Annotated in this window: 417 protein-coding genes, 3 other RNA genes, 7 pseudogenes, 2 riboswitches and 1 other annotated feature (1 of these 430 only partly in view); of the genes and pseudogenes, 177 read left to right on the forward strand and 250 right to left on the reverse strand. The window is 53.2% G+C overall.

Features of this window, described 5'->3' with window-relative positions; translation table 11 throughout:
* Nucleotides 1–348: 348 nt before the first annotated feature.
* Both A7E78_RS03940 and A7E78_RS03945 read left to right on the forward strand, forming a co-directional pair.
* Complete coding sequence (locus tag A7E78_RS03940; RefSeq protein WP_072283011.1) at nucleotides 349–1281, forward strand: DUF362 domain-containing protein; 933 nt, start codon at nucleotides 349–351, stop codon at nucleotides 1279–1281.
* Nucleotides 1278–2855: a 4Fe-4S binding protein gene (locus A7E78_RS03945; RefSeq protein ID WP_072283012.1), complete on the forward strand. Its 1578-nt coding sequence runs from the start codon at nucleotides 1278–1280 to the stop codon at nucleotides 2853–2855. Before A7E78_RS03940 ends, A7E78_RS03945 begins: the two co-directional genes overlap by 4 nt.
* Nucleotides 2856–2935: 80 nt before the next feature.
* On the opposite strand, the gene A7E78_RS03950 is transcribed toward A7E78_RS03945, so the two are convergent.
* The 5 genes from A7E78_RS03950 to A7E78_RS03970 form a co-directional block, all read right to left on the reverse strand.
* Complete coding sequence (locus A7E78_RS03950) at nucleotides 2936–5095, reverse strand: ATP-binding protein (protein WP_072283013.1); 2160 nt, start codon at nucleotides 5093–5095, stop codon at nucleotides 2936–2938.
* Nucleotides 5096–5420: 325 nt separating this feature from the next.
* Nucleotides 5421–5765: a DUF3024 domain-containing protein gene (locus A7E78_RS03955; protein WP_072283014.1), complete on the reverse strand. Its 345-nt coding sequence runs from the start codon at nucleotides 5763–5765 to the stop codon at nucleotides 5421–5423.
* A 176-nt stretch (nucleotides 5766–5941) separates the two neighbouring features.
* A complete protein-coding gene (locus A7E78_RS03960; protein WP_072283015.1) occupies nucleotides 5942–7375 on the reverse strand; it encodes a glutamate synthase subunit beta in 1434 nt (477 codons plus the stop codon).
* Between the two features lie 142 nt (nucleotides 7376–7517).
* Nucleotides 7518–11939, reverse strand: a complete 4422-nt coding sequence (gene gltB, locus A7E78_RS03965; RefSeq protein WP_072283016.1) for a glutamate synthase large subunit — start codon at nucleotides 11937–11939, stop codon at nucleotides 7518–7520.
* A gap of 347 nt (nucleotides 11940–12286) precedes the next feature.
* On the reverse strand, nucleotides 12287–12595 hold the full coding sequence (locus A7E78_RS03970; protein WP_072283017.1) for a hypothetical protein: 309 nt from the start codon (nucleotides 12593–12595) through the stop codon (nucleotides 12287–12289).
* A gap of 598 nt (nucleotides 12596–13193) precedes the next feature.
* Here A7E78_RS03970 and A7E78_RS03975 point away from each other — a divergent pair.
* The gene (locus tag A7E78_RS03975) at nucleotides 13194–14357 is read left to right on the forward strand and encodes a hypothetical protein (protein ID WP_235606793.1); all 1164 of its coding nucleotides are present in this window, start codon (nucleotides 13194–13196) and stop codon (nucleotides 14355–14357) included.
* Nucleotides 14358–14608: 251 nt separating this feature from the next.
* Nucleotides 14609–15037, forward strand: coding sequence for a thioredoxin domain-containing protein (locus A7E78_RS03980; protein WP_072283018.1), 429 nt, complete (start codon nucleotides 14609–14611; stop codon nucleotides 15035–15037).
* 130 nt (nucleotides 15038–15167) lie between these two features.
* On the opposite strand, the gene A7E78_RS03985 is transcribed toward A7E78_RS03980, so the two are convergent.
* Together A7E78_RS03985 and A7E78_RS03990 are read right to left on the reverse strand one after the other, a co-directional pair.
* The gene (locus tag A7E78_RS03985) at nucleotides 15168–15983 is read right to left on the reverse strand and encodes a nitrite/sulfite reductase domain-containing protein (protein ID WP_072283019.1); all 816 of its coding nucleotides are present in this window, start codon (nucleotides 15981–15983) and stop codon (nucleotides 15168–15170) included.
* Nucleotides 15984–16232: 249 nt separating this feature from the next.
* Nucleotides 16233–16613, reverse strand: coding sequence for a GxxExxY protein (locus A7E78_RS03990; RefSeq protein WP_072283020.1), 381 nt, complete (start codon nucleotides 16611–16613; stop codon nucleotides 16233–16235).
* Between the two features lie 805 nt (nucleotides 16614–17418).
* Between A7E78_RS03990 and A7E78_RS03995 the strand changes: the two genes are divergently transcribed.
* Nucleotides 17419–17601, forward strand: coding sequence for an EF-hand domain-containing protein (locus tag A7E78_RS03995; protein ID WP_072283021.1), 183 nt, complete (start codon nucleotides 17419–17421; stop codon nucleotides 17599–17601).
* Between the two features lie 158 nt (nucleotides 17602–17759).
* Nucleotides 17760–18332 carry an EF-hand domain-containing protein gene (locus A7E78_RS04000; RefSeq protein WP_072283022.1) on the forward strand — a complete coding sequence of 191 codons (573 nt, stop codon included), beginning with the start codon at nucleotides 17760–17762 and terminating at the stop codon, nucleotides 18330–18332.
* A 226-nt stretch (nucleotides 18333–18558) separates the two neighbouring features.
* Here A7E78_RS04000 and A7E78_RS04005 read toward each other — a convergent pair whose 3' ends face one another.
* The 25 genes from A7E78_RS04005 to panB all read right to left on the reverse strand — a co-directional run bounded on the left by A7E78_RS04005 (nucleotide 18559) and on the right by panB (nucleotide 46046).
* Nucleotides 18559–21048 (reverse strand): bifunctional diguanylate cyclase/phosphodiesterase, encoded by a 2490-nt coding sequence (locus tag A7E78_RS04005; protein WP_072283023.1) that lies wholly within the window; start codon nucleotides 21046–21048, stop codon nucleotides 18559–18561.
* A complete protein-coding gene (locus A7E78_RS04010; protein ID WP_145924838.1) occupies nucleotides 21042–21383 on the reverse strand; it encodes a type 2 periplasmic-binding domain-containing protein in 342 nt (113 codons plus the stop codon). Before A7E78_RS04010 ends, A7E78_RS04005 begins: the two co-directional genes overlap by 7 nt.
* 29 nt (nucleotides 21384–21412) lie before the next feature.
* Nucleotides 21413–21853, reverse strand: a complete 441-nt coding sequence (locus A7E78_RS04015) for a PstS family phosphate ABC transporter substrate-binding protein (protein WP_072283025.1) — start codon at nucleotides 21851–21853, stop codon at nucleotides 21413–21415.
* A 603-nt stretch (nucleotides 21854–22456) separates the two neighbouring features.
* Nucleotides 22457–24376, reverse strand: coding sequence for a UvrD-helicase domain-containing protein (locus tag A7E78_RS04020; protein WP_072283026.1), 1920 nt, complete (start codon nucleotides 24374–24376; stop codon nucleotides 22457–22459).
* Between the two features lie 240 nt (nucleotides 24377–24616).
* Complete coding sequence (locus A7E78_RS04025) at nucleotides 24617–24826, reverse strand: hypothetical protein (RefSeq protein ID WP_072283027.1); 210 nt, start codon at nucleotides 24824–24826, stop codon at nucleotides 24617–24619.
* Nucleotides 24827–24934: 108 nt separating this feature from the next.
* A riboswitch (cyclic di-GMP riboswitch) is annotated at nucleotides 24935–25010 on the reverse strand.
* Between the two features lie 439 nt (nucleotides 25011–25449).
* Entirely contained in the window at nucleotides 25450–25917 is a 468-nt protein-coding gene (locus A7E78_RS04030; RefSeq protein ID WP_072283028.1) for a hypothetical protein, read from the reverse strand.
* A 287-nt stretch (nucleotides 25918–26204) separates the two neighbouring features.
* On the reverse strand, nucleotides 26205–26879 hold the full coding sequence (locus A7E78_RS04035) for a hypothetical protein (RefSeq protein WP_145924839.1): 675 nt from the start codon (nucleotides 26877–26879) through the stop codon (nucleotides 26205–26207).
* 60 nt (nucleotides 26880–26939) lie between these two features.
* The gene (locus A7E78_RS04040) at nucleotides 26940–27431 is read right to left on the reverse strand and encodes a hypothetical protein (RefSeq protein WP_072283030.1); all 492 of its coding nucleotides are present in this window, start codon (nucleotides 27429–27431) and stop codon (nucleotides 26940–26942) included.
* A 159-nt stretch (nucleotides 27432–27590) separates the two neighbouring features.
* Nucleotides 27591–27986: a hypothetical protein gene (locus A7E78_RS04045; RefSeq protein ID WP_072283031.1), complete on the reverse strand. Its 396-nt coding sequence runs from the start codon at nucleotides 27984–27986 to the stop codon at nucleotides 27591–27593.
* 225 nt (nucleotides 27987–28211) lie between these two features.
* A complete protein-coding gene (locus A7E78_RS04050) occupies nucleotides 28212–28952 on the reverse strand; it encodes a hypothetical protein (protein ID WP_072283032.1) in 741 nt (246 codons plus the stop codon).
* Nucleotides 28953–29046: 94 nt separating this feature from the next.
* A complete protein-coding gene (locus tag A7E78_RS04055) occupies nucleotides 29047–30210 on the reverse strand; it encodes a hypothetical protein (RefSeq protein WP_072283033.1) in 1164 nt (387 codons plus the stop codon).
* Nucleotides 30211–30224: 14 nt separating this feature from the next.
* The gene (locus tag A7E78_RS04060) at nucleotides 30225–31721 is read right to left on the reverse strand and encodes a type I restriction-modification system subunit M (protein WP_072283034.1); all 1497 of its coding nucleotides are present in this window, start codon (nucleotides 31719–31721) and stop codon (nucleotides 30225–30227) included.
* A 61-nt stretch (nucleotides 31722–31782) separates the two neighbouring features.
* Entirely contained in the window at nucleotides 31783–33405 is a 1623-nt protein-coding gene (locus A7E78_RS04065) for an ORC-CDC6 family AAA ATPase (protein ID WP_072283035.1), read from the reverse strand.
* Complete coding sequence (locus A7E78_RS04070) at nucleotides 33402–34118, reverse strand: hypothetical protein (RefSeq protein ID WP_072283036.1); 717 nt, start codon at nucleotides 34116–34118, stop codon at nucleotides 33402–33404. Before A7E78_RS04070 ends, A7E78_RS04065 begins: the two co-directional genes overlap by 4 nt.
* Before the next feature lie 11 nt (nucleotides 34119–34129).
* Nucleotides 34130–35497, reverse strand: a complete 1368-nt coding sequence (locus A7E78_RS04075; protein ID WP_072283037.1) for a restriction endonuclease subunit S — start codon at nucleotides 35495–35497, stop codon at nucleotides 34130–34132.
* 52 nt (nucleotides 35498–35549) lie between these two features.
* Entirely contained in the window at nucleotides 35550–35897 is a 348-nt protein-coding gene (locus A7E78_RS04080; RefSeq protein WP_072283038.1) for a hypothetical protein, read from the reverse strand.
* Nucleotides 35898–35919: 22 nt separating this feature from the next.
* A complete protein-coding gene (locus tag A7E78_RS04085) occupies nucleotides 35920–38763 on the reverse strand; it encodes a type I restriction endonuclease subunit R (RefSeq protein ID WP_072283039.1) in 2844 nt (947 codons plus the stop codon).
* Between the two features lie 232 nt (nucleotides 38764–38995).
* Nucleotides 38996–40012, reverse strand: a complete 1017-nt coding sequence (locus tag A7E78_RS04090; RefSeq protein WP_072283040.1) for a Fic family protein — start codon at nucleotides 40010–40012, stop codon at nucleotides 38996–38998.
* 183 nt (nucleotides 40013–40195) lie between these two features.
* Nucleotides 40196–40553: a transfer-messenger RNA gene (ssrA, locus tag A7E78_RS04095) on the reverse strand.
* Nucleotides 40554–40846: 293 nt separating this feature from the next.
* A complete protein-coding gene (gene smpB / locus A7E78_RS04100) occupies nucleotides 40847–41299 on the reverse strand; it encodes an SsrA-binding protein SmpB (RefSeq protein ID WP_072283041.1) in 453 nt (150 codons plus the stop codon).
* A 53-nt stretch (nucleotides 41300–41352) separates the two neighbouring features.
* Nucleotides 41353–42018, reverse strand: coding sequence for a DUF502 domain-containing protein (locus A7E78_RS04105; protein ID WP_072283042.1), 666 nt, complete (start codon nucleotides 42016–42018; stop codon nucleotides 41353–41355).
* A gap of 214 nt (nucleotides 42019–42232) precedes the next feature.
* Nucleotides 42233–43528, reverse strand: a complete 1296-nt coding sequence (locus tag A7E78_RS04110; RefSeq protein ID WP_072283043.1) for an amidohydrolase family protein — start codon at nucleotides 43526–43528, stop codon at nucleotides 42233–42235.
* 455 nt (nucleotides 43529–43983) lie between these two features.
* On the reverse strand, nucleotides 43984–44379 hold the full coding sequence (panD, locus tag A7E78_RS04115) for an aspartate 1-decarboxylase (RefSeq protein WP_072283044.1): 396 nt from the start codon (nucleotides 44377–44379) through the stop codon (nucleotides 43984–43986).
* Nucleotides 44376–45236, reverse strand: a complete 861-nt coding sequence (gene panC, locus A7E78_RS04120; protein ID WP_072283045.1) for a pantoate--beta-alanine ligase — start codon at nucleotides 45234–45236, stop codon at nucleotides 44376–44378. The genes panD and panC overlap by 4 nt, the downstream gene beginning before the upstream one ends.
* Before the next feature lie 6 nt (nucleotides 45237–45242).
* Entirely contained in the window at nucleotides 45243–46046 is an 804-nt protein-coding gene (gene panB, locus A7E78_RS04125; RefSeq protein ID WP_072283046.1) for a 3-methyl-2-oxobutanoate hydroxymethyltransferase, read from the reverse strand.
* 545 nt (nucleotides 46047–46591) lie between these two features.
* Here panB and A7E78_RS04130 point away from each other — a divergent pair.
* On the forward strand, nucleotides 46592–47767 hold the full coding sequence (locus A7E78_RS04130) for an integrase core domain-containing protein (protein ID WP_072283047.1): 1176 nt from the start codon (nucleotides 46592–46594) through the stop codon (nucleotides 47765–47767).
* Nucleotides 47768–48285: 518 nt separating this feature from the next.
* On the opposite strand, the gene rsmA is transcribed toward A7E78_RS04130, so the two are convergent.
* From rsmA to A7E78_RS04150, 4 genes are all read right to left on the reverse strand, one after another.
* The gene (gene rsmA, locus A7E78_RS04135; protein WP_083552667.1) at nucleotides 48286–49092 is read right to left on the reverse strand and encodes a 16S rRNA (adenine(1518)-N(6)/adenine(1519)-N(6))-dimethyltransferase RsmA; all 807 of its coding nucleotides are present in this window, start codon (nucleotides 49090–49092) and stop codon (nucleotides 48286–48288) included.
* Between the two features lie 278 nt (nucleotides 49093–49370).
* On the reverse strand, nucleotides 49371–49832 hold the full coding sequence (locus tag A7E78_RS04140) for a DUF2062 domain-containing protein (RefSeq protein WP_235606794.1): 462 nt from the start codon (nucleotides 49830–49832) through the stop codon (nucleotides 49371–49373).
* 37 nt (nucleotides 49833–49869) lie between these two features.
* The gene (tsaD, locus tag A7E78_RS04145; RefSeq protein WP_072283050.1) at nucleotides 49870–50892 is read right to left on the reverse strand and encodes a tRNA (adenosine(37)-N6)-threonylcarbamoyltransferase complex transferase subunit TsaD; all 1023 of its coding nucleotides are present in this window, start codon (nucleotides 50890–50892) and stop codon (nucleotides 49870–49872) included.
* Nucleotides 50893–50960: 68 nt separating this feature from the next.
* The gene (locus A7E78_RS04150) at nucleotides 50961–52289 is read right to left on the reverse strand and encodes a PhoH family protein (protein WP_072283051.1); all 1329 of its coding nucleotides are present in this window, start codon (nucleotides 52287–52289) and stop codon (nucleotides 50961–50963) included.
* Between the two features lie 342 nt (nucleotides 52290–52631).
* On the opposite strand from A7E78_RS04150, the gene A7E78_RS04155 reads away from it, so the two are divergent.
* From A7E78_RS04155 to A7E78_RS15610, 4 genes are all read left to right on the forward strand, one after another.
* Nucleotides 52632–54866: a vitamin B12-dependent ribonucleotide reductase gene (locus A7E78_RS04155; RefSeq protein ID WP_072283052.1), complete on the forward strand. Its 2235-nt coding sequence runs from the start codon at nucleotides 52632–52634 to the stop codon at nucleotides 54864–54866.
* 158 nt (nucleotides 54867–55024) lie between these two features.
* A complete protein-coding gene (locus tag A7E78_RS04160) occupies nucleotides 55025–55285 on the forward strand; it encodes a CxxCxxCC domain-containing protein (protein ID WP_072283053.1) in 261 nt (86 codons plus the stop codon).
* A 4-nt stretch (nucleotides 55286–55289) separates the two neighbouring features.
* A complete protein-coding gene (locus tag A7E78_RS04165; protein ID WP_072283054.1) occupies nucleotides 55290–56621 on the forward strand; it encodes an MFS transporter in 1332 nt (443 codons plus the stop codon).
* 144 nt (nucleotides 56622–56765) lie between these two features.
* Complete coding sequence (locus tag A7E78_RS15610) at nucleotides 56766–56885, forward strand: rubredoxin-like domain-containing protein (RefSeq protein WP_072283055.1); 120 nt, start codon at nucleotides 56766–56768, stop codon at nucleotides 56883–56885.
* Between the two features lie 136 nt (nucleotides 56886–57021).
* Here A7E78_RS15610 and mtaB read toward each other — a convergent pair whose 3' ends face one another.
* The 19 genes from mtaB to A7E78_RS04260 all read right to left on the reverse strand — a co-directional run bounded on the left by mtaB (nucleotide 57022) and on the right by A7E78_RS04260 (nucleotide 74325).
* On the reverse strand, nucleotides 57022–58308 hold the full coding sequence (mtaB, locus tag A7E78_RS04175) for a tRNA (N(6)-L-threonylcarbamoyladenosine(37)-C(2))-methylthiotransferase MtaB (protein ID WP_072283056.1): 1287 nt from the start codon (nucleotides 58306–58308) through the stop codon (nucleotides 57022–57024).
* On the reverse strand, nucleotides 58305–59336 hold the full coding sequence (mnmA, locus tag A7E78_RS04180; RefSeq protein ID WP_083552669.1) for a tRNA 2-thiouridine(34) synthase MnmA: 1032 nt from the start codon (nucleotides 59334–59336) through the stop codon (nucleotides 58305–58307). Before mnmA (A7E78_RS04180) ends, mtaB begins: the two co-directional genes overlap by 4 nt.
* 114 nt (nucleotides 59337–59450) lie before the next feature.
* Nucleotides 59451–59819 (reverse strand): Fe-S cluster assembly scaffold protein NifU, encoded by a 369-nt coding sequence (gene nifU, locus A7E78_RS04185; RefSeq protein WP_072283058.1) that lies wholly within the window; start codon nucleotides 59817–59819, stop codon nucleotides 59451–59453.
* 253 nt (nucleotides 59820–60072) lie between these two features.
* Nucleotides 60073–61245, reverse strand: a complete 1173-nt coding sequence (gene nifS, locus A7E78_RS04190) for a cysteine desulfurase NifS (protein ID WP_145924841.1) — start codon at nucleotides 61243–61245, stop codon at nucleotides 60073–60075.
* The gene (locus A7E78_RS04195; protein ID WP_072283060.1) at nucleotides 61242–61709 is read right to left on the reverse strand and encodes an RrF2 family transcriptional regulator; all 468 of its coding nucleotides are present in this window, start codon (nucleotides 61707–61709) and stop codon (nucleotides 61242–61244) included. Before A7E78_RS04195 ends, nifS begins: the two co-directional genes overlap by 4 nt.
* 4 nt (nucleotides 61710–61713) lie before the next feature.
* Entirely contained in the window at nucleotides 61714–62406 is a 693-nt protein-coding gene (gene cysE, locus A7E78_RS04200; protein WP_072285040.1) for a serine O-acetyltransferase, read from the reverse strand.
* Between the two features lie 306 nt (nucleotides 62407–62712).
* Nucleotides 62713–62892 carry a hypothetical protein gene (locus A7E78_RS04205; protein WP_072283061.1) on the reverse strand — a complete coding sequence of 60 codons (180 nt, stop codon included), beginning with the start codon at nucleotides 62890–62892 and terminating at the stop codon, nucleotides 62713–62715.
* A gap of 168 nt (nucleotides 62893–63060) precedes the next feature.
* Nucleotides 63061–63480 carry an acyl-CoA thioesterase gene (locus A7E78_RS04210; RefSeq protein ID WP_083552675.1) on the reverse strand — a complete coding sequence of 140 codons (420 nt, stop codon included), beginning with the start codon at nucleotides 63478–63480 and terminating at the stop codon, nucleotides 63061–63063.
* Nucleotides 63481–63536: 56 nt separating this feature from the next.
* Complete coding sequence (gene mutM / locus A7E78_RS04215; protein WP_072283062.1) at nucleotides 63537–64352, reverse strand: bifunctional DNA-formamidopyrimidine glycosylase/DNA-(apurinic or apyrimidinic site) lyase; 816 nt, start codon at nucleotides 64350–64352, stop codon at nucleotides 63537–63539.
* Nucleotides 64352–64666, reverse strand: coding sequence for an SLC5/6 family protein (locus tag A7E78_RS15295; protein ID WP_235606795.1), 315 nt, complete (start codon nucleotides 64664–64666; stop codon nucleotides 64352–64354). Before A7E78_RS15295 ends, mutM begins: the two co-directional genes overlap by 1 nt.
* Complete coding sequence (locus A7E78_RS04220) at nucleotides 64599–65711, reverse strand: sodium-dependent transporter (RefSeq protein WP_235606796.1); 1113 nt, start codon at nucleotides 65709–65711, stop codon at nucleotides 64599–64601. Before A7E78_RS04220 ends, A7E78_RS15295 begins: the two co-directional genes overlap by 68 nt.
* Nucleotides 65712–65775: 64 nt before the next feature.
* Nucleotides 65776–66282: a YchJ family metal-binding protein gene (locus A7E78_RS04225; RefSeq protein WP_072283063.1), complete on the reverse strand. Its 507-nt coding sequence runs from the start codon at nucleotides 66280–66282 to the stop codon at nucleotides 65776–65778.
* A gap of 129 nt (nucleotides 66283–66411) precedes the next feature.
* A complete protein-coding gene (locus tag A7E78_RS04230) occupies nucleotides 66412–67269 on the reverse strand; it encodes an ABC transporter permease (protein WP_072283064.1) in 858 nt (285 codons plus the stop codon).
* Nucleotides 67270–67277: 8 nt separating this feature from the next.
* Complete coding sequence (locus tag A7E78_RS04235) at nucleotides 67278–67862, reverse strand: GspE/PulE/PilB domain-containing protein (protein ID WP_072283065.1); 585 nt, start codon at nucleotides 67860–67862, stop codon at nucleotides 67278–67280.
* A 41-nt stretch (nucleotides 67863–67903) separates the two neighbouring features.
* Nucleotides 67904–68899, reverse strand: a complete 996-nt coding sequence (gene galE, locus A7E78_RS04240) for a UDP-glucose 4-epimerase GalE (RefSeq protein ID WP_072283066.1) — start codon at nucleotides 68897–68899, stop codon at nucleotides 67904–67906.
* 228 nt (nucleotides 68900–69127) lie between these two features.
* Complete coding sequence (locus A7E78_RS04245; protein WP_072283067.1) at nucleotides 69128–70102, reverse strand: ABC transporter permease; 975 nt, start codon at nucleotides 70100–70102, stop codon at nucleotides 69128–69130.
* 53 nt (nucleotides 70103–70155) lie between these two features.
* On the reverse strand, nucleotides 70156–71799 hold the full coding sequence (locus A7E78_RS04250; protein WP_083552678.1) for a peptide-binding protein: 1644 nt from the start codon (nucleotides 71797–71799) through the stop codon (nucleotides 70156–70158).
* Entirely contained in the window at nucleotides 71796–72614 is an 819-nt protein-coding gene (locus A7E78_RS04255) for a LolA family protein (RefSeq protein ID WP_145924842.1), read from the reverse strand. The genes A7E78_RS04250 and A7E78_RS04255 overlap by 4 nt, the downstream gene beginning before the upstream one ends.
* Nucleotides 72607–74325 carry a tetratricopeptide repeat protein gene (locus tag A7E78_RS04260; protein ID WP_072283069.1) on the reverse strand — a complete coding sequence of 573 codons (1719 nt, stop codon included), beginning with the start codon at nucleotides 74323–74325 and terminating at the stop codon, nucleotides 72607–72609. Before A7E78_RS04260 ends, A7E78_RS04255 begins: the two co-directional genes overlap by 8 nt.
* Before the next feature lie 401 nt (nucleotides 74326–74726).
* On the opposite strand from A7E78_RS04260, the gene A7E78_RS04265 reads away from it, so the two are divergent.
* Together A7E78_RS04265 and A7E78_RS04270 are read left to right on the forward strand one after the other, a co-directional pair.
* Nucleotides 74727–75068 (forward strand): STAS domain-containing protein, encoded by a 342-nt coding sequence (locus A7E78_RS04265; protein WP_072283070.1) that lies wholly within the window; start codon nucleotides 74727–74729, stop codon nucleotides 75066–75068.
* A gap of 17 nt (nucleotides 75069–75085) precedes the next feature.
* A complete protein-coding gene (locus A7E78_RS04270; protein ID WP_072285043.1) occupies nucleotides 75086–75508 on the forward strand; it encodes an ATP-binding protein in 423 nt (140 codons plus the stop codon).
* 25 nt (nucleotides 75509–75533) lie between these two features.
* Here A7E78_RS04270 and A7E78_RS04275 read toward each other — a convergent pair whose 3' ends face one another.
* The 3 genes from A7E78_RS04275 to A7E78_RS04285 are packed head-to-tail and all read right to left on the reverse strand — an operon-like array spanning nucleotide 75534 to nucleotide 77904.
* On the reverse strand, nucleotides 75534–76151 hold the full coding sequence (locus tag A7E78_RS04275; protein ID WP_072283071.1) for an HAD family hydrolase: 618 nt from the start codon (nucleotides 76149–76151) through the stop codon (nucleotides 75534–75536).
* On the reverse strand, nucleotides 76148–76930 hold the full coding sequence (gene lgt / locus A7E78_RS04280) for a prolipoprotein diacylglyceryl transferase (RefSeq protein WP_072285044.1): 783 nt from the start codon (nucleotides 76928–76930) through the stop codon (nucleotides 76148–76150). Before lgt ends, A7E78_RS04275 begins: the two co-directional genes overlap by 4 nt.
* 56 nt (nucleotides 76931–76986) lie before the next feature.
* Nucleotides 76987–77904, reverse strand: coding sequence for an RluA family pseudouridine synthase (locus A7E78_RS04285; RefSeq protein WP_072283072.1), 918 nt, complete (start codon nucleotides 77902–77904; stop codon nucleotides 76987–76989).
* A gap of 170 nt (nucleotides 77905–78074) precedes the next feature.
* On the opposite strand from A7E78_RS04285, the gene ssrS (A7E78_RS04290) reads away from it, so the two are divergent.
* Nucleotides 78075–78255: non-coding RNA, 6S RNA (gene ssrS / locus A7E78_RS04290), on the forward strand.
* Between the two features lie 132 nt (nucleotides 78256–78387).
* On the opposite strand, the gene A7E78_RS04295 is transcribed toward ssrS (A7E78_RS04290), so the two are convergent.
* From A7E78_RS04295 to pheA, 9 genes are all read right to left on the reverse strand, one after another.
* The gene (locus A7E78_RS04295) at nucleotides 78388–78774 is read right to left on the reverse strand and encodes a PaaI family thioesterase (RefSeq protein ID WP_072283073.1); all 387 of its coding nucleotides are present in this window, start codon (nucleotides 78772–78774) and stop codon (nucleotides 78388–78390) included.
* A 40-nt stretch (nucleotides 78775–78814) separates the two neighbouring features.
* A complete protein-coding gene (locus tag A7E78_RS04300; RefSeq protein ID WP_072283074.1) occupies nucleotides 78815–79102 on the reverse strand; it encodes an integration host factor subunit beta in 288 nt (95 codons plus the stop codon).
* Between the two features lie 9 nt (nucleotides 79103–79111).
* The gene (gene sppA / locus A7E78_RS04305; protein ID WP_072283075.1) at nucleotides 79112–79996 is read right to left on the reverse strand and encodes a signal peptide peptidase SppA; all 885 of its coding nucleotides are present in this window, start codon (nucleotides 79994–79996) and stop codon (nucleotides 79112–79114) included.
* A gap of 69 nt (nucleotides 79997–80065) precedes the next feature.
* Complete coding sequence (locus A7E78_RS04310; protein WP_072283076.1) at nucleotides 80066–81808, reverse strand: 30S ribosomal protein S1; 1743 nt, start codon at nucleotides 81806–81808, stop codon at nucleotides 80066–80068.
* A 121-nt stretch (nucleotides 81809–81929) separates the two neighbouring features.
* The gene (gene ispH / locus A7E78_RS04315) at nucleotides 81930–82769 is read right to left on the reverse strand and encodes a 4-hydroxy-3-methylbut-2-enyl diphosphate reductase (protein ID WP_072283077.1); all 840 of its coding nucleotides are present in this window, start codon (nucleotides 82767–82769) and stop codon (nucleotides 81930–81932) included.
* A gap of 4 nt (nucleotides 82770–82773) precedes the next feature.
* Nucleotides 82774–83478, reverse strand: a complete 705-nt coding sequence (gene cmk, locus A7E78_RS04320; protein WP_083552684.1) for a (d)CMP kinase — start codon at nucleotides 83476–83478, stop codon at nucleotides 82774–82776.
* 21 nt (nucleotides 83479–83499) lie between these two features.
* Entirely contained in the window at nucleotides 83500–84789 is a 1290-nt protein-coding gene (aroA, locus tag A7E78_RS04325) for a 3-phosphoshikimate 1-carboxyvinyltransferase (RefSeq protein WP_072283079.1), read from the reverse strand.
* A gap of 21 nt (nucleotides 84790–84810) precedes the next feature.
* A complete protein-coding gene (locus tag A7E78_RS04330) occupies nucleotides 84811–85677 on the reverse strand; it encodes a prephenate dehydrogenase (RefSeq protein ID WP_072283080.1) in 867 nt (288 codons plus the stop codon).
* Nucleotides 85678–85741: 64 nt separating this feature from the next.
* The gene (gene pheA, locus A7E78_RS04335; protein ID WP_072283081.1) at nucleotides 85742–86812 is read right to left on the reverse strand and encodes a prephenate dehydratase; all 1071 of its coding nucleotides are present in this window, start codon (nucleotides 86810–86812) and stop codon (nucleotides 85742–85744) included.
* A 163-nt stretch (nucleotides 86813–86975) separates the two neighbouring features.
* On the opposite strand from pheA, the gene A7E78_RS04340 reads away from it, so the two are divergent.
* Nucleotides 86976–88166 carry a pyridoxal phosphate-dependent aminotransferase gene (locus A7E78_RS04340; protein ID WP_072283082.1) on the forward strand — a complete coding sequence of 397 codons (1191 nt, stop codon included), beginning with the start codon at nucleotides 86976–86978 and terminating at the stop codon, nucleotides 88164–88166.
* 245 nt (nucleotides 88167–88411) lie between these two features.
* On the opposite strand, the gene A7E78_RS04345 is transcribed toward A7E78_RS04340, so the two are convergent.
* A complete protein-coding gene (locus A7E78_RS04345) occupies nucleotides 88412–88963 on the reverse strand; it encodes a thioredoxin family protein (protein WP_072283083.1) in 552 nt (183 codons plus the stop codon).
* Nucleotides 88964–89043: 80 nt separating this feature from the next.
* Nucleotides 89044–89466: an acyl-CoA thioesterase gene (locus tag A7E78_RS04350; protein ID WP_072283084.1), complete on the reverse strand. Its 423-nt coding sequence runs from the start codon at nucleotides 89464–89466 to the stop codon at nucleotides 89044–89046.
* Nucleotides 89467–89745: 279 nt separating this feature from the next.
* Here A7E78_RS04350 and A7E78_RS04355 point away from each other — a divergent pair, with 279 nt between their 5' ends.
* Nucleotides 89746–89925: an indolepyruvate ferredoxin oxidoreductase subunit alpha gene (locus tag A7E78_RS04355; protein WP_072283085.1), complete on the forward strand. Its 180-nt coding sequence runs from the start codon at nucleotides 89746–89748 to the stop codon at nucleotides 89923–89925.
* A 144-nt stretch (nucleotides 89926–90069) separates the two neighbouring features.
* Here the strand turns inward: A7E78_RS04355 and A7E78_RS04360 are convergent, their stop codons facing one another.
* Both A7E78_RS04360 and A7E78_RS04365 read right to left on the reverse strand, forming a co-directional pair.
* Entirely contained in the window at nucleotides 90070–90324 is a 255-nt protein-coding gene (locus A7E78_RS04360) for an EF-hand domain-containing protein (protein WP_072283086.1), read from the reverse strand.
* 275 nt (nucleotides 90325–90599) lie between these two features.
* The gene (locus tag A7E78_RS04365; RefSeq protein ID WP_072283087.1) at nucleotides 90600–90845 is read right to left on the reverse strand and encodes a lipopolysaccharide assembly protein LapA domain-containing protein; all 246 of its coding nucleotides are present in this window, start codon (nucleotides 90843–90845) and stop codon (nucleotides 90600–90602) included.
* A 470-nt stretch (nucleotides 90846–91315) separates the two neighbouring features.
* Between A7E78_RS04365 and A7E78_RS15300 the strand changes: the two are divergent.
* Nucleotides 91316–91411, forward strand: a pseudogene (locus A7E78_RS15300) (amino acid kinase family protein); the annotation flags it as partial.
* A gap of 53 nt (nucleotides 91412–91464) precedes the next feature.
* On the opposite strand, the gene recJ reads toward A7E78_RS15300, so the two are convergent.
* The 7 genes from recJ to A7E78_RS04400 form a co-directional block, all read right to left on the reverse strand.
* The gene (gene recJ / locus A7E78_RS04375; protein WP_072283088.1) at nucleotides 91465–92916 is read right to left on the reverse strand and encodes a single-stranded-DNA-specific exonuclease RecJ; all 1452 of its coding nucleotides are present in this window, start codon (nucleotides 92914–92916) and stop codon (nucleotides 91465–91467) included.
* 97 nt (nucleotides 92917–93013) lie between these two features.
* A complete protein-coding gene (locus tag A7E78_RS04380; protein ID WP_072283089.1) occupies nucleotides 93014–93628 on the reverse strand; it encodes a hypothetical protein in 615 nt (204 codons plus the stop codon).
* A gap of 66 nt (nucleotides 93629–93694) precedes the next feature.
* On the reverse strand, nucleotides 93695–94186 hold the full coding sequence (locus A7E78_RS15715) for a Mov34/MPN/PAD-1 family protein (protein ID WP_418361393.1): 492 nt from the start codon (nucleotides 94184–94186) through the stop codon (nucleotides 93695–93697).
* A 2-nt stretch (nucleotides 94187–94188) separates the two neighbouring features.
* Nucleotides 94189–95940, reverse strand: coding sequence for a HesA/MoeB/ThiF family protein (locus A7E78_RS04390; protein WP_158516068.1), 1752 nt, complete (start codon nucleotides 95938–95940; stop codon nucleotides 94189–94191).
* Nucleotides 95941–95944: 4 nt separating this feature from the next.
* Nucleotides 95945–96115: a hypothetical protein gene (locus A7E78_RS15015; RefSeq protein WP_158516069.1), complete on the reverse strand. Its 171-nt coding sequence runs from the start codon at nucleotides 96113–96115 to the stop codon at nucleotides 95945–95947.
* Between the two features lie 268 nt (nucleotides 96116–96383).
* Nucleotides 96384–97001, reverse strand: coding sequence for a class I SAM-dependent methyltransferase (locus tag A7E78_RS04395; protein ID WP_072283092.1), 618 nt, complete (start codon nucleotides 96999–97001; stop codon nucleotides 96384–96386).
* Between the two features lie 331 nt (nucleotides 97002–97332).
* Nucleotides 97333–98097, reverse strand: coding sequence for a PP2C family protein-serine/threonine phosphatase (locus A7E78_RS04400; protein ID WP_072283093.1), 765 nt, complete (start codon nucleotides 98095–98097; stop codon nucleotides 97333–97335).
* Between the two features lie 1406 nt (nucleotides 98098–99503).
* On the opposite strand from A7E78_RS04400, the gene ftnA (A7E78_RS04410) reads away from it, so the two are divergent.
* Nucleotides 99504–99986 (forward strand): non-heme ferritin, encoded by a 483-nt coding sequence (gene ftnA, locus A7E78_RS04410; protein ID WP_072283095.1) that lies wholly within the window; start codon nucleotides 99504–99506, stop codon nucleotides 99984–99986.
* A gap of 140 nt (nucleotides 99987–100126) precedes the next feature.
* Here the strand turns inward: ftnA (A7E78_RS04410) and A7E78_RS04415 are convergent, their stop codons facing one another.
* The 4 genes from A7E78_RS04415 to A7E78_RS04435 all read right to left on the reverse strand — a co-directional run bounded on the left by A7E78_RS04415 (nucleotide 100127) and on the right by A7E78_RS04435 (nucleotide 104485).
* On the reverse strand, nucleotides 100127–101218 hold the full coding sequence (locus A7E78_RS04415; protein ID WP_072283096.1) for an SO_0444 family Cu/Zn efflux transporter: 1092 nt from the start codon (nucleotides 101216–101218) through the stop codon (nucleotides 100127–100129).
* 16 nt (nucleotides 101219–101234) lie between these two features.
* Nucleotides 101235–101882 carry a metal-dependent transcriptional regulator gene (locus A7E78_RS04420; RefSeq protein WP_072283097.1) on the reverse strand — a complete coding sequence of 216 codons (648 nt, stop codon included), beginning with the start codon at nucleotides 101880–101882 and terminating at the stop codon, nucleotides 101235–101237.
* Between the two features lie 180 nt (nucleotides 101883–102062).
* The gene (feoB, locus tag A7E78_RS04430) at nucleotides 102063–104057 is read right to left on the reverse strand and encodes a ferrous iron transport protein B (protein WP_072283099.1); all 1995 of its coding nucleotides are present in this window, start codon (nucleotides 104055–104057) and stop codon (nucleotides 102063–102065) included.
* Nucleotides 104058–104131: 74 nt separating this feature from the next.
* A complete protein-coding gene (locus tag A7E78_RS04435; protein ID WP_072283100.1) occupies nucleotides 104132–104485 on the reverse strand; it encodes an ArsR/SmtB family transcription factor in 354 nt (117 codons plus the stop codon).
* 105 nt (nucleotides 104486–104590) lie between these two features.
* On the opposite strand from A7E78_RS04435, the gene A7E78_RS04440 reads away from it, so the two are divergent.
* From A7E78_RS04440 to cysK, 9 genes are all read left to right on the forward strand, one after another.
* On the forward strand, nucleotides 104591–106354 hold the full coding sequence (locus tag A7E78_RS04440; protein WP_158516070.1) for a two-component system sensor histidine kinase NtrB: 1764 nt from the start codon (nucleotides 104591–104593) through the stop codon (nucleotides 106352–106354).
* 34 nt (nucleotides 106355–106388) lie between these two features.
* Nucleotides 106389–106889: a signal peptidase II gene (lspA, locus tag A7E78_RS04445; protein WP_201258032.1), complete on the forward strand. Its 501-nt coding sequence runs from the start codon at nucleotides 106389–106391 to the stop codon at nucleotides 106887–106889.
* Nucleotides 106876–108237 carry a sigma-54-dependent transcriptional regulator gene (locus A7E78_RS04450; protein WP_072283102.1) on the forward strand — a complete coding sequence of 454 codons (1362 nt, stop codon included), beginning with the start codon at nucleotides 106876–106878 and terminating at the stop codon, nucleotides 108235–108237. Before lspA (A7E78_RS04445) ends, A7E78_RS04450 begins: the two co-directional genes overlap by 14 nt.
* A 214-nt stretch (nucleotides 108238–108451) precedes the next feature.
* On the forward strand, nucleotides 108452–108589 hold the full coding sequence (locus A7E78_RS15020) for a hypothetical protein (protein WP_158516071.1): 138 nt from the start codon (nucleotides 108452–108454) through the stop codon (nucleotides 108587–108589).
* Nucleotides 108590–108604: 15 nt separating this feature from the next.
* Nucleotides 108605–108943 (forward strand): zinc ribbon domain-containing protein, encoded by a 339-nt coding sequence (locus tag A7E78_RS15720; RefSeq protein ID WP_072283103.1) that lies wholly within the window; start codon nucleotides 108605–108607, stop codon nucleotides 108941–108943.
* An 18-nt stretch (nucleotides 108944–108961) separates the two neighbouring features.
* Nucleotides 108962–109474 (forward strand): periplasmic heavy metal sensor, encoded by a 513-nt coding sequence (locus tag A7E78_RS04460; protein ID WP_072283104.1) that lies wholly within the window; start codon nucleotides 108962–108964, stop codon nucleotides 109472–109474.
* Between the two features lie 447 nt (nucleotides 109475–109921).
* The gene (locus tag A7E78_RS04465) at nucleotides 109922–110308 is read left to right on the forward strand and encodes a DUF302 domain-containing protein (RefSeq protein WP_072283105.1); all 387 of its coding nucleotides are present in this window, start codon (nucleotides 109922–109924) and stop codon (nucleotides 110306–110308) included.
* 65 nt (nucleotides 110309–110373) lie between these two features.
* Entirely contained in the window at nucleotides 110374–110628 is a 255-nt protein-coding gene (locus tag A7E78_RS04470; RefSeq protein WP_072283106.1) for an SHOCT domain-containing protein, read from the forward strand.
* 182 nt (nucleotides 110629–110810) lie between these two features.
* The gene (gene cysK / locus A7E78_RS04475) at nucleotides 110811–111764 is read left to right on the forward strand and encodes a cysteine synthase A (RefSeq protein WP_072283107.1); all 954 of its coding nucleotides are present in this window, start codon (nucleotides 110811–110813) and stop codon (nucleotides 111762–111764) included.
* 185 nt (nucleotides 111765–111949) lie between these two features.
* On the opposite strand, the gene lnt (A7E78_RS04480) is transcribed toward cysK, so the two are convergent.
* The 10 genes from lnt (A7E78_RS04480) to A7E78_RS04525 all read right to left on the reverse strand — a co-directional run bounded on the left by lnt (A7E78_RS04480) (nucleotide 111950) and on the right by A7E78_RS04525 (nucleotide 121475).
* Nucleotides 111950–113503, reverse strand: coding sequence for an apolipoprotein N-acyltransferase (gene lnt / locus A7E78_RS04480; protein WP_072283108.1), 1554 nt, complete (start codon nucleotides 113501–113503; stop codon nucleotides 111950–111952).
* A complete protein-coding gene (locus A7E78_RS14910; RefSeq protein ID WP_145924843.1) occupies nucleotides 113470–113742 on the reverse strand; it encodes a hypothetical protein in 273 nt (90 codons plus the stop codon). Before A7E78_RS14910 ends, lnt (A7E78_RS04480) begins: the two co-directional genes overlap by 34 nt.
* 4 nt (nucleotides 113743–113746) lie before the next feature.
* A complete protein-coding gene (locus tag A7E78_RS04490) occupies nucleotides 113747–114277 on the reverse strand; it encodes a TlpA disulfide reductase family protein (protein ID WP_072283110.1) in 531 nt (176 codons plus the stop codon).
* Between the two features lie 105 nt (nucleotides 114278–114382).
* Nucleotides 114383–115153, reverse strand: coding sequence for a DsbC family protein (locus tag A7E78_RS04495; RefSeq protein ID WP_072283111.1), 771 nt, complete (start codon nucleotides 115151–115153; stop codon nucleotides 114383–114385).
* Nucleotides 115154–115225: 72 nt separating this feature from the next.
* On the reverse strand, nucleotides 115226–116173 hold the full coding sequence (locus A7E78_RS04500) for a hypothetical protein (RefSeq protein ID WP_072283112.1): 948 nt from the start codon (nucleotides 116171–116173) through the stop codon (nucleotides 115226–115228).
* Between the two features lie 73 nt (nucleotides 116174–116246).
* A complete protein-coding gene (locus A7E78_RS04505) occupies nucleotides 116247–117041 on the reverse strand; it encodes a right-handed parallel beta-helix repeat-containing protein (RefSeq protein ID WP_072283113.1) in 795 nt (264 codons plus the stop codon).
* Nucleotides 117042–117064: 23 nt separating this feature from the next.
* The gene (locus A7E78_RS04510) at nucleotides 117065–117814 is read right to left on the reverse strand and encodes a cytochrome c biogenesis CcdA family protein (protein ID WP_072283114.1); all 750 of its coding nucleotides are present in this window, start codon (nucleotides 117812–117814) and stop codon (nucleotides 117065–117067) included.
* 11 nt (nucleotides 117815–117825) lie between these two features.
* Entirely contained in the window at nucleotides 117826–118521 is a 696-nt protein-coding gene (locus A7E78_RS04515) for a DUF1573 domain-containing protein (RefSeq protein WP_072283115.1), read from the reverse strand.
* Nucleotides 118522–118568: 47 nt separating this feature from the next.
* Nucleotides 118569–119063 (reverse strand): signal peptidase II, encoded by a 495-nt coding sequence (lspA, locus tag A7E78_RS04520; RefSeq protein WP_145924844.1) that lies wholly within the window; start codon nucleotides 119061–119063, stop codon nucleotides 118569–118571.
* Nucleotides 119064–119081: 18 nt separating this feature from the next.
* On the reverse strand, nucleotides 119082–121475 hold the full coding sequence (locus A7E78_RS04525; RefSeq protein WP_072283117.1) for a heavy metal translocating P-type ATPase: 2394 nt from the start codon (nucleotides 121473–121475) through the stop codon (nucleotides 119082–119084).
* A 123-nt stretch (nucleotides 121476–121598) separates the two neighbouring features.
* Between A7E78_RS04525 and cadR the strand changes: the two genes are divergently transcribed.
* Nucleotides 121599–122006 carry a Cd(II)/Pb(II)-responsive transcriptional regulator gene (cadR, locus tag A7E78_RS04530; protein ID WP_072285046.1) on the forward strand — a complete coding sequence of 136 codons (408 nt, stop codon included), beginning with the start codon at nucleotides 121599–121601 and terminating at the stop codon, nucleotides 122004–122006.
* Nucleotides 122007–122142: 136 nt separating this feature from the next.
* On the opposite strand, the pseudogene A7E78_RS15305 reads toward cadR, so the two are convergent.
* From A7E78_RS15305 to A7E78_RS04550, 3 genes and pseudogenes are all read right to left on the reverse strand, one after another.
* Nucleotides 122143–122697: pseudogene (locus tag A7E78_RS15305) on the reverse strand (DsbA family protein).
* A 731-nt stretch (nucleotides 122698–123428) separates the two neighbouring features.
* Nucleotides 123429–124595, reverse strand: a complete 1167-nt coding sequence (locus A7E78_RS04545) for a trans-sulfuration enzyme family protein (protein WP_072283120.1) — start codon at nucleotides 124593–124595, stop codon at nucleotides 123429–123431.
* Nucleotides 124596–124642: 47 nt separating this feature from the next.
* Nucleotides 124643–125800, reverse strand: coding sequence for a trans-sulfuration enzyme family protein (locus tag A7E78_RS04550; RefSeq protein ID WP_201258034.1), 1158 nt, complete (start codon nucleotides 125798–125800; stop codon nucleotides 124643–124645).
* Nucleotides 125801–125908: 108 nt separating this feature from the next.
* Nucleotides 125909–126023: riboswitch (SAM riboswitch) on the reverse strand.
* Nucleotides 126024–126352: 329 nt separating this feature from the next.
* Here A7E78_RS04550 and A7E78_RS04565 point away from each other — a divergent pair.
* The 8 genes and pseudogenes from A7E78_RS04565 to A7E78_RS04600 all read left to right on the forward strand — a co-directional run bounded on the left by A7E78_RS04565 (nucleotide 126353) and on the right by A7E78_RS04600 (nucleotide 138266).
* Nucleotides 126353–127488 (forward strand): IS3 family transposase gene (locus A7E78_RS04565; RefSeq protein WP_418361391.1). Its coding sequence is split into 2 segments (ribosomal slippage): nucleotides 126353–126608 and nucleotides 126608–127488, totalling 1137 coding nucleotides; the frame shifts between segments, so codons are not numbered across the junction.
* A gap of 305 nt (nucleotides 127489–127793) precedes the next feature.
* Nucleotides 127794–129968 (forward strand): heavy metal translocating P-type ATPase, encoded by a 2175-nt coding sequence (locus A7E78_RS04570; RefSeq protein WP_072283124.1) that lies wholly within the window; start codon nucleotides 127794–127796, stop codon nucleotides 129966–129968.
* A 917-nt stretch (nucleotides 129969–130885) separates the two neighbouring features.
* Nucleotides 130886–132235 (forward strand): TolC family protein, encoded by a 1350-nt coding sequence (locus A7E78_RS04575; protein WP_072283125.1) that lies wholly within the window; start codon nucleotides 130886–130888, stop codon nucleotides 132233–132235.
* A 21-nt stretch (nucleotides 132236–132256) separates the two neighbouring features.
* A complete protein-coding gene (locus A7E78_RS04580; RefSeq protein ID WP_072283126.1) occupies nucleotides 132257–133579 on the forward strand; it encodes an efflux RND transporter periplasmic adaptor subunit in 1323 nt (440 codons plus the stop codon).
* Nucleotides 133580–133594: 15 nt separating this feature from the next.
* A pseudogene (locus tag A7E78_RS04585) lies at nucleotides 133595–136695 on the forward strand (efflux RND transporter permease subunit).
* 14 nt (nucleotides 136696–136709) lie between these two features.
* Nucleotides 136710–137039: a P-II family nitrogen regulator gene (locus tag A7E78_RS04590; protein ID WP_072283127.1), complete on the forward strand. Its 330-nt coding sequence runs from the start codon at nucleotides 136710–136712 to the stop codon at nucleotides 137037–137039.
* 154 nt (nucleotides 137040–137193) lie between these two features.
* Nucleotides 137194–137703, forward strand: coding sequence for a hypothetical protein (locus tag A7E78_RS04595; protein WP_072283128.1), 510 nt, complete (start codon nucleotides 137194–137196; stop codon nucleotides 137701–137703).
* Between the two features lie 110 nt (nucleotides 137704–137813).
* Nucleotides 137814–138266, forward strand: coding sequence for a hypothetical protein (locus tag A7E78_RS04600; RefSeq protein WP_072283129.1), 453 nt, complete (start codon nucleotides 137814–137816; stop codon nucleotides 138264–138266).
* Between the two features lie 142 nt (nucleotides 138267–138408).
* On the opposite strand, the gene A7E78_RS04605 is transcribed toward A7E78_RS04600, so the two are convergent.
* Both A7E78_RS04605 and A7E78_RS04610 read right to left on the reverse strand, forming a co-directional pair.
* A complete protein-coding gene (locus A7E78_RS04605) occupies nucleotides 138409–139449 on the reverse strand; it encodes a GSU2403 family nucleotidyltransferase fold protein (protein ID WP_072283130.1) in 1041 nt (346 codons plus the stop codon).
* 610 nt (nucleotides 139450–140059) lie between these two features.
* On the reverse strand, nucleotides 140060–140569 hold the full coding sequence (locus tag A7E78_RS04610) for a hypothetical protein (RefSeq protein WP_145924846.1): 510 nt from the start codon (nucleotides 140567–140569) through the stop codon (nucleotides 140060–140062).
* 338 nt (nucleotides 140570–140907) lie between these two features.
* On the opposite strand from A7E78_RS04610, the gene A7E78_RS04615 reads away from it, so the two are divergent.
* Nucleotides 140908–141723: a ZIP family metal transporter gene (locus A7E78_RS04615; RefSeq protein WP_072283132.1), complete on the forward strand. Its 816-nt coding sequence runs from the start codon at nucleotides 140908–140910 to the stop codon at nucleotides 141721–141723.
* A gap of 302 nt (nucleotides 141724–142025) precedes the next feature.
* Here the strand turns inward: A7E78_RS04615 and A7E78_RS04620 are convergent.
* Nucleotides 142026–143079, reverse strand: a pseudogene (locus A7E78_RS04620) (IS30 family transposase).
* 101 nt (nucleotides 143080–143180) lie between these two features.
* Between A7E78_RS04620 and A7E78_RS04625 the strand changes: the two are divergent.
* Nucleotides 143181–143570, forward strand: coding sequence for a hypothetical protein (locus A7E78_RS04625; protein WP_145924847.1), 390 nt, complete (start codon nucleotides 143181–143183; stop codon nucleotides 143568–143570).
* Nucleotides 143571–143755: 185 nt separating this feature from the next.
* Here the strand turns inward: A7E78_RS04625 and A7E78_RS15725 are convergent.
* The 5 genes and pseudogenes from A7E78_RS15725 to A7E78_RS04650 all read right to left on the reverse strand — a co-directional run bounded on the left by A7E78_RS15725 (nucleotide 143756) and on the right by A7E78_RS04650 (nucleotide 148519).
* A pseudogene (locus A7E78_RS15725) lies at nucleotides 143756–144216 on the reverse strand (RrF2 family transcriptional regulator).
* A gap of 128 nt (nucleotides 144217–144344) precedes the next feature.
* Nucleotides 144345–145466 (reverse strand): tRNA 2-thiouridine(34) synthase MnmA, encoded by a 1122-nt coding sequence (mnmA, locus tag A7E78_RS04635; RefSeq protein WP_335743844.1) that lies wholly within the window; start codon nucleotides 145464–145466, stop codon nucleotides 144345–144347.
* Nucleotides 145467–145645: 179 nt separating this feature from the next.
* On the reverse strand, nucleotides 145646–146827 hold the full coding sequence (locus A7E78_RS04640) for a cysteine desulfurase family protein (protein WP_072283134.1): 1182 nt from the start codon (nucleotides 146825–146827) through the stop codon (nucleotides 145646–145648).
* 173 nt (nucleotides 146828–147000) lie between these two features.
* Nucleotides 147001–147288 carry a group II intron maturase-specific domain-containing protein gene (locus tag A7E78_RS15730; RefSeq protein ID WP_083552694.1) on the reverse strand — a complete coding sequence of 96 codons (288 nt, stop codon included), beginning with the start codon at nucleotides 147286–147288 and terminating at the stop codon, nucleotides 147001–147003.
* A gap of 82 nt (nucleotides 147289–147370) precedes the next feature.
* Nucleotides 147371–148519 carry a cysteine desulfurase family protein gene (locus A7E78_RS04650; protein WP_072283136.1) on the reverse strand — a complete coding sequence of 383 codons (1149 nt, stop codon included), beginning with the start codon at nucleotides 148517–148519 and terminating at the stop codon, nucleotides 147371–147373.
* Between the two features lie 512 nt (nucleotides 148520–149031).
* Between A7E78_RS04650 and A7E78_RS04655 the strand changes: the two genes are divergently transcribed.
* The 3 genes from A7E78_RS04655 to A7E78_RS04665 are packed head-to-tail and all read left to right on the forward strand — an operon-like array spanning nucleotide 149032 to nucleotide 151117.
* On the forward strand, nucleotides 149032–149838 hold the full coding sequence (locus A7E78_RS04655; RefSeq protein WP_072283137.1) for a HesA/MoeB/ThiF family protein: 807 nt from the start codon (nucleotides 149032–149034) through the stop codon (nucleotides 149836–149838).
* A gap of 45 nt (nucleotides 149839–149883) precedes the next feature.
* Nucleotides 149884–150852 (forward strand): 4Fe-4S dicluster domain-containing protein, encoded by a 969-nt coding sequence (locus tag A7E78_RS04660; protein WP_072283138.1) that lies wholly within the window; start codon nucleotides 149884–149886, stop codon nucleotides 150850–150852.
* 46 nt (nucleotides 150853–150898) lie between these two features.
* Nucleotides 150899–151117 carry a sulfurtransferase TusA family protein gene (locus A7E78_RS04665; protein ID WP_072283139.1) on the forward strand — a complete coding sequence of 73 codons (219 nt, stop codon included), beginning with the start codon at nucleotides 150899–150901 and terminating at the stop codon, nucleotides 151115–151117.
* 109 nt (nucleotides 151118–151226) lie between these two features.
* Here A7E78_RS04665 and A7E78_RS04670 read toward each other — a convergent pair whose 3' ends face one another.
* From A7E78_RS04670 to A7E78_RS04765, 21 genes are all read right to left on the reverse strand, one after another.
* Nucleotides 151227–151511: a hypothetical protein gene (locus A7E78_RS04670; RefSeq protein WP_072283140.1), complete on the reverse strand. Its 285-nt coding sequence runs from the start codon at nucleotides 151509–151511 to the stop codon at nucleotides 151227–151229.
* A 238-nt stretch (nucleotides 151512–151749) separates the two neighbouring features.
* A complete protein-coding gene (locus tag A7E78_RS04675; protein WP_072283141.1) occupies nucleotides 151750–152307 on the reverse strand; it encodes a hypothetical protein in 558 nt (185 codons plus the stop codon).
* A 2-nt stretch (nucleotides 152308–152309) separates the two neighbouring features.
* The gene (locus A7E78_RS04680) at nucleotides 152310–152537 is read right to left on the reverse strand and encodes a hypothetical protein (protein WP_072283142.1); all 228 of its coding nucleotides are present in this window, start codon (nucleotides 152535–152537) and stop codon (nucleotides 152310–152312) included.
* Between the two features lie 1053 nt (nucleotides 152538–153590).
* Complete coding sequence (locus A7E78_RS14915) at nucleotides 153591–153743, reverse strand: DUF2933 domain-containing protein (RefSeq protein WP_145924848.1); 153 nt, start codon at nucleotides 153741–153743, stop codon at nucleotides 153591–153593.
* Between the two features lie 86 nt (nucleotides 153744–153829).
* Nucleotides 153830–154366 (reverse strand): hypothetical protein, encoded by a 537-nt coding sequence (locus A7E78_RS04685; RefSeq protein ID WP_072283143.1) that lies wholly within the window; start codon nucleotides 154364–154366, stop codon nucleotides 153830–153832.
* Nucleotides 154367–154530: 164 nt separating this feature from the next.
* Nucleotides 154531–154857 (reverse strand): P-II family nitrogen regulator, encoded by a 327-nt coding sequence (locus A7E78_RS04690; RefSeq protein WP_072283144.1) that lies wholly within the window; start codon nucleotides 154855–154857, stop codon nucleotides 154531–154533.
* A 212-nt stretch (nucleotides 154858–155069) separates the two neighbouring features.
* The gene (locus tag A7E78_RS04695) at nucleotides 155070–156224 is read right to left on the reverse strand and encodes an NAD(P)/FAD-dependent oxidoreductase (protein ID WP_072283145.1); all 1155 of its coding nucleotides are present in this window, start codon (nucleotides 156222–156224) and stop codon (nucleotides 155070–155072) included.
* Nucleotides 156225–156240: 16 nt separating this feature from the next.
* Complete coding sequence (locus A7E78_RS04700; RefSeq protein WP_072283146.1) at nucleotides 156241–158544, reverse strand: heavy metal translocating P-type ATPase; 2304 nt, start codon at nucleotides 158542–158544, stop codon at nucleotides 156241–156243.
* A gap of 70 nt (nucleotides 158545–158614) precedes the next feature.
* A complete protein-coding gene (locus A7E78_RS04705) occupies nucleotides 158615–159262 on the reverse strand; it encodes a methyltransferase family protein (protein WP_072283147.1) in 648 nt (215 codons plus the stop codon).
* The gene (locus tag A7E78_RS04710; protein WP_072283148.1) at nucleotides 159262–159567 is read right to left on the reverse strand and encodes a DUF5676 family membrane protein; all 306 of its coding nucleotides are present in this window, start codon (nucleotides 159565–159567) and stop codon (nucleotides 159262–159264) included. Before A7E78_RS04710 ends, A7E78_RS04705 begins: the two co-directional genes overlap by 1 nt.
* The gene (locus A7E78_RS04715) at nucleotides 159554–159763 is read right to left on the reverse strand and encodes a hypothetical protein (RefSeq protein ID WP_072283149.1); all 210 of its coding nucleotides are present in this window, start codon (nucleotides 159761–159763) and stop codon (nucleotides 159554–159556) included. The genes A7E78_RS04710 and A7E78_RS04715 overlap by 14 nt, the downstream gene beginning before the upstream one ends.
* A 262-nt stretch (nucleotides 159764–160025) precedes the next feature.
* The gene (locus A7E78_RS04720; RefSeq protein WP_072283150.1) at nucleotides 160026–160532 is read right to left on the reverse strand and encodes a hypothetical protein; all 507 of its coding nucleotides are present in this window, start codon (nucleotides 160530–160532) and stop codon (nucleotides 160026–160028) included.
* Between the two features lie 54 nt (nucleotides 160533–160586).
* A complete protein-coding gene (locus A7E78_RS04725; RefSeq protein ID WP_072283151.1) occupies nucleotides 160587–163811 on the reverse strand; it encodes an efflux RND transporter permease subunit in 3225 nt (1074 codons plus the stop codon).
* 105 nt (nucleotides 163812–163916) lie between these two features.
* Nucleotides 163917–165422 (reverse strand): efflux RND transporter periplasmic adaptor subunit, encoded by a 1506-nt coding sequence (locus A7E78_RS04730; RefSeq protein WP_072283152.1) that lies wholly within the window; start codon nucleotides 165420–165422, stop codon nucleotides 163917–163919.
* 109 nt (nucleotides 165423–165531) lie between these two features.
* Nucleotides 165532–166743 carry a TolC family protein gene (locus A7E78_RS04735; protein WP_158516072.1) on the reverse strand — a complete coding sequence of 404 codons (1212 nt, stop codon included), beginning with the start codon at nucleotides 166741–166743 and terminating at the stop codon, nucleotides 165532–165534.
* A 449-nt stretch (nucleotides 166744–167192) separates the two neighbouring features.
* Entirely contained in the window at nucleotides 167193–167585 is a 393-nt protein-coding gene (locus A7E78_RS04740; protein WP_072283154.1) for a hypothetical protein, read from the reverse strand.
* A gap of 245 nt (nucleotides 167586–167830) precedes the next feature.
* Complete coding sequence (locus tag A7E78_RS04745) at nucleotides 167831–168859, reverse strand: SAVED domain-containing protein (protein ID WP_072283155.1); 1029 nt, start codon at nucleotides 168857–168859, stop codon at nucleotides 167831–167833.
* Nucleotides 168856–169407: a Mov34/MPN/PAD-1 family protein gene (locus A7E78_RS04750; RefSeq protein ID WP_072283156.1), complete on the reverse strand. Its 552-nt coding sequence runs from the start codon at nucleotides 169405–169407 to the stop codon at nucleotides 168856–168858. The genes A7E78_RS04745 and A7E78_RS04750 overlap by 4 nt, the downstream gene beginning before the upstream one ends.
* Nucleotides 169367–171028 (reverse strand): ThiF family adenylyltransferase, encoded by a 1662-nt coding sequence (locus A7E78_RS04755; protein WP_072283157.1) that lies wholly within the window; start codon nucleotides 171026–171028, stop codon nucleotides 169367–169369. The genes A7E78_RS04750 and A7E78_RS04755 overlap by 41 nt, the downstream gene beginning before the upstream one ends.
* On the reverse strand, nucleotides 171025–172068 hold the full coding sequence (locus A7E78_RS04760; protein ID WP_072283158.1) for a nucleotidyltransferase domain-containing protein: 1044 nt from the start codon (nucleotides 172066–172068) through the stop codon (nucleotides 171025–171027). Before A7E78_RS04760 ends, A7E78_RS04755 begins: the two co-directional genes overlap by 4 nt.
* A 120-nt stretch (nucleotides 172069–172188) precedes the next feature.
* Nucleotides 172189–173154, reverse strand: a complete 966-nt coding sequence (locus A7E78_RS04765) for a helix-turn-helix transcriptional regulator (RefSeq protein ID WP_072283159.1) — start codon at nucleotides 173152–173154, stop codon at nucleotides 172189–172191.
* A 572-nt stretch (nucleotides 173155–173726) separates the two neighbouring features.
* On the opposite strand from A7E78_RS04765, the gene A7E78_RS04770 reads away from it, so the two are divergent.
* The 4 genes from A7E78_RS04770 (at nucleotide 173727) to A7E78_RS15735 (ending at nucleotide 179136) form a co-directional block, all read left to right on the forward strand.
* A complete protein-coding gene (locus A7E78_RS04770; RefSeq protein ID WP_072283160.1) occupies nucleotides 173727–176138 on the forward strand; it encodes a multicopper oxidase domain-containing protein in 2412 nt (803 codons plus the stop codon).
* Nucleotides 176139–176288: 150 nt separating this feature from the next.
* Nucleotides 176289–177362: an FAD-dependent oxidoreductase gene (locus tag A7E78_RS04780; protein WP_083552701.1), complete on the forward strand. Its 1074-nt coding sequence runs from the start codon at nucleotides 176289–176291 to the stop codon at nucleotides 177360–177362.
* Between the two features lie 30 nt (nucleotides 177363–177392).
* Complete coding sequence (locus tag A7E78_RS04785) at nucleotides 177393–178166, forward strand: DUF3047 domain-containing protein (RefSeq protein WP_072283161.1); 774 nt, start codon at nucleotides 177393–177395, stop codon at nucleotides 178164–178166.
* A 574-nt stretch (nucleotides 178167–178740) separates the two neighbouring features.
* A complete protein-coding gene (locus tag A7E78_RS15735; protein ID WP_418361392.1) occupies nucleotides 178741–179136 on the forward strand; it encodes a DUF3147 family protein in 396 nt (131 codons plus the stop codon).
* Between the two features lie 918 nt (nucleotides 179137–180054).
* On the opposite strand, the gene A7E78_RS04795 is transcribed toward A7E78_RS15735, so the two are convergent.
* From A7E78_RS04795 to A7E78_RS04810, 5 genes are all read right to left on the reverse strand, one after another.
* Entirely contained in the window at nucleotides 180055–182490 is a 2436-nt protein-coding gene (locus tag A7E78_RS04795; RefSeq protein ID WP_072283163.1) for an SEC-C metal-binding domain-containing protein, read from the reverse strand.
* A 758-nt stretch (nucleotides 182491–183248) separates the two neighbouring features.
* Nucleotides 183249–183401, reverse strand: a complete 153-nt coding sequence (locus A7E78_RS15025) for a hypothetical protein (protein WP_158516073.1) — start codon at nucleotides 183399–183401, stop codon at nucleotides 183249–183251.
* A 411-nt stretch (nucleotides 183402–183812) separates the two neighbouring features.
* Nucleotides 183813–184187, reverse strand: coding sequence for an arsenite efflux transporter metallochaperone ArsD (arsD, locus tag A7E78_RS04800; protein WP_072283164.1), 375 nt, complete (start codon nucleotides 184185–184187; stop codon nucleotides 183813–183815).
* Nucleotides 184188–184236: 49 nt separating this feature from the next.
* Nucleotides 184237–185964 (reverse strand): arsenical pump-driving ATPase, encoded by a 1728-nt coding sequence (gene arsA / locus A7E78_RS04805; protein WP_072283165.1) that lies wholly within the window; start codon nucleotides 185962–185964, stop codon nucleotides 184237–184239.
* A gap of 110 nt (nucleotides 185965–186074) precedes the next feature.
* Nucleotides 186075–186413: a metalloregulator ArsR/SmtB family transcription factor gene (locus A7E78_RS04810; protein WP_072283166.1), complete on the reverse strand. Its 339-nt coding sequence runs from the start codon at nucleotides 186411–186413 to the stop codon at nucleotides 186075–186077.
* A 698-nt stretch (nucleotides 186414–187111) separates the two neighbouring features.
* Between A7E78_RS04810 and A7E78_RS04815 the strand changes: the two genes are divergently transcribed.
* Nucleotides 187112–187366, forward strand: coding sequence for a hypothetical protein (locus A7E78_RS04815; protein ID WP_072283167.1), 255 nt, complete (start codon nucleotides 187112–187114; stop codon nucleotides 187364–187366).
* Here A7E78_RS04815 and A7E78_RS04820 read toward each other — a convergent pair.
* The 44 genes from A7E78_RS04820 to rpsB form a co-directional block, all read right to left on the reverse strand.
* A complete protein-coding gene (locus tag A7E78_RS04820) occupies nucleotides 187363–187539 on the reverse strand; it encodes a type II toxin -antitoxin system TacA 1-like antitoxin (RefSeq protein WP_083552706.1) in 177 nt (58 codons plus the stop codon). The genes A7E78_RS04815 and A7E78_RS04820 overlap by 4 nt on opposite strands.
* Nucleotides 187540–187567: 28 nt before the next feature.
* Entirely contained in the window at nucleotides 187568–187993 is a 426-nt protein-coding gene (locus A7E78_RS04825; RefSeq protein ID WP_072283168.1) for a type II toxin-antitoxin system CcdA family antitoxin, read from the reverse strand.
* 389 nt (nucleotides 187994–188382) lie between these two features.
* Nucleotides 188383–188700, reverse strand: coding sequence for a hypothetical protein (locus A7E78_RS04835; protein WP_072283170.1), 318 nt, complete (start codon nucleotides 188698–188700; stop codon nucleotides 188383–188385).
* Between the two features lie 1290 nt (nucleotides 188701–189990).
* A complete protein-coding gene (locus tag A7E78_RS04840) occupies nucleotides 189991–191355 on the reverse strand; it encodes a hypothetical protein (RefSeq protein ID WP_072283171.1) in 1365 nt (454 codons plus the stop codon).
* 11 nt (nucleotides 191356–191366) lie between these two features.
* Entirely contained in the window at nucleotides 191367–193154 is a 1788-nt protein-coding gene (locus A7E78_RS04845) for a single-stranded-DNA-specific exonuclease RecJ (RefSeq protein ID WP_072283172.1), read from the reverse strand.
* A 30-nt stretch (nucleotides 193155–193184) separates the two neighbouring features.
* Nucleotides 193185–195752: an AAA family ATPase gene (locus tag A7E78_RS04850; protein WP_072283173.1), complete on the reverse strand. Its 2568-nt coding sequence runs from the start codon at nucleotides 195750–195752 to the stop codon at nucleotides 193185–193187.
* Between the two features lie 4 nt (nucleotides 195753–195756).
* The gene (locus tag A7E78_RS04855; protein ID WP_072283174.1) at nucleotides 195757–196158 is read right to left on the reverse strand and encodes a hypothetical protein; all 402 of its coding nucleotides are present in this window, start codon (nucleotides 196156–196158) and stop codon (nucleotides 195757–195759) included.
* Nucleotides 196155–196826 carry a hypothetical protein gene (locus A7E78_RS04860; RefSeq protein WP_072283175.1) on the reverse strand — a complete coding sequence of 224 codons (672 nt, stop codon included), beginning with the start codon at nucleotides 196824–196826 and terminating at the stop codon, nucleotides 196155–196157. Before A7E78_RS04860 ends, A7E78_RS04855 begins: the two co-directional genes overlap by 4 nt.
* A gap of 3 nt (nucleotides 196827–196829) precedes the next feature.
* On the reverse strand, nucleotides 196830–199274 hold the full coding sequence (locus A7E78_RS04865; RefSeq protein WP_072283176.1) for a hypothetical protein: 2445 nt from the start codon (nucleotides 199272–199274) through the stop codon (nucleotides 196830–196832).
* A 13-nt stretch (nucleotides 199275–199287) separates the two neighbouring features.
* A complete protein-coding gene (locus A7E78_RS04870; protein WP_072283177.1) occupies nucleotides 199288–201135 on the reverse strand; it encodes a hypothetical protein in 1848 nt (615 codons plus the stop codon).
* Between the two features lie 61 nt (nucleotides 201136–201196).
* A complete protein-coding gene (locus tag A7E78_RS04875; protein WP_072283178.1) occupies nucleotides 201197–201493 on the reverse strand; it encodes a hypothetical protein in 297 nt (98 codons plus the stop codon).
* 93 nt (nucleotides 201494–201586) lie between these two features.
* Nucleotides 201587–202507 carry a protein translocase subunit SecF gene (secF, locus tag A7E78_RS04880; RefSeq protein ID WP_072283179.1) on the reverse strand — a complete coding sequence of 307 codons (921 nt, stop codon included), beginning with the start codon at nucleotides 202505–202507 and terminating at the stop codon, nucleotides 201587–201589.
* A 10-nt stretch (nucleotides 202508–202517) separates the two neighbouring features.
* Nucleotides 202518–204116 (reverse strand): protein translocase subunit SecD, encoded by a 1599-nt coding sequence (gene secD, locus A7E78_RS04885; protein ID WP_072283180.1) that lies wholly within the window; start codon nucleotides 204114–204116, stop codon nucleotides 202518–202520.
* 29 nt (nucleotides 204117–204145) lie between these two features.
* Nucleotides 204146–204460 (reverse strand): preprotein translocase subunit YajC, encoded by a 315-nt coding sequence (gene yajC / locus A7E78_RS04890; protein WP_072283181.1) that lies wholly within the window; start codon nucleotides 204458–204460, stop codon nucleotides 204146–204148.
* 79 nt (nucleotides 204461–204539) lie between these two features.
* Nucleotides 204540–205667 carry a tRNA guanosine(34) transglycosylase Tgt gene (tgt, locus tag A7E78_RS04895; RefSeq protein WP_072283182.1) on the reverse strand — a complete coding sequence of 376 codons (1128 nt, stop codon included), beginning with the start codon at nucleotides 205665–205667 and terminating at the stop codon, nucleotides 204540–204542.
* Between the two features lie 184 nt (nucleotides 205668–205851).
* On the reverse strand, nucleotides 205852–206883 hold the full coding sequence (gene queA, locus A7E78_RS04900) for a tRNA preQ1(34) S-adenosylmethionine ribosyltransferase-isomerase QueA (RefSeq protein WP_072283183.1): 1032 nt from the start codon (nucleotides 206881–206883) through the stop codon (nucleotides 205852–205854).
* 188 nt (nucleotides 206884–207071) lie between these two features.
* On the reverse strand, nucleotides 207072–207257 hold the full coding sequence (locus tag A7E78_RS04905) for a DUF2065 domain-containing protein (RefSeq protein ID WP_072283184.1): 186 nt from the start codon (nucleotides 207255–207257) through the stop codon (nucleotides 207072–207074).
* Between the two features lie 48 nt (nucleotides 207258–207305).
* Nucleotides 207306–209138, reverse strand: coding sequence for a YgiQ family radical SAM protein (locus A7E78_RS04910; protein WP_256359860.1), 1833 nt, complete (start codon nucleotides 209136–209138; stop codon nucleotides 207306–207308).
* Nucleotides 209139–209143: 5 nt separating this feature from the next.
* Nucleotides 209144–209338 carry a DUF6485 family protein gene (locus A7E78_RS04915; RefSeq protein ID WP_072283186.1) on the reverse strand — a complete coding sequence of 65 codons (195 nt, stop codon included), beginning with the start codon at nucleotides 209336–209338 and terminating at the stop codon, nucleotides 209144–209146.
* Between the two features lie 165 nt (nucleotides 209339–209503).
* The gene (gene argC, locus A7E78_RS04920; protein ID WP_072283187.1) at nucleotides 209504–210541 is read right to left on the reverse strand and encodes an N-acetyl-gamma-glutamyl-phosphate reductase; all 1038 of its coding nucleotides are present in this window, start codon (nucleotides 210539–210541) and stop codon (nucleotides 209504–209506) included.
* A 143-nt stretch (nucleotides 210542–210684) separates the two neighbouring features.
* The gene (gene rpsI / locus A7E78_RS04925; RefSeq protein WP_072283188.1) at nucleotides 210685–211077 is read right to left on the reverse strand and encodes a 30S ribosomal protein S9; all 393 of its coding nucleotides are present in this window, start codon (nucleotides 211075–211077) and stop codon (nucleotides 210685–210687) included.
* A gap of 28 nt (nucleotides 211078–211105) precedes the next feature.
* A complete protein-coding gene (gene rplM, locus A7E78_RS04930) occupies nucleotides 211106–211534 on the reverse strand; it encodes a 50S ribosomal protein L13 (protein WP_072283189.1) in 429 nt (142 codons plus the stop codon).
* Between the two features lie 93 nt (nucleotides 211535–211627).
* Nucleotides 211628–212380: a tRNA pseudouridine(38-40) synthase TruA gene (gene truA / locus A7E78_RS04935; protein WP_072283190.1), complete on the reverse strand. Its 753-nt coding sequence runs from the start codon at nucleotides 212378–212380 to the stop codon at nucleotides 211628–211630.
* Between the two features lie 250 nt (nucleotides 212381–212630).
* Entirely contained in the window at nucleotides 212631–213650 is a 1020-nt protein-coding gene (locus A7E78_RS04945) for an aspartate-semialdehyde dehydrogenase (RefSeq protein ID WP_072283192.1), read from the reverse strand.
* Nucleotides 213651–213770: 120 nt separating this feature from the next.
* A complete protein-coding gene (locus A7E78_RS04950; RefSeq protein WP_072283193.1) occupies nucleotides 213771–214835 on the reverse strand; it encodes a 3-isopropylmalate dehydrogenase in 1065 nt (354 codons plus the stop codon).
* A gap of 167 nt (nucleotides 214836–215002) precedes the next feature.
* Entirely contained in the window at nucleotides 215003–215533 is a 531-nt protein-coding gene (locus A7E78_RS04955) for a 3-isopropylmalate dehydratase small subunit (RefSeq protein WP_072283194.1), read from the reverse strand.
* 42 nt (nucleotides 215534–215575) lie between these two features.
* Nucleotides 215576–216856, reverse strand: a complete 1281-nt coding sequence (locus tag A7E78_RS04960) for a 3-isopropylmalate dehydratase large subunit (RefSeq protein WP_072283195.1) — start codon at nucleotides 216854–216856, stop codon at nucleotides 215576–215578.
* Nucleotides 216857–216906: 50 nt separating this feature from the next.
* Complete coding sequence (locus A7E78_RS04965) at nucleotides 216907–218445, reverse strand: 2-isopropylmalate synthase (RefSeq protein ID WP_072283196.1); 1539 nt, start codon at nucleotides 218443–218445, stop codon at nucleotides 216907–216909.
* 207 nt (nucleotides 218446–218652) lie between these two features.
* Nucleotides 218653–218880, reverse strand: a binding site (T-box leader).
* Between the two features lie 130 nt (nucleotides 218881–219010).
* Nucleotides 219011–219769 carry a CDP-diacylglycerol--serine O-phosphatidyltransferase gene (gene pssA, locus A7E78_RS04970; RefSeq protein WP_072283197.1) on the reverse strand — a complete coding sequence of 253 codons (759 nt, stop codon included), beginning with the start codon at nucleotides 219767–219769 and terminating at the stop codon, nucleotides 219011–219013.
* Complete coding sequence (locus tag A7E78_RS04975) at nucleotides 219766–220410, reverse strand: phosphatidylserine decarboxylase family protein (protein WP_072283198.1); 645 nt, start codon at nucleotides 220408–220410, stop codon at nucleotides 219766–219768. Before A7E78_RS04975 ends, pssA begins: the two co-directional genes overlap by 4 nt.
* Nucleotides 220411–220492: 82 nt before the next feature.
* The gene (locus tag A7E78_RS04980; RefSeq protein ID WP_072283199.1) at nucleotides 220493–220678 is read right to left on the reverse strand and encodes a hypothetical protein; all 186 of its coding nucleotides are present in this window, start codon (nucleotides 220676–220678) and stop codon (nucleotides 220493–220495) included.
* 222 nt (nucleotides 220679–220900) lie between these two features.
* Nucleotides 220901–221377, reverse strand: coding sequence for an acetolactate synthase small subunit (gene ilvN / locus A7E78_RS04985; RefSeq protein WP_072283200.1), 477 nt, complete (start codon nucleotides 221375–221377; stop codon nucleotides 220901–220903).
* A gap of 38 nt (nucleotides 221378–221415) precedes the next feature.
* The gene (gene ilvB, locus A7E78_RS04990; protein ID WP_072283201.1) at nucleotides 221416–223113 is read right to left on the reverse strand and encodes a biosynthetic-type acetolactate synthase large subunit; all 1698 of its coding nucleotides are present in this window, start codon (nucleotides 223111–223113) and stop codon (nucleotides 221416–221418) included.
* 55 nt (nucleotides 223114–223168) lie between these two features.
* Nucleotides 223169–224839: a dihydroxy-acid dehydratase gene (gene ilvD / locus A7E78_RS04995; RefSeq protein ID WP_072283202.1), complete on the reverse strand. Its 1671-nt coding sequence runs from the start codon at nucleotides 224837–224839 to the stop codon at nucleotides 223169–223171.
* 277 nt (nucleotides 224840–225116) lie between these two features.
* Nucleotides 225117–225338, reverse strand: coding sequence for a DUF465 domain-containing protein (locus A7E78_RS05000; RefSeq protein WP_072283203.1), 222 nt, complete (start codon nucleotides 225336–225338; stop codon nucleotides 225117–225119).
* Nucleotides 225339–225410: 72 nt separating this feature from the next.
* Nucleotides 225411–226130 (reverse strand): tRNA (adenosine(37)-N6)-threonylcarbamoyltransferase complex dimerization subunit type 1 TsaB, encoded by a 720-nt coding sequence (tsaB, locus tag A7E78_RS05005; protein WP_083552709.1) that lies wholly within the window; start codon nucleotides 226128–226130, stop codon nucleotides 225411–225413.
* Nucleotides 226127–227455: an RIP metalloprotease RseP gene (gene rseP, locus A7E78_RS05010; protein ID WP_072283205.1), complete on the reverse strand. Its 1329-nt coding sequence runs from the start codon at nucleotides 227453–227455 to the stop codon at nucleotides 226127–226129. The genes tsaB and rseP overlap by 4 nt, the downstream gene beginning before the upstream one ends.
* Before the next feature lie 12 nt (nucleotides 227456–227467).
* Nucleotides 227468–228625, reverse strand: a complete 1158-nt coding sequence (locus A7E78_RS05015) for a 1-deoxy-D-xylulose-5-phosphate reductoisomerase (RefSeq protein WP_072283206.1) — start codon at nucleotides 228623–228625, stop codon at nucleotides 227468–227470.
* A 64-nt stretch (nucleotides 228626–228689) separates the two neighbouring features.
* Nucleotides 228690–229475 (reverse strand): phosphatidate cytidylyltransferase, encoded by a 786-nt coding sequence (locus A7E78_RS05020; protein ID WP_201258038.1) that lies wholly within the window; start codon nucleotides 229473–229475, stop codon nucleotides 228690–228692.
* A 35-nt stretch (nucleotides 229476–229510) separates the two neighbouring features.
* The gene (locus A7E78_RS05025; RefSeq protein ID WP_072285050.1) at nucleotides 229511–230233 is read right to left on the reverse strand and encodes an isoprenyl transferase; all 723 of its coding nucleotides are present in this window, start codon (nucleotides 230231–230233) and stop codon (nucleotides 229511–229513) included.
* Nucleotides 230234–230432: 199 nt separating this feature from the next.
* On the reverse strand, nucleotides 230433–230990 hold the full coding sequence (gene frr / locus A7E78_RS05030) for a ribosome recycling factor (RefSeq protein WP_072283208.1): 558 nt from the start codon (nucleotides 230988–230990) through the stop codon (nucleotides 230433–230435).
* 5 nt (nucleotides 230991–230995) lie between these two features.
* Nucleotides 230996–231721 (reverse strand): UMP kinase, encoded by a 726-nt coding sequence (pyrH, locus tag A7E78_RS05035; protein WP_072283209.1) that lies wholly within the window; start codon nucleotides 231719–231721, stop codon nucleotides 230996–230998.
* 13 nt (nucleotides 231722–231734) lie between these two features.
* The gene (gene tsf, locus A7E78_RS05040) at nucleotides 231735–232646 is read right to left on the reverse strand and encodes a translation elongation factor Ts (RefSeq protein ID WP_335743845.1); all 912 of its coding nucleotides are present in this window, start codon (nucleotides 232644–232646) and stop codon (nucleotides 231735–231737) included.
* Nucleotides 232647–232788: 142 nt separating this feature from the next.
* Nucleotides 232789–233583 carry a 30S ribosomal protein S2 gene (rpsB, locus tag A7E78_RS05045; protein ID WP_072283211.1) on the reverse strand — a complete coding sequence of 265 codons (795 nt, stop codon included), beginning with the start codon at nucleotides 233581–233583 and terminating at the stop codon, nucleotides 232789–232791.
* Between the two features lie 213 nt (nucleotides 233584–233796).
* Between rpsB and lptF the strand changes: the two genes are divergently transcribed.
* Nucleotides 233797–234993, forward strand: coding sequence for an LPS export ABC transporter permease LptF (lptF, locus tag A7E78_RS05050; protein WP_072283212.1), 1197 nt, complete (start codon nucleotides 233797–233799; stop codon nucleotides 234991–234993).
* A complete protein-coding gene (gene lptG / locus A7E78_RS05055; protein ID WP_072283213.1) occupies nucleotides 234990–236069 on the forward strand; it encodes an LPS export ABC transporter permease LptG in 1080 nt (359 codons plus the stop codon). Before lptF ends, lptG begins: the two co-directional genes overlap by 4 nt.
* A 229-nt stretch (nucleotides 236070–236298) precedes the next feature.
* Here lptG and A7E78_RS05060 read toward each other — a convergent pair whose 3' ends face one another.
* The 13 genes from A7E78_RS05060 to A7E78_RS15575 form a co-directional block, all read right to left on the reverse strand.
* The gene (locus A7E78_RS05060; protein WP_158516074.1) at nucleotides 236299–238335 is read right to left on the reverse strand and encodes a TOL_0244 family TonB-dependent receptor; all 2037 of its coding nucleotides are present in this window, start codon (nucleotides 238333–238335) and stop codon (nucleotides 236299–236301) included.
* A 108-nt stretch (nucleotides 238336–238443) separates the two neighbouring features.
* On the reverse strand, nucleotides 238444–240552 hold the full coding sequence (locus A7E78_RS05065; RefSeq protein ID WP_072283215.1) for a bifunctional diguanylate cyclase/phosphodiesterase: 2109 nt from the start codon (nucleotides 240550–240552) through the stop codon (nucleotides 238444–238446).
* Nucleotides 240549–241145, reverse strand: a complete 597-nt coding sequence (locus A7E78_RS05070) for a YfiR family protein (protein WP_072283216.1) — start codon at nucleotides 241143–241145, stop codon at nucleotides 240549–240551. Before A7E78_RS05070 ends, A7E78_RS05065 begins: the two co-directional genes overlap by 4 nt.
* A 14-nt stretch (nucleotides 241146–241159) precedes the next feature.
* Entirely contained in the window at nucleotides 241160–243205 is a 2046-nt protein-coding gene (locus tag A7E78_RS05075; RefSeq protein ID WP_158516075.1) for a TOL_0244 family TonB-dependent receptor, read from the reverse strand.
* A 479-nt stretch (nucleotides 243206–243684) separates the two neighbouring features.
* Nucleotides 243685–245412, reverse strand: coding sequence for a fatty acid CoA ligase family protein (locus A7E78_RS05080; protein WP_072283218.1), 1728 nt, complete (start codon nucleotides 245410–245412; stop codon nucleotides 243685–243687).
* Between the two features lie 116 nt (nucleotides 245413–245528).
* Complete coding sequence (locus tag A7E78_RS05085) at nucleotides 245529–246641, reverse strand: Glu/Leu/Phe/Val family dehydrogenase (RefSeq protein WP_072283219.1); 1113 nt, start codon at nucleotides 246639–246641, stop codon at nucleotides 245529–245531.
* A 171-nt stretch (nucleotides 246642–246812) separates the two neighbouring features.
* On the reverse strand, nucleotides 246813–248342 hold the full coding sequence (gene lnt / locus A7E78_RS05090) for an apolipoprotein N-acyltransferase (protein WP_072283220.1): 1530 nt from the start codon (nucleotides 248340–248342) through the stop codon (nucleotides 246813–246815).
* Nucleotides 248342–249139: a hemolysin family protein gene (locus A7E78_RS05095; RefSeq protein ID WP_235606798.1), complete on the reverse strand. Its 798-nt coding sequence runs from the start codon at nucleotides 249137–249139 to the stop codon at nucleotides 248342–248344. Before A7E78_RS05095 ends, lnt (A7E78_RS05090) begins: the two co-directional genes overlap by 1 nt.
* Nucleotides 249140–249257: 118 nt before the next feature.
* Nucleotides 249258–249956: a diacylglycerol kinase gene (locus A7E78_RS05100; protein WP_072283222.1), complete on the reverse strand. Its 699-nt coding sequence runs from the start codon at nucleotides 249954–249956 to the stop codon at nucleotides 249258–249260.
* An 8-nt stretch (nucleotides 249957–249964) separates the two neighbouring features.
* Nucleotides 249965–250420, reverse strand: a complete 456-nt coding sequence (gene ybeY, locus A7E78_RS05105) for an rRNA maturation RNase YbeY (RefSeq protein WP_072283223.1) — start codon at nucleotides 250418–250420, stop codon at nucleotides 249965–249967.
* Complete coding sequence (locus A7E78_RS05110; protein WP_072283224.1) at nucleotides 250323–252737, reverse strand: HD family phosphohydrolase; 2415 nt, start codon at nucleotides 252735–252737, stop codon at nucleotides 250323–250325. Before A7E78_RS05110 ends, ybeY begins: the two co-directional genes overlap by 98 nt.
* Nucleotides 252727–253743 (reverse strand): PhoH family protein, encoded by a 1017-nt coding sequence (locus A7E78_RS05115; RefSeq protein WP_145924849.1) that lies wholly within the window; start codon nucleotides 253741–253743, stop codon nucleotides 252727–252729. The genes A7E78_RS05110 and A7E78_RS05115 overlap by 11 nt, the downstream gene beginning before the upstream one ends.
* A 140-nt stretch (nucleotides 253744–253883) precedes the next feature.
* Nucleotides 253884–254015 (reverse strand): hypothetical protein, encoded by a 132-nt coding sequence (locus tag A7E78_RS15575; RefSeq protein WP_256359857.1) that lies wholly within the window; start codon nucleotides 254013–254015, stop codon nucleotides 253884–253886.
* An 80-nt stretch (nucleotides 254016–254095) separates the two neighbouring features.
* Here A7E78_RS15575 and eno point away from each other — a divergent pair, with 80 nt between their 5' ends.
* A complete protein-coding gene (eno, locus tag A7E78_RS05120) occupies nucleotides 254096–255388 on the forward strand; it encodes a phosphopyruvate hydratase (protein WP_072283225.1) in 1293 nt (430 codons plus the stop codon).
* A gap of 244 nt (nucleotides 255389–255632) precedes the next feature.
* Here the strand turns inward: eno and A7E78_RS05125 are convergent, their stop codons facing one another.
* Both A7E78_RS05125 and A7E78_RS05130 read right to left on the reverse strand, forming a co-directional pair.
* The gene (locus A7E78_RS05125) at nucleotides 255633–255857 is read right to left on the reverse strand and encodes a hypothetical protein (protein ID WP_072283226.1); all 225 of its coding nucleotides are present in this window, start codon (nucleotides 255855–255857) and stop codon (nucleotides 255633–255635) included.
* A gap of 202 nt (nucleotides 255858–256059) precedes the next feature.
* Nucleotides 256060–256497 (reverse strand): hypothetical protein, encoded by a 438-nt coding sequence (locus A7E78_RS05130; protein ID WP_072283227.1) that lies wholly within the window; start codon nucleotides 256495–256497, stop codon nucleotides 256060–256062.
* Between the two features lie 431 nt (nucleotides 256498–256928).
* Here A7E78_RS05130 and A7E78_RS05135 point away from each other — a divergent pair, with 431 nt between their 5' ends.
* Together A7E78_RS05135 and A7E78_RS05140 are read left to right on the forward strand one after the other, a co-directional pair.
* Entirely contained in the window at nucleotides 256929–259178 is a 2250-nt protein-coding gene (locus A7E78_RS05135; protein WP_072283228.1) for an inorganic phosphate transporter, read from the forward strand.
* Nucleotides 259179–259491: 313 nt separating this feature from the next.
* Complete coding sequence (locus A7E78_RS05140) at nucleotides 259492–260775, forward strand: GGDEF domain-containing protein (protein ID WP_072283229.1); 1284 nt, start codon at nucleotides 259492–259494, stop codon at nucleotides 260773–260775.
* Between the two features lie 140 nt (nucleotides 260776–260915).
* On the opposite strand, the gene A7E78_RS05145 is transcribed toward A7E78_RS05140, so the two are convergent.
* The 4 genes from A7E78_RS05145 to A7E78_RS05160 all read right to left on the reverse strand — a co-directional run bounded on the left by A7E78_RS05145 (nucleotide 260916) and on the right by A7E78_RS05160 (nucleotide 265162).
* A complete protein-coding gene (locus tag A7E78_RS05145) occupies nucleotides 260916–262277 on the reverse strand; it encodes a PFL family protein (RefSeq protein ID WP_072283230.1) in 1362 nt (453 codons plus the stop codon).
* Nucleotides 262278–262288: 11 nt separating this feature from the next.
* Complete coding sequence (locus A7E78_RS05150; RefSeq protein ID WP_072283231.1) at nucleotides 262289–262567, reverse strand: ACT domain-containing protein; 279 nt, start codon at nucleotides 262565–262567, stop codon at nucleotides 262289–262291.
* A gap of 414 nt (nucleotides 262568–262981) precedes the next feature.
* Nucleotides 262982–263587, reverse strand: a complete 606-nt coding sequence (locus tag A7E78_RS05155; protein WP_072283232.1) for a cytochrome b/b6 domain-containing protein — start codon at nucleotides 263585–263587, stop codon at nucleotides 262982–262984.
* A 9-nt stretch (nucleotides 263588–263596) separates the two neighbouring features.
* Nucleotides 263597–265162 (reverse strand): tetrathionate reductase family octaheme c-type cytochrome, encoded by a 1566-nt coding sequence (locus A7E78_RS05160; RefSeq protein ID WP_083553193.1) that lies wholly within the window; start codon nucleotides 265160–265162, stop codon nucleotides 263597–263599.
* A 411-nt stretch (nucleotides 265163–265573) separates the two neighbouring features.
* Here A7E78_RS05160 and gloA point away from each other — a divergent pair, with 411 nt between their 5' ends.
* Complete coding sequence (gene gloA, locus A7E78_RS05165; protein ID WP_072283234.1) at nucleotides 265574–265954, forward strand: lactoylglutathione lyase; 381 nt, start codon at nucleotides 265574–265576, stop codon at nucleotides 265952–265954.
* A 239-nt stretch (nucleotides 265955–266193) separates the two neighbouring features.
* Here gloA and A7E78_RS05170 read toward each other — a convergent pair whose 3' ends face one another.
* Nucleotides 266194–266535, reverse strand: a complete 342-nt coding sequence (locus A7E78_RS05170; RefSeq protein WP_072283235.1) for a zinc ribbon domain-containing protein YjdM — start codon at nucleotides 266533–266535, stop codon at nucleotides 266194–266196.
* Between the two features lie 697 nt (nucleotides 266536–267232).
* Here A7E78_RS05170 and A7E78_RS05180 point away from each other — a divergent pair.
* Complete coding sequence (locus tag A7E78_RS05180; RefSeq protein ID WP_072283237.1) at nucleotides 267233–268297, forward strand: TIR domain-containing protein; 1065 nt, start codon at nucleotides 267233–267235, stop codon at nucleotides 268295–268297.
* A gap of 64 nt (nucleotides 268298–268361) precedes the next feature.
* On the opposite strand, the gene pbpC is transcribed toward A7E78_RS05180, so the two are convergent.
* The 3 genes from pbpC to ftsH form a co-directional block, all read right to left on the reverse strand.
* Entirely contained in the window at nucleotides 268362–270704 is a 2343-nt protein-coding gene (pbpC, locus tag A7E78_RS05185) for a penicillin-binding protein 1C (RefSeq protein WP_072283238.1), read from the reverse strand.
* Nucleotides 270705–270882: 178 nt separating this feature from the next.
* Nucleotides 270883–276672, reverse strand: coding sequence for an alpha-2-macroglobulin (locus A7E78_RS05190; protein ID WP_072283239.1), 5790 nt, complete (start codon nucleotides 276670–276672; stop codon nucleotides 270883–270885).
* A 135-nt stretch (nucleotides 276673–276807) separates the two neighbouring features.
* Nucleotides 276808–278718, reverse strand: coding sequence for an ATP-dependent zinc metalloprotease FtsH (gene ftsH / locus A7E78_RS05195; protein ID WP_072283240.1), 1911 nt, complete (start codon nucleotides 278716–278718; stop codon nucleotides 276808–276810).
* Nucleotides 278719–278955: 237 nt separating this feature from the next.
* On the opposite strand from ftsH, the gene tgt (A7E78_RS05200) reads away from it, so the two are divergent.
* The 5 genes from tgt (A7E78_RS05200) (at nucleotide 278956) to A7E78_RS05220 (ending at nucleotide 283039) form a co-directional block, all read left to right on the forward strand.
* Complete coding sequence (gene tgt, locus A7E78_RS05200) at nucleotides 278956–280065, forward strand: tRNA guanosine(34) transglycosylase Tgt (RefSeq protein WP_072283241.1); 1110 nt, start codon at nucleotides 278956–278958, stop codon at nucleotides 280063–280065.
* Nucleotides 280066–280097: 32 nt separating this feature from the next.
* Nucleotides 280098–280895: a hypothetical protein gene (locus A7E78_RS05205; protein ID WP_072283242.1), complete on the forward strand. Its 798-nt coding sequence runs from the start codon at nucleotides 280098–280100 to the stop codon at nucleotides 280893–280895.
* 224 nt (nucleotides 280896–281119) lie between these two features.
* Nucleotides 281120–281497, forward strand: a complete 378-nt coding sequence (locus A7E78_RS05210; protein ID WP_072283243.1) for a response regulator — start codon at nucleotides 281120–281122, stop codon at nucleotides 281495–281497.
* Between the two features lie 10 nt (nucleotides 281498–281507).
* Complete coding sequence (locus tag A7E78_RS05215) at nucleotides 281508–282143, forward strand: chemotaxis protein CheC (protein WP_235606799.1); 636 nt, start codon at nucleotides 281508–281510, stop codon at nucleotides 282141–282143.
* Entirely contained in the window at nucleotides 282140–283039 is a 900-nt protein-coding gene (locus A7E78_RS05220; RefSeq protein ID WP_072283245.1) for a sensor domain-containing diguanylate cyclase, read from the forward strand. The genes A7E78_RS05215 and A7E78_RS05220 overlap by 4 nt, the downstream gene beginning before the upstream one ends.
* A 15-nt stretch (nucleotides 283040–283054) precedes the next feature.
* Here A7E78_RS05220 and A7E78_RS05225 read toward each other — a convergent pair whose 3' ends face one another.
* Both A7E78_RS05225 and A7E78_RS05230 read right to left on the reverse strand, forming a co-directional pair.
* Nucleotides 283055–284173, reverse strand: a complete 1119-nt coding sequence (locus tag A7E78_RS05225) for a glycerate kinase (protein WP_072283246.1) — start codon at nucleotides 284171–284173, stop codon at nucleotides 283055–283057.
* Nucleotides 284174–284208: 35 nt separating this feature from the next.
* Nucleotides 284209–284409 carry a hypothetical protein gene (locus A7E78_RS05230; protein ID WP_072283247.1) on the reverse strand — a complete coding sequence of 67 codons (201 nt, stop codon included), beginning with the start codon at nucleotides 284407–284409 and terminating at the stop codon, nucleotides 284209–284211.
* A gap of 573 nt (nucleotides 284410–284982) precedes the next feature.
* Between A7E78_RS05230 and A7E78_RS05235 the strand changes: the two genes are divergently transcribed.
* Nucleotides 284983–287067 carry a methyl-accepting chemotaxis protein gene (locus A7E78_RS05235; protein ID WP_083552722.1) on the forward strand — a complete coding sequence of 695 codons (2085 nt, stop codon included), beginning with the start codon at nucleotides 284983–284985 and terminating at the stop codon, nucleotides 287065–287067.
* 101 nt (nucleotides 287068–287168) lie between these two features.
* On the opposite strand, the gene A7E78_RS05240 is transcribed toward A7E78_RS05235, so the two are convergent.
* The 15 genes from A7E78_RS05240 to A7E78_RS05310 all read right to left on the reverse strand — a co-directional run bounded on the left by A7E78_RS05240 (nucleotide 287169) and on the right by A7E78_RS05310 (nucleotide 306300).
* Nucleotides 287169–288740: a sensor domain-containing diguanylate cyclase gene (locus A7E78_RS05240; protein ID WP_072283248.1), complete on the reverse strand. Its 1572-nt coding sequence runs from the start codon at nucleotides 288738–288740 to the stop codon at nucleotides 287169–287171.
* Nucleotides 288741–288985: 245 nt separating this feature from the next.
* On the reverse strand, nucleotides 288986–289750 hold the full coding sequence (locus A7E78_RS05245; protein WP_201258040.1) for a septal ring lytic transglycosylase RlpA family protein: 765 nt from the start codon (nucleotides 289748–289750) through the stop codon (nucleotides 288986–288988).
* 61 nt (nucleotides 289751–289811) lie between these two features.
* Nucleotides 289812–290720 carry a PfkB family carbohydrate kinase gene (locus A7E78_RS05250; protein ID WP_083552724.1) on the reverse strand — a complete coding sequence of 303 codons (909 nt, stop codon included), beginning with the start codon at nucleotides 290718–290720 and terminating at the stop codon, nucleotides 289812–289814.
* Between the two features lie 22 nt (nucleotides 290721–290742).
* A complete protein-coding gene (gene accA / locus A7E78_RS05255) occupies nucleotides 290743–291702 on the reverse strand; it encodes an acetyl-CoA carboxylase carboxyl transferase subunit alpha (RefSeq protein WP_162493600.1) in 960 nt (319 codons plus the stop codon).
* A 185-nt stretch (nucleotides 291703–291887) separates the two neighbouring features.
* The gene (gene dnaE / locus A7E78_RS05260; RefSeq protein WP_072283250.1) at nucleotides 291888–295361 is read right to left on the reverse strand and encodes a DNA polymerase III subunit alpha; all 3474 of its coding nucleotides are present in this window, start codon (nucleotides 295359–295361) and stop codon (nucleotides 291888–291890) included.
* Between the two features lie 203 nt (nucleotides 295362–295564).
* Nucleotides 295565–296149 (reverse strand): Maf family protein, encoded by a 585-nt coding sequence (locus A7E78_RS05265; protein ID WP_072283251.1) that lies wholly within the window; start codon nucleotides 296147–296149, stop codon nucleotides 295565–295567.
* Between the two features lie 89 nt (nucleotides 296150–296238).
* Complete coding sequence (locus tag A7E78_RS05270; protein ID WP_072283252.1) at nucleotides 296239–296631, reverse strand: hypothetical protein; 393 nt, start codon at nucleotides 296629–296631, stop codon at nucleotides 296239–296241.
* A 76-nt stretch (nucleotides 296632–296707) separates the two neighbouring features.
* Nucleotides 296708–297736: a helix-turn-helix transcriptional regulator gene (locus A7E78_RS05275; protein WP_072283253.1), complete on the reverse strand. Its 1029-nt coding sequence runs from the start codon at nucleotides 297734–297736 to the stop codon at nucleotides 296708–296710.
* A 6-nt stretch (nucleotides 297737–297742) separates the two neighbouring features.
* On the reverse strand, nucleotides 297743–299305 hold the full coding sequence (gene guaA, locus A7E78_RS05280; protein ID WP_072283254.1) for a glutamine-hydrolyzing GMP synthase: 1563 nt from the start codon (nucleotides 299303–299305) through the stop codon (nucleotides 297743–297745).
* 180 nt (nucleotides 299306–299485) lie between these two features.
* A complete protein-coding gene (gene guaB, locus A7E78_RS05285) occupies nucleotides 299486–300958 on the reverse strand; it encodes an IMP dehydrogenase (RefSeq protein ID WP_072283255.1) in 1473 nt (490 codons plus the stop codon).
* 110 nt (nucleotides 300959–301068) lie between these two features.
* On the reverse strand, nucleotides 301069–302136 hold the full coding sequence (locus A7E78_RS05290; RefSeq protein WP_072283256.1) for a M42 family metallopeptidase: 1068 nt from the start codon (nucleotides 302134–302136) through the stop codon (nucleotides 301069–301071).
* A 119-nt stretch (nucleotides 302137–302255) separates the two neighbouring features.
* Entirely contained in the window at nucleotides 302256–302906 is a 651-nt protein-coding gene (locus A7E78_RS05295; RefSeq protein ID WP_072283257.1) for a histidinol phosphate phosphatase domain-containing protein, read from the reverse strand.
* Between the two features lie 44 nt (nucleotides 302907–302950).
* Nucleotides 302951–304294, reverse strand: coding sequence for a tRNA (N6-isopentenyl adenosine(37)-C2)-methylthiotransferase MiaB (miaB, locus tag A7E78_RS05300; protein WP_072283258.1), 1344 nt, complete (start codon nucleotides 304292–304294; stop codon nucleotides 302951–302953).
* 165 nt (nucleotides 304295–304459) lie between these two features.
* The gene (locus A7E78_RS05305; RefSeq protein ID WP_072283259.1) at nucleotides 304460–304993 is read right to left on the reverse strand and encodes a PH domain-containing protein; all 534 of its coding nucleotides are present in this window, start codon (nucleotides 304991–304993) and stop codon (nucleotides 304460–304462) included.
* Nucleotides 304990–306300: a M48 family metalloprotease gene (locus tag A7E78_RS05310; RefSeq protein WP_072283260.1), complete on the reverse strand. Its 1311-nt coding sequence runs from the start codon at nucleotides 306298–306300 to the stop codon at nucleotides 304990–304992. Before A7E78_RS05310 ends, A7E78_RS05305 begins: the two co-directional genes overlap by 4 nt.
* A 205-nt stretch (nucleotides 306301–306505) precedes the next feature.
* Here A7E78_RS05310 and typA point away from each other — a divergent pair, with 205 nt between their 5' ends.
* The 5 genes from typA to A7E78_RS05335 all read left to right on the forward strand — a co-directional run bounded on the left by typA (nucleotide 306506) and on the right by A7E78_RS05335 (nucleotide 312643).
* A complete protein-coding gene (gene typA, locus A7E78_RS05315) occupies nucleotides 306506–308317 on the forward strand; it encodes a translational GTPase TypA (protein WP_072283261.1) in 1812 nt (603 codons plus the stop codon).
* 101 nt (nucleotides 308318–308418) lie between these two features.
* The gene (gene amrA, locus A7E78_RS05320; protein WP_072283262.1) at nucleotides 308419–308982 is read left to right on the forward strand and encodes an AmmeMemoRadiSam system protein A; all 564 of its coding nucleotides are present in this window, start codon (nucleotides 308419–308421) and stop codon (nucleotides 308980–308982) included.
* Between the two features lie 100 nt (nucleotides 308983–309082).
* Entirely contained in the window at nucleotides 309083–309523 is a 441-nt protein-coding gene (locus A7E78_RS05325) for a hypothetical protein (protein ID WP_072283263.1), read from the forward strand.
* 404 nt (nucleotides 309524–309927) lie between these two features.
* Nucleotides 309928–310893, forward strand: a complete 966-nt coding sequence (locus tag A7E78_RS05330; RefSeq protein WP_072283264.1) for a GGDEF domain-containing response regulator — start codon at nucleotides 309928–309930, stop codon at nucleotides 310891–310893.
* 313 nt (nucleotides 310894–311206) lie between these two features.
* The gene (locus A7E78_RS05335; protein ID WP_072283265.1) at nucleotides 311207–312643 is read left to right on the forward strand and encodes a sigma-54-dependent transcriptional regulator; all 1437 of its coding nucleotides are present in this window, start codon (nucleotides 311207–311209) and stop codon (nucleotides 312641–312643) included.
* 16 nt (nucleotides 312644–312659) lie between these two features.
* On the opposite strand, the gene A7E78_RS05340 is transcribed toward A7E78_RS05335, so the two are convergent.
* The 10 genes from A7E78_RS05340 to A7E78_RS05385 form a co-directional block, all read right to left on the reverse strand.
* Complete coding sequence (locus A7E78_RS05340) at nucleotides 312660–313844, reverse strand: hypothetical protein (RefSeq protein WP_072283266.1); 1185 nt, start codon at nucleotides 313842–313844, stop codon at nucleotides 312660–312662.
* Nucleotides 313845–314075: 231 nt separating this feature from the next.
* Nucleotides 314076–314531, reverse strand: coding sequence for a chemotaxis protein CheX (locus A7E78_RS05345; RefSeq protein WP_072283267.1), 456 nt, complete (start codon nucleotides 314529–314531; stop codon nucleotides 314076–314078).
* A 14-nt stretch (nucleotides 314532–314545) separates the two neighbouring features.
* Nucleotides 314546–314917, reverse strand: coding sequence for a response regulator (locus A7E78_RS05350; RefSeq protein ID WP_072283268.1), 372 nt, complete (start codon nucleotides 314915–314917; stop codon nucleotides 314546–314548).
* Nucleotides 314918–314978: 61 nt separating this feature from the next.
* Nucleotides 314979–315440, reverse strand: coding sequence for a chemotaxis protein CheX (locus tag A7E78_RS05355; RefSeq protein WP_072283269.1), 462 nt, complete (start codon nucleotides 315438–315440; stop codon nucleotides 314979–314981).
* Nucleotides 315441–315454: 14 nt separating this feature from the next.
* Complete coding sequence (locus A7E78_RS05360) at nucleotides 315455–315826, reverse strand: response regulator (protein ID WP_072283270.1); 372 nt, start codon at nucleotides 315824–315826, stop codon at nucleotides 315455–315457.
* A 16-nt stretch (nucleotides 315827–315842) separates the two neighbouring features.
* Nucleotides 315843–316706 carry an HDOD domain-containing protein gene (locus tag A7E78_RS05365; protein ID WP_072283271.1) on the reverse strand — a complete coding sequence of 288 codons (864 nt, stop codon included), beginning with the start codon at nucleotides 316704–316706 and terminating at the stop codon, nucleotides 315843–315845.
* 11 nt (nucleotides 316707–316717) lie between these two features.
* Nucleotides 316718–317206: a chemotaxis protein CheD gene (locus A7E78_RS05370; protein WP_072283272.1), complete on the reverse strand. Its 489-nt coding sequence runs from the start codon at nucleotides 317204–317206 to the stop codon at nucleotides 316718–316720.
* On the reverse strand, nucleotides 317203–318264 hold the full coding sequence (locus A7E78_RS05375) for a protein-glutamate methylesterase/protein-glutamine glutaminase (RefSeq protein ID WP_072283273.1): 1062 nt from the start codon (nucleotides 318262–318264) through the stop codon (nucleotides 317203–317205). The genes A7E78_RS05370 and A7E78_RS05375 overlap by 4 nt, the downstream gene beginning before the upstream one ends.
* Nucleotides 318261–319124 (reverse strand): CheR family methyltransferase, encoded by an 864-nt coding sequence (locus A7E78_RS05380; protein ID WP_072283274.1) that lies wholly within the window; start codon nucleotides 319122–319124, stop codon nucleotides 318261–318263. Before A7E78_RS05380 ends, A7E78_RS05375 begins: the two co-directional genes overlap by 4 nt.
* Before the next feature lie 55 nt (nucleotides 319125–319179).
* Nucleotides 319180–321747: a chemotaxis protein CheA gene (locus A7E78_RS05385; RefSeq protein WP_072283275.1), complete on the reverse strand. Its 2568-nt coding sequence runs from the start codon at nucleotides 321745–321747 to the stop codon at nucleotides 319180–319182.
* A 544-nt stretch (nucleotides 321748–322291) separates the two neighbouring features.
* On the opposite strand from A7E78_RS05385, the gene A7E78_RS05390 reads away from it, so the two are divergent.
* From A7E78_RS05390 to A7E78_RS05695, 63 genes are all read left to right on the forward strand, one after another.
* A complete protein-coding gene (locus A7E78_RS05390; RefSeq protein WP_072283276.1) occupies nucleotides 322292–324694 on the forward strand; it encodes a tetratricopeptide repeat protein in 2403 nt (800 codons plus the stop codon).
* A gap of 44 nt (nucleotides 324695–324738) precedes the next feature.
* Complete coding sequence (flgB, locus tag A7E78_RS05395; RefSeq protein ID WP_072283277.1) at nucleotides 324739–325152, forward strand: flagellar basal body rod protein FlgB; 414 nt, start codon at nucleotides 324739–324741, stop codon at nucleotides 325150–325152.
* Nucleotides 325153–325165: 13 nt separating this feature from the next.
* Nucleotides 325166–325597, forward strand: a complete 432-nt coding sequence (gene flgC / locus A7E78_RS05400; protein ID WP_072283278.1) for a flagellar basal body rod protein FlgC — start codon at nucleotides 325166–325168, stop codon at nucleotides 325595–325597.
* Between the two features lie 6 nt (nucleotides 325598–325603).
* Nucleotides 325604–325894, forward strand: coding sequence for a flagellar hook-basal body complex protein FliE (gene fliE / locus A7E78_RS05405; RefSeq protein WP_072283279.1), 291 nt, complete (start codon nucleotides 325604–325606; stop codon nucleotides 325892–325894).
* An 84-nt stretch (nucleotides 325895–325978) separates the two neighbouring features.
* Nucleotides 325979–327532, forward strand: coding sequence for a flagellar basal-body MS-ring/collar protein FliF (gene fliF / locus A7E78_RS05410; protein WP_072283280.1), 1554 nt, complete (start codon nucleotides 325979–325981; stop codon nucleotides 327530–327532).
* 17 nt (nucleotides 327533–327549) lie between these two features.
* Nucleotides 327550–328560, forward strand: a complete 1011-nt coding sequence (gene fliG, locus A7E78_RS05415; RefSeq protein WP_072283281.1) for a flagellar motor switch protein FliG — start codon at nucleotides 327550–327552, stop codon at nucleotides 328558–328560.
* Complete coding sequence (locus A7E78_RS05420; protein WP_072283282.1) at nucleotides 328547–329257, forward strand: FliH/SctL family protein; 711 nt, start codon at nucleotides 328547–328549, stop codon at nucleotides 329255–329257. Before fliG ends, A7E78_RS05420 begins: the two co-directional genes overlap by 14 nt.
* Nucleotides 329257–330558, forward strand: coding sequence for a FliI/YscN family ATPase (locus A7E78_RS05425; protein ID WP_072283283.1), 1302 nt, complete (start codon nucleotides 329257–329259; stop codon nucleotides 330556–330558). The genes A7E78_RS05420 and A7E78_RS05425 overlap by 1 nt, the downstream gene beginning before the upstream one ends.
* A gap of 93 nt (nucleotides 330559–330651) precedes the next feature.
* Nucleotides 330652–331092, forward strand: a complete 441-nt coding sequence (gene fliJ, locus A7E78_RS05430) for a flagellar export protein FliJ (RefSeq protein ID WP_072283284.1) — start codon at nucleotides 330652–330654, stop codon at nucleotides 331090–331092.
* Nucleotides 331089–331598: a MotE family protein gene (locus tag A7E78_RS05435; RefSeq protein WP_072283285.1), complete on the forward strand. Its 510-nt coding sequence runs from the start codon at nucleotides 331089–331091 to the stop codon at nucleotides 331596–331598. Before fliJ ends, A7E78_RS05435 begins: the two co-directional genes overlap by 4 nt.
* Nucleotides 331599–331659: 61 nt before the next feature.
* Nucleotides 331660–333276, forward strand: coding sequence for a flagellar hook-length control protein FliK (locus A7E78_RS05440; RefSeq protein WP_072283286.1), 1617 nt, complete (start codon nucleotides 331660–331662; stop codon nucleotides 333274–333276).
* A gap of 21 nt (nucleotides 333277–333297) precedes the next feature.
* Nucleotides 333298–333960, forward strand: a complete 663-nt coding sequence (locus A7E78_RS05445) for a flagellar hook assembly protein FlgD (protein ID WP_072283287.1) — start codon at nucleotides 333298–333300, stop codon at nucleotides 333958–333960.
* A gap of 2 nt (nucleotides 333961–333962) precedes the next feature.
* Nucleotides 333963–334349: a TIGR02530 family flagellar biosynthesis protein gene (locus A7E78_RS05450; protein WP_072283288.1), complete on the forward strand. Its 387-nt coding sequence runs from the start codon at nucleotides 333963–333965 to the stop codon at nucleotides 334347–334349.
* A 73-nt stretch (nucleotides 334350–334422) separates the two neighbouring features.
* Nucleotides 334423–335910 (forward strand): flagellar hook protein FlgE, encoded by a 1488-nt coding sequence (locus A7E78_RS05455; protein WP_072283289.1) that lies wholly within the window; start codon nucleotides 334423–334425, stop codon nucleotides 335908–335910.
* A gap of 241 nt (nucleotides 335911–336151) precedes the next feature.
* Complete coding sequence (locus tag A7E78_RS05460; RefSeq protein ID WP_072283290.1) at nucleotides 336152–336925, forward strand: motility protein A; 774 nt, start codon at nucleotides 336152–336154, stop codon at nucleotides 336923–336925.
* 6 nt (nucleotides 336926–336931) lie between these two features.
* A complete protein-coding gene (locus tag A7E78_RS05465; RefSeq protein WP_072283291.1) occupies nucleotides 336932–337678 on the forward strand; it encodes a flagellar motor protein MotB in 747 nt (248 codons plus the stop codon).
* Nucleotides 337679–337696: 18 nt separating this feature from the next.
* The gene (locus A7E78_RS05470) at nucleotides 337697–338203 is read left to right on the forward strand and encodes a flagellar basal body-associated FliL family protein (RefSeq protein WP_072283292.1); all 507 of its coding nucleotides are present in this window, start codon (nucleotides 337697–337699) and stop codon (nucleotides 338201–338203) included.
* A gap of 8 nt (nucleotides 338204–338211) precedes the next feature.
* Entirely contained in the window at nucleotides 338212–339216 is a 1005-nt protein-coding gene (gene fliM, locus A7E78_RS05475; RefSeq protein ID WP_072283293.1) for a flagellar motor switch protein FliM, read from the forward strand.
* Between the two features lie 14 nt (nucleotides 339217–339230).
* Nucleotides 339231–339545, forward strand: a complete 315-nt coding sequence (fliN, locus tag A7E78_RS05480) for a flagellar motor switch protein FliN (RefSeq protein WP_072283294.1) — start codon at nucleotides 339231–339233, stop codon at nucleotides 339543–339545.
* A gap of 6 nt (nucleotides 339546–339551) precedes the next feature.
* Complete coding sequence (fliO, locus tag A7E78_RS05485; RefSeq protein ID WP_072283295.1) at nucleotides 339552–339926, forward strand: flagellar biosynthetic protein FliO; 375 nt, start codon at nucleotides 339552–339554, stop codon at nucleotides 339924–339926.
* Nucleotides 339923–340669 carry a flagellar type III secretion system pore protein FliP gene (gene fliP / locus A7E78_RS05490; protein ID WP_072283296.1) on the forward strand — a complete coding sequence of 249 codons (747 nt, stop codon included), beginning with the start codon at nucleotides 339923–339925 and terminating at the stop codon, nucleotides 340667–340669. Before fliO ends, fliP begins: the two co-directional genes overlap by 4 nt.
* A gap of 42 nt (nucleotides 340670–340711) precedes the next feature.
* Nucleotides 340712–340981 carry a flagellar biosynthesis protein FliQ gene (gene fliQ / locus A7E78_RS05495; RefSeq protein ID WP_072283297.1) on the forward strand — a complete coding sequence of 90 codons (270 nt, stop codon included), beginning with the start codon at nucleotides 340712–340714 and terminating at the stop codon, nucleotides 340979–340981.
* 8 nt (nucleotides 340982–340989) lie between these two features.
* Nucleotides 340990–341775 (forward strand): flagellar biosynthetic protein FliR, encoded by a 786-nt coding sequence (gene fliR, locus A7E78_RS05500; RefSeq protein WP_083552741.1) that lies wholly within the window; start codon nucleotides 340990–340992, stop codon nucleotides 341773–341775.
* Nucleotides 341776–342837 carry a flagellar biosynthesis protein FlhB gene (gene flhB / locus A7E78_RS05505; RefSeq protein ID WP_072283299.1) on the forward strand — a complete coding sequence of 354 codons (1062 nt, stop codon included), beginning with the start codon at nucleotides 341776–341778 and terminating at the stop codon, nucleotides 342835–342837.
* A gap of 21 nt (nucleotides 342838–342858) precedes the next feature.
* Entirely contained in the window at nucleotides 342859–344943 is a 2085-nt protein-coding gene (gene flhA, locus A7E78_RS05510; protein ID WP_072283300.1) for a flagellar biosynthesis protein FlhA, read from the forward strand.
* On the forward strand, nucleotides 344933–346225 hold the full coding sequence (gene flhF / locus A7E78_RS05515) for a flagellar biosynthesis protein FlhF (RefSeq protein ID WP_072283301.1): 1293 nt from the start codon (nucleotides 344933–344935) through the stop codon (nucleotides 346223–346225). The genes flhA and flhF overlap by 11 nt, the downstream gene beginning before the upstream one ends.
* Nucleotides 346226–346237: 12 nt before the next feature.
* Nucleotides 346238–347149: a MinD/ParA family protein gene (locus A7E78_RS05520; RefSeq protein WP_072283302.1), complete on the forward strand. Its 912-nt coding sequence runs from the start codon at nucleotides 346238–346240 to the stop codon at nucleotides 347147–347149.
* On the forward strand, nucleotides 347149–347910 hold the full coding sequence (locus A7E78_RS05525) for a FliA/WhiG family RNA polymerase sigma factor (RefSeq protein ID WP_072283303.1): 762 nt from the start codon (nucleotides 347149–347151) through the stop codon (nucleotides 347908–347910). The genes A7E78_RS05520 and A7E78_RS05525 overlap by 1 nt, the downstream gene beginning before the upstream one ends.
* 13 nt (nucleotides 347911–347923) lie before the next feature.
* Nucleotides 347924–348355, forward strand: coding sequence for a hypothetical protein (locus A7E78_RS05530; protein WP_072283304.1), 432 nt, complete (start codon nucleotides 347924–347926; stop codon nucleotides 348353–348355).
* Between the two features lie 66 nt (nucleotides 348356–348421).
* Complete coding sequence (locus tag A7E78_RS05535) at nucleotides 348422–349159, forward strand: flagellar hook-basal body protein (RefSeq protein WP_072283305.1); 738 nt, start codon at nucleotides 348422–348424, stop codon at nucleotides 349157–349159.
* A 27-nt stretch (nucleotides 349160–349186) separates the two neighbouring features.
* Nucleotides 349187–349972 carry a flagellar basal-body rod protein FlgG gene (gene flgG / locus A7E78_RS05540; protein WP_072283306.1) on the forward strand — a complete coding sequence of 262 codons (786 nt, stop codon included), beginning with the start codon at nucleotides 349187–349189 and terminating at the stop codon, nucleotides 349970–349972.
* A 10-nt stretch (nucleotides 349973–349982) separates the two neighbouring features.
* A complete protein-coding gene (flgA, locus tag A7E78_RS05545; RefSeq protein ID WP_072283307.1) occupies nucleotides 349983–350723 on the forward strand; it encodes a flagellar basal body P-ring formation chaperone FlgA in 741 nt (246 codons plus the stop codon).
* A 3-nt stretch (nucleotides 350724–350726) separates the two neighbouring features.
* Nucleotides 350727–351413, forward strand: coding sequence for a flagellar basal body L-ring protein FlgH (locus A7E78_RS05550; protein ID WP_072283308.1), 687 nt, complete (start codon nucleotides 350727–350729; stop codon nucleotides 351411–351413).
* A 235-nt stretch (nucleotides 351414–351648) separates the two neighbouring features.
* A complete protein-coding gene (locus tag A7E78_RS05555; protein WP_072285055.1) occupies nucleotides 351649–352779 on the forward strand; it encodes a flagellar basal body P-ring protein FlgI in 1131 nt (376 codons plus the stop codon).
* A 754-nt stretch (nucleotides 352780–353533) separates the two neighbouring features.
* A complete protein-coding gene (locus A7E78_RS05560; RefSeq protein ID WP_072283309.1) occupies nucleotides 353534–353848 on the forward strand; it encodes a rod-binding protein in 315 nt (104 codons plus the stop codon).
* Between the two features lie 228 nt (nucleotides 353849–354076).
* On the forward strand, nucleotides 354077–354370 hold the full coding sequence (gene flgM, locus A7E78_RS05565; protein ID WP_072283310.1) for a flagellar biosynthesis anti-sigma factor FlgM: 294 nt from the start codon (nucleotides 354077–354079) through the stop codon (nucleotides 354368–354370).
* Nucleotides 354371–354372: 2 nt separating this feature from the next.
* Nucleotides 354373–354732 carry a hypothetical protein gene (locus tag A7E78_RS05570; RefSeq protein WP_072283311.1) on the forward strand — a complete coding sequence of 120 codons (360 nt, stop codon included), beginning with the start codon at nucleotides 354373–354375 and terminating at the stop codon, nucleotides 354730–354732.
* Nucleotide 354733: 1 nt separating this feature from the next.
* The gene (flgK, locus tag A7E78_RS05575) at nucleotides 354734–356134 is read left to right on the forward strand and encodes a flagellar hook-associated protein FlgK (protein ID WP_072283312.1); all 1401 of its coding nucleotides are present in this window, start codon (nucleotides 354734–354736) and stop codon (nucleotides 356132–356134) included.
* 155 nt (nucleotides 356135–356289) lie between these two features.
* A complete protein-coding gene (gene flgL, locus A7E78_RS05580; RefSeq protein WP_072283313.1) occupies nucleotides 356290–357186 on the forward strand; it encodes a flagellar hook-associated protein FlgL in 897 nt (298 codons plus the stop codon).
* 115 nt (nucleotides 357187–357301) lie between these two features.
* Nucleotides 357302–357544 (forward strand): carbon storage regulator CsrA, encoded by a 243-nt coding sequence (csrA, locus tag A7E78_RS05585; RefSeq protein ID WP_072283314.1) that lies wholly within the window; start codon nucleotides 357302–357304, stop codon nucleotides 357542–357544.
* Entirely contained in the window at nucleotides 357541–357960 is a 420-nt protein-coding gene (locus A7E78_RS05590; RefSeq protein ID WP_072283315.1) for a flagellar assembly protein FliW, read from the forward strand. The genes csrA and A7E78_RS05590 overlap by 4 nt, the downstream gene beginning before the upstream one ends.
* 200 nt (nucleotides 357961–358160) lie before the next feature.
* A complete protein-coding gene (locus A7E78_RS05595; RefSeq protein WP_072283316.1) occupies nucleotides 358161–359162 on the forward strand; it encodes an N-acetylneuraminate synthase family protein in 1002 nt (333 codons plus the stop codon).
* Complete coding sequence (locus tag A7E78_RS05600; protein WP_072283317.1) at nucleotides 359159–359920, forward strand: cytidylyltransferase domain-containing protein; 762 nt, start codon at nucleotides 359159–359161, stop codon at nucleotides 359918–359920. Before A7E78_RS05595 ends, A7E78_RS05600 begins: the two co-directional genes overlap by 4 nt.
* Nucleotides 359913–360965: an N-acetylneuraminate synthase gene (gene neuB, locus A7E78_RS05605; RefSeq protein WP_072283318.1), complete on the forward strand. Its 1053-nt coding sequence runs from the start codon at nucleotides 359913–359915 to the stop codon at nucleotides 360963–360965. The genes A7E78_RS05600 and neuB overlap by 8 nt, the downstream gene beginning before the upstream one ends.
* A complete protein-coding gene (gene neuC, locus A7E78_RS05610) occupies nucleotides 360962–362131 on the forward strand; it encodes a UDP-N-acetylglucosamine 2-epimerase (RefSeq protein WP_072283319.1) in 1170 nt (389 codons plus the stop codon). Before neuB ends, neuC begins: the two co-directional genes overlap by 4 nt.
* Nucleotides 362132–362135: 4 nt before the next feature.
* Nucleotides 362136–363107, forward strand: coding sequence for a methionyl-tRNA formyltransferase (locus A7E78_RS05615; protein WP_072283320.1), 972 nt, complete (start codon nucleotides 362136–362138; stop codon nucleotides 363105–363107).
* Between the two features lie 73 nt (nucleotides 363108–363180).
* Nucleotides 363181–363912 carry an acylneuraminate cytidylyltransferase family protein gene (locus A7E78_RS05620; protein WP_072283321.1) on the forward strand — a complete coding sequence of 244 codons (732 nt, stop codon included), beginning with the start codon at nucleotides 363181–363183 and terminating at the stop codon, nucleotides 363910–363912.
* Between the two features lie 34 nt (nucleotides 363913–363946).
* Nucleotides 363947–364975 (forward strand): radical SAM/SPASM domain-containing protein, encoded by a 1029-nt coding sequence (locus A7E78_RS05625; RefSeq protein ID WP_072283322.1) that lies wholly within the window; start codon nucleotides 363947–363949, stop codon nucleotides 364973–364975.
* A gap of 16 nt (nucleotides 364976–364991) precedes the next feature.
* On the forward strand, nucleotides 364992–366053 hold the full coding sequence (locus A7E78_RS05630; protein ID WP_072283323.1) for a nucleotidyltransferase family protein: 1062 nt from the start codon (nucleotides 364992–364994) through the stop codon (nucleotides 366051–366053).
* Entirely contained in the window at nucleotides 366050–367033 is a 984-nt protein-coding gene (locus tag A7E78_RS05635) for an SDR family NAD(P)-dependent oxidoreductase (RefSeq protein WP_072283324.1), read from the forward strand. Before A7E78_RS05630 ends, A7E78_RS05635 begins: the two co-directional genes overlap by 4 nt.
* Complete coding sequence (locus tag A7E78_RS05640; RefSeq protein ID WP_158516076.1) at nucleotides 367017–368210, forward strand: LegC family aminotransferase; 1194 nt, start codon at nucleotides 367017–367019, stop codon at nucleotides 368208–368210. Before A7E78_RS05635 ends, A7E78_RS05640 begins: the two co-directional genes overlap by 17 nt.
* 43 nt (nucleotides 368211–368253) lie before the next feature.
* A complete protein-coding gene (locus A7E78_RS14920; protein ID WP_145924850.1) occupies nucleotides 368254–369018 on the forward strand; it encodes a hypothetical protein in 765 nt (254 codons plus the stop codon).
* Complete coding sequence (locus A7E78_RS14790) at nucleotides 368981–369646, forward strand: 6-hydroxymethylpterin diphosphokinase MptE-like protein (protein WP_158516077.1); 666 nt, start codon at nucleotides 368981–368983, stop codon at nucleotides 369644–369646. Before A7E78_RS14920 ends, A7E78_RS14790 begins: the two co-directional genes overlap by 38 nt.
* Nucleotides 369643–369948 (forward strand): hypothetical protein, encoded by a 306-nt coding sequence (locus A7E78_RS05650; RefSeq protein WP_072283325.1) that lies wholly within the window; start codon nucleotides 369643–369645, stop codon nucleotides 369946–369948. The genes A7E78_RS14790 and A7E78_RS05650 overlap by 4 nt, the downstream gene beginning before the upstream one ends.
* A 5-nt stretch (nucleotides 369949–369953) precedes the next feature.
* Nucleotides 369954–372449: a 6-hydroxymethylpterin diphosphokinase MptE-like protein gene (locus A7E78_RS05655; RefSeq protein ID WP_072283326.1), complete on the forward strand. Its 2496-nt coding sequence runs from the start codon at nucleotides 369954–369956 to the stop codon at nucleotides 372447–372449.
* A 280-nt stretch (nucleotides 372450–372729) separates the two neighbouring features.
* Nucleotides 372730–373710 carry a flagellin N-terminal helical domain-containing protein gene (locus A7E78_RS05660; protein ID WP_072283327.1) on the forward strand — a complete coding sequence of 327 codons (981 nt, stop codon included), beginning with the start codon at nucleotides 372730–372732 and terminating at the stop codon, nucleotides 373708–373710.
* 262 nt (nucleotides 373711–373972) lie between these two features.
* Complete coding sequence (locus A7E78_RS05665) at nucleotides 373973–374950, forward strand: flagellin N-terminal helical domain-containing protein (RefSeq protein ID WP_072283328.1); 978 nt, start codon at nucleotides 373973–373975, stop codon at nucleotides 374948–374950.
* 77 nt (nucleotides 374951–375027) lie between these two features.
* Nucleotides 375028–375372, forward strand: coding sequence for a flagellar protein FlaG (locus tag A7E78_RS05670; RefSeq protein ID WP_072283329.1), 345 nt, complete (start codon nucleotides 375028–375030; stop codon nucleotides 375370–375372).
* A 21-nt stretch (nucleotides 375373–375393) separates the two neighbouring features.
* Nucleotides 375394–377007: a flagellar filament capping protein FliD gene (gene fliD, locus A7E78_RS05675; RefSeq protein ID WP_072283330.1), complete on the forward strand. Its 1614-nt coding sequence runs from the start codon at nucleotides 375394–375396 to the stop codon at nucleotides 377005–377007.
* Nucleotides 377008–377442: a flagellar export chaperone FliS gene (fliS, locus tag A7E78_RS05680; RefSeq protein WP_072283331.1), complete on the forward strand. Its 435-nt coding sequence runs from the start codon at nucleotides 377008–377010 to the stop codon at nucleotides 377440–377442.
* A gap of 15 nt (nucleotides 377443–377457) precedes the next feature.
* Complete coding sequence (locus A7E78_RS05685; protein ID WP_072283332.1) at nucleotides 377458–377859, forward strand: hypothetical protein; 402 nt, start codon at nucleotides 377458–377460, stop codon at nucleotides 377857–377859.
* 277 nt (nucleotides 377860–378136) lie between these two features.
* Nucleotides 378137–378763, forward strand: coding sequence for a PilZ domain-containing protein (locus A7E78_RS05690; protein WP_158516078.1), 627 nt, complete (start codon nucleotides 378137–378139; stop codon nucleotides 378761–378763).
* 101 nt (nucleotides 378764–378864) lie between these two features.
* The gene (locus tag A7E78_RS05695; protein WP_072283334.1) at nucleotides 378865–379569 is read left to right on the forward strand and encodes a PilZ domain-containing protein; all 705 of its coding nucleotides are present in this window, start codon (nucleotides 378865–378867) and stop codon (nucleotides 379567–379569) included.
* Nucleotides 379570–379629: 60 nt separating this feature from the next.
* Here A7E78_RS05695 and A7E78_RS05700 read toward each other — a convergent pair whose 3' ends face one another.
* A complete protein-coding gene (locus tag A7E78_RS05700; protein ID WP_072283335.1) occupies nucleotides 379630–380610 on the reverse strand; it encodes a GGDEF domain-containing protein in 981 nt (326 codons plus the stop codon).
* Nucleotides 380611–380810: 200 nt separating this feature from the next.
* Between A7E78_RS05700 and A7E78_RS05705 the strand changes: the two genes are divergently transcribed.
* Together A7E78_RS05705 and A7E78_RS05710 are read left to right on the forward strand one after the other, a co-directional pair.
* Nucleotides 380811–381842: a hypothetical protein gene (locus A7E78_RS05705; protein ID WP_072283336.1), complete on the forward strand. Its 1032-nt coding sequence runs from the start codon at nucleotides 380811–380813 to the stop codon at nucleotides 381840–381842.
* A gap of 3 nt (nucleotides 381843–381845) precedes the next feature.
* Nucleotides 381846–382121: an EscU/YscU/HrcU family type III secretion system export apparatus switch protein gene (locus tag A7E78_RS05710; protein ID WP_072283337.1), complete on the forward strand. Its 276-nt coding sequence runs from the start codon at nucleotides 381846–381848 to the stop codon at nucleotides 382119–382121.
* Nucleotides 382122–382127: 6 nt separating this feature from the next.
* Here A7E78_RS05710 and A7E78_RS05715 read toward each other — a convergent pair whose 3' ends face one another.
* The gene (locus A7E78_RS05715; protein ID WP_072283338.1) at nucleotides 382128–384515 is read right to left on the reverse strand and encodes a Cache 3/Cache 2 fusion domain-containing protein; all 2388 of its coding nucleotides are present in this window, start codon (nucleotides 384513–384515) and stop codon (nucleotides 382128–382130) included.
* 295 nt (nucleotides 384516–384810) lie between these two features.
* On the opposite strand from A7E78_RS05715, the gene ssrS (A7E78_RS05720) reads away from it, so the two are divergent.
* Nucleotides 384811–384993, forward strand: a non-coding RNA gene (gene ssrS, locus A7E78_RS05720) — 6S RNA.
* A gap of 89 nt (nucleotides 384994–385082) precedes the next feature.
* Nucleotides 385083–386258: a TraB/GumN family protein gene (locus tag A7E78_RS05725; RefSeq protein ID WP_072283339.1), complete on the forward strand. Its 1176-nt coding sequence runs from the start codon at nucleotides 385083–385085 to the stop codon at nucleotides 386256–386258.
* Nucleotides 386259–386511: 253 nt separating this feature from the next.
* On the opposite strand, the gene A7E78_RS05730 is transcribed toward A7E78_RS05725, so the two are convergent.
* Nucleotides 386512–388239 (reverse strand): L,D-transpeptidase family protein, encoded by a 1728-nt coding sequence (locus tag A7E78_RS05730; RefSeq protein WP_083552753.1) that lies wholly within the window; start codon nucleotides 388237–388239, stop codon nucleotides 386512–386514.
* Nucleotides 388240–388498: 259 nt separating this feature from the next.
* Nucleotides 388499–389862: pseudogene (locus A7E78_RS05735) on the reverse strand (NAD-dependent succinate-semialdehyde dehydrogenase).
* A 291-nt stretch (nucleotides 389863–390153) separates the two neighbouring features.
* Here A7E78_RS05735 and A7E78_RS05740 point away from each other — a divergent pair.
* The 4 genes from A7E78_RS05740 to A7E78_RS05755 all read left to right on the forward strand — a co-directional run bounded on the left by A7E78_RS05740 (nucleotide 390154) and on the right by A7E78_RS05755 (nucleotide 393876).
* Nucleotides 390154–390960, forward strand: a complete 807-nt coding sequence (locus A7E78_RS05740; RefSeq protein WP_072283341.1) for a rhomboid family intramembrane serine protease — start codon at nucleotides 390154–390156, stop codon at nucleotides 390958–390960.
* Between the two features lie 22 nt (nucleotides 390961–390982).
* Nucleotides 390983–391477, forward strand: coding sequence for a Cys-tRNA(Pro) deacylase (gene ybaK / locus A7E78_RS05745; RefSeq protein WP_072283342.1), 495 nt, complete (start codon nucleotides 390983–390985; stop codon nucleotides 391475–391477).
* 169 nt (nucleotides 391478–391646) lie between these two features.
* Nucleotides 391647–393083: a nicotinate phosphoribosyltransferase gene (locus tag A7E78_RS05750; RefSeq protein WP_072283343.1), complete on the forward strand. Its 1437-nt coding sequence runs from the start codon at nucleotides 391647–391649 to the stop codon at nucleotides 393081–393083.
* Between the two features lie 151 nt (nucleotides 393084–393234).
* Entirely contained in the window at nucleotides 393235–393876 is a 642-nt protein-coding gene (locus A7E78_RS05755) for a peptidylprolyl isomerase (protein WP_072285057.1), read from the forward strand.
* A gap of 511 nt (nucleotides 393877–394387) precedes the next feature.
* Here A7E78_RS05755 and A7E78_RS05760 read toward each other — a convergent pair.
* A complete protein-coding gene (locus A7E78_RS05760; protein WP_072283344.1) occupies nucleotides 394388–395587 on the reverse strand; it encodes a class I SAM-dependent rRNA methyltransferase in 1200 nt (399 codons plus the stop codon).
* A 185-nt stretch (nucleotides 395588–395772) separates the two neighbouring features.
* Between A7E78_RS05760 and A7E78_RS05765 the strand changes: the two genes are divergently transcribed.
* Both A7E78_RS05765 and A7E78_RS05770 read left to right on the forward strand, forming a co-directional pair.
* The gene (locus A7E78_RS05765; RefSeq protein ID WP_235606802.1) at nucleotides 395773–396453 is read left to right on the forward strand and encodes a hypothetical protein; all 681 of its coding nucleotides are present in this window, start codon (nucleotides 395773–395775) and stop codon (nucleotides 396451–396453) included.
* Nucleotides 396454–396561: 108 nt separating this feature from the next.
* A complete protein-coding gene (locus tag A7E78_RS05770; RefSeq protein WP_072283345.1) occupies nucleotides 396562–397371 on the forward strand; it encodes a class I SAM-dependent methyltransferase in 810 nt (269 codons plus the stop codon).
* A 47-nt stretch (nucleotides 397372–397418) separates the two neighbouring features.
* Here the strand turns inward: A7E78_RS05770 and A7E78_RS05775 are convergent, their stop codons facing one another.
* On the reverse strand, nucleotides 397419–397835 hold the full coding sequence (locus tag A7E78_RS05775; RefSeq protein ID WP_072283346.1) for a secondary thiamine-phosphate synthase enzyme YjbQ: 417 nt from the start codon (nucleotides 397833–397835) through the stop codon (nucleotides 397419–397421).
* Nucleotides 397836–397924: 89 nt separating this feature from the next.
* Here A7E78_RS05775 and A7E78_RS05780 point away from each other — a divergent pair, with 89 nt between their 5' ends.
* Nucleotides 397925–398863, forward strand: a complete 939-nt coding sequence (locus tag A7E78_RS05780; RefSeq protein ID WP_072283347.1) for a glucosaminidase domain-containing protein — start codon at nucleotides 397925–397927, stop codon at nucleotides 398861–398863.
* A 112-nt stretch (nucleotides 398864–398975) separates the two neighbouring features.
* On the opposite strand, the gene A7E78_RS15320 is transcribed toward A7E78_RS05780, so the two are convergent.
* From A7E78_RS15320 to A7E78_RS05810, 7 genes are all read right to left on the reverse strand, one after another.
* Nucleotides 398976–399242 carry a TGS domain-containing protein gene (locus A7E78_RS15320; protein ID WP_235606803.1) on the reverse strand — a complete coding sequence of 89 codons (267 nt, stop codon included), beginning with the start codon at nucleotides 399240–399242 and terminating at the stop codon, nucleotides 398976–398978.
* Nucleotides 399140–400423: an HD domain-containing protein gene (locus tag A7E78_RS05785; RefSeq protein WP_235606804.1), complete on the reverse strand. Its 1284-nt coding sequence runs from the start codon at nucleotides 400421–400423 to the stop codon at nucleotides 399140–399142. The genes A7E78_RS15320 and A7E78_RS05785 overlap by 103 nt, the downstream gene beginning before the upstream one ends.
* Nucleotides 400424–400525: 102 nt before the next feature.
* Nucleotides 400526–400873, reverse strand: coding sequence for a histidine triad nucleotide-binding protein (locus A7E78_RS05790; RefSeq protein ID WP_072283348.1), 348 nt, complete (start codon nucleotides 400871–400873; stop codon nucleotides 400526–400528).
* Entirely contained in the window at nucleotides 400848–403067 is a 2220-nt protein-coding gene (locus A7E78_RS05795) for an ATP-binding protein (protein ID WP_072283349.1), read from the reverse strand. The genes A7E78_RS05790 and A7E78_RS05795 overlap by 26 nt, the downstream gene beginning before the upstream one ends.
* Entirely contained in the window at nucleotides 403064–404194 is a 1131-nt protein-coding gene (locus A7E78_RS05800) for a metallophosphoesterase family protein (RefSeq protein WP_072283350.1), read from the reverse strand. The genes A7E78_RS05795 and A7E78_RS05800 overlap by 4 nt, the downstream gene beginning before the upstream one ends.
* A gap of 109 nt (nucleotides 404195–404303) precedes the next feature.
* The gene (locus tag A7E78_RS05805) at nucleotides 404304–405071 is read right to left on the reverse strand and encodes an SAM-dependent methyltransferase (protein ID WP_072283351.1); all 768 of its coding nucleotides are present in this window, start codon (nucleotides 405069–405071) and stop codon (nucleotides 404304–404306) included.
* On the reverse strand, nucleotides 405068–405826 hold the full coding sequence (locus tag A7E78_RS05810; RefSeq protein WP_072283352.1) for a TlyA family RNA methyltransferase: 759 nt from the start codon (nucleotides 405824–405826) through the stop codon (nucleotides 405068–405070). Before A7E78_RS05810 ends, A7E78_RS05805 begins: the two co-directional genes overlap by 4 nt.
* A gap of 233 nt (nucleotides 405827–406059) precedes the next feature.
* Between A7E78_RS05810 and A7E78_RS05815 the strand changes: the two genes are divergently transcribed.
* The 7 genes from A7E78_RS05815 to A7E78_RS05845 all read left to right on the forward strand — a co-directional run bounded on the left by A7E78_RS05815 (nucleotide 406060) and on the right by A7E78_RS05845 (nucleotide 412570).
* Entirely contained in the window at nucleotides 406060–407259 is a 1200-nt protein-coding gene (locus A7E78_RS05815; RefSeq protein ID WP_072283353.1) for a PP2C family protein-serine/threonine phosphatase, read from the forward strand.
* Between the two features lie 193 nt (nucleotides 407260–407452).
* Nucleotides 407453–408136 (forward strand): PilZ domain-containing protein, encoded by a 684-nt coding sequence (locus tag A7E78_RS05820; protein WP_072283354.1) that lies wholly within the window; start codon nucleotides 407453–407455, stop codon nucleotides 408134–408136.
* A gap of 201 nt (nucleotides 408137–408337) precedes the next feature.
* On the forward strand, nucleotides 408338–409690 hold the full coding sequence (locus A7E78_RS05825) for a radical SAM/SPASM family putative metalloenzyme maturase (protein ID WP_072283355.1): 1353 nt from the start codon (nucleotides 408338–408340) through the stop codon (nucleotides 409688–409690).
* Between the two features lie 163 nt (nucleotides 409691–409853).
* Nucleotides 409854–410840 (forward strand): selenide, water dikinase SelD, encoded by a 987-nt coding sequence (selD, locus tag A7E78_RS05830; RefSeq protein WP_072283356.1) that lies wholly within the window; start codon nucleotides 409854–409856, stop codon nucleotides 410838–410840.
* A gap of 381 nt (nucleotides 410841–411221) precedes the next feature.
* The gene (locus A7E78_RS05835) at nucleotides 411222–411641 is read left to right on the forward strand and encodes a rhodanese-like domain-containing protein (RefSeq protein WP_072283357.1); all 420 of its coding nucleotides are present in this window, start codon (nucleotides 411222–411224) and stop codon (nucleotides 411639–411641) included.
* 107 nt (nucleotides 411642–411748) lie between these two features.
* Nucleotides 411749–412198, forward strand: coding sequence for a C-GCAxxG-C-C family (seleno)protein (locus A7E78_RS05840; protein ID WP_072283358.1), 450 nt, complete (start codon nucleotides 411749–411751; stop codon nucleotides 412196–412198).
* Nucleotides 412199–412405: 207 nt separating this feature from the next.
* Nucleotides 412406–412570 carry a response regulator gene (locus A7E78_RS05845; protein ID WP_256359862.1) on the forward strand — a complete coding sequence of 55 codons (165 nt, stop codon included), beginning with the start codon at nucleotides 412406–412408 and terminating at the stop codon, nucleotides 412568–412570.
* Between the two features lie 171 nt (nucleotides 412571–412741).
* On the opposite strand, the gene ftnA (A7E78_RS05850) is transcribed toward A7E78_RS05845, so the two are convergent.
* Complete coding sequence (gene ftnA, locus A7E78_RS05850; RefSeq protein ID WP_072283359.1) at nucleotides 412742–413239, reverse strand: non-heme ferritin; 498 nt, start codon at nucleotides 413237–413239, stop codon at nucleotides 412742–412744.
* A gap of 64 nt (nucleotides 413240–413303) precedes the next feature.
* Nucleotides 413304–414947 carry a tetratricopeptide repeat protein gene (locus A7E78_RS05855; RefSeq protein WP_072283360.1) on the reverse strand — a complete coding sequence of 548 codons (1644 nt, stop codon included), beginning with the start codon at nucleotides 414945–414947 and terminating at the stop codon, nucleotides 413304–413306.
* A 586-nt stretch (nucleotides 414948–415533) separates the two neighbouring features.
* On the opposite strand from A7E78_RS05855, the gene A7E78_RS05860 reads away from it, so the two are divergent.
* Nucleotides 415534–416406: a Rossmann-like and DUF2520 domain-containing protein gene (locus tag A7E78_RS05860; RefSeq protein WP_072283361.1), complete on the forward strand. Its 873-nt coding sequence runs from the start codon at nucleotides 415534–415536 to the stop codon at nucleotides 416404–416406.
* A 117-nt stretch (nucleotides 416407–416523) separates the two neighbouring features.
* On the opposite strand, the gene A7E78_RS05865 is transcribed toward A7E78_RS05860, so the two are convergent.
* On the reverse strand, nucleotides 416524–416742 hold the full coding sequence (locus A7E78_RS05865; protein WP_072283362.1) for a hypothetical protein: 219 nt from the start codon (nucleotides 416740–416742) through the stop codon (nucleotides 416524–416526).
* Between the two features lie 81 nt (nucleotides 416743–416823).
* Here A7E78_RS05865 and arsB point away from each other — a divergent pair, with 81 nt between their 5' ends.
* From arsB to A7E78_RS05895, 7 genes and pseudogenes are all read left to right on the forward strand, one after another.
* Entirely contained in the window at nucleotides 416824–418026 is a 1203-nt protein-coding gene (arsB, locus tag A7E78_RS05870; RefSeq protein ID WP_083552760.1) for an ACR3 family arsenite efflux transporter, read from the forward strand.
* Between the two features lie 157 nt (nucleotides 418027–418183).
* Nucleotides 418184–418522, forward strand: a complete 339-nt coding sequence (locus tag A7E78_RS05875) for an ArsR/SmtB family transcription factor (RefSeq protein WP_072283364.1) — start codon at nucleotides 418184–418186, stop codon at nucleotides 418520–418522.
* 102 nt (nucleotides 418523–418624) lie between these two features.
* A complete protein-coding gene (locus A7E78_RS05880) occupies nucleotides 418625–418936 on the forward strand; it encodes a carboxymuconolactone decarboxylase family protein (protein WP_083552763.1) in 312 nt (103 codons plus the stop codon).
* A 96-nt stretch (nucleotides 418937–419032) separates the two neighbouring features.
* Entirely contained in the window at nucleotides 419033–420268 is a 1236-nt protein-coding gene (locus tag A7E78_RS05885) for a heterodisulfide reductase-related iron-sulfur binding cluster (protein ID WP_235606805.1), read from the forward strand.
* Nucleotides 420268–420411, forward strand: coding sequence for a hypothetical protein (locus A7E78_RS15325; RefSeq protein WP_235606806.1), 144 nt, complete (start codon nucleotides 420268–420270; stop codon nucleotides 420409–420411). The genes A7E78_RS05885 and A7E78_RS15325 overlap by 1 nt, the downstream gene beginning before the upstream one ends.
* Nucleotides 420412–420549: 138 nt before the next feature.
* A pseudogene (locus A7E78_RS05890) lies at nucleotides 420550–421592 on the forward strand (permease).
* Between the two features lie 36 nt (nucleotides 421593–421628).
* On the forward strand, nucleotides 421629–421862 hold the full coding sequence (locus A7E78_RS05895; protein WP_072283365.1) for a thioredoxin family protein: 234 nt from the start codon (nucleotides 421629–421631) through the stop codon (nucleotides 421860–421862).
* A 44-nt stretch (nucleotides 421863–421906) separates the two neighbouring features.
* On the opposite strand, the gene A7E78_RS05900 is transcribed toward A7E78_RS05895, so the two are convergent.
* Nucleotides 421907–422731 carry a FeS-binding protein gene (locus tag A7E78_RS05900; RefSeq protein WP_072283366.1) on the reverse strand — a complete coding sequence of 275 codons (825 nt, stop codon included), beginning with the start codon at nucleotides 422729–422731 and terminating at the stop codon, nucleotides 421907–421909.
* Between the two features lie 230 nt (nucleotides 422732–422961).
* Between A7E78_RS05900 and purT the strand changes: the two genes are divergently transcribed.
* Nucleotides 422962–424140: a formate-dependent phosphoribosylglycinamide formyltransferase gene (gene purT, locus A7E78_RS05905; protein ID WP_072283367.1), complete on the forward strand. Its 1179-nt coding sequence runs from the start codon at nucleotides 422962–422964 to the stop codon at nucleotides 424138–424140.
* Nucleotides 424141–424346: 206 nt separating this feature from the next.
* Complete coding sequence (locus tag A7E78_RS05910) at nucleotides 424347–424616, forward strand: DUF3024 domain-containing protein (protein WP_072283368.1); 270 nt, start codon at nucleotides 424347–424349, stop codon at nucleotides 424614–424616.
* A gap of 89 nt (nucleotides 424617–424705) precedes the next feature.
* On the opposite strand, the gene A7E78_RS05915 is transcribed toward A7E78_RS05910, so the two are convergent.
* Together A7E78_RS05915 and A7E78_RS05920 are read right to left on the reverse strand one after the other, a co-directional pair.
* Nucleotides 424706–425596 (reverse strand): phosphoribosylaminoimidazolesuccinocarboxamide synthase, encoded by an 891-nt coding sequence (locus A7E78_RS05915; RefSeq protein ID WP_072283369.1) that lies wholly within the window; start codon nucleotides 425594–425596, stop codon nucleotides 424706–424708.
* Complete coding sequence (locus A7E78_RS05920) at nucleotides 425593–427551, reverse strand: SurA N-terminal domain-containing protein (protein ID WP_072283370.1); 1959 nt, start codon at nucleotides 427549–427551, stop codon at nucleotides 425593–425595. Before A7E78_RS05920 ends, A7E78_RS05915 begins: the two co-directional genes overlap by 4 nt.
* Before the next feature lie 210 nt (nucleotides 427552–427761).
* Between A7E78_RS05920 and A7E78_RS05925 the strand changes: the two genes are divergently transcribed.
* From A7E78_RS05925 to A7E78_RS06010, 18 genes are all read left to right on the forward strand, one after another.
* The gene (locus tag A7E78_RS05925; protein WP_072283371.1) at nucleotides 427762–428805 is read left to right on the forward strand and encodes a rod shape-determining protein; all 1044 of its coding nucleotides are present in this window, start codon (nucleotides 427762–427764) and stop codon (nucleotides 428803–428805) included.
* A 216-nt stretch (nucleotides 428806–429021) separates the two neighbouring features.
* On the forward strand, nucleotides 429022–429840 hold the full coding sequence (gene mreC / locus A7E78_RS05930; protein WP_072283372.1) for a rod shape-determining protein MreC: 819 nt from the start codon (nucleotides 429022–429024) through the stop codon (nucleotides 429838–429840).
* Nucleotides 429837–430346 (forward strand): rod shape-determining protein MreD, encoded by a 510-nt coding sequence (mreD, locus tag A7E78_RS05935; protein WP_072283373.1) that lies wholly within the window; start codon nucleotides 429837–429839, stop codon nucleotides 430344–430346. The genes mreC and mreD overlap by 4 nt, the downstream gene beginning before the upstream one ends.
* A gap of 16 nt (nucleotides 430347–430362) precedes the next feature.
* On the forward strand, nucleotides 430363–432213 hold the full coding sequence (mrdA, locus tag A7E78_RS05940) for a penicillin-binding protein 2 (RefSeq protein WP_072283374.1): 1851 nt from the start codon (nucleotides 430363–430365) through the stop codon (nucleotides 432211–432213).
* A 4-nt stretch (nucleotides 432214–432217) separates the two neighbouring features.
* Nucleotides 432218–433315: a rod shape-determining protein RodA gene (gene rodA / locus A7E78_RS05945; RefSeq protein WP_072283375.1), complete on the forward strand. Its 1098-nt coding sequence runs from the start codon at nucleotides 432218–432220 to the stop codon at nucleotides 433313–433315.
* A gap of 196 nt (nucleotides 433316–433511) precedes the next feature.
* A complete protein-coding gene (locus A7E78_RS05950; RefSeq protein WP_083552765.1) occupies nucleotides 433512–434417 on the forward strand; it encodes an HDOD domain-containing protein in 906 nt (301 codons plus the stop codon).
* Nucleotides 434418–434525: 108 nt separating this feature from the next.
* Nucleotides 434526–435533: an AmmeMemoRadiSam system radical SAM enzyme gene (gene amrS, locus A7E78_RS05955; RefSeq protein WP_072283376.1), complete on the forward strand. Its 1008-nt coding sequence runs from the start codon at nucleotides 434526–434528 to the stop codon at nucleotides 435531–435533.
* A 256-nt stretch (nucleotides 435534–435789) separates the two neighbouring features.
* Nucleotides 435790–438222 carry a DNA internalization-related competence protein ComEC/Rec2 gene (locus A7E78_RS05960; protein ID WP_083552768.1) on the forward strand — a complete coding sequence of 811 codons (2433 nt, stop codon included), beginning with the start codon at nucleotides 435790–435792 and terminating at the stop codon, nucleotides 438220–438222.
* Nucleotides 438223–438288: 66 nt separating this feature from the next.
* A complete protein-coding gene (locus A7E78_RS05965) occupies nucleotides 438289–439659 on the forward strand; it encodes a diguanylate cyclase (RefSeq protein WP_072283378.1) in 1371 nt (456 codons plus the stop codon).
* 215 nt (nucleotides 439660–439874) lie between these two features.
* Nucleotides 439875–441131, forward strand: coding sequence for a histidine--tRNA ligase (hisS, locus tag A7E78_RS05970; RefSeq protein WP_235606822.1), 1257 nt, complete (start codon nucleotides 439875–439877; stop codon nucleotides 441129–441131).
* 172 nt (nucleotides 441132–441303) lie between these two features.
* Nucleotides 441304–443094 (forward strand): aspartate--tRNA ligase, encoded by a 1791-nt coding sequence (aspS, locus tag A7E78_RS05975; protein ID WP_072283380.1) that lies wholly within the window; start codon nucleotides 441304–441306, stop codon nucleotides 443092–443094.
* 61 nt (nucleotides 443095–443155) lie between these two features.
* Nucleotides 443156–443845 carry a LysM peptidoglycan-binding domain-containing protein gene (locus tag A7E78_RS05980; RefSeq protein ID WP_083552773.1) on the forward strand — a complete coding sequence of 230 codons (690 nt, stop codon included), beginning with the start codon at nucleotides 443156–443158 and terminating at the stop codon, nucleotides 443843–443845.
* Between the two features lie 193 nt (nucleotides 443846–444038).
* The gene (gene icd / locus A7E78_RS05985) at nucleotides 444039–445436 is read left to right on the forward strand and encodes an NADP-dependent isocitrate dehydrogenase (RefSeq protein WP_072283382.1); all 1398 of its coding nucleotides are present in this window, start codon (nucleotides 444039–444041) and stop codon (nucleotides 445434–445436) included.
* 189 nt (nucleotides 445437–445625) lie between these two features.
* Nucleotides 445626–446579 (forward strand): malate dehydrogenase, encoded by a 954-nt coding sequence (gene mdh, locus A7E78_RS05990; RefSeq protein WP_072283383.1) that lies wholly within the window; start codon nucleotides 445626–445628, stop codon nucleotides 446577–446579.
* Between the two features lie 211 nt (nucleotides 446580–446790).
* Entirely contained in the window at nucleotides 446791–446976 is a 186-nt protein-coding gene (locus A7E78_RS05995) for a 4Fe-4S binding protein (RefSeq protein WP_072283384.1), read from the forward strand.
* Nucleotides 446977–447009: 33 nt separating this feature from the next.
* Complete coding sequence (locus A7E78_RS06000) at nucleotides 447010–448143, forward strand: 2-oxoacid:acceptor oxidoreductase subunit alpha (protein WP_072283385.1); 1134 nt, start codon at nucleotides 447010–447012, stop codon at nucleotides 448141–448143.
* Nucleotides 448144–448145: 2 nt separating this feature from the next.
* Nucleotides 448146–448961, forward strand: a complete 816-nt coding sequence (locus A7E78_RS06005; RefSeq protein WP_072283386.1) for a 2-oxoacid:ferredoxin oxidoreductase subunit beta — start codon at nucleotides 448146–448148, stop codon at nucleotides 448959–448961.
* 29 nt (nucleotides 448962–448990) lie between these two features.
* A complete protein-coding gene (locus A7E78_RS06010; RefSeq protein WP_072283387.1) occupies nucleotides 448991–449539 on the forward strand; it encodes a 2-oxoacid:acceptor oxidoreductase family protein in 549 nt (182 codons plus the stop codon).
* A 69-nt stretch (nucleotides 449540–449608) separates the two neighbouring features.
* On the opposite strand, the gene A7E78_RS06015 is transcribed toward A7E78_RS06010, so the two are convergent.
* Nucleotides 449609–450550, reverse strand: a complete 942-nt coding sequence (locus A7E78_RS06015) for a class 1 fructose-bisphosphatase (protein ID WP_072283388.1) — start codon at nucleotides 450548–450550, stop codon at nucleotides 449609–449611.
* Nucleotides 450551–450710: 160 nt separating this feature from the next.
* Here A7E78_RS06015 and A7E78_RS06020 point away from each other — a divergent pair, with 160 nt between their 5' ends.
* Nucleotides 450711–451076 carry a hypothetical protein gene (locus A7E78_RS06020; RefSeq protein WP_072283389.1) on the forward strand — a complete coding sequence of 122 codons (366 nt, stop codon included), beginning with the start codon at nucleotides 450711–450713 and terminating at the stop codon, nucleotides 451074–451076.
* A 94-nt stretch (nucleotides 451077–451170) separates the two neighbouring features.
* On the opposite strand, the gene A7E78_RS06025 is transcribed toward A7E78_RS06020, so the two are convergent.
* From A7E78_RS06025 to A7E78_RS06055, 7 genes are all read right to left on the reverse strand, one after another.
* Complete coding sequence (locus A7E78_RS06025; protein WP_072283390.1) at nucleotides 451171–451392, reverse strand: hypothetical protein; 222 nt, start codon at nucleotides 451390–451392, stop codon at nucleotides 451171–451173.
* A 156-nt stretch (nucleotides 451393–451548) separates the two neighbouring features.
* Nucleotides 451549–451749 carry a hypothetical protein gene (locus tag A7E78_RS15515; protein ID WP_250637599.1) on the reverse strand — a complete coding sequence of 67 codons (201 nt, stop codon included), beginning with the start codon at nucleotides 451747–451749 and terminating at the stop codon, nucleotides 451549–451551.
* Nucleotides 451750–451784: 35 nt separating this feature from the next.
* Nucleotides 451785–452300, reverse strand: coding sequence for an EI24 domain-containing protein (locus A7E78_RS15520; protein ID WP_072283392.1), 516 nt, complete (start codon nucleotides 452298–452300; stop codon nucleotides 451785–451787).
* 155 nt (nucleotides 452301–452455) lie between these two features.
* On the reverse strand, nucleotides 452456–453184 hold the full coding sequence (locus tag A7E78_RS06040; RefSeq protein ID WP_072283393.1) for a TorF family putative porin: 729 nt from the start codon (nucleotides 453182–453184) through the stop codon (nucleotides 452456–452458).
* Between the two features lie 79 nt (nucleotides 453185–453263).
* Nucleotides 453264–454589, reverse strand: coding sequence for an ammonium transporter (locus A7E78_RS06045; RefSeq protein WP_145924935.1), 1326 nt, complete (start codon nucleotides 454587–454589; stop codon nucleotides 453264–453266).
* A 48-nt stretch (nucleotides 454590–454637) separates the two neighbouring features.
* Nucleotides 454638–454976 (reverse strand): P-II family nitrogen regulator, encoded by a 339-nt coding sequence (locus A7E78_RS06050; protein WP_072283395.1) that lies wholly within the window; start codon nucleotides 454974–454976, stop codon nucleotides 454638–454640.
* A gap of 361 nt (nucleotides 454977–455337) precedes the next feature.
* The gene (locus A7E78_RS06055) at nucleotides 455338–457746 is read right to left on the reverse strand and encodes a Lon protease family protein (RefSeq protein WP_072283396.1); all 2409 of its coding nucleotides are present in this window, start codon (nucleotides 457744–457746) and stop codon (nucleotides 455338–455340) included.
* A 242-nt stretch (nucleotides 457747–457988) separates the two neighbouring features.
* Between A7E78_RS06055 and A7E78_RS06060 the strand changes: the two genes are divergently transcribed.
* The 3 genes from A7E78_RS06060 to A7E78_RS06070 form a co-directional block, all read left to right on the forward strand.
* The gene (locus A7E78_RS06060; protein WP_158516079.1) at nucleotides 457989–459497 is read left to right on the forward strand and encodes a bifunctional DedA family/phosphatase PAP2 family protein; all 1509 of its coding nucleotides are present in this window, start codon (nucleotides 457989–457991) and stop codon (nucleotides 459495–459497) included.
* Nucleotides 459498–459605: 108 nt separating this feature from the next.
* A complete protein-coding gene (locus A7E78_RS06065) occupies nucleotides 459606–460628 on the forward strand; it encodes an agmatine deiminase family protein (protein ID WP_072283398.1) in 1023 nt (340 codons plus the stop codon).
* Nucleotides 460625–461373 carry the 5' portion of a carbon-nitrogen hydrolase gene (locus A7E78_RS06070; protein ID WP_072283399.1) on the forward strand. It continues 145 nt past the right edge of the window, so 749 of the gene's 894 nt are visible here — the first part of the coding sequence; its start codon is at nucleotides 460625–460627; its stop codon lies beyond the right edge, outside the window. The genes A7E78_RS06065 and A7E78_RS06070 overlap by 4 nt, the downstream gene beginning before the upstream one ends.

Consider the following 461373-nt stretch of genomic DNA (forward strand, 5'->3'; position numbering starts at 1 on the left):
CGTCTCCCCCTATCTGTTCATCCCTCAAAGTCCACCTGACAAATCCAGAATACCCATTGGCTGAAGGGCACTATACCAATTCCATATCGTCCCATAAACATGTTTTGTTAATGATTGTCGCCCCTGATTCGGAAAATACGTCCATCTTCTCCATAAAGAGATTGGTTAACTTTTTGATCGGGCCGGGATTTCCTTGTCGGCGTGCTGACTGAACTCTTTGGTTGCACGCCAGGGATTTACTGCTGGTCACTACTGCCAGTGAACCATTTATTTGATATACTTCTTGCTCCGGGCGGTACTCCGTCACAACAAAGACCCGGGACCTGCCGTCCTAATAAAGGAGGCCCCATGGACCGTCGACGCTTTCTGCATGATGCTGCGTTCTGGTCGCTTTCCTGGTCGTTGGCTCTACAATGGCCCTTCTTATCCGCCGCCAATCCCCCCGCCCATGCCGCACCGGGCAATCTTATTCTGGCAAAAGTCGGTATGGGGAAAGGAAAGGACTACCCAAGGTTGGTGCGACAAGTGGTTACCTTGGTCGGTGGCATGCACGCTTTTGTCAAGCCGGGCGCTCGGGTGGTTATTAAACCCAACATCGGCTTTGACCGTCCGCCGGAAATGGCTGCCACCACCCACCCCTTAGTCGTTCGTACCCTGGCGGAAATGGCGCTGGAAGCAGGAGCCGGCCAGGTAAGAATTTTTGACCGTACCTGCTATGAGGCCCGCCGCTGCTATCAGAATAGCGGCATCTTGCCGGCAATAAAAGCCATGGACCACAGCAAGGTGCGCTGTGACTATATTGATCGCAGAAAATTCGTCACTATAAACATTCCTCAGGGCCGGAACATAAAAAGCTGGGATATCTATCGCGATGCATTGGAGGCCGATTGTTACATCAACGTACCTGTCGCCAAACAACACGGGCTGGCCGGATTATCCCTCGGACTGAAAAATAGCATGGGAGTGCTCGGAGGAAATCGGGGCCATTGGCATCGCCAACTTGAGCAAAACCTGGCCGATCTGGCCACCGTTCTTCGCCCCACCCTGACCGTTATCGACGCCACACGAATGTTGCTTCGCAACGGTCCTCAAGGCGGCAACCTTCGGGATGTTAAAATCAACGATACCATCCTCGCTTCCTCCGACCCTGTAGCCGCAGACGCCCTGGCTACAATGCTCTTCAATCGTACTCCCGCAGAAATCGGCAGCACCGCAGCGGCGGCAAAAATGAGCCTGGGTACAATGGAATTGAACCGAATCCAAAGTGTTGTGGTGCCATGAAAGTCCGCCTCCGTGCCATACAGTGGCGACGCATGAGCCAGGGGCTGTTTTTGATATTATTCCTGGTTCTGTTTCTGCGGACTGACTATCAGGGGCAGGACCAACTTTCCGGGGTCGTCAACCTGATCTTTCGCATCGATCCGCTGGTGGCTCTGGCCGCCACTCTCGCCACCCGCAGTTTTATCTATCTGGTTATGCCGGCAGGCCTGTTATTGCTGTCCTGCCTGCTTTTAGGGCGCTGGTTCTGTGGCTGGGCCTGCCCGATGGGCACCCTCCTCGATGCGTCTCGATCTTTGACCGGCAGCAAAAAAACAGCTCTGCCGGGGGCGCTGCCCAGACTACGCTACATCCTGTTGTTTTTGATTCTGGTCGGCGCTCTCTTCGGCCTGCCCCTGGTCGGTTTTTTCGATCCCTTTGCTATTCTGGTTCGAGGCTTGACCATGGCCGTCTATCCCGCCGTTGCCATGGCCATTGAGAGCTTCTTTACGCTGACCTACCAACAAGGCCCTGTCTGGCTGAACCTATGGACCGAACCCCTGTATCAACTTCTAAGACATACAGTTCTGCCCTTTGAGCAAAAGGTTTTTACTTTGGCCTTGCCGGCCATGCTAATGCTTCTGAACCTTTTTTTATTGGAGATAATACAAAGTCGGTTTTTCTGCCGCACTCTGTGCCCTCTCGGTGCACTGCTCGGTCTTGCGGCACGCATTGCTCCCTGGCGAATAGCAAACCGGCAGCCGACCTGCCAGAATTGCAGACAGTGCACCCCCCTGTGCCGAACGGGCGCGATCGATGGCCAGAGCCAAGTAAACCAAGAACGGTGCATCCTCTGCCTCGATTGCCTGTCCGACTGTCCCAAAGACCACTTTCATTTTGGAAGAGTCCCAAAACACACTATACCCTTGGCGGAAGGTCTCAGCCGCCGGGCATTTGTCGGCACCACCCTGACAGGCATCACCCTGCCCTTCATGTTCGCCGTGCGACCCTTTAAACGGCACCCCAATCCAGCCTTGATCAGACCCCCTGGAGCACTTTCAGAGGATCAATTTCTCGGCCGCTGTGTGCGCTGTGGAGAGTGCATGCAAGTCTGCATCGGCAATGCCCTGCATCCGACTCTGATAGAAGCCGGCGCCGAGGGACTCTTTACCCCCAAATTGATTCCCCGGATCGGCTATTGCGAATACAATTGCACCTTATGCGGGCAGGTCTGTCCTACCGGAGCGATAAAAAAACTGCCCGTCTCCGAAAAACAAGCCACCGTCATTGGCCGGGCTTTTATCGACCGCAACCGTTGCCTGCCTTATGCCAAAGGAGTGCCCTGCATCGTCTGCGAGGAACTCTGTCCTACTCCGCAAAAAGCCATCGGCTTTCGTGAGGTGTCCGTTCAGAACGAGCTTGGCCAAACGGTACGGGTCAAACAACCCTATGTAATCGATGATTTATGTATTGGCTGCGGGGTCTGTGAAAACAAATGCCCCTTACCTGGACGCGCCGCAATCCTGGTCACCTCGGCCGGTGAATCGCGGAAGAAAAAGGATCTATACCTTGACGGTTATGGGCGTGAGGCAGGATAGAAAAAGGAATAGATGGGAAAGATGGTGGTTATTTAGCGAAAAAAAGCCCAGCAAAACAAATGGAGTTTTGGATCGAGCAGCTATGATGTGCCGCTATCCACTAGAAACCTTCGCCCGGCACAATCTCCTATCGGCTCCGCCGGAGGCCAGTCATCCCCAGACAACAGTCCGTCAAGGTCAAAACCCAATCCCCGGCCAGGCAAAGTAAAAGTCACCTTGGTTCCACTGCCTACTTCGCTGTCGACCCATATGTCGCAACCATGGGCTTCGATAATGTTCTTAACGATTGCCATCCCCAGGCCGAGGCCCTCTTTGGCCGTATTCGAAGCATCGACCCGATAAAACTTGTCGAAGACCCTTTCTACCTGCTCAGGGGTCATGCCGACACCTTCATCGCTGACAGAAATTCGCAGGTTTCCTTCTGACGGCTCGCAAGCCACACGAATCACACCCCCGGGCGGAGAAAATTTTACTGCGTTTCCGAGCAAATTTTCCATCACTTGAAAAAGTTTCCGATCATCCAGAAATACCATCAGTGGCATTTCAGGAAGCACAGCTTCAAAATGATGGTCCGGGCAGGCCCGTTGAAAATCGTTTGTGCTGCGCTCAATGATCGACCTTATATCAGCCCAATCTTTTTTCAAGCGAATAAGGTGTCCGGAATCGACACGGGAAAGATCCAGAAGGTCACCGACGATTTTTCCCAGAATTTCGGCCTTTTTATGAATAACGGAAAGAAACTCGGCCTGCTGCTCCTCATCAATACCTTGTTTGCTCAACAAAAGCTCGGAAAAACCCATGACTGCCGTTAAAGGAGTACGCAGTTCGTGGGCCGCTGTAGCAATAAACTCCCTCTTCATCCGGTCAAGCTCTCGTTCCCGACTCACATCCCGAAGCAGAGTGATGACACCAACTTCTTTGCCGCCCTTGTCCTTGACAATCGCGGGTTTTGCCTGAATCGTACGAACCTCGTCCTCATTATCACCGGGCAACTCCAGGTCCACCAGAGTTTCATCTTTGGCCCCGGATTGAACCGACACCAATTGTTTCGCTAACTGCTTGTCTTCAATCGCGGTATCGATAGGCATAAAATAGACGTCTTCAAGCCGTTTACCCAGCATTATTTCGGCAGAAGCACTCATCAAAATAATACGATTCTCCATATCGGTGAAAACCAGCCCATCGGCTACCGATCGGAGAATGACTTCGATCTTTGCACCGACCCGCTGGGAATCAGCCAGAGCCTTTTTAAGGGCCGCTTCGTCTCTTTTACGCTGAATGATCCGCCACACATCATTCAACACCAGATACAACTGTTTTACATCTTCGTCGGTGTAATCCTGCTCCTTGTTTCCCACTCCAGCCAAAAGCACTATTTTGCCATTATCTTCAACGGGCAGATTCATATGCCGCTTCAGTGGCAAATGCCAACCTGGGAGCCCCTGTTTTAAAGAACTGGCCTTACAATCATTTGTAATTATCGGTTTGCGTTGCCGTATTGCCTCGCCCCACAACCCCGTCTCAGACACCTTATAAGCTTGGGGGTAATCCGTGACCGAGCATTGCTCGATTGCCGACTTTGACCAGGCGTGAAAAGTGATTTCCGACTCGTCATTATTAACAAAACAGAGGTAGCCAATTTGGCTGTCGGTAAGTCGCACGCATGCTTCAAGAGCATAGTCCAAAATATACTTCTCAGACTCATTAATCATTTGGCTAAGATTATACAAGGCCTGAAACCTGATTTCATCGAGCTCAAGGGTTCGCTGAGCCCTTTTTTGCTCACTGACATCGATGAAACTCTTTAAAAGCAGTGGCCTGCCAGCATGGTTAACAGGAGTCACGGTCTTATGAACGGGAATCGTCGTGCCGTCACTCTTAAGCAATTGATTCTCACAAATTTCCATATCCTGAGAGAAGTTGGTGAGCGAACTACTTCCCTGTGCCTCAGCGCAAACATAGTCGTGGCAGATATGACCGATCAAATCTTCTTTGGGCCGCCCGAGCATATTAGTAGCATAGGCGTTGACATCGACAATCCGATTCGTTTCCGGATCGACAAGCAGGACTCCGGCATGAAGGGAGTCCAAAACAGTATTGCCCATGGTGTCCTGGGTCCTGCGATTCTGCCCGGCAAGCCGCTGTTTAGCTTCTCTGGCTTCCAGTTCGGCAATACGTTGACGAGCGGCCGTCAGTTCAGCGATAAGGTCCTGTCTATTTTCGAAGGTTTCCCTGAGCATCGGTTTTTCCCGAAAGGTTCTGATCGAAGCAACTGCAAACGAAGCATCAAAATTGCGCGATCGAAATCCAAACTTAAATATAACGATGTTTTAACTTACGAAGATTACCAAAACATCTCCTGATTGCAAAAAGTTTTTTTTGGCAAAGAAAATACCATGCCTCAAAGAGTATGGCTGGCGTAACCTTGAAACAACGATGAAACCAGCAATCCGGCCGCAGAGACATATCCTGAAACAATCGCAAATATGCTGGTCTTGCGGCAACTTACAGAAGAAACTTTAAGCAGGGGTTAAAGACGGGATCGGTGAAATATAGGCGAGATGCTTACTCCATGAAGACACCGGACTCGTTCTTTTCTACCGCCTGCAGCAATCTTTCGATATCCCGGTGAAAAGGCAGCGACGAATACGGTTGCCATTGGTTGTCGCGATCAGCCCAGAATAGTTGCCAGGACCCTGCCTCTTCGTCCTTCCGGAAACAAGCCACCCTGGTCGAGATCCATTCGCCGCTACCCTGCAGATGAGGCCGACTTTCAAAGAGGCTAACCTCGTCATGGCGAATATGATACTCAAGCCTGAGATAGTCTCGCAAATGACCAGGAACCTTTCTTTCACAATAGGCAGTAAATAATTTGTCGACTCGTTTAATTTCAAACTCGGATAAGGGCATGGTTCTCTCTGGTGTGTTGGGTTGTGAGAATAGATGCCGCCGGTAGTTTAGTGGATGTCCGGGTATCTTCTACACCCGTTGACGAAGGCCAGGTTCCGGTAGCAGAATCCCTGTCTCCGCAAAGCCCTATTCTGTACCAGCATTTGCGCAATTCAATAATATTTTGCGAATGCGTCTTACTTGTTTGTTTCTTCCGCCGTACGGTGGGGACGTGGCGGATCAGCGAGCAGCTGGTCCATAATCGCAAGGGCCGCCCGACGACCGTCGGCGGCGGCGGTTACTGCCAGATGGGCGCCGCGCGAGCAGTCGCCTCCCGCAAAGACCTTTGGGTGGGAGGTCCGGCCGCTTCTCGGATCGATGACCATCCGCCGCCGGGCGTCAGTCTGTACCCCGGCCTGTTGCAGAAATTCGAACTCCTCCACGTCGAAGCCGAGAGCCAGAATCAACACTTCGGCCGGAATGCAGTGTTCGGTTCCGGGGACATTTTCCACCCGATGCCGTCCGTCAGCGTCGAGACCGCTGAGCCGGGTTTTGAGCACCTCCACCCCGACCAGACGGCCGTAGCGCTCATCGACGATGATCTCGGTCGGGGCGCGGTGGAACAGGAAGGTTACCCCTTCTTCCTGGGCGTTGTGGTACTCCTTATGGCTGCCCGGCATATTGGAGGGGTCGCGCCGGTAGAGGCAGGTCACGCTTTCGGCCCCTTCCCGCAGGGAGGTCCGCAGGCAGTCCATGGCGGTATCGCCGCCGCCGATGACCACCACCTTCTTATCCCGTACGTTGAAACGCGGATGCAGGTCCTGCCCCTCCAACTGGTGCTGGACTTCGGTGAGAAATTCCATGGCCCGAAACACGTTGCCATGGTGTTCATGGGCCAGGTGCGGCAGGCGGCCGCCGGTGGCGCCGACGCCGAGAAACACCGCGTCATGGCTGTCGAGCAGGTCGGCGAAGTCGAGATCGCGGCCCACCTCCTGCTCCAGGTGCAATTGCAGCCCGGCCCTTTGTAGTATCTCGAAGCGATGCCGGACGATGGCCTTGTCGAGCTTGAAGTTAGGTATTCCCAGGGTCAGCAGGCCGCCAGGCTCGTCGGCCCGTTCGTACATGTTGACGCCGATCCCGGCCCGCAACAGGAAATGGGCACAGGACAAGCCGGCCGGTCCCGAGCCGATCACCGCTACTTTTTCCTTACGGGTGACGCCGGGAAACGGCAGTTCCAAACCGTTTGCAAACCCGAGATCAGTGATCGAGGCTTCGATTGGGCCGATGGCGATGGCGCCGTAACCGTCATTGAGAGTACAGGCGCACTCGCAGAGCACGTTGTGCGGGCAGATACGGCCAAGAATCTCCGGAAAAGGCGAACTCTCGTTGGAGAGCAAAAAGGCCCGCTCCAAATCACGGGCGGCGATGGCCGCCAGCCACTGGGGAATGTGGTTACCCAGCGGACAACCGATGGTAGCACAGAAGGGGTCGCCGCACTGAATGCAGCGTTCGGCCTGTGGCGTCACCTGGGCCAGGTCGTAGTAGTGGTAGATCTCGTCGAAGCTGCGCAGGCGCAGTTTGACGTTCTTCTTTTCCGGGTCCTTGCGGTGGGTCTCGATAAAGTTCTGCATAGCTCAGATCCTGATAATAATAATTGAAGCGAAGAATTTTTCGTTGTGGCAAAGAACTCCAAGGGCTGCGCGGAGGCGTACATCAGTACGCCGAACAAGCAGGCCTGCGGATTTGACGCCGCCACAGAGGAAAAGGGCCGTTTTAATCCCCTTCCTTGGGATTTAGCGGCGCTTTCATATCCTTGGGGGTCACCATCCAGAAGTACTCCAGCTCTTCCCGGTAGTTGTCGAGGATTCGGGCGGCCTTTGGGCTTGCGGTGCGGTTATGGTAAGAAAGTAATATCTTGCGCAAGTAAATCTTGCCCTCGCTGTCCTCGTCGACGTTGATGCGTCGAGCTTCCACCAACTCCCGATTGAGCTTGTCCATAAAAGTTTTGCCCTGGTCGTAGACGAAAGCCGCACCACCGGTCATGCCTGCCCCGAAATTGATTCCCGTCTCGCCGAGAATCACCACCGTACCGCCGGTCATGTACTCGCAAGCGTGATCTCCGGTCCCCTCCACCACCGCCAGCGCCCCCGAGTTGCGCACAGCGAAGCGCTCCCCGGCCGTGCCGGAGACGAACAGCTTGCCGCCGGTAGCGCCGTACAGGCAGGTGTTGCCAACCGCCGAGGCGCCTTCCTGGTAGATACAGGGGGTGACGATGATCCGCCCGCCATGCATGCCCTTGCCGACGTAGTCGTTGGCCACCCCCTTCAGGAAGATATTGAGACCGGTAACCAAAAAGGCCCCCAGCGACTGGCCGGCCACGCCCTGCAAGTGAAAGGTCAGGGCGTTTCGGGGCAGGCCCGCGTTGCCGTAATAATGGGCTACCTCGCCACTGATCAGGGCGCCGAAGCTGCGATTGATGTTCTGAATGGACCGCTCCACCAGCACCTCACGGCGCGGATCGCGAATCGCCGGCAGCACTTCGTCCAGCACCTCCTTTTCGAAGGTGTTCTGGTCGAAGGGCGGATTGGGCAGCCGCCGGCGGTCGGGACCTTCGAGGCGGGTCAGCAGCAAGGAAAAGTCAAAATCGGCCGCCTTGGGCTGGTCGCTCACCGCCAGCAGGTCGCTACGCCCGATAACCTCGTCGAGGCTGCGCAGGCCCAGCGAGGCGAGGATTTCCCGCACGTCTTCGGCGACATTGCGCAGATAGGCCACGACCTTGTCCACCGTGCCGACGAAGTGTTCGCGTAGTTCATCCCGCTGCGTGGCGACCCCCACCGAGCAGGCGTTGAGATGGCAGACCCGCAACATCTTGCAGCCGAGCATTACCAGCAGGGCGGTGCCAAAGCCGAAGAATTCAGCTCCCAGCATGGCTGCCTTGACCACGTCGGCGCCGATCTTAAACCCGCCGTCGGTCTGCAGTTCCACCAGCTCCCGCAAGCCACTGGCTTTGAGGCTGTTGTGGGCTTCGCTCAGGCCTAACTCCCAAGGGTTGCCGGCGAACTTGATCGAGGTCTGCGGCGCGGCGCCGGTGCCCCCATCGCACCCGGAGACGATGACTCGGTCGGCATAGGCCTTGGCCACCCCGCAGGCGATGGTGCCGACCCCGTCGCAAGACACCAGTTTGACAGAGATGCGGGCGGAGGGATTCACCTGGCGCAGATCGAAGATCAGCTGGGCCAGGTCCTCGATAGAGTAGATGTCGTGATGGGGCGGCGGCGAGATCAAGGTCACACCAGGCACCGTATAACGCAGGGTGGCGATCAAGGGGCTGACCTTGGTGCCGGGCAGCTGGCCACCCTCTCCCGGCTTGGCCCCCTGGGCAATCTTGATCTGGATCTCCTCGGCGCTGCGCAGGTAGGCCGGGGTGACGCCGAAGCGCCCCGAAGCGATCTGCTTGATTTTGCTGTTACGGTTAGTTCTGTAACGGACCGGATCCTCGCCCCCCTCGCCGCTGTTGGAGCAGCCGCCGAGGATGTGCAGCGCCTCGGCCAGGGCCTGATGGCATTCCGGAGAAATAGATCCCAAGGACATGGCCGCCGAATCGAAGCGGCGGGTGATCGCTTCCACCGGCTCCACTTCTTCGAGAGGGATCGGCGCATAGGGGCTGCTGAAAGCCAGGAAATCGCGAACGAAGCTGCTCTCCCTGCCGGCCATACGCTCGCGGAAGGTCAGGTAGTCCTCCCGGTCGAGACTGCGGGCGAAGCGGTGCAGGGCCAGTATCGTCTGGGAGGCGAAATCGTGGTACTCGCCGCCCGGCTGGTGGCGGTAGAGGCTGCCCATCTCCAGGGGATAAATAGGGGCCAGGTAGTTATGCCGAAAGACCTGATTGTGCAAGGCATCGATGCGCTTCTCGATCTGTGCATAGCCGAGCCCCGGCAGATGAAGAGCGCTGCCGGGAAAACACTCGGCACCGATCTCGCGGGACAGGCCGATGATGTCGAACAGGGCCGCGTTGCAGTAGCTGGCCACGGTGCTGATGCCCATCTTGGACATGATCTTGAGGATGCCCATGGTCATGGCCCGGTAGAGGTTACGCATCCCCAGCCGGCTTTCCCGAGGAGTTCGGCCGCTGCGCCTGCAGATCTCCAGGCCGCTGGCGTAAAGCAGCCAGGGATAGACTGCCATAGCGCCGTAGCCGAGGAGTACGCAGGCAGCATGGGGATCGCAGACCTCGCCGGTCACCGCCACGATGCTCACCCGGTGGCGCAACCTCGCCTGCAGCAAACGCTGGTTGAGGTAGCCGACGGCCAGGGCGATGGGGATGATCTTGGTTTCGGCATTGACCGTCCGGTCGTCAAGGACAATGGTTCGCACTCCGTCCTTGGCAACAGCCTGCACCACCTGCTCGCCGAGCTGGTGCAGGCTGGCTTTAAGGTCGTGTTCAAAGCCGGTGGCGAACCTGCCGACCTTGTAGCTCGGATCGTAGCGGGGGTGGTCCGGATCACCGAAGGAGAGCAGCACGTCGAAGATCTCCCGGCAGAGAATCGGCGAGATGCTCTTCAGACGATGGGCCCGCTCCGGTGTCTCCAGCAGAGGATTGCCCAATTCGCCGAAGCCGACGGTGGTCGACATCACCGCCTTTTCCCGGTAGGGATCGATGGGCGGGTTGGTCACCTGAGCGAAGCGCTGGCGGAAGAAGTCGCTGAAACTTCGGGGCTTAGTGGAAAAAGCGGCCATCGGCGTATCGTCGCCCATGGAGCCGGTCGGTTCCTTGCCCGCCTCCAGCATTGACTGAACATAGATCTCCAGGATCTCGTGGGTGACGTTGAAATAGCGCTGGTGGGTGGCCAATTCGGCGCACTCGTAACCCGACAGGTCATCGAACTGGTGCTCGATGAATTCCTGCAGGTAGCAGGTGTGATCGGTCAGCCAGGCGCCGTAAGGCTGGGAATCCATCAGGTAGCGGTCGATGTCCCCGGTGGTGAAGAACTGCCCCTGTTCCAGATCGGCGGCAATCATCTCGCCACTCTGCAACCGGCCTCGCTCGCGGATCTGCTCGGGAGGTATGTCGAGCACCCCGTACTCGCTGGTCACCAACAGCCGGTCGTCGGTGGTGATCAGGTACTTGGCCGGGCGCAGGCCGTTGCGGTCGAGGATGCAACCGACGTAGCGACCGTCGGTGAGGGTGATAGCCGCCGGGCCGTCCCAGGGCTCGTAGGCGGTAGAGATGTACTCGTAGAAAGAACGCAGGTGGGCGTCCATGTGGGCCACGTTGTGCCGCGGCGGCGGAATCAAGGCCCGCACCGCCTTAAAAAAATCCATACCGTTGGCCAGCAGGAATTCCAGCATGTTATCGAGACTGGCGCTGTCGCTGGCGTTCTCCTCCAGCAGCGGAAAAAGCCGCGCCAGTTCCTGGTCGGAAAAGACCGGACTCTTGGCGTCGTTGAACTTGTGCCGGGCATGAAACCGGTTGGCCTGCAGGGAGTTGATCTCACCGTTGTGGGCCAGGGTGCGCATGGGCTGAGCCAGCTTCCACAGCGGCAAGGTGTTGGTGGAAAAGCGCTGATGAAACAGGACAAAGGAGCAGCGGAAATCGTGCTGGGCCAGGTCCGGATAGAGCGTGCGGATGTGGGTCGGCATCACCAGGCCCTTGTAAGCCACGGTCTTGCGGCAAAAGGAGGGGATGTAAAAGTCCTTATCGGCTCCCAGCTGGTGCTCCACCTCCTTGCGGGTCAGGTAGAGCAGCGCGTCGAAGCGTCGGGTGGCGACCAGGGCGGCCGGCACCACGAAGGCCTGGCGGATCTTCGGCAGCAGCTTAAAGGCCCGCTCGCCCAGCACCGAAGTATCCAGCGGCACCTCGCGCACGTGCAGCAGGCGCAGATCGTTCTTTTCGCAAGTTTCTTCAAAGACGCCGAGCTGCCGCTCCTCGTCATCGAGAAACAGCATCGCCACAGCGTACTGTTCGGGTAAAGAGACGCCACTTTCCGCCGCGACCCGTCGCATGAAATCGTGGGGCATGCTGCAGAGCAGCCCACTGCCGTCGCCGGTCTTGCCGTCGGCGGCGATGGCGCCGCGGTGCATCAGCCGCGCCAGGGCCCGAACAGCGTCCTCCACCAAGGTATGGCTCGGCTGGTTCTTGATGTGGGCCAGCAGGCCGAAACCGCAACCGTCGTAATACCGCTCGCCAAAATCCATTGAGACCTTCTTTCTTCAATCCGAATTACGAGCAATCCGGGTCTTGGCAGCCATCCGGGAGACTAATGCCGAAATAATATGCAGATTCCCGTGCAAAAAAACGGAACAACACTATGAATTTATAGCATATTTTTGATGGATTACAGGTGGGGCGGCGAAGACGGCAGGCTGCCAGAGGGGCAGTTTAAGCAATAACGGCAGGAAACTTTTAACAGCTGCAACAAAATTGTTTTCAATAGCTCTTAGATTGTGTTTTGGCTATTCCATCACGCCCATTATCTTTCATCGTAAGTTTAGAAAAATGAATCTGTCCAGAATTTCTTCTCCGCACGAGACAGGCTGAGCGGCTAAGACAACGGTTGTTTACCACCTTCCATATCCCAATCGGTAAGGCAGGCGGAAAAGCCATGTTCCTGAGCTCTGTAGGAGTGGACCAGGCCAATGGCGCCGTGAGCGTGGTCCTCGCGACCGACCACGGTGCCCAACTCCTTGAGTGAATGAACCTCCCATTGCTGACTTTCCAAGTAGTTGATCGCTTTTCTGGAAGCCTTTACGGAATCTTTAGCGACCACCCAAAAGTGGGCCAGAGCCTTTTTTACTTTTCTGCAATCAGGTTGTTTCCAGTGTGGTGTGACATACATGCTTATGTAATACATTTTCGCCTCCCAATAACCCCATTGAACATGTTTATAAGGTCTTGTGAATTGTTTTAGCCGATATCATCAATATTTCAACAGGCTAGAAAGTTAATTATATTTCACGCACTTAGGCTTAGACCAGCCTCATTATGAGGCTTGACTAGATGTCGTAAACATTAGTAAAGCGATAATTGCAACCAGGAAGATGCCCGTTATGAAATGCCGTGCTGCTAAAGGGTGCCGGCAGAGCAGTTTTGGCCTGGCGCGTCATCCTTAGAGGTAGGAGGTTGAAGGAGCGGCTAAGTTTCGCAAGAGATGTGTCGGCTTCGCTAAGGGACGACCTAAAGCACCCCTGAAATAGTTGCCATGCCATTTATGACATTTTGCCCGGATGCCTCACAGCTCCGTGAAAGCAATGCCGTGACCGACAAATTTTTGTCCTCTCGTTGGTTAAAGAAGGAAGAGAAAGTCTAAAAAGTGGGTTTTCGAGCCCGAAATTACAGAGTCCTGCCTTGGATCGGAGTTTGCAAAGGATAGAAAACATGGAGCACTACGGGTTAACTTCCGGCGTTAAACCAGTGGGTTGAACACCCCTCTCAGATCGCAGGAGTCTGTTTTGAAAACCACCGGAAAATTCTCTGCCAATTGGACGACTGTCTATCGGGTGCTTATCCTGGCCGTATTTCTGCTCGCCCTGGCGAGGTACGGCCATGCGCATCTGCCCGAACCAAGCACTCGCCATGCCTATCCCTGGACGCCTGCGACCACACCTGCCGTGGCCGGTCCCGGACCATCACAACCGACCGAAACAATTTTCCCTCCGAACACCGACCTGGCTACTGGCACAGTCCGGGCCGCCCTGCCCGCACCGAATCAAGCTGCAGAGCAGAGGAACAAACCGGCCCTGCCGAACCGGATCAAATACCGGGCGGGCGAAGACCCCGAGTTCGCCCGCCAGAACGGCTGGCCGGTCAACGGTCCCGAGCCTCTGCCGGGCGCCATCCTACCCCATAAGCGTATCATCGCCTTTTACGGCAATCCCCTTTCCTGGCGGATGGGAATCCTGGGCAAGGCTTCCAAAAAAAAGATGCTGAGTCGCCTGCGACGGGAAATGCATCAGTGGAAAGCGGCCGACCCCTCACGCCAGGTACAGCCTGCCCTGCACCTGATCGCGGTGACCGCCCAACCCACATCGGGCAAAACCGGAAAATACCGCATGATCATGCCGGATAAAGTCGTCAAGCAAGTTTATGCCTGGGCCAAGGAGGCCAACGCCCTGTTGTTCATCGACATCCAGACCGGCCATGATGACATCCGCGAGCTGTTGCCCCGCTTCGAGTGGATATTGAAAAACCCGGACGTCCACCTGGGAATCGATCCGGAGTTCCATCTGATCAAATCCGGTGCGGTGCCGGGGACCAAAATAGGGACTCTGGATGCAGCGGAAGTGAACTACGTCACCAGATATTTGGGGGAACTGGTGCAAAAGCACAACCTTCCCCCCAAGATACTGACCTTGCACCGATTCACCAGCAAGGGCATCACCAATGCCGACAAAATCGACCTCAGTCCCGAAATCCAGATCGTCATGCATATGGACGGCTGGGGCAGCCCCTGGCTGAAGCGAGATACCTACAAAAGATACATCGTCGCCGATCCGGTCCAATATGCCGGGTTCAAACTCTTCCTCCACAACGACACCAAAAAAGGCGATCGATTGATGACGCCGGAGGAGGTTCTCAGACTGAACCCCAAGCCGCTCTATATTCAGTATCAATAGGCCGGGCAATTGGATTGACCGGGCTAGCCCATAAGCAAAAAGGTGTGGGAGGTTGCAGGGACGAAGCCAGGCACGTTGACAGTAGAGCCTGCAGCGTGCCATAGTACAGAGCATACGAGGTGCTACAACGAAGTAGCGCGACATGGCAATGCAGCCCGCAGGGAGTTCTCCCCTGCGGGCTTTATTATTTTTAAACTCCGGGACCGCCACGGTCCCGGGCAGCCCCCGAATTAAGCGGGCAAGGAGGGATCATGGCCAAAATCATTTTCTGGGAAAAACCAGGTTGCAAAGGGAACACGCGGCAGAAGGAGATTCTGCAGGCATCGGGACACGAACTCGAAGTGCGCGACCTGCTCACTGAAACCTGGAGCAAAGAAGACCTGGCGCTCTTTTTTGGCAACCGCCCGGTGGCCGAGTGGTTTAACATGACCAATCCCCGGGTGAAAGCTGGCACCATCGTGCCGTCTGAGATAAGCCCCGAGCAGGCTCTCAACATGATGGTGGTGGCCCCCCTGCTCATCGTCCGCCCCCTGATGCAGGTTGGCGAGAAACGGTTGGCCGGGTTCAATACCGACGAAGTGCACAACTGGGTAGGCCTCAAGCTCGAAGAGGTCGGCGAGCGGGACCCGCAAAACTGCCCCTGCGTCACCGTACCGAATTGTGACGCGCAACAGCCATGATGCCGAGCAGAATACAACGAACCCTGCACCAGGCCGGTCATGCGGTCGTGCAAACCCTCGTCAGCCGCGGCCGCTATCGGGTCAGTCACGTCGAACGGGACGGGCCCCACTCTCACCTCGACCAGGATTTTCAGTCCTTGCCCGGCTCCTCCAACCCCACAACCACCATCTGCTCCATCGCCCGCCGCGACTCAAGAGCCTCCTGAGCCAGATCGTCAAAGGGCACTTCAAGAGCCTGTTTCACCGCCGCCTTAAACACCTCGAATCCGACCCGCGGAATGGTCAAGGCGAGACGTTCGTTGGGCTCGGCCAGTTCGCGGTAGCAGCGCAATACCGCCGCCAGGTACTTGGGCACCTGCTCGGCCTCCACGGGACCGGCCAGCTCCTGGGAAACGAGCGGGGCGAAACCCATCTTGCCGCCGACAAAAATCTTCCAGCCCTTCATGGTCGCATGCAAACCAAACTCGGCCAGGCGGGTATTGGCGCAGCAGTTGGTACAGCCCGATAGAGCGATCTTGAATTTCTGCGGCATGGGCAGAGCGCGGAAGGTCTCTTCCAGCTCAGTAACCAGGTTGAATGTGCGCTGCAGGCCGAAGGGCGAGAAATCTGCGCCGGGGCAGCACTTGACGTGAAACACGTCGCGACCGACGCTGCGGAGTTGAAAACCTGCGTCGAGCACCGCCTGCCGGGCCTGATAGTAGTCCTGCTGCTTGATGCCGAGCAGGACAAAGCTCTGCCCGGTGGAGAGATGACCGAGCTCGGCGTAGCGTTCGACGATGTCGGCCAGGATGCGCAACTGATCGGCGCTAAAACAGGCGGTGGAAACACTGACCGAAAGAGCAAAACGGCCGTCGCGCTGTTTACCGAGGCAGCGGGAACCGGCCTCCTTTTTGCGCTCCACGGTGGCCTTGCGCAAATCGATGTCGAGTTTGGCGGAGGTGTCCATTCTTTATGTGATCCTTTCAGGGGAAAAGCGGCAAATCTGAACCAGGCAGATATAGCAGATTTTGGTTTTAGAAGCCACAGCTCGAACCTAAACCAAAACCTTTTTCTCACGCGAAGCCGCAAAGAAACCACGAAGGTCAAAACCAGTCTCTTGGGGGTTACCTTTGCGCCTTTGCGTCTTAAGTAAGCGACAGCGAACGAGCGTGAGGCCGGTTTACAGAAGTTAAGGCCCTTTAGGGTAAGGCCTCCTTTAAACCCCATTTGCTACCCGAAAGATTCCATCTTTGATCAAACTGGCGCCAAAGTTGACCAGCAATCCAAGGCGCTTATCGGCCAATCTCAGATAGGTTAACAATTGCTTCTTATGCACCGGTGCAACCGTTTCAACCGATTTCAACTCTACAATCAACGCGTCTTCTACGACCAGGTCGGCCCTGAACCCTTCATCGAATCGTAGTCCTTCATAAACGATGGGAATGGCCTGTTGCCTTGATACTTCCAGTCCTCTTCTCTGTAACTCATGAAGAAGAATCGCCTCGTAGACAGACTCCAGCAGTCCGGGTCCAAGCCGACAGTGAACTTGATAAGCTGTATCGACCACCTGCTTGGCCAGCGTGTTAATCCGTTCCATATGCCTTCCTTTTTTAGACAAAGATACATTCGACAGAAATGCTTAGCTAATCCTAACCTAAAACCTATGTCTCACGCAAAGCCGCAAAGGCGCCAAGAAGTTCAGAACCAGTCTCTAGATTTTTCTTTGCGACTTTGCGGCTTAAGTGAGCAAAGTGAACGAGCGTGAGGCGGTTTAAAGAAGTTAAGGCCCTGACTTTAATGTTTCCTTGGCTCTTTGAGTGCATATAGGAACGAGCTTAAGGCTGATTTTAAAAGCAAAGCCGAACCCGTTCTTCGGATTCGGCTCATTTCATCAGCCTCCGATGATGCCGGCCCGGCTAGCCAGTGGAGGTTCGTTCTGTTACATCCACCTTAGCCCTCTCAAGATCCCTTCAGGCGACCCGCTCAACGATGCGGGCAAGCTCACCGGAACCTTTGTCGGGCACCTTCTGTCCGCGTTGACGAACGCCATGTGCCGGTAGCGACATCCCAGAGGCTGAACCGTTCTTTGCCTCACCTATATTGTAACATTTTCGATAGTTTGGGGGTACACCCCGCCAGGCCAAACGGCCCCTGCTCTATATTTCAGTACCTCAAAATCTCATTTCTTCCATATTTGTTCCCCATTTGATTGCTAATCCTTTTCCTGTATATCTACCCACTCATAAGCAAGGAGATAACCGACGCACAAAACCAAACTATGGCTATTCGTAGGCCTTTTCCTGCTGAGCGTTACGATCGGAGTCACGACAGTAGCCACCACCACCCTGGCCGCATCCTGGGACGATGAGCTGTCCTCCATGATGGACGATCAGGATCGACCGATGAGACCGCCGAAGGGAGGCGGATTTGAAAAGGACGATGCCGATGGCGACGGACAGGTGACAAAGGAGGAGTTCAGCGGACCGAGCGAACATTTCGAGCAGCTCGACCGCAACGGTGACGGCGTCCTCAGCCGCGATGAAGCCAAACCGCCTCAAGGCAAGGGACAGCGTCCGTCTCGCTGACCTTATCGTCTGTTACATGACGTTACAAACAGCTACCGAACCCCTATAAATATGGTTGGTAAATGAGGCGATAGGAGAAAAGACACCTTTGACGCCGGTCTTTCCTTTAAAGAGAAGGACGGCCCCCCTTTCCGCCCAACAGAACCAGGAGGTTTCTCATGTCCATCAGCGGAATTGGCTCAAGTAGTCTCTACCAGAGCCAGATCTCTGCCATGCGCAGAGGTCCAAGCCCGGAAGAAATGTTCAACCAGCTTGACGAGGACAGTAGCAGCGGCCTCAGCCAGACGGAATTTTCCACCCTGGCGGACAAGATCGCCGAAGCCACCGGCCAGGAGATCGACGTCGAAGAGCTTTTCGCTACCTACGATGCCGACGGCGACGGCGAACTCAGCCAGTCTGAGACGGACGAGGTCATGGAAGCCAACCGGGCTAAGGGTCCGCCACCGGAAATGATGGCCGCCATGCAACCCCCGCCTCCCGAATTTTCTTTGTTGTTCAGCGACAGCGACGCCGATGAGAGCGGCAGCCTCGACAGCAGCGAATTGGAAGGTCTGGCGGAGATGATCAGCGGCACTACCGGCAGTACCATCGACGTGGATGAGTTGCTGGCCTCCTTCGATGAGGACGAGGACGGCCTGCTCAGCGAAGAGGAGACGGTTGCTGCCCTGGAGGCCCGCCTCCGCCGCCTAACGAAACGGCGTCCAGCTCCTTCGGTATCGAGAACTACCTGAAGATGGCCGCCCTGGAGAACAATGAGTCCAGCCTGTCGGCGTTGTTGAGCGGTACAAGCGGGTATGAAGAGCTGTTCTCCGTCGATACCAGCGCCTGAGCGAGGGGTTGAGCTCACTGACAGAAGAGCCGAACCATAATGCCGGTTCGGCTCTTCTGTTTTCCCGGGCAACGGTTTCGCGGTTTACCGAAAGGATCGCGTTTCCGCTGGGAAGCTGTCCCTTCCCCTCACAAGAACCAACGGCGACCCAGGCGAACCATCTCTTCGATCTCCTGCGCCGAGACGGCCGGGCTGAAGTAATAGCCCTGCCCATAGCGGCATCCAACCTCCCTCAGAAATTGCCATTGCTCCACAGTTTCGATGCCTTCGGCCTGAGCATCGATGCCGAGGTTTTGAGACAATTGGACGATGGCTTTAACCAAGCTCTCGTTGTCATAAGCACCAGGGGCCCCGTCGACAAAAGACTTGTCAACTTTCAGCTTGCCGATAGGCAGATGCTTCAGCCGTAGCAGCGAGGAATAACCAGTGCCGAAATCGTCGAGCGCGAAGTTGAAGCCCTTCTCGTGGAGGGTCTTCAGCATCGACTCCATTCGCAGAGGTTCCTTCATCACGGAACTCTCGGTAATTTCCAGCTCTAGACTTCCCGATTGGATATTTTGCTCCTTAGTAACTTTCTGAATAAGGGTAACGATATCGCCATGCCAAAGCTGTCTTGCTGAAATATTGATGGATATGGTGGGCAGCGAGACACCCGCTTCGCCCCATTTGCTAATCTGTCTGCAGGCCTCTTTCACGATCCAATTCCCGATAGGCAGGATCAATCCGATTTCCTCGGCAAGAGGGATAAACTCGCCGGGGGAAACAAGCTCCTGGCCGGTCTGCCAACGAATCAGAGCCTCAGCCCCGACAATACGCCCGGTCAACAGGTCCACGACCGGTTGATAGAAGAGTACGAATTCGTCTTTTTCAACAGCTTTGTTGAGACGTGTTGCCAGTTCCATGCGCTTTTTTTGGTCGCGGGCGAACTCAGACGAATAGAACTGGATGTGACCACCTCCCAGATCCTTGGCACGGTGCAAGGCACTATCGGCATGCTGAACAAGCGAATCGGCATTCTCCTCATCATCCGGGTAAAGGCTGATGCCGATGCTGGAGCTTACGTAAGTTTCATATTCGGCGATCTTGAAAGGCTCTCCGAGTTTCTTGCTGATGCGCTGCGCAAGCCACGATGCCCTTGATACAAATTCGTCGCCTGAGCTGCCAGCATCGCCTTCGCCGTAATGTGCCATAAAAATGACAAACTCGTCGCCGCCAGGGCGAGCAACGAAATCGTTTTTGCGCACCGTTTCTAACAGCCGATCAGCGACCGCGCACAGGAGCTGATCGCCAACCCCCTGCCCCAAAGTGTCGTTCACCAGCTTGAAACTATCAAGACCGATGAACAGGACAGCCAGCTTTCCATCGTCTCTTTGAGCCTGGGCGAGGGCGCTTTCCAGAGTCTGCATAAGCATCGCCCGGTTGGGTAGATCGGTCAAGGTGTCGTGAAAGGCCAGGTGACTGATCTTTTCCTGGGACCAGACCATCTGACTGTGCGTTTCGTGCAATCGTCGCAACATTCGGTTGTAGGAATTGGCCAACAGACCGACTTCGTCTCTGGAGGGCCAATGGATCTGCTGGCTCAGGTCCTCACTGACGGAGACCCGGGAGATATTTTGGTTTAACAGCAGCACTGGCTTCACCACATTTTTCGAAACATACCACAGCAACAAAACGCTGCCACCGCACACCCCCAGCAGAACCATCAAAAAGCCCCAAGCCAGTTTCCTCAAGTCGGCGTAATAAATTTCATTCGGTTGCATCGCCAGAACCGTCCAGCCCAGACTCTCTATTGGCCACCGGGCAATGAAACAATCCTTGCCGAATAACCGGTGTTGAGCAAGAGATCCATTATTCACCTCCACCAACGTTGCTAGTTCCTCGCTCAACCCGGGCGAACTTGAGATATGGTTGGAAAACAAAAGGTTCCCCAAATTATCGAGCACCACAAGGGTCGAATCCCCAGTGTCGACCGAGGCCAGAATCACATTCGCCAAACGCTTCGGGGAAACGCCTACAACTACCGCACCAAGGGTTTCATCAAAAAAATCGATATGCCGATAGGCGAGTTCTATCTCCGGCTGATTGTCGAAAGTGTCGCTGGTGGACACGGCGACCTGCAGTTGATTCGATTCGAGGCCGTTCGCTGGAAACAGGATGCCACTGCGTCTACCAGGCTGGATATCTATGAAATGGCCATCGGATAGATGTAATATTCCAGCACCTTGCCCATCGTAAAAGGAAACCCACTGGAACTTCTCCACATATTGATGCAAATGTCGCTTAAGGGCTTGCAAATTATAGGAACTCTTGTATTTCAGGACCGCATCGTTTTCGACCATATTCTTCACCAGGAGCCCCAATCCTTCGACCTCCTTTTCGATAACGCCCGTCACAGTCTGTGCCAGAGACTGGAGAGCGACCGGCTTCTCCTCCCTAAGATGCCTCCAAACCACCCAATATACACCGCAGCCAAGGAGAGCTATCAACAGCAGGACATGGATCAGGTAAGCCGCCAGCACTTTCCTGCCCAAGGTCCAGAAAGACATGGTTATCTCGAAACCTTCGGCCTGAGTTCTGCTTCCAGGCGGATTGGCGGTCTGCTCGCTCCGGTTCACCATGAAGCGGGCCTCACCCCTTCGGCCTGCAGCCGACGCTTTATTTTATCGCCAGACAAAAAATCCAGAAAGCAACGAACCGCCCCTGCGGGATTTTCCCTGTACACCAGGTAAAAAGGGACGGTAAAAGGATATTCCGTGTCCTGGGCAACATATTCATGGGGTGACTGACCGTCGATGCGAAGCACCTTGAGCCCGGATTTCAAAGCGACATTCAAAGGCAAATAGCCGATGGTATAGGGGTGACTTTGAATGGCCCGGGCAGCTTCCGGAGTAGTGTAAAAAACCTTCCCCTGAGACTGGACCTTGCCGAATCCTGGGAGTTTGTCCTCAAGCACCAAACGGGAGGAGTCTCCGGTTTCGCGATCTACGGGATAAATTTTTGCGTCCGGCCCCCCAATTCGCTCCAGCGCCGATATCTCCCCGCGTAAATATCAGCAAACTGCGCACTTGTTAGATTATCAATCTCCTTCACCGACGGATTCGTCACAACCGCCACGGGAGAATTGGCGAATTGAAATTCAACACCCCCCATTCCCCGTTCTTTATCGTTGAGGGGCCGCGCAGTCCGGGCCAGAGAAATATCCCCCGCCAGCAATGATCGGATTCCTCCAGTCGATCCGATACTGTTCGGTATAATCACGCGAAAACCGGCACCGGTCCCATTGAATACGTCGGCCAATGTATGCAGAAGAAACTGGCTGTCGCCCGTGCCTGGGATTAAAAGGGGTTCGTCATCATCCCCAAATACCAAACCAGACAAGGAGAAAAAAATTATAACAACGACAAATATCGAGACTGCTTTCATACTCCCTCCAAATCACAACATGTTCATTCAATTGTTTTTCGTTGATCGGGCACCTGTGAACTCACTCAACCTAAATGAGTATCCCCTGGCACTGCCTGGGGCATTCTGCCGGCCCCAGAATACTAGAGAACTCAAATTAAACTCAGCAATGGAAAGTATCAGTTTTAATGGTATTAAATCAATATAAGAAATTTTTGAATTGATTTTAACGAGATGCTGTCGTTTCGATTCTTGTGAAACATGCGCAAACTAAAAAGAGGGTTACCCTTATGGGCAACCCTCTTTTTAAATAGTAGATGTGACGTTCATCGAACTGACAATACAGCCACTCTGCTTAATAACGTCTTTTAAAATTCTACAGACAATAATCACCCATTTAAAGAGCATGAGACATCAGACATAAACATCATGTCAGGTTTGCAAGATTTAATACTAGCGCCTGAGCCAAATCAATCCACTCAGGTTGTAGAGGTAAATAAAGAGGGCTGCCCACCAGGGTGGCCCTCTCAATTTCGGACAATCACTACCGACAGGGACTTGTCCGTGCAACGTCCCCCAAAGTCGTCTAGTTCCCGCGATCCCGGTGTACCAGCGCTCTGCCAACTATCCTTTCGGGGCTGTTTCCAGTAAGTCCGTTAACGGATCATGGTGATAAATGGCCAGCCGGTTACTTGCCCGCGTGATGGCTACATACAGCAGATTTTTTCCCAGTTCCGTTACCGGGTACGCCCCCTTAGTAGGGTTCCATAAAATCACGCCCCCGAATTCCAGCCCCTTGACCTGATGAACATTGGTGACCAGGATACCCGGCTCAAAGGTCAGGGCGGCTGTCTGCAGACGCACGCCGGAAAGTCCTTTCAGGGCGCCGTACACCTGCTGAGCTTCGCTTTTGTAGCGACAGATCACAGCCGTTAGACTCTTGGGTTCCCTGGCCAGTAACACCCTCAAAGATCGCGCCAGATGGGCCAGGGATTCAGCCTCGGTTTCCCATCGATGGAAACGGGGATCCGGACCTTCGTTGACCACCTGGGCTACCGGCCGGCCCGACACCCTGGAGGCCAGAGCCATAATCTGGGCCGTCGATCGATAGCTGACACTGAGTTCGCCGGAAGACAGCCCCTGGCCTTTCAGGTCCATCCGGAAAGCGGAAAAACCTTCGCCGTCCACAAAGTCGAGGATCTTCTGCTTTTCATCGGCGCAAACGGTCATGCTACGTCGTTTGTTGGTGGCAAAGGTCAGGGCTTTTAGTTCCGCCAGCGATAGGTCCTGGGCTTCATCGATGAGGATGTGATCGTACCACCCCAGGGCTTCCCGGAAGGCGTCTTCTTTACCGCAGCGCAGCTGGATCAGGTGCAGCAAAATGCCGCTGTCGTCAAAGGAGAGTTCGCCCCTTTGGCCGCTAAGTATCTGTTCACCGGCCGTGGCCAGTTGCTCAAGTTGCCGGCGCCCGGAAAGATGTTTGCTCAGATTATCGGTTTGGCTGTAAAAGGTCCCCAGGTCAGCAATGGGGTTGTCCGGCGCCTTGGTCGTTGCCGCATATTCGACCAACGCATGGTACATCCCGGCCTGCTTTTTCAGTGGGCCCAACCCCTGACCTTGGTGCGCTGAAAACTTGACCGCCACACCCGAGGAGCGCAAGGCCTTTGCCGCCCAGGAATGAAAGGTTTCCACGGCCAATTGCTCCGTCAGCAGATCCTTTGAGGTCTGGCGCACATAGTCGCAAAGGGAGCGGTTGAACATGACCACCAGGCATCGCTGCGGCCGGAAAAGCTCAGGCTGGTTGAACAGCAAATAGGAAAGCCGGTGCAGGGCCACGGTGGTTTTACCGCAACCGGCGCCCCCGGTCAGATACAGACAGCCGTCGTGCTGTTGGGTGATGAGGCCGAATTGATCTTTGGAGATCAGGGACACGATGTCCACCATCCGGTGGTCGCCTGTGGCTTCCTTGCGGATCGCACTGGCATTCTGCGGCCCCTGCTCGGTCCAGAGGCCGTCCCTCTTTACCAGGGTGCCCGCACCGGTCTGGATCGTCAGCAGTTCCCGTTGCTGGATGCCATAGGCGATCTTTTTTTCGATAACACCAGTGCGTTCCCGGTCGCCGATATCCTCTTCGTAGTCCTCGCCTTCCTCCCAGTCGTAGAACAGGCGGGAGATTTCAGCCTTTCGCCAATCCACCACCACAACGCGGGAACCGTCCATCAACCCCTGCTTGCCGAATAGCAGATGTTTCCGGCCGATCCTGGGGTCATCGTCGTTGATAAGCAGTCCGGCCAGGTAAGGGGTCCGGAGCTGCTCAAAAGGGACAAGATACTTGGCAGGATCGTACTGGGACAACCGATGGATCTCCTTCGTCAGCCGGTCCTTTTCCCGCGGGTCGACCGATTCCAGGCGTTCAACCTCATACCCTTTGATCTTGCGGTCATGTTCGGCAAGCTTTCCTCTCCGTTCACCATTGTAGCGGTCAACGGATCCGCAGACATCCGACAGACGCTGTTCTTCCTGGTTAATAAAAGCTTCCGGCATTGACTTGCCCTCCCCCTATTCCTTTCCGACTCGCTTGGCCGTCCCGGTTTTCCCGTCGCAGCAAGGCAACTGTCGGATCGAAACCAGCAAGAGACGTACTCTACACATAATTATTTTCAGGGCAAGAAAAAATAAAAAGGGCCCACCGCTGATGCGATGGGCCCTTGCTCAGGCACACAAAGTAGCAAGGATGGCTTGCAGCCGCCCTACCCCTTCCAAAATATCGACAATTTCAACAAACTAAAGAGTAATGCTTGTTTCCTTGCCTTCGAGAGTGGACTGACTCTGATCGGTGTAGCCTCGACGAAGACGCTTGCCCAGCGCATCTTTAAGGCTAGGACCGGGGTGGCCGCAGTGACCGCAGAAATAGCTGCGCCCAAACAAAAGCGCAAAACGGTTTCCTCGGATCGGCAGCAGCGAGTCACAGTGGTTACAGTCTCCCAGAAGCATATTGCTCTCCTTGGTCTACTCCCCTTTACTTGGGGAGACCTGCCGGCCGCCAACAAAAAAATCCATCTTCGGACCGAAGATGGATGCGGATTGCACCCGGATAGTTTCTTCGGCAGCCTGGCGATCCTTATCAGGACCCATGGCTTTGCGTCCCCATATTGCTACGGGTTTGCTATTGTCGGAAAATCCGGCGTTTCTAAATAATAGTTTAGTTAGCTTAGTTAGAATATCTTGTCAAGAATATTTTTAGATAAGGCCACACAACCGAACCGATTCTTCGATTTCCGCATTCATAAAATCGAACGAATAACGCCCGACCAAAAAAAGTCAGACGGTCGCAGAAACCACACTAAGTACGCAACAGCTTGTCATCAATAAAATCGTTGATTTCATCCTGAATCGATTGACCGGGGGGGGGTGCGGAGTGGTTTGGCCGTCAGGGGTGACTTCTTATTCTTTTTCATAGCGAAATCTGCCTCTTATTCGGGCTATTTCACTTGTAATAATGGGACTTTAAGTTGTTTTTCAGCCCAAGCCTTTAAAGAAATTTCTGGTATTTCAAAGCCTTAACCTGGCCCGTCCCCAGGAGAACCAGGCTTTCCCCCACGGCTTGTTCGAGCATTTCAATTATCTTCTAACACGTCGATATCGTTTATATACTTGGACATTAAATCGAATCCATAGGCTGAGTTTCCAGTTTCCAGCTCATACACATAGACAGGACATTTCGGTTTGTCGAGGTAAATAAAAAATAGCTCCTCACCGCCATCACTGCCAATAACAAACTTCTTCGGTTCTACCCACTCCTTGTGGTGCTTTTTACGTTGCGCAACGATTCTCTTTTTTGACCCATGCAACAGGACTCGCTTAAGGCGACCGAAAAGACTCCCATCATCTATATCGGAAAGATCATCCGGCTTTATTTTGTAGGCGTTGTTAAGTTCGATGAGGCATTGTGGATCGGTGATCAAATAATAAAGTGAAGAATCCTCATTTTTTGAGAAATGAGGATTATCCAAAATATTTTTATACAGGTCAGGCAATATGATGCCCAATTCACTTTCAATTACCGTGGAGGTGGAAGCATTCATCGGATTGATACTCTCCTGACATCAACATCATGCTAATTTTAATTGCTGGCCCTGGTCAAACCCGAGAACCATAGCATAAAGGACAGATATTGACGAACGGCTGGTTTCGCTACTCGATTTTATAGAGTGTTTCGGCGGCGTCCACACAACAGAAGGCATATCAATCTGATAAAGTATGAATCTAAAAAACCGCTTTGCAGTAGACAACCCTTTGACAACACCAGATCTTGGGCTGTTTAAAAATGCCCATTTGTCAAGCCTTGTAGATTTCCTTATACATTTGACCTTTATAAGCGATGAAAAACTTGAGCCTGGCCAAAACAATAATCGACAATCAGTTTCCGCATCTCTGGAATATGTTTATAGACTCGCCCATCGGAAAAATGAAAAACCTTGTGAATTGCCGTATCACCGAGCTTGCATAACAGGCCGTGTGCATCCGAGTCAGGTACCCAGGAGAAGAGTCCCCAGCGTTTTTTTATCTTCCTCATGCGCCGGATGACATTATCGGACAAAAAGATAATGCGCCTTGAACCACACTGCAAAAGGGTGTCGAGGCGCTTCGCATGCTCAGGGCTGAAAAGATTCCAAAATTCTTTTTCCCCAGAGGAATTACCAATAGTCGGAACATCCAGCAGTTCTACAAATGAAATAAAGGGGGCGTATTTACTTGAAAGATTTAGAGCGGCAAAACTTCGGTGATACGGCACACCGCCAGTATTTTTTTTAAAGGGGTATTCATCGAGCAAAAAAGGATGATGACGATCGTACCTTTGCCAGAAGGCGACACCGTCCCGGTGATACTCGATGATCCGATGGAAGAAGGGATGGTCGGAAAGGGCTGCGGAGTAGTTGGCGTCACTACCAAAGAAAAGGATCTTTGCAAGTTCCGGCTTTTGTCCCTGGTGCGGAGAGCCTTTGAACAACGTGCGTAGCTCTTCTGACGGGTGAATTCCATACATGAATTATCCACCTTTCTTGTAAACGGTTCTTGGGAATCCACCCGATTTCCTCGCCTGTAGTCACTCGGAAAATATGTCCCATTTGTTTAGACAGTCTGCAAGGTGTGTTTCATTGATGGAAGCGTGGGTTGATTTGTGATTTTTTGGACGGACATTATCAAACCTATAAAGAAAATTAATGTAGTTTTTCTTTATGCGGCCAGCAAGATCTTTGGCTCTAATAATATAAAACCTGTCATCAGATTCTGTTGCGATTTTCACAAAAACATAAATTAAATGGTCGCTGACAGTGTTGGAAATTCCTGTCACACGCTGCTTTTTTCCGACAAAAGAAATATCTATAAATCGACTTGCCTTAAGTTGCCATGACGAGGAACTAATAGTCTTTACCTGGACAGGTATTGCTTTCAGGCCTTCCCCAATAGCAATGACATCGAACCCTGGAACATTCCCGGCGAAGGGGGTGGCGAGAAATCCCCTTTTTGCCAACTCAGCAGCGACAAGATGCTCCCCTGCCTGCTTAACCAATTGCTTTGACCGGCCATCACTCATCGTAGACCTCCGATTGAAATCATGTCACTATCTCAAACCTATGTCTTGCCGCAAAGTCCCTCAAACGCCACAAACTATTCATGCCTACTCAAGCTCATATGAGCTAATATTTGGTTTTAGGAAAAGTATTATTTAAAAATTGTATATCAGTGCAATAACCTAACTATCGAATTTCCAATCAACCGTTATGATAAGACGCTCTGCGCTACCGAAGGTTATTGGTATCGGTATATAAGGTTCGCCAAGTTCCCACTTTGAAGCATCCCCTTCAGGCCGGTATCTTATTGTTTTAGAACATTCATTGAGTTTATTCAAACAAACAACTATAGGTTCCTCACGAGTTCTGGGTGATTTGCGGACCACCTCAGGGGGCAAATTAGATAGTTGCTGAGAAGCGACAGGCGTTATCCCTACAAGGATTACCCGAGGCCAAGGCTCTGGTACTCTCCACTTTGGGATATATAGTTCAAAATTTATATTATCAATATAGGCGTCCCACCGAACCTTATTATCAGTTTCCTTAAACTCTTCAAGCAATGCCATTTCAAATGCCATCCGAATCCCCTCCTTAGTTAGAGATGATCATCCGGCCCTAGATTTTCGCAGGCCAAATTTTTATTCAGCAGCAGGACGTAAGGCGATGACGACTTAAAAAATAATAACAAAGTTGTGATGAGGATTCAGAAAATTAAAAAAAGGATCAGATCTATTAGGCAATTGCAGATCAAGTATATCCTTGATTCATTTCCTGCTAGCGGGAAAGGACTTTAAAGAAAGCTGTTAATGTTGGGACCGATGATCCTCTAGATCTTCATCAACCATTTCCATGGAAGTAATCCTGGCCAGCGGGAGCACCTTCACACCCTTATCGGTAAAAAGGGCGTAAAAGGAAGAGGATGTAGCCAGGCGGTAACCGGAAAGGTTTTTGCCCTGCCCAGTCTCATCTAAAAAGGTCAAGGAGACTTTTTCGAATTGGTTTTTGGAAATTGGTTGACCGGCAAGCAATTTTTGATGCTGCACCTCAGCCATGGATATGCCTTTTTGTGGGGCAACGACGGATATCAAAACAATACCCACAACGACCAAAGCAGCACCGAGAAAACGCCCCAATAAATTTATAAGCTCAATCGCAAGCGCCTTCCGAAAAACATAAATTTTCTTTTTACCCATCGCTCGTTGGATGAGACCGAACGGTTTTTTAGCGCAAAGAAGAATACCTGCCGTATATATGCAGAGAACCTCCACCACCATCAAGGAAAAATATCCCCAATTCTCAAGGCTAGCGGAAAGATAAAACCAGCCGGCATGATAAAAAGCGTTTTCTGTTGTGACTGGAAAAAGTTCAGAACCAAGACCCCAGTAGGAAAGATAGCCCTCATAAAGGCTGCGACCATGGAAGTAAAGTGCTGCGGAAATGACGGCAAGGATAATTGCCGAGTTGGAAAGGATTTTGGGCAGGCTGCTGGTATCTTCTTTGGGCTGTGGCTCAAGGTGCCTGCGGCGATGGTATGGCCTTCTCATTCTAAAAAAGCCTCACATAAGAAATTGTTTGTCTTTAGCTGCGTTCATAGATTTACAGTAGGTAACCCTTTGACGACACCAGGCCTTCGGCAACTTAAACAAGAAACTCCGTCACGTCCAATGCCGTTTCGCCACCTTTGAAATGCAGACACATCTTCCCATCTGGAGAATCAAAAAAATGAACATGCCAATACATTCGATCCTCTTTATTTGTCACATTCAGCTTAGGTAAAAGCTCAACAAACTTATCCATCTTTAAAAGCAGAACTTTTTCTGGTGAGCCACAACCAAAGGCAAGATATGATTCCTTATATTTTTCTAAGACCTCATTGAAATGGGGATGATATGCGTACCAATAGTAGGTTTTATCGCCGGTGATATGTGATTTTGATACAAGGCAGCGTACAGAAATCGATTTGTCCACTGTAGCGTAAAGAGTCCTTGTCGTACGCTTTAAATCTTTCTGCATATACTCTGCTACGTGTTCAGCAACTTCTTTATTAAAGCCTACAGGGACAAACTTCTTCTCTTTTGTCGACGTGGTCTCTTCTTCACCATTCGAAACTTCTACGTCATGTAGGTCCTCAGCCGTCGTTGCCAACAAATCTACAACGAAATCTAGCTTAGTAAGCTCAAGGGGGGTCAAAACTGAACGGATTTTTGTGATTGTTGCCTGATCATCAGCCGCCTCTTTGATATCGACCAGCTTAATCAGTGCCTCTGCACTTATAAGTCGCATATCCCAGGCATGCCGAGAACCACGAACCTGGGCTTCCAGACTATTTGTGTCTTTCCTACCAACAACGATGAGAATTGAGGAGTTTTCAGTTATCTCCCCGACTGCAATGAGGGCTTTTCTATAATCAGCTATCTTGTCAAGATTGATTGTGTAAGCATCTGTCGTCTTCACTTCAACAACAATGCTGTAACCATTAGGGAAGGTCCAAATACCGTCGAAACCGATCGCGTTAACCTTGCCCTGATACAGTCCATACTTCACATCACAATCGAGACGTTGCCCCAGTTCATTCACAATGTCCTGAAGCACCAATCCACTGTTTAAAAAGGATTTTTCAAGGCACTCACGCAGATAGATCCCTAGCTGCTCAGTAGGAATAGCAGAAAACAGCTCACGGAGTTCTAGAGATGTCTTGTTGCCATCCTTTAGGGTGCCATCACCCGCAATAGCAGTTAATTGCTGCACCTTTTTATCTTGAAAATCGACACCGTTTGTTTTCCATAGTTGCAACAGAGACATTTCATTCCCCTCGTTTAGGACAGTTCTTCCTCTTCTCCCAAATCCTCAGCAATCAATCGAAACTGCTCCAGCGCCGCTTCAAGATCCTGCACGATTTCAGCAGCGATAACACCCGGCTCAGGCAGATTGTCCGAATCCTCCAGCGAATCGTCTTTGAGCCAAAAGATATCGAGGCTTGCCTTATCGCGGGCGATCAGATCTTCATAATCATAGCAGCGCCAGCGGCCGTCCGCATTCTCCTCATTCCAGGTGGCGGTACGTTGTTTGCGATTGGCTGGATTGTAAAGCTCGACGAACTCATCCAGATCGCTGCGCTTTAGCGGGTTGGTTTTGAGGGTGAAGTGCATGTTGGTGCGCAGATCGTAGATCCACAGTTTCTTGGTCCACGGCGTTTCACTGGCTGGTTTACGGTCGAAGAAGATGACGTTCGCCTTCACACCTTGCGCGTAAAACAGGCCGGTCGGCAGCCGAAGAACGGTGTGGACGTCGCATTCGTGCAGCAGCTTGCGGCGGATGGTCTCCCCTGCCCCGCCTTCGAACAATACGTTGTCTGGCACAACCACGGCGGCGCGGCCATGTTGCTTGAGCAGGGTCTTCACGTGCTGCATAAAGTTAAGCTGTTTGTTCGAGGTGGTGGCCCAAAAGTCGTCACGCTCGACGGTTTCCTTCTCCTTGGCCACCTTGCCATCTTCACCAACGATGGTGGTGCTGCTCTTTTTGCCAAAGGGAGGATTGGTAAGGATGATGTCGAAGCGGTCGCCCGGGTCGGCGGCGAGGGAATCGCTGACAGCCAAAGGCAAAGCAGTATCGTCACTGCCGATGCCGTGCAGCATCAGGTTCATGGCGCAGAGGCGTGCTGTCGACTGCACCAGTTCCCAGCCCTTGAAGGTGCCTTGTTTGAGCTTTTTACGTTCGTCCTTGGTCATATGGGGATAGTTGTCAACAAGGCTGTCGTGGGCGGCGAGCAGAAATCCACCGGTACCACATGCCGGGTCGCAGATCGTTTCACCCGGTTTGGGGGCGATGACGTCGACGATGGCCTGGATCAGCGGCCGTGGCGTGAAATACTGGCCGGCACCGCTCTTAGTGTCCTGCGCGTTTTTCTCCAGCAACCCTTCATAGGCATCGCCTTTGACATCGGCACTCATCACCGACCAGTTTTCGCTGCCGATCAGATCGACGATTAGGCGACGCAGCTTCGCCGGATCCTGGAATTTGTTCTGCGACTTGTTAAAGATCAGCCCGAGCAGACCCTTCTCATTGCCGAGATTTTCAAGAGTGTGGCGATAATGGTCAAACAGTTCATCACCGTCCTTTTTCACCAGTGTCGGCCATGAGTAATCGGCTGGGACGTTGCTTTTCTGGTTGTAGGGCGGTTTGGTCCGTTCGTCGGCCATCTTGAGGAAAAGCAGATAAGTGAGCTGCTCGACGTAGTCGCCATAGCTCATGCCGTCGTCGCGGAGGACGTTACAATAATTCCAGAGTTTGCTGACAATTGCTGCTGGGGTCATATTTTATCTCATACTTAAATAACTAAAATTCAGACTTTTATCAAAAAGAATCAAATAATAATCAACCAGACAGGTACTCCAATACTGCTGATGTAGCCACATTCATTATTTTTCGGGATCTTTTTGGTCCAATATAATGTGCTTTTTGAAAAACTGACTCATTAGATGCAAGTGTTTTACCGATATTATCGATACCAATTGAAATTAACGCGTCTTTCTGATGGCGCGTCAGATCCAGCACCTCAACAGAACGTTGAAGTAGCTGATTAATTATCTGTGAGGTATCAGCCTCTACTGTGGACCCTACTTCTGCAACTAACTCTCCAAAAACACTATAGTTTGCACCATATTCGGTAAACCGCTTAATAGACAGTCCTTTACGCAAGTCAGAAATGAAAGTTATCGGGTTAGAAGAAGGCGATGCGAGACAGCCAATATTTATGGAATACCTTGTCCCTATTTCACGGCGTGTAGCAACAACACCTGAATCAAGTTTACTTACAACACCAGTGTACGTTAACAAACGAAGGGCCTCTTTCACCGCTTCGGGAGCGTCACGATGTACCCAAAAAAAACAAGTTCTTTCACTCTTGCCGTCAGCTTTCCAAGACTCATTCTTCCGAATTGCATCGTTGACAATTGTTTCCTCAACAAATTTACGGCCCCAATCTATTAAAGCTCTATGGCCAGCATATCTTTCAGCCAAACCGCTATGTTCGGACCAAATATTACTTCGGTAGAACTCTTTGATTGCTGACTGAACTTCACCGGACCTCAACTTTGGAGCTAAAGCCACTGTTTTCAACAATAGTCTAGGGTTACCACTTACGGCAAAGGCCAGCGCATCAAAGTTTTCACCGTTACGTTCGATATCTTTTTGTAAATCCGAATCTGCCTGTCTATAAATTATTTCCCGCATCTGATCCCGATAACCTGGGTCCGTTACCTCTCGATGAAGCGATTCAATCCTTGCATCATGGGCAGCCTCAAAAGTAGCCCCATAGGCGGTAACACCAGGATATACTGCAGCATTACATGTCATATAAGGAGACCGAAGGTCCCTAAAAAGCGTAAAAAACTGCCGTTGTTGTTCTGGCCGAAAAATATGAGCAGCTTCATCAAAGAGAATATTTATTCGCCTTAAACCCAACTCAGCACATAAGTCTTGGATAGAGTCACGGAAATCTTCAACATCAGGGATGGCAGACGTATCAATTTGTGTACCTGGGTTTTTAAAGGAATTTTCAAAATCCTGCACAACCTTTTCGAGACGCGTTGGCTCGCCGGCAGATCCGTCACCATCACCAGCGAGAACACGAGCGGCGCCCAGTCCCCTTCCTAAGAGCCCTATACTATATAATGTTCTTAAGATTCTTGAACTTAGTCGGGCAAGCATCCAGTGCTGGAACTGCAATGGGTCATTAGTATGTAACAAAGAGCTCTTTACGAATGATACATAGACAGGAAGCACACCCTCTTCCGACAATGAAGACAACTGTTCTTGCTCGCAGACACGCAAAAGAAGTGATTTTCCAGTCCCACGACTGCCTTCTATTACCAGAGGCGTTGGCCCCTTAAGCATAGCGACTAGTTGGTCATCTCTCTCTGTGCGAACATAAAAACTTAGAACCTCTTCTGGGCGAATATCTTCAGTCCGAATTATAAATTCTCTTGTCTGACTCATGATGAGCTTGGGCCTCCGACAACAATTCTTATCTGTTCAATATGATCTAACTGACCAACGACAATTGTCTCAATGACAGAAAGATCCTCGGGTGGCAATTCTTTTAAATAGCGTGAACAAAAACAAAAAGCGACTACAAGTCGTACAGTTTCTGCTTTTTCATGCCAAAGGCTAAACACCTCGTCGTCAAACTCAAATGAGTCTGGAAGTGGGATATTGCTTGGCACATTCCCATGGATAGTCTCTGAAAGCTCTCGATAAATCGTACTTGCCATACTTTGAAAATTTTTTGCGTGGGTAGAGATTTCCGGGAAAAAGGCCTTACAAAAGCGGGTTCCCAGGGGACTAGTATCTGGCGCGACAAGTTTACCCCAAATGGTGTCAGATATATTGTTCAACCACTCTCTTAGTTCGACTATGTTTGCCGATAAATAAACGCCCTGGATGCATAATTCCAAAACTAACCTTAAACATTTGAAGGCATTTCGATATTGTCCTTGAGCGAGGTTTAGCATAGCCGTCAAATACTCTTCACCAGCTTTTCTATACAGAAAAAGCTCTGGCTTAGAGGCTAGGACGCTACACCACTTTGTTAAATCATCGCCTAGTGCGCAGCTTTTATTCATTTTAGCTATATTACCCTCATCCAAAGATACACTGAGCGTCCCAGTGCAAACTTGGTGAAGTTCTTCAAGCATTTTTTTTGTAGGCATTATCGTCCTATTTAGTTAGTCAATCGTCCTGAGAAAGCTTGTTTTAGGATCGACTGGCGCATACGGCCGGCGCGGCACAGATTGGCGTCGATCTGGGCTTCTGTTTCGGCGACAATGGAGAGGAGGCGTTCGACTTCAGCGGTGACTTGTAGTTGTTCGGCGAGCGGCGGGAGAGCAACTAGCAAACTCCGTATTTGCTCCAAACTCAACCCAGGCTTTCCAGCACCATAAGCCCAATCCTCTAGCTGTCTACGGCCGTTTGCAGGGGAAACGATCCAAAAATAAAGAAACTCTGAAATTGAAATGAGACAAGGCTTCAGCAATGCCACATGCTGACTTACAAATGCCCTTTCTTCCAGACCAAGTACAAGCGCTGACTTAGTGACATTTGCTCCCGTGATTGTCACTAGAATGTCATGGTTCGTTACTGCGCTTCGAATTCCCTCTGCTTTGCTCGGGACATTCACTCTTGCGACATTTTTCAGTACCAAACTATCTGTTTTAATATCCTGGGCTCGAATAAATAGAGGGCCTGAGTCTGCGTAACTGCCACCCCAGCCACGCGAACCACTAGTAACCAAATGAGTTAGTTGCTCAATACTCGCCCAACACCACCCCTCAGGCAACTCCGGCAGGTCAGTGGTATCCGGCGCAACAGGTTCTTTGTACTTCCCTCTCCCCTGCCATTTCTCCCGCCGCTCGACAAGAATCTGCTCCAACAGTTTATCGGCAGGTTCAACATCGGGATGCTGCCTGCGCCACTCTTCGGTGAGTTTTCCTTCGACGGCGGCTTTGAGGACGGCGGCTTTGTAGCGTTTGAGATTGACCTTGACGCGCTTGAGATTGGCGACGGCTTCGTTGAGGCGGGAGAATTGCTTTTCGATTTCCGCGACGATGCGTTTTTGTTGCGCCTCTGGAGCAATAGGAATTTTTTGTTCTTTTAGGTAAGTTGTAGAGACACGTTTTTGTCCAACAGCCCCTGTCATGTAACGCGCAGCGATCCCTCGAAAGTTTTGACTCGAAACGAAATAGTAGAGATATCGTGCGTCAATCTCAGGCTTTGGCCGTAAAACATGAAATTCTGTGGAACCGAAACCATAGCCATTTGCTACCTTGGGAACTATAGCCATTTTTCCGTTTTCCATGCAGGGTGTTATTTTCGCAAAAAGAACATCTCCTTGTTTGAATCCCGTAAAACCCTTTTTAACTTCAGAGGCAGGTCTTTCAAGCGAAACATCAATTGAACCATCGCCTGCACCTACAGCTGGCATTGGCACAAATGACACCAAAAGGTCGTCGGGGATTTCGGCCTTATTTAGTCGCGGATTTACTTCACAGATTTCACCAATTTTGGCTACAGACCAGTTCGCCGGAAGCATTTGAGCTCTCATTTCTTTCACAATACACAACCAATATTTGCACTGGGGGGCCTCAGCGACCCTTACCTACACCGCGACCGAAACCGAATCCACCTAGGAACCCAAGTAGCGCTATAACAATTTTCTCCGTGAGCTGAACCTCTCCCTTGAAGAGAGCAACCGCCGCAAGCAGTACAACAAGGACAGCCACCGCAAATATGTAACCAAGGAAACGGCTTGTTACTTTCCCCAATATCTCTGCCCTCTTCGTTTCCTCCTTTTGAGCGATCTCCTGACTTTTCGCGAGCGGCTCAGTGACTCCCTTTAGCAACTCAGTTAATGCAACCGCCTCCCGCTCAGAATTAGATTGTGTGACAACCTGTGGTTCTTGAACGCTTTCAACTACCTGTTTATCAGCCATGCGAAACCCTCTTTAATTGACTTTAGGCCGCCAACGCCTCATTCAAATCATCAAGAATCTTACTCAAATCATCCCCAAACAACTGCCACACTTTCCCTATCCCACCGGCCTGTGCAAAAGGCGCATAATCAAAATCATCCGTCTCAATCTGCAGATTGGCGGCAATATGATCCCGAATCATCTCCAGCCACTTACGCTGCTCTGCGGTGAAACTCTTGCCACTGGCCTGCTGCTGCTCAACCCAAGCCCGAAAGTTAACCTGGACCTTCTCAGGAAACGGCACCAGCTCGTTCTCCTGATGCATGGCAAAGCGCACCAGCGACACTAGATCGGTCAAAATATGATTTGCCGCGGCACCACGCACCTTGCCTGCCTGCAATTTCTGGTAGGCCGCCCACAATTCATCGGGAACCCGCTTCTCCCATCCCTGTGGATGGGTCTGATAGATGCGCAACTGTTCGACCTGAGCTACCAGCTTCTCGGCTAGTTCACGCACATCCTCAAACCGCAGGCGTTGTTTGTACGGCTTACTGTAAAGCACCTGCAGAGCGGTAATTTCATCCTTGTTGTCGGCAATGAACTGCTCGAAGGACTCGACCACACCCTTGGCTTTCTCTTCGGTAAAACCGGCGAAGATAAGCGTATCGGGACTGACCGTGTCGATAATCTGTTCGTTCTTCTTTTTGATCTCTAGCAACAGCTCACGCAGCTTCGGATTGCAGAGCGGCTTGACCGCTTCGCCTACCAGCTTGACGGCAGATTGCTGCACTTGTTTTGTAGCCGGTTCGTTGGTGGCAAAGTCCTTACGTGCCTTGGCAAGGTGATTGTCCGGATTCAGGGTGTCGACCAGATCGCCGGTGAGTTGCTTGAGACTCTTGCCATCGAGCAAGGTTTCCACCTGCCGATGTTCCTCGGCGGTCAGCTTCTTTTCCATCCGCGCCAAACGAGCGGCGACGGATGATATCACATCTGGCTCGGCATTGCCGAAAGCAACTGCCTGTAAAAGTTTTTCAAAACCGACATTTTTTTTGCGCTCCATGGGCCGGGAATCGGTCTGATCCTGCTCGCAGACGCCGACGGCATCGACAATAACGAAATGATCCTTGGTAACGGCGTCGGGTGTGACCGACTGCAGATCGTTGTCGTTGATGATCCGCACCCCGCGCCCCTTCATCTGTTCGAAATAGGCCCGTGACTTAACGCTGCGCATGAAGAACACCACCTCGACCGCCTTGATATCGGTTCCGGTGGCGATCATATCAACGGTGACGGCGATACGCGGGTTGTGGCTGTTACGGAACGCTGCGATCAGGTCTTCGGGTTTGGCCCCGGTGGTGCGGTAGGTGATCTTCTGAGCGAAGTCGTTGCCCTTGCCGAACTCCTCGCGCACGATCTTAACGATATCCTCGGCGTGGGAATCATCCTTGGCAAAGATCAGGGTTTTGGGCACCTCGCTGCGGCCAGGGAAGATATCAGAAAACAGCTTATCGCGATAGGTCTGGATCACCTTGCGGATTTGGTCGACGACAACCACATCCCGATCCAGCTGTTTGGCGTCATAGTTGAAATCATCATCCAACTGCTCCCAACGCACCTCGCGGGTTTCCCTATCGCGCTTGTCGACGTAGTAACCGGCCTCCACCTCGCCGCCCTGCTCGGTAATGGCGGTCTTGATCCGATAGACATCGTAATTGACGTTAACCCCATCGGCGACGGCGTGTTCGTGGCCGTACTCCATCACCAGATTCTGATTGAAGAAGCCGAAGGTCTGTTTGCTGGGGGTCGCGGTGAGACCGATGAGGTAGGCATCGAAATACTCCAGCACCTGCCGCCAGAGGTTGTAGATGGAGCGGTGACACTCGTCGGTGACGATGACATCAAAAGATTCAATAGGGAAATCGACGTTGTACTCAATCGGCTCCGGTTCTTTGAACAGATTGCCGAAACTGTCGACTGATTCTTCGTCCAGCTCTTCGGGCAGATCACGCCCTTTGAGCATGGAATAGAGCCTTTGAATGGTGCAGATGGACACCCGCGCGGTGGTATCGAGCACATTGCTGGTGAGATTCTGAACGATGTATTCTTCGCTGAACTTGAAGTTGTTGTAGGGCGAAACGTACTGCTGAAATTCCTTGAGGGTCTGCCGCCCTAGATTGCCCCGGTCGACCAGAAACAGCACCCGCCGTGCTCCGGCAAATTTGATCAGTCGATAAATGAAATTGATGGCCGTAAATGTCTTGCCGCTGCCGGTAGCCATCTGGATCAGGGAACGGGGATGATTGTCGCGCAGGGATGCTTCGAGATTGGTGATCGCCTTGATCTGCGCCGGCCAAAGGCCTTCGGTGATCAGTTCGGGCATCTGCTGCAGCCGAGACAGGAAGGTCGAAGGCTGGCCAAAGCTGTCCTGAGATTCGGCCGCTATCCCTGAGACTACACCGGCATCGGTCTCAAGCCATTCAGCAAACAGATCAGGACGATGAAAAGCGAAAACGTTGCGCGAACGGGGCGCGGGATCGAGGCCGTTGGTAAAACGGGTCTCGACGCCCGTCGACTGAAAGGAAAATGGCAACGGATTGTGCCAGCGGGGCAGGCCTTCGGGTAAGCCCTTGGTGTATTTATCCGATTGAACCTCAACACCGGTCAGTGTGGAACCGACCTTCTTGGCTTCGATAACCCCCGCAGCCTTGCCGTCGACATAGAGCAGGTAGTCCGCGAAACCGTGACCGGATTTCAGAGGAAATTCCCGAATCGCCACACCACGCGCCGCATAGATGTTGGCCAGGTCGGCATCCTGAACCTGCCAACCAGCAGCTTCAAGCAGGTCATCAATTTTTAAACGCGCATCAGCTTCTGGAGCTGGCGTCATAAAATCCCCCACGTAGGCATAATAAAACCGCCCGCGCCTCATAGGCACCAAGCGGCCTCATCGATCAGTGCGATTGCTTCCGCACAATCTTATCCCATCCTCCGGCCATTAAAAACAAACACCTTAAAATACCCTTAAGAAAAACAGAAGTCAACGTTGGGAGAATAGTTGACACCCATCTTCGCATACATAAAAAGATGGCGGAGTTGGCACCGCCGACTACGTCGGAAATCTAAGAAAGGAGCAATCGGTGGCCTTTGCCAGTCAGCCGATAACGCTGAGTCGGGCTGCGGGGAGAGTCGGGCTGAGTGCGTTCAATCCAGTTATCTTTCAAGGCCGGGTTGAGATAGTTTTTCCGGAATGTGGGCCGGTGGGACAGGCCGAGAGCCTTCATTAACTCTTTGCTGCCCAGTTCATCGGTCCCAATCGCCTCGATCAACGTCAATACTTGGTCGGTTACTTGATCGCCTACTTGGTCGGTGGCCACGGCTTCGCGAATAGCCGCGCACAAGGTGCTAAGCATGAACTCAATAAAGGGAGCGGAATCGGTCTGCCGGGTGCTCTCCTGCAATGCTTGATAATATTCGGCCTGGTTCTCGAAGACCAGGCTTTCCACAGGGAGGTCGGCGAACAAAGGATTCCAGCGGGCTAGAATCAGGCTCTGCCACAGCCGCCCCATGCGACCGTTGCCGTCGGCAAAAGGGTGAATGAACTCGAACTCGTAGTGAAAGACAGAACTGGTAATCAGGGGATGTTCTTGGGAGACGGCCAGCCAGTGAAAAAGATCGCACATCAGAGCAGGGACACGATCAGCAGGCGGAGCCATATGGACCACTTGACTGCCCGCCATCACCCCGACACCACCGAAGCGATAAGCCCCGGCTTTGTCGATCAGCGCGGCCATCAGGATGCCATGCGCCTCCAGCAAGTCATCCTCAACTTCCGGCTGCCATGTATCGAAGCGATCATAAGCGGCGATGGCGTTACGCACCTCCTGAATTTCACGAGGAGGTGCAATGACCCGTTTGCCATCTAGGATCGCAGTGATCTGGGTTTCGCTTAGGGTGTTGCCTTCAATGGCTAATGAACCGCGAATGGTGCGGATGCGATTGACACGGCGTAGCTGAAGGGCTTGGGAAAGATCCGTCAGGGCAGAAAAGCGCCCGACCAGTTCACTGATATCGGCAACCAGGCGCAATATGACAGAATTGAGGGTATAGGGTGGTTGGTATGAGTTCTGATTGCTCATGAAGATCAACCCTTGGCCCGGTCGCCCTAAAAATACGGCAATCAACAGGTCGCGACCCTTTAGTGCTATTTGATGGGAATTCCTGTCAACCTGATATAAAAGTTTCTAAAGCAGCGCATCAAGGTTTTTAAAATTCTTGTTTTAAAAACGCCCGACCTTAAATAAAGGCCGAGCGTTTTCAAATGGTGGAGGTGGCGGGAATCGAACCCGCGTCCGAAAATCTTTCACATAAGGCCTCTACATGCTTAGTCGGTGTATTTAAGTTTAACCGGCAACCGCTCCCATCGACAGGATCTGTTACAGGCGATTTCGCTTAAGTTTCGCTCCGGCACCACGAACTCTTGCCGAAACTAGCCTATTAAAATGACGTCTTTAAGCCCACACAGGCATTGGAACTCAAGACGTAGCAGCAATTAAGCTGCTAGTGCGTACGAAACGTCAGTATCGGCGTTTGTATAAGTGCCAGTTTTTTAACGAGGCCAACTGGCGTCCCCGGCATGCCACCTTTGCTTCCAATCCCCGTCGAAACCAGGTCACCCCCATAAATTCGTGATGCGTGATGAGTAATAAGTGATGGGTTTTACCCCAACACCACAATTCCTTTGTTCCACCAAAGGCATTATCTCATATTTGTCGTTAAAATGCCAGCTTAGTGCTTATCCGAAAAGAACCGTTTCCGGCTGGACAAAGCTCAGTTTTGATATAGGAAACGAGGGATTTTTTGTCGTGGCAAGAAAATCAAGGGCTTGCGCGGAGGCGTACACCGGTACGCCGCACAAGCAAGCTCGAAGATTGACGCAGCCATGGCGGAAAAGAACCGTTTCCGGATGAAAACTAGTGCCGATCGCGTATCGCACGCGCCATTTCCCGGTCGGCTTCTTTTTGCTTGAGGGTATGGCGTTTGTCGTGGAGTTTTTTACCCCGCCCTACCCCGATTTCCAGCTTGACCCGGCCGTTCTTCAAATAGATCTTGGTCGGCACCAAAGAGAAGCCCCGTTCTTCGACCTTGCGAAACAGCTTACCGATCTCTTCTTTATGCAGCAACAGCTTGCGCACCCGGGTCGGGTCGTGGTTTTCGCGGCTGCCCTGCTCGTAGGGGCTGATGTTCATATTGTTGATGAACACCTCACCGTTGACCAGGCGGCAGAACGATTCCTTGATATTGACCTGGCCGAGTCGTATCGATTTGACTTCGGTGCCGGTCAGAACCAAGCCGGCCTCATAGACTTCGTCGATGAAGTACTCATGGTAGGCCTTTTTATTGGTGGCGATGATTTTAATGCCCATGTACGGGTTCCTCTATTTTCATTACCTGCATTGTTACTGATCGTAAACTTTAATTATTGGTCCAGCGCCTCGAGCTCAACCGTATCTAAACGGCAGCTTTCAGGCGGTGCCACCATGCCGCCGGAGATGATCAGCTTGAAGGCGTCATCGACAGTCATATTCAATTCCACGGCATCCTCTTCCGGAACCAGGATGTAGTAACCGGATGTCGGATTGGGGGTCGTCGGCATGAAGACATTGATCGTGCGCTTGTCGATCAAGCGCTGCACCTCGCCCTGGGAGACACCGGTGACGAAACCGACGGACCAGATTCCCCGTCGAGGGTATTCGATGAGCACCACTTTGCGAAAGCCTTCGCGATCGGCACTAAGAACCGTAACGGCAACCTGTTTAAAGAGGCCGAAGATTCCTTTTACCAGCGGGATACGGCTCATCAGCCGTTCGGACAGGTGCAGCAGCGAGCGGCCGAAGTAGTTGGTTACCAGCACCCCGGCGAACAAGATCAGCAAAAAGGTCGCCAGCAGGCCGATCCCCGGCACGGCAAAACCGAACAGCGCCTCGGGCCAATAACGCTCGGGGACAAAGCGGAGCAACAACTGATCCATCAGGGCGATGGTCCAGCGGACCACCAGAACAGTTAAGCTGATAGGAACAACAGCCACCAGGCCGGCCAGAAAATAACGTTGCAGCCTGGTTTTGATCAACAGTCGCAGAGCCATGGAATGCCTCCTACCGGTAACTTACGACCCCAAAACGGGAAACAAGCATAGTATAGCAAGTTACGAAAAAAGACCATCGCTAGCTGTTTCAGCGGCAGCGAAAAACCAAATACACTTTTGGACGCGGATAAAACCGGATGCTTCGCATACGCAGACCTTTCAAACACCAAAATCTTTTCTATGGTTTCAAGATCTTGTCAGCGTTTATCTGCGTTCATCTGCGTCCCATTACGCCTGGTTCTTGCCCGACAATGGCTTGCAGGCGCTCGATGCCATCCAGATAAACGGCACTGGGCTGCGTATCGCACCCACTGCTGCAGAGAGCCTCTTCGAGTTCGGCCAAGGACGGCGGATTACGAAGTGAAAGCACCTGAAAGTGGGCGCCGAAACCGGCCTGCAGTGTTCCCATCTCGCCCTTCAAGCCAAGAGCCTCGGCTCCATTGCGGGTGGCCATGGCCAGCAACTCCCCGGGGCAGAGATGAGCACCATAATGGCGCTTTGCCGCAGCCAGTTCATCCCACATCGAGAGAGAGTCATTGCTGGCCAGACTGTCGGTGCCTAGAGCCAGTTTCACCCCGGCGGCACGATAGGCGGCGACCGGTGCCGTGCCGACCCCGAGGCGTTCGTTGGAGCGAGGGCAAAGGGCCACGGTAACCGAACGCTCGGCCAACAGTTGCGCATCCGCAATGCTGACCTGTACCCCATGCACCAGCAGATTACCAGAATGCAGACCACCCAACCGGTCAAGACAGACCGTCGGGCTGCAGCCTCTGGCCGCTGGGCGCTGGTCCTGCCAGCCCACCGCCGGATAGAGACGCTCCAACAACTCTCCTGATGCGTCTTGCACCAACCGGCTTTCCTCATGGGACTCGGCAAAATGGGTGGTCAACGGCCAGCCCTGACGGCAGGCAGCGGCAAAAATGCGGGACATCGCCTGCTGCGACAGGCTGTAGAGGGCATGAGGCGCCAGGCCGGGTTGCAGGTTGCCGAAATGATCGCCGCTGAGTAAGGCTGCGGCGCGATCCAGGGAAACACCCCAGACCTCCGGATCGAGACCGAGCAGCTCAAAGAACACCCGGCCATAGAGGGGACTTTCGGCATAAGCGGGGGGGAAGATCAGCCTGCTGAGGATATCGCCAATGGCACCGGTGCCCGACTGCAGGCACCAGAGCAGACCGTCGTTGATGGCGGCAGTCTGCTCGGCAGGCGTCACATCGCGTTTGACATGAATCAGATGCAGCAGCCAGTCGACAAAGGTCGCCGGCTTGCCTGTCTCACCGGCACGTTTTGCCCAGCGCGGAAAGTGAGTCAATTCCAGGTGGGTGTGGGCATTGACCAGGGTCGGCAACAGCACGGCATCGCCGAAATTCACCACATCACCGCTAAAACCGACCAGCAGATCCCTACGCCGACCGATAGCGGCTATGCGCCCATTATCGACCAGCAGTGCCCCATCCTCAATGGGCGGAGCACTGATTGGCAGCAGATAACGAGCCAGGTAGAGGTTCATTGGTTATTTTAGTCCGCTCAAAAGCAGATACGCCAGTTAGCTGGTTTTGAACCCAAACAGCGGATATAAACAAGCAGATTCCCGAATTGGAAACGCGGAGTTTTCCGTTCTGACAAGGAAGCCGAGGACTTGCGCGGAGGCGTACATCGGCATGCCGCAAAACTTTTCAGGATTGAAAAGTTTGACAGCCTTAAAGCTGTCCGCTAGGACGTGGGACCAGGGATGGTCCCGCGTCACAAACAAGTCCGAAGATTGACGCAGTCAGGGCGGAAAAGAACCGTTTTCGGACACAGCGTCCAGTAGGGTTGGTGATGTCTATGAATTCTGTGTCATTTGGGGGGCTGCCAAGGCGTCGCCAACGCAGGCCTAGCCACGCGCTAAGTCAAGTTGGCGTAACGCAAGCAGCGCCGAAAAGGGCCAGAATCAGAAGACAGAACCAGCCTTACAGGGCGCTTTTAAATGGCTTTGCGCAGCTCGCCCTGCCCAGGCGTTTCCTTATCCTGGTCCGTCGCCACGTTGTGATCGTCGACGAAGACGAGCTTCGGCTCATAACTGGCAGCCTCTTCATTGGCAATCTCGACCCAGCTGGCGATAATCACCTTATCGCCCCGGGACACTAGGCGAGCGGCTGCACCGTTAATACAGATAGTACCACTGCCGGGCTGGCCTTCGATGACATAGGTCTGAAACCGGGTGCCGTAGGTGACGTTCCAGATATCCACCGCCTCGTAGGGCAGAATATCCGCTGCCTTGAGAAGCAGAGGATCGATCGTTACACTACCCTCGTATTCGAGATCGGCGCCGGTCACAGTGGCGCGGTGAATTTTTGATTTAAGCATTTTGCGGTTCATAATGAGCAGTCCTCCTCAACGAGATAACTGTTGTCGATTAAACGGGTTTGGCCGATACGCACCGCCAACAGCAGCACGGCATGGCGGTCGATGACCGTCGCCTCCTGCAGGGTTTCGGCGTGGCGTATCTGCACGTAATCAATGGCGGCATCGGCTTCCTGCTCGATGCGACACTGCACCAGCTGCAACAAGGCAGCGGCACTCTTCTCACCGGCAGCGACAGCGGCTCGGGCCTGACGCAGGGCATCACTCAAGGCCAGGGCCTGACAGCGCTCATCGGCCGACAAATAACTGTTGCGGGAGCTCATGGCCAGCCCGTCCGCCTCGCGGACGATGGGCATACCTACGATCTCTACCGGCAAATTCAAATCGGCGGTCATGCGCCGAATCACGGCCAGCTGCTGAAAATCCTTGCGCCCAAAGAGCGCAACCTGCGGCTGGACGATGGTAAACAGCTTGCAAACCACCGTGGTCACGCCGCGAAAGTGGCCCGGCCGACTCTCGCCGCAGAGCACGCTCGTAAGCCCTTCCACGTTCACATAGCTGGCATAGCCGCTGGGATACATGTCGCTGGCGGTCGGGGCAAAGAGCAAGTCGACGCCGACACTGCGAGCCAACTCGGCGTCCCCTTCCAGGTCGCGGGGATAACTGTCGAGATCTTCTCCGGCACCGAACTGGGTGGGATTGACGAACAGCGACAGCACCAGCAGGTCGCCCCGCTCCTTGCCTTCCCGCAGCAGAGACAGGTGGCCTTCATGCAGGAAACCCATGGTAGGCACCAGGGCAATACGCCGACCGGCGGCCCGAGCCTCCAGACAGCGCTGTTGCATATCTGTTACTGAATGAATAATTTCCATGACGAACTACTTGAAGCTATGCTCCGGTCCGGGAAACTCCCCGTTCCGAACTTCGCGAATATAGTCTTCGACACCGCCGCGGATGGTTCCCGCCAGATCGGCATAACGTTTAACAAATTTAGGTGAATACTTATCGCACAAACCGAGAATATCGTGAATCACCAGCACCTGGCCGTCGCATTCCACCCCCGCACCGATACCGATGGTGGGAATACCGACGACAGCGGTAATCTCGGCGGCCAGTGCCGCGGGAATACCCTCCATAACCATGGCAAAAGCACCGGCTTCCTCGACTGCCCTGGCATCGGCCAGCAACTGCTGAGCCTGCTGGTCCTGCTTGCCTTGAACCCGGTAGCCGCCCATACGATGGATCGACTGGGGGGTCAGACCGATATGCCCCACCACCGGGATATCCATATCGACAATGGCTCGAATGGTGTCGGCCACATTGCAGCCCCCTTCGAGCTTCACCGCCTGGGCGCCGCCCTCCTGCATCAATCGACCGGCATTGCGTCGCGCTTCCACCACATCGATTTGATAGGAGAGAAAAGGCAAGTCCGCAACAATGAAGGCTTGCTCTACCCCGCGGGCCACGGCCCGGGTATGGTAGACCATCTCGTCCATGGTCACCGGCAAGGTGTTGTCGTAGCCGGCCACCACGCAACCCACCGAATCACCCACCAGGATCATGTCGATACCGGCCTGGTCCATGAGACGGGCAAAGGGATAGTCGTAAGCGGTGAGCACGGTGATCTTTTCACCCTCGGCCTTCATTCTCTGTAGGTCGAGTATGGTTTTGCGTTTCTGCACGTTGGCTCCTCGCCGCCAGGCACAATAGGCATAAAATAAAAAATGCCCTCCGGATCGAGTCCGAAAGACACATGCCTGCCTGACTGGTGAGCGCAGCCCACCGGCCTCTATTAGCCGTCGTCTTCCGTCCCGGTCCGATGGATCCAGGCGGTCATTTCTGTTGGTCCCAGCCCCCTTTCACTGCTATTGCTCCGGCACAAGTTCCGGGCTGAGCGAAAAGACGCTTTCTAAACCGACTGGAACCTTTACCATATTAGTCGGGTTCTGTCCAGCTTTAATCAGTTAACGGAAATTACGTAAGGCGTAAGGCGTGACAAGTGATGAGTAATCGGTGACAGTCCCCTGTGACGCCTGCAAATAGTGCAAAACCATAATTCTAAAGTCGGCCGGTTCCGCCCGGCCAAGCGTCTTACTTTTCTTGACGACCAAGAAAAGTAAGCAAAAGAAGGTCGCCGGTACGGTTCATAAACATAGGTAACACTTTAGTTCAGGTACATGGGTAACACTTTTTGTATCCTATAGGCACTTTCTACAAGGAGGTGCCCATGCCCTGGAAAGAGGTGAAACCTATGGACCAGAAGCTGCTGTTTATTGCCGACCACCTTCGAGCGATGGACACCTTCAAAGGCCTTTGTCACCGTTACGGTATTAGCCGAAAGACCGGCTACAAGTGGGTGGCTCGCTACAGGGAACTAGGTTTCGAGGGGTTGCAAGACCAACCTCGGAAGCCCCATCAACACCCCCTGAAGACACCCTTTACCGTACGCAAAGCGATCATTGGCCTCCGTTCAAGCCAGCGGGATCCGCCGGGGCCGAAAAAGATTCAAGTGCTACTGAGGCAGAACCACCCAGAATGGGACATCCCTTCCAAGACGACCATCTACAAGGTCCTGGCGGAGGAAGGATTGATTCGTCCTCAAAGACGGCGCAAACCGGTTCCTGTCGGTCAGCAGCCCTTTTCTCCAGTGCATCACCCGAACGATGTCTGGTCGGCGGACTTCAAAGGGCAATTCAAGACTAGAGATGGCACTTGGTGTTATCCACTCACCGTAATGGATCATCAATGCCGTTACCTTTTAGAATGCATAAATTTTCCAGGGCCGCGGCTAGAACCAACCAGTGACGCTTTTGAATCCCTTTTCCGGGAGTATGGGTTGCCATGGCGCATTCGTACCGATAATGGCGTACCCTTTGCCTCTAACTCGCCCGGTGGACTGTCCCAGCTATCCAAATGGTGGATTCGCCTGGGCATCGTGCCGGAACGAATTGAACCGGGAAAGCCTCAACAAAATGGGCGGCATGAACGGATGCACAGAACACTTAAGAACGCTACGGCCATTCCTCCGGCGCCAACAGCCCAGCTTCAACAGCAGGCGTTTGATGCATTTCGCCAGCAGTACAATAACGAACGCCCTCATGAAAGCCTTGGACAAACAACACCGGCATCGAAGTACAGTCCCTCAACACGCAGCATGCCTGAAAAGCTACCGGAGATAGAGTATCCTGGCTACTTTCGAATTGCCTTAGTTCATCACAGCGGCATCATTCATCATCAAGGGCATCGTGTTTACGTCGCCGGCCTTCTCAAGAGCGAAAAGGTCGGTGTCGAAGAAACCGCTGATGGCATCTGGGACGTTCATTTTGGACCATTGAGATTAGGCAGCTTCGATATGCGGGATATCAAGAAAGCCCACAACGACTACTTGAAGCTTAATGTGTAACCTATGTATGCGAACTTTTGTGTTACCTATGTCCTTGACTCGTACACCCCACCGTTTGCCCGCCTGCGTCGGGGTCCCTCTCTCCAGGATTATAATCCGGGAAAGACGAGATTCGCTTCGCTCAGACGTCTTTCTTTTCCGGATGAAAATCCCTGCGTTCGGCGGCACTCACAGGGGGGGTGAAAACCATGAAGCGACAAGCTTCAAGCATTAAGACTTTTGACCCACCCTCCCCTGTGACGCAGCCGGAGCGAAGTGGACGTTTTGCGAAACAGGCGGGGAAACTGTTTGAGCGAAGCGAGTTTTTCCCCGCCCGCAAAATGTCTGCGTAGCGTAGGGTACCCGAAGGGCAAGGAGGTGGGGCGTGCTTTTCTGCTTACTGTTTTGTCACGCTACAAAAGAGTAAGGCGTCGCGCGGGCGCAACCCCGCGGTCTTGTTTGTTTATACAGTGCTGCCGAAAGATACCGAGAAAGGAAAGAATCGGGTGAGGACAAAACCCCTCCGTTTTGAGAGATTTTCAACAACTCTCCTCAGCTAACCGGCAACGCAACATCTCCGCCAACGCCCCAAACTCCTCCAAGGTCAGAGTCTCGGCACGCCGCCCGCCATCGATGCCGATCCCTTCCATGGCCTCGTTCAATCCCTCGAAAGCCAAGCCGGCTCCCTTCAGGCTGTTGCGCAAGGTTTTGCGTCGCTGACCAAAGGCTCCCTTGACCACCCGCCGGAAAAAAACCTCGTCGGCCACGGCGACCCGGGGCTGGTCCAGGGCGTCGAAACAGAGCACTACCGAATGAACCTTGGGCGGCGGGAAGAAAGCTCCGGGCGGCACCCGTACCACCCGACGAATATCGAAGTAGTTCTGGCACAAGACCGACAGAATACCGTACTGCTTACTGTTGGGTTCGGCACAGAGGCGATCGCCGACCTCCTGTTGAAACATCAACACCAGGCGGGAAAAGAGCTGACGGTTATCGAGAATTTTAAACAGAATCTGGCTGGAGATGTTGTAGGGCAGATTGGCCACCAGCTTGTACGGTGGTTCGACCAACAACTGGCCCCAATCAAGACGCAGCGCGTCCCCCATGTGCACCTGCAGATTGGCTTCCGGACGGGCCTGCAAGGCAGCAGCCAGGCCACGATCAAGTTCCATGACATGCAACTGGCCAACGCAGGGCAGCAGACGGTCTGTCAAGGCGCCGAGGCCGGGGCCGATTTCCAGCAGATTGTCGGTGGATTCAAGATCGGCGGCTTCGATAATCTGTTCCACGACCTGCTGATCACGAAGAAAATTTTGGCCAAAACGTTTTTTGGGGCGGTGCTGCATGCTCTTTCCTTTAACAGGTTGCCGAAAAGCACCATTGTCGCGCATCCGGCAGAGTTTTATTCAAACAAACTCAGCTTTTACCACGAAGAGCACGAAGGGCTCAAAGTTAAGCCAATCCATGTTACTGGCAAGCTGTAGATGGTTGTTCTTCGTGGTCGTCGTGTCCTCTGTGGTGAGAGAACTTGATTTTTACTGAATTCTACAGCATTCGCCCAGGAACAAGGCCGCCTGGCTACTCTCGTGACAAAGCCCGACACCTCGGTGTGTTCCGCGGCCGGTTATCGCTTTCGCGGCCGCCGCGGCCAGCGGGGAATGCGCAAGGTTTTGAAGACGGGCACCGCCTGCAACATGACCATATAGGAAATGATCGAGGCAATCATGCCATAGAGCAGACTACCGGAGGCCATGGGCAACATAACTTCCCAACCGAGGCTTTTAAGAGCGGAAAAGGTGAGCTCGCTAGGTAGCTGAGCGTGGTCCAGACCAAGGAGCAACCGGCCGGACTCGTACTCAAGAGCATAGATAAAGGGAGCGGTCAGAGGGTTGGTTATCCAGACACCGACAGCAGCGGCAATCTTATTTTCTTCGAGCAACATGGCCAAAAAGACGGCGATAACCATCTGAATTCCAAAGGTCGGGGTCATGCCGATAAAGATGCCGAGGGCGAAACCCTTGGCGATGTCGTTGGGCTCGGCACGTAAACGTATCAAGCGCAACACATTCAGCTTCAACTGTCGCATTAAGGACCAACGCCGATACATGCCGCTCCACACTCCGCTAGTCCAGGGTTGCACCAACTTGATCAAGGGGCCAATTAACGCGGGCATTCAGGTCGAGATCGGCGCAAAGGCCCTGCTCCAGATAGGCGTTCCCGGCAACTCCGAGCATGGCGGCATTGTCTTGGCACAAGGCCGGAGACGGGAAAAACACCTCCCGGCCCTGCTCAGCAGCCATTTCAGCCATCATACGGCGCAAGCCCTTGTTGCAAGCGACACCGCCGGCAACCACTATACGCTGTAGATCAAACTGGCGAGCGGCCCGCAAAGTCTTTTTGCAGAGCACTTCCACCACCGCCTGTTGAAAACTGGCGGCCACATCCTTTAACTGCTGTCCCTGGATAGGGCCGCTCTGGGCTTTAACATGGTAGAGCATGGCGGTTTTTATGCCGCTGAAGCTGAAATCGAAATTATCCTTATGCAACAAGGGCCGGGGAAAGTCGATAGCCGCAGGATCACCTTCCGCAGCCAGGCGATCGACAACAGCCCCCCCGGGATACCCGAGGCCGAGCAACTTGGCCACTTTATCAAAAGCTTCGCCGGCGGCGTCGTCCAAGGTACGACCGAGGATCTGGTAACGACCAATTCCATCGACCCGGTAAAGATGGCTGTGCCCCCCGGAAACAGCCAGAGCCAGGTAGGGAAAGGCGACCTCCTGCTCCAGCAGAGGAGCCAGAATGTGACCTTCCATATGATGCACTCCGACAAGCGGAATGTTGCGGGCAAAAGCCAGGGCCTTGGCGGTGGCCAGGCCGACCAGCAGGGCGCCAACCAAACCGGGGCCACGAGTTACGGCGATACCCTCGATATCATCCAGGGTTACTCCGGCCTTTTCAAGGGCCTCGTCAATAACCACCGAGATGGCCTGCATATGCTTACGGGAGGCGAGCTCGGGAACTACCCCGCCATAGCGCGCATGGACATCGACCTGGGAGGCCACGATATTGGCGAGAACCTGTTGACCGTCGCGGACTACCGCAGCGGAGGTTTCATCGCAGGAAGATTCAATAGTAAGAACCAGCATGATCTATTCGTTCAGGATAAAGGAGGAAACAATTAAAGCACAAAAAGAGCGTTACGGTAACGCAGCCATCACAACAGGTTGGCCGCCAACTCTGCCAGTGGCGACCTTTCACCCTTGCTGAGGGTAACATGCCCGGCGATATCCTGTCCTTTAATTTTTTCTACCGTATAGGTCAGCCCGTTGCTCGATGAATCAACGTAGGGATTGTCGATTTGATAAGGGTCGCCAGTCAAAACTATCTTGGTCCCCTCCCCGGCCCGGGTAATGATAGTTTTAATTTCGTGGGGAGTGAGGTTCTGCGCCTCATCGACAATCATATATTGTTTGGGAATAGAGCGACCGCGAATGTAGGTCAACGGTTCAATCTCCAACAACCCCATATCAACCAACTCCCGGTAACCCCGTTTGCGCTTGCCCTGCTCATCAACCATGCCGAGCATCAGATCGACGTTATCGAAGATGGGCTGCATCCAGGGCGACAGCTTTTCCTCGACATCGCCCGGCAAAAAGCCGAGATCCCGCCCCAGGGGAAAAACCGGGCGGGAGACCAGCAGGCGGCTATAAGCCCCCTCGTCGGAGACTTTATACAGCCCTGCTGCGATCGCCAGCAGAGTCTTGCCGGTACCGGCCTTTCCGACCAGGGTCACCAGCTGAATATCGTCGTTAAGCAGCATATCGATGGCAAACTGCTGTTCACGGTTACGGGGATGAATGCCCCATAAGCCGTCCTTGGGTACCCGAATCAAAGGCACCACCCGGTCCAGCGTTGCCTGATAGCGACCGATGGCCGTATGGGAAGGATTGCCGGCCTCGACCAGAGTAACACATTGGTTGGGCAGCAGATCGACAACAAAGTCGGCGGCAAGGTCGAGATAACCCTGGCCGTAAAAACGGTCGACCTCGCTCTTATCGATCTCGATTTCGGCGGTGCCGGAATAGAGTTCTTCGATAGAAACCTTGTCCGACTCATAATCCTGGGCGTCGAGTCCAACGGCATCGGCCTTGATGCGCAGATTGGTATCCTTGGTTACGAAAACCACCGGGCACTCGCACTCCGCTTTCATCTGCAGAGCCACGGCCAGAATGCGGTTGTCGGCCTTATCGGTCTGCAGTTCGGGGGGCAGCCTATCATAGGCCTCGGTGGTAAAAAGCACCACTTTGAGGGTACCGCCGCTCTCCAGAGAAACGCCTTCGGTTAAATGAGACTGCTGGCGAAACGAGTCCAGCAACCGGGAAATCTGGCGCGCATTGCGCCCGATCTCACTTTGATCCTTTTTGAAGGTATCGATTTCTTCGATAACAGTGATAGGCACCACGACATCGTTATCTTCAAAACGAAGCATCGCCAGCGGATCGTGGAGAAAGACATTGGTATCAAGGATATAGGTTTTTTTCATGATGTCCTTTCGCAACCTTGTCGTTGGCTCATTTCATTGTCAATTTAAGCAAAGCAAACTAACACTGCCATCGGTCCTTTGGCAACCGCAATATGCAGCGAAGCCACCGGTTTCAAAACTTCTTATAATGTACACTAAATAATAGCCCAGATAGTCTTTTGCGGTAAACTCAAGAAGACTGCCGGGCCAAAACAAAATAAATACTATCCCCAAAAGTGCCCTCAGGACATCTTGACAGAGCCCAACATATTGTGGTTTAAATCACCTTTCACCACACTATATTGAAACTTAACCATTTTATGACGGCGACGTCGTCAGTCATTTTCAGCAGGAGACATAGTCATGGCCAACAGCACCCCCAACGAACCGCAACTTACGAACAATGCCCTGACTGTCTTGGAGCGCCGCTACCTGAAACGTAACGAGCAAGGGCAAGTGCTTGAGAAACCAGCCGACATGTTCCGTCGCGTAGCCCAGGCCGTAGCCGCCGCAGAGGACCTGTTCGACCGGGGTGAGAATACGGCTGCCCTGGAAGAAGAATTCTATCGCATGCTGACCTCCCTGGAGTTTCTCGCCAACTCCCCTACCCTGATGAACGCAGGCCGGGAACTCGGTCAACTGTCGGCTTGCTTCGTATTGCCAGTGGAAGACTCGATGGAGAGCATCTTTGAAGCCATCAAAAATACCGCTTTGATCCACAAGAGCGGCGGCGGCACAGGCTTCTCCTTTTCAAAGGTAAGACCCGCCAACGATGTGGTGCTATCCACCAAGGGGGTCTCTTCCGGCCCCATCTCCTTTATGAAAGTATTCGACGCCGCTACCGAAACCATCAAACAGGGCGGCACACGCCGGGGGGCCAACATGGGCATCCTGCGCGTCGATCATCCCGACATTATGGATTTCATCATGGCTAAGGCCGATCAAACGGTTTTGACCAATTTCAACATCTCCGTTGGCTTGACCGAAGCCTTCATGGAGGCTGTTGAGTCCGGTGGCAGTTACGACATTATCAATCCGCGAGACGGCCAGGTCGTTAAGCAAAAGGACGCCCGCAAGGTCTTTGAACGCATCGTCGAAATGGCCTGGACCAACGGCGAACCGGGCATGGTGTTTCTGGACCGCCTGAATCGCGACAATCCCACCCCCCATGTGGGAGAAATCGAAGCGACCAACCCCTGTGGCGAGCAACCGCTGCTACCTTACGAATCGTGCAACCTCGGCTCGATAAACCTGGCCCGGATGGTTACCGACGACGGTCAGGTGGATTGGGAGAAGCTGCGCCATACCGTAAAGCTGGCGACCCGCTTTCTCGACAATGTTATTGAGATCAACAAGTACCCCCTGGAGCAAATTGGCGAAATGACCCGGGCCAACCGCAAGATCGGCCTCGGCATCATGGGCTGGGCTGACATGCTGGTACTGCTGAAGCTTTCCTACAGTGACAGCGAGGCGGTGGAACTGGCTGAGCAGCTGATGGATTTCATCACCCGGGAATCCCGCGAGGCGTCCCGACAGCTGGCCAAAGAACGGGGCTCCTTTCCTAACTTTACCGGCAGCAGCTACGATCTGGCCGGAGAGAAAGTATTACGTAACGCTACCTGCACCACCATCGCGCCGACCGGTACCATCTCCATCATCGCCAACTCTTCAAGCGGCATAGAGCCGATCTTTGCCGTCTCCTATGTGCGGCAGGTGCTCGATAACGATGTGCTGGTGGAGGTTCACCCTCTCTTCGAAAAAATAGCCAAAGAGCGGGGCTTCTATTCTGCTGAACTCATGAAAGACATCGCCGAGCACGGCACTATTCAGGATTTCGACCAGATTCCGGCGGATGTGCGGCGAATCTTTGTTACCGCCCACGATATCACCCCTGAGGACCATATCCGCATGCAGGCGGCCTTTCAGAAGCACACCGACAATGCCGTTTCCAAAACGGTCAACTTTCCCCATGACGCCACCCGGGATCAGGTGGCCGAGGTCTATCTGATGGCTTACCAGCAGGGATGCAAAGGAGTGACCATCTACCGCGACGGCTCCCGGGACATGCAGGTCTTGTCGGTGGCCAAAGGCAGCGAACCGCAAGCCGCACCGGATGTGCCGACCGAATCGAGAAAAAGCGGCCGCAAGCGGGAACGCCCACGGGCTTTGACCGGCTCCACCTATCAGATGGAAACGGGCTGCGGTCCCCTCTATGTCACCATCAACCGGGACGACAGCGGACTGTTCGAGCTCTTTACCACCATGGGCAAAGCCGGCGGCTGTGCTGCCAGTCAGTGCGAAGCCATCGGCCGCCTCGTATCCCTGGCGTGGCGCAGCGGCGGCCAGGCCCGCCAGACCATCAAACAGCTGATCGGCATCACCTGCCATAAACCGGCGGGCTTCGGAGCCAACCGTGTAACCTCCTGCGCCGATGCGGTTGCCAAAGCCATTCAGATGCACATGCTTAGCGAAACCGACGACGAGTCAGCAGTCTTGTACAACGCCAATAGCGGTGCTTGCCCTGATTGTGGCGGACCCGTCGAACATGAGGGAGGCTGTTGCGTCTGCCACGCCTGCGGCTACTCGGAGTGCGCCTAACAGGCTGTCTTCAGGGAACCCGTGGAGCCCGGGGATGGGCGAACAAATCAAGGTCTGATTGATAAGCTCTTGTTCTTGTGAACAAACAGAAATTAGATATCCGTCTTGCGGTACTACAAAAGGCCAAGGATGGGCTATTGAAACCACCTGGAATACAGATGCCCGAATGGGAAGACCTTTGCAATCGCTGCGGCCTGTGTTGCTTCGAAAAATGGCTCGATCATAACGGCAGGGTGCATGCCACACCGATCCCCTGTCGTTACCTGGACATCGTGGACCGCACCTGCAAGGTCTATCATAAACGTTTTACCGTCGGCGAAGGCTGCGTCAAGCTGACCCCCGAGGTGGTGCGCTCGGTCAACTGGCTGCCGGAAGAATGTGCTTACGTCATTCATATGCGCAAAACCAACCCCGAGTGAGCCGATGAAACGAACCGGGAAGCCTGTAACGGATCAAGGAATACCGACCCTGCGTCAGGCACGCTTTGCCTGGTGCATGTACGATTGGGCCAATTCCGCCTTTGCCACCGTGGTCCTGGCGGCGGTGCTGCCGGTCTATTTTGCCGCCCTGGTACCTGCAGAGGGCGCCATCCTGTGCCTGTTCGGCCGTTGCCTTTCCCTACCGGCCACAGCCCTGTGGAGTTATGCCGTCACCTGCTCGATGCTTCTGGTGGCGCTAACCGCCCCCTGGCTCGGTGCCCATGCCGATCGTTGCTGCACACGGCGCCGCTGGCTTATCACCTTCTGCCTGGCCGGCTCTGTCGCCACCGGTCTTCTGGCAATGGCCGGTCCGGGCAATTATCTGTTGGCCGCCGGGCTCTTTGTGGCTGCCAACGCCTGTTTTGCCGCCGGCAACATTTTCTACAACGCTTTCTTGCCCATGCTGTCCCAAGGGACAGAGATGGTCCGTCTGTCAGCCCGGGGCTTCGCCTTCGGCTATCTGGGCGGCGGGCTGGCCCTGCTATTGGTCTTCATTCTCATCAGCCGTCCGGCACTCTTCGGCCTGGAGGATGGTGCAATCGCCAGCCGCGTCGGATTTCTGCTTACCGGACTCTGGTGGGCGTTGTTTGCCCTGCCCGCCTTTCGTCATCTGCGGGATGAACAACGACCCACAACCGGAACCTTTCCTGTCGGTGGCTGGCGCGGCTATCTGCGCATGTTGAGAAAAGTCTCCACCTATCCCGACTTACTGCGCTTTCTGCTGGCCTTTCTCTGCTATAACGACGGCATTCAAACCATCATCGTGGTGGCTGCCATCTTCGCCCGCGAAGAATTGGCCATCAGTCAAAGCAGCATCCTCGGTTGCTTTTTGATGATTCAGTTCGTTGCTATGCCCGGGGCACTGATTTTCGGCCGCCTGGCAGGCCGTTACGGCAGTAAAATAGCTCTATTAATCAGTCTGTTGCTGTTTATGGTGGTCACCGTTTATGCCTACCGCATGGAACATGCCTGGCAGTTCTGGTTGCTCGGCCTGCTGGTAGCACTGATTCTCGGCGGCAGCCAGGCGATCAGCCGCTCCTTCTATGGCGCCCTCATTCCCCCCGGCAAAAACGCAGAATTCTATGCCTTTTACGCCATCAGCGGTAAATGCGCTTCGGTCCTGGGGCCCCTTTCCTTTGCTCTGCTCATCCAGCTGACAGGCTCCAACCGCAGCGCCATTCTGGGACTGGCCGGCTTTTTTGTCCTCGGCATCGGATTATTGCTTACGGTCAACGAGAAGCGAGGAAAGCAAGCGGCACTGATTGAGTCGTCTTGAAACACCTTTATCTTTTTTTGGGGTATACATCAAAAAAAGATATTTTAACCTGGACATTGCTTACCAAAGGGGTTATATTTATGCCCAATGATGCACGGTAAAAGAAACTTCCCGATGAACTCTAACAATAGCAAGGAGAAAACGATGTCTAAAGGTCTTAAATGGCAATGTACTGTCTGTGGCTTGACTGAGCAAGGCGCTACCCCTCCTAAAACTTGCTCCAAATGCGGCGTGAAATCTGATCGATTCATCAAGATCAAGTAAAGCGACCGATACATAGAACCGGTTTCACACTAACAAAAGGGCCCTGCAGCAGCAGGGCCCTTTTGTTATTCAGCAAATTTATCAACGGAACAGCCAGTCCGCTTCTTCTCCATTACACCAGCATACGGTTAAACCATTAACTCTGCCGCCCAAGTAAAGTTTGACCGGACAAGTTGTCGACCGTCACCGACAGCAACTGCCCTTCAAGCCCTTCCGGGCCGGGAAAAGCGATCTGCAGATAGTTGCCACTCAAACCCTTGCAAATTCCATCCTGCCGTCCGCCTTCCACCACCACTTTCAGTTGACGACCAAGGAAGCGCCGGGCAAAATCCTGTTGTTTTTGTTCGCCCAGGAGACGTAGTGTTGCCGCTCGTTCTTTGGCTAGAGGCCCCGGAATCTGGTCGGGAAAGTCTGCCGCCGGAGTTCCCGGTCGCCGGCTGTAAGGAAAAACGTGCAGGTGGCTGATCGGCAGTTCTTCGATCAAACGACGGGTGTTTTCAAATTCCTGTGCCGTCTCCCCGGGAAAACCGGTGATCACATCGAGCCCGATGGCAGCTTCCGGCAGCCGCCGAATTATCTTTCGCACCAGTTCAGCAAAGTATCCGCCGCTGTAATGACGATTCATGCGTTGCAGGACAGCATCGTCCCCCGATTGCAGAGGAATATGAAAATGCGGACAGAGAATGCTCGAAGTCGCTACAGCCTCGATGAGGGCATCATCGATCTCCTGTGGCTCGATGGAACCGAGTCGCAGTCGGGCAAGATCGGTCTCCTGCTCAATACGTTGAACCAGTTGTAACAGGCTGCCGGGCGTCTCAAAGTCCTTGCCATAGCCACCGATATGGATTCCGGTCAGCACCACCTCTTGATATCCGCTGGTCACCAATTCCCGCACCTGGTCGAGAACCTGTTCCGGGGGCACCGAACGACTCGCTCCGCGAGCATAAGGAATGATGCAGTAAGAACAATAGGTGTCGCAGCCGTTCTGAATCTGGGCAAAAGCCCGACTGCGCCCGGAGAAGCTTGACAGGGATAGGGCCGGACCGGCCTGTTGACGGATATCGCCGACCTGCACCCGTGGCCCCTCGGCGGTCAGTCGTTGCAGCAAGTCGCGCTTTTCCTCGTTGCCGATGACCAGAGAAACTCCCGGCAGATCGGCCAGAGCGGCAGGATCGACCTGGGCGTAGCAGCCGGTTACAACGATGCGACACCCGGCATTGTGCCGCCGGGCGCGGCGAATCAGATTACGGGACTGGCTGTCGGTGGCGGAGGTTACCGTGCAGGTATTGATGATCACCAGGTCGGCACCTTCGGCAAACGGTACCGGCTGATATCCGGCCGCAGTTAAAGTCTCCTCCATAGCCGCCGACTCGAATTGATTGGTTTTACAACCGAGGGTGGCGATGGCAAAACGGCAACTCATGCGATCCACCCACCTCCCAGAACCAGATCCTCTTCATAGAAAACCGCAGCCTGGCCCGGGGTGATACCTTTTTCCGGTTCATCAAAGACCACCCGGCAGCGACCTTCTCCGAGGACCGTAACGGTAGCCGACGCTTCCCGGTGGCGGTAACGAATTCTTACCCGGCAGCGTAATGGTTCGGAGGGTTCAGCCATAATCCAGTTGCAGTCCGTGGCTATCAACTCACTGACATCGAGGTGATGGCGCTCGCCGACCACCACCTGTCTCTGGGCGGCATCGATACGCACCACAAACAACGGCTCGGTCCAGGCAAGACCGAGGCCCCGCCGCTGACCAATGGTATAGCGATAGATTCCCTCGTGACGGCCGAGCACCTGACCGTCGACATGCACTATCTGACCGCTGCGATCGGCGCTGCCGCACTGTCCTTCCAAAAAGCCGACATAGTCCGCATCGGGAATAAAACAAATGTCCTGGCTGTCGCTTTTGCCCGCGACGGAGAGCCCTAACTCAACGGCCTTAGCCCGTACCTGATCCTTGTTCATCTCGCCAAGAGGGAACCGGACGCGACTGAGCTGCTCTTGGGTCAGGGTAAAGAGGAAATAGCTCTGGTCTTTATGAACGCTGTGTCCTTTGGCCAGCAGATAGCGTCCGTCCCGCTCAAGCACCCGCACGTAGTGTCCTGTAGCCAGTTGATCGGCCCCGAGGGTCTGCGCCTGTTCCAGCAGCAGGCGAAACTTGAAAGCCTGATTGCAAAGAACACAGGGATTGGGAGTGCGCCCTTGCATATACTCGCTGCAGAAAGGTTTCACTACCCGCTGCTGAAATTCCTCGCGCAGATCGACCAGATGAAAGGGAATACCGAGTTGGTCGGCGACCCGACGGGCATCGGTAGCCACATCCACCGGGCCATCCCAGACCCGCATGGTCATACCCTGCACCTCGTGGCCCTGCTGTTGCAGCAAAGCAGCGGTCACGCTGGAATCCACACCGCCGCTCATGGCGACCATGATCCGTTTCTTTTCCATTACTATCCTTTTGCTACATTCGCAAAAACTCATAGGATGGCGACGCCATAAAGAAGGCCACCCGCACAAACGGATGGCCTTCGGGTAAACTATCGACGTCTAGTCAGAAAACCCTCAGGCGCCCTCTTCCTTGTAGTTCTTTATCGCATCGTGCAGAGCGTCAGCCGCCAGGTTGGAGCAGTGCAGTTTGGGGTCCGGCAAGCCATCGAGGGCCTCGGCAACAGCATCGTTGGTCAGGGCCAGGGCCTCGTCAAGGGTCTTGCCGATGACCAGTTCGGACATCATGGAGGAAGATGCGATGGCAGCGCCGCAACCGTAGGTCTGGAATTTAAGATCTTCAATAACGCCGTCGACAACCTTGAGAAAGACCTTCATGCGATCGCCGCAAGACGCGCTGACTTTTTCGCCGACGCCATCTGCGTCAATGATGACCCCGACATTGCGGGGGTTGGTGAAATGATCGATTACCTTATCGGAATACATTGCAGACTCCTTTTTCTACTGATTTGATATGGCTTTTTGCCCCACAACAGAGCCGCAGAGCACTATATTTCAGTTTAGTTTTTAAATCACACCACGGAATAATCCGGAACAGGTTTCCGAATTGGAAACGAGGGATTTTTCGTCGTGGCAAGAAAATCGAGAGTTTTCGCGGAGGCGTACAATCGGTACGCCGTACAAGCAAGCTCTAAGATTGACGCCGCCACGGCGGAAAAGAACCGTTTCCAGGCGGAAACTAACTCGCAGCCCGCTCACTGTAGAACGGACTCATATCCCGCAGTTTCTGTATGATTTCAGGCAAGATTTCCAAGATAAAGTCAACATCTTCCTCGGTGTTATCCAGGCCCAGTCCGAAGCGAATATTGCTGTTGGCCATCATGGGATCGACCCCCATGGCACCGATCACGTGGGATTGGCCGAAGGAATCGGACATGCAGGCCGAACCGCTCGACGCCGCCACCCCTTTCATATCGAGAAACAGTAGAATCGCCTCGCCCTCGATGTAGGCAAAGCTGATATTCAGCGTATTGGGCAGACGCTGCAGACGATGGCCATTGACCTGCACCTCGGGAATGCGGGACAGAATACCCTGTTCCAGGCGGTCGCGCAAGGCACGAATACGGCCATCCTGCTCGGCCAGATCCGTTATCGCCAGTTCGCAAGCCACACCCAGCCCGACGATGCCCGGCACATTGTGGGTACCTGCGCGCCGATTACGCTCCTGGTGACCGCCATGAAACAGCGGTGTCAAACCCATCCCCTTGCGCACATAGAGGGCACCGACCCCCTTCGGAGCTCCGAATTTATGGCCTGAAATGGTCAACATATCGACCCCGGCGGCCTGCACATCGACGGGCACTCGGCCCACGGCCTGCACTGCATCGGTATGAAAACGGACCTTATGCTTGCGGGCAATGGCGCCAATTTCTGCAACGGGAAACAGAGTCCCGGTTTCGTTGTTGCCCCACATGGCCGAAATGAGAATGGTCTGTTCACAAATAGCCGCTTCCAATTCAGCCAGATCGATCATGCCTTCACTGTCGACGGCCAGCACAGTTACCTCAAAACCTTGTTTCTCAAGATACTTGCAACTATTCAGAACCGCCGGATGCTCGACAGCCGTAGTGATGATGTGGTTGCCCTTCGAACGCAAAAACTCCGCACTGCCCTTGATGGCCAGAGCATTGCCTTCGCTGCCGCAGGAGGTAAAGATGATCTCCTCCGGCTGGCAGTTGATCAACTGCGCTACCTGGCCTCGTGCACTATCGACGGCACCGCTCACCGCCTGACCGGCCCAGTGGATACTGGACGGATTACCGAACTGCTCCTTATAAAAGGGCAACATCGCCTCCAGCACCTCAGAACGCACCGCGGTGGTGGCATTGTTATCCATGTAGATCCGTTTCACTTCTTTTCCTCCAAATGACATATGCTCCGCAGGCCACCGGCGGCCGGGGATAGCTGTTCCATGGCATCTTCAGTCAAATCCGCCAGGGTAATCGATGACAGGAAGTGGCGAATGCGCCGGCCAAGCCCTTCCCAAACCGTATGGGTGATGCACTGCTCGTCACAGTTGCAACGCCCTTCTTCGTCCATGCAGGCCACCGGCACCAGGGTCTGCTCGACACTTTCGATAATTTCATGAATGCGAATCTCGTCCGCTTGCCGCCCCAGCACATACCCACCACCAGGACCGCGAATACTGCTTACCAGACCGGCACGACGCAACTTGACGAAGATCTGCTCCAGAAAAGACAGAGAGATATCCTCCTTGGCAGCGATTGTCTTACTCGAAACCGGTCCCGTTGCAACACAAAGATTAAGGCGAACCATGGCACGCACAGCGTACTGTGCCTTATTCGAGATACGCATAGCTTCAGCCCCGCTCCTGTTGAGAAGTTTCAGCGGCTGGTTCGCCTGCCAAACCTTCGTCGGATAATTCCTGCACCCGTGTTTCCAGGGAATTCAATCGATCAAACAGGCATTGCAGGGCCTGAGCGCCGGGATCTGGCAATTGACCGTGCTCGAGATCCTGTTTTTCGACGTTGCGTACACCATTGGCATAGACCACTCGGCCCGGCACTCCGACTACCGTCGAATTAACCGGTACTTCCTTGACCACTACGGAGTTAGAGCCGATTTTGCTGTTGTCACCAACCTTAAAAGGACCGAGCACTTTGGCCCCGGCGCCAACCACTACATTATTACCCAGGGTCGGATGGCGCTTCTCCTTCGCCCAGGAGGTCCCCCCCAGAGTGACACCGTGGTAAAGGGTACAACCGTCACCGATCTCCGTAGTCTCACCGATCACCACACCCATGCCATGATCAATGAAAAAACGGCGTCCTATGCGGGCACCGGGATGGATTTCGATTCCGGTGAAAAAACGGCCTATGTGGGAGGTAAGTCGACCCAGAAAATACCACTTGCGCGACCACAAAGCGTGGGCGAGACGATAAAACAGCAGGGCGTGAAAACCGGGATAGCAGAAAAGGATCTCCATAGCGCTTCGCGCCGCAGGATCCCGTTCGAATACCGTCTGCAAATCTTCTTTGAGCAACTCAAGCAATGGTCCGACCTCACAGAGATAGTGGCGGCCCGTCACCCAGGCCGAGATTAACGCCATGATTAACATACCTGAGTGAATGCGTCAACTATTAATCTGAGTGATTGCGTCAACTATTATGATTTTAGTCCGCATCAGTCATGAGGCATGGTGGCAAAACCGGCAGGCGGGCGTTAAATCGAGCCAAACGCAAGGGATTGTACGGCGGGCGTACTTACATACGTTGAAGCGCAAGTGCAAGTACGGCTTGAGATTGTTTGGAATAACCGCTTGCAACAGATGTCTGCATGTCTAGAGAAGACGGAAAGGTTAAAATTGAGCACCGGCCTCCGCCGGACCTTCAAGGCGCGGCGTAACCCAGCCGATATCGAAAGCTCGGCCGCAGGATGGACAGATCAAGCCTATACGATGTTGTGCGCCATCCGGTTTGAAATAGACATGGAATCCCCTTGTATAGCCACATTCACGACAAGTGCGAAATTCTTCCATGGCATACCTCCTTGGTCTGTAATCACCAACCGGCCTTCCTACCCATGAAACACCCAGATAATTCTATGATCTATAAATAAAATACCTCGGCCCTGAAAAATTCCAAACCAGAATTCTCTATTGGAACAATGGGCGTATCCATGTTTCAACCGGTTATTCGCAAAAGATTTATTCCTGTGGCAGTTTTTCAAAAGCCGCTACAGCTTCACGGAAGGCACCAGGCAGACGCCGAACCTTGCGTTCCTGATAGTCAAAAGCAACCAGGGCGGTGGTCCCTTCGGCGGTAACTTCGCCTTGCCGCTCGATCCGGTAGCCCATAATAAAGGACGAGCGCCGCAATTCTTCGATGCGAACCCCGATCTGTAGTTCCTCGCCGAGAAACATCTCGGCTTTGTACTGCACGTTGGCTTCGGGCAGGATGATGCCGCAACCACCGAGGTCCATCTCGCTGAAGGGGCCGAGTTGCTGCAGATAACCGATGCGGCCATCCTGAAAGAAACTCAGAACCGCGGCATTGGAGACATGACCGCCGTAATTAATATCACTGATCCGCACCCGATAGGGCATGACAAAACGAAAACCTTCCACAACATACTCCTGGATGAAAAGCCGATTATCGGCACTAAATCGGCGAGCAGGCGCCGTCAGCGCTGACACTGCCGACAAAAGTAGGTCGAACGCTGACCGAGTTGAATTTTGACAATGGCCTGACCACAAACGGAACAGGGCTCGCCGCCCCGGCCGTAGACTTGTAACTGTTGAGCAAAATAACCGGGCCGACCATCTTGATCGCTAAAATCCCGCAGGGTGGTACCTCCGGCGGTTATGGCCTCCCGCAGAACCTGTCGAATAGCCTCGGCCAGGCGACGATAGCGCACTAAGGATATGCGCCCAGCGGCCCGTGCGGGATCGATACCGGCGCGAAACAGCGCCTCGCTGGCGTAAATGTTGCCGACTCCCACCACCACCTTTGAATCCATGATGAAGGGTTTGACCGCCAGGCGACGGCCCCTGCTCCGCTGGTACAGGTAGTCGCCCGTCAGCTCTTCCGACAGAGGCTCGGGACCGAGGCCGGCCAGCAAAGGATGCTGTGCCGGATCTCCATCGAGCCACAGCAAAGCCCCGAAGCGGCGCACATCGTTGAGGCGTAGACAGATCCCCCCGCTGAATTCTATATCCGCATGATCATGCTTGCCCGGAGCCTGTGGCTGCTCCAATACCCTAAGATAACCGCTCATGCCCAGGTGAATGAGCAGAGTACCGGCTTCGGTGCGTAGCAGCAGATACTTGGCCCGCCTCTCAACATCCTGCACGGTACGCCCGCACATTTGGCTGGCCAGATCGACAGGGATCGGCCAGCGCAACCGTGGCGTGCGAACAACTACCCGGCTAACCTGGCGCCCTTTGATAAAAGGCTCGATGCCACAACGGATGGTTTCGACTTCAGGCAATTCGGGCATCAGTGAAATACTCCTGCCTGGTTGAGCAGCACGATAATCACTGCCGCAGGAGCCACATAACGCAGCAGCAGTAACCAGCCTCGAACCACTATCTGCTGGCGATGACCAGCTACGATATCGGCTAAGGGATGGCGGCGAGGCCAGATCCAGCCGACATAAACAGCCACCAGCAAACCACCGAGAGGCAACAGATAGGAAGAAACCAACAGATCGCAGGCATCAAAGAACGTGCGACCAAAAATAAACTTATACTCCTGCCAGCGGTTGAAAGACAGGGCACTGGGTAAACCGACCAGAAAAGCCGCAACCCCCACCAGCCCGGTAGCGCCAGCGGGGCCAGGTCTTTTCATCGACCAGGTAAGCGACCGTTACTTCCAGCATGGAAATAGACGAGGACAAGGCGGCAAAAGCCAGCAATAAAAAGAACAGCAGAGTCAACACAGAACCGAAGGGCAATTCAAGAAGCAGGATCGGCAGAGTCTGAAATACCAATCCCGGACCGGAACCCGGCTCGATCCCCGCGGCAAAGGCCACGGAAAAAATTGTCAATGCGGCAAGTAGAGCCATGAAGGTATCCAGCAAAGCGATACGAAGGGCCAGGCCACCCAGATCTGCCTCTGGGTCGAGATAGGAAGCGTAGGTGATCATGGTACCGGCCCCGAGGGACAGGGTAAAAAAGGCATGGCCCAAGGCATCAAGAAGGGCTTGAGGGCTCAAGGCGGAAAAATCGGCCTGAAACATGAAGCGCAAGGCCGGTACACCACCGGCCGAAAGCAGCCCACGACCGAACAGCAACAGCAGCAGAACAAACAGAGCCGGCATCAGAATACGGCTGCATCGTTCGATGCCACCCCGCACACCGCCAAGAACAATCGCGACCGTAGTAACGATAAACAAGCCTTGCCAGAAGATCACCCGAACGGGCGAGGACACCAAAGCGCCGAACAGAGCTTCGATTTCCACAGGGCTGCGATCTTGTAAAACACCACGGGCAGCCATGACCACGTAATCGAAACTCCAGCCGGCCACCACTGCATAGAAGGACAAGAGGATAAAGGAGGCCGTCACACCGACCCACCCCACCAGCATCCAGGGGCTGCGAGGCCTCTCAAGCACAACGAAAGAACCGACCGCGTCTCGCCGTCCCTGGCGACCGATCAACAGTTCGGCCATCAGAATCGGCACACCGACCAGGGCAATACAAGCCAGATAAACCAACACAAAGGCGCCACCGCCGTGCTGACCGGTAATATAGGGAAATTTCCAGATATTGCCGAGGCCGATGGCGCTGCCGGCGGCAGCCAGCACGAAGCCGAAACGGCTCGCCCACAGGGCACGGGGTCGATTACTTCCATTCATGAATCAAGTCCTTGCACGGCGGGAGCAGTCCTACCTTCCCCACGGTCCATCGACGGTACAACAATTAGAAACAGATACCTTCGGCGCGTTCTTCAACCTGGGCCATGGTGATTTCCTCTAGAGGACCTGGAAATAGCTCGCGGTTGACCTTCTGACCGGAATGATAACGCCAACCATCGGCCGTCTGTACAAACCGCGCAAGCTCCACGGATTGATGCTGTTCTCCGCCATACTCCAGGTCGAGAAAAAACAGAACCCGTGCCTCGCCTTCAGCAGGCGCATCGTCGCATAATATCTGACAGGAATTGATACGATAACGTCCCTGCAAATCGCTGCGGGCATAACTCAGATATTCGTCCCGTACCGGAAAATGGCGTCGAAATGGTGCTTCGCAGTGGTAGCTGTCGTAAATAAAGGCAAAATCGCCTGCTGCAAAAGCTTTGGCCCGGGCCGCCACCAGCTGCACCGGCGACAAATCAATCACAGCCGACGGAGCCGAAACGAGCAGGCAACACTTCTTGTATTTAAGGCCACTGCCGCAGGGACAGGGCTCGTTACGTCCGGTTTTCATATCACTACTGCTATTCCAAAAAAGTCACTAGCTTTTAAAAGACAATGTAACCGCCGAGGACGCCGAGAGCGCAGAGAAAGTCTTTTTTTGTTTTTAAAGGAATTTCTCTGCGTCCTCTGCGGTAAAAAATTATTCTTTTAAACGCGGATCGAGAGCATCGCGAATGCCCTCACCAAGGAGATTATATCCCAGCACCGTCACCAGAATAGCCAGGCCGGGGAAGGCCGACAACCACCAGGCGCTGCCAAGGGTCTGTTTTCCGGAAATAAGCATATTCCCCCAGGAAGGAGTCGGTGGCTGCACCCCTATACCGAGAAAAGATAGTGCACTTTCGGTAAGAATGGCGCCGGCCACGCCAAGAGTGGCCGAAACCAAGAGCGGCGACAAGGCGTTGGGCAGAATATGACGAAAGATGATGCGACTATCCCGAGCGCCGGCAGCACGCACCGCCAGCACAAAGTCTCGCTCCCGCAAAGACAGGAACTCGGCCCGTACCAACCGGGCCACCCCCATCCAGCCCGTCAGACCGATGATAATCATAATGTTCCAGATGGAAGGCTCTAAAAAAGCCACCACCGCCAGGATAAGGAAGAAACTCGGGAAACAGAGCATAATATCGACGAACCGCATGATCAGGGTGTCGACCCAGCGGCCGTAATAGCCGGCCAGAGCACCGAGGAGCACGCCGATGGCCGTGGCAATACCAACCGCTACAAATCCGACCAGCAGAGAAATACGGGCGCCGTAGAGGATACGGGCCAACACGTCACGTCCGAGATCGTCCGTCCCGAGGGGATAGAGGAGACTCGGTGCCTGCAAGCGTAGAGCGATATCGATATGCCCTGGGTCCCGTGCCAGCAACGGCGCCAACAGAGCCAGCACGGCCATGGCCAACACAATGGCCGCCCCGGCCATGGCCATACGGTTTCTGCGCAACCGGGGCCAGAAGACCTTACGCCAAAAGGATTGTTTCTCTTGTCTATTCATAGCTACAGTTATTTAAGGAGATCGTATTCGCTGCGGGAAATAAGTCCCTTGGCCAGCATCAATAAGAGCAGTTTGTGAAATTTATCCTGTTCGTCGATCGATGAACCTGCAGGCACTGGGGGAGTCGAAGGAGCCGGAGGTTCCAGCCTGCCGCCATAACACCGGTCAATAGCCGCCCGGATCTCCTCCTCCGAGGCCAAAGCGGGCCTGATCTCGCAGCCAGTGAGAAAAGCCAGATCGTCCAGATTGGCCAGGTGGGTCGGATCGCAGGTCGCCACCAGTAAATAGGAGGTGCCATGGAGTACCTCGCGATCCACGGGAATGACGTGGTATTCCCGGGCCTTGTCCACCGGCACCAGGTTCAGCACCTCTCTGGGGATAGCCCGCCATTTGAGATCTACTCGCAACAAATTGAGGGAGTCGGCTAAAAACCCAAGCAACTCCTCTTCATCGAGGTAACCAAGCTTGACCAGCGAGGCGCCGAACAGGCAGCGCCAGTGCTGCTGGTGGACCAAGGCCGATTTAAGCTGGAGTTCATTGATGAGCTCGGCTTCAACCAACATTTGGCCGAGTTTTGGCTTGTTGTCAGTCATACGCGTCCCCCTTTTTTTACGGCAGGTGGTGCGCCTCAACTTCAATCGCTTAGTTTGGCATCAACCTTCTGCTCCCACTCCCACGCGGTGCGCACAATATATTCCAAATCGTCATGGCGAGGTTTCCAGTCGAGTTCACTGACAATTTTATCCGATTTTGCCGTAAGTGCCGCCGGGTCCCCTTCCCGCCGATCAGCCTCGATCACGGTAAAGTCGACACCGCTGACCTTTTTCGCCACCTCGATGACTTCGCGCACGGAATAACCGTGACCATAGCCGCAATTAAAAATATCGCTCTGACCACCGTTAAGCAGATGGCGCAGAGCCACCAGATGCGCCTCGGCCAGATCATCGACGTGGATATAATCGCGAATACAGGTGCCGTCCTCTGTGGGATAATCCGTACCGAAGAGCTGCAGGGCGGGATACTGACCGCGGGCGGTCTTCAAAGCGCGAGTGATGAGATGAGTCGGATTCTTGTAGGCCTGACCAATGCGGCCGCCGCTATCAGCACCGGCGACGTTGAAATAGCGTAGCGCCACATAGCGAAAGTCCTCCGGCAACGCCAGAGTAAGATCAGCCAGCAACCGTTCGGACATCATCTTCGAAGCGCCGTAGGGATTAATCGGCTCCAGCGGCGCCGTCTCAGCCACCGGAATTTCCTCGGGGGTGCCGTACACAGCCGCGGTGGAGGAGAAAATAAACCGGCCGATGTTTAACTCTTGCAAAACTTCGAGCAATTGCAGAGCATTCAGAGTGTTGTTGCGGTAATATTTCAGAGGATTGCTAACACTTTCGGCCACCTCGATAAAGGCGGCAAAATGCATGACCGCATCGGGCTGAAAGTCCCGCAGGGTATTGCTGAGCAGCTGACGATCACTCAGTTCACCGACGACCAGGTCACCGTGCAGAACGGCCCAGCGATTACCGGTGGAGAGATTATCGTAGACCAGCACCTGATAGCCGGCCTCGCCCAGAGCCTTGACGACGTGGCTACCGATGTAGCCGGCACCGCCGGTGACAAAGATCTTTTTCATTTCTCCTCCTGAATTATGAATGAATCAACCACAACTCTAAAAGTATGCATACCAACCTTGATGCACTCCCAAAACTTACAGTTACAGGCTGGCCAAACGATGGCTAAGCAAAAATTTTGTCCTACAAGGCTTGGTGCTTTTTCGGGGCCGAAGGCATACACTCGTATGTCGAGGTCCTGAAAAAGCACCGTAACGCCGTAGGACGGACTTTTTGCGACGCCATCAAAACTAACTGTGGCGGATACGGGGATCAGCCAGCGCATACCCCAGATCCGCCAGCAGATTACCGACCAGGGTCAGTACCGCTCCGATCACCAGTATCCCCATGATCAGCGGATAGTCACGCATCATAACCCCATCATAAAAAAGCTTGCCCATTCCGGGGATGGCAAAAATAGTCTCGAAAATCACGCTGCCACCAATCAATCCCGGCACCGACAGACCAAGAATAGTAATCACCGGCAACAGGGCGTTGCGCAGGGCATGCTTCCAGATCACCGCCTTCTCCGTCAGGCCCTTTGCCCGGGCGGTAAGGATATAATCCTGGCGAATCACCTCCAGCATATTGGCCCGCATATAGCGGGAAAACCCGGCCAGGCCGCCAAAAGCAGAAACAAAAACCGGCAGCACAAGGTGATGCAACACATCCAGAATCTGCCCGGACCAACTCAAATAATCGTACCCCAGCGACTTAAGGCCGACGATGGGAAACAGGCCATAGCGCACTCCGAGAAAATCCATCAACAACAGAGCCAACCAGAAGGAAGGCGTAGCAAAGCCGATAAACACAAAAATTGTGGTCAAGCGGTCAAAGTGGGAGTTGCGTCGAACCGCTGAAACGATACCGATAGGTACGGCCACAAGCAGAATCAAGCCGATGGAAAGGACATTGATCAAAATGGTTATCGGCAGCCGTTCGGCGATTTTGGCTGTCACAGGGCGACGATCCTGGGAAAAAGAATCGCCAAAGTCGAAGCGCACCAGCCGGCCGAGCCACTTGCCGTACTGGACCATGAGCGGTTGATCGAGATCGTACTGGGCTCGCAAACGTTGCTGCAGTTCGACGCCTACTTCAGGATTGAGCTGGGTCTGCATGTCGGTAGGCTCGCCGGGAGCCAGATGGATCACCACAAAGGAAATCAGGGTGATCCCCAAAAGCAGGGGAACCATCAACAGCAGGCGTTTTGAAAGATAAAGCAGCATGACAGCTCTTGGTTGCTAAATAGTTAATTTACAATAGTATTTATCGGGCCATGTTATCGACTATACTTATGTTCTTCGGCCGGCACATACCATTGTATGAAATTATGCATGATGCCGGCCGGCGCCGGTTCGATCCCGCGGAAACGGGCCGCAACCACTGGTAGACTCTCCGGTACATAAAGGAAAGTGTAAGGTTGTTCTTCAGCCAGTATTTCCTGAAACCGGTCATAAACCAGCTTGCGTTCATCCTGGTCATAAGTGCGCCTTCCAGCCTCCAGAAGGTGATCCACCTCGGCATTTTTAAAAGCAATAAAATTAAGTTCTCCCGGTCCCGTTTTGCTCGAATGCCAAACATTATAAACATCCGGATCAATACCGCCACTCCAACCTAGAATGGTCGCGTCAAAGTTTCCAGGGTTGATGAATTCTTTTAAAAAGGCAGCCCACTCAACGACTTGCAACTTGACCTTCACTCCCACCTCGGACAAGCGCCGCTGAATAATTTCACCGGCCTTAACCCTCTGATCGTTACCTTGATTGGTAACAATAGTAAAAGACAGGGACTGACCATTTCTATCGAGCACGCCGTCGCCATCACTATCCTGCCAACCAGCCTCAGCCAGCAGGGTACGAGCCCGGTTCGGATCGTACCGGTAAGGTGCCACTTCGGGGTTATGCACCCAACTTCCGGGTTTATAAGGTCCACTGGCAACCTGGCCAAGACCGAGCAAGACCCCATCGATAATCTCCTGCTTATCTATGGCAAAAGACAAAGCTTGGCGTGTCCTTTTATCCTGAAAAATCGGGCGGCGCAAATTATAGCCAAGATAGGTATAGGCAAAAGCCGGATAACGATATTTGCGAAACCGCCGACGGAAGGCCGGGGTGTCGGTCTGCATGGCGTACTGCAGGGGAGTCAGGCCCATGTAATCCAGACCGCCGGACTGCATTTCGAGAAACATGGTGGAAGCATCGGGAATCACCCGATAGAGAACCCGGTGAATATAAGGCGGCCCTTCATAATAGTCGGGATTGGCCTCCAGCACGATCTTTTCTCCGCGCTTCCAGGCAACGAAACGATAAGGACCGGTGCCGACCGGGTGACTGGCCAAAGGGCTCTTGGTAATCTCAGTCCCTTCCAGGAGGTGCCGAGGGTGGACAGAAAAAGCCCAACTGATAAGGGCGGTAGCCAAAGGTTTATGATAACGCACGCGAAAAGTGTGTGCATCGAGAACCTGAGCCGAAGCCACCTGCCGATAACGCTCTGCATAGGCGGTGGGAGTTTTGGGGTCTATTAGCAACTGATAAGTATAAAGTACATCCTCAGCGGTAAAAGGCGCCCCATCGTGCCAACGTACCCCCTGGCGAAGATGAAAGGTAATGGTAAGGTTGTCCGGTGAAATTTCCCAACGCTCGGCCAGGTCTGCTTCAATGTTGAGGTCCTTGTCGTAGCGAACAAGACCGTTATAAACCAAGCCATTTATATCGCTTGAGGTGCCATCACTGGCCAATACCGGGAGCAGGGTAACGGCATCAGCTCCGGAGCCGATAATCAGAGTATCCCCTGCCGCAGGTGGCCCAGCCTCTGCCTGCCCGGCCAGATTTTCATCCATCCGGTCGCAACCGCAGATCAGGTACAGACAGCACAAGCCAAGAAAGATCCAGACCAGGCCAAACCTGTCACTGATAAAAGTCATGGCAAGGCCTCCGTGACTACACCGGCCGGTGGTTGCAGGGTAAAATGGACAGCGGCAAGCTCGGGATTTAATTCAACATCGCTGTAGGCCAACGAAAAACTCGCCTCCTGCTCAGGTAGAGACACCGACACCTGCCGAGGGAACCCCTGCAGGTCGTTATCGAAACCGTCATAGGCCACTTTCAACAGCGGATTTTCGCCACGGAAATAGGTCGCCTTCAGTAGTCGGCCAGACAGATCATACTCGAGCTGTTGGCGCCGGGTATCGGCACCATTCAACATCAATTGATAATTTTGTTCATGGCGGGTCAATACACTGTCACGATAGGCGATAAGCGGCACGTCGTAGAGAGCCAGTCGCACCAGCTGTTCGGCCGTCAGCGCCGCGCGGGTAAAGCGGGCGATTCGCTCCGGCGTAGCAGCCCCTTGCAAAAAGCGGCCTTCCCTCGGCAGCGAAATTTTCAACTCACCATCAAGAGCAGCCAGTAGCAACAGCGGTTGCCCGAAGGGGCCGAGCACTTCGGATCGAATGTTGCCAGGTTTGGCCAGGAGCAAGACCTGCCGTGCGGAGACCGATCCCTTTGCATCTTTGGTGCGAATCCGCGCCATCCCGCGCAGGCTGTTAAAAGCCCGGGCGTTAGCTTGCAGGCGCTGCAACAACACCTGCTCATTCAACAGAGGCCGAGGAGGGACCGGGGCCGGTACGCAACTGGCCAAAAGAAAAACCATACTGGCAACCAGAAGCAAGCGATGGAGTGAAGATTGATTGAAGCGATAGTTTTTCCTGGTTGTTGGGTGCCAGAGCGAATCAATCATGGGGTAATGCTTTCAGCTTTTTTTCCAAGGCCGGATTGTCAGGCTTCAGCTTAAGAGCCTTGCGGTAGGTTCGGCGAGCGCGCTCATAAAGCTTAAGAGCTTGGTACAGATCCCCAAGGTGCTCCTGCACCACCGCATCGTCCGTTAACAGGGTAGCAGCCGCTTCCAGCTCCGGCCGGGCCTCGGAAAAACGGCCGAGTTTGTAATAAACCCAGCCGAGGGTATCGAGAATATGACCGGCATTATTAATGGCCAGGGCACGTTGTGCAAATTCAAGGGCCTCCCCTAGGTGGATACCCTGCTCGGCAAAGGAATATGCCAGATAATTCAGAGCCTCGACATGTTGGTCATTCAATTCAATGGCCTTGCGCATGGCGATGGCTGCAGCCCCTGGCTTGCCGGCCCCCTCATAAACCAAACCAAGATGGTAGTGCAAATCTGCACTCTGGGGGATTTTACTCAATCCCTGCTGCAACACAGCCTGTGCCGACTCAAGGTCCCCTTGCTCTTGATAAAGTGTGGAGAAAAATGAATAGATTTCAGCACGGGGAGGCAGTTTGGCCAATCGCGTTTTTAAAAGGCTAATCGCCTCTTCGAGACGCCCCATTCGGTGCAGCAGGAATGCCATGTGGCTGGTAGCGTCAGCATAGGGTTCATCATCGGCTTCAATCCCTTGGAAGGCCTGAAAGGCTTGCTGCCACTTCTGTTGCCGCTCGTAAACGGTGCCAAGATAAAACCGGAGCTGAGAAGAGTCCGGTTCAAGGGACAAGGCCTTGAGCAGGGAATCGGCAGCCTTCTCCCACTGTTCCTGCTCCATGAGAATAAGACCACGCAGCCGATAGCCCTCGGCCGCCTCGGGATGCTGGCGGATAAGCAGTTCAAGTTCTTCCAGTGCCGCCTGAAAGTCTCGGGTGGCAACCAGCAAACGTACCACTCGCAGACGAATAGGAACATTGTCAGGTTTCTGGCTCAACGCTTCGCGCAAGACAGCCACCGCCTTCTCAGGCTCTCCCTGGCGCTGAAACAGTGAGGCCAACTCGAGATAAGCCGATTCGAGATCGGGACGTCGTTCCAACAGGTCGCGATAAACATCTTCGGCCCGGGAAAAAAGTCCGATTTCCCGATAAACGCGCGCCAGAGTCAGTCCGGCCAGCAACGAATCGGGGTCTCGCTTAAGCAACTGTTTCAAAACATTAACGGCCTGCTCGCTGTCTCCGCTGCGCGCATAGGCAACACCGAGGCGCAAATAGGCCTCCTGTTGCTCAACATCAAGCTCAATAGCCTTTTGCAGGCGTTCAATAGCTTGTATATCCTGTCCCTGCTCAAAATAAAGGTTGCCGAGCAATAACTGGGGCTGAGGGTCTTCAGGTGCATAGATTGAGGCGTCTTCCGCAGCACGCACTGCTAGTTGAACCTCATTCATAGAGAGATAAAGCTCGGCTAAGAAAAGGTGTAGATAAGCCGATTGAGGATCATATTGCAGCGCCTGTTTGAGGGCCGCAACCGCGGCCGGATAATCGCCATCAACCGCAGTGAGCCGTGCCAGACTAAAGTAATAAAAGGCTTTCGCCTCTGGCTCTTCAATCCGAGAGACGTAATTGGGGGGGGCTGTATGATTCGCAGCTTCGGCACGAACAGAATGGGCCGAAGGCGCCGGACAACCGGCCAGACAGGCTATCATCAGGAGAAGAATCGCAGACTTTACAGCCATGCTGGCTCCTAGGAAGGGACAAAGAAATTATTGCCAACAAAATACAGAGAATTTCCGTAAGCGTGCAGGGGATTTATGGGCCCCGGAGCGGTTAAGATAAGTATCATATCATGCTTAAAGGGTCAATCGCCACGAGCGGTCTAAAAAAATCTTTACAGCCCATTCCAATATGATAATCTTTATGAAATTCGGTCGGTTAGAGTTTATTCGACTGGGGTGAAAACCTCTGCAAAAGCGTGGGTTGTCCAATTCTGTGAAACGGCAGGCCTGCGACTTTACACTCTTTTATTAATAAACCTTTCTAGACAACATGATATTATGTAGCCATGATGTGAGGTTCAATTTTACCGCCTCCCCTGAAAATTCCATTTCCTGCTCGGTTGAGCCTCAAGGAGAATGCGATGCTGACGACAATTGAATCCCGAAACGCCATTACTCTTATCCAGATCCAGGAAGAGCGCCTTGATGCGCACAATAGTTCAGATTTGAAGGGGCAGATGCTGACCCTCTTTGAAGAGGGCAAAAACAATATGATTGTCGACCTGCAGGGAGTACGTTTTGTCGATTCTTCCGGCTTGGGAGCACTGGTCTCAGGGTTTAAAAATGCCAGCGCCCGCAATGGAAACCTGAAACTTTGCGGTCTGCAACCGCAGGTTGAATCGATGTTCGAATTGACCAGGCTCCACCGGGTATTCGAAATTTTTCCCGATTTGGCCCAAGCTTTGAACAGTTTCCAGGAATAAATGTGGTCGGTGAATCTATGAGCGAAAGCATCTTCCTCGACATCAAAGTCCCCAACGAGACAGGATATCTGCGCCTGCTGGGCAAGATAGGAGAATATCTTGCCCAGAGCCTGGAGTCCTATCCGGGAGACCGGGAAGAGCTAGCCTACCATATCAACCTGGTGCTGACCGAAGCGATGGCGAATGCCATACGGCATACCGTCGATTCAAAACCTGGTGAAACCTTACACGTTACCCTGCATGTAAAAAATCGGAAACTGACCATTAAGGTTTATGATCAGGGGCGCGGGTTCACCTTCTGTGACCTGCCGGAACCGCCTCCTTCCTGCTTAGCTGAGCACGGTCGCGGCATCTTTATCATCAAGACCCTGATGGACCGGGTCTCCTACCGAAAATATGATAACGGCCACGTTCTGGAAATGGAGAAGATTCTCTACTGAGCCTGCTTCATGCAAGCTGGAATTATCAGGAAAGCAACGCCAGCAAATCCCGGTGGCCATTGACAGCCTGTTGTCCGTCAAAGGAATTCTTATAACCCACAAAAGGCATGCCCGCCTCATCGGCTGCTTGACAATCGAGCTCAGAATCGCCGACAAACAATAACTCGGCGGGCTCAAAACCCAGCCGTTCAGCCGCCAGGAGCAACATATCCGGGTGAGGCTTAGGCCGTTTCACATCGGCGCTGCTCACCACCGTAACGAAATAATCGTCCAAGCCGAAAAAGGTCAGCAGTTCCTTGACGCCATGTCCTCGATTGGTCGCCACGGCCAAGGAGTGACTTTCATGCAATACCTGTAAAACCTCGAGGAGGTCGGGTTCGGGAATCATCAACGGTAGAAATTGCCGATAATCGATGCCACGGGCAACAATAAGGGCCTGTTGTGATTGTTTCGGACTGAGCAAAGCTGCAAAGACCTGGGGCGTGGCTGCGGTATGACAAACATGCACCTTATCCGGTTCATCCTCGCTAACCAGAGGAAAACCGCAGGCTTCAAATATTGTATTGTAATAAGCGAGATTAGCTTTTCGACTCTCGAACAAGACCCCGTCGCAATCGAAAACAACCCCTCTGCCTCCGGTCATTCACGCCCCCTGCCCAAAAGAACCCAGCCTAAACCGATCAAACCGATCAAGACCATAGGCAGCGACAGCAACTGCCCCATGGTAGCCGCACCCCACAAAAAACCGATATGTGCATCTGGCTCTCGAACAAACTCTACAGCGAAACGAAATACCCCGTAGAGCAGACAGAATGAAAAAAACGGCACTCCGGGGGACAGTCGACGACGATGAAATAAATAAAGAAGCGCGAAAAGAACCCCACCCTCCAGGCCAGCTTCATACAATTGGCTCGGATGACGCGGCAAAGGCCCTGCACCGGGGAAGACCATACCCCAGGGAGCATCCGTCACCCTGCCCCACAATTCACCGTTAATAAAGTTTCCGAGCCGTCCAAGCCCTAAACCGATGGTAGCGGCGGTCACCAGCACATCAGCCGTCAGCAACAAAGGCAGCTTTTTACGCAGGCAAAAAATCGAGGCAAAAACAACTACACCGCTCAGCCCACCGTGAAAACTCATTCCTCCCTGCCAAACTGCAAGAATCTGCAACGGATGCTCAAGGTAATAGGAAAGGTCATAAAATAAGACATAACCCAGTCGTCCACCGAGGATAACGCCAAGAACACAATAAAAAAGCAGGTCGGAGACCCCGGCGTCTTCCAATGGCAAACGCCGCCAACGACACAGATGCCGAATCAGATAGTAGGCGGCAACAAAGCCGAGAAGATACATAAGCCCGTACCAACGGATAGCCAGGGGGCCTATCTGGAAAATAACCGGATCGATCTGAGGGTAAGTCAGCATAAATAATCCTTCAAAGCAGTTCAAAAGTTCAGAAGTATTTTAGCGTCAACAGTTCAATTTGCCAGACGAACAAGCAATCCGGCCATATCTTCGGGAAGCGGTGCTTCAAACATCAGATTTTCATGGCTGACAGGGTGTTCAAAAGATAGTCTAAAGGCATGCAACATCGAGCGTTGAATCTCGTAACCGGAGATATGAGCTGGGCCACCATAGCGTGTATCCCCCAGCAAGGGGTGCCCCGCCTCGGAGAAATGAGCGCGAATCTGATGAGAACGACCCGTTATCAGTTCCACCTCAACCAGGGTACTTTCGGCAAACTCCTCAACCACTCGGTAACGAGTAATCGCTTCCTTGCCTCCTTTTTTTACGGACTTCATCAGGTTGGTACGATGTTGCCGGGCGAGCAGTGAACGAAACTCGCCCTCTTTTTCATTGAGGTGACCGAACACCAGGGTACGGTAACGCTTATCTACCCGTCGGTCTGCAAACATACGAGTCATGGCACGGTGGGCACGTTGATGAATGGAAAAGACCGTCACTCCGGAGGTATCACGATCGAGGCGCTGCACCATTCCCAGACTTACTTTTCCCTTGCCAGCCGCCGTGCTTTCTATAAAACGCAGGGTGGCATCGTAAAGGGTCCCCTTAAAGCGGGCATGAGTCGGTTGAAAATCTATACCAGGCGGTTTATCGATAATCAGCAGATAATCATCCTGAAACAGAACATGCTCGGAAAGGAGGGAAAATTTATCCAGGGGGCGGCCATCGAGATAAACCTCAATAGACTGTCCAGCCCGCACCGCCTGAGAGCAACGACCGATGCGGCGCCCTGCCAAATGCACACCACCGAGGTCGATAACCTTACGAACGACTCCCCTCGAAAGGTCTTCAATTTGGCCAGCAACATATTGATCGATACGTTGTCCTGAAGCTTGTGAATCGACGGTAAGACGGTAAATTTTGGACGCCATCCGGCCAACCTCCCAATTGCTGTTAACTCTGATGCAGCGGATGATAACATACCGTCAGTAAACCTGTCTCGGCCTTATTATTTATGATATTTCAAAATCAAAAAACCATAAGAGATTGACAGGAAGCGGGATCGTGTTAGTCTGAAACTACAAGGGCATGAGTCCCTGACCCATCTCTGGGGTGACCGGAGATGCTTCTTATAGTCGATGACCAACAGTGATGCCATAAGCCCTCGACCTGGGTCATGGTGAGCCAGCCCACCACGTAGTGGGACGCCTAAAGTGACTGTCGAGAGCAGATGTAACATAGCGGTCATGATTAATGGAGGCTCCCGGCATCCCGGAGATGCCAAAAGCAAATGGCGCTTTTGCAGCAGAATAGACCATGACGACAAAAAGGCCCCATCCGATAAGGATGGGGCCTTTTTGAGTAATTTTCAAGAAATCCGGCGAACGAATCCTTGGGGCAGACTGAAACCAGGGTCATGAACTTAAAATGTGCTGCGGCAAGACAAAACAGGTGAATCGACCCTCGAAAACAACTCGGTCCTCGACCGTAATTCGACATTCGACTTCACGCTTCTTGCCCTGTTCGATTAAAACCTCAGCGGTAGCAACCATCACTTCGCCGCACCGAACCGGAGCCAGAAACTTTGTTTCAGCAGCACCAAGGACCACATTGGGATCATTGACCGCCAGCATGGCAGCATAATCGCCTAAGCCAAAGGCAAACCCCCCGTGGATCAGACCTTTATCATCGGCGCACATCTCCTTACAGGTTATAAGCTGGGCAACAGCCCGCCCCTGGGAAAGGTCAACGGGCGTCCCAACCCAAGTCGGCGAAATCGCTAAATGGGTATCAGGCTTCATTTTTATAACTTTCTACGGGGAATACAGACAGCCAAAACTTCTAGATATTCCCGTTATCGACCCGCTCGCGCAGCTCTTTTCCGGTCTTAAAAAAGGCTGTCTTTTTAGCAGCAATTTGCACGACTTCACCACTCTTGGGATTACGAGCTTCACGGGCATCCCGAGTACGAACGGTAAAGGAGCCGAAACCACGAATTTCTACCCGCTCTCCCTCAACCAGGGCATTGCGTATTCCTTCAAGCAAGGTATTCACCACCAGCTCGGATTCTTTTTTCCCCAATAAATTGTTGCTATAGGACAGTTGTTCGATCAATTCACTTTTTGTCATATCACCCTCCTATTTCCCAGACCACAGAAACTGCAGCCCGGCATCACCATTTTGAAGGCTCTGCTTAACCAATTGCGCAGTCTCTTGAACAAAATATTCAAATATCTCTGGTTTATCAGGTGCCGGATAAACCACTTTAGGTTTTCCCTCGATACCAGCCAGATCGGCGGCCACTCGAATAGCGTCACGATAGCCACCCAATTCATCCACCAGGCCGGCTTCAAAGGCCTGTCGCCCGGTAAAAATCCGGCCATCAGCAAGCTGCCGGACCTTGTCGATTTCCATCTTCCGGGATTCGGCTACAGCCTGAACAAATTGAGAATAAACATCGTCGATTAACGATTGCAGAATTTCACGATCAGCACCGGACATAGGCCTCACGGGAGAACCGATATCCTTATGCTTTCCGCTTTTTACAACTTGACTCTTTAAGCCGACCTTGCCCAGCAGTTCTTCAACATTGGTAAACTGCATAATGACACCGATGCTACCGGTGATCGTACCAGGGTTGGCAAGAATACGCTGAGCAGGCGCGGCAATATAATACCCACCGGAAGCGGCTACCGACCCCATTGAGACGACGACCGGTTTAACTGCAGCCGTTGCCTTGACTTCATCATAGATTTCCTGGGAGGGACTAACACCTCCACCGGGAGAGTTGACCCGCAAGACAATAGCTTTGACCGAACTGTCTTCTTTGAAATTATCGATCTGCTCTATGATCTTTTCCGACGAAGTAATAGCACCGGTAATAGTGACATAGCCAACCTTTTCCCCCAGCACAAAATGGCTGGAGCGACCGGACATCTTGCCGACTACCACGATAAGCAGCAGAAAGAATGCAAAAATGGCCCCAAGGGTCAGCAGGGCCATCAAAAATGGTCGTTTCTTCATTAGCTATTCCACCGAACGAACGAAGCCCGGCGGTCAGAGACCGGCCGGGCTTCGAGAATTAAACCACTGTTATTCTTCGTCGCTGTCGCCAGCTTTGTTCAAAGCACCCTGAAGCAGGTCGCCCAGGCTGGAGGTAGCATTCTTCTGTGCCCCCATGAACTCATCAACTTCTGCTTTTTCTTTCTGACGAGCCAAGCTCTTGATCGACAGAGCGATCTTGCGCTCGTTGGTGTCGACATGCAGAACGACTGCCTCGAGAGAATCGCCGACGGTGGCGAAGTCTTTAGGCGTATCGATCTTTTCTTTGCTGATCTCGGAAACATGGATCAGGCCTTCGATGCCCTCTTCAACTTCCAGGAAGATGCCGAAGTCAGTCACCGAGGTCACCTTGCCGGTGATCAGAGTGCCGGGAGCGTAGCGGGTGGTAATGGTCTGCCAGGGATCAGCAGCAAGCTGCTTGACGCCCAGGGAGAAACGCTCATTGTCCTGATCGATATTGAGAACTACCGCCTTGACCAGGTCACCCTTCTTGTAGATTTCAGAAGGATGCTTGATACGCTTGGTCCAGGACAGGTCGGAGATATGCACCAGACCGTCAATGCCTTCATCAACGCCAACGAAGATGCCGAAGTCGGTAATGTTCTTGACCTGGCCTTCGATGATGGTGCCGATGGGGAATTTCTCGCCGATAACTTCCCATGGATTCCGCTCGATCTGTTTCAGGCCGAGAGAAATACGACGGCTCGGTGTATCGAGAGCCAGCACGACAGTTTCGATTTCGTCACCAACGCTGAGCAGCTTGTTGGGGTGCTTGATGCGTTTGGTCCAGCTCATCTCTGAGACATGGATCAAGCCCTCTACCCCTTCATTCAGCTCGACGAACGCACCGTAATCGGTCAGGCTAACGACCTTACCGTTGACGCGGGCGCCAACCGGATACTTATCGGCAACATTGAGCCACGGATCGGGAATCATCTGCTTAAGACCGAGAGAAACGCGTTCCTTCTCCTGGTCGAACTTGAGAACCTTGACATTGATCTTGTCACCGACTGCCAGTACATCGGAGGGATGCGCAACGCGGCCCCAGGACATATCGGTAATATGCAACAGACCATCGATGCCGCCCAGGTCGATAAACGCACCGTAATCGGTGAGGTTTTTGACCTGACCTTCGACTTCCTGACCTTCGGCCAGGGTGTCGAGAGTATCCTTGCGCTGACTTTCACGCTGTTCTTCGAGCAACACCCGACGGGACAGCACGATATTTCCGCGCCGCTTGTTGAGTTTGATTATCTTGAAATCAAAGCTTTCACCGAGGAGTTTGTCGAGATTACGGACCGGTCGCAGGTCAACCTGGGAACCGGGCAGGAACGCCGTAACGCCGATATCGACGGAGAGGCCACCCTTGATGCGATTGACGATACGTCCTTCAACCACAGCGTCCTCTTCAAGGCCATTCCAGATTTTCTGACGGTCGGCTTTTTCCTTGGACAGACCGATCAGACCGTTTTCGTTTTCGCGACGCTCGAATAAAACATCAAGCTTGTCCCCTACTTCAACGTTGACCTCGCCGCTTTCATCGGCAAGTTCGGAGAGCGGGATGATACCTTCGGACTTGTAGCCGACGTCCACCACCACCGTGTCAGGATTGATCTGGACAATCGTCCCTTCGACCACATCACCGACGTTCAGCTCTTTGATGCTGCTTTCGAAAAGTTCGCTAAAACTCTGCTCACCTTCCTCCATCTCCAGGTCATCGCCAAACAGATCCACTTCTTTGTTCTTGTTAGTTTTTTCTTTGCTTTCCACCATTGTTAGTAACGTACCCCCTCGGAATAATCCTGTCGTCCGACGACAGCATGACTTTGAGTCACGGCGGGGACGATAGCATGAATCAAGAAAAAAGCAAACCCTTAAAAACAAACCACTTTGTTTAATTTTCGAATGAGCCGACCAACCTTAGCACTTCATCGATGATCCACCGGGGTGTCGATGCACCGGCTGTAACTCCGACAACCTTGACGCCGACGAACCACTCGGGCTTGATCTGCGAAGCGACTTCGACATGGTAGGTCCTGGGCTGAAGCTCCCGGCAGATCTGCGCCAATCGGGTGGTGTTCGCACTATTGAATCCCCCCAAAATCAGCATCAAATCGACCTGCTGGGCGATTTCACGGGCTTCGTCCTGACGCACCGAAGTCGCATCACAGATCGTATTGAACACCCGAACTTCCTTGGCTTTTCGCAGGCAGACATCGGCGACCTGGTGAAAGTTTTCGAAGGATTGTGTGGTCTGGGCGACTAGACCGATCTTGGATTGACTCGGCAAACGCTGTGCTTCCTCGCTATCGGCCACCACAGCCACTTCAGCCTGATCGGCATAGGAGATGATGCCCTGCACTTCGGGATGGTCCTTCTCCCCTACCAGCACCACTGCATAGCCTTCGGCACAAAGCAATGTGACGTAATCCTGAACCTTTTTGACAAAGGGGCAAGTTGCATCGACCGGAATCAGGTTGCGGGCGTGAATGTCGGCCAGTTCACCGGAGGTAATACCGTGAGAGCGGATAATCACCGTGCCCCTTTCGATATCTTCGACCCTTTCGACGACCCTCACCCCTTTTTCTTCCAGCCTCTCCACCACCTGAGGCGAATGAATAATAGGGCCGAGGGAGCAGATCGGACAATTGTCCTCCGCCGCCTTGAAAGCCAGCTGGGTTGCCCTCTTGACGCCGAAGCAGAAACCGGCACTGTCGGCCAGAATGATTTTCATGGCGCTACTCACCCTGCCCCTGCGGTTCACAATTCTGCAGGCGTCGACTATTGACGATCCGCAGCATCTCCTGCAGTACCTGTTCAATCGTCATGGAGGTCGTATCGATCGCCAAAGCGTCATCCGCCTGTACCAGCGGTGCGTGCTGGCGATTGCTATCGGCAGCGTCCCGTTCTTCGACTTCGGCAATGGTCTGCTGTAGATCTACCTGCAGTCCCTTGGCTCGCAGCTCTTCAAAACGACGCCGGCCGCGCTCTGCGGCACTGGCCAGGAGAAAGAATTTGACCTCGGCGTTGGGAAAGACCACGGTGCCGATATCGCGTCCCTCCAGAACCACGCCTCCCTTTTCTCCCATGGACTTCTGCAGCTCGCCCATGGCCTCTCGAACCGCCGAGCAGGCCGATACGCGGGAGGCCATCATACTCATCGCCGGCGTACGAATCGCCTCACTGACATCTTCACCGTTGAGCAGAACCCTCTCACCGGCTCCACTGCGAGCGAATTCGATAGTCAAACTCTGACAGAGCTCCGCCAGTGCCTGGTCGTCCTCCGGATGGACACCGGCCCGGTGTGCAGCCAAACCGACAGAACGGTACATAGCCCCCGTATCGATATTGATATAATTCAATGCGGCAGCGAGAAGCCGACTCAGGGTGCTTTTTCCTGAGCCGGACGGCCCATCTACAGCGACGATCAATTCTCGTTTCAAAAGATTCTCCACTGTGACAACTTAACCAGCCAGATGTTGCAACAACTGCCAGAAACCGGGGAAGGAGGTCTCGGTACAGCCGGTATCGCTTATGGTAATCGGCTTCGATGAACGAAGTGCGGCAACGGCCATGCTCATGGCAATGCGGTGATCACCGCAAGACGTCACCATACCGCCGCTCAATTGATCCATGCCACAAATGCTCATACCGTCCTCGCGGGGCTCAACCTGGCCGCCAACAGCGTTAAGGGCGTCGCACATCGCGGCAATACGGTCGGTCTCTTTAACCCGCAATTCGTGAGCATCGCGAATGACCGTCGTACCTTCGGCAAAGCAAGCCGCGACACTGACCACCGGAAATTCATCGATGGCTCGGGGCACCAGGGCACCACCGATCTCGATACCTTGCAGATGACTGCTGCGCACCAGCAAGTCGGCCACCGGTTCTCCGGAGCGCTCTCGCGAATCGACCAGTTCGATGGAGCCCCCCATCTGGCGCAAAATATCGATAATGCCGCTGCGGGTCGGGTTGACACCGACATTGCGAATCAGCAGTTCGGAGCCGGGCGTAATCAGGGCCGCAACCATAAAGAAGGCCGCGGACGAAATATCTCCCGGGACATGAACCTCCTGACCGGTCAGATTGGGACCGCCGACGACCGTCACCCCACCATCAAAGGGCCTCACGTCGGCACCGAAGTAACTCAGCATCCGTTCGCTGTGATCGCGGGACAGATGGGGCTCTCGCACTGTGGTTTCGCCATCGGCGTAGAGTCCGGCCAGCATGAGAGCCGACTTGACCTGGGCGCTGGCAATGGGCGATTCATAGGCTGCAGCCTTCAAAGGTCCGCCTTGGATAGCCAGAGGCGCCCGTTCTCCATCACAACGCCCCCAAATACGGGCTCCCATGGTACCGAGGGGGCCAACAACCCGCTTCATGGGCCGACGACGAAGATATTGATCGCCGCTCAAGACGCTGAAAAAGGACTGGCCGGACAGCAAACCGAGCATCAGCCGCATGGTGGTGCCGGAATTGCCGCAATCGATGACATCACCCGGTTCCTGCAAACCATGGAGGCCACGTCCCTCAATGCGCAACTGTCCGCCCCCAAGCTCCTCGATGGTAATCCCCATGGTACGAAAGGCCTGCAGGGTTGCCAAGCTGTCCTCGCCCTCAAGAAAGCCGTGCACCAGGGTCGTGCCGCTGGCCAGGGAACCGAGCATGATGGAACGATGGGAGATGGACTTATCGCCGGGAACGGTAATTTCGCCACGCAAGGAGCCGCAAGAAGCGATGGTTTGCTGTTTCATGAATAGAATTCCAGAGCGCTATCAAAGAAGGGCGTCGCGCCGCTCTTTGGACCGCAGAAAAAAGTTAAAAAGACTGTCGTCCTGACCGTCGGCAATGTCCTGTTTGAGCTCGGCAAGCATGGACTCGAAGCCACCGATCATATCGAGCAGGGCCTCACGATTAGTCAGGGCGATATCCCGCCACATGGAAGGATCGGAAGAAGCGATGCGGGTAAAGTCGCGGAATCCTCCGGCTGAGTACTTGAGGATATCCTCCCCGTAGCGGTCGTCGCTGGCCACGGCGTTCACCAAAGCATAAGCTACCATATGGGGCAGATGGCTGATGGCGGCCAGAATGCGATCGTGCTTGGTCACATCCATGGTCACCACCTCGCTACCGGCCGCTTGCCACATGCGCCGCACCAGCTCCAAGGCCTTCGTATCGGTCCTTTCGGTGGGAGTCAGAATACAACGCCGATCTTGGTAGAGACTGGCGAAGGCCGCAACAGCCCCGCTCCGTTCAGTGCCGGCAATGGGATGTCCCGGGACAAAATGGACTCCGGCCGGAACCAGCGGTTCGATTTCGGCTACGATGTGCTCCTTGACACTGCCACCGTCGGTAAGAATAGCCCCCGGCTTCATATGGGGCAGCACCCGGGCTGCCATAACAGGCAGGGTCTTCACCGGCGTAGAAAGAAAAACTACATCGGCGTCCGCCACTGCCGCCTCGGCATCCTGACTGAAACGGTCGATTACGCCGAGTTCAACAGCCTGCTGCAAATTGGCCAGTCCCCGGCCGACCCCGGTCACCACACCCACCGCACCGGCCGCCTTAAGCGCCAGAGCCAGCGAACCGCCGATAAGCCCGGTGCCGATCACGGTCATTTTCGGTATCAGTAAATCCTGCATTTGATAAAAATATCCCTTTTAAGATGAACTCGCAGAAGCTTACGGGTGGCTAAGCAAAACCACCTCAACGGGAGCGGGCATAAGAGCCGAGCACACGCAACTCCTGACAGCAGCCCCTTAATTCCTCGATGGCCTCCGCCACTTTAGCGTCCTGCACATGGCCGTCCATGTCGAGAAAAAAGACATATTCCCACGCCTTCTTTTTCATCGGCCGGCTCTCAATCTTACTCAAATTGATGCCCCGATTGCTGAAAGGCTTGAGCATGCTGTAGAGAATGCCCGGCTCATCCTTCACGCTGAACATAACCGATGTCTTATCCTGCGCGCTCGGTGCCGGGATGTTGCGGCCGATCACCAGAAAACGGGTCAGGTTGTTGGGATTATCCTGAATTTTCTGTTTCACCGTCTTCAACCCGTACATGGTGGCTGCGACCTCGCCGGCAATGGCGGCCACGCTCTCATCCTCCGAGGCCATCTGCGCCGCCAATGCGGTGCTGCCTACGTCGACCAGAGCCGTGTCGGGCAGATTCTCCTCCAACCACTGACGGCACTGGGCCAAGGCCTGAGGATGCGAAACGACCTTGCGCACGTCTTCCATGCGACCGGTCAAGGAAAGCAGATTGTGCTCGATTTCCAGCAATATTTCGGCGTTAATCTTCAACTCAGAGCGAATGAACATGTCGAGGGTATGAGAAACGACCCCCTCGGTGGAATTTTCCACCGGCACGACCCCATAAGGAGCGCGGCCGCGACAGACCTCTTCGAAAACCGCCGGGATGCTTTTTTGTGCCACCAGCTGGGCGGAAAGGCCGAACTGACGAAGGGCCGCCTGATGGGTAAAGGTCGCCGGCGGGCCTAGATATGCGATCTTCATCGGCTGTTCCAGCGCCAGGGAAGCTGAGATGATCTCGCGAAATACTCGCCGCACCCCATCGGCCGGAAAGGACCCGGTGTTGCGGGTTAAGCGCTCGAAGATGGCCTGCTCCCGGCCGGGCACATAAAATTCCTGGCTGCTGTTGACCTTGGTACGGCCTACCTCTTTGACCACCTCAGCCCGGCGGTTGAGAAGTTCCAGTATCTGGTCGTCGATCCGGTCGATCTGGTCCCGCAATTCATCGAGCTTTCCCTTTGCCATAACAACCCCTTCTTAATGGTTTCAAGCTGTACAATCTAGCGAATCCCTCAACAAAAATCAACGATGTTGGCACGCCAATGATGCCTGCTTTCCCCTTGACCGGCCAGGGACCAGAAGCTAAACTGCCGCAATTCAGACCATTACAGACCTATAAGGAGCGGCCATGAGCATATCCATCAAGATCGCCAACTACATCGAGCGGGCCAGCTGGATCCGCAAAATGTTTGAAGAGGGAGCGCGCCTGCGTGCCGAGCGGGGCGCTGAGAACATCTTCGATTTTACCATCGGCAACCCCTCTACCGAGCCTCCTGCAAGCCTGCAACAAGAGCTTCTCAAACTGGCTCAACAACCGGTCCCCGGCATGCACCGTTATATGAGCAACGCCGGTTACGAGGAGACCCGTCAGGCGGTGGCCGACCATATTTCCAAAAACGCATCACAACAAATCGAGGCGAACCATGTCATCATGACCTGCGGCGCCGGCGGCGGTCTCAACGTCGTGCTCAAAACGATTCTTAATCCCGGCGAAGAAGTGATTATCCTCACTCCCTACTTCGTTGAGTACATGTTCTATATCGACAATCACGGCGGCACAGCCGAAACAGTGGCGACCGATCCCGAGACCTTTCAGCTCGACGTGGCCGCCATCGAAGCCGCCATCGGTCCCAATACCCGGGCCATCATCATCAATTCCCCCAACAACCCCACCGGGGTTATCTATCCCGCCGAAACTCTGCAGGCCTTTGGCGAAATGCTGGCCCGCAGGGAGCAGGAACTGGGTCGTACCCTGTTTGTCATTTCCGACGAACCCTACGCGCGACTGGCCTATGAAGGCCAAAGCGTGCCTTGCATTTTCAACCACATTAAAAACTCGGTAATCGTCACCTCCCACTCCAAGGACTTGGCTTTGCCCGGCGAGCGGATCGGCTATCTGGCCGCCAACCCCGCTATGGACGGGGTCGAGCAATTCATGGGAGGGGCGATCTTCTGCAACCGGGTGCTCGGCTTTGTCAATGCCCCGGCCTTGATGCAACGCCTGGTGACCAACCTGCAGGAAGAGAGCGTCGACATCAATGCTTATCAGGAAAAACGCGACCTGCTCTATGATCACCTGACCGGACTCGGCTTTAAGATGGTCAAACCGCAGGGCGGATTCTACTTCTTTCCCGAATCACCCCTGGAAGACGATGTGGCCTTTGCTCAGCTGGCTCAAAAACACAATATCCTGGTGGTGCCGGGACGGGGCTTCGGCGCTCCCGGCTATTTCCGCATCGCCTATTGTGTTGAACGCGAGATGATTGAGCGCAGCCTGCCCGCCTGGGATAAGCTGGCAAAAGAAGCAGGCTTGCCCTGACAACAGCTGCAAAACTGAAACTACAAGAAGCCCGGTGCGCATCCGCACCGGGCTTCTTGTTTGCCTGGCTTTTTTGACAAGCCTTTAACCCAATTCATTCACCACGAAGAGCACGAAGGACACGAAGACAAACTGACCTTTTAAAACAGAACTTATAGGGCTTCTTCGTGCTCTTCGTGTCCTTCGTGGTAACAGCTTCTGCTTCAACTTAAATCTCTTGGTTAGACAGAACATCTAACAAACCTCTATTGCCGCCACTTGATCGAGCACCCCATCGACGGCCTCTGCTCCACCGGCGGATCGTCCCCAGCCACCAGCGCCGTCATTGCCGCACGCAACTCCTGCCGCGAAACTGCTCCCTCATCCTTCCAGTTGTCATCGATACGCCCATGGTAAAAAAGCCGCCCATTACCGTCAAAGAGGTAAGGATCAGGGGTACACTGAGCGCGGAACGCCCTTGCCACCTGTTGATCATTATCCACCAGGTAGGGAAAAGAGATGCCGATCTCAGAAACCAGTTCGGTCATGCGCTGCGGAGCATCGTCCGGATAATCGGGATGAATATTGGAATTGATCGCCACAGTATTGATACCCTGCCCGCCAAACTCTTCAGCCAGGCAAATCAGGCGGGGCCACTGGGCTTTAGCGTAGGGACAATGGTTACAGGTAAAGACCACCAGCAGTCCTTTGTGGCCTGACAGGCTGTCGCTCGCATAGGCTCGTCCGTCCGAGTCGTTGAGCCGAAAGGCGGGCATGGGGCTGCCGAAGGGCAGATCGACGGAATGTACCAGAGCCATAGCAAAACCTCCTTTCGTTACAGGATGCATCTGGAGCAACTATACCAATCGACCGGCATGGTTGCTTTGCTGATCGCAAATTACTTCTCGAACACCATCTTTTTACCCTGATCGTCGATGGCCACATAAGCAAACTTTGCTTCGGTGACCTTAAAGCTGGGGCAAGCCTGCTTCGAGTTCCGCAAGGGGGCCTCCACCCAGACTTCAATATCAAGAGTTACCGAGGTGTTGCCGACCCGCACCACGTTCCCGTAGCAGGTGACGATATCGCCGATCTGAACAGGCTTGATAAATTTCATCGACTCTACCGCAACGGTTACCGTACGGGTGCCGGTAATCTGTTTGGACATGATGCCGCCGGCAATATCCATCTGGGCCATAATCCACCCCCCGAAGATATCGCCGTTGACATTGGTGTCGGCCGGCATGGCCAGAGTACGGAGAATAAGTTTCCCTTCCGGCAGCGGACAGGTTGAATTTTCATTGGCTACAGGACAATCCATAAGATCCCAACCTTTTCATAAATACAGACATTAAAAACAACAGCAGGCACGCGGCCGCAAAATGCAACCGGGGCAGGATAACGGCAGGGTTAAATCCCTTGAGCTATTTATACACCTTTTTACCATTTCCTCCCTGTCAGGTAAACTGGTGGGAAGATTCGCTCATCAAGGCTCATCACCTTTCCCAGATCGATGGACGAATGAACCAGTTTCGCATTGACCCATTACCGTCAACCTTCTAAGATGTGTTGAATATTCTTTGAATTCGGAGATTTAATCATGAAAATTGTAATCGATAAAAAAGTCTGTAAAGGTAGCGGTCTCTGCGTAAAGGCCTGCCCCGTTGGCGCCATTACCCTGAAGAACGGCAAAGCGGTTATCGATGACGAAAAATGTGATCTCGATGGCATCTGTATTCCCGCCTGCCCTCACGATGCCATTTCACTAGAAGAAGAGTAACACCACCTGGATTTTACGATCTAATTCAGTTTTTCTCACAAACCGGCTATAAAAAAAGGGGACGGCCAGTGGGCCGTCCCCTTTTATATTGTGCTTCAGAGCTGATAGATTCAGCCACGAATCATTTTTCCCAAAACATCGCGACTAACCCTTCTGTTCCGTATCAGCACCAATAGCCTCATATTCTGCAAGAGTCAGCTGGCCGTCATGGTCGGTATCTGCTTTCACAAAACAATTCATCAAGGCCTCGCAGGGGGTGGCTTCTTTGGCAGAGATAGAGCCATTCCCATCGACATCAAGTTCTTCAAAAGCGGGCAATTTGCTCCCGTCAGCCATAACAGCAGTCGAAGTTAAAGCTAAAGCACCAGCAGCCAGTAGAATAACGAAGGTCTTTTTCATGATCGTTCTCCTTTAGCAAAAGAAGTAAGCGGGACCGTCCAATTACGGTTGCTCTAGACCATATCAACCTTCATGCCAAAACATTTTTCATTTTGTTTTTCAGGCCCTTAAATGTATGAACAGCCTGAACGGAGTATTCATCTTCCAATATCTGTCACCTGCAGGAAACACATCACGGGGAAGAAACAATCAACTCCTTAATTTTTAAGGACTAATTGACGTTGCCAAATACAGACAGCGACAATTGACTCTTCATTCCCTATCAATAAACCAAATCAGTCGGCGGATGGCGTCTTACTCTTATCCGACTTTGACCGGGAATACTGACCGCGCTTGACCAGAATTGCTGCCAATAAGCCCACAATAAATCCACCCACAGCTGTCAGAAACAGCAAAACGATAGCAGGGATCTCTGCCGTCATCCAAAGAAATCGCGCCTGCACAGGAGCGGTATTCTGAATAACGACCAACACAACCCCTAAACTGATCAGCAGCAGAACTGCAAATTTGATCCTATGCATCTCCGTACTCCTCCCTTCACTATGATTATTTGTAGAACCTCATAAGAGTTTATCAGATTACGGTTCCTCTAAAAACCGGCACGAACTCCTGAGTATAATTCGTTGTTGCTGCAAACGGCCCATTTCAACCCTATAATCTTTCTCAACAATACTATTCTAACATCTTGATTTGCCGTGAACTTTACCCAATACTTAAATCAGCTTCTATGTCGATTTCTGCAAGCCAAAGTACAAACATAAATAACACCGAAACTAACGGGGGAAATTCCATCCCGACTTCTATTGTCCGCCCGAACAACCGTACAGCATTTCCCTACTTCCTCTCCGAACGTCTGACAATTAGCCGGAAAAGGCAGCACGCCGGGAGGAGGTTCCCCCACAACAAAGGCCTGCTGAAATCCCATTCCCACATCAAGCCCATCCGTCTGATCCCCGCCCTGCACATCATCAAGATCGGCGGTCATGGCGTCATGGATTACGGCCGCGAGGTGGTGGTACCGCTGGTAGAAGAAATCGGTGAAGCTTCAAAAGACCACAAACTACTGATTGTAACCGGGGGTGGAGGGCGGGTGGGGTATATCCTCGATATCGGTGTTGAACTCGGTATGGCCGCTGCCCGTTACAGAACCGACTCGACGGCACGGAGGTCTTTTACTTTGAGCTGCACGGAACTTCGGCCGCGCCATTCGTTGATACCCGGGGTGAAGAGCAGGTCGAATTCCCCGGCCAGCTCATCAATCCGCTCTGCCATGCCGAAGGCAATACAGGCCTGACTGTAACCACCCTGAAGGGCGGTAAAACGCAGATGCTTATCCCCAAGAATCTGTACCTGTTGAGCGCGTAGCTGGCGAGCCACCAACAGCGGCTGAGGGTTACCGACACCGAAAGGGGCCAAGCGCTCTAGCTCGGCCACCGTCTGTGGTGTCAATTCTTCAAGGAGCACCTCCTGATCAAACAGATGGCGCGGTTGTAGCTGATCGTTACTCAGTTCTTTTTCCGCCACCGTCTCGAAGGTGCTGGCGAAGGCATCGATATTGTCGGCAGGGATCGATAAACCTGCGGCGAATTCATGGCCTCCATAGGCGCTCAGATGCTGCTGAGAATCGTGCAACGCTCGATAGAGGTGAAAACCGCGAATTGAGCGGGCCGACCCCTTGCCAATGCCATTTTCAACGGCTATGAGCACCGTCGGCCGGTAAAAACGTTCCACCAGACGACTGGCAACGATGCCGATGACTCCCGAGTGCCATTCGGGGTCGGCGAGGACGATACTGCGCTGCGCCGGATCATACGTCTCCGCAAGTTGCTCCAGAGCCTGTTCCAGGGTTTGCTGTTCGATCATTTGGCGCTGGCGATTACAGTCGTCGAGTTGCCGGGCACTCTCCAAGGCCTTGACCGGGGAAGCCTCAAGGAGCAGGCCTACTCCCTGAGCAGCATCCTGCAAGCGACCGGCGGCGTTTAAGCGAGGGGCCAGTCGAAAACCGACGCTGCCGCAATTGACCTCTTTGACATCGGCGACTTCTCTTAATGCGGCGATCCCCGGCCGTTGCCCCTGATTCAGTACTGTCAGGCCGGCTTTGACCAGAATCCGGTTGAGTCCGTTTAAGGGAGCGATATCGGCGATGGTGCCGAGAGCCACCAAATCGAGGCTGCACCGCAGGTCCGGTTCGGGACGATCCTGAAACCAGCCCTTTTGCCGCAGGCGACTGCGCAGGGCCACCAACAGCATAAAAGCCACCCCGACGCCCGCCAGACCCTTGTCGGGAAAGGCACAGTCCGGCCGGTGCGGGTTGATGACCGCCAGGGCTTCCGGAAGCTGTTCGGGAGGCTGGTGGTGATCGGTGATGATCAGGTCGAGACCGAGTTTTTTGGCCAGGCGAGCTTCCTTATGAGCCGACACCCCGCAATCGACAGACACCGCCACCTTGGCACCACTGTCCGCAGCCCGTTGCAGAGCTTCGCCGGAAAGACCATATCCATCCACCAGTCGCAATGGAATATAGTAGTCTACAGGCGCTCCAAAAGAACGTAAATTCTCCACCAGCAAGGCGCTGGCGGTGATGCCATCCACATCTTATTATACAACCCCTTTTTTTAAAAAAATTCACTTGGTGAGGGAGATTGCCCCCAATAGATCCTACAAGTTTGTTGCAAGAGGGATCTCTGCTTCATGGAGTGGACGTTGGCACTTGATTTATTAATAGCGCGGCACGAGCATCAGCAATCATTGCCCGATAGAAATCAAGGCACATTTTGCCAGCAACAACCGGATGCATTTCCCCTGCCTCGTTCCCCAGATGCCTGCTGGGTGGGTTAAATTTTTTCCCGCGATTTACAATACGAACCAAACGAACATCACTGGGAAGTACTTTGGTGTCATATGACAAGAAATGATCCAGGGTCTCGATATCAATCACCAAGGTCCCATCTCTCACCTCAATATTTACCTTGTCGAGTTGAAATGGGCGACCAATCTTGTCTGAAATAATAACCTTAAAAGATTTATCCAAAGTCCCGGTGATTGAGTGTGTTTCAGCATTTCTGGCCTGCTTTATATATACCAGTAATGGGTCCTTGTTTATAAGCCTTTTGTATGGCTTGTACCACTGCTGAAAACCCTTAAGTTTCTGGAGCTTCTTCCGCGTTACTTCACACGTGCGGACAATACGGTAAAGGTAATTCTGCCAAGCCTCCAAAAAGGCAGAGAACTTGGTTGTATTGGCCATTTCTTCAAGAAGTCTCTCTGCTATATCCAGGTCTGTATCTGAAGCTTTCAGGAGCACAAATCATCCTTTTCGGCCAGTATCATTTTTAAAGGTTGAACATGCCTTAGGGCACTATCAGAAGATCTAAAAGACTTTAATCCCCAAAGGGAAATATTCCCATTGGGGCCAAAAGACGGTGCTCACCACTCTTTGGGTACGCCATGCCCGAGGCGACCATTTTTCACCTCCACTACTCTCACCCAAAATAATCATAACCGGACGGTCCATGTAATTCCGAGGTTCCCGTGCAATATTCCGCAAGGCACGCCTATCAATCCAACTCAAATGTGCCGTCGCGCTAGGGTGAGTGTGCCAGTCCCCCAAATAAGAGATTAGGCCATTGCTTTTTTCGTAAATTTTACCGATTTCATCACGATGAAACTTATAATCTGGTCGGTAAGTCGACCTTCGGTGTTTAGCATTGGGACCAGGCCCAACTATTTCGGTGATCACCACTTCATCATCATCGATCGAACAATAGCCAGCTAGAATCCCCCCTGTCTCCAATGGATATTTAGCATCAGCTTCCAGCGTCATCCGATCAAAAACAGACCGCTCAATCCACACACTATTCATGCTCAGCAAGTACAATCAGGATGTTTAACCAATTTACATGTCTGCCATTCGGGGAAAGTGCCCTTTTTATCTCTTCGCAGCGATAGGATTCCTATATCATCCACCATTGCAGGATACGCAAACTGTTCCCCTTCGCATAAAGTGGAAACAGCCATGCGGACACCGGCAAGAGCAATTTCTTCTACGTCAAAGCCAGCAGCCGTAAAAGTCACATCGCCACAACCTGCAGATTGCACATCGTCTCCCAAGGGATCATAAGGCGGCGGCTCAATGATGCCTTCTTCATCGTCAAGAGCATAAAGGTAGCAACAATAACACCCCTCCGAATCAGGCTTAACGCGAACAACGTTCCCGCCCCACCCTCCTGCACGAGAAGAAACCGTAACATACGGGATTTGAAAAGCCTTAGCCAAGTCGCATAGAAGATGATTTATTCCTTCTTCAGCCGTTGCATCATAAATAAGATCAGCACCTTCAAATAGCTTTTCAAGAACCTCCATCTGATCTACACCGGATAGACTCTCTCCAAGCTTTAAACGAAAGTCGGCTCCCACATTTGGGGGATAATGACCTGTTCCTATTTGTGTAAAAGGGAAATTTCCCCCGATAAATTCTTGGAGCGCCTTGACCTTTCCTTCCCCTGCCACGGAAAGCCCTAAAGGCCAACGGCACGTTGTGCCGGGGCTGACAAAATCACCATCTAACAGCCTCAATTCTCCGATTCCTGCACGTGCCAATGCCAGAACACTCGGAGCTCCAACACACCCAAGCCCAACAACAGCAACTGTCTTGTGCCGCAATGGGCTTAATTCTGGAATGCGTTCAAAAAGATCCTTCTCTCCTGCCGGTTCAGCTTTTACCACCCATCGTGTTGTTTGTTGTTGTCGATGAGCCCGCTTTCGTCCTTTCCCTTTGCGTTTATGCTCCAGGCACGATGCAATAAAAAGCCAACCATCTCTAACCCCTCCGTCGGGGTCTTCTTCAGGAAAACACAAGCCATATAACCCGCAATTGGTGCGACTCAATTGCTGCCAGGTCTTAGGATACTGGCCACGAAGATATTCCATGAGTTCAACAATGTTGCTGGCTTGGGGTGGTTCATCCAGTCTTGCCCAAAGACAATCTGCAAGCTTATACCCCTGAGCGTTAACCCATGATTCGATGTTTCCGCTAACCTTTGCCCCTTCAATACTTTTTTTCTGGGAAGTCTGGACTTCCAGCACCCAAGCGACAAACCTGTCCTGGGTTGTTATGCTTCTGAGTCCATCTTGCAAAGCAATCTTCATCCAACCCCATCGATCAGCGGAAGGTAGCCTCCACGCTGAGTCCATTATCACTAAGGACCCAGTAGGATGCTCGGGAAAATAAACGCTAAATGGTTCCGCTTGGCGATCTTCAGTTGCTAAACGGGAATCTTCATGCTTTAGAATTGCCGCCTGTTCCCATTCTGGCAACATCTCTTGAATTAGAGATAATGCCGTCATGTTAGGTTGCCAGTGCTGGGTCCCCCGTTTAAGAAGGCAAACTTCTCCAGAGAGAGGATTGTAATGACGCAGGCTGAAACCTAACCCGGGGACATAAACGGTTGGGCGAAAGTATGGATAAAGATCGGGGTATCGAATGAATCCTTCTCGCTGCTCGCCTAATATTTCCAAGCGAATAGCCATTTCAAGGATACCCTCAGAACGGGATTCTTCAATTATATTCGGTTGCATGTCGGCGGCTGCAAGGCGAGTCACCTCCTCTTGCAGCACGCCGTCATACCGATCCCACCATGCCATTAACCGACTTGCCTTCCACCGCCAGGATTGGGTCGACCACCTGGGCGTTTCCCAGGATTTGAAGGGGGAGTTGCAGGAGTTGCGGGATCAGCAGGCTGTCCAGGCCCACCAGGGTTTGCAGGAGTTGCGGGGTTGGCAGGATTCCCATGGTCATTGTTCTTAGGCATAGATAACCTCCGTTTGACGATACCTGTCCTCGCTCCATGCGAGAGACCATTTGTCGCCACTCATTGGAAGACAAGATAGCAAAGTGGTCGCCAACCGTCAAGGCAAAACACAATATTTGCCATACCGCCGACACAAACACCACCACATATTGTGCTCACCCATATATGACAATTTATTAGAACGGGTTTTCTACAACCTTAATGCTCCCCATCAACCTCGAGCAGTGAGCGCTTTGGCTGATGGGCCCGCTAGGTTGTTTTACGGAAATGGCAATAGAGATACATTTGCTCTACCCCACCCGGCGTAATGTGCAGTTCTTTGCGGTGGCGTACTAATTCAAACTCCCCGTCTAGAATGTCCTTTAGCTGGTCCAGACTATACCGTTGTACTGGCAGACCACTGCACTTAGGTGGCGCTTCTGGTGCAAATGTACCGACAATCAGATGCCCTCCTGGCTTTAACGCTTGCAGAAGGTTCTTCCGATATTTCATCTGCTGGTCAAACTTGGTCAGAAAGTGAAACACTGCACGATCATGCCATAATTCGTAATGATGTTTCGGCAAATCCACCGTGGTGATATCGCCAGTCATCCAAGTAACCGTTTCTGCTTTTTTGCCCAACCGGGTCTTAACTGTGGCCAGAGCTTTTTCTGACAAATCGAGGACTGTGATCGATTGATGCCCAGCGTCCAACAAATCGTCGACCAATGTGGATGCACCACCACCAACATCGATGACCGGAGCATCTACTGCCAAGTCGAGTCCCCTAATCCAACTTAAGGAGATCTGCAAATGTGGTTCATACCAACCGAGTTTCTCGGTCAACTTGTTCGAATAGACTTGTTCCCAGTGATCTTTTTGGCTCATTTTACACCGACCTATCAATAAGTGGATAGCCTGCCAAAATCTGCAAACGCAGAAAACTTCTGCCTACACATGAAGCGTGCTGGTGTACTTTACCGTCGGCCGCTTGACGAGTTTGAACCGATAGATAATCGACATTTTTCCCGTCCAAACAGGTTGGTTAGAAACGAGAGGTAACGGCCGTGATTTTGATAGGCGCTGCCAGCACCGAAGAGGTACAGGCTTTTGACCTTTTCATGTATTCCCCGCCGCAAAATTGGGTATGTGTTCCAGCCACTGACAAATCATTCCTATGCCCCTGGTTTAGCTATTCCTCTGTCATATTACCGTATGCCTAGCCGGTGAACTGGCCATGGAAGTCAACAACAATCGCCGTACAATCGTCACTTGGCGGATCCTTCGCGGTGAATTTTTTGAGAGCATCAAAAAGGTTATCTAAGAACTCCAAATGATTGTAATCCGATTGCCGTAAAATTTGTTCCAACCGTTCCTGCCCAAAAGGCTCTCCATCTTGGTTGGTAGCCTCGGTTATGCCATCGGTGTAAAGCAGAAGACGGTCTTCTTTCTTCAGTTCAATCCCTTCCATGGTTATCTCGGGATTATCGAAAAAACCCAAAGGCGGCGAGGTTGCTGGCAAGGTGAAAAGGGTATCGCCACGACGAATCAAGGGCGCTGGATGGCCTGCATTGACGAACGCCATCTTCTGAGTCTTGGGGTTGATAATTCCGTAAAACAACGTGGCAGAAAAAAATTGATCTAAATCTTTGGAGCGCTTGGAAAAAGACAGGAGAAAATCGTTGATCTGACAGACGATGTCCCGACAGGGACAGGGGGCACTGAACGCACGATGGATGTAACCATATAGAATGGCCATAATCAGCGAAGCATGCAAACCATGACCTGTGACATCACCAAGGAATATAACTTGGCATGCATCTGACATGGTAAGGAAGTCGAAATAGTCCCCTCCTACCCCCTGGGCCATCCGGTTTTTGAAACCTATGTTTGCCCACTCACAAATGGGGGAAGCTTTGGGAAACAAGATTTTCTGCACCTGAGTAGCTAAGCCAAGGTCCAGATCATTGCCGTTTTCTTCCATAAGGTCGCCTCCTTAGATAGAGAGCGTTGCTTAAATTTTATCAGTAATTGCTCTCTGCTAGAAGGCCACCCCTCCTCTCTCAAAATATGGTGATTTCTTAGATCATTTTTTCAGTCTCGAATATCCTCAATTGAAGAGTGTAGCCGGCTTGAAACATATCGTGTTCAAGGTGTGGAGCGGCACGTATGTCTGATTTGCCAAATAGCCTACGTGGTAATTGGCGACGAACCCCCTCACGGATTAGCAACAGTGAACGGTCCCAACGAAGTACTTGCGACCGTGAGATGATCACTCATGCTAGCCTTAAGAATGGTGATATAATTATTGGAAGTAGCATTGGCAGAAAATGCGCATTAGCACCGACGAGCGCGGCAAAGAGGTTGCCAAACAAAAGGAGGCAACACTATGAGGCCAGCAAAACTTATTGTTCTCCTCGCAATCATAGGGCTTACTCTCTCCGGCTTTGGAATTCATTCCTCCGAATCTGTGGCCGAGGAAAGGGTTTCTCTGGATTATTCATCGGCGTATTCGGTAGTAGTTGCACCTATGACCCCCGTGAAGGTGAGTTGGGCCAAGGCTTACCAGGATGGGGACGTATTTGTAGTTTCAGGTAAGGTCAAGCGAATGCATAGGGTTCATCTGCCCGGTCATCTCGACTTGGCGATCTATGCCTCCGACGGGACGCTTCTTGCCCAGGAATCTACTCACATACAAAGACTTCGTTCCAATCGTAAGGGGGTTCTTATCCTACCGTTCAGTTTTCGACTGGCAATGATTCCTCCTGAGGGAGCAAAGATTCGTCTCCAATACCATGCACCCGCTTCGGGGAATGTGGAGCTAAGTCACTCAAAATCTTAATAGTTATTTGACCAAGTGTACTTGAAATTGCTTTAAAGCTGAATCTGCCCACACCCAAAAGGTGTGGGCTTTTTATAAAGAAAATCTTCAAGGATTCAACAACCCTCAAAATGGTGAGCGGCAAGGTTATTGTTGATGTTTGAATTGTCTTAAAGCTTTTTCTTGCAAATGTGATGGGGTTAGCGGGTAACAAAGCCTGATTTTAGAGCGGTTTAGACAGGTGAATATAGTGCTGTTTCAAGCAGTAGGCAATATGAGGCTCAAGACCTCTCACTACGACCATTTCTTTCCTTACCTCCTCATAAGTTTTCTTCCCGTTCTTGCGAGTTCCCCGTACAAAGCAGAACGCCTCCGGTCCAAGTGAGGTCCCGAGGCGTTCCGTTCCATTGATCTCTGACGTATTGGTCTGGACCCTGAAGGGATACTCCCTAGGTCGTCCAGTTTACAATCAGTTTCATGTTGTTTCTAGGTATTTTTTGGTGGGAAGCTAGTATATGCGGCGAAGTGATTCATGGTACGGATAGGCTTATGTTAAGTTAAGCAAAGCAATGGTAAATAAATTAAATGCCCAGATCTCCTTGGAAAATTTCTCTTCAAATCTTTATCTGCAGATGAGCGCATGGGCGGAAATAAAGGGTCTCGATGGCAGTGCGGCATTTCTTCGCAAGCAGGCCAAAGAAGAACTTGACCATATGCATCGGCTCTTCAAATATGTCTATGAAACCGGTGCATTGCCTGCCATCGGCGAGACCAAGGCCCCACCCACCGAGTTTAAGTCGATTAGTGACCTGTTTCAGCAGGTCCTGGATCACGAGAAGCTGGTCACCGGTAAAATCAACAAGCTCATGGACAGTGCCTTGAAAGAGAATGACCATTCATCCGTAGATTTCCTGCAATGGTATGTATCCGAACAACACGAAGAGGAACATACCATTCAGCAGGTTCTTGACAAGATACGTATTATCGGTGAATCCGGCAGCGGGGTATATTTTATCGATCGGGCGATCGGTGAAATGTTGCGTAAACACTGAACCGCAATGAGAAGTTTTTCGAAAGGCCTAGGAATAAGAATGGCCCACCCCAAATATCAGGTGGGCCATTTTCATGTTTTATGAGTGACTGTTCTTTTCTCTTTGCCTTGCCTGCGACCATGACGGTTTTCAACACCATATTAGGCTGAGCATGATTCTCCACATCCGCAGGTGTTTGAAGATTTCTTCGATTTTGGCAGGATATTTCTAATAATGAGTGCTAGCAGAACCACTGCCGAGGCTAGGGCAAGAAAAGACGAAGTCGCTGTATCTGTCTGCTGAATCCAGCGAGTGATATCGGTGCCAGTGAAAGCGTAAATGCGGTTCACCAGATAACCGAGCAGCAGCGAACAGATGGCGATCGACGCAAGGTAGATGGCGGTTGAGGCACGGCCGAAGTAGCGGCCAACCACGGTCAGCGTGGCGGCGTTAGTGGCCGGGCCGGCAAGAAGAAAGACTAGGGCCGCTCCGGGGGAGAGCCCTTTAAGAACCAAGGCGGCGGCGATAGGAGTAGAAGCACTGGCGCAGATATAGAGGGGGATGCCGATCACCAGCATGATCAGCAACGAGGTGAATTCACTGCTGAGGTAGCGGATGAAGAAATCGTTCGGAACCAGATAGGAGATGACCCCGGCGACGGCGATGCCGATCAGCAGCCACTTGCCGATGTCCCCCAACAGGTCGCCGAAGGCGTAGGCGAGCCCGGCACGCACCCGTTGAAGCAGAGGTGGTTTGGCGGGTTGTTTCGACTTGTCTCCACTGCAAGAACTGCTGCAGCCACAATCGCTCCCTTTAATAGCGGCCGACTTTACGCCCTCCTCTGGTAGCAGATTGATTAGTAGTCCAGTTACCGTGGCGGTTAAAAAGGCCGACACGGGTCTAACCAGAGTCATGATCGGGTCGAGCAGGGCCCAGGTAATAGCGATTGAATCAACCCCTGTTTCCGGCACCGAGACCAAAAAGGAAGCTGATGCACCCTTGCTCGCTCCCTGTTTGCGCAGACCGATGGCAGCCGGGATCACCCCGCAAGAGCAGAGAGGCAATGGGACCCCAAAGAGTGAGGCCTTGAGGACCGATCCGGTGCTGTTTTTTCCAAGATGGCGGGCCACCACCTCTTCGGGGACCAACGCCTTGAGTAGCCCGGCAGCGAAAAAGCCGAACAGGACGTAAGGGGCGGACTCGACCAAAATGTCCCAGCATTCGGCAAGAATGCCTAGAATCGTTTCGAGCATACATCTTTCTCCTTGGCTACCCTCTTTTGACGATGATCGCCGCGGCCATGTCCGCATCAACCGCATACTGGCTGTAATCGACTGAAAAGACAAAGGATGGGAAATTGGCGTTTAACTCAATGGCGTTGCCGGGAAGCACTCCCATGACCATTAACTTCTGCAGTTTTTTAGAGTCACCGGCCTTGATGTAGGCAATCGTCCCGGCTTCCCCCGGTTTCAAGCTGGTTAGGGGTACAACGAATCTCTCTTTCGCCTCGCGGGCCTTTCGACAGCAGTCCCCTGGAGGGATCGGCTTGCCGTGGGGACAGGTTTCGGGGTGCCCCAACAATCGACAGATTTTTTCTTCGTTTCCATTTTTAACAATATGCTCTACTTGGCAGGCGGCCTCTTCCATGTCCACCTGGTCGGTTTCAATGATGTCGTAGCATAGGCGCTCCGAAAGACGGTGCCGACGAATTGCTCGCTCGGCTTCTTTCTTTCCTGCCGGGGTAAATTGGATGGTTTCCGCCGACCGTTCCACCAGCCCCTCTTGTTCCAGTTGATCGAGGGAAATCTCCAGTTTTTGACTCAACTGGTTTTCCGCTTCCATCTGTGGGCTGGAATCCTCCATCAGGCACTCCCACAGAACCTCCAAAGCTTCTTCAATCCGCTCACTTGCTTTCATCGGTTTTCCTCTCGAATTTCTTCTTCAAATTTCGCAATGTTTCGACAAATTCTGGTTCCCGGGGAGATTCGTACCCGCAGTAAGGGCATTTGACTTTCTGGCAGCCGCCGAAAGATGAGCAGGCCCTGCATTCCTTTTTGGCTTCTGCTGCGGCAAACTCCTTCCGGCAGAAGGGGCAAATCATAACTGAATTCCGGTTAGATTCAGCAGAACATTCACCATGCCGCCTACTAAAAAGGCGAAAGGAAAGATAAACAGGGCGATAGCACTGGCCATTTTAAGCCCGCGCTCCTTTTTCATGATCAAGAACTGGGCGACACAGGGGACAAACAAGGTCAGGGTGATCACCGCCACGGCGAGCTGGTTTCCGGTCAGCGCCCCGGCCTGCTGCAGATCGAAAAGTCCGGCGGCACCGTAATCGCGACGAAAAAAACCGAACAGAAAAGCCACCGCCGCCTCTTTGGGCAGACCGATCCAGCTCATCACATGAGAGAGCCAGGAGACCACGACGTCGAAGGTTGCAGTAATTTTCCCCAGCCAGATCAGCACACTGGCCAGAATGAAGAGCGGCAGGATCTCGACGAAGTACCACTGCATGCGGGTGTAGGTCTTCATGAAGACCGCCCCCGGACGGGGCATACGCAGCGGCGGCACCTCCATGTAGAAGTTGGGGCGGTCGCCGGGCATCAACCGCGCGGTCAGAAAGCCGATGAAGAGAAAGATGAGCAGGATGAAGCCGCCCCAGACCGCCATGGCGGCAGGTTTTTCCGCGACCATGCCCAGAATGACCCCGAGCTGGGCGCTGCAGGGGATCGCCAGGGCCAACAGCAGGGTGGCAATGATCCGTTCCCGTTTGGTTTCCAGGGTGCGAGTAACCATGGTGGCCATGGTGTCGCAGCCGAACCCGAGGGTCATGGGGATGACCGCCCGCCCGTTGAGGCCGATCTTTTTAAAAATCCGGTCGACCAGCAGCGCCAGCCGGGGCAGGTAACCAGTATCCTCGATGATCGAAAAAGCGATGAAAAAGGTGCCGACGATCGGCAGGATAATGGCGATAGCATAGCGGATGCCCAGGGTAACAATGCCATAGTCCATGCCGATCAGTTCTCGCAAAGGCTGCCAGGGGACGTAGGCACTGAGCAGGCCGTTAATCCAGGGGTTGACGTAGACCTCAAAGATATCCGCCTCCAGAAAATCGACGATGGTCCCAGCCCCGAACTCGCCGACAAATTTGTAGAGGCCGAAGTAAAGGACCAAAAGCAGGATGGGAACCCCGGTCAGCGGTCGCATGGTCCAACCACTAAGACGGTTGGCGAAGGATTTGCCCTTGTGCGCCGGCGGCGCAAAGGCTTTTTTGCAAATACTGACCGCACTTTGGTGAAGCATCATCGGCACCGCGTAACTGGCAGGCTCCTCCAGGTTCTCTTCCATCTCCGCCAGGGTCGCATCCAGAAAATCGGTCGAGTTTCCTTCCAGGTTGCGCTCCTCTTCGGCAATCGCCGCATCGCCCTGGATAAGCAGCAGAGCTAAAGCCCGTTGCGACAGACCATGACCGGACGGCAAGATCGGCGCAAGAGCATTCAATGCGCCGTCGATGACATCGCCGTAATAGATCTCCGGGGTCTCTTTCGGATGGCGGTAGGAGACGATTTCCTCCTTCAAGGTGTCGACCCCGTGCCCGGAAAGGGCCGAGATTGCCACCACCGGGATACCCAGCCTTTTCTCCAGCAATGCAGTATCGATTTGGATGCCAAGGCGCTCGGCCTCATCGATCATGTTGAGAACCAGCACCACCGGCAGGTCGGCCTCGACCAACTGCAGGGTGAGGGAGAGCATGCGCTTGAGATTCTTGGCATCGACGACATGCAGAACCACATCGGCCTTGCCGGCCCGCAGGATGTCCCGACTGACGCGTTCCTCCTCAGTGATTGGCAGCAGGGAATACATCCCCGGCGTATCGTTGACAATGAACTCTTCGTTGCCGATCCGGCACTTGCCCCGGGAAACCTCAACCGTTGTCCCCGGGTAGTTGGAGACCACCACGTAAGAGTTGGTCAGCCGGTTAAACAGTGCGCTCTTCCCCACGTTGGGGTTCCCCACCATGACGATATTTTTGAGGCCGGTTTCCTCGCAGGGCTGGCTGCCTTGGCAACCACAACCACTTCTCTGTTCCATTTCTACCTCCAGGCGAATGACGTATTCCTGTGAACGCATGCGGATATATTCATATGTGAGGGCAAAAAAAAGCCCTACCCTTCTTTCAGGTGGCGGATACCTTCTTCAAACAAGTTGCGGACATGCTCGTCATCCAGGGAGCAATAGACCATCTTGCCGTCCTTGCGGGATTTGACCAGTCTGGCGGCGCGCAAAATCCGCAGTTGGTGAGAGATGGCCGATTGGGTCGCCTCGACCACCGTCGCGATGTCGCAAACACACAACTCCTCCTCGGCCAAGGCATGGAGAATGCGCACCCGGGTCGGATCGCTAAGAACCTTGAAGGTTTCCGCCAGTTCCACGATGGTCTGATCGTCATGCATTCGGGCCCTGGCCCGGGCGACCCGCTCGTCGTCCACGTAACTGATTTGGCAAATATCTTTTGACATTGTTATCCGTTTGCGTGAATAATTGTTCAGATGTTCTTGGCTTTCTACCTTTATTGCCTATCTATGTCAAGAAGATTTTTGAAAATGGTTTTCATCGGAAACAAAATGATCCCTGCATCGCACCACCCAAAAAGACCCTCCCTGCCCGCCTTGGGGTTTATTCTAGCCGCAATTATCCTGGCCATAATCCTCGGCGTGGTTACCTGGCGCAACCTGGACCGCGAGGAGAACCTGATGGAGAAATTCCTCCGGGAGGAAGGCCTGACTCTCATCCGCGCCTTCGAGGCAGGAGCCCGTACTTCCATGATGATGAACTTGGAAGGCAACTCCCTGGCAACCCTGGTGCGGGAGACGGCGCGAACAGATTCGGTCGCCTATGTCGCCGTTGCTGATGCATCCGGTCGACTGCTGATGGCGTCAGGCGAGAAGCTTGGCAACGACGATATTCTCCCAGTTGCACAGGTCCTTGCACAGGAGCAGGCCCGCACCCGCCGGACAAAAGATGAGTCCGGTCGAACCGTGTATGAAGTCGCCAAAGAATTCAACCCGGTTTTGTCTGAAGGGGCCGGTCGTGAGATGATGATGGGGCGTTGGGAAAGGTGGTGCGGCATAGGTTATGAGCCAGGCGAGCAGGTTGGGCGCAGAGCAGTTTTCGTGGGACTTTACACTGGCGAGTTCGAAGCGGCCCGACACGAGGACGTCCGCCAAAGCTTACTCATGGGCGGACTTCTGTTGCTTCTGGGGTCGACTGGATTTTATTTCCTCTTCCTTTCCCAGCAAACCCGGGTGGCCAAAATCACCCTTGCCAACATGGAGCTTTACACCCGCAACGTCATTGACAGTATGCCCGCAGGGTTGATCACCCTGGACAACCAAGGTCGCATTGTCTCCCTCAACGACCAGGCCAAGGAGATATTCGTCCAACCGGGAGAAATAGCCGAGGGGAAACTTCTGGATGCACTGACTGGAACGGAGCGCTGCGAGATTGCACCGCTGATTCGGGAAGGCAGCGAATTTGTGGAGCGGTCGATTGAGTGCCGACGACCGAACGGCGAGAGTATCCCGGTCAAGGTGAGCGCCTCCCGCCTGACAGAACGGGATGGAGAGCCCCTGGGAACCGTACTGGTTGTCCGGGACCTGCGTGAGATCAAGGCCATAGAAGAGGCGCTGGAGCGCTCCCGGCGGCATGCCGCCCTTGGGCGGATGGCGGCTGGCATTGCCCATGAGATCCGCAACCCATTGGGATCCCTGCGCGGATTTGCCCAGTATTTTGCCAGACTCGGAGAAAAGGACCCCCATGCCGAAGAATACTCCGAACTGATGGTCGGCGAGGTTGATCGACTCAATCGAACCATCTCCGCCCTGCTGCAGTTTGCTCGGCCGCGAGAGCCGGAACCGGCGGAAATTGACTTGGGAGATCTGTTGCGGCGCACCGCCCGGCTGCTGCAGGACGACCTGGCGGCCCGGAACCTGACCTTTCAGCTCGACCCGCCCGCCGAGACGGTCAGCTTCACGGCGGATTCCGACCTGCTGACCCAGGTGCTGATCAACCTGCTGCAGAACGCCCAGGCCGCTACCGAAGCCGGAGGGGAAATCCGTCTCGGAGCAAGTGCGCAGGATGCGGAGATCCGCTTCTGGGTAGAGGACACTGGAAAAGGGATGACCCCGAAGGAACAGTCGCGCATGTTCGACCCCTTCTTCACCACGCGCAAGACCGGTACCGGACTGGGGCTGGCGATGGTCCACCAAATCGTGGAGCAGCACGGCGGCCGCGTCGAAGTGGAGAGCGCGCCGAAGAAAGGCACCCGGGTTGAAGTAATCCTTCCCCGGGAGCCGGCCCAACGCAAAGAGATTGGAAGTTCAGCGTGAACCCTTGGAAGATGAGGACCAACGGATGACAAGATTGAAAAGAATCCTGCTGATGGCCCCGGTCATTTTCTCCTGCGTCGGTTGCGATCGGATCACCAAGGCGGTCGCCCGGGAGTACCTGGCCGGCTCTTCCGGGCAGTCGTTTTGGGGGGACCTGTTTCGTTTGCAGTATGCGGAAAATCCCGGCGCCTTTCTGGGAATGGGTGCGGGCCTGCCGGAAACTGCGCGTTTCTGGGCCTTTATCATTGCGGTCGGAACGGTCCTGCTGGGCGTGCTGGTCTGGACCCTCTCCTACCGGAGCTTGAGCCCTGTCGGTGTAGTGGCCTTGTCCCTGGTGCTGGCCGGAGGACTCAGCAACTTTTATGATCGGGTATTCAACGGCGGCACCGTCGTCGATTTTCTGAATCTGGGTCTGGGGGGCCTGCGCACCGGCGGCTTCAATGTCGCTGACGTTGCCATCACCACTGGCGTCACCTTGCTGCTGATAGGGGAACTCATTCGAGGCCGGAAGGAGCCGGAACATGAAAAAGAATAAGGCCGTTATTCTCGTGGTCGACGACGACACCACCCACCGCACCATGCTCAAGGCCCACCTGGGCGGCGAGGGGTACGAGATCGTCGAAGCCGACGACGGTGATGTGGCCATTCATCTGGCCCGGGAGCGCGAGATCGATCTGGTCCTGCTCGATCTGAAGATGAAACGGGTGGGAGGGACGGAAGCCCTTGAGGCGATCCAGAAAGCGAAGCCGACGCTACCGATCATCATCATCACCGCCTTCTCCTCGGTAGAAAATGCCGTTGAATCGATGAAGAAAGGTGCCTACGACTACGTCACCAAACCGGTGGACGCTTCGGAGCTGGCTCTGACGGTGGAGCGGGCCCTGAGTTTCGAGCGCCTGCAGCAGGAAAATGCTGCCCTAAAGGAGCGGCTCGGCGCGAAATTTGACTTTGGCAACATCATCGGCACTAGCCGCCCTATGCGTGACCTCTTCGAGACCCTGGCTCTGGTCGCTCCGAGCGACGCCACAGTGCTGATTACCGGCGAGTCGGGGACCGGCAAGGAACTGGTCGCCAATGCTGTCCACCAGAACAGTCCCCGCGGGGGAGGCCCCTTCGTCAAGGTCAATTGCGCTGCCCTGCACGAGAACCTGCTGGAGAGCGAACTGTTCGGTCACGAAAAAGGGGCCTTCACCGGCGCCGCGGAACAACGCAAGGGCCGCTTCGAGCTGGCCCACAAGGGGACGCTGTTTCTTGATGAGATCGGCGATATGAGCCCCACCACCCAGGCCAAGATCCTGCGGGTGCTGCAGGAGGGGGAGTTCGAACGCCTCGGTGGCACCAAGACGATCAAGGTCGACGTGCGTCTGATCGCTGCCACCCACAAGGATCTGCATCAGATGGTTGAAGAGGGCAGCTTTCGGCAGGACCTCTTTTTTCGGCTTAGTGTCGTTCCCCTAGAAATCCCCCCGCTGCGTGAGCGGACCGATGACATCCCGACACTGGCCGGGCATTTTCTTGAAAAGTACAGCGCCAAAAACCGCAAGGATATCCGCGGCCTCCACCCCGAAGCCCTGGATGCCCTGTTGGCTTACGCCTGGCCCGGAAACATCCGCGAACTGGAGAATACCATGGAACGAGCGGTCATCCTCTGCCTCGGCGAGCAGATCGCCCTGCGGGAGCTCCCAGTCCTCATCCGCGAGGTAGCCGGAAGCACAGAGCGCCCTTTTGCCCTGCGCCCCGGCCACACCCTCAAGGAGATGGAAAAGGACCTCATCCGTGCCACCCTCGCCCAGACCAATGGTAACCGCAGTCGCGCCGCCGAGATCCTCGGCATCTCGCGCCAGACCCTGCAGAACAAGCTCAGGGTGTACGGACTTTCCTGAGTGCTGAGTTCCTGGGCCCCCGGCTGTCAAATATTTTGACAACTCGGGTTGTTCCCTCCCCCTTCAACTGTCCAATTCCTTTCCACCCAATCACACACAAGAAAACTTCTCTTCTTGAATAATCTATTGTTTTCAATAGGTTAAAGCGGATTGCATTAAGCTGGCATCCTCCTTGCCCTATATCAGGGCAACACCAAAGTAAAAGGAGGATGCCATGAAAACGTTTGTCACTGTTTTGCTGCTGGTCTTGCTGGCCGGCTCCGCACTTGCCCTGTCGGGCTGCGGACACTATGGGCACCGGGGTGGACATGGTCAGAGCAATTACCGTGGCTGCGGGCATTCCGGATATTAGCAGGGGGTATTGCTGATGTATTGCGGAAGCGGCTGGAGCGGCGGTTGGTTTTTGAGCGGATGGATCGTTCCGGGATTGTTCATACTGGCCCTGCTTGGCGGAGCTGCCTGGCTCCTGAAACGGCGAACCTCTTCGAGCGGACTCGCACCCAAAGCTTGCCCGCGTTGTGGAGGACTCGTGCAGGAAGTTTATTTTCGCTGCCCGCACTGCGGGGACGCTCTCAAACGAAATTGTCCCGGTTGCAGCCGGGTGGTGGACCAGGCTTGGGAGTTCTGCCCCTTCTGCAGCGAGGCTCTGAAGAACGAAACGAAACAACCGACCGCCTCAATGAGGACGAATCAACAAACCCCATGAATCTGAAAGGAGATCATCATGAAGAACAATCGTAAACGGATCGCAGTAACGGCAATTTTGGCCATGGTGGCCATAACGACCCCGGCCTTTGCCTGGATGGGTAACTGGTCAGGAACCCGGATGGGGCGAGGAATGGGGCCGGCGACTGGTGCGCAGGCCCTGACTGCCGAGCAACAGAAAAATCTCGATGAGATCCAGGGTAAGTATCAGCCGCAACTGCAGGACCTACAGCAGAAGCTCAACGCAAAGCAGGCCGAGCTAAACGCGGCCCGTAGCGACAACGCTACAACAGTGGGCCGCCTCAACGCCCTTGAAGGCGAGTTGTACGATCTGGAACGTGCCTACTGGACCAAACTGGATCAGGCAAACTTGGAGGTAAGCCGGATCACCGGCGACGGATACGGTCCTTGGTTTGCCTGCGACTACCAGGGTTGTGATCACGGTCATGGCAGACACGGCATGATGCGGGATGGTTACAGGATGAGAAACCGAAGCATGAACACCGGTCGTTACGGCTCTTGTTGCAGGTAACCGTTTGTACTTCGTTATCCTATAACGCTGAAACTGGAGTTGCAGCTATGTTGTAGTTATGGAAAAGACATGCCTTTGCCAGGGTCATTGGTTTCATGCTGATTGGTATGCTCCTTGTGGTTTCTTCTGGACCGGCCTTTGCCGTCGATGAGCATAAGAAAGAAGTCAGGGATAAGATTTCCTGGAACACCACCGAGTTGAAAAATCCGGCGCGGAGATCGAAATCTGTTCCCTGGCCCTTAGCTTGGCTGGCATATGAGACACCGGGTTGCTGCCCGGCATCAAGAAAGTAGGAAACAGTCTGGTATCCCTGATCGCCTACCTGTATAGAGGGTGTGCCATGGTAGCCATTGAAACACAAGAGGTTATGCTTTGGGTAGAGCGTCCGGATAACGCAGAACCCGGACGCTCCGTCGCAATGAATCACCCAGGAAAGAGAGTGACAAAATGAGTTACGTGTTCAGCAAAACAGTTGCAGTATCTTTCGAACAGGCGATCGCCAGAGTCACAGAAATACTTGGCAAGGAAGGGTTCGGCATCCTGACTGAAATCGATGTGCAGGCGACCCTGAAGCGGAAACTTGACGTCGATTTCAGGAAATATCGTATCCTCGGCGCTTGTAATCCAGCCTTCGCCCACCGGGCACTGCAGGCCGAAGCGCACATCGGTGCCATGCTTCCCTGCAACGTGATCGTTCAGGAATACGAGGATGGTTGTGTCGAGGTCGCGGCAGTCGATCCCATCGCCTCGATGCAGGCGATTGACAATCCTGACTTGGCCGATATCGCGGTCCAAATAAGGGACAAACTACAGCAGGTGATCGACAATCTGTGAAAAAGTCCGATTGTGAGCCTGCCTATCTCCCGATTTACGGTCGGGGAAGTAAAGGAATCTAGTCCATGATGAGATTTTGGAGCGAGAGCTGGCTGTGCGGTCCTGGCAGCTATTTTCACGGACCTTTGGGCATGTTTGTCAACCTCGCCTTATGGATAATAATGATTTTTCTGGTCGTCTGGTTGTTTCAGGCGGTGATCAGCAAAAAAAGAACTTCAACATCATCCTCCTCGCCGCTGGAGGTTTTGAAGCATCGCTACGCTGCCGGGGAGATCGATCGCGAAGAATTCGAGCGTATGAAAAAAGAGTTACAGGGATGATCTGATTCGCTCTTCCGCCCGTAACACCTGGCAGATACTTTCTCCGTATTCTGTGAGAGGATTTTTTCTTCTGGCTTCAATAGAGATGACGATATTATGAGGAAACTGCCTCTTCCGCAGAATCTATGTTTGATCTGATCCGAGAACGAGCAACTTTACCCCATACAGAAAGGAATCACTCTGTGCCCCGTATTTACACTGACAACTCACTTTCCATCGGCCGCACCCCTTTGGTAAGCCTACACCGCATCGTTCCCGAAGGTGCCACCGTCCTCGGTAAGATCGAGGGGCGCAACCCGGCCTACTCGGTCAAGTGCCGCATCGGCGCCTCGATGATCTGGGACGCCGAACAGAAGGGGCTGCTCGGACCCGGCAAGGAGATCGTCGAACCGACCAGCGGCAATACCGGCATCGCCCTGGCCTTTGTCGCTGCCGCCCGTGGCATTCCCATCACCCTGACAATGCCCGAAACCATGAGCATTGAACGGCGTAAGGTGCTCAAGGCCTTCGGTGCTAACCTCATTCTCATCCCCGGCGCAAAGGGGATGACCGGCGCGGTGGCTGCCGCCGAGGAGCTGGCCGCGTCCGATCCGAACAAGTACGTGCTGCTGCATCAATTCAAGAATCCGGCGAACCCGGCGATCCACGAACGGACCACCGGCCCCGAAATCTGGGAAGATACTGACGGCGAGATTGACGTGCTGGTCTCCGGCGTCGGCACCGGCGGCACCATCACCGGCGTTTCCCGCTATATCAAGCAGATCAAGGGGAAATCGATCCTCTCGGTAGCGGTGGAGCCCGCCGACAGCCCAGTTATCAGTCAGAAACTGGCTGGCGAGAATCTGCATCCCGGGCCGCACAAGATCCAGGGGATCGGTGCCGGCTTCATCCCCGAGACCCTCGATCTGTCGATGGTCGATCGAGTGGAGCTGATCAGCAACGATGAGGCCATCGACTTCGCCCGGCGCCTGGCCAAGGAAGAGGGGATCCTCTCCGGCATCTCCTGCGGCGCGGCGGCGGCGGTGGCCGCCCGCCTGGCCGCGCAACCCGAGTTCCAGAACAAAAAGATCGTGGTCATCCTGCCCGACTCGGGCGAGCGCTATCTCTCAAGCGCACTGTTCCAAGGGGTCGTCTGATCCTGGCCTAGATCTGGTCACAAAGAGCCGGAGGTCTTAGCCTCCGGCTCTTTGTGCTTGGGGCTGAATTTCCACGGGCATCTCTTTTAAATACGGCGTAACGGCACAGGCCGTTTGCGACCTGCGCTCCAGCCCTACCCTCAAGTCGGGCGAAAAGCATCGCCTCCGTGGCACCGAGATCATCATTATCGACCGCCAGCCCCTCTGGCACGACAACCTGCCCCGTAAGGGCTGCGAGAAAGGACCAACCAGAGGATACTGATGGCCAGAAAAAGACCGGGGAAAACATCGCCGAAACGTGTATAGAGGCTGTTCCCTGCCCCCAGGCCGGCCCGGGCCACGGTCACCGCCTTCTTGAACAGCGGTGTTTCTCCCTGCACCCTGCCGGAAGGGGTGATAAAGGCCGAGATTCCTGTATTGGTAGCCCGGGCGACCCAGATCCGGTTTTCGATGGCCCTGAAGCGGGTCATGGCCAGGTGCTGATCCGGTGCCGAGGAGCGCCCGAACCAGGCGTCATTGGTGATGTTGACCAATAGATCGCTCCCCTTTCGCACATAATTGCGGGCCAGTTCAGGGAAAATCCCCTCGAAGCACACCAGTACCCCAATCTGATGATCTTTCATGGACAAGGGGCTGACCGTGCCGGGAGAAAAATCCCCGATCCCCGCCACCAGCTTGTCGATGAAGGGGAATAGTGATTTCAGTGGCACATATTCACCGAAAGGCACGAGATGGATCTTGTCGCTGCGCCCGAGGTTCTCTCCGGACGGGGAAAGAAGAAAGGCGCTGTTCAGATATCTTTGCCGTCCATCAACCGTTTCAACGGCCGGACTGCCGAAGAGGAGATAGGCGCCCGTCTCGCGGGCGGTGTCCCGCACTTTTTCGACGAGAGGACTATTTTCCTGAAAGTAAAAGGGCGTGGCACTCTCGGGCCAGATAACAAGGTCCGCTCCTTTGGCCTGTGCTACGCCCAGGGAGAGCTCTTCGTAGATGTCGACAGTCTCGCTTCGATAGACCGGGTTCCATTTGAGGGACTGATCAATGTTGCCCTGGGCCAGAGCTACGGTAATCGTATTCTCCCTGGCCTCCGGATTGTTTTTGAGGCACTTCTGTCCGTATCCCCAGTTCAGAAGAAAAAGAACCAGCGTGCAGACCACCGCCCTCCTGGGGAAGAAGTGCTTCTTACCGTTTTTGCAAGCCGCAGCAACGCGGGCCAGGGTGGCGTTGCAAAGAACCAGTAGAAAACTGATCCCGTAAACCCCGAAAAGATCCGCCGACTGGATGAGGACCAGATGGTTCTGTTGGGAATAACCGATGGTGGCCCAGGGGAAACCGGTGAAAAGAAACGAGCGCAGAAACTCCAGAGCCGTCCACAGCACGGGAAGAGTCAGGGGCAGGGGGTAGTCGAGTTTGTTTTTCAGTCGGCAGGCCGCCCAGGTGGCGGCGCCCCAGAAAAGAGACAGATACAGGACCAACAGCACATAGGCGGCGAAGGAAAAGAGCGGATGCATCCGTCCATAAGTGGTCATGGCGATGTTCAGCCAGTAGAGGATCACCGCGAAGAATACCGCCCCCGCAACGAATCCGCTCCGATACGGTCGCCTTTCCATGGTTAAAAAGAGTGGCACCAGGGCGAACCAGGCGAGACTCTCCAAGTCGGCCCAGGGAAAGGCCAGCGCCAGCAGTAGCCCGGAAAGGGCTGCGCCTAGGGTTGTGCGGTCAGGCAGAAATCGGGACATGCTTCAAGGGTTCTTTCGAGCGGAAGTCGGCGGGTTGCCTGGATCTGGCCGGAGGTGATGCTGGCAATCGCGCCAAGCTGGATGAAATTAACGGAAAATCCAAAGATGAAGCAGAGGGTGTGGAGCAAAACAGTCAGGCGGACCTTGGCATCGGGATGCACTTCACCAAGTTGATTGATGGATAGAATCCCGGCGGTAAACGCTATCCAGTAAGTGACGTCTGATGCTTGCTGTGGCAATCGGTTATCCTTTGACCAACTCTTTGAAATAGGCGATCGTTTTCTGGCTGGCCCAGTCGATGGCGCCAATAACTTTTTTGTCGACTGTGCCGTCTTTGCGGATGATAAAGGACTCGGGGAACCTGTAAACGCCGTATTGTTGCTGCACTGTCCCCTTGTCATCATAAAGAACGGTGAAATCATGCGGATTGTTCTTTAAAAATACCGGCACGGTAGAGCGGCCGTCTTTTTCGGTATTGATCGCCAGCATGACAAAATCTTCACCTGCCATGATCTTGTTGAGTTTCTCCATCGAAGGCATCTCTTCCTTGCATGGCGGGCACCAGGCCGCCCAGAAATTCACCATAACAACCTTGCCGCGCAAGTCAGACAGGCTGACTCTGTTGCCTTTTGTATCTTCGAGCTGAAAGTCAGGGGCGACATCGCCGGCAACCACTGCCATCGTAACCACCGTCGTCGTTGAAGGAAGGTTGGAATAAATGTAGACTCCACCGCCTACCAACACGAGCAAGACAATCAAGACCAAATAACGCATAACTGACCACTTTCACTGTTGAAGGATATTTCGTCATGAAAAGTTGCGATATCTAAATCGGGTCTTTTCATGCATGATCGAAGCAGCTAACAACGGCCACGCTGCTTACTTCGTCACAACCGTCTGATCAATTATTTCGAGCAGTGCATTCAGCGGTTTATAACCAGTGGCGATCTGTCCATTCGGCAGAATCAGGGCCGGGGTACTCCGGATACCAAGAGATTTTGCGACGGCCAGGTTTTGTTCGATGACCTTGCTTTCGCAGCTTGCTTCCGGGATCTCTTTCTTGGCAAAGGCGGCTTCGAGTTGCTCCATCGACTCGTTGCAGGCGATTGTTTCCGCAACTTTTTTCGAGCTCGGCTTGATCGGCATTAATTTGATCTGAAACAGCAGGTCAGAACGTTTTTCAACGGCTTCTTTCATTACCTCGTGGAGCTTGACGCAGTAGGAGCAGTGGGGATCGGTGAAGACGATGATCTTCTTTGCCGCCTCCGGGTTGCCGAGAAGTAACGCATCGTCGGTTGGAATGCGAGACAGATCAACCGGGTTGAGTTTTCGGTAGCTTTCTTCGGCCAGGTTCTTCCTGTCTTTTAACCGTATGATGTTGCCACTGACCAGGTAGGACTTGGAGTAGTCAAGATATAGCGGCATATTCTGGTTATTTACTTTCATACCGATTTCCCAGAATCCGGGCATTTCAGCCTGTTCTACAGACAATAATTCACCTTGAAAACCGGTAAAAATCTCTTTCGCCTCGGTCTTTGTTAACGTGTGGCAGCTACGACAGTCTGCCTTTTCTGAGCTCAACTGTTTGAATGCACCTGCCGGTGAAACGAAGAGAAAAAGGCCAAACATAAAATAAATAGTAATTCGCATTGTACTCCTCCATATCCTGTTGAGTTGTAAAATTTGCGATAGTCGTTAGATTTCGATGGGGATAGGCGCTGGTCATTCTTCACAATCCTCATCATCTGTAAAGGCCGAGCAGCCAGCGTCGGGCGTCGTTCCCACAGGGCGTCCCCAAAGATTTTCTATCGGCAGGGAGAGGCCAACATCTAAGCTGTCGATCTCTATGATGCTCGGGGAAACGATCAGGGGGACTCTGGTCGCGTCGCTTCTGGCCAGGGCCATTTTGTTGCAGAACAGGAGAAACTTCTCCCTGACAGAGAGCTTTGCCGGATGGTCCGGTTCCTGCTCAAAAAGCCCGAGCATATCTGCAACGTTGATCATAGGACCCGGATTCCGGAGAAGCCTGGCAAGCCTGGCTTCATCCGTGGAATTTTTGGCGATGGGGTAGAAGGCCGTCTCGGTTGCGGCCTGCGGGTCGTTGAGGATTTTCCGGGCGGCCTCCTCGCAGGCCGGACAGGTCGGGGAAAAATAGACCTTGACCGAGGCCTCGGCGGATCCGTAGATCGGCCAGGGTGAAAAGGCGACTTCCTTGACAACCGCAAGGCCGACAAAGAGGAAAAAAACCGACCAGAGAAGGCCGGTCCCGATCAGAACCTTCCGCCCCGGTAAGTCCAGACCGAACACGGCGAAGAACGCCGTCAGCCCTATCAGTAAGGCAACCACATGGCAGTTGGAGCAGGGCCAGAGGAGGGATTGGTAGATGAGAAACAGGGTGTCGAAGAGCAGGGCCAGTCCGACGGCAACCGACAGCAGCAGATGGGCACCTCGCCTTGGATACCAAAGAGTCAAAAGAAAAATCCCCAGAAATCCGGCGAAACCGTAGATGTAAAAAGAGAGGCCGAACAGCCCGTATCCCGCATAGATTTCACATCCCCGGGTGCCACAAAACAGCTCCGCCCCGGCAGCATTCAGCAGACAATAGAACCCACCCAGGAGGCTGCAAACCAGCAACGCAACCTTCGCCTTGCTCAATTTGTCGATGTGCATACCTTTTTCCTTGTTTTGTACTGTCTCGAGCAATGACGCCGGTTACTACAGGCCGTTCGAACAGGGTGGGAACTCAAGGCGGCCAGGAAACCCCGGGCGGGGAGATGGGCGAGTCGGTACCCCAGTAGTTGCCCGCCATCTGCACATCGTCCGGCACCTCCTCGCCGAGCACCACGGCGTAGCGGTGGTTGCCGACGATGTTGTTCCCCTCTATGCGATACTCGCTGGGATAAGAGGTGATGAAAATCCCCTTTTCATTGTCGGTGATGAGATTGTTGCGAATCACCGGGGCGCCAAATTGGAAACGGATAGCGGTACCGTTGTCGCGAAATGGATTGTTACGGATGAGGAACTCGGTGGAGTTGAAACGCAGCCCGAACAAGTTGTTCACGATCCGAGACGCTTCAATGACGGCTTTTGAATTGTGGCTGTGAATGGCGCTGTTGGCCTGGGTGATGCGGACAAAACGGAAGCGGACCTCTGGGCTCTCGCGCAGGTTGATTCCGCCCCAGCTCCCGGCAGGCGCATCTGGATCCACGAAGCGGAAGGTGATAGGTTTCTCGGCGGTTCCTTCGACGATGAGAGTTCCCCGGACGATCAGTTCGCTGCCTGGAAAGTTGGGGCGTGGGGTGAAAAGATCCTTGCCTTCGGCAGGCGGCAGAAAAAACACCTCGGTACCGGGGGCAATGACCAGTCGTGCCTCCTCCTCCAGGCCCAGGTCACCGTCGATGGAGACAGTCCCCTGCCAGCGGGTCTCGCCAGAAACGACACCGGACAGCGGAGCGGCTCTCCCCTGGGGAGAGATGGCGCAGGAGGCCAAAAAGCTCAGCCGCAACCCCAGGAATGCTATTTTTACAGTCATTCGCATGTTTTCAAATCTCCTGACCTTCCTCAGCCGGTTGCCGGAAACCACTGGAAAAGGTAACCCGTAAGCCGGGCATAATAATCCAAGAAGAGCATCGCCCCGACCAGCATCATCATGACCCCGGTGCAGATTTCCACCAACCGGATATGTTTACGGAAGCGTTTGAAGGCGGAGAGAAAACTGTGAAAGAGCATGGCGGAGACCAAAAAGGGGATGCCCAGCCCAGCCGAATAGACGCTCAGTAGAACCACCCCTTTTCCGGGGCTCCCGCTGGTACCAGCGGCCAGGGCCAGAATGGCGCCCAGGATCGGGCCGATACAGGGGGTCCAGCCCGCGGCAAAGGCCACCCCCACCAGGAAGGTTCCCATAACCCCCTTGGGCTTGTTGGGGATTCGGACCCGCTTTTCCCCGAGCAAGATTCCGAAATGGAACAGGCCGCTCAAATGAACACCAAACAGGAAGATGAGAAGCCCGCCGCCTATCCGCAACCACTCCAGGCCCGCACGGACGGATGACTGAAAGGCGTGGGAGGCCAGCCCGGCAATCGCGCCCAGAGTAACAAAAACGGTGGAAAAACCCAGGATGAAGACAAGTGTGTGGGACAGAACCGTCAATCGCGCCTTGACGCCGGGGTGGGCTTCCTGAAGCTGGCCGAAGGTCAAGCCGGTAATATAGGTGACGTAGGAAGGGATCAACGGCAGCACGCAGGGGGAGGAAAACGAGAGCGCCCCTGCGGAAAGTGCGATCCAGAAGGTCAGGTCGGTGCCGGTTTCCATGCTTTCACTCCTCAGTCTGTCTGTTGCCGGCTACCGGCATAGACGGGAATTCGCAGATCGGACTTAATCGCGCCTTGGGCCGGAATGACGACATACCCGCGGAAACGGTTCTGGCCGGGCCTTGAGGTCAGTTGGATTTCCATGACTGTACTCTGCCCTGCAGGCAACCTTCCTTCAGACAGCTTCACAACCAGATCGGGAGAACTGGTCTGCACGTTCTCCAAGCGAAGATCGCCATCGGATTGGTTTTTCAGGGTCGCCTGGGAAACTGCGGTTTTTCCCGTTGTGACCGCCCCCAGGTTGATCTGGGCCGGCACCACGGAAAGCACCTCCCTAACGATCCCCTTGACATGCAGTTGCATGACCGACTGCGCCGGGTCGTTGCTATAGAGGGAAATAGTCTTGGTCACCGCACCGCGGAACCGGGTGCTGTCAAAATTCGCCTGGAGTTCGCCGCTCTCGCCCGGAGCCAGCGTCTTGGCCGACAACAGGGCAGCAGTGCAGCCACAAGAACTTTTCACTTTTTCGATCAACAGCGGTTCATCGCCCTTGTTGCTGAAACTGAAAGTGTGACCGACCTTTTCGCCCTGGGGAACCTCCCCGAAATCGAAGGTTGGTTGCTCGACCACAATTTGGGGCGCAGCCCAAGCATGACCGGCCAGCAGGCTCGCAAACAGGATGAGACCGGCGATAAATTGACGCAACATGATCGTCTCCTTTCTTTATGTAAATTTCATGGTTCTGGTAGTTACTGTCAGCCTGGAGTGCGATATGCAGTCCATAACAGGCAGAACACCCCGAGCACGATACCGCAATCTGCAATATTGAACGCCGGCCAATGCCAGCTTCGCCAGTAAAAGTCGAGAGAGTCGACGACATAACCGCGTACGACACGATCGAAGCCGTTGCCGAGCGCACCGCCCAGAACCAGACTGTAGCCGAGCGCCTCGGCCCTAGGTCGCGGGCGGCACAGCATGAATATTAGAACGATCGACACGCCAAGGGTTATCACGATAAAAAAATAGCGCTGCCAGCCGCCCGCATCGGCGAGAAAGCTAAACGCTGCCCCGGTGTTCCAGACATGCACCAGGTTGAAAAATCCGGTCAGCGGAATGCTCTGGCCGTAGTACATCAACGTCGAAACGGCGAGCTTGGTGAGCTGATCGGCCGCCGCCACACTTATCGCCAGGGCCCACCAGCGCCAGGCAATGGCGGTAGCACTCGTGCGCGGGTTATCAACAGCCATCATGTTTCTCCGCGTTCAGGTTCATTTACGCAGCAGACGCAGGCCGTTGAACACCACCAGCAGGCTGGCACCCATATCGGCGAACACCGCCATCCACATGGTCGCATGGCCGGTGAAGGTCAGGGCGATAAACACCGCCTTGATCCCCAGCGCGAACGCGATGTTCTGCGTGAGGATGCCCGCAGTGGTGCGCGACAGGCGTAAAAAGGCCGGCAGCTTGCGCAGATCATCGTCCATCAGCGCCACATCGGCGGTTTCTATAGCGGTGTCGGTGCCAGCGGCGCCCATGGCGAAACCGATATCGGCGCGCGCCAGCGCCGGGGCATCGTTGATGCCGTCGCCGACCATGCCGACGGTGCCCGTCTGATCGAGCAGCGACTCGACCGTCTCCAGCTTCTCTTCCGGCAACTGGTTGCCGCGCGCCTCGTCGATGCCGACCTGCCCGGCTATCGCCTCAGCAGTATGCGGGTTGTCGCCGGTCAGCATCAGCGTCCTGACGCCTAGCGCATGCAGCTCCGCGACCGCCTGACGACTGTTCTCCTTGACGGTGTCCGCCACCGCGAACAGCCCCAGCACCTCACCCTGGGTCGCCAGCATTACGGCGGTCTTGCCCTGCCGCTCCAGCTTGTCGAGCCGTTTTTCCAAAGTCGATGTCGTCAGCCCCAGTTCGGCGATCAACCGGTGATTGCCCAGGTGATATGTCTGGCTATCAATCACCCCGCACACGCCGCGACCGGGGATGGCGGCAAAGTCTGCGACATCCGGGATCAGGTCGGCTTCCAGTGCTGCGCGGGCGATGGCTTGCGAGACCGGATGGTCGGAGCGGGTCGCCAGGCCGGCAGCCAACCGTCGCACGCTCTGCTCGTCACCGACGAGCAGAGCGAAATCGGTCTGCTCGGGCTTGCCGTGGGTGATCGTACCGGTCTTGTCCAACGCCAACACGGCGAGCTTGCGGCCGCCTTCGAGATAGACACCGCCCTTGATGAGAATCCCCTTTCGCGCCGCGGCCGCCAGACCGCTGACGATGGTCACCGGGGTGGAGATAACCAGGGCACAAGGGCAGGCCACCACCAGCAGCACCAGTGCTTTGTAGATCGCGTCGATCCATGTCGAACCGAAGGCGAGCGGCGGGATCAGGGCCGTGGCCAGAGCGACGGCGAAGACCGCCGGGGTGTAGACCCGGGCGAACTGGTCAACAAAGCGCTGGGTGGGGGCGCGGCTGCCTTGCGCGGCCTCTACGGCATGGATGATGCGCGCCAGCGTGGTGTTCGCGGCGAGCGCCGTCACCCGATACTCGAAGGAGCCGGACTCGTTGATGGTGCCGGCAAACACCGGGTCGTTTTCACTTTTTTCCACCGGCAGACTCTCGCCGGTGATCGGCGCCTGATTGACGGTCGAACTACCCGCGACGATCTCGCCGTCCAGAGCGATCCGTTCGCCCGGCTTCACCCTGACCACCGTGTCGAGCGCGACGCTTTTCGCCGGGACCTCCTCCCAACTACCGTCCGGCTGACGCACGGTCGCCGTCTCCGGGGCAAGGTCCATCAGCCCGCGGATGGCGTTGCGCGCCCGGTCCAGCGATTTCGCTTCGATGATCTCCGCCAGCGCGAACAGGAACATGACCATCGCCGCTTCCGGCCACTGGCCGATCAGCATCGCTCCGGTCACCGCGATCGACATCAGCGCGTTCATGTTCAGGTTGCGGTTGCGCAGCGCGATAAAGCCTTTCTTGTAGGTGGCCAGGCCGCCGCTGAAAATCGCCAGCAGCGCCAGCGCGGCAACCGCCCAATGAAAGCCGCCGTTCCACCAGTACACGATCTCGGAGGCGGTGGCCGAAACACCCGAGACGAGCATTGGCCACCAGTTGGTTTTGACCGGGTCGGCCGGCGCCGAAACATCCCCGCCCACCGCCCCGCCCTGGACCTGCGCTTCAAGGCCGAGCGACTTCAGCGCTGCCAGTATCGAGGGCAGCGCCTCGGGCGCATGTTGCAGCGTCAGGGTGCGCTGGACCAAATTGAAATCGAGTTCCACGACACCGGGCATTCCGATCAGTTTGCCGCGAATCAGACCCTCCTCGGTGGGGCAATCCATCTTGGCGATGCCCAGCACCGTGGTCTGTCCCGCCGGAGACAGGGTGTCGCGGACCGCCTGCATGCCGATGGCGGCCAGCGCCTCTACCAGCGGCTCCGGCGATGGCAGTCGGTGGGTCACCGCAAGGGTACGCTGCACCAGGTTGAATTCCAGCTCCGCCACCCCGGGCAGCCTGCCAAGCTTGTCGCGGATCAGCGCCTCCTCGGTGGGGCAGTCCATATTCTCGATCCGGTAAACCACATGGCTTTCACCCGAACCCAGAAGCTCGGGGGAGGATATTGAAGCGCTCGGGCAACCGCAGCCATCGGATGTGCATCCACTCATCGGCAACTCCTTTTGGGAAATATTTCTATATTTCTCTGTTCTCTTGATTATTTAGCACCCTGAAGTTACTATAGAGTCAAGTCCGATAAAGTTCAAAAGGAGCTTTGCCCCGTGAAACCGGAAATGAAAATTGGAGAATTGGCCAGGCGAACCGCTTGCCGGGTGGAGACAATCCGCTTCTACGAAAAGAAAGGAATGTTGCCGCCACCTCCGCGCAGTACCGGCAACTACCGCCTGTACGGCAAAATGCATGTCGAGCGCCTTCTTTTTATCCGCCGCTGCCGTTCGCTCGATATGACGCTTGACGAGATCAGGCGGCTTCTGCAGATCCGCGACACGCCGCAGGACGACTGCTCCGCAGTCAGCGCATTCCTCGATGGGCATATCCGGCAGATCGGCGTACGCATCGCAGAGCTGCAGCAGTTGAGGAATCAACTTGATTCTCTACGCCAGCTCTGCAGCGGAGCTCAAACTGTTGCACAATGCGGGATTCTGCAAGAGCTCGACTCATCAGGATTTGCCTCAGACTGATAGAGTGTCACGCCGTTTTTTTCCGTGATCATCCCACCGGAAGCCCATGCACCAATCCGCTACAACGCCAATGAAAATAGAATAGTCCCTTTGCCCCAGGACACGACAACGGAGCTGAACCTCATCGGACTAAGATTTACCTCTTTGCGGCCACTTGTTCTGCCAGCTCCGCTTCAATCATCTGCGCAAAGCCGGTGATGTTACGCTGTTGCAGAAGCCGGCCGTTGATGAAGATCGTCGGAGTTCCGCGCACGCCAACCTTCTGCCCTTCCTGCAGGTCCGCATTGATTACCTGCTGCAGAACCGGATCGTTAAGATCCTGATCAAACCGCGCCATATCGAGACCAAGCTATTCGGCCAGTTCATGGATTTTTTGCGGATTCAGTTTGTTGTAATTTTCAAAAAGCAAATCGTACAGTGGCCAGAATTTTCCCTGCCGCTCTGCGGCAAGCGCCGCTGTAGCTGCAGCACGGGAATTTTTGTGCATTCCCAGGGGGAAATTCTTAAACACCAGTTTGACTTTACCAGGATAGGTTTCTAAGACCTGCTTGAACAACGGAACGGCCCGGGCGCAGTAGGAACACTCAAAATCATCAAAAACGGCAATCTCTATCGGAGCTTCAGGCGCACCCAGAAAAGGCGTCCCGGCGGTCTTGAGCGACACCACCGGTTGCAGTGCCAGCAGAGTCATCTGTTAGCGCTAAGCAACAGGGTCAGTATGACGAGCAGGCTTTTCATCATGACCTCCATTTTGCCGGATATAGAAAGATGTAAGAAGTTTTTATGAAAACAATGTACGTTCAACCTTCAAGCTCGTAATCGAATAAATGCTCCAGGGAAAGACCATGGCTCAGAACCTTTCCCAAGAGCGATCGGCTTCATAGGGAGTGGGGCTCATGAAGTCAGTTCCATAAGCTCAGCTTGGTGCCGTGAAAGGGGGGCTTGGTAGTCACGGCAAACTGCTTGCCGCGCTCGGCACACTCGTAAAACCCCTCTCGGACTTTGTATCTGCGAAGTTGCCAAGCTTTCTTCCCCTGGCAACGGGGACAAACGGGGCATGGGGCCAGGTAACGGATTCAAAAAACGCCCGGCAACTCCCTTCGTCCTGGAAGTGACAGCGTAACACCTCAAAATTCATGACCTTCCCCCCCCCTCCCCACTTAATGAAAAAAGGACAACATCTGCGAACGACAGAATATGTCACAACGTTTTTTTTTGGGTTATAGGCCCGAAAACAAGTGCCCCCTGTCCAGCCAATGTCACCCAGACCGTGTGGAAGGAAGGAGCGGTCGTTCTCAGTGACTATTTCAGCTCAGTCACCTTGTAAACCCTCTGCGGCCGGGCCTCCGGCATGGGTTTCAAGTGTAAGTCCGATCAGCACCTCACCTATTGCAATTGAGCAAGCAGTGATTTTTCTCTGCCTTACCCCTCGAGAGACTGCTCCAAATCCCGCCACAAATCCTCAACATCTTCGATACCCACGGACAGCCGCAACAGGCCTGCGGACAGACCAATGCTCGCCTTGACATCATCGGGCACGGCGGCGTGGGACATGGACCAGCAATGGGTGAGAATGGTTTCGACCCCCCCGAGACTCGGGGCGATGATAGGCAGGCGCACCCGTTTCAGCAGTCCGGCGACTCGGGCGGGTTCGCGCAAGATAAAGGACAGCACTGCGCCCGGCCCGGAAGATTGCGCGAAATGCCGCGCCCGGTGCGGAAAATCGGTCAGTCCCGGATAGAGAACCTGCTGGACAGCGGGGTGCTGGCTAAGCCGTTCGGCCAGCACCCCGGCACCGGCCTGGGCCGCTTCCAGGCGGATCTTGAGGGTCTTCATGCCTCGACTGAGCAGAAAAGCGTCAAAAGGTGCCAGTACGTTGCCGGCGGCATTCTGGTAATGTTTCAGGCGCCGGGCCAGATCGGCATCGGCGGTGACCGCCAGGCCGGCCAGCAGATCGGAATGCCCGCCGAGAAATTTGGTGGCGGAATGGACCACCACGTCAACGCCCAGTTCGAGAGGGCGCAGCAAGAGCGGCGTCATGAAGGTATTGTCGAGGATGGTCAGCAGGTTGTGATGCTGGGCCAATTCCACCATGGCCCGCAAACTGGTGATGCGGAACAGGGGATTGGAGGGCGTTTCGATGAAGATGGCCCGAGTCTCGGGGCGGATCGCCGCCGCAAACTTCGCGGCATCGGTGGTGTCGACAAAATCGACGGTGATGCCCTGCCGCGGCAGGACGGTACTCAGATAACGGTAACTCCCACCGTACAGATCCGATGAAGCCAGCAGATGGTCGCCGCTGTCGAGCAGGGCCAGCGCACCGGCAATCGCGGCCATACCCGAGGCATAGGCAAAGCCGGCCGTCCCGCCTTCCAGCAGGGCGATGGCATCTTCGACCTGCTCCCGGCTGGGATTGCCGCTGCGCGCATAATCGTAAGCCCCATCCCGGCCGCCATGCTGATGGTAGGTGGAGGCCGTATAGATGGGCACCGTCGCCGCGCCGGTAAAGGAATCTCGGTCCCGGCCCTGATGCACCAACAGGGTGGCGGGACGCAGGCCATCGGAATGGTTGCTTGAATAGTCAGTCATGTAGATACCTCGCCAAGAAAAAAATCTAACGCACTCACACTCAGCAATCAGCCTTCCAGCGCCTGGGCCAGGTCGGCAATAATGTCCTGAGGGTTTTCAATGCCGACCGACAACCTCAGCAGACTTTCACAGATGCCCAGCCTCAGTCTTTCAGGCTCGGGGATGTCGGCATGGGTCTGGACCGCCGGCAGGGTCATGAGGGATTCGACACCGCCCAAGCTCTCGGCAAAGCTGATCAACCGCAGTTTTTTGAGGACCTGGCGCGCGGTAGCTGGCGAATCGACCCGGAACGAGAGCATGCCACCAAAACCGCGCGTCTGCTCAAGGGACAAGGTATGGCCGGGATGGCCGGGCAGACCGGGATAATAAATCTCCTTCACCCGAGGATGCCCGTGCAGCCAATGTGCCACTTCCAGGGCATTCCGGCAGTGCCGCTCAAGGCGCAACGACAGAGTCTTGAGAGAGCGCAGCAACAGCCAGCAATCTTGGGGAGGGAGGATGGCCCCGGTGGAGTTCTGCAAAAAATAGAGCCGTTCGCCAAGTTCAGCGGTGCGGGCAATAAGCACTCCGGCACACAGATCGTTATGGCCACCAAAGTACTTGGTGGCTGAATAGACTACCACATCGGCACTGAACTCCAGGGGACGCTGCAACACCGGCGTCAGAAATGTGTTGTCAACGATGAACAGCAGGCCGTGGTTCTGGCAGAGTTCTCCCAAGGTTTGCAGATCGGCGACCCCCAGCAGGGGATTGCCGGGGGTTTCCACAAGCAGGGCGCGGCTCTGGGGCCGGATCGCCGCCGCCACCGCTGCCGCGTCGGTAGTATCCACATAACTAGCCATCACGCCGAGCTTGGCGAACACCTGGCCAAGAACCCGATATGTACCGCCGTACAGATCCCGGGAAACAACCAGGTGGTCACCGGCGGAAAAATGCAGAAACAGTGTGGTCAGGGCCGCCATGCCCGAGGCAAAAACCAGGCCGCGCGCTCCGCCTTCGAGGTCGGCCAGGGTTTCTTCCAGCACCTGGCGGGTAGGGTTGCCCGAGCGAGTGTAATCAAAGCCGGTGCTCTCCCCTACTCCCGGGTGCCGAAAGGTGGTGCTGGGATAGATCGGCAGGCTGATGCCGCCGGTATGAGTATCACGGCCGACTCCGCATTGCACCAGGCGGCTTTCCAGACTCAAATCCTGCTTGTTTTCTGTCATATTCTGCCCCTTTTTATTGCGCCGCATACAAAAAGCCCCTTCCTAAAATCACTGAGAAGGGGCTTCATCAAGACCAACCGTAAAAAGGAACGGTCCAGAGAAGCACCGTCCTCATCTTTCCCCCCAAACCCGCGGGGGCAGGAATTAGCACCTGACATTCGCACATCGCGAGCCGGTTGCTGTGGCATCATCGGGCCTGTCCCTCCGCCACTCTCCATAAAGACGCTGCTTGCTTTTACTATTCTTAAAAATCTATGCTGACCAACCCAGTTGTGTCAAGTATTTTTATCGGGCATCCAGTTAGTTTGTTTATCGTTTTCCTTGTTTTTCCTGGCGTCATCCCAACAAATCAGACCAAATATACTGCGAAAAAGCGCCTGTTGGGTATCATTCACCACAGGAGGGATTTTGCTTATGAAAAGGTCACGTTTTACCGATAGCCAGATTGCGTTTGCGCTTCTGCAGGCTGACATGACCTCCCCCCCCAAATAGGACGAGTCAAAACTGAAATTTTCGGGCAAAATGACCCTTTGGGAGAGGAGACGTTTTGCCATGAAGAAAACAAAATTCACCGATGAACAGATCGCGTTTGCGCTCAAGCAGGCAGAGCCAGGCACCAAGGTGGCTGAAGTTTGCCGGAAGATGGGTATCTCGGAAGCCACTTTCTACAGTTGGAAGAAGAAGTACGGCGGCCTTGGTGTCAGCGAACTGCGGCGGCTGAAGCAGCTTGAAGAAGAGAATCCGCAGCTCAAGAAGCTGGTAGCCGACCTGAGCCTCGACAAGCAGATGCTGCAGGATGTGCTGTCAAAAAAGTTCTAAAACCAGCCCAAAAGAGCCGCCAGGTGGATAGACTTGAACTGGCCTATCGTATTGGCAAACGCAGGGCCTGTGAGGTCGTGGGCCTGCAACGCTCGGTCTACTACTCGGTCTACTACTATAAATCGGTCAAGGATGATAGGGTTCTTCAGCAGCGTATCTGTGAGATTGCCGCGACCCGGATTCGTTACGGCTATTTGCGGATCCATGTGCTTTTAAGACGTGAGGGCTGGCACGTCAACCATAAGCGCGTCCATCGAATTTATTGTGAAGAAGGCCTGAACCTGCGACACAAAAGACCGAGGCGCCGCGTGGCGGCAGCCCATCGGGTGCAGCGGCCCGAAGTCTCTAAGATCGATCAGTACTGGTCCATGGATTTTGTGGCCGACAACTTGTTTAATGGCCGCCGAATCAGGGTCTTAACTGTCGTCGATAATTTGAGTCGTGAATGCCTCGCCATCCATGTGGATCGGGCAATTAAGGGGAAGCATATCGTTCAGGCCATGGAGAGGCTACGCCTTTTTACGGATCGCTGCCCTGAAAGGATTCAGGTCGACAACGGCTCGGAATTCATTTCCAAGGATCTGGATAAGTGGGCGTACGAAAACGGAGTCACTCTCGACTTCTCCAGGCCGGGAAAACCGACAGATAACGCTTTGATTGAGTCGTTCAACGGAAGCTTTCGCGATGAATGCCTCAACACCAACTGGTTTCTTTCAATTGACGATGCCAAGAAAAAGGTCGATGCTTGGCGGAGAGATTATAATGGGTTTCGCCCGCATTCATCGCTGGGAAATTTAACCCCGGCACAGTTCCGGGAACAACACGGAAGCCCGAAATCCCTACATTTGGTCTGTCCAGGTTACGGGTGAGGCTCACCCTGGCGTTACCCCCAGCCTAGTTTTGAGCGAACTGTGTGGTATTTATGTTCCCAGTTTGAGCTATCTTCGCATTATGAGTTCTTTGAAACCTATCCCCAAAAAAATTGAATGCAATTGGCGCTGCCTGCGAATTCCTTCAACTCACCCTTTATCAGATACAGAAAAGGGGTGTTTTGGCTGAGAGGTAAATTTCTTGCACCGAGCTATTACACTGTTAAAATTCAAGGGTTATGACCTAGAGAAAATAAAAAACCTGTCCCAGAGTCTCAGTGAGGTCGGTCCGCAGGAGGATATAAATGCCACGACGAATTGATTACAGAATCCAGGGTTTAGATTGCTCGGAAGAGGTGACGATCCTTCGGCGGGAAGTAGGGGGAAAGCCGGGAGTGATCGACTTGGAGTTCGATGTTCTCAATGCCCGGATGTCGGTGGAGTTTGACGCCGACGCGCTGTCCGCCAGTGAGATCGTTGCGGCGGTGGATGCGACGGGCATGAAGGCCACGCCTTGGGAGCGGCGCCTTGAGGGAGAAGAGGAACCGTTCTGGATCCGACACGGACGGCTTATTATGACCGCCGTGAGCGGCATGCTCCTGCTGGCAGCATTTCTCACACATTGGGTGATGCACGGCAACCTGTTGGATGCCTTTGCTGGCGGTCATGATGCCGAACACTCCTTTCCGTTGCCCGTGTATCTAATCTACCTCGGCTCGGTTGCTTGCGGCGCCTGGTACGTCATTCCCAAGGCCCTGCTGGCAGCCCGCCGCCTGCGGCCCGACATGAACTTCCTTATGGTTGTGGCTGTCGTCGGCGCAATCATCATTGGCGAGTTGTTTGAAGCGGCGACGGTGGCTTTCCTGTTCGCCCTTTCGTTGTTGCTCGAGCATTGGAGCGTCGAGCGGGCACGCAACGCGATTGGCGCGCTTCTGGACCTGTCACCTCCCACGGCCCGTTATCTATGCCCGGATCATGGAACTATCCACGAAAAACCTGTGGAGGACGTCCCCCTTGGCGCCATTGTCCACGTCCGCCCGGGCGAGAAGATTCCCTTGGATGGGGAGGTAGTCAAAGGCATATCCTCGGTGAATCAGGCCCCGATTACTGGTGAATCCATGCCGGTTTCCAAGCAACTCGGAGACGAGGTTTATGCCGGGACCATCAACCAGGACGGCGCGCTGGAGTTCCGAACCACCAGGGCCGCCAACGATACGACCCTGGCGCGGATCATTCACATGGTCGAAAGCGCGCAGTCACGGCGGGCGCACAGCCAGCAGTGGGTAGATCGCTTCTCCGCCTACTACACCCCGGCCATGATGATCCTAGCCGTTTCCCTAGCAGTTCTTCTACCTCTGCTGACGATGGCATCGTGGTCGGAAGGGGTTTATCGCGCTCTTGTCATACTAGTGATTGCCTGTCCATGCGCTCTCGTGATCTCCACACCGGTAAGTATCGTTTCGGCCCTAACGGCATCAGCCCGTAACGGTGTGCTAATAAAGGGGGGCATTTTCCTTGAGACGGCGGGCCGAATCAAAGTTCTTGCCCTGGATAAGACGGGAACACTCACACAAGGAAAAACGCAGGTACAGCAAATAGTACCTCTCAGCGGACACAGCGAACGGGAGCTTCTGGAGCGTGCGGCGGCTCTGGAGGCAGCCAGCGAGCACCCTCTGGCTCGCGCGATCCTGCAAAAGGCTCGCGAATTGGGCGTCGAAGTTATCCCGGCCGAACATTATCAGGCCATTCGTGGCAAGGGCGGAGAAGGTAGTATCGGTGGCAGGCAGTTCTGGATCGGCAGCCACCGCATGATGCATGAAAAAGGTCAGGAAACTCCGGAAATCCATGCTAAAGCGGAGGAACTGGAGGATGCAGGACACACCGTAGTCGCCATCGGCAACGACACCCATATCTGCGGGCTGATCAGTATTGCCGACAGCCTGCGTGAGAATGTTTCTCAAATCATCAAGGACATTAAAAAAGCTGGAGTGAGGTGGGTCATTATGCTCACCGGAGATAATCAAGGTACAGCCAAGGCCATCGCGATGGAGGCCGGCATCGATGAGTATCGATGTGAACTTCTGCCTGAGGATAAGGTAGAGGCAATTGGGCACCTCGTTCGAGAATACAAAGAGGTAGCCATGGTCGGTGACGGCGTCAACGATGCGCCGGCGATGGCATCGGCGACTTTCGGTATCGCCATGGGCGCGATGGGTACCGATGCAGCCCTGGAAACTGCTGACGTGGCGCTGATGTCTGACGATCTGTCGAAACTGCCGTGGCTAATCCGCCACTCCCGCCGCACCTTGCGGAATATCCAGCAGAACATCATCTTTGCCCTAGGGCTCAAGCTGGTATTCATTGTCTTGACACTGTTTGGCCTGGCGTCGCTTTGGATGGCAATCGCGGCCGACACTGGAGCCACCCTTTTGGTGGTTTTCAACAGTTTGAGATTGCTGAACAGAGCAAACTCAAACTGAACGACACCATCACTTAAGCTGTCCTGTGATTGTCATTCAGCCATACTTGGCCACAAAAATTGATTATCAGGAGGGAGAGTCAGTCCATTAAATCTCCCCTACTAGAACCGCTAGGTTTTGAATTGGGCTAGTTGGGGGCGGAACTCTTTGATTGACATGGCCCAGGCTTTTACTGACCAGAGCCTGGGCTTTATTGGGCACCTTCTCGGTGCCCTTTGCGATAATCTCAACATCTGGTGGCAGGGGCTGCTGGCCTCACAATGTTGTTCAAAAACATTAAAAGCCTACCTGCCCACTTGATTTTTGACCCAATTTCGGATATTAGTTACACATCTACCTACTAGGAAAAGCCCGATGCGTAATCCTGCTCTCCGAAAATTAATTTCATTGACCCTGGCGCTTGCATACCTGTTTTTAGGTGCAGGGGGCGCGAGCGCTCTAATCGCCTGCTATGAACCGGAGGGATATTCTCACGTTGAGTATAATCCGGCAGGTCAGTGCTACTCAAAATGTGACATCTCCACTACCCTCTCCAATGGCAGCATACCTACCCTCTCTCTTGAAGACGGGGCCATATCAACCTGCCAGGACGTCTCATTGTCCCAAGAGCTTGCTCATAGCTCTCACAAATTTTTTTATAACCTTCCTGTTCTTTCTCTGTCAGCTACTGCAACACCTTATTTCTCTCCGGCTCACCAGATACCCGTCCATCTCCTACACGCCCCACAGCCGCCGCCACAAACCCTGGCGGCACTGCGCACAATTGTCCTGATAATTTAATACCCTCCCCTGCTCATCTCTGAAAAACCCGCCGGTGACAGATCGCACCGTACCGGTATCTATCATTTTATTTTCACAATAAAAATAACTAACCTTGTTTGTCAGGAAGTTATCAGCTATCCACAAGGAGTGAAACCATGCGTTTTAGACTCTCTGTGCTGGTAGGCTTATGCCTTTTCACAACTACAGGAATCACCTGGGCCCAATCGGCCTCAGTGCCTCTTGTAACGCCTAAGGCCACCAGCACTAAGGACATTTCATTTAACAATCTCAACTCCCCCGACGAAAGTCATGTTGGGCTTACCCTGGCCGAGGCCTTGGCTCTGGCAATAAAAAACAATCCAAGTCTGGCCGCCTTTGCTGAAGAAATTCACGCTAAGAACGCCGCTGCTCTACAAGCCGGTCTGTTACCCAACCCCGATCTCGCTGTGGAAGTAGAAAACTTCTCGGGCGAAAACGAACTGGAAGGCTTTGATGGCGCCGAGATTACCATCGCCCTTTCTCAGATGGTCGAACTGGGTGGCAAGCGTGGCAAGCGTTACCAAGTTGCTACTATGGAAAAAGACCTCGCTGGCTGGGACTACCAAACCAAAAATCTTGACGTGCTCGCCAGCACTGCCAAAACTTTCATTCAAGTACTGGCCGCCCAGCAACGTCAGACCCAAACCGAAGAGTTGGTCCGGCTGTCTGAGCAGACCCTTGCTGCTGTTACCGCACGAGTCGAAGCTGGCAAGGTGCCGCCGTTGGAGCAGACTCGCGCACAGGTCGAGTTAGCCAAAACCCGCACCGAGGCGAACAAGGCCCTCCGCGAACTTAAAGCTACTCGGGAACGCCTAGTGGCTTTTTTGGGTACGGATCAACCTGAATTCCGTCAGGCTATCGGTGATTTGGCCATTATCAATCCTGTTCCCACCGAAGAGGAGTTTTTCTCCTTACTGAAAAACAACCCTGACCTGGCCCGTTGGGACACCGAAATTAATCAGGGCGAGGCGGCTGTCAACCTGGCCCGCGCTCAAGCCATCCCTGATCTGACCTTCAGTTTGGGGGTCCGCAACTTCCAGGAGTCAGACAGTAATGCTCTGGTGGCAGGTTTCGAGCTACCACTTCCACTTTTTGACCGCAACCAGGGGGGCGTCCGACAAGCCCGGGCAACCTTGGAGAAAGCCCGCCATGAGCGCCGGGCCGCCGAAACCGAAGCGCTGGCTGGCCTTGCCGAAGCCTATCAGAGTCTCTCCGCCTCTCACGCCGAGGCCACCACACTGCGGGATGAGATCCTGCCCGCGGCCCAGAGCGCCTTCGAAGCGTCTGAGTTCGGCTACCGAGAAGGCAAGTTCAACTTTCTGCAGATGCTTGATGCCCAGCGTACCTTGTTCGAGATCAAAGGGCAGTACCTACAGGCCCTGGGGACCTATCATCAGTCACGTATAGAAGTAGAGCGCCTGATCGGTTCGCCGCTGCACGACCTTCTGAAATCTGCAAACAAATAAAATATGATTTGAGGTGAATACATGAAGACCAGACCATTGATTATTACCGCATTTTTTGTAGGCGCTCTCGCCTTCGGAACTACAACATGGTGGCCGACACTTGCGGTGGGACAGGCCGAAACCTCTCATGACCACGAAAACCATGGGAAAGAAAAACACCAGGAAAACTTGTCTGCCAAGAAAAATGAAGACGACCATGCGGAGCCTGATCACAGCACCCACCAAGAAGAACAGGACGGGCATGAAAAGGACAGGGGCAATGAAGGGGATGAGGAGCACGGTGAAGACGTGGTGTCCCTGTCTGCTGCGGAACTCAAGGAGTTCGGCATCGAGCTGGCCATTGCCTCAACTGGCCCCCTTGACCAGTATGCAGAACTGCCAGGCGAGATCGTGCTTAACGCCGACCGCCTCGCCCATGTAGCCCCCCGGGTAGCCGGAATCGTACGCGAAGCAAAAAAAAGCCTTGGTGATTCGGTCAAGGCTGGTGACGTGATGGCAGTAATCGAAAGCCGCGAACTGGCCGATGCCAAGGCGGACTATTTGGCGGCCAGCGAGCGCCGGAACTTGGCCGGGGCCAATTTTAAGCGCGAGGAGCGGTTGTGGGAAAAAAAGGTCACTAGCGAGCAGGAATACCTCGATGCCCGCCAGGGTTTGGCCGAGGCGCGCATAGAACTGAATTCAGCAAAGCAGAAACTGCATGCCCTAGGCTTCTCTGACACCTATCTCAAGAAACTCCCTCGCCATCCTGATGCCACCTACACCCGTTACGAAATCCGGGCCCCTTTTGCTGGCACCATCATCGAGAAACACCTGACTCTGGGCGAAAGTGTTAACGAGGATTCCGAGACTTTCACCATCGCCGACCTCTCCTCGGTGTGGGTCGATATCAACGTCTACCAAAAAGACCTGGCCCAAATTCGCAAGGGGCAGACCGTAGTGATCCAGGTCGGCCATGGAATCCCTGAGGAGACCGGGGAGATCGCCTGGGTCGGTCCGCTGGTAGGTGAGGCGACCCGCACAGCCAAGGCTCGCGTGGTTCTCGCTAATCCCGACGGCACCCTGCGCCCAGGCCTCTTTGTGACCGCCCAAGTGGCGGTGGCCAACACGCCCGCTGGGATTGTCGTGCCCAAAAGCGCTCTGCAGACCGTCGAAGACCGTACGGTTGTCTTCGTGCAAGACGAAGATGGGTTCGAACCCAGACCGGTTCAGACAGGGCGGGAAAGCGCCACCCAGGTGGAAATCCTCTCCGGGCTAGAGGCCGGGCAGAGCTTTGTAAGCAAGGGGGCCTTCACCCTCAAGGCTCAATTGTCCAAGGGCGCTTTCGGCGACGGCCACAACCACTAAGGAGAGGTAAACTTCATGGAAAAAATGATCCGTTTTGTTCTACATAGCCGACTGCTGATGTGCGTGCTCGGCGTGGTGGTACTAGCGGCTGGCTGGTTCAGCTATAAACGGCTGCCGGTCGACGCCTTCCCCGACGTCACCCCGGCCCTGGTCCAGGTATTCACCGAAACCACGGGGCTTGCCCCCGAGGAGGTTGAGAAGTACGTCACCTATCCGGTGGAGACGGCCATGAACGGCCTGCCCAACCTCAAACAGATTCGCTCCATCTCCAACTTCGGCCTGTCGGTCATCAATATTTACTTCGAAGACGGCACTGATATCTACTTTGCCCGCCAGGTGGTAGGTGAACGACTGCAGATGGCCCGCGAGCAGATCCCCGAAGGGTTCGGAGAGCCGGAAATGGGGCCAATCACCACTGGCTTAGGGCAGATCCTTTTTTATGTTCTGGAGGATGAAACGGGCAACCGCACTCCGGAAGAGATGCGCGAGATCCAGGACTGGCTGATCAAGTTCAACCTGCAGACCGTCACCGGTGTGACAGAGGTACTCTCGCTGGGTGGCGAGGTCAAACAGTTTCAGGTGCAGGTGCGGCCTGCCGACCTGCTGCGCTACGACCTAGAGATCGGCGAGGTAGTGGAAAAAGTTGAGGCCAACAACGGCAATGTTGGCGCCCAGTTCTTAGTCAAAAACGCAGAGGAATACATTGTGCGTTCCGTCGGCCTGGCCGAGAAAATTGGTGATCTGGAGCGCATCGTACTCAAGGTTCAGGATGGCACGCCAGTCTATCTAGACCAAGTAGCTACGGTCTCCATTGGCGGCGAGATTCGCCGGGGCTTAGCCACCATGAATGGCGCCGGCGAGGCGGTGGTCGGCATGGTGCTAAAGCTGATCGGTACCAACACCTCCAAGGTCATCGCTGATGTCAAGGCGAAGATGACCGAAATAAACAACATTCTGCCTCCGGGGGTTAAGGTCATTCCCTATTACGATCAGGCCACCCTGGTCGCCAAATGCGTCAATACCGTCACTGACGCCCTTATCTTCGGGATTGTCTTGGTCGCCGCTGTGCTGCTCTTCTTTATGGGGGGATTGCGCCCCAGTGTGGTTGTCTCCCTCTCCATCCCTTTCTCCATCTTCTTCGCTTTCATCATGATGAAGGTCTTCGGCATAAGTGCCAATCTCATGTCCCTAGGAGGGCTGGCCATCGCCATCGGAATGATGGTCGATGCCACCATCGTCATGGTGGAGAACGTTGACCGCATGCTGCGCGAGGCCGATCCTGACGACTCTCGCATGGCGGTTGTGGCCCGAGCCTGCGCCGAGGTGGGAAGGCCGATTCTCTTCGCCATCGCCATCATCATAATCGTTTTTCTGCCACTGTTCACTCTGCAGGGGGTGGAGGGAAAAACCTTTAAACCGCTGGCCTACACCGTATCGCTGGCCATGCTCGGTTCTCTCCTCTACGCGCTATTGCTGGCGCCGGTCGCCTCGCAACTGCTCATGCGCCGACCGAAGAAGGTAGCCGAAGGCGAAGGGACCAAGGAGGCGTGGATCGTGCGCTGGCTCCTAAAGCCCTATCGTCCGGCGGTGAGTCTTTTCGTGCGCCGCCGCTCCCTGGCGCTGGGACTGTCGATCGCGATGTTGGTGGTCGGGGTGTTTATCTTTCCCCGACTCGGCTCGGAGTTCGTGCCGCGCCTCAATGAGGGGGATCTGTTGATCCGTGCCACCATGGCGCCGTCGATCTCCTTGGAGGAATCGAAAGAGACTATGCTGCGCTTCGAGAAACGTCTTATGGCCCGTTTCCCCGAGGTGACCCGGGTCGTGAGCCGCGTCGGGCGCGGAGAGGTCGGAGCACACGCCGACCCGGTCAACAGCGCGGAGGCCTTTGTAGGTCTCAAACCTCAGGATCAGTGGACTTCTGCGGAAACTTCTGATGAGCTCTACGCCTTGATCAGCGAGGCTTTTGAGGACTTTCCCGGGGCCCAGTTCAACGTCACCCAGCCAATCGCCGCGGCGGTGGACGAACTACTCACCGGAACAAAGGCGGAACTGGCGATCAAAATCTTCGGTTCCGACATGGAGATTCTCAAAGAGAAGGCCGCTGAGATTGAGGCGGTTATTCGGGAGATTCCCGGGGCCGCCGATGTGCAGAAGGATCAGGTAACTGGCACACCGCAGCTACGCATCCGTATCGATCGCAAGGCCATCGCCCGCTACGGCATCAACGTGGAAGATGTGCAGAACGTTATCCGCACTGCCGTCGGTGGAGAAACAGCCGGACAAATCTTTGAGGGAATCCGCCGCTTCGACATCTTTGTCCGTTTCGCGAAGAACGCCCGCGACGACAACGCAGCAATCAGGCATATCCTGATCGCTGCGCCCGACGGCGCCAAGGTACCTCTCGATCAGCTCGCCTCCATTGAGGAGATCGTCGGCCCGCGCCAGATCACGCGCGAGAACAACCAGCGCTTTATCACTGTGCAGACCAACGTGCGCGGCCGTGATATCGGTTCCTTTGTCGCCGAAGGGCAGCAGGTCCTCGCCGAGAAGGTGCAGATGCCACCAGGCTATCTGATCAACTGGGGCGGGCAGTTCGAACTACAGCAGCAGGCCAACAAGCGCTTGGCGTTGGTGGTGCCGGTAACTCTGCTGATTATTCTGTTTTTACTATTCATGAACTTTAACTCGCTCAAAAACACCTTCCTGATTCTGCTCAACATTCCACTAGCACTGGTGGGCGGGGTAGTGGCTCTATGGCTCACCGGACAGAACCTCTCGGTCCCCTCCTCGGTTGGTTTCATCGCCCTGTTTGGCATCGCCCTGGAGAACGGCATGGTGCTGGTCACCTATCTCAACCAACTGTTGCGCGACGGGTTGTCAATCGATGAAGCATCAATCCGGGGGCTTGCTTGCGCCTGCGGCCGGTGTTGATGACGGCCCTCACCACCGCCCTGGGGCTCATCCCCCTGCTTTTCTCCAGCGGCACCGGCAGCGAGGTGCAGCGCCCTCTGGCCACCGTGGTGGTCGGCGGCCTGGTGACCTCGACTATCCTGACCCTGCTTGTCATTCCCGCCCTTTATAAATGGTTCGCCGTCAAGGTGGAAAAAGAGGCCTGAGAAAGGAAAACTCAATGAAAGAGATCAAAGCCTACATCAAAAAACACAAACTGGACGAGGTCAGCCATGCCCTGCGGAAGATCGAAGGATTGACTGGCATGAGCATCATCGAAAGCTGCGGCTTCGGTGTCGGCTGGAGCGGCGCAAATAGAGGGGAGCAGATCGACTGCCGCCCCGGCGTCAAGGTGGAAATTATCTGCCAAGATGACTTGGTTGACGAGGTGATTGCGACCATCGAAAAAGCCGCTCGCACCGGCCTCAAAGGCGACGGAAAGATTTATGTCGGAGATATCGCCCAAGCCGTGCGCATCAGCACCGGTGAGCGTGGCGAAGGGGCCGTCTGACCGGCTCGTTAGGAAATTGCGAGAGCCCAATTCCACTTGACACGGATACTCCCTCCCCGGCAGCTCCGGGAAGGGAGTATCACACTTTCTCAAAACTGGGAATTTTTTCTTGGGCTGGTGGCCAAACCCATTCCAATAATTTGTGAAGGGAACAATGACCAAAAAACATCTGACGTTTTTTTTCATCTCCCTGTTCATCTCCCCCTTCGGAGACATGCCAGAGGCCAACGCCCAGGTTTATTCCTGTGTGACGGTCGAAGGGGTACCTTTTTTCACTGATAATCCTGCGTTAATCCCACCAGGGTGCCACGCGACTTCCGTTAATGAAAGAGAAGGCCTAGGAGGGCTCAGTATCGTAGTCTCTCCCCCCACCTCAACCGAGGCAACCGAGGTTCTCCTCGTCGAGATGGTCGAAAGGAAAAAGAAGCAGAACGAGATGGCTAAAGAATTGAAAAAAACAGCCGAAAATTTGGTGGCCCAATACAACCAGGCTCTTACTCGTTTACATCGAACTCGACGGGTGTCCAGAAGGTTGAAGATCAGAGGGGAAATTCGTGAAATAAAAGAGCGCCGCGATACGTTGCTTTTGAAAGCTGCTGCCGGTAGCCTTCCTTTCAGAAATAGGGGGACAATCAATGAAATTTTGGCAGCAATTCCCCCCTAATCGATTCCCGAAATAGATAGTACGAAAAATGCGTTGGCTGCATCAAGCAGGCGGTGCGCGTCAGCACCGATGAGCGCGGCATAGAGGCCGTCTTAAAAAGGAGGTAAAACATGAAAGCAGTAAAACTAATTGTATTGATCACAAGCATGGGGCTGACCCTTTCCGGCTGTGTAACTAACCGCACCAAATCTGTGGCTGAGGAAAGGATCTCCCTGGATTATTCACCGGCGTATTCGGTTGTAGTTGCTCCCTCGTCTTCGGTAAAGGTGAGCAAAGCCAGAGCCTACCAGGACGGTGAGGAGTTTGTAGTTTCAGGCCAGGTCAAACGAATGCATAGGGTTAAACTACCCGGCCATGTCGATCTGGCGGTATGCGCTCCAGACGGGACGCCTCTTGCGCAGGAAACCATCAGTATTCAAGGACTGCACTCCAACCGCAAAGGGGTTCTTTACTTGCCATTCCGCCATCGGCTGGCCATGGTTCCTCCCGCAGGGGCAAGGATTCGTCTCCAATACCATGCGCCCGCTTCGGCGAAACCAGAGCTAAGTTGCGAAAAATCTTAGGAATTACTTTTCTATATTTATCTTAAATTGCCCCATGATTAAAAATGCCCGCACCAAAAAGGCAAGGGGGTACGTTAATCTGTTGAAAATGAAATGGCCTCCTGTCGATCAGGAGGCCATTTACTTAGGTTTAGGTTTGGCTTTATTTTTTCGGATCGCCAAATAACCGGATCATTGCCCCTTGCCCAGCGTCAACTCTTTTGCGCCAACCGGGACCTTGTCGTCTGGCAATGTCGAATGCTTCTTCTAGCTCTTCCGGATCGATGATATTGAGAATTCTTTGCAGATCATAGGACTGCTCTAAATCCTTTTGAACCTTTAGGGGCTGGTTTTTTCTCTCTTGAGAGACGATCAACTTATGAACGGCATAACGCTCTGGCGAGGGGACGCGAACCAGAATAGGTTGTCGGCCCAAGGCTATTGCTGAGACGGTTTTCTCTATCAGGTAACTTAAAAACCGCAGAGGGATTGCAGGCACGTTGAATTGCCTTATACCAACTGCGCCCTCTGACTCCTTTCCAACCAAAGGCGTAAGGAACTCCACCTTAAAGTCTGTTTTTTTTGCCTCAAACCTCGAACCAAAAAGTTTTGCTTCCGCCTCATACATCGGAGAAAAGCCCATTTCTAGTCGATCCAAAGCGGATTCGGGAAAAACAACTTCCGGCGTGATCGCGATCGGGATAGTTACTCCTGCGATATCAACATCTGCCGTTAAAGCCATTGCAGAGCGTACTTGAAAACCAAGGCTTCCCACAATACAGCGATAAGCAATTGTTCCAACCAAAACCCCGTCGACACGAAATACACCCTCCGCAGAAAGGGCTGATAAGACCCGTGATTCTATTGGATCTAAAGAAGGAAGTCCTGCTGCACGCAGCATTTTGCCAAGACTTTTGATCGCGTCACGGTCGTTGTTGCTTTCCACTTTTTGCTGACTAAACCTTTCCATAACTTTTCTAGCGTGATCATCAAATGGCCCTAGATAAACTTGGCTTAGCGATCCGTCTGCTATTCTTCCTTTGGCATATAGATATTCTTTCCCTTTGATTTTTCGAACCAAAAGACTGAAGGCGCCCAATGCGGCCGCATGATTGCTCATATGAAGTTCGGTAAGACGATCTAAGGCTTCGGCATACGTTGTTCTGACTTGTAAAGGGAGCATTTTGAAAGCGCCAGTATCCACAGGGCAACTCCTTTCTCTTCAGGCTGTTTACACACAGTTACACCACGAAACCACACTTGTAGTGTAACAATGCAAGATCCTCAAGTCAACATATGGTTACACCTCATGATGTTTTTTGTGGTGTAGCTTCCGCTCGAAATCTCATGCGCAAAAGCAACTTTGTCACGCCAGCCTCGTATCCTCGAATTCCTCAAACTCTCTGGCGCTTGTGGGGCGCCTCCAGAATCCAAAGAAGAATCGGACGATAGTCTGACGATTACGGCCGATGAAACCTCAGAAGGATTCTATTTCCTCCAATATCTCCCGGAGATATCTCCGGGAGATATTGATTTAATGGACATCAAAAAACCAAATGAGGAATTTCTTGTTGAGCAGGCCCTAACTAATTGTAATAAAGTAAAAAATCCTCCTTCTCATAGATTTCTGAGCAGGAGGATTAAAAAAAACTATCAACACCCTATGTAAGAGGCTTACCAAAAAGGTGTGGGCATTTTTTTTAATATAAATCCATTCAGGGATTCATCAGGCCCGAAAAAAAGAGAAGCAAAGAGTTATTCTGTATCATTGAGGAGTTTATATTTCCTCCATGTTTATTTACCTTGGCAAAAGATTAATTGCTGGTTTGGCTTTGCAAATAGGACACGATGGCCTTTTTATCCGCTGCATTCAATTCACCAAACCCCATGTTGAACATGTATTGAGCCATGCGTTCAACCACCGCCGGCCATTCCTCTGTCAAGTGCGATGCAGGATCAGGCAGCACATGACACTGGGAGCAAACAGAGGAGAACTTCTTGGCCCCGGGGCTTTCGGCTAAGGGCACATCTGGCCCTCGTAGAGCTTTCAGAGCGTATTTTTGAAGATAGGCAAGTAAAATAGATTTCTCCTCTAGGTCAAGGCTCTTGATGGCTGCCCCGCGCATACCCATGCCGTGGCGTCCCATCATCCGCATCCGGCGGTCCATCCTGTCCACAATATGCCGCCAATCTTCTTTGCCATGCCGTTTCGGGGATACCAAACCGTGGCATTGCGTGCACTTCCCCTGGAGAATTTTGGCTCCATGAGAACTTGGTTCCGGTAGTGATGCCGGATCAACGGGTTCCACAGTGACATCCATCATTCGGCACATACCTCCACTCCATCGACTGCCTTGTCCCATACCATGGCCTCGCCACTGTGCTGAGGTTCCTGAAACCCATAACGCTACGGAAGCCCCCAAAACAAATATCAGAATGACCGTTTTTTTGGACATACGCTCCCTCTTTCGCTAAATAAAATCCTAGTTACGGAAAAATTATATCGTATAGGCTCCGATTTTATCCGTTGGTTCTGATCTTTATTGCCGTGCTTTATATATAATTGGATGGAGTTATGGGGTGTCCCGGCTATATTTAAACCTAAAAGGATCTCGTCTCTAACTTCATAAATCTTTCAATTGAAAACGTAATGGGAGGGGAAATGTTTGACTTTTTTATGGAGCTAAACCCAGTCGTTCAGGCTTTGGTCGCCACACTTTTTACTTGGGGGGTTACTGCTGCAGGTGCAGCGTTAGTATTTTTCAAAAAAACAATCAGCAAAAAGGTCTTGGATTCTATGCTCGGGTTTGCAGCCGGTGTGATGATTGCCGCTAGCTTTTGGTCACTGCTTAATCCCGGGATTGAGATGGCTGAGCAGATGGGGCAAACACCTTGGCTTACTGCTGTAATAGGTTTTATGGGTGGCGGTGTATTTATGCGTGTGACAGATAAGATTTTACCGCACCTGCACCCCGGTCTAAAAATGGACCAAAGTGAGGGAATCAAAACCTCATGGCAACGCAGCACACTGCTGGTGCTTGCTATAACCTTGCACAATATCCCTGAAGGTTTGGCAATCGGAGTTGCGTTTGGTGCTGTTGCTTCCGGCCTGCCATCCGCTACGATTGGTGGTGCGATCGCCTTAGCCATCGGAATAGGATTACAAAACTTTCCTGAAGGGACGGCTGTTTCCATGCCTCTTAGAAGAGAAGGAATGAGTCAGGGAAAGAGTTTCCTGTTTGGCCAAGCTTCTGGAATGGTTGAACCCATTGCGGGCGTTGTGGGTGCTCTTTTTGTTCTAATGATGCGACCAATCCTCCCGTATGCCTTGTGTTTTGCTGCGGGGGCAATGATATTTGTGGTCGCAGAAGAATTGATACCAGAGTCTCAACGTATTTATGCAAATATCGATACTGTCACCATGGCGACTATGGCGGGCTTTTCGGTCATGATGATGCTCGACGTTGCATTGGGATGATTTTAGACGGCAAGAACAAAAGTGGATCAGAAACCTCCTTTTATCAGATACGCAAAGCCCTCGATCGTCGGATCGAGGGCTTTGCTAATAAAGCTACGGGATTGTGCCAAACGCAGAAAAGTAATCAGTGATCAGCAAAAAATCGTTCTCAGACTAAGAACAAGACGGCTTTGCCACATTTGTAGCGGTCTGTTTTTTCGTGGCGGCTCTGGTGCAGAGGAGATTCGAGACCGAAAAATATGATTTTAGATTTGGCAATCTCAGGGGCCTTCTGGCGCATAGGTATTTTAACCTGGGCGGTTTCAAGTTCGAAGTGCAACAGGGTTTAAGATTCGCCCATAGTATTCGCGGAAATCGAAATCCGGCAAGAAGATTTCTGCAGGGCACTTCCAGCCAAGGCTTTTCCTTGGCCTGGCGTTGAGCTTCAAGGCGATCTGATCAAGTTCCTTTTGGGAAAACACGGACAGGTCCGTTCCCTTAGGTAGATACTGCCGCAACAGCCCATTGGTGTTCTCGTTGAGGCCTCTTTGCCAAGGGCTATGGGGATCAGCAAAATAGACCTTGATGCCGGTCTTCTCCGACAACGTTTCGTGACAGGCCATTTCCTTGCCTTGGTCGTAGGTCATGCTTAAGCGCCGTTGGGCATCAACCCGGTTGAGAACAAAACCGAACCCCTTTTCAGCCGCTGCGGCGCTGGCATTGTCGACTTTGGCCAGCGTGACAAACAGACTGGTCCGCTCCACCAACGTACCCACAGCCGAGGCATTGCGCGCCCCTTTGATGAGGTCGCCCTCCCAGTGGCCGGGAACCAGCCGTTCTTCCACTTCTGAAGGACGCTCATGGATGCTGACCATGTTCGGGATGCTGCCTCGACGATCCTCACCACGCGTCCGCGGTCGGCGTTTCTTGCGTGATTGCCGCAACAAGGCAATCATCTCCTTGCGCAGCTCGCCGCGTGGTATTGCGTAGATCGCTGTGTAGATTGTCTCATGGCTGATCCGGAACTGTGATTTTTCTGGGTGCATACGCTTGAGTGTAGCAGAAACCTGTTCTGGAGAGTTCCCCGCTTGTAAAAGCGAGACGACTTCACCCCAGAGCGCCTCGCCGGGAACCATCCGCTTGGGCTTTCTCGGCTGATGAGCCATGTGCCTGGCGCGCTTTTCTGCAAGCACGGCACGATAGCCGCCCGGTTCGACAAGACGGGGGCTCCCAACCATTTCGGCGCAACTCCCGACTTACGGTGCTGACCGAACGATTCAAGCTGCGGGCGATTGATCGCAGGGAAGCTCCATGTTCCAGCTCCACTTGAATCAGGGCGCGTTCTGTGCAATCCAGGTGCTCATATGATTTTTCCATCGCAACACTTTAACTCTTCTAAGTGTTGCACTTCAATTTTGAGCGCGGCTATCAATAAATCCATTTTGCCCCGGAGATATTTCCGGAAGGATCTCCTTGAATTGTTCACATTGTTGGGATATATAATAAATTCAATACATTACTACAGGAGAGCGCCCATAAGCAATCCTGTCCGTGAAGAAATGATTGACCTGTTATATGACGCAAAGATCCCGATTGAAGAAATGTTACCATCAGGTCTTTATCGCGTCGAAGAGTTGCCAAGCGGGACTATTGCTGTCACGAAGGAGCCCTTCACGGGCCCTGGAGCTGCTATCGTCTTTGTCCGTGAAGGGGCAAAACACCCATCTCTTTTGCCCGAGCCCAACCCGGTTTCCGGAAGATGTATGCCAACACGAGGGGTGATGAATGCTAGCGATGTTGACGGAGCCTACATCCAGCAAATGATAGTGTTTGTAACGGCTCCTGGAGCCTTTATGGAAGTCTTTTAGGTTAGGTCGTTCCTTAAAGTCTTCAACACAAAAGCCCCCGCCACCCATAAAATGGGCTAGTGGGGGCTTTTGTATTAGAGCCTTCTTTAATCCCTAATGTAAGGGTCTTTATCGAACGCCAAATGAAGAATTCTTCGGCAAGTCATCCGATGCACTTGCCAGTTGAATCCGCCGGTCAAAAAAATTCAGATGATGTAAACGATTATTTTTTTCGTATTCCGGGCGGTTTCATTGGACCCCTCCAGCCCTGCTTTAAGGCTGGTGTGATCGAGACTGTCGACAATTGCGTCACGGACGTCTTTCATAACCAAGCGAATTCCCCAACTAAGTTTCATCGAGGCATTCTTCGCACTTCTGACAAGCGGTTTCACTGACGCAAGGAACAGGCGCCAAGGGACCTTCTAGCTCTCGAACGGCGCTTCCCATGATGATCTCCGCCGGATCCTTGGCCAAAAGTACCCCCCCCTCTGCCCTTACGACTTCCAAGAATTCCGCCATTTTTAAATTACAGGAGAATCATTTCCAGAAATTTCTTGGGAATCCGCTACCTTTCTGCCAGGTCAGCGATCAAGAACGGCCCTCGGCCAAAATCCCTAGCTAGGCTCAAAAGGGCCTGCAAGCCATATTTGGTTTTGTTGGAAATCATTGTCTATATTCTCTATGTTTTTGGTAGAATATCATTTCTTGATTTGTCAACATTTTTCCCATCCAGTTTTTTACTGATCCCGCATCCCGCTGGCAACTATTCCAGATTAATGCCGGAGGCTGTTGGGATCAAGCGGTTCCTTCCTCCGTGATGATGCCGCCTCCCAGGCAAATGTCACCGGCATAAAAGACCACGCCCTGACCAGCGGTAATCCCAAACACCGGCTTCTGAAACCGGAGGTGAACGCGACCGTTTCCCACATCCGTCACCATCGCCTCAACCCCTTTTGCCTTATACCGGATTTTGGCCTGCACCTCAAGGGGGCCGGCTGGCGGCGCACCAGCCAGCCAGTTAACCTCCTGCGCAGTAAGTTCCCACCGGCCCAGCGCATCTCGCGGGCCCACGATTAGGGTGTTTTGCCGGGTATCTTTCCGCAGAACGTAAAATGGTTCCGGGGAGACAATACCCAACCCTTTGCGCTGGCCGATGGTGTAGAAGGAAAGACCGTCGTGTTGACCCAGAACTCGGCCGTTCCCATCCATAATCGGTCCGGGCTTGAGGGCCGCACCGTATTCCCGTAAAAAGCGGCGGTGATCGCCGTCAGACAAGAAACATAAATCCTGGCTGTCATGTTTGCCGGCCACAGGCAGGCCAAACTTGCGGGCCAGTTCCCGGACTTCAGTCTTGGTGTATTCGCCAACCGGAAAAAGAACATGGGCCAGCTTCTCCTGTGTCAACATGTGCAGGACGTACGATTGATCCTTGCTCTCGTCCACCCCTTGGAGCAGTTGCCGGCCTGCTTCGGTGCGGCGGATGCGGGCATAATGGCCGGTAGCCAGAAAACCGGCATCCAGCGCCAGCGCCTGCTGGAGCAGGTAGGTGAAGCGAATGTGCCGGTTGCATTCGATGCACGGGTTAGGCGTCCGTCCCCGGGCGTGCTCGTCAAGGAAAAACCGAACGATGGTCCTGCGGAAATATTCCTTTGCGTCCAAGAGGTAAAAGGGGATGTTAAGCCGGTCTGCCACGCGGCGGGCGTCGGCCACCTGATCCGGGGTGCAGCAGCGGTTGGCGACGGGTGCACCGTTGCCGCCCCCCGGTTCGCTCCATAGACGCATCATCATGCCCACGACTTCGTAACCCTGTTCAACGAGTAGCGCGGCGGCTACTGAGCTGTCCACCCCGCCGCTCATGGCAACGACGACGCGATTTTTTACCACTTGATTGGAGATAATCACCTCTGACTCCATCATATCCTCTGCCTTTCACTGACAATCCGCATAAAATCCAACGGTATTTCCCGTATTCCCATGGGGGCAGGTGCCCGTCCGGTTTATCCTGTTGATTCCGGCAGACCTTACCTGCGTTGCCCCGGCTTGCACGGCTTCGTTGGACGATGGAGGGGTGTTCATCGATTGGCAAAAAACGGCCGCTACTCGGCGATGAAACCGGCCAACCGGCGCAGTCTGGCCACCACTGTGACGATGGCTTCCAAAAAACTGGCCACATCGTCCGTCGTGTTCTGCATGCCGACGGTCAGGCGCAGGCCTCCTTTTGTCCATGCACTGTCCAGTCCAAGTGCTTCCAGTGTAGGGGACGGTTTCGAATCGCCGCTCATGCAGGCGGACCCACTACCGGCAGCAATGCCAGCCATATCCAGATGCATCAGCAAATCGTTGATGTTAAGGTGGCGGAAGGCGAAGCTGGCGTTGTGGGGCAGACGTTTCGTTGGGTGTCCGGTAAGCACGCACTCACCGGGAAAGGCCGCCAGGAGACCCTCGATGAGTTGGTTACGCAAGGGCAGGCAGTGAGCGTTGCGCTCATCCAGTTCGGCCATGGCCAGGTCCAGCGCTTTGGCCGCCCCCACGGCGAAAGGGACGTTGGAGGTGCCGGCGCGACGGCCGTTTTCCTGTCCGCCGCCGGTCAATCCGGCAATCAACTCAACCCCTTTTTTCGCATACAACAGACCTATCCCCTTGGTGCCATAAAACTTATGCGGGGCGATGCTCATCAGGTCGATGGACATTTCGGCCATGTCCCAGCGGCGCACGGCGATAGCCTGGACGGCATCACTATGGAACAAGACGTTGCGGGCGCGGGCAATGCGACCGATTTCCTCGATAGGCTCCATGGTGCCCACTTCGTTGTTGGCAGTCATGATGCTAATGAGAACCGTGTCGGGCCGGATGGCCGCCTCCAACTGGGTCGGGTCGATAAGGCCGTGTTGGTCGACAGGCAAGATGGTGAGGTCGAAGTCATGCAGATCGCGTAACTGTTCGGCCGTAGTCATTACGGCACTGTGTTCAATTGCCGAAACGATCAAGTGGTTACCGCCGCCATTCGCCCGTGCGGCCCACATCACACCACGCACGGCTAGGTTGTCACTCTCCGAACCACAGCCGGTAAAAATGATTTCTTCCGGTTGGGCATGTAGCAGACTGGCAATGGTCTCTCTTGATCTTTCCAGGGCGCGGTAGGCCAAGCGGCCGTACTCATGCGTCGAAGAGGAGTTGCCGTAATTCTCCATCAGGTGAGGCAGCATCGCCTTAAGCACCTCTGGATGCACCGGCGTCGATGCACCATGGTCAAAATAAATACGTTTTTTTTTCTGCATAGTTGTTGTTCCGGTGGTTAATCGGGTAGGAGGCGGGATTACTCCCGCCGTCCTCCCACACCACCGTACGTACGGTTCCATATACGGCGGCTCACGTTGGCTGCTGAAAACGGTGAAACCGGTTTAGTAGCGATATGAGCCCAAATTTCCTGAAGTAGGACGTAGCAAAGGCTTCATTCATGTGCGAGGCTCCTGAGTTCCACCCGGGGGCTCACTGATTTAGGGCCGCCATATACCCTTTCCTCTGAAAATCCGCGTTGAATCAGCTTCTTGGCCCTCGAAATGGGTCGTTTCCACTGCCGCCACAGGAGGCAAACGCAGTTTCGTCGAAACCAGCTATCGAGTGCCTCGAACGGTTTCTTGACTTCAGACAACTTGAAGTAGTTTGACCAGCCACGCAGTATCGGCGTGACCTCTTCGATGACTATTTTAAGGTTTCTCCCTCTCCCTCTGCGACTGATTTACCGGTGTTTAGAGGTGGCCCCCTCTTCCCCCGGCTTCAGGTTCGTCTGACCTGCCCACCTGATAGGTCCACTTCGAATGTTAATGTAGCGTCTGGCGCAGGCGTTTAACAACCTCAGGCAACACCTCAAGAACATAAATCACGTCTGCCTCGTTATTGGCACGGCCAAGGGAAAACCTGAGGGTCCCCATCGGTGTACCTTCGGCAACACCCATGGCCTCTAGAACCCGAGATGTTTTCAATGTCCCGGAACTGCAGGCAGAAACGGATGAGACAGCGATCCCGGCCTGGTCCAAACACGACAGAAGCGCATCCGAATCGACATATAGGAAAGACAGGTTGGTGGTATTGGGCAGGCGGTGATCCAGATCGCCATTTGGCCTGACATCGGGAATCTTCGCCAGAATGCCCTGCTCCAATCGGTCGCGAAGCTTTTGTAAACGAGCCGCTTCGACAGCTTGGGTATCGGCGGCTATCTCGCAAGCTTTGCCCAAGCCAACGATACCTGCCACATTTTCTGTTCCCGCCCGGCGGTTCCGCTCCTGTGATCCGCCATGAAGCAAGGGGGGAAGCTTGACCCCCTGCCGCACAATCAGGGCACCGACTCCCTTGGGAGCGTAGAATTTGTGTCCTGAGAACGACATCAGGTCGATGTTGCAGGCCTTGAAATCGACCGGAATTTTGCCGACGGCCTGGGCTGCATCGCAATGAAAACAGACCCCTCGACGCGCAGCCAGTTCACCGATCTGCTGCACCGGAAAGATAGTACCCGTTTCGTTGTTGGCGTACATGACCGAAAGAAGAATTGTTTCCTCGGTAAGAGTACCTGCGAGGGCATTCAGATCGAGCCTTCCTGCTCCGTCCACATGGAAGCAATCTACGGCGAATCCAAAGTGTTCCAGATAATAACAGGGCATCAATACCGACGGATGTTCTACCGCTGTGGTGATGATACGCTTGCCCTTCATTCTTTTGGATACCGCCACCCCCTTGATGGCGGTGTTATTCGATTCGGTTGCGCAGGAAGTGAATACTACTTCCTCGGGCTCGCAATTCACCAGCCTTGCAACCTGCTTCCTAGCCTCTTCAACGACGTTTCTTACGCTTCGCCCCGCCCAGTGAACGCTAGAAGGATTCCCAAAAGAGGTGTGCAGATATGGCTGCATCGCTTCGACTACCAGCGGATGGATGGCTGTTGTGGCATTATGATCCAGATAGATTTGGCGCATTGATCGGCCTCTTTTTATCCTGGAATCTTCGTCCCTCCTAATGGCTAACAAGGATTCGAAAAAACCCAAAAGATCATATAACCGGAGAGACGCCAAGTAGTCTGAAATATCCTGATTAGGTGGCTTGTGATTGTTGACTTGTCAGTAATATTTTGAAGTTAAATTCCAGTTCCTAATCACAAACCTTTCAAGTTTTTCCCTGCGTCTCTGCGTCAGTCCGCCTTCCAGTCGAAACTCAACAGGGGAGCAACCAGGCCGGTGTCTGAACCGAAATGGCAACTTTGAGTTCTTTCCTTTCATTTCCCCATACTCCTGACACCTTTCATTAACCATAAGAAGGACAATTTATCAACAATAAAACACCTTGTTGTATATTTTACCACTAACCTTGCGTGTTTCTTTCGGTTTTTTTCTTGACTTATTTGCTGGGCTTCCCGCAATATTTCAAATAAGGAATAAAGTAGTTTTAGGTAGTTTTTAGGCTAAAGCTGTTGAACGGGAGGAATGGCGACATGTTTTCCGAGGAACAGATCGAGCGTTACTCACGCCACATTATCCTTAAAGAGGTCGGCGGTAAGGGCCAGAAACGCCTTCTCGACGGCAAGGTTCTCATTATTGGCGCCGGAGCCCTTGGTTCTCCCGCTGCTCTTTACCTGGCAGCGGCCGGGGTGGGCGTGATTGGCATTGCCGATTCAGACGTGGTGGAACTGTCCAACCTTCAACGCCAGATCATCCATCATTCCACTGATCTAGGCATCGCCAAGGTCGAATCCGCGCGACAGAAAATGGAGTCCATCAATCCGGATGTCAAGGTCGTCACCCATCAGGACTGGATCGGGGCGGAAAACATTCTAGAGATCATTCGTAACTATGATTTCGTGATTGATGGCACCGATAACTTCGCATCAAAGTTCCTGATTAACGATGCTTGCGTCATGAGTGACACCCCCTACTCACATGCCGGAATCCTCCATTTCATCGGTCAGGCCCTTACCGTTCTCCCCCACCAATCCCCTTGTTTCAGATGTGCTTTTCCCAAACCTCCCCCGGCCAACGCCATCCCTACCTGTTCTCAGGCGGGGGTAATTGGGGTATTACCCGGAGTCATCGGCTCCATTCAGGCCACTGAGGCGATCAAATACCTCCTCGACGTGGGAGATCTCTTGACCGATAGACTGTTGATATACGATGCGGAAGGAATGGATTTTCAGTTTTTGCCGGTCGTCAGGAATCAGTCATGCCCTGTCTGCGGCGACAACCCGAGTATCACCGACCTAAAAGATGAGCCGGAGGCCATGAATACCTGTGATCTGGAATAACGAAATCCTGAAGGGCAATGCATTGTCACTTTACGGGAGTTTTGAATGACGAAAAAACCGGAAGTAAAAGTCGATCTGAAAAACCTTAAAGCCGGCGGCTTCATCAAGGAGCGAGGTAAGGATCTGTTTACTGTACGCCTGCGTATGCCTGGCGGTCGGCTACCGGTGGAAAGGTTGCAAAAGATCGCGAAAGTTGCAGAGAAGTACGGCGGGGAATTTGTCCACCTTTCGGTCAGGCAATCAATCGAACTGATAAACATTCACTTCAAGGATTTCGATTCGGTCGTAGCGGAGCTGGCCGAGGCGGGGCAAGAGGTCGCCTCCTGCGGTCCGCGACTGAGGGTGCCGGTGGCCTGCGGCGGCTGCGAGTACAATCCCAACGGCCTCATGGATACTCAGCAGGCAGCCCTCGAGGTCGACAAGGAATTGTTTGGCACCATGACCGGCCATCATAAATTTAAGGTCGGCTTTTCCGGTTGCCCCCATGATTGCCCTAAAGCGGCCATCAACGACGTCGGCTTCGTGGGTGCGGTACAACCTGGCTGGGACAAGAACAAGTGCCTTGTCTGCGGTCTTTGCATCAGCGCCTGCAGGGAAGGAGCCATCGTTCCAGACGAGGATCAGCGGCCGGTATTTCTGGCTGAAAACTGTCTTTATTGCGGTGATTGCGTTAAGCTCTGTCCGTCTGAAGCCTGGCAGACTCTGCAGAAAGGTTATTCGGTCTACGCTGGTGGCAAATGGGGACGGCGGCCCATGGTAGGCACTCTGGTCGCCACCTTTTTATCGGCAGACCAAGTGATTGATATCGTCCGAGAGATTATGGTCTGGTATCAGGGGCAGGCGGCAGGCATGGGCCGGATAAGGCTGGGCGAAGTCCTGCTGCAAAAGGGTATAGAATCCCTTATCGAACGGCTGCGGATCAAGTTCCCCAATCAAATTAAACTTGGGACCGCACCACCGGCCGTTATCGATCGTCAACTCCGTGGCGAAGCCATTGGAACTGACGATCGATAATCAGCAACCAATCGTACTTGGATTACAGAGCCACAGAGAGGTGCGTATGCAAACCGTGGATTTGCGTGGCGTCAGTTGCCCGACCAATTTTGTCAAGGCCAAGCTGGCTATCGAAATGACGGATACGGGCGAGATTATTGAATTCTATCTCGATGACGGTGAGCCTGTACAGAGCGTTTCACGCAGCCTCAAAGACGAGGGGCACAAATTGTTGGATCTGAAAAAGGCTGACGGCTATTACATACTCAAGGTCGAAGTCGCCTGACAGGCCTTACCGCAGAGTTCGCTCTTCATCGCAACGAAAGCGCCTCTACCCTCCCCTGTATGATGCGTACTCTTGCTGGCTTTCGGTTTTTCACCCCAAAAGCTAGTCGTCACCCTTCTTCCTTCTTCCCTTCCGGACCACTGCCGATACCGTGGATTTCATGTCCACTATCGACGACCTTCCCGGTTACCGTATCGAGAATATAATAGCCGCTGTGGTGCACCTTTGCGCCGGCATAGGAAGCCCACGCCGAAATCTGGTACCTGCCAACCTGCTCTTGTTTCCCTTGAGCCGACGCGGAGGTAGCGGAAATGGAAGAAGCCATCAGCATGCCACCAACTGCAACCAGAAAGAATGTCACCGTTACCAGCCCGAGTAGTTTCCAACTCTTCATGATGTAATCCTTTCTTTCTAAAAAGATATTTCTGTGACTTCCGATGATTCATGGTCTTTAGTTGCGAATCCTGAAGAAGATTTCGAGACCATCGGATACTTTTAAATTCTAGCTTATTCGAAGGGCATCGTATCTTTACAGATGACAAAAAATGATAATAAGGCCGCCGTTTCCAGCGGCCTTAAAGGCAAGGAGTTAATTGGCGGGAGCCGCTGAAGAAGTGGCCCCCGCCTGCAAGTTATTTACTTAGGTAATGGGCGTCATATTGACGTACCTGGCCGTCTTGCAATCTGGCACTGATTGCGAAATGCCACGCACCGGCCTGATCAAGCGTTACATCGGTACCGAAATGGTCACTCAATTCCATTTCGTTGTGAGGTGTACCTTCCTCCCCTTCTGGGATATCCAACGGCTCCTGCACAACATACTGGGTAATACGGGGCTGTTTATCCGATTTACCCTTCTCCACTTCGGGACTAATAACCTTCACTGTCACGTTGCCGTCGACAATGCTTTTCTGAGAGGAAATATCGGTAAACTTCACCATCAGGTGATGCGTCGCCCCCGAGTCGCCTTGGGATTCGATGGGCAGTAGATGGATCATAGCGGAAACGCCGTTTCTCGCTTGCTCACCAATCATTATTGAGCTGGTAGCCATTTCGGGCATGCCACCCTGCATTGGTTGGCCACCTCCGATGTGATGGTTATCCATGGCCAGAACAGGCGTGGAAACTAAGAGTCCACCCAGAGCCAGGCCCAGAGCCCAAGAGGTCTTTCCGCGTTTCAAGTTTCTCATAATTATCTCCCTTTTGCGTGAGTGTGTTTATGGTCAGATGCGTCTTTTCCATGGGCATGATGATCCCCCATCGAGCATCTCACGTCCTCCGTCGCAGCGACCTGCTTGTTTTCAGATTTGGAAAGGAGTCGTGTTCCGTAACCTTTTCCTGCTCCAGCCAATGCCGGGGTGGCAAAGACGGCTCCGGTCAAAATAAGGGCTAAAGCCCAGTGTGTATTGCTGAATTTCATGAATTCCTCCGTTTTTTGATTGTTGTCAGGCACCAGATGTCAGGCGGAGACTAAATTCTCAGGTCACATCTGTACCTTTTTCTCGTTTTCGCTAGTCCTTTCGCTACGCCTAACAGGGTGAAGTTGTTGACCATCTTGAAGGACAAGGGACCAGCGATACTGATGTTTTAAAACAGGATCTTTTGTGGCTGATGAGTATTCGCGCCTATGAAGTTGACTTGCCTCAAATTTTCCAGGCCCTCAGACAGTCGTGGTTATCCACTGTGGCTGGGTAACTGAAATGGGCGGTTCAGCACGAACAGTTGCCGACAGACCTACTTGGCCGGTCGCACGACTCAGCGCGGAGGGAGGAATCTCAATTCAGAAGGGAGCAGAGGCGAATGAAAAGGGGTGGTCCACTCCTGGCAGAGTGGCGAAGTGAAGCAGAATAGGTTTTGCTCAAATTCTCAGGGGATCGAAGGGAGACATCGAAAGAAGATGGGCCGTCCGCTAACTGAGGGACATCAATCAGCGGTTTATAATCGGTAGTTGCAGGCGGTAATTCAATGGGCACCGAGCTAAGAGAGCATTGCTTGGTTTGCGTCCCGGAAGCATTAGAGGCCAATTGGCCATTCAACTTATTATGTTTGCAATACTTCTGTTGAGCAGAATCATCCATCCCGCATCGATGCGACACTGCCCCCAGTGCCCCAACAGGGGCTATCAGGATCAGCAATAGAAGTATTGTAGTCAAACGAGTCATCATATTCATGCTTTGGCAAAAGAGAAAATAATTCGGATGCGCGAGGCACTTTCTTCCCGAGCATATTCCCGCACTGTTCACTCAAGTTATTTTTACAGAAACATATCAGCGTACCGTTGTTTTGTCAACACCAATACCCCAGCAATCTACTGTTTTATTCAAAAAGCACAGAAAGGTTTTTTAAATTAGAGAAAACACCGTCTTTTTCTACACAGCAGTAGTGCACACAACTGCCTTTGGGAAGCACTGATGGGATGTTGTACCCAGGCCAGTGGCAAAAACAGCGATGTCCTACATAACCATATTCAGGGTTAGGAGTCCGACGAGTTCTCTTTCCCGTTTTCATCTTTGTTCGACTGCTGGCGATTACGGTGGCCGCCGCAGCAACCGCGTCCAGACAGATGCATGGCAAGGAACACCAAGAGCACTACTACCAAGAACCAGTTATTTGCCAACCATTCCATCGTCCACCTCCTCGGTTTTATCAACCGACTTGAAGCCACGGCAGCGGAAGATATGCCGCCCGCCGCCGTGGCTTTTTCCTACTGTGCTATTTCTTTTCCATCATTTCCTGTTGCGTCATCATGCCTTTCATCATCTCCTGCATCATTTGCATTCTTTTTTCCATCATCTGCAGACGGTTGCCCATCATGCATCGCTGCATCATCATGCCCTGACTTGACATCATGCCGCCCTGCCCCATCATCTGTTCCATCATGGACATCTTCTTTTCCATCATGGCCATGCGATCAGCCATCGGCATGTCTTTCATATCTTTTCCAGCCATCATGCCGGGTCGGCCCTCCATCATCATGCCTTGACCAGCCATCATGTCCATCATCTTCATGCCCTCTTTCATATGCTGCATATGCTGGTGCATCATTTTTTGTCGTTCTGAGGAACTTTTGGCTGCTTCCATTTTCTGACGTGTTTCCTGCATCTTCTCGATGGAAGAATCCACCTGGTTCATTTCCGTCTGGACAGCCGCTTCGCCGGCGGTATCGGGGTGATGCTCCTCGACGGCCCATACGGGAAAAGCGATCGCAAGAGCTAGCAATAGAGGAGTAATCCTGATCATTTTTCTCATGGTCATGCCTCCGTGAAAAGGGTGATATTATCGGGGCAAAATGCCCCCTTTCCAGACAACATGTTTATTCCTTCGCATCGAACCATTGCCAATCCCCAGAACTTAATTGAAATCCATGGTCTCGGCAGCTATGCCTGCGAGTGTATCTTCAATAAGAGTGCACTTCACCATTCCTGGGGCTTGATCAAAGCCTTGGTGCGAATCCGATAAACCTTATCCACCGGTTGAACCGCCACGATTCCGTCCCCGGCAATTCCACAATGAGCCGTTTCAATTATGGCAGTCACAATTTCATCGACAGCCGATTGTTCGGAAAAGATTTCTATTTTGGCATGGGCGGTCATCCGATCAGCCTTAAACAGATTGGTGTATTCGCCATACCCCTTGATGTGGGACACGCTGATTCCTTTGACGCCCAACTGCCGGAGCCGTTCTTCCACTTCTTCCAGTACCGAACCCCGGACAAGAGCCACCACTTTTTTCAATTCCATACCGCTACCTCCGAATGCGTGCTGTCTGCAGTGTGTCGCAACCTGATACCACGGTTATTCACCATTCACCCACCGCAGCCTTAGAAAATGACGTCTACCGATGCCTATCCGAAGTTAATGGCCTCTGCCACGCTATTGAGGCTAAGCAGCAGGCCGAATACCTGGAAGACCTGCCCCAAAAGGGGCTTGATCAATGTGAATAAAACCTTCTGTCACGGTTTGCCTCTTTCCTGCAGATGGCAACCACCGGCAAGCTTGCAGCGACACAGGGTGCAATCGCAACCTTCTATGCAGCCATCAAGAGGGTCCGCCCGACTGGAGAATTGGCGTCTCACGAGCGGATACAACAGTCTTTTCAGCCGACCATGACCGTAGTATTTTTTCATCCAGTCGCGGGCATCGTCTGCCCTACCGATCGAACCCACCAGCCGGGCATAGCCCGAGTCACCAAGGCGTTCATAGATAGCCCTGTTGACTATTGCCAGCTTCATCAAGTTACCTAAACGTTTCCGCCAGAGAGAGTCATACTCCTCGGGACTGCCCTCTAGTAGCGCCAGGGCGGCAAAGTGACCCGACAAAAGGGCATAACGCATGCCGAAACCGAACAGCGCGTCCTGAAAACCTGCAGCCTCGCCAGCATAGAGGAGTCTTCCTTTGCGGGCACTAACAGGTGCAAAGAGATTTCCGTAACCGCCAAATCGGCGGGAATTTTTCATGCTAATGCCGGTTTTATCCCAGAAAAATTCAACGGTCCGCTCCACGTAGGTCCGTTCGTTATGAAAATCGTTAAAGAGACAGGAGGCGATGGTGCCTTTACCGCGGCAAACCAGCAGATACGAGTACCCATTCGGTGCCAAACGGTCAGAAACAGCGGAAAAAGCGCCGTCAGCACAATCAGTCTCGAAAACATACCCGGCGGCAATGGCATCCACGCGCTGCGGACCGTGGACGACAATTCCGCCCCGGGGAAGATGATTTTTTGCCTCACCGAAGCGGAACTCCACCCCGGAGGCAAGAGCCTGATCTTTGAGCCCCTGATCCAGCGTGCCAGGATCGGGGCCGCGCCGTACCAAATAAAAGAGTGGTTCGGCGGAACGACACACATGCTCGCGGCCTTGAGGATCATAAAATACACTCTCATGAAACGGGGTGTACTCGAAGGTGGGAGTAACTCCCATAGATTCCAATTCTTCCAGCACATCTCCTTCCGTAGTCCAGTTTTCGATCCCCTGAAAGTCACCGTGAAAACGATGCCCGACCTCAGCCTGCCGTTCGAAAACGACCGCTCGACTGCCTCCTCTGACGGTCGTCAAAGCGGCCGCCAACCCAGCAGGACCTGCACCGACAATTTCAATAGTCGGCGTCATAACTTCCCTCCCACGACTAGAGGTTGACCCTTCGTAACCGCAAGGCGTTGCTGACAACCGATACCGAGCTGAAACTCATGGCTGCGGCCGCAATGATGGGGCTAAGTAGTAAACCGAATACAGGGTAAAGGACCCCGGCGGCGATGGGCACACCCAAAGCGTTGTAGACAAAGGCGAAAAACAGGTTCTGACGAATGTTTCTCATCGTTGCCTGACTTAGGGACCGGGCCCGTACAATGCCGCGCAGATCCCCCTTGACCAGGGTTACGCCGGCACTCTCCATTGCCACGTCGGTACCGGTACCCATGGCGATACCGACATGGGCCTGGGCTAGAGCCGGCGCATCGTTGATACCGTCGCCGGCCATGGCAACGAAGTGACCCTGCTCCTGCAGTTCCTTGATCTTGACCGCCTTGTCTTGAGGCAGCACTTCGGCGCGCACCTCGTCGATGTTCAGCCTGCCGGCCACCGCTTGAGCGGTAGTCAGGTTATCGCCGGTAAGCATGACGATGCGAATCCCGCTCTGATGAAGTTGGCGAATGGCCTCAGGAGTGGTTTCCTTGATTGGATCGGCCACACCAAGCAGGCCGGCAGCTTTGCCGTTCACCGCCACGAACATGGCGGTTTGCCCTTCCTGGCGCAAAGTTTCGGCCCGATCCAGCAGCGCCCCTGGGTCAATTTTTTGTTCATGTAGAAGCTTCTGGGTGCCAAGCACCACCTCGGCGCCGTCAATCTTGCCGACAACCCCTTTTCCGGTGAGGGATTCGAAATGTTCCGTAGTGGCGAGGGATATGCCGCGATCTTCAGCGCCCTGAACGATGGCCGCAGCCAGGGGATGTTCACTACCCCGTTCCAAGCTTCCGGCCAGGCGCAATAGCTCGGCCTCGTCAAGACCTGCTGCCTCCACCGCAACCAGTTTGGGTTTGCCCTCGGTGAGGGTACCGGTCTTGTCCACCACCAGAGTGTTCACCTTGCGGAGATGTTCGACCGCCTCGGCGTTCTTGAACAACACCCCCAGGGTCGCCCCTTTGCCGGTGGCTACCATGATGGACATGGGTGTGGCTAGTCCCAACGCACAGGGACAGGCGATGATGAGCACCGCCACGGCGTTGATCAGGGCGTGGGCCATGCGCGGCTCAGGCCCGATCATGGCCCAGACAACAAAAGTAGCCAAGGCGATGGCCACCACCGCAGGCACGAAGTAACCGGCCACCAGGTCGGCCAGCTTCTGGATGGGCGCTCGACTGCGCTGCGCTTCGGCCACCATCTGTACGATCTGACTCAACAGGGTATCGGCACCGACCCGTTCGGCCTGCATGATGAGCGAACCGGTCTGGTTCACCGTGGCGCCGGTAACCGGGTCACTGGCCTGCTTGGCTACAGGCAGGGGTTCACCTGTGATCATGGACTCGTCGATACTACTGGTCCCCTCAAGGACCACTCCATCAACCGGTACTTTCTCGCCGGGCCGCACCCGCAAACGGTCACCAACCATAACATCTTCTAGGGGAACGTCTGCCTCGCTTCCGTCCGCGGCAATGCGCCGGGCGGTCTTTGCTGCCAGACCCAGCAACGCCCGGATTGCCTTCCCGGTCTGGCTGCGGGCGCGCGCCTCCATGACCTGACCGAGCAGCACTAGGGTAGTGATCACGGCGGCGGCCTCGAAGTACACCGCGACCTCCCCTTCGGAACCTCGGAAGGAGGCCGGGAAAAATTCCGGCCACAGCGTAGCCACGACGCTATAAAGATAAGCCACCCCGACACCGAGGCCAATGAGGGTGAACATGTTTAGACTGCGGTTGACCAGAGACTGCCAGGCACGCACGAAGATCGGCCAGCCGGCCCATAGAACCACGGGGGTGCTCAACACCAGTTGAATCCAGTTCCTGGTGCGGGGGGCAGCCAGCCCTTCAATCCACTCTCCAAGCCCTGGAATCAATTCTCCCATAGCCAACATAAGCACCGGCAGGGAAATCACCGCCCCTACCCAGAAACGCAAGGTCCAGCCCCTCAATTCAGAACTTTCCCCCTCTTCTTCCAGACTTACCACCTTGGGTTCGAGATCCATGCCGCATTTGGGGCAACTGCCCGGTCCGATTTGCACCACCTCTGGATGCATCGGACAGGTATACTCGCGCTGGTCTTGGCCAGGAGTTGGCTTTTTACCTTTTTCGCGGATCTTGGCCAGGTACACTTCCGGATCTTGCTGGAACTTTTCCAGGCAACGCACAGAACAGAAGTAATAGGTCTGTCCCTGGTGCTCCGTTTTTCCAGCCGATTTTTCTGGAGAGACGTCCATACCGCAAACGGGATCTTTCATGGTAGCCTCCATGTGTCTATCCACTGAAGCAGTCGACACCGTCTATAACCTTTTTTCGAAACTGCTTAGTTTACTTGCCGCCTAGTTTTGGAATAAATGCCGGGACTCGTTCCCGGTAGCGAAAGAATTCATCGCCGAATTCTTCCTCCAGCCCCTTCTCCTCCCGCATGGCCAGCCGATAATAGGTAAACATCAGAATCGGCCACATGATCAGGGTAGTAAATGAGGGCCATTGGATAAGAAAACCGATGGTGATTAGAAACAGCCCGCTGTACTGAGGGTGTCGTATATGCGCATAGAGCCCCTCGGTGACCAGTTGCCCTTCTTTAGCGCCGTGAATCAGCATCCAGCCTTTGAATATCAGATAGCCACCAAAGAAAATGATGCCGTTGCTGATCAAATGCAGGATCATCATGGCCGCGCCGGAATGGGCCAAGCCAAGGAATACCAGTACCAGGTGGCCACTGGGATGGGAGAATGGGTCGAGGACCGGATAGGCGTCCCCAAGCCAGGTTGAAAGAAAATAGATCGTCAAGGGAAAACCGTACATTTCGGTAAACAGGGCCACGAGAAAGCCTAGAAAAGCGCCCATCGAACGCCACTCGATCTTTTTCTTCGGCTTGATGAAACTGACCGTGAAAAACAGGAAAAGCAGAATATTGAAAACAACAACCGGCCACATGCCGTATGCATATCCACCCAACTCGGTTCCGTGCATCACTGCACCTCCTTATCCCGATTTAGTGTTTTTGGGGGGGCAGCCCCAAAATTGTAGATGCCGGCGATAGTGGCACCGGTCAACCAGCCGATAATAAAGATTTCCACGATCCCCACCAGAACCTCCCACAAGGGGATGTCCATTCGGATGATTGGCCGGACGTCCAAGCCGTGCAGCAGGCTGTTGAAAAACAGGATGGTATTTTCTTCTCCAGCCGTCAGCATCACGAACGCACAGCCCAGATACAACAGGGCAAAGGTCGCACCCCAGGCCAAACCAAACTTGCGAATGTTAATGGTCCCCATGGCTTCCTCCCTGGTCGTTGTCTTCGTTTCCGTCGTGCTTGTGCCCCCCTTTGGTCATCATGATCAGGTGCATTCCGAAGCAGATGATGAGGAAGATGAACAGCACCGGACCACTGCCAACTCCGAAGAGCGGCAACAGAAAGATCAGAATAAGCGGCACCACACAGCCAATGATCATCCAAAAGTGATGTTTCATTCCTGTTCTCCTTTCGGCCGTTTTTTTAACTAGAAAGCCTGTTTTGCTTTAGCTTTAAGTTTGTTAACGTCACGAAGAATACCTGCTCCAGCCTTTTATCCCTTACCTGCTCCCAGTCATATAAAACTTATTGTTAATGTCCCCCGTATCCAATCTCCATTTTATCAAACCTGAAAAATTGGCCGCCGTCGCCAGCGGCCCATGGAAGGAGACGGTTTACTGTAATGACTGGGACCGCCCCGAAAGCGGCCCCGGCACGGCTTTACTTAACGACGTGATGGCTATGAAATTGACGCACTTTGCCGTCGGCAAACTTGGTAGCCATTCTAAAATGCCAGACACCCGGCTTATCGAGGTTCACATCCGCCCCGAAATGGCCTTGCATACCCATCATTTTATGGGGACCCGATATCGATTCATCGGGACTGGTGACTTTCACCGCCACCGTGCCGGCCTCAATGGCCTTGCCGGTACCGACATCGTTGAACATCACCATCAAATGGTGGGTGGCCTTATGTCCGGCCGGTAGAACTTTCGGGTCTATAGGCATCAGATGAAACATGCCCTTGACCCCGTCAATTTCCTGTTCGGCGGGCAGAGTCATGATGGCCTTGCCATTCTGCATGCCCTGCATCTGCTGCTTGTCGGTGTGATTCATCTCGCCGGACATTTTGTGGTCCGCATGGCCTTCCATGGCCAGTGCTGACGTGGCGAGCAGAGCACCGCTTACGATCAGGGTGATCATCAATCCGAGTTTACCTTGTTTCATTGTTTCCTCCGTAGGATGGTGTATTTGCCTGCCTGCATTGCGACAGGGTTGAGGTTAATCTTCCAGTTCTCCCGAGGCAGTCGCCTCCGAGCTGGGGTCCAAACTGCGGGCCCGCCAGATGAAGAAAACGACCGGATAGACCAGCATTTCCAACACCAATGAGGTGACCGAACCACCAACCATCGGTGCGGCAATGCGCTTCATTACGTCAGCCCCTGCTCCGGTACTCCACATGATGGGAAAAAGGCCGGCAATAATGGTGATAACAGTCATCACCTTGGGGCGGATACGCTTGACAGCACCGTGATGGATAGCCTGGGCCAAGTCGCCGCAAGTGCGCATGCGCCCCTTTTCCGTCCAGTTCTTGTGAGCAATATCGAGGTACAGCAGCATCACCACCCCGGTTTCGGCGTCGAGCCCGGCCAGGGCGATGAGGCCGACCCACACACCGATGGACATGTTGTAGCCGAGCAGGTAGAGCAACCAGAAGGCGCCCACCAGAGAGAAAGGCACAGCCAAAAACACGATGCCGGTTTTGATCGCCGACTTGGTACTCAGGTAAATCAGCACGAAGATCACCACCACTGTCAGCGGAATGATCAGCAGCAGACGCTCCCGGGTGGACTCGATGTACTCATACTGACCGCTCCAGACAAGGTTGTAGCCTTCCGGCAGCGTGATATTCTCCGCCACGGCCTTGCGGGCATTCTTCACGTAGGTCCCGACGTCGATCCCCTTGAGGTCGACAAAAACCCAGGCGGTGCGCCGAGCGTTCTCGCTCTTGATGGCCCCCGGACCCTTCCGGATGCGGATATCGGCAATCTGACCGATGGGTATGTGCTTGCCCTCGGCAATGGGGATCAGTACCCGTTTCAGGGCCGGCAGATCATTACGGTAGTCCTGCAGGTAGCGGACGTTGACCGGATAGCGCTCCAGCCCCTCGACGGCCTGGGTCACGTTCATGCCGCCGATAGCACTCTGGATAATGTCCTGCACGTCACCGACGGTGAGGCCGTAGCGGGCCACCTGGTCGCGGTCAATGATAAAGTCGAGGTAGTTGCCTCCCACCACCCGCTCGGAAAAGGCGCTCAGAGTCCCTGGCAAGGTTTGCACCAGAGCTTCGACCTGTTCGCCGAGATCGCTCAGAGTCTGCAAGTCCGGCCCCATGATCTTGATGCCGACAGGCGTCTTGATCCCGGTGGAGAGCATGTCGATACGGGTCTTGATGGGCATGGTCCAGGCGTTCGTCAATCCCGGAAACTGAATAGCGGCGTTGAGCTCCTCGGTCAATTGCTCGACGCTGATCCGTTTCTCTTCCGGCCAGACCCAGCGCAACGGCACCTTCATCGGCTTGGTCCAGTCGGGCCAGTCGCTATAGAAACGTGCTGTATAGATCTCGCGCCACTCGTCCTCAGGCTTGAGCATGATAGTGGTTTCGATCATCGACAGGGGAGCCGGATCGGTGGCTGTTTCGGCGCGACCGATTTTGCCGAAGACGTGATGAACCTCTGGAAACTGGCGAATGATGCGGTCGGTCTGCTGCAGCAGTTCCCGGGCCTTGGTGATGGAGATCCCCGGCAGGGTGGTTGGCATATAAAGAAGATCCCCCTCATACAGGGGCGGCATGAATTCGGTGCCCATGCGGGACAGCGGATAAGCGGCCGAGAGGACCAGCAGCAGGGCCACCAGCAGGGTTGTCTTGCGCCAGCGCAATACAAAGTTGACCACCGGGTGGTAAAGGCGAATCAGAAGCCGGCTGATGGGATTGCGATCCTCGCTGTGAATCTTGCCGCGAATGAACCAGACCATCAATACCGGAACCAGGGTGACGGCCAGTATCGCCGCCGCGGCCATGGAATAGGTCTTGGTGAAAGCCAGCGGCTTGAACAACCGCCCTGCCTGCTCCTGCAGGGTGAACACCGGCGCGAAGGACACGGTGATAACCAGCAGGGCGAAGAAGATGGTCGGGCCGACCTCCTTGGCCGCCGTGACGATGGCCTGGGTACGCGTTCTCCCCCCCTCGCCCTTCTCCAAGTGTTTGTGGGCGTTCTCCACCATAATGATGGCAGAGTCGACCATGGTGCCGATGGCAATGGCGATACCGCCCAGGCTCATGATGTTGACGTTAATCCCCTGGGCGAACATGATGATAAAGGCCATCAGGATCGCCACCGGCAGAGCGAGAATAACCACCGCCGCACTCGGCAGATGGAACAGGAAGAGGATAATCACCAGGGCGACGACTATGCTTTCCTCCAGTAGCTTCTCCTGCAGGTTAGATACGGAGCGCTGAATTAGGCCTGAGCGGTCGTAGACCGGGACGATCTCCACCCCTTCGGGAAGCCCGGCTTTGAGTTCCTGTAACTTGTCCTTAACGTTGTCGATGGTTTTCAGGGCATTTTCGCCGAAACGCATGACAATGATCCCGCCCACCGTCTCGCCCTCGCCGTTGAGTTCCGCCAGACCACGGCGCAACTCCGGCCCGATGCGCACCTGGGCGAGATCCCGCAACAGAATCGGCGTGCCCCGGCGGTCGGTGCCCACCGCTACCTTTTCCAGATCGGCCACCGACTGAATGTAGCCGGGGCTGCGCACCATGAATTCGGTCTCGGCCATCTCCACAAGACGACCGCCGACATCGTTGTTGCTACGCTTAATAGCCTTTTTGATCTGCGGAATGGTGATGTGATACGCTAGCAGCCGGTCGGGGTCGACCGCCACCTGATACTGCTTGACGTAACCGCCGATGCTGGCCACCTCGGATACCCCCTCCACGGCGGTCAACTCATAACGCAGAAACCAGTCCTGTATGGACCGCAATTGCTGCAGGTCGTGGCGGTCACTTTGCAGTGCGTACTCGTAGACCCAGCCTACCCCGGTGGCATCGGGACCAAGACTCGGCGTCACCCCCTGCGGCAATCGGCCTGCCGCGTAGTTGAGATATTCGAGCACCCGGGAGCGGGCCCAATACAGGTCGGTGCCGTCCTCGAAGATGATGTAAACGAAGGAATAACCAAAAAACGAGTAGCCTCGCACCACTTTGGCTCCGGGCACGGCGAGCATCTGCGTGGTGAGCGGATAGGTAACCTGGTCTTCCACCACCTGCGGCGCCTGGCCCGGATACTCGGTAAAAACAATGACCTGCACATCCGAAAGGTCGGGAATGGCGTCGATGGGGATATTCTTCAGGGAATAGACCCCGCCCACCATTAGAAAGGCGGTCGCCAGAATCACCATGAATTTATTGCGAACGGACCATTCGATTATTTTTTCAAGCATAAATTTATCCCATCATTGGTCACTGGTCATTAGTCATTGAGTTAAAAGCAAAAAGCCCGATCATCTGTATTAAACAAATGACCAATGACAAATGACAATTTCACATTATTCAAACAACGCTTCAAGATCCTCTTCCGGCGTCTCATGCCCGGCGTGCTCATCGGCTGAATCCGTCTCGGCCTCCTTCGGCTCCAGCATCTTCTGAATCGCTTCACGCAATTTGCTTTCCGAATCGAACAGGAACTGCGCACTGGTAACCACCTTCTCACTGTCCAGAAGCCCCTGAGTAATTTCTATGTACCCATCCTGGTCCTGTACACCGGTCTTCACCTCACGAGGTTCGAACTTGCCGCCTCCCAAGGCGACGAACACCGTCTGCTTCTCCCCGGAATTGAGAACCGCTTCGCCTGGTACGGCCAGCGCGTCCTGAACCTTTTGCGCCTGGATTCGCACATTGACATACATATCGGGTTTGAGCTCAAGACCAGGATTGTCGAACTCCAGTCGCGCCTTGACCGTACGGGTCTTGGGTTCGACGTAGGGATAGATAGTGCTTATTTCGGCAGTGAGGGACTTGTCGCCGACATAAGGCAGCAGTACTTCTGCCTGCTGCCCAACTTTGATCCAGGGCAGTTCGTATTCGTAGATATCGGCATAAATCCAGACCTTGGAGATATCGCCAATCTGGAACAGTTCCTGGCCGGCCTTGATGTGCTGGCCGGGCATGGCCATCTTCATGGTCACCACTCCCTTGTAGGGCGCATAAAGGGTCAATGTCTTGCGCACCTTGCCAGTCTTTTCCAATTGCCGGATCTGCCATGAGCTGATGTCCCAGTAACGCAGGCGCTGCCGGGCCGCTTCCGCCAGCCGGGCGCCGCCGGCGGCAATTTCGGCAAAGGAGCTGTCTTTAAGAGCAGACCGGTTGCGCAGGGCCAGTAGGTACTCCTGCTGGGCCGCTACCAGTTTTGGGCTGTAGATTTCCAGCAGCGGCTGGCCCTTTTTCACAATCTGTCCGGTCTCGGCGACGTGCAGTTTTTCGATCCAGCCGTCCACCTTGGCGTTGATTGAGGTCACATTCGGTTCGTCGTAGTCGACGGTGCCGACGGTGCGAATAAGCCGATGCAGATCGCGTCGTTCTACCGATGCGGTGCGTACCCCCATGTTCTGGGCGGTGACCGGATCAATAGCGATGGTCGCGCCGGAAGGAGCCTCATCCTCGTAGACCGGCACGAGGTCCATGCCCATGGGCGACTTGCCCGGTTCATCGCGGATGTAAGTGGGGTCCATTGGAGCCGCCCAGTACTTGATTTTACGCTCCCCTTTGCTTTCCTTGCCCTGGGGTAACTCGGCCGCTTCAGCCTGTCCAATAGTTCCGGACTTCACCGGGGTCAATGCCATGGCGCAAATAGGACAATCGCCCGGCTCGTCGGTGATGACCATCGGGTGCATGCCACAGGTATACTGCTGTTTCGCTGATTTCATCTCACTGTCATCGTGACCAGTATGTTCCGAAACAGATCCGACCTTGTGCCAGGCATACCAGCCCCCGCCAAATGCCAGGGGCAGAAAGAGCAGAATGATTATCAGTAACCGTTTTTTTGAAGGTTTCATATCATTGATCCAATTTCTAAGGAGTTCATCAGCAACTACCTAATTTTAAATACCTATCTAAGGCCGCACTCAAGAGGTCCTAGTGCCGAGACCTTTGAGGGCAGCAGGACTATTCTGGTTTTAGCTTCGTTTGGAACGCGGGATCGAGATACTGCCCCACCGCCGCTTCAAGCTTAGCGAGGCTACGTCCATAGTCGGCTAGAGCACGATGGTAATTGATCTGGTAACGATACGAGGTCATCAGGCTATCGAGCAGGTTGAGAAAATCGACATCGCCGACCTGGTAAGCGGACAGGCTCGCCTCGAAACTTTGCTCAGCCTGAGGGATTATCCCGGTCTTGAACAATTCCACCAAGTCGCGGTTCTTTTCCATCTGCGCGTACTGATCGGAAATGTCGAAATCGACCCGGTTACGGAAATCCTCGAACTGCCTACGCGCCATGCGCATCCCAGAATCAGCTTCGGCCACCGCCTCCCTCCGCTTACCTTGCCAAAGAGGAAGGTTGATGCTGACACCAGCGCTAACAAAGTCGCTGCCCTCCACCGGGTCTCCCGGCACATCTTCCCGCTGACGGTATCCCGCAAAGACGTTGAAGTCTGGATAGTAATCAAGCTTCTTCAGCCTGCGCTGCGCTTGGTAGCGATCGATTACCGCCTGATATGCTCCGAACAGAGGGCGTTGAGATCGTGACAATTCGATCAACTGCTGCAGACTCGCATCGACCGGCGGCAGCGTAAGGTTCTTAGGCGCATCCATCGGTGTTGCAACAGGACGGTTCAACAGTCGGTTAAGATCAGCCAAGGCGGTGATCCGCTGCTGCTCCAAGTTGAAAAGCTTGTCCTGAAGTTTCGAACGTTCAACCTGGGCTTTAAGCACATCCTGCTGATGTCCGGTACCGACTTCATAGCGAGTTTCGGTCAGACGAATAAAGTCCTGCAGGATGGCGATATTCTCGCTGGTTATGGCGATGGCCTGATCCTGAAAATATACCAGATACCAGGCATCCTTGACTCGCTGTACCAGTTGCCCTTTGGCATCTTCATAGACGCCTCGGAACCACAACGCCTGTTGCTTGGCCATATCTTCTTTGGCGCCCAGTTTGCCGGGAAAAGGAAACATCTGGGACAACTGAATCTCCTTCCCGGTCATGGGTGTTTCGTCGCCGGAAAAACTGTCGACAGGATAGTTCGACAGTGCAAAGCTCAGCCGTGGATCATCCAAGCTGCGGGCTGGGATCACCTTGTGTTCAGCCATTCTCCACCGCGATTCGGCGGCCTGCAGGTCTGGGTTGTTGGCCAGCGCCTCTTCTACCAGAGTCATAAGTTGTATCTGCTCGTTTTTCGTGTTTGCCGTCAGTGTTGAAGCCTTTTGCTGTGCCATTGCTGGGGAAACACTACCCAATGACAGAAACCCAACCAATAGGCCCACAGCCAACAAATTATGGGATGTCATAGCTACCCTCCGGAGAAAGAAAATTTTAATCTGCTCCGTTAAACTATAGCTTTAATTTCGTATATCTCTATACACGCTTGATTAATCTGACTACCGATGTATTGGAGCACCGAAATAAATCCCCAAGACGTCATCTAGCAGCCCAACTGCAAGTATCAAGAGACGAATGTTGTCGAGCGGTATTAATTCTCCGCACCAACAGGTTTGCTATGTTTGATTGAAAGTTACGGAATCCTGATCTAGCCGGATGTCAGACATGAGAACGCTATTGTCCGACAACAACAAGAGAATCTAGAGCCTGAAAGGCTCAGGAGGGATCAAATTAGAAAGGAACAGGTGGTTAGGAAGACAGGTGCTCCTCCACCGGGCGAATAAAGAGACACCCGAACAGAGGAGATTTGGTGGATTGACGCCGTGAGACGCAACGATGGAATAGTGGAAATGTCGACACCCACCAGAGAGGCGGCATCGATTTCAATCTTGTGGCTTAAAGAAGCCGGTTGCTGGACGACTGGAGCCGTTTGGATCTGGCAGCGATGAGTCAACTGCTCGACACCGTCGGCCGTCAAGCGATCGTTTTCCGCCCCTTGGCAGCAGGACATCCTGACAACGCTTTTCTCCGTTTCACAGCGGTGGATTACCGCCCCAAACACCCCGACCGGCAAGAACATCGCCAGCAGGAGGATGGATGTAAAAAAGCGCAGCAACATGTGATTAATCCTGAGAAGAGGTAAACACAATAACCCTAGCTATCCGATCAAGAACAATAGCGGGTCTCTTAGAAAAACCCTAGCACCACGATCCACTCCTGTCAAATAGTTTCAACGCCAATCGTGGGTTTTCCAAAATCGAACAGGCAACAAGGAGAAAAGCGGCACTATCTCCCTAGAATAGAATGGCACACAACCTTTTTTTAGCAGAATTCTTTAAAGTAGCGACATGGATCGATTTAAGTCTATATAATCTCCACCTTTTGCTCAGAAATATTGATGGACCAATCGTACACACCGGCCTTGGCATCGAAGCCGTAGATAGATATGGGTGGGTGGGTTGATGCCGTATATGATTGCCCAAGCCGAAAGACAAATGATGCTTGAGCTGCTACGAATAAATGGACCTGTTTTAAACCAAGATACTCACTACGAATTCCAGCAAGGCAATTGTAAAATTGAGTAGAGCAGAGAATCTGATCTTTTTCACTGTTTAGAGAGTCTCTTGACGCACCATTTGGGTGGCGAAGCCATAAAATTGGGATGTTTTTGCCTATTGTGCTGTGGATGGATTGCTCTGAAATTTCTACGCTCAAAGGTATAGCAATAGCGATTTCTTCTAATGCCTCAGAGGCAGGTCTTTCTTCCTTGAGCTTGATATTGTGCGGTTTTGCTCCAAGGTCGTGCCATATTCCGTAATCTCGATCCCAGTCGAGTATGTATTTAACATGTTGCCTATTGGTCAGAAGGTGGCCGGTGTAAAACAAAAATGGAATCGGCGCCATGCCTGCGTAGGCAAGAGAGGTACATTCGTTTTTATGGTTAATGTCTTGTTGAATGCGATCACTGACCGATTCGATCTTTCTCATGACTTCTTTTTTTTCAGCAAGGTATGGTATTTGAATCTCCCTGATCTCGCCGCGTTTACATACACCGGGAAGAGAAGCTTTTGGATTTCCTAGATCCATGCCAGGCATCCCTTTATGTACAACGAGGAAGCACCCAACAGTGGTTGAAGATTTTAGGATTCTCCAAATTCCTAGAGTAAGTCCCACAGCAATAAGCAGCAGACCAACAAAAGTCGGCTGAGAAGGACCTATCTCGATGCTTGCGGGGATGCCACGATATTTAATGCTTATAATTATCGCCCATCCCACGCCCCCGGCTAAAAGTGTGACACCCAAGCGTAGACACACTTTAGCAAAGGCAAATACGGGGTCAGTGAACTTATATTTGCACCATTTATCCCACATGTCCCAAATAAGATTTATCAACCAATCACTCCCTCAAAGCTACATGTTGAAAAGGTTTGACGGGAAAACTTTCGTTTAAGTCCTCGCCAGACCACTATCTGTTCCTGCCCTACAATTACGAAATAGACTGGAACCCCAGGCAATACACATTTTTTTAGGACATTGCGCCAATCCCCGTAGTCAGTGGATGATGGAGAAGGAATAGGTTCTGGATGGGTATGCCAAGTAGCAAGTAATTGCCCAGTTTGGTGGGTGGCTTTCCAACGATTTTTTAGCCAGTCGATATGACCATAATTACGAAAAAAGGATGATCGCGTTTGAAAGTCTTCCCTCATAGGAGTGGATATTTCGTCGGCGACAGAAGTTTGAGTACCTGATATGCGTCGGCCAATTATAAATCCTCCCGATTCCATCATTTCTCGATTGAGTTGCCTAAACGAGAGCAATTCAGTGTATAAATTTTCTGGTATAGCGAGGCTATAACCTTCACAAGACCAGACGTGCTCTTTATATGTGTCTGTTGGTTCTTTAGTTTCTACAGATTGGGCAACCAGTATTCGTTTTCTCATCCCACCATAAATCCTTTTCCGGAAAGCCACTGTCATACACAGGTGAACGATTGATTTCATTATGTATTGCTTGCTTTTTGTCCCCACGCCAAAACTCGTAAAAGCTTTTTTCTTTACTTGTTAGCGCGGTCTCGATCGTCCTTGTTGCTAGGAGAGCTGTCTGCCTAGAATCATTTGCACTGAAAGGAGAAAAGGACCCTCCGCAACCAGTAAGGTTTTTGGATACTTTTTGATTAGGAGTGATGAAAGAAACTTGTGGGTGTATGAGTTGACTGCCGCCCTCGAAATATAAACAATTAAGGCATCCATGTTGCCCTGTTTGGTGTAAAACGACATGTCCACCAAGGCCAAGTGGCTCATTCCATACTGACATTATCTTTTGTCCTAGCGAAGAATTCCTTATGAAGGTCTTTAACAGTTGCCTTTCGAAGGCATGATTTCCCGTTGCTAGGATGATGAGGTCATGTTGCTGGATATTCTCAGGGGTCGCCCACTTTGCACCATTGTCGCTGCTTGCTTTAAGTGACAAATCGAGGAACGCTGATTCAAGAAACATTTTAAGGCCAGCAGCTTTTCCTCCTCCAATAAAGTATTTTGGAAGGACGTGCCTGTACAAATTATCAGCGGAATAAATGTCAGGATCAACAAGTGTCAGGTTGTCAAATCCGCTTTGAACGAGCATTTGCGAGATCATGCTGCCGATGGATCCACAACCAATCATAGCAACTCGTTGAGATTTAATGGCGGCGTGGATAGTTAGGGAGGCTCGTTTTTGTAAGTAGTCCTTGTGGAATCTAGAAACGGGGATGTGATGAACTCTGTAGCTTGCTCCATCCTTATTAACAAGAATGCCAAATGCACCACGTTCACCCTTTTCGCGCGGAAAAGAAAAAATATATCTCTGCCATGGCTTGTTAACAAATTTCTCTAGTTCAGGGAGCTCAGGCAGAAAGCTGTTTACTAATTTCAGTAGGTCATTAAATGACCAGTATTCCCCTGGCAGAGGTGGGTCAATGTGTTGATCTCTAAGGGGTAAATAGTATCCTCGGACACCGTGTGCTGGTGATTTTTTTTCAGTGGTTCTCTTCCAATCTTTTTCGCTCACACCCCAGCACTGATTTCGCTCTGAGTACCATTTATATTTATGCGAAGTTTTCGACTCGCAATATGCCCATAATTTATGCGGTGTTTCTTCTAGAGGGAAATAACATTGGTAGTTAGTACTGGGTTTGATTTTTATAATTCCATCCATATAACCTTCAAGTTCAGAGAAAAATTCAGTGAGGTTGCCACTAGATCCATCATCAAGAACTTTTATCGCCATCTGGAGTGATTTTAGAAGTACAGATTCTAAGTCTTCATCAGTAAAAAAAAGTCCTTCCCCGTCGTTATAACAAACTACCCGGTACCAAGCTACATGTGGGCGATGCTTGTCGCAATGTCTATCATCTAGATAAATTTGAGGTAGCTTTCCAGTGTCAAGCCAACGTGCACTAAGAGACCATACGTTTCTCTGTCCCTTAAAGTTGAAACTGAAATGCTCCTGCTGTTGAGGGATAGGTTTGATGTCCCATGCACCAACAGCTTCAAGAAGCTCTGCTAGAGGTACGGGTTGGTTCACGCATTGGCCCCCGTAGTTCCGATAGCCGTTGCAGCTTTTTGTGCGGTGTCTTCTTTGGGCAGGACATCAAAGTCATCACCAAATTGATTTTTTAGCTTTTTGGAAGCTTCGTGTGGGCAGATGAAATCAATAGATTGCTGTAGGGCTTCTTTGAGGTTATTTAGCTTAGAAATATATGTTTCCATTTGGTTTTCAGTCATTAGCTCATTTAGGTCAGAATTGGGATAAACAATGAGATAACTATAAACTCTGTCGTTAATAACGTTGTTTAGGATATCTGTAACCAGATTAAGAAATGCCTGCTGATCATTTGGTTTTGTTCCGGAGCCTGGAATTGTCTCTTGCACCGGTTGAAACCTTTCATAGACTTCACATGTAAGAGAGATACTTATAGGCTTGTTCAATGCTTGCTTGTCGCGCCAGCGTTTAAACATGCGAATAACCCTCCGCATTTGATGGCGAGATTCGGTGTTGTCTTCACCTGGAAACCGATTGTTGATTTTTTCAATCAATCCCTTGGGGTCATTGGTTTCCCACTTTTTTTCTGTAGGAGCAGAGTTCAGTTTCCCCTTGGCTAAATCTAGAAGTCCATCAATGCTATTCGAAGTCATATAGCAGGCAAGATCTACGTGATATCCGCTCTCACTATTGGTTGCAGCATAGGACACTGTAACGCAGGGGCGTTTGACTTTAACTGTGCGGGCTGGATGGTTCAGAGCTTTTAATACCCTCTTTTTTAGCTCTACAGGGTCATCAATATAAGCCTGGTGTTTCTCGGCGTTCAAATCGAAAACTAAACCCACGTCGATATCGAACTCATCCTGGTCCTGTTTGAAGGGCTTTACGCCAGTGTGCATAGCGTAGCTTCCTTGATTAAATTCTTTAAAATACAGCTTTGGGTCATCTTCATCAGAGTTTAAATTATCCCGAAGATTTTTGATTAGAAGGTCGCGCTTGTCCTTTAGCCGTTCGTTTTTTTCAAAACCCTTGAGCCTAATCTTGTCGTGAAAATTGTTCATTTGCTTTTGAAGATTAGCCATTAATTTCCTCCATGGCGAAATTTACGCCTCCATTGACGCGTTAGTAATTCTTGTCGAGTATCGGGGGCAATTTTACATGCCTACCCCTGACAGCTAGCGCCATACCTTAAAAAAATATCTTCATTTGTAAACAAGGTTCATTTTTTCAATTTCTTCCGCTATTTCAGTTCGTAATTTTTCAGGAGCTTCAACAACCACATCTGCACCATATTGCAAAATTCGCATTTTTACTTCATGAAATGCGGCCACAGGAAACGTCATTCGTAAGGAACCATCAGTCAGTTCCTCAACACGCTGTTGAGGGTGCCAGCATTCTCCCTTAATCCATCTGGTACGGAATGGGTTGAAGCGCAAGATCACATCTACAAGTTCCTTCCCTTGGAATAGACCAAATCCACCGGCAAGTTGAGACTCCCATTCTTCTCTAGGTTTAAAGGAAAATATATCGTTCTTTAATTTTACTTTGTCTATGCGAGATACGGTAAAGGTGCGCCATTCATTACGCAGGTGGCACAAGGCTATCATTATCCAGTTGCCCATATAGTGCTGGAGGTGATGTGGTTCGGCTGTACGGTTAGTCACAACACCATCCCGTGGTGTTGTATAAGAGAATTCAATTACACGTTGTTCAAGCAGCCCCTGGAATATTGTTTGGAAAACTGTTGCTGTGGTTGGTGTATAGCCTATCCAAGTGGCGGAGAAAATCTCATCCAAACGATCAGGACTCATGCAGATTTGACTATCGACGGATATTAATTTTTGGAAAAAAGATAAAATTTGTTCGCTGATTAAGCCACCAGCACTCGGAGATAATAGTTGGCGCGCGAGAAGTAAAGACAGAAGTTCCTCTTGGGTTATTTGAAAACGAGGCAATTCGTAAGAGTTGTCTGTGTAGCTGTATCCACGTTTTTTTGACCAGTAAATTAATGGCGCTTTCATTCGATCGCGCATGAAGTCAAGTGTGCGGCTTGCTGTTCGCCGATCTATTTCAAAGTGTTCAGACAAATGTCTCAGGTTTGGGTATGCGTTTTTACGTATCTGCGAATCAAACCAGTAAAACCGTTCAAATGCTAGAAAATCGCCCATTATATAGGACCCCTTTCGTAATCATATCTCCATGCAAATTCCAAGGGGGGGGGGACTGTATTGCCTTCTAAACTTCACCTAGACAAACAAAACCGCCCGTCCAGCTAGGCTGTTTAAGGTGGTTCACTTTGGAAATTCAGTGTAGAACAGCACCCCTCCAAGACAAAACACTTCTTCTTATAAATCTCTTAAGTAAGATCAAGCATTTATGACACCCCTGTCAAGAATCTTAATAAGGTGCTCACTAAAATTCGGACAATATAGAAAGATGCCCCTGCGGTGTATAAGTTGCTTTCCGGCATATTGCAGACAGGCGCTACAGTGGAACAATTGCACATACAGACAAACCTACAGTTAGGTCTAGGCTGGTGCTAGCGGACAAAGAAATGGGCATGCCTTAACTTTTCAGCATGTTGTTATTGTTTGTTTTTCTATCCCGTTTTCATTGCTGAAAGCGACTTCTGCCTTCTCACCCGTTTTGCTTTCTCGTCAATACATTCTACTATTTAAAGAAACAAGGCCTGTATCTACTCGCGACTCCTTTTTCCCTAAAATATTTGGAGATTGCCCTCATGATCCGAACAGCTTTGATCTTATCGGTTTTCTGCGGACTCCTTCTGCCGTCCATGAGCCTGGCCGCTGTCAAGGAATACCATCTGACCATTGCTTTTGAAAAAGTCGCCATTCAGGGTAAACAAGCCCAAGGCATGACCATTAACGGTAAGATACCCGGACCGGTCCTTCGCTTCAACAAAGGTGACCTGGCCCGAATCCATGTTACCAACAAAATGGATGTGCCCACTTCTATTCATTGGCATGGCATTCTGGTCCCCCCGGGCATGGATGGCGTACCATTTGTCACCCAGCCACCCATTGCCCCCGGCACTACCTTCACTTACGAATTTCCCGTCCGCCAGACTGGAACCTATTGGTATCACTCCCACTCAAACCTACAGGAACAAAGCGGTCTCTATGGTGCCATTGTCATTGCCGATGAAGAAGACAAACAGCATGCGGATCAAGACCATGTCGTTCTGCTTTCCGATTGGACTACAGATGATCCACATGAGGTATTACGCACCCTGAAACGTGGCAGTGAATGGTATGCCCTGGAAAAGGGCTCGGGCCAAAGCATTCTCGGCGCTGCCAATGCCGGCAAGCTGGGCGACTATTTTTATCGGGAACTGCAACGCATGCCGCCCATGGACATAGCCGATGTGGCCTATGACTATTTCCTTGCCAATGGACAACCCGAAATTACTTTGGCCGCAAAGCCAGAGGAAACTGTTCGCCTGCGCCTTATTGACGGCTCCGCCACTACCTATTTTCACCTGGAATATGCCGGGGGCCCCATGACCATCATCGGTGCCGATGGCCAACTTGTGGAACCTGATAACCAAAGCCGGTTTCTTGTCGGTGTAGCGGAAACCTATGATGTGCTGATCACTGTGCCAGACGTCGGAGCATATGAATTACGGGCAACCGCACATGACGGATCAGGCCATGCCTCTGTCTGGATTGGTTCCGGTAAACGGCACCCTGCATCTGACATTCCCAAACCCAACCTTTACCAAGGCATGCATCGGGGTAGCCTGGCGGACCTATTTTCCCTGACCCCGGCCGGCACCATGGGCATGTCTGATTCATTGGTGGAAAAAGGCCGCTTCGATCGCCCCGGCATGATGGGCATGCATGATGGCATGATGGACATGCACGATATGGATGAGGGTGCCTCAGATCCCACCCCAGACCCCATGAACCACATGATGGAAAAATCCAATGGCGCCGAACACAAACCGACCACCCATATGAACCACTCCCCTCCCCCTGAATCAAAAGAATCGGCTATTGAAGGCATGCATAGCCAGCATCTTTCGTCCATGTCGATAGCGACTGGACAAGAATATAAGACCTCTGATTCAACCTCCGTATTTTCCGGTCGGCAGTACGGAAGTCGATTTGGATTTCTGGAGGCGGACATTTCCTCAAGAAAGCAACTGGCACAGGAAGGCAGTATGCAACGCCCAGGCACCCCCTACCCCAGCCTGCGCTCCATTCGTTCCACAACCCTGCCTAAAAACAGACCCGTTCGCGAAATCCGGCTGACCTTGGATGGCGACATGGAGCGATATGTCTGGTTTTTGAACAACAAGCCCTTGTCTGAAACCGACCACATCTTGATCAAGGAAGGGGAAGTCGTCCGTTTTATCATGATCAACCGAACCATGATGCACCACCCCATGCATCTGCACGGACATTTCTTCCGGGTTGTCAACGGCCAGGAAGATCATGCTCCCCTCAAACACACTGTTGACGTGGCTCCCATGTCCACCACGGTGATTGAATTTTATGGCAATGAGGTTGGCGATTGGTTCTTCCATTGCCACCTGCTTTATCATATGAAGAGCGGCATGGCTCGCCTTGTCCATTACCAGGATTTCCAGCCGAATGAGGATGTCCAGGCGGTCCGACCCCAACTTTATGGTGACTCGTGGTACGCCTGGGCGCAGGCCGACTTTTTGAGCAACATGACCGAAGGGGTTTTCTCCATGAGTAATACCCGGACCATGTTCGATGCTGCCTGGGAAGTCGGCTGGCACGAAGTGGAAAAGACAGACTGGGAAGGTCTTTTCACCTTGGGATGGTACCAGAACCGATTCACTTCCTTTTTGGCTGGCATCGACGTTTTGGGTGAAGGTTCAGATGCGGAAGATTTGCGGGGTATTCTGGGATTGAAATATCTTCTGCCTCTGAACTTGGACTTCACCGCCTGGGTTGACACGGAGGCTGGAGCTCGGCTCATGCTGGAAAAGGATCTGGAGCTAACGCCCAGGTTGGCCCTCCATGGTGAGGTGGAATATGACACCCATGATAAATGGGAAGGTGCTGTTGGTCTGCATTACATGCTGAGAAGGGATCTTTCTCTGATTGGCAAGTGGCATTCCGAGTTCGGTTATGGCGGCGGGATTTCTCTACGTTTCTAACTGCTATCTGGAAAACCCAACCCACAGATGCCATTGGCGAACGGCCATCTAACCACCTCATAAAGCTGCTCGGAACAGGGATTGCTCCAGCCGTAGATCCTGCATGTGCTTAAAGCCAAGCATCGCGTTCTTTTATGGGAATGATAGAAAATGCCCAAAGATCCGATCTGCCAAATGGAAGTATCAGAAGAAACGGCCATAAGCGTTCAATGCGACGGCCAGCGCTTTTACTTTTGTTCAGAGGGGTGTCGCAGGAAGTTTCTAGAGGATCGCTCTTGCAAGAGGCCCACAGGGCCATTCGATCTGATCATCATCGGTGGAGGGCCGGCTGGACTGACGGCGGCAACCTTCGCCGCCACTCTAAAGATGAAGGCTTTTTTGATCGCCAGGGATCTGGGTGGTCAGGCGGTCGATAGCACCAAGATTGAAAACTACATGGGGTTTGACTTCATCACCGGCCCAGAGCTGGTCTCCCGTTTTCAGAATCAGTTGCTTCATTCCCATTTTGTTGACCACCTGATGGATGAGGTGACCCGAATCATTCCCGAGAAAGATGCGTTCCACGTCGTCACTCGCGGAGAGGATACCTTTTTGACTAACGCTGTCCTGGTTACTACCGGCATGACTCGAAAGAAGCTTTATATCCCCGGAGAGGAGGAGTTTCAACGGCGTGGTGTATTCTACGGGAATATCCCCGACTTCTCCTTCGTTGAGGGCGAGGAGGTGGCCGTTATCGGAGGCGGTAACAGCGCCCTGCAGATCGTGGAAAACCTTCGAACCCTCGCCCGCCGAATCCACCTCGTTTCCACATCCAAACTGAAGGCCGATCCGGCCATTATCGAACGGGTAAAGGTATTCCCTAACCTGACAGTATACGAAGGGTACAGGACGTTGCAATTTGCTGGGGAGAATTCTCTGACCACGGTTGAGATAGAGAAAATGTCTGGGGGAAAACGCCTCTGCCTTTCCGTCCAGGGGGTATTTGTTGCAATTGGCCATGAACCCAACTCGGCCTTGGTGGCGGACCTTGTGGCCCTGAATGAAAAAGAAGAAATTGTTATAAGGCCGGATTGTGCCACCTCACGTCCTGGCATTTTCGCAGCAGGCGATGTCACCGATGCATTCGGCAAGCGGATTATTATCGCTTCTGGCGAGGGTGCTAAAGCCGCTCTTGCGGCGAAGGCGTATCTTTTGAAAAAAGCAGGCGCGGAAGCCATAAGGTAAAGCATGCTTCTACAGGAGAAAGTAAGAAGAATGCTTAACTCTAGAAGACAAAGAATGGTGGCCCTGTTTTTCTTGCTTGGTCTGTTTGTTTTATCCCCAGAGCTTCACGCCGCTGAAGCTGGCCAGGCCCTTGACCTAGGTCTGTCTGCAGAGAAATTTCAGGACGGAAAGATCCCCGCGGGCTGGACTCTGCGCAAAAGGTTATTTGGGCCCACCAAGAAAGCCCAGGCCCGCTGGACCGTCAACGATGGGCAGCCTGCCGTCATGCTCCACTCCAAGGGCGCATTGACTTTTCTTGAAAAGCAGGTGGACATTGACTTACGTGAGTACCCCATCGTTTCCTGGAGGTGGAAGGTCAACAACATCCTTGAGGGGATTGATGAAAAAACCTCCGCCGGCGACGACCACCCTATCCGAATTTTCTTTGTCTTCGAGCCAGATGCTTCCAAACAAACCTTCTGGTTCCGGTTGAAGAGGTTCCTCTATCTGGACAGCTTCCATGGTCACGCCATGGGCGGACGCATAACAGAGTACCTCTGGAGCAGCCATTTGCCGGCGGGAGAGATTTTGCCCGACCCCGGAAAACCTTGGCAGAAGCTGATGGTGGTCGAGGGAGGTCAGGAGAAACTGGGGCGGTGGCTCTCCTATCGCCGTAACCTTCGAGAGGATTTCAAGAGGCTCTACGGCGAGGAACCTCGCCAACTGATCTTCATCGGCATTCTGAACGACACCGATGCCAGCGACTTGGAAGCCGTCAGCTATATAGCGGATCTTTTCTTTCATCGGAGCACTGGACCCGAGTGACCGGGTAACAAGAAAGGATCGAGCAAAGGGGAAATGGCCCAGCATTACCGGAAAAGGCCACATTTCCTGGAGGCCTGGAGTGTTTTGAGTTTTGGTGGCGATTTCCAGTTCCCAACTTCTCAGCATAAGTTGGCCCCCTCATAGATCACCAGCTTCCCCTGCCCTTTGTGCCTGTTGAAGTTGGAGCGAGGCTAGAGGATTGGAAGTCGCTATTATCCAAAGAGGATTATGCTAAAAGCATAGTATCTTTCTTTAACTTGTAACCTACTGGAACCAAAGGAGAAAAATGTATACATAAATGTGGTATACAAAAATGTATATTATTCCCCGCTAATCCTTGGGAAAGTTTCCGCCTTCAACCTTGAAATTTAATCTGGAATTCTTGTAGAAACTGCTACAACCTTAATGGTCATCAACAAGATGCAGAATGGCCCATCCTCGCTGGATGGGCCATTCTTATATTGCATCTGCCATCAGGCATTAAAAGCCGCCCAAAAATTTGGCGGGATTTCCCAATATGTAAGGCATGCCGAATGCCTTGATTCTATCAATTCAAAGGGTAGAATTTTAGTCAGTGTTTTTTAACTTGAAGAGAGGGATCATTTCAGGGGGAGGAACTTTGCTTTATTACATACTAAAAATTTTTGTCACTGTGATGTTAATAGTCCTAGTGTCAGAGTTGTCAAAGCGAAGTACTTTTATCGGTGCAATTTTAGCCTCGGCACCTTTGATTTCAGTTGTTGCGATGATTTGGCTTTATATCGAAACAAAAGATACCTCCAAAATCAATGAGCTGTCTAATGGAATATTCTGGCTAATATTGCCTTCGTTGGCACTGTTTGTTAGCTTGCCATTATTGCTCAGATATGGACTTAACTTTTACATAAGTATGGGCATTAGCATATGCATAACCATCCTGTGTTATTGGGCAATAGTGTGCCTGCTAGATCATTATGGAATCAAACTATGATGCACCGTGTCTTCATAAGTTCAAGACGAAAGAATGGCCCAAAAGGTGTTCTGCAAATCATCTCTTTTGACAAACTAAAGCTCTTGATCGCCGGATCTGGGGCTTTTCTCTCATTACAGGGGGGGGATGTGCTTCTCAAAGAAACTGACGTCTGGGATATTATACGTTGATCGAGTGGATTTAGCGTATAAACCTAGCTGTTCCCCATGCTCTATTGCTTTTGACTTACGATATCACGCCAGCGATTTCCAACCTCAAGCTTTCAATCCCAATTTCTCCGCATAAGTTGGGATCCCCCAATAGATCACCCGCCTCCCCTGCCCTTTGTGGCCATGAAAACCGCCTGATAAGTCCCTAGATAATCCAGGACTGGATTTAGAATATAATGTAAGACTCTCCAGCCACCTGAAACATAGTTGGGGTGTTCGGTATTTTGGAAATGGTGACAAATAAGACGCGGCCCCTGGAGACAATCCCCAGAGGCCGCGTCAGCAGGGCCTGTTAAAAAATACAGGTTATTTATCACTAACTGCTTCAGATATATTTTTCAAGTGATAATTATGCCGTTCAACAAGAAGTCACTTTTTCCCTCAGAAGTCGTGAGTTCTAAGAATGGCATATCCAGAACGGCCGGGCCATCCTGTATCTAGATGATAGCGAAAAGAAAACCAAGAAAGTTACGTAACCCGTCACCCCGTCAGGAGCGGATCTGTCAGGTAATAACTATCTCTGTACATTTTGTGTTCCATAAGTCGAGGCGGGTGACATTAACTCACATTTTTTGAGATACGAAAACGCTCAGAAGCCCTGAACCTAACTGAGGCTTTTGGGGGCCACTTTTTTTGAACATCGGCGAAAGGAAAATGCGACAGCAATTTCAAAGCCACGCCTGCCGACAATAGCAATTGCCCATCTAGTTTATTCGATACAGCAACGTTTGTACTTCTTCCCACTGCCACATGGGCAAGGGACATTTCGACCAATTTTCCCTGCTTTCGCAAGACGCCTAACTTTAAGGGTCTCTGCAATGCCAGTTAATCGTTCCATGTCGGAGCTAGAAACGTCTGTCATACTGATATCAGACCAGCTAACATCATCAAGAATCCCTTCGTCGGTATAACTTAATTCAAGCATCAATCTTTCTTTGTCACCTGTGACAAGCATAGCCGCTCTTGCATGATCAAGGGCCAACTCTTCATTGCGTGGAACAAATGAGTTTTGCCAACAGAAAATCGTTAACTTAATATCACCGTAAGTTGATAAAGGCTGAGGTTTCCTTTGAACCTTTTGGATGCCCAAAACTTTCTCAATCCCCTCAGTGATGTTATCACGCCAACTACCGCCGCAATCGAGAAGATAACTAGCAATTGCTGCCCGACCTGACTTTTCCTGTATCGAGAGAACATTGATGATTTCTACAAGACGAGCAGGCATCTCCTGCCTTAATGGAGACGGTGTGCCTGGTTCAAGCAACTTTTCAGTAAAGTACTTATCTATGTCTGAACGATAGCCCAAAAAATTGAGTTGGGCCTTAGAACCTGAAAGCATTTCTTTTGCATACTGAGTATAGACGTTATGTTTGACGTATAATCCAACATGATCCAATTCATCATCCGTTTGAATAATATCAGACGCAAATGCTCTCATACGCTGCTCAACAAAATGCAGAAAGACTAAAGGGTCACAAAAAACATCCGAATAAACCCTCAAGTCATCAATGGAAATAGCCCAGACAGGAAAATCGCCAACATCTACACCTAGTGCCTTTAGATGTTGAACCTGCGAAGCCAGCTCGGTGAAAGTATCGAGTGTAATGGGGCAGATGGTGATTTGTCTGAAATCAGACTTGGAAACCTCACCTACCTTATTATGGTCTTTGTCAAACAAATCTACCGAAGCGGAACTATTCAAATACTCAACAAATCTTTTCCCTTGAATCGCTGGCTTTAAAACCAAATTCTTAATGGATTCTAGGTATGCAGGGAAATCATTTGCTGGAGATGTGTACGTAAAAGCACCTGCTTTAACCTCAATAACAAATAAATGATCATCATAAATCAGTAATCCGTCGGTTTCACACCACTGATTTTTACCGCCACCACCAGAATTCCACCTATAATACACCGATTGATATACTTGTGAATTAGGGAGCAATTTCCCTAAATATTTAAAAGGAAGTTGCTCGGAAACTTCCATTTGCCTCTTGTTCCATTCCGCTCGATAATCTTCCTTAAAGCGAATAATAATCCTCTGCAATACACGGTAGATATTGTCCAAAAAGCTATAGAGCTCAAAACAATAATACCTATCGTTTAATTTTACGAACGGTCGTTTAAAGATTGGCCAGATCCTTAATGGCCACCCCCTGAACTCACCATCTGAGAAAAATTCAGTGTCTTGACCCTGTGCCCACGACAACTCTTCTAATAGTAATTTGGGGATTTTTGCCACCTTTTCAACGTCAAACAGGTCAAACCCTAAAAACCTTCCAAATACATCTACCTGCCACGCCTCCCATCCATTCTCCAGAATAACTTCTGCCATTAACTCGCGGATATCACCAACCTGTTGTTCTTCTATCCCATCAAGTTTTAATTTAAGGGCATCCGTGGTTACCCGTTGAAACTCTTTTAACTCCAGCCCTGCTTCTATCATTCCTCTTGTTAAAGCGTGCTGAATTTTCAGTATTTCTTCAATAAGTTGACTAGAGGTAATCCCAAACAATTCCGTCAATGTATCTGAGTGCGGAGAAATTAGGTCGGAAAGATGCTCTTCCTCATGATAAAGATAGCGGTGACCTCTAATATTGCACCAATATACCTGTGCTTTGAAGCAATACGTCTCAAACGTCATATCCAACTCAGGGTCTTCGCTTCTCCTTACTGCTGTTCTGCAAATCTGATATTCATGATTTAATTGATCAAATAATTTTTCAACCATGTTACGCAGGACTTGCCAATCGTCATCTGTAACCTCATCTTTAAGGACGTCACTTGGCTTAATGGCAACGATTACACTTTGCAGGTAGTCCACCATTCGAAGGGAGACAGCATCGTCATAATTTATTTCAACTTCAGACGCGATGCCCATATGGCGAACTGCCATTTCTCCCCATGCCCGTTGCAATACCTTCTCAGGAGGCAGCACCTCAACTAGGCTAGTTATCTTTGATATGACATTATCAATACTTTTAACTACTTCTGGGAACTGCTCAATAAGTTTCTGCTGCATCTTATCAAACTCCCCCGCTGGCCAATCGGCCTGACAGACAATGTTTTTACCAAAACGAGCAACCTGTATTGGACCTGCCGAAAAGTAGTCATCAGGCTGAATTGATTTGTCTTTTTTTGCCACTGTGGCCCCCTCCGTAACTTAATTGGAAAAAGGTTAAAACCAAACGGGTCAACCCTGACTCACGACATACAACAAAAAGACGCCCCGATCCAGGGGGCAAAAACACCTTAGGCAACCTGCCATAATTTCCTCATCTTTTTCGTCCCGCCCTAAGCACTAGAAACGATAGGCAGATAAACTACCATATCATCGGACAATTGTAGGCAGTGCTCAACTTTCACCAGTAAATCGTTGTGATTAGTGTTTAAGTTTGATATTCACGGTGTCGGATTTTGTAAGTTTCTTCGTCGATGGGCTATTGTCTAAAATGTCTATTGGCCAAAGCTGCATGATTGAGTAAAAAGAAGATGGAAGGATGTCAAAATCACGCCTCATTGCACACGACAGTTTCAAGTATCAAAACTATGGAGTTCTGGCGGTTGCCAAGGTCTAGAACCAGTAGCCTCCACCTGGGGTCACAAATATTGCCTCAAAATTAGTGCAAAAGTCCCAGGGAGTTCTTAACGAGTGTCGGGCATTGGTCATAATTGGTAGGCGTCTTAAATTTTGTCTTACGGGATTTCGGCAATCACCCTAAAGTCTATTTCCAGCCTTTTTGCCAATCCTGAAATGCGAGAAACCCCGCCTGGCGATCCGGACGGGGTTTCAGTGTTTCAGAACTAGTTATAAATAAGCCGTTATGGGGGATTTATCTGGGCCATCAAAACTTCCTTTTACGCGAAACAAAAATGCCATCCCTCTCAATGCGCTCATTGTAGTCATCGATTGCGATTGTTCTCCTCAAGCCACTTTTTATCTTCTTCGATCATTTCAAGCAGATCGTCTATCGGCTCAGAACGCCCGGCCTTGACGTCTTCCATCGCCTGAATGGTCTTGAGATCAGCATTTTTTTCGCAGTCTGTTTTTACCATCGCTGCCTCCTTCGGGTGCGGACTTTCCATGGCAAATTCTACCATCCCTAGCGCTTGCGGCGCCACACATAATCTCTCGCCTCCTTGGGGGAAACCCTTGTCGAAAAATTATAATTTTGCATTGTAGCGTTGCTATGTTTTTGCGGTGCGCTGCGGCCTTAAAGTTCCGCAACCAACTGAATAAAAGACTAAATGCCCCCCACACAGCCGAGTGAACGCTAGGGCAAAAAACAGCTTCAAGCCAGCATGCCTTCCCTATATCTCCTCATTTATAAGAAAAGCCCCCGGTCCGGAGATCGAGGGCTTTTGGTGTCTTATGGATGGTGACTTGTGAGACATCTCTTGGTGGGGTGGTTCTTTTTGGATAACCAGCCGAGATTCCGCTAAATGTATAGAGAGAATATTTTCAGATCAGCAGCAGTCGGTACCGCAACAGCACGAACCAGCTTTGTTCTTTTTGCCAAACGCTACATCAATCCTCTCGCGCTTCATAATAGCCTGAAGTTGCTCATTGCTCGGATACTTCCCTTTAGCGACCATCTCTCTATCAATAAACACCAGTGGCAGGCACTCCGGACCTTCGTTTTTCAGTAAATCTGCCACGACTGAATTAGCGACAAAGGCTTGTGGAGCGGATGAGAGCCCGAAACGATCCACCTTCACTTTCGCAGCCTGTTTTTCAATCTGACGCAATACCTCTTGCATCCTCACGAGTTCGGGATCAACGCTTGGTCCGCAGACTCCGGTAGAACAGCACATGGCGGGGTCGTAGATTTCTATTTTCATTAATTCACTCCTTTGTGGTTTGCCGTTTATGTGTACATCCGCAGAATCATTATCGGTCCTTTGTCGGCTCGTCCTGCCAGGGAATGAGGAAGGTTGGCAGTCCCTCGCAAATCACCTCGTCAATATACCGAAATTCTCTTGCACGGCGTTGATCAAGAATCGGATCAGTGACCTGGAGTGGTGCCAGGCTCTGGTTGATGATCCAGCCCGCCGGCTCGATCTCGGCTCGGCGCAGGTCCGCCTGAAGCGCAAGCGCCTCATGTACCGGTGTCCTCTCCGGCAGCGTTACCAGAAAAACCTTGGTGTATGCAGGATCTTTCAAGCGTGGCAGAAGCTGCCGCACCGCCTCGGGTATGTCACTAAGGGAACGTGACACCTCCCGGTGATACGACTCTGAGGCATCCAAAAGCAGCAGCGTGTGGCCGGTGGGGGCGGTGTCAACCACCACGAAGCGATCGGTCCCCTGATCAACGATTTTTGCAAATGCCCGGAAAACAGCGATTTCCGCCGTACAGGGTGAACGCAGATCTTCCTCCATCAGTGCCAGTGCATCACCGTCCAGATCGGCCCCGGCCGTAGCAAGAACTTCATTTCGATAAGCTTCGGTTTCAGCTTCAGGGTCAACACAGCTTATCTGCATTCCCTCTGGCGTTTCTCCCAGGGTCAGAGCGACGTGTGCCGCCGGATCGGTGGTCGTCAGATGCACATTTTTGCCACGCGCGGCCAAGGCTTTGGCAATGTTAACCGCCTGGGTGGTTTTTCCAACACCCCCTTTGCCCATGGTCATAATCACCCCACCGGACATAGATTCCAGTGTGTTGAGAAGAGTACCCAGAGAAGCTGGCAGAGGGGTAGCTTTTGCGCCGCTTCTGGTGGAGGGCACGCTGCTATCCTGTGAAAAGAACCCTCGCAACGCCGGGACGCCGACCAATTCGGTCCCACGCAATGGCAGCTCGGTTTGTGGCAGCAGGGTCAGGGCCTGAGGTATTTCCGCAAGCGCCTTCATGCTTCTATCCCGCAGGGTAACAGCGACGGCATCGCTGGCATCCGTCAACTGCAGTACGCCGTTAATCACCAGGTGCTGATTTGTAACCCCGAGTTTCTGCAGTTCGGCCGATGCACGAGCCGCTTCCGCTAATGGGACAACGTCCGGTCGGCTGACCACAACCACCAGGGTTTGTGTTGCATCCCCGAGGGAACGACGGGTGTTCTCATAGAGCTGGTGCTGAGTCTTCAAGCCGGCCAGCGGTCCAAGACAGGAGGTGCCCCCCACATTTGTATCGATGAAGTCGTCCCATGCGGCTGGCAGTGAAAGAAGGCGCAAGGTGTGGCCAGTGGGGGCCGTGTCGAAAACGATATGATCGAAACGATCCGCGGTTTCCGGATCCCCCATCAGGGTGGCGAACTCGTTAAAAGCGGCGATTTCCACCGTGCAGGCGCCGGAGAGCTGTTCTTCCATGCTACGCAGGGCGGCTTCCGGCAGTACGCCGCGATAGGGGCCGACCATCTTTTCCCTATAGGCAGCAGCAGCCTCCACCGGGTCGACGTTCGACGCAAAGAGGCCAGCGACGCCCGGCACCGGGATCGGTTCAGCAGACAGAGGCAAGTCCAGCACCTCATCAAGATTGGAAGCCGGATCGGTACTGACCAACAGCACCCGCTTGCCGCTATCGGCCAAGGCAATGGCGGTTGCTGCCGAGATTGTCGTTTTACCTACACCGCCCTTGCCGGTGAAGAAAAAGTTCTTGGGGGAATTTGCAAAAAGGCCTTGTGGCATATCGTTAGTTCCTTTGTTCAAGAAGAGAGAGCTGTTGTGGTAGCTGAGAAGAAATATTCCTCATGCTGTCTCCCTATATCTGCCTTGGCAGATATGTTAGGTAAATTTTTTTAGGAGCAGTTTTTGTCTCTGCTAGGTTCCAATAGGCGTTGACGATTGTTGGCTACCTCGGCAGATTCCTTTAGGCTATTTCTCAGGAAAGGCTCTATCTCCTGCATGAGGTGATTGCTGCGGTTGATGGAGTAGTAGTTCCAGAGTCCTTCGCGGCGATCGATGACGATTGCAAATTTTTTCAGATAGGCAAGATGTCGGGATACTTTTGATTGCGGAAGATGGAGCGCCGCGATTATGTCACAGACACAGAGCTCCCCTTCAGCGTAAAGGAGCATAAGAATCCCCAGACGGGTTTCGTCAGCGAGGGCTCTAAAAAGTTGGACATGATTTTTCATATCAAAGACTATATCTGCATGGACAGATATAGTCAAGAAGTAAGATCATGAAAGCCTAAGGCTTTGGAAAGGGAATGACTAGGTGGACCTGCTCCCCGGACCCGTAGCCATCGGGACTCTCAATGGGATGCCTTGCCCAGTGCCCTAAAGAAGCACGAGCCGACCATTCTCGAAGGTATCAGCAGCGCTTGGTAACGGTCACGTCCGGCGGCTCGGATTGGCCGTATGATAAATTTCACAAATCCTCAATTTCAAGACGGCAGCCGCCATACAAAAACGGCCCGCCAGGAATCCTGGCAAAGCCGTCTTGTTTTATGTCTCAGAATGATTTCAGGCTGACCACGGGCTACTTTTTTGCGTTTCTCAATAGCCCTAACAAATAGGAAAGCCAAACTTATTACACTCCCCCACCCTACAGCATCCCCATGTCAAACAAATTGTCTTAAATTCTGGTACTGGGTCACCTCAGGATTTATAAGACATAAAATTACGAATCCCAACTTTGCTCCGAAAGATGGGGTTCAACAACCAATCTGGGTGTATTTCAGCGTTTACACCAGTGAACAACCAAAACTCTAAATCAAGAAATGAAAAAAACCGATAAATGGTAGCCTGTGGTATCATCTTTAAAAAGTCTTATCGACATTGTCAGGGATGGTAAGATTGACCATGGGGATCCGCCCCAGAAGGAGGTGTAGATGGCAGACTCGAATCATGAGAGACCGGCTGACCGCATGACGCTGCAGTCGCTGCGAGAGGTCGCAGAGGGGCTTTCTGAGCCAATCGACGATCTGCTCCTGATGATCGACAAAGACAAAAACGAATCTGTTGGCCGAGGCTGGCATGAGATTCATTCTGGCCAAGGTGAGGTCGTGGCCGAGGATGATGACTTTTTCGAGTCTGTCACCAATGAAATCCGAAAGCGGCCAGGCCATGGATCGGGCGGTGATTAGCCCTGCCGCTTGCCCAGCCGCTCCATGTAGTCGCGGACAGCGGCCAGCAGTTTGTCGTTCGGTGCCGGCGGGTTCTCGATCGCGTCAAAAAACCTTTCAGCGTCTTCTGCGCTTAGTCGAATAGTAGACTCCAGCGAGGCCACGGTGCCATTTTTGGGCTTGGAAAGTTTCATGACCCACCTCCGGAGGGTTTGTTAATCATCAAAACCGTCTTTTGCGGGAACCGAAAACACCATCTTTCTTGATATGCTCATTGTAGTCGTCGATCGCGCCTTTGTTTTCCTCAAGCCAGCGCTCTTCAAGCTTCTCACTCTCTTCATCAAGCTCACGATTGATTCTTTCGAGCGAATACTCAGCGAAGCCACTTTCCTCACCCTTTATAAGCGTCTTGCGCAAGGCCTCTTTTTTGGCAACATCCTGAAGGATGATCGATGCGAGCTTTGTCATCCCTTCATCCCTGACATGCAGCACCTCACCTTTCGTAACTTCTGACCTCTCAAGGTCTTCAGCAATGTATCGATAGACACGCAAAGAGTTTTGGCTATCTCCATCCGGTGACTTAGCATTGTAGCCGGAAACACGTAGGATCTCTCTGTAATTAATTTTGATGCTGATGGAAAAAGGCATAACGTCACTCCTGACAGGGCCAATTATAGTAATTACTATTATAGTGATTACTATAATAAAGCTCGGTAATACCTAAGTCGTCACTCCACCAATTCGACCCCACTGAAGAATTATGTTTTTTCGATACCAGAGCAATCATGCTCCTCGACAGCAGCGCCCTCCGCCTTGACAGTGACACAACAATTGCAGTTATCGAAATTTCTGCAGCGAAAAAACAGCTCGACCACCTCAGGAATTACGTCAAAATCAAACGCAGGAACTACCACGGTCATCGTTGCGCCGCATCGAGGGCAGAGGAAATTTCCGGGGCGATAGTCACTCCGCTGTTGCTCTGGCCTGCGAGGCCACTTCGCTATCCCCGTTTTTCTCATTGAGCCCCCTTTCCAACTTCACTCAACCAACTCGTCTCCGACGACATACAAACGCCCCACGTCGGCAGACAGGATCTGCTCCTTATGGTCGATCCAGGTTTTTTCAGCCAGAGCCTTGGCCTCCTTGTGGTTCTTAACAACACAATCAAATTCGAGACTTACAAGAAAAATATATTCATCTTCGGGTATTTCCGGGTCGTCGGCGTCATCTAGATAAAAAAGCAACCAGGTGCGCTCATCACCGCCCTTCCAATAACAGTAGATGGTCGCATTATCCAAAGCAAAAGTAGCACAAAGATAATCTGGCAGATGTTTTATCGGAGTAGTTTTGGCCATGGTTTCTCCGTAGGCTTCCCCTCTCTGAGGGGTTATCTGTTTAGATTAAAAATTGTCGCGTTTCAATTGTAGAGCCCCTCTGATAAGGCCTATGGATGATAAGGCTTCCTGCTGGATAATGCGTTGTAACCGTTCCTCGAAAAAGAGTCATGAGGTTATCTCCTTCTGATAGCTGAGGCCTCTTTCTGCCCGCGACCTCAAAAATTCCTGGTAGCACAAAACCTTCCCCGGCGGTCGGGATCGGCTCGGGACTGTCTGGAAAAAGACTTCCGATTTGTGCCCACAAGTCCAGCATAGCCGACCCGCAAGTATCTTGCAAGTGCCGGTTTTTGTAGCGGAATTAACACTTTTGTTAGTTTTTATAGGTGGGTAATTTCCACACTATCTTGCGAGGGTTTCTAAGGGTGTTTCCCGCAATCTTGCTGAGTCGCAACGATAAAAGTTCAAATTTTTTTTAAAAATAGGAGCTATAGATAGTAGGCATGTAGAAAACAGAGGGGCGGTCATGTCGTGGGGTGTGTAGTAGAAATATTTTTTGTAGAGGGGCGATGGTTCAATCCATCTTGCTGCTCAATTAAGTTTTCAACGGGCAGTGAGACTTTTGATGTTCTTGAAATTCAAACCGAATTGGGGCTCCTCTTTGATTTTCAGGTTTCTTCGTGAGCAAGTTAATAATTAGGAGACAAATCGTAAGATTCCCCATCATTCCCACTGTTCGGTTCAACTGTATGCCAAGTAAAGAGTTTTACTTTCATTTTTCGACAGATATTTTGCTGGTTTGAGAAATAAAATCCCCTTTTTCTCGAAAGGTTATAGATTTTACCGAGTGAGGAGTTTTGCTTTCCCGAGCACCTAGTCGCTGTTTAAAAAAGTAAAGAGGTAATTCCCTCGCAAAATCAAGAGAACAGTACGTTCGTCTAAAACCGAGCAAGGTCCTTTTACACAGTCGTTGTGAATAAAAGACCTGCGCAAGACCCCTGTATTCTAACGCCCTTAAGGTCCCAATTCCTTAACCGACCTGTAACGAGCACAGGTTGTGATTGAAGAACAAGAAATCATTTAATTAAGCGCGGAATCCGCTGAAAAGTATTTTCACGAAATCGAGAATTCAGCGCCGCCGAACAATATATTGTTGGCCGCTTTCCGGGGCCACAGGGAACGCCTGTAAAGCTACCATTCATCAAATGTAAGTGACTAAAAAACCCGGTTGTAAGATTCAGTAATTCAGACTTGACTAGGTGTCTAATTTGAAAATCAGAGCTGGGGTGAATAGCTTTCGGCTTTCTATCCCTAACTCGAAGACGGCTTTAACTTATCTAATTCCCTGTGCAGTCGTGCATTTTCCAACTGCTTCTGCGAAACCTCCGTTTGCAACTCTGCAACTTGCTCGCGCAACCTGCTTTCCTCGGTCCTCTTGTACATATCTTCTTTACCATGCGTATATGACGTGTGACTGGCTGCGGCAGAATGGCCTAGCTTTGGCATCAAATCTAAGACAACTGATTTTGGATCATCAGAAAAGCCCCGTTTTTGCCTGGTCTGGAGAATTTCAGTGGCGGTCTCCTTTCCAAACTTTCTTCTAATACTGTGCCCCCCAGAGCCTTTTCTTAGCCCGATCGCCTTAAATCCGTCTGCAATAATCCGCGAAATACGTTTATTTCCCAAGGGTTTGCCAGTAGTAAAGCTAATAAAAAGATGTCCTTGCGCTTTTTCCTCTCCGACGCCAAGCCGTTCCAGGATTGGTTTGCGAACATCCTTAATAAAGCTTGCGACCCTTATAGCCAACTTAATTTTCACATCATAAGCATTCTGATAGCCAAATTTCTGTTCAGGAGGCGTAACCTCAATCTCGCGCAAACCTTGTGCTAGCGCCGAGTCAATGACTTCTTTCGAAAAGTGTTCCACCAAGAGGCTACGCACGCTTCCGCCTCGCCAGCCTACATGCTCAATAATATCTACAATCAGGATGTTCCTCTCGGCCGACAGCGGGGCACAAAATTCCCTGAAATATCTTCGCAGCCGATTCAACTCATCGTCGGTTGCAAAATGTTGTCGTTTGTGTATCGACCTCGCTCCGGTTCTTCTAAAACAAAGCGGATAAATCGTCTTCTTAACTTCACCTTTCTTGTTAAATGCCTCAGGATCTTTCATATAATCAGGCAATTTGCTTCGAATAGGTGCTGTAGGCCACCCTATCCAACCTTCCATCAAGGCTTGGATTTCTTGTGCCCACCAATAAAATTGATAAATGACCCTTAGTTTTCTGTTAACGGTTTCCTGTGCAGTCTTTTCGGTTCGACTGCTATTTTTAGTCTTTACATTCGCCAGTTCCCAATCTTTATACTCCTCTAGGTCGCAGTCCTCTATCTCTTTCCAGAACTTCGATTTCACACGCAGGTATTCGCAAAAAGACTTTAGGGAATAAGCCACCATTTGGATATCTGAGAGATATGCCTGTTCGTTATCTTCAGTATTATTATGGCTCGCTAAATGCTGTTTTGCCATATAAAGCGCATACTGCGAGAACTCCTCCATGAGCTTAATTTTCTCATCGAAAAAAAGTGGCACATCACGATTTGGCACATAAGGCGCCCACACTATTTTGATCGGATATATCCGCCTTAGATCAAGCGCCTTAATTCCTTTTTCCCCCATTAAATCATCCCCTATTCGGCGATACCAAGAACCTTTAGTTGAAGTGTCCTATTACCCCTAAACACATTTTCAGAAAGCATATAGACAAAAGTGTTGTCGTCCCCGACCTTCACGGGCATCTCCATGCTGTCCTCATCTACAGCGAAAAACCAAATGGCCTTATACATTTTGCCATCCATTCTAAGTTTCAATTGAAGATGGGAACCATCTCCGACCCTCTTCACATCAAGCACCGTAAATTGCCCTCTAAAGGACGGATACGGGAAGTCCTTACCCCAAGGTTCTAACGTCATTAACTTATCTACTGTTTCCAATATCAGATTACTAGCATCTAGATCACCGTCTACCCACAGGATTGGCCTGAGGAACCTGTCGCCGACCTGAAGGCTGATCGCTTCCTCATACGCGACGCTAAACTGCTCAATATCGTCTATTGAAAGAGTAGCACCTGCCGCACCCGCGTGTCCTCCAAACCCTACCAACAACCCTTTATGATTATCTGCCACATGCTGCAATGCTTCTCTGACATGGATTCCGTCAATGCCCCTAAATGATCCACTGGCCAGGGCGCGACCATCTTTTCCAGTTACTCCATTTTGGTCTCCGTTACGTGCCCCTGCCCCTTTTGGCGAAAAGATAGCTGCAGGTTTTCCATAAGCTTCAACGACCTTGCTCGCAGTAATCCCATGAACTCCGCTGTGTCCATCGTCAACGTACACAACGATTGAATTACCTTCAATCTCTCTTGCCGCTGCAAATGCTTTTCGCCGAACTCCCCTTTCTATATCTTTCCTTAAAGAATTTTCTTCCTTAAGAAGGTTCCACTGTTTACGCGCTGACTTGATATCCTTTGCAACTAAAAAATGAAAGCCAGCATCTGCCCAATCAAGTCTTCCCGCTGCAGCAACCGTTGGAGCCAAGTTGAATGCAATATGTTCTGAGCACACGTCGGTCCCGATTTCTTGCCGAAACACCTTCCAACACGCTCTCTTTTCACTGTTGATCAGTGCAAGCCCACGCTTTACCATTGCACGATTGATGTAACTCTTGTCTGGTCTCAATGCGACACAATCCGATATCGTCGCCACGGCTACGTAATCGATAATATCCACCAGGCTTGGAATCGTAGGTCGATAATTTTTCTCAAGAAGCCTCGTTCGAACTTTAGCCATTGTAAGAAAGGCCACTCCCGCCCCACAAACAAAAGGGTCATACTTTGAGTCGAATCTTGCGGGATTAACTACCGCGAAAGCAGAGGCTGGCGGCCCTTCTACCGGAACCGCATGATGGTCTGTAACGACAACATCTTTCCCCGCTTCTGCTATCTTTTTAATCCTCTCCTGGTCACTACTTCCCTTATCTGCCGAAATAACTAACGTGGCATCGGTTTCCAATATCCGTTCAACCACAGGCTCCGTAATTCCATATCCCTCAGTGAGCCGATGGCTAGTGACTACAGAGAGATTATTAGGATCTACTCCGAAGTGATCTACAAGCGCCGACCACAAAACAGATGCCGCTGAGATACCATCGAGGTCGTGGTCAACCGCAAGAATGCAACGCTCTCCCTCTTCGATTGCTTCGACAATTCGATCAACGGCTTTATCCATGTCTGGGATACAGATTGGGTCATCGATATTCGCAACAGATGGCTGGAACAAGGCTTCTACACTAACGCTCTTTTCAACTCGTTTTGCAACCAGGTCCGCCAGCCAAGGCTCGACTCCTTCTCTAACCAAATCCTCAAAAACATGATCTAACCGCTGACGCTCACGCACCTCTGGAACTGGTCGTACCACTTTGCCTCCCGTTCTTTATTAAATTAGTCTTTAGTTAAATTTCAAACCAACAATGCGATCAAAAGCACGGGGTGGGGTTGTCACTTCCCTTGCAAATACTCCCTTGTCTCCAACCAGTACTACTTGTTTTTGCGCACTGGTAACCGCTGTATACAACCAAGAATTATCAATGACTCTGTTGTCACCCGTTTCTGCTACAGCTACTATTACACGTTCAAATTGTGAGTCCTGTATCTCATTACAGGTAATCGCATAGCCAAGGGAAATATTAGCGAGGTCGCTTTCGTGCACATTAACTAGCCTCCCTTCAAAATCAATCTTGGCAACGTACCGAACCTCAAGTCCGTCGTCTGTTATATCCCAAATATGACGTTCAAATATTTCTGTCACGATCCCGAGCATTCCGTCGAAGAGATCACGAGAATGATCACTCATCGAATGCCATAAAACTGGATCACCAACTGTGACCTCTTCACTACCGGTCAAGGCATTACAATTTTGCAAATTTAAAACTGGCGTTTCAAGACTTTGATATTCCCGTAATTCACGATGCTCCTTATGGAGTGCCTGGTTGAGGTGTTCACAAATACCGTTCGTCGCAGCTACAATTTGTACATCACCGTACTCTTTGCTCTCCCGGTAGACCCTCAAGATATTTTGAACGGTCGTTTCAACGCATGTACTTTCAAGAAAGCTGACCCCCACCTTCCGTTTTCTAAGCCCAACAAAGTTTTCGATTTCAGGAAATGTCAGAGATCGAATTGCATTGGCTACTTGGGGAATGCCTGTTTCTAACTCTGGTGGATGCATCGTTACTAATTCCACCTGAGGAATATGCATTACGCCTTCCATGGCATGAAATACTAGGCCAGGCCCCTTTGGAAAAAACCGATAACTATCTCCGATGAAGCATATGCGGACAGTTCTTGGAAGCTTTTTCAGAACTCGATAGGCAACTGCCACATCCAACGCGTTCGCTTCGTCAATAAACAACCACGCGTTTTGTGCAATTCCACCTTCATCAAGTTTTTTTAGAAACTTGCCAATACTGATTGGTTCAATTCCTGTAAGTTCTTGCCTTCTTTTCGTTGCGAGCCCAGTCAAAGCTAGAAAATAAATAGTTGCTCTATCCCCAATTTGGTCAAAGATCGCTTTTAAGATATGGGATTTGCAAACACCGAGCCCACCGAAAATACAACTTACGGGATTTTCAAGTACTGTCCGTACTGCCTTAAGTTGCTCGGAGTTTAACGGATAGCCAACGGTCTCTACAAATTTATTAAGACGATTTTCATCGAACTCTACTGTTAGGAGAGCCTGCCCCTTCTCTAACATTTTTGCTCGCTCAAGAATTTCTTTTTGGACGTGCTGTTCGACTACAAACGCCCACTCTAGTTGCACTAAGTCACGATCCTTCCATTCAACAATCCGATCCTGACAAGTCGTTAGTGCATCCTCAATCTGAACTGGCACTCCCAGAAGTTGTTCAATATCATTTTCTAGTGCATCCAACTGTACTGCTGTATGCCCATTGTCGTAATAGAAATAGCAAACCGTTTCCACCGCAGCAGCAATTCTACGCTTGTCATTTCCTAGTATCCCAATGGCATTGGCTAGCTGATCGACCTCTTTCCAGCTTTTAAAAGCAAGCAAACGGTATGGATCATCGGAAATTTTTTCAATAGCTTTCTTGCCCCAAAATCCAACAATCTTTTTTGCTAGTATTGGATTCGCATTGCAGCTTCTTAGCCATTCCATCACCCGAAACTCAAAGCAATATTCCTGCCACCCTTCAACCAACATCTCTACTATTGGGGCAGAAAGTAACCTGCCACCTTTGTAACTAATTGCTTCAACATTTCCCTGTTCAAGCACCTCTCCAAGCTGGTCTCCAAAAGCAAAATAAAGACTATCTGCGATTCTCGAGTTAATCCCTGGAAAGCGGTTATTAAGCGCGAGGAATAAAATGAGATTTCGCCCCATAGGCATTAGTCGATCACAATCATCAGCGACAAAAACTTCGTCAAAATAAGGATCTGGTATCAAACATCCCTTAATATCCCATACTTCACCAACTGCGGGCAGCACCGGCACCAGGTCACGTGTTGCTTTCACATAATATTTCAGGGCATCACTACCCGTGGATTTAACGCAAAAAACAACTTCTGATGGATTGTAACGTGGGATACTAACCACATACCCTTCTATATCATTTTGTTCTGAATACCCTTGTTCAAAACGTGCGTCGTACTCATCCGCCTTCTTTTTGGAAACTCCGTGTATGCTGCCATAGTCCCCCTTGGCACGTACCACATTGATATGGGCACCATACTTTGTCGCCAACTGATGATACGGGCGCAGCTCCCTTCGTATCACAAATGTATTGGCAACAACGACATCTTCTCCCTTAGCAAGCAACCGTTCGGTTTCCTGATGGCACCAGCGATGGGCTTCCCCTAGTTTAGATCCATCAAAGCGATATTCTCCATCCGGGCCGACGAAGTACTGGTCAGCTTCAACCAGTGTCCCCGGATACATTTTCGCCAAGGTGGTTTTCCCACTCCCAGGCTTCCCTCGTATCAAAGTCAGAGTTGCCATTGTTCTACGGCCTCAAAATTCGCCCAGCCCCAAGGAACCATTCTTCGATTTGGTATTGTTGTCTCGTTGCATTAACCTCAACTTTTAGAGCGTCAGCCTGGTTTGCGAGTTCTTGTATTTCTGGCATTAACGCCTTAGCGCCCTCCGTTTTATGATCAACACCCCTTTTTGTCCGAGAAACTTTTTCCAACCTATCATCCAGATAAGCTAGAGCCGCTTTTACTCCTTCATGATATTTTGCGTTCTTCCCAACGTTAAGAACATGGACCAGCGTTTGGTCCCGGTTTACTTTTCCGCGATTATTGAGTTTCACTTTCTTCAAAGGTACAGTTTTGGCGTACTCCCACACTAACTGCGCTCTCAACTTACCCCACTCTTTATCGGTTACCCCCCCTGGCCTTATCATCCCCCCTCCTCTACAGGACGCAACCCAAATTTTTCTGCAAATTGCTTTCGTAAACTTGATATTTCCACGTCTTTAGACGCAATTACAACAGTCATTCTCTTTACAGTCTCTTCATGTGCGGCCTTCGCCTCAGACAGCGCTCTTTCGAGATCCTTGACCTGTTTTTCCATTTTGGCCATTTTGTCCAGTGCTTCCACCACATAAGCACCCTCTTCTTGTGCAACTGCTTCCAAGTGACTTACTTCCGCCTTCAATTGCTTCAGCAAATCCTTTTGGTTTTCCTTCGCTAACTGGTCTGCCTCGGTCTTTTTGATCGCCTTAAACAGGGCTTTCGCTTTTGCATGTTCCGTCGGGCGACTCTTTAAGGAATCAGGCCCATGCGACGAAAACGCTCCGTGACGACTAATTATCTCGGATATATTGTGATCGCAGTTGCAATAGCGTTTTTCCTTGGAAGTATCAGTCGTCCACTTAGCGAACGCCAGCTCATTTTTTGGAACAAAATCGAGCTGTCGTGCTCCCGTTTCAGAGTCTCGAATCACTTCGCCATCCCGGTTACATTTCCACGGCAGGCCGTGTGCTACATACTCACGTAGCACTCGGAGTTTAAGATTAATATTTTCCGTAGCCTTAGCCTTAGATACCTCGAAAATTTTTAGCGCCGCCATGACTTACTCCTTATCCAATGCAGAGGCTAACTGCGCAAAGTTGCTAGCCAATAAACGCAAAAACTCCCGATTTTGATCCGCCAACTTCTTCTCCGCTTCAATCACTCTCTCAAGTAGTTGAAGTTCGGCCTTAGCGGCATGGCGCACTACCAAAGGCGTTCCATAATCTTCGATCTGCTCTCTCAACTCCTCCACTTGCTCTTTCAGTAAGCAAATGTTTGTCTCACCACTGTCATGGTGAATACAGCTTTGGCATTGGCTCGGTGATGCATCTTCAGTATGTCGAAAACCATCTTCTTCTCGATAACATTTAGACATCCGACGCGTTCTATCGTTATCGCCGTTATTACACCCGCCATGCTCATAAGCTGTTCGTTGATAACCCCGTCTTAGTAGGCTATCCCCAACAATCTCTGCTAGTTCAGTTAGGTCCTTTTCGTTGAAGTTCACTTTTTGAGAAAGCACTCTGTAGAGACGCAGAACGATTCTGGGCCAATGACCTCCGAGCCTTTCACCCTTAAGTATTTGAAGCACGTTTTCAAGAAAGGCTTCTCCTCGGACGTCCTCCAATTCCTCCATTTCGTTTATTGTATGTTCCTCCATTCGACTGCGATAAATTTTTTCGATTTTATCGGCATCTTCTCGCAATACTGGATCAGTGACATAAACCACCGTCATTCCAGGATCGAATTGCCGCAATTGGTGTTGAAGCGCCAAAAGTTTCGGATTGTCATACCGGTAAAAATATAGTAGTGCAAAAAATCTACGAAACGGGTGGGATCGATGGTCGAAGCGTAAATCCTTTACGCCAGCTCGCCGCAGGAAACCTTCTGAATTTGCATTATAACTATAACTTACCGGGTCTTTAGTAAAGGATGCTGGAGTAAGGACCCTGAACACAAACAGCTTGTCCTTTCTTGCTGTTTTAATATCAGATTCATAAGTCTTTTTATTTGCATACAGAGGCCTAAATATTTGGCTCAATTCTTCCATGACGCATACTGAATCTTTAACAAGATTATTAATATAGAAGATGCACCAATCTTTAACCGTTTTTTCGACGTAAATATCGCACAATCTTAGCTCAGGGTTTTCTTCATCATTCTTTATACAACCAAAATAAAAACCATACGGCAAAGTCCCTTGACCTATAACCTCATTGAGACGGCGTCCATGATTGGTCGCTATCATAATGAAACACGCGGTCATTGTATGGCGTATGAGTTCATCCACACATGGCGTGTCTTTTTCATTGTAAGCCTGAGACCTACGATCTAAAACTACCCCTTTAAATGGCAACCCATATTGTAAGCACAGTTCGCTAACACGCTCCTTCAGTGTTAGATCATTCGATAATTTTTCCCTTAACCATTTATCGCTGCATTCTTCGAGTTCACAAGTCAACTCCTCCAATCGTTGACGGTAAGCCTGAAGTATTGCCTGCACTCCCGGCCAATAATCGTAAATCCAAGCAAGCGACTCCTTAAAAAGTTTTATCGCATCATCCAACGTCAGATTCAGAGTTCTGCCAGAGTCAACTGTATTGCCTGCCACTTTTTTGGCAAGCTTATGAGCATTCGGGAAAGGCTTCACAACAGCTTGGTCAATCTCAGACGGAAGTTTGTACAATCTGTTTAACGCTTTGATGACAGAATAGGCCTCCATGTAACTAAGGGAATCTTTGGCCTTACCATCCGATTGCCGATGATTATTACTAAACTCACTACCATGAAACCTTAATAGTTCGGCACAAAACCATTCAGGGGCCTGGTTTCGATTTAGAGGAATCCCTAAAGTTTCTTCAAAAAACTTATCTCTTATTTTTACATATTTGTTACCACTTTCCTCCCATGAAGAACATACATCTTTTATATTAATATCACCTCGGTCTAGACTTTTGATAACCACACGCAATTCGGGTTCAATGTCAAACAATCCAGTCCAACCTTTGAAATTTTCAAAGTCAGTTAAAAAATCATCAAAATCAGAACGAGTCAAACTACTAACCCTGTAAACGCCCTTTTTCTGAAACATCCAAGAAAGAAAGCGCATCAGATGATTAAAGTTTTGCGTCATTTCAGAAGCTTTTTTGGTACTACTTCTAAAGGTATTATCTATGTCATTGAGATAAACCTTTGCCAATAGCGTTAAATGAGGAAAATGCGTAATCGGCAACAAGCCTTCGAATATGGAAAGAGGCCCACCGCACCTCAACATAATTTGGTCAAGATCCCAAATCTTAGTGTCTTCTTTTCGACGGTCTACTTTAACATCGATTACTACTTGATTCTCCGACCAATCACTGAGGTATCCCCTACTTTTTATACTTTCCAATAACTCCCGCTCGTCCTTTAATCCTGTTGCACATTCTACCAAGACCTCCTCTCTATATTTATCTTTCTGACTTTTATTTAAATTCCGAAAAATCTCTATATCTGGCACAGGCATAACAGGCTCCTTTTTATTGGTCCAACAGGAGGGAGTGCTTTGAGTTTTTTACACACTCTTGCATTGCGGCGCAAAAAAGCATTCGAGGCACATGATATAAAAGAAATCGCCTAGGATTGCTTGATTTCAATCTTGCCGCATGAGTTGCGTAGTATTTGGTCTGCCACTTTAGATGTTCGATTTCAGCCTTTCCCACCTCAAAGGTATGGGTACCTGCAGAAGCAATCCAATCATCGCAGATTGAATGCTTTTGTGCTTCGTTCTCACCTACTGGAAAAAGTAACCGGTCATCAATATCGGTAACGGTCATTCCACGACTCTCGACAGTCTCGACACCGTTTACTGCCCAGGTAATGGTGGCAGCAAGTTTATCTACGAACCGACGGATATTAGCCTCATTAATAATCCTAATAATATGTTGGTTGAGGTATCCTTTTGTCATGTCAATATCTCCATGACCCAGAGTCTCTTGAACGAGAAATGGATCATGTGTTTCTAAATATTGAATATTAGCTACCTGATCCCGCAATTGCTTTTTGCTAAAACCCTGCAAGCCATAAGATTGAATCAGATATCTTTTGTGTTGGCTATCTCCTCCTGTACTGAAAAGGTGTTTCTTTTTCCGTTTGATGCGGTGAACAAAAAGTGAAGGGTTATCTCTTTTCCACCACCGTTCGACATTTTTGTTATGATCAAGGAGGAGACTTATTACTTCGTGAAATCGGGGACTTTCCCTTTCAAACACTCGTTTAAAAAATACCTGGTTGTTTTTAGATTTAACGCTCTGAATCTCGAAACAGGCCCGGATTTCTGTAACATTTTCAGCAGTAATGGAAATAACAACATCAGGGTTCCAACCTGTATAAATCAAAAACAAAACTTCTGCTGCCTCTACTACAGGTGGGGGCATATAGTAGCTGACTAAAAACTGGTCTATAAGATCTACACCAAGCTTACTTAATTCAGGAGCAGGCGCCCGGTCAGTCTTTCCGCCCCGTCGTCCAGAGGAGAAAAGTCCATCATTATCCAACTCCCAAGCATTGAAGGCAATTGTGCTACCTTTTGAAAAAATTCGCTCATCGAAAGCTTTATATATATAAAAACCTTGTAAATGCAAAGTCGCCAATTTGTAGGTCAGCTTTTTTTCGAATGATGCACTCTCACCTGACCTACGAGCGATCTTATAATATTCATGTTTCCACAAATCCCAATCTTCTAAAGCTTCATTCCTTAACTTTTTATGCCTGCAAGCTGCTTCTTTGTATGCCTCAATACTCTCCCAACAGGCTTCTTCAATTAGGTTTAAATCACCTTTCATCGCCCCTAACACGTTGTCATGTAAAGTTTCTTCGTCCTCGTGTTGAGTCATGACTAAGCGTTGACTATTGAGAACTCCTTGTTTTTTGCACTCGGAATTGTTGCGCGATGGAAAACGAGTTTGAAAAAAAACATCGCAAACAACTTCGCCACTACCCAGGAAAATACCGGAACGGGAAATAAGCGTTCTCCAGTGTATAGACGCAGTGCTTTTATCTTTAATCGTGTCGACAGTTTCAATATGGTCCTCAATAAGATTGTATAAACGGCGAATGTCTTTTCCGCTAAGGTCCTCTATAGGAGCTCCAAGGATCTCCCTTCCCTCAGTGTGGTTACTGAGTGAAACCAACATCAAGCGAGTTTGATTGCTAATCGTTATGTCTAAGGGAAAAGAAGCGTCTATCAAAATTGCCTCAAAAAATCCCCCTCTCGCGATCCCCAGTTCGTCAAAGTCATATTGATGGGTATCGATTTTTTCATTACCTCTTCTTCGTTTTGTGGTCGGGACATTTGCAATATTTTTTCGCCAAGTGAGATTAGTCATTTTTTCACCCTATAAAATATTGGAAATTTTGGAGTTTTTTTGCTTATGTCAGTAAGTTGTTTTAGGGATTGTAGCATAAAACATCGTAATCACCATGCACAGCAATACGTTCTCCAGCCTGTACCGCTTGACTAAGGCGTGTAACCGCTACTTCCATGCCCGCCAGCAGCAAGGGGTCGGGCATGGCGGCCAAACGACAGGCCAGGTACTGACGTCCCTGATCAACATCCTCAACACCCCTCTGCTGCAGCAATGCTGCGACCAGGGGGCTGATCTGAAGTTTATCGGACAAGGTTTTGGTCAAAGAGACGTCGGCTTCACCGCGACTTTCCCAGAGATAGCGTAATATCGGAATCATAGAGATCCTATAAAAAACGGGCCGGGAATATTACATTCCGGCCCGCCTGGTTAAATCATGCAGTCGACCATCTAGCCGATGGATATGGTGATATCAAGCGCTAGCCTTGGCTTTGACACGGTTCCGGTAGTTTTGCCAGAAGATCAACAGAGGGCTGGCGACAAAAATCGAGGAGAAGGTACCGATGAGCACCCCGACGAGCAAGGCAAAGGCAAAGTTATGAATAACCCCGCCGCCAAAGATAAACAGAGCCAACACTACCATCAAAGTCGTGCCTGAAGTCAGTATTGTGCGAGACAAGGTCTCATTGATAGAGCGATTGATAAGGAATTCAAGCCCCTGCTTAGCGTGCTTACCCTGGTTTTCGCGAATCCGGTCATACACGATAATGGTATCATTGAGGGAATAACCGATGATGGCCAGAAAAGCGGCTATAATCGGCAGATCGATCTCTTTTCCCGAAAGGGAGAAAATCCCAAGGGTAATTACCACGTCGTGAAGCAAGGCTAGAATAGCTCCGACGGCAAAACGGAATTCGAAACGCCAGGTGACGTAAATGAGAATGCCAATCATTGCGTAAAAGATAGCCATCAAGCCCTTCTTACGCAGGTCCTTGCCGACTTGCGGTCCAACCATTTCGACCCGGCGAATTTCTGCCTGGTCGGCACCGTAGACCGCATCCAGTGCGCCACCGATAGTTTGGGACAACCCCTCTAACTTGGAACTGGACTCTTGAGCGCGCAGCAGGTACTCGTTAGGCTCATCGCCAAACTGCTGCACGGTCAAACCGCGCAAATCGAGGTCCTTCAGGGCAACCTTGATGTCCTTGGCAGTAGTCGCTTCGACAAACTTAACCTGCACCAGAGTACCGCCAGCAAAGTCGATGCCGTAGTTAGGACCGCCTTTGGCGATCAGCGACACAAGGCCGATGAGGATCAATGCTGCGGAGAAGATTACAGCCATACGCCGTTTACCGACGAAATCGAGATTGATATCCGGTTTGATTAACTCCATGCCGCCCTCCCTATATGCTCAGCCGCTTAACATCGTAGCGGGTCAAGAAGAAATCGAATACCAGTCTGGAAACAAAAATCGCGGTAAAGAGCGAAGCCAGGATACCCACTGACAAGGTCACGGCAAAGCCCTTGACCGGACCGGTGCCAAACTGGAAGAGCACAACGGCAGCAATCAGCGTTGTAACGTTGGCGTCGATGATGGTCCAGAATGCCTTGGCATAACCGGCTTCCAAAGCGGCTCGCGCGGTCTTGCCGATGCGTAACTCCTCGCGGATTCGCTCAAAAATCAGTACGTTGGCGTCTACCGCCATACCGATGGTCAGAACAATACCACCGATACCCGGCAGGGTCAGAGTCGCCTTGAACATACCGAGCATGGCCAGAACGAAGAATACGTTAAGGATCAGCGCCAGGTTCGCCACCACACCGGACAGTCGGTAGTAAAGGCCCATGGCCAACAGTACCGCCAGGGCGCCGATAAGAACCGAATTTCTACCACGGTTGATAGAATCGAGACCGAGAGAAGGACCGACGGTACGATCTTCAAGGATCTCAACCGGAGCCGGCAAAGAACCGGCCCGCAGTACGATGGCCAGATCGGTAGCTTCCTGTTCGGTAAAGGAGCCGCTGACCTGAGCACTGCCACCGGAAATTCGCTCGCGAATCACCGGTGCCGAATAGACCGTATCGTCAAGAACAATGGCCATGCGCTTACCGACATTGGCGGCGGTGATTTGGTCAAAACGCTTGGCTCCAACGGCGTTAAAGTCCATGGCTACGTAGGGATCATTAAAGCGGGGGTCGATACGCACCTGAGCGTCGGACAGCAGATCGCCGGTCATGACCGTCTTGTCTTTAACCACCAGCGGAATTTCACTGACTGTTCCACTGCGGGAATCCACCCGTCGCTCATAGAGCAGTTTGCTGCCAGCTGGAATATTGCCCTGCACCGCCTGCTGAGGGTCGACTTTTTCGTCAACCATCATAAATTCGAGACGAGCGGTCTTGCCGAGCAAAGCGATAGCCCGCTGAGGATCCTTGATCCCTGGCAACTGAATCAGGATTCGACCGCCACTCTGTAATTGCAGGGTCGGTTCGCTGACCCCAAACTGGTCCACTCGGTTACGCAGAGTCTCCAGGGCCTGGCGCACCGCATAATCCTTGATGCGAGTGACCTCTCTATCGCTGAGCCGATAATTTTTTTCGATGTAGCCGCCCTCGGTGGAGAGAGTCATCGCTTCGAGATCGGGGAAGTTTTCAGCCATGAGGCCATCAACCTGACCCCCGGCCTGCTCATCATAAACGGTCACCGTCAGGCGCTGACCGTTACGACGATCAACTCGCTTGAAGATCACATCCTGTTCCCGCAGCAACCCTTCGGACTGGTCGACGATCGTGTCGAGCCGGCTTTCCACCGCCTTTTCGGCATCAACCCCGAGCACCAGGTGCATGCCACCCTGCAAATCGAGACCGAGATGGATGGGATCGAAAGCATTCTGCCACCAGGATGGCAGACTTTCGTTGAAAAAAGTCGGCGCCAGAGAAATCAGCGATAGCAGGAAGCAGCCGAGGACGATCCCGCCCCGCACCTTGATGCTTTTGGACATGGCAGTACTAGCTCCTTTAGCAGATCGAATTATTGCTCTTTGGTGACCGAAGCGACGGAATTACGGGTAATCTTGATTTTAACCCCAGTAGCAATCTCAACGGTGAGGACACTTTCCTGAATAGCGGCCACTTTGGCGTAAATGCCACCAAGGGTAACAATCGAGTCACCGACCTTAAGTGCTTCGATCATTTCTTTCTGCTGTTTAGCCTTTTTTTGTTGGGGCCGAATAAGCAAAAAATAGAAAATGGCGAACATCAGCACCAGCATAATAATTCCCTGGTAAGGATTGTTGGCCTGCTGACCACCGGCTGCTCCGGCAAAAGCAAAAGCTTCTGATACCATGAATGACCTCCTTGAAGTTTACGTAAAAAAACCTTTTGAGAGCTCTGAAAGACCCGCCTGAAGCAGCTGCATGTCGCCTTTAAGCTGCGGATTCCGGCTGACGGCGTCGATAGAATTCCTGACGATACTCGGTGAAACGACCAGCGGCAATCGCGTCGCGCGCCCCAGCCATCAAACCAAGATAATAATGCAGATTATGCCGGGTGTGGAGCATCGCGGCAAGGATCTCGTTGTTTTGGTAGAGATGCCGCAAATAGGCCCGGCTGTAGTGACGGCAGACATAGCAGTCACAATCGGGGTCGATGGGCAATGGATCTTCGGCATAACGGGCCTGCTTGATGACCACCTTGCCAAAATTGGTGAAAAGCACCCCGTTACGCGCATTACGGGTCGGCATCACACAATCGAACATGTCGACCCCGCGCGCCACCCCTTCTATGAGATTTTCCGGCGTGCCGACCCCCATCACATAGCGGGGTTGATCGGCGGGCAATAAGGGCAGAGCAGCCTCCATCATATCGTACATGGCTGCCGCCTCTTCGCCGACGGACAGGCCACCGAGGGCATAACCGTCGAATCCTATCTCCTGCAATTCCTCGGCGCTTTGTTTCCGCAGATCGGCATACATGCCCCCTTGGACAATACCGAACAGAGCGGCTCCGTCGTCGCTACGGCGGGCCTCTTTGCATCGCCGGGCCCAACGCCCTGACAGGGCGGTGGAAGAAGCCACATAATCACGAGTCGACGGATAGGGAATACATTCGTCGAAGGCCATGATGATGTCGGCGCCGAGGGTTTCCTGAACGGCAATGGACAACTCCGGAGTCAACATATGGCTGGAGCCGTCGATATGCGACTGAAAACGTACCCCCTCTTCGGTAATCTTACGCAATTTACCGAGGCTGAAGACTTGAAATCCGCCACTGTCGGTGAGGATCGGTCGGTCCCAGTTCATAAACTGATGCAACCCACCGAGTCGCGCAACCAGTTCGTGCCCCGGACGCAAAAAAAGATGATAGGTATTGCCGAGAATGATCTCGGCCCCTTCTTCTTTGAGGGTTTCGGGCAACATGCCCTTAACCGTTCCGAGGGTACCCACGGGCATGAAGACCGGCGTTTCGATGGTACCTCGCCGGGTCTGGATCTGGCCGCGCCGGGCCTGACTGTGGGGGTCCGTATGTAAAAGGGTAAAACCGAATTGACTCACGCAAAAACCTTTTAATTTTTATAAGCCATCAAGGAGGCTGTCGGTCTTGATGAAATTTACCGGATGGCTAAGCAAAATTTTCGGCCTACAAGGCCTGGTGTTTTTTCGGGGGCGAAGGCATACATAAGTATCGAGGTCCTGAAAAAATGCCGTAACGCCGTAGGGCGGACTTTTTGCGACGCCATTATAGAATTAGCATGCAGTCGCCATAGCTAAAAAAACGAAAACCCTCAGCAACTGCCCGTCGATAAGCCGCCAATACCGCTTCACGGCCGGCAAAGGCCGAAACCAGCATCAGCAGGGTCGAGCGCGGCAGATGAAAATTGGTCAGCATGGCATCGACGGTGCGAAAGCGATAGCCAGGATAAATAAACAGATCGCAGGCGCCCGATCCAGCCTGTAACCGGCCCTGATCATCGACGGCGTATTCCAGCGTTCGGGTACTGGTGGTACCCAGGGCAAAAATCCGGCGACCGGCAGCACGGGCCAGGTTGACCGCCTCCGCCGTGGTAGCAGGAACGGTGAAATGCTCTTCGTGCATACGGTGCTCGCGGATATTGTCAACGCGCACCGGCAGGAAAGTACCGATCCCGACATGCAGGGTCAGGGGATGAATCTCCACCCCTTTGTTCCGTAACTGTTCCAGAATCTCCGGCGTAAAGTGCAGCCCGGCAGTGGGCGCGGCAACCGCTCCGGCATTCTGGGCAAAAACAGTTTGATAGCGTTCTTTATCGAGCTGACTGTCATCCCGGCGAATGTAGGGCGGCAGCGGCATGCGTCCAATCTGCTCGATCTGTTGCAGGAAATCGCCTTCAGAGGCGAATTGAATATGTTTATACGGGTCTTCGCCGCCTTCTACGACCGTAGCGGTCAAAGACTCGCCGAGCAGCAACCGGGTTCCGACTCGAGGGCCCTTAGAGGCCTTGGTCAGACAAATCCAGGTTTCCTCTTTCCCTGCAAGGCGTCGCACCAGCAACACCTCGACCTTACCACCGGATTCCTTGCAACCAAGAAGTCGCGCAGGGATAACCCGGGTATCGTTGACCACCAGCACATCGCCGGACCTGAAGTGGTCAACAATATCGCTAAAGCCGCCAATGGTCAGGTTACCGGTGGCGCGATCAAGGACCATCAATCGAGACCCGGTCCGTTCGGCCAGAGGCTCTTGGGCTATCAGTTCTTCAGGTAGATCAAAATCGAAATCGCTTAGGTGCATGAATGCTTGTCCACAGGCCGCCAGAGGGCTGCAAAATACGGGCTTAATCAAACATAGATAATGGGCAAAGTCAATGCTTTTCCGGACCCTTGGCGCTAGCTGAAATCAGCAGCAGATCCGGTGGAAATGACTTGAAACAGCGGCTCAAAATGTACGTTACCGTACCATCATTGATAGCCGACTTTACTTTAAAAGTGTGCCAGATAGACCAAGAGTAATCCGAGAAACATGGCAACAAACCCGCCGAACCGCAAAAAGAAGTCATCGGCTTCGACTACACTCAACAGCAGGGCCTTGAAACGGCGGGGGGACAAAAACCAGGGAATCCCTTCAATCACCAGTAGCAGGCCGACGACCGTTAATAAAAGTTCCATGCCCTTCCCTTCTGTTCTGGCAACATCCTGCCGGTACGGCGGGCTATGTTATGCCTTGCCCTTACCTCTGTCAAGAGACCTGCCTCGCCGCTGACGACCGGGCCGGTGATTCGTCCCGTGCCTCCCAAGCAAAAGAGCCTCTTCGGATTCACGACCACAGCGCTTCAATGCTTCCTTTACCGCAGAGCGATTCTCCGGAAGATGGGCGAGCAACAGAGCTTTTTGCAACCGACGCTCTCGATCGGAACGGGGCACGTGAACTGGCTCGCCGCTAAAGGGATCACAGCCGGTGTGATAAAGACAGGAGGATAAAGTCCCCGGCGTCGGTGTAAATTCTTGCACCTGCTCGACCTGCAACCCCAATCGGCGCAGCACTAAAGCCGTTTCGACCATCTGCTCCAGGGTCGAACCGGGATGGCCTGCGATCAGATAAGGCACAACGCTCTGGCGTTTTCCGCAAGCCTGGCTTTGCTCACGAAAACGGGCCAGAAACGTCTCGAAGACCTCCGGCCCGGGTTTGCGCATAATACGGGTCAATTCAGCGCACAAGGATTCGGGTGCGACCTTCAACAGCCCACTGACATGATCGGCAATGAGTTGCCGCTGGTAGCGGGGCTGTTTTTCCAACAGATCGAGGCGCACTCCGGAAGCAATAAAAAGATGGCGGACCCCCTTAATCGCCCTCAAACGCTTGAGCAAATGCACTGCGGCGCTGTCATCAGCTTTCAAATGGGGACAGGGTTCGGGAAAAAGGCAACCGTCCCGTCGGCACTGGCGGCGTGCTTCGGCGTTACCGCAGCTCATACCGTACATGTTGGCGCTCGGTCCGCCGACATCGCTGACCGTCCCGCGAAAACCCTCATCGGAGACAAGTTGCTGCACTTCCCGGCAAATCGACTGTTCGGATCGGGATTGAATAAATTTACCCTGATGCTGAGCAATAGCACAAAAAGCACAGCCGCCGAAGCAGCCGCGATGACTGGTCACCGAATGACGAATCTGCTCAAAAGCGGGTATGGTCTCTTTATAGTCTGGATGGGGCCTGCGCTGAAAAGGCAAAGCGTAGAGGCGGTCAAGTCTGGATTGATCCAAGGGCAGCGGTGGCGGATTCACCAATAGCCAGCGAGAGCCATGACGCTGCAACAGCGGACGGGCGTTGTAGGGATTGCTCTCACCGGCAGCGAGACGAAAGGATTCGTTGAATGCGGCCGTGTCGTCCACTACCGCTTCAAAGGAAGGGATCTCAACTCCCTCAACAGGCCGTTCACTGCATAACAGCGCACTGCCACGCAGATCACGAATGTTTTCTATCTCCTCTCCGTCAGCCAAACGGCGGGTCAATTCCAGCAGAGCCGTTTCGGCCATGCCGAAAAGCAGCAGACCGGCCTTGCTGTCGACCAACAGGGAGCGACGTACGGAATCGGACCAATAATCGTAGTGAGCCAGACGGCGCAGACTGGCCTCAATCCCGCCGATGATTACCGGTAGCCCCTTGAAGGCTCCCTTGAGAGCCGAGGTATAGGCGATCACCGCACGATTGGGGCGGGATCCGCTGCGTCCGCCGGGGGTGTAGGCATCGTTGCGACGCTGTTTTTTCGCAGCCGTATAATGGTTGACCATGGAGTCCATGGCCCCGGCAGAAACAGCGGCAAACAGACGGGGCCTACCCATGACCTGAAACGCCTGGGGGGTTTTCCAGTCGGGTTGGGCTAAAATACCGACTCTGTACCCCTCCGCCTCAAGCAGCCTGGCCAGAAGCGGCACACCAAACGCGGGATGGTCCACGTAAGCGTCACCGGAAACGAATAAAACGTCGAGTTGATCCCAGCCACGCTTCTCCATATCCTGCCTGCAGACAGGCAGAAATGTTTTACGGTCGATAGTTTTCAGCAGCCGCCATCCTTACACAGGTTTTTCAAGGAACGATCATAACTGCGCTCACCGTCAGGGGAGAAAAAACAGCCAGGCACCTCCCCTTTGCCGCGATGATAAATCACACACTCGCAGCAACGGCCCCGCTTATCGCACGCAGTGTAGGTGCAGGTACAATGATCGAAACTCTGTTCTCCGATACAACCCATAATGAACTCCCTAAAGAAGATCCATTCTCACCAATCCAAGGGATGGCCAAGCAAAATCATTGTCCTACCAGACGTGGTACTTTTTTAGGGGTGAAGGCATACCTATGTAGGTAGAGGTCCTAAAAAAGCACCCTAACGCAGCAGAGCGGACTTTTTGCGACACCATCAAGGAAACAGAGGCAAGTCCTGAAGACCGCACCCTTCTTCCAATCCAAGCATCAGGTTCATGTTCTGTACCGCCTGGCTGGCTGCTCCCTTAAGCAGATTATCTATAACGGAGACAACAATAACCCGACCGGTACGAGAATCACTCACCAGACCGATGTTGCAATAGTTGCTGCCCCGCACGTAAGCAACATTGGGAAGTTCGCCTTCAGGATGAACCCGGACAAAAGGTTCATTGCGATAGTGTTGCTGATAGAGTTCAATCAGTTCACCTGTCGCATGCTTGTCGGTCAAGGTTGCATAGCAGGTCGACAGGATACCGCGATTGACGGGTAAAAGATGCGGAGTGAAGGATATGGAAACCGGTTTACCGGAGAGCTGACCAAGGGTCTGTTCAATCTCTGGCGTGTGCCGGTGGCTGGCGACACCGTAAGCCTTAAAGCCTTCATTAACCTCACAGTAGAGGGACCCGACCTTGGCCGAGCGTCCGGCACCACTGGTACCTGACTTGCTGTCTATAATCAAGCTGGACAGGTCGATAAGACCACCCTGAACCAGCGGTGCCAGACCTAAGGCCACACTGGTAGGATAGCAACCGGGATTCGCCACCAGCCGTGCCTCCTGGATCTGCTCCCGGTAAAGTTCCGGTAGGCCGTAAGCGGCCTCAGCCAGCAAATCAACACTGGTATGGGGCTGGTACCATTGTTCGTAAACTGCGGCGTCCTTGAGACGATAGTCGGCAGACAAATCAACGACCTTGCAACCGGCCTTGAGCAGATCGGGAACAACCGCCATGGCCGCCTTGTGCGGCAAGGCGGTGAAGATCACCTTGGCCCGGGAAGCAATCAGCTCGACATCGACGGGATCAAAGACCAGATCGCTGCGACCGAGGAGCGAGGGAAAAACACTGCTGATGGGGGAACCGGCATTTTGCCGGGAGGTAACACAGGTGATTTCAACCTGGGGGTGGTTGATGAGCAGCCGCAGCAACTCGACACCGGTGTAACCGCTGGCTCCGACGATGGCAACCTGGATCATGATAGCCTCCGAGATAGACAGACATGTGAAAACAGGCCGTAACAAATAAAATATATCAGCCTGCAAAGCAAAAAGGGAACCCGCGGGTTCCCCTTGTGCAAAATATTCTGTAGACAGGCCGCACTGCGACCATAAGCTGCTGTTTAACGCTTGGAGAACTGGAAACTTGCGCGGGCAGCTTTTCTACCGTATTTCTTACGTTCTTTGATGCGGCTGTCACGAGTGATGAAGCCGGCCTTCTTGAGGACGCCTCGCAACTCGGGATTAACCGCAAGCAGGGCCTTGGTAATGCCGTGCTTGATAGCGCCGGCCTGACCGGAAGGACCACCACCGCTGACATTGACACTGATATCAAACTTGCCGGTGTTTTCGGTAAGCTCGAGGGGCTGGCACACGATCATTTTCGATGTGGCGCGCCCGAAATATTCGTCGAGGGGCCGGCGATTGACGACGATTTGACCGGTACCGGGCTTGACCCAGACCCGGGCCACGGAAGTCTTCTTCTTGCCGGTCGCGTAGAACCTCTGTTCTGCCATCTTTATCTCCTGATGCGAATCTTAACTTTTAAATGACCAATTCTTTAGGCTGCTGAGCGGCATGGGGATGATCAGTGCCGGCATAGACCTTGAGCTTTTTCAGCATCTCACGGCCCAGCGTATTTTTGGGCAGCATGCCCCGGACAGCCTTCTTGACCAGATCTTCGGGCTTCTTTTCCAGCAATTTGGCGGCGTTGATGGAACGAATTCCGCCGGGATAACCGGTATGGTGATAGTACTTCTTATCATCCATTTTGTTCCCAGTCAGTTTCAGCTTGTCGGCATTCAGCACAATGACATAATCGCCGGTATCGACACTCGGCGTATAAATGGCTTTATGCTTGCCGCGCAACACACGGGCGATCTCGGTCGCGGTACGGCCCAGGACCTTACCTTCAAGGTCAACAACAAACCAATTTCTGGTCACTTCGGCTTTCTTGGCTACTTGGGTGCTCATCGAGTTCCTCTCTATATTTCGTAAACTGTGATTTGATAACGGGGCTCACAGAAGGCAACAAGCTAGCTGAATGGATTAGAGATGTCAAGCATTTTATTGCCCTGAAGGGGCATCATACCAGACTTCCATCAGACAGAGTCCATGAGCCGGGGCGGTGTGGGCGGAACCGACTCCGTCCCGTCCGGCCAGTAAGTCGGCGATCTCTTTGGAAGACCGCTTTCCCTGCCCCACTTCGACCAAAGTTCCTACCATCATGCGCACCATGTTACGCAAAAAACCACTACCCCTGACATCGATAGTCAATAAGCGCTCACAACCTTGAAGGTCGACAGCGAAAACTTCTCGAATGGTAGTCTTAGCAGCACAACCGCTGGTGCGAAAAGCCCCAAAATCGTGACGACCGACAAAAAGAGCCGCGGCCTCCTTCATGGCGTCGAGGTTGAGATCCGTTTTCAGCCACCAGGCAGTGCGGGCGTGCAGGGGGGACCGAACCGGAGCCTGGTAGATATTATATCGATACCATTTACCGCGTGCGTCAAAACGTGCATGAAAACTTGGCGGCATCTCTTCTACATGCTGCACCGCAATGGTCGAGGGAAGAAAACGATTTACCCCGTCGCGAAAAGCACGTAATGGCAAAGACTGTTGAGTCTGTAAATGCGCCACCATGCCATGGGCATGTACCCCGGCATCGGTTCGACCGGAGGAAAACAAACGCGCCGGCTGCCCAAGCAACTGAATTAGAGCCTCTTCGACAACCTGCTGAATCGACAGGCCGTTGGGTTGGCGTTGCCAGCCTACATAATCGCTGCCATCGTATTCGATGATAAATTTGATGGTTCGCATATCGACCGATTCCACCAGGAGGTTGTTGAAATTAACGGACCGCAACGAAAAAAGGGCTGTTCAAGTCCAGAATTTCAAAAATTGGAGATCGAACAGCAAGGCGATTTGGCAAAAACTATCGAAGGCCTGGACCGATCAGACGGTTTTACAGTCGGATCATGACAAGTCCGTTATCCTTCTACTAAATACAACAGGGGGCCACCGGCCCCCTGTACTATGGATCTATTTAGCCTAACTGGAAAATAAAATTTTACAGATATTTTTCCAGGACGATCTCGGCAATCTGAACTGCGTTGGTCGCTGCCCCTTTGCGCAGGTTGTCGGCAACCACCCACAGGTTGAGGCCGTTGGCGATAGACTCGTCCTCGCGGATACGGCCGACCAGGGTCAGATCCTGACCTGCAGCATCGACAGCCAAGGGGTATTCCAGGTTAGCCACATCGTCAACCACCCGCACCCCAGGAGCATTTGCGAGCAGTTCCCGTGCCTGCTCGGCACTAAGCTTTTTCTCTGTCTCGATATTAATCGACTCGCTATGACTATAGAAAACAGGCACCCGCACGGTGGTGGCTGTGACGCCGATGGAATCGTCACCGAAGATCTTGCGAGTCTCGTTGACCATCTTCATCTCTTCCTTGGTGTAACCGTTATCGAGGAAGACATCGATATGGGGAAGACAGTTGAAAGCGATCTGATGAGGATAGACCTCGCAGTCCGCCGGACGACCGTTGAGCAACTCACCACTCTGGATACGCAGCTCATCGATGGCGTTGCGTCCGGTTCCGGATACTGCCTGGTAAGTAGAAACCACGATCCGCGTTATTTTAGCCGCGTCGTGCAGGGGCTTAAGAGCCACCAGCATCTGGATGGTGGAGCAGTTGGGATTGGCGATAATCCCCTTTTTGCCGTATTGGGCGATGTCCTGAGGATTCACCTCGGGCACCACCAGAGGCACTTCGGGGTCCATACGCCAAGCGCTGGAGTTGTCGACGCAGATCGCTCCAGCAGCGGCAGCGATGGGACAGAACTCTTCGCTACGGGCCCCGCCGGCGCTGAACAGGGCGATATCGATCCCTTCGAAGGCATCCTTGTCCAGCAACTGGACCATATGCTGCTCGCCGTTATACTCGAGAAACTTACCAACGGAACGTTCTGAGGCCAGCAGGCGCAACTCCTTGATGGGAAAGTTGCGCTCCGCCAGCACTTCCAGCATCTGCTGACCGACGGCGCCGGTGGCGCCGACAACAGCAACATTGCATTGTTTGGCCATGGTTACATCCTTATCAATAAACAGGTGTCCATTCGGAAACTCCGAATGGACACCTGCAAGTTTCCAGTTGGAAACGAGGGATTATATCACTCCAGGAAGTCCTGGGGATTGTGCGACCCCTTACTTGATCAGGGAAGCGACGAAATCGCCCACTTCGGTAGTGCTCATACCCATTTTACCTGCGGACAGGCTCTTGATCTTGCCGGAAGCCATGGCGTCGTTGACCGCCTGATCGATGGCCTTCGCCGCTGCGTCTTCACCGAGGGTTTCGAGCATCATGCCGCCGGAACAAATAGCCGCCAGGGGATTGATGATGTTCTTGCCGGTATACTTGGGCGCGCTGCCGCCGATGGGCTCGAACATGGAAACGCCTTCGGGGTTGATGTTACCGCCGGCGGCGATGCCCATGCCGCCCTGAATCATAGCACCGAGGTCGGTGATGATGTCGCCGAACAGGTTGGAGGTGACGATGACGTCGTAGAACTCGGGGCTCTTGACCATCCACATGGTGGCAGCATCGACATGATTGTAGTCCTGCTTGATATCCTGGAATTCGGCGTCACCGATTTCCTTGTGAGCGCGCACCCAGAGATCGCCAACGTGGGTCAGAACGTTGCACTTGTGAACCAGGGTCAAGGTCTTGTTCTTGTTCCGCTTGCGGGTATATTCGTAAGCATAGCGCAGGCAGCGCTCGACTACCGGGCGGGTATAGACCATGACCTGCGTAGCCACTTCGTTGGGAGTGCCAACCATGGCAGCGCCGCCCATGCCGGTGTAGATACCGCCGGTGTTTTCACGGATAACGGTAAAATCGATATGCTCGGGACCTTTGTCCTTGAGCGGAGTCTCGACATTGGGGTAGAGCTTGACCGGACGCAGGTTGATGTACTGGTCAAGAGCGAAACGCAGCTTGAGCAGGATACCGAGCTCGAGGATGCCGGGCTTGACGTCAGGGTGACCGATGGCGCCGAGGAAGATGCTGTCGTGCTTCTTCAGTTCGTCAACGGCATTGTCGGGCAGACACTCACCGGTTTTCATGTAGCGCTCGCCGCCGAAATCGTAGTTTTCGTAGTTGAGCTTGAAGCCGAACTTGGAAGCTACGGCGTCGAGGACCTTAACCCCCTCTACAAGTACTTCGGGGCCGGTACCGTCACCGGGCATCAGGGCAATATTGTAGGATTTCATCTCTGACTGTTCCTTTCTTTAGGTCGAAGTCGAGTTATCTAAAAAACGTTCTGGCCGGGGCACCAAGGCCCCTCGCTGGGCGCTACTATAGAGCCCGGCCAATGGATTGTCAAATCTTTTGGCTACTCCCGCAGCGCCTGAAAACAGCGCGCTTCTTCAGCAGACGTCTAATAACGGGCGTCGGCGAATTCGACCCAGCCGCCGGCTTCGACCAGAGCCTTGTCGAAAGGGGTCAGAGGAAACTGAAAGTTTTCCTCTTTTTCGCCAGCCTTGGCCGTCAGCTTTTGAGCTACCAGATCGATAGAGATCTCCACCCCACCCTGCTGCTGAAGCGCAAAGAGACGATCGATGTCCGAGGCAGGCATTTCGATGGCCAGCATGCCACAATTGAACATGTTCTGGCGGAAGATACGGGCATAGCCCTCGGCAATGACCGTATAGATGCCGTTAACTTCCAAGGCCCAGGGGGCATGCTCGCGGGATGAACCGCAGCCGAAATTCTTGCGGGTAATGATTACCCCAGCCTGCTGCAAAGGCTCACCTTGAGGATCGAAACCCTCCAGAGTCAGATCTTCCAAAAGGTAGGGTTTAAGGGCATCCTTGGTTACCTCGGTGAGGTAACGAGCCGGAATGATTTCGTCGGTATTGATATCGGACCGGTCGAGGTAAATCGCCGGGCCGCCAAAGGTTCTATTCATCGCTTTGCTCCTTTGCGGATTTGAAATTCGCTAAATCCGGGTTTAAATATCGCGCGGATCGGTAACAACCCCTTTGATCCCGCTGGCCGCGGCGGTGGCGGGGCTCATGAGATGCACCATCCCCCCCTGGCCCATACGACCCTGGAAGTTACGGTTGCTGGTAGCGGCGCAGGCTTCGCCAGGAGCCAGAACGCCGTTGCTCATCCCGAGGCAGGCACCGCAGGTCGGGTTGGTGATGCAAAAACCGGCTTCCATAAAGATGGCGAGAATGCCCTGATCCATGGCTTCGCGGAAAATCTTCGGTGAAGCAGGCGACAGAATACCGCGCACACCCGGCGCCAGCTTCCGGCCCTTAAGCACTTCGGCAGCCTGCTGCAGATCTTCAAGACGGCCGTTGGTGCAGGTACCGATGTAGACCTGATCGATAGGCGCGTCCTTCATCTCGCGGGCGGTTTTGACACAATCAGGCTTATAGTCGTAGGTCACCTGAGGCTCCAAATCGGTGACATCGATATCCAGTACCCGGTCGTACTCGGCGTCAGGGTCCGAATGCCACTTGCTGAAATCGGCCAGGGCCGCTTCCTTACTGGCATACTCCTCGGATATGAAGGGCCAGAGATAGTCAACGGTTACTTGATCGGGCCAGCAGATGCCGCAAGTGCCACCGGCCTCGATGGCCATGTTGGTCAGGGTCATGCGCGCGTCCATGCTCATGGCATCGACCACCGGACCGCGGAATTCGATAACGTGGTCCGTGGCGCCGTTGACGCCAAGCTGTTTAATGACGTTGAGAATCACATCCTTGGATACGACCTGGTCCTGCAATTGGCCGCTGATATTGACGAGGATGCTGGCCGGCTTGCGAAAGGCGCAAACTCCCTTGAGAATCCCCACCTCCAGGTCGGTGGTGCCAACCCCGGCGGCAAAGGCGCCAAAAGCGCCGTGGGTGCAGGTGTGGCTATCACCCATGATCACCGTGTAGCCGGGGCGGATGAAGCCCTTTTCCGGAAACAGCACATGACAGACGCCGTTCTGACCCACATCAAAAAAGTCGGGAATCTCGTGGCGCCCCGCCCATTCCCGGAGAATCTTGCCTTGAATAGCGGTCTTGCTGTCTTTAGCCGGGGTCACATGATCGATGACCGCCTTGATCTTGCTCGGATCGAAGACCCGGTCCTTGCCCCGCCACTCCAGGTCTGCAATAGCCACTGGCGTAGTAATCTCGTGACAGAGCACCCGGTCGAGATCAAGCACGTAAGTTCCGTCAAAAGGCTCATCCCGCAGATGTGCGGCGAAGATTTTTTGTGCGATAGTTTGTCCCATCTACTTACTCCTTGGATATCTGCAGCCCCGTGTCAGACGGAGCCTGTTCGTTAAAGACCGCCGGCAGTACGTTGCAGCACGCTGACGAGCTTGTTCAAAGCATTAATATAGGCCTTGGCACTGGCGACAATGATGTCGAGGTGAGCTCCCTGTCCGAGAACTTCACGACCTTCGAACTTAAGGCGCACGGTACATTCACCTTGAGCATCGGTGCCGCCGGTGATGGCACCAACGGTAAAGTCGATCAGTTTAGCCTGACTCTTGGTCAGCTTCTTGATGGCCTTGAAGGTTGCATCAACGGGACCGCTGCCCATGACAGCAGTCTTTTTGACCTTGCCGTCGACTTCCATGGCCACGGTAGCCGTTGGCGCGGCAAAAGAGCCGGAGGCGATGTTCATCTCCACCAGTTTGTAGCGCTCGTCGATCCGAACGATCTCATCGGCGACAATGGCGTCGAGGTCTTCGTCGTAGATATCCTTCTTTTTATCGGCCAGGGCCTTAAAGCGAACAAAAGCCTTATTGAGATCTTCCTTGTTCAACTCGTAGCCAAGCTCAGTGAGCCGCATCCCGAAGGCGTGACGCCCGGAATGCTTGCCGAGCACCAATTTGTTTTGGGTCAAGCCGATGGACTCGGGAGTCATGATTTCGTAGGTCGACTTTTCCATCAGCATGCCATGCTGATGAATACCTGCTTCGTGGGCGAAAGCGTTCGCACCCACGATCGCCTTGTTAGGCTGAACCACGATACCGGTGATAGTCGACAAAAGCTTACTGCTGGCGTAGATATGTTCGGTGACCACATCGGTTTTAAAAGGCATGATATCCTGACGGGTCCTCAAGGCCATGACAATCTCCTCAAGAGAGCAGTTTCCGGCCCGTTCGCCTATACCGTTGATGGTGCACTCGACCTGTCCGGCACCGGCCTGCACCGCCGCCAGGGAATTGGCTACCGCCAGTCCCAGGTCATTGTGGCAATGTACCGAAAGAATGGCCTGCTCGACATTGGACACATTTTCCTTGAGGTACTGGATGATGTTGAAGTACTCAGAGGGAATCGTATAGCCAACGGTATCGGGGATATTGACCACCTTGGCGCCGGCGGCGATAACCTCTTCTACCACCTGCGCCAAGAAGGGCAATCGCGTCCGCACCGCGTCTTCAGCGGAAAATTCAACGTTGGGCGTATAACCCGCGGCCCGTTTAACAGCGGCCACCGCAGTATCGATCACCTGTTGCTCACTCATCTTGAGCTTGTATTTCATGTGAATATCACTGGTGGCGATAAACGTATGAATCCGGGCGCGTTCTCCAGCAGGCTTAAGAGCCTTCCAGGCACAGTCGATATCCTTGTCATTAGCACGGCTCAGACCCGCGATCTGACTATGGTGAGTTGCCTTGGCCACCCGTTTAACAGCTTCGAAATCCCCTTCCGAGGCAATAGGAAAACCGGCTTCAATCACATCGACGTTTAGTTTTTCAAGCTGCGCAGCGATGCGCAACTTCTCGTCGATATTCATGCTGGCACCGGGAGATTGCTCGCCGTCGCGTAAGGTAGTATCGAAAATCTTGATGGTTTTAACGTTATCCATGTGACCTCCAGAAAATCTGTTTATCGTCCGACTCGACGGCCGGGGCAGCCCTGTGTCGAATCACTAAGTAGAAAACCTCGTTGTCGTGGCTGATGGCTGGGTATTCCCAGCTCACTCAGGTCCGATTCCACAAGACCACCTCCTTTCCGCGTCATGGTTTAAACAATCCTTCGGGTGCCCTTAGACAAAAAAAAGCGCCCGCCCAAAAACAGGGGCGAGAGCTTCAGCTTCGCGGTACCACCCTGATTCAGCCGCCGTAGCGACTCTTCGTTGGCCCTTTACGCGGGCTGACGGCACTGGCTAACGGCATATGGTAAATATCCGCTTCACCAGCGCAGCTCCGAGGCGAGTTCAACCATCCCTGTACCGGCTTGCAGCAACCGCCGGCTCTCTTTAACAGGGGATAAGCCTACTACTCCTCATCAACGCCTTTCCAATGATCTGAGGCCATTTAAACCAGATTGCCCCCGAACGTGTCAAGGTCTATTGCGTCGAACACCTTGTAATGGCGTCGATTTTAAGGCAGACAAAACAGCCTTTCGGTGAACTAAAACTTCGTCCCTCCTCACCGTCCCTTGTGCAGACGTCGCAGAAGCGGCAGACGGAACAAATAACTGGCTGGCCCGGATAGAGCATAACAACTCATTAGGGAAAACAGCATAATCTGCGGCTCAGCCACCACCACAATGATCAGAAAGATCAGCAGCACCAGAAAACCGAAAGGTTGGCGCTTGACCAGATCAGGATCCTTAAAGGAGTAATAGCGCACATTGCTGACCATGAGTAGCGCCAGGACATAGATAAGGATCAGAACCGATACCTTGCGAATACTGCCCGAGCCCCCCAGATGGTAAAAAAGCAGTACACAGGTGGCTACCATGCTGGCCGCGGCAGGAATCGGCAGCCCCAAAAAGCGCTTCGACTCGACGGTGTCAACCTGAACATTAAACCGCGCCAGACGCAATGCACCGCAGACCACATAAAGGAATGCAGCAAGCCATCCCAGTTTGCCAAAGGGTTTAAGGGCCCAGGAATACATAAGCAGGCCGGGAGCAACTCCAAAAGCCACCAAATCGGCGAGTGAATCGTACTCCACACCGAAGCGGCTGGTGGTGCCGGTCATTCGGGCTACTTTTCCATCAAGTGCATCAAAAATCGATGAAATGAGGATGAACCAGGCAGCCACGTCATAGCGACCGTTCATGGTTGCGATTATGCCGTAAAAGCCGGCAAACAAGCTACCGGTAGTAAAGAGATTAGGCAGGAGGTAGACCCCCTTGCGCAAACCCTCCCGGCGATCAAACGGGGGAGTTGGTCCACTCATTTCAGGTAACCTAGAATGGTTTCACCCGCTTTGGCCCGGTCTCCGACTTTGATCAGCACATCGGAATCGGCCGGGAAGTAAACATCCACCCGGGAGCCAAAGCGAATCAGACCGCAGCGCATACCCCGCTTGAGGAGGTCACCAACCTGCGGATAAACAACGATCCGGCGAGCAATCAATCCGGCAATCTGTACAAACAGCAATTGTTTGCCCGATGGATGTTCGAGGAGGGTACCGGCCTGCTCGTTCTGTAAACTGGCCTTATCCAGCGCGGCGTTGAAAAACTCACCTTTGTTGTAGAATTTATCGATGACTTTACCGTCGCAAGGTGCCCGATTCACATGAACATCAAAGACAGACATGAAAATGCTGACCTTGATCGCCTCGCTCTTGAAATAGCGCTCCTCGGTAACCGGGCCGACAAAGACCACTTTTCCGTCGGCCGGTGAAATTACAGCCGAGTCCTCAGCCTCCACATGTCGTTCAGGGTTGCGGAAGAAGTAGACGGTAAACAAGGTCAAGGCTAACGCCAGGACAGTCAGAAACCCCCAATTGAGCAATGCAAAGACCAGGGTAACAAAAGCAAACAAGCCAATAAAAGGGTAACCTTCCGAAGCAACAGGCTGATGCTGGTTTTTCATGGTTAAATATCCTCGACTGAACCGCGCCGATGAGTCGAAAGGGGTCTCCTGACGCTCTAGCCCGGCGGGTTAATAAAAGAAACTACTTTTTCGACGTATCGTCGTCAAGCCAGTTCATCATACCTCGCAGGCGGTCCCCGATCTCCTCGACAAGGTGTTCGGCACCCTGGCGTCGGCGAACGGTAATAACCGGCAGACCGGCCTGGTTTTCAAGAATGAAGTCCCTGGCAAAAGTCCCATCTTGAATCTCATGAAGGATCTCCCGCATGGATTCTTTGCATAAGTCAATGCAGGCTGACGGCTGGAGCCGGAAGGACTACCCGACCGCAACACGACAACCACCTCAATGCCGCTGCCACGCTAGTTGCTAGCATGGCCTTGGCTGATGTAACCAATGACCGCTACCGTTCTGCCGGTAAGTATACCGAGATCTGCATCCTTGTCATAATTAACCTCAATGGACAAATATCCTCTACGAACTGTAGAGTCCTTATTGCCCGCGACCCATGACCACCGGACCGGAACGCACCAGTTCTTTGATACCCATAGGCTTGAGCAAATCGATTACCGCGTCAAGTTTGGTCGGAGCGCCAGTTATTTCCAAGGTATAGGAACGGGGCGTGACATCAACCACGCGGGCACGGAAGATATCGGCGATGCGTAGAACTTCTGCCCGGGTATCTTCTTCAGCAGTCACCTTGACCAGGGCCATCTCCCGCTCGACATAGTCCTGACCGGTGAAATCCGTGACTTTGATGGTATCGATCAATTTATTGAGCTGCTTGTTGACCTGCTCCAGAATCCGATCGTCACCGCGAGTGACAATGGTCATTCGAGAAACACTCGGGTCCAAGGTCGGTGCCACGGACAGGCTCTCGATGTTAAAGCCTCGGCCAGAGAACAGACCGGCGACTCGGGTTAAGACACCAAATTCATTTTCCACTAAAACCGAAATGGTATGTTTCATGGTTTCAAAGCACTCCATTAATTCGCGCAGGCCACCGACTAGGAAGCAAGCACCATCTCGTTGATTGCTGCACCGGCCGGCACCATGGGCAGAACATTTTCTTCCCGATCGACCTTGAATTCCATCAGCACGGGACCAGGGGTTGCCAAGGCCTTTTGAATTACCTCGCCGACTTCTTCAGGCTTCGTAGCACGCAGCCCGGTAGCACCATAGGCTTCAGCCAGCTTGACGAAATCGATGGGCAACTCCATGGGGGTCTCGCTGTAACGGCGATCAAAGAACATCTCCTGCCACTGGCGCACCATACCCAGATAATTATTATTGAGAATGGCGATCTTCACCGGCAACTTGTATTGAACCAGAGTTGCAAGCTCCTGGGAGTTCATCTGAAAGGAGCCGTCCCCGGAGATATCTATAACCTGCCGTTCGGGGAAGGCCGCCTGGGCACCGACAGCCGCCGGCAACCCATAGCCCATGGTCCCCAACCCTCCGGAGGAAAGGAAGGTACGAGGCTGGCTAAAAGAAAAGAATTGAGCCGTCCACATCTGATGCTGACCGACTTCGGTAGTGATGATGGCATCATCGGAGGTCAACTCCCGCAGCTGTTCGATCACATACTGGGGTTTGATGACAGTATCGCTAGGCTGATAAGCCATAGGATGGCTGCTCTTCCAATCAGCAATCTCTGCTCTCCATCCGGCTGAGCTTTCAATCATGGCCGCCAACTTCTCGGACTGCTTGCTCAAAGTGGCGCTGAGATTATTCAACACATCCTTAAGCTCGCCGACAATAGGCAGGTCGACCCGAACGTTCTTCTTGATGGAGGTAGGATCGATATCAATATGAATAATCTTGGCGTGAGGGGCAAAAGAAGCAATTTTACCGGTTACACGGTCATCGAAACGGGCTCCCACCGCAATAAGCAGATCGGAATTGGTCACTGCCATGTTGGCGTAATAGGTGCCATGCATGCCGAGCATGCCAAGGGCTTGAGGGTGACGCTGGGGAAAAGCAGCCATACCCATCAGGGTGGTGGTTACCGGTAACTGGGTCATCTCGGCAAAGGCCAGCAGGTCTTCGGAAGCATCGGCTCCGGTAGCACCGCCGCCGACATAGACCACGGGCTTACGCGCTGCCAGAATCATACTGGCCGCCTTCTCGATTTGGCGAACATTGCCGCTGTAGGTCGGCTTGTAACCCCGCAGTTCGACTTTCTCCGGATATTCGAACTTGGCACTGGCAACCTGAATATCTTTGGGCAGGTCGATCAGCACCGGACCGGGCCGGCCGGTGCGGGCGATATAAAAGGCCTGCTTGACGATACGGGCCAAATCCTTGATGTCCTGTACCAGATAGTTGTGCTTGGTAATGGAACGGGTGATACCGACAATATCGACTTCCTGAAAGGCGTCGTTGCCAATTAGAGGCGTCGGCACCTGACCGGTGATGATGACCATCGGCACCGAGTCCATATAAGCGGTAGCGATACCGGTTACGGTGTTGGTTGCTCCAGGCCCGCTGGTAGCGATGGCCACACCGACCTTACCGGTGGTGCGCGCATAACCGTCGGCGGCATGCACCGCAGCCTGTTCATGGCGCGTCAGGATATGATCGATGGGATAATCCGCAATATCGTGGTAGATGTTGATAACCGTGCCGCCCGGGTAGCCGAAAACGGTATCGACCCCTTCCTGCTGCAAGCATTCCAACAAAATCTGTGATCCGGTTTTTTTCACAAACAGCCTCCTACCGATTTATGCACAGCAAAACTTAATAGAAATCCCGCTCAGTTCAGTCAGCCTTACAGATCGCTCCGGTATTGGCCGAAGTTACCAGAGCGGCATAACGCGACAACCAGCCCTTCTTAATTTTCGGTTCGGGGCGCTGCCAGCTGGCGCGTCGTTTTTCCATCTCCGCATCGTCTACCAACACCTCGAGAGTGCGGGAGGGAATATCGAGACGGATGACATCGCCGTCTTCAACCAGAGCAATCGGCCCGCCAACCGCAGCTTCGGGCGAGATGTGCCCGATGCAGGGACCGCGGGTACCGCCGGAGAAACGACCGTCGGTGATCAACGCCACGCTGTCGCCGAGGCCAAGGCCCATAAGGGTCGCCGTGGGAGCCAGCATCTCACGCATACCCGGTCCACCCTTGGGACCCTCGTAGCGGATAACCACCAGGTCACCGGCCACGATCTTCCCACCCATCAGGGCTTCCATGGCCTGTTCCTCGGAGTCGAAACAGCGGGCGCGACCCTCGAATTTCATCATCTTTTCCGAAACACCGGACTGCTTCACCACCGCACCAAGAGGAGCGAGGTTGCCGCTGAGGATGGCAATTCCTCCTTCCTGGCGCACCGGGTTGTTCATGGGCTGAATAACCGTCTCGTCGACGGAATCCACCGAGGCCACCAGTTCCTTAACGGTTGCACCGCTCAGGGTCGGATTATCTTTAACCAAATCGCCGAGCTGATACAACACCCCGGGAACACCCCCAGCTGCATCGAGATCCTCCATGAAGTGTTTGCCGCCGGGATTCATGGACGCCAGTTGAGGCGTGGTAAGACTCAGCTCGTCGAACAGTTCAAGGGGAACATCGACTCCAGCTTCATGGGCAATGGAGAGCAGGTGCAGTACCGTATTACTCGAACCGCCGAGAGCGAGATCGACGCGTATGGCGTTCTCAAAGGCCTCCCGGGTCAAAATCTGGCGAGGGGTGATCCCTTCGCGAACCAGATCGACGATTCGCTCGCCGGAAGCAAAAGCGATACGCCGCTTCAGCGAGGAGATTGCCAGAGCGGTACCGCAAGCGGGCAGGCTCATACCGAGAGTTTCGGTAAGAATGGCCATGGTGTTGGCGGTAAACAACCCCTGGCAGGAACCGGCTCCCGGGCAGGCCTTTTCCTCGCAACTGGTCAACTCCTGTTCGTCGATGTCGCCAGCCTTGTAGCGAGCCATGGCTTCGAAGGTGTCGGTAATGAAGGAGTAGCGTCGCCCTCCCCGGCCGGCGCCGGTCTGCATCGGTCCGGCAGTGACCACGATGCTCGGAATGTCGAGACGGGCTGCCGCCATAAGCATGCCGGGAGTGATCTTGTCGCAATTGGTCAGCAGTACCAGGCCGTCGAGACGATGAGCCTCGGTAATGGACTCGACCATATCGGCGATCAGCTCGCGGGTGGAGAGCGAATAGTGCATGCCCTTATGGCCCATGGCGATGCCGTCGCAGACGCCGGGAATACCGAACAGGAAGGAATAGCCTCCTCCGGTATGCACCCCTTTTTCGATAAAACGCTCCAGGTCGCGCATGCCGATATGACCGGGAATCAGGTCGGTGAAGGAAGTGGCGATTCCGATCAGGGGCTTGCCCATTTCGGAGCGGGGAATGCCGGTACCGAGTAACAGAGCACGGTGGGGTGCGCGTTCAAAGCCTTGAGTGATTGCATCGCTACGCTTGCTTGTCATACGATCAGAGCCTTTCTATGTACAGATAAGTTTCAAAAAATCAGTGTATAAGCCATTCTTGTCCAGCACCGCGTTCAAAATTAAAGTGACGCGGCACTTGCCTTTATTGCCAAAGGGCTGCCGGCAACAGCGCCTAATCCTTCATCGCATGGTTAAGTGCGACCTGCAGCGCAAGCCAGATCAATAAACAAGAGTTTGGTCAAAGTAAAACAGGCCCCAATGTAGAAAGGGTTTGGGCAACCAGCCCAAACCCTTTCACAACCGGTATCGGGAAAATCTACTGTGTCCACTCCCGCTTAATGTGCTCCATTTCGTCCTTCCCAGCCAATTTCAATTTTTGAATTTTTTTGCGTTCAAGCTCTTCTTCAGGGGTCAAATGAGGTTTTTGGTCTAACATTGTCAGCTGTTTTTCCAAGAGCAGATGCTCTTCAAAGAGCAGACGAAAACGGGGACGTTCGTCGCACAACTGCTGGAGTGAAGCCAGATCCTGTCCTTCCATTCAGCACCTCCCTGCAAGGGTTGACAAAGAGCGAAAAATCCACTTTTAAAATAGCGAAACGCTCTAACCTTGTCAACCTTCAATCGGACTGTCTGCAGGTCGTTTGGCCAGCATGATTTCTGCCTCTGAAAGACGAATATATCGGGGTTCAAGAACCTCCAGAGGAATAGTCTCCCGGTTGCGAAAAGCCGACAGCGCCAAAGCAGCTGCAGAAGAAGCGCGAGGCTGCTGCAACGGCCAGGGCACAAAGTGAGCCCGTGAACCAAGCCGCCGGACGATCAAAGAGCGATACGCTACGGCGCCACTACCGACAAATAACATTTCCTCGGATACTTCCTCAAGCAATACCTCCGGCGGAGCAACACGCTCCTCATCGAGGGCAACAGGAAGCCCTCCCTCCCAGTGGTATCGTCCTGCATAGATCTCCTGCTTACGGGCATCGAGCCAAACACTCACCGGATAGGCAGGATAAGGCGCCTGCAGTGCCAGAGTTTGCAGAGAAGAAACTCCGACGACGGGCTTTCCAGTGGCCAGCGCGAGCCCCTTGACCGTCGCGACCCCTACCCGTAAGCCCGTAAAGGAGCCAGGACCAAGGACGACGCCAAAAGCATCGAGTTCGGCCAACGATAGCTCGGCTTCGCGAAGCAACTGCTGCATTGCGGGTAGCAAACGATCGCTGTGAGTGGAACGAAGGTTAAGCAGCACTTCGCCGACAAGTTCATCGCCGCGACTAAGGGCAACACTCCCGGCAGGCGTCGAAGTATCGATAGTCAGAAGACATTCGGCCATCATTGTCCTCCGTTGAAAATTCTCAGGATATCGTTATAAAAGGCTAAAGCCATAAGCAAAACGATGAATAGCAAACCGACCTGTTGAGCTATTTCACGCACCCGCAAGGGCAAGGGACGGCGAAAGATCAGTTCAAAAAATCCAAACAGCAGATGACCGCCATCGAGAATCGGGATGGGGAAAAGATTCAAGATTCCGAGCTGGATACTGAGAAACGCCAGAATCGAAAAGATGCTGGCCAAATCGGTCTGAGCTGCCTGACCGGCCACTTGAACCACGGTGATCGGCCCACCGATATTGCGGCTGGAAACCTTGCCGAGAACCAACTTCTGGATAAAGACCAGGGTGAGTTCAATCAGATCGCAACTGCGAGCAGCGCCTTTCGCAAAGGCTTCTTTGAAAGCAAAGCGTTTAAATACGGTTTCAACCTGAGGTGCAATACCGACCAGATATTCGCCATCACCATCACTGCGGATTGGCGCAATCGGTATTTCCAACTGTTGGCCGCTTCGCTCAACAAGAAAATTCTGAGTACCCTCTTCGGCCTGTTGGATGATGGTCTTCAGATCGTACCATGAAGCAACATTTTCGCCATCGATAGACAGAATACGATCCCCGACCTGCAAGCCTGACTTCTGGGCCGGCATGCCGGGAGAAAGGGCACCGACAACAGCGTCTTGGTAAGGGGCAAGCCCCAAGGCTTGCAGGCCCTCGGCACTACTGTCATCAGCGGCGACAGAAATGGCATGGTAAGCCCCATCTCGTTGCACATCAAAGACAGTCGGTTGCCCGGCCTGAGCAAGGAGGGCCTTATCCGCGTCGATCCAGGAACTGATGGCCTGATCGCCGACGGCAACGATGCAATCTCCGCTAAGCAATCCCGCCTCTTCGGCGGGCGATTGCGGCAGCACATAGCCGACACAAGCCGGTTGGTCGAGAAAAACCGGCAGATTTATACCGACCAGAAAAGCCAAAGGCAGTACCACAAAGGGCAAGGCCAGATTCATAAAGGGTCCGGCGGCAACGATGGCCAGGCGGCGGCTGACACTCTTTTCGGCAAAGGAACGGCTCCGTTCCTCTTCGCTCAATGGCTGGTCTTCTTCGTTTTCTTGAACCCCTTCACCCAGCATCTGCACATAGCCCCCCAAGGGAACAGCACAGATCATGTATTCTGTTTCACCCCACTGGCGGGAGACGACCCGCGGCCCGAACCCCAGAGAGAATTTCAACACCTTGACCCCGGCCAATTTAGCCACGGCGAAGTGGCCAAGCTCATGAATAAAGACCAGGATGCCGAGCATGATAATGCCGGCGATGATGGTTACCATAGATGCCTCCGGTCAGCTCTTTTGCGCCAGAATAAGCCGCGCTTGCTGGCGGCCCCATATATCGGCGCGCAGGGCGTCATCAATGTGTTCGAGAGCATTAGGTACATGACTGTCAAGTACCCTGCCGATTGTATCCGCTATATCGAGAAAACCAATCTGTTCCCGCAAAAAGGCATCAACGGCTATTTCATTGGCTGCGTTAAGTACCGCCGGCGCCGTGCCACCGGCCGCCAGAGCCTGAAAAGCCAGAGCCAAGCAGGGGAATTTATCCAAATCCGGTTCGGCAAAGGACAAGTTCTTAAGAGCGCACAGATCCAGGGCCGGAAGGTCAAGGGCCAGACGATCGGGATAAGACAGAGCATAGGCGATGGGGGTTTTCATGTCCGGTATGCCGAGTTGAGCCATAACCGCGCCATCGACATATTCAACCATGGAATGCACGATGCTTTGCGGATGAATATGCACCGCAATCTGCTCTGCGGGGAGATCGAACAGCCAGCGTGCCTCGATCACCTCCAGGCCCTTGTTCATCATGGTCGCCGAATCGATAGTAATCTTGCGGCCCATATCCCAATTGGGATGGGCCAAGGCATCGGCCAGAGTAACCTGATTAAGATCCGCCATCGGCCGGTCTCGAAAGGGGCCGCCCGAAGCGGTCAGAATCAATCGCCGCACATCGCTTTTTTGATGCCCCTCAAGGGACTGAAAGATGGCGGAATGTTCACTGTCAACGGGATAAAGGTTCACCCCTTTTCTGGCCACCGCTTCCATTACCAGGGAGCCGGCCACAACCAAGGTTTCTTTGTTGGCCAGGGCAATATCTTTGCCAGCCTCAATGGCAGCCATAGTCGGCACCAAGCCGGCCGAACCGACAACAGCCGTCACCACCATATCAATCTGCTCATGACTGGCGCAGGCGATCAGACCCTCGACCCCTGAAGTAACCTGGGGACCATCAGGTCCAAGCTCATCCCGCAGAAGGCGCGCCGCATCGGGACAGACCACCGACACCACCTGTGGTCGAAAGCGTTGAATTTGTTCCTTAAGGCGCTTCAGATTGTTGCCGGCAGAAAGACTGACGACCTGATATTGGTCGGGATGAGCGGCGACTATCTCAAGGGTGCTGACACCGATCGACCCGGTCGAGCCTAAAACACCAAGTCTTTTCATCAATCCAGATCACCTTTCAAGGGCACTATTTATAGGGCGAAGGACACGGCCTACAATGAGAGCGTTAACGACTAAAAAGAAAAAACCCGTAATAAAACGCAAGAGGGAAGGCAAAAAGCAGGCTGTCGAGTCGATCCAGGATACCACCGTGTCCGGGGATCACCGTTCCGGAATCCTTGACGCCGCAAGCTCGTTTGACCATGGACTCAAAAAGATCTCCGAGTTGGGACATGGCCCCCAGCCCCAAGCCCAAGGCCAGACAATCAACACTATCGAGCATGGGAAAAAAGGTATAACTGGCAATAAAAGCTGCGGCCAACCCGCCAAGCAATCCTCCGATGGAACCTTCAATGCTTTTATTTGGGCTGATAGCGGGATATAGCTTGTGCCGACCGAGGGTGATGCCGCTGAAATAGGCTCCGGTATCGGAAGCCATGACGATCAGCAACACCAGGTAGATCCACTCTCGCCCAAAGGGTAAAGCCCTAAGCAGCACCAAATGACCCAACAACAGTGGAACATAAATAAAGCCGAACAACAGCAAAGCCAACTGCTGAACGACGTGTTGCAAGTCGTTGAAACGCCACAGAAAAATCAGGCCAAAAAGAAGCATGGCAAAAACCAGCCCGGCCTGTAGAGCATAAACCTGCTGCAGTGCGCACAAGGGCACCAGGAAAGCACCATAGGCAATAGCCAGAAAGCGCTCCGGCCGCCGTTTATCGGCAAACCCCATATGATAAAATTCATACAAAGCTACCGCAGCTATGAGACTTGTAAACAGGGTAAACCAGAAGGGGCCGCTGAACTGGATAATTACAATCAGCAGGGGCAGAGCAATAATCGCTGTCAAAATCCGTTGTTTGATGGGACTTTACTCCTTTATCATCAACTGTCAGATACACTCTGCGCGGCAGTCAGACCAAAGCGTCGCTGCCTTGCAGCAAAGTCATCGAAAGCCCGGCGCAATTCATCAGCAGAAAAATCGGGCCACAAAACGTCGGTAAAGTACAGTTCAGCATAAGCCAGTTGCCAGAGGAGGAAGTTGCTGATACGCATTTCGCCACTGGTGCGAATCAGCAGGTCCGGATCCGGCAAGCCGGCGGTATCGAGGGCAGCGCTGAATCGCTGTTCGTCAATGTCTGAAATAGCAAGTTCGCCCCCTTCCACTTCTGTGGCCAGGCCTTTTACGGCACGTAGAATCTCATCCCGGGCCCCGTAAGATAGAGCAAGGGTCAACACTAATCGGCTGTTTTCGGCGGTACGTTTAATCGTGTCATCCAGTACTTGTCGTACTTCTACAGGCAACAGAGAAGTGTTGCCGATAACCCGCAGACGAATATCCTCGGCCATCAGGGTCTCAAGTTCCTGAGCAAGAAACAACCCCAGCAACTCCATCAACGCGGCGACCTCGGATGCGGGCCTTCCCCAGTTTTCAGAGCTGAACGCATACAGGGTGAGATGGGGAACACCCAGAGCCCGGCATTCCTTGACCACAGACCGTACGGTCTCGACCCCCTGTCGGTGACCAAAGATTCGCGGCATTTGTCGTTGTTCAGCCCAACGACCGTTACCGTCCATAATAATTGCAAGATGTTGAGGAATACGCATGATTTTATGATACCGCAAAGAGCTCAACCACAGATCGTTACAGATTATCACAACCTAAAAAGGCCGGCAACAAGTGAATATTCCTAAAGAAAGCAGGGGCGCCGAGTACGGCGCCCCTGCTCTTGGTGCGTGATAGAATCAAGAAACACCCCTGCCGAAAAGATAAAAACCTTGTCAGCCCGGTGTAGCGAGGACCTTGTCAGATCTCCATGATTTCCTTTTCTTTTTTGTCAACCACCTCATCGGCCAGCGTCACGTATTGATCCGTAAGATCCTGAATCTCCTTTTCGCCACGCTTCTGGTCGTCTTCGGTAATTTCCTTGTCCTTCTGAAGTTTTTTCAAGGCTTCGTTGGCATCACGCCGTGCATTGCGAATAGCCACCTTGGTATCTTCAGCCATGCGACGCACCACTTTGACCATCTCTTTACGGCGCTCTTCGGTCAAAGGCGGGATATTGATTCGCACCAACTGTCCATCAGAAGCAGGATTCAGACCGAGGTCGGCCTTAAATATAGCCTTCTCTATTTCAGGGATGAGGTTTTTTTCCCACGGCTGAATAGTGATTAAACGCGCTTCGGGAACAGCCAGGGTGCCCACTTGGTTCAAGGGCGTCGGAGTTCCGTAGTAATCGACCATAACCTCATCGAGCAGCGAAACAGAGGCACGGCCGGTACGTACTCGCTGCAGCTCCTTTTTCTGAGCTTCGATGGACTTCTCCATGGCCTTTTTGGCAGCGTTCATGACAGAGCTGGACATAACAATCACTCTCCTTTGACTATAGTGCCGATGTTCTCACCGAGAACAACTTTCTTGATGTTCCCCCGGCAACTCAGTTGAAAGACGATGATAGGCAGGTCGTTATCCATGCACAAAGAGGTGGCCGTGGCATCCATGACCTTAAGGCCTTTTTTCAACACATCAAGATAGGTCAACTCAGGGTAACGAACCGCATCTTTATCCTTAACCGGATCGGAACTATAAACCCCATCGACCTTGGTCGCTTTAAGAATAACCTCTGCACCGATTTCCATGGCACGCAGACTGGCCGCGGTATCGGTGGTAAAATAAGGGTTTCCAGTCCCACCACCAAGAATTACCACTCGGCCCTTTTCCAAATGACGCAAGGCACGGCGGCGGATATAAGGTTCTGCAACCTCTTTCATCTCAATGGCAGTCTGCACACGCGTGTCCACTCCGATTTGTTCCAGAGCATCCTGCAAAGCCAGACTGTTCATGATCGTAGCCAGCATTCCCACATGATCGGCGCCGGCACGGTCCATACCACTGGACGCGGCAGCCATTCCACGAAAGATATTTCCGCCACCGATAACCACGGCAACCTGTACACCGAGCGCCAGCACTTCGCTGATCTCGGTCGCAAGCCCGGAGAGAACGGCAGGATCGATGCCGTAGCCTCGGTCCCCCGCCAAAGCCTCGCCGCTCAGCTTGAGAAGAATCCTTCCATAACGCGGTCCTTGGTCAGCCATAGCGCCCTTTCAGTTATTTGGTCATTGCCGCTACTTCGGCAGCAAAGTCATCAGCCCGTTTTTCTACCCCTTCGCCAAGCTGGAAACGCTCATAACGGGGCAAAGTGATTTCAGTACCAAGTTCCTTGGCCAGGGCCTCGACAACCTTGCCAACCTTCAAGTCGGGGTCGATAACATAGGCCTGCTCGAGAAGGCAGATTTCACCAAAGAACTTATTGATCTGACCGAGAATAATCTTCTCGATGATATTGTCAGGCTTGCCGCTGTCTTTGGCTTTGGCGCGCATGATCTCTTTTTCTTTTTCAACCACTTCAGCAGGTACTGAATTACGGTTGAGATATTGAGGGTTGGCGGCGGCTACATGCATAGCCAGATTGCGACCAAGCGCCGCAACCTTGTCGTCAGCACTGTCGGTCGCCAATTCAACCATAACCCCGATCTTGCCAATGCCGTGAATATAGCTGACCACCTTACCGGCGGGCACCTCGAAACGGCTAAACCGACGAACGTTGATATTCTCGCCGATGGTAGCTACCTGATGAGTCTGTTCCTCGGCAACGGTCCGACCGGTACCGGGGAACTGGCAAGCGAGCAGTGCTTCCATGTCTGCCGGTGCGTCCTTCAGCGCAGTTTCGGCGACACCTTTGGCAAAACTAACGAAACCATCGTTTTTGGCAACAAAGTCAGTTTCAGCATTGACTTCTACCAGAACACCGCTGTTACCTGCACCATCGGCAACAATCAGTCCTTCGGCGGCAGCGCGACCTGCCTTTTTAGCAGCGGCCGAAAGCCCTTTTTTGCGCAAAATATCGACAGCCTTATCAATATCGCCATCAACTTCGGTAAGAGCCTTTTTGCAATCCATCATCCCTGCGCCAGTCTTGGCGCGCAACTCAGAAACCATCGATGCAGAAATTTTCGCCACTGTAACCTCCTCCAGTATTCGTTGGCCAACCAGAATATCGAACAACATTCTGCGGGCCTATAATTAGTAAACAAACCTAATGATAGTTAGAAAAAAGGCGGCCAGCATCCCTGGCCGCCCATTAACTGCCTATAAACTGTTCTTATGCCTTGTCGCCAGATTCCTCAACGGGAGCCTCTGGGGCCACCTCGGCAACCTCTGGTGTTTCACCAGCTGCCTCGGCCTCATCCTGGTCGGCACGGAGCGCAGCCTGACGAGCCTGCTCACCTTCCTCGCAAGCATCGGCCATGCGAGCGGCAAAAAGACGAATCGCACGGATGGCATCGTCGTTGCCGGGAATAATATAATCGATGTCGTCAGGATCGCAGTTGGTGTCGACCACGGCAACTACCGGGATACCCAACTTTCGGGCTTCTTTGACGGCAATGGTTTCTTTTTTCGGATCGATAACGAAAATAGCGCCGGGAAGCTTGGTCATGTTCTTGATGCCGCCGAGGCTTTTTTCAAGCTTGGCCCGCTCCCGTTCCAGACCGAGAACTTCTTTTTTGATCAGAAGGTCGTAGGTGCCGTCCTTGGACATGGTTTCGATCTTCTTCAGACGCTCGATGCTGCGCTTGATGGTGCTGAAGTTGGTCAGCATGCCGCCCAACCAACGGTTGTCGATATAGTACTGTCCTGCACGCTCGGTTTCTTCGCGAACGGCGTCCTGGGCTTGTTTTTTGGTGCCGACAAACAGCACTTTTTCACCGTTCTGTACGGTTTCACGCAAAAAGCTGTAAGCCTCTTTGAAATAGCGTACCGTCTTCTGCAGGTCGATAATATAAATACCGTTGCGTGCGCCGAAGATATACGGCTTCATTTTCGGGTTCCAGCGTTTGGTCTGGTGACCGAAATGAACCCCGGCCTCGAGCAGTTGCTTCATGGTAATCTGTGCCATTACTTCTCTCCTTAATACATACGGTTAAATTCTTCCGCGTCCTTCCTTCCCGCCAGAACCCCGCACCATAGCAGGGCACCACTGAAACGGGTCCAGACGCGTGCTGTTTTGAACAACACGTGTATTTAACACGGATGTCCCTTCATGGCAAGGACAAAAATGGCCAGGATTCTCGTTTGCAAGGTCGTAAAAACTGTATTAATATGAGCAGCTATGTCAACTATTCGAATCCATCGTTATCTACTCAAAGAAACCGCTTTTCCTATGTTGCTGGGGTTGGTGGTTTTTACCTTTGTGCTGCTGTTGGGCAGATTGCTCAACCTCGTTGAATTGGTCATCAACAAGGGCATTCCCCTGCTTGACATCGCCCGGCTTTTCCTCAGCATATTGCCAACGTTCCTGGTTCTGACCATTCCGTTGGCTTTTCTGCTTGGGGTGATGCTCGGCTTTGGCCGATTATCTGCTGACCGTGAAATTCTGGCCCTTAAATCGAGCGGAATCAGCCTCTACCAGATGGCCAGGCCCATCCTGCTGTTGAGTCTGCCGGCCTGCCTGCTTACCGCGGCAATGACCCTCTATCTGCGGCCAGCCAGTGAAACCTTTTTTCGCCAACAACTTTTCGATATTGCCGCAAGCCACGCTTCCGTGGGCTTACAGTCCCAGGTTTTTAACGACGAGTTCGATGGTCTGGTGCTGTACGCTAATCAAATCGATGATCGCAGTGGCACCATGCGACAGGTTTTTATCTCCGATGAACGCGACAGCTCTGCTCCCACCATCATCATGGCGGATAAGGGTCGCTTGGTCTCCGACAGCCTTAACCAGAAATTATTGTTGAGGCTTGAAGAAGGCACCATGCACAGGCAACCACAAAACAAGGCAAACGGGACCGAAACAAGCACCTACCAGGTTCTGGGTTTCAGCAAATACGATGTCAACCTCGACCTGGAAAAGCAGTCTAGCGCTGCTAAGAAGAGGCGGCGTAAGAATAAAGAACTTAGCTTGACGGAGTTGCGTAGCTCAATTGAAACCGCATCTACAGAAAAGCGTCAGGATCTGCTTGCCGAGCTCCATACGCGAATGGTTCTGCCTGCGGCCCCACTCCTCTTTGCCCTGCTCGGCGTCCCTCTCGGGATTCAACCCCATCGTAGCGGTCGCGGAGGGAATTTCGCTTTGGCCTTAGGGGTCTTTCTCTGTTATTACCTGCTGCTTTCCTTTGCCGACACCCTGGTAGCGGATGCCGGCTGGCCGGCAGCCACACTCTGGATACCCAACCTCTGTTTTCTTCTCTCCGGGCTTTATTTGCTATATCGAGCTGCCATTGAACGCCCTGTAACCATATTTGAACGCACGTTCGGTGCATTATTTGGGATATTCCGCGGCTTTTTTCGCAGAGGAGGCCAGCCTTGACCCTGATCAGCCGCTATATCCTCGGAACCTTCTTTCGTATTTTCGGCCTGGCATTAGCCGCATTTGTCGGCCTTTATCTGCTGGTCGACTTTTTTGAGAGAGTCGATAATTTTATAGAACACAGTGCGGCAGCGCATCTTTATCTGAGTTACTTTGCTCTAAAAGTTCCTTTCATTGCTGTGCAAGTAGTCCCTCTGGCCTGCTTGCTGGCTGTCTTCATGACCCTGGGCGGGTTTTCCCGCACCAATGAACTAACAGCTATGCACAGTGCCGGTATCAGCTTGCTACGCATCACCCTGCCACTCCTTATCACCGGCCTGTTGATTTCACTCTTATCATTACTGGCTTACGAATATCTTGTACCCAGGTGCGTTAAGCAAGCCAACAACATCTACACCAGCAAAGTTCAGGGACGCCCCGTTGGTGTCTTTAAACGAAGCCGTATCTGGTTGCGCGAGGGCAGCAAGATAGTCAATATTCGCTTGGCCGAAGCCGAAAAAGGGCAATTGCAGGGGGTGACCCTTTATGACTTTGATCATTCCTTTAAATTAATAGGTCGCAGCGATATCCCCAAAGCCTCTTATGTCAACGGACACTGGGAAGCCGAGTCACTGATCGAGCGACGATTCGCCAGCGGCAACCTGGTCGCCAGCCAAACAGGCAATGACCAGGCGATTGACCTGAAGCTCACGCCCGAGGACTTTCGTGTTCCCGGGAGCAAGCGCAATGAGGATCTTGGCTACCGTGAACTGCGCTCACTGGCTTCCAAACTACGGGCTGAAGGCTATAATTCAACCCGTTTTGAAGTTGATATGCATGCCCGCCTGGCAACCCCCTTTGCCAGCTTGATTATGGCCTTTCTCGGCATCCCCTTTGCCTTGCGCAAAGGACGTGACAGCGGTCTCGCCCTCGGTATTGCCATGAGCGTAATGATCGGCGTTGTCTATTTCATTCTTCAGGCTATCTTGCTCGCCTTCGGTTATTCTTCTGCCCTGCCCCCCGCCCTGGCAGCCTGGTCGGCGAACCTGCTTTTCTTCCTCTTCGGCTGTTGGCTTTTCCTTGGCACCGACAGCTGATTGCCCTTTTTAATTTTTTGCCCCAGACGCAAAAACGCCGATCTTCCCAGCATGAAGATCGGCGTTTCAATTAATCACCAGAGTTCTCGCGAGCCTTACCTCACCTTCTCACCCCTCTCTGAAACCTCAGCGCGAAGGCATTTTCGGGTCCACGGGCACGAGGCAGCAGGACCGGCACCGGAAACTTCCCACACACGGCTCACCTCAGCAGCCAGTCCCGCCGCAATTCTCAGAACTGCCACTTGACCTGACCGTAGAAGCCGCGGGGCACCGCCGTCGGGATGGTGCCCATTTCTGTCTGAAACTCCTGATGATTGGATTCGAGCAGATTCTGCCCGATCAAGGCCAGTTCCACCCCCTCGGTCGGTTGCCAGGCCAACCGCATATCCAGGCCGTAGTAATCGTCAATCTCCGTATAAGTGACGGTGATACGGTCGACATAGCGCAACCACAAATCCAGTTCCCAATTGCGTCCCAGATCGAAGGAGGAGCGCAACGACCATTGCTGCTGCGGGCTGGAATCCTCATAGACCAGATCACTGAAGTCATCGCTGCTGCCGCTTTCGGCCCCAAGGTTTACTTTGAGCAGTGTGTAGTTACCTTGCAAACGCCACCAGTCCCGCACCCGCCAGTCAACAGACATTTCCAAGCCCCAGTTTTTTGCCTCCAGTTTGTTGTCCTCCGCATAACCGGCAAGCCAATAGTCATAGAAGGGAAAAGTACCCACCGGGAACGGGTCAAGAGCTTCTCCGGAACGGTGATCCCAATAGTCGGTGTAGAACAGGGCGGTGTCGATGCTAAAACCGCCACCAGGCAGATAACGATAGCCAAGTTCGTACGAGAGACTCTTTTCCGATTCATAAGAGTCCTGTCCGTATACAACCAGCTTGGTGGGAAAGGGGTTGCCCCCCATGGGTGGAATCAACCGATAAAAAATATCGCCGCTATCCTCTAACCGTGACGGGGTACGCACGGCCCGGGAAACGGATCCCCATAAAGATTGGCGAGAATTCGGCGTCCAGATCAGGCGTGCGTTAGGCTGGTACTCGAAGCCGGTATAATCATTGTGCTCGAACTTGGATCCGACCAGCAGGCGCAACTTGTCGGGCAACAGGGTCATTTCATCTTGGAAAAAGAAGCTGAACAGTTGGTCTGATCGCGCTTCATCTTCGACCATGACAATCTCTGCCGACTCCAGATCGTCCGTGGTCAAACGATAGCCCAGCCCCCAGAACAATTCATGCCGTTTCCCCAAATCAAAACGGTGCTGAAAGTCGATATCGAAGATGTCGCGAGTTTCCTTGAGAAGTACCTCTTCATCCCGATAGCTGTGATCGAAATAGGCCTGCAGCACAAAGTCATCAGTTTCGTTCAACTGCCGTTGCCAGCGGGCCAGCAGATGACCGCCAGAGAATTTAGTATCGGAGACAGGGGTGGACTGGTAGTTGAGCAGTGGGTCCCAGACATAGATCTGGTCCTGTTGACCTTCGGTACCGCTGTAAACCTCCCCCTGCAGGGTGAATTCGTCCCGGTGCCCCGGTGTGACATCGAGGCGAAAGCCGCCACGAAAAGCGTTCCAGTCGTCGTTGGCGCTGCCGCCACCGTAACTGTCCAGATGGTCCCGATTGAAATATTTGACAAAAGCCCGGTAATAGGACCGATCACCGGCCTTGCCGCCGTAGCGCAGAGCGGCGAAACCCTCCTCTTCGGTACCGTAACCGGCCTTGAGCAGTGTGCCCTGGGTATCCCTGGCCTTCTTGGTAATGACGTTGATCACCCCGTTGACCGCATTGGCCCCCCACAGGGTAGCGCCGGGACCGCGAATCACCTCGATACGTTCGACATCATCGAGCAAAGTATCCTGCACATCCCAATAGACACCGGAAAAGAGCTGCGAATAGACACTGCGGCCATCGATTAGTACCAGCAGTTTATTGGCGAAGCGCCCATTGAAGCCACGGCTGGAAATGGCCCACTTGCTGCCGTCGATACGCGCAACGGTAAGCCCCGGCGCCATACGCAGGGCCTCGGGGATGCTGGTCACACCCGAGCGGCGAATGTCTTGCTGAGTAATGACAAACACTGCTGCGGCCGCCTCGCTGACTTTCTGCGACTTGCGGCTAACGGAGGTGACCTCCAGGCGAGTCAGTTCCTCCAGGCTCAAAGCCATGAGATCGGCTTCCGAGTAGGTCCATCCCGAAGCGGGTGTCGCCAGCACGCAGAGCACCAACAACAGTAGTTTCAAGAATTTTTGAGAGGTTTTCAAACCCCTTCCCTCCCCAGATCGAACCATTATTATTAATTACAGTGATAAAGGTCAGATGTTTTATAACGACAAATCGGTATTAGAAATTATTCCGGCAGCCCCTATCCTTCAAGCAGGCCCATGGACCCAGGCCGATTGGCTAACTACGTTTGCACAACTAGTCAGAGAGACTTTTTGCAGGTAATAATCCGCCAATCCTTCAGCCGGCATGGGCCGGCCGAGATGAAATCCCTGGCCCTCCGTACAGCCCTTGGCCAGCAGAAACTCCATCTGCTCAGCTTTTTCAATCCCCTCGGCAATAACATCAAGCTTGAGGGTACGGGCCAAAGCCATGATGCCCTCAGCAATCGCACCGCGATCTTCACCATCCAAGATATCGTTGGTGAAGGAACGGTCGATCTTCAGCTTCGACAGCGGAAACCGACGCAGACAACTCAAGGACGAGTAACCGGTACCGAAATCGTCGATAGCTAGCTTGATCCCCCGTTCTCGAATCCTGAGCATGGTATCAATGGCTTTTTCCGCATCCTGCATTATGGCGCTTTCAGTGATCTCCAGCTCTAGCAAGCCCGAATCGAAACCCGATTCCTCCAACGCCTGACCGATTGTATCGACAAGATCAGCCTGCCAGAACTGTTTTGCTGATATATTCACTGCCATGGTCCAGGCCGGATAGCCGGCCTGCTGCCAGAGCACCGCCTGCCTACAGGCCTCCTGCAACACCCATTTGCCTATCGGCAGAATCAATCCTGTTTCCTCGGCCAGGGGGATAAATTTACCGGGCGACACCAACCCCATAACCGGATGCTGCCAACGCAGCAGGGCTTCCATACCGATAATCGCCCCGCTTGCCATATCGACCTGCGGCTGGTAATGAAGCAGCAGTTCCTGGTTATCCAAGGCCTTACGCAGCTTGTTCTCCATCTCAAGGGATTCCTGTGCCCGTTCGGTCATGCCCGAGGTGAAGAACTGATAGTTGTTGCGCCCCAACTCCTTGGCCTGGTACATGGCCACATCGGCGCATTGCATCAGACTCTCGACATTTTCGCCGTCTTCGGGAAACACACTGACCCCGACACTGCCGGAGACGAACAGTTCCTGACGGCCGACCTGCAGCGGCCAACTCAAGGCCTGTTGAACCTTTTGCGCCAGGGTGGTAATACCCGGATACCCCGAGGTCTGTTCGCTGACAATGACGAATTCGTCGCCCCCAAGACGGGCCAGGGTATCGTTAGCGCGGGTGATTGAGGCAAGCCGCGAAGCCACCTCTTTGAGTAAAAGGTCTCCGGTCTTATGCCCTAGGGAATCGTTAACATTTTTGAAACGATCGAGGTCGATAAAGAGTAGAGCCACCCTGCTGTTCAGTCGCCTGGCATTAGTCAGGGCATGGTGCAGCCGGTCATTGAACAGCAATCGGTTGGCCAGGCCGGTCAAAGGATCGTGGTGAGCCAGGTAATTCAGGCGATCCTGTTTCTCCTGCAGTTCTGCATCCCGCATTTGAATCTGGTTGAGCATGCCATTGAAATTTTCCACCAGGGTGCCGAGTTCGTCCCTACGTTCCATAGCAACCCGCCGGGAATAATCCTGCTCAGAGGAAACGGTGAGCATGGTGCTTGCCAGGCTTTCGATAGGCCGGGAAATCAGGCGCTGCAGCCGCAGAGCCAGCAGCCAGGCGAGTAGCACGGCGCCGGCCAGGCTAATCATGCCAAGAGTAACGTAGCGCAGCAAAATCTTGCGGGTCCTATCCAAGCTTGCACAGATGTTCAGAGTACCGATCTGCTCGCCGTTGAAGGTGATCGGCTGCGAAACCTTCAAAAAATTGCCGGCAAAAAACGACTTGCTTTTAGCTCCGATGGGCATGTGCAGATAAAGATTTTCGGGCAGCACCAGATCGGCTCTCCGCTGGTACTTGGCGAACATTTCGCCGCCAACGGTCACAATAGAACCGAAAGCGACTTGCGACTTGCTTTGCAGGGTGGCAAGGGTTTCGCCTGCAGCCTGGCGGTCGTCAAAGACCAACGCCGGAGAGCAATTGCGCGACATGTCCTCGGCGAGAATCTGTACCTCATTTTTGAGGGCTTCACGTAGCATGCCACGCTGGGTAAACACCGAAACCACGAACAGGCTCAGCAGGACCACAAGGCTGATGCCGGTAATGATTATTGTCAGTTTGATACGGATCGACAGCTTATCGAGATTTGCCAGCAGAGTTTTCATCGTCCCTCCTGGGTTACGTCGTCCTTGACGATCAGCCGTGCCAGGCCGTAGAGACGGGAACTGATTTTGAGCCGACCTTTGGCGGCGGCATCGAGATTGAGATCGAAACGGATGCGGCTGTTCTGGCGCACAAAGTTCATCATGCCGCCCTGCTTGATGAACAGTTCGTCGTCGCTCACGGTGAGTACCGGGACGCCATCGAGAACGCGAAGGACAGCCTGCAGGTCCTGATGCGCCGTGCGGCCAATGTACAGCACATGAAGGGTGTGCTTTTGAGCACTGAGATCGTGCAAAGAGTCGAGCTCCACCGTCTTGAGCGAACCGCCACGGTCGCCCTCCAACGCCAGGTCGAGCAGCCATTCCTGCAACGAGTCCCGACCTAGAATGCCCAGAACCAACTCCTGCTCCGCCGGCACAAAACTGTTCGGCCAGCGCACGAACTGTACGAAGTTGTAAAGCATCGCCGCCTTGACCGCATCCTCCGGCGCCGGTTCAAGGGCATCCGAGGGCACGACCCCCGCCGATAAAAGCAACAGGGTCAAAAGAACAAAAGCCAGCAGTCGTCTTCCCCAAGAACTATGTCGTATCGTCATTCTCGCCATAGCTCTCAAAACTCCCACTTGATCTGGCCGTAAAAGCCGCGGGGGACGTTGGTCCCTGCCCGGCCGAACTCCACCTGGAATTCGGGGTGCTCATCCTCGAGTAGATTTTGACCGATAAGGGCCAGTTCCAAGCCAGCTGCAGGACGCCATGCCAGACGCATGTCAAAAGTGAGGTAATCATCCACATCGGTGAAGTAGACTCTAACCTCATCGACATAGCGAAGCCACAGGTCAAGATCCCAGTGGCGGCCCAGGTCGAAAGAGGAGCGCAGCGAACACTGCTGTTGCGGGCTGGATTCCTCATAGAGCCAGCTACTGATATAGTCATTGCTGTTGCTTGCGGGACTAAGGTTCAGCTTCAGTAGACTGTAGTTGCCCTGCAAACGCCACCAGGGGCGCACACGCCAGTCAACGGCCATCTCGAAACCCCAGGCCTCCCCTTCCAGCTTGTTTTCCTCTTCAAGGGTAAATATTAAATGGTTGATTGGCGTAGGGGCAAAGACCGGGGGAAGAGTCTCGGCCGACCGGTGATCCCGGTAACGGGTGTAGAACAGTGCCGTGTCGAGGCTGAACCCGGCCCCTGGCATGAAACGGTAGCCCAGTTCGTAAGAGAGGCTCTTTTCCGAGTCGAAGTCCTTGCTGCCGGCGATTACTACCTTGATGGGCAAAGGACTGGGAAAAAACAGGTTGGGCTGCAACACGGTGTACAGAACATCACCGCTATGTTCCATACGGGAGGGGGTGCGCACCGCGCGGGAGACGGCTCCCCACAGGGTATGCTGTTTGCTCGGGGTCCAGACCAGGCGGGCGTTCGGCTGGATTTCAACGCCGGTATAGTCGTTGTGCTCGAACTTGGAGCCGAGTAGCAGGCGCAGTTTGTCGGGTACCAGCGAAATTTCATCCTGCACGAAGAAGCTAAACAGTTGATCGTTAGCGGAATTGTCGTTGAAGGTGACCAGATCGCCATCTTCAACCTCATCCCGGATCAGGCGATAACCCAGCCCCCAGAGCAACTCCTGACGTTGGCCAAGGAAGAAACGGTGCTGAAAGTCCACATCGAATACGTCCCACTCGATTTTTCCGAGAGCCTGCTCATCGCGATAGCTGCGATCGTAGTAGGCCTGCAGAGCCAGATCGCCGCCGTCGGCCAGTTGACGCTGCCAGTGGGCCAGCACAAAGCCGCCGGCGTAGGGAGTATCGGAGACGACGCGCTGGTTGTAGGAAACGTCCGGATCCAGGGGCCAGAGCTGATCCATTTGCCCATCGGTGCCGCTGTAGATCTCACCCTGTAGGGTAAAATCGTCCCGATTCCCCACAGCGCCATCCAGTCGGAATCCTCCGCGAAAGGCGTTCCAGTCATCGTGGGCCTCACCTGGACCCAGGATGCCGTAATCCCTTTTATGCAGAGATCCGCGGTTGAAATACTTGACGAAGGTCCGGTAATCGGCGCGTTCACTTAGCTTGCCGCCGTATCGCAGGGCGGCAAAGCCCTCTTCCTCGGTCCCGAAACCGACCTTGACCAGGGTTCCTTGTGTATCCCTGGCTCTCTTGGTGATGATATTGATCACGCCGTTGACCGCGTTGGCCCCCCACAGGGTGCCGCCGGGACCGCGCACTACTTCGATGCGCTCGATGTCGTCGAGCAGGGTATCCTGCATGTCCCAGTGCACGTTGGAAAAGGGCGGCGAATAGACGCTGCGACCGTCGATCAGCACCTGCAACTTGTTGAGGAAGCGGCCGTTGAAGCCACGACTGGCCACGGCCCAGCTGCTGCCATCGATGCGAGCGACACTGAGCCCCGGTGCCAGGCGCAGAGCTTCGGGGATGCTGGTGACGCCTGAGCGGCGAATGTCCTCCTGGTGAATAACGTACACTGCTGCTGGCGCCTCGCTGACCTTTTGCAGCTTACGCCCAACAGAGGTAACTTCCACCTCCATCAGTTCTTCCAGACTGAGGTTCATCAGATCGCTGCCGGACAAGGCCTGAACAGTACCCGGCAGCAGAAATAAACAGCCGAGAAAAACGATCAGTATAGACAGAGGTCGAATCAAAGTGTTCTCCATCCCAAACCACAAGAGGTAAAAACCAGAGTCATGGAAATTATGCGCTTTAAGTAAATCGCAAAAACCATACCTGTTCTGGACAAAAATTGGGCACAATCCAATACGCGCCCTTCCAAAAGGGATTGCAAAATCCACCCACGAAACCAGAAACCCTTCTATTTCTAAACAATTTGTTACAAACACGCCTTAAGACAGGTCAGAAAAAGAAGCTTATTAATGGCCCAAAAAAGGTTTTTCCTATAGAAAACCCAGGAAATTTTCCGCATCCACCACCCAAGGCCTCGTGGCGTGCCACAAAGGTGTGGCACCGAATCTGGGGCATGCCACACCTTTGCCACATCTTCAAGCCTGTTTGAAACATTCGAAAAAACAGCGGCCTGCGCAATGCGCAGGCCGCTGTTTTCCTTCTTATTCTTATCTTTGCTGGCAACATAAAAGGGGCCAGTTATCTCAAAAATATCTTTAATTCAGTTTTTTGTTTCTGAGGACTCCCGCCTCAAGAGAGTCAGGGCCTCTTCTCGCATCCGTACCTTTTGCAACTTGCCGCTGCCGGTCATGGGAAAACACTCCACCAACCGGATGTAACGAGGCACCTTGAAATGAGCCAGGCCGGTCTTGCACCAGGTTCGCAACTCATCTTCACTGCTGCTGCCTCCTTCCTTAAGCCGAACCCAGGCCATGATCTCCTCGCCATAAAATTCATCAGGCACGCCGAACACCGCCACTTCGGCAACCGCCGGATGAGCGAGCAGGCGCTGCTCGATCTGCCAGGGGGAGATATTCTCCCCGCCGCGGATGATAATCTCCTTGCGGCGACCGGTGATACGCACATAGCCATTTTCGTCCATGGCGCCAAGGTCGCCGGAATGGAGCCACCGGTCACTATCGATGGCCTCAGCAGTGGCCTTCGGTTCACCATAATAGCCACCCTTGGCGATATGATAACCCCGGAAACAGATTTCCCCAACCTCGCCCACCGGCTGGGTGCGACCGCTGTCCGGATCGATAATCTTGACTTCCTGGTGGGGTAGATTGCGGCCGACGGTTTCGACGCGCACCGACAGGGGGTCTTCCACAGCCGTCAGGTGAGTGATGGGCGAGGCCTCGGTCATGCCGTAGCCGATGAGAATCTCAGGACAATGCATCTGTGCCATAACCCGCCGCACCAGCTCCGGCGGGCAGGGTGCTCCGCCCATGATACCGGTGCGCAGGCTGGTCAAATCGAATTCGTTAAACCGGGAATGTTCCAATTCGGCAACAAACATGGTCGGCACGCCATAGATGGCAGTACAAGACTCTTCCTGCACCGTTTGCAAAGCTGCCAAAGGGTCAAAGTATTCCCCAGGCAGGACGATGCAGGCGCCCACCGAAAGACTGAGCAGGTTGGCCAGCACCATGCCGAAGCAATGGTAGAAAGGTACCGGCGTGCAAAGGCGGTCGTGCTCGCTGAAATGCATGCGTTGTGCTGAGAACCAGGCGTTATTGAGCAGATTATGATGAGAGAGGACCGCGGTCTTGGGAAAACCTCGGCTGCCTGAAGTATAGAGCAGTGCGATGGCATCGTCTCGATCAAGATCCGCAGTCGATGCTTCGAGTTGCTCTTGTGTTATCGATTCAGCCGCTTGCAGCACTTCCTGCCAAACGGTCAGACCCCTTAAGGGCCGGAAAGTGTTTTCGGCATCTATAGGGTCAAACAGCACCACCCGCCGCAAAAGGGGGAAGGCTTCGCAGGTAAGCTGTCGGCAATCACCTTCGAGCTCTGGTATTAGCTCTTGGAGCATGGCCAGATAATCACTGGAACGAAAAACAGGGATGGTAAACAGGCCGTGAAGCTCTGAACGATCCAGAGCATGAGCCAGCTCCTGCCGGCGATAGCCGGGATTGATCGCTACCAGAGCCACCCCGATACGGGCCGCGGCCAACTGCAACAACAACCACTCGGCCTGATTAGTGGCCCAAATGCCGATCCGTTCTCCCCGCACAAATCCGAGGCCGAGCAGGCCCCGGGCCAGCCGGTCAACCGACTCCTCCAGTTGCCTATAGGTCATGCGTCTTTGCTGATGGCGTGAGACGAAGGCCTCCCGGAAAGGGAAACGCCTTGCTATAGATGCAAAATGCTGCGGAATGGTAGCCCCCAGCAAAGGCGAAGACGATCCCATATGGTAGTAGCTCTGTCCCATACACTGGCCTCCCATAGGTTACGCATGCCGTTTATGACAATACTCGCTTTATCTGCTTGGCCGTTCCTTAGAATCACCACCCAGCTAACGCCGCCCCATGATTTTAAAACCTTGCCAATTTCCCACCCGGTTCAGTATATCGACCACCGCCGAGTGGCCATGGCCTTACGTAAGCGTTCCACAGCTAGATCTTCCGCCGCCTGCCGAAGAGTCTGATTCTTTCGCTCGGCCGTCTCGACAATATTGCGGGTATTGGCGCGAATACGCTCCTTGATCGACTGAAATGCTTGACTGCGGCCGGCCCCCTGCAACTCCATGGAGGCGCAGATCACCCCACCGGCATTAACGATAAAATCGGGCAAACAAATTACTTTGCGGTGGTGCAGGTATTCCTCTGCTCCCAGGGTAAATGGAATATTCGCCCCTTGTGCCACCAGTCGGGTCCGTAACCGATGAACGTTGTGTTCATCAAGCACATCAGGCCGAGCCGCTGGAATCCAGATATCACTGTCGATGTCGATCACCGCATCCCGGTCAAGTTTTTGCCCGATATCACCATCACTAAGCCCCCGCCCGGATTCCTTGAGAGCGATAAGTTCGGCTACCGGCAAACCGGCCGGATCGTAGACGGCGCCTCGAGAATCGGCAGCAGCAGCAAGCACCGCACCTCGATCTGACAGCATACGGGCAGCATGACGTCCTACTGCGCCGAAGCCCTGAACCACCACCCGGGCACCTTTGAGATCGAGTCGCATGGATTCTGCGGCAACCTCAATTGCCTGAACCAGACCATAGGCCGTAGCGCCGAACTCGTCCAACGGCAATCCGCCAAGTTCATTCGGCAGCCCGACGGCTCGACCAATCTCATCATGAATCCAAGCCATACAAGACTCATCGGTTCCCATATCAGGGCCGAAGATATAATCCCGGCAATCACGCAAGGCACATGCCATGGCCCGAATCAAACATTCCTTTTGAACGATGGCCATTTTCGGATCCCCGAACAACACCGACTTACCGCCCCCATGGGGCAAGCCGGCTGCAGCATTCTTCAGGCTCATGGCCCGGGCCAACCGGAAACACTCTTCGAGACTGACATCGGGCGCCATGCGCATGCCCCCGATGGCCGGGCCGGCAGCGACGTTGTCGACCACCAGGATACCCTTCAAGCCTATGCTCGGTTCATAAACGTGGACGATTTTGGCCGGACCGAATTCATCCGCCAGTGCGAAGACTTCTGTCATGCCACACCTCCTTTCCGAACCGAAAAACCAAAATGGTTTAGAACGAGCCTCTCCCTCAATTCTGGCCGCCGCCAGAAGAAAGTCAACTGCCGGGAGTACGGATGTCAGATTGAAATTGGAAATAAAAGGAAAGATTATGAAAAAGGGGCTGGATGAAGCTGTAGAGGACTACTACTTGGGACCTCGGGCGCGCCAAAGCCACCAACCAGATAAAACCAGCAGCACAGCGGGGAGCAAATCACCGTAGCGGGTATAAAAACTCGGGCGGGCGCCGAGACCGACCTCTCCTCTGAGAGCCAATCGCTCAAAGAGTGGTGACTGGGTAGTGATACGCCCAGAGGGGGAGATCAATGCAGAGATACCGGTATTCGCGGCCCGTGCCAGCCATACGCGGTTTTCCACGGCGCGAAAGCGGCACATGGCCAAGTGCTGATAGGGGGCCGAGGAACGGCCGAACCAGGCATCGTTAGTGATATTAACCAACAAGTCGCTACCCCGGCGCACGTATTCGCGAGCCAGCTCGGGAAAGATCCCTTCAAAACAGACCAATACGCCAAGATGGTGACCGTTCATGGGCAGAGGGCTGATGGTGCCAGGGGCGAAATCGCCGATCCCCACCACCAGCTTATCAATAAAGGGCAAAAAGCGGCCTAGTGGCACATACTCGCCAAAGGGCACAAGATGAACTTTGTCGCTGCGGCCAAGCACCCCGCCGTCAGGACCCAGGAGAAACGCACTGTTCAGGTTTCGGGGTCGGCGGTTAATCACTTCGAAGGCCGGGCTGCCGAACAACAGATAAGCGCTGCTGGCGCGAGGTACATCGGTCACCGCCGCCGACAAGGGGCCGCCCTGCTGAAAGTAGAAGGGCATGGCGCTTTCCGGCCAGATAATCAGCTCAGAATCATCGCCATCCTCTGCAGGCAAGGACAATTGGCGATAGATATCGACGGTGCGTTGCTGATAGGCCGGGTTCCATTTCACCGACTGATCGATGCAGCCCTGAGCCAGCACCGTGGTCAGGGTGTGCTCCCGCTCGTCGGGCTGGCTGGCCAGCCGGAGAGTGCCGTAGCCAAGGTTTGCCAAAAACAGCAGCGCCGTCGCTGTCACTGCAATGCGGGGAAAGTCCCTCCGAACCCCCTGGCCCCGTGCCTGCCAGAGAGCCGCGAGAGTGGCATTGCTCAAGATCAGCAAAAAACTCAAGCCATAGGGGCCGCATAAATCAGCGGATTGAATCAACAGTAAATGGGATTGCTGGGAATATCCGAGGGTCGCCCAGGGAAAACCACTGAGCAGAAACGAACGCAGAAACTCAAGGGCAACCCAGAATACAGGCAGTGTCAGGGTTGGTGCCAGACCGAGCCGTTGCCGAAAACGGCTGGCAGCCCAGGTTGCACCACCAAAAAAGAGTGCCAGATAGGCAACGAGCAGCAGATAGGCCACCACCGACAACACCGGATGCAGGCGGCCGTAGGTGGTCATGACGATATTGAGCCAATAGAGTACGAGACCGAAAAAACCAATCCCGGCCAAAAATCCGCTGCGAAAGGGACGCCGCTCCATGACCACAAACAGTGGAACCAAACCGAACCAGGCGACGCTGGCCAGGTCGGGGCGGGGGAAAGAGAAGGCCAGCAACAAGCCGGCAAACAGTGACCAACAATCGGTCTTATCGATCGGCAGGCGCCTCAAGACCCTCAACATCAGGATTCCATCTCTTCATTTTCCGACAGATGTCTAACGCGCACTTTGCGCAAGGTGCGCTCATCGCATTCCACAACGGTGACCGCCAAGCCGTTGGCAATCAACTGTTCATTCTGCAACGGTACCCGGCCAAGCAAATCGACCAGCCAGCCTCCCACAGTGTCAAATCGCTCTCTGGGGATCGAAACTTCAAAGTGGGCCGCAAAGTCCTCGATGTTCAACCGGCAGTCGACCAAGGCCCAGCCTTCTTCTTCCGCGGTTATCCATTCCTCTTCCAAATCGTATTCGTCCTTAATATCCCCAACGATCTCTTCCAACAGGTCTTCAATGGTTACCAATCCGGATGTGCCGCCATATTCGTCGATGGCGATGGCCATATGCACACGGCGGGTGCGAAACTCTTTAAGTAATTCCTCAATTTTTTTGGTTTCAGGAACAAAAAATGGAGTGCGTATCACAGATTGGACCCGCACCTCTTCATCAGTGACTCCCCAGTATTTAAGCAAGTCCTTGGCATAGACCAACCCGACGATGCGATCGGTGGTTCCTTGATAGATAGGAATCCGAGAATGCCCCGAAGCGATGATCGCCTCAAGCAGTTCGGAAACCGTCGTTTCAGTACTGCAACAGACCATATCCGTGCGCGGGACCATGATTTCACGCACCATGGTTTCGCCGAATTCGAAGATGGAATGAAGCATTTCACCTTCGTCTTCATTAATAATGCCTTCCAATTCGGAAGCATTGATGACCTCTTGCAACTCTTCCTCGGAACGCACCCGCGGCCTGCCGAACAAAAGGCGCCTCAGGAGGTTCAATTTCGAAAACGCGATATCGCCGGAACTGTCACTGTCCAACTATTGTTCTCCTTTTCGTACTGAAAGAAACCCACACCTGCGGCCATTGCAAAGCGGATCAGCTGAAAAACAGGTAGAGCAGAGCAGTCGTTACCACACCGATCAAAGCCCCCACCAGCACCTCTATGAAACTATGAATCTTCAGGAAAACCCGGCTCTGGCTGAGCATTACTGCCATGGCCAACACCAGTAAACTAAGCAGGTAGCCTGCTCCGGACATAATGGCCGATGTCGCAACGGAAAATGAGAAAGCGGCATGGCCGCTGGGCATGCCGCCGTGTAAAGGACTGCCCTGGGGGCTACGGGTTTTGATCAACACGACCAGAATGGTTACCACCAGCACCGAAACGACGGCCAGATTCCCGGGCGGACGGGCCAACAGGGGAACGCCCTCCCCTTCAAGGGGAAAGAAATAATTGGACAGAGCCAGGTAGCCCATAACCGCAGCGCCTATACAGGCCATAAGAACCGCCCCGGCAGCAACATCCTTGGCCCGCCGGGCCATGGGATGGTACTCGGGAGAAATCATATCCACTACCACCTCAATAGCGGTATTAAGAAGTTCGGCAAAGAACACCAACACCATGCCGAACACCAGCAGAATAAATTCAAGGGAGGATACACGAAATAACAGGGCGGCCACCAACACCGCCACCGCAACCAACAGGTGATAACGCAAATGGCGCTGGGTGCGGGCCGTCCAGAGAATACCTTCGATGGCACAGTTGAAACTGGCCCAAAGTCCGGTCGGCTTCATGAGCAACCTCAGAGGGTAGGTAGAAATTCGGCCTGGATAGAAGCGAACAGAGTTCGCTCCTTTTCCTCCATGCAGCGAGCATCTTCTTCGCTTCCCCGTTCATGGTCATAACCGAACAAATGTAAAATTCCGTGCAAGAGCAAGAAATAGAGTTCGCTTTCAAAGGCCAAGTCGGCCTCGGCCGCATCACGAGCAGCGGTATCGGCGGAGATGACCACATCCCCCAGCAGTTCGGGATGAAATTCTCCACCCTCTCCTTCTCGCATGGCAAATGATATCACGTTGGTCGGCCAGTCGCGCTGCAGGTAGTCGCGGTTGATCTCTCTGATCTGGGGATCGTCGACGATCACCACGGAAAGCTCGCCGTCAGGACATGCCAAGTCGTTTAAGATCTTCTGTGCTACCTTTTTTAGGTTCGCTTCCTCTATCTTTTGATTCTTTTGCCGGTTCTCCAGTTGAATCATCGCTGCTTTTCCTTTTGCCCTGTTCTTTTTTAACGGTTTCTTTTTTTGCCGGCTCTTTGTCCCGTTCTTTATGTACCGGTTCCGGATAATCAATACGGTGGTGAAAAATACCGGACAAAATACGGTTGAAGCTCTTGGCAATATTGTGCAAGTCCTTGAGGGTCAGTTCACATTCATCGAGTTGACCGTCAATAAAGATATTGTTGATGATCTTCTGTACCATGCCCTGTATTCGGGCCGGAGTCGGATCTGTCAACGTCCGGCTGGCGGCTTCAACGGCATCGGCCAGCATGATCAAGGCTGCCTCCCGGGTCTGGGGCTTGGGACCGGGATAACGATAATCACACTCGTCAACCTGTTGCGTTCCGGGCCCGGATTGATTCTTGGCCTTGTCATAGAAAAATTTTATCAGAGCGGTGCCATGATGTTGGTGAATAATATCAACAAGAGTCTCACCAAGCTTGCTTGCGCGAGCCGTATCGACGCCATCCTTGACATGGGACATGAGAATCAGAGCGCTCATGGATGGCGATAACTTGTCGTGCCGGTTCTCCTGGGCGCCGATATTTTCGACAAAATAAAGAGGCTTACGAATCTTGCCGATATCATGGTAGTAAGCCGCAACACGCGCCATTAGGGGGTTGGCATTGATGGTTTCAGCCGCGGCCTCGGCCAGGTTGCCGACAATAATGGAATGGTGGTAAGTGCCGGGGGCTTGAATCATCAATTCGCGCAACGCCGGAGTATTCATATTGGCCAGTTCAAGGAGTTTGATGTCCGTAGTATACTTGAACAGAGTTTCCGCCAATGGTACCAAACCAGTAACGAGAACCGCACAGAAAAAACCACCGGCAAGACCAAAACCGGCCTTGTAGAGCAGTTGACTATTCAGGCCGTGACCGGCCATGAGATGAATACTCAGCACCAGCAACACATTGACCAGCGACAACTGCAAACCGGCCTGATAAAGGGTGCTGCGCACCAGACAGTGGCGCACAAAATGGGCCGCGGTGAGGCTGCCGATCAAGGCGTAAATCGTAATAAAGAGGTTGTTGCCGAACATAATCCCGAGTAAGGCGGCAAAGATCAGAGAAAAAATCAATGCCACTTCGGAATTGAGCACGATACGCACGAGCATTGCCCCCACTGCGAAAGGGAAGGCATAGTAATAGCTGGTTGAGCCGATATAGGGAAAAGCCGTTTCCATGGCCGCACAGATAAAAATGGCCAGTTTAATCAAGATAAACAGCCCGATAAAAACCATCACCAGAAAGAGCAGATCTCGGGTATTTGGCCGATACTTGCTGATATTGCGCTTGGCATAGCGATGACCGGCAAACAGCAGTAACAAAATACCAATCAGCAATCCGGTACCGTTAAGTAGTCCGTGATGGCCTCCGCTGATACCACGCAGGGCCTTCAGCTTGCGGATCTGATCTTCAGTGACCCGCTCCCCTTCCCGCACGACCATTTCACCTTTCTTTACCTGAAACAGCACCGGTTTAACCAGTTCGCGAGCACGGCTCCGTCGTTCTTCCGTCTCGCTCTGATTAAAGGTCAAATTGGGGCGCATCAAACCCTTCATCAGGTCAAACAACAGGTCCCTCTCGGCACCGGTCCAATCGTTGTTCTGCTGCAGACGAGCGGCCAGCAGGTTGTGAGCATCACCGATACCGATCACCTGAGTAGCATCCTGCAGCGTCTTGTCCGTCTGACTGACAAGATCGCGAACCACGATGGCGCCGCCCCAACCTGACTCAAAGACCTGCTTGTTGCCAACGGTGAGGCGAGCCATGATCGGCGCCACCAATCGCTGCAATTGTACCTCAATGCCGGGTCGGGCGGTTAAACTCGCCATCAGCACAAGCTGATCGGCACTCAAACCGGCCAACGGCGCAAGGTCATTATCTTTGGTCGTCCCTGCTTCATCGGGGCTTTTTTCCTGCACCGAGCCAGCTTGAGCCAATAGGGCCATCAGGCGCTCAGTCAGCTCAACAGCGGTACGCGGATCAAAGTCATAAAGGGGCAAGATAGCTTGAGCTGCCGCCTCTCGTTTCTCTTCGGTCAGAGGCACATCAGGGACCAGCAAATCTCTTGGCGCCTTAATATCCCTGGACGCAACATCTCCTGGAGAATAATAGCCAGGAACGAAGCCCCCTTTAGGGATAATTATCACCGTTAAAAGCAGGGCCAGAACAACCATTAGCAAATAGCGCTGCTGATGCTCTGAAAATATTTCTTTAATAGAAGGATGCAGGACGAAGGAACGCTTGCCCTTGCGGGAAATGCCTTCCTGTTTGCGGTCGTTATTGGTCATTGGTCTTTCTAGAGTCGGAGACGCCGGATTGACGCTGCTCCGCGGCAGAAGAAGAACGCTGATAGGCCTTTACAATAGCCTGGACGATGGGATGCCGAACCACGTCGCGATCAGTAAATTGAGTAAAACAGATCCCCTCGGTACCGCGCAGTACACGAGTAGCGTCGATCAGGCCCGAATTACGGGCAACCGGCAGATCGATCTGGGTGATGTCTCCTGTGATAACGGCCCGGCTACCGAAGCCGAGTCGGGTCAGAAACATCTTCATCTGCTCTACAGTAGTATTCTGAGCTTCGTCAAGGATGACAAAAGCATCGTTAAGGGTACGTCCGCGCATGAAAGCCAACGGTGCCACTTCAATGACTCCCTTATCGATCAGTTCCTGCCCCTTATCGTAATCCATCATATCAAACAGAGCGTCATAGAGAGGCCGCAGGTAGGGATTGACCTTCTCCGCAATATCGCCGGGCAGAAAACCGAGCCGCTCGCCGGCCTCCACCGCCGGACGCACCAACACAATGCGGGCCACTTCCTTTTTAAGCAAAAAGGAGACTGCCATGGCCATCGCCAGGTAAGTCTTGCCGGTCCCTGCCGGACCGATACCAAAAACAATATCGTTGCCGCGAATGGCATCGATATAGCTCTTTTGGGCCAGACTTTTCGGTGCAATACGCTTTTTCCGTGCGGAAACACCAATGGTGTCGAGGAAAATATCTCCGAGGCGCGCCCGAGAATCGGCGCTGAGAATCCGCACCGCATAATCAATATCGGTGGGATAGAGGGGATAGCCCTGGCGCAACAAGCCGTACAGCTCCCCCAGCAGTCGCTGGGTCAACTCGACCTGGGCGGGATCGCCCTGAATGGAAAGATCGAACCCCTTGGAGTTAATGGATACATCCAGGGTCTTTTCGATCTGCTTAAGATGTTTATTCGCTTGACCGAACAGGAGATTGGCCAGTTGCTGATCGTCGGCGCTAAAGCTCCCGCGGATAATTCCGTTACTCAAAAAGGGTCCTTTTTTGATGACGTCGCAAAAACTCAGCAACTGCTGCGTTGCAGCAATTGCTCTCGTCACTGCAGCGTACCTGGGTACGCCTCATCCCTCGACAATTGCGCGCCTTGCACTTTACATTTTTTCTTAGCCATTCACCCTTTTTGCTTTCTTGGGAAAAGCATTTTTCCGGGCAAAGTTGCTGGCCTCTTCATAGCACTGCCACCGTGTAAAATCAATTCTTTTTGTACCTGAGCCGATACACCAGAAGGAAATTTTTCTTTCATTTTAGTTATCCTATGCTATATATACGCACTTGTGTGGCCGCTGGCCGAAATAATTTTTCATTAAATAAAAGAGGATTGTCATGAGTGAAATCGTCGATATTTATGCCCGGGAAATTCTGGATTCTCGAGGGAACCCAACCATTGAAGTCGAAGTCATCTTAGAAAGTGGCGTTATGGGCCGGGCCGCAGTACCGAGTGGTGCGTCGACAGGTGAACGAGAAGCCCTGGAATTGCGTGACGGCGATCCGTCCCGCTACCTTGGCAAAGGCGTCGAAAAAGCTGTTGCTAACGTCAACGAAATTATTTCGGAAGCGTTGATCGGCTGGGAAGTCACCGACCAGGTCGGTATCGACCAGAAGTTGCTTAACCTGGATGGCACCGAGACTAAGTGTAACCTGGGTGCCAATGCCCTGCTCGGCGTCTCCCTGGCCTGCGCCCGCGCTGCCGCTGAAGAAGTTGGTTTGTCTCTTTACCAATATATTGGTGGGACCAACGCTCGCGAGCTGCCCCTGCCGATGCTGAATATTCTCAACGGCGGCGCTCATGCCGACAACAATGTCGACATTCAGGAATTCATGATCATGCCGACCGGGGCCGACAGCTTCCGCGAAGCCCTGCGCATGTCCACCGAAATCTTCCATGCCCTGAAGAATGTCCTCAAGAACCGCGGTTACAACACCGCCGTCGGTGACGAGGGCGGTTTCGCCCCCGACCTGAAGAGCAATGAAGAAGCTCTGGAAGTAATCATGGAAGCGATCAAGTCCGCCGGCTACAAGCCGGGCGACGAGGTGGTTCTGGCTCTCGACGTAGCAGCCTCGGAACTCTTCCAGGACGGACACTACCTGCTCGAAAACGAAGCCCAGCCGAAAAAGAGCCCGGCCGAACTGGTCGATTTTTACGCCGACCTGGTCGATCGCTATCCGATCATCTCCATCGAAGACGGCATGGCGGAAAATGATTGGGACGGCTGGAAGCTGCTGACGGACAAACTCGGTGAGCGCATCCAGATCGTCGGCGACGACCTGTTCGTCACCAACACCAAGATCCTTCAGGAAGGCATCGACAAGAACATCGCCAATTCGATCCTGATCAAGCTCAATCAGATCGGCACCCTGAGCGAAACCCTCGACGCTATCGAAATGGCCAAGCGGGCAGGCTATACCGCTGTCGTCTCTCACCGAAGCGGTGAAACCGAAGACACCACCATCGCCGACCTGGTCGTAGCCACCAACGCCGGTCAGATCAAAACCGGTTCGGCTTGCCGTACCGACCGCGTCTGCAAGTACAATCAATTGCTGCGCATCGAAGATGAACTGGCGGAAAGCGCCCGCTTCAGCGGCCGCCAGGTGTTCTACAACCTGCGCCAGAAGTAGATCCTGCCGAAACGCACAACAGGTCAAGGGACCGCAGCATGCTGCGGTCCCTTGACCTGCCTTCAGAACTACCCCCTGCCCAATCACTTTTCCAAAAACAATATTGAATCCAGACGTTTCAGAGAAGGTGCGGTGTGACATCGACCTTGGCTCATAATCGACTGGCCACCAACCATAATGAAAGAGGACCAGACAAAAAGCCTGGCCCTCTCAAAGATGCAAGTAAACTCACAAAAACATTCAATCAGTGAAGCCTGATTGAGCTACAGATCAATTCAGGGCTTTCGGCAGTCCGGCCGCAGGTCGTGCAGGTAAATTCGGCCTTTTCTCTAATGCTGTCGCACATCGAGGACGCATCGCCCGATGCACCGCAGTAAGAGTGCATGTTTTCAACCGAAACGGGAGAACAAAGATGGGTTTGCTCTTTGCTGACCACACCACATTTTCCGCATTCGTACAGTTTGGTCATAGCTATATATCCTTTCTAGCCGTCAAAGGCATCCTTCTATCACGATAGTTAAATTCTACCATGACCGGTCTTTCCTTGTCGATCCAGTGACATGGTGAATATATCAGGCAAAATCAATAGATGGATTGTTCACTCTCCTACGGTAATTGACGATGCCATAGGGCAGAAACTTCACCAGAACCTCTCCGCGATCCGAATCTGACTAAGAAAACACTCCCGCAAGCCATTCAGCTTGTCTCTGCATGGGACCATCATCTAATTTCTGCCGAAATGCCCCACCCGCAGCGACAAATTTTCCTAGAGAGACAAGAGCATCCTTAAAGTCATCGACCATGGCGGGTGGTCCTTCGACATTCTCCAGAACTTTCTTGACCGATAATAATTCTGATTGCCAATCCGCCCTACCCTGCTTACTGTAATCTTTGGGGAAATTTGCATAAAATTCATGCAGATTTGACCTCAGCAGCTCAAATATATTTTCGCTTAAGGACATTTTCCATTTCAGACCGTTCTCCATTGAGCGTACAATATGGCGTTCAGATATCTGATCGGGGCTTACATGTTCTGAAGCCACTAAATACAACACATAGAACGGGCTCATGGCCAGTTGGCAAACGGTTTCTTCGGTAAGTTTTACCATCGTCAAGCTATCCTTTCGACTACCGGTAATTGTCCAAACACACCAGACATTCAGCAACTTTTTGAGTTTATAAACAGGTTAAAAGCAAGGACCAGTCCAGAATCACGTGGACAATTGTTAAAAATTTGAAATCGCCCCCTAATACAAACCTAACAATTATCCTCTAAGAACATTTGGTTTTTTGTGTTGGCCATTATCATGCTGGAATCCGTCGAAGTTTCCAGTATTGTTTCCTTAGTTGGAAGTTAAAATCTGGCTGAACAGATACTGGCTATTCTCTTAATTTTTTCGCGGCAAGGAACCCACGGACCTGAGCCTGCTTTACAGTCGCCACAAACCACGGTTGTTTTCAGTCTGTGATTCTCTGAACTTCTTCTGGGACCAAGAGACTGAAAATACGTAACGAAGGCCGAAAGGACAGTACAAAAATCATGAGCACTGAACTTCTTCTAATCGGGGTCGGCATCCTCGCCGTAATCGCAATTCTGGATATTATGGTCGGGGTCAGCAATGATGCGGTAAACTTCCTTAATTCATCGATTGGTTCCCGGGTAGCACCCAGAGCAACCATCATGGTTATCGCCAGTTTCGGTATCATGGCCGGCGTAACTTTTTCTAGTGGCATGATGGAGGTAGCCCGCAAGGGAATTTTCCATCCTCAGTACTTTACCATGCCGGAATTACTCACAATTTTCCTGGCGGTAATGATCACAGACATTATTCTGCTAGACCTTTTCAATACTTACGGCCTGCCCACTTCAACCACGGTCTCCGTGGTCTTTGAACTGCTCGGTGCCGCTGTAGCCGTGTCATTGCTTAAGATCATGCAGGCCGGCGAGAGCTTCGCCAGCATTGCCCAGTACATCAACTCGGCCAAGGCAATCACCATTATTATGGGGATTTTGCTCTCAGTTGCGATTTCATTTGTCCTGGGTGCTATCGTGCAGCTCCTGACCCGTCTACTCTTCACCTTTGATTACCAGAAGCGCCTCAAGCGCTACGGAGCTCTTTGGGGCGGTGTAGCAATGTCCTCCATCGCCTATTTTATTCTGGTCAAAGGAGCCAAAGGCGCGTCCTTCATGACCAAGGAAAATTTGCTTTGGATCAAGAGCAACACTCCTCTGCTGCTTCTGATTATCTTTCTTGTTTCCGCTATCTTCCTGCAAATCTGGCAAATGCTGCGGTTTAACATTCTTAAACCGATTGTTCTGGTCGGCACCTTCGCTCTGGCTATGGCCTTTGCCGCCAACGACCTGGTCAACTTTATTGGCGTCCCTCTGGCCGGCTTCCAGGCCTTTAAAACCGCCACAGCAACAGCCAACCCCCTCACTGCGACCATGGGCGCCCTGGGCATGAAGGCTCAGGCGAACACCCTGTTCCTCCTGTTGGCCGGCGGTATCATGGTCCTGACCCTGTGGCTCTCGAAAAAAGCCCGCACGGTTACCGAAACCGAGCTCAGCCTCAGTCAACAGGATGAGGGCAATGAACGTTTTGAATCGATCTTTCTCTCCCGGGCGCTGGTCCGCCTGGTGCTGCACATCTTTGAAACCGCCTGCCTGATCATCCCCAAAGGCCTGCGCAGCGTTATCAGCCACCGACTCGACACCCGTGCTGCTGCAGCCCATCTTGGGGGAGATGAGCGTCCCTCCTTCGACCTGCTGCGGGCCTCGGTCAACCTGATGGTCGCCAGTGCCGTTGTTTCCTATGCCACCTCCAACAAGCTGCCCCTTTCGACCACGTATGTCACCTTCATGGTCGCCATGGGCAGCTCCTTTGCCGATCGGGCCTGGGGCCGGGATAGTGCCGTCTACCGTGTAACCGGCGTCCTCGCCGTCATCGGCGGCTGGTTCATGACAGCCATCATCGCCTTTACCTTTGCCGGCCTGTTTGCCACCATTATTTTTTACGGAAAAGGCTTTGGCGTTCTCTTCTTATTGGCCCTTGCCGGCAGCCTGATCTGGAATGCGCATCGCAAACACCGCAGCTTGTCCCAAGAGGCGGAAAAAGAAACGGTCTTTAACCTCAAGTCGATCGAAGATCCGCAGAAAAGTGTCGCGACGACCTTCGAACATATGGCCTTTTTGCTTAAAGAGATCCGCTTGTCCCTCGATTCGTCTCTGGATGGCCTCTTTCAGCAAAGTCCGGACCGCCTGCGAGCAGAGCGTAAAAGATTAAGCAAAATCCAGCAGTGGTCCAATATTATCAGTGCCAATGTTTTCAAGGCGATGCGCCTGCTTGACCAGAAAAATCTTGCGGTGACTCATAAATATCCTCAGACCGTTCGACGTCTGCAAAAGCTCACTGACGGGCATCGTGATATTGTGCTCCGCGCCTATACCCATGTAGGCAATCATCACAAAGGACTACTTCCGGTACAGATAAAAGAACTGGAGCAGGTACGAGAACTGCTGGACCAAATCCTGCTCGAAGTGGAAGAAACCTTTAATCACAAACAGACCGCAAACCTCAGCCGACTTACGGCAAAAGATCGTCAATTGCGGGACCTCGCTGCCGAACTCAACATTAAACAGGTGGCACGAATTCAGGACAGCGCCTCCAAAACGCGCTTGAGCATCCTTTATTATGCAATTGTCGGTAATGCGATGATGCTTTCCAAACAGAATCTGGAACTGCTGGAGATTTTCAATCTTTCCTTTGGAGAAATCGAGGAAACTCTCTAGAAAAGACCGAAAGCAAAGTTCTCTTAAAACTAAAACACCTCCGATCCAATACAGAATCGGAGGCGTTTTAGTTTGAGGTTTCCATATTTTCAAAAGTATTGCCCATTAGATTTTTTGCACCATCAAACCGACTCTGTGATAGAGTGCTAATCTAAAATTTTAGGTAGAGTTGCCCCGAACAAAAATGAAGAGTGATGAACAGGATCTCTAAAACTGTTGATCATCGATTTACCCCTAGCAAACTAGCGTTTCGGCGATAAATAAAACCGGCTTAATGCACATTGTTTCCCGAACATGACCAGGAATATTTCCCATGCCCAAGACTGCTGCCAGCATTGACTTTGATCCGCGGCTCAGGGACAACCCACGCGTCCTGTTGCGCAAATTCCTTTGGACCGGTCTGCTGTGTCTGACCGCTGTTCTGTTGTTGGCAACCTATGGTGTTTATCGAGCCTACAGTTGGCGCCTCATTGAAAGCGCACATACCGAGGCAAAAGCCACCTGTCAGGTGCTGCTGGTCAAAGAGAAAAAACTGCTGATCGATATTAATGAAAAGGGCCACGCTGAACTGAAACTAGAAGACTCCGAAAAGGCCAACTTTGGAAAACGCCTGCACAAATACTTTCAGCCTTTTGCCATTGATTTTATAAGAATCTGGGATTTGCAACGCCGGGTGGTCGATCACACTGGAGATGAAAACAATACCAGGCAAACTGTTATTCCCCCGGCGCTGGATAAGTCCCTGGCAGGGGAAAGTTTCTCGTTTCTAGGCAAAGAAAGCGATATCGGTCTCGGGGGAAAGGATAGAGAAAAAGCGACAAACCAGGTAATCAGCTTTCTACCGATTTGGGGGAAAAACAAAGAGGTTCTGGGGGCTATCGAGATTCGGCGGAGCATCAAAAGCTACCGCGCAAAGATCCGCCGTGAAGTAGCCTTTTTTGCCCTATCGCTGGGAACAGCGCTCCTCGCTCTATTCGGCTGCGTTTATTTCCTGGTGGTCAAAGGCGCGAATCGCCTGACCCAAACCCAGCAGATCCTGCATTTATTAGCCACAACCGATCCCTTGACCGGCCTTTATAACCGCCGAGAAATCTTTGCAAGGGCCAGTGACATTTTTTCAAAAGAACAGGAAAGCAAGCCGCACAATACACTACTGAATTTTGGGCTTCTGATACTCGATTTTGATAATTTTAAAAGAATCAATGACACCTATGGTCATCCCATAGGCGACCGGATTCTGCAGGAGTTGGCAAGCCGCCTTCAAGCCGCTTTACGCCCCTACGACATTTTAGGGCGAGTAGGCGGCGAAGAGTTTATGGTCGTACTGCCAGAAAGCAACCTTGAGCAGTGTCAGGACATAGCGGAACGTTTATGCAAAACAGTGCGAGACAACCCCTTTGAAATAGACGGGTTGCTGGTTCGCGGTTCGATCAGTATCGGCGGAGCCACGGCCCACCCTCTGGACCGGGAATTGGAGGCCGTACTGCAAAGAGCCGATAAACGACTCTATCAGGCCAAAACCCGTGGCAAAGATCGCGCATCCTGGACCGATGATGCGGTATGTAGCTCCCGCCTGTCGGAGCTGACAAATATTTAGCAGTGAAAACTGCAACCGAAAGCACCGCTCTGTCAACCGCAACTTCCGCACATGCGTAAAAACTTACAGTGATTGGCGCCCATCCAGACAGCACCATCCTGCAAAATCCGCAGGCAAAAGTGATCCAGCTGGTATGCCTCTTAATTAGTAAGAGACTGAATAGGCGCAGGAATTCTACCGCCCCGGGCAATAAAGTCCTCAGAACTGAAGTTATGCACCGGCATCACCGGAGCACTGCCGAGCAGGCCGCCAAACTCCACCATATCCCCTTCTTCAGTTCCAGGTGCAGGGATTATGCGAACGGCTGTAGTTTTCTTGTTAATCATGCCGATCGCCATCTCGTCGGCGATAATCGCGGACAGAGTCGCCGCTGAAGTATCGCCGGGCACGGCAATCATATCGAGGCCGACGGAACAGACACAGGTCATGGCCTCGAGCTTGTCCAACGAAAGGGAACCCCGCTGTACGGCACGAATCATACCCTGATCCTCGCTCACGGGAATGAATGCTCCGCTCAAACCGCCTACAGAAGATGAGGCCATGGCGCCCCCCTTTTTGACCGCATCGTTCAGCAGAGCCAGAGCAGCGGTCGTACCATGGGTCCCGCAGCTTTCCAATCCCATGGCTTCCAATATCGCCGCCACGCTGTCGCCGACGGCCGGGGTCGGTGCCAATGACAGATCGAGAACCCCGAATTGGGCGTTGAGCCGGCGGGCTACCTCCTTGCCGACCATCTCGCCCATACGGGTGATTTTGAAGGCGGTCTTCTTGATACATTCGGCGATATCGCCAAAAGTCGGATTATCCAAGGCGCGAACCGCCGCATTGACCACGCCGGGGCCACTGACCCCGACATTGATGACACAGTCCGGTTCGCCGACGCCATGAAAAGCACCGGCCATAAAGGGATTATCTTCAGGAGCGTTGGCAAAAATGACGAGCTTGGCGCAACCGATGCCTTTACGATCGCCGGTCAATTCCGCAGCCTGCTTGATAGTCCGTCCCATCATAGCCACGGCATCCATATTAATACCGGCCTTGGTGGTAGCCACATTTACTGAAGCGCAAACTTTTTCCGTCGAAGCCAGTGCCTTGGGAATGGAATTGATCAGATTCAAGTCGCCGTGGGTCATGCCCTTCTGTACCAGGGCACTGAAACCGCCGATAAAATCAACGCCTATTTCCTGTGCCACACGATCAAGGGTCTCAGCTACAGAACTGTAGTCATCGGTCTCGCAACTCTCCGCGGCAATGGCGATAGGGGTCACGGAAATCCGCTTGTTAATCACCGGAATGCCGTAAAGGCTTTCGATCTCTTCGGTCGTCTGGACCAGCTTCTCAGCGCAGCTCAGAATTCGGTTATAGACATTCTTGTTGAACACCTTGATATCTGGATGGCTGCAGCCACGCAGGCTGATGCCCATGGTGACAGTACGGATATCAAGGTGCTGATGGGAAACCATGTTGATGGTTTCAAGGATCTCTTCAGGATGGATAAGCATGGCCGACCTCCTCAGATCCTGTGCATGAAGCGGAATGCATCTTCATGCTGAACATTGATTTCGACACCCAAGTCCTTACCGATGGCGGACATAGCTGCCTGAAAAGCTGCCAGATCAAACTCCTCTGCCTCAACCTCGGCAAGCATAATCATGGTAAACAGATCGCTCATAGTAGTCTGGCGAATATCGGCGATATTGACACTGTGTTCGGCCATCACCCGGGTCACCCCCGCGACAATACCTACCCTGTCCATACCGATAACCGTAATAACAAAACGACTTGCTGACATGTTCATTCCTTTTCTAGCTGATATAGCTGTATTAAAAGCCTGATAAGCGAAAGAGTCTATTACTTGATGTGCTAACTGCAGTCCAACAGAACGGGACAGTTATCCCTTATCCAGTCCTTCACTAATCATTTCAAAGATTTGTCATCACCCAGGACAAGCAACAAGGCAACGCTCAGGAGTTGCCAGCGGGCAAATGATTCAATGTATAAGCTGTTAGCCAATGCTGACGAAGATTAAACACATTGAGGCGCCCTGTCAACCGCCCACACACCCTGACAGCAGAAGTGCATATTTCGGTTCAGGCGGAAAGAGATCGAATCGTGTCGCGGAGGTTGGCATCAGGATCATGCGCGGAGGGGAAAAGACAACGGACGCCCCGTTGACTACCAGGGCGTCCCGATCAAAAAGACGAACTTAATCACCGCCCGCGATATTCTCATAGCCAGTAAACATGGCCTTCAGATGCGAGCCGAGGGTGTGGCCGGTAGTGATCATGTAGACATGAACTATCAGATACACAAGAAAGGCAAATGCGCCAATGGTGTGCAAAACCGCTACGGTGGAAAGGGTCCAATTCCAACCGAATTGGGGCCAGCGATTATAGTAATAATAAATAAACCCCGTCACCATCTGAAAGGGGACCAGAAGCGAAACGATACCAAGGTAGGTGATACGCTGCAATGGATTGTGTTTGACCCTCTCCGACTTGGGCACGGGATGAGCCTCGCCACGAAAAATTCCAGAGGTGTAGTAACGGATAACTTCGAACATTTTGGAAAATGTAGGCACGTAGTGCTTCCATTCACCGGTGGTAACGATCCAGAAGACAATGAAGGCATAAAGAACCAGCCAGGCCCAGGCACATAGGTTATGTACAGCGAAAGCGGTCTCGAAACCCAAAAGCCGATAAACGCCATGAACTTCAAAACCGGTGACAATCAGCAGCAGGATAAGCATGCCCTGCATCCAGTGCCAAAAACGCTCAAAGCGGGTATAGAGATATAGTTTAGATATGGTCATGGCAGCCCCCTACTCCCTTTTCTTTCCTGAAACCAACCGCATCAAACCGTGGCCGGCCACACCCAGCAACGCAAACGCCACCGCCAGCCAGCCGATGGTGTCTACCAGGGGTTGCCGGTCTCGCCCGGGCATGTAAAAACCGCTCAAAGTGGCAAGTCGCCCCTGCTCCGCATGGCAATCGACGCACTGCAAAGAGTTTTCAGCCGGAGCCACCATGTGAGTAATGGGATAATGGTATTCGGTCTCGACAAATCCATATTCGCCGCTGTAATCCAGCTTTGCCGCCTGCATACCGGCAGCAATAGCCTGGTTCCAGTCGTAGCTCTTCCAATAGGCGGACTGATCCTTACCGAACAGGTGCGGAACGGCCATCGTACTGTTGCCCTTATCGTAGGGTTGCTTACCCCGATGTACCTTAAAAGGCGTAATCCGGGAATCGGCATCGTCTTTATCACCCAGCACCCGATTGAGTTTGACTACCCGGGTGGCGTCGATCGTGTCCGTTAACAGCAGATAGTCCATGCGACCGTTGTACCAGAAATATTCCGGAACAACATCCTTCTCCCAGACGAAGCTGCCCTTTTTGGTATCGTAGGAAGGTTTGCCTGATTCCCCCTTGACCTTATAGGGCTTGCCGTTTTTCTTACGCCCGGCCTGGGACCAGTCCCATTGCATCTTGGTCGGGATAACCCGGGCAAAGGCCGGGATATGACAGGTCTGACAGGCCACCTTATCCGTATGGTCGTTGGCCTTATGACCCGACCTGTGAGGTTTTTCCGTGTGGCAGGATTCGCAGGAGATAAGTTTGACCAGGTCGTCCTCGATCAGGCTTTTGCGTTCGGTAAAGGCCGGCTGTTTGTAGGTGCGGCCGGAGATAAAATGAGCCTCTGTTGTGTGGCAGCGCTGACAGTTAAAATTACTACCCTCGGCGTTCATATGCACATCAAGGTCACGGCTGGGATTGAACAGGGAGGAATCGAGATCACCATGTTTGACTGCGTCTCCGCCGCCGCCAAAGAAATGGCAAACTCCACAGTTTTCACGGGAAGGCCGACCGACGGAAGCAGAAATAAGTCGATAATCCGGCGGCACAAATGTCTTTTTGCCGAATTTAGTCGCTTCCTTTACCGGGTAACCGGCCTTGGTAGGAAATTTTTTATAAGTACCCGTCCGTTCATGGCAAACCAGGCAATCCACCTTTTCTTCGCTGCTAAAGTCGAAGGAGGCATCCTTCCAGCCATAACCCACATGACAGGAAGTACAGCGCGGTTCATTGGAGTGGATGGAAATACAAAAGTTATTAAGCGTCAGGCCATTCTTGCCCATCAGCCCTTCTCCGTCAGCAGGGTCTTTCCAGGTCCAATGAATGGTCTGATGGACCTGGTGGGCGGCCTCGTTATGACAGGAGAGACAGGCTTTTGTAACCTCTTCCGGCGATTTGAATTCCTGCTGCAATATAGGGTGGGCGCTATGATCGGCCGTCACCCAGCGAACCGGTTTAGAAGAGACTTGGCGAGCCTTGACCCGACCAAGAGCCACACCACCGTCTTCGGCTTTATCCACGGCTGCTTGCATCCCGGCAGGAAATAAACCAACTGCAAGCAGGCAAAAAACCAGAGGCAAGAAGCCCCAACTCCCCATCCTTCGCCAGAATTTATTTCGCATGCAACCTCCCCAGACTCTGCAACAGGTTCTCAAGCAGTGCACTTGCTGACCGACAACATCGTGGAGTCGAGTCTATCAGCCTTTTGTGAGTTCAGACAACAAAAAACACAGTTGTTTTTGCGGTTATTACAAGGGCAATTTACAAAAGAAATCATAAACGTGTATTGTATCAATGCCCCATATTTTATTAATGTATAACCAGACTGACAGACGAGATTGGTCAAGAGATATCGAACATTTTAGATACAAGGGTACGAATTTGCAAAAAAAGGCCCCACTCTCACACTCAGCCGCGTCCAGTCGGCAACAGGAGGTTCTTCAATGAAATACGATATGATTCACACCTGTATTCGGGTCATGGACCTGAAAAAATCGGAACAATTCTACCAACAAGCCTTTGGCTTCGAAATCTCCCGACGAAAAGACTTCCCCGACTACAAATTCACCCTCTCCTATCTGCGTAGCCCCGGTGGCCAATTTGAACTAGAGTTGACCTGGAACCACGACCAAACCGAACCCTATGAAATAGGTAACGGCTATTCCCATCTGGCTGTGGGTGTCAAAGACCTTGAGACTTCTCACAAACGCCACGAAGCGCAAGGTTTCAACCCCAAGCCTCTCAAAGGGTTGGCGGGCGGTGAAGCGAAATTTTATTTTATTGCCGACCCTGACGGTTATCTGGTCGAAGTAGTTAGAACCTGACTATACCTTCAGACCGACGCACAAAAAAAAAGGGCGAGACCGGTAAACGGCTCGCCCTGCGTTTTCAATTTATAATTTTACCAATCCCCCGATTCTGTTTTATGGCAAACAGAGCCGGGATCAATTACCCCTTCAGCGGCTTCACTGCTGGGCAAAAGCATTCATGTTTCTAAAGGCTGGTTGTAGCGCGGCGATTCAAATGATCGCTCAAACCCTGTCTCTGAAACGGACTGCCCCCCCTAGGCTTTCTTCACAAACTCCGACTTCAACTTCATCGCACCGATACCATCGATTTTGCAGTCGATGTCGTGATCACCATCCACCAGTCGGATATTTCTTACCTTGGTCCCCACCTTAACAACTGCCGAGGATCCCTTAACTTTGAGGTCCTTGATCACCGTCACGGCGTCGCCATCTTTAAGCTCATTGCCGTGAGCATCCCGAATTACCTTTTCGGTTTCTTCCGTTTCGGCAACACTATCTTTCAGCCACTCGTGGCCACATTCCGGACAGATGTACATCTCCCGATCCTCGTAGGTATATTCGGAACCACACTTTGCACAACTGGGAAAATCACTCATTCAAAAACCTCCTCCACGGAAAGGCTGCCAGCCTTCTGCAACTTTTTCATAAAAAACCGACCTGCGGCTTCATAAATGAGCGACTGCACACTGCAACGGTCTAAACAAATTGCTGGCCAAATTAAGGATACTGGAATCTTGTATTTGAAAAATTGATCTAGAATATAGTGCCGTAGTTATTCCTTGTCATCATAAATATCATTTTGGAAACATTGAACAGCCGGCGCGGAGAAGAAGAGAACCTCAAAAAGGATACTCTGAGACCGGGGAATATTGGCAAGGGAACTAAGAGAGCCAACGCCCAATTCTGTCAGAATTGCAGAGCAACAAAGTTGAACCACATGCTTTCCAGAATACCTCAAGCGAGATCTACGCTCCTTCAGGACCATCCACCTCCTTGAGCGCCACCATCACCTGTGGACATCTTCTTATCAAACGGTAAAATTTATACACAATCGATAAACCGTGGGCAATCGGACTAAGATTTTCTCTTCCGCTAAACCCCGGTCGAGGCTCCCATAATGTGTCTTCCCTCTTACTCCTGCCCGGTGCCGGCCAGGTTGGTCAATGACGTTACATACGCACCATCGATAAAACCGGAAAAAGCTTCAAATAGTCCGCCAGGTAAGTCCGAAGATTTAAAAAGTTTTAGCATTCAGATAGGTTTAAGCGCTTAAGACAACATGGGGATTACGCCATGAAAGTTTTTCTTAGTTGGTCTGGACAAAGGGCGCGGGCTCTCGCCGAAGTGCTCAGAGATTGGCTTCCGGAGGTTCTGCAGGCTGTACAACCCTGGTTATCACCCGAAGACATCCCCTTAGGACCCCATTGGGCTTCTGAAATTGCGCACAGGCTCGAGAATGCTGATGCCGGCATCATTTGTCTTACGCAAGAAAATGTCCATCCACGATGGCTAAGATTTGAAGCTGAGGCGTTATCTTCAAGCTTGACGGCACCTCTCAGCATCTATGCTCTTGATCTCATCCCCGCCGATATCGGTGGACCTCTATCTCCGTTTCAATGTGCCATAGCAAAGAAAGAAAGTACCTATAGATTGATCGATTCCCTGAATACACTTTCAGGGAAATATATGATGACCGAAGAAAACTTAAAAAGGGTTTTTGAAATTCAATGGCCTGTTCTTGAAGACCTATTACGATCAGTTTCAGAATTAAAAACAGAAGAGAAAGATAATAAAAAACACAAGTCATTCGAGGAAAAATTAGACGAAGCTCTTGACTTGCTCCATTCTCTCTGTGCCTCTAATAGCCCAACATCGACCCAATCGGGGCGTAGCCAAACGTTGCGACCAAAAATATTCCATTCTCAACCAAGGGTTTTTGTTAGCTCTTCAATCGAAGGTCTTCATATTGCCGAGACCATTCAAGCCGATTTAGAAGCCATTGCAGAATGCACAATATGGACCCAGGAGATTTCAAGCGAAAACTTTGAAAATATTGTAAATATCGCAGCTGACTTTGATTACGCCATTATTGTGCTCACAGTTGATGACATCCTGATTAAAAATGAAACCGAAAGACTTGGACCAAGAGATAATATCGTCTTTGAACTTGGGCTATTCACGGGAACCTTAGGAAGAGCCCATACTTTCATGGTTCTATGTAAGGACGATCCGATACACCTCCCATCGGACTTAGTCGGTGTTACGGTTGCGATGTATTCAAGACGATCTGCCGACAATCTAAAGACTGCCCTCGACCCGGTTTGTATCCAAATTAAACGGGCAATGGGCGTTGCATAGACAAACTGTTTATGAGTATATGCTCAATAAAAACAGCCGTAAACCTGCCGGGAACTATCGTTTCTTAATTTTCCCTATCCGGAACCATCCCTACCCGCACTGATCGATGATCGGCCCGACCATGATCATCGACCACTCTCACGGTAAAGCTGCCGCTGACCGGTGACCAGAAAAAGGTTTCTCCCGCTTTGGACGTGCCGACAAACCTATCGTCAACAAACCAGTACAGCTGTCGTACATCTCCATCGGCCACAGCACTGAAAGGGATTTGTTCCCTATCCAGGGTTTCACTACGCAAGCGATATTCGATATGAGCTGTCGGTGACTGGATCAGGGGTGGCGTTCCGCTTCTGCTTTGGGTATCAAGATCGCAATCTTCATCAAAAACCGGCGGATTTTTCAGAGACAAACCGGCTTGGCGGAAGATGCTCCGTAGATCGGAGGGCCAAAATTCAAAGACGCGCAGTTCGGTTCGGCCCGGTATCGGCCTGCAAGTTCTTAAGCCGCTCTGCTTGTCCACGGAAACAGCCCGATGAATAGTCGAGACTTTAATCGGAGAGACCCCGGGGATGAACCAGGACTCGCTGGTACGGGGGCAGTACCGACCCGGCAGATCGCCGGTGTCTGCGCACATGGCGACTTTCTCTAAATTAAGCAGACCGGGCTTAAGGCGGCCGATGGCCTGCCAGGGCTGGCCGTGGCTAAGGCTAGTAAAGATCTCGAACAACAAAGGTCCGGCGGCCTTGCGCCCGGTAAAGGCACGATTGCCGGTGCCGTCGAAGTTGCCAATCCACACTGCCACCACATAGGGGCCGGAAATGCCGACTGCCCAGGCATCACGAAAGGCGTGGGAGGTGCCGGTCTTCCAGGCAACCTGCAGACCACTTCTGTTCTGGCCGGGAAGCAATGTCCGCACCCCTGACGGATTATCACGCAGGATATCCAGAACCAGAAAACAAGCTTCGGGACTCAGCGATGCTGGCACCTCCGCCGCCGCTGGCGCATCCGTCAGGAATCGCAACGGTTGCATCTGGCCGCCATTAGCCAGCATGGCGTAGAGCTTGAGCAAATCGAGCATGGTCAATTCAACGCCGCCGAGACCCAGGGCCAAACCGTAATAGCTTTCATCCTGTAGCTTCGCGACCCCGGCGGCTTGGAGCAGTTCGTAAAGCCCCGGCTTGGCCAATTGAGACTGCAGGGCGGCAGCCGGCACATTGCGGCTGGCAATAAGGGCGTCTCGGGCCAACATGGGGCCAAGGAATGCCTGGTCGTAATTTTCCGGAGCGAAGCCTCCATATCGATGCGGAGAATCCTTGAGCATGGTCATGGGGTGGATCAACCCCTGATCCATAGCCAGGGCATAGACAAAGGGCTTTAGGGTCGATCCGGGGGAACGAAGAGCGTTGCAGCCATTGACCTGGCCGTCAATGGACGTATTCCAGAAATCCGCCGAGCCGACCAGAGCCACTACCTCCATGGTCCGATAATCGAGGATGGCCACAGACGCGTTGGTAATGCCGAACTTTTTTCTCCGGTCTACATAATTGGCCACCCTCTGCTCAACCAAGCGCTGTAGGTCTCTATCGATAGTTGTTTCAATACGCCCCTGCTGGGTCGTGGATAATTGCTGGTCAAGCTCAGCAATCAAATGGGGAGCGCGAAAGGGTAATTTTTCCGGCGGGCGAACCTGCAAAGGCAAATCAAAGAAGGATTGCATCCGAACCGCCTCGGGATGCCGGGCTTTCCAGCGTTGAAACAATAAGTCGCGAGCGACCTTGAGGGCGGCGAACCCTTGAGTCGTAGTGGGGTTACGTTTGACGGGGTTCTGCGGAATAACACACAGACTCAAGGCTTCTGGCAGGCTCAAATCCCTGGCGGGCTTATCAAAATAGATCCGGCTGGCCGCTTCGATTCCCTCGATATTCCGGCCATAGGGGGCGAGATTGAGATAAGCCTCGAAGATCTGGTCTTTGCTGTAATGGCGGGACAACTGCAGGGCGCGCAGGATTTGCACCAGCTTGCCGGAAAGACTACGGGTCTGCAGGCGCCAGCGCAGCCGTGCCACCTGCATAGTGATGGTCGAGGCGCCGACCGGGCGCTCCCTTGTTACATAACTGCTCCAGAACGCCCGCAGCAGTGCCTGGAAATCGACTCCGAAATGGCGGTAATAGTCCTGGTCTTCGTAAAGCAGGGTAGCTTCCCGCAACTCCGGGGCAACCTCACTCAGCGGAGCCTGCAGGCGGTAGCGATCATCCCCGGCCAGGGTGAGGCGCAACAAGCGACCTTGGCGATCGAGGAAAGCCCGTGAGGTCGTCTCAGAATTCAACAACTGCGGCTTAGGAATGGCAAAAATAATGGCCGAGACCACCAGCACGACGAGCACGACTGACCGCAAAATTCTTTTCATTGACAAAAACCCAAAGGACCTGTCTCACGCAAAGCCGCAAAGCCGCCAAGGAGACCTTAAACTAATTCCTGACCCATGATTTCTTGACCCTGAAGTGCCCTTCTTTGCGTCTTTGCGACTTAAGTGAGCATCAGCGAACGGGCGTGAACAAAGTAGTTGAATTTCAGGTTTTGACAAATCACGATCCTCCAGGAGCCGACGGCGCAACGCTGAACGTACCGGAAACTCCGGAGGCCCGCACCGCCCTATCGTACATGGCTTCGGCCCATGGCGGCGGAATGATGAACTCTCCGGCACTGGTCACCTTGGCCCGGTAGCTCAATTCCCTCACCGAAGAATCAAAGAAACCATAGAAAACCACCCGGTCTTCCCGGACGTCTACATAGTCGGCGCGCCAACCATCCACATCACGGGGTACTGAATCGCGAACCACCTCAAAACCACCAGGAAGCAAATCAATGACCGCAACGTTGGAAACTGCTTCCTCAAGGGCTCGGACCCGCAGACGCACTGTAACCTCCTGGCCCTGTTCCAGCTCATCCACCGGACTACCGTCCCGGTCGAGAAAATCACGGCTGATTTCCAACTTTTCGCGAACCGTAGCAGGCGGCAACTCCCGGTCGAAGCCTGCCTGCGACAGCAGATAAAATAACGGACCATCAGCAGAAACCAGTATTTTGGCGGCATCGGTTGCGAAATTGGTCTGCGGCAAGGGCTTTGCCTCAGCCACCAGTTCCCGCTCGTCTCCGCTACGACCAAGGGCGCTAAAACGAATCGTTTCATCACCCGACGAAGAATCGCCCAACTGACCGTAAGCCCCCAGGGCCAGAATGGTGTAAGCGGCAGAGATGGTATTATAGCGACCGCGAAATACTGGCTCGACGAAGTTCAACAGGACTTCCCCATCGAGCTGTGCCGCCCGCTGGGGAAAATGTCTGGCCAGCAAATAGACAAACTGGGCGTCGCGGGTCAAGGTCGAATGGAACACACCCTCCCCCTTGCCTGCAGTATTTCCTGGACGGTAACGACCAATCAGTTGCTCCGCATCGTCCCGCTTTTGTAACAAAGCATAGGCACTGGCCATGTAAGAAGCCGCCAGATCCTGCCGCCAAACCTTTCCATGGTGCTCTTCCAACCAGCCCTGCAAGCTGACCAGATGATTGGTAGTCACCTCGGCCATGCGGGTCAACAGATAAATGGCGTAGGCCCGCACCCGGGCCTGCTCAAGGCTATCGGGGGTTTGACCAACATAGTTCCGCAGATAGTCTTGTCCTCTACCCATCAACTCTTCAGGAACGGCATAGCCAAGCTCCTTCGCCTCAAGGAGAAAATGTAGTACGTAGACGGAGGGAAATTCAGCCACCTCGCTACCACCCGGCCAGAAACAGAAGCCTCCATTGGCCAGTTGGCGCTCCCGCAGCTTGGCAATAAGGGTGGCAAAGCGCTGCTGGCTGTCGGCGGCGTGAGGTGCGAAGGCCGGATGGCTCATCAACCCGACCAGCGGAAAGACCTGGCTAACCACCTGCTCGGTGCAGCCGTGGGGAAAATGCTCCAGATAGGAGGACAGGCCGTCAATGAGCACCAACGGACTGCTGGATGCCATCACCCGCTGTTCAGCAAGATTAGAAAAGAGGAGACGCGGCACCACCAGACGGGCCTTGCCATTTTTGGCGAAACCGCTGCTCAACGTGGCGGAGTAAGGAATCGACGGACGGATGCTCAGGGTCGCCCGCCGCGCAGCCTTTTCCTGACCAGAGGTGACAATGAAATTAACCTGGGCCGCGCCGAGCTTGTCCTTGGCCTTGCATTGGAAGTGCACGGTCTTTTCGCTGCCTTCACTGATGGTCAGCTGCCTTTCATTACCCCCTATAACCCCCAGATGCTCCGAAGGTTCAATCCGTATCGTTACTGGTGCGTTATCGCCAGAGCCTTCCAGGATGTTACTGATGCTCGCCGAAGCCCGGAAGCTGTCGCCAGGCGCGGCCTGGGTCAAAAGACTGGGGGTGATCACAAAGGGGCCGCGGACCAGACTGGAACTTTCCGCCACGCCAATGGCCTCATCTCCCACCGCAACGGCCATAATCCGCAAGGTACCGGAAAAAGAGTCGGGCACGGTGAAGTCGACAGTGCGTCTGTCGCTATCGGCATCGATAATACCCGACCAGAAGACGGCCGGTTTTTCCAAAGTGCGGGCAAAGGGATTGAGATTGGCGGCCAGAGCTTTACGCATGCTGGCTTCTGCCATACCGCCTCCACTGGCGGAGAGCTTACGAATGATATCGAATTCGGGCAGGATCAAATCGAGCATCTGTAAAGTATCGACCTGCAAGGCCCGTTTTTGTAGAAAATGGTTCAAAGGCTGCGGCGTTCGATAACCCGCCACCTGCAAGATACCCTCGTCAACCGCGAACAGGACCATTCGCGCCGATCGAGACGCACTATAAGCGATCTCCAGTTTCTCGCCAGGACGTACCCGGGGAGCCGCCTCGATATTGAGCTCGATGACCCGCTGACTGCGGTCAATAGTGAACGGCGCTACGGCGTAGCTAAGTGGGCTGGTAAAGATCTCCTTGGAACTGGCATCACGGACAAAGGTCACATTGACGTAGGCATTCCCTTCAAGACCCTTGGGAATGGCGATGCTCTGCATGCTGCTGGTGGTATCGGTAGAGAACCATTTCCAGGCATGCACCCGATCGCTTTCGATGGTGATCAGACCACTACCCATGTAGGGAGCGGTAATGTTCATCTCTACCGTATCCCCTGCTTTGTAGTCCTTGCGATCTAACTTAAGGTCGAGTTCGGCATTCTTTTCCAATTGACCCAGCAGGTTGCCATGACCGACCACGGTAAAACGCACCCTGGCCAGTTTAAGGCCCTGAGGGTCTAGCAACTCCCAGAGGTAGCTGCCGGGCTGAGCCGTAGGCAGTTGATAGCGACTGCCAGAGGCGCCTATGGCAAAATTCTCGGTCTGCAACTCCTGTTCTTTTTCTACGGACTGGTAAGCGTAGGTGCCGTTGGGTTGCTGCACCAGAGTCGAGACAGTACGAATTTCCGTCAATCGCGCCTGCAATCCTTCTAAAGCCTGGGCCTTGAGTTCCGGGTCTATGGCGATCAATTCGACAAAGCGTTCCGCATTCTGGTTGATATAGTCCAGCGACCCGTCGCTTTTGGTACCGACCAGTGTCTTCAAAGGGGAGAGCAACAAACTGTTACGGGCCGTGACGCTGCGCCCGCCGCCAGGTTCGAAACCTTCACTGGTCAAGGTCAGCAAATAGGTTCCCTGCGCAAAACGTTCAAGGGGCAGATTAAACTCCACCTGGCCCTGCTCATCGGTAATTTTAGCGGGCAATTCTTCGCTGACGTCCAAAGTCGGCTGCTCCGGATCGTACCAAGGATCGATAAAAGTAAAGTCCCGGTACTCCTTGAACCGGAAACGGGCACTGCGTACGTTCATCAAGGCGGTCACCTTGCGACTCTGGGCTGGAGTTCCGAACAGGTTGTGCAATCGCACTTGCGCAGTGAGTTGTCCGGCACTGCTCCATCCCAAATCCTTGACCCCGACCACTGTGCTCTGAATCTTCAAGGTGTCGGGTTGAAATTCCTCGACCCGAAAATCGCCCGAGCCGATCAGACGGTCCCGGTATTTGTCATCACGCACCAGGTAGAGAGCGACCTGATAGCTGCCCGTCTCGGAAACGGGTTGAGTGGCATAAGCGTATTCGAAAAAACCTTTCGGTGGCAGGTTAAGCCGCTTACTGGCCACCTCATGCCCTCGCGGATTGCGGATTGCGACCTCCACCGGAATCCCTTCGATATTATTCAAGGGCTCGGATTTTACAATACAACCGAGGTTAACCAATTCTCCGGGTCTATAGATGCCCCGATCGCTGAACAGAAAGGCCCCTAAACTTTCCCCGTTTTTCTCTCCATCCCACTGCCGACTGTGCACACCGTCGACTTCAAAACGAGACAGATTCAAACGTCGGGATGAGCGTTCAAAGGGGATAAAGGCCATATCGTTAACCGTTTTAACCACATACACAGTGGGCGCCTGCTCGTTGGAAAACCCGCTGGTTACGGGGAAGGATACATGCCCCTCAGCATCGGTGGTACGCGTCAATAAAGGCAAACCGTTGCGGCCCTGCAGGATGACCTTCGCCCCGGCCACCGGTCGGCCGTTTGCAATGGACTGAACAAAAACCTCGTGACTTTGATCGGCATTATCCTTAACCAACAGGCCGAGATCGGTCACCAGAATCAACCGTTTATCGCTGATCCAACCCATGGAGCGCTTGTTTTCTTTATCCCAGCCGCTGACCTCGAGAAAAAACAGACCGAAGTGGTCCCTGCCGGCAGGCAAGTGGGCGCTTAGATCGACCGATGCATAATTGGCCTGTTTGGGATGCAAGGGCTTCAAATCGACGATCTGCTCGGCATAGGTAACGACGTTATCCTGATCGAATCGATAGTGTTGAAATTGGGGATCGCGCAGATCACCTCGGGTCTGGCTGATCAGGTGCTGCAGCTGGCCCGGCAAAACCTTGCCGATGCGCACCCGAAAAGCCTGCAACCCGCGGCAGAGCAATCCCAGCTGATGAGCTCCGGTCAAAGAAAGCAGAGCTCCGTCTGCGGCAAGGCGAATCTCCTGAGGGTAACGGGGAGTCCTGACCAGGGTGTCGTAAAAAGACTTATGAACGAAACCGCCCAAAGAGGTCAGGTCCGGCTTGAGACGCAGATAGAGATGGCGGTTCGGCGGCACGTCGAGAGGAACGTGATACTCCCGGGCAAAACCGAGCTCTGTTTCAAGAGGGGAAACTTCCAGAGGAGTAGCCTGAGCAAGAATCGCTTCCGTCACCTCTCGAGGGCTACGCCAACGGCGGTTTTTCCGTTGCGAATTGCGTGGCGGCAACAGCCAGATTTGCAGCTTATCCGCTAGTTCTGCTTCGGCAATATCGTCAGTGAAACGCAGGGTCAGCATCTGCTGCGGTTCATCTTGCGGATTGCGGACGATATCCGTTGAGACATTGTCCACTTTCAGAAAACTGCCGAGGTCGGGAATCAACAGTTGCTGCGAGGCTTCCTGCCTGGATGGCGCTCCACCGATACGGTCGGTCACGCCGGGCTTGATGCTCAGCCGCAGATAATTGGAATGCTCAGGCAATTGCAGCGGCACACTCTTTACATAGGCTTCGCGACGGTTTTTATCGAAGCTGACAGTGAAATCGACAGCAGCCGGAGGGGTCTCCATCCCTTCGTCGGAAGGGCGCATGGACATGGTTAGCTGTTGTTGAAGGCTCTGTTCGTTTACAGGGTGAGAAAACCGCAAGGTCGTCACGGCTTGTCGAATCTTGCGGTCCCTGGGGTTCTGATAAAACTCCAGAGGCTCAAGGTCAATACGTAAGGGGGGCGTTTGGAACTCGTAACGCCTGCTGCTGAGTCGGATCTCTGGAACAAAGGGCTGTTTGCCGAAGCGGATGCGAAACCGGGTACCGGCCGGCCATTCTTGTGTGGGGACAAAAACCAGATCCCGGTCCCCTTCCCAACTCCAGTGCCCCGCCATCTGCGGATCGAGGCGAATCCCCTGGTCAACCTGCTGATTGACCAGGTCGAGGCGCGCCATCGAGGGGATTTCATCGGGCACTTCCTGCTGTGAGCCTGCCGCAGCCTTGTCATAAACAAAGCGAATCCGCAGAGGATCGGGCTGCGAATGTTCAACGTTGGGGGTCACCCCCGGCGCCTCAATTTCTGCGATCAGGGCTGGATGTTTGGGAAGTCGTTGGTAAATACCATATCCGGCAAAGGATCCGAATACCAGTGCCAATTCAAGAATCAGCCAAATCCAGAATCGCCCCGGACGTTCTCTGCGTAATCGTCCTAATGATTTAACCCAGGGTGGCGGCGCCCAGAACAGAGAACCGAAGAGATTTTGCAGTAAACGGCCAACAACACCGAGGAAATTTGCCATCCTTTCCCATCCTTATATTGCCAACAGTGAGCTTAACTTAAAAGGCGGCAGGAAACCGCACATTAAATTTTATCTATCCAGCCATCCTACGTGGATTGGTCGCCGAGATCAACGATTCTAAAAACAACTCTCAATTCATCCTTCGGCCTCAGGCTGATCCTCCGCAGCTGAAGACTCAACCGGCAGCGATATTCCGGCAGAGATTAAAATGGCATCGACACTTCCACCATCCAGGACCTCTTCTTCCAGCAACGCCTCTGCCAAGTTATTGAGCGCCTCCCGATGAGCGACCACAAGGCGGTCAGCTCGCTCCTCGGCACTCTTGACGATCTTTTCGATTTCCTGGTCGATAATCCAGGTCATCTGTTCACTGAAGGTCTTGCTCGTGGCAAGCTTGCGGCCCAGAAAAGGGTGCTCTTCGCCGCGATCAAAGGTCATTGGCCCGATCTTGTCGCTCATGCCCCACTGACAAACCATCTTTTCCGCCAACTCACTGGCTTGCTTCAGGTCCTGCTCGGCGCCAGTGGAGTATTCGCCGAAGGTCGCCTTTTCCGCAGCCCGCCCGGCCAGGCTAACAACGATACGGGTCATCAGGTAAGAACGGGGATAGTGGTAGCGGTCGTTTACAGGCAATTGCTGAGTAACGCCGAGCGCGCGACCCCGGGGAATAATGGAAACCTTGTGCACCGGATCGGCTCCGGGAGAGAGTTTGGCCAGCAGGGCGTGTCCGGCCTCGTGATAGGCGGTGATGCGCTTTTCCTGATCCGTCAACACCAGCTTGCGTTCGGCGCCGAGCAATACGCGATCTTTGGCCTTCTCGAAATGGATCATAGCGACCTGCTCGGCATCCTCCCGAGCGGCCAAAAGCGCCGCCTCGTTAGCCAGATTCTCAAGGTCGGCGCCGCACATGCCAGGCGTAGCCCGGGCGATAACCCGCAAGTCAGCATCCTCAGCCAGCGGCATCCGCCGGGTATGAACTTCCAATATCGCTTCGCGAGCCCTCCAGTCAGGCCGCCCCAGCACCACTTGACGGTCAAAACGGCCGGGACGGAGGAGCGCCGTATCGAGTACGTCGGGCCGATTGGTGGCCGACATGACGATAACTTCTTCGTGGGATTCGAAACCGTCCATTTCCGACAACAATTGATTGAGGGTCTGCTCCCGTTCATCGTTGCCGCCGCCAAGGCCGGTTCCCCGGGAACGGCCGACAGCATCGAGTTCATCAATAAAAATAATACTCGGCGCACTTTTTTTTGCGGTGTTGAACAGGTCACGGACCCGGCTGGCCCCGACCCCGACAAACATTTCGATAAACTGGGAGGCTGAAATAGAGAAAAACGCTACCCCCGCTTCCCCGGCCACGGCACGGGCCACCAGGGTCTTGCCGGTACCCGGTGGCCCGACCAATAACACCCCACGGGGCACTTTGCCGCCGATTTTGGCAAATTTCTTGGGGTTCCTCAGATATTCGACGATTTCCAACAACTCTTCTTTGACTTCATCAAGCCCTGCCACATCCTTGAAAGTGACGTGAGATCGCTGCTGCAGATAGAGCCGGGCACCCGACTTGGAGAAACCTCCCATCAGCCCTCCACCAGGTCCCGGACGATTGCGCAAGCCCTTGAGGATGAACCACCAGACGCCGATGATCAGCAGCCAGGGCAAAATATAGACCAGAGCCGTACTCCAGGGCGAGGGCTGCTCTTCTTGCCGGGCTTGAATCTCTACATCATGCATCTCAAGTGCAGGGAGCAGTTCCGGGTCGGGGATAGGAGGGACAACGGTCTTGAATTTCAAATATCCCGTCTCTGTAGCCACGGTACCGGTGGCCTCGACCACTACCGCTTCACGAAACTCTCCGCTCATCTCTTGTCCCTGGAACACCAGTTTCCCTATATTGTCTTGCTTGAGCTCAGCCTTGAAGCGGCTATAACTAATATTGGCCACCGGCTCCTGACGCTTAGGTGCCATGGCTAAATAGAGATAGTTGAAGAAGGCCACGATCGCCACCAGAACCACCATCTGGCGCCAGAAATTCTTATTCATAGCAACTAATCCGATCTAATGGGTATTTACAGGAACGCCCATGAGTGAATATCTGCATTCTTCTAATTAAATCAGTTACAATTATAACAATGGACCGTGACTTGGCAACCGTGTCACCCCTGTTGGGAAGCCCGTTTAAAGTGTGCCGGCAGTTGCCTTTACCAACCAATTCTGCTAGAGTCGCGCTCCATCTTCTACAGGTTTCCCGGTAGCAATAATTTTGGCGAGGACCGCTCTATGTTTAAATTCGATCTGCTCAACACCGATAACTCCTGCGCCGCTCGTCGCGGTCGGCTTACTACCCCCCATGGGGTTATCGAAACACCGATCTTCATGCCCGTCGGCACCCACGGCGCGTTAAAAGCCATGACACCGGCGCAGGTTGAAGAGACCGGCGCCCAGATTATCCTCTCCAACACCTACCATCTGCATCTCTCTCCCGGTGAAGGGCTGGTGGAGAAAGCCGGCGGCCTGCACCGCTTTATGAACTGGCAAGGACCGATCCTGACCGACAGTGGCGGTTTTCAGGTCTTTTCTCTGCCCAAAAAGCGCATTACCGAGACTGGGGTCTTTTTCCGCCACGAAAACACCGGAGAAGAGATCTTTCTCGGACCGCAAGAAGCGATGCAGATTCAAAACACCCTGGGGGCCGATATCATTATGGCCTTTGACGAATGCATCCCCTTCCCTGCCACTCACGATTACGCCTCCAAGTCGATTCGCAAAACCCTGCGCTGGGCCGAAGAATGTATCAAACATCAAGCCCGTAAGGACCAGGCTCTGTTCGGTATCGTTCAAGGGGGAATCTACGAAGACCTGCGCCAGGAATGCGCCAGGATCATGAGCGACATGGACTTTCCCGGGTATGCCGTCGGCGGCGTCAGCGTCGGCGAGGGACTGGAGTTGCTGAAAAAGGTCGTTGACTACACCGCCCCCATGCTGCCGGTACATAAACCACGCTATCTGATGGGAGTCGGGCTGCCCGAAGATATTCTCGAAAGTGTTGAACGAGGTATGGACATGTTCGACTGCGTGATTCCGACCCGCTACGCCCGCAGTGCCACTCTCTTTACCAAACGGGGTAAAATTCGCCTGACCAACCGTCGCTACCGCCGGGACTTTTTTCCCGTCGACCCGTCCTGCGACTGCTACTGCTGCCGTAATTTCAGCCGCGCTTATTTACACCACCTGTTCCGCTCCAACGAAATTCTTTCTGCTACTCTGGCGGCAATTCACAATGTACACTTTTATCTGAATATGATGAGCCAGGCGCGTCAGGCCATCGAACAGAACGACTTCAAAGCTTTTAAAACCGAGTTTCTTGGTGAGTATCTCTCCGGGAATTGACCAATGGTCAGGAACCGGCTAATAATGATGCCATGAACATCGAAGCGAACGATGGACAACTGACGGCCGAACTGGCCCGCCGTCTGCACCGGGCCCTGTCGGCCGATAAGGGTCAGCTTTACAACTGCCTGCAAGACCCTGCTCCCGAAGTACTAAGGGCCACGCTGCGAAACCCCGGGCTGCGGGAAGAACATCTGTTGGTGCTCTTAAAAAGGCAGGACCTGCCGGAAGATCTGCTCAAAGCTATCTATCAGCTCGACCAAACCGGGGCCAGCCGCCAACTCAAACTGGCACTGGTTAAAAATCCGGCGACACCTGCCCCCATTGTCCAAACCTTGCTGCCCCACTTGCACCTCTTCGAATTGGTCGACCTCTGTTTTCTGCCTTCGGTTACAGCCGATCAACGGTTGGCTGCCGAACGTAATATTCTACTTCGATTAGAATCCGAACCTCTGGGGAACTGCATCACCCTGGCCAGGCGCGGCACCGCTACGCTGGTCGGTGAACTGCTCATCAAGGGAGAGCCGCGCCTGATGGAGCCCTGTTTGAGCAATCCAAGACTTAAAGAGGCCGCCATCGCCCGTTTCCTGCGGGGACCGAAGGCAACGGCGGAAACCATCTCGATCATTGCCCGTCATCCTCGTTGGAAAAATCGGCCCAACCTTCGCCAATCGATACTGCGCCACCGCCAGACGCCCCTTGTCTGGTTTACCCTGTGGTTGCCGAAATTACCGAAACGCGACTTGCGGACCTTGTTGCTGTCTCGCCAGCCAACCTCGGCCCAACAGGCCCTGATCAATAATGAACTGAAACGACGCCAAAAAGGATGACACTGACCAGCCCGGCAACTGCAGAAATTTTAATGGGGCCAAATTTTCATCTTCCGTTACATCACTGTAATATGCTAAATTATTGCGTTTAAAGAATCGAGACACCGGCAACACAGGGCTAAACAATCGATACCGCCCAATCAAAAGGCGGCAAATCTTCCTTAACAAAATAAAGTTTCCGCCTTAAACAGGGCGGCAACCCTTTCATAAAAATAATCATAATCATGATAACTCTGTTGATTGTTGACGACTCACCAATTGCCCGGCAAATTCTCAAAAAATGCCTGCCCAAAGAGGATAATTATTCAATTATCGAAGCGTGCAACGGTCAAGAGGCATTGGAGAAGTTCCGCCAATTTCGTCCTGAAATCACTTTCATGGACATGACCATGCCGGTCATGGACGGCTTTCAGGCTATTGCCGAAATCAAAAAGCTCGATCCGCAAGCCATTATCATTGCCGCCACAGCCGATGTGCAAAAAAAGGCCAAGCAACGCATCGCCGACCTTGGCGCCCTGATGCATCTGCCCAAACCCGCATCTCCAAAAGCAGTCAGAGATGCCCTCGCCAAGGCCGAACAAGCCCTTCGGGAACAGATCTAAGGAAGAGATGATGGCAGACGTTCAATTTTCCAACCTGGAAAAAGATATCCTGCAGGAGCTGATGAATATCGGCTTCGGGCAGGCAGCGGCGGATCTGGCCCAAGTCATCGATCTATCCATCGAGCTCAGCGTCCCCGACATTCAACTCTTTAAAGCCTCTGATCTGCGTGATCATATTGCCAATGAGGTTGATAGCGAAACAGAGTTCAGTTTGGTCGAACAGTACTTCCTTGGCAAATTCAAGGGAATTGCGCTGCTGGTCTTTCCGGCCAAAGCCGGCAAACAACTGGTTTCCCTTTTCGGGTTGCAGGACCAGCGCAACGCACCATCGGAACGCCTTGAACTACTGGAAAAAGAGGCCATGATAGAGGTCGGCAACATCCTCATCGGGGCCTGCGTCGGCAAAATCACCGAACTACTCAACGATGTGGTCATCTATTCACCGCCGCGGGTCATGATTCAGGATGTGTGCAACAGCACCTTGCCGAAAAACCTGTTTGATCCCGACAGCATGGCGATTTCCATGAAAACCGTCTTCCATTTCGAGCAACAGGAAATCAGCGGTCAGCTATTTTTGATTGCCAACCACGAATCCATCTCCTGGCTTAAAACCGCCTTGCATGCATTCATGGAGCAGTACGAATGATCTTCAACCAGATTTCCGATATGATCAACATGGGTTTGGTGGTCATCGACGAGGACCTGAAGGTCCACTTCTGGAACCGCTGGATGGCCTTGCATAGTGGCATCGAGCCTGAAAAGATTGTTGGACAAAACCTGTTTGACTTCTTCCCAAACCTCAACGATCCCAAGTTTTTACGCAACTGCCGGTCGGTCTTTGCCTTTGGCAATTTTGCCTTCTTCTCCCAAAAGCTCCACCGTTACCTGTTCCCCTTTCTTCCCGCCTACAGTGATAAGGCGCGTTTCGATTATATGCAGCAGAGTTGCACCATGGGACCGATTAGGGATGAAGAGAAAAATATTCGCTACATCTTTTTATCGGTAAATGATGTGACCGAGGTGGTCAACTACGAGGAACAGTTGATCGAAATGAACCGGAAGGATGTATTGACCGGCATCTTTAACCGCCGTTTTTTTGCTCAGAAAATTCAGGAAGAGTTCGTTCGAAGCCGCCGCCACAATCGCCCCCTCAGCCTGATTATGATCGATATCGACCATTTCAAACTGATAAACGACCGTTACGGGCACCAGGTCGGCGACGAGGCACTCAAAGCCTTTTCCACCAGAGTGCTGAAGCGGATTCGCAAAACCGATGTATTCGCCCGTTATGGAGGTGAAGAATTTGCTTGCCTGTTGCCTGAAACCAGCGGTTCTTCGGCCCTGGTTCTGGCTCAAGACCTTTGCCGCATTATTGCCGAGGAAAACTGGATCTGTCGTGATGTGAAGTTGCAGATGACCATCAGCATCGGTATTGCTGAAAGGCAGCCGGACATGGCGGATAGCGACGCACTACTTAAAAAGGCTGACGACGCCCTGTATGAGGCAAAATCCGGCCGCAATCAAGCCATTTTGTACGACTAGAAACTGCGTTCTTATTTATTCATCAAAGCGACCCAGCAAACGTTCGGTGGCGGCCGCCAACAGGGACTCCGCCTGTTCCATTGCCGTCTCTATGTTCATGCCCCTTGTCATTACCGGCTCGCACAGTGCCAGACCGACCTCCCTGCAACGGCCAGCCTCTAGCAACATCCGCCCGGACAATACAGCCACTTTGACCGATTGACTTTGTGCCAGTCGCGTTACCTCACCGACCACCTTACCCTGCAAAGACTGTTCATCGAGGCAACCTTCACCGGTAATCACCCAATCTGCAGCCTCTAGCTCTTTTTCAAGACCAACCAGACCCATAACTTTATGGGCTCCGGAAACCAATTGTGCATCGAAAAAAGCTCGGGCACCGAACCCGAATCCGCCGGCGGCCCCATCACCAGGCACATCATAAAATGGAAGCCCCAACTGACTCGCGACCAACTCGGCTATGTGCTGCAGGCCCTCTTCCAACTCTGCTACCATCACCTGATCCGCACCTTTTTGCGGCCCGAATACCCGTGCCGCTCCCTCCGGCCCCAACAGAGGGTTACGCACATCACACCATACTTCCATCGGCGGCAGATCCCCTTTGGGCCTCTGTAGTTGAGCTATCCGACAAAGCCCCCCGCCACCGAGCGGCACCTCTTTCCCCTTGTCGTCAAGAAAGCGCCAACCGAGAGCACGCGCCGCTCCGGTCCCGGCATCGACGGTAGCGCTACCGCCCAAAGTCAGGATAATCCGTTTGGCGCCGGCCTTAACTGCAGCGGCAAGAAGTTGCCCAGCACCGTAACTGGTAGTCAACAGGGGATTGCGCTGGGTGTTATCCAACAGGGTCAGACCACTGGCGCGGGCCATTTCGACCACGGCGATATCCCCAGGCAACCAACCGTAGGAGGAAGTGAAACGCATCGTTGAAAGAGGGCCCATGACCTTCTCAACAACCTGCCATCGCCCACGGCAACTCTCTACCAGGGTCGCTGCCGTACCCTCGCCGCCATCCGCCAGCGGCAGGCTCACTACCTGCCACCCCGGTTTTATGGCTCGCAGCTTGTCGGCCACCACACGGCAAGCGGTTTTTGCCGACAAGCTGCCCTTAAAGGAATCGAAAGCAAGGATAATCTTCACCGGATTTCCATTGTTAGCGTGCCTCACACCAAGCTTTAGGACTTCTGAGCGATCACCTTGGCGACAATATCAAACACTTCCTGCTCTTCGATCCAGAGGACAAAACCGTTTCCATCCTCATCGCTACCACAAAGATACCCGGCTCCATCGGGCTGTCCTCCGCAGGTTTTGCAGGAAGCATGGACTTCCAGGGGATGGTTTTTATCCATTTTCATAATAATTTGTTTTTGCGACATATATCCTCCTTTTAAATAGTTGTTCAATGCTGCGCGGCCAACAGAAACCTAACCTATAGCAAATGCCTGAAATCGGCAGGCGCAGCTTAATCTGGAAAACAATCAACAATTGTGTGGCACACCCCATAAGTGTGGCAGGAGAAAGTGGGGCATGCCCCATCCTGCAAAAGCACAAAACATCCAAAATTTTCTCTATTTTTCAGTAGGTTACAAACATGCAATGAAATAGCTCTCAATTTCCTAGTGTTTTACTTGCATACAAAACAAATGCTCCCAATAATTTCAGATACTTGTTTTCTCACTGAGAATTTTGCTCCAACGTCTCGCCTATACTGATTTGAATCTGGCATAACAATTGCCAATTGTATCTCACCAAGCAGACGCTACCAAGAGGTACTCCGCGTCCGCTAAGCAGAACACAAACGACCGGAATCGTTACAGCAGGATGGTTGGAACACCTAAATTATCAGCTGGAAAAACCTGCATGTCATCAAGAGTTAGTTCAAAAATCTAGAGGCCTGCGCTCTGGACTATAAAGCTTCAACACTCGGATATTAACCTCAGGAGAGACGAATGATCAAATTGAAATTGCGAGCTCAGATACTGTTACCGACCCTGTTGGCTGTAGTTATCGGCATGACCGTCGCTACCCTCTTATCCTATCAGGCCTCTAAGAAAGCCCTGCATAGTAACATAAAAGACCAGATGCAGCAGACAACTGTAGCACTAAGCAAACAAATCGACAACTGGGTCGCCGACCTTGCAAGTGATATTAAATCTCTGGCCGGCCAGAACGCGATGCGCGCCTCCCTTGAGCAAACCGATGAAACAACCAAGACGGCCAACCATATTCTTCAGGAAATGGCTAAAGAATACGGTAATTATGAATTACTGGCTATTGCTGGTCAGGATGGAACAATCGTCGCCGCCTCAGAGCAACGCTACGTTGGCGAGCTGAAAATCGCGGATCGTGGTTATTTTCGAGCAGCCCTCGGCGGCGTAGCCACAATATCTGAAGCAATTAAAAGTAAGGTAAGTGGCGATCCGGCCTTCGTCATCGCAATCCCCGTTGAACTTAACGGCCAAATCCAAGGGGTCTGTATCGGTGTCGTCAACCTGCCCCATTTCGCAAATGCGTTTATCAAACAGGTAAAGGTGGGTAACAAAGGTTATGCGTATCTTATAGACAGCAAAGGACGCTTCCTCTCTCACCCCAAGGCAGAGCTTATCCTGGACCGTTCCCTCAGTGAATTCGACTGGGGCAAAGAGGTCTTGAATGAAAAACAGGGGTTCAAACAATACCCCTGGGAGGGCAAGGAGAAAATTGTAGCCTTTGAATCGGTTGATAAAACAGGTTGGATTATTGCCGTCGGCGCTGAACTGGATGACATCTTCTCCTCTGTAACCAACATCCGCAACACAAGTCTGTTAGTTGCCCTACTGACTTTGGTGGCGGTAGGCACAGTCGTTTTCTTTATTGCACGCCGAATTGTTGGCGCTATCCAAGCCGGGGTCAAATTCGCCGAAACCATCAAATTGGGCGATACCAGTCAGCGCATGGAATTACAACGCGAGGACGAAATCGGCCAACTGGCCGAGTCACTCAACCAGATGGCAGAAGGACTGGCTGCGAATGCAGAACTGGCACAGGAAATAGCTGCCGGCAACCTCAATGTCGAAGTCAAGCTGGCTTCGGAGCGGGATCAGTTCGGAAAGGCATTCCAAAAAATGGTCGCCCAGCTCAATGAAGTATTGGGTCATATCCAGGTATCCGGAGAGCAGATCGCGAGCGGCTCCGTTCAAGTGTCGGACGCTAGCCAGAGTCTCTCCCAAGGAGCGACCGAATCCGCCGCTTCTCTGGAAGAAATCAGCGCATCTATGACTGAAATGAGTTCCCAGACAACTCTCAACGCCGACAACGCCAAACAGGCAGACCAACTCGCCAACCAAGCTCGCGACGCGGGCGAACAAGGTAATAAGCAGATGGCAGAGATGGTGAATGCAATGACGGAAATCAACGAATCGAGCCAGAGCATCTCTAAGATCATTCGGGTTATCGATGAAATTGCATTTCAAACTAACCTGTTGGCTCTCAACGCTGCCGTGGAAGCAGCACGAGCTGGTCAGCATGGAAAAGGCTTTGCCGTTGTTGCAGAGGAAGTCCGAAATCTGGCCGCCCGCAGCGCCAAAGCAGCCAGGGAAACCGCAGAACTCATCGAGGGTTCGGTGGCTAAAGCTGAAAATGGTACCCAGATCGCCCATGGCACAGCCAGCGCACTGGAAGAAATTGTGGGCAGCGTAGCCAAGGTCTCCGATCTGATCGGTGAAATTTCCGCGGCCTCCAGCGAACAAGCCGAAGGCATTTCCCAAGTCACCCAGGCCCTTGGCCAGATAGACCAGGTAACCCAGACCAACACTGCCAACGCTGAAGAGAGTGCTGCGGCAGCAGAGGAATTGGCCAGCCAGGCCGACATCCTGAAACAAATGCTAGGCCGTTTCGCCCTGGCATCAGGTGCTGTTTCAAGGGGTGTAAGCCGCTCAGACGCCGCCCTCCCTGCTCCCTCTAAGCAATTGGACGTAAAATCGGTTGGGATCAGACCCAAACAACTTCCAGAAACCATGATCGCTCTTGACGACGCTGAATTCGGTCGGTATTAATCAGGAGGTTTAGAATTACCCCATCAATAAACACCCCCCCACCGGGATCGATCCCGGTGGGGGGTGTTTATCCAATCTGGCATAATCTACGAGAAAAAAAGTCAGACTTCGACAATTTGAATTCGGTTACGCCCGGCCCGTTTCGCCTCATAAATCGCCTTGTCAGCTGCCCCAAGCATGGTCATTTTATCGACCTGAGGGTTCTTACCCTTAAAGGTAGCCCCCCCCACGCTGATAGTCACCTGCAACTGGACCTGATCAATGGGAATGAACATATCCTCAATACCAAGGCGAATTCTCTCGGCAAAAACCTCAAGACCCTCCCTGCCTGTCTCCGGCATAATGACGGCGAATTCATCACCGCCGTAACGGACAACGATATCGGAGCTACGCATAATCTGCACTATCTGCTCAGCCACCCGACGCAGTACCGCATCGCCGGCCAGATGGCCGAAATTATCGTTGGTCTCCTTGAAATGATCTATATCGAAAAACAACAGTGACAGATTATGCTCATAACGTTTGGTTCGTTCTAACTCCTTATCCATTTCTTCTTGAAAGTAGCGATTATTGAAAAGACCTGTTAAATCATCGCGATAAGCCAATTCGCGGTATTTTTTGTTCGCGTCGATCAGCTTGCCGACATATTTACTTGACTCCTCTTTCGCCTGTTTCAGATCCATGACCAGCTGTTCGTAGCTGCAATTGAGCTTGCCAAGTTCCTGATTGGCCTCCTGCAACATCTCTGAAAGGGGCCTGATCTCGCTGCAAGAAACATCAAAAAGGCTTAATACTTCATTGGAACGAGTGGCAACCGCATCGAGCAGCTCTTTGATCTCCTTTTCAGATAAGCCGTAATCTTCGCTAAGGGTCTGGTAAACACCGGCTATAGTGGTTCTGCCCTGGCTGCTGTGGTAGACAGCGGAAATCTTGCTGGCCAGGCTCAGAATACCGACGGCAACCCGGTGACGCTCCGGAGCACAAGACTCTCGATGATGATAAAACAACGGAAGGTAGATACTTTCCGGCAAACCCCACCCTTGGAGCAATGAACCGCCCAATTCGGCATGACACAAGCCCATGAGCTGCCGCTCGACAATATGTCCAGGCGCCTCGCTGCTATTCTTCAGCGCCATGACTTCCATATAGGAATCGGTATAATAGTGAAAAAACACCAGGACACCAATGTCCTGAAGCAGACCACTAACGAAAATATCGTCACTATCATAATCTGCTAACGGAGCCAGCATCTTGGCGGCTACCGCCGCCGAAACAGACCGTTTCCAGAAATATTCGAAATCGAAAAAACTTGTTGAATCACCGTGTAATTTTTGAACGATGATGAAGGACAAGGCGATGTTCTTTAAAGAATTGATGCCGAGGATCGATAAGGCGGTTTCGATACTCTTCACCCGGCCGCCGAAGCCGTACATGGGGGAATTAGTGACCTTCAGCAGTTTGGCGGTTAGGGAGGGGTCGGCGGAAATAATCTTGCCCAACTCGGCAAAACAACTGTCATCATTCTGCACCGCCTCAAGGATGTGCATTGCAATATTCGGCGGAGAAGGGAGCTCTATCTTCTGCTGGATCAGCGACTGCACCTCTCTAATTGTCCGCACCTTTTGACTGGCATCGTCTGCCATGCCGTCGGCTGAACTATATTGTTCTGGCATAAATCCTTGCCTCCCGGCTCGAAAATGGAAAGGCCATTGTCATGTCTGCTTTCCTGATCGACAGAGATAGGTGACCATCCTGACAGACGACCTGAAAATTGGCTAGCTTGCCATCCATCCTGGGCAAAAAACACATTATCGAACTTGCGAAAAAAGCGGTTCTATTCGCTTCGCGTACCCGCAAATATGTACAATGTTAAATCAATTCCAGCTACCTGATTATTACGCCGCAACTACAGCAAACCCTAATCCATGGCAACAACCCAACAATTGTTGAAACCATGACCTTCGATGGAGAGTCTCGCTGACTCTGCAGCATCCAGAGAAGCGTATTTACCTACCCGCACACGAAAGAAATCATTCCCGTTAACCTGGCTGCGATAGACACTGGCAGCCCCGAACCGGCTGCGTAATTCTTCCGCAAGCCGTTGAGCGTTGGCGCCGGAACTGAAAGAAGCGACCTGCACAGCATAGCTGCTCACCGGATTTCTAGCGATAGAGCGATAAACGGTTCGACCGCCGGCGTCCTGTTCTGGGTATCTCAAAGCCACGATCTTCACCGGAGCGGTACCGGGACCGACGACACCAAGCTTATTCGCCGCAGAGTAGGAGAGGTCTATGATACGTCCCTGAACAAAGGGGCCGCGATCATTAATCCGCACCACGGTCTGTCTTCCGTTGGCTAGGTTGTGCACGCGAACACAGGTGCCGAGAGGCAGGGTTTTGTGAGCCGCGGTCATGGCGTACATATTATAAATCTCACCATTACTGGTTTTGCGGCCGTGAAATTTACGACCATACCAGCTGGCAAGACCCTCTTGAACAAAACCGTGGTGGCTGGCGAGGGGCTGGTAACGCTGACCGTTGACTGTGTAAGGTTTCTGGTGGGGTTTTAATCCGGCGGTGGCGGGACTGTCCAGTACTCGGGTTTGATAACCGCCACCGCAAGCAGTGAGTAGCAGCAAAACACAAACGACTGGTACAGCTTTGAATTTTTGCATTCGGGCCATGGTAATCCCTATATTTTTAAGCACTCGTTTTCATATCGGAAACAGCCAGATTTCGAAGTATCTAGCGACTAAGAAAATCCTCCACCGCAAGCAAGGTTGGAATAGCCGTTCGACCACCCAAAGCAGTCGACTTGATAGCGGCACAGGCTGCGGAGAAGCGTACCGTTCGGAGTAAAGACCAGTTTTGCAACAACCCAAACAGATACCCGCCGTGGAATACATCGCCGCAACCGGTGGTATCAACAGATTTCACAGAAAACGCGGGCAGATGAAAGCTCTCGCCATCCCGACTTTGGGTATGGCTGCCCGCTTCGCCGTTAGTAACGGTTGCAGCCTGACAACCGAAGCCCAACAACACCGGCAATATTTCCTGCACCGGCCTTCCAGGAACCCAATGCTCTGCGAATCGGCCGGAGACGACCAAATGATCGATCAGTGGCAATAATTCTTCGATTCCAGGGCGCCAACTACCACCATCGAGCACCGTAATCACACCATTTGCTCTTGCCAATCGAGCAGCGGCCAAGGCCGCGGCAGGGTGGGATCCATCCAAATGCAGCAAACGGCTGCTGCAGATCATTTCCGCTGGCAGATCGTCCTCGATCAACGGCCGACAACTTCCGCGATGGCAAAAGATTGTGCGCCGGCCACCATCCTGTTCAACGGCGACAAAGGAAAACTGACTGCTGGCGCCCGATTCGACCAGCAGGTGTCGGCAATCAACCTTTTCCCTCTCTAACCCCCTGGCGATCCTGCGACCAAAATCGTCGTCTCCGACGCAGCCAAGAAAAACACCGGGGACACCGAGACGAGCAAGGGTCACCAGGGCAGTAGCTACCGGGCCGCCTCCTTGAATGAGAACTTTGTCGAGATCGCACTTGCTGTCTACGGGAGGATACTGGCCCAGACTGCCGAGAATGTCGAGAGAGCACTGTCCCAGTCCGACTACCATATTTTTTGGTTTATCCACAAGGATCTCTACGGAAACTATCTTATTCCTCGATAAAACTCATAGCTCGCAGCTTTTCATAACGCTGCTCTTTTAATTCTTCCGGCGAAAGTTGTTTGAGTTCGTCAAGGTGCTTTTTAAGATAGGCCTTGACCTGCATTGCAGCCGCTTGATGGTCACTGTGGGCACCGCCGAGAGGCTCAGGGATCACATCATCGATGATGCAGCCAAGTTTATCAATATCGCGAGCTGTCAACTTCAAAGCCTCAGCTGCCAAGTCACCCTTGGTCCCATCCTTCCACAAGATGGCGGCGCAGCCTTCCGGTGAAATGACTGAATAGACCGAGTATTCCATCATCAACACACGATTGCCGACAGCAATGGCCAGTGCGCCACCCGACCCGCCTTCACCGGTGACCGTAACGATAATCGGCACACTAAGGGCTGCCATCTCACGCAGATTGCGGGCAATAGCCTCGGCCTGTCCCCGCTCTTCGGCACCGATACCGGGAAAAGCTCCGGGCGTATCGACAAATGTGAAAATCGGTAAACCGAATTGTTCGGCCATATTCATCACTCGCAAGGCCTTGCGATAGCCTTCGGGGTTGGGCATAGCGAAATTCCGCAGTACCTTTTCCTTGGTGTCCCGCCCCTTCTGGTGACCGATGATGGCGCAGGGCTCGCCGTCAAAACGAGCAAAGCCGCAAACCAAAGCCGGATCGTCACGATAGAGACGATCACCGTGCACCTCAAACCAATCGGTAAAAACATGCTCGACAAAATCGAGAGTAAAGGGACGATTGACGTGGCGGGCCAACTGGGTCTGTTGCCACCGGTTGAGATTGGAGAAAATTTCCTTGCGCAGTTTCTCCGCCTTCTTCTCAAGCTTCTGGATGTCGTTGGAAAAATTAACCTGATCGGTGGAATACTCGCGCAGTTCACAGATTTTGCGTTCCAGTTCAACCAGGGGTTTTTCAAAATCGAGATAGAATTCCATCAGAATCTCCTGACTGCCTCGCATCGAGACGGCAGATTTAAAACCTAGCAGGCTAGGTGAAAACGGCCTTGGAACACTTGGAAGGATGGCCGTAATCACACAAAATATTTATTATTCATCAACTTTACTAACGAATGAAGTCAAATCCTCGCCGAGTCTCATTTTTTTAGCAGCAAAATATAGGCCACAAACTACTCGAAGGTAACCACATTATAGCCGAACAACCGTTCAGCCTCTTCCATTATTTCATCACTGGCAGACACCAGCAGATCATCGGGAAGCCTGAGCAGCGTCTCGCTGCGGTTAGGGATCAACAACCGGACCATGGCCCGGCACTTTCCACGGTGTCGTGCCACAATATCCCGCAACCCCCGCAGTTGATCGCTGTCAAGGCCGGTAGTATTCAGGCGGAAATTGACTCGCGTGGTCTGTTGCAAATTAACGTCCTGCAGAGCAACAATTTTTTGAGCCATGAGCTTGCATGTCTCTTCGCCAACATCAAGGGTACCGGAGACCAGCAGCGGCGCTTCGCCTCTCAGCAGTTCCGCTGAAGCTTGATAGACCTCCGGGAAAACCACCATCTCAACAAATCCGCTCAGATCCTCAAGGGTGACAAAGGCCATGCGGTCGCCCTTTTTTGTCATCAACTCCTTCAGCCCGGCAACCATCCCGCCGACCTGAACTTCCTCCTTATCGGCCCGTTCCGGCAAGCCGGCGGTATCGCAACTGGCAAAGCGTTTCAAGGTGTCGACATAACGATCCAGAGGATGACCGGTGATATAGAAGCCGAGGGCTTCTTTTTCAAAGCCGAGCAACACTTTCTCAGGCCATTCCTCCATGTCCGGCAACTGACCATAACCGTTACCGCGATGGGAAACAAGTTCTTCGGTACCGAAGAGCGATTCCTGACCTTCTGCCTTCTCTCGCTGGACCTTCTGTCCAACCTCCATCGCGTCTTCCAGAACCTCCAGATACTGGGCACGCTTGCCCCCCAGAGAGTCGAAAGCACCGCATTTAATCAGCGCGTCTGCCACCTTTTTGTTGACCTTGCGCAAATCAGCTCGTTCACAGAAATCGTTCAAGGTGCTAAAGGGTTCTTCCTGGCGGCTCTCCATAATGGCTTCGACGGCCGCGCCGCCGACCCCCTTGACCGCACCGAGTCCGAATCGGATTGCTTTATCGTGCACGGTAAAGGAACGACTCGAGGCATTAATATCGGGGGGCAGCACCTCGATGCCCATAGAGCGCACCTCGTTGATGTTCTTGATGACTTTGTCGGTGTTCTCCATATCCTCGGTGAGCAAGGCGGCCATGAATTCTACAGGATAATGGGCCTTGAGATAGGCAGTATGGTACGCCACCAGAGCGTAAGCAGCCGAGTGAGATTTATTGAAGCCATAGGCTGCGAACTTCTCCATCAGATCGAAGACCGCCTCGGCCTTCTTCAGGTCGAGGTTGTTCTCCTTGGCACCGGCCATGAAGAGGTCTTTTTGCTTGGCCATCTCTTCGGGCTTCTTCTTACCCATGGCCCGACGCAGCAAGTCGGCCCCACCGAGACTGTAGTTGGCCAACACCTGCCCGATGAGCATAACCTGTTCCTGGTAGACGATAACCCCGTAGGTATCTTTGAGGATCGGCTCAAGCTGGGGAAAGTCGTAGGTGATTTCCTTCTTGCCGTGCTTCCGCAGGATAAAATCATCAACCATTCCCGAGCCGAGGGGCCCGGGGCGATAGAGGGCACAGGCGGCGATGATATCTTCAAAGCAGCTCGGCTTAAGCTTGACCAGCATCTCCTTCATACCCGAGGACTCGAGCTGAAAAACACCGGTGGTATTGCCGGAGGACAGCAGACGGTAGGTCTCTTCGTCATCGTCGCGCACCAGCTGAAGATCGAAATCGGGGTCCCTCCCCTCACGGATCAGGCGCACCGCATTGTCGATAACGGTCAGAGTCTTGAGTCCGAGAAAATCGAACTTGACCAACCCGATCTGTTCGACGAACTTCATGGTGAACTGGGTTACCTGACCACCGGATTTAGGATCGGTATAGAGAGGCAGATATTCGGGCAGAGCGTTGGGCGTCACCACCACCCCGGCAGCATGAGTCGAGGCATGACGGGTCAACCCTTCAAGAGCCAGGGCAACTTCCAGCAGCTTGGCTACCTGCGGCTCTTTGTCGGCCAGCTCCTTGAGTTTCGGCTCCTGTTCCAGCGCCTCCTTCAAAGTGATATTGAGTACCGCCGGCACCAGCTTGGCGATCTTGTCCACATCGCCGTAGGGCATATTGAGGGCACGACCGACGTCCCGCACCACCCCTTTGGCCATCATGGTACCAAAGGTGATGATCTGGGCGACGTTGGCCTCGCCGTACTTCTGACGGACGTAGTTAATGACCTCTTCACGGCCGTAAATACAGAAATCGACGTCGATATCGGGCATCGACACCCGTTCCGGGTTGAGGAATCGCTCAAAGAGCAGGTTGTAGGGCATGGGGTCGATATCGGTAATGCGGATGGCATAGGCCACCAGGCTGCCCGCGGCACTGCCGCGGCCGGGACCGACCGGTATCCCATTGTCTTTGGCCCAGTTAATGAAATCGGCGACGATCAGAAAATAGCCGGGGAACCCCATGGAGCGGATGCAGTCCAGCTCAATCTCGAGGCGCTCGCGGTACTCCTGCTCTTTTTCGGCGGAGAAATCCGCTCGAATCCGGCGAATCTCCTCCAGTCGCTCATCGAGCCCCTTGCGAGAATCTTCAGCCAGAACCTCGTCAAGGGTCTTTTCCTGAGGCTTTTCGTATTGCGGAAAGTGATAGGTGTCGAAATCGAGTTCCAGGTTACAGCGCTCGGCGATGGCCAAGGTATTGCTCAAGGCCTCGGGCACCTCCTTGAACATAGCGGCCATTTCTTCGGGAGATTTGACGTAAAACTCTTCGTTGGGAAAGCGCATCCGGTTGGGATCGTCCATGGTCTTGCCGGTCTGAATGGACAGCAATACCTCATGGGCGTAGGCATCTTCCCGGGTCAGATAGTGGCAGTCGTTGGTAGCCACCAACGGAAGGCTGAGTTCCCTGGAGAGCTCGATAAGTCCCTTATTAGCCACATCCTGCTCGGTGAGGAAGTTTTCCTGCAATTCGAGATAAAGACGGTCCCCGTCGAAAATCCGGGCCATTTCCTCAGTGCGGCGCTTGGCCTCGGCCATCTTGCCTTGATTGATCAAGGATGGAATCTCACCGCCGAGACAGGCGGTCATGCCGATCAAGCCTTCATGGTGCTCTGCCAGCAGTTGCCAGTCGATACGGGGCTTGTAGTAGAAGCCTTCGCGATAAGCTGCCGACACCAGGTGGCAGAGATTGCGGTAGCCCGTCAGGTTCTGGCACAGCAGCATGAAATGGTGAGATGCTTCGGAAGAGCCCCGGGCATTGGTTTTATCAAAACGGGAACCGGGCGCCACATAGACTTCGCAACCGAGAATCGGTTTGATACCTGCCGCTTTGGCCTTGCTGTAAAATTCGACGGCGCCAAACATGTTGCCGTGATCGGTTACGGCCAGAGCGGGCATCTGGCAGGCCACGGCACGCTTAACCAGGTCTCCGATTTTAATGGCACCATCGAGAAGACTGTATTGACTGTGAAGATGTAAATGTACGAAACCGGGAGGGGTCATTTATATGTCCAGCACAAGGTGTCAGGAACGTAGCCACCTGACAGAAACCGGGCTTAAATAAAAAAACCGATATCGGCGGACGCTATGGCGTATCGATAACCGGCTCTCTGAAATATGGTGGGGATTTTACCACCGACAAGATGGAGGGTCAACTGCAAGCCGCCTAATACTACGGCCTTTTAACCCCATGATTTGACAAACGGTCAAACAAGAACCCGAACACCAAAATGAGCTAGAAAATCAACAGTTTTGATCAACGGCAAGCCGATCAAGGTTGTATAATCATCGCCCTCCATCCTCTCCATGAGACTGATGCCAAGCCCTTCGATCTTAAAGGAACCGGCACAATCAAAGGGTTGCTCCCGTTCAAGGTAAGCATGGATTTGTTCAGAGGAAAGCTTGCGCAAGGTCACCGAATAGGTATCATAATCGGTCAGTCCCTCACCACTGGCGGCATCATAGATACTGATCCCAGTGTAAAAAGTGTGCGTCTTGCCAACCATCTCCCGCAGTTGGGCGGCCGCCTGCGGCAGCCCTCCGGGTTTACCGTGGATGAATCCGCGGGGGTCGGCAAACACTTGGTCAGAGCCAAGAATCAGGGCATCAGGGTACTTTTCCGCCAGGCTTTTGGCTTTATGGGCTGCGAGATGCTTAACCAGCAATTCTGGAGCCACCTGTTGATCGATCTGCTCTTCGTAGAGGGGCGGCGCCACATGGAAGGGGATACCCAACTGTCGCAACAACTGTAGACGATAGGGGCTGGTTGACGCTAAAACTACCGTTCTCATAGCTCATATCCCTTTCCGTTTAAATCGCTTCATTCTACCTGCAGACGGTCGGGAAATGCAATGATTACCAGCTCAAACATGAAAGTGCATCAAGCGACCGCGCGCCAACAAGGCTCACCGGAAGCGATCAGGCCGTGACCGGCATTTGCAGCATAATGGGGAACCGTCGGTTTGGGTTCTGTTTCACCACCAAAAGGACTCTTTCGTTCAGGCGAGTCCAGAGCCTGATAAAGAGCAGCGCAAACCTGATCGCGCCCGACCCGGTCGAAAAATGCCTGTAACCCGGCACGGTCGAACCATTCGTCGGCAAAGGTCACCCCTTGTCGATCCCCGACTTCCACCGCAACCTCTCCTTCGTACCACCCATCACCTAAAATGCCGGAAACAACCCGGGTGGGTGCTCCAGACCAACTCTCTTCCTGATGATGGATCACAAAATAAGGGCTGGCGGCCACTTCCTGCTCGAGACACAAGACGATCATGATGAACTCCTTTGCTGAGGGATTACCTTCAGAAAGGAGTCTAGAACTGGTCCGTGACAGATTATGTCACAATCAATTAGTCAGCAGTATTTTCAATCGCCAGAGCCTGCCGCAAACCATGAAGAAAGTTTTCCCGCAAGAAAGGCGGTTCCAAAACTTGAACATGAGGCAAAAAAGAATAAAGCCAGGCGAGAATTTCCTTTTCACCCCCCGCATGCAAAGTCAGAATCAAAGAGCCATCGGCCTGCTCTTCGATCCCTTGACTGCCGTGCCAAATCCGCTCTCGCACCAGATGCGCCACCGCGTTAGCAAATCTCACCCGAATCAACTGTGGCTCGTCGGCGACCAGACCAAAGGCGTCACCGGTCAGATGATCGATAGAGAAATCCTCCGGCAGATCAAAACGTTCTTCACCCACCAGGACCGTCTCAATACGGTCAACCAGAAACAGCCGCAGGTCTTGTCGATTATGCGCGTAACCGCCCAGATACAGAGAGTCCTTGTAAAACAGCAAGGTGTAGGGATCAAAAGGATAATCTGCGGCCTTGCGCTGGGCGGGAGCATAACGAATCGTACAACGCAATTGAAAAAGCAGGGCGCGACGCAGCTCATCTAGGACCTGGCGCTTGCCACTGTAGTCTCGCAGGCCTTGAAAGCGGGGAGTCACGGCCTCTGCGAGGCGCTCCAGATGGGCCACGCTACGGGGAGGAAGGCTGGCACGAATTCGGCCGAAAACAGCATCCAGATCATCTTGAAAGGGAGTGCCTCGCAAAAAGGCCAGCTGTCCTCGGCAGAGAAACAGGGTCATCAGTTCGGGCAGAGAAAAAGTAATGGGGGGGATTTTACTGAAGCCGGTCAGGAAGGAGTAGAGAATACTGCCATCACCGCCGGCTTCCTTGGTCAGGGGATAGCCGGCTTCTTCGATAGCCTGCAGATCGCGATAGACGGTGCGGCGAGTAACGCCACACTCCTCGGCCAGTTCCGCCACAGTGGCTCCATGACGGGCTTCCAGCAATCGAATAAGGTCGTGCAGCCGGGCCGCCTGGCTGTATTTTTTGGCCGGTTTGCCCGGCCGGTTGCGGCCGCTATCATTGCCGAAAGCCACCGGTGGTTATTCCCACTCGATGGTCGCCGGCGGCTTGCTGGAGATATCGTAAGTTACCCGATTGACACCCTTGACCTCGTTGATAATGCGGCCGCTGATATGAGCCAGTTCGGCATAGGGTAGTGGGTACCAGCCGGCAGTCATGAAGTCCTTGGTCTCCACCGCCCGCAGGGCAATAACATATTCGTAAGTCCGGCCATCACCCATAACCCCGACGCTCTTGACCGGCAGGAAGACGGCGAAGGCCTGGCTGATTTTATCGTAATGACCGGTACGATAGAGCTCTTCGATATAAATGGCGTCGGCTCTGCGCAGAATATCGGCGTATTCCTTCTTAACCTCGCCCAGAATACGTACACCCAGTCCCGGCCCGGGAAAAGGATGGCGCCAGACCATTGCATGGGGCAGGCCCATCTCCTCGCCAACGGCCCGCACCTCATCCTTGAACAGTTCGCGTAGAGGCTCAAGCAGGGACAATTTCATGTAGTCGGGCAAACCGCCGACATTATGGTGGCTCTTAATATTATGGGCTTTGCCGGTCTTGGCCCCGGCCGACTCGATAACGTCGGGATAGATCGTGCCCTGAGCCAGCCACTTGGCGTCGCTGAGCTTGGCCGCCTCTTCCTCGAAGATATCGACAAACAGTCCGCCGATAATCTTGCGCTTCTTCTCCGGATCGCTGACTCCCGCCAGACCATCCAGGAAGCGCTGTTCGGCATCGACCCGAATGACATTGACCCCCATATTCTCAGCGAAGGTGTCCATGACCTGATCGCCTTCGCCCAGACGCAGCAGCCCGTTATCGACAAAAACGCAGATCAGCTGGTCGCCAATGGCTCGATGAATAAGGGTTGCCGCCACCGACGAATCGACACCACCGGACAAACCGAGAATCACCTTGTCGGTGCCGACCTGTTCACGTATGCGAATCACGGCATCCTCAATAATCTGGCCCGGAGTCCACTGCCCGCTGCAGTCGCAGATTTGCCGGACGAATCGGTCGATGAGTAGTTCGCCACGAGGTGTGTGGTTCACCTCGGGATGGAACTGTACGCCATAGAGGTTACGGGCCACATTTTGAATAGCGCAGACCGGCGCGTTAGCGGTACCGGCCACTACTTCGAAGTTGCCCGGCACCTTCTCAACATGATCACCGTGACTCATCCACACCGGACTCTTGCCTTCAACGAAAAAACCGTCGAACAAGGGACCGGGAGTGCCCTGGGCTTGAAGCTCGGCATGGCCGTACTCGCGTTTACCGGCAGGCACCACCTCACCGCCAAAGTGGCAACTCATGAGCTGCATGCCGTAACAGATGCCGAGCACCGGCACGCCGAGTTCGAAAAGCTCCTCTGCAATGGCCGGAGCCCCTTCATCGTAAACGGATTTCGGACCGCCGGAGAGGATGATGCCCTTGGGAGCGAACGCCTTGATCTCGTCCAGCGCCATGTCGTAGGGATGTAGTTCGCAATAGACATGGGCTTCGCGCACGCGGCGGGCGATCAGCTGAGTGTACTGGGAACCGAAATCGAGGATGAGTATCTTTTCGCTATGGATATCCTGAGACATGCGCTCTCCGTTGGCAGCGGGTATGGCTTTTATACCAATAATGTTTCGAAAAAAGTAATAGCTGAGCAAAAACTTCGCCCGGCAAGGCGTAGCGTTTTTTCAGGGGTGAAGACATACATCAGCATGTCGAAGTCCTGAAAAACCGCTGCAACGCAGCAGGGGGGAGTTTTGCGACGCTATTTAGTTGCGTTCGAGACGGTAGTTGGGCGCCTCATGAGTAATATTTACATCGTGCACGTGGGACTCGCGCAGGCCGGCATTGGTAATGCGAATAAAGCGGGCGTTGGTCTGCAGTTCCCGAAGATTGGCGCAACCGACATAACCCATGCCGGCCCTCAGACCGCCGAGCAACTGATGAACATTATCCGACAGGCTGCCACGGAACGGTACCCGGCCTTCGATGCCTTCGGGCACCAGTTTGACATCCTTGGTAACGTCTCCCTGGAAATAACGGTCTTTGCTGCCCTGCTTCATGGCACCAAGACTGCCCATACCTCGGTAAGCTTTATACGTACGACCCTGATAGAGGATCGTTTCGCCCGGTGATTCTTCGGTGCCGGCAAACAGAGAACCGATCATAATAACATCGGCGCCGGCGGCAATCGCCTTGGGCAGTTCGCCGGAATATTTGATGCCACCGTCGGCGATCAGGGGGATGTTCGCCGCGCGAGTCACACGAGCGACATCCATAATCGCGGTGATCTGCGGCACACCAACCCCGGCCACCACGCGCGTGGTGCAGATTGAACCCGGGCCGATACCGACCTTAACCGCATCGACCCCGGCCTTGATCAGGGCCTGTGCAGCCTCGGCGGTGGCGATGTTTCCGGCGATAAGTTGCAGATCGGGGTAATGACGGCGAATATCGATAACAGCGTCGAGTACCGATTTGGAATGGCCATGAGCTGTATCGAGTACAACCACATCGACTCCGGCTTGCACCAGGGCCTCAAGACGCTCTTCCCGGTCGTCACCGACGCCTACGGCGGCACCGACCCGAAGCCGGCCTAAATCATCCTTACAGGCCAAGGGGTATTTTCGGACTTTTTCGATATCCTTGATGGTAATCAACCCCTGCAGGGAATAGTTATCATCAACCACCAGCAGCTTCTCGATGCGATGTTTGTGCAGGTGATATTTGGCCTCTTCCAGGGTGGTTCCCGGCGGTACGGTGACCAGGTTCTCTTTGGTCATGACATTGGCGATGGGCTGCTCGAGCTGAGTTTCGAAACGCAGATCACGATTGGTCAGGATACCGACCAATTTGCCGTCCTTGGTGATAGGCACGCCGGAGATACGATACTTTTCCATCAACTCCAGAGCTTCGAATATCTTCTGTTCGGGACGCATGGTGATGGGATCGACTATCATGCCGCTTTCCGACTTCTTGACCTGATCGACCTCGATGGCCTGTTCTGCCGGTGACATGTTTTTATGAACGATACCCAGGCCCCCCTCGCGGGCCATGCCGATAGCCGCCCGGGCTTCGGTTACCGTATCCATGGCCGCCGACAACAGCGGCACGTTGAGTTGAATTTTGGCGGTCAACTGGGTGGTAAGGTCAACCTCTTTGGGCAATACCGTCGAATGAGCAGGCACGAGCAAGACATCGTCGAATGTCAAACCTTCTTGAATATCACCGGAATCCTGCATTGCCATCTCCTCTATAGGGGTAAAAAGTTAGTCGAGCATATTAAAAAAATGGACCGGTAGCGTCAAGCCAAAAAGCTGGCCAATCAGACGCTAAATTTGTGTCTTGAAAATCAGTTTGGGATAAAGCCTTTGGCTTCAGCGATTCGCGGCATCAAAGCCGTCAACAGGCGGATCGTATAATCGATATCAGCCAGAGACAGCACCTCCACCGGCGAATGCATATAACGCAAGGGCACCTGAATCAAGGCGGCAGCGACCCCGGCCCGGTTAAGCTGGATGACGTTGGCGTCCGTACCGGTACCCCGTGGCGCTCCCATCAACTGGTAGGGAATCTGCTCTTCCCGGGCAGTGGCCAGCAGCAGGTCGAACAGGGCCGGGTTGATATTCGCACCCCGGGAGATGATCGGCCCCTGCCCCACGACAAATTCCCCTATATCCTTTTTTTCAACACCTGGAAAGTCGGTGGCAAAACCGACATCGATGGCGATGCCCACATCGGGATCGACACCGTAGGCACTGGTGGTCGCCCCGCGCAATCCGACTTCTTCTTGCACCGTGGTTACACCATGCAGGTCCACGGGCACGGAACCCCGTCGTTTTACTTCCTTGAGCACCTGGCAAACGATAAAAGCGCCCATTTTATCGTCAAAAGCCCTGGAGGCGACCAAATCCCCCTGTAATCGTTCGATGCCCACGGCAAAGGTTGCAGGATCTCCAACGGCGACCAGCTTTTTAGCCTCCTCGGCATTGGCGCAACCGATATCGATAAATTGCTGATTGAGCTTGACTACCGTCTCCCGGTCCTTGGCTTCCATCAGATGGATCGGCTTCTTGCCAACCACCCCCAGCACCGGCCCGCCGGCACCATGAACATGAACCCGCTGTCCCGGTACCAGGTGAGCGTCGATACCACCGATGGGAGCAAAATAAAGGAACCCGTTTTCGTCGATGTAACGTACCATGAAACCGATTTCGTCGCAGTGGCCAGCGAGCATAACCCGCGGTGCGCCGGCGGGACCAGGCAAGCGGGCGATGACGTTACCCATGACATCCGTGCGCAGCTCATCGGTCACAGTGCCCATCTCGCGACGGCAAATACGTTGAGCCGGTTGTTCAAAACCGGAGGGGCTCGGTGTTTCAACCAGTTCTTTTAAAAGGGCGAAATCCTGTTCGTTCATGGCAGTTGTTCCTTCATATGGACGGGGCGAACGACTGCTGCCGACCGCCCGTAAGTAATAGTATTACCGGCCTGCAATCTGAACGAATCCGACCGGGGATGAATGCTACGAAAAGCCTGTCAGGCAACCAGACGCTGCAGCAGGCTTTCGGCATTCTTTCGCAAATCCTCGAATTGGGCCTCGGTCAACCCGGCACCGAGGGCGATACGCCGGGCCTGAACCAAAGGGGTCAAATCCCCCGGCGCGTGGCTGTCGGTGTTGAGCACCAGGGGCGCTCCGCCAGCCAGGGCCAGGCGGGCAACATGGCCGTTACTCAGCGAATGACCACGGCGGGTGGTCAGTTCCAGGCAGATGCCCCGTTCAGCAGCCAGGCGGACCTCTTCTTCAGTAATCAATCCAGGATGCGCGAGGATATCGATATCGGCCTCCAGAGCGGCCCGGTTGGTCCCCTCGGCAACGGGCTCGCTGAGAGTTTCACCGTGGCAGAGAACCAACTTGGCCCCCAGGGACCGTGCTTCCCTGGCGGCGGCGGCAATGTCCGCGGGCGGAATATGCGTGAGCTCGATACCGGGCACCACGGTCAATCCCCAGGCGCGCCCCAGATCATCAGCCACCCGCACCAGGCGAGGAATAATCAAGTCCATATTGGACCGATCACCATGATCGGTCAGACCGATGGCCCGATAACCGGCCACCGCTGCACGGCGGGTAAGCTCGGCAGGGATCAGTTCACCGTCGCTGAAAATCGTATGAGTATGCAAATCGATCATAACGAAACCTTGGGTTGAAGGTTACAGATTGAAAACCACCGAGACTAACTCGCCGCACTGCCCTCACTCTCAACGACACCGATGTGAGAATTGCGCTGTGCCTCGATCAGCCGTACCGGCACAATACGGCCGACCAGGCTGGCATCAGCCTTAAAATTAACAATCCGGTTCCAGCTGGTACGGCCGAACAGCTGACCACCCCCTTGACGGCTTTCGCCTTCAACCAGCACCGGCAATACTTTACCGACATCCTCCTCATGGAAACGACGGGTGATCTCTTCCTGCAAGGCGAGCATGCGATCAAAACGCTGTTGCTTGATCTCGGCCGGCGTATCATCCGTCAATTCTGCGGCGGCGGTGCCTTCCCGGGGAGAAAATATAAAAGAATAGATTTCGGCGAACTGCGCCCGACGCAGCAGGTCAAGAGTCTGTTCGAAATCATCTTCATCCTCACCGGGAAATCCCACGATCACATCGGAGGTCAGACGAATTTCCGGACAGGCCCGGCGTAATTGTTCCACCTTGTTCAAATACTGGTCGCGGCTATAACCACGTCCCATAGCTTCCAGAATACGGTCCGAACCGGCCTGGACCGGCAGATGCAGATGTTTGCACAACTTGTCGAGACTTCCGAAGCACTCAATAAGATCGTCTGAAAGATCCTTGGGGTGCGAAGTAATAAATCGCAGTCGCTGCAAACCTGGCAGGTCATGGACCTGTCGTAACAGCTCGGCAAAGGAGATTTCCTCCCCTTCTTTCACGCCGAAGGAATTAACATTCTGGCCGACCAGGGTAATTTCCGCAGTTCCCTGGTCGATCAGGGAGCGAACTTCAGCCAGCACCTCAGCGCTGGGCCGACTGACTTCCCGCCCCCGCACATAAGGCACAATGCAATAGGCGCAAAAATTATCGCAGCCCTGCACAATTGTGACGAAACGGCTGATCTCCCGACTCGGTCGACGAGCGGGAAAAAGCTGCCGTCGCTGTTCTTCATCGAGAAAATCGACCAACAGACCACGGCCCAGCTTGGCTTCAGCATTCTGAACCAATTCAGCCAAGCGATGAACGTTGTGAGTACCAAACACGAAGTCGAGATAGGGAACCTTCTTGAGCATACGCTCCCCTTCGTGTTGGGCTACGCAACCACCAACGGCCAAAATAAGGTTCGGGTTCCGCTCTTTGAGAGGTTTGAAGCTGCCGAGATGGCCATAAACCTTACGTTCGGCCTTCGCCCGAATGGAGCAGGTGTTCAGCAGAATCAGGTCGGCGTTTTCAGCGGCATCGGTCTGGCCATAACCAAGTCCCTGAAGAATTTCCACCATCTGTTCCGAATCGACCACGTTCATCTGACAGCCGAAGGTTTCCAGATAAAAATATTTTTCCGTCATTCGTTGTTTACCATCACTTGATATACAAAAGGACCCGATGCACCGCAATCGGTCCATGGGAGCCCAGTTAATTATCGATATAGAAAGGGGCGTTAGAGGTAGCCATGCAATGGATCTTGCCACGGCAGGTTAATCAGGAATTGTAGTCAATGCAGGGGCGAAAAGTCAAACATCTTCCACCGCTCCGCCAATGCCAGCTGCGCTTCTCGAATCCGCTTCCACATGAGGAGGAAGTAACCGCAGAAGCAGGTGGGGATATTCAAGGCAATACAGGGTCATGCGCTGGCCGCTACCGAGCACTTTTACTGTTGCCAACGCCTCGCCTAGGACTTGTTGTTCAACCTCTTGGATTTCCTCCAAAGAGAAAACCTGCTGTCGGCGGCCTGAAATACCAAAAGCAGCCACCAATCGACGGTCAGTCATCATATAAAAGACATGTTCCCATTCCATACGGGCCCAGACAAGATGGCCGACACCAACCCACAAACCCACCATGAGTGCTGCCCGTCCCCACCACTGAGCGACGACGGCATCCACCGGCAACGGACCGCGGATCTGCAGAAAAAACAATATCACCGCCAGTCCCACTGCAGCTATCAAAGACCAACGCCAGTTACGAAAGGTGTAGGCGCGCGGAGCTGGGCGACCTTGCCAGACAATCCGCTCCTCCCCCTCTAACAGATTGCTCCAGCGGTTCATGGAGTTTCCAGTTCCTTCAGGCGCTCGGCGGCGGCCTTCCCCAGTCGGCCATCAGGAGAAGCCTTGACCACGGCTCGGTACATTTCTACGGCCTGACCAATCTGATGATTCCCCTCATAGGCGCTAGCCAGGAGATAGCCCCCCTGCAAGGTCGGCAACAGGGCCATACTGGCTTCCAGTTCCCGCACCGCCCGCGGATAATTTTCCTGTTCAAACAGCAGGTAGCCCAACCCCATCCGGGATCGATAGTACTGTCCGTCAAGCTGCACCGCCCGACTCAAATGCTGCTGACCAGCGGTCAGGTCATCGGCCTTGAGATAAGCAGTACCCAAAGCCGTTAAAATAAGCGGCTGGTCGGGAGCCGCGGTGGCCGCCTGCAAATAGACGGCGATAGCCCGGGGCAACTGGCCCTGCTCCTCGAGCTTTCGCGCCTGATCATATAATGCGTACCCCTGCTGCGTCTGCCTCAGTCCGGCAACAGACCGGGCAAAAGCTTGTTGGTTCAACACATAATCAGGATTGCCGATGGTCAACGCATGGCGTTCGGCAACATAATCCTTAAGATCCAGCATTCGCTCTTTAGAAAAGGGGTGGGTCCGAAATAATCCCGCCAACCACAGGGGCTCGGCACCCCGCTCAACCTTACGATAAAAGTATTCTTGAAGCTGCACCGCCCCTTGAGGATCATAACCTGCCTGAACCAGGTAATCGACACCGAGGCGATCGGACTCCCGCTCCTGCTCGCGGCTATAGGTATTTTCCAGCAATCCGGCAGCCAGTTGCCCCGCCTGCTGAGCCGCCACACCATAGCTGCCCTGCCCCGTCGCACCACCTAACACAGCCATACCGAGCCCGAGCAGAGAACCGCGCTGCATAGCCTGCACAGAATGGCGGGCTGTAACATGACCCAACTCATGACCGAGCACCGCCGCCAGCTGCGCTTCGTTTTCAAGCGCGGCCACCAAACCGCGCGAGATGGCGACAAAGCCTCCCGGCAAGGCAAAAGCATTTGGAGCCGAATCGTTGACCACCTTGAACTGATAGGGCAAATCGGGCCGCTGGCTGAGCTGGGCCATTCTGATCCCAACCTGATGGACATATTCGCTCAGTTGCGGATCACCATACACGCCACCCATCTGCTGCAATGCCCGGGGGAAAGCCTGCTGACCAAGGCTGATTTCTTCGCTGGTCGACACTTGAAACAGTGCCAACTCCTGTCGCCCCGTAACCGGATTCGCCGCACAACCACCCAACAATCCCAGCAACAAAAAGACCCCTGCAACTCGAACACTGAAACTATCTGCCATGAAGCCTCCTTCAATATAGGCGCAGTTTTCCCCAATGAATTAAGCGTTTTAATGTACTGAATTCATCTTAAGGCTCCCCGGCCAATATCGCAAGACGCTTTCTATAAAAGATTTCACTAGCTATTGGCCCTGAGTTCATATAAGATCGATGGGTTTTGGAACAGGATAATCGGAACATAAATTTTGACAGGAGAAACACCCTCTTATGCCGCAGAACATTCGCAACATCGCCATTATCGCCCACGTCGACCATGGCAAGACCACCCTGGTCGACGCCATGCTCAGACAGTCGGGGATTTTTCGCGACAATCAAACCATTACAGAACGCATCATGGACAGCAATGACCTCGAAAAAGAGCGAGGCATTACCATTCTATCCAAGAACCTCTCTATCTCGCATGGGGACCTGAAAATCAATGTTGTTGACACTCCGGGCCACGCTGACTTCGGCGGCGAAGTGGAACGCGTTCTAAAAATGGTCGACTCGGTACTGCTGCTGGTGGATGCCTTTGACGGCCCCATGCCCCAGACCCGTTTCGTACTGAAAAAATCCCTTGACCTGGGCCATCAACCGATCGTGGTCATCAATAAAATCGACCGCCCTGGAGCTCGCCCGGAACAGGTGGTGGATATGGTTTTCGATCTGTTTTGCGAACTCAATGCCGATGAACAACAGCTCGACTTCCCCATTGTTTACACCAATGCCAAAGCCGGTCACGCGACCCTCGACCCGAAGGCACCGAAGGATAATCTCGAGGATCTGTTCCAGCTTATTGGCAACGAGGTTTCGCCCCCCAAAGTCGACCCGGAGGCCCCCTTTCAGATGCTGGTGACCAGTATCGCCTACAACGATTACCTGGGCCGCATCGCTACCGGCAAGATATCCAACGGTCGAGTCAGCGCCGGGCAGACCATCGCGGTGGTTAAAAAAGATGGCCAGGTGACCAAGGGGCGGATTTCCAAGCTGATCGGCTTCGATGGACTACAACAGATAGAGATTCAGGAAGCGGTCGCCGGTGACATCATCTGCATCGCCGGATTTGAAGACGTCGGCATCAGCGAGACCTTTGCCGACGCCGAACATCCCGTCGCCCTGCCCTATGTAGCTATCGACGAACCGACCCTGTCCATGAACTTCATGGTCAACAGCTCCCCCTTTGCAGGACAGGAAGGCAAATACGTCACCTCCCGTGTCATTCGCGAACGATTGCAAAAAGAACTACGGACCAACGTATCGCTGCGGGTCGAAGATACGGACAACACCGACACCTTCAAGGTTTCCGGGCGAGGCGAACTGCACTTGTCGATTTTGATTGAGAACATGCGCCGGGAAGGCTTCGAACTGGCGGTCTCCAAGCCGGAAGTCATTTTGCGGGACATCGACGGTGTCAGCTGCGAACCGATGGAGTTTCTGACCATTGACGTTCCTGAGGAGCACCAGGGAACCGTCATCGAAAAACTTGGCACGCGCAAAGCGGAAATGGTGGCCATGCACCCCATGGACGGCATCAATCGTCTGGAATTCATCATTCCGGCCCGAGGCCTGATCGGCTTCCGCACCGAGTTCCTTACCGACACCCGTGGTACCGGCGTCATGAACCACACCTTCCATGAATACGGCCCCTTCAAAGGCGCCATTCCCGGCCGCAAGAACGGCGTTCTGCTCGCCCTGGAAAGTGGCGAAACGGTTGCCTATTCCCTGTTCAGCCTGCAGGAGCGAGGCATCCTCTTTGTCAACGCCGGCGTAAAGGTCTACGAAGGAATGATCATCGGTGAAAATGCCAAGCAGAACGATCTGGTTGTCAACGCCTGCAAAGGCAAGAAACTGACTAACGTCCGCGCCTCAGGCAGCGACGAAGCTATTCGCATCACAACCCCGCGCACTCTCAGTCTTGAGCAAGCCCTGGAGTATATCGACGAAGACGAATTGGTCGAAATCACGCCAACATCTATTCGATTGCGGAAAAAATACCTTGACGCCAACGAGCGGAAACGATACGAAAAGACTCGGGGCTAACCGCGTCCTTCAACCGGCCGGTCTCGTTATGAGCCGGCCGGTTTTTCAATGGTTCCCTGGTTAGTTTGCGAAAAGACCCCAAACCTCTATCAGGATGCCTCATGGGCACAGCATTAACCAAACAGGAACAGACCGTACTCCTCGGCATAGCCCGGGAAGCCATTACCAGCCACCTGCGCATGGGCAAGTTGATTGAACCGGAGTGCAAGGAAGAATCACTCAACCAGCAGAGGGGTTGCTTTGTAACCTTGTCCCAAGAAGGCCAGTTGCGGGGCTGCCTCGGCACCTTCACTTCGGATCGGCCACTTTGCAGAGAGGTTGCCATCATGGCCGTCGCCGCTGCAACGGAAGATCCCCGCTTTTATCCCATGCGAATAGAGGATCTCGACAGTTTTTCTGTTGAGATTTCAGTTCTCTCCCCTCTGCTCAAAACAAACGAACCGAGCGATATCGTTGTCGGACTGCACGGCATCTACCTTGAAAAAGATGGGCAAAGGGGCGTTCTATTGCCCCAGGTTGCCGTGGAGCAGAAATGGGATCGTGAACGCTTTTTGCAACACACTTGCCACAAAGCCGGCCTGCCCAAGGATGCATGGCAGGCCGAAGATTGTGACATTTATCTCTTTACCGCCCAGATAATGAAAGAAACTTGTTCTCATCGTTAGCGCCCCAATGAACGCATTGAGAAACTCAAAGTGCCTTGCTGATCAGGCATTATGATATAGTGTTGAAGTAAATTGCAGGTATTCACCGGAGCGTGGTTCAATGAACATTGCCAAAGACCTGGGAAGCTTGATCTCGGGGCTGTTCGCCCCTCAAGCATCATCCCCGGCCCAAACACTTGAACAAGGTGGCACAAGCCGCTCCCGCACTTTAACTCGGGAACAGGCTGGCAACCGGGAAAAAATAGGGGTACTGCAGGACAGTGACCGCCTTACCCTCTCCAGCGAATCTATTTCTCTTGCCAATGACTCACGAGATAAAGCAACAAACGCTTTAGCCTCCGCTACCCACTCTCCTGCCCAACAACCCTCCGAGCGGTTGGCACTTCCTTACTCCCCGTCAGCAACCAGTTCCACCTCACAACAAACCCACGAAGAGTCGCCCACTACTCGACACCTGGTCCGCGCCATCTACGGCAGCAAAGATTCGCTGAACACCAATGAGGCTGCTGCCCTCCCGACCCGTATCGACTTTCACGCCTAATCCCCCCTTCCTCACCAGACGAAGCCCAGTCATTTCTTTGACCAAGGGTTAATTTGACCCCAAAAGACAAACCGGGAACAGGTGTTAAAACGCTTACAGTCAATATTTTGGCCCGATCTACCCTTGATTCCAAAATCAGACCAGAGGCAACACTGCGCGACTAACACCCTTGTTTATATAGCTTTTTCAAAGAGCCCACTTCCTGAAACACTTGCATAAACAGTCCCGTTCCAGTTGGCATTGTCTTTGCTGTTTAACTTTGATGTTTAAGAATGTCGAGAAAAGCGTAACAAACTGCTATATAAATTCCACATGCTTTCATCATGAGGGTTGTATCAATGGAAAATGTTGTCATGATCGTTAGTCCGTCTAATAGTGGGGCAAGCCAAATTGCGAGCACTGTTATGGCTACCGGGCTTTTCAAACATGCCATCCATTGTACTACTGATCAACAGACAGCTGAGGCGCTGGAGCAACGCATTGACATTGTTTGTTGCCCTTACCCGAGCGTCGCTTCAGAGTTGTCCTCCTTATTACTCAAGCTAGGGGAACGTGACGAATGGCGCGATATACCCCTGCTGCTTTTTAGCCAATCCAACCTTCAAAAGAACCGTATCAAGGCCTTGGAACTTGGTGCTAGTGACTGCCTCTCCCTCGATCAATCTTGCCGAGAAGCTGCTGTACAAATTGGCTGGCACCTCAACAACAAGCATCGCATTGAACTCTTACGGCGCTCGGAAGCGAATCTCGCACGCAAAGCGGTAACAGATAGCTTGACAGGGCTCTTCAACCGGGGCTATTTCGATGCGGACCTGGAGCAAAAAACAATTCTTGCCCATCGAACCGGCAGACCATTGACCTTGCTTCTTGCAGATCTTGATCATTTCAAAACTGTCAACGATAACTACGGCCATCTGGCCGGGGATCAAGTCCTGCAAAGTTTTGCCGAACTGTTAAAAAAATCAGGCCGAAAGTCGGATATCGTTTGCCGCTATGGAGGCGAAGAATTTGCCGTAATATTACCGGAATGCGACTCCGACCAAGCTTTTTTTGCCGCCGAACGCTTGCGAAAAAACGTATCCCGGCACGATTTTGGTTGCCCCCTTACTGTGAGCATCGGCCTCGCGTCCACTACCATGAACTGCCGGTATAGTTCCTCACAATTACTAGAACATGCCGACCTTGCCCTTTATAGTGCCAAAGACAGGGGACGCAATCGTACTGAAATTTTCCCAACGCCCCTTCTCAAGGACCTGTCGGCAACAAAGCACCTTTCCCATCGCCCCATCTCCAAAGTCTCCAGCTTCCCTCAAGCACTTCGCCGTTCGATTGCTGCCTTGCGTAAAGCCGCCAGATATTCTTTTGGCTAGGGTGTTTCTAAAAAACCAGTCCATTCAGTTCCTGCATTAAAAGCTAAAACCTTGCCGTCATTTCCATTCCAGCTAACCGAGACTCTAATTTTTATCAGCGCAACCCTGTAGGCCTCCAAGAGACTTCTCCTGAACAATTTCGAGAGTTTTGGTGGAAAAATGTCTTTTTTCAGCGTGTAAGTTTTGTTAGGATAGCTCCCTGTTGCTAATTAAGTGTTATAGTTTCAAAATTGCTGATTTTGCTCAACCAATTTTCAAGAGGGTTTACCCGCCATTTCAACAGACATCTCCTCATCCAACGGATAAGATCAAGATGCAAGATTCCCTAAGAAGCATTCTCCTGGTAAGCGGCGACAGCTCCAAGCGTGAAGATCTTGCAGTGCTGTTGCGAGACAGGAACGACTGCCTGGTGTTGGAAGCAAAGACTCCGGAGCAAGCCCTTGAAATCGCCCAGAACGAAGAAATCAGCATTCTTTTTACGGACCTTTTTCTTCCCCAGAAAAAGGGCATCGAACTTTTAAAAAAGATCCATAACGCTAATCCCCAGGTTGTAGTCTTGGCAGGAGTCCCCGCTGAAAATCGCGAGGCCCAGGTTGAAGCGCTTAAAGCCGGGGCATTTTTTTGCATCAACACACCCTACAATCCTGAAGAGGCCGTCATCGCAACATCAAGAGCACTCACCCATTACGAACTGTTGACCGACGGCGAACAGCAGGGAAGCAAGATTCGCAAAACCGAAGGTTTTCATGGCATTATCGGCAATTCGCCGAAAATGCAGCACCTTTTCAAATGTATTGAGCAAATTGCCAAAGAAGGAACTACTTCCGTTCTGATATTAGGCGAAAGCGGGACGGGCAAAGAACTGGTAGCGCGAGCCGTTCATGCCCATGGACCTCGTCGGGGCAAAAATTTCGTTCCGGTCAACTGTGCAGCAATTCCGGAAGATCTTCTTGAAAGCGAACTGTTCGGATATGTCAAGGGAGCGTTTACCGGAGCGGCTCAGTCGAAGATGGGGCGCATTCAATACAGCAACGGCGGCACCCTGTTTCTAGACGAAATCGGTGATATGAAGCCGTCTCTGCAGGCAAAACTACTGCGGGTTATTCAGGAAAAGGAATTTGAACCGGTCGGTGGGATCAAACCGGTTCCGGTCGATGTACGCATCGTGGCCGCAACCCATCGCAATCTCGAACAAGCTGTTGAAGATGGCCTGTTCCGTGAGGATCTCTATTACCGTCTGAATGTGGTACCCATCACGATCCCACCGCTGCGAGACCGCAAAGAAGACGTGCCGCTTCTTATCGAACGCTTTATCGCCATCGCTAACCGCAACAAAAAGCAGGGATTGAAAAGTTTTTCACCACCCGCTATCCAAGCGCTTCTCAGCTACCCATGGCCAGGCAATGTGCGAGAGTTGGAAAATCTGGTACAGAGGATGGCAATTTTCTGTGCGGGAAACAGCGTGGGTTTAAAGGATTTACCGGAAAAGTACCAACAGGGGAGAAAAGAAGACCCGCAGGAGAATGTGATCGATTTTTCTGATGAACAGGTGGCTTTCAACAGCGAAGGAATCGACTTTAACTCCGCCGTGAGCCGTTTTGAGAGTAAGTTGATTCTCCATGCCCTGACCCTTACCGGCGGCAACAAGCGTGAAGCGGCTAAACTTCTCAACCTGAAACGAACCACTCTGATCGAGAAAATAAAACGCAAAAAAGAAGAGGACGACTCTCTAGCGGAACTGCTTTTCTGATCGGCTTTACCTATTCTCAAACAGCAATACTCTGAGCCGCCTTGAAGTGGGCTTCAACTTTCTCAAGCACCTCTTCTTCACTCGCCGGGGTCACCAAAATATCACAGACCCCATACTTCACCGCCTTCAATACCTTGCTGCGAGTCCATTGACTGCCGGTTGCCATCAGGGGAACCGATTCGCCAAAGGCCGTGCGCACCTTAATCGCAACGGAAAAGCTCTGATCACCGATCTCGTCCATGGCCAAAACCAGCCCCTTGACCCTTCCGTTTAGGGACCTTGATAGATCATTGAAATTTTCTTTGCGGTCGACCAGAGCTGAATTATAGCCATGATCATTGATCATGGAGTTAATCTCCTGGCCATAACTGCCATCGATGGCGACAACCAAAATAACCGGTTCTGCCCCTTCAAGGTTCGGCTCCTCATCCATCGGGATCGGTTGTCCGGCCTGAACCGGTTTAGCTTCAGGAGTCGTCTCTACAGCGATGCCAGCCGAAGAAGAACTGTCCGGCGAAAGATCACCCAACAAAGCCGCAGCTTCTTCCGGGTTCACTAAACGGCCGGGGGCAGACTCGGAGACAGCAGGAGTTTCTTCACTGGCCTCTGCTTCCAAGTCCGGGGTCTCAGGAACCGATATTCCGAGCATCGCCGCCGGAAAGATCATTAACAGTTCATCGAGTTCCTGACCATCGAGAGTAACCGGATAGGCAGCCTTCAGATAGAGTCCCGGGGGAAAGGGTTCCGGCGAATCCATCTTGATTTTTGATGGCACGATAGATTCCAAGCCATCCATCTTGAAGTGGAGCTTTTCCGGATAGAGCTCATCAAAGGCCGAGCACAACTCGCCGGAGACTATATTGGCAATTTCACCGAAGGAATCGGCTTCTTCTTCGCCAAAAATTTCCTTTTTGACCCGCTCCTCAAGTTCAGCCGGTGGCAGCATAATAAGGGTGCCACCCAGTTGAACCGCATCCTTGAGCCGGCAAAAAATAAAAATATCGCCCTCATGGTCACCACTGACGATCATGCGCACCATGACTTGCTTTTTACGAGTCTTGGCGAAAAATTCCTTTTTGGTCGTCAGGATAGTCGATGGCGCAGGCAAAGTCAGTTCACAACCGAGCATGCCGCCAAGCCCCATTGCGATTTTGCTGCCTACGTCCTCGAGGACATCTGTAATGATCGGATCTATTTCCATACCCGCAACTCTATCAATTTATCCATGTGCATACAATGTGCTATTAGCACAACATGCCGAAGGACCGGGCTACCAGCCTCCAACAGGCAAGCAAAACACCCTGTTTTCCTTGAAGCCGGCAAAAGTCCTTTAAAACAGCCGGGAATACAAACAGGGCCGAATCAGCTTCATCTCTGCTGAAACCAACCGGCCCTGAGTTATCAGACACTAGAAAATTCGCCCACGGGACGGTTATTTCTGCAAATGGAACTCCACCAAAAAGCTTCCTCCCTCAATCGAAAAGGGCATACATGTCCCCTCGCTGTCGGTGAGGCAATCGATTTCATACTCTGCACCGCACACTACCGAAGGAATCGACAGCTTAAATTCCTGACCCTGTTCCGTCAAGTCGGACTTGATACTACCGGCCACCATATTGGCCAACTCGCCAATGGCATCTTTCACATCATCGTCCACTTCCGTTACTTCCATCATTAAGAAACTACTGGTAATGACCAGCGCCGTAGGCTCAGGGAGGTGGATAGCCAGCATCCCCTTGCTGGCGCCCGCCATGCCGACAATGGCGGTAACAGAGTTTTCAAAATAATTGGATCTTTCGGTCAATGCCTCGCCAGGACTGGCTTCCATCATCAACATGGTCTGGAAGATTTCCTGGGTTGCCTGGCTAATACTGTTGCTCAAGTCCACAGATCAACTCCTTATCACAAAAGGCTCCCCAGGGTCTCCTGAATCTGGTCCGGGGTAAAAGGCTTTTTGATGCTACCGGCAGCGCCAAGGCTCCTGGCTTCATCAAGGATATCCGCACCAGCTTCGGTGGTAATCATCACAACAGGAATGTCCTTGATCTTGTCATCGGTCTGCTTCTGCCGCAAAAACTCGATCCCGTCCATAACCGGCATATTGATGTCGCTGAGAATAATATCAACGGTTTCGCCAGCCAGAACATCAAGTGCAGCCTGCCCATCGCCGGCCTCCAGAATGGCATCGAAGTCGAGTCCAGCCTGCCGCAGCGAGCGAGTGACGATTTTTCTCATAGTGTTAGAATCATCAATGATAAGAACTTTTTTGCCCATTATTTTCCCCTCTCAGATTGACGGTTGGTAAAGATGTAACTCTAAAGCTCGTTAAAACCGTTCAGCTATCAAAAAACCCGTCCCCGGCCAAGACCAGAGAAAACAAATCGTTGTCTACTTGATAATTCCAACGTTTCATTTCAAACGGACTGTCCTCTTGCCCATCGGTAATTTCCTCTGGCAGGCCCAGGCTGTAAGTTTGATCCCCGGGCAGATATGCGTTCAAGAAAAGCCCGGCAACCGTGTTGATTAGCTCACATACCATATCGAGCACCATCTGGTCGGAGATCTCTTCCTCGGGCATAATATAGACTGAAGATGCGATTTTTCGCAATAAAAGCTTAGGCATGCCAAGATAAAGCTCGCCCTGAATGGGGTCGTGAATCAACAACCTGCTGACTAATATCTCCTCTGCAGGATAGGTTTGCGCCCCTTCAGCTTCTAGTTCCACTTCCATAAAAGCCATATTCTCAAGGGTCGTGGACAAAGCGCTGAAAATATCCCGCTCCAGTTTTTCAGACATATTATCTCCCTTGTTCATGACAGTAGCGGCTTAAGGGCGTCCATCAGAACAGCCGGCGAAACGGGCTTATTCAAAACGCCAAAAGCTCCGAGAGAAAGCAACTCCTGTTCTTTGGCTGGATTACCGGCACTGGTGATCACCAGTACCGGAAGATCGTGTAAACGAGGGCTGCTCTTTACCCACTTGAGCAGGGTCGCTCCATCCATAACCGGCATATTCAGATCGGTCAACAGCAGATCGGCATCTTCCTCCTTGAGCAGAGAAAGAGCTTCACGGCCGTGTTCCGCTTCTACCAGCGTAGCCTCGCCCAGGCCGACAATCTCCAAGCAACGACGAATAAACATGCGCGCCGTTGCTGAGTCATCTGCGATGACGATCCGATTCATTCTTAAATTCCTCCTGTTAGCTTCTTAGTGACTCTTCCGCCTTACTGAATTCCTCTTCGGCGTTCAGAACGATTTCGGCAAGGGTAGTCGGCGACAAATCAAAAAACTCTTCATATCCGGGATCAAGATGATATTTCAGACCGTCACTTCCCGTATTGCAACCGGCCATCATGGAAACAATATCACCAATATGTACGGCATAGACCAGAGGTTGCATGCACTCGATAGCTTCAGCGGGATGATGGTGGTGGAGTATTACCGCCTGCAATGATTCGGGCAACTTCCAATGACGAGCCATTTCGTAACCGACTTCGGTATGGTCGAGCCCGGCAAGGTCCTGTTCAGCCATCAGGTAGTCACTGACGGCTCCCTGTTCAATCTGACCGAGAGCTTCCTGTGAAGACTCTTTCCAGAATGTGGCAAAGATCGACTTACCGATGTCGTGCAGCAGACCACCGGTAAAGGCCAGGTCAAGATCGAAATCTCCTTTGGCATATCGGGCGACCTCCCGTGAAGCGATGGCGCTGAACAGATCATGGCGCCAGAGATCTCCCTGTTCGCCTTGATAGCCTTCAAGAGGCTTGCTCAACAACTGGCCGGTATTTTCCTGCACCGCGATGCTGACGACCATACGTTCACCGAGATAGGAGAGAGCCCGATCGATAGAAGAAACTTCTTTAATCAGACCATAGACCGGGGAATTAACCGCCTTCAGCACCCGCATGGTCAAAGCCGAGTCGAATTTGACAATTTTGACGACATCCTCGAGTTCATGATCAGGGTCGGCAATCACCTGTAGCAACTCTAGAGCGTTAGATGAAAAAAGGGGCAATTTTTCAATCGCCTGGCGAACGGCCTCGCGGTCTACGATTTTGCTCATAATACCTTCTCTCACACTTCCCATTGCCCTCGCCCGGGGCAATTAACGATGACTTTACCGGTATCAGCGAACACGGCAACGGTTCGACTGTGGTTACCACCCACGTCTTCGGCCACAGGCCCCAGGCCAAAAGCCCAGAGTTTCTTTTTTATGGCGAGCACATTGCGTTTACCAATATTGAAGGTGTTGTTATTGTCCATGATCGAAGCGCCGCCGACCAACTTAACAACCAACCCGCGACCATTAGCTGGCGAGCCGAGCTTGGCCATTTCCTGAATCAGCAGAGGCAGACCAAGATCGGCAAAATATCCGGGTCGTTGCCGGGCCTTGGCTTCATTGATACTCGAATCAGGTAGAGCTATGTGGACCATCCCGACGGCGTTGGAACGGGGATCAAGCACGATAGCCGCAACACAGGACCCCAGGGCAAACGTTTTGACCACCCCGCCAGGTTTTTTAGCAGCGCCGTAATCTCCTATTCCCAATATAATTTCACTCATGATTTCCGCTCTGAAAGCAAATCGATAACAGCTGGTGCAATACGGTCCAGGGGTAAAAGGCGCTCGGCCCCTCCCCGCTCATAGGCCACCTTAGGCATACCAAAGACAACGGAGGTCGCTTCGTCCTGCGCCAGATTTCTGGCTCCGGCCTGTCGCATAGCAAGCATTCCAGCAGCGCCGTCAGATCCCATGCCAGTGAGCATAACTCCGATGGCATTGCTACCAACATGTTGCGCCACAGAGTTCATCAATACGTCAACGGATGGACAGTGACCGCTAACATTTTCCCCCGCTTCACATTTCACCTGGTAAATACCGCCGGAACGAATCACCCGCATGTGCAGGCCACCGGGACTAACCAGAATTCTCCCAGGCATAATCCGATCACCATTCTCGGCTTCTTTCACCTCCATGGCGCACAGTTGATTGAGTCGATCGGAAAACATTTTGGTAAAACCGGCCGGCATGTGTTGCACAATAACCACCCCGGGCATGCTTACCGGAAACTGGGTGACCATTTGCCGAATAGCCTCAGTTCCACCGGTCGAAGCACCGATGGCGATAACCTTATCGGTTGATTCGGCGAGCGCCCCCTGAGGAGCCCTGGCAGACGGGGCAGATCGAACCACCTGTTTATTTTTCCAATGGGAAACATTGGCTTTGGAAGTCTGTTTTACCTTGGCACGCAAATCCTGCAGCATGCCGGCCAACCCGCGAGCCAGATCGGTCGATGGCTTAGCGACAAAATCGACGGCACCGGCATCCAGGGCATCGAGAGTAATCTGTTTGCCCCGCTGCGTCAGTGAACTGACCATGAGTACGGGGATGGGATATTGCGGCATCAAGCGGCGCAAAAAATCGACGCCGTCCATCCGTGGCATTTCTACATCAAGGGTCATTACATCCGGCTTTAATTGGACAATTTTGTCTCGGGCGACATAGGGGTCAGAGGCCGTCCCAACCACCTCAATTTCAGGATCCATCCCCAGCCCTTTAGCCAGAAGTTGACGAACCAAGGCAGAATCATCGACAATCAGAACACGAATCTTTTGACTCATGAAGTAAGTTCCTTCTGATAGACCGCAGGCACCAGATACTTGAATAAATCCTGCTGGCGACCAAGAGTTTCCGAATGACCAATAAAGAGATACCCACCAGGATGCATGAACTTATGGAATTTATTCACCAAATTCAAACGGGTAGGGGCATCGAAATATATCATGACATTGCGACAAAAAATAATATGAAATGGATTTTTAAAGGGGAATCTCTCATTCATGAGGTTAAAGCGCCTGAAAACCGCCTCTTTCCGCAACGCATCACTAAAGGCAAATTGGCCGTCCCCGGCAGGCCGCACATATTTGTTGCGCAAAGCCTGGGGAAGGGCCTGTATTTTTTCTTCCGAGTATACCCCCTTGCCTGCGATGTCCAATACCCGCGAAGAGATATCTGTTGCCAGCAAACCGCAATTCCACTGGGGGTATTCGCTACCTAAGTACTCCTGCATAAGCATCAGCAGCATATAGGCTTCTTCCCCTGATGAGCACCCGGCGCACCAGACCCTCAGGTCTTTTTCTCCAGCCTTTCTCAACCGCTGAACCACAGCGGGCAAGGCAGTCTGGGAAAAGTAATCGAAATGGGTTCGCTCCCGATTGAAATAGGTATGGTTGGTAGAAACACGATCTACCAGTTCGCTCAGCTTTTTTTCGGACTGGTCATTTTGCAGATCTTCGTAATAAGCTTTGAAATTCGGATAACCAGATCTTTTCAACAACTTTTGCATCCGACCAACTAACAGTGACTTCTTTTGTTCGGTAAGATTGATTCCAAAACGCTGGTAGATTAGTCCCCGCAGTAGTTCGAATTCCTCATCGGAAATCGGCATTAAAGCTGCACAATCGGAACTGCTAGTGGTCATGCCCCCCCCTTTGGTTCAAGGCTGGTTTATCTGGTTCAAAGCTGGTTTACTTGGTTCAAGCGGTTTGTGCCTGCAGCTGACGACCTCGTCCAGCCCCTTCGGTAAGGTGCCCAACATCCAGAATCAAACAGACTTCGCCGTTGCCCAGAATGGTACAGCCCGAAGCAACACTGACATTCCCGATATATTCGGTTAGGCCTTTGATAACCGTCTGTTGCTGACCGACAATTTCATCGACGAGCAGGCAAATGGTATTATCCTGATGCTCAAGCACCACCAACACCCCATCGACAACCTGTTCAGAATCCGGCGTATCTTGCAGGATTTTATACAAATGCTTCACCGGATAGAAACAATCCCGTACCCGCACAAGTTCCATGCCGTCAGGCATGACTGTAATCGCATCGGGGGTCGGCCGGAAAATCTCGCGAATAGCCAACAGCGGCAGGATGCATTTAGTCTCTCCTACCCGCACCAACATGCCGTCGATAATTGCCAGAGTCAGGGGAATCCGCAGGGTAATCCGGGTGCCCTCTCCCAATTTACTTGTCACCTCGATCTTACCCTTGATTTTTTCCAGGTTCTGCTTAACCACATCCATCCCGACTCCGCGGCCGGACACGTCGGTGATCTTTTCGGCCGTTGAAAAACCAGCCTGGAAGATCATATTGAACACCTCTTTGTCGCTCAACTGGGAGCCGTCACCCGCGACCAATCCCTTGCTGATAGCCTTTTTCAGAATCTTTTCCCGATTCAGGCCGCGACCGTCATCCTCAACAATTATCCAAACTTCTCCTTCTTGATGCCGAGCCGAAAGCTTGACCACCCCTTTTTCCGGTTTGCCTGCGGCCACGCGCTCGTCCGGGGTTTCCAGACCGTGGTCCAAAGAGTTCCGCAACAGGTGCACCAGTGGGTCTGAGATTTGTTCGATAACCGTCTTATCGACCTCGGTTTCCTGGCCGAAGAGTTGAAGATCTACCTTTTTACCCGATTTAACGGACAGATCGTGCACCAGGCGAATCATGCGTCGGAAAAGGCCAGACACCGGGATCATGCGGATGATCATGGCCATTTCCTGCAGATCGCGTACGATCTTGCTCAAGTGCTGAGAGGCTTTATTGAAATTATCCAGTTCCAATCCCTCAAGGTCAGGACTACGCACCAACATATTTTCGGCGATAACCATTTCGCCGATGAGATTGATCAGATCGTCTAATTTGCGCAAATCGACACGAATATCCTGGCGTACAACGGCGCTCTGCTTCGGTTTAGCAGCCTTTTTGGGAGCGGCTTTCTGTTGGACCTTAAGTGCTTCTTCCACCGCCTTGGCCTCGGCCTTGCCCATATCGACCAGTACTTCACCCAGGGGTTTGTTCTGAGATTCCAGGGCTTCGCGCACCGCTTCTTCCGAAGCGACCCCCTTCTCGACCAGTATTTCCCCCAATGGTTTACCCTGTGCTTGCAGAGCCTGATCGACTGCTTCCTCGTCAACAACCCCCTGGTCGACCAGGATCTGCCCGAGCAGCGGGGCTTCTTCCTCTTTGGCAACAGGAGCCTCTCCGGTCATCAATGCTTCAAGCTGGGCCAAAGCGCTGTCCAGCTCATCTATCTCACCAGCGCCCCCCTGAGAAATATCGGCCACAGCAGACCGCAGCAGATCGAGAGCTTCCAGCAAGCAGTCCGCCGGTGCGTCCCCGTGCAAGATCCCCCCGCCTTTAACCTGGTCAAGCACTGTTTCCATTTGATGGCTGAGCTGTTCCATATGCCGATAACCGAAAAAACCGCAATTGCCCTTGAAACTATGAGCGTTTCGGAACAGCGACCCGATCGCCTCTTCATCGAGAGGTGCCTCGTTCCAGGCCAACAGCCCCTCTTCGACATTCTGTAACAACTCGTCGGCTTCCTGAACGAACTTTTCCACCATCTCAGGACCGATCAGCATCGCCAATTCGTCCTCTGCCGAGGGGTCAGCATCGGAGTCCTGAACCGTGCTTACTTCTTCAGCTTCCGCAGGCTTTATTGCAGCCAAAGCCAGTGCGTCGCTCGCGGCCTGTTCCAGGCTGGCGGCAATTTCATCAGCGATCTCAGCCATGGCCTGATCATTCAGGTCGGCCTCCACCGTCTCCATGGCCTCCCGGGAAAAGTCACAGGCCTTGCACAGATGACTAACGTGCTCCGGCTGCATCTTGACCTTGCCGGCCCGGATCAGATCGAGCAGGCTCTCCGCGTGATGGGCAACCCGGGAGATGTTATCCAGCTCCAGAAAGCCAGCACTGCCTTTCATTGAATGGAACAGGCGGAAAATGGCATTCATGGTCTCGCCACTCCCATTTATCGACTCGAACACCTCGCAAGAGCGACAGTCTTCCGCCGATGTGCAATGCATACAGCTTTGCTGGCCTTCTTCCAGAAAGCCGGTGTGCAACCAGCAGGGATGGTCAATATTTTGATTGTGCCTCGAACAACTATCATTGCCGCAGGACATGGCCTGCCAACAGTCGACATTTTGACAGCTTTGTCCCAGCTCGATTATGGTCGGCTCGAGCTGGTCCAGCATATCCCGGCTTTCCTGGAGAAATTCGTTTATAATTTCAGCCTGTTCAGAAGAAATATCGTCGCTCATTCGTCCCTCTCTGAATGCTTGGATTTTTTGATCGATTAATAAAAAAAGTCATTGTCTTTTCGACTGCAAGCTACAGACAACTGCCAGCACTAAAGACTATCGCTTCTATATACAAATATCGCACCACCTTTTTCAGACAAAAGACTGTTTAAAAACTCAGAAAGAACAACAACGCCTGCAAAGGGCTAAAATGAGCGATTTCTCAGCCTTGTAATCGGCTTGATCAAAAATTTCTCAAAGTTACTCAAAGCACGCGGATAATTAATACTGCTCTGTGACAAGTGACATTAGTGAGCCCCATGCCACACTATTGCCACACTTATGCGGCACAGTGCCCCACTTCAGGATTCTCAGAAACCATAATCCATAAAATGGCTGTCAAATTTTTGGCCATGCATAACCATGTTTCACACAGATAGATAAAAACAACCAGAGAAACAGCGAGTTATATATTGGCACATTATTAGCACAAAGCTATAACGTCACGGGCGGATCAAATAGCCCCGGTTCCTTTTAACTAGTAATTCTAAGGGTTCATTCTTCAATGTTTCTTCGCCGAGCCACATACCTTCTGTCCTGCTTGTTGATTTTCGGACTGGCCCAACAGGCCATGGCCGGCACGGCTCCCCTGTTAAACAAAATGACCAAAGAAGACAGCCTTGCAAGCAGTCGGGTTTTATTCGATTTTTCTGTCCTGCCGGAATACCGAATCGAACCGTCCGGGCAGCGGATCGACCTCTTTTTCACCGAAGCCACTGCCGCACCTTTTCTGCACCTATTACCGGAAGACGATAAAATCGTCAAAATCCTGTTAGCCAGATCCCAAAAGGAATTGATGGTATCGATCCTGCTGCGTCAAATCCCAGCCAACGTGACGGTTGCAGCATCTCAGACTGCCGCAACCGTTGAACTGGAACTTTTCTGGCAAAAAGCCGGGGGCGGTCGTCCTGCAATCGCTTTTCGCATCAGCGGACTCCCTTCACGGCAGGCCAACACCAGCAGCAGCGCTCCCTTTATAAAATCGAGATTTAACGGCCAATGGCAAAAATTTTTCGGCGAATATCAAACGCCCCTGCTGATGAATCTGCCCCTTAACGTATCCCGGCCTACACTCCCCCGTTTCGGCTTTGAACAGGCTTCACCCGCTTTCGCCGCAGTCCTTAAAAAATTAGAAGACAAGGCCCCGAAAGAAGCTCGCGCGCTCCTGCAGAATATTTCATCGACCGAGCTCAGCCAAATAGGATTATTTAAAAAACAACTCTTGCAAGTTGAAGCCTTATTGCGTGACGGCTCTGCCGAACAAAGCCTAGCCATATTGGAAAAGATCCCGAGAGAGGAGCTCTCCCTCGGTCTTCAACAGCGAGCCGGTTATCTGCACAATCTGACTCTTGCTTTAACCGATGACCGCTACGGCGCCATGGCCTGGCACGCCGAGCTTGAAAAGCTGTTGCTAGAAGGCCCCTATCTCTGCCACTTCAAACTGTTGCAGGCGGAAATCGCCCTTCTAAACAACGATGGCCCACTGGCATTAAAAAAATTGCTTTGGGAGAAAAGCCACTGGCCCGAAGCCCTACGCTCTATTCATGAGTTACGCATCGCCGATGCCCAGGTGGCCACAGGCCAGTCACGGGAAGCTTTGCCTTACTACCTAAAACGGATGCAGGGTGTTGGATTGCCAACCAATGACCTTTTTTCGTTTCAACAAGCCGCCAAGGCTTTTTTCGACAATCAACACTGGGAAAAGGCGCACCTCCTTTATCAGCGACTGGCTAATTTGTTGCCTGAGACTGATGCAACAAGCCAAGCGCTGTTTCTTAGTAGTTTGGCAAGCTATAACAATGGCGAGCAAAAGGCCGCAATGTTGCAATTCCGTTTACTCCGAGAAGATTTCCCGAGAACCAGCGGCGATATTCGCGCCTGGTTGAAGATGCTTGACCATGGTCTCAGCACTGTTGAAGAACGTCATCTGCTGCAAGGACTTCGCGACTATCCAACCATTCTTTCCTTGACCCGGGACCGGAAATTACGCGAGGAAATTATCTTCAAGCTCGGCATCACTCTGCACCTGCATGGCGAGTCACTAAGGGCTATCGATACCTTGGGACAGCTTCGCAGAAATTTTGCCAGCAGCCCATTGCGGGGCGAAGCGGAAGCTCTGATGGCGGAAATCCTTCCTCCCGAGCTGGAAAGGCTTATTAGCGAGGGAGAAGACCTCCAGGCCGTGGTACTGCTGGAAAAGTATCGGGAGCTGCTGATACGAGGCGATGGAAAATGGCCTTTTCTACCCAAATTAGCCAATGCATTCACCCAGTTGGGACTTTTCGAGCGCGGCTGCAGGGTCTACCTGTACCTACTGGACAATACAAGAAGCAAAGAGGATGCAGAAAATTTCTACTTACCCCTGGCATCCCTCTACTACGACCGGGACGAGTACACACTGGCCGAAAAGTACAGCACGGCCTACCTGAACAATTACCCCAAAGGCGCAGATCGCACCGCTCTCTTTCTATTGCGCCTTCGCGCCCTGTATAAACTGGCGCGCTTTGAAGAAGCCGCGGAGCTGTTGCAAAAAAAGCATTACCCCCGCAGCACCGAGATTGAACTGTTGGCCACAGAAATTTATTGGGAGCTGGGAGATTACAACAAAGTTATCGACTTTGCTAATCGGCTGGGCGACCGGGGCGAAGCCATTCCCCCTTCCGGCCTTCTCTTGGAAGCAGAAGCCCTGCGCCGTCTTGGCCATGCCAAACAGGCACTACCTCTCTATGAAGTGTTGGCTGAAGAGGGAACCTTCGGTGATCAAGCCACTTACCGCTGTGGTCAGATCCTGTTAGCTAAAGGAGAACGAGCCAGAGCGCTTAAGCTTTTTCAGAAACTGGTCGAAAAAGGAAAGAATGATCTCTGGCAACAACTGGCCAGTGATTTTGTTGCTGCTGAAACCTACTGACCTTCCGCGGCGAAACAACTGCCTGCATAAGGGAGAAACAACAGATGCCAATAGATGGAATGTTTGACCGTACCGTTGGAGTCTTGGGGAAGGTTCTGGACCTGCGCAATCGCAGCCAACAGATCATCTCCTCCAACCTGGCCAACATCGATACGCCTGGCTACACTCCGAGTCGACTCCGCTTTGAAGAAGACCTGCAACAGGCGCTGGATGACAAATCGCAAGCGGCCGCGCCGCGCCATGCGAAACACTTCGATATCACCGGTGGCAGCCTGGAGCAGGTCAGCGGGCGGGTCGAAAGACTGGCCAACAATAATGGTCTAGGGGATCAGAATGGCGTCGACCTCGATCAGGAGATGGTAACCCAGGCCGAAAACCAGATCTATTACGAAGCTGCGACCCAGATGCTGAATAAAAAACTGGGGCTGCTCAAATACGTCATTCAAAGTGATCGCTAAGGAGACCTGAACAATGGATATCTTTACTTCGATGCAGATCAGTTCCTCGGCTCTGAGCGCCCAGCGAACCCGGCTGAACGTCATCAGTTCCAACCTGGCTAACGTCGGCACAACTCGTACTCCCGAAGGAGGCCCCTACCGGAAACGCCAGGTCGTTTTTCAAAGCAGCAACGAAAGCTTTGCCAAACATCTGGACAATGCCAGCAAGCAGGGCATACAAGGAGTCAAAGTAGCGGAAATCCAGGTTAGCCAGGCGCCGCTGCGAACCGTCTATGAACCGGGGCACCCCGATGCCGATGAAACTGGCATGGTCCACCTTCCGAATATCAATACCATGGAAGAAATGGTCGACATGATGAATGCCACCCGTACCTACGAAGCAAACGCCTCGGCCATTCAAGCGAGCAAACGAATGGCGCTTAAGGCCCTAGAGATAGGCAGGTAATCCACGATGAAAAATATTAACGCTATAAATTCGACCTTCCCGTCCCCCACTGCGCCGCAAAAAGCCGGCAAACCGGGTGGCGGCTTCGCCGATCAGCTTAAAGATGCCATTAACAGCACCAACGAAGCCCAGGTTAAAGCCGACCAGGCCGTCGAGCAACTGCACAGCGGCCAGGGCGGAAGTCTTCATGAGGTCATGCTCTCCCTGGAAAAGGCTGACATTTCCATGCGCCTGTTCGTGCAGTTGCGCAACAAGGCCGTCGATGCCTACCAGGAAATCATGCGCATGAATGTGTAATGAGGCTAAACCCTCTTTAACAACTCATTTGTCAGTTGTTCGTTTCAAATGTTTTTTATGAATGCCGACCGGAGGTTAACCGCCATGGCGGAAGAAACCAAACCCAATCTTATTGAAACTATCAAGCAGTGGCCGCGATCCCGCCAGATCAGTCTGGGCGTTGTAACGGTACTTTGTCTTGTGTTCTTTTCCGTACTGGTAATGCAGGCCAGGCACGTCGATTATCAGTTGCTGTTCGGCAATCTGCCTACCAGCGATGCTTCGGCTGTCATTACGCGCCTCAAGGATCAGAAGATCTCCTATCGCCTTGAGAATGGCGGTACCGCCATCTATATCCCGGCCAACAAAGTCTACGAGGTTCGTCTCGAATTAGCCGGTGCCGGACTTCCCCAGGGAGCCGGAGTCGGCTTTGAAATCTTTGACAAACAAAGTTTCGGCATGACCGACTTTGCTCAAAAGATTAATTATCAGCGCGCCCTGCAAGGTGAATTGTCTCGGACCATAGCCTCCCTGGCTCCGGTGGAAGGGGCTCGGGTTCATTTGGCCCTGGCTGCAAAACGCCTGTTTCGCGAGCAGCAGGAAAAGACCACCGCCTCGGTTATCGTCAAACTGGTCCCGGGGCGCAAACTGAACGATGGCCAGATCCAGGGCATTGTGAATCTGGTCTCCGGCAGCGTTGAAGGCCTCCATGCCGGCCAGGTCTCGGTTATCGACGCCAACGGACGAGTTTTGTCGAAATCCCCTCAGGCGGAAACGGACAGCCCTCTCAGCCCCGGATTACAGCAATATCAGCAAAGCTTGGAAAAACGCTTGGAAAACCGTGCTCAGTCCTTGCTTGATCGCGCCTTGGGAGTCGGCAATTCTCTGGTTCAAATTACCGCCAGCCTCGATTTCTCGCAACGGGAACATTTGGAAGAAGCCTACGACCCGAACGGCTCGGCGGTTCGCAGTGAACAGGCGACAACGGAGAAGAGCGGCAACAGCACCAATGGTGGCGTCCCCGGAGTACAATCGAACCTTAACGAATCCGCCGGCATTCAGGGGTTCAATTCTTCCAACCGTAGCGAAGAGACCACCAATTACGAGGTGAGCAAGACCGTCAGCAAAATAGTCGAGTCGGTAGGGTCCATTAAAACCTTGTCCGTCGCGGTACTGGTTGCCGACCGTCAACTGCCCGCTACCGAAGGAAGCGAAGCGACCTACGAACCCCGACCGGCCGAAGAACTCACTTCCATCGAGCAAATGGTGCGCAGCGCCCTGGGACTGAACAATGAACGCGGAGACCAGATCGTGGTTATTTCCCGGCCCTTCGAAAATGACTTTTACGATTCCACGGCTCCTGAAACTACTCCCGGAGCGGATATTTACAGTTACGTGCCGATGGTCAAATACGGACTTTTGACCGTCGCCGCCCTGCTCCTCTACTTCCTGCTCATCCGGCCGCTGGTTAAAACCCTTAAAGGCGAAGAAAAGATGGTGGAACACTACAAAACTGTCGAACAGCTGGAATCGGAACTTTCCGGCAGACCCTTGCAGCTTGAGGGCCCCAACGCTGAAGCGGTGAAATTGAGAGAAGAAGTCATGAATTCTGAAAACATCTCCGCACAGGTCATCAAAACCTGGCTTAAAGAAGGCTGAAGGAGCCCTTGAACAACATGGATCTGCAAAAACTGTCAGGAGCTGAAAAAGCCGCCATTCTGCTTTTGTGCCTCGGGGAGGAAGCCACCTCCAAGGTCTTTGAATCCCTCAGCGATGCGGAGGTGCGTGAAATCACCAGGCACATGATCACCATCGAACATATCCCCGCGCAAGTTTCCCGCGAAGTGGTGGCCGAGTTTAATCGCACCCAGAAGTCCCATGCCGGGATCTTCATTCGTGGCAATGATTTTGTCAAAAAAGTCATTGCCGGAAGCGAAGACCAAAAACGAGCGGAAAAACTACTGGAGGATGTGACCTGGGACGAAGAGGCTCGGCCCCTTGAAACCATTGCCATCATGCAGCCTCACATGGTTGCCAGCCTGCTGGAAAACGAACATCCGCAAACCGTCGCATTGATTCTTTCGACCCAAAGAATCGAACATTCGGCCAAGATTCTCAATTGCATGAACGAGTCGATCCGGGCCGACATTATGTACCGCATCGCCAGGACAGAACAGGTTTCGCCGGAGATTGTCGGTCAGATCGAAGATGCCCTCCGCAAAGAGATCGGCATCGTCGCCCGCCAGGACAAGCAGCATCAGCTCGGTGGCGTCAGCCGCGTGGTCGACATCATTAACAACATGGGCCCGGGGGCAGATAAGAAGATCCTTGAAGGGATCGGAAAAACAGACCCGGATATGGCAGATGAAATCCGCAACAACATGTTCACCTTCGAGGACCTGGTCAACCTTGACGGTCGCACCTTGCAAACGATCTTGCGGGAGATCAACAACGACCAATTGACCCTGGCCCTCAAATCGGCGTCCGACAACCTCAAGGAAGCGATATTCCAGAACATCTCGGGTCGGGCAGCGGAAATGATTCAGGACGACCTGGAAGCCATGGGTCCGGTGAAACTTTCTGAAGTCGAAACCATGCAGCAGACTATCGTCAAGATCGTCCTTAAGCTTGAAGAAGAAGAAAAAATCCTGATTCCCGGTCGTGGAGGGGCAGATGCTCTCGTCTAAAATATATCGGTCCAGCGATACGCAGGGACTCAAACGCATCAGCTTCCGAGAATTCGGCGACAATGGCCAAGTGGTAGAAGACGGCCTGCTCTTCGAGGATGACGTCTTCAGCGAAGAAGCAGTCCCCCCCCCTCAACCTGAACATCCAGAGCAGCCCGAGCAGCCCCCCGAACCCCCGTCAGCGCCACCGGCGGACCTCGGCAAGCAGATCGAAGAAGCTTATCTACAGGGCAAGGAAGAAGGGCAGCAGGAAATTCAACTGCAATTCGGCAGTTCCCTGGAGATGCTCGCCCATGGCATCGAGGAGGTCAGTCGCCTGCGGGCTACCCTACTACAGAACAGTAGTCAGGATATGCTGCGACTGGTGCTGTCCATCGCACGCCAGGTCATTCACGGTGAAGTGAGCCTTAACCGCGAACTTATTCTGACCACGATTGATAAAGCTTTGCGGGCCGCCGTGCGTTCCGATCATTATCACATCAAGGTTCATCCCGATGACCTCGCCTTGGTTACAGAGAACAAGCCCTTCTTCATCACCAGCATCAACGGCCTGGAAAGCATCACTCTGGAAGGCGACCAGAAGATTGCCCGGGGCGGCTGCCAGGTCGAATCGGACCTCGGTGCCGTAGATGCCACCATCGACGGACAACTGGAAGAGATTCGCCGCACCTTGCTGAGCACCATGGAGCAAGGCTGATGGATAAGTTGCTGGAATGCGTCGCCAATCTCAACCCCCTGCAGATCAGCGGCAAGGTCACCAAAATCGTCGGCTTGGTAGTTGAAGGCTACTGCCCCGCATCGACAGTCGGCACCCTCTGCGAACTGGTACCTCTCAACGGGGGTGAACCGGTCCCCGCCGAGGTGGTGGGTTTTCGCGATGGCCGGGCTCTGCTTATGCCCCTTGGCGAATTGCGCGGACTCGGTCCCGGCAGTCTGATAAGAGTATTGAGGGATAGTGCTTCACTGGCGGTCGGCCCCGAACTGCTCGGCCGGGTAATCGACGCCATGGGACAACCCATCGACACGGCCCCTATGGCCCCGCCGCAATTCGAGATGCCTCTCTACGCCCTTCCCGCCGGTCCCATGGCGCGCAAGAACATCGACCAGCCTCTCGATTTGGGCATTCGTGCCATCAACGGCTTATTGACTTGCGGCGAAGGACAACGCATGGGCATCATGGCCGGCTCCGGGGTGGGCAAAAGCGTCCTGCTCGGCATGATCGCCAAAAATACCCGTGCCGACATCAACGTTATCGCCCTCATCGGCGAACGTGGTCGCGAAGTGCGTGAGTTTATCGAACGGGATTTAGGCGAAGAAGGCCTGGCCCGCTCGGTCCTGGTGGTCGCCACCTCCGATCAATCCCCTTTGTTGCGCATGCGCGGCGCCTTTGTTGCCACCACGATCGCCGAATATTTCTGCAAACGAGGCAAAAACGTGTTGCTGATGATGGACTCGGTGACCCGTTTCGCCATGGCCATGCGCGAGGTCGGATTGGCCATCGGCGAACCGCCGACAACCAAAGGCTATACGCCATCGGTCTTCGCCACCCTGCCAAAGCTGTTGGAACGAGCGGGCAGTTTCAAGGGGGCCGGCAGCATCACCGGCCTGTATACCGTGTTGGTCGAAGGCGATGACATGAACGAACCGGTAGCCGACGCAGTCCGTTCCATTCTTGACGGCCATATTGTTCTGTCCCGTAAACTGGCGGCGGCCAACCACTACCCCTGCATCGATATTCTCACCAGTGCCAGCCGTGTTATGCGCGATATCGTCTCCGAGGAGCATTATAAATGCAGCGGCCGGGTTAGAGAGGTTCTGGCGACCTACCAGGAAGCTGAGGATTTGATCAACATCGGGGCTTACAGTTCCGGCAGTAATCCCGATATCGATTATTCGCTGACCAAAATCGACCAGGTAAAAGACTTCCTTCGCCAAGGCATGAACGAAGCGGTCGATTATCCTTCAACCCTGCAGCAAATCAGCGAACTGTTCGACTGATCCAAGCCCTTTTGCCTGGCATAAAAGGCAATTTCGTTATCGTCTTTTATATCTTTCGTTTTTTTTATTCCTCGCGCCACCGGACTTTTCATCATGGCCGACAATTTCAAACTCCAGACCGTCCTCAACCACAGACAACGGCTTGAAAATCTGGCTCAACAAAAGCTGGCGGAATCACTGCGCAGCGAAACTGCCATGCAGCATCAGGTTGCCAGTCAACGCGCAACCCTGAATAAAATGCATCAGGAACTCACTCAACGCCAACAGACCGGGATCTCCGTACAGGACTTGCAGCTTTTTCGTCTAAGTATTAATCGTCATCGCAAAAACTTGCAGAAACTAATCGAACAGGCCGAAGAACTGCACCGGGAAGTGAAAAACAATCGCCAATTATTGTCCGAAGCTGCCCAGGAAAAAAAGCTGTTGGAAAACCTCAAAGAGAAAAAGGAGGCCGAGCAAAAACACCAGGACAATCGCCGAGAATCAGCCATTCTCGACGATATTGCCCTGAGGCTCGGAAAACATTCACTATGAACAAATTTGTCATCATTTTAACACTGCTGGCGTCAGTCCTGGTTCCTTCATACCAGGAACTTCACGCCGAAACGCAATCGGACTTGCTGCCGCCGGCAGGGCCAACTTCAACGGTGGAGGAACGCCGGATACGTTCCTCTATTCAAAAGGAAGTGGCCCGTCTCAGGCAGAAAGAGAAAAAACTTGAAATGAAGGAAATGGAGCTAAAGACCCTGAGTAGGGAAGTCGATAAGAAGTTGGCTGAAATGGAAAAGGCACGCATTGCCCTTACCGAACTGCTCCAGGAAAAACGACGATTGGAAAACGAGAAAGCTCAGGCTTTAAGCAAGATCTACGAGAAAATGGACCCGGCCAAAGCGGCCCAGTTGCTTATCAGCCTCGAGAAGAATTTGGCAGTCACTATTATTGAAGGAATGAACAGCAAAAAAGCTGGAAAAGTCCTGAATAATGTGGAGCCGAAAATAGCGGCAAGCTTAAGTAAATCCTACGCCAGCCTCGAGGAATAATCATCTTTGCCAGCGGCTGGCCTTAAAACGTTTTTTATCTCAAAAGAAAGGAGGTGAAAACATGGAAATGCTGAATATTCCACCTGCGCAACCACAGACAAAGCCACCCGCCGCGCCCAAAGGCACAACGGATAAATGTGAGAACGCATCTTTTCAGAACGTTCTGGGCAAAGCCAGCAAAAACGCACAAAAAGATCCGCACAATGAGACTGTAAATGCAACGGAAGATGGAGCAACAGGGGTTGAAAGCACTGCACAACCCGGTGGCGAAGCGACAAAAGATTCTCAGCCGGTCGTTTCTGCTGAAGGTGAAGAACAAACAACAGAACCTTCGGCAGATGACACAACGCCGGTCGAGTTAGTCTTAGGTGCAGTACCAAGCCTTCCAGCGGAAGCGGTTCAAGCAGAACCGATCTCAAAAACCAGTAGCGGCTCAACAGTTGCTGAGGATGTAAATTCCGTGAACACGGCTCCGCTTCTATCGGAAGCCCCCTTGCAAGAAGTCCAAACGGAAGCTGCATGGAAAAATCAGGTAACGCCTGCAGCCAATGCAGCCTATGATGGGGCAATCCAGAAGGCGGCGGTAAAAGATGCGGCACCGTTCACAGAACAACCGGCAGCATCTACAGACGACACAGCGACAAAAGCAACACAGAATCAGCCGACAGCGACAGAGACATCGCCAATCGCAGAAAAAATTGTCGTTGACAGTGTCCTTCGCGCTGGCTTGGCCAAAAGGACAGCCTCAGTCGATTCCAGACAGAAGGCGGCAGTTTCGGCAAGCGCTGCATCGGCCATCACCCAGATCAACCCTGCAACAACGTCTGAACAAACCGACTTGGCAGCCAATGAAAGCGGTAAAAAGGCGGGTCTGATGGAAGGTAGCCTGGGAAGTCTTTTGCAAGAAGTCAGACCACTAAGAGATCTATCTCGCGGGCGACAAAATGCAAGCCTCAACCGCAGCGAAATCGCTTCTATCGCAATATCCGGGGAAGCATCGGCACAGGTTGTTGCTGAAACGCAAAATGAAGATTCTTTGCCTTCATTTGCTTCCAAACAGGAAAATGGTTTCTCCGTCCTGCAGTCCGATGCAGCAACCAACGGCGCCAATTCAGCCATCAATGCTACAACCTTTGAATCGGCCCTGAACAGTGGTATTCACGGCTCTCCAACAGCCCAACAGGGGAACCAACCGCTGCAGGCAGCTCCTGTCGAATCAGCTAGCATACGTTTGGCATCCGGGGAGTTCCTCAGTGAGAACCAAATCGTCGACCAGGTACTGGAACGCATCTCCGTCGAGCGTGTTGGAGACCAGAGCCGAATTGTGGTCAAGATGAACCCGGAAGAGCTTGGCGAGGTCAAGCTGGCCCTCACTATGGAAAAGGATCAACTTCGAGCCCAGCTGCTGACCCAAAACCATCAAGTTCAGGAAATTCTGGAGAAACACCTGCCTAAACTGCATGAAGCACTCAATCAGCAAGGGATTAAACTCGAAGACATCCAGGTCGGGGTCGATTCCAATCGACATTCCGGTCGGGAGGCCTTTGCCGACCATCGCCAACCTGATACGTTCCACCGGCATCAAAATGCTCCCACTGGCAGCGTAAACAACGACCCGGTGCATACCACCGCATCCGCGCGTTCCGTTTCGACGGAAGGCCTCAGCCTGCGCATTTAACCGAGGAGGAGAAACAGCCATATGTCAACTATCGCCGACATAAGCGGCAGCTCCAGTTCCGGCCAACTCTCGGCCATTACCGGCAGCTCCAGCCTCGGCAAGGAAGATTTTCTGACCTTGCTCGTCGCCCAGCTGCAAAACCAGGACCCACTCAACCCGTCCGACCCCACCGAGTTCACGGCGCAACTGGCTCAATACAGTTCCCTGGAACAACTGATGTCGGTCAATGAAAATATTGAAAACCTGGCCAGTACCTCTCAGAACCAGCAGCAGCTCTCCGCTCTGGGATTAATCGGCCGGGAAGTCGTCGTTGAACAAGGCGAGTTCCAGTTGGGAGACAGCGATGTCACCCTGGGTTATCAACTCGATGCCCAGGCCGACCGAGTGGAACTTCACGTCCAGGACAGCCGCGGCAAAAGCCTGGCGGTAATTAAACCGGCCGAAATGACGGCCGGCAGCCACTTCGTCAGCTGGGATGGCACTGACAGTAACGGCCTGCCCATCGCTAAGGGCGACTACACCCTGTCGGTCCTGGCCCTCGACGCCGATGAAGAGGGGATCAGCAACCAACCGCTGATCAAGGGACAGGTGACCGGGGTCGATCTCGACGGATCGCAAAGTACCCTGGTTACCAACGCAGGCAGTTATTCGCTCAACAAAGTCAAAAGCATCAGGGAGCTTTGATCATGAGCGATAAAATCACCCTGATCCCACAACCAATCGTGCCGCCCTCCGCAAGGACCGGCGGAAAGATCAATCGACAGAATAAACCGTCCGGAGCGTCCTTTGACGAGGTATTCAGCAAAGAGCTGAAAAACAGCGAAATCGGCTTTTCCCGGCACGCCCAGCAACGTATGGCCAGTCGCAATATCGACCTCTCACAAACAGAACTTGCCCGACTGAATGAAGCTGTCGGCCAGGTTCGAGCCAAAGGAGGGCGCGACTCCCTGGTGATGCTCAACGACAATGCGTTGATCGTCAGTGTCAAAAACAACCAGGTGGTCACCGTGGTCGACAAAGACAGCCTTAAAGACAACGTTTTTACCAAAATCGACAGCGCAATCATCGCTTAACCGAACCGGTCCTCTCGCAGGAGGTTCGCGGACCACCGACCGACAGACGTGGTCCCATTATGGAGGATAAAATATGGCTATCTCAAGTTCACTTTACAGTGGCATCAGCGGCCTGAATACAAACGGCAATGCCATGGCGGTTATCGGCAACAATATCGCCAACACCAACACCATCGGCTTCAAATCCAGTCGCGCAGTCTTTTCCGACCTGCTCTCCGCTAGCATCAACGGTTCCGGCGGCGCTTCCCAGGTCGGCCGCGGTACCGGCCTGTCCAGCGTCGACAACATTTTCGGCCAGGGCACCTTTGAAAGCACCGAGTCGAATACCGATATGGCCATCGAAGGAAACGGAATGTTCGTGTTGCGCGAACCATCCAACACCACCAACTACTACTCCCGTGCCGGTGCCTTTCGTTTCAACGGCGATGGCTACCTGGTCAATCCTGAAGGGTTTCGGGTGCAAGGCAAAGAATTCGACGCCAACGGCAACCTGAGCGCCGGTGACCCCACCGACGTGCAGGTGAACATCAACACGGGTATCCCTGCCAGCATGACCGCCAATATGACCCTGTCGACCAACCTGGACGCCAACTCCGCCGCCGTCAGCGCCACCGAACGCATCAACGGCGTCTCCATTCCGAGCGCTGCCGTACTTGCAGGCGCTACAGTCACCGCAACCCTCACTGTTGATGATGACGGAGGGACTCCTTACGCCGCCGCCGATCTCTCCGGCGACATCGGCGGTTACGCCGTAGGCACCCTTACCCGGATCGACAGTACCACCTACACAGTTGACTTTACCGTCGCCGTCGACACTGCGGACCCCAGCACCCTGACGCCCAACGCTTCCATTATGACCGACACCTTTTCTGTCGACGATCCGGCCAGCTACAACTACGCCTCATCGACCACGGTCTACGATTCCCTCGGTAACACCCACATGCTCACCACCTACTTCACCAAAGTGGCTGACAACACCTGGGATTACAATATTGTCGACGAAAACAACAACACCGTCGCCAGTTCCGGTGGCACGCCGCTGACCTACGATACCGGAGGTGAACAAACCGGCGGCGGAACGATTACGGTCAGCGGACTTAACTGGGGCGGCGGTACCACCGTACAGGACATTGCCCTCAGCCTTGACACCACCCAGTACGCTAATGAATCGCAAGTTCTATCCCAGGATCAGGATGGCTACGGCGCCGGCAACCTGATGAAAATCAGCATCGACGAAACGGGCACCGTGACCGCCAACTACTCTAATGGCGAACGAATCAAAGTATCCCAAATCGTACTGGCCAAGTTCGCCAATTTCAACGGCCTGACCAAGCAGGGGCAAAACCTGTTTTCCGCCACCGACGCCGCCGGACCACCCCGTACGGGGATCCCGGGCCCGGAACTGGGCAACCTGTTTACCAACGCCCTGGAGCAGTCGACGGTTGACCTGGCGGCAGAATTCGTCAAAATGATTACCACCCAACGTGGTTTTCAGGCTAACTCACGGGTCATCACCACCACCGATGAGATGCTTGGCGAATTGATTAATCTCAAGCGGTAAATATCTGTCAAATTTATGACCAAACCATGAGCCGCCCCTGCTGACAGGGGCGGTTTTTTTATTTATGTCAGCCTATTGACGTTTAAAGCAATTCCAACCGCTTGATTTAGAAAGGGTTTATCCAGCCATCTCGGCAAGCGCACTATTTTTACTGCAACTGGCACACTCCTTGTAAAAGCATACTCGCAAAGACTACTGCGTCTCCTTGCCCCCAACTTGTTTTATAAAAGGTTTTGTATTCATGGATCTCTCGACCATAGTTGGTATCGTTGCCGCCTTCGGCCTGATGGTGATGGCCATTGTGCAGGGTGGCAGCATCATGTTGTTTGTCAACACCCCGTCGTTGATCATCGTTATCGGCGGTACCATCGGCGCCACCCTGGTCAATTACCCCTTCAGCGATGTTATGAGCACCTTATCGGTCATAAAAAAGGCCTTTAAAACTCAAAAAGCCTCCTCTTCCAGCCGTATTGAACAACTCATCCGCTTCGCCGGCAAAGCCCGCAAGGAAGGGGTTCTGTCCCTGCAATCCGTAATCAGCGAGGTAAACGATCCATTTTTCATCAAAGGTCTGCAAATGGCTGTCGATGGCCAGGAACCGGACAACCTCAAGGAAATGCTCGATCGAGAAATTGAATATATCGAGGAACGCCACGGAAAAGGAGCGAACATTCTGCTGGCAGTCGGTGGTATCGCCCCGGCAATGGGCATGATCGGCACCCTGATCGGTCTGGTGCAGATGCTGCAGACCATGAACGACCCTTCCAGTATCGGCCCGGCCATGGCGGTCGCCCTCTTGACCACCTTTTATGGAGCCGTTATCGCCAACGTTCTATGCATGCCCTTGGCGGGCAAACTCAAGAACCGCTCGGCCGACGAAATTCTCGATAAAACATTGGTCGCCGAAGGGATGAAATCCATTCTGGAAGGTGAAAACCCGCGAATCATCGAGCAGAAACTGCATGCCTTCGTCGCCCCCAAGGAACGTCAGTCGAATTTCGGAAAAAAGGGATAGTTAACCATGGCCCGCAAGAAAAAAGCTGATGAAGGCGGCGGGGGAGCCCCAGCATGGCTGGTTACCTATAGTGACCTGGTCACCCTGCTGCTGACCTTTTTCGTATTGCTGCTGTCCATGGCCAACATGGATAAAATGAAATTTAACGATGCCCTCGGCTCCCTGAAAGGGGCCTTCGGTTTATCCGGCAGCGTCGGCAAAATCGATATAACAAAACCGAAAGTCATCAGTTTTGCGCCCATGGACGATGATTTCATCAACCGGCTCTATCAAAAGGTCAACACGGCTCTCACGCGGCTGCGCATCGACAAGGATATTGACCTGGTCAAGGACCGCGGGGCCGTCGTATTGCGTGTTAAAGAATCGATTCTGTTCGACTCCGGGTCAACGCTTCTCAAGGCCGAAGCCCATTCAATCTTAAGAAAAATTGCCGCCTTGGTTAAGCCCCTGCCGCTGAACATGCGCATCGAGGGGCATACGGATGATTTATCCTCAGCAAACCCGCAGTCGTCCAACTGGGATCTGTCAGTGCAAAGAGCGGTCAGCACCCTTAAGTTTTTTGCCAGCGAAAAACTTATCCCTTTAGAGCGGATGTCGGCGGTTGGTTACGGTGCTCAACAACCTATCGTTCCTAATACCAGCAACGAACAACGTGCTCTGAACCGGAGGGTTGAATTTGTGCTGGAGAGCCTGGGCCACTACAAAAAGGAACTCCCCTATTTGATCGATGCAAATGACCAACTACCTTTCTAACCAGGAGTAATCGAACCAATGGCTGACAAGGAGACCAGCACCGAAGCCGGTGCCGAAAAAAAATCAAAAAAGATGCTGTTTATTATTATCGCCGCAGCAGTCCTCTTGCTTGGCGGAGGTGCCGCAGCCTTTTTCTTGCTCAAAGGAGATGATCCGAACGCTGCAGCACTCCAGGCACCGGATGCTGCCCCCACCACCACGGCACCAAGTGCAGCCGGGGCCATCGGTCCCATGGTGGAGATTGAGCCGTTCATTATCAACATTCTCGATGAGGAGGGCACCCGCTATCTGAAGGCCGCCATTACCCTCGAAGCCAATAATGAGCCTGTTGTTGAAGAAATCACCCAGCGCATGCCGCAAATCCGCGATGCAATCCTGTTGCTGGTTGGCAATAAGACCTTCGGGGAACTAGCCGACCTGCAGGGTAAATTACAGTTGCGCAGCGAAATTCGCGAACGCCTGAACAAAATTCTGACAGGTGGACGCGTTCAAAAAATTTATTTTACCGAATTTGTCGTCCAGTAGAGGCTCCCGTGGAACGCATCCTTTCTAAAGATGAAATTGCTGAACTGCTTTCGGCGGTACGTGCCGGAGATGTTGCCGTTGACGGCGAGCTCACCACTTCCGGCGGTGTCTCCAAGGTCAACAAACTCGACCTGGTCTTTAGCCACAACACGCGTAAGTGCAAATTCGACAATTTAGACATTATTCTTGACACCTTCGCTCGAAATTACGGCATCTCACTGACCAATTGTCTGCAACATTCAACCTTGGTCAAACGTGAAGCAATCGAGGCGTATGAATTCGAGGGTTTTCTACAACGGCTCAAAAGCAATGAGGCCATTGGCATAATCCATCTCGACCCTTTACGCTGGGGCGGCCTACTGATTTTTAACGATGCACTCGCGTTCTATCTGGTAGAAAAACTGCTCGGGGGCAACGCGGACGCTCAGCAGACTCTGCCAGACCGACCCATGACCGCCATTGAGCGTTCGGTATTGAAAAGATCCTTTAGCGATGCCTGTCTCGATCTGGAAAAGGCTTTCCTGCCCCTGGAAAAGCTCGACAGTTCGCTGGCCAAAATCGAAAGCAACCCGCGACTGGTGAACATCGTACCACCCGACACCCAGATTGTGGTCTGCCGGTTTTCAGTGAAAATTCGTAATTTGACCGGGGAGATCAGACTGGCTATCCCCTTGCCCTCGCTGGAACCGTTGCGAACTAAAATGCGCGACCAGATGGGACCGTTAAACAAGGCCACCGATTCGAGCTGGCAAAAACATGTCGAGGCCGCCCTGCCGGACATGGAAATGGACATCACGGCCCAACTGGCTGAAGTCGCATTACCCGTGCGGGACATTCTAAACTTTCAGGTCGGCGATATCATCGACTTGGGAAAAGACCCGTCAGGCCCTCTGTTGGTGCTGGTCGAAGGCAAGCCAAAGTTTGTTGCCCGAGCCGGTGCCTTTAAAGGCAAAAAGGCCGTTCGCCTCACTGAACGTATTAAAGACAAAATAAATCCGCAACCAACCGACTAAAGAGGTATCTCAATATGTCTGACAACCAAAACCAAAGTGATGTTCAAGCGAACCCGGTCAGTAATGAAAACAAAGATCTCGGCTTTTTGCTCGATATTCCTCTACAGGTGTCGGTAGAAATCGGCCGGTCCCGAATCCTGATAAAGGACCTTCTCCAAATGCAGGAAGGCTCCATTATCGAGTTAGAGAAGCTGTCGGGAGAACCCCTCGACTTGTATGTCAACGAACGACTCATTGCCCGTGGTGAAGCCGTATTGGTGAAGGATAAATACGGTATTCGCCTGACCGATGTGGTCAGTCCGTCGGAACGCATAGAGAACCTGGGATAAGCAATCATGCTGCTCTGTTCCCTGCTGCTCCTGTTACCCGTCACGGCTCATGCGGCCGCCGAAACTCCCGACCCAATGATCGGCAGCGGTTTGCGCATGCTGGTGGGCCTGCTGGTGGTCCTCGGCCTGATGTTGTTACTCTACGCCCTGAGCAAGCGGGGCTTGCGCTGGCTGCCCGGCAACCGCGAAGGGAAAATCCGGATTCGGGAAACCCGTCCCTTAGGAGCTAAAAAGGCCCTCTGTCTGGTCGAAGTGCAAGGCCGCGAGCTCCTTCTCGGTGTGAGCAGCGAAGGAATCAATCTCCTTTGCGAGCTTGAACCCCAGCAAGGTCAATCTTTTGAACAAACCCTTCAAAGTCAGAACCAAGAAGGTCTTAAATGAAACACATTACCATCATAACCAGCACTGTTACCCTGCTGCTTTTGCTGCCGGTTCTGGCCGGGGCCGAGGGTCTGCCGACCATTACCGTTGGCATCGGCCAAACGGCCGACCCCGGTCAGACCTCAACCGCCCTGCAGATTCTGATGGTGTTGACCGTCCTTTCCATGGCGCCGGCAATTCTGCTGATGACCACGGCCTTTATCCGCCTGGTAGTGGTATTGTCTTTCGTTCGACAGGCCATGGGCACGCAGCAAATGCCGCCAAATCAGATCATTATCGGCCTGGCTCTCTTTTTAACGTTTTTTATCATGGCACCTGTCTTCACTCAGGTTAACGAAAAGGCCCTGCAACCGTACCTCGACAAAAAGATCAGCCAGGAACAGGCTCTAAATGAAGCCGTCACCCCCATGCGTGAGTTCATGTTTAAGCAGACCAAGGAAAAGGAGCTGGGGTTGCTGATGGAGATCGCCGGTCAGCCGGCGCCGGAGAACCAGAAGGATGTGCCGACTATGACCCTGATTCCGGCCTTTATGCTGTCGGAACTCAAACGGGCTTTTCAGATTGGCTTCATGGTCTACATCCCCTTCCTGGTTATCGATATGATCGTTGCTTCAGTCCTGATGTCCATGGGCATGATGATGCTGCCACCGGTCATTATTTCCCTGCCCTTCAAGTTGTTACTCTTTGTCCTGGTCGACGGCTGGAACCTGGTGGTCAGCTCTTTGGTCCAGAGCTTCCTCTAAGAGGGATTATTTATAATCCTGCACTATTGAAAGGAACCCTCCATGAGCCCTGAATATGTCACCGGACTCGGACGTCAGGCCGTCGAAACCATTTTACTGGTAGCAGCCCCCATGCTGCTGGCCGGACTTGGCGTCGGCCTGCTGGTCAGTATCTTTCAAGCCGCGACCCAGATCAACGAACAGACCATGACCTTTATTCCGAAAATCGTCGCGGTTTTCGTCACCCTGCTGATCTTTGCTCCCTGGATGATCAAGATCCTGCTCAGTTTTACGACCAGCGTGCTGACCCGTATCGCCACCGTTGGCGGCTGAGACCTGTCATGCCTTTTCCTGCCCTTTCTACGGAAACTTTCGGCCTGTTTCTTGTCTGTGCCGCACGGGTTGCCGCCTTGATGAGCAGCATTCCGGTCTTCAGCAGTGCGCAAACGCCTATGCAGTTAAAGGCCGGTTTATCCCTGACCCTGTCTTTGTTGGTTTTCCCAATCATTTCACCGATGATAACAAGCCTGCCCCAAACACCTATCGGGTTAGGCTTGCTAGTTGGCCAAGAGGCCCTGCTTGGCTTTATTCTCGGCTTTATGGGGCGCTTAATTTTTACCGCCGTTGAGTTCGGCGGCACCATCATCGGCTACCAAATGGGTTTTGCCGCGGCCAACGTCTTCGACCCGCAGAATCAGCGTCAAATATCGCTGATGTCCCAGTTTCAAAGCGTCTTCGCCATTCTGTTGTTTCTGGCCCTCGACGCCCACCATCTGTTTCTGCGGGCGATCGTTCATTCCTACCGGCTTCTGCCTCCGGGACAACTCAACCTTTCCGGTGGCGCGATCCCGTTTCTGGTAGACCTGACCGGTAACATGTTTGTCCTTGCGGTCCGTTTCAGCGCGCCGATCCTGGCGCTGCTGCTGCTATCTGGCCTGGTGCTCGGCATTATGGCCAGAGTCTTCCCTCAACTCAATGTGTTCATGCTGTCCTTTCCGGTCAACATCGGATTAGCCCTGCTGGTCATAGGTTTGACATTCCAGATGGTTTCCACCCTGCTGATGCGCGAGTTCAATCTGCTCGGTGAGCGTTTTATGCATATATTTCAACTGCTGGGGGGAACCTAAATGGCTAACGACTCCGCCGGCGAACGTACAGAACAGGCCACAGCCAAACGTCGCTCCGATTTTCGCGAAAAAGGCCAGGTGGCCCAAAGCAAAGAGGTACAAACCGCGGCTATGATGGCCACGACTTTATTGTTGTGGTTTTTCTACGCTCCGATGTTCTGGAAAAAGCTCTCTGTGTCTTTGGCCGGCATATGGAAGATTTGCGCCTCCTATGAAGTGACTCCCAATGCCATCGTCAACCTATTTGCCTTGGTGCTGCAACAAGGCGGCCTCTTGCTGGCACCCCTATTTTTACTGGTACTTGTGGTCGGATTTTTCTCCAGTGTATTCCAGATAGGCTGGCTTTTTACCGGCAAACCACTGCAACCCGACTTTTCCAAGCTGAATCCCATCGCCGGTGCCGCCCGCTTCGTTTCCAAACGTTCACTGGTCGAAGTTGTCAAATCCTTGGCAAAGGTACTGCTCATCGGGGCAGTAGCTTACAAAGTGGTCTTCAATGAATTCGATCAAGCTTTGTTGCTGATTGATATGGAAGTTGTCGATACTGTTCGCTTCCTGGGACGGGTCGCCACCAACGTACTGATAAAGGCTTGCGGCATCGTGGTACTGCTGGGACTGTTCGATTTTCTGTTCGTTCGCTGGGAGATGGAACAGAAAATGAAGATGACCAAACAAGAACAAAAAGAAGAGTTCAAAGAGGCAGAGGGCGATCCCCATATCAAGTCCCGCATCCGTTCCTTGCAGCAACAGATGTCCCGAAAGAGAATGATGGCGGAAGTTCCCAAAGCGGACGTTATCGTCACAAACCCGACTCACCTTTCGGTAGCCTTACGCTATGACCGTCAAACCATGGATGCTCCGCAAATTGTGGCCAAAGGTGCGGACCATATAGCCATGCGGATTCGAGAAATCGCCACCGAAAATCACATACCCTTGGTGGAGAACAAACCTATTGCCCGCACACTCTATAAAGTGGATATCGGTCAACCGGTCCCCGAAGAGATGTTTAAGGCCGTCGCCGAAATTCTGGCTTATGTTTATGGTCTTCCAGGACGGAAATAAATTTAAACGAGGATAGGCTTCATGTTTGAGCAACTAATACGACAGGACTGGAAAGAGAATCTGCTGCGCAGCGATGTCATGGTGGCGGTCGGCCTGGTCTCCATTTTGCTGCTGATGATCATCCCCCTGCCTTCCTTTCTGCTGGACATCTTTCTGTCTCTAAACATCACCATTTCTCTACTGGTGATGATTATCTCCCTCTACACCTTGAGGGCGCTCGATTTTGCAATCTTTCCATCACTGCTGCTGGCCACGACCCTGTTTCGTCTCTCCCTGAACGTCGCTTCGACCCGCCTCATCCTGCTGCACGGCAACGAAGGACCGGATGCGGCCGGTTCGGTAATTCAGAGTTTCGGCCAGTTTGTCGTCGGCGGTAACTATGTGGTCGGTATCGTTATTTTTACGATTCTGGTAATCATCAACTTCATGGTTATCACCAAGGGCGCCGGTCGTGTTGCCGAAGTCGCAGCCCGTTTCACCCTGGATGCCATGCCCGGTAAACAGATGGCCATCGACGCCGACCTCAACGCCGGCCTGATCACCGAAGACGAAGCCCGCACCCGCCGCCAGGAGGTCTCCGAGGAAGCCAGTTTTCACGGCGCCATGGACGGTGCCAGTAAGTTCGTTAAGGGCGATGCCATCGCCGGTATCATTATTACCCTGATTAATATCGGCGCCGGCTTCGTCATTGGCGTTCTGCAAAAAGGCATGCCGGCCGCAGATGCCGCCGCCAACTACACCATTTTGACCGTCGGTGATGGTTTGGTCGGCCAGATCCCGGCGCTGATCATCTCCACCGCCGCCGGTATCCTGGTCACCCGTACTGCTGGCAGTGAAGATTTTGGCAACCAACTCAAAGGCCAATTCACCATTCATCCGCGAGCTCTCTGGATCGTTTCCGGCGTGCTCTTTGGTTTTGCCCTGATTCCCGGCCTGCCCTTTATTCCGTTTTTAGTGTTATCCCTTCTGCTGGCATTCATTGCTTTCCGGGTTCAACAAAGCCAGGCGGCCGAAAAATTTGCCGCCGCTGAAGAGATTCCCGAAGCACAGCAACCGCAGGATGACAACTACGAGGAAATGCTCAATATCGACCTGCTGGAACTTGAGGTCGGTTACGGGTTGATCCCCCTGGTCGATGCCGCCCAGGATGGTGAACTATTACCGCGCATCCGCTCGATTCGCAAACAGTTCGCCCTCGACAGCGGCTTTATTGTCCCGCCCATCCATATCAAAGATAATTTACAGCTGAAGCCGAACGAATATTCCATCCTGCTGAAGGGCATTGCCATCGCCGGAGGCGAGATTATGCCCGGCCACTTCCTGGCCATGAATCCCGGTTTGGCCAGCGAGCCCCTAAAGGGCATTGCCACCACCGAACCGGCTTTTGGCCTGCCTGCTACCTGGATCAGCGAGGATAAAAAAGAACGGGCTCAAATCGCAGGTTACACGGTGGTTGACGGCACTACGGTAACCACCACTCACATCAGTGAAATCATTAAACGTCATGCCCATGAGCTGATTGGCCGGCAAGAGGTACAGAACTTGCTAAATAACTTTGGCAAGAGCTATCCGAAGCTGGTTGAGGAACTGACACCCAACCTCTTGCCACTGGGGACGATCATGCGGGTTCTACAAAATCTATTACGAGAACAGGTCTCGATCAGGGACTTGCGCACGATCCTCGAGACCCTGGCAGACTGGGCACCGAGCATGACCGATGCCGACCTGTTGACTGAACAGGCTAGGCAGGCTATGGCCCGCTCGATCAGCGGAAACTACGCGGATGACAGCCAAACATTGTCGCTGTTGACCTTGGATCACGAGCTTGAGGAAACTCTTCAGGATTCCGTTCACCGTACCCAGGACGGAAGCTATCTGGCCCTCGACCCGAATAAGGCGCAGGCATTCCTGGAAGGCCTCAGCGAAACCATTCAATCCATGGGCAACGGCGCGACACCTGTGTTGCTCTGTTCGCCAACAATTCGACTGCATGTCAAAAGGTTGACCGAACGCTACATTTCCAACCTCGTGGTCTTGTCCCATAACGAAATCGCCCCGCACCTAAAAGTGCGCTCGGTAGGAGCTGTGTCGATCAATGCTGGTTAAAGTATTCGAAGCGGAAAATATGCCGGATGCCCTGAAGAAAGTTAAAGAAACTTTGGGCTCCGAGGCTCTGATTCTCTCAACCCGTACGGTACGCAAAGGGATGGGAGTATTTCGCAAACCCATCTATGAGGTAACAGCGGCCATCGATTCGGACGAATCACCACGGCAGCCGCAACCTCAGCGTGAGAGCAAAAATGCTCCGGTCTCCCGACCGGAAAGGGATGAAGACGAGATCACCTACCAGCAACTCTGGAAGCAACGCAAGGTAGTCGACCCCCTTGAAGACGAAATCAGAGAGCTTAAGAACCAGGTTGCCAGTCAGGACCTGGGGACTGTACGAGATGAAATCGACGAACTCAAAGCGTTGATTAAGCAACTCTCTGAACAACCGGCAGCGCAGCCTCCTGGACCGCAAACGCCGCCCCCGGCGATAATGACCCGTGAAGTTGCAGCACGACGAGTTCGCAAGCCGACTGCCGACAGTTCAAGCGGCGATGATATTCAGGAAATGGCCCTGCTGCGTAATAATTTGACCAACTACGGTATCGACGCCGAAGCGGCCGAAGCCATCGAACAGTACGCCTGGGAAACCCTCTCGCCCCAACAGATGCAGAACCAGGAGCGGCTCAAGGAATTCTACTCCGACGCCGTTCAATCTCTGGTACGAGTGACCGGTCCCTTCCACTGTGCCTCCAAACAAAGGCGTATCGCCCTGGTCGGACCGACCGGTGTGGGAAAAACAACGACCATCGCCAAGTTGGCTGCCAACCTGCTGCTGCAAGGAGGCATCCGTATCGCCCTGGTGACCATCGATACCTATCGTATCGCCGCAGTAGAACAGCTCAAGGTTTACGGCGAACTGATGAATGTACCGGTAGAGGTAGTTATTACTCCGGAACAACTACAGGAGGTCTTTGCCCGTCATCAAGACAAAGATCTGATCCTCATCGATACCGCCGGGCGTAGCCCCAAGGACGAAGTGAGCATCACCGAATTGAATAAGTTTCTCGGCCCCGAATCCGCCACCGAGAACCACCTGGTGCTGGCCGCCTCCACGCGAGACAGCGAACTGCAATCTACAGTGGTCAACTTCGGTCGTTTGCCTTTGCACAGTCTGGTTTTCACCAAACTGGATGAATGCGACCAACGCGGCTCGCTGTTGAACGTGCCTCTTCATCAGGACCTGCCCCTATCCTACCTGACCAATGGCCAACGAGTACCGGAAGACCTTTTGGTTGCGGACCCCGCAGCCGTGGCTGGTTTTGTCATTCAACAACCATAAAGAGAACAGATTATGAGCGCGACTCACGAATTATCAGATCAAGCTGAAACCTTACGGTCTTTGCAGGAGCAACTCGTTGATCATTCTCCGGCCGAGACCGGTAATCATACGCCACCCCGCGTCTTCACCGTTACCAGCGGCAAGGGTGGCGTGGGCAAAACCGCCGTTGTAGCCAACATGTCTATCGCCTTGGCCAAGCAAGGCAAAAAGGTGCTGATTATCGACGCCGATCTTGGCCTGGCCAACATCGATGTAGTCTTCGGCCTGACGCCTCGATTTAACCTTAACCATTTTTTCTCCGGTGAACGACATCTGGCGGAAATCATGGTCGAAGGTCCCCTCGGCATCAAAATTCTGCCGGCAGGATCCGGAGTGCAGCAGTTCACCAACCTGGATGGCGGCCAAAAGATGCGTTTCATGGAAGAGCTCGACAATCTGCATGAGTCTTTTGACATCGTGCTTATCGACACCGAAGCCGGCATTTCCGAAAATGTCACCTACTTCAGCGTCGCGGCACATGACATTCTTATGGTGACTTCTCCCGATCCAACAGCCATCACCGATGCCTATGCCCTGATGAAGCTGCTCTCGACGCGCTACCATCAAAAGGTCTTTTCTCTGATTGTCAATTCCGTGACCAACAACGAAGAAGGCCTTGAGGTCTACCAAAAACTCACCACAGTAGCCAACCGCTACTTGTCGATTTCCATCGATTACATGGGCTGCATCCCCTTCGACAAACGGGTGCGTGAATCCATTCGGCGGCAGCAGCCGATGATTAATCTCTATCCGACCAGCAGAACCAGCAATGCCTTTACGTCTTTTGCCAAGGGCTTGCTGGTCATGCCGCAGGACTTGCAGCCTAAAGGCACGCTGCAGTTTTTCTGGAAAAGGCTCATGACCATGACCCCCGAGGAGATCTGATGAAGGCAGCGGTTCCTTACAGCCCACCGGGAGCAGACGCTAAAGACCGCCTGATCAAGGCACACCTTTATATGATCAGCTTCTTGGCCGACCGCATGATAACGCAGGTGCCGGCCTTCATGTCCCGGGAAGATATCGCCAGCGCCGCCATGCTCGGTCTGGTTGATGCTGCCGGAAGATTTGACCCCGGTCAGGGCGTTCTGTTCAAGACCTTTGCTGAAAAACGCATGCGCGGTGCCGTCCTCGACGAAGTACGACGCATGGATTGGTTTTCTCGCACCCTGCGCAAAAAACAGGGGCAGATTCAAAAAGCCATTGATGATTTGGTCCGCACCCTGGGACGCGACCCGGAAGAACATGAAATCGCCGCAGAGCTCGAAATGAGCCTTGAGGAATATCGCCAATTGCTTTCAGAAACCAGTCACCTCGGCTGCGTCAGCCTGCATGAAACCATTGGCGAATCGGAACATGGCCCCAGCCTGTTGGACAACCTGGTAAACGAAGGGGATAAAACCGCCCTGGAAATGCTGGAAACCAGTGAACTGGCCCAACAGTTGGCGGAATATATCGATCGACTGTCGGAAAAAGAGCGTCTGGTGGTAACCCTCTACTATTACGAAGAATTGAGCCAAAAGGAGATTGCCGAAGTACTGGAAATCTCCGAGGGGCGCGTTTCACAGCTGCACAGCCAGTCGCTGATCAAGCTAAAAAATCACATCGGGCGCAGCGCCAAGCAACAACGCAGCCCCCTTAAGCGCTGACAGAGAATTACCAATGGCCCTGTTCACTCTCCATCCAACTTTGCTCTTGGCAAGCACCCTGATCGCAACCATCTGTGCGCTGACCCTGGCTATGCAATTGCGGCGAGTTAAAAAGATTCTGGCCCAATGTCGCACAGAGTTGGCCAACGCAGCCTTGGGTTCGTCTGAAACCGCGCCTGACATAAAAGTCCCGCAGGCAAAACCACAATCTGCGGATTTCACCGATTCACTGCACCAGGCGACCCTTAAACAACGTCTGGAAAAAGGCCCTGACTGGCGTCAACCTCCGGAAAAATACCGCTATGCCGCCGCCCTTGCGGACCAGGGCATGGACGCCGAAGGCATAGCTGCGGTACTGCAGTTTCCCATTGAGGCCGCGCAACAGATTATCACCTTAAAAAGTGCGGCACAAATCGACCCGGCAACAACAGGTCCCGATAAATGAAGCTAAAGAAACTGCACTAAACGGTCGAAAAACAGTTTAACTGCAACACTTGCAAAAGGACTCGTCATGAGCAGCGGACAATACAGCGCACTTTCCGGCGCCCTGACCCGAATGAAACTGATGGACTCCATCAGCGACAACCTGTCCAACAATAAAACCGTTGGTTTTAAAAAATCCCGGGTGGTCTTCGAGGCCAAACTGGCCGCAGCCCAAAACCTGCACAGCAACGCCGCCCTGTCCCTCACTCGGGCCAAAGAAGGATTAACCGACTACGGCCAGGGGCCATTGGTTCGCAGCGGAGTTCCAACTCACGTGGCCATCGATGGGCCTGGTTTCTTTAAAGTACAGGAAGATGCAGATACCGTCTGCTATACCCGCCAGGGCAATTTCCGTCTGGATGAACTCGGTACTTTGGTGAATGGAGCCGGAATGAAAGTTCTCGGCGAAGATGGCAAACCGATCCTGCTGGACAACCCCGATGTCCTGATTAACGAAATGGGCAATATCCAACTGGCGGATGGCGGTGTCAAACCATTGCCCCTGTATACCTTTGACGACCAGGCGGTTATGCAGAGGAAGGGTGGCGGCTTGTTCAGCGTCAGCAAAGAAGACATTCAAGACTATGAACAGCGAGTCCTGGAACCCCGGATTCTTCAAGGACAGATTGAGGACTCTAACGTCAATATGATGCAGGAAATGGGCAAGATGATCGAAACGATGCGGGCCTTCGAGGCCTGTCAGAAAATGCTCAAAAACTATAATACGCTGGCCGAAAAATCGATTCAGATCGGCAAAATCGGCTAACCGATAGCATAACCAAGGAGAAATTCGATGATCAGGGCATTGTGGACCGCAGCCACCGGCATGGAAACCCAGCAGACCAACATGGACGTTATCGCCAACAACCTGGCCAACGTTAACAGCGCTGGATTTAAGAAGAGCCGCGCGGATTTTCAGGATATTCTCTATCAAACAGTTAAGATTGCCGGATCTTCTTCCTCTCCCGGAGTAGAAATTCCCACGGGGGTCCAGGTCGGTCTCGGTTCCCGGGTTGCCGCAGTACAAAAAATCTTTACCACCGGAGATATGCAACAAACCGGTAACGATCTCGATGTGGCAGTCGAAGGTTCCGGCTTCTTTCAGATCTCCATGCCCAGCGGCGAAACAGCCTACACTCGAGCCGGCGCCTTTAAGAAAGACGGCACCGGACGCCTAGTTACCTCAGACGGCTATCCTCTCTATCCTGAAATCGTCATTCCGGAAAATGCGACTCAGGTTTCCATCGGCCAATACGGCACCGTGGAAGTCTTTCTTGACGGCGAAGCCACTCCGACCGAGGTTGGTACCATCGAATTGACCCGCTTCAGTAATCCTGCCGGTCTTGAAGCTCTGGGCCACAACCTGTTCGGCGAAACTCCGACCACCGGTGCGCCGGCAATCGGCACCCCGGGCGATAACGGTTTCGGCATTCTGGCCCAGGGATTTCTGGAAGGCTCCAACGTCAATATCATGGAAGAAATGGTCAACATGATCGCCGGACAACGCGCCTACGAAATCAATTCCAAGGCCATCAAAACAGCGGACGATATGCTGCAGATGACCAACAACCTCATGTAATGATGACAATATGAATTTTGCGCTGCGCTTATCCGCCATCATCTGTTTGAGCTGTCTTTTGTCCCTCCCCCTGATCCGGGTGGGACACGCCGCCGCAGTTGAGAGGCAACAACAGATTGTCATCAAACCTGAGCAGGTGCAAAAACACCTTGAGGATTACCTGGATCAACACCGCAGTAAAATGCCTCAGGTCAAACTCCGGTTCCGTCATCTCCGTCTGCCAAAAGCCTTTTCGGTTCCAGCCGGTCGCCTGACCTGCGAAATCAACCCTTCGAATCCTCGAGTTCTGTCGAGCAGCCGTTTTAATCTGATTTTCCGGGTTGACGGAAAGGCGGTGAAGAACCTCGCCGTCAGTGCGACCCTCGAGGCCCTCGCAGAAGTCGCTGTCGTTGCTGGCGACCTGCAGCGCGGCACGATTATCACGGAACAACACATTGAGCTGGCCGAAAGGGACCTCAACCGCCTGCGGGCCCCCTGTTTCGATAGCGGCGAACTCCTCGGCAAACGCCTGAAGCGCTCCCTGCGCAAAGGCGATGTTTTTGAGCGATCGGCCGTGGCCTTTCCGCCGATGGTGAAACGAGGAGAGATTGTCACCATCACGGCCCAAAAAGGAGCGTTGACCGTTACCGCTAAAGGCATGGCCCAGCAAAACGGCAATGCCGGAGACATGATCCGAGTACGCAACATCAGTTCGCAAAAAGACCTGATCTGCAAAGTCGCCGGCCCGGTTGCGGTGACCGTGGAGTTATAAACTATGAATAATCGACTACTCAGCCTGATCTTCGGTGCCCTTTTGCTCTCCGGATGCGCTGCCCGTGCCCCTTTTCCAACCACCGAACTTCCTTCGGATAACGCTCCTGAAATAACCGTGGAAACGCCACAAACCAGCGGTTCTTTATGGACCGAGAACAAGGGCAGCCTGTTTGGTGATATCAAAGCCCGTCAGATTGGCGATATCCTGACCGTGGCAATTTTTGAACAAGCCAGCGCCAGCCGAGAGGCAACGACGGAGACCGGCCGTTCCAGCAGCAGCGAAGCCGGGATCAGTAAGTTCCTCGGTTTTGAAACAGATTTCAGCAAGATCAACAGCGCCATCGACCCAACCAGCCTGATCGCCACCAACTACGATAATGATTTCAAGGGATCCGGCAGTACTTCGCGCAAGGAAAATCTGGTTGCGACCCTTTCGACCCGAGTGGTTGAGGTTTTCCCTAACGGCAACCTGCGTATCGAAGGAGGTAAGACGGTCACGGTCAACCATGAGGAGCAGATTATCGTCCTGACCGGCATTGTACGCCCCAACGATATTTCATCACAGAATGTGATCGACTCCAAATATGTACTCGACGCCAAAATCGCTTACACCGGCAAAGGAGTCATCAGCGATAAACAGCGTCCAGGCTGGATGACACGTATCCTCGACAACGTCTGGCCGTTTTAACTGAACTTCGGTGTCAAAGAAGTTTTAACTGCGAAGAAAATCGTCTCACGCCCGTTCGCTGCGCTCACTCAAGCCGCAAAGACGCAAAGAAGGTCAAAATCGGGTTTTCTTGGCGGCTTTGCGGCTTGAGCGACTGAAAGGAGCGGGCGTGAGATATGATTTGGCTTTTGACTTTAAGTTTTTAACTGAATTTTGCCAGAAAAGAAGTCGTTATTATCCCATCGGGAGCTTCCGGATGAAAGAATTCCAGAAACATATTTTCGCCGATTTTCTAACCGGTTGGCCGTTCACCCTGCTGCTAATCCTTTTGCTGCTCCCTTCTGTCGCCACGGCGGCACGCATCAAGGATATCGCTCAGATCGAAGGAGTGCGCAGCAACCAACTGGTCGGCTACGGTCTGGTCATCGGCCTCAACGGCACCGGCGACAGTGATAGTACTCAATTTACCGTGCAGTCGCTGGTCAATATGATGGAGCGTCTCGGGGTTACTGTGAGCCGGGATGACGTCAAGGTCGACAACGTGGCCGCGGTCATCGTTACCGCCGAACTGCCGCCCTTTGCCAAGGCCGGCACCACGATCGATGTGACGGTCTCCTCCATTGGCGATGCCGACAGCCTGGCCGGCGGCAGTCTGCTCATGACCCCCCTTAAAGCACCCGATGGAAATATCTACGCTGTCGCTCAGGGGCCTTTGATCGTCGGTTCCCTGGCCTTTGGCGGCAAGGCGGCCAAAGTGCAGAAAAACCACCCAACCGTCGGCCGTTTACCGGGCGGTGCGCTGGTGGAAAGGGAAATCCCCTTTACCCTGAACCCCGACAGCCAACTTCGCTACCAGCTTGCGGAAGCCGACTTCACTACCGTATCCCGTATCGCAGCAGTGATTAACAATCACTTTAAGAGCCCACTGGCGACTCCTGTTGACAGCGCAAGCCTGAATGTTGCTATCCCCTTGCCCTACCGGGAACGATTAGTGGATTTCGTCGCCACCCTCGAAGGCCTGCCGGTTCAACCCGATGCCACGGCCAAAATCGTGGTCAATGAGAAGACCGGCACCATCGTCATGGGCGAAGGGGTCCGTATCGCTACCGTAGCGGTATCCCACGGCAATCTCAATCTGGTCATCAGCGAATCGGCCGAAGTCTCCCAACCCTTCCCCTTTTCCCAAGGAGAAACGGTCGCAATACCGCAAACGGACATTGCCGCATCTGAAGATGAAGGCAACCTGGTGGTGTTGCAAATGGGGGTCAGTATCGGCGATGTGGCTCAGGCACTCAACGCCATTGGCGCCACCCCGCGTGATTTGATAGCCATCTTCCAGGCCATTAAGGCTTCCGGCGCATTGCATGCCGAGCTGGTGGTTCTGTAGGACGGTTAAAACCCAAAAGCATTTACCGCAGAGGTCGCAAAGAACGCCGAGAAAAACCAAACATCAAAAAAATATCCGCAGGTTAAGGCAGGCAGTGGTGAGGCTCTGAACAGTCAAAATCTGCCTTTGCCTGATCTGCGAATGCGAAGCATCAGCGTTTATCAGCGTCCCATTCGGTTTGGAGTTCACCCCAATACAGACCAAGCGAAAACCAATTGGACGCAGATGAACGCAGATAAAGTCAAAGGCTATAACTCCTAAAAGAATTCACCGCCGAGTACGCAAAGAACGCCGAGTAAGGCAAAACACCAAAAAAATCCACGCAGTAGGCCAAGCAGTGGTTAGGTTCTGACAACTGTCAAAATCTGCTTTTGCCTGATCTGCGAATGCGAAGCATCAGCGTTTATCAACGTCCCATTCGGTTTGGGTTTCACCCCAATACAGACCAAGCGTAAACTAATTGAACACAGATAAACGCGGATAAAATTAAAGGCTATAGCACTTATGAGGGTGGCTTGCCGTTTTTTCCGGGCAAGGGTTCATCGTACAAATTGGCTTCCTTGGATCTTGAGGTTATGAAACCAAGTCTAGATAGATTTTCTCTGCGCACTCGGCGTCCTCGGAGGTAAATTCCTGGTTTTGTCTATTTATTAGCGCTAAGACGTAAACTTTTCCCGGCTGATGCCGATATGTAACCCATAACAACAACGTTTAAACGACCGAGCTATTCATCACCACCAACTCGAGATTTGCTATGGAACTATCCTTCGATCCCCGCATGCTTATCAGCCAGGCCAGCAGCCCCGAGAAACCGGAGAGACAATCCGGCAATGACCCGGAGCAACTGCGTAAAAAATGCCAGGACTTCGAAGCGATCATGGTTCAGGCGATGCTCAAAAGTATGCGGGATTCGGTCCCCGACGGGGGCCTGCTCCCCAAAGGCAACGACCAACAGATTTTTCAAGACCTAATGGATCAAAACGTGGCCATAGAAATGTCCCGCAAACAAGGCATGGGCATCGCCGACGCCCTGTTCCGCCAACTGCAAAAACTGGAAACGAGTGAATAGCGCCCCCTCCTGTCCTCTTTCAACTTATCCTGTTATCCTGCCTGCATTTTTTTCTAAACTTTTCCTACAATAGAGTCGATATATAGAGCACAGAGAAAGTCTAACAACTGCCCGGAAGATATTTTCTTTATAAATCGGCAGCTTGAAACACAACGAAACCTTTCGCCGGAATGGTATTATTTCACCAGATTCCCTTACGGGAATCCTAATCGCCTTCAGGTGGCAACCATGACTATCGACAAAGTATTTGGCAACAGCGGCATCGGCCCCTTGGACAGAACCAAAAACCGCGTCCAAGCGAAAAAAACCGACCAGGCAGGAGCCCCATCCGGCAGCGACCAGGTGCGGTTTTCCGACACCTTGCAGCAAGCCAACAAAGCACAAAGTGCTGGCCCCAGCGCCGATGTGCAGAGATCTGAAAAGCTTCAGGCTCTCAAGGAGCAGATATCCGCTGGCACTTACCGTCCCGACACACGCAAGGTCGCAGCGAGTCTGCTGCAGTTTATTGCGGAGAGCAAGTAAACATGTCTGAAGCGAACCTCAAACAACGTCTGGAAAACCTCCTTCAGCTGATTCTGACAGAAAGAGAACAGGCTAAAGGGCTCGACATGGCGAGCTTGCAGGAAAGTGCCGAAGAAAAACAACGGCTGCTGCAATCCATAGGTTCCGGCATTGATGACCAGAGCGATCCCGAGGTTCAGCAACTGGCCAACCAAGTGCGCGAAGAGAACCGCCGCAACGCTTACTTGTTCTACCTGACCTTGGGTTGGGTTCGCGAACAAATGACCTTTTTCGGTCAACGTACGGCACCAACCTCCTACGGCTCAAGCGCCGCCCAAATCAGCGAGCAACGCGGCGGCCGACTTCTTTCCGGAAGGATCTGACATGGGTGGTCTGCTTGTCGCATTGAACGCCGGCAAAACAAGCCTCTCGACCAACCAAAAGGTCATCGAGGTCTCCGGCAACAATATCGCCAACGTCAATACCCCCGGCTATTCCCGGCAAAAGGCGATCCTTACTCCCTACCCTTCTCTCAACTTCAACGGCTTCATGATCGGCCAGGGAGTGAAGGTCGGCGATATCGTTCGCGAACACGACGCCTTCCTCTCTACCCAAATTCAGGATAAGAGCGCCGGTTACGGCGAAGCCGATGCCAAAACCTTTCCGCTGGCTGAACTGGAACGCGTATTCGGCATTTCGGATGGGGGAATCAGCACCGATATTGACAGTTTTTTCGATTCCTGGCAGGAGTTGACTGCCAACCCCGGCGGCCAGACCGAGCGGGATATCGTCATCCAGCGAGGTGAATTGCTGGCCGACTCCTTTCACACCGCTTTGGCCGAACTCGATGGCGTCAAACGCAACATCGATGAATCGCTTCTGTCCAAAATTGACGGCGTCAACGACAGTCTGCAGCGGGTCGCTGATCTCAACATTCGCATATCCACCATCGAAAGCAGCGGCCAGACGGCCAACACCTTCCGCGACGAGCGTGACCTGTTGCTGGCCGACCTGTCCTCCAGCATCGGCATTCAGAGCCTGGAAGACAAAGAAGGCAATGTCATGGTCCAGCTCCCCGGTGGTCAGCCCCTGGTGCAAAAGGGCAACGCCCTGACCCTGGAGGGCGAAGTTGTAGATGATGAACTGCAACTGCAGGTCAATACCGGCTCGACTTCGACCCCAATCGACACCACAACCGTCGGCGGTGCTTTCAAGGGATTACTCGAAGTACGGGACCAACTGATCCCCGATCTGGAGAGTCAGCTTGACAAACTGGCCTACAGCCTGGCCACCGAAGTCAACGCCCTGCACAGCACCGGTAGAGACCTCAACGACAATACCGGCATCCTGTTTTTTGACGCCCCGCCCTCGCCAACACCACCAGCAAACCTCTGGGACGGCGCAGCCAATGCCCTCAACGTAGCCATAAGTTCGCCGGATCAGCTTGCCGCAGGCCTGACCAGCGCACCGGGCGACAACACCATCGCCTTGCAAATCGCTGAGCTAGGCAGCGCCAAGATCGTCGATGGCACCGACACCCTGACCGGTGCCTACTCACGCATCAGCGCACAGGTGGGCTTGGAAGCGGGCCAGAACGAACTAGCCACGGCCGCCAACGAAGACACCATGACTCAACTAAAAAACCTGCGTGACGGCAAGGTCGGTGTTTCGCTGGAAGAAGAGATGATCAACCTGATCCAATATCAAAAAGGCTTTGAAGCCTCGGCCAAATTTCTCTCCACGGTCGACGAAATGATGGACACCATCCTGACCATCAAACGTTAATGCCTTAGCAAAAGCCATAAAATGGCTAAGCAAAAATTTTGACATGCAAGGCGGATAGGGTTTTCAGGGCTGAAGGTATACACAAGGCATATCAAAGGTCTGAAAAGCGCTTCAACACAGCAGGGCGGGATTTTTGCGACGCCAAGAGGTAGAATATGAAAACCACTCAATCAACCGTATACCGCAGCCTGCAGAATCAGATTTATAAAACCCAAAGCTCCCTGCTCGATCTTCGTATGTCCGCGGCGACCGGTAAACGGATCAACAAACCGTCCGATGATCCCTCGGCAATCCGGCCGGTACTGAACGCCCGCAGCCAGATGCAGAAGAGCGACCGCTATCTGCGCACCATGGGCAGCGCCTCGGATCGCCTCGACATTCTCGATTCGCACCTGGGCCAGATCGGCAACCTGATGATCCGCGCTCAGGAGACCACCATCAGCGCCGGCAACGCCGCCATGGGGCCGAACGATCTGACCAACCTCTCCGACGCTATCGGCCACATCAAAGACGAACTACTCGCCCTGGCTAATTCCAACGTCGACGGCAAGTATATCTTCGCCGGCTTTGCCGAAGACACCCAGCCCTTCCCCGGCACCGACCCCCTTGATCCTTTTGCCTATGAAGGCGACGGGGGCCACATGGAGTTGGAGATCGCCCCCGGCGAACGAATTCAGGCCAATCTTACCGGCGATGAACTGTTTCAGGGCGCCGGAGGAGGCATCAACCTTTTTGAGGTTCTCGATGATATCCAAACCCAGCTAGCAAACGGCAATGCCGAAGCGGCGCTCAGTCGCCTTGGCGATCTGCAGGACGGTACCGAACAGGTCAGCCGCCAGCGCAGCCAGATGGGTAATATTGGCGCACGGGTGGAAAACGCTCAGGAACATATGGAATCGATCAAAATCGACATGCAGGAAGTCCTTTCCCGCTACGAGGATGCCGACCTCGTTGAAGTGATCACCGCGTTGACCCAACAGGAGCAGGCCTTTGAAGCGGCGCTCAACGTCACTGCCAAGGTGTCAAACCTGTCGATACTAGACTATCTGTAACAGACAACGCTGTTTAACTGCCCCGATGACCGGCCTTGTCTGCGACAAATTTGGTAGGATATTTCATTTACCAGAGGCCTTTGGAGAAAGGCCCCCACAAGCCAAGGAGGGCGACATGTTGGTACTAACTCGCAAAACGGGTGAAGGCATCATCATTGGCGATAACATCCGCATCACCGTCGTCGAAATCAAAGGTGGTGGCATCCGCCTCGGTATAGACGCCCCATCGGATAAAAAAATCTACCGGCAGGAGGTTTTCGACCGCATCTGCCAGGAAAATAAGGAGGCCTTGCAATGGAACCTTGCCGATCTGAATGCCTTGAGCACATCCCTGACCCAAAAGAAGGGACAGTCATGATAAAAATCGTCACCCGCTTTGGCGAGATCGAATACGATCCGACCAAGACCGTCCATTTCCCCGAAGGCTTGATTGGTTTCGAACATCTTCGCGATTTCATCGTCATGCCCAACGAGAAGGAAGGGCCTCTATTCTGGATTCAGAGTATTGATGATCCACAAATTGCTTTTGTCCTCACTGACCCAACAAATTTTTTCTTGGAATACCGAGTAAAACCTGACCAAAGAGAGTGTCAAAAACTTGGCATTCAGTCCCAGGACGATTGTTTTTGCCTATCGGTGGTCACTGTTCCGACGGACCGAAAGATTACCCTCAACCTGGCTGCCCCCATACTTTTTTCTCCATCAACCAACCGTGCTTTACAGGTAATCCTTGAAAACTCCTCGCATAGTGCACGTACTCCATTGCCTCAATGATGACAAAAATGGTTGTGCCGGAACTTTGACACTATCTTTAGAGTATCAAATAGAAAAAGGCGGGAGAGAAATCCCCGCCTTTTTTCTATTTGGTACAACCCATGATTATATAAGAGATTTTTCGCAAGAACATTATGCGGGTCCAGGATTTGCATAGCATGATCAAGCATTATCCACACAGCTAGGGGAACAATAAAATTATGCCCAAGGACAACACTTATATCATCGCAGAGATGGCCTGCTCCCACGAGGGCGATCCGGCCCTGGCTCGCAAAATCATCGACGGCGCCGGCAGGGCGTTAGCGGACGCCATCCAGTTTCAGATCTGGCTGGCAAAGGACATGGCGGTCCCGCACCATCCGGACATCCCGGTCCTGCAACGCATCGAGTTGAGTCGCCAGGACTGGGATGATCTGGCCACTTACGTGCGCCGGAACTATCCACAAATGCAGATCATTGCCTGCGTCTACGAACGTGCCAGCGTCGATTTCGCAGAAAACCTCGACGTCGACGCCTACAAGCTGCACTCTGCCGATCTTGCCAACCCCTACCTTGTCAAATACGTCGCCGCGACGGGCAAGCGTATCGATCTGAGTGTCGGTGCCTCGACTATCGATGAAATTCGCAACGCCGTAGAATGGATTCGCCAAACCTCGGAATCGGAAATCTGGATGATGTACGGCTACCAGAATTTCCCTACGCCTACTGACGCCATCCATCTCGATTACATGATGGCACTTCGCGATCTGTTTCAGCTGCCCATCGGCTATCAGGACCATACAGGCGGTGACCTAGAGGGGGCTTTTTGGCTGCCAGCGGCGGCACTCGGCATGGGAGTCGATGTGCTGGAAAAGCACATCACCCACGACCGCTCCTTCAAAGGGATCGATCACCAGGCGGCTCTCAATCCCGATGAGTTCATGCGATTTACCACCATGGTGCGCGAAATCGAAGCAGCCAAAGGGTCAGCGGTGCCGCGTTCCTTTTCTGAAGAAGAGCAAAAATACCGCATCTATTCAAAAAAAAGCATTGTAGCGGCCCGCGACTTGCCCGCTGGCACACCGATCACCGATACGGATATTCTGTTTATGCGAGCTCCTGACCTTGGCCTGCCGCCGGACCAATCACAGCGTCTTATCGGGCGCACGACCCAAAAGGATATCGTTGCCTTCCAACTGTTGCGCGAGGAGGACATTCAATGAAGGCAGCGATTCTCATTACCGCACGCCTCAAATCGACCCGATTACCTAAAAAGGTCCTTAAGCCGATCGCCGGACGCCCTATGTTCGGGCATCTGATCGACCGCTTGAAGCTGGCTCGCCGCACCGAGCAGATCATCCTTATCACATCTCCCCTTGAACAAGACGATCCCTTGGCAGAATTCGCCGAGCAGGAGGGTATCGGCTGCTATCGGGGCGATCCAGAGGACGTACTGTTGAGAATGACCCGAGCTGCCGAGACCTTCGGCGTAGACACAGTGGTCAGTTGCACCGGCGACAACCCGTTTGTCGATCCGGAATGCATTGATCAACTGGTGGATTTTCACTTGGCCCAAAAGCACGATTTCACCAATACCGAAGGGCTTCCCTGGGGCTGTTTTGCTTACGCATTGTCCTATCCTGCGCTGATCAAGGCCTGCGAGATTAAAGCCGAGCGCGATACCGAAGTGTGGGGAGGATATTTTACTCAAACCGGTCTTTTTAACTGGGGGACAATGACCGTAACCGACCCGGCGATATCCTGGCCTCAATTACGTTTGACCGTTGACACACCGGAAGACTTTGAACTGGTGGCACGAATTTTCGAGGAGCTATACCACCCCGGTGAAGTGTTCCCCCTGCGAGCTATCGTCGAGCTTTGTAGGAAGCGCCCGGACCTGGTGGCCATCAACGCCAACGTTCAGCAGAAGCCAGGGATTGCCATCAAAGTCAAATCAGGAATAAACCTCAACCATGCCTAGAGAAATCGTCATCGGAAATCGTCCAATCGGAGCGGACCATTCCTGTTTCATTATCGCCGAGGCAGGCGTCAACCATAATGGTGACCTGTATCTGGCCCGCGGCCTGATCGAGGCCGCCCAAGCAGCCGGTGCCGACGCGGTTAAATTCCAGACCTTTACCGCTGAAAGGCTGGTCTCGGCTAATGCCCCCAAAGCCGCCTATCAAATGAGGTCCACCGATGTCAAGGAATCACAGTTTACCATGATCAAACGCCTGGAACTCAGTCCTGCCCACCACCACGAGTTGCTTGAGTATTGTCACAAACTGGGGATTCTTTTTCTTTCCTCTCCCTTTGATGAACAGAGTGCCGATTTCTTAGATGACTTAGGCCTGCCCGCATTCAAAATTCCGTCAGGGGAAGTGGTCAATCTGCCCTTTCTCGCCCATGTGGCCCGCAAGGGCAAGCCGATCATCCTCTCCACAGGAATGGCTACGCTCAGCGAGGTTGAAGCAGCAGTGGAAACAATCCGCACCGCCGGTAATCCCCCGCTGGTCCTGCTGCAATGTGTTAGTAACTACCCAGCAGATCCCCGTGACGTCAATTTGCGGGCCATGAAGACACTATCCAGGGCGTTCGACGTTCCAGTCGGTTACTCGGACCACGTAGCGGGCAACGAGATTAGTTTTGGTGCCGCGGCACTTGGCGCCTGTGTAATTGAGAAACACTTTACTCTCAACCGCCAGCTGCCCGGCCCGGATCATCAGGCTTCTTTAGAGCCAGACGATCTGTGTTCATTGGTGGCGGGTATCCGGGCGGTGGAATCCGCGTTGGGCGACGGCTGCAAACGCCCGGCCGTCAGCGAAAAAAATACCGCGAGCGTCGCCCGTAAAAGCCTGGTTGCTGCCTGCGACATCGAGGTTGGAGCAGTTATCGAAGAATCAATGGTCGCCGTCAAGCGCCCCGGAACAGGACTGGCCCCGGACTTGAGTAACCTGGTGGTCGGGCGCACAGCACTGGTCGCAATTCCCCGAGACAGCTTGCTGCGCCTGGAGGACCTTGCATGAAAACCATCGGTGTAGTGACCTCCAGCCGAGCCGATTACGGTATATACCTGCCGGTGTTGCGGGCGATTTTGGCCGAGCCCAATCTGCGGCTGCAACTTTTTGTGACGGGCATGCACCTTGCCCCAGAATTTGGGTTAACGGTACGAGCCATCGAAAAAGACGGCTTTCCCATTGCTGAACGGGTCGAGGCACTGCTCTCCGCAGATTCGCCGGCGGGCACAGCTATCTCCATGGGCCTGAGCACACAGGGCTTTGCCATGGCCTTTGCCCGCACCCGCCCCGACATTCTGCTGGTGCTTGGCGACCGCTTCGAAATGCACGCAGCAGCCCTTGCGGCCCTCCCCTTTAAAATCCCCCTCGCCCACATCCACGGTGGCGAAATCACCCGTGGGGCCATCGACGAGAGTCTGCGCCACAGTCTTACCAAACTCAGCCACTTGCATTTCGTTACTACTGAGGAATACCGGCGCCGAGTTATCCAGCTCGGCGAAGAACCCTGGCGGGTCACCATGAGCGGCGCACCAGGACTGGACAATCTTCGAGACATCCAGCTACTTCCGAAAAAAGAGTTCCACGCACAGTTTGGCATCAACCTCGAAGAAGGAACGCTACTAGTCACCTATCACCCGGTCACCCTTGAATACGAGCAGACCGGCGCGCAGGTCAATAACCTGTTAGCGGCATTACAGCAAAGCGGACGCCCGTTGCTGTTCACTTTGGCCAACGCAGACACCCTCGGCCGTGAAATCAATTGCCGCATCCGCGAATTTGTGGCTGGCACGGACAAAGCCCAAATGGTGGACAGTCTCGGCACCCAAGGCTATTTCAGTGCCATGGCCTTGGTTGATGCGATGGTGGGGAACTCTTCCAGCGGGATCATTGAGGCAGCTTCATTCAACCTGCCGGTGGTAAATATCGGAAACCGCCAGCAAGGAAGGGTTCGCGCTGGCAACGTTATCGACACCGGCTACTCTACAAAGGCGATTCAGAACGGTATCTCTCATGCTCTCGATCCTGCTTTCCGCCACTCTCTATCGGAGATCGCCAATCCCTATGGCGAAGGTCGTGCCGCCTCTCTGATTGTGGAACGGCTTTTATCGGCAAAAGCGGACGACCGCCTGCTGCACAAAGCTTTTTTTGATCTCGATTCCAGACAACAGGAGTAGTACTTTGAAAATCCTTTACTTTGGAGATGCAGACTGGGGAGCTGCGGCCCTGCGCGAACTGGTCCGCCGCGGCCATGACCTGCTCGGCGTGGTATTGAGGAAAAACCCGACCGACGGGGAACTGGAAGCAACTGCCCGGCAACTTGACTTGCCGATATTCCAACCGCAGCGCTGCAACGACCCCGAGTTTCTCGCTACCATACGAAGCCTGAGTCCCGAACTGAACCTTTCGGTTTCTTACGACCAGATACTGCGCCCGCCGATTTTGGAAACCGCTCCGCTTGGTTTTGTCAATTTCCATGCCGGCATGCTCCCCTGGTATCGAGGGCGTAGCGTTATCAACTGGGCCATTATTAATGGCGAAACCCAGATTGGACTGACCGCGCATTTTGTTGATGAAGGAATCGACACTGGCGACATCATCCTCCAAAAATCTCTACCAGTAACTTGGACAGATACTTACGCAGAAGTCATGGAACGAATGATTGCCTCTTTCCCCGGACTGGTGGTCGATACCGTGGAACTGTTGGCTTCGGGTCATTTCGATCGACGCCCGCAGGCTCATCTGCCCGGGAGTTATTTTCCGCAGCGCGGGCCTGGTGACGAATGGATCGACTGGAATGACACAAGCAGCAATATCTACAACAAGATTCGAGGCATCACCACCCCTGGGCCCGGCGCGCGCACCTTTTTGGATGGACAGCCAATGATTCTCTGGAGAGCAAGTTACGATCTCTCCTGGCCGAAATACCAGGCAACACCCGGCCAGGTGGTCGGTATCGAATCCTCCGGTGTAAGAGTAAAAACCGGGGATTCTACCCTGATTCTCAACCTGGTGGAGTTACCCGAGGACTCCCAGGGACCCCGCCTGCCTCGCTTTAAGATCGGAACTCGCTTCGGAATCAATCTGCATGAGCATATCCTGCAGCTACAACAGCAGATACTAGAACTCCGTTGCATAGAAAAAACCTCTTAAGATTTGTTCTTTTCCCGTCGAAAAGTATTTCAAGTCACGATGACTCGTTTTTTTTTCAAGGAGGAATCAAACGATGCCCCAAACCGTGCTTGGCATCATCCCAGCCCGCGGCGGCTCCAAAGGCGTACCACGCAAAAACATCCGGCCTCTGGTCGGTCGCCCGTTAATTGCCCACACCATCGACAAAGCGTTTCAATCCAACTCTCTCGATCGGGTGCTGGTTTCGACCGACGATGCTGAAATTGCGGCCGCTGCTCGCCACTGTGGAGCGGAGGTGCCTTTTCTGCGTCCCGCTGAATTCGCCACCGACACCGCCTCATCGCTCTCGGTAATCCGCCACGCCATTAATTGGCTGGCGATTAACGAGCAGTATCATCCCGACGCTGTGGCCATTCTTCCGCCAACCTCGCCGCTGCGCACCGTGGAGCATATTGACCAGACAGTTGGCTTGCTCTGGAGTTCCGGTCTTGATTCGGCTGTAACAGTCATCCCGGTCCAGGACCATCCCTATTTTATTTTCAGCCGCAGCGCCAGGGGGCAAATGGAAGAATTGATCCACCTCCCCGAGAAACCGCTGCGTCGCCAAGAACTCCCCGAGTTCTTCACCCACAGTCAGTCGGTTATCGTCTCGCGTACCGAATACCTAAAGCGGTGTGAAGACAAGGACGCAATCTTCAACTTTCGCTCTATGGCCGGCTATCCCGTTGACCAGGAAAGCGCTATGGACATCGACACTCTGAATGATTTTGCAATTGCCGAGGCCCGCCTGGCACAACGCCTGACTGCCCAGCAAGCGGTGGCCTGAAGCGAAGCCCGAGGCGGCTTAAAGGGAGAAACAGATGAGCAAGCCCAAGCTCAGTGCCGACTTTGACGTGGATACCCCCGTCGATCATAATTTCCATCTGAGCCCCAGCGAAAAGATTAAGCGCTGGGAAGCTACACTCCCCCCCGACTACTGGGAATACCGGCAGAAGTGGGAAGATTTCCCAAAGCAAAAGATTGTCGGTGGATTCCCCATTCATCTCGACATCGAGGCGACCAATGCCTGCAACCTGAAGTGTGTCATGTGCCCGCGGACAGATATGATCGAGGCCGGTACCTTCTGGAATATTGGAATGTTTGACTTCGAGGCCTATTGTCGTCTGATCGACGAAGGGATCAATAAAGGCCTGTGCTCCCTCAAATACAACTACCTCGGCGAACCGACTTTGAACCCCCGCTTGGTGGAAATGATTCGTTACGCCAAGCAGGCCGGAGTGGTCGACGTCATGTTCAATACCAACGCAATGCTGCTTACCGAGGAACTCTCCAGGAAGCTCATCGAAGCTGGTCTGGACAAATTGTTCTTCTCCTTCGATTCGCCCTACCCCGAGAAGTATGAGCAGATCCGGGCTGGTGCCAATTTCGACCAGGCCCTGGGGAACATTCGCCGGTTCATGGAAATCCGCGAAGAGTTGGGATCGCTCCGCCCCTTCACCCGAGTTTCCATCGTCCGCATGAAGGACAATGAAGACGAATGGGAGGCGTTTCAGGCGTTATTCGAACCTATCGTCGATGCGGTGGCTTATGTCGATTATCTGGAGCACACAGGCCAGAGCAATGCCGAACGTCATTTGGTCGACCTCGGTTCGCGTAAAACCAAATTCTGCTGCCCGCAACTCTGGCAGCGCATGTTCATTCACCCGGACGGGGTGGCCACTGCCTGCTGCATCGATTCAGCCCGCGAACTGCAGGTGGGCAACGTTTTCGAGAAAAGTACAAAGGATATTTGGTTAGGCGAGGAATATCAGAAACTCCGTGAACTGCACGCTTCCGGCCGTTTCGCCGAGATTCCCACTTGCGCCCGTTGCCCCCTGGCGCAATATTGATTGAATGGAGGCCTTCATGTACCTGAACATTGCGATCGAAGATCTATGCATGCCCGAGCAGGCCTCTTTGCGCGAGGCGATTTCCGTACTACAGAACGGTGCCAAACAGATAGCTCTGGTAGTGGACAAAGAACGCCGTCTTTTGGGAACCATAACCGATGGCGACCTGCGGCGGGCCATGCTCGGTGGGGTTACCATGGAAGCATCGGCGGCTAGTGTCATGCAACGCTCTTTCATTGCCGGGCGCGAAAAGATGGAAAAGGCTGATGTCTTCGCTTTAATGCAGGAAAAGCTGATTCGCCATGTTCCCCTACTCAACCGAGCCGGAATCCTGGTCGACCTGGCCTGGATTTCCGACCTTATCCAACAAGACCAGCTGGACTTGTCGGCCGTGGTCATGGCCGGCGGCTTCGGCAAACGTCTGCTGCCCCTGACCGAAAGCCTGCCAAAACCGATGCTGCCGGTCGGCGACCGGCCGGTCATGGAACATATCATCGGTAATCTACGCGGCGCCGGGATCCGCGACGTCAATGTAACCACCCACTATATGCCGGAAAAAATCATCAATTATTTTGGTAACGGCCGCAACTTTGGTGTTAGGATCAACTACGTTTCAGAGGATCGACCTTTGGGCACCGCCGGAGCTTTGGGCCTAATGCCTGTTCCAGACAGGCCGATGCTGGTAGTCAACGGCGATATCATGACCCAGGTCGATTACCGGGCCATGCAGGCCTTTCATCGGGAACACGAAGCTGATCTGACCGTGGGCGTACGCCAGTACGATCTACAAATCCCATACGGGGTGATGGTCTGCGAAGGGGCCGAAGTCAGAAAATTGAGCGAAAAACCCAATCACAAATTTCTGGTCAATGCCGGTATCTACATGCTGGAGCCGGCGGTGCACCGCTTCATCCCACGCAATGAACGCTTTGACATGACCGAACTGATCGAGGCCCTAATTCGCGATGGGCGCAGGGTGGTCAGCTTTCCGATCATGGAATACTGGCTCGATATCGGCCAACACGAAGATTACCAACAGGCACAAACAGATCAGGGGAAAAGGAGAATGTCAGCGTGAATTGGCAGGGAAAGCGGGTTCTAGTTACTGGGGCGGGAGGCTTCATCGGCAGCCATCTCACCGAAAAGTTGGTCCGAGAAGGAGCCAAGGTCAAAGCTCTGGTACATTACAATGCCCTGGGCAGTTGGGGGTGGCTTGACCGCTCCCAGATTCGCGATGACATTGAGGTGATTGCCGGCGACATCACTGACCAAGACTGTGTTCGCCAGGCGGTGAAGAACACAGAGGTAGTGTTTCATCTCGCTGCTTTAATTGCCATCCCCTATTCTTACCAAGCCCCTGCATCATACGTGCGGACCAACGTCAACGGTACTCTCAATATGTTGCAGGCGGCGCGGGAACACGGGGTGGAGCGAATGATCCACACCTCGACCAGCGAGGTCTACGGCACCGCTCTACAGGTTCCGATCAACGAAAAACATCCTCTGCAAGGGCAATCCCCTTATTCGGCGAGCAAGATAGGCGCCGACAAAATGGCCGAGGCGTTTAGTTGCTCTTTCGATGTACCCGTTGTCACTGTCCGTCCTTTTAATACCTTTGGTCCGCGCCAGTCGGCCCGGGCGGTTATTCCGACCATTATCAGCCAGTGCCTTACCGGCGATACGGTGCGCTTGGGGAGCCTCTCGCCCACCCGAGACATGAACTACGTTGCCAACACAGTTGACGGCTTTCTCGCCGCCGCAACCGCACCGGCGGCAATAGGCCGCACCGTCAGCTTCGGCTCCGGCCGGGAGATCAGCATCGGCGATCTGGCTCAACTCATTGCCGGTCTCATCGGCAAGCCGATTCGCATCGAAAGCGAAGAAACGCGGATCCGTCCCAACAAGAGCGAAGTCGAGCGGCTGCTGGCCGACAACACCCTAGCCAAAAATCTGCTGAATTGGACTCCGCAAGTGAGCCTGGAGGAGGGCCTGCAGAGGACCATTACCTGGATGAAAGATCATCTGGAAAGGTACCGTCCCGGTGTCTACGTCGTCTGAGACCAAAACCCCTGCCCCAGCGGCCACCATCCCCCTGTGCGTCCCAGAAATCCGCGGTAACGAATGGCAGTACGTCAAGAACTGCCTCGACACCAGCTGGGTCTCTTCGGTGGGCGCTTATGTCGATCGCTTCGAGCAGAAGATGGCCGAACGGCTGGGAGCCCCTTTCCACGGGGTAGCCACCGTAAACGGTACGGCGGCACTGCATACCGCATTACTGGTCGCCGGAGTTCAACCGGACGATGAAGTACTGGTTTCGGATTTGACCTTCATCGCACCGGCTAATGCGATTCGCTACGCAGGGGCTTGGCCGGTACTCATCGACGCCGAGCCAGGCTGCTGGCAGATGGATCCGCAGCAGGTTGAGTTGTTTTTGACTCGCGACTGTGAGATGGCCGGTGGGGTCCTACGCAACCGACAAAGCGGCAGGCGAGTCAAAGCGATCATTCCAGTGCATATTCTTGGCCATCCGGTCGATCTTGATCCGATTATGGAGTTGGCCGGCCGCTTTGACCTGGTGGTCATCGAGGATGCCACCGAAGGACTCGGTGGCCACTATCGGGGCTCCCCGTTGGGAGGTATCGGCCATATCGGCTGCTATAGCTTCAACGGAAACAAAATGATCACCACCGGTGGCGGCGGTATGCTGGTGACGGGAAACCCACAATGGGCTGAAAAGGCCCGCTATCTGACGACCCAGGCCAAGGACGATCCTCTGGAGTACATCCATGGGGAACTCGGCTTCAATTATCGTCTGACCAACCTGCAGGCAGCCATGGGTTGCGCTCAGTTGGAACAGTTGGATGCCTATCTGAGCGCCAAAGAAGCCATAGCAGACCGTTACCGCCAAGAGCTTTGCATGGTTCCGGGGATTACCCCAATGCCCACAGTGGATTACGGTCAGAGCGCCTGGTGGCTCTACACAGTGCGGGTCGATCCTGCCCAATATGGTATGGACCGTAAAACATTGATGCAACGCCTGGCCGCAGAAGGGATTCAGACCCGCCCCCTGTGGCAGCCCCTGCACCTTTCTCCCGTCTATCGACAGGCACAGCGGATTGGCGGCGAAGTTTCCGAACAGCTCAACAGCTCGGCGCTCAGTCTGCCCTGCTCGGTCGGACTGAGCGCAGCGGAACAACAGAGGGTGATCGAAGCCCTGGTCCGGCTTGGTGGCTGACCCCACCGGTCTTCATTTTTTTGGCCTTCCTCTTGCACTAAACATGGGGGAGGCCTTTTGTTTTGCTGAATCATCCCTAGCCAAGGACCTGTCGGTGACATTCCTCGACTACGAAAATCTGCACGGTGCAATTGAAATAGACGGCAACCTCCGCGAAGCCAATCTGGATCTGGTGCAAAAACGCTGGCCGCACCTTATCACCTTATTGCAGCAGGCTCCTCCCCTCGGCGAATATGGGCTGACCGATACCTTGCAACCGACCCTGTCTTTAGACGGTATCCAGCTGAGCAGTGGTTATAACCGCTTGAGCGAGGCGGCCCTGCAGGCCTCGCTGGTTCCACAAGGCGCCTCGCAGGCCTGGGTCTACGGCATCGGTTCAGGAGATCTGCCAGTTACGCTACTGAAACGCACAACTTTGCGGCAATTACAGGTCATAATACTTAATCCGGCGGTCGCCGCGGCCTCTTTTGCCTGCTTTGACCACCGGCAGTGGCTAGCCGACCCACGAGTCAATCTTTTGACCGCATCCGCGGTAAAAGAACTGCAACGTCCTTTCGCCGCAGTTCCAGCCTGCCTGTTACTGGCCGAGGACGACGCAGCGCGTTTGCGTGACTTGGTCTTTCTGGAACTTGCGACTCCCTTCAGTCGTGAAAAACATGGCGTGGGCAACGCCCAGTTGGTGGAACGCCTAAACGAGAACCTGGACCATTGCCAACGGGACGGAAATGTTGGAGCTTTGTTCGACCGCCATCGTGGAAAAAACGGTTCTGGTGGCTGGTGCGGGACCAACTCTAGCCGAATCTTTTGACTTAATAAAAAGACAGCAACAGGCCGGACAGCCTCTAATCGCTGTCGGATCGGCCCTCAAGCCGCTGTTTAATGCGGACATCATCCCCGATGTCGTAGTCGTCGTTGATCCCGGTCGTGAAGAAGTACTGAAGCTTTTCAGTGGTTTCGACCTTGATCCTTTTACCGAAACGCCACTTGTCTATTTTCCTTCTGTTCATCGAGATATCCTGGAGCTGTGGACTGGCCCGCTTCTAACAGCCTATGCGGAACATCCCCTCTACCACGATTTGTCTGAAAAATGTCCCAAACAGAAGCTATTTTCTGCAGGCAGTGTATTGCACCCAGCGGTGGACTTAGCTGTATGCATGGGGGCGGACGAAATCGTTCTTCTTGGAGCCGATTTTGGTTTCCCCAATGGGTACTCTCACGTGGCAGGAGCAGCAACCAGCAAGCGAATAGATGAAAAAGCACACAGACATTGGGTTCACGATGGGACAGGGGGGAAAATTCCTACGACACCTAACATGCGAGACTTCCTGCGAGACCTTGAGGCATATATTGAAAATAAGACCCAGGTTCGTTTCCTCAATGCCAGCCGAAAAGGGGCATTTATTAAAGGCACGGCCTTCATGGAGGGAGCATTATGACAATCTGCGCAGGCCAATGGCAAAAGCACCTGCATACCGCCGTTATTGCTTTTCGCTTGGGGATGGAAGGCATGGCCGGCGGTAGAATGACCGGCTTTATCGACGGCTTGCTGCCTTGCCTAGACGAATTTCCTCCGCAAATAATGCAGAAGTTAAACCCGCTTCTGGAAAAGATTCTATCGGCCCACGCCCGGCAGGACTTTTGTTGTGTTGCCGACCTTCTGCAATACGAGCTAGGGCCCATACTCGCCGACCGGGCCTCGCCTGACTCTACTACACGCGATACGATCCATAAGGATTAACTATCATGGAAAATCATCTGGATATTAATTCGGAACCCTTTCTGACCAGCCCTTTCGGAGATCAATTTCTTTTCTCCGTCAATCGCAATTCCTTCTCCAAAATGGGCCGAATGGAACTTTATGATGCCTATTTCGGAGTTGACTATTTCAAAGAGAATAACCTCTACCTGATCGTCGGAACCGATTCCGGAAACCTGGTCAACTATTTCTTGAAGAAAGGGGTCCCTGAAGGCTCTCGCATCGTTTTTCTGGAACTGCCCGAGGTTCTGAAACGGTTGCCGGAAGTCCTTGATATGGAAGGCCTTCCCGAAAACATGGCCGTGGAGACCATCGACTCCGCAGGTAATACCCTCAAAGAATTTCAGCTGATCAACTACATCTTCGCCAATCGTTCGTTGATTTTAAAAACCATGTGCACCACCGATGCCTTTCGTCCAGAATATTACGAACTGTACCTCAAGATAAAAACCGACCTCCAGGAAGCCATCTTCACCACCCGGGCCAATCTGGGTGACCGCCTTTTCATGGTCCGGCAGTTGGAGAACCTCGCAGAAAATAGGGTATCGACTGAAAATATTCGAAATAAGTTTACCGACAAGACTGGAATTATTCTGGCCGTCGGCCCTTCTCTAGAAGAAGCCATCCCCTGGGTCAAAGAAAACCGGGACACCATGGTGGTCATTGCGGTATCCAGGGCGGCAAGGAAGCTCTACGAAGCCGAGCTAGTCCCGGATTTTATCGTGACGATGGACCCTTCTGAACTGTCCTTCGACGTCAGTCGGGAGATGCTCCATTTTTTCCACAAAACTGTCTTTATCTATGGCAAACATTCCACGCCCTTACTACTGAGTCAATGGCGAGGCCGGTCCCTATATTTGGGCGACCGTTTCCCTTGGAAAACACCGCTCAATCTTAAAACCTTCGGCATCGCTGGGCCAACTGTCACGCAGTCTGCTTTACAAGCGGCTCTTGAAATGGGCTTTAACAGGATCCTGCTGGCCGGCGTGGATTTATGCTTCAGCCGGGAAGGATATGCCTACAGTTCTAGTGTGGCTGGACGAGAAAAAGGGACCATCATTGGGGATGTTCCGGGGGGGGTGGAAACCAATGGTGGTTGGCGGGCCGGAACCCTGCTGCCTTATCTGGTCGGAGCACGCATTACGGAAAAACTTGCGATTCAAGCAAAACGACAAGATTGTGAGATCATCAACATTGCGGCCGGGGCCATGAAAATGGCCGGAATCGACTACACTCCGCCTAATGAGTTGAAATTAGCCCCACAAATGGAATCCGTGGAGAAAATTCTGGCTGCGCATCTCCCCCCCGACAGTTCGAAGGAACGCCTGGCCCATTACCAAGACATAGAGGCGGAACTATCTCGCGCACGTAGCGCGGTAGACAGCATCGGCAAGCTGGCAGATGAAGCTCTGCAGGCCAATATAAATATGTTCGACCCGCGCAAAGCCGGCAAACGTGCCAACTTCAAACGGCAAATGGACGAGATCGAAAAGAAAATTTCTGAAGAATTTGGCGATTTCCCACGGGTTCTTAAAGCCTTCGGCATCCTTCGCTTTTTGCGGATAATCGAACCGGGACAAACAGACTGGTCCGACGAGCGGATCGAAAAAACCGCACAACATTACTACGAGGCCTACAAAACAACCACCGATCAATTCATCGAGCTCATAGACCGAATGCTACAACGTTTGAAAAGCCGAACTATGGAAGAGACAATCGATGGGGATTTCAATATTTTCGCCGACCAGTGGGAGCAGGATCGTCAGTTCGGTCGCGCCCTCTTATGGAAAAACCGGAACCCATCGGCTTACGCGAACCTGGATGCGGAAGGGCAGAAACGTCTTTCTCGATTGGAAACCCGATTTGAAAAAATTATGGCTCTGGAAGAAGACCTCAGCAGGGTAAAAGCCGCTCCCAAAGTGGAGTTGTCCGAGATACGCGCCAAGACCTTGGTCGCCTTTCGCCAGGGCCAGCCCGAAGGGCTCGAAATGTTGGCCAACGGACTCAGAGGGCATGAAGACTCCGCCGCTCCAGCCTTGACGGCCTTGGCCCAGGGCTACCAAGCGGAATTACAGGGAAATTTGGAATTGGCCTTCTCCCACTACCAGGAAGTCATCGATTCCGGCCAGGCTACTTTGACGGAAGACGCTTTGGCAAGGGTGGCAGCTATTTCCACCAACAAGAAAGATTATCAGACCTTAAAAATGGCTCTAGAATGTCTCGCTGGACTGAACCCCTCTTATGCAATCCAATACGGTGATCTGCTTTGGCTCCTGGGAGATAAAAAACAAACCCTAGACGTCTATGCCGACTATTTGGAAAAAATTCCCGGAGATATTCGAGCCCTGCTGCAACTAGGCAAGTATTACCTCGATCTAGGAGCGCCGGAAGCAGCCCGAACCGCCTACGAGTTTGTGTTGGAACAAAGCCCCGGAAACCATACCGCAAAGACTCTGTTGGCTGCCCTGGAGCAGCCTTCCTGAGCATCCCTCTCTATAAGATTTTCCTGAAGAAAATTCTCCTTGCCTTCTCTGATATCCGACAAGTATCAGAGAAGGCCTTTTCTTTGGGAATTTTCGATACTAGCCGCTTTAAACCTAAATTATCTTTGCACCTTGCCGAAAAGATATCTATCCCCGGAAATCAACTCAAAGGAGGTGATGATTCCCAAAGGTTTTTAATAGCAACGCATATTCAGGCTATAACCCGAACACTGTTAGGCAGGGAAGCCTTCATTCATAACCACTTCAAGGAGGAAAAATCATGGCACTTACCATCAACACTAATGTCGCTTCACTGAACGCCCAACGCAACCTCAGCCAGTCCCAGAGTGCTCTGGGCAAGTCGATGCAGCGCCTCTCTTCGGGTCTGCGCATCAACAGTGCCAAGGACGATGCCGCCGGTCTGGCCATCTCCGACCGGATGACCGGCCAAATCCGGGGTCTGAACCAAGCAGTACGGAATGCCAACGACGGCATCTCCTTCGCCCAGACCGCTGAAGGCGCCCTGCAGGAGACCACCAACATCCTGCAGCGCATGCGTGAACTGGCCGTGCAGTCGTCCAACGGCACTAACACCACCCAGGACCGCACATCCCTCGACGCCGAGGTACAGCAACTGGTCAGCGAAATCAACCGGATCGCCGGTTCCACGGCCTTCAACGGCCAGAACCTGCTTGACGGCACCTTCGCTTCCGGAGCCGCCAACGCGGTCTTCCAGGTTGGCGCCAACGCCGGCGGCAACAATGTCATTCAGATCAACATCGGTGCTGCCGATGCTTCGGCTTTGGCCCTGGCCGGCACATCGGTCAACGTTACCTCTAACGTTTCTGCAAACGTCACAGTAAACATAACTGGCTCTCTGGGTGGTGGAACCATATCTATCGGCTCTAGCCTCAGTGCTGGTACTATCTCCACTGTGAACGCTGGTGTTTCCGGTGGCGTCAACGTCCAAACCTTCACCGCTGCCCAGTCGGCGATCACCAGCATCGACACGGCGATCAACACCATCGACAGCATCCGCGGTGATCTCGGTGCGATTCAGAACCGTTTCGAATCGACCATCTCCAATCTGTCGAACGTTTCTGAAAACCTGACCGCCGCCCGTTCCCGGATTCTGGATGCGGATATCGCTCAGGAAACCTCGGCGATGACCAAGAGCAACATCCTGCAACAGGCCGGGGTCTCCATTCTGGCCCAGGCCAACCAGGCACCGCAGCTGGCGCTGTCGCTACTGCAAGGATAAGTAAAACAGCTGTAACACGTTTTATTCCTTGAGGGGGCATGGTCATGCCCCCTCTTTTTTTATTGCCACCACAGCATATATCCATGAATGCTGACAATTTTTTCTAAAACTTCTAAAGAATTATTAGTATGCCGCCGATAAGTAGCTTGAATCCCAAAAAACGCTGGAAAGGAGGGGAATCGGTAACCGAAGCGAGTGATTCAACCACAAAACAATTGAAGGGCAAGGATGCCCGACTACTCAACTTCATGGAGGAAAAATCATGGCACTTACCATCAACACTAATGTCGCTTCACTGAACGCCCAACGCAACCTCAGCCAGTCCCAGAGTGCTCTGGGCAAGTCGATGCAGCGCCTCTCTTCGGGTCTGCGCATCAACAGTGCCAAGGACGATGCCGCCGGTCTGGCCATCTCCGACCGGATGACCGGCCAAATCCGGGGTCTGAACCAAGCAGTACGGAATGCCAACGACGGCATCTCCTTCGCCCAGACCGCTGAAGGCGCCCTGCAGGAGACCACCAACATCCTGCAGCGCATGCGTGAACTGGCCGTGCAGTCGTCCAACGGCACTAACACCACCCAGGACCGCACATCCCTCGACGCCGAGGTACAGCAACTGGTCAGCGAAATCAACCGGATCGCCGGTTCCACGGCCTTCAACGGCCAGAACCTGCTTGACGGCACCTTCGCTTCCGGAGCCGCCAACGCGGTCTTCCAGGTTGGCGCCAACGCCGGCGGCAACAATGTCATTCAGATCAACATCGGTGCTGCCGATGCTTCGGCTTTGGCCCTGGCCGGCACATCGGTCAACGTTACCTCTAACGTTTCTGCAAACGTCACAGTAAACATAACTGGCTCTCTGGGTGGTGGAACCATATCTATCGGCTCTAGCCTCAGTGCTGGTACTATCTCCACTGTGAACGCTGGTGTTTCCGGTGGCGTCAACGTCCAAACCTTCACCGCTGCCCAGTCGGCGATCACCAGCATCGACACGGCGATCAACACCATCGACAGCATCCGCGGTGATCTCGGTGCCATTCAGAACCGCTTCGAATCGACCATCTCCAACCTGTCGAACGTTTCTGAAAACCTGACCGCTGCACGCTCCCGGATTCTGGATGCGGATATCGCGCAGGAAACCTCGGCAATGACCAAGAGTAACATTCTGCAACAAGCCGGTGTTTCCATCCTCGCACAGGCGAACCAGGCTCCGCAGCTGGCGCTGTCGTTGCTCGGCTAAGTTGATTTTTGCCTTAAAACCCGTGGGGCCGGGATCACCGGCCCCACCTTTACCAAACATCCAACAGGAGACAACCGATGAAAGTTGACTCTGCAGCTGTTACCGGAGCGACAACACCCAAGGTAGCGACTAGTGCCGACGAAATAGATCATGAGCGGAAGGATACGACCAAAAATACTGCGTCTGACCTCTCGCCACGAAAAGTCCAGGCCGAGGAGATTCTCGATCAGATCAAAGGCTTGACCGAAGACGGCGCCTATAGCGTACGGTTCGAAATGGAAGACAAAACCAACCGGATGGTGGTGCGCCTGGTGGATACCGAGTCGGGCGAGATGATCCGCCAAATACCACCGGAAGAGCTTATCGACCTGACCGAGGTTTTAAAGGAATTGCGCGGCAGCTTGGTGGATACCACCGGATAACCCATTTTATCGGAGTACGCCATGACCATCTCTTTTGGCGGCCTTGCCACAGGTCTTGACACCACTTCCCTGATCACCCAGATGATGGAGCTGGAGCGTCAGCCATTGAAACAGATGGAGGTCGACAAGGCCTACTTCAACAATAGGCTTACGGCATTAAATCAGTTCGAAGGCAAGCTAGAAAGCTTTTTGTCACAAATTGAAAAGCTTAACTCAGCCACTGAGTTACAGGCAAAAAAAACGATCCAGGGCTCGGAAGATTACTTTTCCGCCACGGTAGACAGTGAGGGGATAACAGGTAGTTACCAGGTAGAGGTAGTGGACCTGGCCCAGGTGCAAAAAAGCGTGAGCCTTGGCGTAGCCGACAAATCAGCCCATAACTTCGGAATGGGCACCCTGACTCTGCAGGTCGGTGATGATGATCCAGTCGACATTACCATCGATGGACAGAATAATTCCCTGGACGACATCATGGCCGCCATTAACGATGCCGATGCGGGAGTCACCGCATCGATCATCAACGATGGCACCTCTAACCCTTATCGACTGGTGTTGACCGGCGCTGAGGCCGCCACCAGTTTCAGCTTGACTTCCAGTCTCGCAACATTTGATGGGAATCTCTCAAATCTTGAGATTGGCGGGTATTCGGATCCGGACGCCCAACTGTTCGGCAGCGGCACGGTCAGCCTGTCAACCGGCCACGACATCACCTTGAGTGGGCCAAACAACTCCCTGACGGACTTGCGGGATGCTATTAACGCTGAAACGGGGACTACCGGAGTTAGCGCATCTCTCACCGAGGACGGCAGTGGAGGGTGGCGTTTGGAGTTGACCGGTGGCACCATCGACTCCACTGCCCTTTCCGGTGCTTCCGGCTATGCGCCACCTTCCCTGGCGGACACCCAGAACGCTCAGCAGGCACATATTCGAGTCGATGGCATCGACATTTACAGCGCCAGTAACACCCTCTCAGAGGCGATTCCGGGTGTGACACTCAATCTGGACAAAGCAGAAGAAGGCACTCAAACCAGCCTTACTGTGGATCTGGATGAAAGTGCCATTAAAGACCTGATTAAAGATTTTATTTCCGGCTATAACAAGGTGGTCTCTTACGTCACCAGCCAATCAAAATCAGAGGACGGCAGCGCCGGCATCCTGATTGGCGACACTGGAATGAACAGCGCAAAGCGGCGTCTGCAAAGCATGCTGACCAAGCCGATTGAAGGTTCAATAAGCTCCCTTTCCATGCTTGGCATGAAGACCCAAAAAGATGGCACACTGGAACTGGACGAGGACACTCTTACAGAGGCTATCCAAAGCGATCTCGATGGCGTCACGACTTTGCTGGCCGGCAACGAATCCGTCGTCGGCATCGCCACCCAAATGGCGGATTACCTGGAAAGCATAACCGACGATATCGACGGACTTTTCAGTTCTCGCGAAGACACTATTCAGAGCAATATCAAAGGAATCGAGAAAAGCATCGAGCGCATGGAAATGCGTCTGGAAAAACGGGAACAAACACTCTACAACCAGTTTAATGCGTTGGAACAACTAGTGAGTTCCATGAACTCAACCAGCAGTTTTCTCACTACCCAACTAAAATCACTGGAGAATCTTTGGAGTAATCAATAAATGAATGCCTATATGAATAATTACCACCACAACCAGATCGATACTGCATCCCGTGAGCAGATATTGATCATGCTTTACGACGGGGCAATCCGTTTCACCCGTCAGGCCATAAATGCGATTGAGACGGGAGATCAGAATGGCAAAACCCACGGAATTCAGAAAGCCATGGCCATCATTTCCGAATTCCGCAACACTCTTGACCACAACATCGGTGGAGAGATTGCCGCCAACCTTGATGCGCTTTACGAGTTCATGATCAGCAGTCTGACCCAAGCTAATCTCAAAAATGATCTTGAGCCTTTGCAAGTGGTCGACAACCTGTTGAGCGATCTGCGAGAAACCTGGAATGAAGCTATCCAGATCGCCCGTAAGGAACAGAGGGCGCAAGTTCAGGTAGCCAAAAGCGACCACATGCCCTTGAGAGCCAGCTTGTAAAGAGAGGAAGCGAGCATGTCGCTGGAACAACTGATTGAACAATCTGCCGCCTGTTATCAGGCCATGCTGGACCAGCTGGCGCAAATGGCTGAAGTACTTGAAGACGCTCAACCCAAGGCCATTCACCGTGCTCTTGAGAGCTGGCAGCTACTGCAGGAAGAGGCGCAGCAACTCGACGCCCGAATCGATCAACTGACCGGGAATTTTCAGCAGAGCGAACTGCCGCCCAAGTATCATCAGCGCAGCGAACTGATGAACCAGGTTGCCCTGGAGTGCCAACAGGTCTTCTCCCGGGCCAATCTTCTAAAAGCCCTGATCAGCGATGAGCTCAATCGACTACAGCATGGCCGCAAGGCTCTTGGGGGGTACAAAACACCGGTAGACAAAAGAGGCTCCCGGCTCACCGCAAGCCTCTAAAAATGCACCCTATCCATTGGACTGGGCAATAAAATCCAGGGCATTACCGTTTGCGAAAAACAAAAATACACGCTATGATGGCGCCCACTCACTCGGAGGGCGTTGCCGATGACGGTGCCAAGTGGTAATCACCGACATTTTGATCGCGCAGTTAAGGCAGAACTCCAAACTTGTTTTCCTGATGGCAAAAGGGCTACTGCCTGACATTGTCATCCATGCAACCGACCAATACTTCTAAATGTTAGCCCTTGACCATCTAAAAAAACATCGTTCCGTCATGATCTCGCTGCCACTCTCCGGTGGACAACCGCTGACCCTGGAATGCGTGGCCCGGCGCCGCTCTGTCGATCTGGTCGATGCGACTTTTCTGCCGGGGCAGCTGCCCCTCAAAGGCCTGGATCTGACCGGTACCGTCCGGCTTTTTTTCGAGGACGAAGGGCGCACCTTCAGGCTTCGAGCTAAAATCGAAGAGATTAACGGCGACGACAAGCTGCTTCTCAAAGCCATTGAAACGGCTTTGCAATATGGTGAGCGGGAATATTTCCGCGTCAACGCTGATTTTTCTGTCAAATACCGCCTTCTCACCGACGATGTGGATATACGTACCCGGCAGTTCAACGGTCGAATGAACATCAGCGGTGGCGGCATGCTGCTGCCCCTGCAAGAACGGGTAGGTAACGGTCAGAAGCTTTCCCTGACCCTGATTTTATGCAAGGACCCGCTTAAGGTCGTGCGTTGTACTGCCCAGGTGGTGCGTACCTGCCCCCTTGCCGATGGATTCAAAGGAGCCGGAATACACTTCACGGAGATTGAACCCCCTGACCGTGACAGCATCATCGCTTTCTGCATGGCCGCCCAACGGTTGGAATTAAGAAACAAGGTGCAAACCAAGGACCTGACTTAGTTTTCATCCGGAAACGGCCTTTTCCCATATGAAAACTACGCGGTGCCCATCCGAAGTTTCCTGATGGGCACGAGTTAGCATCACCGAAGGGAGCATGCGCTATGGCCACCTCCCCACCCTGCCCTATTAACCTCCTGGAAAACTTTGCCGACTGCCGCATGGTCAAGGTGACCATTCCGCTATTGAGGGAAGAGTCCATACACCTGGACGGCGTGGTTAAAGACTTTACCGAGTCCTCTTTGGACATTCATTTCCCATCCCAGCCCCTGCCCCTTTCCGATCTTGCAGAAGAAGGTCAATGGCGTGTCACCTTTGACAAGGGGATATCCTTCCTGACGCTGTGGACCAGCCTGGCGACTTTGGTCAATCCCAGCCGCGTTCAACTCAATATCACCGGCTCGGAGACAAACCATTATGCCCGCCGAGACCACCGTGTGGATACAGAGGTTTACCTGCGTTACTGGCAGGCAGGAGACGGTCGACAAGAATTGCCCCCCCAACGCACTCGGGTGAATCTCAGCGGCTACGGCGTCAGCTTTCAGGCTCAAACAACCTTAGCTGCCAACAGTCTGGTGGAATTGGAAATATTTCTACCGGGAGGGACTCTGGAGAAGATACGCTGCGTCGGTCGCATTATTCGCGGCAGCAGCCAGGAGGAGAACTGTTCCGTAACAGCCCTGGAGCTGGTCAATCCCGGGCAGGACGACATTGAAAAGATCATCAACTTTTGTATGACGGTACAGTTCCGGGATATGCAACAAAAGGCCCGCATGCTGGTCTCCAGCATGGGGCCCGATAATACTTGAAAGCTGTATGCTGCCCCGGTAGCGACCGGGGTCAAAAACACTGGCCGCCAAAATCCGGTATCAAGCCGTCGCTGCAACCTGCTTGAGAGGGTAGATAAAAGACAGATCCGGGAAATGGATCGACGGCTTACTGGCTGTCTCACAACGGTCGCGGCCATTACGCTTGGCGGCGTAAAGAGCCTCATCGGCGCCGGCAATCAAGGTTTGCGGAACCAGCCCTTCCGGCCTTTCAGCACAATTAATCCCGATACTGGTGGTAACAGCAAAACCGCAATTGAGAGTGCTGATTTTGTGGCGAATGCGCTCGGCAACCATCTGCGCATGGGAACGGGGCGTTTCAGGCAGAATGATAGCAAATTCCTCGCCGCCATAGCGACAAACCGTATCGGAAGTACGGCTCTGCTCCCGCAGCACCAAGGCAACTTCTTCCAGCACCCGGTCACCGGCCTGATGGCCATGGGTATCATTGATCTTCTTGAAATGATCCAGATCGATGAGCAGCAAGGAAAGAGGTTTTTTTGTACGTAAACTACGGGCCGTTTCCTGTTCAATCGTGGCATCGAAGTAGGCCCGGTTGAAGAGGCCTGTAAGTCCATCGGAAAGAGCCATGCGGGCCAGGCGGTTTTGAGCATGATGCAACGCTTGAATCCGCTCGCGGTTTTTCAGATGCCAGCGAATTCTAGCACTAATTTCGGCATTACCGGCATCGAGTAACAAACCTTCACTGGCACCGGTTTCCAAGCCTTCAATGAGCAGGCCCCGGTCTTCTGGCTGCGCAAAAAGCACTACTGGCAAATCGGCCCATTCCGCTTCACGCTTCATCTCGTCTACCAAGATATCCAAAGCATCGCGGTTCTGTTCATGAAGGTTGCAGCACACCATATCGACCGCATGATCCCGCAGCCAGTGCAATGCGCGGCGACCATCGGCACAGTATAGTTTTTTATGGAAAGCGCCGGTCGATTCAAGAATTTCGGCAACCACTTTACGGCTGTTTGCTGAATCACCAACAATCAAAACAGTATTGGACATAACAGGCATCAGCTCCCTCCTCTGAAGTCTTGCACTGTGCCTCCTTATCGACCTTTTGCTGCGATTGCTTTAGCTCCGCTTGCTCCTTTTTACATTAAGATTGAACAACCTTTTGTTATTTAAATAGCATAGCCGGTTGGCAAGTCTCGCAACACACCTTCTAGGTAAATGATTTAAAGATTTGCCCGGTAGCTGTCGAAAAGAGTGCTATGAGTATTATTAATCCCCTGATTACAATTCGACCGGTCATGACACCGGCCCAGGCGGCAACACCAGCTGAAGGGCGCCAATACGATCTGCAGGCCGGGCAACTGGTCAATGCTACCGTAGCCGAGGGTGGTCACAGCGAGGTATTGCTCGATCTTGACCGTCAACGGCTACGCGCCCAGACTCAAACTCCCTTGCAGACCGGCCAAAAATTGCGACTACTGGTCGTAGAGAACAAGCCCCAGCTTGTATTACGACTTTTCCAGGACAACCTGCTCGAACGCCTGACCCACACGGTCCATCTGCTGGAAGGAAAATACGAGCTGTCCAGCGCCTTGCAGCAGTTAACCAGCAGCCAAGGGACGGGAAAAAACCTGCCGGAAAAAGTCCTTCAAAAATTACTCGATTTTTTTTCGCCCTTTCGTACCGAATCTCCCGAAGCCCTATCGGGAAAGGAGCTACAGTTGCTGGCCCGGCACCTTGGCTTAACCCTGGAGGCCGACCTGGCCCGCGGGCCTTCGGCCGTCGAGCCTGCTAACCTTAAGAGCTTATTGCTATCAACGGTCCAGACTGGAGGCGAACAACAACCTGAAACAGTTGAAAAAGCTGAACAATTGCTACAAAAACTCGAACTTTTTCAACTGTGCAATCTACGCCTGGCCCGTCAAGGAGCCAACCTTTTGCCTTTGCCGCTGCCCTTTCTCGACAACGGCTATCTGGTGGCGGAAAAAGAGACCGGCAACGCTCCGGAACAACAAACAGCCCGAAAAGTTTCTCTCTACCTTTCCTTACAGGGGCTGGGGGATCTGCGTATCGACCTGCTCCAGGAAGCCGAGGGGCTGTTTGTACGTTTTACCTGCGACAGCGGAGATAAAACCGAATTTCTTTCCGCACAGGAATCGGAACTCCGATCCATGCTGACAACTCTCCCCCTGTGCGGAGCTACCTACTGTAGCGATAAGGGACCATTGCAAACGGACCTGATCCGAAGAATTTTAGAGGATGAAGACGAACTGTTTGATGCAAGGATCTAACTGATGGAAAAGAGGAAACAACAGAAGGCCGTTGCCCTGTCCTACGAAAAGGAGAAGGGGGCTCCGATGGTGGTGGCCAGCGGTCAGGGCGCCATAGCCGAAAAAATTCTCAGCACAGCGCGAGAGGCCGGAGTTGAAGTGGTTGCCGACCCCGATTTGGTCGAACTGCTGGCCGGCGTCCCGTTGGGCATGGAAATCCCTGCCGAGCTCTATCAGGCAGTAGCAGAAATCCTGGCTTTCGTTTATCGGGCCAACAAAAGCTACAAAGATAAAACCTGAAGCGCCTTATTCCGGTCCGTCGATCGGCAACAGATGGCTCTGTCCAGCAACGACCTTTCGAGCGTATCTCGGCCGACTTGTTCGCTCCATCTTGACATCAAAAAAGCAATAGCCGTTTCGTCCCATGTCTTTGGCCACATACATGGCCATGTCCGCCCTCTTGAACAATAGATCGGTATTTTCTCCATCCTGGGGATAGAGAGTGATCCCGATACTGCTCGAAATATCGAAGCGCCGTTGATCGATGCAGAAGGGTTCTGCCATTATAGCCAGGATCTTTTCTGCTACTATATTTACGGCAGATATCTCATTTAACCCGGGAAGCAACATGATAAATTCATCCCCGCCGAATCGGGCCAGGGTATCATTTTGACGAATACAGGAAGCTAACCGTAATCCCACAGCTTTAAGCAGCTTATCGCCAAAGGCATGACCGTACTGATCATTTACTTCTTTGAACTTATCGAGGTCGATAAACAACAAAGCCGCCAACCGCTCATCACGTTTAGCCTGAGCCAATGCCTGCTTCAGGCGGTTCATAAATAGAGAACGATTCGGCAAACCGGTCAAGGCATCGTAATAAGCCAGCTTCTTAATATCCGCCTCGGCTTTTTTGCGGGCTGTTATATCGAGTACCACACCCTGGTAATGAGTCACTTCGCCGTCATCATTTCTGCGAAGCCAAAGACGATTCACAATCCAGAATTCTTCACCCCGGCGATTCAGAATTCGGTACTCCAAAGCCAGAGCTCCTCCCTTTGGCGAACTACAGTGCCTGGTCACTGCCTCTTGAACCCGTTCCAGGTCTTCTGCATGAACAACTGAGGAAAACAGCAGTCTCCCCCTACAAAAATCTTCGGAGTCAAACCCGAACTGGGAAATATTGGGAGAAACGTACTCCACAGGCCAACCACTTTCAGCACACCACAAAAAAGCCACTGCGGGACTGTTGTTGACAATCCGTTCAAGGTCTTCCCGCCTGGCCGAGATCTCCCGCAGTTCATTTTCGACCCGAATGCGCTCTACAATTTCATGGTTCAAGTCATCGCGGGAAGCGGTCACTTCCAATAGATTTTCCACCATATTATTAAAGCTGCGCGAAAGCTGCCCGATTTCACCCCGGGCCGCAACGTTGAGCTGCAAACCAAAGTGGCCCTGGCCAATCTGCTCGAACACCTCCATGGCTTTTTCCAGCGGACGCACAATCCCACGAGCAACATAATAACCGATCAACAGCGACAGAACGATTATGGCCGTTGCTACTCCCGCCACCCAGCTGATCATATTGGACAGGGCACTGGCCATACGTTGTCGTGCAGGATAAAAGTCTTCCTCATAAGCCGTTGCCATAATAACCCAGTCCCAAGGCTCATAATATCCAATCGCCGCCATTTTGGGATGCAACTCGCTACCGTCAGAATTTTTCCAGAGGTAGCGATGCAAAGCCACAGGAATAGCTTCTGCAGCCTTTCTGTCATCCAGGGTTTCAGCTAACTGAAGAATTTTTTCCACTTCTTTTTTTTGCGAGGGGCTATCGGCCAGCAAAAGGTTTTCACCGTCCCGTTGTCCATACCCCGAAATTATATATTTGCCTCGCTGTTCCCCCTTGTCGCCAAGAACCGCGACATAGCCTCTCTTACCTATGGTTATATCCATGATGCCATGCCGCAAGCTGGTAACGTTCTCCTGCTTTTGGCCGACATATAGGGCACCGATCACTTTGCTGCCGGAAGAATCCCAAAGCGGTCGATAACCGGTCAGATACCAAGCATTAACCACATAGGCCCGGCCGGTGAAGGCTTCTCCCCTGAGCAAGGTTTCGATCACCTCATTGGGAGATCCGTCAGGATTATAACGGGGGATATAGGTTCCAATAGCTCTGTTGCCGTTCAGGTCGGGCACCGTTGTGGCGACCCGCAACATGTCACCTTCGTCGTTCATCCGTTGAAAAACGGTACAGGTCACACCCAGCAGCTTCGTTACCTCGTCAACAATGGCGGTCGGTTGACTCAGATCGGTATTGCGTCCAAGCCAGATACCATCATAAAGGACCTTGGGCAGCGTCACCTCGCTGGTTTCGTTGGTGAACTGATTGACTGCCTGCCAAGAGACAGGAGCCCCCTTAAAATTCAGCTGGGCGTGGTTGCCAGCCACATCCGCGGCGACGTTTAAACCATGGGTCAGCATCTGTTCAAGGGATTCCTGCATGGTCCGGCACATAAGGTAAACATTTTGAGCGACTTTTTTGATTTCACTAGACACCAGCAGATCGACTTCCTGGCCGATATTCCGTTCCAATACCTTTTCCTGGTACATTGCAATACCGACAATGGAGGCGGCGGTCAGCAAAACCAACAGCAAGCCCATGCCAGTTATTTTTGTTCTGATTTTCATAGTTACAGCCTTGTCTCTATTTTTTCCTGGCCATCGTTTACCAGGCGACCTTGGTGATTTTTTCTATCTGCTTTGGTGAAAACAATGTTTCTCACCAGGTCTGTTACGCAAAATACAAGCCAACAAAGCCCTCAGGATAATTAACACTTTCTCCATTTGACTCCACAAACCAACCCTTCCTAACAATCCTCATCGGGTACTTCGACCCTCTTTTTCAAATAGCCGTCCACCGTTTCCGGACGGCAATAAATCTTGAAACAAATAGGGCTTTTGTCTATAGTGGGGCTGTATAGAATGCTCTCTGCCCTGCAAGTGAGGTCGGTAAGCCCTTGCGGAATAAATATTGACCCGGGGTTTCTTCAGGGGCGCGGTGTGCCAGCCCAAGAACTTATTGGGACGCCTGATGCGGTTCACAGGAGACCCCACCTAATTAGGACTCGCAGGAGGCCTAAAGACCCACGGCAGGCGTGGAGAGCTGAGAGATATAAGCGTCGTTTAGTTCGACGCTTTTCTTTTTTTGACGCCCTGAATCCGTCAACGATGATCCAATAATGGCAATAAAAACGAATGGATACTAAAGATTGTTCTGACATTTACCGCCTGGAAGTTGCCGACAAGAAAATCGTCCTGATCGGCACCGCTCATATCTCCAGCGACTCGGTGAATACCGTCCGCCAGGTCATTGCCGAAGAGCAGCCCGACAGCGTCTGCATCGAACTGGATCAGCAGCGCTATCGGTCCTTGACGGACGCCAAGGCTTGGCAATCGCTCGACTTGGTCAAGGCCATTCGCCAGGGCCAAGGCCCCTTTCTACTGGCCAACCTGGCCCTGTCGGCCTTCCAAAAAAGAATGGGACTGCAGACAGGCGTCAAGCCGGGCGCCGAGTTGGCCGCCGCCGCCGAGGCGGCCAAAGAGCAGGGGGCCGAAATCTGCCTTATCGACCGGGAAATTCGCACCACCCTGTTGCGCGCCTGGCGTAAAACGGGACTATGGAAGAAGCTGCAGGTATTCGCCGCGCTGTTCAGCGGCCTGTTCGAATCGCAAGAGATTGACGAAGAACAACTGTCTGCCCTGCGCCAAGGCGACACGCTGACTGCCATGTTGGACGAAATGGGCGACATGCTGCCAGCGATGAAAACCGTTCTGGTGGACGAGCGGGACCAGTATATGGCAGAACATCTGCGCCAGGCCCCTGGAAAACGCCTGGTGGCCGTGGTCGGCGCAGCTCACGTCCCCGGAATACGACGTCGCCTCGCTGAGCAGAGTGATCCCGGCTGCATTGACGAACTGTCCCTGATTCCGCCCAAACCCCCGCTTTCCCGGGTACTGCCCTGGATCATACCGGCGGTGGTGGTTGGCTTGTTTCTTGTTGGTTTCCTCTTCGGCGACCGCAGCCAGCTGACTGAAGCGGCCATCGCCTGGGTATTGGCCAACGGCCTGCTTTCGGCGGCCGGTACCGTTCTGGCACTGGGGCACCCTCTGGCCATCGTCACCGCCTTTGTCGCGGCCCCCATCACCTCGCTTAACCCTACCATCGGTGCCGGTTTTGTTACTGGACTAGTCCAGGCGATGATCGCCGGGCCGACCGTCCGGGACCTGGAAGAAGCGGGCAACGACCTAGCGACTGCCAGAGGCTGGTGGAGCAATCGTCTGACGCGAGTGTTGCTGGTATTTTTCTTTTCTTCCCTCGGATCCTCCCTCGGAACCCTGCTGGCTTTTTCCTGGCTTAAAAATCTGATCTGAATTTATCAAAAACAGCCATCACCCTACCGGGCGATGGCTGTTAAGTGTCCTATCGTAGGATGACCAAACTGAAATTTTAGCCTACAAGGCTTGGTGTTTTTCAGGGACAAAGGCATACACCTGGTATGTCGAGGTCCTGAAAAAACACCGTAAGCCGTAGGGCGGACTTTTTGCGACGCCACTCTAGTGTGGCATGCCACAATCTGGGGCGCCCCAAATGTGTGGCATGGCACATTATTTCTAATCGGGAACCCTACTCAAGGATTCCTTCACTGCAAGCCACCAGGACGACAGTTTTACGATTGTGGCGACGAAGAGCAGTATAAAGCACCGCGTCACGCTGATAAATATCATTGCGGAACTGCAGCCTACCCTCCCTGTCAACCCAGGCAGTACGATAGAGAATGTGCACAGGTACCGGTTCATCCAGAAGAACCCGCAAGGTTTCGTCTGCGGCCATGGCTTCTTCGATACGCTGCGCATCCCAGCCTACCTGATTTTGCAGCAGATAGAGAGCCAGGTCAAAAGGTCGCTGGACCCGGATACACCCGCTACTGTAGGACCGCCGCTTACGATCAAACAGATGCCGCTCCGGAGTATCGTGCAGATAGACATGGAATTTGTTGGGGAACATGAACTTGACCCGTCCCAGGGCATTCCAGGGACCGGGCTTTTGGCGCAACATTCCCGGAAAGGTCTCCGCCGTTACCCCCTCCCAATCGATGGTTTCCGGATCAATCCATTCAATTATTCTCTTGCGTTGAGTAACGATTTCATAGTGGTGGGACTCCAGGAAATTAAGATCGGCTTTGATCAGAGGCAGTTTGTCTTCGCGCAGAATGGTTTGAGGGACATTCCAGTAGGGGGCAAAATCGAGATAACGCAATCTTGCTGAAAACACCGGGGTGCGACGATAATCGGTACCCACCACTACCGGCATGGCAAGCACTGCTTCTCCCTCCTCCACCACCTCAAGACTAAAATCAGCAATATTAACGGCTAAATGACGTCGCCCCAGGTCCCGCGACAACCAGCGCCAGCGTTCCAGGTTGATTTCAATCTGGCGAATCCGCTCCTCGACCGACACGTTCAGAGCCGCCAGGGTTTTCGGACCCAACACGCCATCGGCCTTCAAATCGTGGCGCCGCTGAAAGCGTGTCAAAGCTTCTGCCGTAGCCTCGTCAAAGACCCAATCAGCCGATCGGCTGAAAGCCGGCAGATCGCCTGTCTGTATCAGATGCTGCTGCAGCCAGGGTACCCGCCAATCACTCTCACCGGATTGGACCAGAGGGCCATCGGGAAGTTGCGGCCAGCCACCATCAACGGCCAAATGTCGATAAGTCGCCAGGTAATCTCGCAGATGCAGATAGCCCGGATCGTCCGGCAGCATCTCCTGCAAAGCTTTCACCGCCTGGTCAGACTCAAGGCTCAGCTGCAGAACCTCAACCAGATCGATAGGGCGGCGTACAGGGCGCCACTCGTTAGAATAGACCTTGGCCGCTTCAACCCGACCGTCAACAACATCACCGGCATAACGCAAAAAAGCGTCGGTCAGCAGGATATCCAGTCGAGCCAGATGCAGGGGGGCTAGCGGTTTTCCTTGACCATGAAAAATTCGCAACTGCTCGGCAAAAATATCAATGGTCTTGATATGGTATTCTTCCGGTCGCAACCCCTCACGATCTGCAGACTGTAAAACCGTCCGCAACCGCTGCCCCTGATCGCTGAGCCCCTGTAAGGTAACCCACGCTGCCGCAAAATTCCGCTGGCGGTAAAAGCTGTAGGTTTCGTCCACCAGAGCCAATCCGTAACCACCGACGTTCAGAATCGATGGCCGCCCGCTATCGCCTAAAAGCTCGTGAAGCTGGCCGGTCAAGGGGGCGTCCTGCTGGAATTCCTGAGCTTGGGAAGAGGTTGTCGTCAATATCACAAACAGCATCGCCAACAGCGTCAAAGCATATCTTTTAATCATTATTGCCATGGATTTAAAACATACCTCACTAGAAACAAAGCTTGTCGACTATGCTGTTTAATATACACTAATACACTGGTTGGTGCCCATCCGGAAACTTCGGATGGCACCGCGTCGCTTTCATATGGGAAACGAGGAATTTTCTCCAAGGTCAAGGAAGTCAATCCCTTGCACGGAGGCGTAGCTGTTCTACGCCGCACACGCAAGCGTGCAGATTGACGCCGAGATAGGGGAAAAGGGCCGTTTCCGGATAAAAACTAGCTGGATGCTAGCGTACCCATACGGTCTGGATATTGACAAATTCACGAATTCCGTAATCAGCCAACTCCCGTCCATATCCTGATTCTTTAATGCCGCCAAAAGGCAAGCGCGGATCACTTTTAACCATACCGTTGACAAACACCGCCCCCGCTTCAATCTCTTCGGCCAAGGTCTCCGCTCGCCGGCTGTCGCCGCTCCAGATGGAAGCACCGAGACCAAAAGGGGTGTCATTGGCCACCGCCAGCGCTTCTGCCTCACCTGCTACCCGAATTACCGCGGCTACAGGGCCGAACAATTCCTGATCATAGGCAGGCATACCGGGAGAAACTTTGGCCAAAATCGTTGGGGATAGTAATAACCGGCCTTAGGTAAGGGCTTGCCACCCAATATCAGCTCAGCCCCTGCAGCAATGGATTCCTGAACCTGGGCATGCAATTCATCCCGCAAATCACCGCGGGCCATCGGACCGACCTGGGTCGTCTCCAACAAGGGATCGCCCACCTCCAGGGCAGCCATAGCCTGCCTCAACAGGTCGAGAAATTTTTCGTATACCTCGTCGAACACGATAAAACGTTTTGCCGCGATACAGCTCTGCCCTGAATTCAAACAACGTGATCGCGCCCCCTGAGCTGCTGCTTCCTTCAGATCGGCATCGGGCATTACGATGAAGGGATCGCTGCCACCCAGTTCCAACACACTCTTTTTCAGCATGGCGCCCGCCTTGGCTGCCACCTTGCGACCGGCCAGATCGCTTCCGGTCAGAGTAACCGCCTTTACCGCCGAATGGGCAATCACATCATCAACCTGGCCCGATCCGATCAGCAGGGTACGAAAAACCTGCGGGGGAAAACCGGCCCGCTCAAAGAGTTTCTCTATGGCCAAAGCGCAGCGGGGCACATTGGAAGCGTGTTTGAGCAGTCCGACGTTACCGGCCATCAGAGCCGGAGCGGCAAACCGAAACACCTGCCAGAAAGGAAAGTTCCAGGGCATCACCGCCAGAATCGCCCCCAGGGGACGAAAGGCAACCTGTGAATGGCCGGCATCGCAACTCACAGCCTGGGGCGCCAAATAGTCACCGGCATGATCGGCGTAATGCTCGCATACCCAGGCACATTTGTCGATTTCAGCCAGACCCTCGGCCATCGGCTTGCCCATTTCTTCCGCCATCAGACAAGCCAGACGCTGCTGATCGCGACGTAATTCGTCGGCCAATGCCCGCATCAGTCCACTACGATTGTCCATGGACGTACGCCGCCAGGCCGGCCAAGCCTCCTGCACCTGTTCAATGATTCGAGCAACCCGGGCAGGGGAATAGTCAGTAAAACGTTCCAATACTTGCCCGGTAATCGGGCTAATCGATTCAATCGCCATTGGTTCAATCCATATCAAGTAGTTGAAGATAATCGTTACGTATCGAAATACTGTAAAACAACACCTATTGTCCGGCTAATCGACCGGGCAGTCAACCATCAGCACGATTTTCCTTCTACCGGACAACTTCTACCGGACAAATATTCCAATAGTGTTGCAACTATTCAGCAGTTGATCAGCAGACCGTTTTCTGCAATAGTTGCGAAGTTTCTCAGTAAAATAATAATTCCTGAAAGGCCACTTCAAAGGCTCCAAACCCACGACTCATCTTCCACCGGAAAGGACTCTACGGTGAACTGCAAACCCTTTTTTGACAAGCTTGGCCTCAACGGCACCCGATGGCAATGGCGACTGATGCGCTGGGAAAAAAATATCGCCGCTTTACGCCGGGGCGAGGGTCTGTCCGGTGATAGTTTCTCGCCAGCCCGTTTAATCCTTATCGTCAACCTGATCTGGTTCAGCCTGATGGTTCTGAAAGGGATTTCTGCCGGACTCGGTTTGCAACCGCTGATGTCTCCGCCTTTAGGCCTGCTGCACTATTTTGGCGCTCAGCGCTGGATACCCGAAGTGCTGAACTACGGGCAATGGTGGCGATGCCTGACCTACGCCTACACCCACGGCGGGCTGATGCACATCGGCTTTAATATGCTGGTGCTCTACCAGGTCGGTCCCATGATCGAAAGGGAGATCGGCGCTCGGCGTTTTATTGTTCTCTATACCCTGACCGCCCTTACAGCGACCCTGCTCGGTCTGTTCTGGCACCCTTATACCCCCGTAGTAGGCGCCTCCGGTTCGATTTTCGGCCTGATCGGCTTTGCCGTGGCCTACTTTCACCGTATGGGTCCGGCCGGCGAGGCCATGCGCAACTTCATGTTTCGCTGGGCCGCTTTCGCTTTTATCTTCGGCCTGCTGGTCGGAGCCGATAACGCCGGCCACCTCGGGGGCGCTCTCGGTGGTGCGGCCTTCGGCCTGATACTGCCCATCGGCATTCGCGGCCGCAAGGCCAGCTCCGGCTTCTTTACCGTAGCCAGTCTGCTGTGCGTCATTGCCACCATCGGTAGTCTGGCAATGCAGGCCCTGACCTGGTTCCTCGCCTAACCCTTTATTGACCAACACGATTATGGCAAAATCCAAAATCCCAGTCACCCCCGCTATTCGCCTGCTGCGCAAACAACAGGTTCCTTTTGTTGGCCACTGTTATCCCTATCAGGATCACGGCGGCACCGCCGTCTGTGCTCAGGAGCTTAGGGTGAACGAACACGCGGTAGTCAAAACCCTGATTATGGAAGACGAGCAGCAACGTCCCCTGGTGGTACTCATGCATGGCGACCGTCAGGTTTCGACCAAAAGACTAGCTCGTGCACTCGGCGTCAAACAGATTGTTCCCTGCACTCCGGATATGGCCCTGAAACACACGGGTTATCAGGTGGGCGGCACCTCCCCCCTCGGTACTCGCAAGAAACTGCCCGTCTACATGGAACAATCCATATTGGAGCTGCCCGTTATCTATCTTAACGGCGGCAAGCGCGGCTTTCTGGTGGAAATATCCCCGCAAGCGGTGCATCAGTTACTTGATTCACAGCTGGTTGAAGTTTCTACCAACATCGCGGACTGAAGGCTTTTTGCCCCCCTGCAGTGGTCTGCCAATACGAGCCTGTTAAACTTCTGATGAGCACCCTGGTTTTCATCCGGAAACAGCCCTTTTCCCATATGAAAACAACGCGGTGCCCATCCAAAGTTTCCGGATGGGCACACCCTGACATTTTGCCATTCTAGGAGACTCCATGACTGAAGCCCGCTATTCTCCGCTGCTGACCGATCTTTACGAGTTGACCATGCTGGCCGGCTATTTCGAAAAGGGCATGCACCTGACGCCGGCGGTGTTCGACCTGTTTTTCCGCAAAAACCCCTTTCATGGCGGCTATGCAGTGTTTGCCGGCCTACAAACCGCCCTCGACTACCTGACCGAGCTGCGTTTCAGCGAAGCCGACCTGGACTATCTCGACAGCCTGAATATCTTCAGTCGGCCCTTTCTCGATTACCTGCGGAATTTTTCTTTTCAGGGCCGGGTCATCGCCCCGCCGGAAGGCACGGTGGTGTTCGGCGGCGAACCACTGGTCACCGTGGAAGGACGATTGGCCGAAGTGCAGCTGGTGGAGACGGCGCTGCTCAACCTGATCAACTTTCAAACCTTGATTGCCACCAAGGCTGCGCGGATCTGTGTAGCCGCCCACCCCGGTCAGGTCATCGAGTTCGGCCTGCGCCGTGCCCACGGCCCCGACGGCGGCCTGCATGAAGCCCGCGCCGCCTACATCGGCGGCGCCCGCGGCACCAGCAACACCTGGGCGGGACAGGTCTTCGACATTCCGGTGAAGGGCACCCATGCCCACAGCTGGGTGATGGCCTTCCCCGACGAACTGAGCTCTTTTCGGGCCTATGCCGACTGTTTCCCCGAGCATTGTATTCTGCTGATCGATACTTACGATACGCTGAAAAGCGGTATCCCCAACGCCATCACCGTCGCCCGTGAATTGCGCGCCAAAGGCTATGAACTCCTGGGGGTACGACTCGACTCCGGCGACCTGGCTTACCTGAGCAAGAATAGCCGCCAGATGCTGGACGAAGCGGGCTTTCCCCAGGTTAAAATAGTCGCCTCCAGTGACCTTGATGAAAACATTATCGAATCGATCCGTAATGAAGGAGGCTGTGTCGATATCTACGGTGTCGGCACCAAGCTGGCGACCGGCAGCGGGCCCGGCGGCTGCGCCCTGGGCGGTGTGTACAAACTGGTCCGTTGCGACGGCAAGCCCAAACTCAAGGTGACCAGCGATCTGGCCAAAGCAACCCTTCCTGACCGAAAGCGGTTACTGCGGGTTGTAGATGCGGACGGCCAATTCAAGATGGACATTATCTGCCGGCAACAGGATAAAGTCATCCCCGGCGACAGGGTTTACAACCCGGCCAACCCCGATGAATCGAAAACAATTCCCCCTGGAGCGACTCTGCAGGAAATACGTCAACCGGTAATGGATGAGGGACAGATGCTGCTGGAAAAGGAAAGTCTGGACCTCATGGCCGACCGCTGCGCCGAGCAGTTACAGCTTCTTCCCAAGGGCACATTACGTCTGGCCAACCCCCACATCTATAAGGTGGCCATCAGCTCTAATCTTTTAACTCTGCGCAACAGCCTGATCAAGCAGTATCTCGACAAGCTCGACTGAAGCAGTAAGAGCTTAACGAACAGATAGCGTGACTTTCGATTTAAGCCGTTGCAGTTGAAAATGGCGTTGGATCGTGTTATACAGCGGCGAAGCTGGTAACCTAGGCCAGGAACCCTTCAACAGTAAAAAACCAAAAGGTCAGCTTATGAATATGGCACGATTCATCCAGATAAGAGCCGGCAGAGTTCTCTGTACGGGGCTGCTTTCGGTGTTACTGCTCTGCGCCGCCACCCCGACGGCATGGGGGGCATCCTCCGAGCATTCAACTTTAACCCCCAATACAGGACACACCATGACTCAGGTTCTGCTGAAAACCACTCAGGGCGACATCGTTATTGCCCTCGACGAAGAAAACGCTCCGATCTCTGCGGCAAACTTTCTTGCCTACGTCAATGAGGGCTTTTACGACGGCACCATCTTTCATCGGGTTATTCCCAACTTCATGATCCAGGGCGGCGGCATGACCGCTGACATGAGCCAGAAGGACAATCGTCCGCCGATTAAAAATGAAGCGGATAATGGATTGAAAAACCTGCGCGGTACGCTGGCCATGGCCCGCACCCAGATAGTGGATAGCGCCACCAGCCAGTTTTTCATCAACCTGGTCGACAATGCCTTTCTCGACCATCAAGACCCTTCGCCCCAGGGATACGGCTATGCCGTTTTTGGTAAAGTGGTCAAAGGCATGGAAACAGTCGATGCCATCGCGGCCGTCGCCACCGGCAACAGCGGCATGCACCAGAACGTACCTGTTGAACCGGTACTCATTGAGCAGGCGACCGTACTCCCTTAAAGGGGTACCGCCATTGATAAATCACTGGCCGGAGTCCACCGACTCCGGCCTTCTTTGATGCTTTCAGAAACACAGATTGGATGGCTAAGCAAAAATGGCGTCCTACAAGGCTTGGTGGTTTTTCAGGGGTGAAGGCATACATCTAGTATGTCGAAGTCCTGAAAAGGCGCCGTAACGCCGTAGGGCAGACTTTTTGCGACGCCATCAGTGCTGTTCTCACAATAACTTATAGGATGGCTAAGCAAAAATTGCGTCCTACAAGGCTTGGTGATTTTTCAGGGGTGAAGGCATACACAAGTATGTCGAGGTCCTGAAAAAGCACCGTAACGCCGTAGGGCGGACTTTTTGCGACGCCATCAGTGCTGTTCTCACAATAACTTATAGGATGGCTAAGCAAAAATTGCGTCCTACAAGGCTTGGTGATTTTTCAGGGGTGAAGGCATACACAAGTATGTCGAGGTCCTGAAAAAGCACCGTAACGCCGTAGGGCGGACTTTTTGTGACGCCATCATCAGTCTTTGACAGAGATGACGTACTTCAAGTAGCGGCCTTCGGGAAAGGTGACGGGATAGGGAAAATCCGCGCCTTGACCGGCGAGTTGAATCACCCGCAGCTGACAACCGCCGCGCAATGCACCACGCCGCAGCTCTTTGAGATAATCGGCCAGATCGACCTTCTGATGATTGGACGAGGTGATCAACAGACCGCCAGGGGGCAGCAAATCCAAAGCAGCCGCCACCAAGTCAGCGGTGCCGCCACTGGTGGTGAAGCGGCTCTTGCCGACGGTTGAAAAGGAAGGCGGATCCATGATCACGGTATCGAAACGCCGACCGCTTCGTCCCAGCTCTGCCAGCACTTCAAAACAATCGCCAAGCAGAAATTCATGGCGCTTCGGATTGAGGCGATTGGCAGCAAAATTGTCCCGGGCCCAGTCCAGATAGGCGGAAGAAGCATCGACACTGGTCACCCGCTTGGCTCCCGAGGCAGCAGCCGCTACGGAAAAGGCTCCCGTGTAGGCAAACAGGTTGAGAACCTCCTGCCCCGCCACCCGCTCCATCAGATCAGACCGATTATGGCGCTGGTCGCAAAAGAGACCGGTATTGAGACCTTCTTCCAGTTCGACGAGAAAGTTGAGACCGTTTTCCATGACCGTCAGTCGTTTAGGGGCGGCCTCACCAGCCATCAGTTTGCTGTAACGCTTCGATTCACCGGTCGCCAACTGACGGGTCTGCTGGGGACGAAACTTGACATAGATGCCTTTGGGTTGCAGCAATTTTTGCAGCACCTCAACCACCAGCGATAGATGCGGTTTCCAGGCCCGGGTGAAATACTGAACCATCAGAAAGTCGTCATAACGATCGACGGTTAGCCCCGACAAGCTATCGCCCTCGCTGTTAACCAGCCGGTAAGCGTTGGTATCGACCAGCCGAGCATGATGATTGCGTAACGCCACGGCCTTCTCAATCCGCCCCTGCAACCAGGCCCGGTCGAGGCGCATCGGCCCCTGTTCCAACACCCGGGCGACGATACGTTCTTTGGGATCGAGCAGTGCGGTACCGAACATCCGGCCCTGTTGATCACACAGCTGCACCAGTTCACCGGCCTTCCCGGTCGGCCAGCTTTTGGTATAACGATCGGCCAACACCCAGGGATGACCCAGTTCGAGCATGGTCACAGTCTGAGGACCGACCTGGCATTTTTTTAAAGTCATCGACTAACCTTTTTCTAGCGGTTCACAGAAGTTTCAGCGGCGCCATTGTACCGATAAGGGGGCGCTGCACCAAGACCAATAATGGGTTGTCTGGTATATTTATTTCTACTACAACCTTGATGGGTCACAATTTTATTGCCTGGAATATATAGGCCACTCGTCCCTTTAACAGACGGAGCTCTGCCGTGTCGGAAGAAAGCGCGAAAACTAAAGCTGAACAGCATATAGAAGAGATCATGCAGCAACTCGATCCGGCCTCGGAACGCTATCGCGTCCTCAACAGCGCCCGCCGGTTTAAGTCCTCCTGGGTGGAATTGGGAGAAGAACTGCTGAAAGTTAATCAAGAACACCTGTATCGCAACTGGGGTTACGAATCTTTTGAGGATTATTGTAGCCGAGAGGTGCGCATTAAAAAACCGACCGCTTTGAAACTGACCCGGGCTTACAATTATCTGGCAAAAGAAGAACCGCAACTGCTAACCCGCCAGGCCGAGCTCAACCCCTTGCCGGACTATCGCACCGTCGATTTACTGCGCCAGGCCAGGCAGGAAGAACAACTCTCGGTGGAACAATACGATGCGCTGCGCAAAACAGCTTTGGAGCAATCCCGCAGCCACCCCACCGTACTGAAGCAATTCAAAGAGATGACCACCGTCGACGGCGATCCGCAGGCTGAACGCCTGCGTCACTGCAAATCGGCCCTGAGTGCAACCCGGCGTTTACTGAACAGCTTGGCGAATATTGAAACTCTGGCAGATGTCTACCAGGCACCACTGATGGAACTGCTTGAACTCCTTGAAAAGGAAACCGCTGAACAAGATTCGCAAGGAAACTCCACTGCAGAACACGACAATGCTTCCCAATGAAAGTTTTTCGTGCTATCTTGCCCGATCTGCCGAGCGGCCTGTGAAAAACGCTACGGCCTCCAAAGCCCTTTACGGGGTGGTATAATCGTAAGAATCTAGGAGTTTTTCATGGCCAAAAACTTTAAAGATAAGGTCAGGGAACAGTTCAGCCGCACTGCCGAGAGCTATGTTCGCAGTCCCAGCTTCGCCCAGTCTGACGATCTGGCCGAAGCAGCGCGCATGCTGCAACCGACCTGCGACGATATTCTATTGGATGTTGCCTGCGGTGGCGGGCACAGCGCCCTCTATTTCGCACCGCTGGTCAGAAGTGTGGTGGCTTCCGACCTGGCTATGCAGATGTTGAAAAAGGCCCAGGAATTTATCAGCGAAGAGGGTGGCGTAGAAAACGTCACCTTCCGCGAAGCCGACGCTGAGGACCTGCCCTTCCCTGCGGGGGCCTTTACCCTGCTGGTCTGCCGCATCGCCCCCCATCATTTTCCCGATGTGCCGCGCGCCCTTGAAGAGTTCCATCGGGTGCTGCGTCGTGGCGGCCGCATGGTAATCATCGACACCTTGCTTGCTGACGAACCGCACATTGCCGAATTTCAGCATAACTACGAAAAGTTACGCGACCAGACCCATATCCGTGCTTTTACTCAAACCGAGTGGGAGCAAATGGTCGTCGATGCAGGCTTCATTCTTCACGAAACCACGGTGCAGAAGAAAACCCACGATTTCCAGGAATGGGCCAAACGGTCGGGCTTGTCGCGAGACGAGGTGCAGCAACTAAACAAGATGTTTATTGAAGCCAGCGACGAGATTCAAGACTTTTTCCAGGTTGAAACCTTTGCCGGCGAGGTGGAGACTTTTACCGACAACAAGGTGCTGATCAGCGCCAGTCGGCCACCGAAGAAGTCTCCGCAGGCCGGCAACAAGTAGATCCTCTGCAGTGCTGCAGACCGTAAAAATGGATCGAGCCAGGGTCTTTATTCACCGATAATCTTGACCAGCGCACGTTTGCGGCGACGGCCGTCGAATTCGCCGTAAAAAATCTGCTCCCAGGGCCCAAAATCAAGCTGACCTTCGGTCACGGCAACCACAACTTCGCGGCCCATGATCTGCCGTTTGAGATGACCATCGGCATTATCTTCACCGACATTGTGCCGATAAGAAGCCACCGGTTCATGAGGTGCCAGTTTTTCTAACCACTGGTCAAAATCTTGATGCAGGCCCGACTCGTCGTCGTTGATGAACACCGAGGCGGTAATATGCATGGCGTTGACCAGCACCAGACCTTCGCGAATTCCGCTCTGACGGAGACAGTCTTCAACCTGTGGCGTTATATTGATATACCCCTGCCTTTGGGGCACCTGGAACCATAGCTCCTGGCGATAACTTTTCATCGTTCCTCCAATTAGGAAACCGGCAGACCATTAGCCTCACCGGGATATGCAGGCGACCTGCTAACCACCAAGCCTGCCCAAAACAATTCATGGATCGATATCAAAAAATACTGCTGCTGATCCTTTTTGTAAGCAGCACTTTCCTTATCAGCGCCTGTGAACGGTCCGCATTCTCCTGGCCCACAACCGAGACCGGTACTATCGAAACGATTACCCCGGTCAGCCACCGGGAATTGAGTCGTTATCTGGCCATCAACAATTATCACTGGGACAACCTCGACCAGGGGGTTCCCCCCTTCCTGGTCACTGCTCTACCCAAGGACCTCCATCGCATCAAGGACATCACCGAGCGCAAACGACTGTTCTTCCTCTCCCTGCTGCCATCGGTATTGCTGGCCAACCGGGAAATCACCCTGCAACGCCGGCAACTGCTCATCGCCCTGCGCCATCATGATGCCGGTTTACCTCTTTCGGCTCCCCAGCAGATGTTGATCAGCGACCTGACCCAAAGCTACCGCCTGCACCATAACCCCCTGACCGACCCACGCAGCCGCAAACAGTTGCTGCAACGCCTCGACACCCTGCCGCCGGATCTGGTGTTAGCCCAGGCGGCGAATGAATCGGGTTACGGAACCTCCCGATTCTCAAAGCTCGGGAACAACCTGTTCGGTCAGTGGACCTACGCCGCCGGCACCGGCCTGGTGCCCAAAGAACGTTCGGCGAAACAACGCCATGAAGTACGTCGTTTCGACAACTTATACGACTCGGTGCGCTCGTATATGAATAATCTCAATGCCCACCGGGCCTACCGCTCACTACGCGCCATCCGTACGAAAAAGCGTTATCGCAAGCAAGCTTTGCAAGGTATCGATCTAGCTGCCGGACTGCGCCTCTATTCCAGTCGCCGGGATGCCTATGTCGCTGAAATCCGCTCCATCATCCGCAACAACCGCCTTTCCCGTCTGACAACCGTCAGTCTGCGTCCAGCAGTCGCCAAAGGCGACGCCCTCAACACCGCTTCCCTGTAACCATTCAGATATAAATGTACTTCCAAATATTTAAAAATGGCTAAGCAGTATGCAGAAATCCTGAAAAATTCCTGTAATACAGGCGGGGGGCTTTTTGCGACGGCATCAGAAACTACTCTGCAGAGTCCGTACTACCGTCCTTAACCCGGCTGCGCAAATAGCGACGGATCTGATTGCGGGCTCGTGGAGTGACCGCCCAGTCGAGCCACTTGGGCAGTACTCCCGGCGAATCGCTCCGCTCGATCTGTATCTGATCACCGTCCAGCAGGCGGGTTTTCAGCTGCCGGGTCTGACCGTTAATGCGCGCCCGCCAGGCATATAAGCCGAGTTGCTCATGGATAGCAAAGGCAAAGTCAAGGGCACTGCTGCCTTCGGGCAAGGTGCAGATTTTACCCCGGGGGTATAAACTTGAATACTTGCCGAGGCCAATCGCAGACTGGCGGTATCGATGGCCGATTCCCCATCCAGCAGGGAACGCATCAATTCCTGAAAATTGGCTTCGCGGAATTCGAAGCCAGGAGTGAGTACTCCGGATTCGTTGAAACGAGCCAACTTGCGAGTGGTAATCTCCACCCGCAGCCGATATTCCCCTGCCTGGACCGAGGTTTTCAAAGATTGGTAACCGAACTGGGACGGCACGATCAGATGGTCTCTCAGTTTGCCGGGGATCGGATTGTACAGACGGTGCAATACCCCAAGGGCCAGATAAGCATCCATGGTCGTATCGACCTGAATCTCTAAGGTATAGAGGGTAGCCAGGCCTCGGCCAACCGCCCGTACCGCAGCGATGGAAAATGGCCGCCAGCGATCCCGCAAGGCAAAGCTTAATTTCTGATGATCAAATGCCTGAGAAATATTCGAGCGGATCTTGCGTAAAGCGGGACCGGCCTGCATCTGCAGAGCCCGCACCACTCGCTGATAGCGTTCGCCTCGCTTGGGGTAGAGAATACCCAGGGACAGCGCTTCCATCTTGGCGGCCACGGACCCCATGCCGAGATGTCGGGCCAAAGGCACATAGATTTTACGAGTTTCTTCGGCAATCAGCGCCTGCTTAGCGGGGTTAAGAGCACTGATAGTTTCGAGGTTGTCCATGCGATCCCAGAATTTGAGACACAGCACCCTTACATCCTCGATAGCTAACAAAAGGGTTTTACGATAGGTTTCAGCCTTGAGAGCATCGCGACTGAGTTCGGCGGCGGCTACCTTGGTGAGACCGTTGACCAACAGAGCCACTTCTTCACCGAATTGCTCTTCGACTTCGGCCAGAGTGACCGGAGTATCTTCGACTACGTCGTGCAACAGGCAAGCGTTAATGGAGGCGAAATCCATCCAATGTCGAGCCGCTCGATGGGCAACACGCAGAGGGTGAAAAAAATAGGGTTCTCCCGATTTGCGAAGCTGTCCCTCATGGGACCTGCGAGCCACTTCGATAGCCCGACTCAGGGAGTCAATGCCCTGATCCAGGTCCTCTTCGGTCAACCCGCCGCCATAATGGGTGACCAGCAGCTCCATAATCTCATTAACCATGCGCTGCTCAGTTCGGCGATCAGCCTTTACCACTTGACAACTCCCTTACTTTTCCAACTCCTTGTGCACCCGCATTACATAACAGGTTACGATAAGGAACAGTATAACCTGACGGTCTTCGATAATAGAAGGAGCTTAACCCGGCGGCCAGTGCATCGTACGGCCGCCCAGCAGATGAAAGTGCAGATGCCAAACGGTCTGACCAGCACCTTCCATGCAATTGTTGACCACGCGAAAACCCTGCTCATCAATTCCGAACTGCTTCGCTAATTTGGCCGCTACCACAAAAACATGCCCGACCATTTCGCGATGCGCCTCCGTCAGGTCGTTTGTGGTCGCAATGTGCTCCCGGGGGATGAGCAGGTAGTGATGGGGGGCCTGGGGAGCGATATCCTCAATAGCCACCAGCAGTTCATCCTCGTAGAGAATCTTGGCCGGTATCTTGCCATCGATAATGCTACAAAAAAGACAGTTGTTTTCCATCGTCCTTCCCTTCCTGAGCGGCGGTTGCCACGTTACCGCCCTGATCGTCGAGAGTCACGACGTTCCAGCGATCGCGAGCGGCCCTCTTCAGCAATCGTTCATCGTGACTGAACAGAATGATCTGATGCTCGCTGCTAAGTCGTTCCAATACCTTGAGCGCCTCGGCCAAGCGTTGACGGTCGAGATTGACCAACGGATCATCGAGAAGTAGCGGCAGAGGAATGCCGTTGGCCAGTTGCCGGGTCAGAGCCAGGCGAACAGCGAAATAGACCGCATCGTTGGTTCCGCGACTGTAAGACTCGACCGGCCGCCAATCCCTGCCCCGCCCCGGCAGGGACAGGGAGAAATCATCGGCGAGGCGAACTTTCTGATACCGTCCGGCGGTGAGCAGCCCCAGGTAACGTCCGATCTCCGCAGCAAAGCGTTCCAGATAAGTACGGCGAAACTCGTCTACCGATTCGGACAGCAGTTGATAGGCCACGGCCAAGGCATCCCGTTGCTGCAGCAGCGCCGCCTCCCGTTCCTTGAGCTGTTCGCCTTCCTCTTCGATCTGCTGCAGATTGCTCAATTCTCCCTGCAGTGCCGCCTCGCGCCGGGTCAGGTCGAGTAATTGCTGTTCATTCTGGCGGATCGTTTCGCGCAGCTGCAGCAACTGCTCCTCGGCCCGGGGGAGCTCTTCGGCACTCATCAGCTCCTCCTGGCGCAACGGCTTTTCCTGCTCCATACGTTCGCCGAGGACAGCCAATTCGCGGGTTAGCAGTTCTTTTTCCTCGCTCAGATGCTCGGAGTTGTCCAACACCTGCAGAGCGCTTTCCACCTCCTTGATTTGGCCCAACAACTGCCGATGGCGCTCAAGGTTCTTTTGCATCCGCACCAGTTCCACCGGCGAAGTGGACAGGCCACGAACCTCCAAGCGGTTGCTGAGATCGATGCGACGCTCCCTTGCCTCGTCCCGTTGGCGCTCGACAACCTGCAATTTTTCCTGCAAGTCCTTGCGCTGGCCTCCCAGTTTAAAGCAACGCCACAGGTGCAGGCCCCAAAAAGTGACGGTTGCCGCCCCGGCCAGCACAAAAAGGGGAAGTTTGAATGCTCCGCCAAACAAACCGGCCGCTACGGCGACCAGAACCGCTGCCACAGAAATCAGGACCGGTCGTTTCCAAGCGGGATTGGCATGTTTGGCAACCTCTTGCTGCAAAGCACTGGCCTCAGCCTGTAAAGTTACCATCTCCTTGCGTATGCTTTCACCTTCGAGAAGCAAGGGAGGCAACTCTTCCGGCATTTCCCGGGGCAAACCGGTTTTTGCCAGATCCTTTTCCAGGTCGGCGCGCCGCTTTTCCAGTTCCTCGACCTTGCCGGACTCTCGATGAATCCTGCCGTAATCCTTGCGCAGGCTGCCTTCTTTCTCTTCCAGCTGCCATTGCTTACGCACCCAGTCCAGGTAACGTTCACCGGAGGCCAAATTCTCCCGGTCCTTTTCCATCGTTTCACTTAGCGCTGCGATCTGCTCCCGCAGGGAGGAAAGCTCCTTAAGGCCCTGTTCGGCAGCGAACCAGCGCTGCTGAAGCACCTCAATCCTATCGCTCAGTTCATCGAGTTGGCGGGGCCGGGTCTTGTCCTTACCCCAGGGATTCTTGCGGGTAATGTTGAAATAATCATCGCTCAATGACGCCAGAACCTGATCATAATCGACTTCAACATAACCGGACAGCAATGCCTTGAGGCGGGTGGTCAGACCATTGCGATCGGCCAGCTCCAGGTCACCCTGGCCGAAAAAGAGGCTGGACCGAAAGATATCCTCATCGGCCACAGCCAACAGCCGGTTAAGCTGATCAAGGTATTCGGCCCGTTCAGAGGAACGTCCTTGCGGGGCAGCCTTTCCGTCGAACTGATAGAGAACCTGATAGAGATCGTCACGCTCAACCAGCTGCACCCGGTCGCTGAGCAGTTCCCGCTCGATACGCACCGTGCAACCGCCATTTTCCAGAGCCAGGGCGGCCTCGCAACTGCCCTGTCTTCCCCAGGGCTTGTAGCGTTCTTTGTCCCGCAGACCGAACAACGCCGCCGGGATGGATTCCATCATGGTCGACTTACCGGACTCGTTGGCTCCAACGACCAGATTGAACCCCCGCCGGAAATCAAAACTCCGCTCAGTGAACTTACCGAAGTGCTTCAGCTCCAGACTGCGAAGAATCATTGGTCACCCCCGCTAAAAGCGCGAAAGCGGGTCAATACTTCGCGAAAGGCGTGTTCAATTACCGGCCGCTCATCATCCTGAACTTCTGCCATCAACTTCCGGGCACGGCGGACAAACATACCTCGAACCGTCTCTTCCGGTTCGATCCGGCGCGCGTAGTCGCTATCGAAAAGGCGGGTTTCATCCTGCAGTTCAAGATAGAAGAAACCATCTTCGCAACGACTTTGTAAGGCAGACAGGTCGATGGGAGCTTCAAGAATTCCGGTCAGGGTCAGACGCAACAGCAGCTTGGAGTTATTCAAAGAGGCAACACGCCCCACAGCCTCATCCAACTCGGTACAACCGGACAGATCGAGGGTCTCCTCGGCCAGTTCCCGGCCATTAACCTCCAAGGGCTCCACCGCTGCCTGGTTTTTATCGATGGTCACCAAGGCGCAGTATCGTGATCCGTTTTCGCCAAAACGTTTACCTTCCGGGGAGCCTGGATAGCAGGCATAAATCCGTTCATTTTCGGACAGCACTTCAAAGCTGTGATAATGCCCCAGGGCCACATAGTCGAGCCCCCAGCTCTTGAGGTTTTCAAGAGAAAAAGGCAAGTCTTTTTTACGGTAATTCCATTCCGGGCTGCCTTGCCGGGAACCGTGCAACAACCCCACGTGCAAACCTTCGTCGCACCGCCGTTGCATACCTTCCAGGGCATCCTCCGAAACATAACTGCGATAAGCAAAACCGTACAGATAGACCTGCTGGCCATCGACGGTGAGTGCCACCGGTTCTTTAACTTGTGGCTGATCGAGCAAGACCACCCCGGGAAAGTCCTCCTGACGATAGACGGCATCGGTGGAGACCAGACTGTCATGGGTGCCGGGCAGCAATACCGGCACGATACCACGTTCAGAAAGGCGTTGCAGACCGGCCTGGACCTTGCCCAGGGCCACTTTACCAGGGCGTGGATGATCGAACAAATCTCCGGCCACAAGCAATAACTGGGCATCCTTTTTGATGGCCAGGGTCACGATACGTTCAAAAGTTTCGAGAAAATCGACCTGCCGCTGCGGTGCGCGATTGCCAAGGGAGGCAAAAGAACCGTCAAGATGCAGATCGGCGGTATGCAGAATACGAATCATGGCAAAACGCCTCTTTTTATCGGGCTATTAAAACAGCCCGCAAAACCCCCGGAAGGGCTTAAAAAACATGCTATCGACCGAATGTAAGGTCTAAGCCTGAAAAAGTTTATCAATTTTGCTGCTCTTGTTGAGTCTGTTGACGATAATAACGCCGGTCCCACCACCCATGATCCACGGCAGCGGACAGTGCTTCGCCAACCAAAACCAAAGTCAACCCGGAACGACGTCCGCCGCTACCGGCAAAAAGGTCCCGGTCCCCGCACTGGGAAACGATGTCGTCCAGAGTCCCGTTCACCACCTCTTCACCGGAGAAACCGAGCCGGTGCACCAGGCTGATGGCGACATTTTTCCCGTACCCCCGCCGTAAACGTTCTACCAGCTCGGTTAACGGCAGATGATTCATATAGATCGCCAGGGTTACTCCAGGGGCCGCCAATTCCTCCAGAGAGGGACTGCCAGGCAGTTCTTCGAGAACTCGGGGTGAGACAATCAGGGTACGACTGCAGGTCCCTGACAGATTAAGGGTACGCTTTAGAAGCGCCGAGGCTGCATTAACCGTACTGACTCCTGGCACCACCTGGGCCGCATCCCCCAGGTGCTCTATCAGGGCCTGAAAGGGAGAGAAAAAGGTCAGATCTCCCGGAACCAGAAAAACCACCGATCCCCGTTGTCGCTGTTCATGCAACTGCGTCAACAATCCGTCAAAACTATAATCATAAGGGTTATAAAATTCCTTACCGGCCAATAGACCGGCAAAGGTTTGATCAAAGGGGCTAAAGGCATAGACCGTCCGGCTTTCAGCGAGCAATCGCGCCCCTTTAAGGGTCAACAATTCGGGATCGCCGGGGCCGGCACCGACAAAATAAACCAGGCTCACAGCTGGCACCCTTCTTGCTGTGTCTTTTGTAAATAGATAAGAAACTCACGATTGCCCTTCGGACCGAGCACCGGACTCTCGACCACCCCCCGAACCCGGCAGCCGAGTTCCGTGGCCAGTTGCTCGATACGCGCCACCACCGTAGCATGCTGTTCGGGGTCACGAACAACCCCGCCCTTGCCGACTTGACCACGGCCAACCTCGAACTGAGGTTTGATCAAGGCGACCACCTCGGCACCGTCGGCGAGCAACGACAAAGTTACCGGCAATACCTTGTCAAGGGAGATAAAGGACGCATCGATCACAGCCAACGAGGGCACTTCAGCAAGTTGATTGCTTTGCAGATGACGAATATTGGTCCGTTCCAGGTTGACCACCCGGGGATCCTGTCGCAGACTCCAGGCCAACTGGCCATAACCGACATCGACAGCGTAAACCTTGGCAGCCCCTTTTTGCAGCAGACAATCGGTGAAGCCCCCCGTCGAAGCGCCAACGTCGATGGCCACACGGTCGGTCACTGCTAAAGCAAAATGTTCCAGGGCTTTGGCCAACTTCAAGCCACCCCGCGAGACATAAGGAATATCCTCGCCCTTGAGGCGAATTTCAGCATCGCTGGCCACGCCGGTACCGGCCTTGTCGACCAGCTGCTCATTGACCAGTACTTTGCCGGCCAGAATCAGGCTACGAGCCCGCTCGCGCGATGGCACAAGGCCACGCATAACCAGTAATTTGTCGAGACGTTCTTTTGGAGGCATCGGCGCACGCAGCCGCTTAAAACGGCAAAATAAAAGGGTCTGCAGGGCGGCAAAAGACCGCTAAAACATGGGTCAACAGACTATCATAGGGGGTGGCGACGGGCAACAGTTTTGACCGCCCTGAGTATTGCAGACACCACTGAAAAAAAATGAAAAAAAGGCACGGGACAAAACCAAGGCGCTTTGTTAAAGTTGTCTACTGTGCACCATGCCATTGACATTCAAGGGTTAACATGCCGGGAAAAATCCTCCTTACTCAACAGGAAACCGCCGCCGCGCAGGCGATCTACCAGGTACTGCGTGACGAAGGCTATCATATTCTGCGTGCCGCCAACCTGACGGAGACCGAAAGCATGCTGCAACAGCTACCCGATCTGCTGTTGCTCGATTCAGACCTGGACGACCTGCACCAGGCCAATAGCTGGTCAGAGCTGGCTTTCCAGTGCCAGCAGGAAAGCGTTTCCTGCCTGCTCTACTCCTCCCGCACGCAGGATGAGTTTAAAACCAGCAATACAACGCCCTCCTGGATAGACAATACCATCAACCGCCCCGATGACGCCCAGGAAGTGCGCTTCAAGGTTGCAGCCCAATTAACCATTCGGCGCCTGACCTACGAAGCCGAACTCGCCAACAGGCGGTTGCTGGAAAAGCAAGATCAACTCGAAGAATATCAACGTTCGGCGGCTGAAATCCAGAAGTCACTGTTACCCACCAGCCTGCCGGATACAATTAACCTGCAAGTCGCCTGGCGCCTGGTTCCATGCGAAAAGGTCGGCGGAGACCTGTTCAACATCGTGCGCCTTACGGAAGACACCGTCCTGGCCTACGTTCTGGATGTCAGCGGCCACGGCATCTCCTCTGCCATGGTCACTGTTTCGGTCACCCAAAGCCTCTCTCCTCATGCCGGTCGTATCGTCCGTCGACCGCAGAACAAGCCGCCTTACTTCCGCCTGCTGTCCCCGGCAGAAGTCCTTCAGCAACTGGAGCAGGAATATCCACTGGAGCGCTTCGGCAAGCTTTTCACCATCAGCTATCTGCTCATCAACACCCGCACCGGTCAGATACGCTACAGCAACGCAGGCCACCCTCCGCCGCTGCTGGTACGAAGTGACGGTTCCTGCAAAGCCCTGAAAGCCGGCGGCTCCATTATCGGCACCGGTTGTTCTGGCCCCTTTGAAGAAGAAGAGGTCCTCCTGCACCGTGGAGACCGGTTATTTCTATATTCTGACGGGGTCACTGAACACAGCAACAAGCAAAACCTGCAGTTCGGCCAGGAACGCTTGTTCCGCAAGCTGACCGCCAATAAAAAACGCCCCCTTGAACCTGCCTTGGACAATCTGATCGAAGCCCTTAAAAGTCACGGCCAGGATATGATTTTCAAGGACGACCTGACCCTGATCGGCATCGAATACCTGGGCAATAACGACTCATAGCGTCAATAGCCCCCTGGCGGCATTTCTCTGTCCTTAACAACAAAAACAGGCTCGACAGTGCTCTACGAACAAAAGATGGGTTGCTTTTTTGCCCCCCTTCCCTTATTACTTCCAAGGCGTTAAAGTTGAGGAAAATGGTGTTGTTCCCGCAACGAAAACTTTCTGATATTTAATCAGCAGAAGGGTGTTATCCATGATCAAATTGCTGCTTCTCTCCGACAATACTGAAGCGGTATCGGCCTGCCAAAAAGCCTTTAAGCAAATAGATGTTTGCTGTGAATGGGTTGACAATATTGAGAACATGAACCAGCGACTTGTGCGCGGCCCCTATAACGGGCTGGTTCTTGATGTGCTGGCCACGGCAAAATTTTCACCAAAGGACAAAGCTTTTATCCAGGAGGCTTCTGAGTACTACCCCACCTTACTGGTGCGTTGGAACACAGCGGTCCAAAAGATTGGAGGCCTGGTCTTTGGCGAGATTCTCGACAAGGAAGACCCCCTCGGAGACTTTGTTAAACGGTTCTGTCGCTCCGATCGCGCCCTGATCTTCCGGGAAAACAAACGATACGACATCCACCTTAATGTCTTGTTAAGCCCAGACCAAAAGTTTTCCATGGAGCGAGTCGAAAAAACCGCCACCCTCGATCTCTCCCGAGGCGGCTGTTTTATTATCTCCAGCCACAACTGGAACAACATCGATACCGCCTGGATTCGCTTGCTTGAGCTTGACGACTCAAGTCCCATTCGAGTAGAGCTCTGCAGCTACGTGCCCTGGGGCAAGCAGACGCGAATTCCCGGCATCGGCACCAAGTTTATTGACCTGCAACCGAATCAACGGCAGGAGATCTATCAGTACTGCGACGATTCGCCGTCTTAATCGCACGTCCCGCCCATCTCTTTTTTCTGCCAATAAGCAATTCAGGGCTTCCCCGCAACCCCAGACCCTTGTCTAAAAACTATATATTTCTTGCCCGTGGTCAATTATTTCGGTTACTGTCTGGGCTATTCTGAGCGCCAACGATGATGACAATACCCGGGAGAGCATTTCACAGCAGCCTCCCGGAAGGAGAAGCGCACCGTGCCCAACCGCAATCACACAACGGCAGCATCTACCACCGAGGAAGCCGCCTTTCGCACCTATCCCAGCAAGCTGTTCGTTGAAACCACCACTCATTGCAACCTGCTCTGCCCCATGTGCGTCAAACAGGCAGCGGACAGTAAGGTCATCGAAGGTGACCTTAGGCAAGAAACCTTTGCCGCGCTGGAGCCGGCATTTCCTTACTTGGAAGCCCTGGTACTCAACGGCATCGGCGAGCCGCTGATGCACCCCCACCTGCTCGAATGGATAGCCAGGGCCCGGCAAAGAATGCCCGATAGCGCCTGGATCGGTTTTCAGTCCAACGGCCTGCTCCTCGATCAACAGACGGCCCTCGCCCTGGTCGATGCCGGCCTCGACCGCATCTGCCTGTCGGTGGACGGAGTCAGCCCCGACACCTTCAGCAAGGTTCGAGAAGGCGAAAGCCTCAGCGACATGGATCGCGCCTTTGCGGTGCTCGCTGAGGCACGACGCGCACGACCGAAGGGTCGACTGAAGGTCGGCTCCGAGTTCGTTACCATGCGCGAAAATCTTCATCAATTACCCGATACAGTACGCTGGGTGGCAGAAAGGGGTGCCGATTTTTTCATCGTCTCCCAGGCTCTACCCTACGACCCTTCCGGGGTGCAACAGACTACTTACCACAACGCTAGCGAGGCAGCGGTCGCGCTCTTCGATAAATGGAAACAAAAAATGGCGAAGATGGGGTTGGATATTTACTCCTACGACTATATGGCCTGGGAGAGAGAGCGGGTTTTAAAGAACCTGGTCGATCCGCGCATCCGCGAGGTTAACGCCATGGTAACCGAAATGCGCGCCGAGGCCCGCAAACTTGACATCTTCATGGATGTCATGCAACTGCTGAAACGGGACACGGCCTTGCAGACCGAGGTGGAGCATGTCTACGAGGAAGCACAACGGGTCGCCGATGAGATGGGTATTGAGCTCAAGCTGCCGGTGACCGTCCCTCTGGCCGATCGCAAGTGCGATTTCGTCACCGGCGGTTCGGCCTTCATCTCTTGGTACGGCGGAGTACACCCCTGCTATTTCCTCTGGCATCAGTACCGTTGCTACATTAACGATTGGGACAGACTGGTCAAGGTCAAGGAGTTCGGTCGTCTCGATGAACGTCCGCTGCTGGACATCTGGAACGACGAAGAATTCACCACATTCCGCCGTAACGTAGTGGAGTTCGACTACCCCTATTGCACCAATTGCTGCGTCGCCCCCTGCGACCTGGTCCAGGAAGAAGACTTTCTTCACGACTGCTTCGCCGGCAGCGAGTCTTGCGGTTCCTGCCAGTGGGCTATGGGGCTCTTGCAGTGCCTGCAGTAAGGCACAGCACACCAAAAGTTAATCCACCCCCGATGATATAAATCGACTACACTAACTCCACTTTTTTCATTATGCCATTTGATACAAGGAAGAAAATATGAAGTTTTTCCGAAAAAAAAGGACGCTCACCAGCCTGGCCCGAACCTGCGGTTGAGCGGCTAAAATCGGTCCGACGGTCCTGTCGGACGCGCTACGGGGGCTGCCAGCCCCCACCGATCCCAACTTATTGGTCGGTTTCGAATCGAGCGACGATGCCGCGGTCTATCGGCTTACCGACGACCTGGCGGTGGTCTCAACCGTCGATTACATCACCCCGCCGGTGGATGACCCGATCTGGTTCGGCCGTATCGCCGCCGCCAACGCTCTGTCTGACATCTACGCCATGGGCGGACGGCCGATTACCGCCCTGAATTTGGTGATGTATCCGGAAAAGAAGCTCGGTTCCGACATCCTGCGAGAAATTCTCAAAGGAGGCCACGAAAAGGTCCTCGAGGCCGGCGCCAGTCTCGCCGGTGGTCATTCCACAGACAACGAGGAACCGGTCTATGGTCTGTCCGTGACCGGAGTGGTATCCCCCGAACGGATTCTCACCAACAACGGTGCCCGACCGGGAGACGTGCTGATTCTCACCAAGCCCCTGGGAACCGGCGTCCTCTTTAACGCCTGTCGCTCAGGCCGCTTGCCCCGAGCGGAACTCGACCCGGTGCTGCCGCAGATCGCCTTTCTTAACGGACCGGCCATGGAGATCGCCCTCAATTACGAAGTCCATGCCTGTACCGACATCACCGGTTTTGCTTTGGCCGGCCACACCCTGGAGATGGCCCGAGGCAGCAGCCTGGTGATTGAACTCGAGTATGCAGCCCTGCCCATTCATCCCCATGTTCTGGCGATGTACCAAAAGGGCGAGACCACCGGCAGCAACGGCGCCAACCGCAAACTGGTGGAAGGGAAACTGGACCTGCCAAGTCATTTGTCGGCTCCCCAGCGTGAACTGCTCTTCGATCCCCAAACCTCCGGCGGTCTTCTGCTGGCAGTCGCCGGGGATCAGGCCGATGCGCTACTGCGTGACTTGCACCAGGCCGGGATTGCAGCTTCGGCCATCATCGGTCGGGCGGTGGCCGGCCCCCGGCCGAGACTGCGAATTGTCTGATGGTCGAGACGTTGACAATCGCGGCCTGAATCAGTGTCTATTTGCCTGAGCCGATATCCCCCGCCAGGTTACGGAACCAGTCAAAGCCCGGTCCTTAGACCGGGCTTTGCTCGTCTTGAGCCATAACAGGGATTAGTCCTGAAAACACCCCACCTTATAGGTTTTTCCGATACCACCCTTGCCTTTTATCGATATTTACAATTTGCAATCCTCAGGTTTTCTCTATATGTTTGCAACCTGAATTCGTCCTGTTTTATCTATCTCGGCCAGAAAAAAACCACCTGCCGTCCAGAGCTATTTCCGACCAGCACACATGACTGGGACCATCGGGTAAAAACTCAGCTATTAAAGGGACCATGCAGGCTGAAAAGGAGTATAAAAATGAAGAAACTTTTTATGTTGATCGTCTCAGCCGTGGCCCTTCTCTCTGTTTCGGCCTGGGCAGGCAGTTACCACTACATCAGTGCCGCTGAGGTGAAACAAAAAGTGGAAACGCAAGAAGGCCTTCTCTTACTGGACATTCAGGTAAAAAAGGAGTTTGACCAGCATCATATTTCAGGAGCCATTGACACCTATGCCTATCCTGTGAAGTCGGAAACTGACCGGAATAAATTGGCAGCCGTGCTGGGCCAGGCAAAAACAAGCGCAGAGCCCATTGTTATCATCTGTCCACGAGGCGGTGGCGGTGCGAAACGGGCCTACGATTATCTGAAAAGCCAAGACATTGCAGAAGGCCGATTGATGATTCTTGAGGGCGGTCAGGCCAAATGGCCCTACGAGGAGCTGCTGGCAAAAAAGTAAATAAATTGTTTAAAATACGAGTCGGTCTAAAATGCCCACCCCGGAAACCGGGTGGGCATTTATTTTAAGAGAAACAGGCACACCGGATTTCTCGAAAGCGAAACGTGATGTTCTTTTTTAGACGCAAAAGGCAAAATATAAAGTCAAAAGATGTTGTCGGAAAGACGCCGACAAAATCACGCCCGAGATATCTCAACAACAATGAAATACCAAAAAGCTATTCAGAAAAAACCGCAGAGTCCTTGTTTTGCGGTCCTGAAAAATACAACTGCGCCCAGGCCGTACTGCTTACCTTTAAAAATCGTTTTGCAGTTCAAGATGCCGACATACAATCGGCTAAAACTATGGGCTACGGAAGAGTGCCAGGCGGCCTATGTGGTGCCTTATACGCTGGAAAATATTTACTCTCTGACAGGGTAACATCCGAAAAACTAACACGTGAATTTGAGCGCAGGGCCGGCTCATCTCAATGTAAACGAATCTTAAAGCTCAAACTCATTACATGCAAAGAATGTGTAGCGCTCACCGCCCGCTTAATAGATGAGTACTCCAAGTGACTATTTTCTAAAGACTTCACCGACGCAGTAACCTCTAAGCTTTTCCAGAGCCCCCACTTGAAATAGCTCTGACTTTTTCGCCAAGTCATCTGTCGAATCACCCGCAAAAAGTCCCACCCTGCACTTGAGGTGGCCCTTTTGCCTTTACATAGAGGAGATGGAACACAAAATTATTTGTTTTAGACCGCCAAAGGCAACGAATCCATCCTGCCGGTCGACGACGACCCGGCAACTAGGGATATTGTCACCATGATACTGCAAACCTTGGGCTACCCGGTCATGGAAGCCGCCTCCGCCACAGAAGCCATAGCCCTTGCCGAGAGACACACTGGGGAGTTTCACCTGCTAATCATCGATGTTATCATGCCGTAGATGAACGGAGTGGACCTGGCCACACGGATGGAATCTTTTTACCCCGGCTTCAAGTGCCTGTCATGCCCGGCCCCACCTGCCTCGGATCCCAGAGAGACAAAATAGCCCGCTCCGGTGTCCCGGGCGGGCTATATTCGTTCTGCCTACGTTATCCAAGCTGCTGCTTTCGGATCAGTTCTTATGCACCATCCCACCGATGGCCCGGTCGATAAAATAGACCCCGCTGCCCGCTTCGCCGATATTCTGTATCTTGTCGAGCACCTGCTGAATCGTATGTTCCTCTTCGTGCTGTTCGGCCACATACCATTGCAGGAAATTAACCGTGGAGTGATCCTTTTCTTTGATGGCCGCATCCATTAACTCATTGATCTTTGCCGTAACCAGCTTCTCGTGCTCCAGCACCTGCTTAAACATCTCGCTAATCGACTCGAATTCGGTAGCCGGCGCCTTGATCGCACCAAGAACCGGCAGTGCCCCGGTTTCATGGACATACTGGAAGAGCCGATGCATATGATCAAGCTCTTCCCTGGCCTGTTGCCGCAGAAATGCCGCGCTGCCATCCAGGCCTTTTATTTCAGCCCAGGCACTCATCTGCAGGTAAATATTTGAAGAATAATTTTCCAGATTGATCTGATTATTTAATTTCGTGACCATATTTTTACTTAACATGGCCGGAACTCCTTTCATAAGTCGCGTCAAACTACCTCAATTGCCTAATTTTACCACAGAACCATCACTCCTTGCCCAGAAAGGAACGAGCCTTTTGCAGCCGCTGCAGCTTGGATTCGGCGGCGGCAACCTCGACCAACTTGGCATAATGGAATGCAGCCATCTCACGGTGACCGGCCAATTCGGCCGAGCGCCCCGCGCCATAAAGGCTGTTGAAGCGATTGGGGCTGCGCAAAAGTGCCGCCTGATAGTTAGCCAGCGCTTCGTCGTAACGCCCCATATCGAAGAGCATGTCGGCCAACAGCTCATGGGCCGGCAGTACTTTTCCCGGGGTAACGGGATGCTTTTCCGTGGCCGCCTCTAGTGCCGCAGACTGACGCATAAGGGTCAGCCCTTCCTGCTTGTTGCCTTCCCCATAGGCCCGCCAGGCAGTCACCGCCAGGCGCTGAATTTCGATCTGCCCGGCCCAGTAGAGCGAGTTCTTCCCCGCCTTGGCTTCCAGAGCCGCCAGCCGCTCGATGGCACGGGCGACCATCATCGTATCGCCAGTGCGGGCGGCGCCGAGACCATTGGCGAAGTAGGTGATGGCCTCCATGGCAGGATTGATCTGCCAGGGATAGTTGTTCGGCGTCTGCGGTTTGAGGGCGGCGGCCGCCGCCCACTGCTGTCGTTCCAGCGCCAGACGGGCCGGCACGGCGGCAAAGGTATAGGCGGATGCCACATGGCTCTGGTATGGCCCCGACAAAGCCATCAGCTCGTCAAGCACCGCTTTAGCCTGGCTATCCTCGCCGCGCTGCAGATAGGCATAGGCCAAGTAGTCAAGTGCATGCAGATAATGCAGGGATATTTTACCGTCCGCCGGATGTTTAAGGGCAGCATCGGCCGAACGCCGGTTCATGTCGATGGACTCGGGCCACAGGCCAAGGCGGGTAAAGATATGGGCCGGCATATGCAGCGCGTGGGGCACCTCGGGGGCGATGCTGCCGTAGCTGCGTGCCACCTCCAGGGCCTGTTCAGCCAGAGGCGGATAATCCAGGGCATGGATGGTGTAGTGATGAGCTCCCGGGTGATCGGGGTTGTACTGCAGCACCTGCTTGGCGATGGCTGCACTTTTCTTCTGCCTGGCGTAAGTCTTGTCCGCCGGGCTGGCAGTAGCCAGATATGCCAGGGCGTAGAAACTGGCCGCCTCCAGGTCATCGGGGAAGCTCTCGTAAACCTTGCGCCAGCTCTCGGCAAAGGCACTCAGGTTAGTTATTTCGGTGGAGTTGCGTCCCTGGGCGTAGTAGGCCGTGACCGCACTGACATAGGCCCGCTCATGTTCAGATTTGGCCATCTTCATAGCTGTAGCGGCCAGGGCCTTACCCCGATCAAAATCGGCTTGGTTTGGCGGGTCGGACCACAGAGGATGAATGTAACTCATCGCCTGCCCCCAGTAGCCCATGGCACAATCCGGATCAGTTTGTATGGTAACGGCAAAGGCGGCGCGCGCCCCCACGTAGGTCATATGGTGCAGCAAGGCCAAACCACGTTGCGCTGTGCCGGCGGCTGTTTCATTGCAAACAAAAGGCACAGTCACGCTGCCCAGCTGCTGGCCGTAAACATTGACGGGATCTATGGGCGGCACACTCCCATGTTCCTCATGGGCCAGGGCCGCCGTCGATAACCCGCAAAAGAAGATCAAAAATCCCCATACGAGAAGTCGTTTCATGACCGATCTCCAGTCTGTATTGTTACCAAAAGCACAAAACCGCCTGTCAGACCAAGCTGACAACGGCGGCTTTCCTTTTCGATTTATACCAGTTTCGCCTGAAGGCCACGATTACCTCATGCCTCTTTTCAGCGAGCCTTAGATTCATCTATTTACTATAGCACTACGCTTTTATCAGGTTCAACACAGGGGGACCAGTCGACTTTCCAAAGACAACCATCGCAAGCAGCCATAATCCATGGCGCTTGTGTTTTCAGCGACAAGCAGGGAAAAAAGTTTCACTGGGAAACATAGCGAGGTACTCTGGATTACCAACAGACTCAAGCGTTTCCACATCTACACATGAAAGCCAATGGTGTCCATGGCCTCGATTTAAAAACGGCAGATCGGCTGCAGGATTTGTCGGAGAGTATATATCTTGTTACAATAGCCGCCGAATACACTCTCCCTTGGGGGACAGGAATCCCGAAAGAGATTTAAGAAACCTGACCTGTACGGTGTGTCAACGAAACCGGTGGAACATCCTCGCCTTCGGCTCCCGCTGAATTCAATCGTTAAGTGTGCTTGCTGTAGAGAGAAATAACTGATGAGAAAACTCTGTATTATTGGCTGCGGAAATGTCGGCAAAACACTCGGACGCCTGTGGAGTCAGGAAAAAGTTTTTACAATTGGTGACATCCTGAACCGTTCCGAGGAAAGTGGTTCATCAGCGGCCCGTTTTATCGGTGCCGGCCGGCCGGTCGCCGGGATTGCAGAGATGAGCCCCGCAGAAGTGTTCCTCATCGCCACCCCTGACGACCAGATAGGTGAATCGTGCCGCGCACTCGCTGCTTCCGGCCTCTTGCGCTCCGGTAACGTCGTGTTCCATTGCAGCGGTGCCCTGCCCTCAGCCGATCTTGTTTCAGCTAAAGAGGCCGGGGCCTGCATTGGAAGTGTTCATCCGGTCAAAAGCTTTGCGAATCCCGCTGAATCAGTCAAGACCTTTGGCGGTACCTTCTGCGGGATGGAGGGCGACGACCAGGCGCTGGAAATTCTCCGTCCAGCCTTCGAGGCGGTCGGCGGGAAAACTATGGCGATAGATCCTCAATTCAAAACCATCTATCACACCGCGGCGGTAATGGTCTGCAATTACCTGACATCGTTGATCGAAATAGGCGCTCAAACTTACCTCAAGGCCGGACTGGATCGGGAGACTGCCATGCAGGTAATGGAACCGATCGTGCGCGGCACCGTGGAGAACATCTTCAATTCGGGAACCGTACGGGCACTCACCGGACCGATAGCGAGAGGAGACCACTCGATGGTTGCCAAACAACTCTCTGCGATATCTGACTGGAATCCGCGCTTTGGAAACCTCTATCGGGACCTGGGAGCGACCGCCCTGGAACTGTCCCGCCTGCAGGGCACCGCGTCATCGGACTCCCTTGCCGCGCTGGCCGAACTGCTGGAGCGAGACTAACAGGCTGTAGGCGCAAAAAGCCGCGCCGCATAGATTTAACCAGCATAAGCGTTGCGTTCAGGGCAGGCATCCGCCTTCTCTCTGGTCGCACAGACCAACCCCCGTCAAGCATACCGCTCATCCGTTTTTCCGCCTCGTTCCAGGCACCGGCAGGAAATGATATAATTCATTGAACGGGCCAACACCTTGAATGCCCATCGAAAGCTTACCGGTCAGGCTTTGAATAAAACCATTCTGACCCGGGCAGAGGCGTATGCCGGTGATGGTTTTAAGGATGATGTCTTGCTGATGAGCATCACGCTCAAGAAGCCCCTTGTGCTGGATATTCGAAAGCATCCAACGTGTACCACCCTTTCCCCCTTGCGACCGATTCGGGGAGGGACGATAACTTTTCACCCCGTATCGGAAGGTTAAGACATGCAACTTCCAGAATCCCTTTCTACGACAACAGCCAACGACGAACGGAAGATGTCCAACATTTTCGAGCGTTATCTGACGGTCTGGGTCGGGCTCTGTATCGTCGCCGGTATCGTTCTGGGAAGATTTGCGCCGAACCTTGCCCACACCCTTGATGGAATGTCGATCACGGTCAACAACGCGCCTATTGTATCTATTCCCATCGCGGTCTGTCTGTTTTTCATGATGTACCCGATCATGGTAAAGATCGATTTTGCCTCGGTGGTCAAAGCCGGCAAAAGCGGTAAACCTGTGCTGTTGACCCTGCTGGTGAATTGGGGCATCAAACCCTTTACCATGTATGCTCTGTCTCTGCTGTTTCTCGGCGTATTGTTCCGCGGTCTGATCGGTGCCGAGGCCATGGACCTGGTCAAGCTTCCCTTCGGCCTCGACCTGCCCGTGGGCGCGACCCATGGTGCCGGAACGGTGGTGCTGCACGAAGGGGTAAGGATGTTACAAATCCCTCTTTGGCGCAGTTATCTGGCCGGCTGCATTTTACTCGGCATTGCGCCCTGTACAGCCATGGTGCTGGTGTGGGGCTATCTGGCCCGGGGCAACGACGGCCTGACCCTGGTGATGGTCGCCCTGAACTCGCTGACCATGCTGCTGCTCTACGGTGTGCTGGGCGGTTTCTTGCTAGGTATCGGCCGGCTGCCGGTGCCCTGGCAGGCCTTACTGCTGTCTATCGGCATCTACGTTGCCCTACCCTTGGTCGCCGGCTATTTCTCCCGCCGCTGGCTGATCGCGGCCAGGGGCAAGGAGTGGTTTCAGGACAAGTTTCTGCACAGGCTGACGCCGGTGACCATCATCGCTCTGCTGACTACGCTGGTGCTGCTGTTCAGCTTCAAGGGGGCTGTCATCTTGGGCACCCCTCTCACCATTCTTTGGATCGCCATTCCCCTGTTCATCCAGACGGTGACGATCTTCGCTTTGACCTATGGAGCAGCCCAAAGGCTTGGCCTCAGCTACGAAAATGCCGCACCGGCCGCTCTCATCGGTGCCTCCAACCATTTCGAGGTGGCCATTGCCACTGCCGTCATGCTGTTCGGCCTTTCCTCCGGTGCGGCCCTGGCTACCGTCGTCGGAGTGCTGATTGAGGTCCCGCTGATGCTGATGCTGGTGGGCATATGCAAAAAAACCAGGGGATGGTTTCCATCGGCCTGACGGACGAACAGGCTGCCGGACAAGTAGCCAAAGAAGGGTCTTGAGCCCCAAACCCGCCCCTGCAGCCCAGACTCGGTTGCATCCAGGCGTCAAAAGAGAATGACCGGCAAAGTATTTTTTCTTGATATATCCGAAAAACCGGATTATGTTGTCAGTCATGAAGAAAACTACCGCACTCTTCAAGGCTCTGGCTCACCAGACCCGGCTGCGCATCCTATGTCTGCTTCTTGACGGAGAAGTGTGCGTTTGCCAGATTATGGCTGTGCTGGGCTTGCCCCAATCGACGGCTTCCCGCCATCTGGCCATCCTGAAAAATGCCGGACTGGTCGAAGACCGCCGTGACGGCACCTGGTCGCACTACTCCCTGGCCAGGAACGGCAGCCCCCTGGCCAGCCAGTTGCTGGAAGTTCTGGGGGAGAACCTGCCCCATACCACTATCGGGGCCAAGGATTGCCAAAAACTTGCAGAGGCTTTGCAAAAAAAAAACTGCGCCTGATTTTTTAATTTTTTGGTTTTTTTTGACCCAAATATCCGCTTTTTCGGATATATAACCCGGCTGTACCATTGATATTTATTGCTCAAACTAGGAGAAGGACAGATGGACAAGAAAACCCTGGAAACACTCGCTAGAAACGCCTGCTGCTTGCTTAAGACCAAGGATGGAAGCGATCAGGTTCCAAACTGCCAGCTCGCAAACAGTGAGGCCGTGGACGACAAGACCCTGGAATTAATCGCCGTCGGAGCTTCAGTGGCGGCCTGCTGCGCTCCCTGTCTCGAATACCACATTAACGCAGCCCGCAAAGCGGGTGCCAGCCACGCAGAACTGGCCGCAGCGGTTCAAATAGGTGAAAAAGTCCGCCAAAGGCCCGCCGACATAATAGCTCAGTCATGTAAAGATCTTGATATTTAAACACCCGTTGTGTCTTGCGGGGCACCTGTTGTGCCCCGCAAGACAGCCCATAACCCCGGCAAGCGAAACTGATTGAAACGAAAGGAAGGTGCGACCTTGGATAGTTCACAAAAACAAACGCCGCAAGAGATCCTGCAAGGGGTCATGAAGTTATGCGCTAACTGTGACACCTGTCGCACCATGATGGAGGAGGATTGTGCGTTCTTCATCGAACTCTACCGCCTCTGGGATCAGGAACATGAGGATGGCACACCCGTCAGTGAGGCGCAGCTGCGTTACCTGACTGAACTTTGCACCTTCTGCGGCCTCTGTCCCTGCCCGAAGGTTCCCATGGACGTCATGGAAGCGAAGAGCCGCTATATCGAGAAAGAAGGCTTGCCGTTGGCGACCCGGCTACTCAACGACGTTCCGCGCATGGCCCGCCTGTGCGGCACCTTCCCCAAGCTGTCCAAGGCCCTGCAATCGAACAGCGTCCTTGGCCCCCTGTTGCGTAAAGCCACCGGCTTGCATTCCGACCGACAACTTCCGGTCTTTCCGAAACAGAATTTTTTCAAATGGGCGGCAAACCAGGGCCTTGATCAACGAAAGGAAGGCAAGCATCGGGTAGCCTACTTCGCCGGCTGCACCGCCGGCTACCTGTTCCCCGAGATCGGACGGAGTGTCGTGGAGATCTTGCAGCACAACGGTGCCACGGTCTACGTCCCGCCGCAGGAATGCTGCGGCATGCCCTTTCTGGTGGAAGGCGACCGAAAGCGCACCCTGCAGCTGGCGCAAAACAACATGGGGCGCCTGCTTGAAGCAGTTCGCGACGATGACGACCTGGTCTACTCCTGCCCCACCTGCGGTTATTTCCTGAAAAAACTGCTCAAAGAAAGAGCTTATTATTCCGATGACTACCAGAAGTCGGTAGATGCCAAAGAAGGTGAATTGAAGGTGCCGGCCCCCGAGAAAGGCGAGAACCAGTTCTGGACTCTGAGAAAGTCCATGTACCGGGAGATTCTCAAAGATGACGGCTATTTTTCCGGCATCGATCCTCTGGACCGGGTCGCCCTATCGGACCACCTGTTCGATTTCGGAGTTTATCTGACCCGTCTGCAGGGTGAAGGTCGGCTCGCCGCCGACTTCAACCCCCTGCCGGAGCGCATGGCCTACTTTGCCCCCTGCCACCAGCGAGAGCAAAAGATGGGCCTGCCCTATCTGGAACTGCTGAAACAGGTTCCCGGGCTGGAAATTGAACAAGTCGGCAGCGATTATGACTGCTGCGGCATGGGAGGGATATTCGGCTTCAAAGACCATTTCCATCAAAAGTCGTTGGACTTGGGGGACCGTTGATGGATAAAATTCGCAAGCGCGCCCCACAGGCCATCGTCACCGATTGCATGAGTTGCCGACTGCAATTCAATCATTGCCTGCCTTACCCGGTTTTTCACCCGGTCGAGGTGCTGGCCCGGGCCTATCGGGGGAACCGGGTCTGAAAAGGCTCTCGCAACAGGATTCAACCTCTAATTCTGCTCGACGATGGCGGATGTTCATCTATTATTAACTGACGGATTCAATTTAAGAATCCGAAGGGAGTACATGCAATGGAAAAAGAAACCGGCGTGGAGCTGGATATGGAAAGCCCCCTGCCTAAAAGCTTTCTCAGCACTCATCTTGGCCTCAAAACAGGTCTGTTTCTGATTGTCTGGTTCCTGCTCTATCGTCAACTGTTGCCGCTGGCGCAGTTTCTCAGCTACGACCTCATCGGTTTGCGACCGGAGTCCCATCTGGGCTCGGCGGTGGAATTCTTTCTTTACGACACCCCAAAGTCTTGATGCTGCTGGTGCTGGTGGTTTTTGGCGTCGGCGTGTTGCGTAGTTTCATTACGCCGGAATTGACCCGGCAAATCCTCGCCGGCCGCAGGGAAAGTACCGGCAATGTTCTGGCCGCCCTGCTCGGCGTGGTAACGCCCTTTTGCTCCTGTTCGGCGGTGCCTTTGTTTATCGGGTTTGTCACCGCCGGCATCCCCCTGGGAGTTACCTTTTCCTTCCTCATCTCGGCCCCCATGGTCAATGAGATCGCTCTGGTTCTGCTGTTCGGATTGCTGGGCTGGAAAATCGCCGCCCTTTACTTTATCACCGGGATACTCATCGCCACCGTGGCCGGTTGGACCATCGGCCGCCTGAAACTCGAGAACCATGTGGAGGACTGGGTGCGGGAACTGCAGATCAACCAGCAAGCCTTGCCCAACAACCGCCAATCCTGGGAAGAACGGGTCCGGTTCGGTATCGAAGCGGTGAAGGATATCGTCGGAAGAGTGTGGCTCTATGTGGTCATCGGCATTCTGGCCGGAGCGGCCATCCACGGATTCGTGCCGGAAAATTTCATGGCCGGCATTATGGGCAAGAGCGCCTGGTGGTCGGTGCCGGTCTCGGTGCTGATCGGCATACCCATGTATACCAATGCCGCCGGCATGATTCCGGTGGTGGAAGCACTGCTCGGCAAGGGAGCGGCGTTGGGCACCGTGCTGGCCTTTATGATGAGCGTTATCGCCCTCTCCTTTCCGGAAATGGTGATTCTGCGAAAGGTGCTCAAACCGCGGTTAATCGCCACCTTTATCGCCGTGGTCGGAGCCGGTATCCTGGTCGTAGGCTACCTGTTCAACCTGGTTATTTGATGTATTTTAAACAATTGATTCAATAAGGAGCCAATCATGAAAATTCAGATTTTGGGCACCGGTTGCAAAAAGTGTCGGAAACTGGCCGAAAACGCCGAAACTGCCGCGCAGGAACTGCAATTGGACTATGAACTGGTCAAGGTGACGGAAATGCAGGACATCGCAGGCTTCGGCGTCCTCATGACCCCGGCGTTGGCCATAGACGGACAGGTTAAACTGGCGGGAAAAGTTCCCTCAGTCAAGGAACTCAAGGGACTCTTGGGCTCCTGATTCCTCCTTCTGCCCTTGGTAAATTCAGGGCCGGACGTCTCCCTTCAAGGCACCCGCGTCTCGCAAGGAACCTTGGTCTGGCACAGCCCGCAACCCGTCTCCATGACCCCGTAGAGTTGGCCGGCAGTTTCTCGCAGTTCTCCGTAGACGTAAGCCTGACACTTCTCTTTATCGTGTCCCTGCAAGGAAATAGCACCGACCGGACACCGCCGAATACAGAGGCCGCAGCTGCCGTCCCGATGGTACAAACAGTTGTTCCACGGGTCGACACAAGTTCTAGGGCTGGCAGGAATTACCAGATCGGTAACCAGGCTGCCACAGCGATGGGCGATTCCCTTCTCGGTAATGAATCCGTCGTTAAGGCTGAAGGTGCCGAGGCCGGCGACGTAAGCGACATGGCGCTCCGACCAGGTCGAAGCCATCCCAACTCGGGGATCTTTCACCGGTCGCCACAAACCGGCAACAAGCGGAGCTACGGCCTTGGCACCGATAGATCGGATCAGGTTGGACAGGTGGATGCGTAGCAGGGTATTGAAATGTTCTCCATGGGAGCGAGTCATGGACCATTCCCGGGAAGGAACCTTTTGAGCTTTCCGATTGCTTTTGCGGGTGGCCTCGGCAATGGGCAATATCCAGCAGATCACCGTTCGGGCTTCTTCAACTGAACAACCACAAGCCTCATGCAACACTTCCCCGGGCGTCAGATGAAATTCGCCGATGATGTGTTTGAAATCGCTGAATAGTGGATCGTCAGCCGCGGCAAACCCCACTAACGGTTCCTCAAAATAGGGGTGATCGCTGCCGGCAAAACGATTGTCGGGGCTTGCCGTCACAAAGTTGCGAATTTCTTCCTGAAGAACCTCTTTCATGGTCGCCTTCCCCTCCAGCGAGAAATGAACGTCTTTAAAGTATACGCGCTCGCATATCTACCGCCAAGCTGGAACAGGGGTAACAACCTCCGCAACCTTCCTGCACAATCCTCCTGGGAGTGGCTTCAGAGCCAGAAAAAACTTGAAAACTCAGCGTTAATTTTGCATAGTACGGAACCTCAACAATACTCTGAAACCGTAAATTTTTTAATCCGAAGGGAGGGACAACGATGATCGGTACCCCACTGAAACAAGGCGCAACCAAAATTCTAATGCTCGGCAGTGGAGAACTGGGCAAAGAGGTGGTCATCGAAGCCCAACGCTTCGGCATCGAAGTGGTGGCCGTCGACCGTTATGCCGACGCACCGGCCATGCAGGTGGCTCATCGCAGCCATGTCATCGACATGCTTGATCGCGAAGCCCTGTCCCAAGTGATCAAGCAGGAAAAACCAGACTTCATCGTTCCCGAGATCGAAGCGATTAATACTGAATATCTGCTCGAACTGGAAAAGGAAGGTTTTAACGTCATTCCTACCGCCCGGGCGACCAACCTGACCATGAACCGCGAAGGTATTCGTCGCCTTGCGGCCGAGGACCTGGCCCTGCCCACGGCTAAATACCTGTTTGCCACCGACCTGGAAGAGTTCCGCAGCGGCATACAGGAAATCGGCCTGCCGTGTGTGGTCAAGCCGATCATGAGTTCTTCCGGCAAGGGTCAGAGTACGGTGCGCTCTGAGAGCGACATCGACAAGGCCTGGGAATATGCCCAAGCCGGGGCGCGAGGCACCGGCGACAAGGTGATCATCGAGGAATTCATCCCCTTTGATTACGAAATCACCCTGCTCACTGTGCGCCACGCCAATGGCACCAGCTACTGCCCGCCCATCGGTCACGTACAGGAAGGCGGCGACTACCAGGAATCCTGGCAGCCCATGGCCATGACTCCGGCAGCCCTGCAAGAAGCTCAGAACCAGGCCAAGGCCGTAACGGACGCCCTGGGCGGCACCGGTCTCTTCGGCGTCGAATTCTTCATCAAAGGCGATACGGTCTATTTCAGCGAAATTTCACCCCGCCCCCACGACACGGGCATGGTGACCATGGTCAGCCAGAACATGTCGGAATTCGAACTGCACGTGCGGGCGATCCTCGGCTTGCCGGTTCCGGAGATCGAACTCCTCGCGCCGGGGGCATCTCACGTGGTACTGGCCACCGAAAATTCCCAAAATGTCGGCATTACCGGTGTGGCGGAGGCACTGAACGTCCCCCGCAGCAAGGTGCGCGTGTTCGGCAAGCCCGACACCCGCCCCGGTCGGCGCATGGCGGTGGCTCTGGTCGTCGCTGATGACGTTGAAGAGGCCCGCAAGCAGGCCGCTAAGGCCGCGGCGGCCATCAAGGTGGTGCCCCGCTAGAACAAGTAAGCGCCCCTGCCCTATTTCAAAATCCCCTGTGACTAAAAATCACAGGGGATTTTTTATTGATCAATCTCCGGCACTTAAACCCTGCGGTTGTCATTGTTTTTACTTAGGCCCTTGACGAAGGGTCTATTTGCCGTTTTAGTAATAGGAAATCGGCAAAGGCTACGCCACTTGCCCTCTCCGTTGACAGGGAGGAATCTATGCCTTGGGACCTGAACCGAGCCAGAAGCCTGGTTGCATCGGATCCAAGCCTGGCCGCATTCAAGGTACATCATGAAGGAGGCGAACTGCACCTCAATAACGCCGGGGGCTTGTTTGCGCGTTTGCTGCCCACCAACCGCGCAGGACACTGGCAGATGGAATATTTCGTTCAGCGGAAACGTTGGGAATGCCGGGAATTCGTCGGCCCCCTGAACGAGTGCCTGGAGCTGCTGCGCAGCGACCCTCACTATGTGTTTTGGGAAGGCTGATCGAACCATCTTTTTTCAATAGACAACAAAAAAGCGCCATCCGTAATGGATGGCGCTTTTTAAATGGCCTTAAACGCAGGCGATGCGGATCAACTCTTGATGCCGGTGACACGCTCCATAGCCTCGAGGTATTTTTCCGAGGTTTTACGCACGATCTCTGCGGGCAATGTCGGTGCCGGAGCTTGCTTGTTCCAATCGAGAGTCTCCAGGTAGTCCCGCAGGAATTGCTTGTCGAAACTCGGTTGAGAACCGCCGGGAGAATAAAGATCCCTGGGCCAGAAGCGGGATGAATCAGGGGTCAGGGCTTCATCGATCCAGATCAACTGATCCTGGTAAAGGCCGAATTCAAATTTGGTATCGGCGATGATGATACCCTTGGCAGCCAACTCTTCCCGAGCGCGCAGATAGATGGCCAGGCTGGTTTCCTTGGCTTGCTGAGCCAATCCCGGTGCGCACAACTCCACGGCTTTGTCAAAGGAGATGTTCTCGTCGTGGGCGCCCAACTCGGCTTTGGTCGAAGGGGTAAAGATCGGTTCGGGAAGCTGCTGGCTCTCCTGCAGACCGGCGGGCAAGGGAATGCCGCAGACGCTGCCCTGGCGGCCGTATTCCTTCCAGCCGGAGCCGGTGATATAGCCGCGTACGATACACTCGATGGGCAGAGGCGCGGCCTTTTTGACCAGCATGCTGCGCCCTTCGAGTTGTTCCCGGTACTTGTGGGTCTCCGCCGGGAAATCGTTCACCTCGGTGGCTACCAGGTGATTAGGCACGATATCGGTCATGCGCTCAAACCAGAACTTGGAGATCTGGGTCAGCACGAATCCTTTATCGGGAATACCTTCGTTCATTACCACGTCGAACGCGGAAATACGGTCGCTGGTGACGATCAACAGGTGTTCGCCGAGGTCGTAGATGTCGCGGACCTTGCCGCGGTTGACCAGTTTCAGGTCGCTACAGTCGCTTTGCAATACGATGGGTGTCATGATGCCAGTTCTTCTTCCTTAAGTGAGTTTTGCAGGGCCGGATGAACATCGATATCGGCCTCTTTGCGGAGTTCTTTAATGCGGGTTTCGAGCAGGTTTTCTTTTTTGCGGGCGAGCAAAATCTTTTCCAGCTCGGTGCGATTTTCAGCGTCCAGTTTAGCCATATCGGCCTGCTGATGGGCCTTGAAGGCAACAACCACAAACTTACCGGCCACCTCGAAAACCTTATCGGCAGCGGGCTTTTCTTTAGTCAGGTCAAAGGCCACCTCGGCCACCTCGGCAGCGCTGCCGATGCGTGGCACAAAGGTTCCGTAGGAGCGGGAAAAGAAATCGGTCTCCTCAACCTTCTGTTTAAGCTTACGGGCCGCAGAGGACAAAGATTTTCCATCCTGTACGTCCGCCAGCAGTTTCTCTGCAGTTTGACGAGCCAGACCATGACTCTGCTGACGGCGATAAGCCGCTTCGACAGCAGCCCGCACCTTTGCCAGTTCGGCCACATGGCTGGGGTGACGTTCCTTAAGGGCAGGCAAATAGATGGCGTCGGCCAGAGTCACCGGCCGGCCCAGTTCATTTTCTTTGAGCTTAAAGGCCGCACTGTTGAGTTCAGGTGCTTTGCCGATGCCGGGTATTGACGATCCCTGTTCAAAAGCCCCGGTCGTCTTCACAGTCAGGCCGTTAGCCTCAGCCGCTGCAACGAGATCACCGCTCTTGCGATGAATATTATAGGCGTCCATGGCCTTTTCAATAGCCAATTGGCGGGACTGTTCTTTGACAACTCCCGCTTTAACCTCGTCGAGAACGTCGGCGAGATCTTTAACGCCGGCCGGAATGTGGCCTTGGCAGAGAATAATATGGTAACCGAAGTTAGTCTCTACAATGTCGCTTAGCTGGCCTGGCTGCAAGGAAAAAGCCGCCTCTTCGAAGGCCGGCACCATGGTGCCGCGGGCAAAGTATCCAAGCGCACCGCCTTTGGCGGCGCTGCCGGCATCATCTGAATGGAGGCGAGCCAGTTCGGCGAAGTTCTTGTTGTCTTTGGTCTTGATCTGCGCAAGAAGCTTTTCAGCCAACTGGCGCTTTTGCTTCTTAACCTTGGGCTTGGCATCGGCATCGACACGCAACAGGATGTGCGAGGCTTGAGTCTGTTCGGTCACATCGAACTGGGCCTGATGACGCCGATAATAGGTTTGCAGAACTTCGTCGCTCAGATCGATATCCCCCTCGTAGCTGGCCGGTTCGAATTTGAGGTAGTTTATAGCCACCGTCTCGGCCACTCGGAACTGCTCTTGATGATCGTCGTAATAGCCCTGCAAGGTTTCGTCGGTCACCTTTACATCGTCTTCAAAGAGCGCCGGCGCCAATCGAACGAAAGCCAGGTTGACCCTTTCATTGCGACGCCGGTATTCTTCGGCGACCTCTTCCTCGCTGACGGCCGCCGATTCTTCGATCTGTTGACGAACCTTTTCGATCAACAATTGGCGACGCTGACCATCTTCAAATTGCTCGGAGGTCATGCGCTGGTATTGGAGTACTTGGAGGTATTGATCCTTGTTGAACGCACCGTCGACCTGAAAGGCGGGAATCTGGGCGATCATATCGACCAACTCACTCTTGGAAACCTCGATATCACGATCGTCGGCATCCTGCAGCAGCAAGGTCTGATTTATCAACCTTTCCAGCGTCTGACCTTCGAGGCCGAGTTGTTCTTCCATCTCGGGAGTAAAGCGCTCACGGTAGATATTCTGGTAAAGGCGCCGCATATTGTCATAGGCAGTACGGAAATCACCGAAGGTCACCCTCTCGCCATTAATCTTTACCGCCACATCGCCATCGGCACCATCGTTGCCGCCCCCTTGGCCCCAGACCAGGAAAATGGTCCCGACAAAGGCCGCAATGATGACCCAGAACACGATCTTGACCATCACCGATTTCTGTTTTCTTCGAATTAAGTCCAGCATCGTCAAAGACTCCTTTTGACTTCATATTTTCAGGCTGCAAACGAAAAGGGGCATGTTAGTCAATCGGCCTTATAATTGCAACTGCTTTCTCCTTTTGCCCCTTGAATATAACCCGCAGTTCTGGTAGTGTAACTCACATTTTTCCCATGCTCTGCATTGCCTGTCCGAGCCGCTTTATACAGTGGTCGGTTGAAAGGAGTTTCCCATATCATGTTCAACCTTTTTGACGTCATTTTCGGCATGTTTTCCAACGACCTGGCTATCGACCTCGGCACCGCCAACACTCTGGTCTACCTGAAGAGTAAGGGCATCGTGGTCAGTGAGCCGTCGGTGGTAGCGGTACAGAAGGACCATATGGGCCAGAGGAAGGTTCTGGCGGTCGGCATGGAAGCAAAAAAGATGCTTGGCCGTACACCCGGCAGTATCATTGCCATTCGGCCAATGAAAGATGGCGTCATTGCGGACTTCGACATTACCGAAGAGATGCTGCGCTACTTCATTCAAAAGGTCCACAACCGCAAGACCCTGGTGCGGCCACGGATCGTTATTTGCGTTCCCTCCGGCATTACCCAGGTGGAAAAACGTGCCGTTAAAGAATCGGCCGAATCGGCCGGAGCCCGCGAGGTCTATCTGATCGAAGAGCCGATGGCAGCGGCCATCGGTGCCGGCCTGCCCATCACCGAAGCCTCGGGCAACATGATTGTCGACGTCGGCGGCGGCACTACCGAGGTGGCGATCATCTCCCTGGCCGGGGTGGTCTACGCCAAAAGCGTCCGGGTCGGCGGCGACAAACTGGACGAAGCCATCGTTCAACACCTTAAACGCAAGTACAACATGCTCATCGGCGAACGCACCGCCGAGCAGATCAAGATTGAGATCGGCAGCGCCCACCCCGAAGCAGAAGTGCGCACCATGGCCGTCAAAGGCCGCGACCTGGTCTCCGGCATCCCCAAGACCCTGGAGATAGACTCCAACGAGATCCGGGAGGCACTTTCCGAAACGGTCAACGCCATCATCGAAGCGGTACGCATCGCTCTGGAACGGACCCCGCCGGAACTGGCCGCCGACATCGTCGACAAGGGCATAATACTGGCCGGTGGAGGTGCCTACCTGCGCAACCTCGATGTACTGCTGGCAGAAGAAACGGGCCTGCCGGTGGTTATTGCTGAAGACCCTCTGTCCTGCGTAGTACTCGGCTCCGGCAAGATTCTGGATGAACTCGACCTGCTCAAGCGAGTGACCATCTCTTCTTGAACCAGTACGTTATCGTAGATCGACCAAAAAAAACTACATTCGGGTGAGGCAGGTGCGTCGGTTTTCAAGCAACGCCTGCGACCAATAGCACCGAAAGCGTCGTATATATTTTATTAAACTTGCTGATTAAAGCCCTGTACGGATTTTTCAGTAAGGAAGAGGGCGTCAAGCCCTCTTTTTTCTTTTGTTGGCCCTTTTTCTTCGAATTATATCGCCATGCTGGAACTGCTTCGTAAATATCGGGTTCGATTGCTGGCCGGCTGTCTGGTCCTGACCGCTTTGCTCTTCTATTCGACCAACCTCCGCCACCAGAACAACACGACCATGTTCGAAAAAATTGTGCTGCAGATTGCCTCACCACTGTTGTACGGCTTCGACAGCACCTGTCGAACAGCCGACGGGTTGTGGAGTCGCTACCTGTGGCTGATTGACACCGAACAGCAGAACAAAGCATTACGCGCTGAAAATCGACGCCTGCGGGGTGACCTGACCGACCTGCAAGAGGTGCGTCTAGCCAACGAGCGACTGCGCAAACTCCTTGATTTTCGAGAAAGCAGCGGCCTGTCCGGCGTTGCTGCGCGAATTATCGCTGTCGACGCCAGCAGTCTTTTCCGTACCGTCCTCATCGACAAAGGGCGCCAACAAGGCCTGCGGGAAGGACTCCCCGTGGTGGTTGCCGAAGGAGCCGTGGGCCGGGTCATCAAGTGCACCTCCCGCCAGTCCAGGGTGTTGCTGGTTACCGACGCCTCGTCTACAGCCGCTGCCCTGGTACAGCGTAGCCGCACCCGGGCCATCTGCCGCGGACAGGGGGATTATTTGACCCTTGAATTTGCCTTGCGTCGCGACGACATCGAGGTCGGAGATCTGATTGTCACTTCCGGCACCGGAGGTGTTTTCCCCAAAGGCCTGGTTCTTGGCCGCACCAGCAATATTGAACGGGAAGCTTACGGCCTGTTTCAGACCGTTACCGTCATCCCGGAGGTCGATTTCACGCGCCTTGAAGAGGTGCTGGTACTTCTGGGGGAAGCGTCATGAATATTGTTGTCGGCTACTTTCTACTCGGCCTTGTCGGCATTCTTGTCGAAACCGCTGTTGCTCCCGTACTATTACATATGCAACTGACCCCGGAACTGCTGCTGATTCTGGTCATCTACCTGGGGCTTTACCGCCAGGGTTTTTCCGGCGGTCTGGCCGCCTACACACTGGGACTGCTACAAGACAGCTTTGCCGGGAGCACCCTGGGACTCTACGGCTTAATATTTTTAACTCTGTACCTGATTCTGCGGGGCTTGGCCGAAAGACTCAATACCGAAAGCCCCGCCTTGCTGCTTTTTATGGTGTTGTGCGGCACCCTGCTTCAAGCTGTCCTGCTGATTTTCCTGCTCGGTTTTCTCACCGATGCAGGGGCCGTTTGGCGCAACATCCTGCGATCTCTGCCGTTGCAAGCCGTACTCAACCTGGTTTGCGCTTGGCTCCTGTTCAGTTTCTTGCAGTTGCTACGCCGCCATCGATCTCTGCGCCGTCCCCCTAGACGCCTGTAACCCGGACTCGCTAACCATGGCTCTTAATACCGGATGGTCGGGATCGCCGGCCCTGAAAAAGCGCTTTATTATTGCTTCGCTGGCGGCATTAGCGGTCTTTGTATTCCTGTTTTTACGGCTCTGGTACCTGCAAATCATCCAAGCGGATATCTATCAGGCTCTCTCAGAAAAGAATCGAACCCGTTACATCCCCATCGCCGCTCCCCGTGGCCCGATCGTCGATCGAGACGGTCACATGCTCGTCGACAACCGACCTGCTTTTCGCATCACCGCCTTGCGTCAGGAAGTCGAAGAACCTGAAAAAATGTTGACTCGACTGGCTGAACTCCTTGCTCTCGATCTGGAGATTTTGCAAGAACGATGGGCGGCCGGTCGCCGCTTTCCACGCTATCGACCGGTCCCCCTGGCAGACGACGTCAGTCGCCAGGCCTTGGAGCGGGTCATGGAACACTCTTACGAACTGCCCGGGATCCTGACGGAGGTGCGACCGGTACGGTTTTATCCGCACGGCGAATCGGCCGCCCACCTGTTTGGCTACCTGGGAGAGATTACCGAAGAAGAACTTAGGGCCGCCCCTTACCAGGCCTATCATCCCGGCGATTTCGTTGGGAAAAACGGTCTGGAGAGAGGCATTGAGCAGTACCTGACCGGTATTCCCGGCGAACGTCGTGTAGAGGTCGACGTCAAGGGGAAAAAACTGCGCATTCTCAAAACCCAGGAGCCGGTTCCGGGCAATCGCGTTACCTTGACCATCAACCGCGATCTACAACTGGCTACCGAGGAAGCTTTTGGAGATCAGGCGGGGGCCGCAGTCGCTCTTGATATCAATACGGGCGAGGTGCTGGCCATGGTCAGCACGCCCTGCTATGACCCATCCCTGTTCGCCCGGGGTATTACCGGCAAGGAATGGGTCGAGTTATTACACAACCCTCTCGATCCTCTACAAAATCGCGCCCTCAAGGGTCAGTATCCGCCCGGCTCTATTTTCAAAATCGTCACCGCTTTGGCCGCTCTGGAAAGCGGAAAGGCGACGGCCCGCACCAAAGTCGACTGCCAGGGTGCATTGACTGTCGGCAATCGATCCTTTCGTTGCTGGAAAAAAGGCGGTCACGGCGTCACCGATCTAAAAAAAGCCCTGAAGGAAAGCTGTGACGTCTGGTTTTATGAAGTCAGCCAACAGGTCGGTATCGACCGTATCGCCGACATGGCCCGCCGCCTCGGCCTGGGGGAACCCACCGGACTGGGCTTGGCCGGCGAACGCCAAGGTCTGATACCCGACCAACAATGGAAACAACAAAAGTTCAACGACCGCTGGTACCGGGGCGAGACTTTGATCGCTTCTATCGGCCAGGGTTATATCCTCACCACACCGCTGCAACTGGCCACAATGATGGCCACCGTGGCCAACGGAGGTACCGTACTGCGCCCCTATCTGGTCAAACATATTGAGGACATGGCCGGCGAGACTCAACAACAGACCCAACCGCAGATCGTGCGAAAGGCTCATCTCAATAAGTCCCAGTTGGATGCTCTGCGGCGTGGCCTGGAGGCCGTGGTCAACGAACCCCATGGCACAGCCTGGATGAGCCGCATCAAAGAGCTGCCCTACGCCGGCAAAACCGGCACCTCGCAAGTTGTTCACCAACGCAAACGTCGGGAAAAGGATGCGGAGATCCCCTACCGTCTGCGGGACCACGCTCTGTTTTCCGCCTACGCACCGGCTGCCAATCCACAAATTGCCGTTGCGGTGGTTGTCGAGCACGGGAGTCACGGCAGCAGTGCCGCAGCGCCTATCGCCAAGGCCATGTTCGACAGCTATTTCAAGTTGCAATCGCCGACCGAGTCCGGCGCAGCCGAGGAGAATTAGAGCCATGTTTGATCGCCGTCTGATCACCCATTTCGATTGGCCGCTGCTGCTGCTGATCGTGCTGACTGCCCTGATCGGCATCGCCAATCTTTACAGCGCTACCTCGTCCTGGTCAACTCTGGCAACCCCGGTCTATATAAAGCAGACCTATTGGTTGAGCGGAGGCATTCTGCTTGCCGCTATCGTAAGTTTTATCGACTATCGGCATCTACAGCACCTTGGTTATATCTTCTACGGCCTGACGCTGCTGTTGCTGGCTGCGGTGTTACTGGTCGGCAAGACATCCATGGGGGCCACCCGCTGGCTCGATCTCGGTTTTTTCAATCTGCAGCCGAGCGAAATCATGAAGATTGTCATCATCATTGCCCTGGCTTGTTATTTTGCACGCCAGGACACCCTGGCCGGCTATTCCTTTGAAGATCTATGGATACCCTTCCTGCTGCTCGGCATACCGGCGTTTCTCATCATGAAACAGCCCGATCTCGGCACCGCCCTCATTGTTCTGTTCATCGGCTTTACCATGAGCCTGTTCGCCGGTATTCGCAAAGGCACTCTGACAGTGCTGGCTATATTGGCAGCCGGAGGTGCCGGAGGGGGGTGGTTTCTGCTCCACGACTATCAGAAGCAGCGCATCTTGACCTTCCTTTCCCCGGAGCGCGATCCTCTTGGTTCCGGCTACCACATCATTCAATCGAAAATAGCCGTCGGCAGTGGCGGTTTTTTCGGCAAAGGATTCATGAAGGGCACCCAGTCGCAACTCTCTTTTCTGCCGGAACGCCATACCGATTTCGCTTTTTCGGTTTTCGCCGAAGAGTGGGGGTTCTGCGGCAGCCTGCTGCTGCTTGGCCTCTATTTACTGATCATAATCTGGGGCATCTATGTCGCCCGCAGCGCCGCCGACCTGTTCGGCACCTTTTTGGCTTTTGGTGTTTCAGCCATGCTGTTCTGGCACATTGTTATCAATCTCGGCATGGTCATCGGCTTGTTGCCGGTAGTCGGGGTACCCCTGCCCCTCTTCTCCTATGGCGGCACCAGCATGATCACCACCATGCTCGGCACCGGTTTGTTGCTCAATGTGAGCATGCGGCGATTCACCTTCTAAGGGGTGGCCGCCTGACTGCGTCCCTGTCTAAAATATTGAAATAATTTGGGGATGCCAACGATCTTTGGACCGGATATCTGAATTGACGATGCCGGACCGGTTTTGTTAAAGTACTGTAAATTTTTTTGATATTCTTTGTTGAAAGTTAAAACGTCTCTCTTTTCTACACGATAGAAGCCAGCGAGGAACTGAGTCTATGGGAAACACCGAAACAAGCACCTGGTCTTTTGGCCAGTGGGCGGAAGGCAATCTGGAATTGGCCGCCGCGACCGCTGCGGTCAAGGATCTACCGGCCATGGCCGATATCGTCACCGAGTTTCTGGTGGCGACCCAGGACCCGGACTGGACGGCCAAAAAGCTGGCCATGGTTATCGCCAAGGACCCCGCAATAGCCGCCAGCATCCTAAAGGTGGCCAACAGTTCTTATTATAGTTTCCAACGCCAGATCACCAGTCTTCAGGGTGCCATCTCGGTACTGGGCCTGAAAACCCTCAAGAGTCTGGTTTTGGCGGCCGGCGTAAAGACCATGAACAAGCGCTTTGGCCTGATTGAAAAACTGCTGGTGGAAGACTCGATCGGTAGCGCCCTGAGCGCACGGGCCATTGCCCGCCAAGCAGGGGGACTGGATCCGGAGGAAGCCTTTCTGGCCGGACTCATGCGCCACATCGGCAAGATTGCCATGAACAACATCGCCCCGGAGGATTACACCGAAATCATTCAAGGGGTTTATAACCAGGAAGGTTCCCTGGCCGATCTGGAACGAAAACACTTTCCCTACACCCACAGCGCCATCGGCGCCGCCTTGCTTGACAGCTGGAATCTCTCCCCCGCTTTGGTGGCCTGCACCCTGTTTCACACCGACCCGCCACCGGCCGGAGCACTCGATATAGAAACGGAGCGACTGCTTGCGACGGTCAATCTGGCCGGTACCGTTTGCCAGCATCTCGGCATCGGCCAACGCCAGGCCGAAGAATCCCTCGAGCTGATGAGTAATCCCTGTGCTGCTGAACTTGGGCTCGACGAGGAGGCTGCGGAGGCAATTGTGGAAGAAGTCTCCGGAGCTTTCGAGGAAACCCGGCAGTCTTTTCTCGGCGACAACTAAACCTTGATGGCGTCGTAAAAGGTCCGTCCTACGGCGTTACGACGAATACATCAAACTTAGCATCATCAACAACTGCTGCGGTATCGACCTTCACTACTGGAGGTAATCATGCACGAAGCGATGTTTTGGGAAAGAACAAACAACAGCCAGGTGCGCTGCACCCTCTGTCGCTTTCGCTGTGTCATTGCCGAAGGCCGACTTGGCCGTTGCAAGGTACGGCAGAATCGAGATGGCAAACTCTACAGCCTGGTTTACGGCCGTTGCATCGCTGAGCAGATCGATCCGATTGAAAAGAAGCCCCTCTTCCACTATCATCCGGGCTCTCTCAGCTATTCTATCGCCACCGTCGGCTGCAATTTCCACTGTCTCCACTGCCAGAACCACACTATTTCTCAATGGCCTTCCGGACGCCCCATCGAAGGCCGGGAACTGCCCCCTGCTGAACTGGTGCGGCGGGCAACAGCCAGCGGGTGCCAAAGCATCGCCTATACCTATACCGAGCCGACCATTTACTACGAATACGCCTACGATTGCGCGGTATTGGCCAAACAGCAAGGCCTGGGCAATGTGTTTGTGTCCAACGGTTACACCACCCCGGAAGCTCTGGAAAAAATCGCTCCTTACCTTGATGCGGCCAATATCGACCTGAAAAGCTTTTCCGCCGCCACCTATAAAAAACTCACCGGAGCTGAACTACAGGGCGTCCTGGAAACACTGCGGCATTATCACCAGCTCGGTATCTGGCTGGAGGTGACCTCTTTGCTGATCCCCGGCTGTAACGACACCGATGAGGAATTGCGCGCTATGGCCAACTTCATTGTCGATCAGCTCGGTTGCGACACCCCCTGGCACGTTACCGCTTTTCATCCGACCTACCGCATGACCGAAACCCCGAGAACGCCCCTGGCCACCCTGCAACGAGCCCGTCGCATCGGCGCTGATGCCGGTTTGCATTATATATACGAGGGCAACCTTCCCGGAAGCTGGGAACATACCGTCTGCCCCGACTGCGGAGCACGGGTCATTGAACGTTGCGGCTTTCAGCTAACCGGCAGACAGCTTGCGGCTGGCCGCTGCAGCCACTGCCAAGCCGGCATCGCCGGGATCGGCCTGTAGCCTCCGAGAGTCCTTTTTACTTGAGGCGGTCAAAGATTTATACTCTGCATCCCATGCTGCATCGACTTATCCGGCCGCTAAGCTTCTTAGAACCTGGGGAATACATCCTGCCAGCGAAAACGGGAAGAAGTACGACGGTCTGGGAAAAAGCAACAAAAACCGGCATAAACAAAACCGAGCAGCATCATCATTTCAAACATGGGCGGCCTCTTTTCTGGTGAGTTGCCCCCAGCATGCCCTCTCTCTGTGACAGAATATGTCTCACCCTTGCCATGCAAAATCATCGACACACCGTTCCAGCCCTTCGGGGACTACCAACGGGACGAATCAACCGCAAGTTCTCGCCGTATTGTTACTGAGCACTATTGGCGGCCTACTCGCTGCCCCCATCCTTTCACCCCTGCCGCTCCCTCTTCTCTGGCCCACCCTGCTGGCCCTGATCTGGGGCATATTGCGCAACACCCGCCTGGCGACAATAAGCCTGGCAGTCTTCTGCGCCCTTCTGGCGATAACCCAATACCAGCGGCAGATTTCTCCGCCCCTTCCCGAACACCATGTCGCCCTGCTGCCTCAAAGGCAGCCTCTAACAATAGAAGGTCGAGTGCAGGCAATTCACGGAGGGGACCCGCTGCGTATCGACCTCGACACCGATCACTTAGTGAATGATTCGGCATCGCATGCTCTTACCGGTCGCCTGCGACTGACCATCGGCGAAGGTAAGTTAAACTTCCAGGTGGGCCAGCGCATCCGTTTCCGCGGCAGCCTGAGATCCCCGGAGCCTTTTGGCACTCCGGGTGAATTCGATTATGCGCAATACCTGGCGGCACGAAGCATTTTTGTTACCGCCTACGTCAACCGTGCCGAGGACATCGTGGCCTTCGCCACTGAAAGAGGAGCAGGGATTCTAAGGCGGCTGGCAGCGCTGCGCCACATCATCGGTGAGCGCATCGATGAGGCGGTGACACCTGACCAGAAAACCCTGGTGCGGGCCTTGGTGATCGGGGATCGGCAGCTGACCAGCGCCCAGCGACAACAACTGGCGGAGACCGGCCTGTCCCATCTGTTTGCCATATCAGGACTGCATTTGGGATTGCTGGCATTACTGCTCTACAGCGGTGGCCGCTGGCTGTATCGACGCAGCGAAAGACTGCTTTTATTAGCTCCTCCTGGCCGGTTATTGCCTGTGATGTTGCTACCCCTGCTCTGGCTGTATCTTCAATTAAGCGGCAACGCTTTGTCGACCCGCAGAGCCTTTTTAATGACTGTAGTTGGTGCCCTGCTGTTATTAATCGGTCGGCGAATCAAGCCAATGCACGGCCTGGCTGCGGTTGCCTTGCTGATGCTCTGCGGTTCTCCCCTGTGTTTCTTCGAGCCGGCATGGCAACTGTCCATGGCCGGAGTCGGCGGCATCCTGCTCTTGTTGCCGGCCTGGCAAAGGTACATCAGCGCCTGGCCCCGCTGGTCGCGGTGGCCGAGCGGCCTGGCAGCAACCACCCTGGCGGCGACCATCGCCACTACCCCGCTGGTTCTTTACCACTTCCACTTGCTGGCTCCGGCCGGACTCTTGAGCAATCTGCTGGCTGTGCCCTTGATCGGCTTTGGCGCTGTGCCGTTGGGTTTGAGTGGAACCCTGATCGACCCCCTATGGCCATCCGCAGGCGCAGCACTCTACCGACTGTGCGGTCATCTTTGTCAATTGACTCTACAGGGGGCCACTCATTTGAGCCAGGCACCGCTGCTATCGGCCAAAGTTTGTTACTTTTCGCCTCGCATCCTCCTTGGCCTCACCCTCTCATCCCTGTTGCTGCTGGTACCATACCGGGCCGGGCGCTGGCTCTACCATCGCGGGCCACTGCTTGTGGCAGCTCTGCTTTTGCTGTTTCTACCACCGTCAATACCTGAGCAACTAACGGTTACCGCGTTGAGTGTCGGCCAGGGAGAGGCCCTGTTGTTGTCGAGACCACAGGCCGGTCATTATCTTATCGATGGTGGCGGAATCTATGGCAGCACTTTCGATGTCGGTACCAGACTGGTGGCGCCGGCTTTGGCACGGCTTGGCGTCTCTTCCCTGGAGGCAGTCATCCTTACCCATGACCACCCGGATCACCGCCAGGGTCTGGTAGAAATTCTCAACCATTTCCCGGTTAAAGCTTTCTGGTCCGCGCAGACCCTGGCAGAATTGCATCCCGAAATACGCGAACCGCTGCAAAAGAAAGGGATTCCACTCCTTGTCTTTACTGAGGGATGGAGCAAGCTGGATCAAGGAACGGCTGGAGAACTTGCGATCTACGTTCCGCCCCAGAAAACACCCAAGATCAATAACCGTTCTCTGGTCCTATATGCCCGACACGGCCAGGAGGGTCTATTGCTCACCGGTGACCTTGAACGGCAGGGCGTCGACGACTTACTGAACCATCCGCCTGCCGGTCCGGTCACTCTGCTCAAACTTCCCCATCACGGTAGTCGATATTCCGAACCCTGGCGACTGACGGAAGAACTTCATCCACAAATGGTGTTTGCCTCCAGCGGTCGGCACAATCGTTACGGACTGCCGCACAAAATGGTTATACAAAGTCTATCCGAACAAGGCCTGAAGGTATACGACACCGGTCAAGACGGCAGCTTGCGCTTTGGTAGCGATAACTCCGGCTGGCATCTGCAACATTGGGAAAAAGGCCTTTTCCGTTGACAGTCCGGCAGATGATTTGATAATTTTTGCAGGTTTTTAGGCCTTTAATCCCTGGAGCGCCATAGAATGAGTAAAACGACTATTCTAGTTGTCGATGAAGAGCTCTCTTTTCGTCGGTTCTTCGCCGAAGTGCTCAACGAAGACGAATACGAGGTGGAAACGGTCGCCTCGGTTGAACTAGCCCTGGCCCGTGTTGCCCAGGGGGGAATATCGATAGTCGTAACCGAGTTGGTCCTGTCCGGCATAGATGGCCAAGAAGTTTTACGCCAATGCCGTGCCCGGAATAACCCGCCGGAAGTCATTTTCACCACCGATCACAATAATGCGGAAACGGTAATTCAAGCACTGAAGAACGGTGCATACGGTTACCTGCTCAAGCCCTTCGATCCCGAAGAGCTGCGCCATCTCCTGCGTTCCTGTCTGGAGCAACGCCGACTGGGCTATGAAAACACCCAGCTGAAACGCCAGATCGATCTCTTCCAAAAAGGCCAAAACCTGGCATCCCTGCTCGACATCGAGCAACTTTTTGACGAAGCGTTGCAAGCCCTGCTCCATGAGGTAGACGGTGGTCGGGGAATGGCTTTTCTGCCGGCGGAGAATTGTGTCTCTCAGGTTGTCGCCCTTAGCGACTTAACGGAAAATGAGGCTCTGCCCCTGGCCCATGCCCTGCTACCGTTCCTGGAGGGACTCAAAGACTTTCGCCTGTTGCAGGGCGATGAGTTACCCACGGACCTGCCCCTGCCGCAGGGTACCCGCTCCATGTGCTTACTGCCCCTGCACTATCAAAAACGCATCGAAGGCGTTTTGGTTCTACTTAACCGAGCCGAAGAGGATTTTCGCCAGCCACTGCCACGCCGCAACCTTCTTTTTCTGCTGGAGCAGGTGGCCCTCGGCTTCAGTAATGCCTGTCGGTACAAAGATGTCCGCAGGCTGATTCATACAGACGATTTGACCGGCCTGCATAATTACCGCTATCTGCAGATGATCCTCGACCAGGAAATTCATCGCGCCGAACGATACGGCCTTGAGTTCTCCCTGGTCTTTATCGACATCGACCGTTTCAAGCTGATCAACGACTCCCGCGGTCACCTGGCCGGGAGCCAGGCCCTCAAGGAGGTTGCCGACCTGTTGCGTCAGAGTGTTCGAGAAGCCGATATCCTGTTCCGCTACGGGGGGGATGAATTTACCGGCTTTCTGGCCGAGACCGGGCCCGAAGGGGCTGCCATCGTTGCCGAACGTATCCGCCGCAATATTGAACAACACAGCTTTTTCGCTGAGAGCGACAACCCTGCCCAATTGACGGCGACCGTCGGCTACGCGACCTTCCCCATCGATTCCAGCGATCACCAGGGGATCATCGATCTGGCGGACCGGGCCATGTATATCGGCAAGAAGGTCCGCAACGTGGTTCGCAGCGCTCAAGAGCTACATCTTTAATCCTCCCCGTTCCACTGCTTTTCTGCGGATTGCATCTCTCACTATCTGCCCGCAATAGTCTATCTGCCCCCTGTCAGCAAGGCGAATCGATTTGCCAAAACGGCCGGATTCAGGTATACATGCGGCTGGCTGCAAACCGTTATGGCCAAACAACTAGCATCTGGACCACAGAACCAGCAAAGGAACTTCCCGTGAACATAACAGGCATTAAAGGCATGAACGATATCCTGCCGGGCGAAATAGCCACCTGGCAGTTCCTTGAACAAGAAGCACATCGCATCTTTCAAACCTACGGATTTACCGAAATCCGGGTGCCGGTGGTAGAAAAGACCGAACTCTTTTGCCGCTCCATCGGTGAAACCACCGACATCGTTGAAAAGGAGATGTACACCTTTTCCGATAAGAGCGGCAATTCCCTGACCCTGCGCCCGGAAGGGACCGCTCCGGTGATGCGCTCTTTCATCCAGCAAAAGCTGCACGCCCAGGATCCGGTATCCAAACTCTACTACATGGGTCCCATGTTCCGCTATGAGCGGCCGCAGAAGGGACGCTATCGCCAGTTTCACCAGATCGGCGTTGAAGCCCTCGGGGTGGACGATCCCAAGATCGATGCCCAGATTCTGGCCATGCTTTGCGACTATTTCAACAGCGTCGGTATCGACGACGTCGAACTGCACATCAACTCCCTGGGCTGTAAAGAATGCCGGCCTGCCTATCGCCAGGCCCTGATCGATTATCTGCAGGACCGTCTCGGCGAGCTATGCAGCGATTGCCAGCGTCGCTCCCAGACCAATCCGTTGCGGGTTCTCGACTGCAAAGTCCCGGCCTGCCAGGATGCCACCGTTACCGCCCCCTCGATGCTTGAACATCTTTGCGGGGACTGCGACGACCACTTTAAGCAGGTTAAAGACTATCTACAGGGCCTGGGTATTGATTACACCGTTAACGCCCGTATGGTGCGCGGCCTCGATTATTACAGCAAGACCACCTTCGAAATGGTCACCGGGAGTCTTGGTTCGCAGAATGCGGTAGCCGCCGGCGGCCGGTACGACGGCCTGATCGCCGATCTCGGCGGCCCTGCCCTGCCGGGCATCGGTTTCGCCATGGGCGTCGAACGACTGGTGCTGATGAAGAGTGCCGACCAGCTTGCCGAGCAGCGGCTGCCCCTGTTTCTGGCAGCCATGGGGCAGCAGGCCAGCGACCGGGCGTTTCTGCTCATGGCTACCCTGCAACGACAGGGCTTGCGGGTTGAGATGGAATATTCCAGCAAAAGCCTTAAAGCTCAGATGCGTCGCGCCGGCAAATTTGGCGCCCGCTTTGTATTGATCCTCGGCGAAGAAGAGCTCGCCCGGCAGATGGTTGTTTTGCGGGACATGGACGCCGGAACCCAACAGGAACTGTCCTTGGTCGGTCTCGAAGAACGGCTGCTGGAGTTGCTAAATGAAACCGAACCGGAGCCTGTAGCGGGATAACTTCTTGACCGAAAGCAAGTTCGCTTACTATAATTTTTAATTCGCGTTATTGCGGTCGTGCCAAGTGACCATCGAGGACGACGAACCGTAACATCAGGTTGGTTCTTCGGTTCATGGCAGGGAGACATCCACCTAGCGGCCCCATTAATTGTCATCACCAAAGGAGACACCCTTGAACGATATTCTGGGAGATTGGAAAAGAAGTCATTACTGCGGCGACATCTCGGCCGCCGAGATCGGCCAGGAGGTCGTTCTCATGGGCTGGGTTCAACGCCGTCGGGACCATGGCGGCCTGATCTTTATCGACCTGCGCGACCGCGAAGGCATTGCTCAGCTGGCCCTCGATCCCGACCGTGACCCTGACGCCCACGGCAAAGCCGAACTGGTACGCAATGAATTCGTGGTGGCTGCTCGCGGCGTAGTTTCTCCCCGCCCCGAAGGTACGGTCAACCCCAAGATGAAGACCGGTGAAGTGGAGGTCGAAGTACGGGAGCTGCGCATTCTTAACAGCGCCCAGACACCTCCCTTCATGATCGACGAATTTTCCGAGGTAGCGGAAAACATTCGCCTCCAACACCGCTATCTCGATCTGCGACGGGCCCCCCTGCAACGCAACCTGCTGTTGCGCCACCAAGTGTCCAAAACCGTTCGTCGCTATCTGGACGACGAAGGGTTTATCGAAGTCGAAACTCCGGTACTGACCAAAAGCACTCCGGAAGGAGCGCGTGACTACCTGGTTCCGAGCCGCGTCACCCCCGGCAACTTTTTCGCCCTTCCCCAGTCTCCGCAGCTATTCAAGCAGCTGTTGATGGTCTCCGGTTTCGATCGCTACTACCAGATCGTTAAATGCTTTCGCGATGAAGATCTGCGCGCCGACCGTCAACCAGAATTTACCCAGATCGATTGCGAACTGAGCTTCGTCGATCGCGACCAGATCATCAGCATTATGGAGAAAATGGTTGCCGAGGTATTCAAAGCCACACTGGGCGTGGAGCTTACTTTGCCTATGCCCCGCATAACCTATACTGAATCCATGGCACGCTTCGGCGTCGACAATCCCGACCTGCGCTTTGACCTGGAACTGGTAGAATTATCAAACGTTGTTAAAGATTCGGGTTTCAAGGTTTTTGCCGAGGTAGTTAAAAAGGGTGGTATCGTTAAGGCTCTGAACGCCAAAGGGTGCGCCAGCTTCTCCCGCAAAGAGATCGACGACCTGACCGAATTCGCCAAGATTTACGGTGCCAAGGGCCTGGCTTACGTCAAGGTCCAGGAGGATGGCAGCTGGCAGTCGCCTATTGCCAAGTTCTTCACCGATAAAGAAATCGCCTCTATTGACCAGGCCCTGCAAGCTGAAGCCGGTGACCTGCTGCTGTTCGTAGCCGATTCATATCGCATCACCAATGAAACTCTTGGTCGCCTGCGCGGCCACCTCGGTCACAAGCTCGGTTTGGCAAAGAAAGATGTCTACCGGTTCGCCTGGATTACCGACTTTCCGCTCCTTGAGTGGGACGGAGAAGCCCGCCGCCACGTGGCGGTTCACCATCCCTTCACTGCCCCCGTCGAAGAGGATATGGCGCTTCTCGATGGCGATCCCGGCAGCGTCCGCGCCCAGGCCTATGACCTGGTGTTGAACGGCTCGGAGATCGGTGGCGGCAGTATTCGTATCCACGATCAGGCTGTACAGAAAAAGATGTTTGCCTTGCTTGGCATCGACGCTGAGGAAGCCGAAGAAAAATTCGGCTTTTTGCTCAACGCTTTGGAATACGGGGCTCCGCCCCATGGCGGCATCGCCTTCGGCCTCGACCGGCTGGCTATGATCCTGACCGGATCCGATTCTATTCGCGACGTCATTGCCTTTCCCAAAACCCAGAAAGCGACCTGCCTGCTTTCGGGAGCACCGGGCCAGGTCGACAATAAACAGTTGCGGGAGCTCTCAATTCGCAGCGCGGTCCGCTCGCAGTAACCGTCCCTCAGCCGGCCCTAAGGGGCCGGCAAAGGACTTTTTTGTCCAAGAAAGTCGACTGATGGCAAGAGTATTTTGCACAATCTTGCTACTTACAGGTTTGCTGTGGGGGTGCGCCAGCCCTCCCCGGCAAGAGTTGCTGACCGCCCGAACCGCTCTGGCCAGGGCGGCGGCGGCGGAAGCCCGGATTCTGGCATCCGCTGAATACCAATCCGCCAGCAATGCACTACAGGACGGCGAAGCCGCAATTCGCCGCAAGAAATATAAACTGGCAAGGCAAATCCTGCCCTTGGCTGAATCCCACGCCCACAAGGCGCTAATTAAGGCTCGCCAGGAGCAAGTTAAACGCGAACAACGTAAAGCCCAAGAGCGAGAAGCTCAGTCACAACGTCAAGCGGAGGAGGCCGCAAAACAAACAGCGGCTCAACAAAGCGCCACTTCGGCACAAAAAAGAATTACAAAAACAACATCTTCTCCGATTATTAAACGTGCATTGGTCCGGCCGAAAACCTATCGCGTATTGGGTGGAGAAACCCTCTGGACTATTGCCGCCCGTAGCGACATCTATGCCGACGCCCTGCTCTGGCCCCTGATTTATCAGGCCAACCGCGATCAGATCAAAGACCCGCGTCAGATCTACCCGAAACAGACACTGGCCATCCCTCGCCAGGTTAGCGACCAGGATCGTCAGGCAGCACGTCAAAAAGCCCGAGAGTCAAAAATATTTCCCGTTGGTGAGCTGCTCCGCTAATGGCTGGTCCGCTCTTTTTTCTTGAACCACCACAAGCACTTTTGTAGACTTTGGTATAGTTTACCTGTCCACAGGCAGAAACGGGCCAAGCGCCTACCCCCTGTCTAGTGCCAGCCAACCTGTCGGCCCTTCCTGTTTCCTTGTATAATTTAAATACTCGGCATTCTGTGAACCGCCAGACGAAGGAGTAACTATGACCACGATTCATTCCATTGTCCCCGCGGGTGACAAAATCGTCCTTAAAGACGGTACTCTTCAGGTACCGAACCAGCCGATTATCCCCTTTATTGAGGGAGACGGCACCGGGCCGGATATCTGGCGTGCGGCGGTGCGGGTCTTCGATGCTGCGGTCGAAGCGGCCTATGGCAGTCAACGCAAGATCAGCTGGATGGAAGTATACGCCGGTGAAAAGGCCTTCAACATGGGCCTCGGCTGGTTGCCTGAGGAGACGGTCAGCGCTTTTAGCGAATATCTGGTCGGTATCAAGGGGCCTCTGACCACTCCCATCGGCGGTGGTATCCGCTCGTTAAATGTCGCATTACGGCAGCTTCTTGATCTTTATGTTTGCCTGCGCCCGGTGCGCTACTTCTCGGGAGTACCTTCGCCGGTAAAAAGACCGCAAGATGTGAACATGGCCATTTTTCGGGAAAACACCGAAGACATCTATGCCGGTATTGAATGGCAGGCAGATAGCGATGCGGCCCAAAAGGTAATCCGTTTTCTGCAACAGGAAATGGGCATCGAAAAACTTCGCTTCCCGGACAGCTGCGGCATCGGGATCAAGCCCATCTCTCGCGAAGGCAGCACCCGTCTGGTCCGTGCCGCCATTCGTTATGCCCTGAAGCAAGGCCGCAAGTCCCTGACCCTGGTGCATAAGGGCAACATTATGAAATACACCGAGGGGGCATTTAAGACCTGGGGCTACGAAGTAGCCACCAGCGAATTTCGCAACGACTGTGTTACCGCCCGGGAAACATGGATTCTGGATAACTATGAACAGGATTCCAGCCTCGGCCATGCGGATATTGCCCGTTTGATCGATCCCGGTTACGATATGATGACCGCCGATCAGCAAAGCGAAATTTGCGGGGAAGTGGAACAGACCCTTGCATTGCTGCCGAGCCATGGCAACGGCCAGTGGCGAAACAAGTTGTTGATTAAGGACGCCATTGCCGATATCGCCCTGCAACAGGTCATGACGCGCGCAAAGGAATTCGATGTAATCGCCACCATGAACCTCAACGGCGATTATCTCTCCGATGCTCTGGCGGCCCAGGTCGGCGGCATTGGCATCGCTCCCGGTGCCAACATCAACTACGATACCGGCCACGCGATTTTTGAAGCAACCCACGGCACCGCTCCCAAGTATGCCAACCTGGACAAAGTCAACCCCGGGTCGGTGATCCTCTCCGGCGTGTTGATGCTTGAGCATCTCGGTTGGCAGGAAGCGGCCGATCTGATTATAAATGCTATGGAAAGAACCATTGACCAGAAAAAGGTCACCTATGATTTTGAACGTTTGATGGATGGAGCGACGTTACTCAAGTGTTCAGAATTCGCTACCGCCATTATCGGAAATATGACAACCTGACAGCTAGCCTATAGCGCCTTTAGACTTTGACGGCCGGGCTTTGGCCGAGGGTCCCTCGCCTCGGGTAAAATATGATTGAAGGCAACTGATCTTTTGCAGGCCTCGCATCCGCCCTGCCAATGTCTGGCGGTTTGCGGCCCTTCGGCCCCACATAAAGGGGCCATGCGATTTTTTTGTAAGGAGATAACCATGGCTAAACCTACAATCGCCCTGGTCGGCGGCGGCCAGATCGGGGCCACTATCGCCCAGCTTGCGGCACAGCGCATCTTGGGCCACGTGGTCCTTTACGATGTTGTCGAGGGGCTTCCCCAAGGCAAAACCCTGGACCTGGCTGAAGCCGCCCCTATCGTCAATTTTGATCTACGTATCAGTGGCGGCAATGACATATCCTGTATTGCCGGAGCCGACATTGTCGTTGTTACCGCCGGCATAGCACGCAAGCCGGGAATGAGACGGGCAGACCTCATTGAAGTCAATTCCCGCATCATGACCTCGGTCGCTGCGGGAATCAAAGAACATGCGCCGGACGCCATTGTCATTGTACTTTCCAATCCCCTCGACGCCATGGTTACCCTCTGTCAGAGAATAACCGGCTTTCCCCCGCAGCGGGTCATCGGTATGGCGGGGGTCCTCGACTCGGCTCGGTTTGCCAGCTTTATTGCCTGGGAGCTTGGAGTTTCGGTTCGCGACATCAACGCCATGGTCTTGGGCGGTCATGGCGATGCCATGGTACCTATCGTCCGGTTCGCCAACGTTAACGGCATCCCCGCTATGGATTTGCTGACCCGCAAGTATGATGGCGACCGGGCTAAAGCACAGCAGGTGATGAACGATCTTGTAACCCGCACCCAGAATGCCGGCGGCGAAGTTGTGGAATTGCTCAAAACCGGCAGCGCCTTCTATTCGCCTGCGGCCAGCGCCGTGGCCATGGTCGAAGCAGTGCTCAACGATCAGAAACGCCTGTTGCCGGTCTGCGCACTGCTCAACGGCGAATTCGGTGTCAACGGTTACTATGTCGGGGTTCCCTGCATCCTTGGAGCCCGTGGCATTGAGCAAATCGTCGAATTTGATTTGACCGAGGAAGAACAACGGATGTTTGACCATTCCGTGGATGCGGTAAAAAAACTGGTGGACAGTCTCTAAAACATTCAATAACAACACACGTTTTAGCAGGATAATCACAGTGATTGTCCTGCTTTTTTTATAGTTCAGTTCCTGCAAGGACAAACAAGTAAAACCATTTTTTATCACTTAACTTAAAAAGTGTGTTAAGATGCGCGTTGGCGCTTGCGCCCGGCCCCGACCATAGCGGGAGTCCGAGCAGAGATCAATTTTGACAAAGGAGAATACGGGAATGAGCAGCCCGAAAGTGGAAATTATAGAAAGCTATTGCAAGGGATGTAGCATCTGCGTCGAATTCTGTCCGACGGATGTCTTTGAGATGGAAGGCTTTATCGCCAAGGTGGTACGCCCTGAGGCCTGTACCAAATGTATGCAGTGTGAATTACGCTGCCCCGACTTTGCTGTCAAGGTTCACTAAGCTTGATACTTTTTTTATAGGAGGTCAGACAACGTGGCTAAAAAAGTTGCTCTGTTACAGGGAAATGAGGCCTGCGCCTTCGGTGCCCTGTATGCCGGCTGCAGTTTTTTCGGTGGCTATCCCATCACTCCCTCGACCGAGGTAGCTGAGGTGATGTCGAAAGAACTGCCGAAGACCGGCGGTAAATTTATTCAGATGGAAGACGAGATTGCGGCCATGGCCTCGATCCTCGGCGCATCCCTTACCGGTGCCAAGGCGCTTACCGCCACTTCCGGTCCCGGGGTCTCTCTCAAGCAGGAACTCATCGGCTATGCCTGCATTGCGGAGATTCCCTGCGTCATTGTAAACGTCATGCGTGGCGGCCCTTCGACCGGCATGCCGACCGGTCCCAGCCAATCGGACGTGATGCAGGCCAAATGGGGCACCCATGGGGACCATCCGGCCATCGCCATAGCCCCGGCATCCTGCCAGGAAATCTTCAGTGAAACGGTGCGCGCATTCAACCTGGCAGAAAAATACCGCATGCCGGTCCAGGTGTTGCTTGACGAAATCAACGGCCACATGCGCGAACGCATCGAATTTCCCGAACCGGGAGAGTTGGAAGTTGTCGACCGTGAGCCAGTGACCGTCTCTCCTGAGGACTACAAGCCTTTTGATGATAGTCAGGGAGATATCCCGCCTCTGGCCTCTTTCGGCTCCGAATACCGTTACCACGTAACCGGCCTCAACAAGGCGGCCGACGGCTTTCCCACCGCCAAGCCAGAATTGGTCGACGCGGAAGAGCGCCGTCAACTCCGGAAGATTGAAGCCAATCGTGCCGATATCGAAAAGAACGAAGAGTACCTTACCGATGACGCAGAGGTTATCGTGGTCGCCTATGGCACCATCAGTCGCTCGGCACGCTACGCCGTCGATGTCTTGCGCAAAGAGGGTATCAAAGCCGGGCTTTTCCGCCCTATCACCCTCTGGCCCTTTCCCGAGGCGCGAATGACCGAGTTGGCGAATCAAGCCAAGGCTGTCGTGGTGCCGGAAATGAATCTCGGCCAACTGATCCTTGAAATCGAACGGGTTACCCGACGGGTTTGCCCTATTGAAGGCATTGGCCGGGTCGACGGCGAACCGATTACTCCGGCGCAAATCGTCGCCAAGGTCAAGGAGGTCCTTTAATCATGGCTTTTGATTACGAACAGTATTTGCGCCCCGGTAAACTGCCCCACATCTGGTGCCCCGGCTGCGGTCACGGTATCGTTATGAAAGGCCTGTTGCGGGCTATGGATACCTGCGGCCTGGAAAAAAACAACACAGCTATCGTCTCCGGAATCGGTTGCGCGAGCCGTTTGCCCGGCTATGTTGATTTCAACACCCTGCACACCGCTCACGGCCGAGCCGCCGCTTTTGCCACCGGCATCAAGCTGGCCAAGCCGGAAATGGATGTGTTGGTCGTTGGCGGTGATGGTGATGGCGTGGCCATTGGCGGCAACCATTTCATCCACGCCTGCCGGCGAAACATCGACATGACCTATGTATTGTTCAATAACTACATCTATGGCATGACCGGCGGCCAATTTTCACCCTGTACCCCGACCGGGGCCAAGGCATCGACCACCCCTTACGGCAATCCCGATCCCGTCTTCGATATCTCAAAACTGGCCATCGGCGCAGGCGCGACCTTTGTCGCCCGCACTACCGCCTTTCATGCCACCCAGATCGACAAACTGATCGCTGCCGGACTTCGTCACAAGGGCATGTCTGTCATCGAAGTACTCGACGACTGTCCAACCGCCTATGGCCGGCGCAACAAATTCCGGTCGGTGGTCGACATGATGAAACAACTCAAAGAGATAGCGGTACCGGTCAAGGCAGCCGCTCACATGACCCCGGAGCAGTTGGAAGGAAAGGTTCTGACGGGCATTCTGCACCAGGAAGAACGTCCTGAATATTGCGAACAATACCAGCAGGTTATCGCTAGCGCTCAGGGCGCCTGACGGCCGCAAAGAACGAGGAGATAGCACTAATGTCGAGCAGATACGAATTGCGTTTTTCTGGAGCAGGCGGTCAGGGGCTGATTACCGCCGGCATCATTCTGGCCGAGGCGGCCGCCATCGTCGAAGGTCAGTACGCCGTACAGTCACAGAGCTACGGCCCGGAAGCCCGCGGTGGAGCCTCCAAGTCGGAGGTTATCATCTCCAATGAGCCTATCGATTACCCTAAGGCAACCAGCGTCGACGCCTGCCTGGCCCTCACGCAGGAAGCCGCCGACAAATATGCCACAGGCATTAAGCCGGGCGGTATGCTGCTGATCGATTCGGACTTTGTCAAAAAAGAGCCGCAAGGCGATTTTAAGACGATCAAATTCCCCATCATCAGCACCGCCAAGAACGAAGTGGGACGGGAGATCGTGGCTAATGTCGTTGCTCTTGGCGCCATGGTAGCATTAACCAGCATCGTTTCCCGGGAGGCGGGCGAACAAGCTGTTGTCGCGCGGGTACCGGAGGCCTTTACCGAACTGAACAAAAAGGCTTACAACACCGGGTACGAAAAGGTTAAATCCCTCATCGCCTGATCTTAAAAAAGCCCCCGTCCTTTGGACGGGGGCTTTCTATCATATCAATACCTGAAAATACCGCCGCACTTATCCCAGGTTGGCAATCAGTTCTTCGGCCTTGGCCACATCCTCACAACAACCACAGAAAAACGGCTGACAATCGTCAATGGCCTGAGGCTGCAATTCAAGTATCCGTTGTCGCCCGTTAGAGGCGGCCCCCCCTGCCTGCTCCAGCAAAAAGGCCATCGGATTCAATTCGTACAGAAGCCGTAACTTGCCCTTTGGTGCACCTTGTAAATGGGGATAAAAAAACATTCCGTTCCCCTTCATCAGCACCTGGTTGACATCCGGAACCAGCCCCCCGCTGTAGCGCAGCTTTGCTCCGTTCTCCTCTAGATAGGAGACAAAGTTTTCAACGCCGGGAGAATAACGATTACGCAAACCACCAGGGGAATAAATAGCAGCCTTGGGTGCCAAACGGATATTTCGCCGCAGCAGTGTGTATTCCATAAGCTGGTTCATACCGAATTCATGGACACCGTTACCGGTGGTATAGACCAGTGTCGTTCTTGGTCCGTAAAGAATGTAGAGAGCCGCGACCTGTCGCTGACCGGGCTGCATCAGGTCACTGCCGGCATAGATGGAAACAATGGTCCCCACAGCCAGATTGACATCGACCAAGGAAGAACCGTCCAGGGGATCAAAAGCTACCGAATAATTCCCAGCACAATGGGGGGACACGGCGATTATATCCCGGGTTTCTTCCGATGCAACGTTACTGACCACGCCGCTTTTAGCCAGACGTTTGCGCATGATACGGTCGGAGAGAACATCGAGGGCCAACTGCTCTTCACCATAAAGATTAGAGGTGCCAGCCACCCCCAAGTCGCCTGTGCGAATCGAATTGACGATATACTTTGATGCTTCAGCAATCTCGCAAATAAGATGTATTAATTTATGGTCGACACCATCTTCGCGAAGATAACGGCGTAAATCGATTTGAAATTTTGTTTTTCCTGCTTCGAGCATTTACCTTTCCCTCCCCAGCCGCATGCTGACATGTGAATATGATTGTGCCTTTTCCCGAACTCACTTTCCCATGTAAAAACCAATAGATGAGTCTTGACGAGAACCACAGTTGTGCTAGTATTTTAGCAGGTTTTTATAATTAATCTTTCTGGAGGATACTATGGAAGAACAAGAAACCACCAACGAAAAAATAAAAACAACCAGTGAAAAACTATGGGACTCCACCCGAAAGACTCTGCACGCCGCCGGGTTTCAGGCCAACAAATATAAGCGCATTGTGCAGAAAAAAATCGATCTTGCTTCGTTGCACAAAAAGGTCTCTACCTGCCATGGCGATTTGGGCAAACTGATCGATGACATCCGAGAAAGCGGTGCCCCCGATATTCTAGCCAAAAACGAAGTACAAGAGCTATTTAACACCTTGGATAATCTCAAGGCAGAAGCCGCAGCATTGGAACAGGAAATAGAAAAACTGAAGGCTGAAGAACCGCCGGAAGAAGAGCCTGTCGAAGATCAGGAATCCTAGCAGGCGCATCGTATAATTTCATTTTCTACTTCTTAGACAAACAAAAAGCCCCTCATCTTGTGGGGCTTTTTGTTTGTCTGGTTTTCTAAATTACCTAACGCTGATGTTTCATCCCCCGCGGCACACTGTGCAAACGGGCATCCTTAAATTCACGATCCCATTTCCGCATGGACAACTGAATGCCAGATTCCACCATCGCCAAATCCTCGGCGTGGCGTTCCATAATATTCAGATCTTCGTCAACCCTTTGCAATCCCCTTTTCAGTTCCGTTTCCAGACTGGTACGTTCCAGTTCCCGATTGTTCAGCTTGGTCATACAAACCTCCTCATGACTGCTGAAGCCCGCCCCGGAAAAGGCACCCCGCCCAAACCGGTCTCAGCGGACCGATAACGTACTGACAAAATGGTATCGCCATAGGAGCATTATAACACAAGAGTTTCGCTAATAAGGTCACGACCTGACAAAACCTTATCAGGAGATGAGAGGATAACCGGTTTGCTCCTCACACCATAACAAGGTGGCACCGGCTACCGCGACCGGGATGCAAATCAGTTGCACGAAAGGGACAGCCAGCATCAATAACACCCCCGTGGCAAATCCGAAGACCAACGGCTTGCGCTGCATCAAAAATTGACGCTGATATCTAAAGTCCCGATTTTTTCGTTCATGCACAAAGGCAAAATACTCCCAGGCAAGAAAAAACAGGGTTAGCAGAATAGACAACCCCCGTAGAGCAAATTACCGACCACGGGCAATAGATTGAGCAACAACAGTAAAAGCATCGCCGCTACAAAAAAACTCATTTTTTTCAATTCGACCAGCCAAACCCGAAGCATATCTCGGCAAAAAAACTTCAAAGAAAAGGGTGCGGCTTCTACCTCGGGCAGCAGGTAACTTTCGATTCGTTCCGATAGCAATTCGTTGAAAGGCGAGGCAATCAGATTTCCGACCACGGCAAAACAAAAAAATACCAGAACCAAAGTCACAAGCCCAACCAACACCCAAAGGCCATAATAAACCACCAACCAATACCAGGCATCCCCTTGAGGAAGCAGACTTTGTACAAAATTGTGAAAGAACTGCATCCCGAAATAGATCGCCAGAGAAAAAACGACCACGTTGATCAGCAGCGGAATCAGCACCAACTTCAACAGGCGCGGATAACGCATGAAAAGACGACCGCCGCGAAGCAAGGAATAAAAACCGCGAGAAAAATCCAACATGGTTAACTCCGAGCATAAAAGGAAAGATAAAGAGAAGCAGATCGATTTCGCTGAACGGCAATCTAAAATTAATAAAAGAAAACCGCCGCCATCCGATTCTAGTGGATGGCGGCGGTTTTGTCGATCAACTTAACGATTTGGCTTACTGACTTAGATTAGAAAGTAAACGTAACGTTTACCCCGCCCAGCATCTCGCTATCGATTGCTTCTCTTGCAGCACTGCTGAGGCCCTCGGAGTAGACAAAAGAAGGGCTCACAGAGATCTGATCGGTAAGAGCATAGTCGAGACCGATGCTGAGTTCATAGTTGTGGAAACCGCCAAAGTCACCAACAGCATAATCACTGTGGTTGTTGTAAGACACGAGTGCACCGAGCCCAAGGGACAGGTCCTCCGACAGATCGAAGGAATGGCTAATATCGGCGGTAAAGTACAGGCCCTCTTCCTCACAGGCATCCCAGTCATAGTAAATGGCGATGGTCGGCGAAAGCAGGGTGTTGACAGTAGCGGACAGATACAACTCATTAGTATCCTCAGCACCATCAAGCGCGTACCAGATATTACCGACAGAGACGGACAGCATTTCGCCGAGATCGGTTGAATAGTCGAGAATGATATCGGTTTCGTTGGCCTCGCCCGAAGTAATGTCATTGGAGCTTTTCAGCTGCCAGTTAGTCCAGTAGCTCAGGGTAAATTTTCCGGATGACAGATCAGCACCAGCCTGGACAACGGGACGACCATCGCTGAGGTCAAAACCACGCCACAAATACTTGTCGAACACACCGGCATAAACATCGCCTTCCACGGTGATTGCTGCAAAACTGGTGGTGACCATTCCTGCCCCGAGAACGATCAGGGCTGCCAACAAAATACTCCACTTCTTCATCTTGTATTACCTCCGGATTGCAATATATGCGGCCCTTAAGGAGACCATCCCCGGACGGGCCGCATGATTTAATAGTTGATTATTTTTCAGAACCTTCACCAGGAGTGAAAACCGTACCCATGCGAATGGTCTGGAAATCGGCGTAGGCATTAGCACCGTGCTCGCAGAAGTCGAGACCGGCCATTTCCTCTTCCTTGGTGACGCGCATACCCATAATCATGTCGATCAGTTTGAACAGAATCAGACCGGTAATAAAGGCCCAGGCAAAGCAGGCACCGATGCCGATCAGCTGAACACCGACTACCTTCATGGAGAAGCCAGCGGTATCGAAGAGACCGGCAGCCAGGGTACCCCAAGCGCCGCAGACGCCGTGAACGGAGACGGCACCGACCGGATCATCAACCTTGATTTTGTCAAAGAACAGAACCGAGAAGAGAACCAGCACACCAGCGATACCGCCGATGATAACCGCAGAGACAGGGCTGACATTGGCGCAACCGGCGGTAATACCGACCAGACCGGCCAAAGCACCGTTAAGGGTCATACCGATATCGCTCTTGCCGTACTTGATCCAGGTGGCGAGCATAGCGGTAATGGCACCGGCCGCAGCGGCCAGGGTGGTGGTTACAGCGATCAGAGCGATAGAAGTGTCGCCGGTAGTGGTAGACCCGGGGTTGAAGCCGTACCAGCCGAACCACAGCAGGAAGACACCCAGACCTGCAAGGGGAATGCTGTGACCGGGAATCGGCTTGACCTTGCCTTTTTTGTCGTACTTGCCCAGACGAGGACCGACGACAATAGCACCGGCCAGAGCCAACCAACCGCCGATAGAGTGAACCACGGTGGAACCGGCGAAATCGATGAAGCCGAGACCTTCCAACCAGCCGCTGCCGTTAAACAGGCTGCCCCAGGCCCAGCCGCCGAAAATGGGGTAGATCAGGGCCGACACAAAAATCGAATAGACCATGTAAGCACTGAATTTGGTGCGCTCAGCTACTGCACCGGAGATAATGGTTGCGGCAGTAGCGGCAAAAACAGTCTGGAACATCCAGAACGCATAGTTCCAGGCTTCGCCGTCGCCGGTGGCGCCGCTGAAGAAGAAATCAGTGGTGCCGAAGAATCCGTTGGTGGTACCGAACATCAAACCGAAACCGATGGCCCAGAAGGCGATGGCGCCAACGGAGAAGTCCATCATGTTTTTCATCAAGATGTTACAGGCGTTTTTGGCCCGGGTGAAACCGGACTCGACCATGGCGAAACCGGCCTGCATGATAAAAACCATGAATGCCGCGACCAGAGTCCAGACAAAGTTGAGGTTGTTCTGCACATCAGCAGCAGTGATGGCTGCCTCTTCGGCAAAACCGAGAGCGGGGATCGCCAGCAGTAAACCGGCTATGACCAACATACCGAATCGTTTCACGTTTCTTCCTCCTCGTTTCGTTCCAGGAATCAATTAGAGAGCTTCAGGGCCAGTCTCGCCGGTCCGGATACGCACCGCCTGCTCGACCTCGTAGACAAAAATCTTGCCATCACCGATAGTGCCGGTGGCTGCCTCTTGACGAATCGCATCGACCACTTCGGCAACACGGGCAGCTGGAATCACCAACTCGATCTTGATCTTGGGAATGAAATCGATCTGATACTCGGCACCGCGATACAGTTCAGCATGACCTTTTTGTCTGCCGAAACCCCGAACCTCGCTGACCGTCATCCCGTTGATGCCAAGGTCCGACAAGACTTCCTTGACTTCGTCAAGCTTGAACGGCTTGATAATGCATTCGACTTTTTTCATTCTGCTACCTTTCATGGGTTATGGCCTCCGGCAGTCACCGTTCAGTTGAACTCTCCGCTTGACTCCCTCGGTCAAGCGCTCTGTATGGTTCAGAGAAACTGCAACCGGAGGCAGACCAATATTTTGAATCTTGTCAAAGAAATATTGCATCGCACATGCCAATTTATTTTTTCATTTAATTTCAACTACTTAAAAAATTAATGAGTAATTGATGCCTAAAATTGGAGCACAACACACCAGCTCTTAGGCAATCAGTCGCCTGAAAAGTAATCATCTTTCCAGTTGAGCGAGAATGGCCGCTCAAAAAAAAAGGCCGCTTCATTCCGAAGCGACCTTTAACTGTCATTGACCCGACTTTTGCTCAGACATCAGAATCTTTATTTTCCTCACGGCCAAACTTGAAAATTGCCTCAGCCATCTCCCGCAAGCGTTTATCGACCAGATAATTCACAGTTCCCTCGGGCCAGCTCCCGTCATCCTGGACTTCTCCCGCAGGCACTCCGGTAAGGAGTTCGATGCCTTGGTCGATATCCGACACGGCCCATACATGAAACTGCCCTGCGGCTACTGCATCGACCACTTCCTGCTTGAGCATCAGGTTCTTAACGTTGGACGATGGAATGATGACCCCCTGTTTACCATTGAGGCCCTTGGCTTTGCAGACAATGTAGAACCCCTCGACTTTTTCGTTTACACCGCCGATGGACTGTACCTGGCCCCTCTGATTGACCGAACCGGTTACGGCAATCGACTGGTTAAGGGGCAATCCGGACAGAGAAGAAAGCAACCCATAGATTTCTGCTGAAGAAGCACTATCTCCCTCGATACCGCCGTAAGACTGTTCCATACAAATGGAGGCGGCCAGAGCCAAGGGTTTGTCCTGAGCGAAACGATCACCGATAAATCCGGATATAATCAGCATCCCTTTGTCATAAATAGGACCGGACAACTTGGCTTCACGCTCAATGTTAATCACTCCGCCCTTCCCCATAAAGGTACGCACTGTTATCCGCGCCGGCCGGCCAAAGGCGTAATCGCCGAGCATATAAACCGATAGGCCATTGAGCTGACCGGTCACCTCGCCCTCGGTATCGATCAACAGGGTACCGTCATCAATCATCTCCTGGACCCGCTCTTCGACCCGGTTCGAACGATAAATCTTCGACTCGATAGCCAGTTCAACATGCTCCCGCTCGACCTTTTCTATATTATGACGTTTTGCAAAGAAAGCGGCCTCACGAATCAGATCGGCCACATCGATGAATCGCGAAGACAAGCGATTTTTATCATCGATAAGCCGTGCTGCATGCTCTACGACACGCGCCACGCCGCCCGGTGCAAAGGGCAGCAATTCTTCTTCCTGGCATTTGGTCGCCACAAACAAGGCGTACTGCTGAACATTCTCCCAAGTGTTCTCCATCATGCGGTCGAAGTCGGCCTTGACCTTAAAATATTTGCGGAAATCCGGATCGAGCTGATAAAGCAGATAGTAAAGCCAGGGGACGCCAATCAAAACCACCTTGCAACTCAGAGGAACCGGCTCCGGCTTGAGAGAAACGGTAGCGATCAGCCGATACTGTTCAGCCATATCTTCAATTTTAATTTCACCATTTCTCAGGCTGCGCTTTAAGGCCTCGTAGGAGAAGAGGTTCATCAGCATCTCGCGGCAATCAAGGATAAGGTAGCCGCCGTTGGCGCGATGCAGCGCTCCGGACTTGACCATGGTGAAGTTGGTGGTCGCCGTGCCGGAGGTGATAATGTGCTCAATACGTCCAAAGAGGTTAAAATAGGTCGGGTTCGCTTCGTAAACGACCGGTGCCCCCTTGGCCTCGCTATTGTCCACAAACAGATTGATGCGATACCGATCAAAGGAAGGCTCTTGGCGGCCCATTTTACCCCCCGGCAGCACCTGCGTGCCCTGCGACGGGCGAAATTCGTCAACACGGTCGATTATATCTTTCATGCAGTTCTCAAAATGTGCCAGAACCTTCGGATATTTCTGATATTTTTCAGCCAGATCTTCGTAAATATGGCACAGGGTTCTGCTGAGTAAATCCTTTTCCATTTTGAGGGTGGTGGCACGGGTCTCTTTTTCCAGCTCAACAACTTTCCGCAATACTTCATTGAGCTGCTCCTGCAACACTGCGCCCTTTTCCTCAATGGCCTGACGGTCAGCTTCCTCAAGATCGGCAAAGTCTTTCTGGGAAAGGGGCTCATCATCCTTGGTCGGTACCAGAACCAATCCGCCTACGGTGCGCTGCAGAAGAAACCCCTCTTTATTGACCTGTTCTTCAAGTTCCTGCACCAGCTTTTTGTTCTTTTCCTGTGATTCACTGGCAATCTGGTTTTTGGATTGCTCGTACTCTTTACTTTCAAAAAGCTTGGGAATGGCGGCAACCAACTGCATTACCAACGCATCGACATCCTTATGAAACTCTTTGCCTTCACCGGCAGGCAAACGGATATAAGTAGGATTGGATCCATCGCCGAAGTCATGAACATAGCACCAGTCATCCGGCACAGGTTCCTTCAGGGAACGCTTTTCAAGAAGCTTTTTGATGGTCGATGAACGCCCGGTTCCCGCTTCTCCCAGAATAAATATATTGAAACCGTCAGCTTCAATACCCAGACCGAATTCGATGGCAGCAAGGGCTCTGTTCTGTCCAATTGTTTCTTCGAGGCAAGAAAGCTTCTCGGTTGTTTCAAATTCGAATTGAGCCGGATCGCAACGCCAGGTCAGTTCTTCGGGACTGAGCCGATATTGTTTCACGATATGCCCCCTTCTCTGCGGTTTTGTGGTTCCTTAATGCCCGTTTCAATAACACAGACGATTCCGTTGGGCAGTCAGACATTTTTCTAATATAATAGTAACAATCTGGTCCTTGTTGGCAAGCCGACCAAGTTGAATAACGAGTACGAACATCCTCCCTTTCCAAGCTCTTTAAAGGACGGCTTGAACAGTTTTTCTGGAACCGGAGGTATCTCCCTTTAATGGTGGATGCGGAACTTTTTATGCAGTCGTTTTTGGAAAATATTGTCACGTTACTACCAGGAGGAGGCCTCTACTATCTTCTTATTGGCACCGTTGCACTGCTCGAATCGATAGTTTTGATAGGTCTTTTGGTACCGGGAAGCACGCTTGTTCTATTGGTCGGTTTTTTGGCGGCTCACGGCAAGGGAGATATGACTGCGATCGCAATATCTGCCCTGACCGGGGCTTTAGTTGGCGACATGTGCAGCTATGTTCTAGGAAGCCGTTTCGGAACCCGGCTACTACAAAGTAATCTCTTTAGAAAACGTCTCGGTCTGATCAGAAAAGCAGAACTCTTTTTTGCCAGGCACGGTGGCAAAAGCCTTTTTTTAGGCCGTTTCGCCGGCCCCCTGCGAGGCAGTGTTCCCTTTGTCGCAGGCTGCTCAGCCATGCGCCCTGGAGCCTTTTCCCGCAACACGCTGCTAAGCTGTATCCTCTGGGGCATCATCTATCCGGGCCTGGGTTATCTCGGCGCGGCCAGTTGGCAAAAAGTAACGCAGCTGACCGGTCAATTCAGCCTGCTGCTGGCCACTCTGGTGGTGTTATTTATCCTCAACAGTCTGTTCTGGAAAAAGTTCTTCCCCCGAATAGTCAAACGCTCCCAATCCTTGTGGGTGCGCCTGAGCGCTGCCTGGCGGTCTTGTCTGTCTCGGCCGGGAGTCACCGCTCTAGCGAAACGGTTCCCGCGCCTATGGTCCTTTGCCGCCGACCGTTTCAGCATGAAAAAGGGTTCGGGACTCTATTTGACCTGTGGTTTTGCCTTCAGCACCCTGTTTGCCGGATTATTTTTCGGGCTGCTGAACTCCTTTGCTCTGGTTGCTCGCATCGATCAGAAACTCTATATGGTCTTTGAGCAACTGCATCACCCCCTGGCCGATCGCCTGATGCTGCTGGTTTCCTCTCTGGCAAACCTCCCGGCCCTGCTAATTTTTTGCGGCCTGTTACTGCTCTGGCTGGTTCTCAATAATCGGGATTTCTCCGCAGCGATCCTGCTGGTCGGCATAGGCGGAGGGCAACTGTTGGTGTTTCTGGGGAAAGTATTCTTTCATCGTTTACGGCCATTACCCTTTTTTGAGCAACTCCAGTCGACCAGCGCCAGTTTCCCCAGCGGGCATGCATTCTCAGCTCTTCTGTTTGTCGGTTTGTTGGCCTACTACCTGTTCGGGGCTCTCCGCTACTGGCAATCACGCCTGATGATGATCATTCTGTTGAGTTTCATCACCCTGGTGGTTGGACTCAGTCGCTGCTACCTGGGGCTGCACTGGTTTAGCGACATCGTGGCCGGTTACCTTTTTGCTGCCGTCTGGCTGACCTTTCTCCTTACCACACTGGAGGTTCGGCGCCGCTTTACCGGAGAATTCCCCTGGCGCTCCGGTTGGCAGCCTTTAAACCTTTCGGCTCGGCAACGCACCACCATTATGGCCTTGGCGAGCGGTGTCGCTCTCTACGCCATGGTCCGATATCTATTGCTTCAGCTTGGCCTTCTATAGAGGTCTGGTCCTGCATGGATCTGTTGCAAATTAAGATTGGATTCTTTAGGATGAGCCGTCTTGACAATGACTTGAGATTGGTATCAGCCCCATAGAGAGAAGAGTAAAATGACTGTCAGACTACCCGCCGAATGGGAACCCCAGGATGGGGTCCTGCTGGCCTGGCCTCACGAAAATACCGACTGGGCGGCTGTACTGCCGCAGATAGAACCGGTCTTTTTACAACTGGCCACCACTATAAGCCGTTATGAACAGGTGTTGATTGTCACGACCGACCCCGACTCCCTTCGCGATAAGCTAGAAGCCTTCGGCTCAACAATGGCTGCCATCACCCTGGTCCAGGCCTCCTTTGACGACACCTGGTGCCGCGACTTCGGACCGATTACCGTACTGGCCCATAGCGCACCCCGCCTGCAAGATTTTGTATTCAATGGCTGGGGCAATAAATTCCTTGCGGAGCAGGACAACGCTATTACAGGTCATCTGCAACACCGGAACCTTTTTGCGGCCCCCGTCGATTACAGGCCCCTGGTTTTGGAAGGGGGCAGTATCGAAAGCGACGGTTGCGGCACCCTGCTGACCACCAGCCAGTGCCTGCTCAATCCCAACCGCAATCCGGATTACAGCAAAGGGCAAATCGAAAAGGAGCTACAGGAGACTCTCGGTTGCCGGCGCATTCTTTGGCTGTATCAGGGCCATTTGCTCGGTGACGACACCGACGCCCATATCGACACCCTGGCCCGTTTTGCCCCCAACGATACGATCCTTTATGTCGCCTGCGATGACCCCGAGGACGAACATTACCCGGCTCTTTCCCGCATGGCCGAAGAACTGACGGCCTTTCGCACCAAAGCCGGACAGCCCTATCGCCTGCTGCCCCTGCCCTGGCCCGCTGCCCGCTTCGACGATGACGGTCAGCGGTTGCCAGCGACTTATGCCAATTTTCTGATCATCAACGGTGCAGTGCTGGTGCCCACCTACTGCGATCCACAGGATGATAAGGCCCTGGCCACCGTAAGATCTGCTTTCCCCGGTCGGGAGATTATCGGCATCGATTGCTCAGCAGTGATTCTGCAACATGGTTCCCTGCATTGCCTGACCATGCAACTGCCTCAAGGAGTATTGTCATGACCCGTCAACCATCCTTAAACGTCGGCCTGGTCCAACAGAGCTGCTGCGACAACCGCCAGGAAAACATCGACCGCAGCATCGCCGGCATTCGTCAGGCCGCCTCCCAGGGCGCCACATTGGTCGTGCTACAAGAGCTGCATACCAGTCTCTATTTTTGCCAAACCGAGGATTGTGACCGGTTCGATCTGGCCGAAGCCATCCCCGGCCCTTCCACCGAACAATTTGGCCACATCGCCAAGGAACTTGGCGTCGTGCTGGTCGCCTCCCTATTTGAAAAGCGTGCCGCCGGGCTCTACCACAACACCGCCGTGGTCCTGGAAAAAGACGGCAGCATCGCCGGCCGCTACCGCAAGATGCACATCCCCGACGATCCCGGTTATTATGAAAAGTTCTATTTCACCCCCGGTGACCTTGGCTTTCAGCCTATCACCACCTCCGTCGGCAAGCTGGGAGTGCTGGTTTGCTGGGATCAATGGTATCCCGAGGCGGCCCGCCTGATGGCCCTGGCCGGCGCCGAAATCCTCATCTACCCCACTGCCATCGGCTGGGATCCCGCCGATTCAAAAGAAGAACAGGCCCGGCAGCTCGACGCCTGGCAGACTATTCAAAGGGGCCATGCCATTGCTAACGGCCTTCCGGTGGTCAGCGTCAACCGGGTCGGTCTGGAACCGAATCCTGAAAAAGATGCGCCGGGTGCAATGTTCTGGGGCAATAGTTTCGTTGCCGGCTGTCAAGGGGAGCTTTT

This window comes from Syntrophotalea acetylenivorans (assembly GCF_001887775.1).
Lineage (GTDB): Bacteria > Desulfobacterota > Desulfuromonadia > Desulfuromonadales > Syntrophotaleaceae > Syntrophotalea_A > Syntrophotalea_A acetylenivorans.

What these genes read in the sequence shown, in the direction of transcription:
- A7E78_RS15715 (WP_418361393.1), bottom strand. Translation starts at nt 94,186, where the DNA reads ATGAATAGTGTGTGGATTGAGCGGTCTGTTTTTGATCGGATGACGCTG.
- ilvD (WP_072283202.1), bottom strand. Translation starts at nt 224,839, where the DNA reads ATGACAAGCAAGCGTAGCGATGCAATCACTCAAGGCTTTGAACGCGCA.
- A7E78_RS04825 (WP_072283168.1), bottom strand. Translation starts at nt 187,993, where the DNA reads ATGCCTTTTTCCATCAGCATCAAAATTAATTACAGAGAGATCCTACGT.
- A7E78_RS04460 (WP_072283104.1), top strand. Translation starts at nt 108,962, where the DNA reads ATGAAGAACAATCGTAAACGGATCGCAGTAACGGCAATTTTGGCCATG.
- A7E78_RS05625 (WP_072283322.1), top strand. Translation starts at nt 363,947, where the DNA reads ATGAGCAAGCCCAAGCTCAGTGCCGACTTTGACGTGGATACCCCCGTC.
- A7E78_RS05840 (WP_072283358.1), top strand. Translation starts at nt 411,749, where the DNA reads ATGTTCTTTTTTAGACGCAAAAGGCAAAATATAAAGTCAAAAGATGTT.
- A7E78_RS04640 (WP_072283134.1), bottom strand. Translation starts at nt 146,827, where the DNA reads ATGCAGAAAAAAAAACGTATTTATTTTGACCATGGTGCATCGACGCCG.
- A7E78_RS04720 (WP_072283150.1), bottom strand. Translation starts at nt 160,532, where the DNA reads ATGAAACAAGGTAAACTCGGATTGATGATCACCCTGATCGTAAGCGGT.
- A7E78_RS06045 (WP_145924935.1), bottom strand. Translation starts at nt 454,589, where the DNA reads ATGTTGGTCATAGCCGGTTTACTGCTGGCGATCCCCGCTCTCGGTTTT.
- A7E78_RS04835 (WP_072283170.1), bottom strand. Translation starts at nt 188,700, where the DNA reads ATGGCCAAAACTACTCCGATAAAACATCTGCCAGATTATCTTTGTGCT.
- A7E78_RS04310 (WP_072283076.1), bottom strand. Translation starts at nt 81,808, where the DNA reads ATGGTGGAAAGCAAAGAAAAAACTAACAAGAACAAAGAAGTGGATCTG.
- A7E78_RS05900 (WP_072283366.1), bottom strand. Translation starts at nt 422,731, where the DNA reads ATGAAAGAGGTTCTTCAGGAAGAAATTCGCAACTTTGTGACGGCAAGC.
- A7E78_RS04650 (WP_072283136.1), bottom strand. Translation starts at nt 148,519, where the DNA reads ATGCGCCAAATCTATCTGGATCATAATGCCACAACAGCCATCCATCCG.
- frr (WP_072283208.1), bottom strand. Translation starts at nt 230,990, where the DNA reads ATGTCCAGCTCTGTCATGAACGCTGCCAAAAAGGCCATGGAGAAGTCC.
- flgM (WP_072283310.1), top strand. Translation starts at nt 354,077, where the DNA reads ATGACTATCGACAAAGTATTTGGCAACAGCGGCATCGGCCCCTTGGAC.
- flgB (WP_072283277.1), top strand. Translation starts at nt 324,739, where the DNA reads ATGCCAATAGATGGAATGTTTGACCGTACCGTTGGAGTCTTGGGGAAG.
- A7E78_RS04660 (WP_072283138.1), top strand. Translation starts at nt 149,884, where the DNA reads ATGACGAAAAAACCGGAAGTAAAAGTCGATCTGAAAAACCTTAAAGCC.
- A7E78_RS05780 (WP_072283347.1), top strand. Translation starts at nt 397,925, where the DNA reads ATGGATCGATATCAAAAAATACTGCTGCTGATCCTTTTTGTAAGCAGC.
- A7E78_RS05230 (WP_072283247.1), bottom strand. Translation starts at nt 284,409, where the DNA reads ATGTCGCAAAAACAAATTATTATGAAAATGGATAAAAACCATCCCCTG.
- A7E78_RS15325 (WP_235606806.1), top strand. Translation starts at nt 420,268, where the DNA reads ATGGATAAAATTCGCAAGCGCGCCCCACAGGCCATCGTCACCGATTGC.
- fliR (WP_083552741.1), top strand. Translation starts at nt 340,990, where the DNA reads ATGCCTTTTCCTGCCCTTTCTACGGAAACTTTCGGCCTGTTTCTTGTC.
- mnmA (WP_335743844.1), bottom strand. Translation starts at nt 145,466, where the DNA reads ATGATGGAGTCAGAGGTGATTATCTCCAATCAAGTGGTAAAAAATCGC.
- ftsH (WP_072283240.1), bottom strand. Translation starts at nt 278,718, where the DNA reads ATGAATAAGAATTTCTGGCGCCAGATGGTGGTTCTGGTGGCGATCGTG.
- A7E78_RS05880 (WP_083552763.1), top strand. Translation starts at nt 418,625, where the DNA reads ATGGACAAGAAAACCCTGGAAACACTCGCTAGAAACGCCTGCTGCTTG.
- A7E78_RS04055 (WP_072283033.1), bottom strand. Translation starts at nt 30,210, where the DNA reads ATGTCTCTGTTGCAACTATGGAAAACAAACGGTGTCGATTTTCAAGAT.
- flgA (WP_072283307.1), top strand. Translation starts at nt 349,983, where the DNA reads ATGAATTTTGCGCTGCGCTTATCCGCCATCATCTGTTTGAGCTGTCTT.
- A7E78_RS05135 (WP_072283228.1), top strand. Translation starts at nt 256,929, where the DNA reads ATGAGCACTGAACTTCTTCTAATCGGGGTCGGCATCCTCGCCGTAATC.
- A7E78_RS04730 (WP_072283152.1), bottom strand. Translation starts at nt 165,422, where the DNA reads ATGAAACCTTCAAAAAAACGGTTACTGATAATCATTCTGCTCTTTCTG.
- A7E78_RS04065 (WP_072283035.1), bottom strand. Translation starts at nt 33,405, where the DNA reads ATGAGTCAGACAAGAGAATTTATAATTCGGACTGAAGATATTCGCCCA.
- A7E78_RS04670 (WP_072283140.1), bottom strand. Translation starts at nt 151,511, where the DNA reads ATGAAGAGTTGGAAACTACTCGGGCTGGTAACGGTGACATTCTTTCTG.
- A7E78_RS14920 (WP_145924850.1), top strand. Translation starts at nt 368,254, where the DNA reads ATGGGGGAGGCCTTTTGTTTTGCTGAATCATCCCTAGCCAAGGACCTG.
- A7E78_RS05630 (WP_072283323.1), top strand. Translation starts at nt 364,992, where the DNA reads ATGTACCTGAACATTGCGATCGAAGATCTATGCATGCCCGAGCAGGCC.
- A7E78_RS05695 (WP_072283334.1), top strand. Translation starts at nt 378,865, where the DNA reads ATGGCCACCTCCCCACCCTGCCCTATTAACCTCCTGGAAAACTTTGCC.
- A7E78_RS04005 (WP_072283023.1), bottom strand. Translation starts at nt 21,048, where the DNA reads ATGGTGAACCGGAGCGAGCAGACCGCCAATCCGCCTGGAAGCAGAACT.
- smpB (WP_072283041.1), bottom strand. Translation starts at nt 41,299, where the DNA reads ATGGGCATTAAAATCATCGCCACCAATAAAAAGGCCTACCATGAGTAC.
- fliE (WP_072283279.1), top strand. Translation starts at nt 325,604, where the DNA reads ATGAAAAATATTAACGCTATAAATTCGACCTTCCCGTCCCCCACTGCG.
- A7E78_RS04230 (WP_072283064.1), bottom strand. Translation starts at nt 67,269, where the DNA reads ATGAATAGACAAGAGAAACAATCCTTTTGGCGTAAGGTCTTCTGGCCC.
- fliO (WP_072283295.1), top strand. Translation starts at nt 339,552, where the DNA reads ATGCTGCTCTGTTCCCTGCTGCTCCTGTTACCCGTCACGGCTCATGCG.
- A7E78_RS04510 (WP_072283114.1), bottom strand. Translation starts at nt 117,814, where the DNA reads ATGGAAACCGGCACCGACCTGACCTTCTGGATCGCACTTTCCGCAGGG.
- eno (WP_072283225.1), top strand. Translation starts at nt 254,096, where the DNA reads ATGAGTGAAATCGTCGATATTTATGCCCGGGAAATTCTGGATTCTCGA.
- A7E78_RS05560 (WP_072283309.1), top strand. Translation starts at nt 353,534, where the DNA reads ATGGAACTATCCTTCGATCCCCGCATGCTTATCAGCCAGGCCAGCAGC.
- A7E78_RS05660 (WP_072283327.1), top strand. Translation starts at nt 372,730, where the DNA reads ATGGCACTTACCATCAACACTAATGTCGCTTCACTGAACGCCCAACGC.
- A7E78_RS04850 (WP_072283173.1), bottom strand. Translation starts at nt 195,752, where the DNA reads ATGGCAACTCTGACTTTGATACGAGGGAAGCCTGGGAGTGGGAAAACC.
- ftnA (WP_072283359.1), bottom strand. Translation starts at nt 413,239, where the DNA reads ATGTTAAGTAAAAATATGGTCACGAAATTAAATAATCAGATCAATCTG.
- secD (WP_072283180.1), bottom strand. Translation starts at nt 204,116, where the DNA reads ATGTCCAAAAGCATCAAGGTGCGGGGCGGGATCGTCCTCGGCTGCTTC.
- A7E78_RS04815 (WP_072283167.1), top strand. Translation starts at nt 187,112, where the DNA reads ATGGCAGACTCGAATCATGAGAGACCGGCTGACCGCATGACGCTGCAG.
- feoB (WP_072283099.1), bottom strand. Translation starts at nt 104,057, where the DNA reads ATGGAACAGAGAAGTGGTTGTGGTTGCCAAGGCAGCCAGCCCTGCGAG.
- A7E78_RS05725 (WP_072283339.1), top strand. Translation starts at nt 385,083, where the DNA reads ATGGATACTAAAGATTGTTCTGACATTTACCGCCTGGAAGTTGCCGAC.
- A7E78_RS05440 (WP_072283286.1), top strand. Translation starts at nt 331,660, where the DNA reads ATGGAAATGCTGAATATTCCACCTGCGCAACCACAGACAAAGCCACCC.
- A7E78_RS05705 (WP_072283336.1), top strand. Translation starts at nt 380,811, where the DNA reads ATGAGTATTATTAATCCCCTGATTACAATTCGACCGGTCATGACACCG.
- guaA (WP_072283254.1), bottom strand. Translation starts at nt 299,305, where the DNA reads ATGTCTCAGGATATCCATAGCGAAAAGATACTCATCCTCGATTTCGGT.
- panD (WP_072283044.1), bottom strand. Translation starts at nt 44,379, where the DNA reads ATGAACCGCAAAATGCTTAAATCAAAAATTCACCGCGCCACTGTGACC.
- A7E78_RS04550 (WP_201258034.1), bottom strand. Translation starts at nt 125,800, where the DNA reads ATGACAGAAAACAAGCAGGATTTGAGTCTGGAAAGCCGCCTGGTGCAA.
- A7E78_RS04130 (WP_072283047.1), top strand. Translation starts at nt 46,592, where the DNA reads ATGCCCTGGAAAGAGGTGAAACCTATGGACCAGAAGCTGCTGTTTATT.
- lnt (WP_072283108.1), bottom strand. Translation starts at nt 113,503, where the DNA reads ATGTCCCGATTTCTGCCTGACCGCACAACCCTAGGCGCAGCCCTTTCC.
- A7E78_RS05445 (WP_072283287.1), top strand. Translation starts at nt 333,298, where the DNA reads ATGTCAACTATCGCCGACATAAGCGGCAGCTCCAGTTCCGGCCAACTC.
- A7E78_RS04710 (WP_072283148.1), bottom strand. Translation starts at nt 159,567, where the DNA reads ATGGGGACCATTAACATTCGCAAGTTTGGTTTGGCCTGGGGTGCGACC.
- A7E78_RS04915 (WP_072283186.1), bottom strand. Translation starts at nt 209,338, where the DNA reads ATGGGTTGTATCGGAGAACAGAGTTTCGATCATTGTACCTGCACCTAC.
- flhA (WP_072283300.1), top strand. Translation starts at nt 342,859, where the DNA reads ATGTTTGAGCAACTAATACGACAGGACTGGAAAGAGAATCTGCTGCGC.
- mreC (WP_072283372.1), top strand. Translation starts at nt 429,022, where the DNA reads ATGCTGGAACTGCTTCGTAAATATCGGGTTCGATTGCTGGCCGGCTGT.
- A7E78_RS04760 (WP_072283158.1), bottom strand. Translation starts at nt 172,068, where the DNA reads ATGGCTAATCTTCAAAAGCAAATGAACAATTTTCACGACAAGATTAGG.
- A7E78_RS05570 (WP_072283311.1), top strand. Translation starts at nt 354,373, where the DNA reads ATGTCTGAAGCGAACCTCAAACAACGTCTGGAAAACCTCCTTCAGCTG.
- pbpC (WP_072283238.1), bottom strand. Translation starts at nt 270,704, where the DNA reads ATGAAAAGAATTTTGCGGTCAGTCGTGCTCGTCGTGCTGGTGGTCTCG.
- A7E78_RS04975 (WP_072283198.1), bottom strand. Translation starts at nt 220,410, where the DNA reads ATGAAAAACCAGCATCAGCCTGTTGCTTCGGAAGGTTACCCTTTTATT.
- A7E78_RS05235 (WP_083552722.1), top strand. Translation starts at nt 284,983, where the DNA reads ATGATCAAATTGAAATTGCGAGCTCAGATACTGTTACCGACCCTGTTG.
- A7E78_RS04000 (WP_072283022.1), top strand. Translation starts at nt 17,760, where the DNA reads ATGTCCATCAGCGGAATTGGCTCAAGTAGTCTCTACCAGAGCCAGATC.
- A7E78_RS05835 (WP_072283357.1), top strand. Translation starts at nt 411,222, where the DNA reads ATGAAGAAACTTTTTATGTTGATCGTCTCAGCCGTGGCCCTTCTCTCT.
- mutM (WP_072283062.1), bottom strand. Translation starts at nt 64,352, where the DNA reads ATGCCCGAATTGCCTGAAGTCGAAACCATCCGTTGTGGCATCGAGCCT.
- A7E78_RS04905 (WP_072283184.1), bottom strand. Translation starts at nt 207,257, where the DNA reads ATGGAACTTTTATTAACGGTCGTCGGCCTGCTACTGGTGATTGAAGGG.
- A7E78_RS04075 (WP_072283037.1), bottom strand. Translation starts at nt 35,497, where the DNA reads ATGCTTCCGGCGAACTGGTCTGTAGCCAAAATTGGTGAAATCTGTGAA.
- A7E78_RS04875 (WP_072283178.1), bottom strand. Translation starts at nt 201,493, where the DNA reads ATGATTCCGATATTACGCTATCTCTGGGAAAGTCGCGGTGAAGCCGAC.
- A7E78_RS05790 (WP_072283348.1), bottom strand. Translation starts at nt 400,873, where the DNA reads ATGGAAAACAACTGTCTTTTTTGTAGCATTATCGATGGCAAGATACCG.
- A7E78_RS15720 (WP_072283103.1), top strand. Translation starts at nt 108,605, where the DNA reads ATGTATTGCGGAAGCGGCTGGAGCGGCGGTTGGTTTTTGAGCGGATGG.
- A7E78_RS05815 (WP_072283353.1), top strand. Translation starts at nt 406,060, where the DNA reads ATGCCGGGAAAAATCCTCCTTACTCAACAGGAAACCGCCGCCGCGCAG.
- arsB (WP_083552760.1), top strand. Translation starts at nt 416,824, where the DNA reads ATGCAACTTCCAGAATCCCTTTCTACGACAACAGCCAACGACGAACGG.
- A7E78_RS05070 (WP_072283216.1), bottom strand. Translation starts at nt 241,145, where the DNA reads ATGACGATACGACATAGTTCTTGGGGAAGACGACTGCTGGCTTTTGTT.
- secF (WP_072283179.1), bottom strand. Translation starts at nt 202,507, where the DNA reads ATGGAGTTAATCAAACCGGATATCAATCTCGATTTCGTCGGTAAACGG.
- A7E78_RS03955 (WP_072283014.1), bottom strand. Translation starts at nt 5,765, where the DNA reads ATGCCCTTATCCGAGTTTGAAATTAAACGAGTCGACAAATTATTTACT.
- A7E78_RS04980 (WP_072283199.1), bottom strand. Translation starts at nt 220,678, where the DNA reads ATGCGGGAGATCCTTCATGAGATTCAAGATGGGACTTTTGCCAGGGAC.
- A7E78_RS04395 (WP_072283092.1), bottom strand. Translation starts at nt 97,001, where the DNA reads ATGAGCCAAAAAGATCACTGGGAACAAGTCTATTCGAACAAGTTGACC.
- A7E78_RS04350 (WP_072283084.1), bottom strand. Translation starts at nt 89,466, where the DNA reads ATGGATTGTCCTGTAGCCAATGAAAATTCAACCTGTCCGCTGCCGGAA.
- rplM (WP_072283189.1), bottom strand. Translation starts at nt 211,534, where the DNA reads ATGAGCACCCAAGTAGCCAAGAAAGCCGAAGTGACCAGAAATTGGTTT.
- mtaB (WP_072283056.1), bottom strand. Translation starts at nt 58,308, where the DNA reads ATGAGTTGCCGTTTTGCCATCGCCACCCTCGGTTGTAAAACCAATCAA.
- mreD (WP_072283373.1), top strand. Translation starts at nt 429,837, where the DNA reads ATGAATATTGTTGTCGGCTACTTTCTACTCGGCCTTGTCGGCATTCTT.
- A7E78_RS05895 (WP_072283365.1), top strand. Translation starts at nt 421,629, where the DNA reads ATGAAAATTCAGATTTTGGGCACCGGTTGCAAAAAGTGTCGGAAACTG.
- fliQ (WP_072283297.1), top strand. Translation starts at nt 340,712, where the DNA reads ATGAGCCCTGAATATGTCACCGGACTCGGACGTCAGGCCGTCGAAACC.
- A7E78_RS05550 (WP_072283308.1), top strand. Translation starts at nt 350,727, where the DNA reads ATGAATAATCGACTACTCAGCCTGATCTTCGGTGCCCTTTTGCTCTCC.
- A7E78_RS04580 (WP_072283126.1), top strand. Translation starts at nt 132,257, where the DNA reads ATGAAGACCAGACCATTGATTATTACCGCATTTTTTGTAGGCGCTCTC.
- sppA (WP_072283075.1), bottom strand. Translation starts at nt 79,996, where the DNA reads ATGAAGAAACGACCATTTTTGATGGCCCTGCTGACCCTTGGGGCCATT.
- A7E78_RS05145 (WP_072283230.1), bottom strand. Translation starts at nt 262,277, where the DNA reads ATGCTTATCCATCCTGAAGAGATCCTTGAAACCATCAACATGGTTTCC.
- flgK (WP_072283312.1), top strand. Translation starts at nt 354,734, where the DNA reads ATGGGTGGTCTGCTTGTCGCATTGAACGCCGGCAAAACAAGCCTCTCG.
- fliN (WP_072283294.1), top strand. Translation starts at nt 339,231, where the DNA reads ATGTCTGACAACCAAAACCAAAGTGATGTTCAAGCGAACCCGGTCAGT.
- A7E78_RS05685 (WP_072283332.1), top strand. Translation starts at nt 377,458, where the DNA reads ATGTCGCTGGAACAACTGATTGAACAATCTGCCGCCTGTTATCAGGCC.
- flhB (WP_072283299.1), top strand. Translation starts at nt 341,776, where the DNA reads ATGGCTAACGACTCCGCCGGCGAACGTACAGAACAGGCCACAGCCAAA.
- A7E78_RS04780 (WP_083552701.1), top strand. Translation starts at nt 176,289, where the DNA reads ATGCCCAAAGATCCGATCTGCCAAATGGAAGTATCAGAAGAAACGGCC.
- A7E78_RS04400 (WP_072283093.1), bottom strand. Translation starts at nt 98,097, where the DNA reads ATGGAAGAAAACGGCAATGATCTGGACCTTGGCTTAGCTACTCAGGTG.
- A7E78_RS04195 (WP_072283060.1), bottom strand. Translation starts at nt 61,709, where the DNA reads ATGCGTATCTCGAATAAGGCACAGTACGCTGTGCGTGCCATGGTTCGC.
- A7E78_RS05965 (WP_072283378.1), top strand. Translation starts at nt 438,289, where the DNA reads ATGAGTAAAACGACTATTCTAGTTGTCGATGAAGAGCTCTCTTTTCGT.
- A7E78_RS04020 (WP_072283026.1), bottom strand. Translation starts at nt 24,376, where the DNA reads ATGCCGGAAGCTTTTATTAACCAGGAAGAACAGCGTCTGTCGGATGTC.
- A7E78_RS05290 (WP_072283256.1), bottom strand. Translation starts at nt 302,136, where the DNA reads ATGAACGAACAGGATTTCGCCCTTTTAAAAGAACTGGTTGAAACACCG.
- A7E78_RS04105 (WP_072283042.1), bottom strand. Translation starts at nt 42,018, where the DNA reads ATGGCTCTGCGACTGTTGATCAAAACCAGGCTGCAACGTTATTTTCTG.
- A7E78_RS05390 (WP_072283276.1), top strand. Translation starts at nt 322,292, where the DNA reads ATGTTTCTTCGCCGAGCCACATACCTTCTGTCCTGCTTGTTGATTTTC.
- A7E78_RS04470 (WP_072283106.1), top strand. Translation starts at nt 110,374, where the DNA reads ATGATGAGATTTTGGAGCGAGAGCTGGCTGTGCGGTCCTGGCAGCTAT.
- A7E78_RS05450 (WP_072283288.1), top strand. Translation starts at nt 333,963, where the DNA reads ATGAGCGATAAAATCACCCTGATCCCACAACCAATCGTGCCGCCCTCC.
- A7E78_RS04080 (WP_072283038.1), bottom strand. Translation starts at nt 35,897, where the DNA reads ATGGCTGATAAACAGGTAGTTGAAAGCGTTCAAGAACCACAGGTTGTC.
- A7E78_RS04545 (WP_072283120.1), bottom strand. Translation starts at nt 124,595, where the DNA reads ATGACTGACTATTCAAGCAACCATTCCGATGGCCTGCGTCCCGCCACC.
- A7E78_RS04525 (WP_072283117.1), bottom strand. Translation starts at nt 121,475, where the DNA reads ATGAGTGGATGCACATCCGATGGCTGCGGTTGCCCGAGCGCTTCAATA.
- A7E78_RS05155 (WP_072283232.1), bottom strand. Translation starts at nt 263,587, where the DNA reads ATGACCATATCTAAACTATATCTCTATACCCGCTTTGAGCGTTTTTGG.
- A7E78_RS04735 (WP_158516072.1), bottom strand. Translation starts at nt 166,743, where the DNA reads ATGACTCTGGTAGAAGAGGCGCTGGCCAACAACCCAGACCTGCAGGCC.
- A7E78_RS05755 (WP_072285057.1), top strand. Translation starts at nt 393,235, where the DNA reads ATGGCACGATTCATCCAGATAAGAGCCGGCAGAGTTCTCTGTACGGGG.
- A7E78_RS04245 (WP_072283067.1), bottom strand. Translation starts at nt 70,102, where the DNA reads ATGCTGCTTTATCTTTCAAAACGCCTGCTGTTGATGGTTCCCCTGCTT.
- A7E78_RS05770 (WP_072283345.1), top strand. Translation starts at nt 396,562, where the DNA reads ATGGCCAAAAACTTTAAAGATAAGGTCAGGGAACAGTTCAGCCGCACT.
- mdh (WP_072283383.1), top strand. Translation starts at nt 445,626, where the DNA reads ATGGCTAAACCTACAATCGCCCTGGTCGGCGGCGGCCAGATCGGGGCC.
- A7E78_RS05530 (WP_072283304.1), top strand. Translation starts at nt 347,924, where the DNA reads ATGGCCCTGTTCACTCTCCATCCAACTTTGCTCTTGGCAAGCACCCTG.
- A7E78_RS05150 (WP_072283231.1), bottom strand. Translation starts at nt 262,567, where the DNA reads ATGTCAGCAAGTCGTTTTGTTATTACGGTTATCGGTATGGACAGGGTA.
- A7E78_RS05670 (WP_072283329.1), top strand. Translation starts at nt 375,028, where the DNA reads ATGAAAGTTGACTCTGCAGCTGTTACCGGAGCGACAACACCCAAGGTA.
- A7E78_RS05140 (WP_072283229.1), top strand. Translation starts at nt 259,492, where the DNA reads ATGCCCAAGACTGCTGCCAGCATTGACTTTGATCCGCGGCTCAGGGAC.
- fliJ (WP_072283284.1), top strand. Translation starts at nt 330,652, where the DNA reads ATGGCCGACAATTTCAAACTCCAGACCGTCCTCAACCACAGACAACGG.
- A7E78_RS05710 (WP_072283337.1), top strand. Translation starts at nt 381,846, where the DNA reads ATGGAAAAGAGGAAACAACAGAAGGCCGTTGCCCTGTCCTACGAAAAG.
- A7E78_RS04610 (WP_145924846.1), bottom strand. Translation starts at nt 140,569, where the DNA reads ATGATGGATGTCACTGTGGAACCCGTTGATCCGGCATCACTACCGGAA.
- A7E78_RS04490 (WP_072283110.1), bottom strand. Translation starts at nt 114,277, where the DNA reads ATGCGTTATTTGGTCTTGATTGTCTTGCTCGTGTTGGTAGGCGGTGGA.
- A7E78_RS04440 (WP_158516070.1), top strand. Translation starts at nt 104,591, where the DNA reads ATGATCCCTGCATCGCACCACCCAAAAAGACCCTCCCTGCCCGCCTTG.
- amrS (WP_072283376.1), top strand. Translation starts at nt 434,526, where the DNA reads ATGCACGAAGCGATGTTTTGGGAAAGAACAAACAACAGCCAGGTGCGC.
- nifU (WP_072283058.1), bottom strand. Translation starts at nt 59,819, where the DNA reads ATGTATTCCGATAAGGTAATCGATCATTTCACCAACCCCCGCAATGTC.
- A7E78_RS03970 (WP_072283017.1), bottom strand. Translation starts at nt 12,595, where the DNA reads ATGTATTACATAAGCATGTATGTCACACCACACTGGAAACAACCTGAT.
- A7E78_RS04575 (WP_072283125.1), top strand. Translation starts at nt 130,886, where the DNA reads ATGCGTTTTAGACTCTCTGTGCTGGTAGGCTTATGCCTTTTCACAACT.
- A7E78_RS04300 (WP_072283074.1), bottom strand. Translation starts at nt 79,102, where the DNA reads ATGACAAAAAGTGAATTGATCGAACAACTGTCCTATAGCAACAATTTA.
- lspA (WP_145924844.1), bottom strand. Translation starts at nt 119,063, where the DNA reads ATGATGGCTGTTGATAACCCGCGCACGAGTGCTACCGCCATTGCCTGG.
- A7E78_RS06065 (WP_072283398.1), top strand. Translation starts at nt 459,606, where the DNA reads ATGACTGTCAGACTACCCGCCGAATGGGAACCCCAGGATGGGGTCCTG.
- A7E78_RS04140 (WP_235606794.1), bottom strand. Translation starts at nt 49,832, where the DNA reads ATGCGACAGTTGAAGCTGAATGTGTTGCGCTTGATACGTTTACGTGCC.
- A7E78_RS04955 (WP_072283194.1), bottom strand. Translation starts at nt 215,533, where the DNA reads ATGAATAGAACCTTTGGCGGCCCGGCGATTTACCTCGACCGGTCCGAT.
- purT (WP_072283367.1), top strand. Translation starts at nt 422,962, where the DNA reads ATGATCGGTACCCCACTGAAACAAGGCGCAACCAAAATTCTAATGCTC.
- yajC (WP_072283181.1), bottom strand. Translation starts at nt 204,460, where the DNA reads ATGGTATCAGAAGCTTTTGCTTTTGCCGGAGCAGCCGGTGGTCAGCAG.
- A7E78_RS04615 (WP_072283132.1), top strand. Translation starts at nt 140,908, where the DNA reads ATGTTTGACTTTTTTATGGAGCTAAACCCAGTCGTTCAGGCTTTGGTC.
- A7E78_RS04085 (WP_072283039.1), bottom strand. Translation starts at nt 38,763, where the DNA reads ATGACGCCAGCTCCAGAAGCTGATGCGCGTTTAAAAATTGATGACCTG.
- A7E78_RS04505 (WP_072283113.1), bottom strand. Translation starts at nt 117,041, where the DNA reads ATGCGAATGACTGTAAAAATAGCATTCCTGGGGTTGCGGCTGAGCTTT.
- A7E78_RS05535 (WP_072283305.1), top strand. Translation starts at nt 348,422, where the DNA reads ATGAGCAGCGGACAATACAGCGCACTTTCCGGCGCCCTGACCCGAATG.
- A7E78_RS05650 (WP_072283325.1), top strand. Translation starts at nt 369,643, where the DNA reads ATGACAATCTGCGCAGGCCAATGGCAAAAGCACCTGCATACCGCCGTT.
- A7E78_RS05065 (WP_072283215.1), bottom strand. Translation starts at nt 240,552, where the DNA reads ATGAAAACTCTGCTGGCAAATCTCGATAAGCTGTCGATCCGTATCAAA.
- A7E78_RS04515 (WP_072283115.1), bottom strand. Translation starts at nt 118,521, where the DNA reads ATGTTGCGTCAATTTATCGCCGGTCTCATCCTGTTTGCGAGCCTGCTG.
- ftnA (WP_072283095.1), top strand. Translation starts at nt 99,504, where the DNA reads ATGGTAAATAAATTAAATGCCCAGATCTCCTTGGAAAATTTCTCTTCA.
- arsA (WP_072283165.1), bottom strand. Translation starts at nt 185,964, where the DNA reads ATGCCACAAGGCCTTTTTGCAAATTCCCCCAAGAACTTTTTCTTCACC.
- A7E78_RS04255 (WP_145924842.1), bottom strand. Translation starts at nt 72,614, where the DNA reads ATGATTGATTCGCTCTGGCACCCAACAACCAGGAAAAACTATCGCTTC.
- A7E78_RS04570 (WP_072283124.1), top strand. Translation starts at nt 127,794, where the DNA reads ATGCCACGACGAATTGATTACAGAATCCAGGGTTTAGATTGCTCGGAA.
- A7E78_RS05810 (WP_072283352.1), bottom strand. Translation starts at nt 405,826, where the DNA reads ATGCCTCCAAAAGAACGTCTCGACAAATTACTGGTTATGCGTGGCCTT.
- A7E78_RS04030 (WP_072283028.1), bottom strand. Translation starts at nt 25,917, where the DNA reads ATGAATGCTTCCACCTCCACGGTAATTGAAAGTGAATTGGGCATCATA.
- A7E78_RS04870 (WP_072283177.1), bottom strand. Translation starts at nt 201,135, where the DNA reads ATGACTAATCTCACTTGGCGAAAAAATATTGCAAATGTCCCGACCACA.
- ispH (WP_072283077.1), bottom strand. Translation starts at nt 82,769, where the DNA reads ATGAAAATCATTCTGGCCGACAGTGCCGGTTTCTGCTTCGGCGTCAAG.
- A7E78_RS04950 (WP_072283193.1), bottom strand. Translation starts at nt 214,835, where the DNA reads ATGAAATCCTACAATATTGCCCTGATGCCCGGTGACGGTACCGGCCCC.
- A7E78_RS04680 (WP_072283142.1), bottom strand. Translation starts at nt 152,537, where the DNA reads ATGAAATTCAGCAATACACACTGGGCTTTAGCCCTTATTTTGACCGGA.
- A7E78_RS04860 (WP_072283175.1), bottom strand. Translation starts at nt 196,826, where the DNA reads ATGGCGGCGCTAAAAATTTTCGAGGTATCTAAGGCTAAGGCTACGGAA.
- A7E78_RS05025 (WP_072285050.1), bottom strand. Translation starts at nt 230,233, where the DNA reads ATGCGTATTCCTCAACATCTTGCAATTATTATGGACGGTAACGGTCGT.
- A7E78_RS05690 (WP_158516078.1), top strand. Translation starts at nt 378,137, where the DNA reads ATGATCTCGCTGCCACTCTCCGGTGGACAACCGCTGACCCTGGAATGC.
- A7E78_RS05590 (WP_072283315.1), top strand. Translation starts at nt 357,541, where the DNA reads ATGATAAAAATCGTCACCCGCTTTGGCGAGATCGAATACGATCCGACC.
- arsD (WP_072283164.1), bottom strand. Translation starts at nt 184,187, where the DNA reads ATGAAAATAGAAATCTACGACCCCGCCATGTGCTGTTCTACCGGAGTC.
- A7E78_RS05460 (WP_072283290.1), top strand. Translation starts at nt 336,152, where the DNA reads ATGGATCTCTCGACCATAGTTGGTATCGTTGCCGCCTTCGGCCTGATG.
- A7E78_RS05875 (WP_072283364.1), top strand. Translation starts at nt 418,184, where the DNA reads ATGAAGAAAACTACCGCACTCTTCAAGGCTCTGGCTCACCAGACCCGG.
- A7E78_RS04965 (WP_072283196.1), bottom strand. Translation starts at nt 218,445, where the DNA reads ATGGATAACGTTAAAACCATCAAGATTTTCGATACTACCTTACGCGAC.
- A7E78_RS03950 (WP_072283013.1), bottom strand. Translation starts at nt 5,095, where the DNA reads ATGCTCAGGGAAACCTTCGAAAATAGACAGGACCTTATCGCTGAACTG.
- A7E78_RS04675 (WP_072283141.1), bottom strand. Translation starts at nt 152,307, where the DNA reads ATGAGAAACTTGAAACGCGGAAAGACCTCTTGGGCTCTGGGCCTGGCT.
- A7E78_RS05920 (WP_072283370.1), bottom strand. Translation starts at nt 427,551, where the DNA reads ATGCTGGACTTAATTCGAAGAAAACAGAAATCGGTGATGGTCAAGATC.
- A7E78_RS04150 (WP_072283051.1), bottom strand. Translation starts at nt 52,289, where the DNA reads ATGAAAAAAACCTATATCCTTGATACCAATGTCTTTCTCCACGATCCG.
- A7E78_RS05125 (WP_072283226.1), bottom strand. Translation starts at nt 255,857, where the DNA reads ATGACCAAACTGTACGAATGCGGAAAATGTGGTGTGGTCAGCAAAGAG.
- A7E78_RS06060 (WP_158516079.1), top strand. Translation starts at nt 457,989, where the DNA reads ATGCAGTCGTTTTTGGAAAATATTGTCACGTTACTACCAGGAGGAGGC.
- A7E78_RS05160 (WP_083553193.1), bottom strand. Translation starts at nt 265,162, where the DNA reads ATGCAAGCAGCCGTGGATAAAGCCGAAGACGGTGGTGTGGCTCTTGGT.
- hisS (WP_235606822.1), top strand. Translation starts at nt 439,875, where the DNA reads ATGAACGATATCCTGCCGGGCGAAATAGCCACCTGGCAGTTCCTTGAA.
- A7E78_RS04340 (WP_072283082.1), top strand. Translation starts at nt 86,976, where the DNA reads ATGAGCATATCCATCAAGATCGCCAACTACATCGAGCGGGCCAGCTGG.
- A7E78_RS04700 (WP_072283146.1), bottom strand. Translation starts at nt 158,544, where the DNA reads ATGAAAGATCCCGTTTGCGGTATGGACGTCTCTCCAGAAAAATCGGCT.
- A7E78_RS05420 (WP_072283282.1), top strand. Translation starts at nt 328,547, where the DNA reads ATGCTCTCGTCTAAAATATATCGGTCCAGCGATACGCAGGGACTCAAA.
- A7E78_RS05700 (WP_072283335.1), bottom strand. Translation starts at nt 380,610, where the DNA reads ATGCCTGTTATGTCCAATACTGTTTTGATTGTTGGTGATTCAGCAAAC.
- truA (WP_072283190.1), bottom strand. Translation starts at nt 212,380, where the DNA reads ATGCGAACCATCAAATTTATCATCGAATACGATGGCAGCGATTATGTA.
- A7E78_RS06010 (WP_072283387.1), top strand. Translation starts at nt 448,991, where the DNA reads ATGTCGAGCAGATACGAATTGCGTTTTTCTGGAGCAGGCGGTCAGGGG.
- A7E78_RS06005 (WP_072283386.1), top strand. Translation starts at nt 448,146, where the DNA reads ATGGCTTTTGATTACGAACAGTATTTGCGCCCCGGTAAACTGCCCCAC.
- A7E78_RS05295 (WP_072283257.1), bottom strand. Translation starts at nt 302,906, where the DNA reads ATGATCGATTTGCATACTCATACGATTTTCAGCGACGGTGAACTGATC.
- miaB (WP_072283258.1), bottom strand. Translation starts at nt 304,294, where the DNA reads ATGACGGAAAAATATTTTTATCTGGAAACCTTCGGCTGTCAGATGAAC.
- A7E78_RS04265 (WP_072283070.1), top strand. Translation starts at nt 74,727, where the DNA reads ATGCTGACGACAATTGAATCCCGAAACGCCATTACTCTTATCCAGATC.
- A7E78_RS05820 (WP_072283354.1), top strand. Translation starts at nt 407,453, where the DNA reads ATGATCAAATTGCTGCTTCTCTCCGACAATACTGAAGCGGTATCGGCC.
- A7E78_RS04770 (WP_072283160.1), top strand. Translation starts at nt 173,727, where the DNA reads ATGATCCGAACAGCTTTGATCTTATCGGTTTTCTGCGGACTCCTTCTG.
- A7E78_RS03980 (WP_072283018.1), top strand. Translation starts at nt 14,609, where the DNA reads ATGGCCAAAATCATTTTCTGGGAAAAACCAGGTTGCAAAGGGAACACG.
- A7E78_RS03945 (WP_072283012.1), top strand. Translation starts at nt 1,278, where the DNA reads ATGAAAGTCCGCCTCCGTGCCATACAGTGGCGACGCATGAGCCAGGGG.
- A7E78_RS05715 (WP_072283338.1), bottom strand. Translation starts at nt 384,515, where the DNA reads ATGAAAATCAGAACAAAAATAACTGGCATGGGCTTGCTGTTGGTTTTG.
- A7E78_RS04465 (WP_072283105.1), top strand. Translation starts at nt 109,922, where the DNA reads ATGAGTTACGTGTTCAGCAAAACAGTTGCAGTATCTTTCGAACAGGCG.
- pyrH (WP_072283209.1), bottom strand. Translation starts at nt 231,721, where the DNA reads ATGGCTGACCAAGGACCGCGTTATGGAAGGATTCTTCTCAAGCTGAGC.
- A7E78_RS05085 (WP_072283219.1), bottom strand. Translation starts at nt 246,641, where the DNA reads ATGACAGAAGTCTTCGCACTGGCGGATGAATTCGGTCCGGCCAAAATC.
- A7E78_RS05435 (WP_072283285.1), top strand. Translation starts at nt 331,089, where the DNA reads ATGAACAAATTTGTCATCATTTTAACACTGCTGGCGTCAGTCCTGGTT.
- A7E78_RS05925 (WP_072283371.1), top strand. Translation starts at nt 427,762, where the DNA reads ATGTTCAACCTTTTTGACGTCATTTTCGGCATGTTTTCCAACGACCTG.
- A7E78_RS04750 (WP_072283156.1), bottom strand. Translation starts at nt 169,407, where the DNA reads ATGAGAAAACGAATACTGGTTGCCCAATCTGTAGAAACTAAAGAACCA.
- fliG (WP_072283281.1), top strand. Translation starts at nt 327,550, where the DNA reads ATGGATCTGCAAAAACTGTCAGGAGCTGAAAAAGCCGCCATTCTGCTT.
- A7E78_RS04235 (WP_072283065.1), bottom strand. Translation starts at nt 67,862, where the DNA reads ATGACTGACAACAAGCCAAAACTCGGCCAAATGTTGGTTGAAGCCGAG.
- A7E78_RS04295 (WP_072283073.1), bottom strand. Translation starts at nt 78,774, where the DNA reads ATGAAGCCTGATACCCATTTAGCGATTTCGCCGACTTGGGTTGGGACG.
- A7E78_RS06040 (WP_072283393.1), bottom strand. Translation starts at nt 453,184, where the DNA reads ATGAAGAAGTGGAGTATTTTGTTGGCAGCCCTGATCGTTCTCGGGGCA.
- A7E78_RS04365 (WP_072283087.1), bottom strand. Translation starts at nt 90,845, where the DNA reads ATGCATAGGATCAAATTTGCAGTTCTGCTGCTGATCAGTTTAGGGGTT.
- A7E78_RS05310 (WP_072283260.1), bottom strand. Translation starts at nt 306,300, where the DNA reads ATGGCAGATAGTTTCAGTGTTCGAGTTGCAGGGGTCTTTTTGTTGCTG.
- A7E78_RS05110 (WP_072283224.1), bottom strand. Translation starts at nt 252,737, where the DNA reads ATGACCAATAACGACCGCAAACAGGAAGGCATTTCCCGCAAGGGCAAG.
- A7E78_RS05860 (WP_072283361.1), top strand. Translation starts at nt 415,534, where the DNA reads ATGAGAAAACTCTGTATTATTGGCTGCGGAAATGTCGGCAAAACACTC.
- flgL (WP_072283313.1), top strand. Translation starts at nt 356,290, where the DNA reads ATGAAAACCACTCAATCAACCGTATACCGCAGCCTGCAGAATCAGATT.
- A7E78_RS04590 (WP_072283127.1), top strand. Translation starts at nt 136,710, where the DNA reads ATGAAAGAGATCAAAGCCTACATCAAAAAACACAAACTGGACGAGGTC.
- A7E78_RS04045 (WP_072283031.1), bottom strand. Translation starts at nt 27,986, where the DNA reads ATGGCATTTGAAATGGCATTGCTTGAAGAGTTTAAGGAAACTGATAAT.
- A7E78_RS05385 (WP_072283275.1), bottom strand. Translation starts at nt 321,747, where the DNA reads ATGAGCGACGATATTTCTTCTGAACAGGCTGAAATTATAAACGAATTT.
- A7E78_RS04595 (WP_072283128.1), top strand. Translation starts at nt 137,194, where the DNA reads ATGACCAAAAAACATCTGACGTTTTTTTTCATCTCCCTGTTCATCTCC.
- A7E78_RS04450 (WP_072283102.1), top strand. Translation starts at nt 106,876, where the DNA reads ATGAAAAAGAATAAGGCCGTTATTCTCGTGGTCGACGACGACACCACC.
- A7E78_RS04345 (WP_072283083.1), bottom strand. Translation starts at nt 88,963, where the DNA reads ATGGCTCTGGTACATTCCGTCGATCTGCCCTTCGGCAGCCCCATGCCC.
- pheA (WP_072283081.1), bottom strand. Translation starts at nt 86,812, where the DNA reads ATGGCAAAGGGAAAGCTCGATGAATTGCGGGACCAGATCGACCGGATC.
- A7E78_RS05220 (WP_072283245.1), top strand. Translation starts at nt 282,140, where the DNA reads ATGATCTTCAACCAGATTTCCGATATGATCAACATGGGTTTGGTGGTC.
- A7E78_RS04495 (WP_072283111.1), bottom strand. Translation starts at nt 115,153, where the DNA reads ATGCGAATTACTATTTATTTTATGTTTGGCCTTTTTCTCTTCGTTTCA.
- argC (WP_072283187.1), bottom strand. Translation starts at nt 210,541, where the DNA reads ATGATCCAGGTTGCCATCGTCGGAGCCAGCGGTTACACCGGTGTCGAG.
- A7E78_RS04685 (WP_072283143.1), bottom strand. Translation starts at nt 154,366, where the DNA reads ATGAGAAAAATGATCAGGATTACTCCTCTATTGCTAGCTCTTGCGATC.
- A7E78_RS04810 (WP_072283166.1), bottom strand. Translation starts at nt 186,413, where the DNA reads ATGAAAAATCATGTCCAACTTTTTAGAGCCCTCGCTGACGAAACCCGT.
- A7E78_RS05910 (WP_072283368.1), top strand. Translation starts at nt 424,347, where the DNA reads ATGCCTTGGGACCTGAACCGAGCCAGAAGCCTGGTTGCATCGGATCCA.
- A7E78_RS14915 (WP_145924848.1), bottom strand. Translation starts at nt 153,743, where the DNA reads ATGGAATGGTTGGCAAATAACTGGTTCTTGGTAGTAGTGCTCTTGGTG.
- A7E78_RS04285 (WP_072283072.1), bottom strand. Translation starts at nt 77,904, where the DNA reads ATGGCGTCCAAAATTTACCGTCTTACCGTCGATTCACAAGCTTCAGGA.
- A7E78_RS05555 (WP_072285055.1), top strand. Translation starts at nt 351,649, where the DNA reads ATGAAAGAATTCCAGAAACATATTTTCGCCGATTTTCTAACCGGTTGG.
- A7E78_RS05245 (WP_201258040.1), bottom strand. Translation starts at nt 289,750, where the DNA reads ATGGCCCGAATGCAAAAATTCAAAGCTGTACCAGTCGTTTGTGTTTTG.
- A7E78_RS05330 (WP_072283264.1), top strand. Translation starts at nt 309,928, where the DNA reads ATGGCTACCGGGCTTTTCAAACATGCCATCCATTGTACTACTGATCAA.
- A7E78_RS05015 (WP_072283206.1), bottom strand. Translation starts at nt 228,625, where the DNA reads ATGAAAAGACTTGGTGTTTTAGGCTCGACCGGGTCGATCGGTGTCAGC.
- gltB (WP_072283016.1), bottom strand. Translation starts at nt 11,939, where the DNA reads ATGGATTTTGGCGAGCGGTATTACGACGGTTGCGGTTTCGGCCTGCTG.
- A7E78_RS06050 (WP_072283395.1), bottom strand. Translation starts at nt 454,976, where the DNA reads ATGAAAAAAGTCGAATGCATTATCAAGCCGTTCAAGCTTGACGAAGTC.
- A7E78_RS15020 (WP_158516071.1), top strand. Translation starts at nt 108,452, where the DNA reads ATGAAAACGTTTGTCACTGTTTTGCTGCTGGTCTTGCTGGCCGGCTCC.
- A7E78_RS04840 (WP_072283171.1), bottom strand. Translation starts at nt 191,355, where the DNA reads ATGGGGGAAAAAGGAATTAAGGCGCTTGATCTAAGGCGGATATATCCG.
- A7E78_RS05375 (WP_072283273.1), bottom strand. Translation starts at nt 318,264, where the DNA reads ATGAGTCAAAAGATTCGTGTTCTGATTGTCGATGATTCTGCCTTGGTT.
- A7E78_RS05350 (WP_072283268.1), bottom strand. Translation starts at nt 314,917, where the DNA reads ATGGGCAAAAAAGTTCTTATCATTGATGATTCTAACACTATGAGAAAA.
- A7E78_RS05980 (WP_083552773.1), top strand. Translation starts at nt 443,156, where the DNA reads ATGGCAAGAGTATTTTGCACAATCTTGCTACTTACAGGTTTGCTGTGG.
- A7E78_RS04090 (WP_072283040.1), bottom strand. Translation starts at nt 40,012, where the DNA reads ATGAGCAATCAGAACTCATACCAACCACCCTATACCCTCAATTCTGTC.
- fliD (WP_072283330.1), top strand. Translation starts at nt 375,394, where the DNA reads ATGACCATCTCTTTTGGCGGCCTTGCCACAGGTCTTGACACCACTTCC.
- A7E78_RS05265 (WP_072283251.1), bottom strand. Translation starts at nt 296,149, where the DNA reads ATGAGAACGGTAGTTTTAGCGTCAACCAGCCCCTATCGTCTACAGTTG.
- dnaE (WP_072283250.1), bottom strand. Translation starts at nt 295,361, where the DNA reads ATGACCCCTCCCGGTTTCGTACATTTACATCTTCACAGTCAATACAGT.
- A7E78_RS04435 (WP_072283100.1), bottom strand. Translation starts at nt 104,485, where the DNA reads ATGTCAAAAGATATTTGCCAAATCAGTTACGTGGACGACGAGCGGGTC.
- rpsB (WP_072283211.1), bottom strand. Translation starts at nt 233,583, where the DNA reads ATGGCACAGATTACCATGAAGCAACTGCTCGAGGCCGGGGTTCATTTC.
- A7E78_RS04785 (WP_072283161.1), top strand. Translation starts at nt 177,393, where the DNA reads ATGCTTAACTCTAGAAGACAAAGAATGGTGGCCCTGTTTTTCTTGCTT.
- A7E78_RS04355 (WP_072283085.1), top strand. Translation starts at nt 89,746, where the DNA reads ATGAAAATTGTAATCGATAAAAAAGTCTGTAAAGGTAGCGGTCTCTGC.
- A7E78_RS05365 (WP_072283271.1), bottom strand. Translation starts at nt 316,706, where the DNA reads ATGAGCAAAATCGTAGACCGCGAGGCCGTTCGCCAGGCGATTGAAAAA.
- rseP (WP_072283205.1), bottom strand. Translation starts at nt 227,455, where the DNA reads ATGGTAACCATCATCGCCGGCATTATCATGCTCGGCATCCTGGTCTTT.
- A7E78_RS04665 (WP_072283139.1), top strand. Translation starts at nt 150,899, where the DNA reads ATGCAAACCGTGGATTTGCGTGGCGTCAGTTGCCCGACCAATTTTGTC.
- A7E78_RS15520 (WP_072283392.1), bottom strand. Translation starts at nt 452,300, where the DNA reads ATGTTGGATTTTTCTCGCGGTTTTTATTCCTTGCTTCGCGGCGGTCGT.
- flgG (WP_072283306.1), top strand. Translation starts at nt 349,187, where the DNA reads ATGATCAGGGCATTGTGGACCGCAGCCACCGGCATGGAAACCCAGCAG.
- A7E78_RS05380 (WP_072283274.1), bottom strand. Translation starts at nt 319,124, where the DNA reads ATGACCACTAGCAGTTCCGATTGTGCAGCTTTAATGCCGATTTCCGAT.
- A7E78_RS04600 (WP_072283129.1), top strand. Translation starts at nt 137,814, where the DNA reads ATGAAAGCAGTAAAACTAATTGTATTGATCACAAGCATGGGGCTGACC.
- A7E78_RS05465 (WP_072283291.1), top strand. Translation starts at nt 336,932, where the DNA reads ATGGCCCGCAAGAAAAAAGCTGATGAAGGCGGCGGGGGAGCCCCAGCA.
- A7E78_RS05915 (WP_072283369.1), bottom strand. Translation starts at nt 425,596, where the DNA reads ATGACACCCATCGTATTGCAAAGCGACTGTAGCGACCTGAAACTGGTC.
- A7E78_RS05800 (WP_072283350.1), bottom strand. Translation starts at nt 404,194, where the DNA reads ATGATTCGTATTCTGCATACCGCCGATCTGCATCTTGACGGTTCTTTT.
- A7E78_RS03995 (WP_072283021.1), top strand. Translation starts at nt 17,419, where the DNA reads ATGAGACCGCCGAAGGGAGGCGGATTTGAAAAGGACGATGCCGATGGC.
- A7E78_RS04865 (WP_072283176.1), bottom strand. Translation starts at nt 199,274, where the DNA reads ATGCCTGTGCCAGATATAGAGATTTTTCGGAATTTAAATAAAAGTCAG.
- A7E78_RS04270 (WP_072285043.1), top strand. Translation starts at nt 75,086, where the DNA reads ATGAGCGAAAGCATCTTCCTCGACATCAAAGTCCCCAACGAGACAGGA.
- A7E78_RS03985 (WP_072283019.1), bottom strand. Translation starts at nt 15,983, where the DNA reads ATGGACACCTCCGCCAAACTCGACATCGATTTGCGCAAGGCCACCGTG.
- tsaD (WP_072283050.1), bottom strand. Translation starts at nt 50,892, where the DNA reads ATGCTGGTTCTTACTATTGAATCTTCCTGCGATGAAACCTCCGCTGCG.
- A7E78_RS04725 (WP_072283151.1), bottom strand. Translation starts at nt 163,811, where the DNA reads ATGCTTGAAAAAATAATCGAATGGTCCGTTCGCAATAAATTCATGGTG.
- galE (WP_072283066.1), bottom strand. Translation starts at nt 68,899, where the DNA reads ATGAAAAAGATCTTTGTCACCGGCGGTGCCGGCTACATCGGTAGCCAC.
- ilvN (WP_072283200.1), bottom strand. Translation starts at nt 221,377, where the DNA reads ATGAAACATACCATTTCGGTTTTAGTGGAAAATGAATTTGGTGTCTTA.
- A7E78_RS04225 (WP_072283063.1), bottom strand. Translation starts at nt 66,282, where the DNA reads ATGAAAACCGGACGTAACGAGCCCTGTCCCTGCGGCAGTGGCCTTAAA.
- A7E78_RS05205 (WP_072283242.1), top strand. Translation starts at nt 280,098, where the DNA reads ATGAACATCGAAGCGAACGATGGACAACTGACGGCCGAACTGGCCCGC.
- A7E78_RS05240 (WP_072283248.1), bottom strand. Translation starts at nt 288,740, where the DNA reads ATGCCAGAACAATATAGTTCAGCCGACGGCATGGCAGACGATGCCAGT.
- ybaK (WP_072283342.1), top strand. Translation starts at nt 390,983, where the DNA reads ATGGCAAAATCCAAAATCCCAGTCACCCCCGCTATTCGCCTGCTGCGC.
- A7E78_RS04945 (WP_072283192.1), bottom strand. Translation starts at nt 213,650, where the DNA reads ATGGCCAAACAATGCAATGTTGCTGTTGTCGGCGCCACCGGCGCCGTC.
- A7E78_RS05340 (WP_072283266.1), bottom strand. Translation starts at nt 313,844, where the DNA reads ATGGAAATAGATCCGATCATTACAGATGTCCTCGAGGACGTAGGCAGC.
- cadR (WP_072285046.1), top strand. Translation starts at nt 121,599, where the DNA reads ATGAAAATTGGAGAATTGGCCAGGCGAACCGCTTGCCGGGTGGAGACA.
- A7E78_RS04705 (WP_072283147.1), bottom strand. Translation starts at nt 159,262, where the DNA reads ATGCACGGAACCGAGTTGGGTGGATATGCATACGGCATGTGGCCGGTT.
- A7E78_RS04415 (WP_072283096.1), bottom strand. Translation starts at nt 101,218, where the DNA reads ATGCTCGAAACGATTCTAGGCATTCTTGCCGAATGCTGGGACATTTTG.
- A7E78_RS05190 (WP_072283239.1), bottom strand. Translation starts at nt 276,672, where the DNA reads ATGGCAAATTTCCTCGGTGTTGTTGGCCGTTTACTGCAAAATCTCTTC.
- tgt (WP_072283241.1), top strand. Translation starts at nt 278,956, where the DNA reads ATGTTTAAATTCGATCTGCTCAACACCGATAACTCCTGCGCCGCTCGT.
- A7E78_RS03960 (WP_072283015.1), bottom strand. Translation starts at nt 7,375, where the DNA reads ATGCAGAACTTTATCGAGACCCACCGCAAGGACCCGGAAAAGAAGAAC.
- A7E78_RS04155 (WP_072283052.1), top strand. Translation starts at nt 52,632, where the DNA reads ATGGCCAACAGCACCCCCAACGAACCGCAACTTACGAACAATGCCCTG.
- A7E78_RS05520 (WP_072283302.1), top strand. Translation starts at nt 346,238, where the DNA reads ATGAGCGCGACTCACGAATTATCAGATCAAGCTGAAACCTTACGGTCT.
- A7E78_RS05775 (WP_072283346.1), bottom strand. Translation starts at nt 397,835, where the DNA reads ATGAAAAGTTATCGCCAGGAGCTATGGTTCCAGGTGCCCCAAAGGCAG.
- A7E78_RS05170 (WP_072283235.1), bottom strand. Translation starts at nt 266,535, where the DNA reads ATGAGTGATTTTCCCAGTTGTGCAAAGTGTGGTTCCGAATATACCTAC.
- fliP (WP_072283296.1), top strand. Translation starts at nt 339,923, where the DNA reads ATGAAACACATTACCATCATAACCAGCACTGTTACCCTGCTGCTTTTG.
- A7E78_RS05180 (WP_072283237.1), top strand. Translation starts at nt 267,233, where the DNA reads ATGAAAGTTTTTCTTAGTTGGTCTGGACAAAGGGCGCGGGCTCTCGCC.
- rodA (WP_072283375.1), top strand. Translation starts at nt 432,218, where the DNA reads ATGTTTGATCGCCGTCTGATCACCCATTTCGATTGGCCGCTGCTGCTG.
- A7E78_RS04070 (WP_072283036.1), bottom strand. Translation starts at nt 34,118, where the DNA reads ATGCCTACAAAAAAAATGCTTGAAGAACTTCACCAAGTTTGCACTGGG.
- A7E78_RS04690 (WP_072283144.1), bottom strand. Translation starts at nt 154,857, where the DNA reads ATGGAATTGAAAAAAGTGGTGGCTCTTGTCCGGGGTTCGGTACTGGAA.
- icd (WP_072283382.1), top strand. Translation starts at nt 444,039, where the DNA reads ATGACCACGATTCATTCCATTGTCCCCGCGGGTGACAAAATCGTCCTT.
- A7E78_RS05950 (WP_083552765.1), top strand. Translation starts at nt 433,512, where the DNA reads ATGGGAAACACCGAAACAAGCACCTGGTCTTTTGGCCAGTGGGCGGAA.
- A7E78_RS05000 (WP_072283203.1), bottom strand. Translation starts at nt 225,338, where the DNA reads ATGGAAGGACAGGATCTGGCTTCACTCCAGCAGTTGTGCGACGAACGT.
- A7E78_RS15610 (WP_072283055.1), top strand. Translation starts at nt 56,766, where the DNA reads ATGTCTAAAGGTCTTAAATGGCAATGTACTGTCTGTGGCTTGACTGAG.
- typA (WP_072283261.1), top strand. Translation starts at nt 306,506, where the DNA reads ATGCCGCAGAACATTCGCAACATCGCCATTATCGCCCACGTCGACCAT.
- queA (WP_072283183.1), bottom strand. Translation starts at nt 206,883, where the DNA reads ATGCACCTAAGCGATTTCGATTTTGATCTACCTGAAGAACTGATAGCC.
- A7E78_RS04765 (WP_072283159.1), bottom strand. Translation starts at nt 173,154, where the DNA reads ATGGGCGATTTTCTAGCATTTGAACGGTTTTACTGGTTTGATTCGCAG.
- A7E78_RS04260 (WP_072283069.1), bottom strand. Translation starts at nt 74,325, where the DNA reads ATGGCTGTAAAGTCTGCGATTCTTCTCCTGATGATAGCCTGTCTGGCC.
- A7E78_RS04205 (WP_072283061.1), bottom strand. Translation starts at nt 62,892, where the DNA reads ATGGAAGAATTTCGCACTTGTCGTGAATGTGGCTATACAAGGGGATTC.
- A7E78_RS05425 (WP_072283283.1), top strand. Translation starts at nt 329,257, where the DNA reads ATGGATAAGTTGCTGGAATGCGTCGCCAATCTCAACCCCCTGCAGATC.
- rpsI (WP_072283188.1), bottom strand. Translation starts at nt 211,077, where the DNA reads ATGGCAGAACAGAGGTTCTACGCGACCGGCAAGAAGAAGACTTCCGTG.
- A7E78_RS04655 (WP_072283137.1), top strand. Translation starts at nt 149,032, where the DNA reads ATGTTTTCCGAGGAACAGATCGAGCGTTACTCACGCCACATTATCCTT.
- A7E78_RS05325 (WP_072283263.1), top strand. Translation starts at nt 309,083, where the DNA reads ATGAACATTGCCAAAGACCTGGGAAGCTTGATCTCGGGGCTGTTCGCC.
- A7E78_RS04025 (WP_072283027.1), bottom strand. Translation starts at nt 24,826, where the DNA reads ATGCTTCTGGGAGACTGTAACCACTGTGACTCGCTGCTGCCGATCCGA.
- A7E78_RS15015 (WP_158516069.1), bottom strand. Translation starts at nt 96,115, where the DNA reads ATGGGAATCCTGCCAACCCCGCAACTCCTGCAAACCCTGGTGGGCCTG.
- A7E78_RS05080 (WP_072283218.1), bottom strand. Translation starts at nt 245,412, where the DNA reads ATGGGAGGCCAGTGTATGGGACAGAGCTACTACCATATGGGATCGTCT.
- A7E78_RS04015 (WP_072283025.1), bottom strand. Translation starts at nt 21,853, where the DNA reads ATGAAAGCAGTCTCGATATTTGTCGTTGTTATAATTTTTTTCTCCTTG.
- A7E78_RS03940 (WP_072283011.1), top strand. Translation starts at nt 349, where the DNA reads ATGGACCGTCGACGCTTTCTGCATGATGCTGCGTTCTGGTCGCTTTCC.
- A7E78_RS05210 (WP_072283243.1), top strand. Translation starts at nt 281,120, where the DNA reads ATGATAACTCTGTTGATTGTTGACGACTCACCAATTGCCCGGCAAATT.
- csrA (WP_072283314.1), top strand. Translation starts at nt 357,302, where the DNA reads ATGTTGGTACTAACTCGCAAAACGGGTGAAGGCATCATCATTGGCGAT.
- A7E78_RS05335 (WP_072283265.1), top strand. Translation starts at nt 311,207, where the DNA reads ATGCAAGATTCCCTAAGAAGCATTCTCCTGGTAAGCGGCGACAGCTCC.
- A7E78_RS04360 (WP_072283086.1), bottom strand. Translation starts at nt 90,324, where the DNA reads ATGAAAAAGACCTTCGTTATTCTACTGGCTGCTGGTGCTTTAGCTTTA.
- A7E78_RS05655 (WP_072283326.1), top strand. Translation starts at nt 369,954, where the DNA reads ATGGAAAATCATCTGGATATTAATTCGGAACCCTTTCTGACCAGCCCT.
- neuC (WP_072283319.1), top strand. Translation starts at nt 360,962, where the DNA reads ATGAAAACCATCGGTGTAGTGACCTCCAGCCGAGCCGATTACGGTATA.
- A7E78_RS06025 (WP_072283390.1), bottom strand. Translation starts at nt 451,392, where the DNA reads ATGACCAAGCTGAACAATCGGGAACTGGAACGTACCAGTCTGGAAACG.
- A7E78_RS04160 (WP_072283053.1), top strand. Translation starts at nt 55,025, where the DNA reads ATGCCCGAATGGGAAGACCTTTGCAATCGCTGCGGCCTGTGTTGCTTC.
- A7E78_RS05795 (WP_072283349.1), bottom strand. Translation starts at nt 403,067, where the DNA reads ATGATTCTTCGCAGTCTGGAGCTGAAGCACTTCGGTAAGTTCACTGAG.
- A7E78_RS04715 (WP_072283149.1), bottom strand. Translation starts at nt 159,763, where the DNA reads ATGAAACATCACTTTTGGATGATCATTGGCTGTGTGGTGCCGCTTATT.
- A7E78_RS04275 (WP_072283071.1), bottom strand. Translation starts at nt 76,151, where the DNA reads ATGACCGGAGGCAGAGGGGTTGTTTTCGATTGCGACGGGGTCTTGTTC.
- fliS (WP_072283331.1), top strand. Translation starts at nt 377,008, where the DNA reads ATGAATGCCTATATGAATAATTACCACCACAACCAGATCGATACTGCA.
- A7E78_RS05305 (WP_072283259.1), bottom strand. Translation starts at nt 304,993, where the DNA reads ATGAACCGCTGGAGCAATCTGTTAGAGGGGGAGGAGCGGATTGTCTGG.
- A7E78_RS04330 (WP_072283080.1), bottom strand. Translation starts at nt 85,677, where the DNA reads ATGCAGGATTTACTGATACCGAAAATGACCGTGATCGGCACCGGGCTT.
- flhF (WP_072283301.1), top strand. Translation starts at nt 344,933, where the DNA reads ATGCTGGTTAAAGTATTCGAAGCGGAAAATATGCCGGATGCCCTGAAG.
- A7E78_RS05470 (WP_072283292.1), top strand. Translation starts at nt 337,697, where the DNA reads ATGGCTGACAAGGAGACCAGCACCGAAGCCGGTGCCGAAAAAAAATCA.
- A7E78_RS04035 (WP_145924839.1), bottom strand. Translation starts at nt 26,879, where the DNA reads ATGTATGGAATTCACCCGTCAGAAGAGCTACGCACGTTGTTCAAAGGC.
- A7E78_RS04960 (WP_072283195.1), bottom strand. Translation starts at nt 216,856, where the DNA reads ATGGGACAAACTATCGCACAAAAAATCTTCGCCGCACATCTGCGGGAT.
- A7E78_RS05355 (WP_072283269.1), bottom strand. Translation starts at nt 315,440, where the DNA reads ATGTCTGAAAAACTGGAGCGGGATATTTTCAGCGCTTTGTCCACGACC.
- A7E78_RS04110 (WP_072283043.1), bottom strand. Translation starts at nt 43,528, where the DNA reads ATGAACCTCTACCTGGCTCGTTATCTGCTGCCAATCAGTGCTCCGCCC.
- neuB (WP_072283318.1), top strand. Translation starts at nt 359,913, where the DNA reads ATGCCTAGAGAAATCGTCATCGGAAATCGTCCAATCGGAGCGGACCAT.
- flgC (WP_072283278.1), top strand. Translation starts at nt 325,166, where the DNA reads ATGGATATCTTTACTTCGATGCAGATCAGTTCCTCGGCTCTGAGCGCC.
- A7E78_RS05215 (WP_235606799.1), top strand. Translation starts at nt 281,508, where the DNA reads ATGGCAGACGTTCAATTTTCCAACCTGGAAAAAGATATCCTGCAGGAG.
- A7E78_RS05370 (WP_072283272.1), bottom strand. Translation starts at nt 317,206, where the DNA reads ATGAGTGAAATTATATTGGGAATAGGAGATTACGGCGCTGCTAAAAAA.
- A7E78_RS05270 (WP_072283252.1), bottom strand. Translation starts at nt 296,631, where the DNA reads ATGATCGTCTTGTGTCTCGAGCAGGAAGTGGCCGCCAGCCCTTATTTT.
- amrA (WP_072283262.1), top strand. Translation starts at nt 308,419, where the DNA reads ATGGGCACAGCATTAACCAAACAGGAACAGACCGTACTCCTCGGCATA.
- fliF (WP_072283280.1), top strand. Translation starts at nt 325,979, where the DNA reads ATGGCGGAAGAAACCAAACCCAATCTTATTGAAACTATCAAGCAGTGG.
- panC (WP_072283045.1), bottom strand. Translation starts at nt 45,236, where the DNA reads ATGGAAATTATTCATTCAGTAACAGATATGCAACAGCGCTGTCTGGAG.
- A7E78_RS05600 (WP_072283317.1), top strand. Translation starts at nt 359,159, where the DNA reads ATGAAGGCAGCGATTCTCATTACCGCACGCCTCAAATCGACCCGATTA.
- A7E78_RS05855 (WP_072283360.1), bottom strand. Translation starts at nt 414,947, where the DNA reads ATGAAACGACTTCTCGTATGGGGATTTTTGATCTTCTTTTGCGGGTTA.
- A7E78_RS05525 (WP_072283303.1), top strand. Translation starts at nt 347,149, where the DNA reads ATGAAGGCAGCGGTTCCTTACAGCCCACCGGGAGCAGACGCTAAAGAC.
- A7E78_RS05620 (WP_072283321.1), top strand. Translation starts at nt 363,181, where the DNA reads ATGCCCCAAACCGTGCTTGGCATCATCCCAGCCCGCGGCGGCTCCAAA.
- tsaB (WP_083552709.1), bottom strand. Translation starts at nt 226,130, where the DNA reads ATGATGGCCGAATGTCTTCTGACTATCGATACTTCGACGCCTGCCGGG.
- lnt (WP_072283220.1), bottom strand. Translation starts at nt 248,342, where the DNA reads ATGTTGAGGGTCTTGAGGCGCCTGCCGATCGATAAGACCGATTGTTGG.
- gloA (WP_072283234.1), top strand. Translation starts at nt 265,574, where the DNA reads ATGAAATACGATATGATTCACACCTGTATTCGGGTCATGGACCTGAAA.
- A7E78_RS04050 (WP_072283032.1), bottom strand. Translation starts at nt 28,952, where the DNA reads ATGAGAAGGCCATACCATCGCCGCAGGCACCTTGAGCCACAGCCCAAA.
- A7E78_RS04855 (WP_072283174.1), bottom strand. Translation starts at nt 196,158, where the DNA reads ATGATAAGGCCAGGGGGGGTAACCGATAAAGAGTGGGGTAAGTTGAGA.
- A7E78_RS04165 (WP_072283054.1), top strand. Translation starts at nt 55,290, where the DNA reads ATGAAACGAACCGGGAAGCCTGTAACGGATCAAGGAATACCGACCCTG.
- A7E78_RS05130 (WP_072283227.1), bottom strand. Translation starts at nt 256,497, where the DNA reads ATGGTAAAACTTACCGAAGAAACCGTTTGCCAACTGGCCATGAGCCCG.
- A7E78_RS05995 (WP_072283384.1), top strand. Translation starts at nt 446,791, where the DNA reads ATGAGCAGCCCGAAAGTGGAAATTATAGAAAGCTATTGCAAGGGATGT.
- A7E78_RS06020 (WP_072283389.1), top strand. Translation starts at nt 450,711, where the DNA reads ATGGAAGAACAAGAAACCACCAACGAAAAAATAAAAACAACCAGTGAA.
- A7E78_RS04040 (WP_072283030.1), bottom strand. Translation starts at nt 27,431, where the DNA reads ATGAGTGATGGCCGGTCAAAGCAATTGGTTAAGCAGGCAGGGGAGCAT.
- A7E78_RS05455 (WP_072283289.1), top strand. Translation starts at nt 334,423, where the DNA reads ATGGCTATCTCAAGTTCACTTTACAGTGGCATCAGCGGCCTGAATACA.
- lptF (WP_072283212.1), top strand. Translation starts at nt 233,797, where the DNA reads ATGTCAACTATTCGAATCCATCGTTATCTACTCAAAGAAACCGCTTTT.
- ybeY (WP_072283223.1), bottom strand. Translation starts at nt 250,420, where the DNA reads ATGATTCAACTGGAGAACCGGCAAAAGAATCAAAAGATAGAGGAAGCG.
- A7E78_RS05100 (WP_072283222.1), bottom strand. Translation starts at nt 249,956, where the DNA reads ATGAAGCCGACCGGACTTTGGGCCAGTTTCAACTGTGCCATCGAAGGT.
- A7E78_RS05360 (WP_072283270.1), bottom strand. Translation starts at nt 315,826, where the DNA reads ATGAATCGGATCGTCATCGCAGATGACTCAGCAACGGCGCGCATGTTT.
- A7E78_RS04060 (WP_072283034.1), bottom strand. Translation starts at nt 31,721, where the DNA reads ATGACCCCAGCAGCAATTGTCAGCAAACTCTGGAATTATTGTAACGTC.
- A7E78_RS05865 (WP_072283362.1), bottom strand. Translation starts at nt 416,742, where the DNA reads ATGCTTTCGAATATCCAGCACAAGGGGCTTCTTGAGCGTGATGCTCAT.
- A7E78_RS05760 (WP_072283344.1), bottom strand. Translation starts at nt 395,587, where the DNA reads ATGACTTTAAAAAAATGCCAGGTCGGTCCTCAGACTGTGACCATGCTC.
- A7E78_RS15575 (WP_256359857.1), bottom strand. Translation starts at nt 254,015, where the DNA reads ATGAAAGAAAAATTTCCTTCTGGTGTATCGGCTCAGGTACAAAAAGAA.
- A7E78_RS05665 (WP_072283328.1), top strand. Translation starts at nt 373,973, where the DNA reads ATGGCACTTACCATCAACACTAATGTCGCTTCACTGAACGCCCAACGC.
- rsmA (WP_083552667.1), bottom strand. Translation starts at nt 49,092, where the DNA reads ATGCAGCACCGCCCCAAAAAACGTTTTGGCCAAAATTTTCTTCGTGAT.
- guaB (WP_072283255.1), bottom strand. Translation starts at nt 300,958, where the DNA reads ATGCAGGATTCCGGTGATATTCAAGAAGGTTTGACATTCGACGATGTC.
- aroA (WP_072283079.1), bottom strand. Translation starts at nt 84,789, where the DNA reads ATGAAACAGCAAACCATCGCTTCTTGCGGCTCCTTGCGTGGCGAAATT.
- A7E78_RS04250 (WP_083552678.1), bottom strand. Translation starts at nt 71,799, where the DNA reads ATGACTTTTATCAGTGACAGGTTTGGCCTGGTCTGGATCTTTCTTGGC.
- A7E78_RS04820 (WP_083552706.1), bottom strand. Translation starts at nt 187,539, where the DNA reads ATGAAACTTTCCAAGCCCAAAAATGGCACCGTGGCCTCGCTGGAGTCT.
- pssA (WP_072283197.1), bottom strand. Translation starts at nt 219,769, where the DNA reads ATGAGTGGACCAACTCCCCCGTTTGATCGCCGGGAGGGTTTGCGCAAG.
- A7E78_RS05750 (WP_072283343.1), top strand. Translation starts at nt 391,647, where the DNA reads ATGACTGAAGCCCGCTATTCTCCGCTGCTGACCGATCTTTACGAGTTG.
- A7E78_RS04420 (WP_072283097.1), bottom strand. Translation starts at nt 101,882, where the DNA reads ATGAAAGCAAGTGAGCGGATTGAAGAAGCTTTGGAGGTTCTGTGGGAG.
- A7E78_RS05595 (WP_072283316.1), top strand. Translation starts at nt 358,161, where the DNA reads ATGCCCAAGGACAACACTTATATCATCGCAGAGATGGCCTGCTCCCAC.
- A7E78_RS04500 (WP_072283112.1), bottom strand. Translation starts at nt 116,173, where the DNA reads ATGCACATCGACAAATTGAGCAAGGCGAAGGTTGCGTTGCTGGTTTGC.
- mnmA (WP_083552669.1), bottom strand. Translation starts at nt 59,336, where the DNA reads ATGGAAAAGAAACGGATCATGGTCGCCATGAGCGGCGGTGTGGATTCC.
- A7E78_RS04740 (WP_072283154.1), bottom strand. Translation starts at nt 167,585, where the DNA reads ATGTTGCTGCGCTTTTTTACATCCATCCTCCTGCTGGCGATGTTCTTG.
- mrdA (WP_072283374.1), top strand. Translation starts at nt 430,363, where the DNA reads ATGGCTCTTAATACCGGATGGTCGGGATCGCCGGCCCTGAAAAAGCGC.
- A7E78_RS06015 (WP_072283388.1), bottom strand. Translation starts at nt 450,550, where the DNA reads ATGCTCGAAGCAGGAAAAACAAAATTTCAAATCGATTTACGCCGTTAT.
- A7E78_RS15025 (WP_158516073.1), bottom strand. Translation starts at nt 183,401, where the DNA reads ATGGTAAAAACAGACTGCGAAAAAAATGCTGATCTCAAGACCATTCAG.
- A7E78_RS04220 (WP_235606796.1), bottom strand. Translation starts at nt 65,711, where the DNA reads ATGAATGGAAGTAATCGACCCCGTGCCCTGTGGGCGAGCCGTTTCGGC.
- A7E78_RS04695 (WP_072283145.1), bottom strand. Translation starts at nt 156,224, where the DNA reads ATGACGCCGACTATTGAAATTGTCGGTGCAGGTCCTGCTGGGTTGGCG.
- A7E78_RS05730 (WP_083552753.1), bottom strand. Translation starts at nt 388,239, where the DNA reads ATGGCAATAATGATTAAAAGATATGCTTTGACGCTGTTGGCGATGCTG.
- A7E78_RS03990 (WP_072283020.1), bottom strand. Translation starts at nt 16,613, where the DNA reads ATGGAACGGATTAACACGCTGGCCAAGCAGGTGGTCGATACAGCTTAT.
- A7E78_RS05960 (WP_083552768.1), top strand. Translation starts at nt 435,790, where the DNA reads ATGTCTCACCCTTGCCATGCAAAATCATCGACACACCGTTCCAGCCCT.